Below are 457539 nucleotides of genomic sequence, written 5' to 3'. Positions count from 1 at the left end.
CGGCCTCTGCTGACTTCTCGCTCCGGCTTGCGCCGTCGCCCTTTCAGGCGCAAGGCGAGATCTCCCCAGGTAAGAACGCAATCCTTCCCCGCACAACCGCCGGATTTACGCAGCCTGATCCTTGACCACAAGAGCTTCGCGATCTTTTGCTCGCTCGCCCTGATCGGCTTCGCCTTATATCCGATTCTTGTCCATCGGCTCGCGGTTTCGATTCACGCTTCCTCCCCACACTCGGTCACCCTCGTGCAGTTGCGCTTCACTTCGTTCGCTGTGGTCAGCTCACGGCGGGACTTTCACCCACAAGATTGCGCCCATGCTGGGCGCACAAAAAAAGGGCGACCGAAGTCGCCCAAAATGCCTTGCGTGCTCATGTAACCCGGAAAGACTTAAGGTTTTTTACGCTTGTTCGCGTCTTTCCAGATAAAAAATCCAAACCCTACAAAAAACAGCACCATGAGGCTAACAGTCAGCACTCCGGCGAAAACCACATTATCGAAAAACATGACCGGCCTCCTGCACTTGCCCTGTTGCGATAGGGCTAAGTTAATGGAGAAGGCGCAGTGGGAAATTGACCAGGATCAATGTCGCCCACAACGGGGCGTAAAGAAGGGGAATAACTGACCTGCATCAATGGATGCAGGGCGTTTCAACGCTTTTTCGGCTTGTTCTTGGACTTTTTCTTGGGCTTGCCCAAGGGCATGGCTTGTTCAAAGGCTTGGCGCACTTCATTCAAGCGTTTGTCATTGAGGTCGTGCACGCGCTTGGCACGTTCGGCGTTCAGGTCGATCAGCTTGTCGTCATCACTCATGGCTTGGCTTACGTCGTGGCGGAAATGCCTCAATAATGCGGCCTGCCCCGCCCGACGGCAATTAAGCGGGCGACAAAATGCAGGCCATCGACCAAAATCGGCACTTTCTACCCTGCCCAGGAGGCGCATCCAGGTGGCCTTGCACAACGACCTTCCACCGCTGCTGGCCCTGCGCGCCTTCGAGGCCGTGGCGCGGCACTTGAGTTTTATCAAGGCGGCCAACGAGTTGTCGGTGACCCAAAGCGCGCTGAGCCACCAGGTACATAAGCTCGAACACCACCTGGGCAAACCGTTGTTTATCCGGCGCACTCGTGCGATTGACCTGACGTTGGCCGGGCAAGATTACTACGCGCAAATCCGCCCTGCCCTGGACGCCATCGCCGCTGCGACGCGCAACCAACGGGGTGCGCCCAGCGCCAGTGTGTTGCGTATCGGCTTGCTGGCATCCTTTGCCACGTTATGGCTGGCGCCGCGCCTGGCCGAGTTTCTACGGTGCTACCCGCATATCCAGGTGGAGTTGCTGCCCGCCATTCAACTGGCCAACGTCGCCACGGCCGAGGTTGACCTGGCCATCCGCTACGGCAAGGGCGACTGGCCCGAGGTGCGCGCCACACGCCTGATGGCCGAAACCCTGTCACCGGTATGCAGCCCTGGGTTCAAAGCCAGGCAGATCGCCAGTGGCGCGCTGTTGATGGCGACCTCCCACCGCCCTTTCGAGTGGACCGATTGGTCGGCCCATTACCAGGTCAACCTTGATCACCACCCCCGCGTGATGCTGCATGACTACAACATCGTGGTCGAAGCGACCGTGGCCGGCCAGGGGATCGCCATGGGCCGCCATCGCCTGATCGAACGCAGGCTCCAGGACGGCAGCCTGGTAGAGGCCTTTGACTGGCCGCCCTATCACAGCGATATCGGCTATTGGCTGATCGCACCTCAGCGCCCGCTCAGTGAGGCGGCTGAGTGCTTCAGCCAGTGGTTGAAGCAGGTGTGTGCCGACGCGTGAGGTTTTTCGATACGTCGGTTGAGATCTATCCGTTTGTCGCCCCTCGCCACCGCCAACATGCTGGAACCTTCTGACACCAGAGGATTTCACCATGACCGATTCCATCCGCCAGCGCGTACACGCCCTCGGCCTGACACTGCCCACGCCCAGCCAACCCGCTGCCAACTACGTCAATCATGTGATCAGCCAACACCAGCTGTTCATCTCGGGACAAATTCCCATGACCGATGGCAAACCTGCCTACCTTGGCCGGCTGGGCGATTTTCTCAGCGATGAAGATGGCGCCCAAGCGGCGGAATTGGCGGCGCTGGGCCTGCTGGGGCAATTGAGCGACGCGTTGGGCGATGACCTGTCGCGGGTGGTGCGCATCCTGCGCCTGGGCGTGTTCATTGCCAGCAGCGCCGACTTCCAGCGCCAAAGCCTGGTCGCCAATGGCGCTTCGAACCTGCTGGTCAATGCCCTCGGCGACAAGGGCCGGCACGTGCGCACCGCCGTAGGGGTCTGCAGTCTGCCGGCTGGTGTCGCCGTGGAAGTGGACGCCATTTTCGAGCTGCAGCCATGACCCCGCTGCAAGTCCAGCACTTGCGAGAAGCCACGCCCGGTTGCCAGTCCGGCATCGTGCACTTCAACCACGCCGGGGCATCCTTGCCCAGCCAGGCGACGCTCGACGCCATCATCGAACAGCTGCAACGCGAAGCCCGCGACGGCCCGATGGAGGCCGGAGAACAAGGTGACCTGTTAGTGGAAAAGGCCCGCCGCGCCGCCGGCAAACTGCTCAATGCGCCCGCCTCATCGATTGCCTTCGCCAGCAGTGGCTCGACGGCCTGGAGCATGGCCTTCCAGGCGCTGGGGCCATGGCAGCCGGGCGATCGTATTCTAGTGGGGCGCCACGAATGGGGCGGTAACCTGGCGAGCATGGAACTGGCCGTTCAAGCCGGGGCGCGGGTGGACGTCATCCCGTGTGATGCCAGCGGCGCGGCCTGCCCGGTGGCGTTGGAGGCGATGCTGGATGCCAAGGTGAAGCTGATCGACCTCACCTGGCTGCCGGCCAACGGTGGCTTGATCAACCCGGCCCAGGCCATCGGCGATGTGGCCAGGCGGCATACCATTCCCTACTTCATCGACGCGGGCCAAGCCGTCGGCCAGGTGCCGGTGGATGTGCAAGCGTTGCAGTGCGATGTGCTCAAGTCCGCCGGCCGCAAACACCTGCGCGGGCCTCGCGGTACCGCGCTGCTGTATATCAGGCCAGATTTTCTGCCACATCTGAACCCGGCCCAACGCGACGTGTTTTCAGCGCCCTGGACCGCCGAGGGCTTCGACCTGCGCAACGACGCCCGGCGCTTTGAAACCAGCGAAGTCTCTTTCGCCCTGCTGGCCGGCCTGGGCAATGCGTTGCACGAGATCAATCAACTGGGGATTGAGCAAGTATGGCAAAGGGTCTCGAAGACCAGCGCGCGAATCCGCGAAGCACTGCGTCAGATACCGGGAATTACCTTGCATGACTTAGGCAGAACGCATTCAGGCTTGATCGCGTTCAACCTGGCCGGCTGGGACAGCTTTGAACTCAAGCAACGCCTGGCCTGCAAGCGCATCAACATCGGCGCCAATGGCGTGGCCTACACCCCGCTGGATATGCAAGCACGTGGGTTGAACAGCATTGCGCGAATCTCCGTCAGCCCGCTCAACACCCATGACGAGATTGAGTTACTGGTGAAGGCGCTGCGCGAACTGAACGATTAAACCTCGATATCCACCCACAGGCCCTGGCGCGGCGCGTCTTCGATCAGCGGCGCCACGGGCACGGTGTTGTCAGCGTTGAGCAAGTCGCCGGGAATCGGCAAATGCTGCTCCGCGTCGTCGTCGGCTTCGCGCCGGCGTTTCTGCTGCTCCTGCTGGCGACGCTGCTCTTCGCGCAGCAGAAAGGTCGATTGCTCGGCATCGCCTTTTTTCAGGTCGATCGTGCTCTCGTTGGAGCCCGGTTGAACGGGCACCACCGGCGGAATATCCGGTTTCTGGCGTGCCGGGTCGAGTTGCGACGTGACCGGCACAACACTGACGGGCAGCATGGGTGGCAGCATGATAATTATTCTCCTGATCAACAGGCTGTCGGCGGGTGGCAGGGCGACTTGAGCACCCGCGTGCCAAGCTGTGACTCAGTCGACACTCTCAAGTGCCCGCCACCCGTCGATTCAATTTCCGCCTGCCCGTACAAACAGCGTAGTTTTTGTCAGAGTTCTTGGGCGCCGGGCCGTGTTCCGTTAACATAGTCGGCTTTTTCACGGCGGGAGTCAGGCAGCATGGCGCAGCAGTATCAACCGGGGCAACGCTGGATTAGTGACAGCGAAGCAGAGCTGGGGTTAGGCACCGTTCTGGCACAGGACGGCCGCTTGTTGACCGTGCTCTATCCGGCCACTGGCGACACTCGCCAGTATGCGCTACGGAATGCGCCCCTCACTCGCGTGAGGTTTTCGCCGGGTGACACCATCACCCATTTCGAAGGCTGGAAAATGACCGTACAGGAAGTCGACGACGTCGATGGCCTGCTGGTCTACCACGGCCTCAATGGGCAGAACGAGCAGGTCACCCTGCCAGAAACCCAACTGTCCAACTTCATCCAGTTCCGCCTGGCCAGTGATCGCCTGTTCGCCGGGCAGATCGACCCGCTGGCGTGGTTCTCGCTGCGCTACCACACCCTGGAACACACCAGCCGCCAGTTGCAGTCCTCGCTGTGGGGCCTGGGTGGCGTACGCGCCCAACCGATTGCCCACCAACTGCACATCGCCCGCGAAGTCGCTGACCGTATCGCGCCACGCGTGTTGCTGGCGGACGAAGTGGGGTTGGGCAAGACCATCGAAGCAGGCCTGGTGATCCATCGCCAACTGCTCTCGGGCCGTGCCAACCGCGTACTGATCCTGGTCCCGGAAAACCTGCAGCACCAATGGCTGGTGGAAATGCGCCGCCGCTTCAACCTGCAGGTTGCGCTGTTCGATGAAGAGCGCTTTATCGAAAGCGATGCCACCAACCCGTTCGAAGACACCCAGCTTGCACTCGTTGCGCTCGAATGGCTGGTGGACGACGAGAAGGCCCAGGACGCGCTGTTCGCCGCAGGCTGGGACTTGCTGGTAGTCGACGAAGCCCACCACCTGGTGTGGCACGAAGACAAGGCCAGCGCCGAATACTCGCTGGTCGAACAACTGGCCGAAGTGATTCCTGGCGTGCTGCTGCTGACCGCCACTCCAGAACAACTGGGCCAGGACAGCCATTTTGCGCGCCTGCGCCTGCTGGACCCGAACCGCTTCCACGATCTGCAAGCCTTCCGCGCCGAGAGTGAAAACTATCGCCCGGTGGCCGAAGCCGTGCAGGAGCTGCTGGACAAGGGCCGCCTGTCGCCGACCGCGCACAAGACCATTCAAGGCTTCCTCGGTGACGAAGGTGAAGCCCTGCTCACCGCCGTCAACGATGGCGACACCGAGGCCAGCGCACGCCTGGTGCGTGAACTGCTGGACCGCCACGGCACCGGCCGCGTGCTGTTTCGCAACACCCGTGCCGCGGTGCAAGGCTTCCCCGAGCGCAAGCTGCACGCCTACCCGCTACCGAACCCGGACGAATACCTCGAACTGCCCCTGGGCGAACACGCCGAGCTGTACCCGGAAGTCAGCTTCCAGGCGCAACCGGACATCGAGGAAGAGAACCGCTGGTGGCGTTTCGACCCTCGGGTCGAGTGGCTGATCGACCAGTTGAAAATGCTCAAGCGCACCAAGGTCCTGGTGATCTGCGCCCACGCCGAAACCGCCATGGACCTGGAAGACGCCCTGCGTGTGCGCTCCGGCATCCCGGCCACGGTGTTCCACGAAGGCATGAATATTCTGGAGCGTGACCGCGCCGCTGCCTATTTTGCCGATGAAGAGTTCGGTGCCCAGGTGCTGATCTGCTCGGAAATCGGCAGTGAAGGCCGCAACTTCCAGTTCTCCCATCACCTGGTGCTGTTCGACCTGCCGTCCCACCCCGACCTGCTGGAACAGCGTATCGGGCGCCTGGACCGGATCGGCCAGAAACACGTGATCGAACTGCACGTGCCGTACCTGGAAACCAGCCCGCAAGAGCGCCTGTTCCAGTGGTACCACGAGGCGCTCAATGCCTTCCTCAACACCTGCCCGACCGGCAACGCCTTGCAGCATCAGTTCGGCCCACGCCTGCTGCCCCTGCTGGAAGCAGCCGACGACGGCGAGTGGCAAGCCCTGATCGACGAAGCCCGTGCCGAGCGCGAGCGCCTGGAGCAGGAGTTGCACACCGGTCGCGACCGCTTGCTCGAACTCAATTCCGGCGGCGCCGGCGAAGGCGATGCACTGGTCGAGGACATCCTCGAACAAGACGACCAGTTCGCCCTGCCGATCTATATGGAAACCCTGTTCGACGCATTCGGCATCGATAGCGAAGACCATTCGGAAAACGCGCTGATCCTCAAGCCCAGCGAAAAAATGCTCGACGCCAGCTTCCCCCTGGGCGACGACGAGGGTGTAACCATCACCTACGACCGTAACCAGGCGCTGTCGCGCGAAGACATGCAGTTCATCACCTGGGAGCACCCGATGGTGCAAGGCGGCATGGACCTGGTGCTGTCCGGTTCCATGGGCAACACCGCCGTGGCACTGATCAAGAACAAGGCGCTCAAGCCAGGCACCGTATTGCTTGAACTGCTGTATGTCAGCGAAGTGGTCGCCCCGCGCTCCCTGCAACTGGGTCGCTACCTGCCACCGGCCGCCTTGCGCTGCCTGCTGGATGCCAACGGCAATGACCTGTCGGGCCGCGTGTCGTTCGTGACCTTGAATGACCAGCTGGAAAGCGTGCCACGGGCCAGCGCGAACAAATTCGTGCAGGCGCAGCGCGACCAACTCACACCGCGCATCAACGCCGGTGAAGAGAAGATCGCCCCGCGTCACGCCGAGCGTGTGGCCGAAGCCAAGCGTCGCCTGGCCGCGGATACCGACGAAGAGCTGGCACGCCTGACCGCGCTGCAAGCGGTCAACCCGACCGTACGTGACAGCGAGTTGGTCGCCTTGCGCAACCAGCGCGAGCAAGGCCTGGCCATGCTCGATAAAGCGGCACTGCGACTGGAAGCGATTCGGGTGTTGGTGGCGGGCTGATAATCCGCAGCCAATTAGGAGGCCCGATTAGTGCGGGCCTTTTTATTGGTCTTGAGGGCCTCATCGGGGCATAGGTATCTACACAACTTTGTAGGCTGTAGCAGCCGACGGTAACCACGATGCGAAGCGAGACGCTCTTGATCTTGATCTGCTTTTGATCTTAGGCGCCCCGTTAAACCACGCTGGCCGGAATTCGACAGGGATTTGGGGGGTAAACCGGCAGGGATGCCGGTTTAGCCGCCCCGCGCCATGGATGGCGCGTGGCGGCGACCCCCCAAATCACTGGCGGATTACGGGCACACCGAGCCTGGGCGAGGTGCCGAGTGGTGGGGCAAGAGCGTTTTGCTTACTTTGCCGCTTTTGCAAAGTGAGCCGCCGTCAGGGCGGAACCTTAAGTGGCCGTTACCGCAGGAATGGATATGTACACGGTCCGACTGTGTTGACTGTCAAGCCGTCTTCGCAGGCAAGCCAGCTCCCACAGTTGGATCGCGGTGCGTCAGTTAGATCAGCGTCGGCTGCCAGGCCGTCGCGGGAGCAAGCTCCCTCGCCACAGGTTTAGCGTCGTACCGAAGTTGTGTAGATACCTATGCTCATCGGGGGCAAGCCCCCTCCCACACTGACCGAGTAGAGTTCAAACAACTCGGTCAAAGGTGGGAGCTGGCTTGCCTGCGAAAGGGTCACCTCGGTCTCAAGCTGTAGCCGCAGCCGTCGGCACCTCAACCGCACTCAACCCTTCCTTCATCCGCTTGGCATCACGCACAAAACTGCGCGAGGCCTGGAACAGAAACAGCATGGTCAAGAACAACGCCACTGGAATCAGGTACATGGCGTCATGCAAGCCTACCGCTTTGTATGCCTCTGTCATCTGCTGCGCCCCAGCCGCATACATCGCCGAATGGGCAAAGTGATCGGACAACGCCCCGACCACCACTGGCCCCATGCCACCGCCGAGCAGATACAGCCCGGCAAAAAACAGCGCCATCGCCGTTGCGCGCAAGCGTGGTTCGACCACGTCCTGGATCGCGGTATACACGCAGGTATAGAAGTTGTAGGCAAACAACCAGCCCACACTGAACAGCGCGACAAACACCCCGATTTCGACACGCCCGGCATGCAATGCCCAGGCGGTGGTGACCGTGGAGATGATCAAGCTGAAGGCGGCGAACAACAGTCGGCCATTGGCGACCCGCTGATGAATCTTGTCGGCAATCCAGCCCCCCAGCGTCAAGCCCACCAAACCGGTCAGGCCGACGATGACACCCGTCGCGACGGCCGCGTCCTGCAACGGCATGAGGAAATAGCGCTGCAGCATCGGCACCAGGAACGAGTTGCACGCATAGGTGGCAAAGTTAAAGCACAACCCGGCCAGCACCAGCCACAGAAAGGTCGGCACAGCCAGCACGCGACGGATCGGGCGGTCGACGCGCTCTTGGGAGACTTGCACGGTTTCCGCCGCACCACGCTTGGGTTCTTTTATGTAGAACATAAACACCGCAAGGATCAGACCCGGCACCGCCGCAATAAAGAAGGGCGCGCGCCAGCTGTCGAACGCCTTGACCATCGCACCGATCGTAAAGAACGCCAGCAACAGGCCCAACGGCAGGCCAAGCATGAAAATCCCCATGGCTCGGGCACGGCGGTGGGCGGGAAAGAGGTCGCCAATCAGCGAATTGGCCGCGGGTGCATAGCTGGCTTCGCCGATGCCAATGCCCATGCGCACCAGCAGGAAGGTCCAGAAACTGCCGACCATGCCGTTGACCGCCGTCAGCCCACTCCAGGCGAACAGGCCCCAGCCCATCAACTTGCTGCGTGAACCGGTGTCGGCCAGGCGCCCGAGCGGCAGCCCGGCAATGGCGTAGACGATGGTAAAAGCGGTGCCGATGATACCGAGCTGGAAGTCGCTCAGGTGCCATTCCATGCGGATGGGCTCAATGATGATCGCGGGAATGGTGCGGTCAAAAAAGTTGAACAGGTTAGCGAGGAACAGCAGGAACAGAATGCGCCAGGCATTCGCCGCTTGGGTCGAGTTCTGCATGGGTCCGTCTCTTTTATTGTTATGAGAGCTGCGATGCCCGATGCATCCTGCTCAGGTCACTGCAACATAGTCAGGCTGGCAGTGATTGTCTGTAATGATTCGTAAAGCTGATAGGGCATGATTTCACCCAGGCAACAGCGGATTTTGCCCACGAAAATATAAGTGCGTGCCCCTCTTCCCAATGGCGATGGCACGGATAGAATGGCGAGCCTTTCGTAGCACCCTCCTCCTACTTTTCTTATTGATGACGCCCATGTCCGAAGCCAGTCCGTGTCTGAATTGCGGTGCCTGCTGTTCACACTTTCGCGTGTCTTTCTTCTGGGGTGAGTGCGCCTCGTCCGGGGGCACGGTGCCCGATGACCTGGTGGTGCAGATCAACCCCAGCCGCGTGGCGATGATCGGCACCGATCAGAAACCTGCACGGTGCTGCAGCCTTGAAGGTGAAGTCGGACAGGCCACCAGCTGCTCTATTTATGAGCAACGCTCCAGCGTATGCCGTGAGTTCGACTCGTCCTGGAGCCAGGGTGTGCAAAATGTCGATTGCGATGCCGCCCGTGCCGCATTCGGCCTGGCGCCGCTGGAAGCCCCACACTTCGAACTCGACCTGCCCATCAGCGCTTAGCACCAAACGCTATGGAAGGCATGTCAAAATAATTTGAGATCAAAACGCCATTACTCATGGCAAATCTTCGGAGACTTCTATACTCGATCCCATCGGTCATCGTCTCTGGCAGTGACATGGCTCTATGACGGGATACGCTATGGAATGGCTGGGGCAGCACTTTTTTACCGACCTTCCAGACAGTGGGCATTTATTACTCAATTGCAGTCATAACCCCTTTCTGGTGCTACTGGCATACCTGGTCGCCTGCGCGGCGGGCTTCGGTACGCTGGACATGGCCGAACGTGTGGGCCATGTCGAAGACCCCACCGCCCGCCGCCATTGGCGCTGGCTGGGCGCGGGTTGTCTGGCAGGCGGAATCTGGTCGACCCATTTCATCAGCATGCTGGCGTTCCAGGCCCCCATCGCCCTTCACTACGAATTGATCATGACGTTCGCCTCGCTGCTGATCGCCCTGATCGCCTCGCTGCTCGCCATGCAGACCCTCAGTCATACCCACCTGCGCTTTCATCAGTACCTGGTGGCTTCGGTGTGGATGGGACTGGGGATCGCGCTGATGCACTACGTGGGCATGTCGGCCATGCGCTCCCAGGCCCAGGTGTACTTCGAAACACGGCTGTTCCTGGCCTCGGTGGCGATTGCCATCGGCGCCAGCCTGGCGGCATTGTTGCTGTCCAGCTACCTGCGCAACGGAACCGGCATGTTTCACCAACTGCTCAAATACGCCGCCAGCCTGGTGCTGGGGGCCGGGATCCTGAGCATGCATTTCACCGGCATGGCGGCCATGCAAATGCTGGTGCCCGCTGGCGCGGATCTTTCATTGCCGGTGGATGGCAGTCCGATTCAACTGGGGTTGTCGGTGGCGGTAATTACCTTGCTGGTGATCGGCAGTAGTGTCAGCGCAGCCCTGGCAGATAAAAAGCTGCAACACAAAGAACGGGACCTGCGCCGGGTCAATGCGCTGCTCAGCGAACTCGATCAGGCCCGCGCTTCACTGCAACAAGTGGCCCACTTCGATGCGCTGACCAGCCTGCTCAACCGCCGTGGTTTCAATCAGATCTTCGCGGAAAAGGTTGCGGAAAAAACCCGAAGCCAAGGCATGCTGGCGGTCATCTTCCTCGACATTGATCACTTCAAGCGCATCAATGACAGCCTCGGCCACGATGCGGGCGACCAGTTGCTCACGGTGCTGGCCAGGCATATCAAGGGCTCGATACGCAGCCATGAAGATGTGGTGGCACGCTTTGGCGGCGATGAATTCTGCATCCTGATCACTATTCATCACCGCGACGAAGCTCGGCAGATGGCCCAGCGCATCATGCAGAAGATGAAAGAGCCCATCGAGCTGGCTGGCCGGCGCATGGTGATGACCACCAGCATCGGCATCAGCCTGTTTCCCGAGGACGGCCACACCTGCGAAGAGCTGCTGAAAACTGCCGACCTGGCGCTGTACCAATCCAAGGACGCCGGGCGCAACAGCTTGCACTTCTTCAGCTCCAACCTGAAAACACGCGCCTTCCTTGAGCTGCAACTGGAGGAAGAACTGCGCGCCGCCTTGCGTACGCGCAACCAGCTGGTGCTGTTTTATCAGCCGATCTTCGACATGAAGCTGGGCAAGGTCACGCGCCTTGAAGCCCTGGTGCGCTGGCAACACCCCCAACACGGGCTGCTGGCCCCGGACCGCTTTATCGGCATTGCCGAGAACAACGGGCTGATTGCCGAGCTGGACCACTGGGTATTGCGCCAGGCCTGTCACGACCTGAGCCTGTTGTCTGACCGGGGCTACACCGAGTTGATCATGGCGGTAAACTGCTCGGCGTTGAACCTGGCGCGTGACGAACTGGCCGATGAAATCGAAGACGCCCTGCGCTTCGCCGGCATAGGCACCAACCGACTTGAACTGGAAGTCACTGAAAATGCGCTGATGGGCAACATCAGCAGCACCCTGGCACTGTTGCGGCAAATTCGCGCCCTGGGTGTGTCACTGGCCATCGATGACTTCGGCACTGGCTATTCGTCGCTGGCTTATCTCAAGCGCTTGCCGCTCAACACCTTGAAGATCGACCGCTCGTTTATCCAGGACATTCCCAAATCCACCGCAGACAGTGAAATTGTCCAGGCGGTTATCGGCATGGCCCACACCCTGCACTTGCAGGTGGTCACCGAAGGCGTGGAAACCCAGGCACAGTTCGAGTTGCTGCTCAAGCATGGCTGTGACTACATCCAAGGCTACCTGCTCAGCCCGGCGGTGCCTTTCAATGACATCATCGGCGTGATGCAGGGGATTGCCATGCGCAATCCGCTATATCCGCTCAGCGTGGAGAACAACGACGCTCCACAGCCAAAAGACCCGACGCCAGGGCGTATCGGTCCGCCGTCTATTGTCAGGCCGATTCGCTGAGACCCAGGCACGGGGAGTGATGGTGTGATCGCGGCTTCTCTTCACACCGGGTCATACCTGGAAACAATTGCGCCACACATTCCTTCGGACCTCAACTGTTCCCGTGACGTTTACGTCACCCTCGGCTGTGACCTTTCTCTACGGCAAGGTGCCATCACGCGTTCAGCAGTTACTCGGCTACACACTTCAGCGCGTGAAAAATACGCACCTTTTTCGTGCGCGACATTCTTATGCCGCCCTTTCCTGGATCAGGATCCATGGCGAGACCACCACCGCCCATAAGCTTGGATCCCGTTCGACCAGGTCCAATGCCCGCGTCGCAGACACCTCGCCAAGGGCACCTGCAGCCAGCCAGGCGGCGACTTTGTCACGGTTGTCTTCGGCCATTCCTTCGGCGGCCTCGATCAAATCCAGGCCGGCATCGACCCACAATAGGGCACCCTTGGCAAAGAACGGTTCAAGCTCCTTCCAGGAAATTTCGGCGGTTTCACCGAGCAGCTTGGCATAGAGGGTGCTTGGTTCTTGCGTCATGGGAATTCACCTGAGTAAAAAATCGGCGCAATCATAGCCCCGTCGCTCAGGCAGAAAAACCCAGTAGCAAATGAAGTAGCGATTGAAACGGGCAGGAAAGCCAAGGAATGCCTTGAAAGCGGTTAGCAGCCCGGCGCAATTCTGTCTTTTTCTTTCACTTAAGCGACATACCCAGGTTTTGCCCCCAGCTGCCAGCTTTTCAAGCGATCAACCGGCGCTCTACACTGTACCGGTACAGTTGCCAGGGCAATGCCGGGGGGATATCCGCGATATCTGATCCGGTTCTGCAGCTCACAAGGCCGCTAGAACTATAAAAAATACAACAGTAAGAGTGGAGCACTATGAATAAGGCTACTAAGCAGATTTCCAAACTGTTTGCCGCTATGGTCCTGGCTGGGGTTGCCGGCCATTCGTTCGCAGCCGACACCATCAAGATCGGCATCGCCGGTCCCAAGACCGGTCCGGTGACGCAATACGGCGACATGCAATTCATGGGTGCCAAGCAAGCCATCAAAGACATCAACGCCAAGGGCGGCGTAGACGGCAAGATGCTTGAGGCCAAGGAATACGACGACGCTTGCGATCCAAAACAAGCCGTGGCCGTTGCCAACAAAGTGGTCAATGATGGCGTCAAGTTCGTCGTTGGCCACCTCTGCTCCAGCTCCACTCAGCCAGCATCGGATATCTATGAAGACGAAGGCGTCATCATGATCACCCCCGCTGCCACCAGCCCTGAAATCACTTCCCGTGGCTACAAGCTGATTTTCCGCACCATCGGCCTGGACAGCGCGCAAGGCCCAGCGGCCGGCAACTACATCGCCGACCACGTGAAGCCGAAAATCGTTGCCGTACTGCACGACAAGCAGCAATACGGTGAAGGTATCGCCAGCGCCGTGAAGAAGACCCTTGAAGAAAAAGGCACCAAGGTTGCCGTCTTCGAAGGCCTGAACGCCGGCGACAAAGACTTCTCCTCGATCATCCAGAAACTCAAGCAAGCCAACGTCGACTTCGTCTACTACGGCGGTTACCACCCTGAGCTGGGCCTGATCCTGCGCCAAGCCAAGGAAAAAGGCCTGAACGCCAAGTTCATGGGCCCAGAGGGCGTGGGTAACGACTCTATCTCGCAAATCGCCCAGGGCGCTTCCGAAGGCCTGCTGGTGACCCTGCCGAAGTCCTTCGACACCGACCCAGCCAACAAAGCCATCGTCGAAGAGTTCGCCAAGAACAAGCAGGACCCAACCGGTCCGTTCGTGTTCCCGGCCTACTCGGCGGTTGAAGTCATCGCCGGCGGTATCGCTGCTGCGAAGAGCGAAGACACCGCCAAAGTGGCCGAGGCCATCCATGCCGGTACCTTCAAGACCCCTACAGGCGACCTGAGCTTCGACGCCAAGGGCGACCTGAAGGACTTCAAGTTCGTGGTCTACGAATGGCACTTCGGTAAACCAAAAACCGAAGTTTCCCCTCAGTAAGCCAGGCGTTACTGGTCAACAAGCCCACTGTGCAAGCAGTGGGCTTTGTTTTACGAGGTTTATGGGCCATGTCACCCGCGATCCGGGCGCTGGCTCACCTGAAAATCTTAAAACCGTCACCAGCGGTTCGCTGGCAAACGCTTTGTGCAACCTGGTCACAGAACAGGGCACCGAGCCGGAAATGACTCCACCAGTGAAATGCGTATCGGGTTTTTAGGAGCGCTGTAATGCCTGAGATCTATCATTTTTTCCAACAGCTGGTTAATGGCCTGACCATTGGCAGCACCTATGCCTTGATAGCCATTGGCTACACAATGGTTTACGGCATCATTGGAATGATCAACTTCGCCCATGGCGAGGTGTACATGATTGGTTCCTACGTGGCCTTCATCGCCCTTGCCGGGCTGGCCATGATGGGGATCCACTCCCTGCCGCTATTGATGACCGCTGCGTTCCTGGCGTCGATCATCGTAACCAGTGCCTATGGCTACAGCATCGAGCGGGTTGCCTACCGTCCCCTGCGGGGCAGCAACCGTTTGATCCCGCTGATTTCTGCCATCGGCATGTCGATTTTCCTGCAGAACACCGTATTGCTGTCCCAGGACTCCAAGGACAAGTCCATTCCCAATCTGATTCCGGGGAGCATCTCCTTCGGCCCGGGTGGCGCACAAGAAGTGCTGATTTCGTACATGCAGATTCTGGTTTTCGTGGTCACCCTGGTGGCCATGCTGGGCCTGACGCTGTTCATCTCCCGCTCCCGTCTGGGGCGCGCCTGCCGGGCCTGCGCCGAAGACATCAAGATGGCCAACCTGCTGGGCATCAACACCAACAACATCATCGCCCTGACCTTCGTCATTGGTGCTGCGCTGGCGGCCGTGGCGGCCGTGTTGCTGAGCATGCAATACGGCGTGATCAACCCCAACGCCGGTTTCCTGGTGGGTCTCAAGGCCTTTACCGCAGCGGTATTGGGCGGCATCGGCAGTATCCCGGGCGCCATGCTCGGCGGGCTGGTGCTGGGGGTGGCCGAAGCCTTTGGCGCCGATATCTTCGGTGACCAGTACAAGGACGTCGTCGCGTTCGGCCTGTTGGTTCTGGTGTTGTTGTTCCGTCCGACCGGCATCCTGGGCCGTCCGGAGGTTGAGAAAGTATGAGCAGATATCTTAAATCGGCGTTTTTCAGCGCCTTGCTGGTATGGGCCGTGGCCTTTCCGGTACTCGGTCTCAAGCTGAGCATTGTCGGCATCAACCTGGAAGTGCATGGCACCGGGCCCGTCACCCTGACCGTCATCGCGCTGTGTTCGGTGCTGATGTTCCTGCGTGTACTGTTCACCCAGCAGGTCGGTGCCTTGTTCAAGGGTAACCGTGGCCCGTTGGTGTCGCCCAAGGTCAGCCAATTTCTGACCCTGCCGCGCACCCAGCGCTACATCATCATCGGGTTGATCATCGCGGCGCTGATCTGGCCGTTTTTCGGCTCGCGCGGCGCGGTCGACATTGCCACGCTGATCCTGATCTACGTGTTGCTGGGCCTGGGCCTGAACATCGTGGTGGGCCTGGCAGGCCTGCTCGACCTGGGTTATGTGGGCTTCTACGCCGTGGGTGCCTACACCTACGCGCTGCTCTCGCACTACCTGGGCTGGAGCTTCTGGATCTGCCTGCCGTTGGCGGGTATGGCGGCGGCCACGTTCGGCTTCCTGCTGGGCTTCCCGGTGCTGCGCCTGCGCGGTGACTACCTGGCCATCGTGACCCTGGGCTTCGGCGAAATCATTCGCCTGTTCCTGCGTAACCTCACCGATATCACCGGTGGCCCCAACGGTATCAGCAGCATTCCCAAGCCGACGTTCTTCGGGCTGTCGTTCGACCGCACCGCCGCCGAAGGCATGCAGACCTTCCACGAGTACTTCGGGATTGCCTACAACCCGGTGAGCAAAGTGGTGTTCCTTTACCTTGTGGCGCTGCTTTTGGCGTTGGCGGCACTGTTCGTGATCAACCGCCTGCTGCGCATGCCCATCGGCCGTGCGTGGGAAGCGCTGCGCGAAGATGAAATCGCCTGCCGTGCCCTGGGCCTGAACCCGACCATCATCAAGCTTTCCGCATTCACCCTGGGCGCTGCATTCGCCGGTTTTGCCGGCAGCTTCTTCGCCGCTCGCCAAGGCCTCGTGACACCGGAATCGTTCACCTTTATCGAGTCGGCGATCATTCTCGCCATCGTGGTACTGGGTGGCATGGGCTCGCAACTGGGCGTGATCCTGGCGGCCATCGTGATGATCCTGCTGCCGGAAATGATGCGTGAGTTCAGCGAATACCGCATGTTGATGTTCGGCGCCATGATGGTGCTGATGATGATCTGGCGCCCTCAAGGCCTGCTGCCCATGCAACGTCCACACATGGAGCTGCGCAAATGAGCCGCGAGATCCTGAAAGTCGAAAACCTGAGCATGCGCTTCGGCGGTTTGCTGGCGGTCAATGGCGTGGCCCTGACCGTCAAAGAGAAACAAGTGGTAGCGCTGATCGGCCCCAACGGCGCCGGCAAGACCACGGTGTTCAACTGCCTAACCGGTTTCTACAAGCCGAGCGGTGGCAGCATCCTGCTGGACGGCCAACCCATACAGGGCCTGGCCGGCCACGAAATCGCCCGCAAAGGCGTGGTGCGTACCTTCCAGAACGTGCGGTTGTTCAAGGACATGACGGCGGTCGAGAACCTGTTGATCGCCCAGCACCGTCACTTGAACACCAACTTCTTCGCCGGCCTGTTCAAGACCCCGGCGTTCCGCAAGAGCGAACGCGAGGCTATGGAATACGCGGCGTACTGGCTGGACAAGGTCAACCTGACCGAGTTCGCCAACCGCCCCGCCGGTACCCTCGCCTACGGCCAGCAACGTCGCCTGGAAATCGCCCGTTGCATGATGACCCGCCCGCGCATCCTTATGCTCGACGAACCTGCCGCGGGCCTGAACCCCAAGGAAACCGAAGACCTCAAGGCGCTGATCAGTGTGCTGCGTGAGGAAAACAACGCCACGGTTCTGTTGATCGAACACGACATGAAACTGGTCATGAGCATCTCCGACCATATCGTGGTGATCAACCAGGGCACGCCGCTGGCCAACGGGACGCCGGAGCAGATCCGCGACAATCCTGAAGTGATCAAAGCCTACTTGGGGGAAGCGTAAAATGCTGCAATTCGAAAACGTTTCCACTTTCTACGGCAAGATCCAGGCCCTGCACAGCGTCAATGTGGAAGTGCGCCAGGGTGAGATTGTCACCCTGATCGGCGCCAACGGTGCCGGCAAATCGACCTTGCTGATGACCTTGTGCGGTTCGCCGCAAGCCTACAGTGGCAGCATCCGCTACATGGGTGAAGAACTGGTGGGCAAGCACTCCGCCGAGATCATGCGCAAGAGCATTGCGGTGGTGCCGGAAGGCCGCCGGGTGTTTTCGCGCCTGACCGTGGAAGAGAACCTGGCCATGGGTGGGTTCTTTACCGACAAGGGCGATTACCAGGAGCAGATGGACAAGGTGCTGCACCTGTTCCCCCGCCTCAAGGAACGCTTCAGCCAGCGCGGCGGCACCATGTCCGGCGGCGAGCAGCAAATGCTCGCCATCGGCCGGGCGCTGATGAGCAAGCCCAAGCTGTTGTTGCTGGACGAGCCTTCCCTGGGCCTGGCACCGATCATCATCCAACAGATCTTCGACATCATCGAACAGCTGCGCAAGGACGGTGTGACGGTGTTTTTGGTGGAGCAGAACGCCAACCAGGCGCTGAAAATCGCTGACCGTGCCTATGTGCTGGAGAATGGCCGGGTGGTGATGCAGGGTACGGGTGAGCAATTGCTGACCGATCCGAAGGTGCGGGAGGCGTACCTCGGCGGCTAAGAAAGAGTGAGTTCAGAGTGGGAGCTGGCTTGTGTGGGAGCTGGCTTGCCTGCGATAGCATCACCCCGGTGTATCTGAAAAACCGAGGCGTTTGCATCGCGGGCAAGCCCGACTCCCACATTTGCTTTGTATAAGTCATTAAACAGGTGTTGTTTGCAGTTTTTTTCGATGGCTTTGTAACGAATTCCCTCCCCCTTTCTCTAGTGGTGCATGCAGGCAATCAAGCCTGCGCATTCAACCACTGCTGGAGACACACCATGACCACCAAACTGTCCGCTGCCACCCTCGTCCTGGCCCTTGGTTCTGCCCTGAGCCTGTCCGCCCTGACCACCACCGCCCACGCGGCCGACGACATGCAGAAATGCTTCGGCGTGGCTGAAGCCGGCAAGAATGACTGCGCCGCGGGCGCCGGTACTTCCTGCGCTGGCACCTCCAAGACCAAAGACCAGGCCAATGCCTGGAAGCTGGTCCCCGCCGGCACTTGCACCAAGACCCCAAGCACCACCTCGCCGACCGGTTTTGGCCAGGAAGCGGCCTTCACCGCCAAATCCTGAACCCCGCGCAGCCTGAGTACTGATGATGACGCTTACAGCCCAACACGCGGTCTCACCGGCTCAGGTGCCCGGCCTCCCCTATCGGGCCGGGCTGGGGCTCAAGACCGAGCACTTCACCGAGGTGCTCGAGACCCGCCCCGACATCGGTTTCTTCGAAGTACACGCCGAAAACTACATGGTGGCCGGCGGCCCGTTTCATCACTACCTGGGGTTGATTCGTGCGCAGTACCCCCTGTCACTGCACGGCGTCGGCCTGTCCATCGGCGGCGAAGCCCCCTTGGATCGCGAGCACCTGGCACGCTTGGCCACGCTGATCGAACGCTATCAACCCCAGTCTTTTTCCGAACACCTGGCCTGGTCCAGCCACGGCCCGGTGTTTCTCAACGACCTGCTGCCCCTGGCCTACGACGCCTGCACCCTGGAGCGGGTATGCGAACACGTGGATCAGGTACAGAGCGCACTCAAGCGACCGATGCTGCTGGAAAACCCCTCCACTTACCTGCAGTTCGAACGCTCTACCCTGGACGAAACCGACTTCATCAGCCAGATCGTCCGCCGTACCGGTTGCGGCCTGCTGCTCGACGTCAACAACGTCTACGTGTCCTGCATCAATCACCAGCGCGACCCGCTGGCCTACATCGATGCCCTGCCATTGCACGCAGTGGATGAGATTCATCTGGCCGGTTTTGCCGAAGACACCGACAGCCTGGGCGACCGCCTGCTGATCGATGATCACGGCGCGCCGATCGATAACGCCGTGTGGCAGCTGTACGCACAGGTGCTGACGCGGACCGGAGCGGTAGCGACGCTGATCGAGCGGGATAACCAGGTGCCCGCGTTCAGCGTGCTGCAAGCAGAGGCCCGGCAGGCCGAATGGTATTTGTCGCAGGTGGCCCGATGAGTATTCAGCAGACTTTTGCCGAGGCTTTACTGGCCCCGCAAGCAACCTGCCCCGAGGGCGTGTTCAGCAGCAACGGTGCTGAGCCGGCGAGCCGCTTTGCGGTGTATCGAAACAATGTCCATAGCGCTTTGATCAATGCTTTGGCAGCCGCCTACCCGGTGGCGCGGCAACTGGTCGGCGATGAGTTTTTCCGCGCCATGGCCGGTCTGTATGCCCAGGCCCACCCGCCCACCAGTCCCTTGATCAGTGAGTACGGCGGCACGTTCGCTGACTTTATCCAGGGTTTCGAACCAGCCTGGAGCGTGCCCTACCTGGCCGATGTCGCCCGGCTGGAACGCTTGAGGGTCCGCGCTTATCACGCGGCGGATTGCCAGGTTCTGGATCAGCACTGCGTACTTCGGCAACTGCAAGGTTGCGCGCAACTGGGGGAACTGCGTGTACGACTGCATCCGTCACTTGCCACGTTGGAATCTTCCTACGCGGTGGTATCGGTTTGGGCGGCGCACCAGGCCGACGGGGCCATCACCAGCTTGAACCCCTGGTATGCCCAAGGCGCGCTGGTCTTGCGCCAAGGGTTGGTGGTCAAGGTATTCGCCATCGACCGCGGGTCTGTGACTTTTATCAACCGACTCAACCAAGGCGCAGGGCTGGAAATGGCCATAGCTGATGCCCTGCAAGCCTCCGACGAATTCGATTTGCACCTATGTCTCACGCTGTTGATCAGCCACGACGCCATCACCCATTTGCATCTGCAACCAGAGGTATCGCCATGAACTTTCCCGCTCCCTGCCTGGTAAAACGAACCGTCGCACTGTTTGAAAAAATCCCCTACAGCCTGATCGCCTTTATGGCGCGCTTCTCCATTGCGGCGGTGTTCTGGAAGTCTGGCCAGACCAAGGTCGAAGGCTTTGCCATTGACCTGATCAGCGGCACCTTCCAATGGGGTGAACCCAAACTTGCCGCCTCGACCCTCTTTTTGTTTCGCAGCGAATACCAATTGCCTCTGCTGTCGCCAGAGGTGGCCGCGCACCTGGCAGCCTTTGCCGAGCACTTTTTCCCGGTATTGATTCTGCTGGGGTTCGCCACGCGCTTCTCGGCCCTGGCCTTGATCGGCATGACCTTGACCATCCAGCTGTTCGTCTACCCTGACGCCTACCCCACTCACGGCACCTGGCTTGCGCTGTTATTGTTGTTGCTTGCCAAAGGCCCGGGCTGCCTGTCCATCGACTACCTGATTGCCCGTCGTTATCGCTGAAGCCGATCCAGCGCTTCGCCGCTGCGCTTGAACCAGTCCACCAGGTAGTCGGCCAGCACCTGGGTACGCCGAGGCAAACCGCCCTGGTAGGGATGCACCAGGTACATCGGCATGCTGCGTGTCTGATAATCGCGCAGCAGCCAGCGCAATCGGCCGTCAGCCAGCTCCGTGGGTAGAACGTAGGACGGCAGGCGAGCAATACCGGCGCCGACCAACGCGGCTTTTTTCAACAGGTTGTAGTGGTTGGAGGCGAAGGTGCCGCTCACCTTTACCCGCAGCAATTCGTGTTGCTGGTGGTACAACCATTCCTCGCGGCCGCTGTAATGACTGTTGAGCAAACAGCTGTGCGCCGCCAGGTCTGCTGGGGTCTGCGGCTCGCCATGCTGTTCCAGATAAGCCGGGCTGGCGCAGGTCATCTCATGCCAGGCCAGCAAAGGTTTAGCCACCAAGCGTTCATGTTCGATGGCGCCCGAACGTACCCCCAAGTCAAAACCATCCCGTGCCAAGTCTCGGTAGCTGTTATTGAGCTCCAGCTCGATCTGCACCTGCGGGTATTGCTTGGAGAACTCCAGCAGCAAGCCATCGAAGAAGGTTTCACCCAACGACACTGGAACGGTCATACGCACAGGGCCAGCCAAATCATCTTTGAGCCGCGCCAATGCCTGCCGGGCGCGTTCCACCTGCACCACCAATGCTTGTGCCTGGGGCAGCAACGCCGCGCCGGCAGCAGTAAGGCTCAGCTTGCGCGTGGTGCGGTGCAGCAAAACCACGGCAAACTGCGCTTCCAACTGGCTGATGCGCTTGGACAACTGCCCTTTGCTGCAGCCCAATTGTGCGGCCGCCACGGTGAAACTGCCGGCTTCGATCAGCACGGCGAACGCCGCCAGGTCATCCATTTCGCTCATGAACTGTTTCCAGTTGAAAACCAAAAGTTGCCTATTAGCACGTTTATCCAGTTAAAAAGCCACATTAGACTGAACGCAAATCCCAACCCCTGTAGGAGCGAGCTTGCTCGCGAAGAACGTCAACGATCACGCGGTAAGCCTGACTACACGCCGGCGACCTTGAGTTTTTCGCGAGCAAGCTCGCTCCTGCAAGGAATCAGCCCCAGAGGAACAGCACGATGAAAATTCTATTGATCGGTGCCAGCGGCACCATCGGTTCAGCGGTCAAGGCGGAACTGGCCCAGCGCCACGAAGTGATCAGCATCGGCCGCACCAGCGGTGACTTCCAGGTGGATATCAGCGATAGCGCCTCGATCCGCACGCTGTTCGAACAGACCGGCAAGTTCGACGCCCTGATCTGCGCGGCAGGCAGCGTCAACTTCGTGCCCTTGGCAGACATGCACGACAGCGATTTCGAACTGGGCCTGCGTGACAAGCTGATGGGCCAGGTCAACCTGCTGTTGATCGGCCGTGAGTACGCCAACGATGGCGCTTCATTCACTTTCACCAGCGGCATCCTGAACCGTGATCCGATCCGCACCGGCGCTTCGGCGGCCTTGGTCAACGGTGCATTGGACGCCTTCGTCAAAGCGGCGGCCATTGAATTGCCACGCGGCCTGCGTATCAACTCGGTCAGCCCGACGGTGCTGCTGGAAGCCATGGGCAGCTATGCCCCTTATTTCCGTGGCTACAAACCTGCCCCCGCCGCCGATGTGGCGCTGGCTTACGCAAAAAGCGTCGAGGGCCTACAAACTGGTCAGACCTTTATCGTGGGGTGAGGGTGAGTGCTGTAAGAAACGCCTGAAGCTGGCAAGCGGGCTTGTGATGCACGGCCAGCCTGCGTAACGTGGCGGCACTTGCCTGGAGACCCGATAATGCGCGCCGCCCGTACCCTCGTTCTGTTTGCCTTGCTTCCTGTATTCGCCGCCTGCCAACTGTTCGAAAGCGAGCCGGCCAAGCCATCGACTGTCGGGCTGACCCGTATGCAGGGTGAGTTGACCGCGGTGGACGGCAAACTGCTGTTCCAGCCGTGCGGCGGCCAGCGTAGCTACGTGGTCAACGACACCGGCGGCACCAGCGTCCTGCAGGAAGCCGCCTCGCTGGCCGGTCAGCAGGGCAAGCTGTTTGCCGACCTGCGCGGCAAGTTTTCCGGGGTCGCCAGCGGCACCCAGGGTTCAGTGGACCTGCAACAGCTGTATCGCGTCGAACGCTCGACTTCAGCGTGCTCCGACCCGGACTTCAAGCGCATGATCCTGCGGGCCAACGGCCATAAACCCGCTTGGGCAATGAATGTCACGGCCAAGGGCATGGTGCTGGAACGCGAAGGCCATCCACCTTTGGCAGTGCCGTACGTCGAGGAACAACTGGGCGACGGCCGCTTCAACCTGATGACCGAAGCCAACAACCAGCACATCGAACTGTGGGTGGCGCCCCAGCGCTGCGTCGACAGTGTGAGCGGCAGCCTGCAACACATGAGCGCCGAGTTGCGCGTGAACGGCCAGGTGCAGCGTGGTTGCGCAGCATTCGGCGGCTCGCGGGACGACTGATTAGGCCCTGTGCTGTTTTAACCTGACGGAAACTTGCCATTGGGGCTTATAATCGCCGGTTTGCAAAACAGCCGGCCTCCTTGCCCGCCGCCTACCGGATCCTGTCATGTTACGAATCACCGAACTCAAGCTGCCCATCGACCATCCCGAAGAAGACCTGCGCACTGCCATCGTGCAGCGCCTGGGCATCGCCAGTGATGACCTGCTCGATTTCACCCTGTTCAAGCGCAGCTACGATGCGCGTAAAAAGACCTCCGAGCTGTGCTTCATCTACACCGTCGACCTGAACGTGAAGGGTGAAGCCGCCCTGTTGCTCAAGTTTGCCGACGACCGCAACGTCAACCCGGCACCGGATGTCAGCTACAAGGTGGTGGGCCAGGCGCCGGAAGGCCTGGCTGAGCGGCCAATCGTGGTGGGCTTCGGTCCCTGCGGGATTTTCGCCGGGCTGCTGCTGGCACAGATGGGCTTCAAGCCGATCATCCTCGAGCGCGGCAAGGAAGTGCGCCAACGCACCAAGGACACCTGGGGCCTGTGGCGCAAAAGCGTGCTCAACCCCGAGTCCAACGTGCAATTCGGTGAAGGCGGCGCAGGCACCTTCTCCGACGGCAAGCTGTACAGCCAGATCAAGGACCCGAAATTCCACGGTCGCAAAGTGTTGCACGAGTTCGTCAAGGCCGGCGCGCCGGAAGAAATTCTCTACGTCAGCAAGCCGCACATCGGCACCTTCCGCCTGACCGGCGTGGTGGAAAACATGCGCGAGCAGATCATCGCCCTGGGCGGTGAAGTGCGCTTCGAGCAGCGGGTCACCGACGTGTTGATCGAAGACGGCCAGTTGAACGGCGTGGTCATCGACGGCGGCGAGCAGATCCTCTCCAAGCACGTGATTCTTGCCCTGGGCCACAGCGCCCGTGACACCTTCCGCATGCTCCACGACCGTGGCGTGTACATGGAAGCCAAGCCGTTCTCGGTGGGTTTCCGTATCGAACACCCACAGTCGCTGATCGACGCCGCACGCCTGGGTAAATACGCCGGCCACCCGAAGCTGGGTGCTGCGGACTACAAGCTGGTGCACCACGCCAAGAACGGCCGTTCGGTCTACAGTTTCTGCATGTGCCCGGGCGGCACCGTCGTGGCTGCGACCTCGGAGCCCCATCGCGTCGTGACCAACGGCATGAGCCAATACTCGCGTAACGAGCGCAATGCCAACTCTGGCATCGTGGTAGGCATTACCCCCGAGGTGGATTACCCGGGTGGCCCGCTGGCCGGTATCGAGTTGCAGGAACGCCTGGAGTCCCACGCCTACATCCTCGGCGGCAGCAACTACGAGGCCCCCGCGCAACTGGTAGGTGACTTCATCGCCGGCAAACCCTCCACCGCGCTGGGCAGTGTGGAGCCGTCCTACAAACCCGGCGTGTCGTTGGGCGACCTGGCCCTGGCCCTGCCGGACTTCGCCATCGAAGCCATCCGCGAAGCCTTGCCGGCGTTCGAGAAGCAGATCAAAGGCTACTCGCTGCACGATGCGGTGCTGACCGGCATCGAGACCCGCACCTCGTCACCACTGCGCATTACCCGCAACGAGTCGATGCAGAGCCTGAACGTCAAAGGCTTGTTCCCGGCCGGAGAAGGCGCGGGGTACGCCGGTGGGATTCTGTCGGCGGGTGTCGATGGGATTCGGATCGCCGAAGCGTTGGCGCGGGATATGCTCGGCATCGAGGCCTAAAGCACGCTGAAGGCCAGCATAAATCCCGTGTGGGAGCTGGCTTGCCTGCGAAAGCGGTGGTGCAGTTAAAAATTCAGTGACTGACACTCCGCTTTCGCGGGCAAGCCCGCTCCCACAGGGGATCTGTGCCGGGCGTTGATCCTGTGGGCAATGCATGGCCAATGTGGGAGCTGGCTTGCCTGCGATAGCGGTGGTGCAGTTAAAAATTCAGTGACTGACACTCCGCTTTCGCGGGCAAGCCCGCTCCCACAGGGGATCTGTGCCGGGCGTTGATCCTGTGGGCAATACACGACCAGTGTGGGAGCTGGCTTGCCTGCGATAGCGGTGGTGCAGTTAAAAATTCAGTGACTGACACTCAGCTTTCGCGGGCAAGCCCGCTCCCACAGGGGATCTGTGCCGGGCGTTGATCCTGTGGGCAATACACGACCAGTGTGGGAGCTGGCTTGCCTGCGATAGCGGTGGTGCAGTTAAAAATTCAGTGACTGACACTCCGCTTTCGCGGGCAAGCCCGCTCCCACAGGGGATCTGTGCCGGGCGTTGATCCTGTGGGCAATACACGACCAGTGTGGGAGCTGGCTTGCCTGCGATAGCGGTGGTGCAGTTAAAAATTCAGTGACTGACACTCAGCTTTCGCGGGCAAGCCCGCTCCCACAGGGGATCTGTGCCGGGCGTTGATCCTGTGGGCAATACACGACCAGTGTGGGAGCTGGCTTGCCTGCGATAGCGGTGGTGCAGTTAAAAATTCAGTGACTGACACTCCGCTTTCGCGGGCAAGCCCGCACACAGTTGGATAGTGGCGTGTCAGATATTAGCGCGCAGGATGTTAGCGGGTAGCGCCTCACCGCGCTCGACACTCGCCGCAACCGCCGCGATCAACCCTTCCAGCTCATAGCCCTGCCCCGCCAGCCACGCTTGATCGTAATAGGTCGTGGCATAGCGCTCACCACCATCGCACAAGATCGCGACGATCGACCCCGACTCCCCCGCCGCTTTCATCTGTTGCGCCGCCATCAGCGCACCGATCAGGTTGGTCCCGCTGGAACCGCCAACCCGCCGCCCCAAACGTTCAGCCAGGTAATGCATGGCCGCCAGGGATAATGCATCCGGCACCTTGACCATGGCGTCAATCACCGCCGGCAGAAACGATGCTTCCACCCGTGGGCGACCAATCCCTTCAATCCGCGAGCCACAGTCCAGGCGCAGGCTGGCGTCACCACTCTGGTAGAAGTCGAAGAACACCGAGCGTTCGGCATCGGCACACAACACCCGCGTGCAATGCTGGCGATAACGCACATAACGGCCCAGGGTCGCGGTGGTGCCGCCGGTGCCAGGGCTGGAAATCAACCAACTCGGCTCCGGGTGCTGTTCAAAGCGCATCTGCTGGAAGATCGATTCGGCGATGTTGTTGTTCGCCCGCCAGTCGGTGGCACGTTCGGCGTAAGTGAACTGGTCCATGAAGTGACCACCGCTTTCCTGGGCCAGGCGTTCGGATTCGGCGTAGATCTGCGTCGGATCCTGGACCAGATGGCTCTTGCCACCATAGAAGGCAATCTGGGCGATCTTCTCTTGGGACGTGGTCGCGGGCATGACGGCAATGAACGGCAAGCCGAGCAAGCGCGCGAAGTAGGCTTCAGAGATCGCGGTGGAGCCGCTGGACGCTTCAATAACGGGGGCGCCCGGCTTGAGCCAGCCATTGCACAGCGCATACAGGAACAGCGAGCGCGCCAGCCGGTGTTTCAGGCTGCCGGTGGGGTGGCTGGACTCATCCTTGAAGTACAATTCGATGCCTGGCAAACCCGGTAATGGCAGCGGGATCAGGTGGGTATCGGCGCTCCGCTGGAAGTCCGCTTCAATGATACGAATGGCTTCGCGGGCCCAGGTACGGTGGTCGCTCATGGTGGTTTCTCTAAAGGTTCTCAGCGGTGATCTTAGGATGTTTCCCACGCTTCACACAGATACAGTGACGACGCAATTGGACACACAATTGCTAGTCTTTAACCCACCGATGTTCCGGCCAACCCCTTATAACAAATAAGAATATAACTTTTGTTTTAACAACTAACGGTACGGGTTAGGGTACCCACCTATTGAACCTGGATTGGAGAGCATCCCTTGCCTCTGCGTAGCACTTTTACCCGTTTCTTCCAGTTGGAAGCCGCCAGTGGTCTGTTGTTGATCGCCGCTGCCGCTTTGGCACTGATTATCAACAACTCACCGTTGTCGCACCTGTACAACGCCTTTCTCGACACGCCGGTGGTGGCTCAGGTTGGCGCGTTGAAAATCGCCAAGCCGGCGCTGCTTTGGATCAACGATGGCCTGATGGCCCTGTTTTTCCTACTGATCGGCCTGGAGGTCAAGCGTGAGCTTCTGGATGGCCACCTGTCCAAGCCTTCGCAAGTGGTGCTGCCTGGCGCAGCGGCCATCGGCGGCATGGTGGTGCCGGCGCTGATCTACTGGGCGCTTAACAAGGACAACCCGGCCGCCCTGGCCGGCTGGGCGATCCCCATGGCCACCGACATTGCCTTTGCGCTGGGCGTTCTGGCCCTGCTGGGCAAGCGCGTACCGGTGTCGCTGAAGCTGTTCCTGATGACCCTGGCGATCATTGATGACCTTGGCGCCATCATCGTCATTGCCTTGTTCTATTCCGCTGACTTGTCCACGGCATCCCTGGCGGGCGCGGGAGCCTGCTTGATTGCGCTGATTGCGATGAACCGCCTGGGCGTGATCAAACTGGGGCCGTATATGATCATCGGCCTGATCCTGTGGGTGTGCGTGCTCAAGAGCGGTGTGCATGCGACCTTGGCGGGTGTAACCCTGGCGTTCTGCATTCCACTGCGCACCAAGAATGCCGAAACCTCACCGCTGCTGAGCCTGGAACACGCCCTGCACCCCTGGGTGGCCTACGCCATCCTGCCGCTGTTCGCGTTCGCCAATGCCGGTGTGTCACTCACCGGTGTCAGCCTGGAGAGCTTCACCCACTCCGTGCCCATGGGCATCGCCGCGGGCCTGTTGATCGGCAAGACAGTCGGTGTGTTCGGCCTCACCTGGCTGGCGATCAAGACCGGCATCGCCTCACTGCCCAGCGGCGCCAATTGGGGCCAGGTACTGGGCGTGGCGATCCTGTGCGGGATCGGCTTCACCATGAGCCTGTTTGTCGGCTCCCTGGCGTTTGTGCCGGGCGCCAGTGAGTTTGCCGGTGAAGATCGCATGGGGATTCTGACCGGGTCGATCCTGGCGGCCTTCATCGGGTATGCGATGACGGCGATGGCAAGTCGCAAGAAAGCCGTCGGTGCATGATTGAAGTCAGTCAGTTGTAGGAGCGAGCTTGCTCGCTCCTACAAACAAAACCCCCAACCGGTCACCCGGTTGGGGGTTTTTCTTCGCCTGTAGCTCAAGGCTTAGCGAGTAACGCGGCTGGTACCGTCGACGGTCATGATGCGTACGCGGTCGCCAATGCGGAAGATTTCATTTTCCTGCACGGCTTGTACGTAGGCACGCATGCTGCCGTCGTCTTCGCGCACGGTGATTTCCACGCCCTGGGTACGGGTCAGGCCTTCTTCGGTGGCCGAGCCCAGCAGGCCGCCCGCAACTGCGCCGATCACAGCAGTCACGATGCTGCCACGGCCGCCACCGATGGCGCTGCCGCCAACGCCGCCGATGACTGCGCCCGCGGCGCCGCCGATTGGGGTCTTGGTCCCTTCGATTTTCACCGGACGCAGGGATTCGATGGTGCCCATGCGAACGGTCTGTACACGACGCGCCTCATCACGAGAGTACGAGTCGCCGGTCAGACTCGAGGCGCAGCCACCCAACAGCAACGACAGGGTGGTAAAGCAGGCAACTAGTAAAACGGACTTACGCATAGCATCAACTCCAAAGGACAGGTATTCATTAAACGCTGTGGCTTGGCGCGTGTCACGGCGCACCAGGCAGAAACTTGCTTTCATTCAGCCTGAGTACAGACTGCCAGCACCAGAGAACTCGACGAACGGTAACCAAGCCAGGGTACGGAACGATGCCATAACCGGCTCGATCAGTGTAGCCGCACAGCCGAAACCGTCCGAAGTCTCTTGAACAGAGACTTCGACGCAACGGTGTTGATTCAGGTGGGATGACGAAAGGTGACGCTCAGGGCGCCAGGCGCTCGCGGCACCATTGGCCGTCTTGCAGGCGGTAGTTGAGGCGATCATGCAGGCGGCTGGCGCGGCCTTGCCAGAACTCGATGCGCTCAGGCAGTAAACGGTACCCTCCCCAATGCTCGGGGCAATCGGGCTGGGTATCGCTGAAACGCTCTTCAGTGGCCTTGAGCAGCGCCTGCAGCTCTTGGCGATCACGAATGACTTTGCTCTGCGGAGAGGCCCAGGCACCCAGGCGACTGCCCAACGGGCGCACCTGATAATAAGCATCCGACTCTTCAGGCGTGACCTTGGCCACGCGCCCTTCAATGCGTACCTGGCGCTCCAGGGTGGGCCAGAAGAAGGTCATGGCCGCAAACGGCCGCGCCGCGAGTTGTTCACCCTTGGCGCTCTGATAGTTGGTGAAGAAGGTAAAGCCCTGTGCATCCAGGCCCTTGAGCAGCAGGATGCGGCAGTGCGGGCGGCCGTCCTGATCCACTGTCGCCAGCGTCATGGCATTGGCCTCCACTGGCGGCTGTTCGGTTTTCACCGCATCAGCAAACCATTGGTGGAACAACGCAAACGGCTCGTCCGGGGCCTGGGCCTCGCTCAAACCGTCCCGTGTGTAGTCACGGCGCATATCGGCCAGTGCCTGGGTCATGCGGCTTTATCCTTGTGGTTCAACAGCTCAATTCTTCGCCTGATCGTTCGAAGCGGGTGCCGCCTTGGCTTTTGCCGTGGCAGGTTTCTTCGCAGCCGGCTTGGCCGCAGCCTTTTTAGCCGCTGGCTTGGCCGCCGCTTTCTTGGCCGTGGCCTTTTTGGCAGGCGCTTTGGCCGCCGGTGCTGGCGCAGGCACATTCTGCACTGCGACCATTTCGGCTACGGGCGGGGTCTTGCCGGAGTTGTACTTGCTCAGCAGTGCCAACATCGTTGTACGCTGAGTGAACATGATTTCCATGCGACGGTTCAGCGCACGCCCCTGATTGCTGTCGTTGGCGGCACGCGGCATAAGGTCGCCCATGCCACGCAGCATCAAGCGATCCTGTTTCAGACCACTCAGGCTAAAAATCGAGGCAATGGACTGCGCGCGTTCCTTGCTCAACGCCTGGCTGGCGGGGGCGCTGCCCGTGGCATCAACGTGGCCCAGCACCAGTACGGCGGTCTTCGGGTCAGCTTCAACGGCCTTGGCCACCCGCGTGAACGGGCCCAGGGTCACCGGCAGCAACATGGCCGGACGCTTCGGGTTGTAGGAACCGTCTACCGGGGCAATCACCACCAGGGTGTTGTCACGGCGCTCCAGTTGCAGGTTGCTGTCCTTGATGGCCGCACGCAGGCGTGGTTCGTATTCGTCCAGCCAGGCTTGGGTGATCTTCGGGTCAGGCATTGGTACGTTGGTCACATCGACCTTGGCCAATGGCTTTGGCTTGCTTTCGAACGGCCACCACCAGCGCGGCTCGCTGTCGGTCTTGGCGACGACAGGTGCCGCGTCCGAGGCCGGGGTTGCCGCCTTGAGGTCGGCTTTCAGGTCAGCCTTGGCGTCGGCGGCTTTGTCTTCGGCACTCTTGGTGGAAAACGGCCACCAGCTGTAACCGGTGTCGGCTTTGGCAGCCGGGGCAGCGGCAGCAGCGGTGACAGGCTCAACAGGCTTGGCACCGGCGGCCGGCTTGGCGTCGGGCTTGGCATCCGGCTTGGCGTCGGTCAGGGCCACTGGATCCTTGGTCGCCGCTTTGTCAGATCCAAATGACCACCAATGCCCACCTTCGGCATCATTTTGTGGAGTTTGTGCACAACCCGTAATAGTGAGGCACAGCGCCAGTGCCAAAGACTTGTTCGATAACATGAGATATCCACAAAATGAGAAAAAACCAGAGGGTCGCAGGACCCGTTAAACAGACGCTAAAAGTACATTCAAGTTACAACATGTCGTTCAGCATCTTTTTTATACTTGCCTTTGTAACAAAAAACTGTGAAACAGCAAGGGGTTTATAGACAACCGGCCAATATTCCGACCAACTTCTGGGCCCGCGGGTCCATAAGTACGTAAGGCCCCAGGGTATTAGTCACAAAACCGAAGGCTACATCATGTTCAGGGTCGGCAAACCCGACTGAGCCCCCTGCCCCGGGATGCCCGAATGCACGTGGCCCGAGGCCGAACGTGGCATTGGGCAACTGCGGTTGATCCAACATGCAGCCCAGGCCGAAGCGGGTTTGGGTCAATAAGGTTTTATCCAGCCCGATACTGTGCTCGCGGGTCAATTGTTCGAGCATGTCGCTTTCCAGCAAACTACCGTCCAACAAACCACTATAAAACCCGGCCAGGCTGCGCGCATTACCGTGGCCATTCGCCGCAGGCTGCTGCATGCGTCGCCATTCGGGCTTATTAGTGCTGGTCAGAATAGACGGTGGATTGGCAAATGCACGGGTAGTCATCGCCGCCGGCTCGCGCATCATTACTTGAAGTAACCGTTGCGCGGCTTCATCCCCCATAGTGCCTTTGCTGCGCGCTATATGAGCGACGCGATAAAACTCTTCATCCGCCAGGCCTACATGGAAGTCCAGCCCCAATGGGCGTGCCACCCGCACCACGATCGACTCCCCCGGCCCGCGCCCGTCGGCGCGGCGCAACAGTTCGCCAACCAGCCAACCGTAGGTGATCGCCTCATAGCCGTGGCCCTGGCCCGGTGTCCACCACGGGGCCTCGGCCGCCAAGGTATCGACCATCAATTGCCAGTCGTACAACGCTTCGGTAGGCAGCATTTCGCGGATGGCGGGCAGCCCGGCCTGGTGGCAGAGCAACTGGCGCAGCGTGATCGCGTCCTTGCCAGCAGCGGCAAACTCCGGCCAGTACTCGGCCACCGGCGCATCAAGCTTGAGCTTGCCTTCGGCCACCAGTTGCAGGGCAGTCACTGCCGTAAAGGTCTTGGTGCAGGAGAACAGGTTGACGATGGTATCGCTGTGCCAGGCCTCGGCACCGTCCTTGTCGGCAGTACCGGCCCACAGGTCGACGACGGTTTGCCCGCCGATCTGGATGCACAGCCCGGCACCACGCTCCTGAGGATCATCGAACAGGGCGGCGAAGGCTTCGCGCACCGCTTCGAACTGCAGCTCGTAATGACCCTGAATCTGCACCTAAGTCCCCTCGGAAAACACCATGAAAAGTGGTCGCCATTCTTTCAGCCATTGTAGGTTTTGTGAACCCGTCAACGATGAATCAATGACCATTTCCAGCGTGTCCACCGGCATGCCCAGCCCCCTGCCCCGCGCCTTTGCCGTCGCGCCCCGGCTTGCCGGCTTCACTTTCACGCATCGCTTGGGTGGCCTTGGCTTTTTGCGCCTCACGGCCCAACTGGTCGAGCGCGGCCAGGTTGCTCTTGCGCACCGTCTCGACAAAGCCCTGGAAGGGTACATCGGTGATGCCGACCAGGCCGAAATGGCCGTTTTCACCATCCAGCAGACGCCCGGTTACCGGCTGGTCCAGGTATTGAAACCAATGCACCCCGACAATCGACGGCTCGGCCACCGCCTGCTTGAGGAAGGTGGAGTACGCCGCGCCGCGCTCTTCTTCGCGGGCCAGTTGCGTCACGCCGCCCCAGAACGGGCCGCGGTCGGCGGAGCCAAAGTTGAATTCGGTGATCAGTACCGGTTTGTCCAGCGCACGCAGCGCGGCGAAGTCATAACCGTCCTGGGGTTTCAGGGTGTACATGTTGAAGCTCAGCACGTCGCAATACTGCGCGCACGAAGCGACGGCCTCGGGCGTGCTCACCGCAAAACGGCCGCCCAGCAACAGCTGGTTGGGCGCGTGCCACTTCAGCGAGTCGGAAATGGTCTTGAAGTAAGCATCGGCGAAGGTCTTCTGGAAATATTTGAAGTCGGCTTCGATTTCCGGGTGTTCAGGGCTGGGCATCGGCGGCTCGAAGCCTGGGTCTTCCATCAGTTCCCAACCAGCCAGTTGAATACCCCAGGCTTTGGAAAGGCCCTCTTCATTGCGGTATTTATCGCGCAGTTGCTTGAGGAAGGCGCGCTTGGCCGGCACGTCGGTGGTCATGCGCAGGGTGCCGTACGCCAGGGCGTAGCGGGATTTTGCATCCTCGCCAGGACCGGCCCAGGCCAGTTCGTTGTCGGCAAAGAAACCGATCAGCCAAGGATCGTCACGGTGATCGCGTGCGGCAATAGCTACTGCGCGCTCGGTAGCCATGGCAAAGCGCGGGTCGAACGGATCGGGCATGCCGCCCCACCAGTCGGTGCCGGTGCTGATGCTGGCATAGTCACCGACAATCGACAGCGGCAAGGTGTACGGCACGCGGTCGGCAGTGGCCAGGTCCGGATCGCTCCAGTTGCCGACGGTGTTGAAGCCCCAGGCTTGCAGGCGATCGAGGGTATGGGTCACCCAGCGTGGCTGGTCCAACGCGTCACCGCCGTAAGTGCGCTGCAAGTTGGCCCCATAGAAATCGTACCAACGCCCGGAGCCAAAACCGCGGCCTTCGCCGGCGCCGTTGCCGGTGCGGCTGTCGTCGCTGCCGTAGTACTTGTCAAAGGGTTCGCCGGCCTTGGGCAGCGCCGCGAACATCCACTCGCGCCCCGCCACATAGGTCTGGCTGTTGTCCGGCGCCACGGTGTTCACCCCCAGCGAGTAGAACGGATGCCCCTGCGGCGTCACCAGGTACCAGCGGCCGTCGCGCTTCTGGGTGCGGAAAAAACCGCTGGCGTCGAAGGCCGGGCCCTTCTTCCAGCCACCGTATTGATCCAGGGAGGACTTGTCCCGCTCGGCCAGCCAGGTCTTGAGCTGCTGTTGTTCCTTGGCGGCCGATGCCTTGAGTTGCTCGTCGCTGCTGACCTTCTCCGGCCAGCGTGCGCGGTTGGATTGGCCATAGGCATCCACCAGTTCAGTGTAGGCAGCCTTCAATACCGGCTCGCTGTCCTGCACGCCAAAGCGCTCCAGCAGGATACTTTGAGCGGCATTGGGCTTGAGCATCGACAGGGTCACCGAGACGATCTGGCTGCGGTCGATTTCCCCGGCGCTGGCGGCCAGCAATACCCGTTGGCCATCCACAGTCATCGGCATCGGCGGGCCGGCCTTCATGCCCTGGCTCAGCGGTGAGTTGGCTTGCAGCGGGACGAGCAGCGTCTGGGCCGGGCCGGCAGGCAGGTCGATGCGGCTGACGAGCGTCTTGCCGTCGGCGCTCTGCACCTTGACGTAAAGGGTCAGCGCCCAGTTCATCGCGCTCTGGATACGCAGGCTCATGGCGCTCGATTGCGACCAGTCCCACGTCCCCGTCTGCGGGCTGAGCACCAGGCTCGGCTCGGCCGCTGGGTTGAAGGTGATGCGGCGCAGCACATCGCCTTCGGGCGTTTGTTCGGCATTGTATTGCGGCAGGCTGGCGTCCTGGGTCGCCACCTTGACCACATCGGCCGGCCGGACGAAGTTGAACAGCGTTTGTTGCCCCTCGGGCGCCGCCATCAACGGCGCAGCGAACAGCAGGGCAAAAAGAGCGGGCAGCGTGCGAATCATACGAACAAGGTTCTCCCAAACGGCCGGTGACTGGCCTGATGATAGTGATGAGATAGACCACAGAGTGGGCGAATCCGCCCACGGTGGCTTAAGAAATTTCGCGCCTGAACGGCGGCAATGCATTGAGGATCGCCTTGCCATAGCGCTGGGTAACCAGGCGACGGTCGAGCAAGGTGATGGTGCCGCGGTCTTCTTCGGTACGCAGCAGACGCCCGCAGGCCTGCACCAGCTTCAGTGAAGCATCCGGCACCGAGATTTCCATGAACGGGTTGCCGCCCCGGGCTTCGATCCATTCGGCCAGTGCGGCCTCGACCGGGTCATCCGGCACCGAGAACGGGATTTTGGCGATCACCACATGTTCGCAGTAGGCACCGGGCAAGTCCACGCCTTCGGCAAAGCTGGCCAGGCCGAACAACACGCTGGAATCCCCACCGTCGACCCGCGCCTTGTGCTTGTTCAGGGTTTCCTGCTTGGACAGGTTGCCCTGGATAAACACCTGCTTGCGCCAGTCGCGGTCGAGGCCGTCGAACACGTCCTGCATCTGTTTGCGCGACGAGAACAGCACCAGGGTGCCGCGGGAGCCTTCCACCAACGACGGCAGATCACGAATGATCGCCGCCGTGTGCGCTGCCGCATCCCGTGGGTCGGCCTTGAGGTCTGGCACCCGCAGCACGCCGGCGTCAGCGTGATGAAACGGGCTGGGCACCACGGCGGTGACGGCCTTTTTCGGCAGGCCGGCACGCATGCGGAAGCGGTCAAAGGTGCCCAGGGCCGTCAGCGTGGCCGAGGTTACCAGGCAGCCATAGGCGACGTTCCACAGGTTGCGGCGCAGCATTTCAGCGGCGAGGATCGGACTGGCGTTGACCTCGATATCGAACAGCGCACCGCTTTCCGACAACGTCAGCCAACGGGCCATGGGCGGGTTGTCTTCCGGGTCTTCGACGGTAAAGGCGGTCCACAGCTCCCAATTGCCTTGGGAACGAGACAGCAAACTGCCGAACAAGGGATACCACTCTTCGGCCTGGTTGCTGGCGATGCCGATATTGACCTCGCCATCCATGCCTTCCTTGAGCAAGTCCGTCAGGCGGGTGAACAGGTCGGTCAGGCGTGAAAAGCCTTTCTTCAGCTCGATGCCCATTTCGCGCATGTGCTCGGGAATCATCCCGCCGACAAAACGGTGGCGCGGGCGCTCTCGGCCCTCGACGTCTTCACCGGGCTTGAAGTCCGCAACCTGCTCGCAGGCGCTGAACATGAACTGCTGCTGGGTCTTGATCTCGCGCGCCAGCTCCGGCACTTGCTCGATCAACTTGCCCAGGTCGCCGGGCAACGGGTGCTGGGCGAGTAACTTGGTGAGGTTCTTGGCAGTGGTTTCCAGCCAGTCGGCCGTGGAGCGCAAGCGGGTGTAATGGGCGAAATGGCCAATGGCCTTGTCTGGCAGGTGGTGGCCTTCGTCGAACACATAGAGGGTGTCGCGTGGGTCGGGCAGTACCGCACCGCCACCCAGGGCCAGGTCAGCCAATACCATGTCGTGGTTGGTGACGATGACATCTACCTTGCCCATGCCTTCGCGCGCCTTGTAGAAGGCGCACTGGCCGAAGTTGGGGCAATGGCGGTTGGTGCATTGGCTGTGGTCGGTGGTCAGGCGCGCCCAGTCTGAATCTTCCAGGGCGGTGGGCCAACTGTCGCGGTCGCCGTCCCATTTGTTGCCGGCCAGCTTCTCAATCATGCTGGTAAACAGCTTCTGGCTGGCCTCATCCACCTCGATCTTGAAACCTTCTTCTTCGAACAAGGAGGCGGTGGCGGTTTGGGCGTGGCCTTCCTGCAGCAATACGTCGAGCTTGGACAGGCACATATAGCGGCCACGGCCCTTGGCCAGGGCGAAGGTAAAGCTCAAGCCGCTGTTGCGCATCAGGTCGGGCAAGTCTTTGTAGACAATCTGCTCTTGCAGCGCGACGGTAGCGGTGGCGATCACCAGGCGCTTGCCAGCAGCCTTGGCCGTGGGAATCGCGGCCAGGCTGTAGGCCACGGTCTTGCCGGTACCGGTACCGGCCTCGACGGCCACTACCGCAGGCTCACCCTCGCGGCGGCCTTCGTCGTCGGTGTCGATATCCCCGAGGACTTTTGCCACTTCGGCGATCATCAGGCGTTGGCCGTAGCGCGGTTTCAAGCTCTTGGCTTCGAGAAAACGCGAATAGGCGCCCTGGATCGTGGTTTTGAGTTCAGTGCTGATCATGGATAGTCGGGCGCAAAAAACGCTGGATAAATTTTCAGTGGTTCGGATCGGCCGCTATCATACCCCGCTAATTAATCCCGCGCAGAACGGAGTACCACAATGACCGCGTTTAGCCTCGCTTATACCCTGCATGTACTGGCCGCATTGATCTGGGTCGGCGGCATGTTTTTCGCCTGGATGATCCTGCGCCCCGCCGCCATGGCGGCGCTTGAGGGCCCTGCCCGGCTCAAGCTGTGGGCAAATGTGTTTCAACGTTTTTTTGTGTGGGTGTGGGTGGCGGTGGTGCTTTTACCGATCAGCGGCATCGGTTTGCTGCAACTGCGCTTCAGTGGTTTTGAGACCGCGCCGCGTTATGTGCAGGTGATGATGGGGCTGTATCTGGTGATGACGGCGTTGTTTATCCGAATCCAGGCCTTGAAGTTCCCGGAGCTGAAGGCAGCGGTGGCGGCTGAGGATTGGTCGGCGGGCGCGGCTGCGCTGGGACAGATTCGCAGGTTGGTGGGGATTAACTTGATCGTGGGGTTGGTGGTGGTGGCGGTGGCTTCGGCTCGGCCGATGTTCTGAGGCGAGTCTTACACCGCTATCGCGGGCAAGCCCGGCTCCCACACTGGAATGCATTCCAAATGTGGGAGCCGGGCTTGCCCGCGATAGCGTCAGGCCAGGCGACTCAGAGCCGCTGGATAGTCACAGACCCCGCAGGCCCAGCCGGCCCCGGTTGCCCCTCCAACCCTGGCCGGCCCTTTTCGCCGCCGTCCGCGCGGTACACCAGGCAGCCCTTGGACTGCCCGCCCTTGCCGGGTTTACCTGCAACACCCGCCAGGCCTCCAGCCCCGCCATCGACCCAGACCTTGATCTGTTCAGCCGGGAATTCCTGCGGCAACTCCAGGCGCACCTGCGCGCCCGCCGCCCCTGGCCGGCCATCGCCGCCGTTATCGCCATTAAAGCCGCGCCCGGCTGACCCCCAGGTGCAACCCGGGTCCACGCCGTTGGCACCGTCCAGGCCCGCATATCCTTGGGCTCCAGCGCCACCACGAGCATCCACCGACAGCGCTTCGGCAGTCAGCGAGTTAATGCGCAAGGTCAGATCACGCCCAGCCTTGGCGGGTTTTTCGTGGGTGCCGGGGGCGCCCCGTGAGGTGATCTGGCTACCGTGCTCCAACTGCGCCTCGCGTACCTGCATTTGCAAGGCGGTATTGCCAGGCACAATGGTGATACGTGCTTCGCGCCCCAAGTGCAGCTCATCTACCGTGACTTGGCTGATGGTGGCCGGAATCAGCAAGGTGCCGTAGTCCGCGACGTCCAGGCGCTCGAGCTGCAACACGCTGGTGCTGCTGGGCAAGCGCATCAACGAATTGGTTTCGACACTGACGCTCTGGGCCAGGGCAACGGGGCTGACCAACAGGGCCAACAGAAAAACCTTACGCATCATGGGGCTCCTGAGTGTTTTCAAATTTTTCTTTGAGCGCACAGTAACGACTTCTACCGGCGATTTGCCAGTGAAGGATCAAAAAACTTCAATTCCACCTCGGTGGGTATCGACCGCCGCGCTCTAGGCCCACGCGCCCAGCCGCGCTAGTCTCTACGGTCTTGATACGAGGATCTGCAATGACCGCTGGAATTTCTGCCCGTACACCCCAACAAGCCTTGGCGGCCCTGCTGGACCTTCACAGGCCAAAACGCCTGTTGTTAGTGGGCGCCAGCCAATTTCCGGCGCTGGATGCCTTCCGGGCTGCGCACGCGGATACCGAGGTGTTCTATGCCGCGCCAGGGCCGTTGCCGGAAGACCTCGCCGTGCAGCGCTTTGACCTCGCGCTGGTGGTCGACTGCCTGGAGCACCTGTCCAAACCCCAGGGCCTGACCCTGCTCGGAGGCATCCGTAACCTCAACGCCAGCCGCATTGCCGTGCTGGTCGACCTGGATGCCTGCGACTGGAAGGACACCGACTTTTTCTCCCTGGCCCTGCAAGCCGGCGAACGCTTCCAACGCGATGATCAGGTGCTGACGCTGTTTACCTATGATCTGCTTGACTATAAACAGGTGCCGGACTGGCTCAACGCCCGCTTCTGGGCCAACCCGGAAAACTTCGGAAAGTATTGGTGGTAACCCGATGAGTACATCCATTTGCCCGTGCGGCAGCGGCAATCTGCTGGATGCCTGCTGCGGCCATTATCACGCCGGCCACCCGGCCCCCTGCGCCAGCGCGTTGATGCGCTCGCGCTACAGCGCCTATGTGCTGGGCCTGGTCGATTACCTGGTCGCCACTACGCTGCCTGCGCAACAGGCCGGCCTGGACCGCGACGCCATTGCCGCCTGGAGTGCGCAGAGCACCTGGCTGGGCCTGGAGGTGGAAAGCTGCGAGGTATTCGGCGGCCAGCCTGAGCACGCCTTTGTCACCTTTACCGCGCGCTGGCACGACGCTGCCGGTGAACATAGTCACCGCGAGCAGTCTTCTTTCGTACAGAATGAAGGGCGCTGGTACTTCATCGACCCTACGGTAGAAGTGAAGGCCGGACGTAACGATGCCTGTTTGTGTGGCAGCGGGCAGAAATTCAAGAAGTGCTGTTCCAGCTACTTCTAATCACTCGACGGGGATAGCGCCATGCTTCGGATGTATAGCTTGATGCTGGCGTTGACCCTGGGCCTGACCGGCTGCGCGTCCTGGTTCGAAGACGACGCGCCGCCACCCCACGTTTCCCTGGTCAAGGTCGAAGTGGTACGGGCCAAGCTGCTGGAACAGAAATTCAAGCTGTACTTTCGCGTGGACAACCGTGACGACGCCGACCTGACCGTGCGCGGCCTGGTCTACAAGGTCAGCCTGGGCAACCTGGTGTTGACCGAAGGCGAGTCCAACGAGTGGCTGACCGTACCGCCACGCGGCCATAAATTCTTCAAGGTCTCGGTGCGCACCAACCTCTGGCCGCAGGTGCGCGAGGTGGTGCAGATGTTGAAAAATCCCGACGAGCCCGTGCCTTATCGCCTGGAAGGCGAACTGAAAACCGGATTATTCATCGGTAATGACGTGCAGGTGGCACACAATGGCGAGATAATCCCCGGCGATTTTATTCCGGAGCAACATCGATGACACAGCAACCCCATGTCCATGGTCCTGACTGCAACCACGATCATGATCATCATGATCACGACCACGGCCATGTCCACGGCCCGAACTGCGGCCACGCTCACCAGGAGCCGGTGCGCAATGCGTTGAAGGACGTAGGTCGCAACGATCCTTGCCCGTGCGGCAGCGAGAAAAAATTCAAGAAGTGCCACGGCGCTTAAGCTGTACTGAAGATCAAAATGCCGGCGGCCCCCCGCCCCAGCCTTGATCCAAGGTTGCAGGCGATCAAATGTGGGAGCGGGCTTGCTCGCGAATGCGTTACGTCAATTGATACAGACACTGACTGATACACTGCTTTCGCGAGCAAGCCCGCTCCCACACAGTTCTGCGCCTGACTCAAGTTCTAATGCTTAACCCAAAACTCCCGCTTGCGTCGTTTCGCCGCGCTCACTAACGTAGCGCCTTTACTGACGCTACCCCCCGCAGGAGCTTTGCCATGGCCTCGCCAGCCCTCTTACATTTTCTTCCCCGGTTCGGCGTTGCCGCGGCAGTGGTCAGTGCCTTGGGCCTGGCCGGTTGCCAGCTCCAGAACACCCAGGACACCCTGCCGCCCGTTGCCGGCGTGCAGCCAATCAAGGGCCTGGCACAGAATGTGTCGGTGCGCCGCAATGCCCAAGGCATGCCGCTGATCGAAAGCAACACCTTCCACGACGCTCTGTTCAGCCTCGGTTACGTGCACGCCAGCGACCGCATCACCCAGATGGTCACCCTGCGCCTGCTAGCCCAGGGCCGTCTGGCGGAAATGTCGGGGCCGCAAGTGCTGGACGTCGACCGTTTTATGCGGGCGGTCAACCTCAAGAAAAGCGCTGGCGAGTTGTACAACGCTTCATCGCCGCGCCTCAAACGCTTCTTTGAAGTGTATGCCCGAGGCGTCAACGCCTACCTGTTCCGTTATCGCGACAAGTTGCCGACGGACCTGACCCAGAGCGGCTACAAGCCCGAGTACTGGAAGCCGGAAGATTCGGCGCTGCTGTTCTGCCTGCTCAACTTCAGCCAGTCGAGCAATCTGCAGGAGGAGCTTTCGTCCCTGGTGCTGGCGCAAAAGGTCGGCGTCGACAAACTGGCCTGGCTCACCCCAAGCGCACCGGACGAACCCGTCCCGCTGGCCGAAGCCGACAAGCTCAAAGGCGTCAACGTGAACCAGATCACCGGCCTCGCCGGGCTGGAGACGGTGGGCCAGCAATTGCGCGGCCTTAATGCCCTGGGCGTCACCACCTCAAGCAACTGGGCCATTGGCCCGCAACGCAGCCGCAGCGGCAAAAGCCTGTTGGCCAATGATATCGCCGCGCAGCCACAAGCACCGTCGCCGTGGAACTACGTACAGATTCGTGCGCCCAAATACCAGGCCGTCGGTGCTTCGATTGCCGGCCTGCCGACCCTGCTGGCGGGTTTCAACGGCAAAGTGGCGTGGAGCATGAGCGCGGTCAAGGGCGACACCCAGGACCTGTTCCTGGAGAAGGTCAAGCGCCAGGGCAGTGCGCTGTACTACGAGAACAACGGCAAATGGCTGCCGGCCGGCGTGCGCAACGAAACCTTCTTCATCAAGGGCCAGCGCTCGATTCGCGAAGTGGTGTACGAAACCCGCCACGGCGCTCTGCTCAACAGCAGCCAGGCGCTCACCAGCGGTCTTGGCCTGGCCTTGCAAACCGCCGACTTCAAGGACGACAAGAGCCTGGATGCGTTCTTCGACCTGTCCCGTGCGCAAAACGCCGGCAAGGCCTCGGATGCTACCCGCGAGATTCGCGCCATCGCCCTGAACATGATCTTCGCCGACGCCAGCAACATCGGCTGGCAGGTCACCGGCCGTTTCCCCAACCGCCGCGAAGGCGAAGGCCTGTTGCCATCGCCGGGCTGGGACACGCGCTTTGACTGGGACGGCTACGCCGACGCGATGCTGCACCCGTACGACCAGGACCCGGCCCAAGGCTGGATCGGCACCGCCAACCAGCGTACCGCGCCGCGTGGCTACGGCATGCAACTGTCCAACGCCTGGGATGCACCGGAGCGCAGCGAGCGCCTGGCGCAACTGGCCAACGCCGGCAAGCATGACAGCCGCAGCCTGATCGCCATGCAATACGATCAGACCACCCTCTTCGCCGCCAAGCTCAAGAACATGTTCCAGGCTCCGGGCATGGCCCAGCCGCTCAAGCAGGCCATCGAGGCCCTGCCGACAGCGGAACGTGCCAAGGCCCGCGAAGCAATGGAGCGCCTGATGGCCTTCGATGGTCGGCTGGCAACCACCTCGGCTGACGCGGCAATCTACGAACTGTTCCTGCAGGAAAGCGCGCGGCAGATCTTCCTGGACAAACTTGGCCCGGAAAACAGCGCCAGTTGGAAAGCCTTCGTCAGCAACGCCAGCCTGTCCTACTCGGCCATCGCCGACCACCTGCTGGGCCGTGAGGACAGCCCATTCTGGGATGACACGCGTACACCGCAAAAAGAAGACAAACCCGCGATCCTGGCTCGCACCCTGGCCGCCGCCATCACTACTGGCGACAGCCAACTGGGCGCCGACCACAAGGCCTGGCAGTGGGGCAAGCTGCACAGCACCACCTGGAAAAATACCAGCGGCCAGGTCATCCGCGGTCCCTTTGCCAGCGGTGGCGACCACAATACCTTGAACCCGGCGCCGTATAGCTGGGGCCAGGATTTCAACGCGACCCAGGTGTCGGCGCTGCGCATGATCATCGACTTCGGCCAGGCGGAACCGATGATGGGCCAGGGCGGCATCGGCCAATCCGGCAACCCGGCCAGCCCGAACTATGCCAACGGCATCGACCCGTCGCTGAAAGCGCAGTACCTGAGCTTCCCGATGCAGCCGCAGAACTTTGAAAAGGTGTATGGCAAGACAAGGTTGACCCTGACGCCTGGTAAGTAACCGGGCTTCCCTGACGAAACTGGACAACGCTGTGGGAGCTGGCTTGCCTGCGATAGCAGCCGACGGTAACCACGATGCGAAGCGAGCCGCTCTTGATCTTGCTCTGCTTGTGATCTTGATCTGGCTTTTGATCTTAGGCGCCCCGTTAAACCACGCTGGCCGGAATTCGACAGGGATTTGGGGGGTAAACCGGCAGGGATGCCGGTTTACCCCCCAAATCCCTGGCGGATTACGGGCACACCGAGCCTAGGCGAGGTGCCGAGTGGTGGGGCAAGAGCGTTTTGCTTACTTTGCCGCTTTTGCAAAGTGAGCCGCCGTCAGGGCGGAACCCTAAGTGGCCGTTACCGCAGCAATGGATATGTACACAACCCAGCTGTGTTGACTGCCAGGCCGCCTTCGCGAGCAAGCCCGCTCCCACAGTTGGATCGCGGGGCATCAGGCCGACATCGAAGACAAGCCCACCTTTGCACTGCCCGCATTCAAATAGAACTTCTAGACCCAGCCCCGCCTCATAAGTAACAAGCCCACCGCCCCGGCAACCCCATGGACCTTGTCATCGCCCGCCCCGAAGGCCTCTACTGCCCTGCCGGTGATTTTTATATCGACCCCTGGCGCCCAGTGGAACGTGCGGTCATCACTCACGCCCACGGCGACCACGCCCGCACCGGCAATCAACACTACCTGGCCGCCGCCCCCGGCGAAGGTATCCTGCGCTGGCGCCTGGGCCAGGACATCAACCTGCAAACCCTGGCCTACGGTGAACGGTTGGTGCATCACGGCGTGACCTTGAGTTTCCATCCGGCCGGGCATGTACTGGGCTCGGCCCAGGTACGCCTGGAATACCAGGGCGAGGTCTGGGTGGCGTCCGGCGACTACAAGGTCGAACCCGATGGTACCTGCGCGCCCTTCGAACCGGTGCGTTGCCACACCTTTATCACCGAATCCACCTTCGGCCTGCCGATTTACCGCTGGCAGCCCCAGGCGCAGATTTTTGCCGGGATCAATGACTGGTGGCAGGCCAATATCGCCAGCGGCAAAGCCAGCGTGTTGTTCTGCTACTCCTTCGGCAAGGCCCAACGCATCCTCCATGGGCTGGACGCCAGCATCGGCCCGATCCTCAGCCACGGCGCGGTCGAACCGTTGAACCGGGTGTACCGCGAAGCGGGCATCTACATCCCCGAGACGCTGTATGCCGGCGACTTCAAAAAGACCGACCCACTGCTGCGCCAAGCCCTGATCATCGCCCCGCCCTCCGCTGGAGGCAGTACCTGGATGCGCCGCTTTGGCGACTACAGCGACGCCTTCGCCAGCGGCTGGATGCGCCTGCGCGGTACCAGACGGCGGCGCGGCGTGGACCGTGGCTTCGTGCTCTCGGACCACGCCGACTGGCCGGGCCTGTTATGGGCCATCGAACAAACCGGCGCGCAACGGGTGATGGTCACCCATGGTTCGGTGGGTGTGTTGGTACGCCACCTGCGGGAAAAGGGCTTGGATGCCCAAGGCTTCAGCACCGAATACGGCGATGACGAAGAAGAGGCCACGGCATGAAAGCCTTCGCTGAGCTGTACGCCAACCTCGACGCTACTACTTCCAGCAATGCCAAGCTCGCGGCCCTGCAAGCCTACTTCCTGCAGGCGCCGCCAGCAGATGCCGCTTGGGCCGTTTACTTTCTTAGCGGCGGGCGGCCACGACAGCTGGTGCCGACGCGACTGCTACGGGACATGGCCACCGAAGCGGCCGGTATCGAACCCTGGCTGTTCGAAGAGAGCTACCAGTCCGTGGGTGACCTGGCCGAGACCATCTCCCTGCTCCTGCCAGAATCCACCTACACCTCCGAAGACGGCCTGGCCGTGTGGCTGGAAGAAAAACTGCTGCCCCTGCGCGGTCTGCCACCCTTGGACCTGGCAGACCGGCTGCCGGCCCTGTGGGCACAACTGGACCAACCGAGCCTGATGGTGTGCATCAAGTTGATCACCGGCAGCTTTCGGGTGGGCGTCTCAAAACTGCTGGTGACCCGCGCCCTCGCTGCCATGGCCGACCTCGACAGCAAGCGCGTGGCGCAGCGGTTGGTGGGCTACACCGATTTGTCGAACCGTCCCACAGCCGAAGGCTATCTAAAGCTGATTGCCGCCGAATCCTCCGACGAACACGCGCAACGTGGCGGGCAACCCTATCCGTTTTTTCTGGCTCACGGGCTGGCGCAACCGGTGGAGCAATTCGACACGCTGCTCGGTTCACCCGCCGATTGGCAGGTGGAATGGAAGTTTGATGGCATCCGCGCACAACTGGTCAAGCGCGAGGGACGCCTGTGGGTCTGGTCTCGCGGTGAAGAGTTGCTGACTGAACGCTTCCCCGAACTCCATAGCCTGGTCGGTGGCCTGCCCGACGGTACGGTGATCGATGGCGAAATTGTGGTGTGGAAAGACTCGGTACAACCCTTCGCGTTGCTGCAACAGCGCATTGGCCGCAAGACCCTGAGTAAAAAAGTCCTTGAGGATGCGCCGGTGGCGGTGCTCGCCTACGACTTGCTGGAGTATCAGGGCGACGACTGGCGCAACCACATCCAGGCCGAACGTCGCACCCAATTGGAACAGGTCATCGCTGCGTGCAACCAACCGGTGTTATTGCCTTCGCCCTTGCTGGAAGGCAAGTCCTGGGCAGCCTTGGCCGAGCAGCGCGAAGCCTCTCGCAGCCTGGGCGTGGAAGGCATGATGCTCAAGGATCGCAACGGCCTCTACGGCGTGGGCCGCACCAAGGACATGGGCCTGTGGTGGAAATGGAAGGTCGACCCCTTCAGCGTCGACGCCGTGTTGATCTACGCCCAGCGCGGCCATGGCCGGCGCGCCAGCCTCTACAGCGACTACACCTTCGCGGTATGGGACGGCCCACCGGGAAGCGAGCGCACCCTGGTGCCGTTCGCCAAGGCATATTCCGGGCTGACCGACGAAGAAATGCGCAAGGTCGACGCCATTGTGCGCAAAACCACGCTGGAGAAGTTCGGCCCGGTCAGCAGCGTGACGCCGAGCATGGTGTTTGAGTTGGGTTTTGAAGGGATTGCCCTGTCCAAGCGGCACAAGAGCGGGATTGCGGTGCGGTTTCCGCGGATGCTGCGCTGGCGCCAGGACAAGGCGGTGGATGAAGCGGACAACCTGGCCACGCTACAAGACTTGCTGACTTGACATAGCTCCCACATGCCAGGTCTACCTTTGACCCGAAATAGTGCGCTCATTTGCTGACGCCCATTTTTGGGCGCCGCCTACACTTGGACCTGCCTTATCCCACCGTTTAAAAAGCCCATCCGGAACTATGGTGCAGAAATTGCTACTTGTGATGGGTCTGACACCGTTCAGTAACAGTCCTAATCGCGCCACAAGCGCTTATCTTGGTTTCCAGGGATTACATAATGAAAAAAGCATTGCTGACCCTTTCTGCACTGGCTCTGTGCATGGCTGCTGGTGTCGCTACAGCCAAGGAATACAAGGAATTGCGTTTTGGTGTCGACCCTTCCTACGCACCGTTCGAATCCAAGGCCGCCGACGGCAGCCTGGTGGGCTTCGATATCGACCTGGGCAATGCGATCTGCGCGGAGCTGAAGGTCAAGTGCAAGTGGGTCGAAAGTGACTTCGACGGCATGATCCCGGGCCTCAAAGCCAATAAATTCGATGGCGTGATCTCGTCGATGACCGTGACCCCCGTGCGCGAGAAGGCCATCGACTTCTCCTCCGAGCTGTTCTCGGGCCCGACTTCGCTGGTGTTCAAGAAAGGCGCCGGCTATTCGACGCCAGAATCCCTCAAGGGCAAATCGGTAGGTTACGAGCAAGGCACCATCCAGGAAGCCTACGCCAAGGCCGTACTGGATAAAGCCGGGGTGACCACCAAGGCTTACGCCAACCAGGACCAGGTGTACGCCGACCTGACCTCCGGGCGCCTCGACGCTTCCGTGCAGGACATGCTCCAAGCCGAACTGGGCTTTCTCAAGTCGCCAGCCGGTGCTGGCTATGAAGTGAGCGCCGCCATCGACGACCCGCTGCTGCCGTCGAAAACCGCCATCGGTATCAAAAAAGGTAACACTGAACTCAAGGCGCTTTTGGATAAAGGTATCAAAGCGTTACACGATGATGGCACCTACGCCACTATCCAGAAGAAACACTTTGGCGATCTGAACCTGTACAGCGGCAAGTAAAGCCTGGGGCGCCCTGCTTCAGGTGGGGCGCTTTTTTATCGCCATAGGTCCTGATTTATGTTCGAAGATCTGTTGCAAACCCTTGGGCTGAGCGCATTCAGCCTGAAGGGTTTCGGCCCGCTGTTGCTGCAAGGCACCTGGATGACCGTCAAGTTGTCGGTGCTGTCCCTGGCCGTCAGCGTATTGCTGGGCCTGCTCGGCGCCAGCGCCAAACTGTCCAGCCTGGCCATTGTGCGTATCCCCGCCCAGCTCTATACCACTCTGATTCGCGGTGTACCGGACCTGGTGCTGATGCTGTTGATTTTCTACAGCCTGCAAACCTGGCTCAGTGGCTTTACCGACTTTATGGAATGGGAATACATCGAGATCGACCCGTTCAGCGCCGGGGTGATCACCCTGGGCTTTATCTACGGTGCGTATTTCACCGAAACCTTTCGCGGTGCGATCCTCGCCGTGCCCCGCGGCCAACTCGAAGCCGCCACCGCTTACGGGCTCAAGCGCGGGCAGCGGTTTCGCTACGTGACCTTCCCGCAGATGATGCGTTTTGCGCTGCCGGGCATCGGCAATAACTGGATGGTGATGCTCAAGGCCACCGCACTGGTGTCGATCATCGGCCTCGCAGACTTGGTAAAAGCCGCCCAGGACGCTGGCAAGAGCACCTATCAACTGTTTTATTTCCTGGTGCTGGCGGCGCTGATCTACCTGTTGATCACCAGCGCCTCCAACTTTGTCTTGCGCCGACTTGAACGTCGCTACTCCGCAGGCGCCCGGGAGGCCGTGCGATGATTGAGCTATTGCAGGAATACTGGCGCCCTTTTCTGTACAGCGACGGCCAGCACATCACCGGCCTGGCCATGACCTTGTGGCTGCTCAGCGCCTCATTGGTCATCGGTTTTCTGGTGTCGATTCCACTGTCCATCGCCCGCGTTTCGCGCAAGCGCATGGTGCGTTGGCCCGTGCAGTTCTACACCTACCTGTTTCGTGGCACGCCGCTCTATATCCAATTGCTGATCTGCTACACCGGCATCTACAGCCTTGCCGCCGTACGAGCACAACCGGTGCTGGATGCGTTCTTTCGCGACGCGATGAACTGCACCCTGCTCGCCTTCGCCCTCAACACCTGCGCCTACACCACGGAAATTTTCGCCGGGGCAATCCGCAGCATGGCCCACGGCGAAGTCGAGGCGGCCAAGGCTTACGGCCTCAGCGGCTGGAAGCTGTACGCCTACGTGATCATGCCTTCTGCGTTGCGACGCTCGTTGCCCTACTACAGCAACGAAGTGATCCTGATGCTGCACTCGACCACCGTGGCCTTTACCGCGACGATCCCGGACATCCTCAAAGTGGCACGGGATGCCAACTCTGCCACCTTCATGACCTTCCAGTCATTTGGCATTGCCGCATTGATCTATCTGACGGTGACCTTTGCCCTGGTCGGCCTGTTTCGCCTGGCGGAACGTCGTTGGCTGGCCTTTCTCGGGCCTAGCCACTAAGGAGCTTGCATGCACCATCAGCTACATGACCTGATCGCACCGGTGCCCGGCACGGCGCGGCAGATCCACAGTTTTCACTTCGGCCCGCAGCAGCCCGAAGGCAAGGTGTACATCCAGTCCTCCCTGCACGCCGATGAATTGCCGGGCATGCTGGTGGCCTGGCATCTGAAGGCGCGCCTGGCAGAACTTGAAACGGCCGGGCGCTTGCGCAGCGAAATCGTGCTGGTGCCCGTCGCCAACCCGGTGGGCCTCGAACAGGTATTGATGGATATCCCCTTGGGCCGCTACGAACTGGAAAGCGGGCAGAACTTCAATCGCCTGTTTGTCGACCTCAGCGAAGACGTCGGCAACCAGGTCGAAGACCTGCTGGGCGATGATCCCCAGCGCAATGCCCAATTGATCCGCAGCGCACTGTCCCGCGCCCTGGCCGCGCACACCGCCCAGACCCAGTTGCACTCCCAACGCCTGGTTCTGCAACGCCTGGCCTGTGATGCCGACGTGGTGCTGGACCTGCATTGCGACTTCGAAGCCGTGGCGCACCTGTACACCACGCCCGAAGCCTGGCCACAGGTAGAACCGTTGGCGCGCTACCTGGGCTCGGAGGCCAACCTGTTGGCCACCGATTCCGGTGGGCAGTCTTTTGACGAGTGTTTCACCCTGGTGTGGTGGCAGTTGCAGCAACGCTTCGGCGAACGCTACCCGATCCCCATGGGCAGCTTGTCGGTGACCGTCGAGCTGCGTGGCCAGGGCGATGTCAACCACGGCCTCGCCGCGCTGGACTGCCAGGCCATCATTGATTATTTGATCCACTTCGGCGCCGTTCGCGGCGATGCAGCCCCCTTGCCTGCCCTGGCCTACCCGGCTACGCCGTTGGCGGCGGTGGAGCCAGTGACGACTACGGTGGGTGGCTTGCTCGTGTTCAGCGCCCTGCCGGGGGAATACCTGGAGGCGGGGCAATTGGTCGCTGAAATCATCGACCCCATTACCGACCGCGTGACGCCTGTGCACTGCCAGCACGCCGGGCTGCTTTACGCCCGTTCGCTACGCCGCATGGCCACGGCCGGCATGGTGATCTGCCATGTCGCCGGCACACAGGCCTACCGCAGCGGTTATCTACTTTCGCCTTGAGGATGCACGCCCCATGTACAAACTGACCGTTGAAGGCCTGCACAAAAGCTATGGCGACAATCAAGTGCTCAAAGGTGTGTCGCTCAAGGCCAAGACCGGTGATGTGATCAGCCTGATCGGCGCCAGTGGCTCAGGCAAGAGTACCTTCCTGCGCTGTATCAACTTTTTGGAAACCCCCAACGATGGCGCCATGACCCTGGACGGCCAGGCAATCCGCATGGTCAGCGACCGCCATGGCATGCGCGTGGCCGACGACGCCGAATTGCAACGCTTGCGCACACGGCTGGCGATGGTGTTCCAGCACTTCAACTTGTGGAGCCACATGAGCGTGCTGGAAAACATCACCATGGCCCCCCGCCGCGTGCTGGGTTGCAGCAAGAAGGACGCCGAAGACCGTGCGCGCCGCTACCTGGACAAAGTCGGGCTGCCGGCGCGCGTGGCTGATCAATACCCGGCGTTCCTCTCCGGCGGCCAGCAGCAGCGTGTCGCCATCGCCCGCGCCCTGGCCATGGAGCCGGAGGTGATGCTGTTCGATGAACCCACATCGGCCCTGGACCCGGAGCTGGTGGGCGAAGTACTGAAGGTGATCCAGGGCCTGGCCGAAGAAGGCCGCACCATGATCATGGTGACCCACGAGATGAGCTTTGCGCGTAAGGTTTCAAGCCAGGTGCTGTTCCTGCACCAGGGTCTGGTGGAGGAGCAGGGCTTACCGGAGGATGTGCTGGGCAATCCGAAAAGCGAACGCCTGCAACAGTTTCTGAGTGGCAACTTGAAGTAAACCTTTATGACGCCTGGAGGGTCTGTGCAATAGAGCCTTCAGAGCGTCAGTTGCCGAATGGCAAAAACCCACGACTTCGCCAAGCAATGGTTTGCCACCCAAGGCTGGAAGCCATTCGCCTTTCAGAAAGAGGTATGGGCCGCGGTCAAGGCCGGCCAATCAGGGTTACTGCATGCCAGCACCGGGGCGGGTAAAACCTATGCCCTGTGGTTTGCCGCCCTCAATCGTTTCGCCATTACCCGCCCGCCCGTCACAGGCAAACGCAAACCGCCTGCCGAGCCGCTGACCGTCCTGTGGATCACGCCGATGCGCGCCCTGGCCGCCGACTCCGCACGTGCCCTGCAAGCCCCGTTGGAGGCCCTTCAGATTCCCTGGAGTGTAGGTCTGCGCACCGGTGACACCAGCAGCAGTGAACGCGCACGCCAGACCCGTCGCCAACCCACCGCTCTGGTCACCACTCCGGAAAGCCTGACCCTGATGCTGGCCCGTGCCGACAGTGAAACCAGCCTGGCGTACCTGCGCATGGTCATCGTGGATGAATGGCACGAATTGATCGGCAACAAGCGCGGCGTGCAATTGCAACTGGCACTGGCACGCTTGCGGCGCTGGCATCCTGAGTTGATGGTGTGGGGTATTTCCGCGACGCTGGGTAATCAGGCCCACGCATTGGAGGTACTGGTCCCACATGGTGACGGCATCAATGTACAGGGGCAAACGGCCAAGGCACTGAAGGTCGACACCTTGCTGCCGCCCGTCACCGAGCGCTTTCCCTGGGCCGGGCATATCGGCTTGAAGATGTTGCCGCAAGTGGTCGCCGAGGTAGAGGCCAGCAGCAGTTGCCTGGTATTTACCAACACCCGCGCGCAATCCGAGATCTGGTACCAGGCGATTCTGGGCGCTCGTCCGGACTGGGCCGGCTTGATTGCCCTGCACCACGGTTCGTTATCGAGAGAGACCCGGGACTGGGTGGAGCGAGCGTTGAAAGATGGACAGCTCAAGGCAGTGGTGTGCACCTCCAGCCTGGACCTGGGCGTGGACTTCCTGCCGGTGGAACGGGTGCTGCAAATCGGCTCCGCCAAGGGTGTGGCGCGGCTGATGCAACGCGCCGGGCGTTCCGGCCACGCGCCAGGGCGGCCCTCACGGGTAACGCTGGTGCCAACCCACAGCCTGGAGCTGGTGGAAGCCGCAGCCGCCCAGGATGCGATCGCCCAACGGCGCATCGAAGCGCGGGAATCACCGCACAAACCGCTGGATGTGCTGGTACAACACCTGGTCAGCATGGCCTTGGGCGGCGGGTTTACTCCGGCGGCACTGTTGGACGAAGTGCGCGGCGCCTGGGCCTATCGCGACCTCAGCGAAGCGGATTGGGCCTGGGCCCTCGGATTTGTGCGCCATGGTGGCCTGTCACTCACCGCTTATCCGGATTACCGCCGGGTGGAGCCCGATGAGCACGGCATCTGGCGTGTTCCGGATGCCCGCCTGGCACGCCGCCATCGCATGAGCGTCGGCACCATCGTCAGTGACGCCAGTATCCAGCTCAAGTTCTGGAGCAAAGGCGGCGGCGGCAAGAACCTGGGCAGTGTCGAGGAAGGCTTTATTGCAAGGCTCAAGCCGGGGGATGGGTTTCTGTTCGCCGGGCGCTTGCTGGAACTGGTGCGTGTGGAAAACATGACCGCCTATGTGCGCCGCAGCAACGCGAAAAAAGCCGCCGTGCCACGCTGGAATGGCGGGCGCATGCCCCTTTCCAACGAACTGGCCCAGGCGGTGGTCGAGCGTTTTGATGCCGCCGCGCATGGGCACTTCGACGGCCCAGAGATGAAGGCGGTGCAACCGTTGCTGCACACCCAATTGCGCTGGTCCGGGCTGCCGACCCGCGAGCATTTGCTGGCTGAAACCCTGCGGTCGCGGGAGGGCTGGCACTTGTTTCTGTATCCGTTCGCTGGCCGCCAGGTACACCTGGGCTTGGCCAGTTTGCTGGCGTGGCGGGTTAGCCAGCAGCAGCCGCTGACCTTTTCGATTGCGGTGAATGATTATGGCCTGGAGCTGTTGAGCGCTACCGAGGTGCAGTGGCCCCAGTTGTTGAACACTAGGTTGCTGAGCCCCCAAGGCCTGCTGGCTGACGTGGTCGCCAGCCTCAATGCCGGCGAATTGGCCCTGCGCCGCTTTCGCGAGATTGCACGAATCGCAGGGCTAGTGTTTGCCGGGTATCCCGGCGCGCCGAAAAGCACGCGACAAGTGCAGGCTTCCAGCGGTTTGTTCTTTGAGGTGTTCAAGCAATATGACCCGCAAAATCTGCTGCTGGCCCAGGCTGGGGAGGAAGTGCTGCGGGACGAGCTGGATATTCGCCGGCTGGAACAGACGCTGAATCATCTGTCGACATTGAAGTTGGACCTGCACAGCATCCAGCGGCCCACGCCCCTGGCCTTTCCGCTGCTGGTAGAACGGATGCGCGAAAGCATGAGCTCGGAAAAACTCTCGGAGCGCATCGCGCGGATGGTCAAGGACCTGGAAAAAATCGCCGACAAAGGGCAAGGCTGATGCATTACCCACTGACGCTGGAAGATGAAGAGCTATGGCTATTGCCGCAGAAAGCTGTGTACTGGCCGGCGCGTAAATGCCTGCTGATCGCCGATGCGCATTTTGGCAAGGCGTCGGCCTATCGCAGCCTGGGGCAACCCGTGCCACAGGGCACGACTACGGCGAATCTGGAACGCCTGGATGATTTGATATCGGCCTTGCCCTGCGCGCAGTTGATCTTTCTCGGCGATTTCCTACACGGCCCTGGCTCACACGCCACAGGCACCCTGAACGCAGTCCGTGCCTGGCGTGAACGTAATAGCACGCTGGTCTTGACGTTGATTCGCGGCAATCACGACAAACGTGCCGGCGATCCACCGCTGGATTTGGGCATCGAAGTGGTCGCGGAGCCTGTGCTGATGGGCCCTTTCGCCTTGCAACATGAACCCGACGCTCATGCCAGCCATCATGTGCTGGCGGGGCATGTGCATCCGGTGTACCACCTGCGCGGCAAAGGGCGCCAGCGGCTACGCCTGCCGTGCTTCCAGATCGGCACTCAGGTTAGCCTGCTGCCGGCCTTCGGCGCGTTCACAGGGGGTTATGCCGTGGAGCAGGCGCAGGACCAGCGAATCTTTGTGATTGGCGATCACCAGGTCTGGCCGATTCAATGAATCGAAACAAGCCTGCTCAGGTATCAGGCAACAGGCGCGGGTGGCGGCTCGTCCGGTAAGGTCGGCTCACCCGGCTCGGTAGGCTGCGGGTAATCAGGTTCGGGTTGACCAGGGATGCCCCCCGCGTGCGCGGGGTTGGCCATCAAGGACCAGGCCAGAACACCAATCTGGTTGGGTTCAAGCCGGGCGAGTTCTGCGCTGATTCGCGGGTCGATCTTCATAAGGTACTCCTCAAGTATGGCCCGACGCGTTTCACACGCGCCGAAGCAGTACACCTAGATAGAGTCACTTTCTGCAGACAAATTCCCTTTACCCGTAGGCGCTTTCGATCAAGCGCGTGGGAGAGTGACGCCACGCTGGCCCTGATACTTGCCCGCGCGGTCTTTGTAGGACACTTCACAGGCCTCATCGGACTGCAGGAACAGCATCTGTGCCACGCCCTCGTTGGCGTAGATCTTTGCCGGCAAGGTGGTGGTATTGGAGAACTCTAGGGTCACATGGCCTTCCCACTCCGGCTCAAGCGGCGTGACGTTCACGATAATGCCGCAGCGGGCATAGGTGCTTTTACCCAGGCAAATGGTCAACACGTCACGAGGAATACGGAAGAATTCCACGGTGCGCGCCAGGGCGAAAGAGTTGGGCGGGATGATGCACACGTCGCTCTTGACGTCGACGAAGCTCTTTTCGTCGAAGTTTTTCGGATCGACGATCGCCGAATTGATGTTGGTGAACACCTTGAATTCATCGGCGCAACGCACGTCGTAGCCATAGCTGGAAACGCCGTACGAAATCACGCGCTCGTCGCCTTCGCCACGAATCTGGCGTTCGACGAACGGCTCGATCATGCCGTGTTCCTGCGCCATGCGGCGAATCCACTTGTCCGATTTGATGCTCATGGCGGTGTCCTGAATAGCGAGGCGAAAAAAATCTGTGGGCCATCTTACCGGGGCCGGCGTTGGGGTTCAAAGGCCGCACCGGTTTTCTTGATCAATGCACTGCCAGCTATAAGCCGCAGCCAGCGTGGCCGGGGCCCGGGTGCCCGGCGCCAATGACTGTAAATACCACCGCCAGTCACGAAATTAGAGAAACCTTCGGAAATACCATTGGCACGTTCCTGAAAAAGGGTTAAGGTGGCGCCACTGTGCTGCTTGTGTCACTGAGAATCTCTACACGATATGTTGAATTTCGATCCAACCATCTCCAAGAATTTTTCCTGCTCTTTGCACTCAGTCTCGGCCAGGGCTTTTCCTGAGTCGCAGTTAACTTTGTCCAAGGAGATACACCATGTCTAATCGCCAAACTGGTACCGTTAAGTGGTTCAACGATGAAAAAGGCTTCGGCTTCATCACTCCACAATCCGGTGACGACCTGTTCGTTCACTTCAAAGCTATCCAATCCGACGGCTTCAAAAGCCTGAAAGAAGGCCAACAGGTTTCTTTCATCGCTACCCGCGGTCAGAAAGGCATGCAAGCTGAAGAAGTTCAAGTTATCTAACTTGTACTGACTTAGTCGAAAAAACCCCGCCCTTAAAAGCGGGGTTTTTTTATGCCTGGATTTTGGTGCGCTACACCGATGTAATGACGGACAAAAATGTGGGAGCGCAGCTGTATGTGGGAGCTGGCTTGCCTGCGATGCTATCGACTCGGTGCACTAGCTATACCGAGTTGATGCTATCGCAGGCAAGCCAGCTCCCACAAAAGCCGGCTCCCACATTTTTGTCTTGTGTCGTTTATTGGAACAACGACTCACTCGACAAGCCATTCTTCTCCAGGATCTCGCGCAAGCGCTTGAGGCCCTCCACCTGGATCTGCCGCACCCGCTCACGGGTCAGGCCAATCTCCAGGCCTACATCCTCCAGGGTGCTGCTCTCATGGCCGCGCAGGCCGAAGCGGCGAATCACCACTTCACGCTGCTTGTCCGTGAGCTCTGACAGCCACTGGTCAATACTTTGGGAAAGATCATCGTCTTGCAGCAGCTCGCAAGGGTCTGTCGGACGATCATCGGTCAGGGTGTCTAGCAGGGTCTTATCCGAATCCGGCCCCAGCGAGACATCGACCGAAGAGACACGCTCGTTAAGGCCCAGCATGCGCTTGACCTCCCCTACCGGTTTTTCCAGGAGGTTGGCGATCTCTTCAGGCGAAGGTTCATGATCGAGTTTTTGCGTCAGCTCACGCGCCGCCCGCAGGTAGACGTTGAGCTCCTTGACCACATGGATCGGCAACCGGATCGTGCGGGTCTGATTCATGATCGCCCGTTCGATGGTCTGGCGAATCCACCAGGTGGCATAGGTGGAGAAACGGAAGCCCCGCTCAGGGTCGAACTTCTCCACAGCCCGGATCAAGCCCAGGTTGCCCTCCTCGATCAGGTCCAACAGGGAAAGCCCACGGTTGACGTAGCGTCGGGCGATCTTCACCACCAGGCGCAGGTTGCTTTCAATCATGCGCTTACGCCCAGCCGGATCGCCCTTCTGCGACAGACGCGCAAAATGGACTTCTTCTTCGGGGGTCAACAGAGGGGAAAAGCCGATTTCATTGAGGTACAGCTGGGTCGCATCGAGCGCCCGCGTGTAGTCAACGTACTTGTGCTGCTTCAACGCGGCAGCATTTTTGGATTTGGTGCGAACTGAAGGTGGTGATACCCCTTCATTATCTGACATCGTTTCCAAATCGATGCCGGTCTCCATAAGGAGAACCTCATCGTCGATGTCAAACTCCGGCACTTCTTTACTGAGAGCCATTGTTATAGTCCTTTGGTGAGTTCGACCTCAAGCTCAAGCGACGCCTCTATCCTTGGCAACGCTGGAGCCTGTTCCTTCTACGTGAGGGAACAGGCTGTGCAACACATCAACGACGGGGCAGGAATTGCAGCGGATCTACAGGCTTCCCTTGGCGGCGAATCTCAAAGTGCAGTTTCACCCGGTCTGTGCCCGTTGACCCCATTTCGGCAATCGTCTGTCCGACCTTGACCTGCTGCCCCTCCCGAACCAACAACCTGCGGTTATGACCGTAGGCACTGACGTAGGTATCGCTGTGTTTGATGATGACCAGCTCGCCGTAGCCCCGCAAACCACTCCCGGCGTACACCACTGTCCCATCAGACGCAGCTAAAACAGGCTGTCCCAAATCCCCGGCGATATCAATGCCTTTATTCAAACTACCGTTTGAAGAGAATTTTCCAATCAACACGCCGTTTGAAGGCCATCCCCATCCAGTCGGCGCAGGCCCGGCAGGTGGCAACGGCGCGGGTGCCGGCTTGCTCGCAACCGTAGGGGCGGCGCTGCCTGCAGGCCGGGTAATGATGGTGGTCTTGCTCGACGACGATGGCGAAGATCCCGACTTTGTCACAACTGCCGTAGGGGCAGAACCTGAGCGACCATCGAAACGAATGGTCTGACCGGGATGGATCGTATACGGCACAGGAATGTTGTTACGGGCGGCCAGCGCCTTGTAGTCCCAGCCATAACGGAAGGCAATCGAGAACAGTGTGTCGCCTTTGCGCACCACGTATTGGCCGGTGGTGACCGTAGGTCTCTGGGGGGTTGCGTTGGTACGGTCAACGACCCGCGCACCGCCGGATGGCGTGCTCGAGCAGGCTGCCAATAAGGAACTCAAGACAAGGCCAAGCACCAGTCGCTGAAAGCTTGTTTTACTCATTCGCTGCGCAGGACCTGTGAGACTCACCCGCCGCTCCCTTTGTGGTGGCTGAACGTTAACGCCTGTATCAGGCTTGAAATATGACGCAAGTATAACTGGGCATTGGCTTTTTACTGGCACCTGACTGAAAGGAAAAATTCATCATGTTTAATCGTGGCTGCCAGGCATGTTGATTCAATGGGCCCCGCCGTAAGACACATCCGCGCTTACAGAATTCACTGCCCGCGAATAAATGATCAGGCCAGCGGGCCGTTGAGCAAGGGTACGAACCGCACGGCACCGAGTACATGCCGGGAAAAACCTTCGTCCTCACGGATAATAAGCATCAACTGTTGCACTTCACCGGAGCCCACCGGGATGACCAGCCGCCCGCCAGGCGCCAATTGATCCAGCAAGGCTTGCGGCACATCGGTGGCCACTGCGGTGACGATGATACCGTTGTAGGGCGCCAGCGCCGGCCAGCCCTCCCAACCATCGCCCCAGCGGAATACCACGTTGCGCAGGTTCAGCTCCACCAGACGCTCTTTGGCCCGGTCCTGTAGCACCTTGATGCGTTCGACCGAAAACACCCGCTCTACCAGTTGCGACAGCACGGCCGTCTGGTAGCCGGAGCCGGTACCAATCTCCAGCACCTTGTCCAACGGCCCCGCCGCCAGCAATAGCTCGCTCATACGCGCAACCATATAGGGCTGAGAGATGGTCTGGTTGTGGCCGATGGGCAACGCTGTGTCTTCATAGGCGCGATGCGCCAGCGCCTCATCGACAAACAGGTGCCGCGGCGTGCGCCGGATCACTTCCAGCACCTGCGCGTTGGACAAGCCTTCTTCATACAGACGCTGGATCAACCGCTCCCGGGTGCGCTGGGAGGTCATCCCGATGCCACGGCGCAACAGATCGTCTTGTTCACGAGCCATCAACGCAGTCCCTCCAGCCAGCCATCAAGGCCACTGAAGGCATCACTGAAGGTGCGATCAAACAGCAGAGGAGTAACGGAGACATAGCCTTGCATCACCGCATGAAAGTCCGTGCCTTCGCCGCCATCTTCGGCGTCGCCGGCGGCGGCGATCCAATACCCTTCCTTGCCGCGAGGGTCGACCACCTTCAAGGGCGCCGCCGCACGGGCGCGATGGCCCAGGCGCGTGAGTTGGATACCGCGAATATGGTCGAGGGGCAAGTTGGGGATATTGACGTTGAGCACCGTACGCGGCGGCAGGTCCAGGGAAGCATGGGCCTCCACCAACTTGCGCGCGTAGTAGGCCGCCGTCGCCAGGTTATCCAGTTGCCGCGAAGCAAAGGAAAAGGCAAAGCCGGTGCGGCCCAGGAAGCGCCCTTCAAGGGCCGCCGCCACGGTGCCGGAATACAGCACGTCATCGCCCAGGTTGGCGCCCAGGTTGATCCCCGAGACCACCAGGTCCGGCTGGTGCTCCAGCAGACTGTTGATCGCCAGGTGCACGCAGTCGGTGGGGGTGCCGTTAACGCTGATAAAGCCATTGGCCAGGACCCGCGGATGCAGCGGACGGTCGAGCGTCAGCGAACTGCTGGCGCCGCTCTTGTCCTGGTCGGGGGCAACCACCACGCACTCGGCGTAATCCTGCAGCGCAGCATGAAGCGCGGCAAGACCGGGTGCGGTGGCACCGTCATCGTTTGATATCAGAATACGCATGGGCTGTCCGTCTGCCCCACCGGCACCAGATCAACAAGCTCGCGCACCAAGACAGTGGCGAAGCATCCGGCCGGCAGGACGAATTCCAATTGCAGAATGTCAGGCCCGGGATAATGCCACGTCAACCCGCCAATGGGCAGTCGCAGAATGCGACGTTCCTGGCTCATTCCCGCCTTCACCAACCAATCACGTAGGTCTGCTTCGCCAGCGGCGACAGATTGTTCCAGCTCGTACGTAAGACCTTTCGCCGGCGAGTCGCCTTCGCCCCACTGCGGGCCGGTGGGATGCAGGTCCAGGATCGCCAGGCGCGGGTCACTGCATTCAGCTTCCCCGGCCGGAAAAAAACTGCGACTGTCGGTAAACGCCAGCAGATCGCCAACTTGGGCACGCTGCCATGAACCGTCGGCGACGCGAGCCGCCAACACTTGGTTGAACAGGTAACTGCGAGCCGTGGACAGCAAGCGCGAGCGCACGTTGCGCTGCTCGGGCAGGGCCTTGCGGGCAGCCCACTCGCGAGCATCCACCACATTGCCGCCGTTGTGGCCAAACCGCTGGGTGCCGAAATAATTGGGGATGCCGTGCCGGGCAATCAACTGCAGACGTGCGTCGATGGCAGCGATGTCGCCGGCCAGTTGGGTCAGGCGCAAGGTGAAACCATTGGCCGAATGGGCCCCACGCTGCAACTTGCGCTTGTGACGGGCGGTTTTAAGGATCTTGAGGGTGTCGTTTTCCGCGCCGCTCATGTCCGGGTCGGCCTTGCCGGGCAATTGCACGCTGAACCACTGGCGGGTCAGGGCCTGACGATCCTTGAGCCCGGCATAGCTGACGGTGCGCAATGGCACCCCAGCAGCCTTGGCGATACGCCGTGCGGCTTCCTCAGTGTTCAAGCCGCGCTTTTCCACCCACAGCCACAGGTGCTCGCCATCGCCGGTCAGCGGGATGTCCAGCACCTCATCAACCTGGAAGTCTTCGGCCGTGGCCTTCAGTACCGCGCTGCCCAGGGCCTCGCCATAGGCCCGCGGGCCAAGCAGTTGCAGGTCGTTCATGCGCGCAGCAACAAGGCGACTGAGTGCACCGCAATGCCCTCTTCACGACCGGTAAACCCGAGCTTTTCGGTGGTGGTGGCTTTCACGTTGACTTGATCCAATTCAATTTGCAGGTCTTCGGCGATCGCTGTGCGCATCGCTTCAATATGGGGGGCCATTTTCGGCGCCTGGGCGACGATGGTGTTATCGACGTTGCCGACCTTCCAGCCCTTGGCATGGATCAGGCCGACCACATGGCGCAGCAACACACGGCTGTCCGCGCCCTTGAAGGTGGGATCGGTGTCCGGAAAATGCTTGCCGATATCGCCTAATGCAGCCGCGCCGAGCAAGGCATCGCTCAAGGCGTGCAGGACCACGTCGCCGTCGGAATGAGCCAGCAACCCATGGTGGTGTGCAATGCGCACGCCGCCTAGGGTGATGAAATCGCCTTCAGCGAAACGGTGCACATCGTAGCCGTGGCCAATACGCATAAAAAAACGCCCCGATTTAATTCAGGGCGTGATTCTACCTACTTTTGCCTCAGATTAACCGAGCAAAGCACGCCCATGATGGCGCAAATGGTCTTCGATGAAGCTGGCGATGAAAAAGTAGCTGTGGTCGTAGCCAGGCTGCAGGCGCAGTTCCAGCGGATGGTTGGCTGCCTTGGCCGCCTGCAGCAGGGCTTCGGGCTTTAGCTGAACGGCGAGAAAATCGTCGCGATCGCCCTGGTCCACCAACAGCGGCAGCTTTTCCGAGGCTTCGCTGATCAGCACGCAGGCATCCCATTCACGCCACTTAGAGCGCTCTTCACCCAAATAACGGGAAAAGGCTTTCTGACCCCATGGGCAGTCCATCGGGTTGTTGATCGGCGAAAACGCCGACACCGACAGGTAACGTCCTGGGTTGCGCAGCGCGCAGACCAGCGCACCGTGACCGCCCATGGAGTGGCCGCTGATGCCGCGTTTATCCGACGCAGGGAAATGCGCCTCCACCAGTGCCGGCAATTCGTGCACCACGTAGTCATGCATCCGATAGTGCTTGGCCCAGGGTTCCTGGGTGGCATTGAGGTAGAAACCGGCGCCGAGGCCAAAATCCCAGGCGTTGTCCGGATCATCCGGCACACCGGGGCCACGGGGGCTGGTGTCCGGCGCGACGATAATCAAGCCCAGTTCGGCGGCCATGCGCTGGGCGCCGGCTTTCTGCATGAAGTTCTCATCGGTGCAGGTCAGACCGGACAGCCAATACAGCACCGGTAATTTACCGCCCTGCTCTGCTTGCGGCGGCAGATAGACCGCGAAGGTCATGTCGCAACCGAGCACATCCGAATGATGCTTGTAGCGTTTATGCCAGCCGCCGAAGCTCTTCTGGCATGACAGGTTTTCCAGACTCATGGCCGACCTCAGAAGTGAATGACGGTACGAATGCTCTTGCCTTCATGCATCAGGTCAAACGCTTTGTTGATATCTTCCAGACCCATGGTGTGGGTGATGAAGGTATCCAGCGGGATTTCACCGGTCTGGGCCATTTCCACGTAGCTTGGCAATTCGGTACGACCGCGCACACCACCAAACGCCGACCCACGCCAGACGCGCCCGGTGACCAGTTGGAATGGGCGAGTGGCAATTTCCTGGCCAGCACCGGCCACACCGATGATCACCGATTCGCCCCAGCCTTTGTGGCAGCACTCAAGGGCCGCACGCATCAGTTGTACGTTGCCGATGCACTCGAAGGAAAAGTCCACGCCGCCGTCAGTCAGGTCGACAATCACGTCCTGGATCGGGCGGTCGTAGTCCTTCGGGTTGATGCAATCGGTAGCGCCCAGTTGCTTGGCGATTTCGAACTTGGCCGGGTTGATATCGATGGCGATGATACGCCCGGCCTTGGCTTTGACCGCACCGATAATCGCCGACAGGCCAATACCGCCCAGGCCGAAGACGGCCACGGTGTCGCCCGGCTTGACCTTGGCGGTGTTGATCACCGCACCGATGCCGGTGGTGACACCGCAACCGAGCAGGCAAACTTTTTCCAACGGCGCTTCTTTAGGAATCTTGGCCACAGAGATTTCCGGCAGCACGGTGTACTCGGAGAACGTCGAGGTGCCCATGTAGTGGAAGATCGGCTGGCCCTTGTAGGAGAAACGCGTGGTGCCATCCGGCATCAAGCCCTTGCCCTGCGTGGCGCGAATGGCCTGGCACAGGTTGGTCTTGCCACTCAGGCAGAACTTGCACTTGCCGCATTCCGGTGTGTACAGCGGGATCACGTGATCGCCCACAGCCACCGAAGTCACGCCCTCGCCAATGGCTTCCACCACTGCGCCGCCTTCATGGCCGAGGATCGACGGGAAGATGCCTTCCGGGTCGGCGCCCGACAAGGTGTAGGCGTCGGTGTGGCACACGCCGGACGCGACCACCCGCAGCAGCACCTCGCCAGCCTTGGGCATGGCGACATCCACTTCAACAATCTCAAGGGGCTTTTTGGCTTCGAAGGCTACGGCGGCACGGGACTTGATCATCCGGGTTTCTCCATCGGGTTAAAAACTGAGGCAGTGAGTGTAAAACATCGCCCATTGATGAATAATCCGAACCAAAGCAAAACATTATTGCCGTACAGGGACAATTAGCATGCTGGAGAACCGCTGGGAAGGCATTGACGAGTTTGTCGCGGTGGCCGAATGCAGCCAGTTCACGGCGGCGGCCGAACGGTTGGGGGTATCGTCCTCCCACGTCAGCCGGCAAGTGGCACGCCTGGAAGAACGCCTGCAAACCCGGCTGCTGTACCGCAGTACGCGCAAGGTGACCTTGACCGAAGCCGGCCAGACCTTCCTGCAGCACTGCCAGCGCCTGCAGGACGGTCGCGAGGAAGCGTTGCGGGCGGTGGGCGACCTGACCAGCGAACCCAAGGGCATGTTGCGCATGACCTGCGCCGTGGCCTATGGCGAACGTTTTATCGTGCCGCTGGTGACGCGGTTCATGGCGCACTATCCGCAACTGCGCGTGGACATCGAGTTGACCAACCGCTCGCTGGACCTGGTCCATGAAGGCCTCGACCTGGCCATCCGCCTGGGACGCCTGCAGGACTCGCGCATGGTCGCCAGCCGCCTGGCGCCTCGGCGCATGTACCTGTGCGCCTCCCCCTCCTACCTCGAACGGTACGGTCGGCCACACAGCTTGTCGGAGTTGAGCCGGCATAACTGCCTGATTGGCAGCTCGGATATCTGGCAAATGGCCCAGGATGGGCGGGAATTTTCCCAGCGTGTGCAAGGCAATTGGCGCTGCAACAGTGGGCAAGCGGTGCTGGATGCGGCGCTGCAAGGCATGGGCTTGTGCCAGTTGCCGGATTACTACGTGCTGGAGCATCTGCACAGCGGGGCGTTGGTGTCGCTGCTGCAGGCTCATCAACCGCCGAATACCGCCGTGTGGGCGCTGTATCCGCAGCAGCGGCATTTGTCGCCGAAGGTGAGGAAGCTGGTGGATTTCTTGAAGGTGGGGTTGGCGCAGAGGCCGGAGTACAAGCATTGAATTGAGGTGGTCTGCACCGGCCTCATCGCGGGCAAGCCCGGCTCCCACAGTTGGACGTGTTGTTTGATGTGGCAGCGATCAAATGTGGGAGCTGGCTTGCCTGCGATGAACATAGGTATCTACACAACTTCGGTACGACGCTAAACCTGTGGCGAGGGAGCTTGCTCCCGCGACGGCCTGGCAGCCGACGCTGATCTAACTGACGCACCGCGATCCAACTGTGGGAGCTGGCTTGCCTGCGAAGACGGCTTGACAGTCAACACAGTCGGACCGTGTACATATCCATTCCTGCGGTAACGGCCACTTAGGGTTCCGCCCTGACGGCGGCTCACTTTGCAAAAGCGGCAAAGTAAGCAAAACGCTCTTGCCCCACCACTCGGCACCTCGCTTAGGCTCGGTGTGCCCGTAATCCGCCAGTGATTTGGGGGGTCGCCGCCACGCGCCATCCATGGCGCGGGGCGGCTAAACCGGCATCCCTGCCGGTTTACCCCCCAAATCCCTGTCGAATTCCGGCCAGCGTGGTTTAACGGGGCGCCTAAGATCAAAAGCAGATCAAGATCAAGAGCGTCTCGCTTCGCATCGTGGTTACCGTCGGCTGCTACAGCCTACAAAGTTGTATAGATACCTATGCTGCGATGAAGCAGACCCGGTCTGACAGGTTACCGCCGGTTAACCCAGCGCAATTTCAACCACTCCAAGTCTTCCGGCCGAGTCACCTTGATATTGTCCGAACGGCCTTCGATCAGGCGCGGTGCCTGCCCGGACCATTCCATGGCCGACGCTTCATCGGTGATCACCGCATCGGCCACCAGGCTGTCGGCCAAGGCGCGGTGCAAGGCGCCCAGGCGGAACATCTGCGGCGTGTAAGCCTGCCAGATCAGGCGGCGATCAATGGTGTCCACCACACGGCCATGCTTGTCGACACGCTTGAGGGTGTCGCGTGCCGGTACCGCCAGCAGGCCGCCTACCGGATCGTCAGCCAGTTCCGCCAACAACTTGTCGAGGTCATCACGGCTCAGGTTAGGCCGCGCAGCGTCATGCACCAACACCCAGTCGTCATCACTTGCGCCCAGGGCGTTGAGTTGCAGCAGCGCATTGAGTACCGAGCCGGAACGTTCCGAGCCCCCGTCGGCACGCTGGATACGCGGGTCATTGGCGCATGCCAAGGTGGGCCAATAAGGATCGTCAATTGCAAGACTGACCACCAGGCCCTTGAGGCATGGATGGTCGAGAAAACAGCCGAGGCTGTGTTCGAGAATAGTGCGCCCGCCCAATTGCAGGTACTGCTTGGGACGGTCCGCAGCCATACGGGCACCGACGCCCGCGGCAGGAATCACGGCCCAGAAGGCCGGTAAATCGTGGCTCATTGGGCCAACTGGTAGAGGGTCTCGCCCTCCTTGACCATGCCCAACTCATGACGAGCCCGCTCTTCAACGGTCTCCGTGCCTTTTTTCAGCTCAAGCACTTCAGCGTAGAGGACACGGTTGCGCTCCAGCAGGCGTTCGTTTTCGGCACGCTGGTCGGCAATTTGCTGGGTCAACTCTTCCACCTGCGCAAAGCTGCCATTACCGACCCATAGGCGGTACTGCAGGCCAGCCAGCAACAAGAGCAAGACGAGGAACAACCAATTGGGACTGCGCATCGAAATCCGGGTATCCATTGAATAAAGACAGTCATGCAAACCTTTTGCAGCAACTGATAGCACAAAGCCTGGAAAACCCAGGCTTGCGCTTGTCAGTCAGCAGATTAGCGCCGAAATTCACATTTCCGTGAGATTTCCGACGCAATCCGCCGACTTTTTACCATTTACTGCTTAGCCGCGAAACTCGCCGCGACCGTTGTACTTGGCCTTACCTGCCAATTGCTCTTCGATGCGCAGCAATTGGTTGTACTTGGAGACGCGATCGGAACGGCACAGGGAACCGGTCTTGATCTGGCCCGCCGAAGTCCCCACGGCCAGGTCGGCAATGGTGGAATCTTCGGTTTCGCCGGAGCGATGGGAGATCACGGCGGTGTAGCCCGCGGCCTTGGCCATCTGGATGGCTTCCAGGGTTTCGGTCAGGGTGCCGATCTGGTTGAACTTGATCAGGATCGAGTTGGCGATCTTCTTGTCGATGCCTTCTTTCAGGATCTTGGTGTTGGTCACAAACAGGTCGTCGCCCACCAGCTGGATTTTTTCGCCGATCTTGTCGGTGAGGATTTTCCAGCCATCCCAGTCGGACTCGTCCAGGCCGTCTTCGATCGAGATGATCGGGTAGCGCTGGGTCAAGCCTTTGAGGTATTCAGCGAAGCCTTCGGAGTCGAACACCTGGCCTTCGCCGGACAGGTTGTACTTGCCGTCTTCATAGAATTCGCTGGCGGCGCAGTCCAGGGCCAGGGTCACGTCGGTGCCCAGCGTGTAGCCAGCGTTGGCCACAGCTTCGGAGATGACTTTCAGTGCATCTTCGTTGGAGGCCAGGTTCGGCGCGAAACCACCTTCGTCACCCACGGCAGTGCTCAAGCCACGAGCCTTCAGTACAGCCTTGAGGTGATGGAAAATCTCGGTGCCCATGCGCAGGCCTTCGGAGAAGGACTTGGCGCCCACTGGCTGCACCATGAATTCCTGGATGTCGACGTTGTTATCCGCGTGCTCGCCACCGTTGATGATGTTCATCATCGGCACCGGCATCGAGTAGACGCCCGGAGTGCCATTCAGGTTGGCAATGTGTGCGTACAACGGCAGGTCCTGGTCCTGGGCTGCTGCCTTGGCGGCGGCCAGGGATACCGCGAGGATGGCGTTGGCGCCGAGGCTGCCTTTGTTTTCAGTGCCGTCGAGCTTGATCATCGCGTGGTCCAGAGCTTTCTGGTCCAGCGGGTCCTTGCCCAGCAACAGGTCACGAATCGGACCGTTGATGTTGGCTACAGCCTTGAGTACACCCTTGCCCAGGTAACGGCTCTTGTCGCCATCACGCAGTTCCAGCGCTTCGCGCGAACCGGTGGAGGCACCGGACGGCGCGCAGGCGCTGCCGATGATGCCGTTATCGAGAAGCACGTCGGCTTCGACGGTGGGGTTGCCACGGGAGTCGAGAACTTCACGACCTTTGATGTCGACGATTTTTGCCATTGTTGTAAACACTCCAAAGTTGACGAAAACGACGCAGCTGAAGGAAATCTTTTGACCGACCGCAAGGGTGGAACAACGGGGCAGGCTTGCAGACGACAAGGCTCAGGCCCGGGGGCCTGAGCGTAAAGCGTGGGAAATTCTACCGGAGAAATACCAGTTACGCGGTCTCTACCGTCGGAAAACTCTTGACCAGCTCGTCCAACTGCTTGAGTTGGGCCAGGAATGGCTCCAGCTTGTCCAGGCGCAGGGCGCATGGGCCATCACATTTGGCGTTGTCCGGGTCCGGGTGAGCTTCAAGGAACAGGCCCGCCAGGGACTGGCTCATGCCCGCCTTGGCCAGATCCGCCACCTGGGCACGTCGCCCGCCAGCGGAGTCCGAGCGACCACCGGGCATTTGCAGCGCGTGGGTCACGTCGAAGAACACTGGGTATTCGAACTGTTTCATGATGCCGAAACCGAGCATGTCCACCACGAGGTTGTTATAGCCGAAGCTCGAACCCCGCTCGCAAAGGATCAACTGGTCGTTACCCGCTTCCACGCATTTGCTCAGGATGTGTTTCATCTCCTGAGGGGCGAGGAATTGGGCTTTCTTGATGTTGATCACCGCGCCGGTCTTGGCCATGGCGACCACGAGGTCGGTCTGGCGCGACAGGAAGGCCGGCAACTGGATGATGTCGCACACCTCGGCGACCACGGCAGCCTGCTCAGGCTCGTGGACGTCGGTGATGATCGGCACGCCGAAGGCTTGCTTGATGTCCTGGAAGATCCGCATGCCTTCTTCAAGGCCCGGGCCGCGATAGGAGGTCACGGACGAACGGTTGGCCTTGTCGAAGCTGGCCTTGAAGACGTAAGGAATACCCAGCTTCTGGGTGACCCGCACGTACTCTTCACACACCTGCATCGCCATGTCGCGGCTTTCCAGCACGTTCATGCCGCCGAACAGCACCATGGGCTTGTCGTTGGCAATCTCGATGTCGCCTACGCGAATGATCTTCTGGGCCATCAGGTTTACGCCTTCTTCTGATGTTGCGTCAGTGCTGCTTTGACGAAACCACTGAACAACGGGTGACCGTCACGCGGTGTCGAGGTGAACTCCGGGTGGAACTGGCAAGCCACGAACCATGGATGATCCGGTGCCTCGACCACTTCAACCAGCTTGCCATCACCGGAGCGGCCGGAGATTTTCAGGCCAGCTTCTTTGATCTGCGGCAGCAGGTTGTTGTTCACTTCGTAACGGTGGCGGTGACGCTCGACGATCACGTCCTTGCCGTAGCAGTCGTGTACCAGCGAGCCGGCTTCCAGCAGGCAATCCTGTGCACCCAGGCGCATGGTGCCGCCCAGGTCGGAAGTTTCGGTACGGGTTTCAACGGCGCCGGTGGCGTCTTCCCACTCGGTGATCAGGCCCACGACCGGATGGCCGCTGGTGTGATCGAACTCGGTGGAGTTGGCGTCTTTCCAGCCCAGCACGTTACGGGCGAACTCGATAACAGCCACTTGCATGCCCAGGCAGATACCCAGGTACGGCACCTTGTTTTCACGAGCGTACTGCACGGCAGTGATCTTGCCTTCCACGCCACGCAGGCCGAAACCGCCGGGAACGAGGATAGCGTCAACACCTTCGAGCAGCGCGGTGCCTTGGTTCTCGATGTCTTCGGAGTCGATGTAGCGCAGGTTGACCTTGGTACGGTTGCTGATACCGGCGTGGCTCATCGCTTCGATCAGCGACTTGTACGCGTCCAGCAGTTCCATGTACTTGCCGACCATGGCGATGGTGACTTCATGCTCAGGGTTGAGCTTGGCGTCGACAACCGCTTCCCACTCGGACAGGTCGGCGCCGCCGCACTGCAGGCCGAAACGCTCGACCACAAAATCATCCAGCCCCTGGGAATGCAGGATGCCCGGGATCTTGTAGATGGTGTCGGCGTCTTCCAGGGCAATCACCGCACGTTCTTCAACGTTGGTGAACTGCGCGATCTTGCGGCGCGAGGAAATGTCGATCGGGTGATCGGAGCGGCATACCAGCACATCCGGTTGCAGGCCGATGGAACGCAGTTCCTTGACCGAATGCTGGGTAGGCTTGGTTTTGGTTTCGCCGGCAGTGGCGATGTACGGCACCAGTGTCAGGTGCATCAGCATCGCGCGCTTGGCGCCGACTTCGAAACGCAACTGGCGGATGGCTTCGAGGAACGGTTGGGACTCGATGTCACCCACGGTGCCACCGATCTCGACCATCGCCACGTCGGCATCGCCTGCACCCTTGATGATGCGGCGCTTGATTTCGTCGGTGATGTGCGGGATCACCTGGATGGTTGCACCCAGGTAGTCACCACGGCGCTCTTTGCGCAGCACGTGCTCGTAGACACGGCCGGTGGTGAAGTTGTTGTTCTGGGTCATGGTCGTGCGGATGAACCGCTCGTAATGGCCCAGGTCCAGGTCGGTCTCGGCGCCGTCGTGGGTGACGAACACTTCACCGTGCTGGAACGGGCTCATGGTGCCCGGGTCAACGTTGATGTACGGGTCCAGCTTGAGCATGGTGACCTTAAGTCCCCGCGCCTCCAGGATGGCCGCCAATGAAGCGGAGGCAATGCCTTTCCCCAATGAAGAAACAACACCGCCCGTGACGAATATGTAGCGCGTCATGAAAAACCCTAGAAGTCTGCGTTAAAGCGGTCCGAGCCGCCGGGGAAAGCGAAGGAAGGCCGAAGCCCCCGATCACCTGCATTAATCACAGTGCACCTTTCAAAAAAACCGCCGCGTTGTGACAGACCAGCAATGAAGCACCGGTACGTTGATCGCTACACATTTTTTGGAATCGCCCAGCAAAGACTGCTTGGTAATCGGCAACGACTGCGATTCAGGCGAATCCACAGAAGTTGTATCAAGAAGGGAGCGTAGTCTACCGGAAAGGCGCTATCAGCTCAAACCTTGATCGCAGGTCTGTGGCAACCAATCCAATTGCACCTCACCCACCGACCTGGACCATGCCCCCGCAACGCTTGGCACAGCCAGCAATTGCTCGCCCCGATAAACCAGCGGCAATCTGCCACGGGCGAAGCCCGGCATGCCGCTTTCATTCAGCAGACGCTTGAGATCCCGCCGGCCTCGGCCTGCTACGTCGATGATTTCGCCACCCTGGCGATAACGCACCTCCAACGGGCCTTCGGGGGCCTTGCCGATAAACCTCAGTTGACCATTGCCCGTTAACTTTAGTGGATCTTGCGGATCGGGCCAGCTCACCGATGCGTCGGAAAACTCCGACCATGTTGAGGGCAACCACCAGATGCGTTCACCGCTACGCTGCATTTGGCCGTCGGCCAGGCGCCACAGAGGCTGAGCGTCGCTCTTGGCATCGCGCAGGGCATACCAACCGGCCCAGTGGTCGCTGTCGGGTAAACGGGTCAGTGGCGTGAGCCAATGCCGCAGGGCGTTACGCTGGCGGGCATCGGATAGCTCGCGCAATGGTTCAAGCGCCAGGGACGGCAGAGGCAACCAGGGGAACGCAGAAGGCTGATCGGCGCGCTGCAGGTCCATCATCGCCAATTCGTCGAGCAGCCCTTGAGCCTCAGCCATGTGTTCAGCCGTGCGAGCCAGGTGGGTGATCGCCTGGGGCCAGCGTTCCGTCAGCGTGGGAAGTACGCGGTGACGCAGGTAATTGCGGGAAAACCGTGGATCAACGTTGGAGGGGTCTTCGATCCACTGCAACTGATGCTGATGGGCATAGGCTTCCAGGTCGCTGCGGGAAAATGCCAGCAAGGGCCGCACCAAGTACCCCTGCGCCAAGGGGCGATGCTCAGGCATAGCCGCCAGCCCTCGTACACCGGCGCCACGCAGCAGGCGAAACAGCAGGGTTTCGGCTTGATCGTCGCGATGCTGGCCAGTGAAAAGCACCTCCCCCACCCCTAGGACCTGCATGAACGCTTGGTAGCGCGCCTCGCGGGCCGCACGTTCAAGGCTCGCACCCTGACTGACCTGCACGCGCATGACGCGCAAAGGTACGCCCAGGCTGTCGCAGACCGATTGGCAATGAGAGGGCCAAGCATCGGCAGCAGCTTGCAGGCCATGGTGGACATGGACGGCGCTGACAGGAGGCAGATTTTCGATTTTGGCCAATGAGGCCAGGAGGTGCAGCAGAACGGTGGAGTCGAGACCGCCGGAGAATGCGATATGCCAGGCCGGCGCGTTGCGCCAGTCGGCCAGGGTGTGCAGGAGTGTGGCCGGCAGGGTTGGTTTCATCACACGTCACCGCCGCAAAGCTTGAATACGTTCGTCAGCATACACAAAGCAAATGTGGGAGCCGGGCTTGCCTGCGATGCAGGCACCTCGGGGTATCAGTGATACCAAGGTGATGCTATCGCCGGCAAGCCAGCTCCCACACAAGCCGGCTCCCGCAATGGGTACAGCGTCGGCTTAGAGGCCGTAGCTCATCAGGCGCTCATAACGACGAGCCAGCAGCGCTTCGTTATCCAGCTTCTTGAGCATCGCCAGTTGCGACCCCAACTCGGCACGGATGGTCGCAGCGGCGGCAGCCGGGTCACGGTGAGCGCCGCCCAGTGGCTCGGCGATGACCTTGTCCACGATACCCAGGCCTTTGAGGCGATCGGCGGTAATGCCCATGGCTTCGGCAGCGTCCGGCGCCTTTTCGGCGGTTTTCCACAGGATCGAGGCACAACCTTCCGGCGAGATCACCGCGTAGGTCGAGTACTGCAACATGTTCAGTTGGTCGCAGACACCAATGGCCAGGGCACCGCCGGAACCACCTTCACCGATCACAGTGGCGATGATCGGGGTTTTCAGGCGCGCCATGACGCGCAGGTTCCAGGCAATCGCTTCGCTCTGGTTGCGCTCTTCGGCGTCGATACCCGGGTAGGCACCCGGCGTGTCGATGAAGGTCAGGATCGGCATCTTGAAGCGCTCGGCCATTTCCATCAGGCGGCACGCCTTGCGATAGCCTTCCGGGCGCGGCATACCGAAGTTGCGGCGTACTTTCTCGCGCACTTCACGGCCTTTCTGGTGACCGATCACCATCACCGGCTGGTCGTCCAGGCGAGCGATGCCGCCCACGATGGCTGCGTCGTCCGAGAAGTGACGGTCGCCGTGCAACTCGTCGAACTCGGTGAAGATGTGTTCGATGTAGTCCAGGGTGTAGGGACGGCGCGGGTGGCGAGCCAGGCGCGCGATCTGCCAGCTGGTCAGCTTGCCGAAGATGTCTTCGGTGAGCGTGCTGCTCTTGTCTTGCAGGCGAGCGATTTCATCACCGATGTTCAGCGAATTGTCATTGCCGACCAGGCGCAGCTCTTCGATCTTGGCTTGCAGGTCAGCGATCGGCTGTTCGAAATCAAGAAAATTCGGGTTCATAAGCGTCCGTCTTGGGTCGACGGCCAAGGGGTGCCTGGCCAGCCGGTTGTCTATTCGCGCCCTACCTTAAGGGAGAGGCGCGTTTAGGTCGAGATTAAATGTTTAGTCGAGATCAGATCTATCTGACCGTCAACGGTATTGGAGGAAGACGTTGTCTCGCCCGAACTGGTCACGCAAAGCTTGAATCAAGCCATCAGCGGGATCAATTCGCCACGTCTCACCAAACTGCAACATGGCCTTGGCATCGCTGCCGGTGTACTCCATGGTCACCGGGCATGCGCCACGATGGCGTTTTAGCAGGTCACCCAACCAGCGTAGCTGATCGCCCTTAAGCGCTTCGGTCTTGACCTTCAGGCGCAGGCTTTCGGCCAGGTTGGTGCGGGCGTCTTCCATGCTCATCACGCGCTTGATGCGCAGGCGCAGGCCACCGGAGAAGTCATCATTGCTGACCTCCCCTTCCACCACCACCATGGCGTCGGTCTGCAACAGCGACTGGGCGGAATGAAACGCGTCGGCAAACAATGACGCTTCGATGCGGCCCGAGCGGTCATCGAGGGTGATGAAGCCCATCTTGTCGCCCTTCTTATTTTTCATCACCCGCAGGGCGATGATCATACCGGCGACGGTCTGGGTATCCCGCGCCGGTTTGAGGTCGATGATGCGCTGGCGGGCAAAACGGCGGATTTCGCCTTCGTACTCGTCAATCGGGTGGCCGGTGAGGTACAGGCCCAAGGTGTCTTTTTCACCCTTGAGGCGTTCCTTCAGAGTCAGCTCCTTGGCCTTGCGGTGGTTGGCGTAGACATCCGCATCTTCTTCGACGAACAGCCCGCCAAACAGGTCGGCGTGGCCGCTGTCATGGGTACGGGCGGTCTGTTCGGCAGCCTTGATCGCCTCTTCCATGGCGGTCAGCAGCACCGCACGGTTGCGGTCGATATTGGCCTGGTAAGCCTTCGGCTCATCATGAAAATACGGGCCAAGACGGTCGAGTGCGCCGCTGCGGATCAGGCCATCGAGGGTACGCTTGTTGATGCGTTTGAGGTCAACGCGTGCGCAAAAGTCGAACAGGTCCTTGAACGGCCCGTCCTGACGCACTTCGGTAATGGCCTCGACCGGGCCTTCGCCCACGCCTTTGATCGCGCCGAGGCCATAGATGATGCGGCCTTCGTCGTTCACCGTGAACTTGAACTCCGAAGCGTTCACGTCCGGGGCGTCGAGGCGCAGCTTCATGGTGCGCACTTCCTCGATCAAGGTCACGACCTTGTCGGTGTTGTGCATATCCGCCGAGAGTACCGCCGCCATGAATGGTGCCGGGTAGTGGGCTTTCAGCCAGGCGGTCTGGTACGACACCAGGCCATAGGCGGCGGAGTGGGATTTGTTGAAGCCATAACCGGCGAACTTTTCTACCAGGTCGAAGATGTTACCGGCCAGGTCGGCATCGATGTTGTTGGTGGCGCAACCTTCAATGAAACCGCCGCGCTGCTTGGCCATTTCCTCGGGCTTTTTCTTACCCATGGCGCGACGCAGCATGTCCGCACCGCCGAGGGTGTAACCGGCCATCACTTGAGCGATCTGCATCACCTGTTCCTGGTACAGGATGATGCCGTAGGTCGGCGCCAGTACGGGCTTGAGGCCTTCATACTGATAGTCGGAATGCGGGTAAGCCAGCTCGGCGCGGCCGTGTTTACGGTTGATGAAGTCATCCACCATGCCCGATTGCAGCGGGCCCGGACGGAACAGGGCCACCAGTGCGATCAAGTCTTCCAGGCAGTCGGGCTTGAGCTTTTTGATCAGCTCCTTCATGCCCCGGGATTCAAGCTGGAACACTGCGGTGGTTTCGGCTTTTTGCAGCAGGCTGTACGTCGGCTTGTCGTCCAGCGGGATAAACGCGATATCCAGCGGTTCTTCGCCGACCTTGGCACGGTCGCGGTTGATGGTCTTGAGTGCCCAGTCGATGATCGTCAGAGTCCGCAGGCCGAGGAAGTCGAACTTCACCAGGCCGGCGGCCTCCACGTCGTCCTTGTCGAACTGGGTGACCAGGCCGTCGCCTTCTTCATCGCAATAGATCGGCGAAAAGTCGGTGAGCTTGGTCGGCGCAATAACCACACCACCGGCGTGTTTACCGACGTTACGCACCACGCCTTCGAGCTTGCGCGCCATGTCCCAGATTTCGGCGGCTTCTTCATCGACCTTGATGAAGTCGCGCAGGATTTCTTCCTGCTCGTAGGCTTTTTCCAGGGTCATGCCGACTTCGAACGGGATCATCTTCGACAGGCGGTCCGCCAAACCGTAGGACTTGCCCTGCACCCGCGCCACGTCGCGAATTACCGCTTTGGCGGCCATGGAACCGAAGGTGATGATCTGACTTACTGCGTTGCGGCCGTATTTCTCGGCCACGTATTCAATGACGCGGTCACGACCATCCATGCAGAAGTCGACGTCGAAGTCGGGCATGGATACCCGTTCCGGGTTCAGGAACCGTTCGAACAGCAGGTCATATTCCAGCGGGTCGAGGTCGGTAATCTTCTGTACGTAAGCCACCAGCGAGCCAGCACCTGACCCCCGGCCCGGACCTACCGGCACGCCGTTGTTTTTGGCCCACTGGATAAAGTCCATTACGATCAGGAAGTAACCGGGAAACCCCATCTGGATGATGATATCCAGCTCGAAATTCAACCGATCGACATACACCTGGCGCTTGGCTTCGTAGTCCTCGGTGGTGTCCTTGGGCAGCAGGACGCTGAGGCGTTCCTCCAGGCCATCGAACGACACTTTGCGAAAGTATTCGTCGATGGTCATGCCATCGGGAATCGGGAAGTTGGGCAAAAAGTGCTTGCCCAGCTTCACTTCAATATTGCAGCGCTTGGCGATCTCGACGGAGTTTTCCAGGGCCTCGGGCAAGTCGCTGAACAGCTCCGCCATTTCCTCGGCGCTTTTGAGGTACTGCTCTTCGCTGTAGTTCTTCGAGCGACGCGGGTCGTCCAGGGCCCGGCCTTCGCCGATGCACACGCGGGTCTCGTGGGCTTCGAAATCTTCTTTCTTGATAAAGCGCACATCATTGGTCGCCACCAGCGGCGCACCCAGCTTATCGGCCAGGGCTACGGCAGCGTGCAGATGCTCTTCATCGTTGGGGCGGTTGGTGCGCTGGACTTCCAGGTAGAACCGGCCTGGGAACACCTGCATCCACTCACGCGCCAGCACTTCGGCTTCCTGAGGGTTGCCGCCCAGCAGCGCGATACCGATTTCGCCCTCTTTGGCCGCCGAGAGCATGATCAGACCTTCGCTGGCTTCGGCCACCCACTCGCGCTCGATGATGATCGAGCCGTTGCGCTGACCATCGATAAAGCCACGGGAGATCAGTTCGGTGAGGTTGCGATAACCCACGCCGTTCATCGCCAGCAGGCTGATGCGGCTCAGGGGGTTATCCGGGTCTTTGTTGGACAGCCACAGATCGGCGCCGCAGATTGGCTTGATGCCGGCGCCCATGGCGTTCTTGTAGAACTTGACCAGGGAACACATGTTGTTCTGGTCGGTAACCGCAACCGCAGGCATGTTCATGCCCACCAGGGTTTTGACCAGCGGTTTGATCCGTACCAGGCCGTCGACCAGGGAGTACTCAGTGTGCAGGCGTAGATGAACGAATGAAGCCGGCATAGTGATCCTGTCTTGATACATGAAAACAACAAGGCCCGGATTGTACCGGGCCTGGGTAAAAACATCAGCCTTGCTGCTATACCTCGATCAGACTTTCACGGGCCTCATAAGCCTGGCGCACCGGGGCAAACGAGCGGCGATGGATCGGGGTGGGGCCGAGCCGAGCCAGGGCTTCCAGATGAACGGGCGTCGGGTAGCCTTTATGGCCACCAATGCCGTAACCGGGATAGATCAATTCGAACGCGGCCATTTCACGGTCGCGGCTGACCTTGGCCAGGATCGAGGCGGCGGCAATGGCGGGAACCTTGCTATCGCCCTTGACCACCGCTTCGGACGGCATTGTCAGTTTGGGGCAGCGGTTACCGTCGATCATCGCCATTTTCGGGGTGATGTGCAGCCCTTCCACAGCGCGCTGCATCGCCAGCATGGTGGCGTGCAGGATATTCAGCTCGTCGATTTCTTCGACTTCAGCCCGGGCGATATGCCAGCTCAAGGCTTTCTCACAGATCTCGTCATAGAGCTTTTCGCGACGGGCTTCGGTGAGCTTCTTCGAATCGTTGAGCCCCAGGATCGGGCGGTTCGGATCAAGGATCACCGCCGCCGTGACCACTGCGCCACACAGCGGGCCGCGCCCGACTTCGTCAACACCCGCCACCAGTTCGTGGGCTTGGGCGACGAGGCTGAAATCCAGGCCCATTTGCATGGTCATAAGGCGTCCTGTTTATGGCCGATCAAAGTCAACACGGCGTCGGCCGCCTGGTTCGAGGCATCACGGCGTAACGTGCGGTGAATATCGTCGAAACCACGGGTCTGCTCTTCGCCGCCGTCAATCAAGGGTAGTAGGGTTTGCGCAAGCGCTTCGGGCGTTGCATCGTCCTGCAACAACTCCGGCACCAGCAGGCGCTGGGCCAGCAGGTTGGGCAAGGAAATGTAAGGGCTCTTGACCATGCGCTTGAGGATCCAGAAGGTCAGTGGCGCCAGGCGATAGGCCACGACCATCGGCCGCTTGTACAGCAAGGCCTCAAGCGTGGCAGTACCCGAGGCGATCAACACCGCATCGCAGGCTGCCAGGGCCAGGTGGGACTGGCCATCGAGCAGCGTCAACGGCAGGTTGCGACCTTCCAGCAGGGTTTCGATCTGTGCACGACGTTGTGGACTGGCGCACGGCAGCACAAAGCGGATTCCCGGCTTTTGCGCCTGAAGACGTTCGGCAGCATCAAAAAACAACGCCCCCAAACGCCCCACCTCACCGCCACGACTGCCTGGCATCAACGCCACCAACGGGCCATCGGGCAAGCCCAGCTCGGCGCGCGCAGCCGCACGATCAGCCTGCAAGGGAATGGCGTCAGCCAGGGTGTGGCCGACAAACCGCACCGGCACGCCCTTCTCCTCGTAGAACCGGGCTTCGAATGGAAGCAAGGTCAACATCAGGTCGCAGCCTTCGCGGATTTTCAACACACGCTTCTGGCGCCACGCCCACACGGATGGGCTGACGTAGTGCACGGTCTTGATCCCGGCCTGGCGCAACTTGAGTTCGATATTGAGCGTGAAGTCCGGCGCATCGATGCCGATAAAGACGTCAGGTTTTTCTTCGATCAGCGTCTTGATCAGCAGCTTGCGGCGAGCCAGCAGCTCACGCAGGCGCCCCAAGACTTCCACCAGCCCCATGACCGACAGGCGCTCCATGGGGAAATAGGAGCTCAGGCCTTCGGCCTGCATCAACGGGCCGCCGACCCCGATAAATTCCACCGCCGGATGCTGGGCCTTGAGCGCGCGCATCAAGCCAGCACCCAGGATATCGCCGGAAGCTTCACCGGCCACGAGCGCAATACGCAGAGTGGCCATGATCAGCGGGTGATGCCGCGAGTCGAGGTCTGGATAGAATCACGGAATACCGCGACTTCCGGGAACTGCGTGGCAGGCTCGGCCAACTCGGCCAGGGCCTGCTCCACGGTCAACCCTTGGCGGTAAACCGTCTTGTAGGCACGGCGCAGGGCGTGGATGGCTTCTTCGCTGAAGCCACGACGACGCATGCCTTCAAAATTCATGCTGCGGGCTTCGGCAGGATTGCCGAACACCGTCACGAATGCCGGGACATCCTTGCCGATGGCGGTACCCATACCGGAAAAGCTGTGGGCGCCGATATGGCAGTATTGATGTACCAGGGTGAAGCCGGAAAGGATCGCCCAGTCATCAACGTGCACATGGCCTGCCAACGCAGTGTTGTTGACCAGGATGCAATGATTGCCGATAACGCTGTCATGGCCGATGTGCGCATAGGCCATGACCAGGTTGTGATCACCCAAGGTGGTTTCGGCGCGATCCTGCACGGTGCCACGGTGAATGGTGACGCCTTCACGGATAATATTGTGGTCACCGATTACCAGGCGTGTTTCTTCACCCTTGTACTTCATGTCCGGGGTGTCTTCGCCTACCGAGGAAAACTGGTAGATGCGATTGTGTTTGCCAATACGGGTCGGACCCTTGAGGATCACGTGCGGCCCGATGACAGTCCCCTCGCCGATTTCCACACCTGCGCCGACGATCGACCAAGGGCCGACCTCAACGTCGGCGGCCAGTACGGCCGACGGATCGATGATTGCGCGAGGGTCAATCAAACTCATAGTTTGCGTTCCGCACAGATGATCTCGGCAGAGCACACCGGCTTGCCATCTACCGAGGCCTGGCATTCGAACTTCCAGATCTGGCGTTTGCAACTGATGAACTTGGCTTCCAGGATCAACTGGTCACCCGGGGTGACCGGGTTGCGAAAACGCAGCTTGTCCGAACCCACGAAATAGTAAAGCGTGCCGTCAGCAGGCTTGAGGTCGAGCATTTTGAAACCAAGGATACCGGCAGCCTGGGCCATGGCTTCGATGATCAACACACCTGGCATGATTGGATGCGCAGGAAAGTGACCATTGAAGAATGGTTCGTTGATGCTGACATTCTTGTAGGCACGAATGCGCTTTTCCTCGACATTGAGGTCCACTACGCGGTCCACCAGCAGGAACGGGTAACGGTGAGGCAGGTATTCGCGAATCTCGTTGATGTCCATCATTTCGGGGGGAAGCCTGTAATAAAGATTGGGGGCGGGCGCACCAGGCGCACGCCCCGCTAGCAAATCAAGGAGGCCGTCTAGCGGCTGCGCACACTTGATATGGAAATGGTATCAGCCTTCTGATGAAGCATTACCGCCAGGGGTCACGTCCCCGACACGCTTTTCAAGCTGTTTGATACGTCGTGCCATGTCGTCGATCTTCCTCAAACGCGCGGCGCTCTTGCGCCATTCGGCCGCAGGTTGCATCGCGGTACCGGACGAGTAGGCCCCTGGCTCTGTGATCGAGTGGGTCACCATGGTCATGCCGGTGATGAAGACGTTGTCGCAAATATCGATATGCCCCACCAGCCCTACGCCACCGGCGAGCATGCAATGCTTGCCGATCTTGGTGCTGCCGGAGATGCCCACGCAGGCCGCCATGGCGGTGTGATCGCCAATCTGTACGTTGTGGGCGATCTGGATCTGGTTATCGAGCTTCACACCGTTACCGATCACGGTATCAGCCAGGGCCCCGCGATCCACGGCGGTGTTCACGCCAATCTCCACATCATCGCCGATCAATACGCCACCGACCTGGGCGATCTTGTGCCAGACACCTTTGGAGTTGGCAAAGCCAAAGCCTTCGCCGCCGATAACAGCACCGGACTGAATGACCACACGCCGACCAATACGCACATCGTGGTAGAGGGTCACGCGGGGAGCCAGCCAACCATCAGCACCAATTTCACAGCGTGCACCGATAAAGCAGTGGGCACCCACGGTGACACCAGCACCAATACGCGCCCCGCTTTCGATCACGGCGAATGCACCGATGCTGGCGGCAGGATCAACCTGGGCATCATCGGCGATCACGGCAGACGGGTGAATACCGCCGGCCGCCTTCGGCTTGGGATCGAACAGGTGCGACGCCTTGGCGTACGACAGGTACGGGTCGGCCACCACCAGCGCGTCCCCGGTAAACCCTTCGGCGTCGGCGGCCTTCAGCAACACGGCTGCGGCCTGGCAGTCGACCAGGTATTTACGGTATTGAGGATTTGCGAGGAAGCTCAACTGAGCTGGGCCAGCCTCCTGCAAGGTGGCTAGCCCAGTGATTTCTTTCTCCTTGGAGCCACGCAAGGTGGCCCCCAGGAACTCGGCCAACTCGCCGAGCTTGATAGTCGCAGTCATGGTTTACTTCAGCTGGTTCATGCGCTCGATCACCTGGCGGGTGATGTCGTATTGAGGCTTGACGTCGATCACGGCGCCACGCTCGAACACCAGGTCAAAGGCACCCTTCTTGATGACTTCTTCCACAGCGCTGTCCAATTTCGGCTTGAGCTGCTTGAGCATTTCGCGGTCGGCCACAGCCTTGGCTTCGTTCAGCTCCTTGGATTGGAACTGGTAGTCACGGGCCTTTTGCTTGAATTCAAGCTCCAGACGCTCGCGCTCGCCTTGCTGCATCTTGTCGCCACCGGCTACAAGGCGGTCCTGGATACCCTTGGCGCTGCTTTCCAGCGTCTTGAGCTTGGTCAGTTGCGGACCGAATTTCTTCTCGGCATCCACGGCGTATCGCTTGGCCGCATCGGACTCCAGCAGGGCCATCTGATAGTTCAGGACCGCGATTTTCATTTCGGCGAAGGCCGGGGTGGTGACCAGCACAGTGGCCAGCAAGACCAATTGAGTCAACTTACGCACGATGTACTCCTACAGAATCCGTTGTCGTTATCTTAGGTCAGACGCTTAGAACGTCTGGCCGAGGGAGAATTGGAAAATCTGGGTTTCAGCGTTATCCGGTTTCTTGATCGGCATGGCCAGAGCAAAGCTCAACGGGCCCAGCGCAGTCACCCAGGTCACACCCACGCCAACAGAGCTCGCCAGGTTGCTGAGGCTCACGTCGTTGCACTGAGTGTTGGACTTCACGCCACTTGGGTTGGTGATCTGATCGCACTTGGAGTCAAACACGTTACCCACGTCCCAGAAGACCGAAGTACGCAGGGAACGCTGATCTTTTACGAATGGCAGCGGGAACAGAATTTCGGCACCACCCTGGATCAGCACGTTACCACCGAAAGGAAGCGGGTCGTTGTCGGAGTCCACTTGCGTACCCTGGTTACCTGTAAAGGCCTGGCCACGGCTCGGCGTGCCACGCGGACCCAAGGTACTGTCCTTGAAGCCACGTACCGAGTTGAAACCACCTGCATAGTAGTTTTCATAGAACGGCAAGCCATTGGTCGAACCATAGCCGTCGCCATAGCCCAACTCTGTGTGCAGGCGCATGGTGTAGTTATCGCTCAACGGCTGGAACAACTGGCCGCGGTAGTCGAGCTTGAAGAACGACAGGTCGCTGCCCGGCGTGGTGACTTCCGCAGTCAGGCTCTGGGAGTGGCCACGGGTTGCCAGTACGCCTTTGTTCAGGGTCGACTCGGACCAGCCGGCAGACGCCTTGAAGTTCAGGAACTTGTCGCCTTCACGACGGGTGAAGTCGAAGATTTCGTCCACGGTGTACACACCGGTCTTGATCTCATCCTGCTGGGCGGTGAGGCCGAAGGTCAGGCGCGACGTTTCGCTGATCGGGTAACCCACGTTGACACCGGCACCCAGGCTGTCGATCGCATAGCTTGCAACGTCAACATCGAGGTCTTTGTAGTCGGTGGTGCGGTAGAAGGCGTTGTAGCCCAGGCTCACACCGTCTGCAGTCCAGTAGGGGTCGGTGTAGCCGAAGTTGTATCGGCTCTGGTATTCGCTGCGGGTCAGGCCGATGGACACACGGTTACCGGTACCCAGGAAGTTGTTCTGCGTGATGGAACCACCCAGGATCAAACCGGCGCTCTGAGCGAAACCGACGCTGGCGGTGATCGAACCCGAGGCTTGTTCTTCAACGGCGTAGTTCACGTCAACCTGGTCATCCACACCCGGTACGGCCGGGGTTTCGACGTTGACTTCCTTGAAGAAACCCAGGCGTTCAAGACGGGTCTTGGACTGGTCGATCAGGTAAGTCGAAGCCCAACCACCTTCCATCTGACGCATTTCACGACGCAGCACTTCGTCCGCAGACTTGGTGTTGCCACGGAAGTTGATACGATTGACGTAGGCACGCTTGCCCGGATCGACGACGAAGGTGATGTCCACGGTGTGGTCTTCATCATTCGGGGTCGGCACGCCGTTGACGTTGGCGAAGGTATAGCCTTCGTTACCCAGGCGGCGGGTGATCAGTTCGGAGGTGGTGGTCATCAGCTTGCGCGAGAACACCTGGTCCTTCTGCACGAGCAGCAGGGACTTGACCTGGTCTTCAGGCACTTTCAGGTCGCCGCTGAGCTTGACGTCACGAACCTTGTACTTCTCGCCTTCGTTGACGTTGACGGTGATATAGACGTGCTTCTTGTCCGGGGTGATGGACACCTGGGTCGAAGCGATGTCCATGTTGATGTAGCCACGGTCCAGGTAGTAGGAGCGCAGGCGTTCCAGGTCACCTGAGAGCTTTTCACGGGCGTACTTGTCATCGTTCTTGAAGAACGACAACCAGTTGGTGGTCTTGAGTTCGAACAGGTCGACCAGGTCTTCATCAGGGAACTTGGTGTTGCCCACGACGTTGATGTGCTGGATGGCGGCCACGGTACCTTCGTTGATGTTGACCTTCAGGCCTACACGGTTACGAGGCTGGGGGATCACTTCGGTTTCCACGGTCGCGGAGTAGCGGCCCTGGGCAACGTACTGGCGTTGCAGTTCGTTACGCACACCCTCAAGGGTCGCGCGCTGGAAGATCTCGCCCTCGGCCAGGCCCGATTGCTTAAGGCCCTTCATCAGGTCCTCAGTGGAGATGGCCTTGTTACCTTCGATCGCGATACTGGCGACGGAAGGTCGCTCGACGACCGTGATGACCAGGACGTTGCCTTCGCGACCCAGTTGGATATCTTGAAAGAACCCGGTTTTGAACAGCGCACGAGTGGATTCCACCAGGCGACGATCATCCGCCTGTTCCCCGACGTTCAACGGCAAGGCACCAAAGACGCTACCCGCGGAGACCCGCTGGAGGCCATTGACGCGAATATCGGAGATGGTGAAGGACTCGGCGTGAACTTCGGCGATCATCAATACGGTGAGAACCGCAGTTAGCAGCAGACGTTTCATGAAGTCCTTTCTTATTCCAACTGGCAATAAACAAACTGCCGCAAAATGCGGCAGATTCGCAATTCAGCGAAGCGTTACAGACGTCCCAGATCGTTGACCAGGGCTAACAACATCACCCCGACCACCAAACTGATACCAATCTGTATCCCCCAACCCTGCACCCGATCCGACAAGGGGCGACCACGCACCCACTCGACCAGATAAAACAGCAGATGCCCCCCATCCAATACTGGAATGGGCAGCAAATTCAGAACCCCAAGGCTAATACTCAGATAAGCCAGGAAATTCAGGAAATCCGCGACACCCGACTGGGCAGAAGCGCCCGCCACTTTAGCAATGGTTATCGGTCCACTCAAGTTTTTTACCGAGAGCTCACCGAACAACATTTTCTTGAGGGATTCGAGGGTCAGCACGCTCATGGTCCAGGTGCGTTTCGCGCCCTCTGCAATCGCTGCCAAAGGCCCGTAGCTGACCTCTCGCACCATCGATGGCGGCCATTCGACACCTTTGACCCCGGCCCCCAGGTACCCCCCGGCCGCCTTGGCTTCGCCTCGCACCGACAGGGTCACGGGGACGTCGATTTGAGCACCCTCGCGCTCAACTTTCAGCACAATTTTGGTATCAGGGCGCACACGCACCAGGTCGACCACCTGCTGCCAGTCACCCAGTGCCTGGCCATCAAGGGCCAACAGGCGATCACCGGTTTTCAGGCCAGCAGCCTGGGCCGGACCCTTTGGATCAAGCTCGGCCAGCACCGGCGGCAAGGCCGGACGCCAAGGGCGGATCCCCAGGGATTTGATTGGATCGGGCTCATCGGCGCCCTTGAGCCAATGGTCCAGCGCCAATGCCCGTGGGGTTTCGGCGCTGGAGTCCTGGTCACGCACTACCACATTGACGGTGCCGCTTTCACCCAGGCGACGCACCAACTGCAAATTGACCGCCCCCCACCCCGTGGTGGGTTCGCCATCAATGGATACAATTTCCTGCCCAGCCGTCAGGCCGGCCTTGGCTGCAATGCTGTCGGCTTCGACCGCACCAATGACCGGGCGCACCTGCTGGCTGCCCAGCATGGCCAAGACCCAGAAGAACACCATCGCCAACAGGAAGTTGGCAATCGGCCCCGCCGCAACAATCGCAATACGCTGACGAACGGTCTTGCGATTGAAGGATTGGTCCAGTTGGTCTGCAGGCACTTCGCCTTCGCGCTCATCGAGCATCTTGACGTAGCCGCCCAACGGGATAGCAGCAATGACAAACTCAGTGCCGCGGCGATCATGCCAGCGCAACAACGGCATGCCGAAACCGACGGAAAAGCGCAATACCTTGACGCCGCAACGACGCGCCACCCAGAAGTGGCCGAATTCGTGGAAGGTCACCAACACACCCAGAGCAACCAGGGTGCCGACAATCATGTAGAGCGCACTCATCTAATTTCTCCGCATTTCAATCCAATGCCTGAAGACTCAAACCTGCCCGCGGCCTAACCCGCATTGCGATCCAACCATTGCCCGGCCAGGGCTCGGGCCTTGGTGTCGGCCTCGAACACCGCCTCCAGGTCATTCACTGCCACTACCGGCTCAAGCGCCAGGACGTCCTCGATGATACTCGCGATCTGCGGAAAGCGGATGCGCCGCTCAAGAAACGCCGCCACGGCCACTTCGTTGGCCGCGTTAAGCATCGCCGGGGCACTGTTACCCGCCTCGGCCGCTTGCCGCGCCAGGCGCAAACAAGGGAAACGCTGCTCGTCCGGAGCTTCGAAGTCCAGGCGCGCGATTGCAAACAAGTCCAACGGTGCTACGCCGGAATCAATCCGCTCAGGCCACGCCAAGGCGTTGGCGATCGGTGTGCGCATGTCCGGGTTACCCAATTGCGCCAACACCGAACCATCCACGTAATCGACCAGGGAATGGATCACACTTTGTGGGTGAATGACCACCTCAACCTGGTCAGGCCGCGCATCGAACAGCCAGCATGCCTCGATCAACTCCAGGCCCTTGTTCATCATGCTCGCCGAATCCACGGAGATTTTGCGCCCCATGGACCAGTTCGGGTGGGCGCATGCCTGATCGGGAGACACATGGTCCAGCTCGACCGACGGAGTCTGGCGGAATGGCCCACCCGATGCCGTCAGCAGAATCCGGCGCACGCCGACCTGGCTCAAGCCGCGGGCAAAATCACCGGGCATGCACTGGAAGATGGCGTTGTGCTCGCTGTCCAGAGGCAGCAGCACCGCGCCGCTCTTACGCACCGCTTGCATAAAGAGTGCGCCGGACATGACCAAGGCTTCTTTGTTGGCCAGCAGGATTTTCTTGCCAGCATCGACTGCCGCCAAGGTCGGACGCAAACCTGCCGCACCGACAATCGCCGCCACTACGGTATCCACGTCCGCATCGGCCGAGACCTGGCACAACCCTGCCTCGCCAACCAATACCTGAGTGGCCAGCCCGGCAGCCCGCAGATCATCCTGCAGACTGCGAGCCGCAGCAGCTTCCGGCACCACGGCAAAGCGCGGCGAGTGACGCACGCACAAGACCAGCAACTCACGCAAACGCGTGAAGCCGGTCAGGGCGAAAACCTGATAGCGATCGGGGTGACGCGCAATGACATCAAGGGTACTGAGCCCGACCGAGCCGGTCGCGCCCAGCACCGTAACCTGCTGCAGGCGGCTCACGAAGCGATCATCCACAACAGCACGGCAAAAATAGGCAGCGCAGCGGTGAGGCTGTCGATACGGTCAAGCACACCGCCATGGCCTGGCAGCAGGTTACTGCTGTCCTTGATGCCCGCCTGACGTTTGAACATGCTCTCGGTAAGGTCGCCCACCACCGAGATGAAGACGACGATAGCCGTCCCCAGCAAGGCCAGGAGCACTTCCTTTACCGACCAGTCACGCACCACACCGACCACCAGGGTGATCAGCAGCGTCAAGGCCAGGCCGCCGTATACGCCTTCCCAGCTCTTGCCGGGGCTTACGGCCGGGGCCAGCTTGCGCTTGCCAAAGGTTCTACCCGAGAAGTAGGCACCAATGTCGGCGCCCCATACCAACACCATCACAGCCAGGATCAATTCGTTGCCCAGCGGGTAACGCTTGATCTCCACCAGCCCTTGCCAGGCCGGCAAGAGGATCGCCAGGCCAATCACCAGCTTGCAGGCCACGCTGGACCACTGGCTACTGGTGCGCGGATAGGTGAGCACCAGGAAAGTCGCCAACGCCCACCACAACACTGCAGCCCCCAGCACCCAGGGCGCGATGTCCGGCAGGATGTACATGAAGAACAACAACAGCGCGACCAAGGCGGCATAGGCCACACGCGGCAACTGGTTGACGAAGCCTGCCAGGCGCGCCCACTCCCACGCACCAAGGGTCACAACCAGGCCGATGAACAGCGCAAAGCCGGAACCGTCGAGCAGGAAAAAACCGCACAAGGCAATCGGCAGCAGGATCAGCGCCGTGATGATTCGTTGTTTAAGCATTTAAACCCGGGCTCCAGCTTCGATCTGCTCGCTCGTTTTACCGAAGCGACGCTGACGGGAAGCGAAATCAGCCAGTGCATTACGCATGGCATCGTGTTTGAAGTCCGGCCAGAACAGGTCGGAGAAGTACAGCTCGGTGTAGGCCAGCTGCCACAGCAGGAAATTGCTGATGCGATGCTCGCCACCGGTGCGAATGCACAAGTCCGGCAACGGCAGGTCGCCGGTCACCAGGCAGGTTTGCAACAGTTGGGGCGTGATGTCGTCCGGGCGCAGATGGCCGGCCTGCACTTCGCGGGCCAGCCGCTGCGCAGCCTGGGCAATATCCCACTGGCCACCGTAGTTGGCTGCGATCTGCAACACAAAACGGTTACTACCGGCAGTGATGGCCTCAGCTTCGCGCATGGCAGCTTGCAGCTCCGGATGGAACCGCGAGCGATCACCGATGATACGCAGACTGATGTTGTTGTCGTTGAGGCGCTTGGCCTCACGACGCAGAGCCTTGAAGAACAGGTCCATCAAGGCACTGACTTCATCGGCAGGTCGCTGCCAGTTCTCACTTGAGAACGCGAACAAGGTCAATACTTCGACCTTGGCCTCGGCGCACACCTCAATCACCGCCCTTACCGCGTCAACACCCGCTTTATGCCCGGCAACACCCGGCATAAAGCGTTTTTTCGCCCAGCGATTATTCCCATCCATGATGATCGCGACATGGCGCGGCACCACGGAGGGCACAGTCTGCTTGGTCTTTTCCATGAAGGCGTCCTGACCCCTTATACGGCCATCAGGTCCTTTTCTTTTTCTTCGGTCGCCTTGGTGATCTGGGCTTCGGCGTCCTTGGTCAGCTTGTCGATATCAGCGACGGCGCGGCGTTCTTCGTCTTCGCTGATTTCCTTGTCCTTGACCAGCTTCTTCAGGTCGCCCAGCGCATCGCGGCGGATGTTACGCACGGCAACGCGCGCATCCTCAGCAGCACTGCGCGCCTGCTTGGTGAAGCCCTTGCGGGTTTCTTCGGTCAGGGCTGGCATGGAGATCAGCAGCAACTCGCCCAGGTTGGTCGGGTTGAGGTTCAGGCCGGCACTCTGGATAGCCTTGTCGACGGCGGCGAGCATGTTGCGCTCGAAGGCAACAACTTGCAGGGTACGCGAATCCTTCACGGTCACGTTGGCCACACCGCTCAGCGGGGTGTCGGAACCGTAGTAAGGCACCATCACGCTGCCCAGGATGCTTGGGTGCGCCTTGCCAGTACGGATCTGGCCAAAGGCGTGGCTCAAGGATTCCAGGGATTTCTGCATACGCGCCTGGGCGTCTTTCTTGATTTCGTTGATCATTGTTGGCCTTCCTCGATCAGAGTCCCTTCTGCGCCGCCGTGTACGATATTCAGCAGGGCGCCGGGCTTGTTCATGTTAAATACGCGCAGCGGCATCTTGTGGTCGCGGCACAGGCAGATAGCGGTCAGGTCCATGACGCCCAGCTTGCGATCCAGTACTTCATCGTAGGTCAGATGATCGAACTTCTCGGCATGCGGGTCTTTGAATGGGTCTGCAGTGTATACGCCATCCACCTTGGTCGCCTTCAACACCACGTCGGCATCGATTTCGATAGCACGCAGGCATGCGGCCGAGTCGGTAGTGAAGAACGGGTTACCTGTGCCAGCAGCAAAGATCACCACTTCCTTGGAGTTCAGGTGGCGCATGGCTTTGCGGCGATCATAGTGATCGGTCACGCCAACCATGGAAATTGCCGACATCACGATGGCCGAGATGTTGGCGCGCTCCAGGGCGTCGCGCATGGCGAGGGCGTTCATCACAGTGGCCAGCATGCCCATGTGGTCGCCCGTAACCCGGTCCATACCGGCCGCACTCAGTGCCGCACCGCGGAACAGGTTGCCACCACCAATCACCAGGCCGACCTGCACGCCGATACCGACCAACTGGCCAACTTCCAGCGCCATGCGGTCAAGCACCTTGGGGTCGATCCCGAACTCTTCCGAGCCCATCAGGGCCTCGCCGCTGAGCTTGAGTAGAATGCGTTTATAGCGAGCCTGATAACCACTGCCCTGCTGAGCCATTGCGAATCTCTCCTGCGGCGTATTTTTTAAAAATTCTTGGCGAGCCGTTTACGGCTTGCGTTCACTCTAGCTGGACGCTGTCACAGCGCCATCGGAACACGGTTTTGTAAGCCAGTTCCGAGAGGAAACCAAATAAAATTGGCCTTCCCATTTGAAAAGAGGCTGCGCGCGTGAGCGGGCAGCCTCTTTCGGCGACAGGTTGGAACTGTCTTATTGCTTGGCGGCAGCCAGCTGGGCAGCAACTTCTTCAGCGAAGTTGTCGACCGGCTTCTCGATGCCTTCGCCTACTTTGAAGTAAGTGAAGGAAACGATTTCAGCACCGGCTTTCTTGGCCAGTTCGCCAACCTTGATTTCAGGGTTTTTGACGAACGCCTGCTCAACCAGGCTTGCTTCGGCCAGGAACTTGCTGATACGGCCTTTGACCATGTTCTCAACAATGTTTTCTGGCTTGCCTTTGATTTTTTCTTCGTTCAGCTGCAGGAACACAGCTTTTTCACGCTCGATCGCTTCGGCCGAAACTTCCGAAGGCAGCAGGAACTCAGGGTTGCTTGCAGCAACGTGCATCGCGATGTCTTTGGCCAGCTCAACGTCGCCGCCTTTCAGAACAACTGCAACACCGATTTTGTTGCCGTGCAGGTAGCCACCAACCACATCACCTTCAACGCGAACCAGGCGGCGGATGTTGACGTTTTCGCCAACCTTGCCGACCAGTACCAGGCGAGCTGCTTCTTGAGCTTCGATCAGAGGCTCAACAGTGGTCAGCTTGTCAGCGAAAGCTTTTTCGACGCTGGAAGCAACGAATGCCTTGAAGTCATCCTGCAGAGCCAGGAAGTCGGTCTGGGAGTTCACTTCCAGCAGAACGGCAGATTTGCCGTCTTCTTTCAGAGCGATAGCGCCTTCAGCAGCCACGTTGCCTGCTTTCTTGGCAGCCTTGATGGCGCCGGAAGCACGCATGTCATCAATGGCTTTTTCGATGTCGCCGCCGGCCTTGGTCAAGGCCTTTTTGCAATCCATCATGCCTTCGCCGGTACGCTCACGCAGTTCTTTAACCAACGCTGCAGTAATCTCTGCCATTTCAAAATCCTCTTGGATAGGTTTTCAACCATTCCACCCGATCAAACGGGCGATCAATTCTTCCCGAATCTCCGTTGTAGGCCGCTGCACGTTACAAATAATGTAGCTGCGCTGCCGACAAATGGTTTTCGAGGTGGCAAAAAGGGGGCCAAGCCCCCTTTTTGCTTACTGAGTCAACGCCAGGGCGTCAATTACTCAGCGGCAGCTACCGGAGCTTCTTCAACGAACTGCTCGGTACCACCAGCAACGTGGTTGCGACCACGGATTACAGCGTCAGCCATCGAACCCATGTACAGCTGGATAGCGCGGATTGCGTCATCGTTGCCTGGGATGATGTAGTCAACGCCTTCCGGACTGCTGTTGGTATCGACTACGCCGATAACCGGGATGCCCAGCTTGTTGGCTTCGGTGATCGCGATGCGCTCGTGATCAACGTCGATAACGAACAGTGCGTCAGGCAGACCGCCCATGTCCTTGATACCACCCAGGGAACGATCGAGCTTTTCCAGGTCACGGGAGCGCATCAGCGCTTCTTTCTTGGTCAGCTTGGCGAAAGTACCGTCTTCGGCTTGCACTTCAAGGTCACGCAGACGCTTGATGGAAGCACGGATGGTTTTGAAGTTGGTCAGCATGCCGCCCAACCAGCGGTGATCGACGTACGGCGAACCGCAACGTGCTGCTTCTTCAGCAACGATCTTGCCAGCGGAACGCTTGGTGCCGACGAACAGGATCTTGTTTTTGCCCTGGGCCAGACGCTCTACGAAAGTCAGCGCTTCGTTGAACATTGGCAGGGTTTTTTCAAGGTTGATAATGTGAATCTTGTTACGCGCGCCGAAAATGTACTTACCCATTTTCGGGTTCCAGTAACGGGTCTGGTGACCGAAGTGCACACCGGCCTTCAGCATATCGCGCATGTTGACTTGGGACATGATAGTTCCTTAATAAGTCGGGTTTGGCCTCCACGTATCCCAATGACCAACCAGCGGCATCAAGGCCTCCGGCACCCAGGTCATCGTGTCGACACGTGTGTGGATTTAAGCTTTGCGGGGTATCCCCGGAAAGCGGCGCATTTTATACCACAGCATCGGCAAAAACGAAACCCGCAATCACACTTGCCGGTCGTCGTCTTTGCGTAAGCCCTTGAATACAGCCAACATGCCTCTACCTCATAGAGAGAAGCGATCACCAGACGCGCATGATTTGCCAGCATCGTCTGTTAGAATCGCGTTTTTTGGGACTTGCGCGAATGCTGTACCCCTTTGTCGCGCTCCCCGTGAACCGTATTGATTTCAGCGCGTCGCGCTAGAGAGAGCCTGTATGACCGTTACCTTGAAAACCGCCGAAGACATCGCAGGCATGCGCGTTGCCGGCAAACTGGCTGCCGACGTGCTGGAAATGATCGCCGAACACGTCAAGCCCGGCGTCACCACCGAAGCGCTGGACCGCATTTGCCACGACTATATAGTCGACGTGCAAAAAGCCATCCCTGCCCCGCTGAATTACAAAGGCTTCCCCAAGTCGATCTGCACCTCGATCAACCACGTGGTCTGCCACGGCATTCCCGGTGACAAGCCACTGAAAGACGGTGACACCCTGAACATCGACGTCACGGTGATCAAGGATGGTTACCACGGCGACACCAGCCGCATGTTCCACGTCGGTAATGTGCCGGTGTGGGCCGAGCGTCTGTCCCAGGTCACCCAGGAATGCATGTACAAGGCCATCGAGATCGTCAAGCCCGGCTGCCGCCTGGGTGACATCGGTGAAGTGATCCAGAAGCACGCGGAAAAGAACGGCTTCTCGGTGGTGCGCGAGTTCTGCGGCCACGGTATCGGCAAGGTGTTCCACGAAGAGCCGCAGATTCTGCACTACGGCCGTGCAGGCACCGGTATGGAACTCAAGGCTGGCATGACCTTTACCATCGAACCGATGATCAACCAGGGCAAGGCCGACACCAAGGTGCTGGGCGACGGCTGGACCGCCATCACCAAGGACCGCAAGCTCTCGGCCCAGTGGGAGCACACCCTGCTGGTCACCGACACCGGCTACGAGATCTTCACCCTGCGCGCTGACGACACCATCCCACGCGTTTCTGCCTGAAGGTCGCCCAGGTTTTCCCGCAACGTGTTGTGACTGACTGATAGATAAAAAGGAAAGCCGAACGATGCCCCAGGTGGATCCCGAACTCTTCGACCGTGGCCAATTCCAGGCCGAGCTGGCACTGAAGGCAAGCCCCATCGCCGCCTTCAAGAAGGCCATCCGCCAAGCCCGCGAGGTGCTCGATGCGCGCTTTCGCAGCGGCCGGGATATTCGCCGCCTGATCGAAGACCGCGCCTGGTTCGTCGATAACATCCTGCAAAAGGCCTGGGAGCAGTTCAATTGGAGTTTCGACGCCGATATCGCCCTGGTGGCGGTCGGCGGCTACGGTCGCGGCGAACTGCACCCCTACTCCGACATCGACCTGCTGATCCTGCTGGACCAGGCCGATCACGAGATCTTTCGCGATTCCATCGAGCGCTTTCTGACGTTGCTGTGGGACATCGGCCTGGAAGTCGGCCAGAGCGTACGCTCGGTGGACGAATGCGCCGAAGAGGCCCGTGCCGACCTGACGGTGGTCACCAACCTGATGGAAAGCCGCACCATCTGCGGCCCCGAGCGCCTGCGCCAGCGCATGCTCGAAGTCACCAGCACCGCACACATGTGGCCAAGCAAAGACTTTTTCCTGGCCAAGCGCGCCGAGCAAAAAGCCCGGCACCACAAGTACAACGACACCGAATACAACCTGGAACCCAACGTCAAAGGCTCACCCGGTGGGCTGCGGGATATCCAGACAATCTTGTGGGTGGCGCGCCGTCAATACGGCACGCTTAACCTGCGTGCCCTGGCCGGCGAAGGCTTCCTGGTGGAGAGCGAAAACACTCTGCTGGCCTCGTCCCAGGAGTTCCTGTGGAAGGTGCGCTACGCCCTGCACATGCTGGCCGGTCGTTCCGAAGACCGCCTGCTCTTCGATCACCAGCGCTCTATCGCCACCTTGTTGGGCTTTGAAGGCGAAGATGCGAAGACCAGCATCGAAAGCTTCATGCAGCAGTACTACCGGGTGGTCATGAGCATTGCCCAGCTCAGCGACTTGATCATCCAGCACTTCGAAGAAGTGATCCTGGCTCCCGAAGACGAAGCGCCACCGCAGCCGATCAACGCGCGTTTCCAGCTGCACGATGGCTATATCGAAGCGCGCAACGACAACGTGTTCCGCCGCACGCCGTTTGCCATGCTGGAAATCTTTGTGTTGATGGCCCAGCAGCCGGAGATCAAAGGCGTGCGCGCCGATACCATCCGCTTGCTGCGGGAAAACCGTCACCTGATCGACGACGATTTTCGCAACGACATTCGCAATACCAGCCTGTTTATCGAACTGTTCAAGTGCCGCATCGGCATCCATCGCAACCTGCGGCGCATGAACCGCTACGGCATTCTGGGGCGCTACCTGCCGGAGTTCGGCTTTATCGTCGGGCAGATGCAGCACGACCTGTTCCATATCTATACCGTCGATGCCCACACCCTGAACCTGATCAAGCACCTGCGTAAGTTGCAGTACACCCAGGTATCAGAGAAATTCCCGCTGGCCAGTAAGCTGATGGCCAAGCTGCCCAAGCCCGAGCTGATTTACCTGGCCGGCTTGTACCACGACATCGGCAAAGGCCGGCATGGCGACCACTCGGAGATCGGCGCGGTGGATGCCGAAGCCTTCTGCCAGCGCCACCAGTTGCCGTTGTGGGACAGCCGCCTGATTGTCTGGCTGGTGCAGAACCACCTGGTGATGTCGACCACGGCCCAGCGCAAGGACTTGTCCGACCCGCAGGTGATTCACGACTTTGCCGGCATCGTCGGCGATGAGACCCGTCTCGACTACCTCTATGTGCTGACCGTCTCCGATATCAACGCCACTAACCCCACGCTGTGGAACTCCTGGCGCGCCAGCCTGTTGCGCCAGCTGTACACCGAGACCAAGCGCGCCCTGCGCCGTGGCCTGGAGAACCCGGTGGACCGCGAAGAGCAGATCCGCCGCACCCAAAGCGCAGCCCTGGATATCCTGGTGCGCGGCGGTAACGACCCGGACGACGTCGAGCAACTCTGGTCGCAACTGGGTGATGATTACTTCCTGCGCCACACCGCCGGCGACGTGGCCTGGCACAGTGACGCAATCCTGCAGCAACCCGCCGATGGCGGCCCGTTGGTCTTGATCAAGGAAACCACCCAGCGCGAATTCGAAGGCGGCACGCAGATCTTCATCTACGCGCCCGACCAGCACGACTTCTTCGCCGTGACCGTGGCGGCCATGGACCAGCTCAACCTGAACATCCATGACGCCCGGGTCATCACCTCCAGCAGCCAGTTCACTCTCGACACCTACATCGTGCTCGACGCCGACGGCGACTCGATTGGCGACAACCCGGCGCGCGTGAAAAAGATCCGCGAGGGCCTGACCGAAGCCCTGCGCAACCCCGACGACTACCCCACCATCATTCAGCGCCGGGTGCCGCGCCAGCTCAAGCATTTTGCCTTTGCGCCCCAGGTGACCATTTCCAACGACGCACAGCGCCCGGTAACGGTGCTGGAGCTCAGCGCACCGGATCGCCCAGGCCTGCTGGCGCGTATCGGCGGGATTTTCCTGGAGTTCGACCTGTCATTGCAAAATGCCAAGATTGCGACCCTGGGCGAGCGGGTGGAAGACGTGTTCTTTATCACCGATGCCGACAACCAGCCACTGTCCGACCCGGAGCTGTGCCTGCGTTTGCAGGCGGCAATCGTGGAGCAGTTGAGCGTGACCCAGGAACCCGGTGTCGAGCTGACCAGACTGACTATTTGAATTCTTAACTTTGTGAACACGAGTCATGTGGGAGCTGGCTTGCCTGCGATGCAGACACCTCGGCCCGTCCGATCGACCGCAGATCGCAGGCAAGCCAGCTCCCATAGGTCCGCGCTCACCGTGATAGAGGCTTATATGAACAACGCCCTTAACCAGTTGCAGCCCTACCCCTTCGAGAAGCTGCGCGCCCTGCTCGGCAGCGTGACGCCGAACCCGGACAAACGCCCGATCGCACTGTCCATCGGCGAGCCCAAGCACACGTCACCGGCCTTCGTTGCCGAGGCCTTGAGCAATAACCTCGATCAAATGGCGGTGTACCCCACCACATTGGGTATCCCGGCACTGCGTGAAGCCATCGGCGCCTGGTGCGAACGCCGCTTCAACGTGCCCAAGGGCTGGCTGGACCCAGCGCGCAACATCCTGCCGGTCAACGGTACGCGCGAGGCGCTGTTTGCCTTCACCCAGACCGTGGTCAACCGTGGCGACGATGCGCTGGTAGTGAGCCCCAACCCGTTCTACCAGATCTACGAAGGCGCCGCGTTCCTGGCCGGGGCCAAGCCGCATTACCTGCCGTGCCTGGATAGCAACGGCTTCAATCCAGACTTCGATGCTGTCTCTGCGGATATCTGGAAACGTTGCCAGATCCTGTTCCTGTGCTCCCCCGGTAACCCGACCGGTGCGCTGATTCCAGTCACCACGCTGAAAAAACTCATCGCCCTGGCCGATAAATACGATTTCGTCATCGCCGCCGACGAATGCTACAGCGAGCTGTACTTCGACGAGCAAACCCCACCCCCGGGACTGCTCAGCGCCTGCGTCGAACTGGGCCGTCAGGACTTCAAGCGTTGTGTGGTGTTCCACAGCCTATCCAAGCGCTCCAACCTGCCAGGCCTGCGTTCAGGCTTCGTGGCCGGCGACGCCGAGATCCTCAAGGCCTTTTTGCTGTACCGCACCTACCACGGCTGCGCGATGCCAGTGCAAACCCAGCTTGCAAGCATTGCGGCCTGGCAGGATGAAGCTCACGTACTGGTCAACCGTGACATGTATCGGGAGAAATTCGACGCCGTACTGGCCATTCTCAAGCCCGTGCTGGATGTACAAGCTCCAGACGGTGGCTTCTATCTGTGGCCGAATGTGAAGGGAGACGACGCCGCCTTCTGCCGCGACTTGTTCGTGGAGGAACATGTGACCGTTGTGCCGGGTTCGTATCTGTCGCGCGAAGTCGACGGCTTCAACCCTGGCGCCGGGCGCGTACGCCTGGCGCTGGTGGCGCCGTTGGCCGAGTGTGTGGAAGCGGCGCAGAGGATTCGGAACTTTATTCAGCGCAAGCGCTAACTAAGAGCCCACTTCTGCCGGGCAGGAGTGGGCATTATCGAGACAAACCTGAGGTTGTCGCTGTCTAAACTCGCCTCACTTATATTCAATTCCAATAATACTTTACGCAAAAAGTCATCACCCGCCTGATGATGACGAAACAAAGCTATATAACGTATTTTTTACCCTCCGCTTAGCCTCCACCTTCAATCACAGAACGACTCCCGGCGATTACCCCTCAGCATAATCCCGAATATTTCGCCGACGGCTAGCGGCATGGATGCCAGATCTCGCCGACAACAAACATGTTTACATCTGCCAGATCACATGAAGGAACCGCCCAGCCAAATTAACCACACACTATACGAATTAGTACCGCAATTACTGAATATTGATTCGACACCGTGATTATTCTGGAGCCAAACAAGATGTCCGTCATCAACAATAGCTACAGGCAGACGTATACGCATATAGAAAACCCGACGACCACCACAATCAATGAACAAACACAGGTGGAGTCCACGCCCCGTAGCAGGTCCAAGCGCGGCATAGGCGCAATTCACCGGAGATGGCCACAGAATTCAACCGTCACCATTGGCTTCATCGGAACTACCCCTGACCAAGAAGCTCTTGTAAAAAAAGGGTTCAGTGAATTCACCCCTTATATCAATCTCACATTCAAGTACGTCGCCGGTACCGACGCTAATATCCGAGTAGGCCATAACGATAGACCGGGGCTAAATGGTTACTCATATGTGGGAACAGACGCCCGAAAAGCGCCGACCGGCAAACCCACGCTTTTCATCGACTTCAATCGAAAGCCTGAAGAGATAGTCGCTACCACCATACACGAGGGCTTGCACGCCGTTGGTGTATTGCATGAGCATCAACATCCAGAGCGTACTATTGAGTTTGATAAAGCTGAGCTTCTGAAGCGTGCCGAGAAATTAGAAGATCCCGAGAAAACCTTAACAAACAACGCACTTGACACAATAAAGCCACAGAAAAACGGCCCTATCTTCACTGGGTACGACCAGAAATCGATGACGCACTACGCGTTTACGTCAAAAGAGTTAAAAGGAGCCCCTGAAATTAAAAAAAACACTAAGCTATCACTTGGCGATATAGAACTACTAAGCAAAAAAATGTACCCAATCCCCCCTCACCCTTCACGGGAAGACAGCATTAAACAGCTCAAAGCTACCGCCGTAGTACAAAAGCTATGGCCCGAGCATTCGAAAGTTACCGTATCTCTATACGGCATGGGTGACGAACAGAAAAAATTCGTGAAGCATAATATTGAAAAACTACAACCTCACGTTAATAATCACGTCGTATTCACCGACCAAAACGACGGCGATATTCGAATTTCGCTGAGCGCGGATGGGACCTCATGGTCCCAAATAGGCACAGATGCCAAAAGTACTGATACATCACAGCCCACGATGGGGATCCACTGGGACGCCAACAAAAAGAAAACTGCTCGCGCCGTCAAACATATGTTTGCTAAGGCCTTGGGCCTTACCGACATTACCCTTCCTAAAAAATCGGCCTAATGTTCCAACTTACTTATTTACACTGCGCCGCCATAATCTGCGGCAGGGACAGAAAACGGTATCAATGACTAGTGGGTTTGACCCAAATTCGCCTCACTCATATCCAACTCCGCCAACACTTCCCTCAACACGTCATCACCAATCTGGTGATGACGGCTCAAGCTGTACAACTCCAACCGCTGCGCCCGCAGGGCCTTGAGTCGCAACGTGCGCTCCAACTGGTCCATGTGCAGCGCCAACGCCTGGGCTTCGGCCGAATCATTAAACACATCCAACTGATGACGATACTCCGCCATCAGCCGCGCCTTGAGCTCGGTTGCCAGCGCAGCTTGAGCGGCATCCGGGGTTTCGGCTTCGGCGGGCTCTTGGGCCTCCAGCGCATGGATCGCCGCCACGGCGGTCTTCTTCCAAGCCTCGCGCACTTCGTTGTGGCGCTGTTCATCGGGGCCTTTTTCGACACCACGCAATAGTAACGGCAGCGCGATGCAGGCAGCGACCAGCGACAGCAGGATCACCCCGGCAGCGATAAAGATCAGCAGGTCACGCTCAGGGAAACCCTGGCCAGGCGCCAACAGCAAGGGCACCGACATGACGCCCGCCAGGGTCACCGCACCGCGTACACCGCCGACGGTCAACAACCAGCAGGAACGGGCCGTCGGCACCAGGGTCAGCGCGTTTTTGCCACGTAGCCTGCGCAGCAACCCCGACAGCCGCCAGATGCTTTGCACCCAGATAAAGCGCAATACCACCAGCACCAGGAAGATCGCCACCACATCCAGGCAGCGATACATCAAGGTGGGCCACAGCGTGGTTTCATGGCTGACCACGGCCTTGATGATGTCTGGCAGTTGCAGACCGAGCAGCAGGAAGATCAGGCCGTTAAAGGCAAACTCCAGCAACGACCACACGCTGCGGTTGAGCAGGCGCGTGCTGGTCTGGCGCGGCAGCAGGTCGAGCCAGCTTTGCATCATGCCCGCTGCCACCGCCGAGAGGATGCCGGACGCGCCCAGGCGTTCAGCCAGTACGTACGCAGCAAAGGGCAGCAACAACATGAACACCACATGGGTCGCCGGGTCGTCCCAACCGCGCGCGATCATCCAGGCGCGCAGGCGGCCGACCAGCCAGCTCAACGCCACGCCGATCGCCAGCCCGCCTACCGCCACCAACACAAACGTCAGGCTGGCATCCGCCAGGGAAAACACCCCGGTCAACGCCGCGGCCAGGGCGAACTTGAAAGTCACCAGGCCCGACGCGTCATTCATCAAGGCCTCCCCCTGGAGCATGTGCATCAGCGGCTTGGGCAAACGGTTCTGGGAAATGGCCGACACCGCCACGGCGTCCGTCGGCGAGAGCACCGCTGCCAGGGCAAAGGCCACCGGCAAGGGGATCGAGGGCAGCAACCAATGAATGAAGTAACCGGCGCCCACCACGGTGAACAGCACCAGCCCCACCGCCAATGTCAGGATCGGGCCACGCAGGCGCCACAACTCGCGCTTGGGCATGCGCCAACCATCGGAAAACAACAGTGGCGGCAGGAACAGAAACAGGAACAGCTCAGGGTCCAGCGCCACATGCAGCCCCAACGTGGGCCAGGCCAGCAAGGCGCCGGCGGCGATCTGCACCAGCGGTAACGGCAGTGGGATGATGCGCCCGACCAGGCGCGAAAAGCTGACCAGCATCAGCAGGATAAGAACGGTGTAGGCGGTTTGCATAACGCGGGTTTCCCGGACAATCGACTCGCAACGACACATCAGGCAACAACTGGCCGCTGAAGTGCCATATTACCCGGCTATGTTACCTGGCTATGTTACTGGCCTATGCTGCGCAATGCGCTTTTGCACAAAAGTCGCACGCTGTTGACGAGCGGCGCCGAAACCCGCTGGTCGTGGCATAATCGGCGATCTTTCATTTTCATACGTCCAAAGGGGGGCAATTCCTTGAGTGCTTCAAGCAAAACCTTGCACCTTTTCGGCATCAAAGCCTGCGACACCATGAAAAAGGCGCGCACCTGGCTCGATGAGCACGGGGTGAGCTATGAGTTCCATGACTACAAAACGGCCGGTATCGACCGCGAACACTTGACCCAATGGTGCAATGAGCACGGTTGGCAGGTGGTTTTGAACCGTGCGGGCACCACCTTTCGCAAACTCGAAGACGAACGCAAAGCCGATCTCGATCAGTCGAAAGCCATTGAATTGATGCTCGCACAACCCTCGATGATCAAGCGCCCGGTGCTCGATCTCGGTGACAGAACCCTGATTGGCTTCAAGCCAGATAGTTATTCGGCGGCCCTCAAGTAGGCCAGCCTTCCATTTTTGTAGAGGTAACAGCATGTCCAATTCCCTGTTCAGCCTGGGCTTCGGCGTCGGCACTCAGAACCGCCAAGGTGCTTGGCTGGAAGTGTTTTACGCACAACCCTTGCTCAACCCGTCGGCTGAAATCGTTGCCGCCATCGCACCGATCCTCGGTTACACCGAAGGCAACCAGGCGATCACCTTCACCGTGAGCCAGGCCCTGCAACTGGCCGACGCGCTCAAAGGCGTCGATGCTGCCCAGGCCGCCCTGCTCAGCCGTCTGGCTGAAAGCCACACGCCGCTGGTCGCGACCTTGCTGGCCGAAGACGCCGCACTGACCTCCACGCCTGAGGCCTACCTCAAGCTGCACCTGCTGTCCCATCGCCTGGTCAAGCCCCACGGCCTGAGCCTGGCCGGTGTGTTCCCGCAGTTGCCGAACGTGGCCTGGACCAGCCAGGGCGCCATCGACATCAATGAACTGGCCGAGCGCCAACTGGAAGCGCGCCTGCGTGGCGACCTGCTGGAAGTGTTCTCGGTGGACAAATTCCCGAAAATGACCGACTACGTCGTACCGGCTGGCGTGCGTATCGCTGACGCTGCACGTATCCGCCTGGGCGCGTACGTGGGCGAAGGCACCACCGTGATGCACGAAGGCTTCGTCAACTTCAACGCGGGCACCGAAGGCCCGGGCATGATCGAAGGCCGCGTATCGGCGGGCGTATTCGTCGGCAAGGGCTCCGACCTGGGCGGCGGTTGCTCCACCATGGGCACCCTGTCGGGCGGCGGCAATATCGTGATCAAGGTGGGCGAAGGCTGCCTGATCGGCGCCAACGCCGGTACCGGTATCCCATTGGGCGACCGCAACACCGTGGAGTCGGGCCTCTACATAACCGCCGGCACCAAGGTTGCCCTGCTGGACGAGCAGAACCAACTGGTCAAGGTGGTCAAGGCACGCGAGTTGGCTGGCCAGCCGGACCTGCTGTTCCGTCGTAACTCCGAGACCGGTGCCGTGGAGTGCAAAACCCACAAATCGGCCATCGAACTGAACGAAGCGCTGCACGCTCACAACTAAGCAGCCACTCGATGCCACTAGCGGGCCGCACCCTTGGGGGCGGCGCGCTTATACGAGTCTTGATCACCATGCTTGTGCCCTCCCCCTGGCGCGCCGACTTCCCGGCCATCGCCACCCTGCAACGGCAAGACCAGACCTATCTGGACAGCGCCGCCACCACGCAAAAACCCCAAGCCCTGCTGGATGCCATCAGTCATTACTACGCCAATGGCGCAGCGAATGTGCACCGTGCCCAGCATTTGCCCGGGGCCCATGCTACCCAGGCCTTTGAAGACAGCCGCAGCAAGGTCGCGCAGTGGTTGAACGCAGGTGACAGCGGGCAGGTTGTGTTTACCCACGGCGCAACGTCTGCGCTGAACTTCCTGGCCTATGGCCTGGAACACTTATTCAATGCGGGCGATGAGATTGCCATCAGCGCCCTGGAACACCACGCCAACCTGTTGCCCTGGCAGCAATTGGCCAAACGCCGCGCGCTCACGCTGGTGGTATTACCCCTGGACGATGAAGGCGTAATAGACCTGGACGCCGCAGCCCGCTTGATTGGCCCACGCACGCGCCTGCTGGCGGTGAGCCAGTTGTCCAACGTGCTCGGTGCCTGGCAGCCGCTGCAAGCCTTGCTAGCGCTGGCCCAGGCACATGGCGCCCTCACGGTGGTGGACGGCGCCCAAGGCATCGTCCATGGCCGTCACGACGTGCAGGCCCTGGGCTGCGATTTCTATGTGTTCTCCAGCCACAAACTCTACGGTCCGGACGGCGTCGGCGTACTGTATGGCCGTAATGAGGCCCTGCACCACCTGCGCCACTGGCAGTTCGGCGGCGAGATGGTGCAGCAGGCCGACTACCACAGCGCCAGCTTTCGCCCCGCGCCGCTGGGCTTTGAAGCCGGCACCCCGCCGATTGCCAGCGTGATCGGCCTGGGCGCGAGCCTGGATTACCTGAGCTCGCTGGATCCCTCCGCGGTGATCGCCCACGAAGCCGCCCTGCATGACTACCTGCTGCGTGGGCTTAAGGCACGTAATGGCGTGCGCGTGCTGGGATCGCCGCAGGTGGCGCTGGTGAGTTTTGTGGTGGAGGGCGTGCATAACGCCGACCTCGCCCACCTGCTGACCGAGCAAGGCATTGCTGTGCGTGCCGGTCATCACTGCGCGATGCCATTGTTGAAGGCAATGCATCTGTCAGGCGCAATCCGCGTTTCCCTGGCGCTCTACAACGATTCCGACGACCTGGAACGCTTTTTTGAAGCGCTGGACCAGGCGCTGGACATGCTGCGATGAGCTTGCCGCTGGAGGCACAAGCCGCGCTGGAAGCCTTCCAGGCCGTGGGCAGCTGGGAGCAGCGCGCACGGATGCTGATGCAATGGGGTGAACGCTTGCCCGCCCTGGCTGATGACGAAAAGGTCGACACTAACCTGGTGCAAGGTTGCGAAAGCCTGGTGTGGCTGGTGGGGCGCTTGCAGGACGGCCATTGGCAGTTTGCGGCGAGCAGCGAGGCACGGATGATTCGCGGGTTGGTGGCGTTGCTGCTGGCGCGGGTCAATGGGTTGTCGGCTGGTGAACTGCAAGCGGTCGACCTGCCTGACTGGTTCAATCGACTGGGCTTGTCGCGCCAGTTATCGCCGTCGCGCAGCAATGGCTTGAATGCCGTACTGCAACGCATGCGAGACCTGACGCGTACGCAGAAATAATGTGGGAGCTGGCTTGCCTGCGATAGCCATAGGTATCTACATAACTCTGTTAGCTCAACGGTAACCACGATGCGAAGCGAGCCGCTCTTGATCTTGATCTTGATCTGCTTTTGATCTTAGGCGCCCCGTTAAACCACGCTGGCCGGAATTCGACAGGGATTTGGGGGGTAAACCGGCAGGGATGCCGGTTTAGCCGCCCCGCGCCATGGATGGCGCGTGGCGGCGACCCCCCAAATCACTGGCGGATTACGGGCACACCGAGCCTAAGCGAGGTGCCGAGTGGTGGGGCAAGAGCGCTTTGCTTACTTTCGCGCTTTTCGAAAGTGAGCCGCCGTTGAACTGCCCCCCGAATGTTGGACACCTGACCCCCTCAGGAGGGTGTTCCATGACGAAATACAACCTAGCACTCAAGCAATCACTGATTGAAGAGTGTCTGTCTGCCAGTAGCGTTCATGAGGTGGCCCTCAAGCATGGCTTGAGTCCATCGCTGCTTCGTCGCTGGGTCAAGGGTTTTGAAAAGCACGGCGCCTCTGGCTTGATTGCCAAGTACAGCCATTACGATGCCCAGTTTAAATTGAAGGTTTTGCAGTGCATCAAACAAGACGGACTGTCGGACCAACAGGCCTGTATACGGTTTGATATCCGTGGTCCAAGTAGTATCAGACAGTGGCGAAAGTTGTACGATGAAGGCGGTGTAGAAGCACTACAACCGCATCGTCTTAAAGAGTCCAGCATGCCCCGCAAACCTTCCAGGCAACCCAAAGCAAGTCCTGCTCTTCCTGCGGACGCAGAACTGCCCCCTGCACAAATGCTCGCAGAACTGGCTTATCTGCGCGCGGAGAATGCCTATCTAAAAAAGCTCGATGCCTTAATCCAAGCGGATCCCCTTACTGCGCAGCCAAAAAAACGCAGGCCGTCCAAGGATTGAGGCATGAGCATCCACTTGCTCTGTTGCTACGTGCTGCGGCACTTGCACGCAGCACCTTCTATTACCAAAGTAAAACACTGCTAACCGACAAGCATGCCGGCCTTAAAGATCGCATCCGCAGCGTCTATCACGAGCATAAGGGGCGTTACGGCTACCGCCGCATCACCGCGACCCTTGGAAACAGTGGTGAGTTGATCAATCACAAAAAGGTGTATCGGCTGATGCAGATGATAGGCCTCAAGTCGCTGGTCAAAGTGAAGAAATATCGCTCTTACCGAGGTGCTGAAGGGCTTGTTGCGCCTGATCTACTAAAGCGCGAATTTAAGGCACAAGCCCCTAACCAGAAATGGGCAACCGACGTGACGGAGTTCAAGGTGAAGGGGCAAAAGCTGTTTCTCTCGCCTCTCATGGATTTGTACAACGGCGAGATCCTGGCTTACCAGATCAACCGACGTCCCGAATTCAAGATGGTTTCGACGATGCTGGAAAAAGCCTTCAGGCGACTGAATCAAGGTGACAGGCCGATACTGCACTCTGACCAGGGTTGGCAGTACAGGCAGCCTACCTACCGACACATGCTGGCCGAAAAGAGCATCGAGCAGAGCATGTCGCGCAAGGGTAATTGCTTGGACAATGCCGCCATGGAGAGCTTTTTCGGCACGCTCAAGAGCGAGTTTTTCTATCTGGAATCATTTGAGAGTGTGGAGCAACTGGCATCAGGCTTAGAGGATTACATCACCTACTACAACCAAGACCGCATAAGCCTCAGACTGAATGGCTTGAGTCCGGTACAGTTTCGGACCCAGGCACTAAATCAATAGCGTCTCCTGTCCAACTTTTGGGGGGCAGTTCACGTCAGGGCGGAACCCTAAGTGGCCGTTACCGCAGGAATGGATATGTACACGGTCCAACTGTGTTGACTGTCAGGCCGTCTTCGCAGGCAAGCCAGCTCCCACATTGGATCGCGGGGCATCAGTTATATCTGTGTCGGCTGCCAGGCCGTCACGGGAGCAAGCTCCCTCGCCACAGATTTAGCGTCGTGCCGAAGTTGTGTAGATACCTATGCTGCGATAGCGGCGAATCAGTCAGTATTTTCAGTGGCTGACACACCGCTATCGCAGGCAAGCCAGCTCCCACAATTTGGATCTATGTTCGACAATGAGATTTAGCTGGGTTTGATGCGCTCTGAAGGCCTGCGCACTCCCGCCACAATCTTGTCCACCGCCTTGGTCGCCGCCACCATACCGAACGTGGCCGTGACCATCATCACTGCGCCAAACCCTCCCGCGCAGTCCAGCTTCACGCCATCACCGACAAAACTCTTCTGCAAACAGATACTGCCATCGGGTTTGGGATAGCGCAGTTGTTCGGTGGAAAACACGCAGGGCACGCTGTAATGGCGGGTCACCGTGCGCGAGAAGCCATAATCGCGGCGCAAGGTAGAGCGTACTTTCGACGCCAGCGGATCATTGAAGGTGCGGTTCAGATCGCACACCTGGATCAGCGTGGGGTCAATCTGCCCGCCGGCACCGCCAGTGGTGATGATCTGGATCTTGCGGCGCTTGCACCAGGCAATCAGCGCCGCCTTGGCGTTGACCGCGTCGATGCAGTCGATCACGCAGTCGATAGTCGGGGTGATGTACTCGGCCATGGTGTCGCGGGTGACGAAGTCTGCCACCGCGTGCACGGTGCACTCAGGATTAATACCGCGCAAACGCTCGGCCATCACTTCGACCTTGGGCTTGCCCACGGTGCTGTCCAAGGCATGCAACTGGCGGTTGCTGTTGCTGACGCAGACATCGTCCAGGTCAAACAGCGAAATCTCGCCCACCCCGCAGCGGGCAATCGCTTCCGCCGCCCAGGAACCCACGCCGCCGACGCCGACAATCGCCACATGGGCCGCTTTCAAGCGCTCCAGGCCCTCAAGCCCGTACAAGCGGGCGACGCCTGCAAACCGCGGATCTTCTGTACTCATCATCATTACCCCAAAAACCGGCGCGCATTATAGGGCTACGGAGCGGCAAGTTTTAAGCTACAAGTTACAAGTGAAGAACTTAGATGGAGTTTCGCAGACTAACGTCCGGCTTTTCTCTGTCTGCTGTACGCTCAGGGAAGCGCCAGTGTAGGATGCGCGCCGTTCGGCGCAGGCCGACACCTCTTTCGTTCCGCACCCTTTGGAACCCGACATAACCATGGCATCGCGTAAATTTGGACTCAACCTGGTGGTGGTGCTGGCAATTGCCGCGCTGTTCACCGGTTTCTGGGCGCTGATCAACCGCCCGGTCACCGCTCCCAACTGGCCCGATCAGATCTCCGGTTTTTCCTACTCGCCGTTCCAGCAAGGCCAGTACCCGCAGAAAGGCCAGTACCCTACCGACGAACAGATGCGTCAGGACCTTGCGATCATGAGCAAGCTGACGGACAACATCCGTACCTACTCGGTGGACGGCCCCCTGGGGGATATACCCAAGCTGGCCGAAGAGTTTGGCCTGCGCGTGACCCTGGGGATCTGGATCAGCCCGGACCTTGAGCGTAACGAGCGGGAGATCCAGCGCGCTATCGAGATCGCCAACACCTCGCGCAGTGTCGTGCGCGTAGTGGTGGGCAACGAAGCGTTGTTCCGTGAAGAAATCACCCCCGAAGCCCTGATCGTGCTGCTCGACCGCGTGCGCGCCGCCGTGAAAGTCCCGGTGACCACCTCCGAGCAATGGCACATCTGGGAAAAGAACCCGCAACTGGCCAAGCACGTCGACCTGATCGCCGCGCACATCCTGCCGTTCTGGGAGTACATCCCGATGGACAAGGCCGGCCAGTACGTTCTCGACCGCGCCAAGGACCTGAAGAAAGCCTTCCCGAAAAAGCAGCTGCTGCTATCGGAAGTGGGCTGGCCGAGCAACGGCCGTATGCGCGGTGGCAATGAGACGTCGCCGGCCGACCAGGCGATTTACCTGCGTACGCTGGTCAACAAGCTCAACCGCCAGGGTTACAACTACTTTGTGATCGAGGCCTTCGACCAGCCGTGGAAGGTCAGCGACGAAGGTTCGGCGGGTGCGTATTGGGGTGTATTCAATGCCGCGCGCCAGCAGAAATTCAATTTTGACGGCCCGGTGGTGGCGATTCCGCAATGGCGGGTACTGGCCATCGGTTCGGTAGTGCTTGCGCTGCTGTCCCTGACCCTGTTGATGATCGACGGCTCAGCCCTGCGCCAGCGGGGCCGTACCTTCCTGACCTTCATTGCGTTCCTGTGCGGGTCGGTGCTGGTCTGGATCGGCTACGACTACAGCCAGCAATACAGCACCTGGTTCAGCGTGACGGTCGGTGTGTTGCTGGCACTCGGCGCCCTGGGCGTGTTCATTGTGTTGCTGACCGAAGCCCACGAACTGGCGGAAGCGGTGTGGACCCACAAGCGCCGGCGTGAATTCCTGCCCGTGGAAGGCGACTCGGACTACCGCCCTAAAGTATCGATCCACGTGCCGTGCTACAACGAGCCACCGGAAATGGTCAAGCAGACCCTCGATGCCCTGGCCGCCCTCGACTATCCGGACTACGAAGTCCTGATCATCGACAACAACACCAAGGACCCGGCGGTGTGGGAGCCGGTACGCGACTACTGCGAAACCCTCGGCCCGCGCTTCAAGTTCTTCCACGTCGCGCCCCTGGCCGGTTTCAAGGGCGGCGCGCTGAACTACCTGATCCCGCACACCGCCAAGGATGCCGAAGTGATCGCAGTGATCGACTCGGACTACTGCGTATCGCCGAACTGGCTCAAGCACATGGTGCCGCACTTCGCCGACCCGAAAATCGCCGTGGTGCAGTCGCCCCAGGATTACCGCGACCAGAACGAAAGCACCTTCAAGAAACTCTGCTACGCCGAATACAAGGGCTTCTTCCATATCGGCATGGTGACCCGTAACGACCGTGACGCGATCATCCAGCACGGCACCATGACCATGACCCGCCGCTCGGTGCTTGAAGAGCTGGGCTGGGCCGACTGGTGCATCTGTGAAGACGCCGAACTGGGCCTGCGCGTGTTCGAAAAAGGCCTGTCCGCGGCGTACTACCACGACAGCTACGGCAAGGGTTTGATGCCGGATACCTTTATCGACTTCAAGAAACAGCGTTTCCGCTGGGCCTATGGCGCGATCCAGATCATCAAGCGCCACACCGCCAGCCTGTTGCGCGGCAAGGACACCGAACTGACCCGCGGCCAACGCTACCACTTCCTTGCGGGCTGGTTGCCGTGGGTGGCCGATGGCATGAACATCTTCTTTACCGTCGGCGCCCTGTTGTGGTCTGCGGCGATGATCATCGTGCCGACTCGGGTCGACCCGCCATTGCTGATTTTCGCAATCCCGCCGTTGGCGTTGTTTGTGTTCAAGGTCGGCAAGATCATCTTCCTCTACCGTCGTGCGGTAGGTGTGAACTTGAAAGATGCGTTCTGTGCGGCGCTGGCCGGGTTGGCGCTGTCTCATACCATCGCCAAGGCGGTGTTGTACGGCTTCTTCACCAGCAGCATTCCGTTCTTTCGTACACCGAAAAATGCGGATAACCACGGCTTCTGGGTGGCAATTTCCGAAGCCCGCGAAGAAATGTTCATCATGCTGCTGCTGTGGGGCGCGGCGCTGGGGATCTACCTGGTGCAAGGCCTGCCGAGCAATGACATTCGCTTCTGGGTGGTGATGTTGCTGGTGCAGTCGCTGCCGTATGTGGCGGCGCTGATCATGGCGTTCCTGTCGTCGCTGCCCAAACCTTCGGCGGCGCCTGAGCCCGCGCCGGCGGCGTAAAAAGTCACGCGATGCACTAAACGGCGGCCCTTGGCCGCCGTTTTGCTATAAGATAACGGCCGTTTGTGAGACTTGGCCTGGCCCAATTCTATGTGGGAGCTGGCTTGCCTGCGATGCAGACGCCGCGGTCTGACAGGCACACCGCAGCGATGCTATCGCCGGCAAGCCAGCTCCCACATTGGAATTGCGTCGCTCCAGGCTCGGTATTTCCACATTCGTCCTGCGCCCACCACACGCTTTCCGGAGTTCCCCCATGACGGCCCATGCCGACCTTTCGCCGACCCTTCAACTGGCCATCGACCTGATCCGTCGCCCGTCGGTCACACCGATCGATGCCGATTGCCAGAAGCTGATGATGCAGCGCCTGGGCGACGCCGGTTTTGCGCTTGAACCGATGCGCATTGAAGACGTGGACAACTTCTGGGCCACCCACGGCAAGCACGAAGGCCCGGTGCTGTGTTTTGCCGGTCACACCGACGTGGTGCCGACCGGCCCGGTACAGGCCTGGCAGAACGACCCGTTCGACGCGTTGATCGATGACAACGGCATGCTCTGCGGCCGTGGGGCGGCGGACATGAAAGGCAGCCTGGCGGCGATGCTGGTGGCGGCGGAGCGTTTCGTCAGCGACTACCCGGATCACAAGGGTTCGGTCGCCTTCCTGATCACCAGCGACGAAGAAGGCCCGGCGCACCACGGCACCAAGGCCGTGATCGAACGCTTGGCCGCACGCAAGGAGCGCCTGGACTGGTGCATCGTCGGCGAACCGTCGAGCACCAGCCTGGTGGGCGACGTGGTCAAGAACGGCCGCCGTGGCTCCCTTGGTGCCACCTTGACCGTGCGCGGTGTACAGGGCCACGTGGCTTATCCGCACCTGGCGAAGAACCCGATCCACCTCGCAGCACCGGCGCTGGCCGAACTCGCCGCCGAACATTGGGATGACGGCAACGCGTTCTTCCCACCGACCAGCTTCCAGATTTCCAACCTCAACTCCGGTACCGGTGCCACCAACGTGATCCCAGGTGACCTGACGGCGGTGTTCAACTTCCGTTTTTCCACCGAGTCCACCGTCGAGGGCCTGCAACAACGCGTCGCGGCCATTCTCGACAAACATGGCCTGGACTGGCACGTGGAGTGGGCGCTGTCGGGCCTGCCGTTCCTCACCGAGCCAGGCGCTCTGCTGGATGCAGTGTCGGCCAGCATCCTGGCGATCACCGGGCGCGAGACCCAGGCGTCCACCAGTGGCGGTACTTCCGATGGGCGCTTCATTGCAACGTTGGGCACCCAGGTGGTCGAACTGGGCCCGGTGAACGCGACGATCCACCAGGTCAATGAACGCATCCTGGCCAGCGACCTCGACGTGCTGACCGAAATCTACTACCAGACCCTGATCAAGTTGCTCGCCTGATGCTTGCCTGCCCCATTTGCAGTGCACCGCTCAATACCGTGGACAATGGCGTGGCGTGCCCGGCCGGGCACCGCTTCGACCGCGCGCGCCAGGGTTATTTGAACCTGTTGCCGGTGCAGCACAAGAACAGCCGCGACCCAGGCGACAACCTGGCCATGGTCGAGGCGCGCCGCGACTTCCTCAACGCTGGCCACTATGCGCCAGTGGCCAAGCGCCTGGCCGAACTGGCCGCCGAGCGTGCACCGCAGCGCTGGGTGGATATTGGCTGTGGTGAGGGTTACTACACCTCACAAATCGCCCAGGCCCTGCCCGATGCCGATGGCTACGCGCTGGATATCTCCAAGGAGGCGGTCAAGCGCGCGTGCAAACGCAACCCGGCGCTGACCTGGTTGATCGCCAGCATGGCCCGCGTGCCATTGGCCGATGCCAGTTGCCAGTTCCTCGCCAGCGTGTTCAGCCCGTTGGACTGGCAAGAGGCCAAGCGCCTGCTCAGTCCCGGCGGCGGTTTGATGAAGGTCGGCCCCACCCGCGGCCATTTGATGGAACTACGCGAGCGTCTTTACGACGAGGTACGCGAGTACACCGACGACAAGCACCTGGCCCTGGTGCCGGACGGTATGAGCCTTGCTCACAGTGAAACCCTGGAATTCACCCTGAGCCTGGCCGAAGCCCAGGACCGCGCCAACCTGCTGGCGATGACGCCCCACGGCTGGCGGGCCAGTGCCGAGCGCCGCCACGAGGTGATCGAGGCGGCTGAGCCGCTGCAGGTCACGGTGTCGATGCGTTACGATTATTTCGTGCTTCAATGACTGACGTTCACCCATCCGCGAATGGATTTTCGAATCCCGCAACGAGGAACATCCATGCGCCAACCCGATATTGAGATTTACCTGAAGGACGCCGACGTCGATCACAAGGCCATCGCTGCCTGGCTGGGCGCCGCACTCGGCCCGTGTACCGACTGGGTCCAGAAAGGCCAGACCTACAAGTGCAAGGCCGGCAGCGTGCCGGTGACCTGGCTGCCCAAGGCGGTGGGCAAATGGAACAGCCTGTACCTGGAAAGCGACCAGACCCCATGGGACGACGACATCGCCTGCGCCCGCGCCGCGTTTGCCGCGCTGAACGTCGAAGTGCGTTGCGCACCGGGCACCTGGGTTGAGGAAGAAGGTGAGGAAAGTGCCGACACCTGGATTCGCATCAGCGAAGACGGTGAAGAGCAGATCACTTGGAAAACCGCCTGACAGCGGATTGCTAACCCAATCAATGTAGGAGCTGGCTTGCCTGCGATGCAGACACCTTGGTCTATCAGTCAGACCACAGTGATGCTATCGCAGGCAAGCCAGCTCCCACAGTTGAATGGGTTAGCAAAACAAAGTTGTTACAGGCCCACCACATCCTCCGCCTGCAAGCCCTTCTCGCCCGTTACCACGGCGTACTCCACCTGCTGGCCTTCGGCCAACGAACGGTGGCCTTCACCGCGAATGGCGCGGTAGTGCACAAACACATCCTTGCCATCCTCACGCTGGATAAAGCCGTAGCCCTTTGCATCGTTGAACCACTTCACATTCCCGGTTTCGCGCGTTGACATCTGTTCACTCCCACTGGTTTTTTATTGTTGAGTCGCTCGCATTGAACTGCCGAGTATAAGACAGGCTCAAAAACCATCAACTCAACTTTACATCGCTGCTTTTTTGCCGATTTTCGGCGAATACGGCACACTACCCGCCCGAGCGCCTGCTCGGTTTTTTCCACTTGAAGCAGCTCGCCTATGACCCGCTCCCCGTTCCGCCGTCTGGTGTTTGGCACCTTGCGCCGACTGTTGTACCTCTGGGTTCGCTCAGAGACGATCAACCAGTCGTCCCTAACCCTCAACCTGGACCGCAGCCGGCCGGTTTTCTACGTCCTGCAATCACCCTCCCTCACCGAGTTGGCGGTGGTCGATGCCGAGTGCACCAAGGCTGGCCTGCCACGTCCGGTGCTGCCGGTATCGGTGGGGCCGCTGATGGAGCCTGCGGCGTTCTTCTACCTCACGCCGGATCCGGATTGGCTCGGCCGCCAGGACAAGCGCGGTGCGCCGCCCACCCTGACGCGCCTGGTCAACACCCTCACCGAACACGCCGAAGAGAATGCACAAATCATTCCGGTCAGTGTGTTCTGGGGCCAATCCCCCGAAAGCGAGTCCAGCCCGTGGAAGCTGTTGTTCGCCGATAGCTGGGCGGTCACCGGGCGTCTACGCCGGTTGTTGAGCATCCTGATCCTGGGGCGCAAGACCCGCGTGCAATTCTCCGCGCCTATCAACCTGCGTGAATTGATCGAGCACAATAAAGGTCACGAACGCACCGTGCGCATGGCCCAGCGCATCCTGCGTGTGCACTTGCGTAACCTGAAGACGGCAGTGATCGGCCCCGACCTGTCCCACCGGCGTAATCTGGTCAAGGGCCTGGTCAATATGCTGCTGGTACGCCAAGCCATTGCGGATGAAGCCGAACGCGAAAAGATCGCCCCGGAAAAAGCCAAGGCCCTGGCCCTGCGCTATGGCAACGAGATTGCCTCGGATTACACCTACACCGCGATCCGCTTCCTGGAAGTGGTATTGAGCTGGTTCTGGAACAAGATCTACGACGGTATCAAGGTCAATAACATCGAGGGCGTGCAAAAGGTGGCCCAAGGCTACGAGGTGATCTACGTGCCTTGCCACCGCAGCCACATCGACTATCTGCTGCTGTCCTACCTGCTGTTCAAGAACGGCCTGACCCCGCCGCACATCGCCGCCGGCATCAACCTCAACATGCCGGTGATCGGCAGCCTGCTGCGCCGTGGCGGTGCGTTTTTCATGCGCCGCACCTTCAAGGGCAACCCTTTGTACACCTCGGTGTTCAACGAATACCTGCACACCCTGTTTACCAAGGGTTTCCCGGTGGAATACTTCGTCGAAGGCGGCCGCTCGCGCACCGGGCGCATGCTGCAACCGAAAACCGGCATGCTGGCGATCACCTTGCGCAGCTTCCTGCGTTCCTCGCGCATGCCCATCGTGTTCGTGCCGGTGTATATCGGCTATGAGCGCGTGCTCGAAGGCCGCACTTACCTGGGCGAGCTGCGTGGCGCGAGCAAGAAGAAAGAGTCGATCTTCGATATTTTCAAAGTGGTCGGCGCGCTCAAGCAGCGCTTCGGCCAAGTGGCGGTCAACTTCGGTGAGCCGATCAAGCTGGCGGAGTTCCTCGACGCCGAGCAACCGGACTGGCGCGCCCAGGAACTGGGGCCGAACTACAAACCGGCCTGGCTCAACGAAACCACCAATCGCCTCGGCGAACAGGTGGCGCGCCACTTGAACGAAGCCGCTGCGGTGAACCCGGTGAACCTGGTGGCGCTGGCCCTGCTGTCCACCACCCGCCTGGCCCTGGATGAACAGGCCATGGCCCGCCAGCTGGACCTGTACCTGGCGCTGTTGCGTCGTGTGCCCTACTCGCCCCATACCACTTTGCCGGAGGGCGATGGCCTGGCGCTGATCAAGCACGTCAAGGACATGAACCTGTTGTCCGAACAGAGCGACGCACTGGGCAAAATCGTTTATCTGGATGAGCAGAATGCCGTCCTGATGACCTACTACCGCAACAATGTGCTGCACATCTTCGCCCTGCCAGCGTTGCTGGCGAGCTTCTTCCAGAGCAGTTCGCGCATGACCCGCGAACAGATCCTGCGCTACACCCACGCGCTCTACCCGTACCTGCAATCGGAGCTGTTTATCCGTTGGTCGCTGGAGGATCTGGACAGCGTGGTCGACCAGTGGCTGGACGCGTTTGTCGAACAAGGCCTGCTGCGCTTCGAAAACGCCGTATACCTGCGCCCGGCGCCGAGTTCGCGGCACTTTGTGCTGCTGACGCTGCTGTCCAAGAGCATCGCCCAGACCCTGCAACGTTTCTACATGGCGATCTCGTTACTGCTCAACAGCGGCCAGAACAGCATCAGCGCCGAAGAACTGGAAGACCTGTGCACGATCATGGCCCAACGCCTGTCGATCCTGCACGGCCTCAACGCTCCGGAATTCTTCGACAAGAGTCTTTTCCGACATTTTATCCAGACGTTGCTGGAGCAAGATGTGCTGCGCCGCGATGAAGCCGGCAAGCTGGGCTATCACGACCTGCTGGGTGAACTGGCCGAAGGCGCGGCCAAACGTGTGTTGCCGGCGGATATTCGCCTGTCGATCCGCCAGGTCGCCTTGCACCGCGTGGACGGCGCAGCCGAGGCCGCGGCCGAACCAATTGCCGTCACACCTGAAGAAAACCGCTAGATTGAATGAGGCGCCGGGCGGATTCCGGCGCCGTTGAAAAGGAGCCGCACCATGAAAAAGATCATCCTCCTGGGCCTGACCGCCCTGCTCGGAGCTTGCCACTCAATGACCCCGACCCCGAAAGCCAGCCTCGACGGCGAAGTGTTCTACCTGCAACGCATCGCCTTGCCACCGGCCGCTACCTTGAGCGTCAGCCTGCAGGACGTGTCTCTGATGGACGCCCCGGCCGTGACCCTCGCCGAACAGAAAGGCCCGGTCAAAGGCCAGGTGCCGCTGCCGTTTCACCTGAGCTATGACCCGGCCCAGGTTAAACCAGGCCACACATACTCGGTCAGCGCTCGCATCGAGCTGGACGGCAAGCTACTGTTTATCACCACGGAGCGGCACACCGTGCAGCTCAACGGCCAGGACCCACAACCGCTGCGCCTGCGCGTGGATGCGGCTGCACACTGATCATTCCCACTTCATAAGGAAGCGCCCATGCTCCGCAAATCTCTTCGCCTCACCGCCCTGTGTGCTGGCTTGCTATTCGGCGCCAACGCCATGGCCCTGGATCTCGGCAGCCTGTCCCAGGGTGACGCCAGCGGCGGCCTCAAGGATGCCTTGACCCAAGGTGCACAGATTGCTGTGAAACAGCTCGGGACGCCCGGTGGTTTCAGCAACAACCCGGACGTGAAGATCGGCCTGCCGGGCAAACTCGGCAAAGTCGCCGACAAGTTGAAAATGTTCGGCATGGGTGACCAGGTCACGCAACTGGAAACCAGCATGAACAAGGCAGCGGAAACCGCCGTGACTCAGGCCCAGCCGATCCTGGTCAACGCTGTGAAGAACATGAGCGTGACCGACGCCAAGGGCATTCTCAGCGGTGGCCAGGACTCCGCCACCCAGTACCTGAACAAAAGCAGCCGTGAAGAGATTCGCGCCAAGTTCCTGCCTATCGTCAAGGCCGCCACCGACAAAGTCGGCGTGGCCCAGCAGTACAACACCCTGGCCGGCAAGGCCGCGGCCTTTGGCGCGGTGGACGCCAAGAGCGCCAACGTTGAGAACTACGTGACCGAGCAGGCCCTGGATGGTTTGTTCAAGATGATTGCGCAGCAGGAAGAAACGATTCGCAAGAATCCAGCGGCTGCGGCTACCGGCTTGGCCAAGAAGGTGTTTGGCGCGCTGTAAAACCTGCCGATCTGCCCTGCGCCCCCACAAGCGCCTCGTATTCTCGAGGCGTTTGCGCAAAAAAGAGCCTCAAAGTCAGTAATTTATGGCCGCCTTCATGACAATCGTCAGCTCAACGGTTTTTATGTAGCAACACTTCGCAGGGGGCTCGGGATTGCAATACTCAGCAGGGTTGGGTTTGCACTCCTCAGGAGGCTTGGGCTTGTAATACTCAGGGGGGTTGGTTTCGCAATCCTCAGGAGGCTTGGGTTTGCAATACTCAGGGGGCCTGGGTTTGCATTCCTCAGGAGGCTTGGGTCTGAAACTCTCAAGGGGCTTGGGTTTGCAATACCCAGGGCGCTTGGGCTTACAACGTTCAGGAGGGCTGGGTTTACACTTTTCAGGAGGTTTTGGCCTGCTGGGCGGACGCAGAAAAGCCTTCAAACTAGCTATACACATGGCGAACTCCTTAAATTCATTCCAATCACTACTGTTTCTGCCGACGAGCAAGAGCAGTAGGTACCTGCCAACCAGGTAACATTGAGTGGCAATCAATAAGGAAAGGTTCCTAGCCCCGTGTAGTGAGCTTCCTATCTCTCACATAGGAAAATTGCTCATTCTGCCGCATGCCAACGGTGACGGGGCGCGTACTCTCTACGCCCCGACAACCGAGATGACAGCCTGATTATCCAGCGTCCTTTTTGACGCGAAACCACGCGGCATAAAGCGCCGGGAGAAAGAGCAAGGTCAATGCCGTAGCCACGATCAACCCTCCCATGATCGCCACGGCCATCGGCCCGAAGAACACACTGCGCGACAGCGGAATCATCGCCAGCACCGCCGCCAGTGCCGTCAGAACAATCGGGCGAAAGCGTCGGACCGTAGCTTCGATAATCGCCTGCCAAGGTGCCAGGCCGGCCTTGATGTCTTGCTCGATCTGGTCCACCAAAATCACCGAGTTACGCATGATCATTCCCGACAGCGCGATGGTGCCAAGCATGGCGACGAAGCCGAAGGGTTGGTGGAATACCAGCAGGAACAGGGTCACGCCTATCAGCCCCAACGGTGCGGTGAGAAAGACCATCGCCGTGCGCGAAAAGCTGCGCAGTTGCAGCATCAGCAAGGTCAGCACCACCACGATAAACAGCGGCACGCCGGCCTTCACCGAGTTTTGCCCACGCGCTGAATCTTCAACCGTGCCGCCTACTTCCAGCAGGTAGCCATCCGGCAGTTCGGCACGTACATCGGCGAGCGTCGGCAAGATCTGCTGCACGAGGGTCGCCGGCTGTTCCTTGCCATAGATATCGGCCCGCACAGTCACCGTGGGCAAGCGGTTGCGATGCCAGATGATGCCCTCTTCGAAGCCATATTCGAGGGTAGCAATTTGCGACAGCGCCACGCTTTTACCATTGTCGGTGGGCACGGCAAGGCTCGGCAGGCGCGACAGTTCGCTACGCTCATGCACTGTGCCGCGCAAGAGGATCTCGATCAATTCGTTGTCCTCACGGTACTGGCTGACGCTGGAGCCGGTCAGGGAACTCTGCAGGAATTTCGCCAGGTTGGCAGTGCTCACACCGAGGGCGCGGGCACGGTCCTGGTCGATATTCAGGTAGACGATTTTGCTCGGTTCTTCCCAGTCCAAGTGCACATTGACCACATGGGTATTTTCGCGAACCTTGGCCGCCACTTTGCGCGCCAGCGCGCGCACCTCTTCGATGTGCTCGCCGGTCACGCGAAACTGCACCGGGTAACCTACGGGCGGGCCGTTCTCCAGCCGTGTGACACGCGAGCGCAGGTCGGGAAATTGCTCGTTGAGGGTTTCGATCAGCCAGGTGCGCAGGCTTTCTCGCTCCTCGATGGTGTTGGCCAGCACCACAAACTGGGCGAAGCTGGCAGCGGGCAATTGCTGGTCCAGTGGCAGGTAAAACCGCGGCGAACCGGTGCCCGCGTAGGCGACATAGTTGTTGATGCCGGCATGCTCCTTGAGCAACGCCTCCAGGCGTTTGACCTGTTCGGCGGTGTTGCTGAGCGAAGCGCCCTCGGCCAGTTTCAGGTCGACCATCAACTCCAGGCGACCGGAAGCCGGGAAGAACTGTTGCGGCACGAAGCGGAACAGTGCAACCGAGCCGATAAACAGCAGCAAGGTCAGCACGATCACGGTTTTACGCCGTTGCACGCACCACTCCACCAGACGTCTTACACGCTGATAGAAGGGTGTGCCGTAAGGGTCCGGGCCGTCGGTACCGTGTTTGGCGGCGTGAATCTTCGCCAGGTCGGGCAGGAGTTTTTCCCCCAGGTACGGCACAAACACCACGGCTGCCACCCAGGAGGCCAGCAGTGCGATGGTCACCACCTGGAAGATCGAGCGGGTGTATTCCCCGGTGCTCGATTGCGCGGTGGCAATTGGCAAGAAGCCCGCCGCCGTGATCAGGGTGCCGGTGAGCATAGGGAACGCGGTACTGGTCCAGGCGAAACTCGCAGCCTTGAGCCGGTCGTAGCCCTGCTCCATTTTGATCGCCATCATTTCCACGGCGATGATCGCGTCATCTACCAACAAGCCCAGGGCCAGGACCAAGGCGCCAAGGGAAATCTTGTGCAGGCCGATGCCCAGGTAATACATGCTGGCAAAGGTCATCGCCAGTACCAGCGGAATCGTCAGGGCAACGACCATGCCGGTGCGCACACCGAGGGAGAAAAAGCTCACCAGCAAAACAATCGCCAACGCTTCAGCCAGTACCTGGACAAACTCGCCGACGCTGGTCTTTACCGCTGCTGGTTGGTCCGACACTTTGCGCAGCTCCATCCCTGCCGGAAGGTTCTTTTGCAGGCGTGCGAATTGCACTTCAAGGGCCTTGCCCAATACGAGGATGTCGCCACCGTCGCGCATGGCCACGGCCAGGCCGATGGCATCTGCGCCCATGTAGCGCATGCGCGGTGCCGGTGGGTCGTTGAAACCTCGATGGATGTCAGCCACGTCACCGATGCGGAAAGTGCGATCCCCCACGCGTATCGGAAAGTTGCGGATCTCTTCCACCGTCTTGAAGTTGCCAGAAACGCGCAATTGCACGCGCTCGGTAGGGGTTTCAAAGAAGCCGGCGGTGGACACCGCATTTTGTTCCTGCAACGCCTGCTGTACCGCAGCCAAAGGCAAGCCGAGGGTAGCGAGCTTGAGGTTGGACAGCTCGATCCAGATCTTCTCGTCCTGTAAGCCGAGCAACTCGACCTTGCCCACATCCGGGACACGTTGCAGCTGGATCTGGATGCGATCGGCGTAGTCCTTGAGCACGGCGTAGTCGAATCCGTCGCCGGTCAGGGCGTAGATATTGCCGAACGTGGTGCCGAACTCATCGTTGAAAAACGGCCCCTGGATATCCGGCGGCAAGGTGTGGCGGATGTCGCTGATTTTCTTGCGCACCTGATACCACAGCTCGGGAATCTGCGCCGAACGCATCGAATCACGGGCAATAAAGGTGACCTGGGATTCACCTGGGCGGGAGAACGACACGATGCGTTCGTACTCACCGGTCTCCATGAGTTTTTTCTCGATTCGCTCGGTGACCTGGCGCGATACCTCCTGGGCCGTGGCCCCGGGCCAGTTGGTCTTGATCACCATGGCCTTGAAGGTAAAGGGCGGGTCTTCGCTTTGCCCCAGCTTGGTGTAGGACAAGGTGCCAACCACGGCCAGCAGGATCATCAGGAACAGTACGATCTGGCGATTACGCAACGCCCATTCGGAAAGATTGAAACCCATGGGGACTACTCCTTGGCCGCCAGATTAACCACACGGTTGGAGCGATCCACCGGGCGCACTGACTGGCCCTCATGGAGTACATGCACGCCTGCGGCAACCACCCAATCGGTGGCGGCCAACCCTTCCAGTATCGGTACGGTGTTTTCGCCAAAGGCACCAATGCGCACGGGAGTGCGTTCAAGGGTGTTGTCCGGTTGTACGCGCCAGACGTAGGACGCGCCGTTTTCGGCACTCAGGGCAGACAAGGGTACCGACAGCGCAATGACACCGTCGGCCTGGATGAAAACCCGCGCACTTTGGCCCAGTTCGGCGGGCACTTTGCCGCCGGTGAAGGCCACACGCGCGGCGAAAGTGCGGGATTTGGGATCGGCCGCGGGAGACAGCTCACGAATGCGCCCGGCAAAACGTTGCTCTGGCTGGCTCCATAACTCCACCGACACTGGCTGGCCGACCTTGAAGCGGCCAAAGCCCTGTTCAGGCAGGCTGATCGACACTTCACGCTCGCCATCGGTGGCCAGGGTGAACACGGTCTGGCCAGCGGAAACCACTTGCCCCACTTCGACGGCACGCTTGGCGACCACACCGTCCTGAGGCGCACGCAGCACGGCGTAGCCGGCCTGGTTGCTCGACACATCGAACTCGGCCTTGATCTGCTTGAGGCGTGCTTCACCGGCTCGGTAGAGGTTTTCGGAATTGTCGTACTGCGACCGACTGACCATCTGCCGGTCCATCAAGGTCTTGTAGCGATCTCGTTCCGCACGCACCAGGCTGAGATTGGCCTCTGCAGCGGCTACTTGAGCGCGGGTCGCTTCCAGTTGCAGGCGCACGTCCTGGGGGTCGAGTTCGGCCAGCGGCTGGTTGGCCTTGACCCGCTCGCCCTCCTCCACCAGGCGCTTGCTGACTTTACCGCCGATGCGAAAGGCCAGGTCCGGCTCATAACGGGCACGCACCTCACCGGGGTAGCTGTCCATAGCCTGTGCCGAAGGCTGCGGTTGCACCACCATGGCCGGACGTACGGTGGTCTGGGCCGCTTCTTCATGGCCGCACGCGGCCAACAGGAAGACCAGGCTGACAGGCAAAGCAAGGGGCAGGAAAGCGCTGCGCATGCTGAAGGACCTTTCGCAAATAGAGCTTGGAATAATTATACTGGCCGGTATGTTATTAATACCAAACTCACCAGTCCAGTATTAAAGGTGAAAATGTCCGACAATCCTCTGAACACCGCAAGCCCCGGGCGTCCCAAGGACATGGCAAAACGCCAGGCAATCCTCGAATCGGCGAAATCGCTGTTTCTGGACAAGGGTTATGCGAACACCAGCATGGACGCCGTTGCCCTGGCGGCCGGCGTATCGAAGCTCACGGTTTACAGCCACTTCACCGACAAGGAGACGCTGTTCACCGCTGCGGTGGTGGCCAAATGTGAAGAGCAGTTGCCGGTGATGTACTTCGAGCTTCCCGAAGGCATGCCCGTCGAGACGGTGTTGCTCAACATCGCACGCGGCTTTCATCGGCTGATCAACAGCGAGGAGTCGGTAAACCTGCATCGCCTGATGATGACCACCGGCAATCAGGACGTGAAACTCTCCCAGATCTTCTTCAACGCCGGCCCCATGCGCATGCTGCAAGGCATGGAGCGCCTGCTCGGCAAGATTCACCAGGGCGGAGCCCTGAGCATCGACACACCGTTCAAAGCCGCGGAACACTTCTTTTGCTTGCTCAAGGGCACGGCGAACTTCCGCTTGTTGTATGGCTGCGGCGGACAATTGAGCGCGCAAGAGGCCGAAGAGCATGTGCAGGACGTGGTGAAGTTGTTTATGCGGGCCTATCGCAGCACGGGGCTCGACAGCACTGCATAGGCGGTAGCAACCGACGGTAACCACGATGCGAAGCGAGTCGCTCTTGATCTGCTCTTGATCTGCTTTTGATCTGCTTTTGATTTTGATCTTAAGCGCCCCGTCAAACCACGCTGGCCGGAATTCGACAGGGATTTGGGGGGTAAACCGGCAGGGATGCCGGTTTAGCCGCCCCGCGCCATGGATGGCGCGTGGCGGCGGCCCCCCAAATCACTGGCGGATTACGGGCACACCGAGCCTAAGCGAGGTGCCGAGTGGTGGGGCAAGAGCGTTTTGCTTACTTTGGCCTGGGCCGGCATCCCGGCTTTTGCAAAGTGAGCCGCCGTCAGGGCGGAACCCTAAGTGTAGCGGCTCGCGTTTGAAAACACGCGGGCTCGCATTCAGCGGCATTTCTGGCTCACATTAACTGCAACCAGCCAAAGGCTCCGGCTCACATTAATTGCAAATGGGCTTGCATTCGACGCCGTAGACTCGCGTTCCATTGTGACGGGCTCACATTATCTGCAAATGACCGGCAGTGGTTGCGGTCACAGAGGTGTGCTCCCCCCACCGTCAAGCTCAGAGCCGTATCGTAAGGAATAGTGACCACTACCGTTTGTCGGTCGCGATATGCATAAGTGCATTTTTTGTTGCCTCTCTATACTGGATACCCATACAGTATTAATGCGATATGGTGAAAAGTGGAGAAGGCGGGGATTCTCGTTCGTTGAGCTTCTCAAAAACTGACAACCCAAGAGGCGAAGCCGTTCATCAGAGAGTAGTAAGGCAACGAGAGAACCATCCGTCCATCCTACTGAGATGTACAAAGCTCTTATGCTGTACCTAGCGAAAAGGAGAATTCACTATGGCTAATGGCGATACGATTCATCTGCCAGAAATTGAAATCAATGCTATTAATAAATATGAACCTCAGACATTCGGAGGGGGTGGTGGTGACAGTGATTTTTCACATAGTCACACCGGACAGCTCATTAACGTTGCAACGCGTACTTATGTGCTTAACACATACCCTCCCATCATTTCCCAGAATGTTAAGGACCAGGAGGCAAGCTTTGCAGCGAATCTTCAGTCGATGCCTGAATCTATTGCACAAAGCATTACTGCAATAGAACAAAATGAAGGCAGTCCCGCGAGCGAAGTCGAGAAAATCGAACAGCATATTCGTTCGGTAGATACGCTAATTGCTCAAAAAGCACAGGCTGCTGCTGCTCAAAAAGTGATTGCTGACAAGTACTACTATGGAGACTTCTTTTATTATCCGACGATGCAGTTTATTAAAGATGCAATCAGCGGAAGCAAGACAAATTACCCTCCGGATAAAAATTATAAAGAATGGTACGCCTCACTTGAGGCTTCGTATGCTGCAAAATATAGCAACCGCGAGATCGACTATTTGAATGCCCTGAAGCAGAACCTTCAGGCACAGGCTAATCAAGCACGTGCAGACGCCGAGGCTAAACGTATTGCCGATGAGGCGGCAGCTGCGGAAGCCGCAAGGGTTGCAGATGAGGCTGAAGCCAAACGCGTGGCTGATGAGGCAGCCGCTGCTGAAGCGGCGCGAGTAGCGGCAGAGGCAGAAGCTAAGCGTATCGCTGATGAGGCCGCTGCAGCAGAAGCTGCCAGGTTAGCCGCCGAAGCTGAAGCCAAGCGCATTGCTGATGAAGCGGCCGCTGCAGAGGCAGCAAGAATTGCTGCTGAAGCTGCAGCACTTAAAGCCGCTAATACGTATAGGCTGCCCGCTGACGGTGCGAGTCAGTTAAGTACTGCGGCTGGCTCTATCGCCATTACTGCCGGTTCAGGTCTTACGCTGGATGCGGCTATTCAGGCTGCAAAGGTAGCCTTAGGCACTGTTGTAAGTGCTGCCACGGCAGTGGGCATTGGCGCGCTGGTCTATTCACCATCACTGGGTAATGGTGAGCTACCTTCGACCATGCTTAACACGCCGGCCAAGGATTTAGCGCCTAATCTTCCCGAAAATCTTGCCGAGATCGCCGCGGCGGGAGGAACTGTGGATGTGCCCTACCGAATTTATGGCGATCAGTCCAAATACTCGGTAGTGGCCACCCAGCCCACTGGAGGGTTAGCACCTACCGTCCCGGTAAGAGCGCTAGTGCTTGATCCTGTGGCCAATGCCTATACGTTCACTACAACTGACTCACCACCGATCACCCTGACGTTCCCAATCGCAGTACCAGGTAATAGCTCGACGGCGACGCCTGCGCAGCCTGTCGAAACCCCGGCGTATACCGGGATTACACTGACACCGATTGAGGTCAAAGCTGAGCCGTTTCCGGTAGTCGGCCAGTTGGAGATTCGGGACGCTATTTACGTTTACCCCGCAGATTCGGGTTTACCGCCGATTTATGCGGTATTTAGTAGTCCGTACGAAGGGGCTACCACCAAAGGTGAGCACAGCGGTCGGATGTACAATCCTGATAAGGCGGGCGGCCCCATTCAGAGTCTAGACTGGACAACCGCAGCGGTGACTCAGGAAGGTATTGACCTCGTTAAGCTGCATACGAGCAGATTCGACCCATCAGACGCAAATGTTGTGATGATTGACCGTCTGGAAAAAATCCTAACTGGCGAATTGGCCATTACCGATGTCGATAAGCGATTTTACACCCATGAGATTCGTGAGCTAGAGCGGTATAGGGCTCTAGGTATAGCGGATGGAGTGAAACCGAACGACGATGGCGCCACTTGGAATAATACTCATGCCGCGACTTTAGAGGATTTCAAGCTTAAAGATGCTGACGAATTACTCTATACGCCAGAAGCTATAGTCGCAGAAAACAAACAAATATACGGAGAATAACATGAGCAACATCAATGATATTGTAAACTCTGAATCCCCAAGAGATGTCGTTCTTTTTATAGTAAGAAATAAGTCAATTTCATATCCGATGCTGGATCGACTATATAACAGGAATGGCTGGGTAAATATTGGTAATAATCTTGAGCTATTAAAGCTTGTTCATAACATGAGACTGGAAGGGCTGATTGATAATTCTGATGGGGGAATTAAAAAAGGTCCTAATTGGAAAGAGCCAGCCTTTATGGCTGAGAATAAGTATACGCTTGAGTGATATGTAGGTCTGCAAAAGAAAGCCCAGCTCAAGCTGGGCTTTCTTTGTAAGCGTACGGGCAAACCGTCTTGCACGACTAAGCCGGACGCCACCTATGCGGCAGCAACTCTGCAATCTCACTTGCCCGCTGCGTAGGCAGGCGCGTCAGCACATCCTTCAGGTAGGCATAGGGATCGTGCCCATTGTTCCGGGCCGACTGAATCAAACTCATGATCGCAGCGGCGCGTTTGCCGCTGCGTAGCGACCCAGCAAAGAGCCAGTTCTTGCGCCCCAGCGCCCAAGGCCGTATCTGGTTCTCACACCAATTATTATCAATAGGCACGGCCCCGTCATCGAGGTAGCGCGACAGCGCCGTCCAGCGTTTCAAGCTGTAATCCAAGGCTTTGCCAATGGCCGAACCGTTATGCACGATGTCGCGCTGGGCAACCATCCAGGCATGCAACGCATCCATCACGGGTACCGCCTTTTCCTGCCGTATTCGGCGGCGTATGTCCGGTTCTAGATCCTCGATTTCCCCCTCGATCTCGTACAGCGCCTGCATGTAACGCAAGGCTTGCTCAGCCAGCGCGCTCTTGTGAGTCGCATGCAGTTCGAAGAACTTGCGCCGGGCATGAGCCATGCAGCCGATTTCAGTCACGCCGAGTTCGAAGCTGGCCTTGTAATCGCCGAAATCATCGCAGACCAGCTTGCCCTTCCAGTCTTGTAGGAAGTTACGCGCATGCTCGCCGGCCCGGCTGAGGCTGAAGTCGTAAACTACAGCCGAGGTTTCGCAAAACGGGCTGGTCCTTCGGTGGTTGCGTCAGGAAGGTGTGTTGGCCGGACGGATACGCTTCGCCGACGTGCCGCACTGGTGAAGATGCGTGTTGCTCTGAACCAGAGCTGGGCAGGTGAGCCGTTGCTCAAAGCCTCGTCCAAGAGCATTTCAGCTTGTCTTGATAGACATGAAGCGCTCATTGAAAAACGGATATTAGCTGCTGTCACTGAAGCGGGTGTCTTGCATCAAGTCAGGCGCTGCCAAGCCGTAGAGGGCATTGGTTTTCTTACGGCAGTTGCCCTGACTATGGCCTTTCAACGAGGAGAGTTTGAAAGTGCTGACGCTTACATTGCTTTTCTGGGAATGGACTTGAGGGTGTCCGACTCAGGGCAAATGAACGGACGTCGTTCGTTAAGCAAGAAAGGAGACTCAGAGATCCGCAGGTTGCTGCATAACGCGGCGTCAGCCGGTATTAGGTCAGAAGCCTGGAAGCCTTTATACGAGGGCTATCTGGCCAGGGGCCTGAAAACAACTCAAGCCCTGGTCATCATCGCCCGCAAGTTAGCGCGTATCGCCTTTTCGCTCATGAAAAACCAGAGCGAGTACCAATCAAAAGCGGGTTTGGGGGCTTCCCCCCAACCATAGAATCTCCCACATCTGGATTGCGGCGCACCTGGGAGATAAGTGCTGCTGTTTGCAGCTTACGGCTTGAGCGCTTTCTTGGGATAAATGTCGTAGCGGCTGGACTTGCCATCCAGCGCATGGCTTGGCTTCGGCCCCTCAATACAGGGTGCCTTGCGCGGCCGCTTGACCACCACCCGATGGCTGGCCAAAGCCAGAGCGGCCGCAAGCAACGCCGGTGCATCCGGGTCATCGCCCACCAACGGCCGGAACAGGCGCATTTCCTTCTTCACCAGGGCAGTTTTCTCACGGTGCGGAAACATTGGGTCCAGGTAGATCACCTGAGGCGGCTCGCCCTGCCAATTGAGCATCACGTCGATGGAGTTGCCCTTGAGCAGCTTCATGCGCGCCACAATCGGCGCCACGTCAAAATCTTCGGCAGCGCGTGCCAGGCCATCTTCGAGCAAGGCGCCGATCAACGGCTGGCGCTCGATCAGGCTCATCTCACACCCGAGGCTGGCCAGCACGAACGCGTCCTTGCCCAAGCCAGCCGTGGCGTCCAGCACTCGCGGGCGCACGCCCTGGGCGATGCCCACCGCCTTGGCGATCATCTGCCCGCTGCCACCACCATACAATCGCCGATGCGCCGCGCCGCCTTCGACAAAGTCGACCCGCACCGGCCCTGGCGCATCAGGCCCAAGCTGTTGCAACTGCAAGCCGTGCTCCCCCACTTGCAGGGAAAAATCCGCATCGGCCACCTGCAGAGGCAACCCCAGCAGCGAAGCCCACTGTTCAGCGCGGGCCTGGAAGCTGTCAGCCAAGACTTGGACCTGGATGCGGCTGGCCGCTGGTTGTTCGTTCATCAATCGCCACGCTCAAAAATATTAAGGATCGGCAAACAACGGCCGATAAAAATCACAGTCAGGTATTTTGCCAGAGCTGAGCGTCGACCGAGAAAAATGTCAGACATTCTTCCCCTTTCCATCGGTGTACTGCCGACCCACAACCATTACGGCCTGCGCAATACCCAAGCGCTGGCCGGGGTGAGTCATGTGTGGCAGGACTTCTTCGCCCGCGCGTTGGCCGAGCAGCTCGGTGAAACGCCGGACGCGCTCGCCGCCAAGGCGCCCGCCCCGGCAGACCCGGCAGTTGAACCCCGCGAAGGCGCCGACCTGCTGGCGCAGATCCTCACCCAGCGTGAGTGCGATGTGAAAGACACCGAGATCGTGCCGCCTGCGCCGCTCTTCCTGCCGATTGCCGAGTTCGAAACCGAGCTGCTGCCACCGGCCGCGACGCCGTTCCCGGAAGAAGAAGTCATCGCCCAGCAACGCCAACAAGCGTTTGAGAGCGAGTGGGTGCGCCCCATCGTGCTGAACGCCGGCCAACCGCTACCCGGGCCAGGCCCCGCGCCACAACCACGCCCACTGCACCTGCCGATTGCCGAATTCGAGCTGGACCTGCTGCCACCGGCCGCCACGCCGTACCCTGAAGAAGAACTGCTGGCGCAGCAAAAGGCCCTGGATTTCGATTACTACTGGGCACGCCCGCTGGTGACCCACAACCTGCGCCTGGCCGCCTGAACCCTAGCGACACACCCACCAACGCCCCATGTCCAGATGGAAATGGTTGCGATGAGCCGCGTTGTAGTCCGGGCTCAACACCACGTTGAAATCATCACAGGCGCCATCGCGTACCAAACGCAGGAAACGCGCACTGTCGCCCTGCCCCGGCCAATCCCTGAGCACGCTGATGCTGCGCCCATCCGCCAGGCGAAAACCGGCGATATCCAGGGCATTGGCCGAGGCGTGCTGGCTGAGCCTCCCGTCGGCGCGATTGTAGATATTACGGCAGGCAAAACTGCCCAAATGCTCGACGCGGCTCACCGCTTGGCCAAACACGGCCTGGGCCGCCGGTTGCAGGCTATGGCGCTCGAACAAGGCGAACGCCACCGCCAGCGGGCAACTGGCGAGAAAGCTGCTGCTCAAGGCCACGTCAGCGCCCTGCACACGCAGAATATTGCGCAAGGGGCACGCCGTATCAGTCGGTGTATCGGCCTGGCGGCTCACGCGAAGACCAGAAGTGTTCAACACCTGGTCACACAGCGCCGGATCGTCCTGCAAACGACTGAGCTTGTAGCGCGTCAACAGGTTGGGGCTGGCCCGCACATCCAAGGGCGCCCACGGGTTCCACGCGGCCGGCATCGGCACCCAACCCCGCCAGACAGCCACCGCAACTGCGCCCACCAGCACCAGCAACACACTCAATGTCTTGACCACACCCACGGCTCAACCCTCAAAGTAGCCCGAGCTGCTCCGCCACGGGTTCTCGATGCAAGGCAGGCAGCGGCGGTAGCCCTGGCAGGCGCACCATCAGCTTGGCGTGGAAGCGCAGCGCCAGTTGTGCCGCGAGACGATTGTCCGACGTGTGCAGGAACATATAGGGCGTGCGGCCCTCTTCGATCCAACTGGCGATCTTTTCCACCCATGGAATCAGGAACGGGTCATTGGCCTCAAGGTCCGGATGCCCGATGAAGCGCACCTGGGGAAACTGCGTCAGGGCCGCTGGGCGCGGTGGCACCCGGGGCTTTTTGGACTGGGCATGCAGCACCGCTTCCGAGGTAGAGGTACAACTGAACAGGGCACGTGGATCGAGGCAGATGCGCTCGACACCGCGATCGCGCAACAGGCGGTTGAGCATGCGCTCAGCATCACCTTTGGCGAAGAACTGTTCATGACGCACCTCCACGGCCAGCGGCCGATCAATGCCATCGAGAAAACCAGCCAGCTCCGCCAGGCGTGGCGGCGTAAAGCTCTTCGAGAGCTGCAGCCACAGCGGTGAAACGCGCTCACCCAAAGGGCTCATCAAGCCGACAAAACTTTCTGCCGCCGGCAACTGTTCACGCAAATCGCCAGCATGGCTGATATCGCCGGGGAATTTGGCGGTGAAGCGAAAATCATCAGGCATGATTTCGGCCCAGCGCTGTACGGTAGCGGCCGAGGGGCGAGCATAGAAAGTAGTGTTGCCTTCAACGGCGTTGAAGACCTGGGAATAGAGCCCGAGGTAATCGCTGGAACGTGCCTCAGCGGGATACAGGTACTCGCGCCAGGCGTTTTCACTCCAGGACGGGCAGCCGATGTAATAAGGCAAACGCATCAGATATGGATATCGAGACCCAGCACTTCCATATCCCATTCGACAAAGCCGGCGGTGGTCAGGTAGCTGGCCAAGGCGGTGGCAACGCTTTTGCTCATGGAACGGGGAAAGACCATGTCTTGCTGACGGGCAGGAACGCCGCTGATGCGTGCGCTCGAGGCGCCTTGAGCTTTGGAAGGCGTATCGGTGTGTACTTCGATGAAGTCCGGTGAATCCTCGACGGACTCGTCTACCGTCACGCTCGCCTTGCGCGGCTTACGCTTGAGGGGGTACGACTGTGAGGAAAAACCGTCTATACGCATACATGCAGACTCGGTATCAATGATGGCAATTTAGCGGCACTTTCCATGGCGCGCAAATGCTCTGGTGATAACTAGAACACATAATTTGTAAAAGGTTTAAAAACCCAGGCAAATTCTGACGATTGGCGAAATTTGCCGCGTAACACCCACATTTTTGGCGTCAAATAATCCCGCGTTCGGCCTTGGTCTGCGCGACTTTATCGCGCAGGTACACCGGTGCTGCCTGGTCCGCCGCAATCGCCTCGCCGCGCTCGAATGCGAAACGTGCCAACGCCAGCAGGTCTTCGGCGTGTGGCAACATCGCCGCGTCCTGCTCGGCACACGTCACCTTGATGCGTTCGCCATAACCCCAACCCGTGCCGGCACCGAACCAATCGCCGCTGGCGTCAGCGGGCAACTGCGCCGCTTCGGGGGCCAGCACCGCTTCCGCACTGACCAGGCGCATTTCGCCTGCGGTCTCACGGTAGCAACCCCAGTAAACTTCATCCATGCGCGCATCAATTGCCGCTGCCACTTGCGACGCCCCGTGCTCACGCAACGCGCGCTGGGCCAGTACCGCCAGGTTGGACACCGGCAGCACCGGGCGCTCCAGCGCAAAGGCCAGGCCCTGCACCACGCCAATGGCAATGCGCACGCCAGTGAATGCACCTGGGCCACGGCCAAACGCGATGGCATCCACGGCAGCCAGGGTGGTACCAGCGTCTTCAAGCAATTGCTTGATCATCGGCAACAATTTCTGCGCGTGCAGGCGCGGGATCACCTCGTAGTGGCTCGTGACCTTGCCATCGTGCAGCAAGGCAACGGAGCAAGCTTCAGTCGCGGTGTCCAGGGCCAGCAGGGTGCTCATCGGTGTGGGTGTCCAAGTCGGAAAAAAGTGCGCCAGTATAAACAACAACGACCCGCAAGCGGGCCGTTGTCTGTGCCGCCGATCAACGGATCAGCTCAGTGCTTGCAGCACCTTGGCGGTGATGGCCTCTACCGAGCCCACACCAGGAATGTGGCTGTATTTCGGCTTGCCCTGGGCTGCGGACAGCTTCTGGTAGAAGTCCACCAGGGGCTTGGTCTGGGAATGGTAGACCGACAGACGATGACGCACGGTTTCTTCGGTGTCGTCTTTACGCTGCACCAGGTCTTCGCCGGTGACATCGTCCTTGCCTTCCACTTTCGGCGGGTTGTAGACGATGTGGTACACGCGGCCAGAGCCTTCGTGAACACGACGGCCAGCGATACGCTGGACGATCTCTTCGTCTTCAACCGCGATTTCGACCACGGCGTCCAACTCCACGCCCGCCTTCACCAAGGCTTCAGCCTGGGGAATGGTGCGTGGGAAGCCGTCGAACAGGAAACCGTTCTTGCAGTCTTCCTGGCTGATGCGTTCCTTGACCAGGTTGATGATCAGGTCATCGGAGACCAGGCCGCCGCTGTCCATCACGCTCTTGGCGATCAGGCCCAGTTCGGTGCCAGCCTTGACGGCCGCACGCAGCATGTCGCCGGTGGAGATTTGTGGAATGCCGAATTTTTCAGTGATGAACTTTGCCTGAGTACCTTTACCGGCCCCGGGAGCTCCCAGCAGAATGACGCGCATCGATGTGCTCCTCAATTTTTTATAGAGATGACGCTCGGATTCGCCGCGTGGGGCCAATCTCGTAAAAATGTGGTTCTAGGCCGATCAAACGGCCAAAGGCTGATCAAGATACACAGCGGGCCCTCACCATACAAGCCGCCAAAAGTAGGAGAAACCCGCGCCTCACCTGCGTCAGCGCCAGGGTGTGCCTGAGCGCAACCCACCCCCTCAAACGACGACCGCCCGTTTCCGGGCGGTCGTCGCGGTTTATCCGCAAGCCATTGAGTACACGCAAAAAACCTCAGCCGGTGTTGCGCAAACCGGCCGCGATACCGGCCACGGACACCAGCAGCGCCTGTTCCAGAGGGCTGTCTTGGGCAGCCTCCTGCTGACGGGAACGTGCCAGCAACTCGGCCTGCAACAGGTGCAAGGGGTCGAGGTAGGTGTTGCGCAGGCGGATGAACTCCAGGGTGTCGGGGCTATGGGCCAGCAGCTGCGACTGGCCGGTCAGGCCAAGCACCACGTCACACGCCTGCGACAATAGGTCGCGTAAGTGCGCACCCAATGCCAGCAGGTCCGGCTGCACCAGGCGCTCATCATAAAGACGGGCGATATCGGCATCAGCCTTGGCCAGGACCATTTCCAGCATGTCGATGCGCGTGCGAAAGAACGGCCACTGCTCGCGCATCTGCCCCAGCAATTGACCTTCACCGCGCTCCAGCGCCTTGCTCAGTGCCGCTTCCCAGCCGAGCCAGGCGGGCAGCATCAGGCGCGTCTGGGTCCAGCCAAAGATCCATGGGATGGCGCGCAAGCTCTCAATCCCGCCCGCACGACGCTTGGCCGGGCGACTGCCCAGAGGCAAACGGCCCAATTCCTGCTCCGGCGTGGACTGGCGGAAGTACTCGACGAACTGCGGATTTTCGCGCACGACGGCCCGGTAAGCACTGACACCGTCTGCCGCCAGTTCGTCCATCAGATGACGCCAGGCAGGCTCGGGAGGCGGCGGCGGCAACAGGGTCGCTTCCAGTACCGCGGCCAGGTAGAGATTGAGGTTCTGCTCAGCGATATCCGGCAGGCCGAATTTGAAGCGAATCATCTCTCCCTGCTCAGTGGTGCGGAACCGCCCCGCTACCGAGCCCGGTGGCTGCGACAGGATGGCAGCGTGCGCCGGGCCACCGCCACGGCCAACGGTGCCGCCGCGACCGTGGAACAACAACAGCTCCACCTGTTGCTCGCGGCAGATATCCACCAGGCGCTCCTGGGCGCGGTACTGTGCCCAGGCGGCGGCCGTGGTGCCGGCGTCCTTGGCCGAGTCCGAGTAGCCAATCATCACTTCCTGCGGGCCCTGCAAGCGCGCGCGGTAACCCGGCAGTTGCAACAGGCGCTCCATCACCGGCCCGGCGTTGTCCAGGTCGGCCAGGGTCTCGAACAATGGCACTACGCGCATTGGCCGCTGTACGCCGGATTCCTTCAACAGCAGTTGCACCGCCAGCACATCCGACGCGGCGCCGGCCATGGAGATGACATACGAACCTAATGATGCGGCTGGTGCGGCGGCGATTTCCTTGCAGGTATTGAGCACCTCGGCAGTGTCCGCCGAGGGTCTGAAGTAACCCGGCAGCAAGGGCCGCCGATTGGTCAGTTCCTGGGTGAGGAAACTGATACGCGCATCCTCATCCCAGTCTTCATAACGCCCCAGACCCAGGTAATCGGTGATTTCGGTCATGGCCGCCGAGTGACGGCTGGAGTCCTGGCGCACATCCAGGCGCACCAGGAACAGGCCGAACGTCACGGCACGGCGCAGGCAGTCGAGCAGCGGGCCATCGGCGATCACGCCCATGCCGCATTCGTGCAGGGACTGGTAGCACAGTTGTAGCGGGTCCAGCAGGTCGCGGTTGTTCTGCAACACCTCGGCCGGCGCCGGGGTGGTGCTGGTCAACGAGGTGTGGGCCCACTGGCGCGTGGCGCGCAGGCGTTCACGCAGTTGCTTGAGCAAGGCACGATAAGGTTCGACGCTGTCGCCTACTTTGGCTTGCAACGCCGGGCTGGCCTGTTGCATCGACAGCTCTGAGGCCAGTTGATCAATGTCACGCAGGTACAAATCCGCCGCCATCCAACGCGCCAGCAACAGCACTTCGCGGGTGACCGGCGCGGTGACGTTCGGGTTGCCGTCACGGTCGCCGCCCATCCACGAAGCAAAGCGAATCGGCGCAGCCTCCAAGGGCAGGCGCAGGCCGGTAGCGGCGTGCAGGGCCTGGTCGGCCTTGCGCAGGTAATTGGGGATGGCGTGCCACAGCGAATGCTCGATCACCGCAAAGCCCCATTTGGCTTCGTCCACCGGGGTGGGCCGCACTCGACGGATTTCTTCGGTGTGCCAGGCTTCGGCGATCAAGCGTTGCAAGCGCTCGCGAATCTGCTCGCGCTCGGCGGTGGTGAGGTCGCGGTGATCCTGCAAGGCCAGTTGCGCAGCAATGGCATCGTACTTCTGGATCAGCGTGCGGCGGGCCACTTCGGTGGGGTGGGCGGTGAGCACCAGCTCGATGTCCAGCCGCGCCAACTGCCGGGCCAGGGATTCATTGCTGTGACCTTCGCTTTGCAGACGGGCCAGCAACTCCGGCAAAACCCGGGATTCGAACGGCGCGGGTTGCGATTCATCGCGCCGATGAATCAATTGATATTGTTCGGCAATGTTGGCCAGGTTGAGGAACTGGTTGAAGGCTCGGGCCACCGGCAGCAGTTCGTCCTCCTGCAGCTGATTGAGGCTGGCGCTCAACTCATCGCCAGCGGCTTTCTCTGAAACGGCTCCGCGACGGTCGGCCTTGGCGCCTTTGCGGATCTGCTCGATCTTTTCGAGGAAAGCCTCGCCGTACTGCTCTCGAATGGTGTTGCCCAACAGCTCACCCAGCAGGTGAACATCCTCACGCAAGCGTGCATCGATATCACTCATCAGCCAATCTCCAGCCAGAAATCCGGGACGCGCAGGTGCTTCAGAGTGCCGCCGACGTCGGTTTCTGACAAGGCCGAACGCAAACGACTTTAAACCTTGGCGCTTGCAGCTAGTCTCAACGGTGAGTCGCCGCGTCATCCACGCAGGCGGCTGGTCACTCATCACCGCCTGCCATCGCAGGCTTTATTGAGGTAGCCATGAAAATTCGAGAACTGGCCCAGCATTGGGAAGAAACCGCCAAGGGTCGTTTGACCAAGACTGAGTACGCCATTCATCTGGATGTAGAAGCCGCTGCACGGCTGGCGGCCATTGCCGAGATGTACCCCAAGCGCCACGTCGAAGAACTGCTCGGCGAGTTGATCGGTGCCGCCCTTGAAGAGCTGGAAGCCAGCTTTCCCTACATCCAGGGCCAGCAGGTAATTGCCACCGACGAAGAGGGTGACCCGCTGTATGAAGACGTCGGCCCCACGCCACGCTTTCTTACTTTATCCCGTCGCCACTTACATGATTTGTCGGCCGGCACTGACGAACAAAAACACTGATAAACATTTATTGACGTCAATTAAACCCACATATTCCGGGCCTTTTACAGGTCCGGAGGTACCGCTGCGCACCGCGAAAGTTCCATTTTTCAAACACTGACCAATCAGTCAGATATTTTTTTAGGCAAATCGCCATATCCGCTGAACTTTTGAAAAAAGCCTCCGGTCACAGCCAGTAGCCATCACTTGTGGAACGATCGTTTGAACGGACGCCATGTGCTTTACCGACGGGCCCGAAATCGATACGCCCCGATGGATTTTGATGTTTTTCAGGAGTTATCCAATGGAGTTGAAGACGATGAACACCAGCACTGCCAAATCCTCGTTTAACCACCTGCGCGGGCTCAAATTGGCCGCGCTGGCAATCGGCACCAGCTTCGTTCTGGCTGGCTGCGCCGGCAACCCTCCAACCGAGCAGTACGCCGTAACCCAATCGGCCGTCAACAGCGCAGTCAGCGCCGGCGGTACCGAGTATGCGGCGGTGGAAATGAAGTCGGCCCAGGACAAGCTCAAAGAAGCTGAGATTGCCATGCACGACAAGAACTACGACAAGGCTCGCCAATTGGCTGAACAAGCCGAGTGGGATGCCCGCGTCGCTGAGCGTAAGGCCCAGGCTGCCAAGGCTCAACAGGCTGTGAAGGATTCCCAGAAGGCTGTTGAAGAACTGCGTAAGGAAGGCATGCGCCCAGCTGCAATCATGCAGAAGTAAGCCGCAGCCCCTTGACTGCATCGCACCTGATATCGAATTGAAAGGACGACACGACTATGCGTAAACAATTGATGATCCCTGCCCTGCTGGCGATGAGCGTTGCCTTGGCGGCCTGCTCCACCCCGCCGAACGCGAACCTGGAAAATGCGCGGACCAATTTCTCGTCCCTGCAAACCAACCCGCAAGCCACCAAGCTGGCGGCGCTGGAAACCAAAGACGCCAGCGAATGGCTGGACAAGGCTGACAAGGCCTACCGCGACAAGGAAGACGAGAAGAAAGTCGACCAGTTGGCCTACCTGACCAACCAGCGCGTTGAAGTGGCCAAGGACACCATCGTCCTGCGCGAATCCGAAGCCAAGCTGAAAAACGCTGGTGACGAACGTGCCCGCGCCCTGCTGGACGCTCGTGACGCACAAATCAAGCAACTGCAAAACAGCTTGAACGCCAAACAAACCGATCGCGGCACCCTGGTGACTTTCGGTGACGTACTGTTCGCCACCAACAAGTCCGATCTGAAATCCAGCGGCCTGGTGAACATCACCAAGCTGGCTCAGTTCCTGCGCGATAACCCAGACCGTAAAGTGATCGTCGAAGGCTACACCGACAGCACCGGTTCCGACTCGTACAACCAGAGCCTGTCTGAGCGTCGTGCCGCTTCTGTTCAGCGTGCACTGGCTCAACAAGGCGTGGATATCTCGCGTATCGTGACCCAGGGTTATGGCAAGGAATACCCGGTTGCCGATAACGGCAGCGTCTCCGGCCGCGCCATGAACCGTCGCGTGGAAGTGACCATTTCCAACGACAACCAGCCGGTCAAGCCACGGTCTTCCGTTGCTAACTGATTGATGCTGGATAAAAAACCCACCTTACGGTGGGTTTTTTTTGGGTTCGTCGAACCCGACTGGACGATGTGTATCTTCGAGCGGCATTTCTATCTTCGCGCTCGATAGCTTGTCCATCAGTTGGCTAAGCTCATGCGTCTGGGCAACTTTGCGTTCCAGTTCTTCATGCCCTCTCGCCATGTTCAACATATTGCGTATCGCAGCAATAGTAATCGCCACTGTCTCGGCCCCAATCTTTATGAGTCATGACGCTTTTGTGGCTTCTGACGCAAGACGGTTCCCGTTATTCATGTTACTGCTGGAAATCAATGGAAATCTTTGCGCTACCTTCGCCACCAGGCTTGCTGCCTTCGCCATCAGCGCCTTTACCCTCTTGGCCTTCCATAGCTTTAAGCTTTTCCTCGAGTTCTTTCAGCAGTTTTTTAAGGTCATCCACAGCGCCTCCCGAACCGCCACCGCCCTCTGAACCACCGGCACCTTGAGATTGCATCTGACCTATTTGCTTCTTCAGATCCTCAATCTCTTTCTTGAGGCTGCCCACGTCACCGGATTGTTGACCTGCATCTTGAGCGCCAAAACCACCTTGGGAAGGACCAACTCCACTTATAGACATATGTGACTCCAAATCAAGTTAAAGAGTTAACCGAATCAGCGTTGCTGCTCGGTCCCAAATCAGTGGCAACTCACTCAAAATGGTTCCAGCTTTCCCCACACTGCCTGTCCTACTGTTCCAGTTTCGGCGTTTCTTGACCTATACAACGCACGGCCTGCTTCTTGTTGTTCACCAGCACGCCGCTCAAGCCTTTCTGCTCGGTATCAAACATCACCAACACGCCGTCAACACACTGCGCCACTTGCGCGGCCGGGGTCAGGGACACTTTGTAATCTTCGCCCGGTATGGTCTTGAGCATGGTGAAATCGCTGAGCAGCAACGCATCTTCCGGCTTGGCGAAGTGCAGGTAGCCGTAGTACCACAGGCAGCCAACGGTGCCGATGATGGTACCGATGCCGGTGAGGATCAGCGGGATCATGTTGCGTTCTTCGCTCATTGCGGGCTCTCTGATGAGTCAACTTTAGGAATAGGGTAATTCGGAATTTCCCCCAGGCGGCGCAAGCCGTTGAAGTGCTGAGGGTCGTCCAGATAACGCAGCATGACGGTCTGCCAGGTTTTGTCGGCAAAGGTCTGCACATGGCCGCCACGGGTCAGTTGCAACACCCTGGGCGGTGGCGCCGCTTGATACAGGCGGATGCCATTGGCCACAGGCACAATCGGGTCATCCAGGCTGTGGAACAGCAGCTTGGGCACGCCGGTCAACCGGGGCATGGCATTGATCGCACTGTCGGCGTCGGGCACCAGCCACGACAGCGGCACCTGCAACGGCCAGGTTAACCAGGAAGTGCTCAGGGCGAATTGTCCTACGTCACGATAACTGGCTGGCACGCCGTCCAGTACCAAGGCTTTTAGTTGGGCTTGACGCTCCGGGTGGGCTGCCAGGTAATGCACCGCCAGTGCACCGCCCAGGCTTTGGCCGAGAATAACCAGCGGTTGACCCTGGGTTTCAGGCGCCTTGTCGATCCAGCCGAATGCGGCGTCGATATCCTGGTAGATCGCCGGCAACGACGGCTTGCCTTCCGACAGCCCATAGCCGCGATAGTCCAGCAACAGCACTTGATAACCCTGCTCCGGCAACCACCAACTGCCCCCCAGGTGCCAGGCGAGGTTGCCGCCGTTGCCGTGCAAATGCAGGACTGTGCCCTTGAGCGGGACACCGGGTTTGGCCGGCAGCCACCAGGCATGCAATTTCACGCCATCTGCGGTGGTGAGCGTGACGTCGCGGTATTGCAGGTGGGCTTTTTCCGGGGTGAAGGGTAGGCCGGGCTCGGGGTAGAACAGCAAGGAGCTGCAGCCGTTCAATGTGAGTAGCAGGCATAAAATGCCGAGGATTCTCATCCGTTGAAACCTCGCGAAAGTTCTGAAGACCAGTAAAGATCAAATGTGGGAGCTGGCTTGCCTGCGATAGCGGTCTATCAGTGACTGAGTGCTGGCTGACCCAGCGCTATCGCAGGCAAGCCAGCTCCCACATTTTTTGATTCGGTTTCGTCAGTTACAGGATATTGGAGTAATCCGCTTCAATCCGGTCCAGGCTCAAGTGGTTGAGGAAGTTGGAGAAGCACATCCAGGCCGCCAGTGCGTTCATGTCACGGAACTGCTCCGGCAGGTACTTGGGCGGCACCACCAGGCCTTCGTCGACCAATTGGCGCAGGGTACGCATGTCTTCAAGGGTGGTCTTGCCGCAGAACAGCAGCGGCACCTGTTCCAGCTTGCCTTTGCGCACGGCGAGCTGAATATAGTTGTAGACCATGATAAAGCCCTTGAGGTAGGACAAATCCTTGGTAAATGGCAGGCCGGTGGGCACCGAACCACGGAATACCCGGCTAGCATTCCCATAGCTTTCGGCCATTTCAAAGCCTTGCTCGCGGAAGAACTCGAACACCTGCAGGAAGTCGGCACCCTCCTCCACCATATGGATGGCGCGGGTCCGGTTGGTGAGCTTGCGCAGGCGGCTGGGGTAGGAGGCAAACGTGATGATTTCCATCAGGATCGCCAGGCCTTCCTGGGTGACCGTGGACGACGGCGGGCCCTTGGACAGAAACGTGCAGATCGGCTGGTTCTGGCCGTTGAGGGTGGTGCCCACATGCACCAGCCCTTCATGCACTTCGAGGGCGCGGACGTCGCGGTCGTTAAACATCGCATCGGCGCGGATCTTGATGTAGTCAGCGCCCGCCGCTGCGTCGGCGACAATGCCATCGGACTCGAATACGCGGATGGTCTCCTCCGCTTCGCCAAACACTTTGTTCAGGCGGGTTTGCAGCAGGCTGACCGCATCTTTGGCGGTGAGGGTCTTGGCTTCGTCCTTGAGGTCACCCCTACCGTCGATGTTGTTGAGGTAGTCGGAGAGCATCAGGCCAAGGTCGGCCAGGGTCGGGTCGCCGGCGTGGAACGCATCGGAGGCGGCGCCGTACAGCTCTTGGGAAATCAGACCGAAGTCCTCGGTGCCGCGCGCTTCAAGCATGCGCACCACCATGCGGTATTCGCGGCACATGCGCCGCATGATCTGCCCCACCGGGCTGAATTGTCCAAGGCGACGGGTGATGTCGCGCTCGATGTTCTGAAACTCCAGCTTCACCGCACTGGAATCGAACGACAGCGGCCGGTTCAGGTAGTAATCACGGTCTACGGCAGGCATCGCCTTGCCCTTGGCCTTGAGAAATCCCTGACGAATGTTCTCGTCCCATTTCACCGCATCAAGGACGCGGATCGGTGTTTGCGCCAGCACAATGCGATCGGACAAGGTGCGTATCGTCTGCTGGTAATCGTCCACCCGGTGCTTCCTCTTTAAACGTTATTGGCCCACGCGCAGTTAGCGCACGGCTTCACATCTGAGCAGCAGGCCCATCAGAGGTAGGAGCTGGCTTGCCTGCCCCCACCCAAAGCAGACTGCGCACAGGGCTAGGCCGAGGCCAATACCAGGTGCATGTGACGCTTGAGGATTTCAAGCATCTCGTCACCCGTCAAAGGCTCTGCGCCGCCCAACAGGCCCTGATATTCCATCCGACTGATGATAGCCGTCAACACCTTGGCATCCTGCTGCGGCTCACGGGAACCCAATACCTGGAAAAACTGCCCGGTGCCCTGCAACAGGATCTGTTGGTGGGAGCGTACCAGTTCGGCCAGGCGCGGGTTGAGCAGGGCTTCCTGGCGAAAAGCCTGCTCGGCCATCAGGTATTCGCGGCGGTTGGTCAGCTGGCGCAGCACATAGTCGGCGGTCAGGCGGGCGATATCATCGGCCAGTTGCGAGCGCGACTGCGGGCTGCCGTCACCATAGGCGACCATCTCGCGCAACAGGCCTTCGTTGCGCACCCACAGCTTGCCCATGAAAGCGGCGCTGCGCTCCACGTATTGGGCGAAGGTGTCGGTGAGCAGGTCGTCGATGTCTTTGAAGTAATAGGTGGTGGCCGACAGCGGGACCCCCGCCTCTGCCGCCACTGCCCGATGACGTACGGCCCGCACGCCATCGCGCACGACGATACGCATGGCCGCATCGAGAATGTCTTGCCGGCGCTGCTCGCTGCCCCGCCGACTGGCCTTGCGGCCCTGGTACTGAACGCTTTCAGCCACGGCAGCAGCAATGCCGGCGGCACCTTCTTTAGCCATTATGCGGTTCACCACACTTCTTCCTTTAGAGGTGACGCGGAGCGTCACAGAGTGCACTCCCACGCGGAGCGTGGGAACGATCACTGACGAGCACCACTTGAACAGGCCACATAAAAAAGCCGCCTTATAAAAGGCGGCTTCGGATTTCGCTACGGTTACGCTTGTGGCCGCATGTGCGGGAACAGGATCACGTCGCGGATCGACGGCGAGTTGGTCAACAACATCACCAAACGGTCAATGCCGATACCTTCACCGGCAGTCGGCGGCATGCCGTACTCCAGGGCCCGAACGAAGTCGGCATCGTAGTGCATGGCTTCGTCGTCACCGGCGTCCTTGTCGGCCACCTGGGCCATGAAGCGCTCGGCCTGGTCTTCCGCGTCGTTAAGCTCGGAATAGGCGTTGGCGATTTCGCGGCCACCGATGAACAGCTCGAAACGGTCGGTGACGTTCGGGTTGTCGTCGTTGCGACGGGCCAGCGGCGACACTTCGAACGGGTATTGGGTAATGAAGTGCGGCTGTTCCAGCTTGTGCTCCACCAGTTCTTCGAAAATCATCACCTGCAGCTTGCCCAGGCCTTCGAAGCCCAGCACCTTGGCGCCGGCTTTCTTGGCAATGGCACGGGCCTTGTCGATGTCGTTGAGGTCGTCAGCGGTCAGCTCGGGGTTGTACTTGAGGATCGAGTCGAACACCGACAGGCGCACGAATGGCTCGCCAAAGTGGAACACCTTGTCGCCGTACGGCACGTCTGTGCTGCCCAGCACCAGCTGTGCCAGCTCGCGGAACAGCTCTTCGGTCAGGTCCATGTTGTCTTCGTAGTCGGCATAGGCCTGGTAGAACTCCAACATGGTGAATTCAGGGTTGTGACGGGTCGAGACGCCTTCGTTACGGAAGTTGCGGTTGATCTCGAACACCTTTTCAAAGCCGCCCACGACCAAGCGCTTGAGGTACAGCTCCGGCGCGATACGCAGGAACATTTCCATGTCCAGCGCGTTGTGGTGGGTCTCGAACGGCTTGGCTGCGGCACCACCCGGGATGGTCTGCAGCATCGGGGTTTCCACTTCCAGGAAGTCACGCTGCATCAGGAAGCTGCGGATGTGGGCAATGACTTGCGAGCGTACGCGGAAGGTCTGGCGCACGTCTTCGTTGACGATCAGGTCAACGTAGCGCTGGCGATAGCGCTGTTCGGTGTCGGTCAGGCCGTGGTGCTTGTCTGGCAGCGGGCGCAGGGACTTGGTCAGCAGGCGTACATTGGTCATCTCGACGTACAGGTCGCCCTTGCCGGAACGGGCCAGGGTGCCTTCGGCGGCGATGATGTCGCCCATGTCCCAGGTTTTCACCGAGGCCAGGGTTTCTTCGGACAGGGTCTTGCGGTTGACGTAGACCTGGATGCGACCGGTCATGTCCTGGATCACCATGAACGAGCCACGGTTGAGCATGATGCGACCTGCCACCTTGACCGGGATCGCAGCCTCTGCCAGTTCTTCCTTGGTCTTGTCCGCGTATTGCTTCTGCAAGGCATCGCAGTAGTTGTCGCGACGGAAGTCGTTGGGGAAGGCGTTACCCTTGGCGCGCTCGGCAGCAAGCTTTTCCTTGCGCAGGGCGATCAGGGAGTTTTCTTCCTGTTGCAGGGCTTGCGGGTCGAGTTGTTGGTCGCTCATGTCTTTAAATATTCCATCAGGTTCGTTGCCCCCAGCCTTCGGCGGGGGATCGCGGGCAAGCCCGCTCCCACAGAGGGTATTAGAGGCCGGATTTCAGGCTGGCTTCCAGGTATTCGTCGATATCGCCGTCGAGTACCTTGTCGCAGTCGCTGCGTTCGATGTTAGTGCGCAGATCCTTGATCCGCGAGGCATCGAGCACGTACGAACGGATCTGGTGGCCCCAGCCGATATCCGACTTGGTGTCTTCCAGCGCCTGGGAAGCGGCGTTGCGCTTCTGCATTTCCTGCTCGTACAACTTGGCCCGCAGCATTTTCATGGCGGTGTCCTTGTTGGCGTGCTGGGAACGTTCGTTCTGGCAGCTGACCACGGTGTTGGTCGGTACGTGGGTGATACGTACGGCCGAGTCAGTGGTGTTTACGTGCTGACCACCGGCGCCGGAGGAACGGTAGGTGTCGATCCGCAGGTCGGCCGGGTTGATCTCGATTTCCACTTTGTCGTCGATCTCTGGCGAGACGAACACCGCAGAGAATGAGGTGTGGCGACGGTTGCCGGAGTCGAACGGGCTCTTGCGCACCAGGCGGTGCACGCCGATCTCGGTGCGCAGCCAGCCAAAGGCGTATTCGCCCTTGATGTGTACGGTCGCACCCTTGATACCGGCCACTTCACCGGCGGACAGTTCCATGATGGTCGCGTCGAAACCGCGCTTGTCGGCCCAGCGCAGGTACATGCGCAGCAGGATGTTGGCCCAGTCCTGGGCTTCGGTGCCACCGGAACCGGCCTGGATATCCAGGTAGGCGTTGTTCGGGTCCATTTCGTGGCTGAACATGCGGCGGAATTCAAGCTTGGCGAGGTTTTCCTCGAGACGGGCCAGCTCGGCGACAACATCGCCCACTGCGCCTTCGTCGTTTTCTTCGACGGCCATGTCCAGCAGGTCGCGGCAATCACCCAGGCCGGTGTTCAGTTCGTCGAGGGTATCGACAATCTGTGCCAGCGCAGCGCGCTCGCGCCCCAGTTCCTGGGCGTATTCAGGTTTGTTCCAGACACTCGGATCTTCAAGCTCGCGATTGACCTCGGTCAGACGCTCATGCTTTTGATCGTAGTCAAAGATACCCCCGAATAGTTTCGGAGCGCTCGGACAGGTCCTTGATGGTGTTAAGGATCGGGTTGATTTCCATGGCGGGCAGCACTCGTTGGCGAACTTTTGAAAGCCGGCGAGTATAACGGCAAACGGCTGGAAACGGCAGCCCGCTTGGTCGATTCTGCCAAGACAGCGCTTGCCTCTCGTCACGCTTGCTTCGGTGACGGATACGCGACCATCAGAGCATTTCCTATAGATTGACGATGCCGCGCGTTAGAAAACCCGACCTACTACTCGCTAAAACCAGACCGTTCATCTGTTTATACAAATAATTTGAAAATCCAAATCAGAGCCTGCCTAAAAGACCACAAACCAACCCACTCCAATAAAAACAACCAATTAGGTTTCTAGCCAAATCATCCCAAGACTCAAGTGATAAACATACAAGAATATAAATACATCAGTTTCAGAACCGTCTTACAGAGTCTCCTACGCGCATAAAATCAAATCAAAACGCCATCAGTTTTTTCTTTCTTCCCTCTCAAATAAGTTTGATAAAAGCGCCTGAGTTTTTTTCTTCAGGACGCACAAACTCTAACGATCACTCTCATAAAAATGGAGAGGCCCTATGGCACAACAAGGGTGGCAGCCAGGACAACCTTTAGAACTCAAGCCGACGATAATTACCGCAGGGAGACGAAACACTTATTGGGGTGGTGAAGGCGGAGGCTACGTAGGAAGTGGAGATGGCTGGGGCCTTCAAGAAGGGCCACGTCGGGGTGAAGGAGACCGTAGCCGCTTCAAGCAGTTTGACTTCCCTAGCACCACCGCCGATTTCATTGGAGAGCAAAAGTACAATCAATCCTTGATTGACGCGGAGTACAGCGCACGGTTCGCAACCCTCACTACTGACACTGAACGCGAACTCGCAGAGAAACAGCAAGCCGCGAAAGCTTCACAGGCACTCACAGAGACAGCCTCAGCCATTCTCGATCAAAAAATTGCATTTGAAATCATCGACGCGAAAAAATCCAAATACGCCAGCACTGCGCCACTCATCTATGGGCTCTATGATCAAAGCCCTTTTTACCTGATGGAAAACTTAACTTATACAAAGCTACGTGAAACACTTGCCTCTTCTGACCCGATAAACAATCTGGGCGATACCTACACACTTTACGACAACGTCTGGAGGGCCGCACAAGAACTCAAGGCTCTCTCGCTCTCCATAGACATTCTGACTAAAAAACTTTCAGGGTTGGCAAAGGCCCGGCAAACGCTGGAGGCCAATTTAGCCGAACATGATCCTGGCTGGGCAAATTTACACAATGAGTATCTGAAGGCCATTGCAGATGAGTTGGAAATTCAGGTGTGGTTGCTGCCGGAATACCTGCAGGTGGAACTCGCCTCTCTTGCCGGTTCGGTCGTTGGATTGACACCCGACCAGACGCTCATGCGTTACAAAAACACGCTGGGCAAAATGATCGAAAAAACGATGGCTGCGATCAAACCTATTGACCCACCGTTAGCCATAAACCGTAACGGGTTAATGATTTACTATCCCGCAGCCAACCCACAGGTTACACCGCCACTGAGCAAACCCGAGCTTGAGGGACTCAAACAGCTTATTCATCTGCAGCAGAACACCGCGCTTGGGGTGAGATGGCTCAGCCACCATGATTTTGTGCTGAAGTCAGAGTCCGCGCGGTTTCTTGCCAACGCCTCCAATGCAATCAGCGACCTCGCGGAACGTGCGCAGCAGATAGCAACGGCCCAGGCGCGTATTGAAGCGGTACGAGTAGCCAATACCTATCGACTGTCGGGCACTGCTGCTGCGACTCAAGCGATAGTCATGACCTCAGTCGGGACTATCGCTACAGCAGAAGGGATTACCATCACGCTGCAAGCTGCCATTCGGTCAGCAGTGGCCGCATTGACGGAGTTGGTCGCAAGCACGGCAGGCGGCTTACTTGTCGGTGTTTCAGCTCTGGTCTATTCACCCAAGCTTGCAAACGGAGAACTGGCGGAGCGTTACGCACTCGGTACCCCGGTTTCAACGTTTTTGCCAGACGTCAACGAGTCAACGCTCACCACCGCACTCAATGGCACAATCGACCTGCCAGTGCGAATGAGTTCAAAGACGGCGGAGGATGGACGCTCCGAAGTGTTTGTGGTCATTGCCGACGGTACAAGCGTGCCTTCCAAGGTCAAGGTGGTTGCCGCGACCTACGATCCAGCGCGGAAGGTGTACACCGTCACGACAAGTGACGTCCCACCCAGGACGTTGGTCTGGACACCTATCGTTGCCCCCGGGGATAGCTCAACAACTCTGCCCGTTGACCAGCCTGAACCGCCTGTTTACGTTGGAGCTACGGTGACGCCGGTTGCTGGCAGAGTTGATTCGTTTCCAGGAGTCCGTGAGTCACGTTTTGATGACTTTATAACCGTATTCCCTATAGATTCCGGGTTGCCTCCTATCTATGTGATGTTCAGGGATAGGCGGGAGGATCCGGGAGTTGCTACCGGGATGGGCCAACCTGTGTTTGGCAACTGGCTTGGAGCAGCGACCACAGACGACGGCGCCCCCATTCCATCGCAAATCGCTGATCAGTTGAGAGGCCAGCAGTTTAAAAATTTCAAGGCATTTCGTGAGGCTTTCTGGAAAGCAGTGTCTACAGATTCAGAGTTGGCTCAGCATTTTGCACCTAGTGAGTTAGCCACCATGAAAAATGGACGTTCGCCGATTGTTAAAAAAAGTGAAGCAGTGGGTAAACGGATACGGTTTGAGCTTCATCATAAAAAATATGTGTCTACTGACGGTGAAGTATACGGCATCGACAATATCGTGATTCTAACGCCAAAAAAGCATATCGACATTCACAGAGGTTCCTAAAAATGGGCACATTAATGAGCGAGATGACGGAGCGTGAGTTTTTAAACTTGGTTGTAAAAATCTATAACGACGACTACGCCACAGAAAAAGAGCACACCGATGCAATTTTAAAATTTGAAGCGTTAACGGAACACCCTTCTGGTTCAGATCTAATATTTTATCCGGAGCCTGAAAAAGATGGACCTGAATTTGTAGTAAAAGAAGTTAAAGATTGGCGCGCTGCTAATGGTAAGCCCGGATTTAAAGCAGAATAATATTCTTCTACAAATTTCTGCCATCGACTCGACATCGATGGCAGTTTTTTAATCCAACGGCAGTTCAAGGAACACGCACATCCAATGTGAGAAAGCCCCCTCTACCCCATGTGGACTTGCTGCGATCTCAGATTACTCGATACCCACCAGATTGCGCCCATTATGCTTGGCGGTATACAGGCCCTTGTCCGCCTCCATGATCAAGTGCCAGCAGTCCGTACCCTGAACCGGCGTCAACGTCGACAGCCCAATACTGATGGTCAGGCTGGCATCTTCAGCCGGGGCGATGTTCCAAAACTTCACAAGCGTATTCACGGCAAAGGCAATTAAGATGAAAACCTCAATTTCCGAGTACACAGAAAGCGAATTTTTAAACTTTGTAATTTCTCTTTGTGACGCGAGTGCTCGCTCTGAGGAAGAAGATGACGAAATGCTATTAGCATTCAAGCGACTTACGGAGCATCCTGACGGGTCAGACCTCGTCTATTATCCAAGAAAGGGTAGAGAAGACAGTCCAGAAGGCATTGTAAAAGAGGTCAAAGAGTGGCGCGCGAATAATGGCAAGCCTGGATTCAGAATAGAATAACGCCGCCCTATCACCTGCCATCGTTTCCACAACGATGGCAGACTTCTTAGCTCAAAAACTTTCATATGTAATCATATTCGGATGAGTACGAAACTCAGGAGTGCAAGGGGGAAGTCCCCCTCGCACATTGGAATTGGCCTCTAATTACTCGATACCAACCTGATTACGCCCATTGTTCTTGGCCGTGTACAACCCCTTGTCCGCCGCCATGATCAACTGCCGACAGTCCGTACCCTGGACCGGCGTCAACGTCGACAGCCCGATACTGATGGTCAGGCTGGCACCTTCAGCCGGGGCGATGTGCGGGATTTTCAACGCGGCCACGGCCATGCGCAGTTTTTCGGCTACCAGGCGTGCGCCGCCCGGCGAGGTGTTGGGCAGGACCAGTGCGAACTCTTCGCCACCGTAGCGCGCCGGCAAGTCCGAAGGGCGGCTGCTGGCATCGCGAATGGTGGCGGCGACTTTGCGCAAGGCTTCGTCGCCCTCGACATGGCCGAAGCTGTCGTTGTAGGTCTTGAAGAAGTCCACATCGATCATCAGCAACGAGAGTTGGGTCTGGTCGCGCATGGCGCGGCGCCATTCCAGTTCCAGGTATTCGTCGAAGTGGCGGCGGTTGGACAGCCCGGTCAGGCCATCGGAGTTCATCAGGCGCTGCAGCACCAGGTTGGTGTCCAGCAACTGTTGCTGGCTGACGCGCAACGCACGGTAGGCCGCGTCGCGCTGTAACAGGGTCATGTAGGAGCGGGAGTGATAGCGGATGCGCGCCACCAGTTCGATGTTGTCCGGCAGCTTGACCAGGTAATCATTGGCCCCAGCCGCGAAGGCCGCGCTTTTGATCAGTGGGTCCTCTTTGGTGGACAGCACGATGATCGGGATATTCGCGGTGGCCGGGTGATTGCGGTACTCGCGCACCAGGGTCAGGCCGTCCAGACCGGGCATCACCAGGTCTTGCAGGATCACCGTGGGCTTGATGCGGATCGCCTGGGCAATCGCCTGATGCGGGTCGGCGCAAAAGTGGAAGTCGATGTTCTCTTCATGGGCCAGGCCACGCCGCACGGCTTCACCGATCATGGCCTGGTCGTCGACCAGCAGCACCATGGCGGCGTTTTCGTCGGTCTTGAAGTCGTCGAGCTGTAAATCATTCATGTGCAATCACCTGAATTACTACCTGCAAGCCAGCACGGCGGGAGATTTTTGTTCATTTTGCAAAGACCTCCAGCAATCGGGGCGCAATTCTATCCAGTGGGCGAATTTCAACAGCAGCATCAATCGCCGCCGCCGCTTTGGGCATGCCATACACCGCCGAGCTCTGTTGGTCCTGGGCGATGGTCAAATATCCTTGTTCACGCATCAGCTTGAGGCCCTGGGCGCCGTCGCGCCCCATGCCGGTGAGCAAGACGCCAACGGCGTCACCGTTCCAGTAGCTGGCGACGCTTTCGAAAAACACGTCGATGGAGGGCCGGTAAATCTCGTTCACCGGCTCTGCGGTATAGGTTAGCGTGCCATTTTTCAACAAGCGAATATGGTGGTTGGTTCCGGCCAGCAATACCACGCCGGGTTGAGGCGGCTCGCCCTCACAGGCCAGGCGCACCGGCAGGCCGGAAGCGCTGCTCAGCCACTCGGCCATGCCGGCGGCGAAGACCTGGTCCACATGCTGTACCAGCACGATGGCGGCGGGAAAATCCCGGGGCAAACCCTTGAGCAGAACTTCCAGTGCCGCCGGCCCACCAGCCGAAGAACCAATGGCCACCAGCCGTTGACGCTTGCCGGTGACCCGCTGCGGCGGGGTTTCGGCACGCACCCGCGTGCCGCGCTGGCCGATCAGCCAACCAATATTGAGGATCTTGCGCAGCAGGGGCGCCGCCGCATCCTTGGGATTGCCAACGCCCAGTGCCGGGGTGTCCACCACATCCAGGGCGCCGTGGCCCATGGCTTCGAATACGCGGCTGACGTTGGCCTGGCGGTCGACAGTGACGATCACAATCGGGCAAGGCGTGTCGGCCATTATCTGCCGGGTAGCCTCCACGCCGTCCATCACCGGCATGATCAGGTCCATCAGGATCAGGTCCGGGGTCAGCTCGGCGCAACGCTGTACCGCTTCCAGGCCATTGCTGGCCACCCATACCACCTCGTGGGCGGGCTCGTAACTCAGGGCGCGGCGCAAGGCCTCCACCGCCAGGGGCATGTCATTGACGATCGCAATCCTCATGCCCGGGCGCCTCCAATCAGTTCAACCACGGCGTCGAGCAAGGCGTCGTCATGGAAACTGGCTTTGGCTAGATAATAGTCGGCCCCGGCGTCGAGGCCACGGCGGCGGTCTTCTTCACGATCCTTGTAGGAAACCACCATCACCGGCAACGATTGCAGGCGACTGTCACGGCGCAAAAGTGTGACCAATTCAATACCGTCCATGCGAGGCATATCAATATCCGTGATAAGCAGGTCGAAGTCCTCGGAGCGCAATGCGTTCCAGCCATCCATGCCATCGACCGCAACAGCGACTTCATAACCACGATTGAGTAATAATTTGCGTTGCAGCTCGCGCACAGTCAGTGAGTCGTCCACCACCAGCACACGCTTGCGCGGCGCTTCGGTGGCCTGCTGGCTACGCCGGGCAATGCGCTCCAGGCGACCGGTGTTGAGCAATTTATCCACCGAACGCAGCATGTCTTCGACATCGACGATCAACACCACCGAGCCGTCATCGAGCAAGGCCCCGGCAGAAATGTCCTGGACTTTGCCCAGGCGATCATCCAGCGGCAACACCACCAGGGTGCGCTCGCCGATAAAGCGCTCCACGGCAATCCCGTACACGGCATCGCGTTCGCGGATCACCACCACCTTCAAGGTATCTGACGGGGACTGCCCCGGCGGGCGTTGCAGCAACTGGCTGGCGGCAACCAGGCCGACGTGCCGGCCCTCATGCCAGAAGTGCTGGCGGCCTTCCAACTGCACGATGTCGTCGGGCGCCAGGTCGCACATGCGTTCGATATGCGCCAGGGGAAAGGCATAGGCTTCTTCGCCGACTTCCACCACCAGGCTGCGCACCACCGACAGGGTCAACGGCACCTCAAGATGGAAGCGACTGCCCTGCCCCGCCGTCTGCTCCAGCACCACCGCGCCGCGCAGCTGACGAACCATATGTTGCACCGCGTCCAGGCCGACCCCGCGCCCGGACACTTCGGTGACTTTGTCGCGCAGGCTGAACCCTGGCAAGAAGAGGAACGTGAGCAGTTCTTCTTCACTCAGACGCAGGGCCGTTTCAACCGGCGACAGATGGCGGTCGACGATGGTGCCGCGCAGGCGCTCGAGGTCGACACCGTTGCCGTCATCGCTCAATTCCAGCACCAACAACCCGGCCTGATGGGACGCACGCAGGCGAATCAAGCCTTCCGCCGGCTTGCCCGCCAGCACGCGTTGCTCAGGGGTTTCGATGCCGTGATCGACCGCATTGCGCAATAAATGGGTGAGCGGCGCTTCGAGTTTTTCCAGCACGTCCCGGTCGACCTGGGTCTTTTCGCCCTCAATCTCCAGGCGCACTTGCTTGCCCAGGCTGCGACCTAAGTCACGCACCATGCGCACCTGCCCGGCCAGCACATCGGCAAACGGCCGCATGCGGCAGGCCAATGCGGTGTCGTAGAGCACCTGGGCGCGCTGGCCGGCCTGCCAGCCGAACTCATCCAGCTCGGCGTTTTTTTCCGCCAGCAGGGCCTGGGCTTCACTCAGCAGGCGACGGGTATCGGCCAGGGCCTCCTGGGCTTCCAGGTTCAGATCCAGCGACTTGAGCTGGCCGTCCAGGGCATCCAGCGCACGCAAGCTGTTACTTTGAATGCGCTTGAGGCGTTGCAGGCTGGCCAGGTACGGCTTGAGCCGCTGGGTTTCCACCAGGGATTTGCTGGACAAGTCCAACAGACTGTTCAAGCGCTCAGCCGTCACCCGCAGCACACGCTCGCCGCCTTCGGTCATGCGCTTGTTCTGGCGCGGCGCTTCACTGCCGAGCGGTGGCGCAGGCTCCAGCTCGGGCTCCAGCAGCAGCGCGTCAACCCGCGGCGCGGGGATGGGCTCGGGTTTTGGCACGGGCGTCGCAATCGGCTGCGAGGGATCGAGCAAGCCCTCCATCAGCGCTACGTACGCCTCGATATCCGACGGCCCCACGTCATTGCCTGGGGTGGCGATACGCATCAGCAGATCAGTACCTTGCAGCAACGCGTCGATATGTTCAGGTTGCAGGTACAGGCGGCCTTCCTGGGCGCTGACCAGGCAATCTTCCATGACGTGGGCCACGCTGACGCCGGCATCCACCCCAACAATCCGCGCCGCGCCTTTAAGTGAATGCGCGGCGCGCATGCAGGCTTCGAGCTGGTCGGCCTGGGTCGGGTTGCGTTCCAGCGCCAGCAGGCCCGCGCTCAACACCTGGGTCTGCGCATCAGCCTCCAGGCTGAACAGTTCCAACAGCGAGGCATCGCGCATCTGGTCGGGGGTCATGCGAGGCTCCGGGTCACGGCGGACAACAATTGCGCTTCGTCCAGCCAACGCAGGCTGCGGCCTTTCCACTGCAACACGCCTTGGGTGTAGCGTGCGCTGGCCTGGGTGCCGGACACCGATGCGGCCTTCAAGGTACGCTCATCGATGGCGTGGATGCCGTCTACTTCATCTACCGGCACCACGACCGGGCCGTCCTGGGCAGCGATGATCAGCATGCGCGGCATGATCCGCCCGCCGCTGGCGCCGGCACTGGTGCTGTCCAGGCCCAGCAGTTCCACCAGTGACAGGCACGCCACCAGCGCCCCGCGTACGTTGGCCACGCCAAGCAGCGCTCGGGAACGCTGGTGCGGCAGCGAGTGGATCGGCTGCAACGGCGCCACTTCCACCAGGCAACGGGTGGCGATACCGAGCCATTCTTCGCCGAGGCGGAACATCAACAGCGAACGGGTGACCACCTCGTTATCCGCTTCGGCAGTTGCCTGCGCATGATGGTCGTCCTGTTGCAGTGCGTAGCGGTCGAGCAGGCGTGTGGCGGCGGCGGAATACACCGAGCAATTGCGGCAGTGAATGTGCTCGGCCAACAACGGGCAGGACTTGTCGCCATGAATACCGATGCGGTTCCAACAGTCGTCAATGGCTTGGGTATCGGTCAGCGTCAGGTCCAGGCCTGCGGTGTCGAGCGCGTCAGGGCTACTCATCGTTTGGACTCACTGTCAGCTCGCTCGCTACGGGCGGCGCGTGCCTGAAGACGACGCGCGCCGGCACTGTCACCCTGGGACTCGAGCAACGCGGCCAGGTGCATCAGGGCCTGGGGATGCTGCGGTTCCAGATACAGGGCTTTTCGGTAATACCCCTGTGCCTCCAGGGCACTGCCAGCCACATCGCTGAGCAGCCCCAACCAGTAAAACACCTGGGCGGCCGGCGGGTGACTGCTCAAATACCGTTCGCAGGCCGCTCGGGCCTCGGCACTTTTGCCCTCGTTGGCCAGGGTTGCGATCTGGCTGAGCAAATCCCCGGCATCGGTAGTCACCACTTTGACCGGTGGCACGTTGGGGCTGACCGTACTGAACGGCCGCGGCTTGAGCGGTATCGGCGCCGCCCTGCGCTGCGGTAGCGGCGCGGGCGTCGGTTTGACCACAGGTGCAACCGGCGGGGCCGGTTCTACATGCCGACTGAAGGCAAAGGACTGCGGCACACCGATGGAGCGCATGCCGTGACGCCCCAGCAGGCTGCCCTCGGCCGGGCCGATAAACAGCACACCGTCTACGTGAGTCAACGCCTTGAGTACATCAAAGACTTGTTTCTGGGTCGGCTGGTCGAAGTAGATCAGCAAGTTGCGGCAGAACACAAAATCGTAGGTTGGCTCATTCGCCAGCAGTGCCGGGTCCAGCAAGTTGCCGACTTGCAGGCGCACTTGTTCGCGCACCCGGTCGGCGATGCGGTAATTACCTGCGTCTTCAGTGAAATGGCGGTCACGAAACTCAAGGTCGGCGCCGCGAAACGAGTTCTTGCCGTACACGCCCCGCCGCGCGCGCTCCACCGACAGCGGGCTGACATCCATGCCCTGCACTTTGAACTGGTGGGGCGCCAGCCCCGCATCGAGCAAGGCCATGGCAATCGAATAGGGTTCTTCGCCCGTCGAACACGGCAGGCTGAGAATACGCAGGGCGCGCAGCTGATTGATCTCGGCCAGGCGCACCTGAGCCAGGCGGGCCAGGGTTGCAAAGGATTCGGGATAGCGGAAAAACCAGGTCTCGGGGACGATCACCGCTTCGATCAGCGCCTGCTGCTCGTCATGGGAGGTTTGCAGGTGTTGCCAGTAAGCCTCCGCCGAAAGCGACTGGGACGACTGGCAGCGCTGGCGCACCGCGCGTTCGATAATCGCCTCGCCCACCGAAGCGACGTCCAGGCCGATGCGTTCTTTCAAAAACGCGAAAAACCGCGGGTCATTGCTCATAGGCTCAACTCGGCGGAAAACAGCAAGGCGCGCACTGGCGCGGTCAACAGATCCGCAACGCCAATCCACTGCATCAAGCCCTGGGCATCTTCACGCACCGGCCCCAGGTACGGCGCCTGCCGGTTGTCCAGGCCATAGGGCTGGAACTCGGCGGGGTCACAACGCAGGGTGTCGGTGGCCTGTTCCAGGATCAGCCCCAGCCAACGCGCCTCACTCCAGGGCTGCGGCTGGTAATTGACCAGCACCAGGCGCGTGCTGGTACGCGCCTGAGCCGAAGTGCCGAACGTCAGGGCGCTCAAGTCGATGACCGGCACCAGCACCCCACGATGGGCGAAGATACCCGCCACCCATAAGGGCGCTTGGGCGATAGGTTTGAGCGCCAGGCGCGGCAACACCTCGGCCACTTCCGTAGCCTTGAGGGCAAAGCGTTCGTTGCCGATGCGAAACACCAGGAACAACGCCTTTTTCGCTGCCGGGACGGCACCGCGTTTAGCCGCGAGCTCGCTCATCAGACTTTGAAACGCGAGACGCCGCTGCGCAGACCGACCGCAACCTGGCTCAGTTCATCAATGGCGAAGCTGGCCTGGCGCAGGGATTCGACGGTCTGGCTGCTGGCATCGCCCAATTGCACCAGCGCGTGGTTGATCTGCTCGGCACCGGTGGCCTGGGCCTGCATGCCTTCGTTGACCATCAACACCCGCGGCGCCAGGGCCTGTACCTGATGGATGATCTGCGACAGTTGCTCGCCCACTTGCTGCACCTCAGACATGCCGCGGCGCACCTCCTCGGAGAATTTGTCCATGCCCATCACCCCTGCCGACACCGCCGACTGGATCTCACGCACCATCTGCTCAATGTCGTAGGTCGCCACAGCGGTCTGGTCGGCCAGGCGGCGCACTTCGGTGGCAACCACGGCAAAGCCGCGCCCGTACTCACCGGCTTTCTCAGCCTCGATCGCAGCATTGAGGGACAACAGGTTGGTCTGGTCGGCCACCTTGACGATGGTGACTACCACCTGGTTGATGTTGCCAGCCTTCTCATTGAGGATCGCCAGCTTGGCGTTGACCAGGTCGGCAGCGCCCATCACCGAGTGCATGGTTTCTTCCATGCGGGCCAGACCTTGCTGGCCGGAACCGGCAGCCACCGAGGCCTGGTCGGCGGCGGTGGAGACTTCGGTCATGGTGCGGACCAAGTCCTTGGACGTGGCGGCAATTTCGCGGGAAGTGGCGCCGATTTCGGTGGTCGTGGCCGCCGTCTCGGTAGCGGTCGCTTGTTGCTGCTTGGAGGTCGCGGCAATTTCGGTGACCGAGGTAGTGACCTGTACCGATGAACGCTGCGCCTGGGACACCAGGGCAGTCAGCTCGGTCATCATGTCGTTGAAGCCGGTTTCAACCGCGTTGAATTCGTCCTTGCGCTCCAGATTCAGGCGCTTGCTCAGGTCGCCGGTGCGCATGACTTCGAGGATTTGAACGATGCGCTGCATCGGCGCCATGATCGCGCGCATCAGCAACAAGCCACACAGCGCGGCGGCGAGAATCGCCAGCAACAGCGAGACGCCCATGCTGATCTTCGCGGCCGCTACCGCATCATCAATGGCCGCAGTGGCATTGTCGGCGACCTGTTTATTCTCGTTGATAATTTCATTGAGTTTCATGCGGCCTGCTGTCCAGGCGGGGGTCAGTTGCTCGTTGAACAACCTCAGCGCTTCGGCCGCGTTATTGCTCTGATGGGCTGCCAGGACTTGGGCGAGAATCTGATTGTAGTTCTGGTGCAGTTTTTCGAAGGCATCGTACTGGGTACGATCCTGGGTGATATTGATCGTCCCCGCGTAGCTGGCCATGTGTTGCTCAAGCCGAACCTCAAAAGACTTGTAGTCCTGCTTATCCTCTTCGGAAATGCCCTGGTTCTCGTGGATCCCCACCAACTCCTGGGTTTGCAGGTAGCTGTCGACCCAGGCGCTGCGAATCATCGAGCTGAAAAACACCCCGGGCACCGCATCGTCCCGCACTGAGTTTTCGCTGATTTCGATTTTCAGCAGGCGCGAATACGAGACCACGACCATCAGCAGCATGATCGCGATAATTACCGCAAAGCTCGCCAAAATCCTTTGGCGCAGGGTCCAATTCTTCACAGTAATTCCTCGCAGGGCCATTCAAATGGAGGGGAGTATAGCTGAGCGGCTGCGTGCTTTTATCAAGGCTTTTGATGTGCAGTGCACAGAATGCAAAAGTGGGACCAGGCTTGCTCGCGAATGCGGTGAGTCAGCCAGAAAGAGTGTGACTGGTCTACCGCATTCGCGAGCAAGCCCGCTCCCACATTTTTGATGAACGTGTGGCCTTGTTTATGAGTTAAGCCGTACTTGCTTTTCCAGCTCAAGCTTTAAACCGGGCTCAAGTTTCAGTTGGCGGGCCAGTTCGTCCAGATAGGCTTTTTCCATGAAGTTTTCTTCGTCCACCAGCATCACGCTGGCGATGTACATTTCGGCGGCCATTTCCGGGGTGCTGGCGGCGCGGGCAACGTCGGTGGGGTCCAGGGGCTTGTTGAGTTCGGCGTGCAGCCAGTGTTGCAGCTCCTGGTCGTTGTCCAGCTTGGTAAATTCGCCTTCGATCAAGGCACGCTCGCGCTCATCCACATGCCCATCAGCCTTGGCCGCGGCCACCAGTGCCTTGAGAATGCCCTGGCTGTGTTGCTCCACTTGGTCAGCCGGCAGGCGGTCGATGGTTTGCGGCTCGCCATGGGGCGCGCTGGCCTGCTGGGCTTGCCAGTTGCCGTAAGCCTTGTAGGCAATCACACCCAGTGCGGCCAGGCCGCCGTAGGTGAGCGCCTTGCCACCGAATTTGCGGGCTTTCTTATTGCCCAGCAGCAAGCCCATGGCCCCCGCCGCCAGGGCGCCGCCGCCGGCACCGCCGAGCATGCTGCCGAGCCCGCCACCGCTGAGCAAGCCGCCGAGAGCGCCCTTGTCATTGGATTTGCGTTGGCCGCCGGCCTTGTTTTGCAACATGTCCTGGCCAGACTTGAGCAACTGATCGAGCAATCCACGGGTATTCATTCGTAGCCTCCAGACACTTGGGTTCGTAGGACCAATAGGCCTCCAGCGTAAAACTAAGTGCCAAAAAGCCGCGATCTAGAGTGCTTCCAGATGTAACGTTCTCCTGCGATGCAGGAAATGTCTTGTTGCACATGCAACGCCATCATCCCGCCATCAATCAATTTGCCTTGTTCATCGAACCGCTTAAGCTATCCGGCGTCTGTTTATTGTCCGTTGCGTTTGGCCGAAGGCATGTCCGAACCGTTATTTCTGATCCGCTACGTGCCAGGAAAGGCGCGGGATTTGCTCACGACAGGTTGTCTCTATGCACCGCAGGAATTTGCTCAAAGCATCCATGGCCATTGCGGCTTACACCGGTTTGTCGGCCAGTGGCCTGCTGGCCGCGCAGGCCTGGGCCGGGAATCGGGCTGCCGATGGCAAGGCCGTGGCGTTCGATTTCGAATCGCTCAAGGCCCAGGCCAAGCAATTGGCCACCCGTGGCTACCAGGACACTAAGCAGGTGCTGCCGCCGACCCTGGCCACCATGACCCCGCAGAATTTCAACGCCATCGGCTATGACCGTAACCATTCGCTGTGGAAGGAGTTGAACGGCCAACTGGACGTGCAGTTCTTCCACGTCGGCATGGGCTTCAAGACGCCGGTGCGCATGCACAGCGTCGACCCAAAGACCCGTGAAGCCCGCGAAGTGCATTTTCGCCCTTCACTGTTCAACTATGAAAAAACCACGGTGGACACCCAGCAACTGACCGGGGACCTGGGTTTCTCCGGCTTCAAGCTGTTCAAGGCGCCGGAGTTGGACCGCCATGACGTGCTGTCGTTTCTCGGCGCCAGCTACTTCCGTGCGGTGGATTCCACCGGCCAATACGGCCTCTCGGCGCGTGGCCTGGCGATTGATACCTACGCGAAAAAACGTGAGGAATTCCCCGATTTCACGCAATTCTGGTTCGAAACCCCGGACAAGAACGCCACGCGCTTTGTGGTCTACGCCCTGCTCGACTCGCCAAGCGCCACCGGCGCCTACCGCTTCGATATCGACTGCCAGGCCAACCAAGTGGTGATGGCGATCGACGCGCACATCAACGCGCGCACCGCCATCGAACAACTGGGCATCGCGCCCATGACCAGTATGTTCAGCTGTGGCACCCATGAGCGCCGCATGTGCGACACCATCCACCCGCAAATCCACGACTCGGACCGCCTGGCCATGTGGCGCGGCAACGGCGAGTGGATCTGCCGGCCCCTGAACAACCCGGCCAAGCTGCAATTCAACGCGTTCGCCGACACCAACCCCAAAGGCTTCGGCCTGGTGCAGACCGACCATGAGTTCGCCAGCTACCAGGACACCGTCGACTGGTACAGCAAACGCCCAAGCCTGTGGGTTGAACCGACCACGGCCTGGGGCGAAGGCTCCATCGACTTGCTGGAAATCCCCACCACTGGCGAAACCCTGGACAATATCGTGGCCTTCTGGACCCCGAAAAAGCCCGTGGCCGCGGGTGATTCGCTCAACTACGGCTACAAGCTGTATTGGAGCGCACTGCCGCCGGTGAGCACGCCGCTGGCACAGGTGGACGCGACCCGTTCGGGCATGGGCGGCTTTACCGAAGGCTGGGCACCCGGCGAGCATTATCCGAAGGTATGGGCGCGGCGTTTCGCCGTAGACTTCAAGGGCGGCGGCCTGGATCGCCTGCCAGCGGGCACCGGCATCGAGCCGGTGGTGACTTGTTCCCATGGTGAGTTGAAGGATTTCAGCGTGCTGGTGCTGGATAACATCAAGGGCTATCGCATCCTGTTCGACTGGTACCCCACCAGCGACAGCGTGGAACCCGTCGAATTGCGCCTGTTTATACGAACTCAGGACCGCACCCTGAGTGAAACCTGGCTTTATCAGTACTTCCCGCCTGCGCCAGAGCAACGCAAGTACACCTGATGCCACACTGCGCGATCATTCCCACGCAATAACGTAGGAATGATCGGACTGGGCTCAGAACCGCGACACGCTTTTCATCGCGCCAATCAAATATCGCATCGCCACCTGATCGCTCTCGGTCAGTGCCCGGTATTGCACCAGCAACTCCATCTCATCCGAACTCAATCTTCGACCCCGCAAGGACATCCGGCGGCTCAGAAAAGACGCCACCGCACCCGCTACGCCATAGGATTTGGCCATGGACCACTACTCCTGCTATCAGTCAAATACTCCTGGTGCCCATTTCCAAACTCCCCGAAGTACAACGCTTTCGTGGACAGACAGCCTGCCTCCCTGGGCTAGGAACCAAGCTCACCCTAAGCTTAGAAACTATCTCGTCACACGTGGGATTTTTTTAGAGTATTCACTTAAAAAAATAGCTTCGGTAATAAAAACCTACAGCCATTACTCACGAAGTGGTCGATACAAGTGGATGTCTAAAGGTTCTTGCGCATACAGCTCAGCACGGGGTTGCAGCAACAGACGACACCCATGACGCAGATAAAAGTCCACGGTATTACGCGACTCTGTGGCCGAGATATACAGCGCTTGGGCCCCCACTTGCCGGCCGTGCTCGCAAGCCAGCGCCAACAACCGCCCGCCCAGGCCCGAACCACGGGCGCTATGGCTGACATGCAGGAATTTCAACTGCCGCATCAGCAGGCCCTGGTGATGGAAGGGCCGATTGTCCACTACCACTGCGGCAACGAGCACCTGGCCGTCGAATACGCCCCACAACCACCCGCCGCGCTGGAGGCAGGCACGCAGCGCCACGGCATCCTGTTCAGCCTCGCCTTCGGGCCAGCCGTGCATGTCATGGTGCGTGGCATACAACACCAGTTCGCCGCATTCCATGCGGTAGCACGCCTGGATCAGCTCCGTGCGATCGATGGTTGCCAGCAAAGAAATATCGTCTTCGGTTAACGCGCGTTCCACCAGCATAGGGGTCTCCTGCTTCACAACCGCCAAGGATCAGCCTTCCTTTAAACACGAGCAAGAAAAAACCCACCGTGTCAGGGTGGGTCCGGTAGGGCCGTGTACAGGGTCAATCCCGCAGATCCGACTCATGGATCGGCTGGTCCCGATGGGTTGCCCGCTGGTACTGCGCCGGCCAGATGGCTTTGCGTCCGCCCAAATCATCGTCGGCATGCAACGGCCAGTACGGGTCGCGCAGCAGTTCACGGGCCAGAAAAATAATGTCAGCCTGGCAGGTACGCAGGATGTGCTCGGCCTGGGCCGGTTCGGTAATCATGCCGACCGTGCCGGTGGCGATGCCCGATTCCTTGCGCACGCGCTCGGCGAAGCGCGTCTGGTAGCCGGGGCCGGTGGGAATCTCGGCATTGGCGGCGGTACCACCGGACGACACGTCGATCAGATCCACCCCGAGGTCTTTCAGGCGGCGCGCCAATTCCACGGTCTCATCCGGGTTCCAGCCGTCTTCCACCCAGTCGGTGGCCGACACGCGTACAAACAGCGGCAACTCCTCAGGCCACACGGCGCGCACGGCCTTGGTGACTTCCAGCACCAGGCGAATGCGGTTTTCGAAGGAGCCGCCGTAGTGGTCCTGACGCTGGTTGCTGATCGGCGAGAGAAACTGGTGCAGCAGGTACCCGTGGGCGGCGTGGATTTCCACCACTTCAAAGCCTGCGGTCAAGGCGCGCCTGGCGGCGGCGACAAAGTCGGCGATTACTTGCTGGATCTGTGCTTCGTCCAGTGGCTTGGGCTGGGTGTGATTGGGGTCGAAGGCAATCGGCGAGGGCCCCACAGGCACCCAGCCGCCCTCCTCCGGCTTGACGCTGCCATGTTTGCCGATCCATGGCCGGTGGGTGCTGGCCTTACGCCCGGCGTGGGCCAATTGAATACCCGCCACCGCGCCCTGGGCCGCGATAAAACGGGTGATGCGCCGCAATGGTTCGATCTGGGTGTCATTCCACAGGCCCAGGTCCTGGGCGGTGATACGGCCATCGGCGGTCACCGCCGTGGCCTCGGTAAAAATCAGCCCGGCGCCACCCACGGCCCGGCTGCCGAGGTGCACCAGGTGCCAGTCATTGGCCAGGCCATCGTCGCTGGAGTATTGGCACATGGGTGAAACCGCTATGCGGTTGAGCAGGGTCAATTGGCGCAGGGTATAAGGTTCGAGCAGCTGACTCATGGCGCACCTCTTCTGGGTTCTGTGGGCACTGTTCAACAGTGCATAGAGCCTAGTCGACAACCATCGTTTGCACAGGGTTCAGAAAGGAAAGCGGGAGCCGATTGCCGGCTCCCGGTAGGCAGCGCCTTACATCTCGACCTGGGTGCCCAGCTCGATCACACGGTTGACCGGCAGTTTGAAGAACCGCAGGTTGCCGTTGGCGTTTTTCAACATGAAGGCAAACAACACTTCACGCCAACGGGCCATGCCTTTGATACGCGAGGCAATCACCGTTTCACGGCTGAGGAAGTAGGTGGTGCGCATCGGGCTGAAGTCCAGGTCATCCAGATGGCACAGTTTCAGCGCTTCAGGCACGTCCGGTTCATCGGTGAACCCGAAGTGCAGGATCACCCGGAAGAAGCCTTCGCCATAGGCATCCACCTCGAAGCGTCGCGCCGCAGGCACCCGTGGAATGTCTTCGTAGACCACGGTCAACAGCACCACCTGCTCATGCAGCACCTGGTTATGCAGCAGGTTGTGCAACAGCGCATGGGGCACGGCGTCGGGCCGAGCGGTGAGAAACACCGCCGTGCCCTGAACGCGATGGGGCGGCTGTACACGGATACTGCTGATAAAGATCGGCAACGGCAGGCCACCCTCGTCGAGACGGCCGACCAGCAATTGCTTGCCACGCTTCCAGGTGGTCATCAGCACGAATAGCACGATCCCGGCCAGTACCGGGAAGGCGCCGCCCTGGAGGATCTTCGGCGCGTTGGCGGCGAAGAACAGGCCATCCACCAACAGGCAGCAGAGCAACAGCGGCACGGCCAGCACCGGTGGCCACTTCCACAGCAGCAGCATCACCGCCGATACCAGGATGGTGGTCATCAGCATGGTGCCGGTCACCGCTACACCGTAGGCCGAGGCCAGAGCGCCGGAAGATTCGAAACCCAGCACCAGCAGGATCACGCCGACCATCAACGACCAGTTCACTGCACCGATGTAGATCTGGCCCTGTTCGGCACTGGAGGTGTGCTGGATATGCATGCGCGGGATGTAACCCAGCTGGATCGCCTGGCGGGTCAACGAGAACGCGCCGGAAATCACCGCCTGGGAAGCAATCACCGTGGCCATGGTGGACAAGCCCACCAACGGGACCAGTGCCCAGCTCGGCGCCAGCAGGTAGAACGGGTTGCGCGCCGCCTCCGGATCGCCCAGCAGCATCGCGCCCTGGCCAAAATAGTTCAGCACCAGCGCCGGCAGCACCAGCAGGAACCAGGCGCGGGCGATGGGTTTGCGGCCAAAGTGGCCCATGTCGGCGTACAACGCTTCAGCGCCGGTCAATGCCAGCACCACCGCGCCGAGGATCGCCACGCCAATACCGGGGTGAACCATGAAGAAGCGCACACCCCATGCCGGGTTCAGCGCATTGAGCACTTCGGGTTGCTGCAGGATGCCGTACACCCCCAGGCCGCCCAATACCAGGAACCAGGTAACCATCACCGGGCCAAACAGCTTGCCGATGCGGTCGGTGCCGTGTTTCTGGATCAGGAACAGCGCCACCAGCACCACCAGGGCAATGGGCACTACCCATTTTTCCAGGCCGTCGAACGCCAGTTCCAAGCCTTCGATGGCCGACAACACCGAAATCGCCGGGGTGATCATGCTGTCGCCGTAGAACAACGCCGCGCCACACAGGCCACACACCACCAGGAAACTGCGCAATTTCGTGTGCTTCCCGGCCGCTCGCCGGGCCAACGCGGTGAGGGCCATGATGCCGCCCTCGCCCTGGTTGTCGGCACGCAGCACGAATAATACGTACTTGATCGACACCACCCAGATCAGCGACCAGAAGATCAGCGCCAGGATCCCCAGGACGCCGTCATGGTTGACCTGCACCCCATAACCGCCGTTGAACACCTCTTTAAGGGTGTAGAGCGGGCTGGTCCCGATATCGCCATAAACCACCCCGACCGCCGCTACCAGCATGCCAATCGGCTTGGCTTTTGAATGCTCGGCACCTGCTGCCTGACTACTTGCCTGACCCATCAACCACTCCTGCCCTTTGACCTGAGGTCTTTTATAAACAGCGCTTCTAAGCTGACCCTAGCATGCGCTGTTTTACTTCTCGTAACAGACGTTTTATTGACCCAAGGGCTTTACCCGTGCGCAACGGCGCGAAGCATAGCGCAGCACTCGTCGCATTTCCCCGTTCAAGTGAATCGGGCGTCGTTTTAGGCAATCAGTCATAGAGGCTACAGCGGCACTTTGGGGCCTTTTTGCCTGCATTGATCACATTTACGGCCAACCGTATATTCCTGACCCGGCTCAGTCTTGCTGCCAGGGTGGTGTGAACAGGAGCGCCATGGCCGGATTACCTGATCAGTCAATCGTGCATTCGCATGGCGCGCAGTCGATATAAAAACTCAATTATCGGACTGTCTCTTTTAAGGTACATTCCTCATGTACGAAGTGAAACACGTACTGTCAATCAACGGTGTGGATATCTACCAGGCTTGGCTGGATACAGTGCGGGACACGCGTTCGAAAGCAAGAATCACCACCAGAGTGGATCGGGCGTCCCTTGGTCACTTTGGCGTTACCGAGCCAGTGGGTGATGGGGTCTTTGAGATGAAGCTCGACTTCGGCCCAGGGTTTCGCGTGTATTACGCAGTCTAGGATCGAAAATCATTTTCCTATTGGGCGGTGGTTCGAAGGCCAGACAGCAGAACGATATCGATCAGGCCAAGGCTCTCTGGAAATCTTACAAGGTGCAGCAAAAATGACCATTCGTACCCGCCCGCACGAAGATAGCGTTCTGGAAATGCTTCGCAACGACGAAGCATTCGCCCTCGAATATTTATCTGTCGCGCTTGAGGAAATAGATGAAGCCGGTGGCGAGGACGCTTTCCTTGTCGCTATCCGTCGAGTGGCGGAAGCTCGTGGTGGGATGCTCAGCTTGTCGCAGAACACAGGACTCAATCGAGCAAACCTCTACAGGTCCATCGGCGTCGGCGGTGATCCTAAGCTCTCCACTTTGCTTAAAGTCCTCAAGGCGTTAGGTGTGGGCATGTCTAAAGTGGTATCGCACCGAACAGAACAAGACGTCCAGGCTTAAGCGCGCCAGTGGCTATGGGATTACCCGGCGCAGCACTCGTCGTATTTCCCTGCATAAAGCTGGTCAAGTGCGCTGCCCGCCGATAGAATTGCGCACTTTTTGATCAGAGGCGCACCAAGCGCCCATCCGTTGCCTTGTCGTGCACGACCGGCAGCGTCATTCAATACCGAGGTTAGACATGTCCACCACCATCGCAAAAGCCAACCCCAAGGTTGGCTTTGTTTCCCTGGGTTGCCCGAAGGCGCTTGTCGACTCCGAGCGCATCCTCACGCAATTGCGTATGGAAGGCTACGACGTCGTGTCCACTTACCAGGACGCCGATGTGGTGGTGGTCAATACCTGTGGCTTCATCGACTCGGCCAAGGCCGAATCCCTGGAAGTGATCGGCGAAGCCATCAAGGAAAACGGCAAGGTCATCGTGACCGGCTGCATGGGGGTGGAAGAAGGCAATATCCGCAACGTGCACCCAAGTGTGCTGGCGGTGACCGGCCCGCAGCAGTACGAGCAAGTGGTCAACGCTGTGCACGAGGTGGTGCCGCCACGCCAGGATCACAACCCGCTGATCGACCTGGTGCCGCCTCAAGGCATCAAGCTGACCCCACGCCACTACGCGTATCTGAAGATTTCCGAAGGCTGCAACCACAGCTGCAGCTTCTGCATCATCCCGTCGATGCGCGGCAAACTGGTAAGCCGCCCGGTGGGTGATGTGCTCGACGAGGCCCAGCGCCTGGTCAAGTCTGGCGTCAAGGAGCTGCTGGTGATCTCCCAGGACACCAGCGCCTACGGCGTCGATGTGAAATACCGCACCGGTTTCTGGAACGGCGCGCCGGTGAAAACCCGCATGACCGAGCTGTGCGAAGCCCTCAGCAGCCTGGGCGTGTGGGTGCGCCTGCACTATGTTTACCCTTACCCGCACGTGGACGAGTTGATCCCGTTGATGGCCGCCGGCAAGATCCTGCCGTACCTGGACATCCCGTTCCAGCACGCCAGCCCGAAAGTGCTCAAGGCGATGAAACGCCCGGCGTTCGAAGACAAGACCCTGGCACGCATCAAGAACTGGCGCGAGATCTGCCCGGAGCTGATCATCCGCTCCACCTTCATCGTCGGTTTCCCCGGCGAGACCGAGGAAGACTTCCAGTACCTGTTGGACTGGCTGACCGAAGCGCAGCTAGACCGCGTCGGTTGCTTCCAGTACTCGCCGGTGGAAGGTGCACCGGCCAACCTGCTGGACTTGGCCGTGGTACCGGACGACGTCAAGCAAGACCGTTGGGAGCGCTTCATGGCGCACCAGCAGGCCATCAGCTCGGCACGCCTGCAACTGCGCATCGGCAAGGAAATCGAAGTGCTGATCGATGAAGTCGACGAGCAAGGCGCGGTGGGTCGTTGCTTCTTCGACGCACCTGAAATTGACGGTAACGTGTTTATCGACGATGCCAGCGGCCTGAAGCCGGGTGACAAAGTGTGGTGCACCGTGACCGACGCCGACGAGTACGACTTGTGGGCTGAAAAGCGCGACTGATCGCACGGTGATAAAAAAGCCTCGCCTCTGAGAAGATGCGGGGCTTTTTTAGGTCTATCGTATTGTCCATCAACCCCGAATACAGCAAGGGACAGCGGGTATGCGTCAGCATTCGGTGATTCACACACCTAAAACCAGCGACTACACGCGCCTGGTGCAGATCTGGGAGGACTCGGTACGCGCCACCCACGACTTCCTCCCGAACAGCTATATCGACATGTTGAAAAACCTGGTGCTGAGCCGCTACCTCGATGCAGTCATGCTGATCTGCACCAAGGACTCATGCCAACGCATCACCGGGTTCGCCGGAGTGTCGGCGGGCAAGGTGGAAATGCTGTTTATCGACCCGCACCACCGTGGCCAGGGACTGGGCCGGCAATTGCTGGGTTACGCGATCGAACACATGAATGCCGATGAACTGGACGTCAACGAACAGAACCCCCAGGCTCTGGGTTTTTACCTCAAGCAAGGCTTTGAGGTAATCGGGCGCACAGAACATGATGGGCTTGGACAGCCTTATCCGTTGTTGCACCTGCGTCTGCGCCAGCAGCAACAGGCCCGTAATGCCTGAACTGTGGGAGCTGGCTTGCCTGCGAAGGCGTCGGGTCAGTCTACCCATCCCGGTGCTGGTATACCGCCATCGCAGGCAAGCCAGCTCCCACATTTGACCCGTGTTGTGTCAGTTAAGTAATTGTTATGGCCCATGTGCTGAAATGGGGCCGGGATTAACCGGCGCCAGGCAGGTACAATAGTGGCCCCCTTTTGTTACGGCCCCTGTCATGACTGACCCCATACGCCTCTCCAAACGCCTTATCGAACTGGTCGGTTGCTCCCGTCGGGAGGCTGAGCTGTTTATCGAAGGCGGCTGGGTCTCGGTGGACGGCGAAGTGATCGACGAGCCGCAGTTCAAGGTCACTGACGAGAAAGTCGAGCTGGACCCGGAAGCTAAAGCCACGGCGCCAGAGCCGGTGACTATCCTGCTGCACGCCCCCGCAGGCGTGGATGCTGAAACCGCCATGGCCTCGATCAGCGCCGAAACCCTTTCTGAAGAGCACCGCTTCGGCAAGCGTCCGCTCAAGGGGCACTTTCTGCGCCTGAGCGCCAGCGCCGACCTGCAAGCCAAGGCCAGTGGCCTGCTGGTGTTCACCCAGGACTGGAAGATTCTGCGCAAGTTGACCGCCGATGCCGCCAAGATCGAGCAGGAATACGTGGTGGAAGTCGAAGGCGACATGGTTGCCCACGGCCTTAACCGCCTGAACCACGGCCTGACCTACAAAGGCAAAGAGCTGCCTGCCGTCAAAGCCAGCTGGCAGAGCGAGAACCGCCTGCGCTTTGCGATGAAGAACCCGCAACCCGGCGTGATCGCGCTGTTCTGCGAAGCCGTTGGCCTGAAAGTCATCGCCATCCGCCGCATCCGCATCGGCGGCGTGTCCATTGGCAAGGTGCCAGTGGGCCAATGGCGTTACCTGTCCGGCAAAGAAAAGTTTTAAGCCGTTCCCTTTTCCCGACACCGCCTGATTCCGGCGGTGTCATCAGTTGAATACCAGGATTGCCCACCATGATTCACAACGACGTACTGCGCAGCGTGCGCTACATGCTCGACATCAGCGACAACAAGATGGTCGAGATCATCAAGCTCGGCGGCATGGACGTGACCAAGGAAGACCTGCTGACCTACCTCAAGAAAGATGAGGAAGAAGGCTTTGTGTTCTGCCCGGATGAAGTCATGGCCCACTTTCTCGATGGTCTGGTGATCTTCAAGCGCGGCAAGGACGAGAGCCGCCCGCCGCAACCGATCGAAACCCCGGTGACCAACAACATCATTCTGAAAAAGCTGCGCGTGGCCTTCGAACTGAAGGAAGACGACATGCATGCAATCCTCAAGGCGGCGGAGTTCCCGGTGTCCAAGCCAGAGCTGAGCGCGCTGTTTCGCAAGTTTGGTCATACCAACTACCGCACCTGTGGCGATCAGTTGCTGCGTAACTTCCTCAAGGGCCTGACCTTGCGGGTCCGTGCCTAAGCCATGAGTTACCAGGTCTCGCCCGTCGGCTTCGTACGCTCCTGTTTCAAGGAGAAGTTCGCCATCCCGCGCCAACCGCAACTGGCACCGGCTGCCCGTGGCGTGCTGGAGCTGGTGGCGCCGTTCGACCAGGGTGAGGCGGTGCAGGGGCTGGAGCAGGTCAGCCATGTGTGGCTGCTGTTTCTGTTTCATCAGGCCCTGGAAGACAAGCCACGCCTGAAAGTGCGCCCGCCACGCCTGGGCGGCAATACGTCCATGGGCGTGTTTGCCACCCGCGCAACCCATCGCCCCAATGGCATTGGCCAGTCGGTGGTGAAGCTGGACAAGGTGGAACCGGGGCGCCTGTGGATTTCCGGCATAGATTTGCTCGATGGCACGCCGGTGTTGGATATCAAGCCGTATGTGCCGTATGCCGATATCGTGGATGCGGCCACCAACGACATCGCCAGCGATGCGCCCGCGCTGATAGGCGTGCAATGGCTCAAGGCTGCCCTGCAACAGGCGCAAGGCCATGCACAGCGCCTTGGTGAACCGTTGGTGGAACTGATTGAACAGTGTCTGGCACAGGACCCGCGGCCGGCGTATCAGGTTCCGACGTCGGAACGCGAATACGGTGTGCGGTTCTGGGATGTGGATGTGCGCTGGCACTACCCGGAGCCGGGGATGATTTGTGTGCTGGAAGTGGTTTCGGCTAACTAAATAGGGCGAAAACCAAACGTGGGAGCTGGCTTGCCTGCGATAGCATCACTTCGGTTCAACTGAACCACTGAGGTGTCTGCATCGCAGGCAAGCCAGCGCCCACATTTTTTGGATCGCTGGTGTTACTGACTCTGTATTACTTCTCGACGAACGCACGCTCGATCAGGTAGTCACCCGGCTCACGCATCCGTGGCGAAACCTTGAGGCCAAAGCTGTTCAACACTTCGCTGGTCTCGTCCAACATGCTTGGGCTGCCGCACAGCATGGCACGGTCGTCCTCGGGATTGATCGGCGGCAGGCCGATGTCGCTGAACAGCTTGCCGCTGCGCATCAGGTCGGTCAGGCGACCCTCGTTTTCGAACGGCTCGCGGGTCACGGTCGGGTAGTAGATCAACTTGTCACGCAGGGCCTCGCCGAAGAACTCGTTCTGCGGCAGGTGCTCGGTGATGAATTCGCGGTAGGCAACTTCGTTGACGTAACGCACGCCGTGGCACAGGATCACTTTTTCGAAACGCTCATAGGTCTCCGGGTCCTGGATCACGCTCATGAATGGGGCGAGGCCAGTACCGGTGCTGAGCAGATACAGATGCTTGCCCGGCTTCAAATCGTCAAGCACCAGGGTACCTGTCGGTTTTTTGCTGATGATGATCTCATCGCCTTCCTTCAGATGCTGCAACTGGGAAGTCAGCGGACCATCGGGCACCTTGATGCTGAAAAACTCCAGATGCTCTTCCCAGTTCGGGCTGGCAATGGAGTAAGCGCGCATGAGCGGGCGGCCGTTGGGTTGTTGCAGGCCGATCATCACGAACTGACCGTTCTCGAAGCGCAGGCCCGGATCGCGGGTGCACTTGAAGCTGAACAGAGTGTCGTTCCAGTGATGAACACTGAGGACACGCTCGTGGTTCATGTTGCTCATGTACGGGGGACTCCTGGAAATGGGTCTGCGCCAAAGGTATGGATGCGCAATTGCACAGCATTCTAATGGCGGCGACAATATCTGTTAACTGGATTATTAAGATAAGGGTTATCGGTTATATCGATATGCGATTTACTCTCCGTCAACTGCAAGTTTTCGTCGCCGTCGCCCAGCAGGAAAGCGTCTCGCGCGCTGCTGGCCTTCTGGCCTTATCTCAATCCGCCGCCAGCACCTCGATTACCGAGCTGGAGCGTCAATCCAGCTGCCAATTATTCGACCGCGCCGGCAAACGCCTGAGCCTCAACGCCCTCGGTCACCAGCTATTACCCCAGGCCGTGGCATTGCTGGACCAGGCCAAGGAGATCGAAGACCTGCTCAACGGCAAGTCCGGCTTCGGTTCCCTGGCGGTCGGCGCCACGCTGACCATCGGCAATTACCTGGCGACGCTACTGATTGGCAGCTTTATGCAGCAACACCCCGAGAGCCAGGTAAAGCTGCACGTGCAGAACACTGCCCATATCGTGCATCAGGTTGCCCACTACGAAATTGATCTGGGTCTAATCGAAGGCGACTGCAGCCACCCGGATATCGAGGTGCAGACGTGGGTAGAAGATGAGCTGGTGGTGTTCTGTGCGCCCCAGCATCATTTGGCCAAGCGTGGCGTGGCCACCATGGACGAGTTGACCCACGAAGCGTGGATCCTGCGAGAACAAGGCTCGGGCACGCGCCTGACCTTTGACCAGGCTATGCGTCATCACCGTAGCGCACTGAATATCCGCCTGGAGCTGGAACACACCGAGGCAATCAAGCGAGCTGTGGAGTCAGGCTTGGGGATTGGCTGCATTTCGCGGCTGGCGCTGCGCGATGCCTTCCGCCGTGGCAGCCTGGTGCCGGTAGAAACCCCGGACCTGGATCTGGCCCGGCAGTTCTACTTCATCTGGCACAAGCAGAAGTACCAGACCTCGGCGATGCGCGAGTTTCTCGAACTGTGCCGCGCCTTCACCGCTGGGGTGCAGCGCAGCGACGAGATCGTGCTGCCGAGTATCGCTTGATCGTCAGATCAGGATCACGGCCCATACCAGGGTGATCATGGTCAGTGCCACAAATTGCGCGGCGCTGCCCATGTCCTTGGCGTTTTTCGACAGCGGGTGGCGGTCCAGGGAAATACGGTCAATGGCCGCTTCTACCGCGGAGTTGAGCAATTCGACGATCAGCGCCAACAGGCACACTGCAATCAGCAGCGCCCGTTCAACCCGACTGACCTGCAGGAAAAAGCTCAAGGGGATCAGGATGACGTTCAGCAACACCAACTGGCGGAATGCCGCCTCGCCAGTGAAAGCCGCACGCAGGCCATCCAGGGAATAGCCCCCTGCGTTGAAAATACGTTTGATACCGGTTTGACCCTTGAAAGGCGACATAGATGTAGGCAACTGAACCAAAGAAGTGGGGAAGCTAGATCACGCAAAGTCAAAAAAGCGTGAAGTGGCTGTAACTTAATGTTGCGAGATAGACTCAAGTTGCTGCAAAAGCAACGCCGCCTGAGTGCGCGTACGCACGCCCAACTTACGGAAAATCGCCGTAACGTGGGCCTTGATGGTCGCTTCCGACACACTCAATTCGTAGGCAATCTGCTTGTTCAACAAACCTTCGCAAACCATGGTCAACACCCGGAACTGCTGGGGCGTCAAGCTGGCCAGGCCATCGCGGGCGGCCTTGGCTTCATCGGACACATTGATTTCTTCAAACGCCTGGGGTGGCCAGGACACATCGCCGTCCAACACCGTGCGCACGGCTTTCTGGATATCTTCCATCGCGCTGGACTTGGGAATGAAACCGCTGGCGCCAAACTCCTTGGAGCGCACCACCACGTCGGCTTCTTCCTGGGCCGACACCATCACCACGGGGATCTGCGGGTATTGGCCACGCAGCAGCACCAGCCCGGAAAAACCGTAGGCGCCCGGCATGTTCAGGTCGAGCAACACCAGGTCCCAGTCGGATTTTTCAGTCAGGCGGGCTTCCAGTTCGGCAATGCTGGCTACTTCGACCAAACGTACATCGGGGCCAAGGCCCAGGGTTACGGCCTGATGCAGTGCGCTGCGAAACAGCGGGTGGTCATCGGCAATCAGGATTTCGTATGTGGCCATTGGTTAAATGATCCTGTTTTTTATGGGAGCCCTGATGGGTTCAGGGTTCACCAATACACGAGGCGACGGCCAGGCAGCGATCGCCACAGGGCCCGCTCAACGTCAAAAACACATGAAACGACGTCGATAATTCACGGTTGCGCCCAATCGGCGCACAGCATGCCCAGCGTAGCCTGGAGGGTCAAGCACTACGCCCGTGGGGATTTTAGCGGGTTGCGGGCTTACAGTGCCATCATGCAAACGTCGTCTGGTTATCCCGCCGGGATGTAGGGTGCAAGGCGCGTATGCACGGTGTCTGCCGCATCCAGTGGCAGTTGGAACTTGGCAGCCAGGTAATGGGTGCTGAATACATCGAGGTAGGCATCCAGCACTTCGCTGGCGACCAGGTCATCGGCCAGTTCCAGGCATAGCGCTGCCACCTCGGCCGTGCAGAAATGGTCATCGCGCTTGGAGCGCCGTAGCTTGTAACGCGACAACTGCTCGGGCGCCAGGCTCAGCACCGGCAAATGTTCCAGATAGGGACTTTTGCGAAACATCTTGCGCGCTTCGCTCCAGGTGCCGTCCAGCAGGATGAACAGTGGGCGCTTGCCCTCCTCCACGCGCACTTCACTGACCACCCGTTGCGGCGCCACGAATTCACCGGGAAATACGATGTAGGGTTGCCACTGCGGGTCGGCCAGCAACCTGAGCAACTCGGGGTCGACTTCGGTACGCGACCAGGCGAATGCGGTGGTGTCATGTATGACATCGGCGATCAGCCAGCCCGTGTTACTGGGCTTCATCGGTTCAACGTCATGCATCAATAGGCACATGACGGACTTGGCTTCTACCTGAGGCCGCCAGGCACACAGGCAGTACTCAGGAATGACCCGACAGCCGGGACAGCGCTCAGCACGGGAACCCCGATTGAGAAACGGCCTGACGGCACGCGCCAGACGCTGGGTACGCAAACGGGAGACGGCGTGACTCATCGGGCACGCGGCGAAGAAAAGGAAATCGACACGGAACAAACTCGTGAAAAACAGAAGTCCCGCAGTTTACCAGCGATACGCCTGGCTGTAGTGGCAAGGGCTCACCTATAATTGCGCGCCACTGAACGCACAGCCCAGTGGCTGGTCTATGCACCAGTAACCGAATCAGGAGAGTTTCATGCTGCGTTCCATGCTGCGCCTTGTTGCCCCATCCGTCGCCCTTGCGCTGGTCTTGCCTATGGGCGCCCACGCGGCCTCGCTGCTGGAGGCTCAAATGAACAAGAAGCTGCAAAGCGTCGCGGCCGAAAGCAACAAGGACCTGCCCCGGGAAATCGATGAAAAAACCCTGGAAGTCGCCTACACCGTTGAAGGCATGCAACTGATCGATCACCTCAGCGTGCTGCCTGACCGTGCCGAACAGATGCGCGCCAACCCCAAGGCTGTGTATTTCCAGCTGGGCCGCAGTGTGTGCACCAACCCGGGCTACCGCGAGCTGATGGCCAAGGGCGCAGTGATGCGCTACGAAATTACCGAGAACAAGACCAATCGCCCGGTGGCTTCCGTCAAGTTCGCAGAGGCCGATTGCCCGGCTCCGGCGAAAAAGAAAAAGTAACCTCTGCTGGACCCTCCCGCGCTGCTTCCCAGCGGCGCGCACGCTTCCTCTGCGTTTGCCACCAACGTCTAAACTGCGTAATGAACCCCCAATAAGCGGTTGCCAGCCAAGGGTTTTTCGGCCCATGATCAGTTCATCCCAGATGCCCGCCCACCCCAGTTTTTAATGCTGTTCTGTCATATTTTCAGGACAAAAAAGGCCTGCCCTCCTGCGGCATGCCGCGACACAAGCAGTGTCGTGGCCCAGGCGACGTTCTCGTCGACTACCCAGGCCCTGTAAAGAAGGAGAAATTGAATGCCTTATGAATCGAATGATTTGCTGCTTCGTCATTTTGAAGAAAACGGGACCGACCTCACTCAGCAGGTCGACGCACAAATTCAGTTGATCGCCCCCAACAGCCCGAATATCCCTCTTTATCGAGACATGATCCTCACCGTCCTGCGCATGGCCCAGGACGACCGTGATCGCTGGAACGCCAAGATCACCCTGCGTGCCATCCGTGAACTGGACCATGCCTTTCGGGTGCTCGAACAATTCAAGGGCCGGCGCAAAGTCACGGTATTCGGGTCGGCGCGTACGCCATTGGAAAGCCCGCTGTATGCGCTGGCCCGAGAGGTGGGTGCCGCGTTGGCACGTTCCGACCTGATGGTCATCACCGGTGGCGGTGGCGGCATCATGGCCGCAGCCCACGAAGGCGCGGGCCTGGAGCACAGCCTGGGGTTCAATATCACCCTCCCCTTTGAACAGCATGCCAACCCAACCATTGATGGCACCGACAACCTGCTGTCATTCCACTTCTTCTTTACCCGTAAGCTGTTCTTCGTCAAAGAAGCCGACGCGCTGGTGTTGTGCCCTGGCGGCTTCGGTACCCTCGACGAGGCATTGGAAGTGCTGACCCTGATCCAGACCGGCAAGAGCCCGCTGGTGCCGGTAGTGCTACTGGATGCGCCGGGCGGTGGATTCTGGCAAGGCGCCCTGGATTTCATCCGCAGCCAGCTGGAAGCCAATCGCTACATCCTGCCCACCGACCTCAAACTGGTCCGCCTGGTCTACAGCGCCGAAGAGGCGGTGGACGAAATCAACCAGTTCTACGCCAACTTCCACTCCACCCGTTGGCTTAAGCGTGAGTTTGTGGTGCGCATGAATCATCCCCTGAGTGACCGCGCCCTGGCCCATATGCAGCAAGCGTTTGCCAGCCTGCGGCTCAGTGGCGAGTTCCAGCAACTCGCCTATACGGGCGAAGACCATGACGAACCGAGGTTCAGCCATTTGACGCGTTTGGTGTTCAATTTCAACGGTCGCGATCAGGGGCGCTTGCGGGAGTTGGTGGATTACATCAACCTGCCGGAGAACTGGGCACAGGCCCAGGGCAAGGCACAGCAACGGATGACACCAGAAACAGCGTGATTTTTTGCAGGCAAAAAAAAAGGCCCACTATTTTCATAGTGGGCCTTTTGTTTTTTGCTCAGTCGTCCATATCCCGACCGCTCAATAAGCGGCTGATCATGTCCATCGAAAACCCGCGATAACTCAAGAAGCGACCTTGCTTCGCACGCTCTTTGGCATCAATAGGAAGATGCCCAGCAAACTTGCGACGCCAGGTTTCCTCCAACTGCGACTGCCAACTGATACCGCACTCACGTAGCGCAAGGTCAATATCGGCACGTTGCAGTCCACGCTGGCTCAACTCTTCGCGAATCCGCGCAGGTCCATAACCGGAGCGTGCGCGGTAAGACACAAAGCTTTCGAGGTAACGGGCTTCCGACAACAGCCCTTCTTCCGTCAACCGGTCGAGGGCTGTTTCGATCATCTCAGGCTCTGCGCCGCGCTGACGCAACTTACGTGTCAGCTCGACTCGACCATGCTCGCGGCGAGCGAGCAGGTCCATCGCAGTGCGCCGAACGGCGACGAGTGTATCCAGTACAACAGTCATCGCTTGCTTCAGACGTCAGTATCGGCTTCTTCCATTTCATCTACCGGCTCGCGGTTGGCAGCCGCCTTCACGTCCGGCGCTGCGGTCAGCAGCTTATCGCGGATCTGCTTCTCAAGCGTGGCAGCGATATCCGGGTTATCCGCCAGGAACTTGGCCGAGTTGGCCTTGCCCTGACCGATCTTGCTGCCGTTGTAGGCATACCAGGCACCGGACTTCTCGACGAAACCGTGCAGTACGCCCAGGTCGATCATCTCGCCGTTCAGGTAGATACCCTTACCGTAGAGAATCTGGAACTCAGCCTGACGGAATGGCGGGGCAACTTTGTTCTTCACGACCTTGACGCGGGTTTCGCTACCGACAACCTCGTCACCTTCCTTCACCGCGCCAGTACGGCGGATATCCAGACGGACCGAAGCGTAGAACTTCAGCGCGTTACCACCGGTGGTGGTTTCCGGGCTGCCGAACATCACGCCGATCTTCATACGGATCTGGTTGATGAAGATCACCAGGCAGTTGGCGTTCTTGATGTTACCGGTAATTTTACGCAGCGCCTGGGACATCAGGCGGGCTTGCAGGCCCACGTGCATGTCGCCCATTTCGCCTTCGATTTCAGCCTTGGGCACCAGGGCTGCCACGGAGTCGACCACGATCACGTCGATGGCGTTGGAGCGCACCAACATGTCGGTGATTTCCAGGGCTTGCTCGCCGGTGTCCGGCTGGGAAACCAGCAGGTCATCAACGTTGACGCCCAGCTTGCCGGCGTATTCAGGATCCAGGGCGTGCTCGGCGTCGACGAACGCACAGGTGGCGCCCATTTTCTGCGCCTGAGCAATCACCGACAGGGTCAGGGTGGTTTTACCGGAAGATTCAGGACCGTAGATTTCAACGATACGGCCTTTTGGCAGGCCGCCAATGCCGAGCGCGATGTCCAGACCCAGAGAGCCAGTGGAAATAGCCGGGATCGCCTGACGGTCGTGATCGCCCATACGCATTACGGCACCCTTGCCGAATTGACGTTCGATCTGACCCAGGGCCGCAGCCAAGGCTTTCTTCTTGTTGTCGTCCATTAAAGTCCTCACGTAATCAATAAGGCCTGACGGCCAACACCTGTATAAGTAGACAGTATTGTTCCACAAAGATCGGTGATCGCCTACCCCTGATTGTCTATTTCTGCTGCAGCTCGTCGCAACAAGCCCTCCAGCGCGGCTTTTACCGTTTGTCGGCGGACCTCGTCGCGGTTACCGGTGAAGTGCGCAAGCTCAGCCGTCACCTCTTCGCCCACGGCAAAAGCCAGCCAAACGGTGCCCACCGGCTTGTCCGGCGAACCGCCATCGGGGCCGGCAACACCGCTGACCGCCACGGCAAACCGCGCCAGGCTTTTTTCCTGCGCGCCGCGGGCCATCGCCTCCACCACTTCCTGGCTGACGGCCCCGACTTTGGCGAACAGTTTTTCCGGTACATTCAACTGCCGGGTCTTCTGTCGGTTGGAATAAGTGACATAGCCCGCCTCGAACCAGGCCGAACTGCCCGGGATCCGCGTGATGGCTTCGGCGATGCCGCCGCCGGTACAGGACTCGGCAGTCGTGACGTGGGCACTGAGCACCTGCAAACGGCGACCCAGTTCGGCAGCCAGTTGAGTGATTTCCTTCACGGTCGTCTCCAGGAATGGGCGGGGGTTTGCCTACCCTACAGGAGCCCATCGACCATGCAAGGTACAGAGTGCATCAAGACGCTAATGCGCGACGGCCTGCACGTAGGCCTGGCAAGCACGCAAGGCGATCAGGGCGTTATCGCCGTCGTCGGTGATGCGAATAATTCGCTGAGCATGCGCCGGGTCAAGTCGGGCTCGCGAGGTTGCATGAACCACGCCGCCGGGGCTGGGGGCGGCAGGCACTGTGCAGCCAGTGGTGACGGTGGCGAGAAGGACTGACAGCCGCACATCAGCAGTGGCCAGGCGATCGCGCAGAGCCGCTTGATTACGCAGGGCATCGTTCAATTCCTGAATGTGTTGGTGATCGCTAGTAGAGAGTTGCTGTTCAAGGGCCAGGCGTTTGGCCTGTTCAGCCTGTTGTTGCTGAAGAATTGCCTGGCTTTGTTGGCTGAGCGCCTGTGTATGTCGGACCGATTGCAGCTCTAGCTGCGCCCCGTATCGCCACGCCTGCACCTGCCAAACAAGCGCCATGAGCAGGCACACACCGACCAAGCGAAACGCACCTAGGAAACGCATAGCACCGCCTTCGCTCGCACCCACAACCGCAAACGATCGTCCAGACCGTTGAGCCCACCATTGATACGGCGAGTGATGGTGGTGAACTGGTCTTCGTCGGCGAGCTCATTGAGGCCGTTGCTTTGCCAGAACCAGGCGGCAGATTCGCAGGCCCACTGTGGCTGCTCCAGCAATTTTGGTTGTCGCAGCAGACGATCGTCACCAAACAGAGCTTGGCTGCACGCCATGTAATTACGGCGCCCGGTGATCTGGATCAGCCCCCTGCCCCGATACATTTGCCCATCACCGTCCGCCTCAGGGGTGTTGCCCAGCCGCGCGGCCAAGCTGCCGGTGTCGTACTTGCTCAGGTATTGATCGCTACCCAATTCGCGCACGTACTGTAACTGGGCAGACTCGTGACCGATTTGGGCGAGGAAGGCGGCGACGCGACGGGCCGTATTGATCTGATGCCCCGCAAAGGCCGCATTTAGAAAGGTTAAAAAAATGCCCGCGCGAAGGCGGGCTCCAGGCATTACACCCAGAAGCTGAGCATGTGTGATTACCATGGGTTTTACTCTAAGGAAGGATCTACACCGATAAACCGCTGGCCTGGACCGTACTCCGATAGCCACCTTTTCGCTCGCCCCTGGATTTCACCGTTTTAATCGACCAGCGCCCTTGCATGAACCCCGGCCACGACTCATCCAGCAGCAACAGGCCTTCAGCAGCCAACGAAGGATTACCCGGGCAGACCACATCGATCTGCAACCCTTCGCGCCCCACCCGCCGCATCTCTCCCTGCGCCGCCGAGCGTGCTTCGTCCTCGCTCTGGTATCGCTGTGTCACCACTTTGAAGGGTGCGATGCCCACCTTGACGACACGCTGTTTTCCGGCTGCCGCGTCCCACCATGACGTTTGCGCGCCGTTGTATTTGGCACGGCTGGTTTCGGTGAAACTGGCGCTAATGAACGCGCGGTCACCTGGACGATTGTCATGGGTAATCGACAACCGTACATCCGGCAATGTCTTGCCCGACAGCGTCTTGATCTGGCCTTTGCGCCCCAGTACATACAGCTCATCGACAGGCTTGGCCACCGCATCGAAGCGCTTGGCCAGGCGCGTCAGAAAAGCCATGTCGCTTTCATTGGTCTGATCGATGTGCGCGATCGGCTCACCGTCGAGTTCAGGCGCCACACGCGGTGAAAAACCGTATCGGGTGGTCAGTTGGCGAAACAGCGCACCCAGGGTTATCGGCCCATGGCTGGCGGTGCGGCGCTGTTTGAATTCGTGCTCGTCGAACGGTGCCGCCGTGGCCACCAGCATCAGTCGCAATGGGAACATCGACGGCGTGCGCTGGGTGATCTTGAACACGCCCTTATCCACCAGGCCCGATTCCAGATAGCCAATACGCAGGCCAATTTTGCCGCCCAGATCGGGCAGCCCTTCAAGCCCCTCGATATCGAGGGTCAACTTCAGTTGATCAGATACAAACCCCGCTGCGTCGGTATGCTCCCACTCCAAGAGCCTCTCGTTGAATAACGCGGCATTGGCTCCGTATAGCTCCACTACAGGTGTAAATCCGAGTGCCATGATCGCTCCTTAATCCCAGGCGGAAACCGGCCGGCTCGCAACCGGTTGCGCGTCCAATTCGGGCACCAGTACGCTGACGCCCGCCGGCAGTACCGCGCCCTGTTCGGCCAACTCCGGGTTCAAGCGCCACAACGCTTCTTCTGCGGCGTCGTCACTGCGCCCCAGTTCGCGGTAGAGCAACAGGTTCACCGAGTCGCCGGCAATGCTTCGAACCCTACGCATTGACGAACTCCTCCAGTAACAACGTCCAATTGATCACCATGGCCGTCCCGTCGTCGATCACGCTGGCTTGTTTTTCACTGATCGACTGGATGGTCCATAGCCCCCAGTTACGCCCTAAGCCATCCACCAAAGGCAACGGCGCCCGCAGGGCCTGCAGGGTGCGCAACTCATCCAGGCGCGCCATGCCATTGGCACGCGCAGCCTTGCCGCCCAATGCCAGCGTTTCGAGCCCCTGGCCGACCTGGCTGGATTTAGGTTTGCCGGCAATGATGTCGAGACTGACCCAGCCCCCGCTGCTACCACGATCAAGCGTGTCGTAGGCGAACCCACGGGACAGCCCGAAAATAAAAGTACCCAAGACCATCTGTTGTCGCATCACACAGCTCCATCGGTGAGTGCTGCGCCGCGTCGCGTCGCCAGCAGGTTGTCCATCGACAGCGGGGTAAATTGCGCTTCGATCTGTTGCACCACGAGCGCCGCCAGTTGTTGATGGCTGGCTTGCTCAGGCGCGGTGATGGTGATTTGCGGGGCGAAGTTGATTTGGCGGTTGTCGGCTTGAGGGGCGTTGAGGTTTTTGCTGACCTCCGTGGGGGATGGCAGGCGATCGCCCGTCCCCATCACTTTTTCAGCCAGCCACGCACCGACGTCACTGCCCACGAAAGTGCCCACGGCACCACCGACTACCTTACCGATTGCGCCCCCGGCGACGCCGCCCATCACACCGCCCAACACTGTGCCGGCACCCGGAACGACCGAACCGATAACAGCTCCCGCCAGCGTGCCGACCGCTCGGCCTATCGCCATCCCGGCCACATCACCGACGACACCGCCGGCAACACCGCCGCCGATAGAGCCCACGCTAGTGCCAACCGCTTGCCCCAGGTTTCCGGTGATCGCGCCTTGCGTCATCTCGACACCGGCCTGGGCCACTACCAAACCCAGGGGGGCACCTTTGGCAAGCTTGCTCACCTTCGCCGCTTTGCCAGAGATGCCAGGGCCGGAAGAAGACGGGCGATTACCGTTGTGCCCGTCATTACTCGGGGCTTTGCGCTGGCTGTCCGGCGGGGTGGTTTTATTCCCGGCTGCCGGCCCCTCTCCGAGCACTTTCCCTGCGACCTTTTCGTAAATCTTGTCCTTCACGGCACCGAAAACACCGGAAACCACCGGGATCAGCACCGCCCCCGCCAGGGTGACGGCAGCGGCAGCCTTGGGCAGGCCCTCCGCGAGCCAAGCCACGCCACTGACCAGGCCGTTCATTGCGGTCAGCGAGGCATCCACAACGGGGGCCAGCGCTGTATCAGAGGCGGTGCTCAAGCGTGTGGTACTGGCCTCGTAGGCTTGCCGACGTGCGTAAGTAGAGTCCGCACGAACCGCGGCCGAACGCAGCACCGAACCTTGGTCGCCCAGCGTCGAAGTGGCGTAGGTGGATTTTTCTGCGACCAGCGAAAAGGCCTGTTTCACGCTGTCGATCACCGGTACCAGGCTCAGAATCGTCTGGTTGCCGTCGAACAACTGCGTCGCCAGCACCGCCTGCCTTTCAGCGGGTTGCGACTTGAGCGCCTCCAGCACCGTAAGCACGGCCTGTGGGGCGTCCTGTTTCATGCCCGCCGCGAGTACTTTTGGATCAAGCTTGAGCTCTGCCCAGGCACTGCGTTGCCCTGCAGAGGCGTTGTCGCCTTTAGCCAGGACGGCGCTGATTTTTTCCAGCCCGGCACCAGCAACAGCCTTGCTGCTACCTGCGCTCAACAACGCCGCCGAAAGCGCTGCAGCCTGTTCGGGACTCATGCCCGCAGCCTTCGCGGCAGCGCCCTGAAGTTGCACAACAGCGCCGATATCCGCCGATTCGGCCTTGAGCGATACCTGGGTGCCCAGCACGTTTGTTGCGTCGGCAAGGTCCAAGGCTTGTGCGCGATCAAGGTGCATTGACTCGCGCCAGCCGCCCATGATTTCGCCGGCATTTTTGACGTCGATCTTGAACGCCGTCGCCATGATCGCAGTGTCGCGAGCGAACTGCTGCAGGTCTGCCCGGCGCCCAACGGGGTCGATATTGCCCGAAGCGTCCTTACGATCACTGCCGATACCGGAACGGGCGGCGGCATACTCGACCTTCGCGAGGTCGACGGCACTGGCACCACTGGCAGCCACCACCGGCTCGGACGCCATGGCAAGGTTGGCTTCACGCAATGCCTTGCGCTCATGCCGGGCAAACATCAACAGTTGATCAATATCGGTCATCGCGGCGTCCAGCGCCTGCGAGGGTGTGCGCTTGTCTGTAGCCGCGACGGTCTTCGTACCCTCTGCGTTCCCGGCAGTTTGAGCTTGCCGGGCGTCCATCACCTTGAGCAACGAGACGTTGAACAGCTCCAGCGTATCGACCAACCGTACCTGCCCGTCCGCCAGATGCTTGATCTGCAAGCTGGCATCGGCCAATGCCAGGGCCAAACTCGCCGCACTCCCCGGGGCCACCTCAAGCGGGCTCGGCAGCGCTTGGGTGATAGGTTTGAGACTGGCCTGCATTCCTGTCATCTGAAGTGCGCCCTGAGTCATCACGCCGTCCTTGGCAATGGCTGACCCTGCTCCATGATTACTATCTGCCATTGCGCTCTACTCCTGTTTGACGCCAAGACGACTGATCGCAATGTCGTAGCGGCGCAATGCTTTGCCGGCTTCCCAGTCGAGGATTTCCGCTTCGTTTACCGAGTAAACCAGCGGCACTACATCGAGGATCACTTCGATGTCGCGCTCCGAAAGAAGGCCGCCGGTTTGTTTAAAAAATCGTCGACGCGCTCCTGCAGCTCGGTCCAGTCGGGCACGGTCAGGCCGGCAAGATCAGGAATCATCAGGCCGGTGCAATGGGCGGTGATGAACTCGGCACGCTCTTTGTTAGTGGCGAGTTTTTTCATCACCTTGGTAGCGCGCAGGGCGGGCATTTCCAGGGGCAGTTCGGTCAGGGTTCGGCCAGCGGCTTCCAGGGGTAATAGCAGGTGGACAGGCTGGTCGTGGGTCGTCACGTCCTGTTCTTTCAAGAAGAACGAGGCCGGGCGCGTCGACATTTCGTGTACGTACTGCGCAATGCTTACGTAGTCCGGGCGCTTGAGTTGGTCGAGCTCTTTTTCCGACAGGCCGGTGGCGAGTTTCGCCAGTTCGAAGAACTGGTCGTCCTCGTCATCACCGGCCCGGGCCAGCGCGTCTTTTTGCGCGGCGTAGAACAACGGTTTGAGTTGAACCTGCTCGATCATTGCACCCGTGTCGGCGGTGATCGGGGACAGCAGGATGTGCAACGGTGGCATCCAGGCCATGGGGAATTCCTTGTTGAGCGGTGTTGAAAAGTGCGAAAAATCTAAACCTGAGCATGGCCCCTGTGGGAGCTGGCTTGCCTGCGATGGCATCCACTCGATACACCAGGGATACCGAGTCGCCTGCATCGCAGGCAAGCCAGCTCCCACCTTGACCGTGCTCGCTTCAGATTGCGCCGGCCCTTAAGGCATCAGCACCGCGCGGCGGGCATCGCCAAGAATGTCGACGCCGTTGAGCACGAACTTCTGGGTGCGCACATCGATGTCGATCACCGAAATGCCATTTTCCAGACGGTTGTAGGTACGGCAGGACAGTTCCAGCGTGGTGGTGGCCTTGTCGCCCATTTTCAGCTTCGCCTCCTCCAGGGATTTGAGCTTGCCGCCCACGGTGTGGTAGGTGAAGTAGGTCTTGCCGTCCTGGTCTTGGCCGGCTTCACGCACGTTCAGCAAGATGTCGTCGCCCGTGCGCACGCCCAGGGCCAACATGATTTGCGGGCCGGCACCTTGCAGCACCAGCTTGGCATTGAGCACCTTGCCGCTCTTGGCCATTTCCTCGGCAATAAAGCGCCCGCCGGACATGGGTTCCATGTCGAACTCGATCTTCGGCGGGGTGAACTCTTCCACGGTTGCGGACAACGGCAGGCCTTGAAGGGTGGCCGCAATGGCCTGTCTGACTCGGTTGGTAAACATTAGAGAACGTCCTCCAGGAACTGCTCGATGATTTCATCGCGGGCGTTGAGTTGATAAACCATGTGTTCGTTCGGCGCGTAGCGGCCGTAGTCGATGACGATGAACCAGGTGCCGTTCTTGTACTTCTCGACGCTGTTCAGTTCCGGGTGCAGGTACACGCTGCCGCCGGGGATGGTTTCGTCGGCCACCAGGGTTTGCAGCCAGTCGTTGATGCGCTTGACCTCCTGGTCCATGAAGGACTTGGTGAGGTTCTTGGCCATGGCTTTCTGGCCGGCCTTGACCAGCTTGCGGCTGATGGCATCTTCCAGGCCGACGTAGCTGATGAACTTACCGGTGATGGAGCGGTTGCCCAGCAGCGAGAAGCCGCCGAGGATGGTGCGAGCGTAGTAGCTCACGCCGTAGCGGTTGAGCAGGTCGCCTTCGGTGGAGGTGTCGAGGATGTTGTACTCGACCACGCGGGAAACGTCCTCGGCGAAGGTCACCTGGTTACCTGGGCTTTCCCACTGCTTGACCTTGGCCAATGCGGCGATGGCCAGCGAGGATGGCGACAGGAACACGTTCTTCTTCGCGGCCTTGGAGTACACCGAGGGCATGTTGTGCACCAGCAGGCAACGGTCGAAGCCCAGGTCGGCCCCGCCCAGTTCGCCGCTGTAGGTCACTTGGTCGGCAACGGAAGCGTCCTTGCCATCCAGCACCACACGGGCCTTGATGCGCTTGCCGAAGGAGGCGAACTCACCAGCCACTGCCTTGGTGCCGGTAAAGCCTGGAGCGCCGATGATGGTCAGGTCTTCAGGCACGCTGCTCAGGGCCGCCAGGCCCAGCTTGCGACCGGTGACCGGGTCGTTGCCGCCGATCACATTGTTGATCGTATCGGCCGGGGTGGCGCCCTCTTCGACGATGACCACATAGACTGGCACCTTCACCACTTTGAGGATCTGGTACACCGCCTGGAACAAGGTTCCCGACTCAGTGCCGGTAGGGTCCAGCAACGCCTGAGTGGTAAAGCTGTTGATGCGAAACGGCGCGTTTTTCGGGATCGACGCATGGGCATTCGGCGCAGTGCCGACCAGGCCAATGACGTTATCGCCAAGGCCACCCATGGCCTCGGGGGATTCAGTGGCATTTACAGTGATGCCGTTGTGCTCGAAGTTCAGGACTTCTGCCATGGTTATTCAGCCTTCTTGGGGGTGGAGTTGAGGACGCTGGTCAGTTCCAGGCGGCCAGCGGTGCGCAGGGCGGATGCTTCGACGTCGAGCAGTTCCAACTCCTCGCCGGCGGTGGACCAATGGCCGTTGCCGGTGGGGAATGGGATGAGGACGGTGTAGGTTTGGCGGGTGGGCATGGGTGGAAATCTCCGGGTGGGAAATGTAAAAGCCCCTGCGGGGAGCGGCTTTGGGGAGGCGAAAAAAAACCGCTTTCGCGGTGGGTTATTTCAGGAAATCAGGCAACTCTGGCCATTCGACTTTGTAGGGATCGCCCGAGTCTTGTGGGACGTCGCGTACTGCCTGTCGATAAAGCGCAAGCTCACTACGTTGCAGGTCAGTCAGTGAGCTGTCTAAGGACTGCATTGCCTCTGTGGAAGCCAATAGCTGTTGACGACGAGTGCGTATAGAGGCCCATTCGGCAAGAGCAATAGACTCGGGGTTAGGTTTATACTCAAATTCCGACTTAACTAGTTCATTCACTTAAAATTCCACCTTATCAGTAAGCGATAGCTTCGAACTAATGGTCCCAACGGCAAACAAACCGCCGATACCGACTTGCATAGTATCAATACGGATGGTAGTCACATAAATACTTGGAAATTTCAGACGCATAATCACATTACCACTCGCGTCCGTGTAAATTCCCGGAGACATATTTCCGAATACAGACTTGTTCAATACAGCGCGCTGAGGTGAGTAGCAATAACCCACAATTGTCTCGTCCACGATGCTTGCACTTCCGTAGCTATAACCACGAATATTAAACCAGAACATCTGAGTATGAGTATTGATATTAACCGGCAACTTAAAGTGCATGTACACGTCAGCCGACGTGCCTAGATCAATGATGGGGAAACCACCTGACGCCCCGGTATTCTGAGGACCACCAGTACCCCATACGCCGCCTTGGAAGACGTTTAGCTGAACGGAACCTGCGGCCCCGACCAGCCCAACCATATCTTTTTTGCTGCGAAAATCATCAAACTCCGCCCGTGCAACGTCCATACGGTCGTCTATCTGAGAAATCTTACCGTTAACCGCAGTTGTCAGATTATCTGCGGCAGTGACCAAGTCACCAATTTTCTGCTCAATTCCCATAATCAACCTCTGAATTAAATACTAAGGAACAACGCAAAGCAGTCCCAACTAAACTTTTCGCTCCAGCTCCACCACCCGAAACAGCATACCTAAATGCCGCCCCATATTATTCACATTAGCAGCAGCAACAGCCGCCAACTCTTCTGTAAACAACAAATTAAGGTTGTGCTCCCCCACCACAATCATCACGCTATCCGCCGGCAACGGCGAAACATCCAGCGTGAACTTCTGCAACACCCGCGCCGCCGCCGCTTTATACGTCAGCAACGTCCCCGCCACGGAATACACCGCCAGCAAGGTGCCGCTGGCGAGGTAAAAACCGAACTCGCCAATCTCATACTCACCGTCGCCATCGAACAGCGCGGCCATCCTGAGTTGGCGCTCGCCCAGGTCTTCGTAATCGACGATGGCCACCCGTTGGCGCTCGTCACGCAAGGCCACTTCCGTGCCGTCGGGGTTGTAGCGGCCGGTGCCGGCGCCGATGTGGGTGATTTCGCCTTTGAGGCCCTGGTTCTTTGCCTGCAGCACTTCATCCAAACCTTTGGAGGTGAAGCGCACCAGGCGCGTGATTTCATCTGTCATGGCTGCGCCCTGAGGTCGTAATCGTTAATGGTGTAGTGCTGGGCAACCCCGGCACTGTTTAGCCGGGCAACCAGCGCCAAGTCCGGCAACGCGCCGTTCAGGTAGAACTCGCCGTCGCTTAAAGGCGCGTCGAGCACTTGCGTGAGCGCGAGCTGGCCTTCGGTTTCATGCACGATGGTGATCGTCGCCTGATCGCGTTCACTTTTCGCTGCGTTGATACGCCGGATCAGCCGGTTGTGATCGCCGCTGGACCAACTGCGCCCGATGATCGCCTGCACGTCGAAGGTGTAAGGCACGCCCAGCGGACGTTGCTGGTACCAGGCGCTGATATTGGGCGTGAAGCCCAATGACTCCACCGCATGACTCAGCGCCTTGGGTGTGCCGGCCTGGCGCTGGATCTGCCAGGACAAGGCCACGGTCAGGCGTTTTTCCGCCTCGCTGGCCTCGGCATCCCACTCGCTGACGCCACGGTCTGCGGCCAGGTAAGGCAGGAATTCGCTGGGGGTGTGCAGCGGGTTCATCAGTGCCGGAAACGGCGGGGTGACGCGCTCAAGCAATGTGCCGAAGCCCAGGTCCAACGCCTTTTCCAGCGGTGAGCTGTTGGCGGGCAGCAAACTCGCTTTGGGTTCACTCATAGCGTGCGCACCTCCACCTCGACGCCCGTGCAATGCGGGGCCTGGAACGCGGTGCTGACAATCGGCGCCAGCGGTTCGAGGATGTGCAGTTGCGCAGCGCCGGCGCTGTGGATGGCGTAGTCGATCCAGCTGGGGTCCACCCGCCCTTCCAGGCGGTGGCAGGACTCTGCGTAATCTTGCAGCAGTTTCTGCGCAGCCACTTGGGTCAGGCCCGAGTCCGGGCCGGCGTTGATCTTGGCCACCACGCGAATTTTGTAGGGCTGAATCTGTGCGCCCTGGACGCTGACAAGATCGGTTTCGGGCCGTACATCCGGCCGTGCGAAATGTCGACGTACACCGTCAAGCAAGTCGGCAGATGGCGTGCCGTCACCCTCCCTGGAAAGCACGGTGACCATGACTTCCCCCGGTGCGGTGCGTCGAGCATTGCCGTCCTTGATCTGGGCCGCATAGCCGTCCGGGTCGAAGGTGTAGGTGACCGTCACGACACCCGGCGTCGCGCTCTGTACTTTCACCGCCGGGCGCTCGCCGAGGGTGAACACTTCGCGGCGATACTGCATGCGTGATCCCGCTGCCGGCGCGTGGGGGGCCAAGTAGTAACGCAGGCGAGCGTCGTCGTCGCTTTCCAGGGTTGGCGGCACCGGCGGGAACGCGGCCGGGTCGCCAGGGTCGAGCATTTGGCGTTCCAAGCCCATATCGGCCAGGCGTGCATCCAGGTTACTGCCGGTTGCCCACCACGCCAGCATCTGCTTGATGCGGGCGTTGTATTTGCGTTCGTGGGTTTGCAGACGCACGCAAAAAGCCTCCAGGGCCAGGGTCAGCAGTTCGCTCTCGTTATCGAGGCTGACCTGGAGTTTGGCTGCGCTTTGCGGCGCGCGGGTGGCGACATAGTCGATGACAAACGCTTTGAATTCGGCCAGCAACGGTTCGAACTCATCCACCTTAATGATGGCCGGTTCCGCCAGTTGGTTCTGGCCGGGGATCAACATGCTCATGTCACGACCTCGAAGGATTGTTGGCGGTTTTTCCAGGTGCCGGCAAACCGAAGCAGCAGGCCGGCGCCCTGGCGGGTAGCGACGATGACCTGAGGGTCAAAGTCGCCAATGCCGTTATGGATGTTGTAGAACGCTTGGGCGGCGTGGCTTTGGGCGAGGATCAGCAAGTCGTCGCCCAGGTTCTGGCCGAGTAACTGCGGGATCAGCGAGCCGTACAGCGGGCGTTTTTGACGAGTGCCCACAGGCGTGGTCAGCGCCCGGGTGGCGCGCTGCACAAATTGCAGCCAGTCATCGACGGCTGCCCCGGTGCTCCTATCGATTCCGATCATGGGATGTCCTTATCGGGGGCTGATGACGCGTCCTTGATGGTCCACCACCGGGCCGCTGAAGTGCGTGCCGCCGGCATCCAGCAACAGGCTGGTACCGCCGATTTGCAGGGTGATGCCCTGGGCGTTGAGGGTCAGGCTGGCGGCGCCGACTTTGACGTCAACTTGTTCGCGGGAACCGCTGAAGGTGGTCGGGCCATTGGCCCAGCTGAAGGTGTGGCTGGCGTCGTCGTAGTCGCTTTGGGTGCCGTCTTGATGGCGGCGCCGGGTCAACGTCGCAACGCTGGAGACTGGCGGAAAACGATCACTGTTGAGGCCAAACAAAGCCACGGATTGCACACCGCCTTCTCCCCCGCCGTAGTTGAGCAGCAGGCATTGTTCACCCACCGTGGGGATACGGGTTTCAGTTTGGGCCCCGGCACTGGGGTTGAAAAAACGGATCGCCGGGGTGAGCAAGTCACCGTGGCTGACCTTGCAGGTGTTGCTGGCCGCGTCGACCTGCTGGCAAATGCCGATCCGACAAAAGCTCTCGGCGCGGCGGTAGAGGTCTTCGAGCTGGGACTCCATCTCGGCCAGGCGTTCGACGATCGGTCCCAATTGCATGCGTAACAGCGCGTCGAACATAAGCTACTCCGCCAGTGGTTTGTATTGGGCCGGGTCGTCGATGTTGGAGACGTCCCAGGTGCAGGCAAACAGCGGCTGGCCTGGAGGATCTTCAAGTAACGACGGCCCTAGATAGAGGGTCTGAGTGAAGGAAACCGTCCAAGTGTCGTAGTCCGCATCAAGGGTGCTACGCACAGCCGGAGCGGCGACGATATTGGCGGGCAAATCGCATTGTGTCGTGGGCAGGTTCCAACGGTTATCCAACACCAGGTCCATGAGTTGGCTGGCCAGGTCACAGGCATCGAACGCCAATGCGCCGGGAGCGACCATGGCCCTGAGTGAAATGCTCAGCACGTGGGCCTTGCGCCCTTCGCGAGAGCGAATACCCGGGCCGTTGCCTTCGACCGTGACCTGCACACCGGTTTTTTCGGCGTCGCCCTGGAAGTCCTGATGACTGCCGACCTTGAGGTCCGGGAAGGCTGCATGCAGCGCAGCGGCCACGGCCTGAGGCAGTTGGGATGGCTTTTCGATAAGCGTCATTTTAAGTAGCGTCCTTGCAACAATTACTGCGGGTCCTGGCGGGAGCCTTGGTTGATCCCGATGCGCTTGGCCGCCCACCGCTCATAAAGGCCGATAGCCACGTCGGCACCGGCCATGGCGGTCAGGCAACCAATGGCGCCGGCGGTCCAGATCGACATCCCCGCTGCGTAGCACAGCATCAGGGCCGAAACCCCGCACACCATGCACGCCCCGGAACGCAGGGCCAGGCGACGGATCAACGACCAACCGCGGGCGCCCTCCTTGTCGGCCCGCCACATCTCGCCGGATACGCCGCCGATCACTGCCAGTACGATGACCAGCCAGATAGGCATTTCCGCTAACGCTTGCTGTTCATTTGTCATGTCACGCCTCCTGGCTGAGCAATTAATAATCCATATTTCATTTACAGATGCTTCGATAGGTGGGCATTCCAAAAAGCCCGGTTGCCCGGGCTTTTCAGTAATGCTGTCCTCGGACTTTCGGCGCTACTGGCGCGGTACGGTCCTTTCCTCAATGTTTTTTCCGACCACGATCCCTGTCTGCCGGATAACTGCTTCTGGTGCTTTACGCTGCACACCCGGGTCAGTTGCCAACCCTCTGAACCGTTAAGGCCGGTTCATCGCTGCCTGTTTTTTGAAGCGTTAAAACTAAAGAGCGTCGGCATCCTTGCCGGTGTTGCCTGGCATCCCTGCCATCGCTTCGATGGCGTCCTTGCCGATGTTGCGTGCCTTCCTTGTCTTCCTTGGCAGCATCCTTGCCGCCTCCACCAGGCCTTGTTGGCTGGCTTGAGGTGAAGAATATGCATGTATGCATATACAGTCAATGCACAAATGCATTTATTTTTACTGCGGAAATGCACGTGTGCATTAGAAGCCTTGCGGGCTTGGGGTTTGGCGGTTTTCTGCAAGCGAAAAAAAACCCGCTCATGGGCGGGTTTCTTCTTACGCGTGGAGGTTAGCGGGCGTACATGCCCCACCAGAAAACATGACCGAGGATGCTGATCTGCTCATCCTGGATATCTTGGAAGCTGTAGTCCTCATCGGGGTGTTCATCACGGTTGAAGCTGCGCAGGCGAATCCCGGAAGGCAGGCGGTAGAGCTGTTTAACCCGCAACTGGCCGTTGTGATTGATTGCATACAGGTCGCCATCGACGATGTCGCCGATGCCGCTCTTGCCAGCATTCACACCGACCGTGGCGCCGTCGCGCAATACCGGCAACATACTGTTGCCGCGCACCGTCACGCACTTGGCCTGGTCGAACTGCACACCGTTATGCCGCAGGCTGCGCTTGCCGAACCGCAGGCTGGCCTTCTCGCTTTCCTCGATGACGAATCTTCCTGATCCAGCAGCCAATTCAACCTCGCGCAGAAAGGGGATCGACACCTCGTCGTCATTAACGGGGGTGTCGTCGTCCCACAGGCTTATGTCCTTGAGTTCCGAATGCATCGGGTCGCGCCCGTCATCGCGCAAAACGCCCACTGCTGCGCGCCCGCGCAGGTAATCAGTACTCACGCGGAAATACTCGGCGATACGGGAGATGTGTTTATCCGACGGATCAACGATCTTGCCGCTGAGGATCCGGGACAATGTGGATTGAGGCACGCCAGTGCGCCGGTGAAGCTCCGTGGGGGAGATCCGGTCGCGATCCAGCAGTTCTCTTAAGACAATAGAAACGTTGCGTTTTTGCATAACGCGGATAGTGACGGGAGTTTTTGGGGTTGGCAAATGCTAATTTGCATATCTATACATAAAATGGATGTATTAAGTGAAGTTTTGGCCAGTAACGGGGCTGTAATCGCGTGATAATTTCTACCCCCTACGGATTGACCCCGATGAGCTTCGCAACGTGTTTGCCGCTTATCAGGGACGACGTTCACGTGGATTTGCCCATCAAGCATATCGACAACTCTGGACGGCAGGTGTCGACAAGATTGACTACCATATTCCCGAGCAGCATGCACCGGCCGATCTAGCGGTTAAGCTCGGGCCGCCATCAGGAGCGCGTTGATAATATCGATCAAGCTGGGCTTGTCCAAAGGCGCAAAAAGCTCCTTTGCCGACTTCATCCGTGACGCAAAATCTGATCAGAAAAAGCGCGTCTACAGTGAGGTTCTGACTGAAGCGACCAAGCAGCAGAATCTCGTGATCATGAAGGCAGAAGCGAAAAGAGCTTGATTGCACCACCTTTCGAAGTCAGGCCCTGTGCCGGGCTTTTTATTGGGTCAATTTGCATTTTACCTAGCCGTTTGCAACCTGCGAACGCGCCACTTCGCGTGTTAACCTTGCCGCCATCGCAAAAAATGCTGGGCCAAGCGCCCCCTTTGCCCCATCACTTTCAACAGTTTAGACAGAATTCTCCTGAGATTATCGGTCGCATCCTGATCGGCTGGTCAATTTTACGAACTGCTTAGCCAGATTGCTGTCTGATTTTATGAATGGTCTCAACAGAGCATTTAGATACAGAAATTTCGGTCGATACACACTGTGTGAATAGTAACCAAATGACGAACGGGCTTTCCGATAGTTATTTTTCATTGACTTCATGCGTTGACATATGAAGAATCGCCATCCACTTTAAGTGGACCGTAAATTACGTTTTACGGAGCATGAAGACCATTTCTGGACCAGTTATGGCATTCCCCGGCACCGCCGGGACGAGGAGAAAACCGTGGGACACGCACTGAAAAAAACCGACCGCATCTACATCCCTCAGCGCGACAAATCGCGCGTGGCGGAACCACGTTCGGCTGAAGGCGTATACCAGGCTCAAATCGAAAAAGCCTTCTGCACAGCTTTCCAGCGTTATGAAAAGGCGTTTGAGGCTCTGGCAAAGGTCTAATTTGTGTCGACAATGGATACGTCTGCGCTAAGCGAGCATCTGGAGGGAATTCGCTATCTCACTCCAGGTGCTCTTATATGGATCAACAAACGCCTAATTTTAGCGCAAACCCCAACCGAACCGTTGGGTGTCCTCAGCGAAGAGCTGCTCCACTCCTCCCAGGCAAGACCTGCGACTCATAGGTACTACACGCAGACAAACGACATGTTCTGTCTTGCCGCGGTTCTTATGGAAAGCCTCATCAAAAACCACTGCTTTGCAAACGCCAATAAGCGAACTGCGGCGGCTGCTGGGTATATTTTTCTCCTGCTGAATGGTTACGAGCTGACCGCGCCCAGCGACGAATTCGTCGACATTATGGTTGGTGTTGCAACTCACGAGTACAGCGCTGAAGATCTTGAAAACTGGCTCGCTCATTGGTCACGTGATTTTGATGCTGCCGACCTTGATGGCCCGAATGAATACATGGAAATGTTTGGGCATTTGATAGTCAAATCAGCCTGCTAACCCCCCAATCCCTACGGCGTCCTGCCGGCCTGCTCGACAAGCCTCATGCCTATAAGCCATTCCTGAACCTGCCAAGTGCACGCGGCGCTGATCACCATCGCCAGCAAAGTGTGACCAGGATTGTACGGGCGTCATCACGGCACATCCTTGAAGAAGACATGGTGACCGAGGCGCAGCGTTTGCTTTGCCTTCGACGCCCAGGCCGGGGCCTTCGGCATCGTGGTCGCGTAGTAGTGCGTAGCGCCGCCGGTAGGATCCGGCACCGCACCCGACATCATCTGGTCAGCCGCGCACTGGACCTAGGCGAACTGCGCGGCCGGGATCTGCTTGGCACCGCTCAGGTACGCGTAGTTCGGGTCGTTCTGGTTCCAGCAGTTGAACTGCAACGGCTTCAGGCACACGCCAGCATATCCCTCCCTCACCAAGATACGGCCTGGCCGTCGAACACACGCTTGCGAATGGTCGAGGCCAAGGCAATCTGGTCTTCAAAGCCATCGCCGTACAACGTGCGCGCCAGGATGTCCCGGTCTTTCCCGGTTGCGTTCACGTTATCAGGTGCCCTGATACTCTTGGAAAAAAGCGGACGTAGAAAAAAGCGGACGCATTTATTTCCAGGACACAACTTTCCCAGTTGCACCCTCCCTATCACCACGCTACCCTTCCATTCGTCGCTGCCAATTCAGCGACCGGGCCTGATAACCCGTCAAGATGCAGGCGCAACAAGCGCCACCAAACCCGATTTGCAGGCGTTTTTTTTCGCCCCTCATTTCGTGCAATGGCGGCTGTGCGTGGGAGACCTTCGGGTCTGCCGGGTTCCTGTATCTCCGGTTTATCAGCCTGCGCACAGCTGCCACCCCATTCGCCTGATAACGAACGTGGTAGCTCTCACTTGATATGGGAGTTTTACCGATGACCGCTACAAATCCGCCTGCGTTAACCACCCTCGGCGTCACCCCCTTCTCCTTTCACTCCGACCAACCTCTATTCCGCGTCAACAGCGGTGTTTCCCTGCAAGAAGCCTTGCACCACGCCTCCGATCTTCTCCATGTCGCCAAACTGCTCGCAGAAGATGCGGCGATGACCAAGGAGACGGACCGTTATGCCTGGGCGTCGCATTACTTGCAGGAGATGGTCAAGGCGGTAGTTGATGATGTGGTGAAGGTGTTGGATTCGCCCGGCAACATTCAGTAAGTAGCTCGGAAGAGGGGCGCGGCGCATTTGAATAAATGCGCCTCCTCTTTTTGTGTTTTTACCTGGCCGAGAACCGACAGAACAACACGGGCGCCCTGTCCGCGTTACTCCGTACTGCGAATGGGAGCGACATACTAGAAACGAACAGTCTCTGCTGCGCAGCAGCAGGTATCATTACTCCTCCAAGCGCCACTGCCGAGGCAGTTATACCCCAAGAAAAGCAGCGCTCAATGATGTAACGCGAGCCGCCAGAAACGCCCGCTCGCGCATCCTGCCGAAGAAGGTAAAAAGGCTCTCGCCCTAACCATTAATTTAGCCAAGAAGCCCATGTTTCTCACAGAAGTCCTCCAGGTATCCATGGACGACGCTGAGGACGTGAGCAACAGGCAACGTATCCACGCCATTGGAAATCATCACTACTGCAGCCGGAGAGTTCAACGCGTCCCCAGCTCGCGCAATCCCTGCCCTTGCCGGAAAAGAAGTAAACCAAACGGAGGCAGGCTTGACCGCGTCATCGGTATGACGATCTGGGGCGTAATGTTTGAAGGAGTTCGCGATCTCACGACATACCGTGAGGTTTGGACAAGCATCTCTCAGATTCAACTGGAAGTTTGTCTTGGTAGGTTCCCCTACCTTCTGACCTTTTCCCCAAATCGCACGCTGGGACTCATTTCCGCTGTGCCAGATCCATTCACAAATGTGGAACGCCGTGAGGGCGCCGTTGATTGCAAAATAACTCGACGTGGAAAGGCTATCCACCGCATTGGAGATGTAACTGCGCTGCAGCTGACTTATCTCCCAGTCGAGCTTTAACAACATGTCGTTGATACTTTTCACTTGAAACGTGTGCACCGATCAGCCCCCTTTTTCCTTGTTTTAAGCGTTGCGCCTCTGCTCACCGACGTGGGATTGGCCTTGATCAATACCCACCGTCAGTTCACTCAATGTCGCACGACAGCAGATTGTGGATTGGAAAAATATGAGTTTTGCAAGCTGGGTAATGATCAACCGCGCCTCAGAACTCAACGGCTACAGCGAAGACGCTATCCGCCACAAAGTAAAAAACGGCACCTGGGCCCAAGGCCGCATCTGGCGTAGGACACCAGACGGCCGCATAGCAATCAACATGACGGAGTATGACAAGTGGCCGAGCTGGCAAAGCACAAGGGGATTGAGATACACGGCGGCAATTTGCGCGTCGTGTTCATGTGGCGGCGTATACGCTGCCGCGAATCCCTCGGCCTTCCGATCACCAAAGCCAACATCAAACACGCCGCCCTCTTAAGGGCGGCAATACTTCATGAGATCAAAACCGGTCACTTTGAGTATGGCCGGCACTTTCCTAACTCAAAGCACGCGACCAATTACAGCAGTGCCAAGGACGAAAGGCTTGGGGCATTGCTGGAGCGGTACAAGCCGTTGAAGGCTGTCGACATCACGCCGATGACCGAGGAGAAGTACGGCTATGCCTTGGACATCTGCACTGCCTTGGTTGGAATTGATCGTTTCGCCGGAGTTTTGTTGCCCGAAGACATTCAGTTGCTGAGGACGTTGCTGATTGCAGATCGAGCGCCGTCGACCGTCAATCATTACCTGGCAACGTTCGCCGGTTTCCTGGGCTGGTGCGAGACCAATGGATACTGCCGCAAGGGATTATCAGAAGCGTGCAATCGGTTCGCAATGCAAGACCAAGAGCCGGATCCGCTTACTCGTGATGAGTTTCAGTTGCTGGTCGATAAGGGATGCCTTCACCCTCAGGACTCTGCTGCGATTACGTTGGCCGTGTATACCGGGCTTCGACCAGGTGAGCTATGCGCGCTGGCAGTTGAAGACATCGACTTGGACGCAGAGCAGATCAACATCACCCGTGCCATAACCGCCAACGGGACGTTCAAGGTCCCTAAGACAGGGAAGCCGCGCTCAGTGCTTTTAATGCCCCCTGCAGTCGAAGCCTGCCGGGTTCTAATATCACTGGTTAAAGGTCACCCCAAGAGGGCTATTGAAATTTTCCAAAACAGGCACGAAAGCCGGAAGGATAACGTCACACCACTGCTCTCTCCGGCAACCCAGGCACGCAAGAAAATAATCAACTTCTGGTATGTCCCCACCGCTTGGAACACAAAATGGGCAGCTATCCAGAAACGCTCGGGTATCCGTACGCGCAGGCCATATCAAACCCGACACACTTACGCCTGCTGGTGCCTGACCGCTCGTGGAAACCTTGCGTTCATTGCAAAACAGATGGGCCACAAAGACTTCTCAATGCTGGTAGAAGTCTATGCCAAGTGGATGGACGACGAGTCACCGGCAGAACTTAACAACATCTGGCAAAATATAAAGTCTCGACATAACAGTTGAAAAAACACTCAGGGTGAGATCATCGCCCTGCACTGCTAAATCAATGAGTCATTCAGCATCTGAGATATTTTTCGGGAACAATAGCGCTGCTTCATACGCAAGGTTTTCCGCCTGGAATTTAAATTCGCCAAATGCCCCTTCTGTACTTCTACCACGGCAGGAGATGAAACCACCTCCGCCTCCGCCACCTTCTCCCGGACATTCAAGATCATCGAATCAAGCTGTTGAATCGTGACTTCAATAGATTCTTCTATACGCTGATAATATTTAATATCATAGCGCCGCGTCGATGGGAGTTCGATATCGCCATTCTCAGTGATATCACCCAACAATGATGTTTCTTGCGCAGCCTCCCTTGCAGCAAGCTCCCCTTCGTTTACGAAAGCATCTCGAACTTCATCTACAGCCGCGGGCGATGTATTTTGATGGCGATAGTCATTAGCAAATTTAAGAAAACTGTGAGTCGAGTAAATATAAAAATCCTTACCCGTAACCAATGAAAACTCTTCCATCAACTCAGGCAAAGGCCCAATAGTCTTACCACCACAGACTGACCACCAGTCCTCTTTTCTCTCCCCCGTTACCAAAATAACAGATGAGGATGCGTCCTTAGCTTTATCCAAGACTTGCTTCCAGAAAATCAAATCACCATAACGTTTATTGATCTCTCTTAATAGCTGGGAACCTTTGTGCTTATCTCGATCCTCAAATCCAGGAGGTATTTTTTGCGAGTACCTCACCTCACCTTCTATCGCCAGTGCAGCCAACTCAGAAGCTGTGTATGGGGGACCAACCTTACCGTCGAGCAATTCAGAAAGTCGACGTTTGACATCATCATCAGTAATCCTACCAACATGTAGATCACGACGAACTCGCAAATCAGCGAGCACAAGCTCCGTCGACTGACAAAAACTCTCATAAATTTCTTTCGAAACAAATGGCGCTCGATTTGGAATATCTATTTCAGACTTCAAGTCTTCAAGCTTCGATATAGCAGAGTCATACAACTTAGATTGATCATGAACAATTTTTGCACGATTATCCAAGTATTCAAACATAACCTGATACGGAATCCAAAGACTATCCTCTAAAGACTCAATCACTCTATAAAGGGCATCTCTTGTTTCATCCGAATACTTATACAACCCTGTTAAAACATTCGTATCAAAAACAAAAATACATTCAGACCATAGCTTTGTGATTTTTTCTGGTTCATTTGCAAAATGGTTTGGAAACAACGTCTTCATGAATTGCTCCATCAATTACATCGGAATGCCTAGCGAGCGTGCCACGTAAGAATTCGCCCATCCTAGCCTATGGCCGGGCTAAACAGAAAACCACTGGCCATGTTACCCTCAACCTACAAATTTGCTCAGCAACCAATGCGAGCTTGAGCGCCTTGCAAAAGCCCCATTTTTGCCCCAGCCATTTTACAGATAGCACCTAACCAACTGATGAATAAAGCAATTTCAGATCTGTCCTCCCACACCCCGATGATGCAGCAGTATGGGCTGGAGATGGTCTAAGGCCACGTATCACGCGGGTTTCAGTGGATGGGCGTCTAAAACTCAACTTTCATTTAGCGCCCTTTACACCCAATGAATGCGTGCTAGGTTGAGGTAGTTTTAGACAGGCCGAACGACTATGAATGACACTCATAAACTTGCGCAGATGAACCTCCCAACGCCGATTCAGAGCCGGGCGGCGTCCCACCTCGAACGTATCGCCAGGGCGGCTGACAATCCGTCTCGTATGCTGGCGGGAGAGCGTGCTGCCGGATTCGTTGAAGGGCTTGAAGCAGCACGCGCTTTGACGCCGGCCACGATAGAGGCATTATTCCTCATTTTCGACGATGCAACAGAATCAAATCCTGCGCGGTGAGTTTTGCCTCCCGCCCGGGTTTACCAGTTCATGATTGCCAATTCGCCAGTCACAGCGGCCGGCCCCTTCCTGGGGTTGGCAGTGCTGTAGCGAATGTCCATCGCCTCCAGACGGAACCCTTCAAACACCCGTCGGATGTCTGGATGATCGTTGATGCTGACCATCACCTTGCCTTGGCAAGTCCGCATGAAGTCGGCCATTCGCTCGTATTCGTCGAAGCCGAACTCAGCGCCGTAACCTGCCGTCTTCCAGTAGGGCGGGTCCATGTAGTGGAAGGTGTGGGGCCGGTCGTATTTCTCGGCGCACTTCAACCATGGCAGATTCTCGACATAGGTGCCGGAAAGGCGCTGCCAGGCTTGCGATAGGTTTTCCTCGATCCGCAGCAAGTTGATAGGCCGGCCTGTGGTTGCGGTGCCGAATGTCTGCCCTGTGGCTTTGGCGCCGAAGGCGTGATGCTGGAGATAGAAGAACCGTGCGGCTCTCTGAATATCTGTCAGCGTCTCTGGGGCCGTCATCTTTTGCCATTCAAATATCTGCCGGGAGCTGAGCGCCCACTTGAACTGGCGCACGAACTCCTCGAGGTGGTGCTGGACGACACGATAGAGGTTCACCAAGTCCCCATTGAGGTCATTCAAAACCTCGACCTTTGCGGGCTCCTCTCGCTTGAAGTACAGAGCCGCGCCGCCGGCGAACACTTCGACATAGCACTCATGATCAGGAAACAGCGCCAGCAGACGCTTAGAAAGACGGCGTTTGCCGCCCATCCATGGGACGATTGGGTTTGTCATTTTTGCAATCCTTTGCAAAGTAGGTTTTAGGTCATGCTAATTTTTTTTGTCGCAGATGTAGATCGGGCGTCATCACGGCACATCCTTGAAGAAGACATGGTGACCAAGGCGCAGCGTCTGCTTGGCCTTCTCCGCCCAGGCCGGGGCCTTGGGCATAGTGGTTGCGTAGTAGTGCGTGGCGCCACCCGTTGGATCTGACACTGCACCCGACATCACCTGGTCAGCTGCACGCTGCGCCTGGGCGAACTGGGCGGCCGGGATCTGCTTTGCGCCGCTCAGGTAGGCGTAGTTCGGGTCGTTCTGGTTCCAGCAACTGAACTGCCAGGGCTTCAGACACACACCGGCGTAACCTTCTCCCCACCATGATTTGGCTTTGCCGTCGAACACACGGTTGCGGATGGTCCAGGCCACGGCGATCTGGCCGTCCAAACCCTCACCGCGGGCTTCGCCGTACAACGTTCGCGCCAAAATATCGCGGTCTCTTTCGGTCGCGTTCATTAGATATGGCTCCAGGATTTTCGATTGACGATTTTTGAAATGGTTTGGAAGGCGACCCCGAACTCACGGCCGATGGCGGTCAAGCTTGCTCCCGCAGTCCGGCGCGCCCTGATCTCAAGCACTAAGTCGTCGTTAAGTTTTGCGCCGCCATTCTTTGCGCCCACTGGGACCGTGCCGTGACCGATCTTGTCGCTCTCGTTTTCGGCGTGAGTCTTCCAGCATAAGTTCGTGTAGTGAGTGTTTGCGGGATCTCCATCGCAGTGCGCCACCTCGCTTCTACCAATCGAGGGCGACTCTAGAAACGCCATAGCTACCAGCCGGTGAGCCTCGAAGTGCGCGTGCTTGCCATTGATCGTGAGCTTGAACCTGGGGTATCCAGCGTGATGCCAGCAGAACGATAGGATCTTGCCCGGAAAGGTGCGCCGGCCTGGTGTGCGCCGACGCACATGGCCGTATTCGCTCACCTCGTAATCGCCAGATGCGTGACAGAGGCGCCACTCAATGGCGTCGAGGCTGACCCCGACGGGTACAGGAATCTCCCTCATCGCCCACCCCACAGCGTGCGTGCCAGGATGTCCCGGTCTTTTTCAGTAGTGGTCATACTTTTCTCCAGGCAATAAAAAACCCGCTCATGGCGGGTGGCGGTGTTCAGGTGGCGTCAGACGTCCAAGTCTTCAGCGCTCACTGGCAGAGGGAAGCGCGCCTTGATAGCTGCCACTGACGCAAGCCATGCGGTGTAGTCGGGCTCACGTCCATGGCTTAAGGCGTCATAGTCGGCCTCCAGCCGCAAAGGGTCGGACTCGGACAGATAAGCTGCACGGCGAGACGCCAGGGCGATACCCATCAACGCCTTGTCCTTCTCAACCTCCAGTTGAGCTGATGTTTTCATCTTGCTGAAGTCGATATTCATTTGGGGAGGCTCACATTGCCGTCGGGTGGATTGACGATATCGGAAGGAAAATTCGCCGAATCAGTCGCGTCTGCACCGCACGGCAACAGTAGCGTGATGATCAGATCGCCATTCAAGCGCGTGATCTCTCCCAGCAAAAAGCCGCAGTCAACAGCAGACGACGGCAGCGCCGCACCTTCCGGCAGCTCGCGGAAGTCGAAGCTCTCACCGTTAATCGTCAGAACATCGCCTCGCTTACTGACAACCAGCTCATCGTCTCGACGCTGAGGAATCAATTTGATAATCATCAGAACCACCTGCCTTGCGCTGTCATGACGAATTCCGCCGTAATGGATCTTGAGGTCAGTGACATGAACAGCCCCTGATAGGTAGTTGCGGTAACTGCGTTCGGCTGGGAAGCCACGGTCATTGCGCGGGCGTTGATCGTGAACTCAGGCGCCGAGATGAAAGCAACAGGGAAACCGAATACGGGCGTTGCCCCAATAAAGAAGCCGTCTTGAGCAAAAGTCAGTGCCTGGGTGAAGGTAAGCGTTGCGCGACAGATCATCGTGCCGTCAGCAAACTTGGTGTAACTGCCGGACGCATTGGAGCCACGCTCTATCACAGCGCCTGTAGGCACGCCTCCCGTCTGCGATACCGTACCTACTATGGCAGCAACCGACGCAGATCCCAGGCCGAGACCATTCCTTGCTGCGGCCTGAGTTATGCCTCCAGTGCCGCCCTTAGTCACCGGAACAACGTTTTCAGTTGATACATCCCCCAGGCCGGCGAGAGTTGCCCCCCACTGCAGAACCATTTCATTCACGGCATCAGCCAGTGCTTTGGGATAACCGTTCACTGGAACGATGCCGTACGCCGCGTCTGCCGAAGTGGCGCCACGGTACGCCGGCGAAATCGATACGGAAGTATCGCTGGAAGGGTTAATCACTTGATAGATGCCGTTATCCGGCCCGACGAACATGTCGCCAGATCGACAGTTAGAAAATTTTGTACCCACGCCAGCCACAACCGCATTCCCATTGGTGACGGTGACGGTTCCTTCTGAAAACCAAGAAGCCATAGTTACACTCCAGACGTAAAACCCGATTAAGGATGCAGATATATTTATGAGCCATTTAGGCTCGCCATCGACACAGGCCCACTCATTTAATTCATGGGCTTCGCAAATAACAGCGAAAAGAAGAAACTGCTACCATTGAAATCGCCTATATTCTGAAGCCCAATTGAAACGCTATTACTTTCACGATTCCACCCACAACTCAACCATGAGTAGCTATCCCTTGCGGGCATATCCATCGCAATATTATTTATCAGTATATAACTACCATCGCTAATCGGAGCCGTGGATGTCCAAGTGAAAAACCACCTACCTGGAGATGTATTTACTGCCCCCTGAAAACTCCATTGTGTAATCACAGACGTAAACTGTGCGCATGGAGCGCCGTTATCAAATAACAGCTTTGAATTTGAATCCCACAACCTCAGCCCGTAACTTTCTACGGGCTTGGCCTCGTATGCGGCTAGGAAGTATGTCCCCGAAACATTTCCAGGCCATTCATTTCTCCAGCCGGTCCAGTTGCCGGGAGCCCCCAATAACTGAACCCCCTGAAAAGATGCAGTGGAGTCTGGCCTTGCAAAAACCAAAGGAGGCTCTTGGGAAGTAATCGGAGTTGGAAATACGGCACCTATAGGATCATACCTAGCGGAAAACAGTATAACCAACCTAGAATATTCAGAGTCTAAGACAACAACGCCTGAATTATTTTTAAACATTAATCCATATGACATTATCTGTACCTAAATACTAAAAGTCTTTGCGTTGAAAACCCCTTCTTACCTTCAGGCATGTTTCTATTTGCAAACCACACAGTAACTCCGCCATTCATTACCTGCACGTCAAACTGTGAATTCCTAGGATCTTGAGAAAATCTCCACGGCTCGTTTGGAAGGCATACCCCTACATGAGTCGCAATAGCAACTTCGGGTATAGGGATATATATATTTCTCGCAACGGAACCAACAGACGATGTTACCAACGCCGAATAGACAACCCTTACAGTGAATGAATTCTCATCTAGCTGTAGGTTGCCAGTAGCGCCCCAAATCCTCATTCCAAAATTCATTAGGAAAGTCTCCCCGCCATAAGCCTGAGAACCTCATTCAAGTCGAACACTGCAAGACCATCGTTGTTAAGAACGGAAGAGCCGCCCGCGCCAGGACTGCGAACGGTGAACGTACCTGCCGGGATGTTGATTTCGAGAAGCGGCCGGCCTTTGGAGTCGACAGTAGGTGAGCGCAGCACCATGCCCAGTATGATTTCCTGAACAAACGCCTTGCTTATGATCGCCGTGTTGAAAACCGCTTGACCGTTCTCGATGACAAACATTGGAACAACCTTGCCGTCGATCTCGTTCACCACGGCCATCCGCTGGGCCATGATTAGGAACTCTGACTGCTCACCATTGGACCCGAACGCAAAGCCCGTGGTGACCTTGCGGCCGTCCACGATTGTCTGGGCCTTTAAGGTGACTTGTGCGGACACCTTGCCGTCGAGGTTCACCACTGTTTCGTTCACCTGCTGAACCGAGGCATTGGTTTGGCCGATGCTCGACTGCAACGTCTCAGTGGTTTTCGCCTGCGCCTCGAATGCCGTCGCTGTCACCCTCTTCTCTTGGCTGAAGCTCGCCGTGCTTTCCCATGCCTTGATCGCTCCAGCCAGGTCACCTGAGCCGTCGTCACCACGAACAGAAGCCCGAAGCGCCTCATTGCTCGATGCCTGAGACGTGATCTTTCCATCCAAGTTGGTGACCTTGGTATCCAGGCTGGTGATCGCCTGAGCATTGCCGATCGCCTTTTGCTCAACAGCAGACAGATCGCTCTTGAGCTGGGTGATCTGCGCTGCGGACGTTTCGCGGTTGGTGGCAACCACCTGCTCCAGAACAGTCAGCGACGACTTGTTGTCGCCTACCTGTGCGCCCAGGGTGAGCAGTTGCTGGGCCATCGCATAATTGTCGCTTGCTCGCGTTTTGCGCTCGACGGCGAGATCTGCTGTTGATGTCCATCCCTTGATTGCGTCGGCCAGATCGCCGGCGCCGTCATCACCACGAGCAGCAGACCGCAACGCCTCAACTGAGGTGGCGGTGGCCAACACCTTTCCGTCGATTTCCTCGATCTTGGTTTCGATGATCTGGACCTGGGATACCAGTGCATCAGTCGTTTCAAGAATGGTGCCGATGTCGATCCAATACGTGACGTCGGGAGGCGTTGCGCCCACAGGCACAGGGCCTTTCGCTTGGTAGAGTCGCTGATCAAGCCGCACGATGTCGCCCTTCAGATAGGGCTTTGCCGGGTCGTAAGCGAGGGCATCGCTTACCTGCTTGATCAGATCCTCCAGTTCCTGCTTGGCTTCCTCGAGGCGCTCATTTACTGAGCCAGGGCCGTCGCCAGTGATGAGCTCTATCTCTTCGCGCAGGCTCTGGTACAGGGCGCCCTTGCCGATCTTCTCGGCGTAGTACGCCTCATAGTCGCTCTGCTTCGTGCTTGCCTGGCCATTGACTGCACCAGGTACAGGCCAGAACGGGCCGACGTTGCCGGTCCGGTCAACCAGGCGCGCCCAGAAGAACAGATTCGCCCCCGCCAACAGGCTGTGCATTTCGTGCGAGGCCTGCGGGTAGCTGAAGTCGCTCAGCCTGACTGCCGTCGTCAAGTCGGGCGACTCGCTGTACCAGAGTTCCGTCCGTTGGGTGTCCTCCGCACCTGGTGGGAATCCCCACTGGATGCCGATGCCATAAATCAGGCTGGTGGTGGTCAGGAACGACACCGCAGGCGGTAGGCCAGTCTTGCCGGTCAGTACCACCTCAGTGCTGGTGCCCCAGATAGAGGCCACGTCCATGGCGTTGACCGAACTGACACGCGCAACGTAGCGGCCGCTGTAAATGCCCTCAACGTCCGCGCCGAGATTCCCAGTGCGCGGCAAGCGGATCCAGTTACCGCTGTCCTTGCGCCACTCCACGTTGTACGCAATAGCCCCCGGCACCGAATCCCACGTAATACGCATACTGGTGACAGCAATGCCCTGCGACACGACGCTGCGCGCCTCGATGCCGATGTTCTCCGGCGGAGACATTACCCCGGGCGGGATGATGCTCGTTGGCTGCGGGTCAATCCGTGCACCCGTGTCGATCGCCTGGTACTTCAGGGGTTCATGTTGAGTGGCAGCTATTTTGAACTGGTGGAGTCCTTGCGGTTCGATGGTCTGCACACGAAAGCGCATCACGGCCAGGTCAGCGCTCTCCACGGACCAACTGCATTCAGCCTCTGGGAGCTCCGAATAGTCGGCCATGACGGTGACCAAGCGGCCAGAGACGGACTTCACGATGCGCCCTTCGGTCTTGCCGCTGGGTAGGTTGAGGATTAGCCGATCCTCTTCGTGCACCTCGGCATCGATATCGAGCGTGATCACACGTCTGGTCGCGGCGCTGATACGCCCACCATTTGCGAGCCCCGAGAACAACTCATCAGCCACGCAGATAATCTGGCCAGGCTCGACGTTGCGGCCCTCCATGCCGGTGGTGAAGCTTACCGACCACTCCTCATACTGCTCAGACTTGAGCGCCCAGATACCGTGGCGGATTGCTTCTCCCTCCACGGTACAGCCGAAACGCGAGATATCCAGCATCCGGTGCCCGAGCTCACCAATCAACTCTTCGTTGGTAACGGGGGCCGGCTGCGTCTTGAACTCGTTTTCAGGATTGTCCCAGGCAACCTTCGCCCGTGTATGGCGATCAGGGAGCGCTGCGGAGACGTACTCAAATTCACCGATGATGTTCGAGCGGGTGAAGACGTAGCCGTCCTCGTTGCCTGGAATATCCGCCACCATGGTGACCTGGGAACCGTTCCAGCAACTGCTCCCACGGAACACACTGGCCAGGTCCGAAAGGAGTGCGTAGCCCTCAACCGAATCCTGAATGTAAACGTTGGTGGTCATACGCGGCTGCATGCCGCCCTTCCCGTCTGGAACCATCACATCGCAATAGCGGCCGATCTCGTACAGCGTCCAATGGTCCACCATGTCGGCGGTGATGCGACGGCCCAGGCCGTAGCGACGATGCAACAACAGGTCGCGCCATACCCAGACAGGATTGTTGGTGTAGGCAAGCTTAAAAGTGCCGTTCCAGTCACCTGTATAGGTTCGAGTCTCCGGGTTGTAGTTGGTCGGCACCTGCACAATGCGGCCGCGCATCAGGAAGCTGGCCTTCGGCGTGTCCTGGAACTGCTTCGCATCGAACTGCAGCCCGCCCAGCGCCAGGTTCGGATAGCGCAGCTTCTTGTCGATTACCTCCGTCAGCCCCTTGATACGCATCAGATCTGCAAAGTTGGAGTCGTTGCGGTTAGGAGTGAGCCGACGCACGCGCACCAATGCACTGGTAAAGCCTTCAGGTAGATCGATTCGATGGGTGCGCTCGTATTCAGTTGTCCCTTTGTCGTCCAGGGTCGCCGACAAGACCGTTTGATAGCTTCCACCATCTACAGAGAGATCAATGGCGTAGTCGATGCGGTAGCCGATCTGATCGCCATTCGTCTTGACCTGCCAAATTTGCGGCCAGGACAACCGGATGCGCACAGCCGACAACTGCTGATCAGTGATCGCGCGCGTCCAGGCGTTATCCGACTTCAACTCAACCGGCAGCCCCTGGGACGCCTCGTTCTCAATGGCCGGAAAGCCTGGGATGTGTTCTTGGTCCACAGTGCCCGGGCGGAAATCCCAAACGGTACCGGGAAAGTTCTCGCTACCGTCAGGCGAGACCAGCGGCGTGCCGTTGAGTTTTACCGACCGTCTATCATCGACCAGGCCAACAATTGGCCCCTCACTCAAGGCATAGAGCAGTTTCACGGTCGCGACAGAAAGCGCGGTGTCGGGTGCTTTATAGGGCGTGTATGGCTTCTGCTCGCCGCCCTTGGCGCCCAAAACGCGGGCAGCAGTAGGCCGGCGCCGATGCTTTGCAGCAGGCGCTGTTGCGATTTTGGACATGGGTTTTCCTTACTGCTGATCTTCCGAAAAGACGCCAGCCGAGATGAGAGCGCCGCCGATATCGCGTTCGCCATACAGAAGTGGTTTGCAGCGGCCCTGGGCCGTGGTGGTGACCGCGCCGCCGAACGCATAGGAAGGCCTGTTGCCGTCGCCCTCCTTGTCCAGCACGCCAACCGGTGACGGAGACATGCTCATGGCGATGCCGCCGATCATCAGGCCAGCACCAGCCGCCACCAGGTAGTATTGCTGGGTGATCGCGCCAATCACCACCAGGGCAAGACCGGCAATCGTGGCGAACAGACCGCCTCCCTTGCTGCCGATCACAATTGGCGCGATGCGGATCGGCTCAACGGTGTCCTGGCGCATCTCAATCTCGGTATCGCTCAGGTTCCTCTTCCCGCGGAACACTGCGTAGGTCAGGCCGCGCTCTTCCGAAAAGCGCAAGAAGCGTCTGAAGCCGGGGATCTTCACGCACAACGCGTGAATTGCCTCAGCGCATGACGTCACGGCCAGGTGGTGAACGCGACCGAACCGGGCGCCAAGCACGCCATAAAGCATCACCAGCACCACCAAGGGCTGCGGGTTAACCGTTGTTTTCATTGCCATCAGTCAACCTCCTGCATGCGTTGGTGCCGAAGAATCAGCACGGTGTAATCGGCCCACATGCCGCCGTAAACGTCGCGGGTGGATTTCTTGTTGTAGCGGTGATGAAGGAAGGTGCCTGGGGCCGGGTGTAGTTCCGGGGAGCTGGTCAGCAAACCGTCACCCAGATAGATTCCTGCGTGGTTCGGTGCAGCGGCGTTGATCTGCATGACGATCATGTCGCCCTTGCGCGGCATCGAAACCGGATAGAAACCGGCCTCCTCGTAGTACTTCTCGTAGAGGCTCTCACCATCGTTCCACCAGCCGTCCCGGCGTGGATAGTTCGGTAATTCAATCCCATGCTCGCGCTCGTAGTAATCGCGGCACAGGGCATAGCAGTCCAGCAGACCATGGCCGAACTCGCGGCCAACCAGCGGGGCCTGGTAACCATCAGGCTTGAACTCGAAGTACTCGCCAGACGGCCAGCTCACAATCCCCCAGGGTTTTTCGTGCAATTCGCAGCTGACGCGATCGGTCATGCTCGGCATGGGCGGAACGTCGGGATGAGAGTGAATGATCATCGTCACCTCGCCACGGTCCTCCGCGTCACACTTATCCTCCGGGTTGATGATGAAGTGCTCGCTCGGTGTCTTGGCATCATTACGGCATGGAACGTACTTCAGCCGCCCGCCCTCACGGATCACCACGCCACAGCTTTCCTTCGGAAACTCCGCCTCAGCGTGCGCCTGGATTTGTTTCAGCATCACTTTGTTCATGGTTTGCTTATCCGATGAGCGCGGCGCCTGGTGCGCCACCGAACGACAAGGGGTTGCCCTTGCCAAAACGTAACTCGCAATCACTCGGCCGGCCGCCGCATCGATCCAGCGCCGGGTCGTCCACCGGGTTGCCGTCGAGGTCGAACATCCTGATGCCGGTATAGTTGCAGTCGGGGCCGCGGTACTCACCCCACAGGCACCACTCGCACCGGTTCATGATGAGCCCGCCAGGCAGGCGCTGGCCTTTAACGGCCGTAGGCGGCGCCAGCGAGAACACTACCTCCTCACGCAACAAGCTGGTGACCTGGTTGATATAGGAGATGTCGAGCCTCTCCATGGTGCTGGCCGTAGGGTTGCCCTCTGGGAAATTCGCAGGGTCTAGGTATTTGACGTAGGTTTGCCGAACCGTCAGCTTGATCCCGCTCATCCCCTGGAAGCGCCGGCATAGCGCTGTAATCGTTCCGTCAATATTGCTGATCTTGAGCATGGGCGTGGAGTTGTTGCCCTCAACGCTGCGCCCAAAGCCGCCCGTTTCGTAAGGCCTGGGCAGGTATGTCTCACCCTTCCAGATGATCGGCGTGGACTGCTGGTGGGCGTGGTACCGCAAGATGCCCATTCCGCGCGCTTCACCGTCCAGCTCGATCAACTGGATAATCGCGCCAGGCTCTAGCTTCTGGTCGTCCAACGTGATCATGGATTGAATACCTGCTGGAAGGTGGTGCTCAGGGTGTACTTCTTGTTGCCGTGGGTTTGCAGCTGCCAGCCTCCCGTGGTGATGAACGCGCCCTGAACTTCAAGCGGCGGGGTCCACAGAAAGTGATTTGCCCCCTTGTGCCGCTTGAAGAACTCCCGGATCGGCTTTATGTAAGCCTCCCCGCCCGTGAAGGAAACGGTGTACGCGCCAGCGACATTGTTTATTCCGACCGATAATCGCTGGCTGTAGCCGTTGCCGAACTTCGACTCAAGCACGTCAGGCTGGTCGTCACCGGAAGAGCCAACCCGGGGCGACCAGTTGAATACCTCTGCCATCAGCTGTTTCTCCGATTGTTTGGATCAAGCAGGCCGTTCTGGCCTTTCTCCTGCTGAATCACCTGCCGGGCGATCTTTGGCATTTCGGAACGAGCGGTGGCCAGCAGCGCCATGCCCATTTGCTCGTAGCCTTCCGGAGCGTTGACCGCCCCGCCCGAGCCGTCGCCATTGATGTGCAAGTGGATCTCCGGTGCCGCTCCTGAGCCGGTGGCTGCTGCGACAGATGGAGCGGTGAAGGCCGGCGAGATGCCCGGGCTTCCGACAAATCCGCCGGTTGCGTAGCCCGGCTTACCGCTACGGTTCAGGCCGATGAGGTAATCCTTCATCCCAGGCTGATCGACCACTTCCTTGCGGATGACGACCTCGCCGCCGTGAACCACACCCTTCGGCTCAAACTTGCCCCCGAGGCCGGTATAGCCACCCTCAGAGAAGCCGGCCAGCGCCATGCCGGCGACCATGCCGGCATTGGCATAGCCCGCAGCAAGCAGCGCCGCGCCCACCGGGATACCGCCCAGGATGGTCAGTTCCGCCGGTGCCTTCGCTGCAGCTATCTGGGCGTTCATGATGATTGACGCCACCGCGAACGCTTTTTGCGCTACAAACAATGCCTTGTACGCGCCGGACTGCTCGCCAGCGATCTTGCCAACCATATCGGCGGCCTGACCTGACAACTCGCTGAAGGTGCCGATCACGGCAACTTTATAAGCGCCCTGAATGTCAGAAAGCCTCGCCTGGTTCGTCTGGTTGATCTCGACGACCCGGTCCAGGTACTGCTGCTCGGCGGCGAGCTTCTGCTCATTGGTGCTTTGCTGGTCGGCCAGGATCTGATCGCGCAGATCCGCCTGCATGGACAGCTGCTTGTCGTGCCACTTTTTCAGGGCTGCTTCAGCCTCGGCGATCTTTACCAGCTCACCGGAGGGTCCACCTACCGAGGAGTCGATGCCGCCGAACTCCGGCGCCTCGGTAACCGTGGCTTTCGAGATGGCATCAGCGCCAGCGCGATAGTCGTCCGACGATAGCTTGCCGGCACGGTTGGCCGTTTCAAGCACCTGCATCCGCTCTTTCGTCGTTGCGAGCAGGGCTTGCTCTTTGGTTTGAAGGCTAGACATCAGGCCGTCATAGGCCTTTCTGGCATTTAGCGCATCAAGCTCAATCGCCTTGCCCTGAAGCATGACCTTGTTTTTCTCCGACAGCTTCGACAGCTCGCCCGTGGAGAGCTCGTAGCGGAGACGCCCTATCTCGGTTGTCTCACCGTAAAGCGCGACCTGCTGGGTAAGGTTGTCCAGGGTTTGCTTGTATGCATTGTTGAGCTGCTCAGCTTGCCGCTGGATATCCTCCGAGGCTTTCTTGGCTTTTTGTTGGGCCTCCTCAGAAGCCTTGGCCGCCGTTTCAGAACCCTTGATCGCGCCGGCTAGGATGCGCCAGCCCTCGGCAGTACCGGGGTCAACGCCCTCCCGTTCAATCCTCCGGTTCACCTCGCCAACCAGGTCGCCCCCATCCCTGACGGAGTTCAAGCGCTCAACGAGGGTTTTCGTGTAGGTGTTCCAGCCCTCAATAGTCTTCTTGTCGGGTCCCGCAATCTTTTTCAGCCCGGCGCCAGCCTGGCCGGCAGCGGTAGCCACATCGTTCAGGCGGGCGGTGAGCATATTGGCGACGTCGCCGTAATCGCCAGAGGCTTTGATCGCTTCGCCGTATGCGGACGCAGAAGCATTAATAGCCTTGGTCATCTCCTCGTTTGGGCCGATTGCCGCGACCAACTGCTGGCTAGCCGAGTCGATATCCAGGCCGCCGGCAATGCGGCGATTGAAGTCCGTCACCGCCCTGTCGCGCTGGAATGGGTTGGCCGAATAGGTATCGCCCCACTTGTCATTGCCTTGGGCAGCGGCGCGGATCTCGCGCAGTGCTTTCTGCGCCGCCACTTGGGCGTCGGCTTGCTGCTGAATCACTCCGCCAAGCTTGTACCGGGCCTGCTCTTTGCCCAGCGCAGCAAACTCCTTGCGCAACTCCTCTACAGGCCGCTTAAGATCGACGGTAGCCTGGCGAGCTTTATCGCTGTTATCACTGAACAGAAGGTAGCTGGCAGCCACGGCACCGACGGTCAGTGCAAGTCCGGCAGGCCCACCCATAACGCCAAGAAGAGCCGCCCCAGCACGCCCAGCCAGCGATGTCGCTGCTGATTGTGCGGACTGAGCTGCAGTTTGGGCAGCGGCGGCCTGCGCATCTGCAAGCCTGGCGATCCGCAAGCGGCTGAGAGCGGCTGCATGCCCATCAGTAAACCTTGTCGCAGCAACCTGCGCATTTGCAGCCACCGTCTCGGCTGCTGCCCGTCTTACAGCCATATTGGCAGCGTCAAGCTGAGCCCTAGAGCGCCCTATTTCAGCTGAGTTTGCTTCCCGAATAGCAGTAACCTGGGCCCACAGACTCTTGATCAAATCCCCCGCTTTCAGGCTGCCATACGCAGCGCCAACAGTAAGCGCCGACGCCGCAAGTACATCCATGTTTTCGGCAACAAAGGTAACGGCACGGGCAAGAATTTTGGTACTGCCCGTCGCGCCGTCCATCCCGCCCACCCAAGCCTGGAATGAGTTGCTGACGGTTGTAGTTGCTCGACTAACCGAGCCAGGTAAATCCTTGAACTCCCCCTGAAGGGTACCAAGCTGGCTAATCAGCGCCGGCACCACTTTGTCAATGGTAAGTAGGCCTTGGTCTGCCATTGCCTTGAGGTCTTTACGGGCAACGCCCATGCCGGTAGCAAGCGCCCGGATTACGCGATCACCGTTTTCATTAACTGAGTTGAACTCCTCGCCGCGCAATACACCCTGACCCAAAGCTTGGGAGAACTGCGTGATAACAGAGGAGGCTTCTGCTGCACCAGCGCCGGAAAGCTGAAGCCCAAGGGCCAACGCTTCGGTGACACCCAAAGCCTCGCTCGATGAGTAGCCAAACTCGCGCATCGATACGGACGAACGACTGAATAGACCTGCGTTGTCGGCAAAAGCAGTACCGGTGCGCTGACTGATCTCAAATAGCGCCTTTTGGCTTACAGAAAAATCCTCAGTGCTCGTAGAGGCTTGCTTCAGTCGAGCATTTACCTGATTCCAGCTGTCAGCCTGGTGAATGACATTCCCCACAGCAAGAGCGCCGGCCATGGCCTTTGCGTAGCCTCCCACTGAGGATGTAAGCGCCTGCATCGCAGAGCCCTGGGCTCGAACGGCTGCCTCCTGGGATCTCCACGAACTAGTCGCATCACGGTTTCCAGAAGTGATGGTTCGCAGATAGCTCTGCCCCATGCGGCCAGCCCTTGCCATCTCACGCTGATATGCGCTCGTTTCGGCTGAGACGCTGACGATCAGGGAGCGAAGGGTTTGCCCTGCCATGCTTTTCTCCAGACATAAAAAAACCCGCCTTGGCGGGTTATTTGGTTCTCTCACTACTGAGAATTTCAGAATTCTGATCGATGTAGAAACGCCATCGATTGAGGCAGTCGGCAAAAACAACTATTTTATTAGGCGGGCTACTCATCTGCTCAGAGAGCCCCACGTATTCAACTTTGTCGCATTTCATTTGCTTTGCTGACTTTAGGAGCGCTGCTCGCTCAGCGACTTTTATTCGCTCAACACCATCATCGCCCCACTGCTGATAAGTCTTCGGATAATGCTCTTTGGAGTAAACCGAAAGAGCGGACTCATCGATCACAACCTCTGAATCCGGCCTTTCCGAATTTCCACAGCCTGCGATAACAACAGCAACTAAAACCGCGCATCTCCTCATGACTATCTTCCTTGCAAAAGAGAGAATCTAGCATGAGGATAGGGCCCGGGCGGCGGTTGACCTTCGTCACTCGGATGACTTGACCATCAAGAACGCCTTGAATAGCTGTTCTCCCTCCTCGGCTTCCGCCACCTCATCAACAACCGCAGCCGCCTCATCCTTCCACTTTGGCATCAGGTCCACAGCCGAAACTTTCGCGCCCTGGGCCTGAAACACCGAAGCAGCAATGATCGAGGCCTGAATGTCACCCCGGGTGTCGCTCAGTGGAGATTCTTGGTTGTAGGCCATCCAAAGGAACAGTTCCTCCGCGCTCATCCGTGAACGCAGGTCCTGGAGTGTCATGCCAAGCCGGAGGGCAAGAGTCAGCATAAATGCCAACTCCGGCTCCTCCGTCAGTCGTTTCCCGCAGCATCCACCGGATCTTGCGCGCCAGCGCCGGCCGCTACACCACTCAGCTCGAAAACCTTGCCGACGAGCCGGTCATGCACTGGGCTGAAGGCGTCAGCTACGGAAGGCACGTCCTCGTCCTGGAACACTCGAGCATTGTTCTCATCGAGCAACGCCCGCACCAGGACGAATGCATAGAGCGGCGAGGAATGAATCTCCACCCGCGGCTCAAGCGGCGCCTCATCGACACCCTCATTTGATGGAGACTGAGCCGGAAGCCCAGCATCCTGACGGGCTTCAGCAACCGCCAAAGCAGCGCGGCGGCGATACTCAACCCAGTCGCCAGCGCTCAACGCCCTGACCACCACCTGGGCGCCCTCCCACTCGTCGATGGTGAGGCGCTCATGCTTGAAGTTGCGCATCGGGTCCAGTGCCATGGAGCGCAGATCCGCCACGGCGCCGATCTTCGTGCGCGCCATTATGGAGTCACCGGAGGCAGGTCGAAGGATACGGCGCCAGTGATACGCACGTTGAACGTGCCGTTGACGGTGCCGTTTGGCGCGGCGTCCCAGGTGAACTGGGTCACCAGACCGAGGAAACTCGAAGACGAGCCGTCCTTGAACAGCGACTTGAAGGCGCGCGGCTCACCATCATCACGAGCAGTACGCAGTACGGTCTGGGCTTCGTCGTCGGCCTTCCAGTTGCCGGACATGCTGAAGGTGCCGTTGTCGGCCAGGCCTACGGTGAACTCTTTTGCCTCACTGGCGAGCACCGTTACTTCGATTTCATCCGACTGTCCACCCTGGAACTGCGGCTGTTTGATCGTTACTGACAGATCGGCCCATTCAATACCGACCGCCTTGGGGTCGAGTGTGGTGGCTTTGGAAACGCTGAGAGCCGTGCCCTGCGTCTTGACGAACTTCGCTTTCGTTGGAGTTTGAACGGCCATGTGGCCTCCTATGGTTGCAGGGTGTATTCCCAGCTCACGCTGAAAAGTTTGGTGTCGTTCTCGAACACATCCGCCAGGCGGTCTGCGCTGCCGGTGGTGAAGTCAGCGTCATCCGTGGTCATCGCGGCAAAGGCCAGGCCAGCAAGCGTGAGCGCCTCGAGGAAGCTCTCCCCCCATGCGTCGAGCTGTATAGCGAGGTCGCTGGAGCCATCCCAGCCGGCGAGTGTGAAACCGGTGGTGGTGCCTACCGTTTGAATCACCAGGCGTGGCTGGGCGGCGTCCACCGGCGCAACGCCGAAGTACACTCGCCCGTCGACCAGAGGCGAAAGCCTGTCGATGAGGGATTTCTCAATCATTGGGGGTTACCGGGTGATGGCGTTGTCGATGCCTTCGGCCAGCTTGTCGGCAACGGCCTTTTCGATCTGAGGCAGGCTGCCGTCCCAAGATGGTCGAATAAATGGATGGGCCTGCATCTTCGATGTGCCCAGCTCCAGGAACTTCCAGTAGAACGGTGATTCGTAATCCGTTTTCGAGGTGCGCCCTTTTTTGCCGGGACGCTTGAGCGCCTTGGATTGTTTGCCAGTTGGATTTTTTACGCGAATACCGGCAGTAGCGCCGCCAGGCGTGTCAGCCTGTTTCACGCTTACCGCAATAATGTTCTTCTTCAGTTTGCCCGTGCGAACCGGTGCCGTGCTCCGGGCCTTGTCCCTGGCCACCCTGGCACCAGCCATAACTGCATCCCTGGCGATCTTGTTACCCACCGACTTGGCGAGGCGCTCGAAATCGGCCTGCAGCTCACCAAGCCCCAGAACTGTCAGCGATCCGTTGCTCATTTTGGCTTCACCGTTTTGCACATGAGTTTCAGCATGTCGCGCTGGTTGGTGGCCAGCGGCGCGATGATTTCGTAAGTGGTGCCGTCGTGCACCAGGTGCTGGCCCGCCAACACGTCCTTGCGGTAGCGGATGTTGATCTCAGCATTCACCGTGACCTGCATCTGTGACGCGGCCTCGTACATGCGTCCGGAGGGAATGTTGATCTCCGCCCAGAGCTTGCCCAGGTCGCCCCAGACCTTCGAGGGTTGGCCGAGGGCATCCTTGCCTTCGATGTAGCCGCGACGCATGCAGCGGTGACGCAGATCTCCAGCCCTCATCTAAACCCCCAGGCTGACGCGATAAGGCATCAACAGCGATTGCGAGCCAGATGGGAGCTCGGTTACGGAGATGCCGGTGACAGCATCCTCCCTGGAGTTGTAAAGCTTTCCGGCGATCAACAAGCAGGCTGCCCGAATGGATGGATTGACCAGAATCGGATCGGCGCCGGCGTCTCCGGCCAGAACGCCAGAAGCAAGAGCTTCGGCGTCAGCATAGAAGCGACGGTTCAAGAACTGCGAGGCGCTGTCCTCCGCAGCCTCCAGCACTAGCACCACGTACTCCTGATCCTCGCTTTCAGCCCTCAAGTGCTGCATGGCCTGCTCAATAGGGATGACTGACATCTCACCCCTCCTTCTTTATGCGGCGCTTCTGTTCCGACTTGTCGTCTTCCTCGGCAGGCACGGCGATTTGTCGAGTGATCAGCTCGCGACCATGCTGCTCTTCGGTCTCGAACGTCTCACCATCAAGAATCACCCCGCCATCCTTATAAAACGGTCGTAGTGCTTTTAATTTCATGCTCAAGCTCCTGACACCTGGCCGGCAATGACGGCCAGGTGCTCGCCAGATTAAGGCGCTGGGACGGTGAAGGTGCCGAAGATGAACGCTTCAGGGCGCTTGACGGCCAGCGCCAGACGCTCCTCGCAACGGATCGAGATCATGTTCTTCTCGAAGTCGTCGGCGTTTTCGGTCGAGACCACCACGTTGGCATCCTCACGGTCGAAGATCTGGGCTCCAGTCTGGAACGCACCGGTCAGGAACTTGCCCAAGAACGCTGGCACCTCGGTTGCAACGACCGGCAGGCCCCAGAGGGTAGGACCGGCCAAGCTAAGCGGGTTGCCGATGATGTAGCGGCCCAAGGTGTCCTTGGTCAGCTCAATCTTGGCCCAGTCGGTGTAGTGCAGGACGTGACCACTCGCTGGCAGGCGTGCAAGTTGAGCCTGCAACATGGCCAGGCGCAGCTCGTCGATCTGGGTCATCGCTTCCGGAGCGAATGCGCCAACATAAGCGGAGGCTTGCGGAACGATGCCGTGCAAATGCACGCCAGTGCCATCACCGAACAGAATTTCAGCTTCTTCGACATACTTCAGGCCGTAACGCATCTCGGCGTCTACGGTCGACTGAAGTTGCGCGAAGTCATCCAGGATCTGCTTTGACGCCTTGAACATATGCGCAAGGGTAGTAACCGGTGTGATCTTGGTGCCGAACTGGATATCGCTGTACGGTTTCTGAGTGCCTTCTGCGACCACTTTGGCGGCGTTGGTGAAGCCGGTTTGCTGCACCCAGAAGATTGCCGGTGAGGTGGTACGACCCGGGGCAATCAAATCACGGATGAACAGCCGCTGCTTTGGCATCACGTCGATACCTGGCAGGCGTTGAGGCTCCACAACGCCAGGGGCAACACCGCCGCTCAACAGTGCAGCATTGACTGGAACGCTGATACGGCGATTGCCTTGCACGCTCTTAGCGAACTCGGCGAGCGCTTCACTTTTGATAACCACGCCGCCCACGGTATCGCGGTGCTGTGCGGCGGCTTGAGTTGGGATGCGAGCAAACTCTTGCTCAAGTTCACCGAGTTGAGCCTTCAGTTGCTTTTCAGCATCGGTCAGCGTGTTGAACTTCAGCGCCATCTCGTCGACGGCGGCCTTAGTTTCGGCGGACAGTGTGCCGGCCTTCTTGGCCTCCGCCAATGCGGACTCGGCTTGAGCGCTGAACGCGCTGGAAGCCTGCTTCAACTCTGCGCTGAATTTATTCAGCAGATCTTGCGAATCAGACATTGTATTTCTCCTGGATTTTCTTGCTGGCTGCCGAAAGCTCTGCGAAGAAGCTGTTTATCTCGGCGATGGGTTCGGCCAAATTGGCCAGGTTGTCGGCAGCGTCTTGCGTACCGTGCCCAGTAGCGCAAGGCGTACCGGACTTGATTTCTTGAATGAGGGAGCGGCGCTCGGCACGCGTCATGCCTTGCTTGGCCAGGATCAGATCGAGCTTGCGAGCGGCAATTAAACCGGCCTGGGCCTTGGTTCCCTCCTTGACCGAATCGGAATCAAGGAGCGCGTCGGCAAAACCCTGCTCTACCGCCGCAGATCCGCCGATCCAGCTTTCAGCATCCATCAGCTTTTGCATGGCCTTAAGCTCGCCGCCGGTGCGGGCGGCGTAGATATCAGCCATGGCAGCATCGAACGGCTCCATCATGTCGGCCACTTCGCGGAATTGGTGGCGGTTACCTGCCGCGATGGTCCAGCCGTTGTGGATCATCAAGAAGCCCGACCGGGCGACCTTGATCTCATCACCGGCCATGGCGATGATCGAAGCGGCAGACGCCGCCAGACCTAAGACCTTGACTGTTACGTGACCGTCGTACTCGCGCAGGATGTTGTAGATCGCCAGGCCTTCGAACATATCGCCGCCCGGGGAGTTGATATTGACGGTGACATCAGCACCGCCCATGCCTCGCAGTGCTGCCGAGATGCGTTTGGCTGTCACGCCCTCGCCGGACCATGGATCAAAGCCAATTGGGTCGAGAACGGAGATCGTGTTCTTGTCGTCAGTTGCGGCAGCCTGAAGGCCTTGGTTCCAGTTCTCCATGGCCTTTGGCATCAGATCAAACGAAACGCCCGCGCAGGGGCGACCCGCCGGCGCTGCCGGAAGGCTTCGAATTGTCATAGGGTTACTCCATGATCAAGCGGCCAGAAGCCGTGGTAGCGATATCAGTGCATGAGCCATCATTGGCCCATCAGGGTTCCCCGTATCCAGCGCCTTGGTGGCCAGCTCAAAGGCCTCCTTAATTGCGTCCTTGTCGCCGCTCTGATTGGCGGCGGTGATACGCAACATGAAGGCTGTGGCCGCCGCTGACATACCGGCAGACTGTTTGCCGAGTTGATCAAGCGGCACGAGCGCAGACTGGACTGTGAACGTATCGCCACCAGGAATCGGAGCCATGTTTTCCAGGCGCCGCACTTCGTTGCGGCACATCCAGCCGTTTTGCAGGGCTGTGTTGTACCAGGCGCCGCGACCGGCGCTGTCAGCGCGCAGCAGGCCTTCTACCGCGAACTCAGCGAAGAATTCGTCAGCATCCGCCTCTCCAATCAAGCAGCGCGTGATTTCCTGCTCGATGTTCACCAAAAGAGGGCGGAGGCTGTTAGTCAGAAAATGTAAGTTTTGAGCCTCTACAGAGCTGGCCCAGCTGGACTGCTTGTCCATGTGCCCAACCATAAACGGAGGAACCCGGAACCAGCGGCACATTTCCTCAATGCTGAAAGAACGCGACTCCAGCATCTGCGAGGCTTCGGGGTTCATCGTGATCCCCTGGTACTTCAGCCCGGCCTCGGCCACCATGATCTTGCCGGCGTTCTTGGAGCCCATGAACGAACCAAGACTGCTGCGCAACTGCTCGCGCTGTGCCGGGGTTAGCGTCTTGTCGCTGGAGAGAATCCCGGAGGCCTGCATGCCCTGGGCAAAGACCTTTGCGGCCGCCTCTTCTACTGCCATGGCTGATCCGAAGATCTCCTTGCCAGTCGTCACGGGCAACATCCCGCACACGCCATCCAGGCCAAAGCCGCGGATGTGCATCAAGGTTTTTTCGGGGATGTCACGCTCGACACCGTTCTCAGTGTAGGTGTACTTGAGCCGACCATTTTCCTGCCGCTTGACCCGCATGCACTGCGGCAGAAGCGGCACCAACGCGATGATCCGGCCCGCCAACATCTTCTTCTCGACGAAAGCGTTGCCTCGAAGGCAGATGCTGGCCACCACCAGCAGCATGAAGCGCTGAGGGGTCATTTCCGAGTTCGGAACCCGGCACAGCAGCCGATACAGCGGATGGTCAGTCGCAGGAGCCCTTGAGCCATCCGGCAGGCGCCGGTACAGCTTCAACGGCAAAGTCGATACCGACTCCGAAAGCAAGCGGACGCAGGCCCATACCGTAGACAGCTGCATAGCTTTATCAACAGATACGTGCTGCCCGCTGACCGAACTACCGAACCACTCCTGCCAGAACGAGCCATCCTTTAAGCCGATGGGCACACCAAGCCAATTTTGAAGAGTGGCTTTGATTCGCCCGGGTTTCTTTTCGCGCGCCATCAAAGCCCCACCATAATTGGATTGTCGAAAAAGCCCTGTAGATCGCCGCAACCCACCGGGTTCAGCGCTATGAGCGTGGTTGCGTCGAACGTGGCCATCAGCGGGTCAATCTTCGCCGAGCCGCTCACCTGCTTATTGATTGCGATCGCGTTACCCACCGCGACCGTCCTGGCGTTACCTACGCACCAGGCCATCAGACGTGTGCCACCGTGAATGAACTCACCGCCGGCCACTTTACGCTCTGTAGTCTTGATGGCACCGTTGAGCCGCCAGCCCTGGGAGATCGAAACGATCTGCTCCATGGTGATGCCGCGCTCTTCAGTGGTCAGTTCGTCAATGATGTCGCCGATGCCAGCTGAGTCGACACCAATTGCCTGCTTGTCCGGCAAGAGGCCTGCGTCACGAACCTCGCAGATGATATCTGCCACCTGCAGCACGTCATCACCAGGCCGGTCAACAATCGTCAGATCGCCATCGGCCTCGAAGCCAAGCAGGTTTGAAACGATGTCCTTGCGGCGGTCCAGCGCGATCTTGTGGGCCCAGGCGTGCGACCAGTGCAGCCAGCGCCGTGTTTCGCGCTCGCGACCAATCAGACTGAGCCCCAACAGGTCATCCAGCCCGCCACCATCGATACCCACTACAATCACTTCGGATCGCCGCAACAGTTCATCAAAGGTCAGCGAATTGTCGCCAGCGGCCTCCCAGTGATCAGCGCCAGCCCAGCGATCAGAACGAAGGTCCATCCCGATCTCGACGTTAAGGTGCTTTGCGAGAAAACCGCGAATGGCGCCCTCACCTTCCGCCTGGGCCTCTTGGTACTTCTGCTCAATCACCTGCTGGTCGACGGACAGCCCCCAGTTGGGATTGGTGACATGCGCGTTTGCCAGATCCCGGTGCTCGCCCTGCTTGATCATTTCTTGCGGGAACTCGTAGATCACGGGAAGGAAACGGCGATCCTCAATTTTCCCGTCACGGACGTTCCTGGCGTAGTCAAGTTTTGCCTTGAACACTCCAGCAGGCGGCTCATCGGATTGGGTGGTGCAATAGAACACGAAGCCTTCAGGCCGAGAAGCCAGTCCGCCGGTCGCCTCTACGAGCATCTTGGCTGACTTGGCCTGCTTGCCAAACTCCCAAAGCTCGTCGATGAACACACCAGTAGCTTTTTTGCCGGTGACTGTCGCGGAGTCGGCAGCGACTACTTTCAAGTTTGCCTTGTTCAGGTGGTCAGTAATGATCCGGTTGTATTCCTGCACATGGAATCTGGCCTTGAGGTCATCGTCGGCATCAATCATGTCCCTGATCGGCTTGAAGGCGTTGTCGGCAGCTTCCTTCGTGGGCGCCAGAATCAGGAACTCTCCTGATGGTCGAGTGTTCAAGATCAGCGCGGTTAACATGATCCCGGCGGCGATCGTACTTTTTCCGTTCTTCTTGCTCACCATCAGGAAATAATTGGTGATCAGCCGACGGCCGGCCTCTGCGTCATACGCGCCGAATAGCGCGGCCACGAGGTCTAGAACCCACGCCCGACAGGTATCAGCCATCAACGGGCTGCCGTCAGCATCAACCATCCGGAGATTGCCGAACACGTCCAGCGCATCCTCGGCCTGATCGGGAAAGATTGGCGCAAGCGGGACCAGCGACTGACCCTGCACAATACGGTCTTCCCACTCAGGGCAGGCAGTGGTCCATGTTTTCATTTAACGGCCTTTAAGTGACGTTCGCGCAGACCAAACCTGCTGTTCGCTCCAACTTTTGCGGCATCTTCGAGCTTTTGTTCCTTCTTCCCCATACCCGACTTCTTGCCGTGGAAATACGGGAGTGCCGACTGAGCAGCGTTGCGCCGGTCGAAGATTTTCGCGTTGGGCTCATTCATGAGAGCCAGCAGCCATACAAGAGGATCATCCGTGTTTGGCAGATCAGCCAGGCCCTCTTCGTCGCCCTCGACCTGTTGGCCACCGGGCTCAGATACAGCAGGCGAGCCTTTAACATTCTGAGAGGCCTTTAACTTCTCCAGAGCGGCAACAACATCAGGGTCTTTTGCTAGCCTCGATCCAGCAGCCGAAGCGCTGGCGGCCGCGTATCCAGCGGCCTCAGCCGCTTCGCGATTCGAGGCACCTGAAGCCTTGGATTCGACAAAACGGCGTTTTTTGTCTGTTAACGCCATTAACAAAAACCTTTAAAAAGGGGAAAAAAATCGCGCGTGAGAGGGGGAGTGGTCTAGAGTCGAAAAGCTCCGAACTCTGAAGGCACCCCTCCCACTTGCTACACGTCACTGGCGTGCTTCATAGGCAGCGGCCAACGGAAGGCATCTCCAGGCCTTCCCGCTGACGAGTTGAGGGATGTACTCGCGACACACCCCAAACTCGCGGGCGAGGTCCGCGCTTTGCTCACCAGCCCCATGCCTGCGCCTGATCTCAAGAACTTGCAGGTCGGTCAGCTTTCTGCGCCTTGATCGCATGCCAGGTCCGAGCGTGCCGTGCCTTATCGCATCAGCTGTGTTCTCGAGCCTCGTCCCCCATGCAAGGTTGCTGGGACGGTTATCCAGTGAGTCACCATTCAGATGCCGGGCTTCATGCGCAGCAGATGGTGGTAGCCCGCCATAGGCCTTGAGTATCAGTCGGTGGACCTCGAAGCGGTGACGCTGCCTCTTTCCCCCGACCTTGACGCTCAACGTCACGGCCTTGTAACCGTCACGCACCCTGGACTTGATCAGCCTGCCTTGCCCCGACCTTGCGGACACAACTTCCCCGTCCTCGTTGGCGAAGTAGCCATCAAGGTCCGGTATCGGTTGCATTGTCTTTCCTGAGTTAGAAGCCCTGGGCTTCCTCTTTCTGTTTGGTCGAGCTGTGGCAGTGGGCACATAGCGAAACCCACTGGCTCCGATCCCAGAAGATCGTCATGTCGCCGCGATGAGGAGTGCTATGGTCGACCACCGTCGCAGCCGTTACCCGCCCTTCACTCTCGCAATACGCACAGAGGGGATTAAGATCGAGGTGATTGAGTCTGGCTTTCTGCCACTTGTATCCGTAGCCACGCTGGGCTGATGTTTCTTTGCCGGTTCGCCAACTGTCCGGGTTTACCGTGGACATCTGGCGAACCCCTACAGGTGTGAGCCTGGACTTGAGGCTGGGTATCTTGGCCATCAGGTCACCTTGCTCCCATCGATGTACGTCATCGGCATGGCGTCGGGGTCTTGATCACCCTGCTCATCGGCCAGCACTTCGATCATCAGAATCTGCTGGCTCGCTATCTGTTCGAGCAGGGAGGTCTGCTTCTTCTGCTCGGTCAGCAACTCGACCAGTAAGCAGCTCACTTGCTCGCTCATATGCCAGCCTCTTCATCTTGTTGACCCATTCCCGCCGAGCGGCGCATCCATTGCAAGCCATCAGTTGACCGCCTCTACCGTGACCTGTCCTCTCAAGCGCCTGGTGTACACCTCATTACGCCCAGGCTTTTTGACTCTCGCTGGCTGTGGCATGTAAACCGCGATGCCTTGGACTGTGTCGCACCAGACAACCCGCTCAATCTCGTTCCCGTTCACGTAGACGCGGCGCTTGCCACGTCCATCGTTGTAGTGGTGGAAGCTGTCTGTCCGTACCATCACCAACCTCCTGCCCTGTTGGCGCGCCACGATTTGGCGCATTCGAAAACGTGGCGCGGGTTACTTGCTCTGGCTGCGGACGATCTGGGCGTCCACCTGGTCAGCGCAGGTATCCAGCAACTTGATGGCCTTGTCCTTCAGCTCCCATACATCGCCGTTGAAGCGAAGGTCGGCTTCGTCCTGGTCCACCCGTTCACAGGGGATCAGTTCGGGCGCTTCAATTCTTACGGCCTGGGTCTTTGTCACCACCGCCGGCTTTGCCGCGCAGGCCGTCAGGAAGAGGCTGAGCAGCCCAGTCACGAACAGGCTTGCTGTTGCGCTTGAGTTCTTCAAAGTCTTTCCTCGCCTTCTCGGCTTTCTTCTCGCTGGCCCTGATGCGATTTTTCAAGTCTTTCAGGTAGTCTGTATTGCGCTTGGCCTCGGCCCGCAGCGTTGTGATGGTGTCCTGGCTTTCGGTGTTGGCCTTGATGGCGTCCACCTTCGCCTGGGTCTCAACGAGCTTTTCGTTTCGCAGATCCTCGACACGCATCTGCTGGATGCCAACGAGCAACAGACCAACCAAGGCGACGATGATTGCCACTGCTATCGCCTTCATGCCGAGTCCGCCTTTCTGCCAAGGAATCTGATGATCAGGTCACGGATAGCTGTCACACCAATGAAGCCGATGGCGCCGCCGGCGGCGACTGACAAGCTCGGCGGCCATTCCATCCACTCGATGATGCTGCTGGCTGACAGGCTCAAGGCACCACACAGCAGCGCCTCGAACAAGGTGCGCCAGTAGTTCGGCTCTTTGGCGTCATACAGCACGCGCAACAGCGTGATCGTGAAGGCCATAATTGCGCCCTGCCACAGTGGGTTCGAGAGGACCAGCCACACCTGGGCCCAGAAGTCGGGGTTTTTCTCAGGCATCAGGTTCATCTCGGTATCCTCCCGGTTAGGGAGTTAAGGAATGGATTAGCGGGTCGCTGGATTCAGTGCAGCAACCAGCAGCGCTTTACCTTTCAACAGCTCGACATGAGCGAGACTGGCCAGCTTGGTATCAACGGAGGAGTGGCCGGCGAGCATCTTGTCCAGCAGCTCCATCGTGCTCCCAAGGCTATGCACCACGTTCAACACAGACTGCTCATACTCGGCGCGGGCCTTCGCGACAGCCTGGCTTACCTCGTCAATGGGTAGTCCGACACCGGCAGGATGGGCTCGCTTTGACAGGAAAGAGCCATCGGTATACATGACGCCATACACAACCCCATCAGCATGGTAGGCGTCGGGCAAACGGCCAAAGCCCATCATCGAGAACTGCTCGCGCTGATTGGTGTTGAGCAGGTCGCTGGTAATGTAGAGGAATCCCGAGGGATCACTGTTCGAGAGACGCTTCAATGCCGTGGCAAGCATGGCGAGGTCGCCACCCACTACTGCATCGATGACAGCCTGCTTGTCGCGTTTCGCTTGATCGGTCATTACTGTGCTCCAGATACGAAAAAGGCCCGCCGATATGGCGAGCCTCGAAATAGGTGCAGGTGGCTGGTGCAACTCTCCAGCTCTGGCGGGGCAGATCGCCGGGTCACGTACCCTGCCCTCTCATCGCGTAGCCGCCCATTGTCCGCACGGGATTAGACGACGCCTCTACCGACTTAGCCCAGCTGCCTGGGCGATAACCTGCATAACGTGCGTGTCTTCCCACGCTGCCCGCTTGAGCCAGCCCCAATAGCACACAGGTTTGGGCTGCTCATGCTGCCGGTGTTCTTTCGTAACGCGTGACGACCGGCGATACCGCGTCCAGGCCCTGCCCGAAGGCCCACCCTGGCTATGGCTCACGCAACAAATTTCGGGCATAAAAAAACCCGACGCAATGGCCGGGTTTTCTTTGTCTGGTTGTCATCCTGTGATGCACCAAACCGCAGGTTCGAAATCTACGCGGTCACTCGGTCACTGTCAAGCCACCTCTCGGAACAACAAACCACGATCTTCGAGCAGAGCCTCAACCGCGAAGTGTGCGGCAGCAACCTGATCATCCAGCCAAGCCTTCGTGGTGGCACGCCAGCGGCGCAAGGTTCTCTCAGGCGTGCCATCAGCATCCCAGCTATGCAGAACGTAGAATGAAGATGGCAGCCCGTTGCGGCGCTCCGGGATCATCCAAGCCATGACGCACTTGGTCTTGAACAGCTGATGAGCAGGGCTGACAACCCGAGGCGTGAGGTATGCGGCGGCGACCCTCACCTCGTCCTGGTTGATCGAGTACTTACCCACCAGCGCCTGCCACTGGATTTCCGGCAGGGTCCGTTTGATTGTCGATCGGGTCATTGAGTCTTGAGTCAGCCGCTCCTCTGGTGAAAGATCATCGCTTAACCCACCTCCGAGCAACTCATCGTCGAATGTCGCCTTGTACTTGCGCTGCCACGACGCCTTCTTGGTGCCGTCGTGGATCTCGATAGACATCACGCGGCTGATGCAATGCGCTGCATCTCGATACACGCTCATCAGGCAGCCCTCCGAATTCGGCGTGGCGGTGGGTTGTCATCCAGGCCAAGGATGTTGCGCAACAACTTGTCCGCTGACTTGCTCTTGGCGTTGCCCTCGGACACCCAGCGCTTGCAGTAATCACCAAACTCGATGTTGACCCTGGTGGCGTGCCAACTGGCGACCATATCCAGAAGGCAAGCCAACGCAGCAGCACCTCCAACCTTCTCCTGGGCCAGGCCATCCCCGGCAATCTTCAAGAATTTGCGTTCATGTTCCAGCAGGCTCTTGCGCGGCAATGCCGCCGTTACGTTACTCATTTGCGGCACTCCCGAGGCTTTTACAAACCTCCACAATCACAATTTGTGGATGCAGGGCGCAGGCCCCGCAATCCGTGGCTTGTAGCGGAAAACGTGAATATTGGAATCTAACGCCTGTCTGCTCGGCATCAGCACGAGGGGCGATCCTGTCTAACGATCTTGAGGTCGTCATAGGCTCGCACTCCGCACCTGCAGATATTCGTTTGGCCTCATGTCGCTGCGAGCCTGGGCCGATATGGCGTGACGCCAGGCTCGATACGCTTCCTCAGGCGAATCGCCAACCCCTGCCCACGGGTGCTCCTTGGCAAAGCACCAGAAGGTGCCGTGGCGACCGGTGATCCTTGCTTTCGGCAGGCGCCCAGTGAACCCGACCTTTCGGTGCCCAAGCCAATCGGCCACAGCCGGCCAGATGATTGCCTGCTCGGGCTTCGTGAAATCCGTCTTTCCGTTATTCGGATGAACCTCGGCCAAGCCATAGCCTTCATTGCCCACCCACAGCCTGAACCCGCTGGGGATGTGGATCAGGTCGAACCCCTTGCGCTCCCAACCCCAGTCTTCGGGGAAATCCCTGATTGACGCAGCGATTCGCTCGGCTTCGGGGTACTTTGGCTCTGCAGGTGACGGGACAACGACGGCACCCTCCGGGATGATCCAGACCTGGCCCGTCTTCATCGAAGCATTCAGCGCACTCAAGCATTCGCCGGGTACGAATTGTTCGTTTCGCCGGCCTAACAGGCGATCCAGCAGCCTAAAACTTCTCATTGCTCTTCCTCCCCTTGTACTGGCTGGCGAAGGGGCGGCTGATCTCCACCTCTTCCTGGGTGGGCTCACGGCCCGCAAAGTTGACGAACCGCCCGAACTGGCCTTGACGCTGTACCAGACATGAGCCGGCTTCGGCTTGCCTCCCCTTATCCAGAATCAACTCGGTCACGCCCTGCTGGCCCATCTCGGAATCCCGGTCGTAATGCACCAGGATCACCGCGTCCGCGTCTTGCTCAATCTGGCCGCTTTCCTTAAGGTCGCTGGCCTGCGGTTTCTTGCCTGGCCGATTGGCCGGGCCTCGATTGAGTTGCGCCAGCACCAAGATCGGAATCGCCAGTTCACGGCTTAGGTTCATGATGGCAATCGACACCTTGGCTACTGCGTCGGCACGGTTCTGCGACTTGACGTCAGTCCCGACAATCTGCACGTAGTCGATCATCAGGATGTCGAGCCCAACCTCGCGCTGGAGCTTCAACGCCTCGGCGCGGATGGCCGGCATCGTCAGGCCTGGAGTGTCGAGCAGGTAGAGCTCTGCCTCCTTGATCTTCCCGGCGGCGACACCGATCCGGTTCCACTCCTCTTGCTCCAGGCACTTGACCTCATCCATCCGACGCAGGTCTACGCCGCCCAGGCTCGCAATGGTCCTCAGTGTCAGTTGTTCGCCAGGCATCTCAAGACTTACCACCAGTCCTACGCCGCGCCCGCGAGTAGCAACGTGATTCATGATCTGCAGCCCCAGCATTGTCTTGCCGCTGCCCGGTCGACCTCCAATCACCACCATCGACTTCTGGCGAAGGAAGCCAATCAGCTTGTCGAGATCGGCCAGGCCAGTGGATAGTTTTGGGGGCGCCTTATCGTTGAGCACGTCATCCATGTGATCCAGAACCATCGGTAAAACATCGCTCATCCGCTTGTAACCTGATTTGCCAGATGCCTTCAGGTCACGCAGGTCGGCCAGCGCCAGATCACACTGATCAAGGATTTCATCTGCTGGCAGATCGTCATAAACGCCGCTGTCAACGATTCGCCCAAGGTCGCGAAACTGACGCACCAGCGCCCACTTCCTAACCTGCTGGGCATAGCTCTTCCAATTAGCCGCCGATGGGACGCCTCGGCATAGGTCGATGGTGTATTGCAGAGTAGATGTCCCGCTGGGCAGATAGCGCTGAATCGAGCCCAGCGTCACCGCATCAACGGGCATACGCTGCGCATGACAGTCGCAAATCACATCGAACAGCGCAGCGTTGTCCTGGTGCCAGAAGTCGCCAGACTTCATCTGCGAGATGATCTCGTCCAGCATTCCGGCGCTTTCGTTGAGCGAGGCGATCATGATCGCGCCCAGCACGCCCTGCTCGGCCTCGAGACGGTAATACTTGTCCTCGTGGTTCATTTACGCCCCCGCGCCGATTCCCAGGTGAAACCGACCAGCAACGCTTTGTTCTCGCGCAAACGGTCAAGGGCACGCTCACCGATGTATTGGCCCAGGCCTTGGGCGTTGAGGTTGGACACCACAACTGTCGGGCGAACCAGGTTGTACCGGCGATCCAGCACCTCATGCAGAACCGACAGCTCGTAGTGAGTGCCGGCCTGGGCGCCAATCTCGTCGATCACCAACAAGTCGAAACTCGCCAACTCATTGATCACATCGCCCTCGGTGTAGCCGGCGGTGCGATCCATCGAGCGCTTGAACACGCGGATGATCTCGGCGGCGGTGGTGATCACTGCCACGGCCCGGTGCTGACGAATCACGTGCTGGACGATGCCGCTGGCCAGGTGCGTCTTGCCGTTACCGACGTTCCCGCACAGCAGAAGGTTGCGCCCCGCCTGGAAGTGTTCGCCGAAGTTGTCGGCATAGCCCTGGCACGTTTCTAGCGCCAGAGTCATAGCTGGTGTCGCGGCGCGGTAGGTCGCGAGAGTGCTATCGGCAAACCGCGGCGTGATGCCGGAGCCTACAAGCGCGCTGTTGACGCTTTCGGCTTGCAGGTTGGCCAGCGCCTGCGAATGTTCGTCGCTTCCCCGTGACGCTACGCGCAGGCCATGGAACTGGCATTGTTTGCATGGTCGGACAGCCATAGAGCCGTCGAACTGCTCAACCTCGGAGCGATCAACCGCGCCGTGGACCGGGCACTCGCCGGCGAAGGTGCGCTGCTCAGGCTGGCGGCGGAAATTAGAACGCTGGGCCATCTTCGCCTCCTTGGTACATATCCGGGGTGTGGGTGGGCAGGTTGTTGAAAGCGTTCGCCTTTGCAGCCGACGCCGGTACCAGTTCATCAGTCCAGCGCTCCCCGTTCAGCCAAGTAGACGCCATCGGCACGTATTGCCCGTCGTCCTTGGACCAGTCGCGGGAAAGGCGGTGACTCCCCAGGGCGGTCAGCAGGGTCAGTCGTAGCTCGATAGATGGCTTCAGCTTCTCCCATGCCTTGCGAGCGTCCTTCTTCGACTTCTTGTTGGGGTACAGCTTCCAGAACATCTCGAAGGATTCAGCCAATTCCGCTTCCGTTGTGCACATAGGTTTTTCAGTGCTTACTTGTTTTTTCAGTCCTTGCTTACCTTCAATACTTACTAGTGTCGGATTTGCCGGATACGGTTGAGCCGTATCCGGTGAAGCCGGAAGCGGTGAAGCCGGAAGCGGTGACTCCGAGACGAGATAATTGATTTCACCCAGCACGCCAGACTCAGAACGATCCTGGCGGCGTTGGACGTAACCGGCGCTGATCAGCTCCTGCAGCAGTCCGTAAACACCATCACGGCCGGTGGGTTTCCCTGAGGTAGCTGTTTCGCCGCGCAGGTGGGCAACGGAGATTTCCCAGTGATCTGGCTTACCCAGCAGGAACACCAGTACTCCGCGAGCCGCCCAGCTAAGCCGGCGGTCCTCGCTGATCGACTTGTTGAGCAGGTAGAAATTTCCCTCGGGCCGAGGGGCGCGAATGATGCTCATACGTTTAACTCCCGGCATACGCGGGCGATGAAGTCGCGATAAGACTCAGCCATGACGAACCCCTGGTTTTCCAGAGCTTCGCGATAGGCCTTTGCCGAGCCGTACAGCACCCAGCGTTCGCGCTCGGGCAGATCCTTGAAGTGGGCGTAGGTTGGCCAGGGCCCGACGATTACCGGCGTTGTGCGGGCGTCCTGGGGGTGGACGTGAGAGTTGATAGTGGTCATTGCAGCGTCTCCCCAGCCTTGCGACCCAGGCTTGAGCCCATGGCCTCCACAGAGCCACCAGATAGGCGCAACACCAACAGGCGCAGTGCGGTGGTGGAATCTATGGAAAAAGTGCGAGCCTCGTCGAGCGATAGCCCGGTCGGAGAATGATCGTTGAGTAGTCGCCGGACACGATCGCTGTAGTTGAAGGCAGAACAAGCCAGCGCTTGATTGGTTAGCCCGTCGAACGCTTCGTCCGGCAGGCACTCTGCCGGATACACAAGAACGGGGATTTTGTTTTCGGGGCGCGGCTCTCCCGCCAGCAGGTGACGGCCCATTGCCTCGAAGTGATCCTTGGCAACTTGCGCGGCGTCGTGCCCGGTGCGCCGCCGGAATAGGACCTTAAGCGCATAGTAGGCCCGGTAGAGGTCAATGTGGGTGTCATCGCCATCTTCAATGGAATACTCAGGCTCGGCGATCACGTCCAGCACGTCCTTCACTACTTCGAAGCACTTCAACAGCAGTGCGGCGTCGTTGTTTTTTTCATACAGGTTCTCGTCGATGCATTCCATGGGCAGCACCTGCGGAGGAATATCCAATACTTTGCTCATGACTGGGCCTTCTGGACCAGGCGGAACCGGCCCTCAAAATATGGGTGAGTCGCCTGAGTAGCGGTGACCATCGTGGATTCGGAAACAAAGCGGTGGAAGGCAGCCGTAACGTGGTGCTTCGACCAAACGAGATACTGCGAACCTAGCGCTTCTTCGTGGCCGTTGCGGACCATGCCGGCAGGGTTAGGCTGACTTGGCCAGACCCTCAGTACGTAGTCGACTACAGCACCCGAAAGCCCGTGGCGCTTGAGCATTGTTTCCTTCACGCGAGTGAGCGACTGACAGTTCTGCGGGCAGTGATCCCACACAACTGTCTGGCTCAGATCCTCGACCCTGCGTTCGATCCGCTCCAGCGCCACCTGCTGCTCCCGCTGCTGGCGCTCAACGGCCACCAGGTGATTCGCATTGGCGGCAGTGATCTCGGCTTGGGTCATCGGGCGCGCGGCTTGCTCTTCCAGATCGTGAAGCCGGCGAATCACTTTGTGGCGAAGCGGGATGCTGTATCCGGTAATCAGCGTTTCGGTCAGCTCACGGTTTAGGTGGAAATTTTCGGTGTACCCCCGCGCATCCTTGTCTTCGCGGACATGATCCAAAACTGGATCATCTTTCAGGGCCTCCAGCATTGCCCGAATGTCACGGATAACGTGCGCGTGAAGCTTTCCGGTCAACTCCGCGATTTCCGAGCTGGTCATGGTGACGGTATCGCCGCCTTGGAATTTGGCGATGGTCATTCATCACCCCCACTTTCCCGCGCCACGTTTTCGGATTGCGAGTTTTGTGGCGCGGATTCGCCGAGAACCCGGAACTCGTCGATAGCGCTATAAACTCCGCCGAATCCGGTGTCGTTGAAGTATTTCGCCACCTGGAACAAGTCACCAATCCCTTTCCCGCCGTCGTGAAGGTGATCCAGGTGCATGGCCTTGATAAGTGCGTGCTGCCACTCGAGCACATCCTTGGCCGCACAAAGCTGAAACTCCGCTTCTTGCGAAGCCTCTTGCATGGTTGGTAGTGGTCCGTTCATTTGGCGGCTCCCTGGTGAGGGATGTTTTGCAGCTTGTAAGCCGCCGCCGCGCCGGCCTCGGCCATTGTCATCGACAAATAAGCTAACGAATTGATCGGCCAGCCGGCACTCATGGCGAGTTCATCAGAGAGTTCGCCGTGATTTGCTGCATGCGCGATGAGCTCACCGATAGCGGCAACTCCGCTCAGTGTGCTGATCTGGAATTCGTCGTTGGTGTTCTCTACGCACTGCAGCTGTTCGACCTGGGCAGGCGTGAGCTTTGCCCCCTTCGCGAAGGGGGATGGAAACTCGCGCTCAACGTTGACCAGCAGCTGGTTCCACATTGGAGGCTTCATTGTGCGTCCTCCGCTTCGTATGCTGCCTTGAGCCCGCGCTCAGCTGAGCGGGTGAGCGCGGATACAACATCACCAATGAAGCCCAGGGTGCGAACCTCAGACAGGTACGCGATCTCGCCATCGTTGATTGCGTAGGCCAAACGACTGCACAACTGGCTGATACCGTCCGACAGATCGGATGCGACTGATAGCGCTTCGATCAAGTTCGCGTCCGCATTGATGTTGAAAAGCTCGGTGTATTCCATCCCGAAAGAGCAGGGCTTGAGCTTTGGGAGTTGCGCCTTTGATGGCGTAGTGGTAATTTCTGGGCGTGACATATCGTTCTCCTGAACGAAGAAGTACCGAATCACTCGCTGCGAACGAGTGGTTTAAGAGGCCCGCCTGCGAAGCGGGCTTTTTGTTGCCTGCGATTTAGCCAGACAGCAAAAATGCTGATCCACAGGCCTTCACGCGGAGGCCTGCGAATTGAGTGTGAGGAAGGTATCTACGAGACCTGGGTCCCAGCGTACGGAACGCCCGAACCTCAGCGGTTCAGGGAAGCCAGGAGTCTTCGACCAGCGCCACCAAGTGGTGCGGCTGACTTGATACTTGGCGCAAAGCTGGGCAGCAGTAGCCCGAGCGCCATTAATAGGAAGGTTAGGTCCATCGGTGTTGCTGTCGGCAATTTGAGCCATGGTCGATCTCTCCAATAATTGGAAAAACCGAGGAGATCGTTCTGTAACCGCGCCAGAGCCTGCGAATAGATCGAAAGCTGGCATGTCATCGGAAATGACACTACTGCATGTGCACACAGTGTTGCGCAATACGCAGTACGGTAATACAGTCCGTAGGTGTACGAAATAGGCACATGTGCCTATCCGGACACTAAGAAGCCGTCTCAAACGCTTCTCCCCTCGGGGTTGTGTACTGACCTAGCTGGTATACAGAAGACGTTGGTAGCGTCTTTCCCGAATAGGCCCCGGCGTTGGTAGCGTCCGGGGCTTTTCTTTGTCTGCAATTCCGTCAGGTCTGGTCGCATAGTAACGGCACGTTTCATAACGCCGCAAGGCGTGCGAAAAGCACTCTTTTCCCCTGTTTATGTCTCTTTATGTGCCTTTTTGTCCCTTTACGTATCCTCTCGTACCCTGACGCCCCCAAAACTTTGCGACTTTAGTGATACCGCCCGTCGGATTATTCGCATTCAACCGAAAATCGAGGCATTTCAGCTTCTGCCGATATTCATAGAGTTTGTTCATTGCCTGGCCTGCTGGGTACTGGATGCGCATACAGAGCCATCAGGCCCACGTGCGTGGATCGGGAATTCAGTGGAAGATTCACCTACCTTGTGGCGAGCTTCGACCTGAGCAATAAGCTCGCAGAGCGAAGAGGCTTTGATCGCGCCACCGGTTACGATCTCGGCAAGCATTGCCTTTTCGGGGCTAACCTTTTGCGACCCGGACAGCCAATAAGAAACCGTTGCTTGAGACACGCCGAGGGCATCCCCGGTCTTCGACTGGCTACCGAAATGATTTATTAGCTCGCTGATTTTTTGAGCCATGAGGCCGGCCTCTGATAAGTCTTTTTATAGACTGCACAGAAGCAGACTTCTTTGCAACCCCATAAGTATCTTTATAGGATCAGAGGATGAATCTATCCGACCGAATCAAACTTGCCCGGAAGAAAGCAGGACTTACCCAGTCTCAGCTTGCCGAATCCGTTGGTATCGCGCAGACAGCCATCAGCCAACTCGAATCTGGGAAGACGCTGCGATCTTCCTATCTGGTTCAGATTGCCAGGGCATGTGGCGTGAACAGCACATGGCTAGCATCCGGGGAAGGCGAAATGCTTTCACCAGAAGATGTTGCGACCTACTTCAGTAGTGAGCTTGAAGAGATCCTCCGCGGCGAACACGAGGATGACGCAGCGCTCAACTCCGCATTGCGAGACAGGATTGAAGAGCTCAGGAGTGCGAGCCGGTACGCACCTTCCAACTCTCTTCTGACGGAGGAAATACCCTATCTGATTGAGCTGGACGACCCTCGCGACCCATCGAAGACGGTCGTCGAGATTAGCGTAAAGGTTCATCTCGACCTCAACACCGAAATACTTTCGAAACAAGGAGTGCTACCCGAACACGTTGTGGCGGCAGCGATCTCTGGTAACTCAATGACCCCAGTTCTACAGGACGGCGGCACCGTTGTTGCTCACTTGCGCGAGACTCAAGTCGTTGACGGTCGCATGTACGTGATAGACCACGGAGGACAGATCAGGGTAAAGGCGCTCTACCGACTGCCAGGCGGCGGCGTCCGCATGAAAAGCTACAATACCTATGAGCATCCCGATGAGACGTATTCGGTGCGCGAGATGGAAGACGCCAACATCCGCATCATGGGTCGCGTCTTCTGGGGCGCATCATTTTACTAGCTCAACCACAAACTCCCGAAAAACCCGGACCACCGGGTTTTTTTTCGCGTACCGGTTAGGAAAAATCAGCGACCTGGTAAAAATAATAAAAATACTGCTTGATCACTTCTATAAATCTGCTTATATTTTTGTCCATCAGCAACGAATGTGACGGATGAAAGACATGAGCACGGTTATCAATTTCGGCAAGCTCCAAGGCACCACCGGCGTACTTGCTGAACAAGAGCTGCGTGCCGCCCTTGCTGTCTGCGCTGGCTTGGCCAACAAGGAAATCGCTCGTGTCGTTGGCTGCGCTCCCGGCACCGTCAAAAAATCTATTGAGCGTGTTTTCCACAAGCTCGGCATCACTAGTCGTTCGGCAATCCCGACAGAACTGTTCTGTCGTGGCATCGCGCGCCATCTGGTAGTGCTGATATGCGCAATCCTCACCGGTCATGCTGCCATCAGTGACGACCAGATGCTCCGGGTTCGCCGTGGTGATGGTGAGCGTCGGGTCGAGCTTCGCATGACGGCGCGGCGGGTTGAGGGTTACGCGATCGCATAAGCAGCGGCGAGCGCCTTTGCGAGGGCGCTGTCCGGTGCAGAAGCATCATGTGGCATGGCAGGCCGAGGCACGGTTAGGTGAGGCTCGCTTTGGCATGGCAAGGGCTGTTTACAGCGGTCTGCCCCTTCAAGGAGGGGGCTTTCCGGTGGCGATAGTCACGACGCGGTTCGGTATGGCAGTGCAAGGTCGGGCATGGTCCGGCTAGGCATGGTGGGGCAGGGGCTGATTCAGCGTTCAGCCACTTTTCTCGAGGTGGTTGAGCGGTGCGGAAGCATCGATTGGCGTGGCCGGCCCTGGTGGGGCGAGGCAGGGTGAGCCATGGCGAGGTAGGGGCGGTAATCCGCACGGCGTCATCAGCGTTTCTGGTGACAACTTGAAAGCAACTTCCATCGAGGCTGCTTTCAAGTTGAAAACGCAAAGCAACGTGCATCGCATCGGGCGAACAGGCACACGCAGCGAAACTAAGAGGCATCACCATGCAGACTTTGAAAGTTAAGATCATCGGCACCCGTCCGCTTCTGGTTCACGCTGACGTCTTCGCCGACCCGCTGAACAAGTTGACCAAGGCTCATAAAGTATTGACTTCGAAACGTAAAAAGTCCGACGAAGATCATGAGCTTATTGCGCGTAGCGAGTGGCGTGGTGGTCTTTACTTTGCCGATGATATCGGTCCCTTCCTACCTGGTATCAACATCGAGTCTTCACTGGTCGCAGGCGGCAAACTTTCGAAAATGGGCACTCAACTAAAGCGCTCGGTTGAAATCATGGATTCCCGCTGCCCAATTATCTACACAGGCCCGCGCACAGTTGAGGGCCTTTGGGATCAAGCGTTCTACGATGCGCGCTCAGTTAAAGTTGGAACTGCCCGCATCACGCGATATCGCCCACTGTTTCGCGAGTGGTCGACCATCTGCGAGATCGCCTATGACCAAGAGTCGATCGACCGCGCCCAGGTGTTGAAGTGCCTGGAAGACGCCGGGCAATACTGCGGCGTCGGCGACTACCGCCCGAAGTTCGGCCGCTTCACTGTCGAGGTGTTGTGATGAGCATCGTTCCTTTGAAGCCGAACACCTGGAGCCTTGATAAGGCGCTGGAGCTGTTCTTCGCCGACAAGTTCACCGACGGCCAGCTGATAAGCCACGCCTGGCTTGAATGGGCGCTCAACTTACCGAAGCCAAAGACTGCGCAGGAAATGGTTAATTGCCAGTTCGTGATTCTGGATCGTGTCGAACAGTTCAAAGAAGCTCTGCTGACCAAGCATCAAATTTATATTGTCTCTGTCCGGGGCCAGGGCTATCGGATTGTACCGCCATCTGATCAAGCTTTTATCGCCGTTGATAATGCTATGCGTGGCGTGCGGCGCGAGTTCAACAAGTGCCAAGAGGTAATGAAGAACACTCGCTTCGCCGAACTTGATACTGATCAGGCAAAGCGACACACGGACGCACAAGTAAAAGTCTCGGCACTTACCGGGATGGTTGGAAAAGCCAAGCGGGATGTTTTCGGTCTATTCAAGGCATAACTTCCGAGAAGTAACACATCAACGTTTATTGATAGCCAAGTTAATCGGCACGCTCTCGGCTTGCCAGGAGAAAGTGAAATGAAGCTGTTCAAGTTCTTGCTGTCGTTCGTGCTCTACCTGTTCGCAACGCTGATTTGGTTCTCCGAGGCCGTGCCGGTGATTTTCGATAACCCCAGCGACTTCGAGCTGATCGGCGGCGTGTTCGGCATCTGCGTCTGGATGATCGTCACCGCCTCTCTCGTGATTTACGTAATTCAAACCCCGCGCAAAAGCGCACCCACTGAAAGGAAGTAATCATGCTCGGTAAATTGTTCGGCAAGAAATCTGGTCAAGCCCGCGCTGCGGTATCCAAGCTGGCCAACCGTGACCTGATGGAGGCCGTGGTCTACGGCTCCATTTACGTCGCTGCGGCTGATGGGGAGCTGGAGGAAAGCGAGCTCTCCAAGATCGAGACCATCCTCAGCAACAACCCGGCCCTTCAAGGGTTCGGCGCGGAACTCTCGAACACCATCGACCGCGCCAAGACCGACTTCAAGTCTGGCGCCCGCATCCTTCGCCAGAACGCGGAGAAAGAGCTGGGTGACCTGGCGCACTCGCCGGCCGAGGCGCTGACGGTTCTCAACGTGATGCTGACGGTGGCCGAGGCTGACGGTGAGATCGAACCCCAGGAAATGACCGCCCTGGAGCGTAGCGCCAAGCTGCTGGGCCTCAACCTGAAAGACCACCTGTAACCATGCTGGCCAGGTTCGGCACCCGGGCACGTTCGCTGGCGGCCTACGGGCTCGCCGGTAGCGTTGTCTTCGTCGACTCGGCCAGTCGCATCCTCTCAATGGTGGGCGACCTGGTCCTGGTTGTCCTGCTGTTGGTGGTGCTGATGGCTGGTAAGTCAAAGCCCATTTGATCGGTCCACAGTGCCGATGGAGCATATTTGCGCCATCGGCCGGGAGAACACCATGAATTCACCGAATTACGATTCCCGCACCGCCGACAAGTTTGTGGTGCGCCTGCCCGACGGCCTGCGCGCCGATATTGAAGCTGCAGCGAATACCGGCGACCGAAGCATGAACAGTGTTTTCATCCAGGCCGTGCGCCAGTACCTGGATGGGCAGAACCGCCAGCAGATCCTGCTCGACGCGCTGGCCAACACCGTCACCACTCCCATGTCAGTCAACACGATGCACATTGACGATCGCGTGAGGATGGCCGCTGATGCGCGGCGCTACGTATGGCTTCGCGATACGGCATACAACACCCCGCGCCAGGATCTGGTGCCTCGCGATAACCAAGGAACCATGCTGGTCGGTGCCGAGCTCGACGCTGATATTGAGCGGGCTATGACAGAATACCCAGGCTGGGCGGAGGTTGAGCAATGAAGCGCCGCCAGATATCCCCCTCTGCCCTCCCCGCGATCGGCCAGCCCTTCGCGGGCGGCTTCTACGCCGGCCGGATCTACTTCGATGGCGCCGAGTTCGCACTCATCGACGCCGGCCGCGAGTTCGAAACCACCGCTCACTGGTGGGATCAGGAGGGCCCCAAGCCTCGAATCCGTGGCACCCAAAGCCGTTACGACGGCATGGCCAACACCAAGGCCATGGCCGAAGAAGGCAGTGCTATCGCCCACAAGGTGCTGGGGATGAACGTGCGCGGCTCCTGGGGCTGGCACATTCCATCTATCGAGGAGCTGAACTTATTGCGCTCCAACCTGCTCCAGCTTGAGGACTGGGGACGCGATAGCTTGGGGCCGATAAAAGACGCGCCGAATGCATTCGCGTGCACCCATACCTACTGGTCCAGTACACAGAAGGAAGGGTCGGCCACGGCCTGGTGCATGCACATGCTTCCGTGGAGCTATCCGGACAGCAACTGGGTTAGCCAATGCAAGGGCATCCGCCCGGTGAAGGTGCTGCAGATCAAGGCCGACGCCTTTGTGCACGACCCGGCGAGTGATGCGCGGGCCATCGAGAAGATCGCCGCCCAGGTCGACCTGCAAGGCTTGACCGCCAGCCCGGCGGTGGCCGAGGTCCTAGGCCAGTTCATCAACGAGGACACCGGGCGATTCTACGGGCGCACGGATGACTTGCTCGCGCAACTGGCGATGATCGCCGGGGAGGCTCGACCATGAAAATCGTCATCACCACGATCCTGCTGCTTATCGCTGGCCAGGCCTCGGCCGATGAGCAACTGATCGACGTTCAGCACGACAGCGTCCGTGGCGTCACCTGCTGGATATTGAATAACACCGGGATCAGTTGCCTGCCGGACAGTTCGCTCCTACAGGTGCCCGCCAGCACATCCACCGACGAAACTCAGGCGGCACGGGCCTCTCTGGCGAATACCGTGGGTAAAAAAGGGCAATTGACCGCCACCCCGCCCCCACAGGAAAAGGGGCTCCAGCTATGAGTCGCCTAAACGGAACAAAGGGCCGGCGCCTGATCGAACTGTTCAACGCCCTGCAGCGCAGGGAAACCACCTTCGGCCAGATTTACGCAATGTCGGCTTCTTGCGGTATCGACGCACGCCGGGTGCTGGCTGACCATTTTCAGCGGGGCGCAAGCAATGAGTGAAGATATGACCAGGGCAGTCATAGCAATGCCCTTTGAATTGGCAATGGGCAGCGAGATATCCCGCCGACAGTTCTACGCCAGAGCCCAGACTCTACTCGCTGATCTCGACGAAGCGCGAAATGGCATGAAGCATTCGTTTGCGATCCGCCTGAAGAAGCGAATCGAAAAACTCGAAACCGAGCGCGATCAGCTCAAAGCGTTCGCCGTCGAGATGATCAACGCCAGCTTTGAGGGCGGCGGCTTTGAGGGCGGCGATATACAAGACATCGCGGTGAAGCACGGCATTCTGCGGATCGAGCAGCGCGAGGACGAGTGTGGCGAGGCCTGCGCCTGCCGTGATTACGGATTCCCTGCTGAGTGCTATCGCAAGACTCCGATCCTTGGCGGGACTGATGAGGTAGCGACACCAACCACGGAAAACGAAAACGTGTCGCGACACGACAGGGGGTAGGTATGTTTCTGACAGCAGAGGAAGTTGCCGACCTGACCGGCTATAAGAAGCCAGGGGCGCAGATAAAGTGGCTGACCGCGGAACGCTACGGGTTCGCGGTAGGTGGTGATGGGCACCCGAAGGTGCTGCGCCAGGTTGTCATCGGGCGGCTGGGTGGTATTCAATCAAGGAAGGGGCCGGAGCTTCGGCTGAGTTGAGGTGAAGATCGATGCGTCCGCGCAAGAAGGACCGGCACCTGCCGGCGTGCATGTACCAGAAGCACGGAGCTTACTACCTGGTCCGCAAGGGCAAGTGGAAGCGCCTGGGCACTGACTTTCAGGCATCGCTGGCGGAATACGCGAATCTCCTGGACAAGGGCAGCCAGGGTGGAATGCCAAAGCTGATCGACGATGCGCTCGAACAAATGCGCACCAGGACAAAGCCGCCCCTTAAGCCGAACACCCTCAAGCAGTATGAAGCGGCATGCGAACGGCTGAAGGAAAACTTCGCCGACTTCGAGCCCCGCGAGGTACTTCAGCGGCACGTCGTCGCGCTCAAGCTTCATATGGCGGACACGCCGAATATGTCGAACCGGGTTATTTCGGTACTGCGCGCGGTCTTCGCCTACGCCCTGGAACAGCAGATCGTCGACTCGAACCCCTGCATAGGCGTGCGACGCCACTTGGAGCACAAGCGCGACCGCTACATCACCCACAGTGAATTCCAAGCGATCTGCGCCAACTCCAGTGACAACATGCGCGTCATTTACGAGATGTGCTATCTGACCGGCCAACGCATCGGCGACGTCCTGGCCATCCGCTTGGCCGATATCAGCGCGGCGGGAATCGCCTTTAAGCAGGAGAAGACGAACGCCAGACTGTTGGTGCAGATGACGCCCGACCTGGAAGAGCTGATAGCGCAGGTCAAGGCCCTGCCCCGGAAGATCCGTGGGCTCACCCTATTCTGCTCCCCGCGCGGAGGGAAGCCGGTGCACTACAGCTCGGTGAAGGACGCCTTCGCCATCAGTTGCAAGAAGGCCGGCGTCGAGGATGCGAGCCTCCACGACCTGCGTGCCAAGTCGCTTTCCGATACCGACGACCAGGGCAACGACGCTCAGAAACTGGGCGGTCACACGGACGCAAAGATGACGCAGAGATATCTGCGCCTGCGTAAAATCAACGTTGGACTGCCACCCAGAATGCCGCAAAAGGCTGATTTAAAAGCATAAAAAAAGCCGCATCTCTGCGGCTTTTTTGGGCTGAGCGAAAGCTTATCCAGCTTTCAACACATTCAGTTGACGCTCGGTAGCACGCTGCAGCACAACTGCATACACACGCTTCTTCTTGTCAGTCGATGCGCTACGGAAAAACTCAGAAAACGGAGTCGAACGAGCGGCTTGTACTTTTTTCATAACATTGCCCCAGCCTTGAGGTGCTTTAGTAGGCCCTGACGGTCGTAACCGACGTGCAGGTCGCCATGGATTGAGTCTATGTCTTCCTCAGTGATCTGCAAGGAAGCATCAGTGTTTTTTATGAGCAGATTCACCTGCAAACGGTTGCGATATTTGACCTTTAAGGCGTTCACAACATCTTTTGCGGTAAAAAACTGCTCAACAAAAACTTCTGGAGGGACTCTACGCCCCTCCTTGCGCTCTCTAGCCTGTACAAACCTCCAGGCCAATTCAGGCTTTTGGTAGACAAACATGATGACGCATTTACGGTCTTTCTTAAGGGAGCGAGCTATGTTCAGATCAGCCTTATCGAAATTGCACAACGTGCTATCCAAAACGAAAGACTGACTCTGTTCTAACGCCATGTCATGAATCTTGTCAACAAGAATTGACGCAGCCCGCTGAAACATCCATGAATTCGTACCCACATAGCCTTCGAAATGATGACGTAGATCATCTGGATCGATGCGCATGGTGCGGAATCCAGAGTTGTCATCGATTTCGCTGATCAGCTCACTGGCCGCTTCGGTTTTGCCGGCGCCTGCGCATCCTGACATAAAGACTGAAACCGGTGAGCGATCAGGGAGATAGATAGCTGGGTTGGTAAACTCCCGGGCAATACGCTTCTTGTTTGCCTTAGCGAAAAGTAGCGCAGCTTCCATCTGCAAGTCTTCAAGATGACTCATGTCCGTATGACGCTCACTTTTCGGGTGCGAGATTCTATACCCTGCAATCGGAAAATCATACCCCACGTGTCGGATTTCACCCGCAGGGCGTCCCTGCGCATGGTGCTAAATCCCTGTAGTATTAGACAGATGTTAATCGTCAAATAGACAGGCAGAGCTGAAACCCCCGTATGACCGACCTCTCCAGCCACACCCCGATGATGCAGCAGTACTGGCGCCTGAAAAACCAGCACCCTGATCAGTTGATGTTCTATCGCATGGGCGACTTCTACGAGATCTTCTACGAAGACGCGAAGAAGGCCGCCAAGCTGCTGGACATCACCCTGACCGCTCGTGGGCAGTCGGCGGGGCAGTCGATTCCGATGTGTGGGATTCCTTATCACTCGTTGGAAGGCTACTTGGTCAAGCTGGTCAAGCTGGGCGAATCGGTGGTGATCTGTGAGCAGATCGGTGACCCGGCCACCAGCAAAGGGCCGGTGGAACGCCAGGTGGTGCGCATCATCACCCCAGGCACGGTGAGTGATGAGGCGTTGCTGGATGAGCGTCGCGACAACCTGATCGCTGCGGTGTTGGGCGATGAGCGTTTGTTCGGCCTGTCGGTGCTGGATATCACCAGCGGCAACTTCAGCGTGCTGGAGATCAAGGGTTGGGAAAACCTGCTGGCGGAGCTGGAGCGTATCAATCCGGTGGAGTTGTTGATCCCGGATGATTGGCCCAAGGACTTGCCCGCCGAGAAGCGTCGGGGAACCAAACGTCGTGCACCGTGGGATTTTGAACGTGATTCGGCACTGAAAAGTCTGTGCCAGCAGTTCTCGGTGCAGGACCTTAAAGGCTTTGGTTGCGAAACCCTGACCCTGGCTATCGGCGCTGCCGGCTGCCTGCTCAGCTACGCCAAGGAAACCCAGCGTACCGCCCTGCCGCACTTGCGCAGCCTGCGCCATGAGCGTCTGGACGATACCGTGGTGCTTGATGGCGCCAGCCGTCGCAACCTGGAACTGGACACCAACCTGGCCGGTGGCCGCGATAACACCCTGCAATCGGTGGTAGACCGTTGCCAGACCGCCATGGGCAGCCGTTTGCTGACCCGTTGGTTGAACCGTCCGCTGCGGGATTTGACGGTGCTGCAAGCGCGCCAGTCTTCCATTACCTGCCTGCTGGACGGCTATCGCTTTGAAAAACTGCAGCCGCAACTGAAAGAGATTGGCGATATCGAGCGCATCCTGGCGCGGATCGGCCTGCGCAATGCGCGGCCCCGTGACTTGGCTCGCCTGCGCGATGCCTTGAGCGCCCTGCCGCAGTTGCAAGTGGCGATGACCGAACTGGACACGCCGCACCTGCAACAGCTGGCCGTGACGGCCGGTACTTATCCAGACCTCGCGGCGTTGCTGGAAAAGGCCATTATCGACAACCCGCCGGCGATCATTCGTGACGGCGGCGTGTTGAAAACCGGCTACGACAGCGAGTTGGATGAGCTGCAATCCCTGAGCGAAAACGCCGGGCAGTTCCTGATCGACCTGGAAGCCCGCGAAAAAGCCCGTACGGGCCTGGCTAACCTGAAGGTCGGCTATAACCGCGTGCATGGTTACTTTATCGAGTTGCCGAGTAAGCAGGCGGAGTCTGCGCCTATCGACTATCAACGTCGCCAGACCCTCAAAGGCGCCGAGCGTTTTATCACCCCAGAGCTCAAAGAGTTCGAAGACAAGGCGCTGTCGGCCAAAAGCCGCGCCCTGGCGCGGGAAAAGATGCTCTACGAAGCCTTGCTCGAGGACTTGATCAGCCGCCTGGCGCCGTTGCAAGACACCGCCGCCGCCCTGGCGGAGCTGGATGTGTTGAGCAACCTCGCCGAACGTGCGCTGAACCTGGACCTCAATTGCCCACGGTTTGTCAGCGAACCGTGCATGCGTATCGTGCAAGGTCGTCACCCGGTGGTAGAGCAGGTGCTGACTACGCCGTTCGTCGCCAATGACCTGTCGCTGGACGACGATACCCGCATGCTGGTGATCACCGGTCCGAACATGGGTGGTAAATCCACCTACATGCGCCAGACCGCGTTGATCGTACTGTTGGCGCATATCGGCAGCTTCGTCCCAGCAGCCAGTTGCGAACTGTCCCTGGTGGACCGCATTTTCACGCGGATCGGCTCCAGCGATGACCTGGCCGGTGGCCGTTCGACCTTTATGGTGGAAATGAGCGAAACCGCCAACATTCTGCACAACGCCACCGAACGCAGCCTGGTGCTGATGGACGAGGTGGGCCGCGGCACCAGCACGTTCGACGGCCTGTCCCTGGCCTGGGCGGCAGCTGAACGTTTGGCGCATTTGCGTGCGTACACGCTGTTCGCCACGCACTACTTCGAGCTGACGGTGTTGCCGGAAAGCGAGCCGCTGGTGGCCAACGTGCATCTCAATGCCACCGAGCACAACGAGCGCATCGTGTTCCTGCACCATGTGCTGCCAGGGCCGGCGAGCCAGAGCTACGGCCTGGCCGTGGCGCAGTTGGCCGGTGTGCCGAGCGAGGTGATTACTCGCGCCCGTGAACACCTCAGCCGCCTGGAAACCACGGCCCTGCCCCATGAAACGGTGGTCGCCAGCCCGGCCAAAGCCAGCAAGAAACCCGCCGCGCCGCACCAGAGCGATATGTTCGCCAGCCTGCCCCATCCAGTGCTGGATGAGTTGGCAAAGCTTGATCTGGATGACTTGACGCCGCGTAAAGCGCTCGAAATGTTATATGCACTGAAGACTCGGATATAACGCAGACGCTTGCAAGCTGATAGAATCTCGCGCGGTTTGGGATGCTGCGGGCTTTTAGCCTGGTCCGCAGACTATCGCTCTCAAACCTCGCGAACCCCACCACAAGGGGTTTCGCTGCCGCCGCCTGAGGAGAAAATTAGAAATGACCTTCGTCGTCACCGACAACTGCATCAAGTGCAAGTACACCGACTGCGTAGAAGTCTGTCCGGTGGACTGCTTCTACGAAGGCCCGAATTTCCTGGTTATCCACCCGGATGAGTGCATCGACTGCGCTTTGTGTGAACCAGAATGCCCGGCCGTCGCGATTTTCTCCGAGGACGAAGTGCCTGCGGGCATGGAGCAATTCATTCAGTTGAACGTCGAGTTGGCAGACATCTGGCCAAACATCACTGAGCGCAAAGATCCGATGCCGGACGCCGCCGAATGGGATGGCAAGCCCAACAAGATTGAGCAACTAGAGCGCTAAAGCGCCGCTGCCCAACAAAAAAAGGCCCTTGAGGGCCTTTTTTGCGTTCGGGGCTGCGTTCACTTTTCTACAGGCAAAAAAAGGGGCGGTATGACCCGCCCACATTTTTTCCCTAGTCCCTGTATTCCTTTTCATCATCCTGATGAATCGCATCCTGCGACGTTCCTTCAAACCATCGTTCCTTGATGGCTGTGCCAATCCGTGGACACAGGGCTGATGTTAGAGCGTTCCAAGGGAAGTTCAACGCGATCCCCACGGCGGGCTGACAAACTTTGCCGCTCGCCAGCATGAAAATAATCGTTATTTTTCAAAAAGATAGATAATAGCTTCGTCGATTCAAGACGTACGCAACCGCTAAAAAAACCAAACACTTACGAAAAAGTAAGCGAATGCTTACACGTGCATTGCGCAAAGTAGCAACAAGTCCTTTTGGCGCCCCACCTGTAGGAGCGAGCTCGCTCGCGAAAAACCTGAGAGCACCACGGATCGTCAGACTTTTCGCGTAACCGTTAAAGCCTAATCAATCGTCGCTCACGGTAATGGTCGGCATTGCCGGCGCCGTCGCTTCCTGCAAAACAATCCGCGCACCGACGTGACGGGCCAATTCCTGATAGATCATCGCGATCTGCCCATCGGCCTCTGCCGCGACGGTAGGTTTGCCACCATCGGCCTGCTCGCGAATCTCCATCGCCAATGGCAGCGATGCCAGCAGTTCAACGCCATACTGAGTAGCCAGCTTCTCTCCCCCACCTTCACCGAACAAATGCTCGGCATGCCCGCAGTTGGAACAGATGTGCACCGCCATGTTTTCCACAACGCCCAGCACCGGGATGTTGACCTTGCGGAACATCTCCACACCTTTCCTGGCATCGAGCAGCGCCAGGTCCTGAGGCGTGGTGACAATCACTGCACCGGCCACCGGCACTTTCTGCGCCAGGGTCAGTTGAATGTCGCCGGTGCCTGGCGGCATGTCGATCACCAGGTAGTCGAGGTCGCCCCAAGCCGTTTGTGTGACCAGTTGCAGCAACGCACCGGAGACCATCGGCCCGCGCCAGACCATCGGGGTGTTGTCGTCGGTGAGAAACGCCATGGACATCACTTCCACACCCAGCGACTCGATCGGTACAAACCATTTCTGATCCTTGACCTTCGGCCGTGTGCCTTCGGCGATGCCGAACATCACGCCCTGGCTCGGCCCATAGATGTCGGCATCCAGAATGCCCACGCGCGCGCCTTCCCGTGCCAGGGCCAAGGCCAGGTTGGCCGCGGTGGTGGATTTACCCACGCCGCCCTTGCCGGACGCCACCGCCACCACGTTCTTGACGTTGGTCAGGCCAGGGATCTGCGCCTGGGCCTTGTGCGGTGCGATCACGCATTGAATGTCGACCTTGGCCGAACCCACGCCGTCCAGGCCCTCGATGGCCATTTGCAACATCTGCGCCCAACCGCTTTTGAACAAACCCGCGGCATAACCCAGCTGCAACTGCACCGACACCTGGTCGCCCTGGACCTCGATGGCACGCACACAGCCGGCACTGACCGGGTCCTGGTTCAAATAAGGGTCGGTGTACTGGCGAAGAACGGCTTCCACCGCTGCGCGATTGACGGCGCTCATGGGCTACTCCCGAAAAAAAGACTGACTGAAACAGGCGGCTATCCTAACCGTTCCAGCCGCCGAACGGCATGCTTTCGAAGGTACGGAAGATTCTGAAACAGCGTCACGGGGTGAAATAAATTTCCCGGCGCTTTATAGTGGCCGACCTCCGTTTCATCAAGTAGCCGAGCCCCATGTCCGAGCCACGCAAGATCCTCGTCACCAGCGCCCTGCCCTATGCCAATGGTTCGATCCATCTTGGCCATATGCTTGAGTACATCCAGACCGATATGTGGGTGCGCTTCCAGAAGCATCGCGGCAATCAATGCATTTATGTCTGCGCGGACGACGCCCACGGTTCGGCCATCATGTTGCGCGCCGAAAAGGAAGGCATCACCCCGGAACAGCTGATCGCCAATGTGCAGGCTGAACACAGCGCCGACTTTGCCGAGTTCCTGGTGGACTTCGACAATTTTCACTCGACCCACTCCGACGAAAACCGCGAGCTGTCGAGCCAGATCTACCTGCGGTTGAAGGAAGCCGGGCACATCGACCAACGTTCGGTGACCCAGTATTTCGACCCGGAAAAGAAAATGTTCCTGGCCGACCGTTTCATCAAGGGCACCTGCCCGAAATGCGGCACCGAAGACCAGTACGGCGACAACTGCGAAAAATGCGGCGCGACCTACGCACCGACCGACTTGAAGGATCCCAAGTCAGCGATCTCCGGCGCCACTCCGGTGCTCAAGGACTCGCAGCACTTCTTCTTCAAGCTCCCGGATTTCCAGCAAATGCTGCAAACCTGGACGCGCAGCGGCACCTTGCAGGACGCCGTGGCCAACAAACTCTCCGAATGGCTCGACAGTGGCCTGCAGCAGTGGGACATCTCCCGCGACGCGCCGTACTTCGGCTTCGAGATTCCGGGCGAGCCGGGCAAGTATTTCTATGTATGGCTGGACGCGCCGATCGGCTACATGGCCAGCTTCAAGAACCTGTGCGACCGCACCCCGGAGTTGGACTTCGACGCGTTCTGGGGCAAGGACTCCACCGCCGAGCTGTACCACTTCATCGGCAAGGACATCGTCAACTTCCACGCGCTGTTCTGGCCAGCGATGCTTGAAGGCTCGGGCTACCGCAAGCCGACCGGTATTGCCGTGCACGGCTACCTGACGGTCAACGGCCAGAAAATGTCCAAGTCCCGTGGCACCTTTATCAAGGCGCGCACCTACCTGGACCACCTGTCGCCGGAATACCTGCGCTATTACTACGCGTCCAAGCTGGGCCGTGGCGTCGACGACCTGGACCTGAACCTGGAAGACTTCGTACAGAAGGTCAACTCGGACCTGGTGGGTAAAGTCGTCAACATCGCTAGCCGTTGCGCCGGGTTTATCCACAAGGGCAACGCCGGTGTACTGGTCGCCGAGAACGCCGCACCGGAACTGACCGACGCCTTCCTGGCCGCCGCGCCAAGCATCGCCGACGCTTATGAAGCCCGCGACTTTGCCCGCGCCATGCGCGAGATCATGGGCCTGGCCGACCGCGCCAACGCGTGGATCGCCGACAAGGCGCCGTGGTCACTGAACAAGCAGGAAGGCAAGGAAGCTGAAGTCCAGGCGATCTGCGCCACCGGGGTCAACCTGTTCCGCCAGTTGGTGATCTTCCTCAAGCCGGTGCTGCCACTGCTGGCCGCCGATGCCGAGGCGTTCCTCAACGTGGCGCCGTTGAGCTGGAACGATCACACCACCTTGCTCGGCAATCATCAATTGAACGCGTTCAAGCCCTTGATGACCCGAATTGACCCGGTGAAAGTCCAGGCCATGACCGACGCTTCGAAAGAAGACCTGGTGGCCAGCCAGACCGATACCGGCCAATCCGCGCCGGCGGGCAATGGCGAACTGGCCAAGGACCCGATTTCCCCGGAAATCGATTTCGACGCCTTTGCCGCCGTAGACCTGCGTGTGGCGCTGATCATCAAGGCCGAAGCCGTCGAAGGTGCCGACAAGCTGCTGCGCCTGACGCTGGATATCGGTGACGAACAGCGCAACGTATTCTCCGGCATCAAGAGCGCTTACCCGGACCCGTCCAAGCTCGATGGCCGCCTGACCATGATGATCGCCAACCTCAAGCCACGGAAAATGAAGTTCGGCATTTCCGAAGGCATGGTGATGGCGGCGGGCCCTGGCGGCGAAGAAATCTACCTGCTGAGCCCGGACAGCGGTGCCAAGCCGGGTCAACGCATCAAGTAACCTCTGCAAAATGCCCCGCTGTTGCTAACGGCGGGGCTTCTCAGCTTGCCCTCCTCCCTGGGCCGGGGTCAACGCTATGATCACAGCATGAACCTCATTCAACGTATCGACGCGCTGCTGCCGCAGACTCAATGCGGCAAGTGCGGGCACCCGGGTTGCAAGCCTTACGCAGAAGGTATCGCTAAAGGCGAAGCCATCAACAAGTGCCCGCCCGGTGGGCAGGAAACCATTGAGGGGCTCGCGCAACTGCTGCGCCTGCCGGTACTGGAGCTGGACACCAGTCGTGGAGATGCGCCTGCGCAAGTCGCCTATATCCGCGAAGCCGAATGCATCGGTTGTACCAAATGCATCCAGGCCTGCCCGGTGGACGCCATTGTGGGTGCCGCCAAGTTGATGCACACCGTGATTGTCGACGAGTGCACCGGTTGCGACCTGTGTGTTGCGCCCTGCCCTGTCGACTGTATCGAGATGCGCCCGCTTGCTGACGTTCTGCCTATCGTCGGTGACTTGGCCAGCAACGATGATGAACGGCGTGCGCGCGACCTCAAACGCAACCGGGCACGGCGACGCTTCGAACAACGTAACGCCCGTCTGCAACGTGAAGAAGCTTGCATGCTCGCCGAACGCCTGGCACGAGCCAAGCGCGCAGCGCCGATGGAGGTGGCACCGGTCGATAATACTCAGGCCGCTCAGGACGCTGCGATCAAGCAGGCCAAAAGCAGCGTCGCCATGAGTCGCGCTCAGTTGCACAAATCCTTGAAAGCGTTTGGGCATCCGCCGACCTTTGAGCAACAGTCGCAATTGATTATGCTGCAGCGACAGTTCGAGGCATCCGAGCAGGCGCTTACCGCACTAGAGACCAACAGCTCACCGCAGCCACCACAGACGGCCACTAAAAGCGCCGAGTTCAAGCGCGCAAAAATCCAGCTGGCCATGCGCCGTGCAGCGTTGAAAAAGGCTCAGGATCACCATGCTGACGAGCATCAATTGGCAGCCTTGAAAGCCGCATTGAGTGATGCCGAGCAAACGCTACAAGATGCCGAGGCCAACGGCTAACCCACTGCGCTGTGTATTGCTAACATTACGCCGACCGCCTGCAAGGAAACGTCTGTCCCTATGAATGCCGCAAAACGCCTGGAAATCTTCCGCAGGTTTCACGAAGACAATCCGGAACCGAAAACCGAACTGGCCTACTCCTCACCGTTCGAATTACTGATTGCGGTGATCCTTTCGGCTCAATCCACGGACGTTGGCGTTAACAAGGCCACGGCGAAGTTGTACCCCGTGGCCAATACACCCGCCGCGATTTACGCCCTGGGTGTGGAAGGCCTGTCCGAATACATCAAGACCATCGGCCTGTATAACAGCAAAGCCAAGAATGTGATCGAAACGTGCCGCCTGCTGCTGGAGCTGCATGGGGGTGAGGTGCCACAAACCCGCGAAGCCCTCGAAGCCTTGCCTGGCGTGGGCCGCAAAACGGCTAACGTGGTACTCAATACGGCGTTTCGGCAGTTGACCATGGCGGTGGACACGCACATTTTCCGCGTCAGCAACCGAACCGGCATTGCGCGGGGCAAAAATGTGGTTGAGGTGGAAAAGCAATTGATGAAGTTCGTGCCCAAGCCCTATCTGCTCGACTCCCACCATTGGCTGATCCTGCACGGACGCTACGTTTGCCAGGCCCGCAAGCCGCGCTGCGGCAGCTGCCGTATCGAAGACTTGTGCGAATACAAGGACAAGACCTCCGACGATTGAGCGATCATTGGTTTTTGTGATCAGGCGATTGAAAAAATCTTTTTTACCCGTTCGCGGATTATCGCTATAAGGAGCCCCAACGGCAGTCTTAGCCTGGAGTTGACCTTATGAGCGCTGGCAACGAACAACTGGAAGTGGAAGACGACCTCGTTGAGTCGGATGACGATGTGGTAGAGGCACCTGTAGCAGAGGTGGCCAAGACCAATTTAAGCAAACGCCGCACTATCGACAATCTTCTGGAAGAGCGACGCTTGCAAAAACAGCTGGCCGATTACGACTTCGATCTCTGATCAAGCCGTTGACGGCCGGAAGCCTCCCTGACGGAGGCTTTTTTCTGCCGGTTACACGGGTATTCAAGGGGTGCAATATCCTCCTAGACCAAGCCGTTGCGTTGGGCCAGTTCGATCAGGTCCACGAGGGACCTGGCATTGAGCTTGAGCAGCAAGCGCGTCTTGTAGGTACTGACGGTTTTGTTGCTGAGGAACATGCCATCGGCAATTTCCTTGTTGGTTTTGCCACGGGCCAGTTGCTGCAGCACCATCATCTCCCGCCCCGATAAGCGTTCGACCATGTCGGCTTCACTGGCATTGCCCATGGTTGACCGTACTGAGTTGAGCGCCTGGTTCGGGAAATAGCTATAGCCGGAAAGCACCGCCTTGATGGCACTGAGCAACTCTGTCAGATCCTGCTGCTTGCACACATAGCCGGCGGCACCTGCCTGCATGCAGCGCATGGAAAAATGGCCGGGCGCCTGGGACGTCAGCACCAGCACCTTGAACGAGACGGCTTGCTTGGTCGAAGCCAGCCGACAAATAACTTCCAGGCCGTCGAGCTTGGGGATTCCGATATCCAGTATCACAATATCCGGCATATGTTCCCGTGCAAGTTGCAACGCATCGACACCGTTATCAGTCTCGGCAACGACCTCATAACCATGACGCTCCATTAGCATGCGCACAGCAAGACGAATGACGGGATGATCATCCACGATCAGCACTTTATTCATGAGAAAGTCCAATTTCGCTGTTCGAATTATTTAGAGCAAACACAATAGCCTAGTCGATTACTAGTTGGCATAGCATTCCCCCCCGAGCAAGAGCAGGCAGAGACCCAACCCACAAGAAGATAGGAATTAGCCTACAAAAATTCGCCAACTTAGATGCATAGAGCTTTATGGTTGCTTTCAGACCTTTCTCGACGCGTACATATTTTGAGTGAAAGATCATGACCATCAGCCCGTAAAAGTAAACGTGCCGCACAAGTCTTTCAGGAAATACCCCTTGTTTGTCGCAATGACGCCAGCAAACCGCCCCGAAAAAACTATCCGCATTAGTTCCATTTAACATATTTCGACACTTCCATAATTCCTACAGAAAATTCAACAACTCACATATCCATTGCAGCTACATGAGTGAATTTTCTGTCAGACATAGTTCCTCCTCAGATGTAAAAAATCATTCAACCTTAAAAATATAAAGATAAACTGGATAATAATTGCGCAAGTTACGGAAAAATCCTTAAACACACGCTAAACGCTAATAAACAGCGCCGCATCTAAAATCCAGGCAAAAAAAGGCCCCTTGCAAAAGGGGCCTTTTTTCACGACAGACGCACGGTTCAGAACAACGAGCGGCCCTTGTTGGCAGCAATGCGCATGCGCAGCGCGTTCAACTTGATGAAGCCTGCCGCGTCCGCCTGATTGTAGGCGCCGCCGTCTTCTTCGAAGGTGGCGATGTTGGAGTCGAACAGCGACTCATCGGACTTGCGGCCGGTGACGATCACGTTGCCCTTGTACAGCTTCAGGCGCACGACGCCGTTCACGTGGGCCTGGGAAGCGTCGATCATCTGTTGCAGCATCAGACGCTCAGGGCTCCACCAGTAACCGGTGTAGATCAGGCTGGCATACTTGGGCATCAGCTCGTCTTTAAGGTGGGCGACTTCACGGTCCAGGGTGATGGACTCGATGGCGCGGTGGGCACGCAGCATGATGGTGCCGCCCGGGGTTTCGTAGCAACCGCGAGACTTCATGCCCACATAACGGTTCTCGACGATGTCGAGACGGCCGATACCATGCTGACCGCCGATGCGGTTCAGGGTCGCCAGTACGGTGGCCGGGGTCATTTCAACGCCGTCCAGCGCAACGATGTCGCCGTTGCGGTAAGTCAGTTCCAGGTACTGCGCCTTGTCTGGAGCGTTCTCCGGGGAGACCGTCCATTTCCACATATCTTCTTCGTGCTCGGTCCAGGTGTCTTCCAGCACGCCGCCTTCATAGGAAATGTGCAGCAGGTTGGCGTCCATCGAGTACGGCGACTTCTTCTTGCCATGGCGCTCGATCGGAATAGCGTGCTTTTCAGCGTAATCCATCAGCTTTTCACGGGACAGCAGGTCCCATTCACGCCACGGCGCAATGACTTTAACGCCTGGCTTGAGTGCGTAGGCACCCAGTTCGAAACGTACCTGGTCGTTGCCCTTGCCGGTGGCGCCGTGAGAAATGGCGTCGGCGCCCGTTTCATTGGCGATCTCGATCAGGCGCTTGGCGATCAGCGGACGTGCGATGGAGGTACCCAGCAGGTACTCACCTTCGTAGACAGTGTTGGCGCGAAACATCGGGAAAACGAAATCGCGGACGAACTCTTCGCGCAGGTCGTCAATGTAGATCTCTTTCACGCCCATGGCTTGCGCCTTGGCACGTGCAGGTTCGACCTCTTCACCCTGACCCAGGTCAGCGGTGAAGGTCACCACTTCACAGTTATAAGTATCCTGCAGCCACTTGAGGATCACCGAAGTGTCCAGGCCGCCGGAATACGCGAGAACGACCTTGTTTACGTCGGCCATGCCATCACTCCACGGGGTTGTACGGAAAGGCGACGATTCTACCGATCAAAACCGTGAAATTACAGGGGCGCGACAGCAAATGAAGATAAAGCGACAGATTATGTCGAGTGGGCGACCGATGGTCGCCTCTTATGAGGTAGCCGCCGGGTTGCTCGGCGCAGTGGCCTGAGGCGCCGGTTTCTCTGGGGTAGCCACCCGCTCAAGCTGAATATTTACACGGCGGTTACGCGCACGGTTGGCGGCATTAGTGTTGGGCGCCAAGGGGTAGCTTTCGCCATGGAAGCGCATCGTGATTTGCGATTCCTGGATGCCGTTGGCCTTGAAGTAGTCCATCACCGCCAGGGCGCGGCGCCGTGAGACGTCACGGTTGGTCAGGCGATTGCCACTGTTGTCGGAATGGCCGTTCAACTCGACATGATTGACCGTGGGATCGGCTTTCATGAATGCCAGGATCACCGACAACTTCTTCTTGGCCGCCGCGTCCAGCTCAATACCACCACCGGGGAAGCCCACTTCAGTCTGTTTGACCTGGTCGTAATTCATGGGCAGCAGCTTGGTGGTGCACACCTGATAATCGTTGTACGCCTTGTTGAACTTCACAGGCAGCAGGCGAATTTCCGAGTAGCCGCCTTGACGCCCGTAATGCCGCACGGTCGGGCTGCGCCCTTCAAGCAAACCCGTGAACAGGCGGCCGGCCTGGGCCTGGGAGCTATTGAACAGGACGTCGCCGCTGCCGACACGCACGGCCCCAAGGTTGATATCACCTCGGCCCGGCTGCCACGGCGCGGCCGCGGCCAATAAGGTTGCCGAGCCGGCGCCAAGGGTGCCGCCATAGGTTTTCAGACGAAACGTTGCCTGCTCGCCGGCCCGGCGCACGAACTCACCGGAACCGAAATCGGTGATCGGCTGGGTCAGGCGGCACTCGAACTGATCGCCCTCTACCTTCCACTCAATATTCTCCAGACGTGTCTGGAACGTGAGGGCCGCCGCAGGCAGGCTGGCGAACACACTGAGCAGGGCTAGATAATACTGGCGCACGGGAGGCTCCACTGGTTTCTACAACACTTCAAAGCGTCATACATCGTTAAGGCATACCCGGAGATATCGGTAGCATCCGGCAAAACTTGATAGCGAGTGCCTGCAAGAGTCTTTTCCGGTAGCATTCCCACCAGATTGACCCGCCTGGAATCCCCAATGTCCGACCGCCTGACCCTGCTGCGTCCCGACGACTGGCATATTCATCTTCGCGATGGTGCTGCGTTACCCCAAACCGTGGCCGATGTGGCCCGCACGTTTGGCCGTGCCATCATCATGCCTAACCTGGTACCTCCGGTGCGCAATGCCGCAGAAGCCGACGCCTATCGCCAGCGCATCCTCGCTGCACGACCGGCCGGCAGCCGCTTCGAACCGTTGATGGTGCTCTACCTGACCGACCGCACCCAGCCTGAAGAAATCCGTGAAGCCAAGGCCAGCGGTTATGTGCACGCCGCCAAGCTGTACCCGGCAGGTGCGACCACCAACTCCGATTCCGGTGTAACCAGTATCGACAAGATCCTGCCGGCGATCGAAGCCATGGCGGAGGTCGGCATGCCATTGCTGATCCACGGGGAAGTCACCCGTGGCGACGTGGATGTGTTCGATCGCGAAAAAATCTTCATCGATGAACACATGCGTCGTGTGGTCGAGTTGTTCCCTACGCTCAAAGTGGTGTTTGAACACATCACCACCGCCGATGCGGTGCAGTTCGTCAGCGAAGCGTCGGCCAACGTTGGCGCGACCATCACCGCTCATCACCTGCTCTACAACCGCAACCACATGCTGGTGGGCGGGATTCGGCCGCATTTCTATTGCCTGCCTATCCTCAAGCGCAATACCCACCAGGTGGCACTGCTGGATGCCGCCACCAGCGGCAGCCCGAAGTTCTTCCTCGGCACCGACTCTGCGCCACACGCCCAGCACGCCAAGGAAGCCGCATGCGGCTGCGCCGGCTGCTACACCGCGTTTGCCGCCATCGAGTTGTACGCCGAAGCGTTCGAACAGCGTAACGCGCTGGACAAACTCGAAGGTTTCGCCAGCCTCAACGGCCCGCGTTTCTACGGCCTGCCGGCGAATACCGACCGCATTACCCTGGTCCGTGAAGACTGGACCGCCCCTGCCAGCCTGCCGTTTGGCGAGCTGACCGTTATCCCGCTGCGCGCCGGTGAAACACTGCGCTGGCGCCTGCTGGAGGAAAGCAAGTGAGTGAAGACCATTACGACGACGAACAAGAGCACGGCGGTGGCGGCTCGCGCCATCCGATGGCCGAGCGTTTTCGCGGTTATCTGCCGGTTGTCATCGACGTAGAAACCGGTGGTTTCAACTGCGCCACCGACGCCTTGCTGGAAATCGCCGCAACCACCATCGGCATGGACGAACAGGGCTTTGTGTACCCGGAACACACTCATTTCTTCCGCGTCGAGCCGTTTGAAGGCGCCAATATCGAAGCCGCTGCCCTGGAATTCACCGGGATCAAGCTCGACCACCCGCTGCGCATGGCGGTAAGTGAAGAAGCGGCGCTGACCGATATCTTCCGTGGCGTGCGCAAGGCGTTGAAGGCCAATGGCTGCAAACGTGCGATTCTGGTCGGCCACAACAGCAGTTTCGACCTGGGCTTCCTGAACGCCGCCGTGGCGCGGCTGGACATGAAGCGCAACCCGTTTCATCCGTTCTCCAGTTTCGACACCGCAACGCTTGCCGGCCTGGCCTACGGTCAGACCGTTCTGGCCAAAGCCTGCCAGGCGGCCGGTATCGACTTTGACGGGCGTGAAGCCCACTCGGCCCGCTACGACACCGAGAAGACCGCCGAGCTGTTCTGCGGCATCGTCAATCGGTGGAAACAGATGGGCGGCTGGGAAGACTTCAACGACTGAAGGCAAATCCCGCGGATAAAAAAACCGGCCTTTTCAGGCCGGTTTTTTTTGTACCGTGACGTTGGCTTACAGCTTGCCAGCGTTCTCGGTCAGGTAAGCCGCAACGCCTTCTGGCGAAGCGTTCATGCCTTTGTCGCCTTTTTTCCAGTTGGCAGGGCAGACTTCGCCGTGCTCTTCGTGGAATTGCAGCGCGTCGACCAGGCGGATCAGCTCTTCCATGTTACGGCCCAGCGGCAGGTCGTTGATGATCTGCGAGCGCACAACGCCCTTGTCGTCGATCAGGAACGCGCCACGGAACGCAACGCCGCCTTCGGACTCAACGTCGTAAGCCTTGGCGATCTCGTGCTTCATGTCGGCAGCCATGGTGTATTTGACTTTGCCGATGCCGCCGTCGTTGATGGCGGTGTTGCGCCAGGCGTTGTGGGTGAAATGGGAGTCGATGGAAACCGCGACCACTTCAACATTGCGCGCTTTGAAATCGTCCATGCGGTGGTCCAGGGCGATCAGCTCCGAAGGGCAGACGAAGGTGAAGTCCAGCGGGTAGAAGAACACCAGGCCGTATTTGCCTTTGATGGCTTCAGACAGCTTGAAGCTGTCTACGATTTCGCCATTGCCGAGGACGGCTGGTACGTCGAAATCCGGGGCTTGTTTACCGACGAGTACGCTCATTGGATATCTCCTGATATAGGGGTGACGATTGAAGTAAAAGGACCGGTCGAGTCTGCCTGTGGAAACAGACAGAAATATGACGCAATCACGCTTCGTGAAGACCGACCATCATACACCGAAAAAACCGTTCGTCAGCGCACGGGCAATTCCCCCCGGATTGCTGCTGAAACTATTTTGACAATCATTCTCGTTAACATTAAGATCCATCGCACTTAAGCCATAAACCCGCGACGGTTCTCACTTATGTATGTCTGCCTCTGCACTGGCGTCACCGACGGACAAATCCGCGAAGCAATCTATGAAGGTTGCTGCAGCTACAAAGAAGTGCGTGAAACCACCGGCGTTGCCAGCCAGTGCGGCAAATGTGCTTGCCTGGCCAAGCAAGTGGTACGGGAAACCCTGACGCAGCTGCAAACAGCCCAGGCCGCACTCCCCTACTCGACAGAATTTACACACGCCTGATAGGCATGTTTTAAAGAGCCGGACCTTGTGTCCGGTTTTTTTATGCCTGTAATTCAATTAGTTAGCGCCAAGACGCGGAACACAAACATTCTTATTCCGATTAATTTTCATTTATTATTCAATAACTTAGGTTTGACACTAGGATTTTCACCGCTCAGACTCCGCCCTATACACAGCTATTACAGGGCAGGACCCCAGTCATGAAAGGCGACATCTCAGTCATCCAGCAACTCAACAAAATCCTTGCCAATGAACTGGTCGCGATCAATCAGTACTTCCTGCATGCGCGCATGTACGATGACTGGGGCCTGGAAAAGCTCGGCAAGCGTGAATACAAAGAATCGATCAAGGCCATGAAGGACGCCGACGCGCTGATCAAGCGCATCCTGTTCCTGGAAGGCCTGCCGAACGTGCAGGACCTGGGCAAGCTGAACATCGGCGAGCACACCCAGGAAATGATCAGCAGCGACCTGGGCTTTGAGCGCAAGAGCCACAGCGACCTGAAGGCTGGTATCGCTCACTGCGAAACCAAGGGCGATTTCGGCAGCCGTGAACTGTTGGAAGATATCCTGGAAGATCAGGAAGAGCATATCGACTGGCTTGAAACCCAGTTGGGCCTGATCGACAAGGTCAGCCTGGAGAATTACCTGCAATCGCAGATGGGTGAATAATCCGTAGCGTTCAGGCACAAAAAAGCCCCGCTCTCACCAGAGAAGCGGGGCTTTTTATTGCTCGCCAATTAGGCGTCAGTCTTGACTGCTGCTTTTTGCGCTGCGTCTTTGATCAGCGCTTGCAGCGAGCCATCAGCTGCCATTTCAGTGATGATGTCGCTACCGCCAACCAGCTCACCGGCTACCCACAACTGCGGGAAAGTCGGCCAGTTGGCGTACTTTGGCAGGTTGGCGCGGATTTCAGGGTTTTGCAGGATATCCACGTAAGCGAACTTCTCGCCACATGCCATCACAGCCTGGGACGCTTTTGCGGAGAAACCGCACTGAGGCGCGTTAGGTGCGCCCTTCATGTAAAGCAGAATGGTGTTGTTGGCAATCTGCTCTTTGATCGTTTCGATGATATCCATGGAACACCTCTGCAGGAACTTTGCGACTCACGGGTCGGCACGGTGGCGCATTGTAACGCAAAAATCCAGCAGGATGCTCAGGCCGCCGCCACCTTCACCGGTACGCCGTTGAGCGCCGCATTACCCGACAACTCGTCCAATTGCCGCTCGTCGGTCAAGTCATTGGCACTCGCCCCCGGCTGGCTGCTCGCGATGCTCATCTGCACGCCCGGACGACCGTGGCCCCAGCCGTGAGGCAGGCTGACCACACCCGGCATCATGTCCGTGCTGGCCGCTACTTCCACCTCGACCATACCGATACGCGAACTCACCCGCACCCGCTGGCCATCGCTCAACTGACGGCTAGCCAGATCATCGGGGTGCATCAGTAGTTGATGGCGTGGCTTACCCTTCACCAGCCGGTGATAGTTATGCATCCAGGAATTATTGCTGCGCACATGCCGCCTGCCAATCAATAGCAGTTCGTCGGCCACCGGCACCGGCTGCGCGGCGAAACGCGCCAGGTCGGCCAGGATCACGGCCGGTGCCGCTTGCACCTTGCCATCCGCGGTTTTCAAACGTGCCGCGAGGTTGGGCTTGAGCGGCCCCAGGTCGACGCCATGGGGATGATCCGCCAACATCGCCACCGACAGTTTATGACTGGATGCGTCACCATAGGCACCCGCACGCAGCCCGAAGTCGATCATCTGTGCCGGTGGCAGGGTGGGCTTGAGCACCGCGCCAGTGTGCGCCGCAAACGCCTTGGCCAAGCCGACAAAGATCTCCCAGTCATGCAATGCACCCTCGGGCTTGGGCAGGATGGCGCGATTGAAGCGTGTGACATTGCGTACCGCGAACAGATTGAAGGTGGTGTCGTAGTGATCGTTTTCCAGCGCCGAGGTGGAGGGCAAGATCAGGTCGGCATAACGCGTGGTCTCGTTGATATACAGGTCGATGCTGACCATGAACTCCAGCCCGTCCAGGGCTTGTTCCAATTGGCGGCCGTTAGGCGTGGACAGTACCGGGTTGCCGGCCACCGTCACCAGGGCGCGGATCTGCCCTTCACCCTCGGTAAGCATTTCTTCGGCCAGGGCTGACACCGGCAGTTCTCCGCCGTACTCCGGTCGCCCGGACACGCGGCTCTGCCAGCGGTTGAAATGGCCGCCGCTGGTGGAGGCCACCAGGTCCACCGCGGGGCTGGTGCAGAGCGCGCCGCCGACGCGGTCCAGGTTGCCGGTCACCAGGTTGATCAGTTGCACCAGCCAATGGCACAGCGTGCCAAACGCTTGGGTCGAGACCCCCATGCGGCCATAACAAACGGCCTTGTCAGCGCCGGCGAAGTCCCTGGCCAACTGGCGAATCTGCTCGGCAGGCACCGCACACTGGCGGCTCATGGCCTCGGCATCGAAGCCGGTAATCGCCTTGCGTACATCATCCAGGCCTTGCACCGGCAAATGGCTGTCGCGTGTCAGCCCTTCGGAGAACAAAGTGTTGAGCACCCCAAACAACAATGCCGCATCGCCGCCGGGGCGCACGAACACGTGCTGGTCGGCGATGGCTGCCGTCTCGCTGCGCCGAGGGTCGACCACCACCACTTTTCCGCCCCGCGCCTGGATGGCCTTGAGGCGTTTCTCCACATCGGGCACGGTCATGATGCTGCCATTGGAAGCTAGCGGGTTGCCGCCGAGGATCAACATGAAGTCGGTCTGGTCGATATCGGGTATGGGCAACAACAGGCCGTGGCCGTACATCAGGTGACTGGTGAGGTGATGAGGCAGTTGGTCTACCGAGGTCGCGGAAAAACGATTGCGCGTCTTCAACAGCCCTAGAAAGTAGTTGCTGTGGGTCATCAACCCATAGTTATGCACGCTTGGGTTGCCCTGATACACCGCCACCGCGTTCTGCCCATGCCGCGCCTGGATACCCGCAAGCCGCTCGGCCACCAGGGCAAAGGCTTCATCCCAGGCAATCGGCTGCCATTCGCTGCCCACCCGCCGCATGGGTTGGTGCAGGCGGTCTGGGTCATTCTGGATGTCCTGCAGGGCCACCGCCTTGGGGCAGATGTGGCCGCGACTGAAACTGTCCAGAGGGTCGCCCTTGATCGAGGTGATCGCCAGGCTACCGTCTTCGGCTTGGGTGGTTTCCAGGGTGAGGCCGCAGATGGCTTCGCACAGGTGGCAGGCACGGTGGTGGAGAGTCTTGGTCATGGCCAGTCTCTTTTATAGGGGCTTTGACTCAACTATGGGCCGCGACCACTTGGCGCGCCAGCAACCTTCGCGTTGTGAATCGACGGGCATAGGCCAGGGCATGGCTAAACATGAGCAAATGTTTCAGAAACCTTGTCAGCAGGCGCTGAAACCGACGCGACCTGGCCCAAGCCCGCCCCCGCGCATTGCAAAAGGCCTGGACGCCAGTGTACAAATGGCTCGCTGCTGTCAGGAAATCGTCTTCAAACGCGCGCCAGCGCCCTGCTTGAACACCCCTAAAGCCGTAGCCCTATTGGTAAAACGCGACATTTAATGTCAATATCGCGTCCTCCCCTATTTCGTCGCCCCGTGCGGCTTTCGCCGCAGGTCTCGCCCGTTGTCGCAATAAACAAGGCTTTGAGTATCTGCGGTCTGTTGCAAAAGGTAGTTAATGATGAGCGCAAGGCACTTTCTCTCCCTGATGGATTGCACGCCCGAAGAGCTGGTCAGCGTGATCCGTCGAGGCATTGAGCTTAAAGACCTGCGTAACCGCGGTGTACTGTTTGAGCCGTTGAAAAACCGGGTACTCGGGATGATTTTCGAAAAGTCCTCGACCCGCACACGCCTGTCGTTCGAAGCCGGCATGATCCAGCTGGGTGGCCAGGCCATCTTCCTGTCACCGCGCGACACCCAATTGGGCCGTGGTGAGCCGATCAGCGATTGCGCCATCGTGATGTCGCGCATGCTCGATGCCGTGATGATCCGTACCTTCGCCCACAGCACCTTGACCGAATTTGCCGCCAACTCCCGTGTGCCCGTGATCAACGGCCTGTCCGATGACCTGCACCCCTGCCAGTTGCTGGCCGACATGCAAACCTTCCTCGAACACCGTGGCTCGATCCAAGGCAAGACCGTGGCCTGGATCGGCGATGGCAACAACATGTGCAACAGCTATATAGAAGCGGCGATCCAGTTCGACTTCCACCTGCGCATCGCCTGCCCTGAAGGCTACGAGCCCAGCGCCGAGTTCATGGCCAAGGCCGATGGCCGTGTGCAACTGCTGCGCGATCCGAAAGACGCAGTGGTCGGCGCGCACCTGGTCAGCACAGACGTCTGGACCTCCATGGGCCAGGAAGACGAAACCGCCAAGCGCCTGGCCCAGTTCGCGCCGTTCCAGGTGACCCGTGCGTTGCTCGACCTGGCCGCGCCAGACGTGCTGTTCATGCACTGCCTGCCCGCCCACCGGGGCGAAGAAATCAGCCAGGACCTGCTCGACGATTCGCGCTCAGTCGCGTGGGATCAGGCCGAGAACCGCCTGCATGCGCAAAAAGCCTTGCTCGAATTCCTCGTACCACCGTCGTACCACCACGCATGAGCCAGTCATTACTGCTGAACCTGCGCAATCTGGCATGCGGCTATCAAGACCAGCGCGTCGTGCAGAACCTCAACCTGCACCTCAACGCCGGCGATATCGGTTGCTTGCTCGGCTCTTCAGGGTGTGGCAAGACCACTACCCTGCGCGCGATTGCTGGCTTTGAGCCGGTGCATGAAGGCGAAATCAGCCTGGCGGGCGAAGTCATCTCCCGTGCCGGTTTCACCCTCGCCCCGGAAAAACGTCGTATCGGCATGGTGTTCCAGGACTACGCGTTGTTCCCGCACCTGAGCGTGGCTGACAACATCGCCTTTGGCATTCGCAAGCACCCGCAAAAAGAGCGCGTAGTTGCCGAGTTGCTGGAACTGGTCAACTTGAAGAACCTGGGCAAGCGCTTCCCCCATGAGCTTTCCGGTGGTCAGCAACAACGCGTCGCTCTCGCCCGGGCCCTGGCGCCGGAGCCGCAACTGCTGTTGCTGGATGAACCCTTTTCCAACCTCGATGGCGAACTGCGCCGCAAGCTCAGCCATGAAGTGCGCGATATCCTCAAGGCTCGCGGCACCAGCGCGATCCTGGTAACCCATGATCAGGAAGAGGCCTTCGCGGTCAGCGACCATGTCGGCGTGTTCAAGGAGGGTCGTCTTGAGCAATGGGACACGCCCTACAACCTCTATCACGAACCGCAGACGCCTTACGTTGCCAGTTTCATCGGCCAGGGGTATTTCATCCGTGGTCGGCTGAACTCGCCCGAATCGGTCAGCACTGAACTGGGCGACCTGCGCGGCAACCGCGCCTACACCTTGCCGACCGGCGCTGCGGTGGACGTGCTGCTGCGCCCGGACGATATCGTGTATGCGCCGGACAGCGCGTTGAAAGCCCGGATCGTCGGCAAGACCTTCCTCGGCGCCTCAACGCTGTACCGGTTACAGTTGCCGACCGGCGCTCAGTTGGAGTCGATTTTCCCCAGCCATGCCGATCACCAAGTGGGCGCAGAGGTGGGGATTCGTGTGGCGGCTGAGCATTTGGTGGTGTTCCAGGCATCCGGCAGCACAGCGGCGCAGATTCCTGCTGTTGAGTCAGGCGTGCGCCGCCACAGCGTCGCTCACTGATAAAACCGGGTCGGAATGTAGGACCTGGCTTGCCTGCGATGCAGACAACTCGGGTTATCTGTTACACCGCGTTGATGCTATCGCAGGCAAGCCAGCTCCCACATTTGATCCTCATAGACTTCAAAGAATAATTATCAGGCCCGCCCGATCGGTGCGAATTTGGCCTGGGTGTGTTCAGCCAACACCGCTGCTGGCAATTCGACTTCCAATCCTCTTCTGCCCGCGCTGACAAAAATCGTTGCAAAGGGTTGCGCCGTTTCATCGATAAACGTTCGCAGCCGCTTCTTCTGACCCAGCGGGCTGATGCCGCCCAACAGATAACCGGTGGAACGCTGCGCCGCTGCCGGGTCAGCCATTTCGACTTTCTTCACACCCGCAGCGTGAGCCAGGGCTTTCAAGTCCAGACTTCCGACGACCGGCACCACGGCCACCAACAATTCGCCCTTCTCGCTACTCGCCAAGAGCGTCTTGAACACCTGCGCCGGGTCGAGGCCCAATTTCTCCGCAGCTTCCAGGCCATATGACGCCGCCTTGGGGTCATGTTCATAACTGTGAATGCGATGTTCGGCGCGAACTTTTTTCAACAAATCCAGTGCGGGCGTCATGGCGTCTCCGGCAGGGAAAACAGGTGCCCAATTCTAGGCCAAGCGCCGGCAAAACGCTCTAGTTCAAGCGCTGCTGGCTCACAGCTCCGGGATACACGGCGTGATCATTCATCAGACCAATAGTTCGAAAGTGACCAATGGTTCACTTTCGACCTTTGACAGCGGTCATTCTTGTCTATATTTTTTCGTTTCCGAATACTGTAGGAATAGTCCATCAGTGCTCCAGCAGTAAGCCGCGGCTAAGGATGGGGATCCTCGTCACGGTGAAAATCGCGCAACCGCCCGTTGAGGCAGTGCGCAAGACAAGAACAACAATTGAGGTTTTCCATGACAACTGCTCTTCAACAGCCTTCACTTTCGAGCCAATGCATGGCCGAATTCCTGGGCACCGCGCTGCTGATCTTCTTCGGTACAGGATGCGTCGCCGCGCTCAAGGTCGCGGGTGCGAGCTTTGGCTTGTGGGAAATCAGTATCATCTGGGGGGTCGGCGTGAGCATGGCGATCTACCTGAGTGCCGGTATTTCCGGGGCTCACCTCAACCCGGCGGTCAGTATCGCCCTGTGCATCTTTGCCGATTTTGAAAAGCGCAAACTGCCCTTCTATATTCTTGCCCAGGTCGCCGGCGCCTTTTGCTCCGCCGCCCTGGTGTACACGCTCTACAGCAATCTGTTTTTCGATTACGAACAAACCCACCACATGGTCCGCGGCTCACAAGCCAGCCTGGAATTGGCGTCGGTGTTCTCCACCTATCCCCATGCGCTGCTGAGCACGGCCCAGGCATTCCTGGTGGAGATGGTCATCACCGCCATCCTGATGGGCGTGATCATGGCTCTGACCGATGATAACAACGGCCTGCCACGTGGCCCCCTGGCCCCCCTGCTGATCGGTTTGCTGATCGCCGTAATCGGCAGCGCCATGGGCCCGTTGACTGGCTTTGCGATGAACCCGGCACGGGATTTCGGTCCCAAGCTGATGACCTTTTTCGCCGGTTGGGGTGAAATGGCCTTTACTGGCGGTCGCGATATTCCTTATTTCCTGGTGCCGATTTTCGCTCCGATTGTCGGCGCATGCCTGGGCGCTGCGGCCTATCGCGGGCTGATTGCTCGCCACCTGCCGAGCGCCGCACCGGCTATCGCTGAAGAAACACCTGACACGGCTGTCAACGGCAAGACTCGTATTTCCTGAAAGCGCCAGCCTGGCCCCCTGCCCTTCGCGGCCCAGGCTGATTTCTGACTTCCTTATTTCGTCCAAGGCAATTGACATGACCGACCTTCAGAATAAGAACTACATCATTGCCCTTGATCAGGGCACCACCAGTTCCCGGGCGATCATCTTCGATCGTGACGCCAACGTGGTGTGTACCGCCCAGCGTGAATTCGTCCAGCACTACCCGCAGGCTGGCTGGGTTGAACATGACCCGATGGAAATCTTCGCCACCCAGAGCGCGGTGATGGTCGAAGCGCTGGCGCAGGCCGGCCTGCACCATGACCAGGTGGCCGCCATCGGTATCACCAACCAGCGTGAAACCACGGTGGTCTGGGACAAGATCACCGGCCGCCCGATCTATAACGCTATTGTCTGGCAGTGCCGCCGCAGTACCGAGATCTGCCAGCAGCTCAAGCGCGACGGCCATGAGCAATACATCAGCGACACCACGGGCCTTGTGACCGACCCGTACTTCTCCGGCACCAAGCTCAAGTGGATCCTCGACAACGTCGAAGGCAGTCGCGAACGTGCGCGCAATGGCGAACTGCTGTTCGGCACCGTCGACAGCTGGCTGATCTGGAAATTTACCGGCGGCAAGACCCACGTCACCGACTACACCAATGCTTCGCGCACCATGCTCTTCAACATCCACACCCTGGAGTGGGATGCGAAGATGCTGGAGATTCTCGACATTCCGCGGGAAATGCTCCCTGAAGTGAAGTCGTCGTCGGAAATCTATGGCCGTACCAAGAGCGGCATTGCTATCGGCGGCATTGCCGGTGACCAGCAAGCGGCCCTGTTTGGCCAGATGTGCGTGGAAGCGGGCCAGGCCAAGAACACCTACGGCACCGGCTGCTTCCTGCTGATGAACACCGGCGACAAGGCGGTGAAATCCAAGCACGGCATGCTCACCACCATCGCCTGCGGCCCACGCGGCGAGGTGGCCTATGCCCTGGAAGGCGCGGTCTTCAACGGTGGCTCCACCGTGCAATGGCTGCGTGACGAGCTGAAGATCATCAACGATGCCCACGACACCGAATACTTTGCCGGCAAGGTCAAGGACAGCAACGGCGTGTACCTGGTACCCGCCTTCACCGGCCTCGGCGCGCCCTACTGGGACCCGTATGCCCGTGGCGCACTGTTCGGCCTGACCCGTGGCGTACGCGTAGACCACATTATTCGTGCAGCCCTGGAATCGATTGCCTACCAGACCCGCGACGTCCTCGACGCCATGCAACAGGACTCGGGCGAACGCCTCAAGGCCCTGCGCGTGGACGGCGGCGCGGTTGCCAATAACTTCCTGATGCAATTCCAGGCCGACATCCTCGGCACCCAGGTAGAACGCCCGCAAATGCGCGAGACCACCGCCCTCGGCGCGGCCTACCTGGCGGGCCTGGCGTGTGGCTTCTGGGGCAGCCTGGACGAGTTGCGCGGCAAGGCGGTAATCGAGCGCGAGTTCGAGCCACAGCTGGATGAGGCGGCCAAAGAAAAACTCTACGCCGGCTGGCAAAAAGCTGTGAGCCGCACCCGTGACTGGGAGCCGCACGAAGGCGCCGAATAAGCCAAGCGCTGGCTTACGGTAGGTTGTAACTGGCAGGGAGCGGATTCCTGCGTCATCATGGGCCACTTTTGTATGGCAGCCCAAAGGACGCCCCATGAATCTGCCTCCCCGCCAACAACAAATCCTCGAACTGGTCCGCGAACGCGGGTACGTCAGTATCGAGGAAATGGCGCAGCTATTCGTTGTCACCCCGCAAACCATCCGCCGCGATATCAACCAGCTGGCGGACGCCAACCTGTTGCGCCGCTACCACGGCGGCGCAGCCTATGACTCCAGTGTCGAGAACACCGCGTACGCCATGCGTGCCGACCAGATGCGCGACGAGAAGCAACGCATCGGTGAAGCCATCGCCGCGCAGATTCCCGATCACGCCTCGCTGTTCATCAACATCGGCACCACCACCGAATCCATCGCCCGTGCGCTGCTCAATCACAACCACCTGAAAATCATCACCAACAACCTCAACGTTGCCACCATGCTCAGTGCCAAGGACGACTTCGATGTGTTGCTCACCGGCGGCAATGTGCGCCGTGACGGTGGTGTGGTGGGCCAGGCCAGTGTCGACTTCATCAACCAGTTCAAGGTCGACTTTGCCCTGGTGGGCATCAGCGGGATCGACGAGGACGGCAGCCTGCTGGACTTCGATTACCAGGAAGTGCGGGTTTCCCAGGCAATCATCGCCAATGCGCGGCAGGTGATCCTGGCGGCGGACTCCAGCAAATTCGGGCGCAATGCCATGATTCGCCTGGGGCCGATCAGCCTGGTGGACTGCCTGGTGACTGACCAGCAGCCGGTGCCGGCGTTGGTACAAGTGCTGAATGAGCACAAGGTGCGGCTGGAAGTCGTTTAGCGCCTGTTCAGGCGTCATCGCGGGCAAGCCCGACTCCCACAGTTTGAAATGCGATCAAATGTGGGAGCCGGGCTTGCCCGCGATGACGGCCTCACTAACACCCATACATTCACCTTTGTTCATAATTCTTCCTTTTTCCACCCTTCGATGAGTTTTTTCAATCGAAGTCGGGTGGCTGTGCCCGCAATTATCAGCTACCATTTTCGCAAATGAACATTCATGTTCGAATTCCAAGACGAAAAGATCGCGAGGCCAGCCGATGAACCCTTCCACCTTGCCTGCTCCACCGCTTGCCGAAGTCTATGACGTTGCCGTAATTGGTGGCGGGATCAATGGCGTCGGGATTGCAGCAGACGCAGCCGGTCGCGGTTTGTCGGTATTCCTTTGCGAAAAGGATGACTTGGCCAGCCACACCTCATCGGCCAGCAGCAAGCTGATCCACGGTGGACTGCGTTACCTGGAGCATTACGAATTCCGTCTGGTGCGTGAAGCATTGGCCGAACGCGAAGTACTGCTGGCCAAGGCACCGCACATCGTCAAGCAAATGCGCTTCGTACTGCCGCACCGCCCGCACCTGCGCCCGGCCTGGATGATTCGGGCTGGTCTGTTCCTTTATGACCACTTGGGCAAGCGCGAAAAGCTCGCGGGTTCCAAAAGCCTCAAGTTCGGTGCCGACAGCCCGCTGAAAAGCGAAATCACCAAAGGCTTTGAATACTCCGACTGCTGGGTCGACGACGCCCGCCTGGTGGTACTCAACGCCATGGCTGCCCGCGAGAAAGGCGCGCACATCCACACCCAGACCCGTTGCGTCAGCGCCAAGCGCAGCAACGGCATGTGGGAAATGAACATGGAACGTGCCGACGGCAGCCTGTTCTCGATCCGCGCCCGCGCCCTGGTGAATGCCGCCGGCCCATGGGTGGCCAAATTCATCCGGGACGACCTGAAGCTGGATTCACCGTACGGCATTCGTCTGATCCAGGGCAGCCACCTGATCGTGCCGAGACTGTACGAGGGTGCTCACGCGCATATTCTGCAAAACGAAGACCAACGCATCGTCTTCACCATTCCGTACCTGAACCACCTGACCATCATCGGCACCACCGACCGCGAATACACCGGCGATCCGGCAAAAGTCGCGATTACCGAAGGTGAAACCGACTACATGCTCAAGGTGGTCAACGCGCACTTCAAGAAACAGCTGAGCCGCGACGATATTGTCCACACCTACTCCGGCGTGCGCCCACTGTGCAATGACGAGTCGGACAACCCGTCGGCCATTACGCGTGACTACACCCTGTCGCTGTCCGGCGGCACCGGCGAAGCGCCGATCCTGTCGGTGTTCGGTGGCAAGCTGACCACCTATCGCAAACTGGCAGAGTCGGCCATGGCCCAACTGGCGCCGTACTTCACCCAGATGCGCCCAAGCTGGACTGCCACAGCCAGCCTGCCCGGTGGCGAGCACATGACTACCCCAGAAGCCCTGGCCGATGCCATCCGCGCCAAGTTCGACTGGGTACCGAGCGAGATCGCCCGTCGCTGGTCCACCACCTACGGCAGCCGCACCTGGCGCCTGCTGGAGGGCGTGCAATCGCTCGCCGATCTGGGTGACCACTTGGGTGGCGGCCTCTATACCCGCGAAGTCGACTACCTGTGCGCCGAAGAGTGGGTGACACAACCACAGGACGTGCTGTGGCGCCGTACCAAGCTTGGCCTGTTCACCACGCCGCAAGAGCAGGAAAACCTGCAACGCTACTTGTCCAAGGTCGAGCAGAACCGCAGCAAGATCGAAGCCGCCTGACCGCCCCAAAATGTAGGAGCGAGCTTGCTCGCGAAAAACCCGAGAGCGCCGCGTTTATTCAGCATAAACGCGGCGTTTTGCGTTTTTCGCGAGCAAGCTCGCCCCTACGAACTATTCGGTTTTCCGAACACGCCCCTCTGCCCTATTCGGTTTGCCGGACTACCGACCGAAAATACTGCCGACACAAAAAGTTAATTTTCATATAAATCATGAAGTTATCCTTTTATTTTCGGTATGGCACGACTCATGCTCTACACTCTTCAACGATTGCCTGAGGCGCCTTAGGAGCCGTCACGGGCAGTCGCTGTACAAGAGAGCCGTTCAGCTGGCTTCATAAAAAAAACAAATGTCGAGGAAGTATTGATGCGCATCGTTCCCCATATCCTGGGCGCAGCTATCGCTGCTGCTCTGATCAGCACTCCAGTTTTTGCCGCCGAACTCACCGGCACACTGAAGAAAATCAACGACTCCGGCACCATCACTCTCGCTCACCGCGACAGCTCCATTCCGTTTTCCTACATCGCGGATGGCTCGGGCAAACCCGTGGGCTACTCCCACGACATCCAGTTGGCCGTTGTCGAGCAACTGAAAAAAGACCTGAACAAACCCGACCTCAAAGCCAAGTACAACCTGGTGACCTCGCAAACCCGTATCCCGTTGATCCAGAACGGCACCGCGGATCTGGAGTGCGGCTCCACCACCAACAACACCGAACGCGCCCAGCAAGTTGATTTCACCGTCAACATCTTCGAAATCGGCACCCGCCTGCTGGTCAAGAAAGACAAGGAAGGCAAGCCGTCCTACGCTGACTTTGCCGACCTGAAAGGCAAAAACGTCGTGACCACCGCCGGTACCACGTCCGAGCGCATCATCAAGGCGATGAACGCCGACAAGCAGATGGGCATGAACGTTATCTCCGCCAAAGACCACGGCGAATCCTTCCAGATGCTCGAAAGCGGCCGCGCCGTTGCATTCATGATGGACGACGCCCTGCTGGCCGGTGAAGAAGCCAAGGCCAAGAAGCCGGACGACTGGGTCATTACCGGTACTCCGCAGTCCTTTGAAGCCTACGCTTGCATGGTTCGCAAAGGCGACCCGGACTTCAAGAAAGCCGTGGATGACGCCATTGTCGCCCTGTACAAGTCCGGCGAGATCAACAAGATCTACGCCAAATGGTTCGAAAGCCCGATCCCACCGAAAGGCCTGAACCTTAACTTCCCGATGAGCGACAAGGTCAAGGAGCTGATCGCTAACCCTAGCGACAAACCAGCGCCAGAAGTAAAAATCTGATACCTGACTAAGCTTATGTCCTGAGGGAGCCAACCCTCCCTCAGGCGTCTGTAATTACCTGCTGGTTTTAACTTGGAACACTCGACCTGGCGGTTTTCGAGCCGATCGTGTGTGCCTGGCGTTCAACGTCAGGCGGGAACGGATCTTCCCCAAGCGGGTGCTTGTACATCGATCGATCTCGAGGGGAGACCCTAATGAATTACAACTGGGACTGGGGCGTGTTCTTCAAGTCCACCGGCGTGGGCAGCGAGACTTATCTCGACTGGTACCTCTCCGGGCTGGGCTGGACCATCGCCATCGCTATCGTGGCATGGATTATCGCCTTGCTGCTGGGCTCCATTCTGGGGGTCATGCGCACTGTGCCAAACCGCCTCGTATCGGGCATCGCGACCTGCTACGTGGAACTGTTTCGTAACGTGCCGCTGCTGGTTCAGCTGTTCATCTGGTACTTCCTGGTACCGGACATGCTGCCGCAGAACCTGCAGGACTGGTACAAACAAGACCTGAACCCGACCACTTCGGCCTACCTGAGCGTCGTGGTGTGCCTGGGCCTGTTCACCGCCGCCCGTGTGTGCGAGCAAGTGCGTACCGGTATCCAGGCGCTGCCACGCGGCCAGGAATCCGCGGCGCGCGCCATGGGCTTCAAGCTGCCGCAGATCTACTGGAACGTGCTACTGCCCCAGGCTTACCGCATCATCATTCCGCCGCTTACCTCGGAATTCCTCAACGTGTTCAAGAACTCCTCCGTGGCGTCCTTGATCGGCTTGATGGAACTGCTGGCGCAAACCAAACAGACCGCCGAGTTCTCGGCCAACCTGTTTGAAGCCTTCACCCTGGCCACGCTGATCTACTTCACCCTGAACATGAGCCTGATGCTGCTGATGCGCGTGGTCGAGAAGAAAGTCGCGGTGCCCGGCCTGATCTCCGTGGGGGGCAAATAATGGACTTCGATTTCAGCGGCATCATCCCCGCCATTCCAGGCCTGTGGAACGGCATGGTCATGACCTTGAAGCTGATGGTCATGGGTGTGGTCGGCGGCATCATCATCGGGACCATTCTGGCCCTGATGCGCTTGTCGTCCAACAAACTGCTGTCCCGCGTGGCCGGCGCCTATGTGAACTACTTCCGCTCGATCCCCTTGCTGCTGGTGATCACCTGGTTCTACCTGGCGGTGCCGTTCGTACTGCGCTGGATCACCGGCGAAGACACGCCGATCGGTGCGTTCACCTCCTGCGTCGTGGCATTCATGATGTTCGAGGCCGCGTACTTCTGCGAAATCGTACGAGCCGGCGTGCAGTCGATTCCCAAGGGCCAGATGGCGGCAGCACAAGCCATGGGCATGACCTACGGCCAGACCATGCGCCTGATCATCCTGCCCCAGGCGTTCCGCAAGATGACGCCGTTGCTGCTGCAACAGTCGATCATCCTGTTCCAGGACACCTCCCTGGTCTACACCGTGGGCCTGGTGGACTTCCTCAACTCCGCCCGCTCCAACGGCGACATCATCGGTCGCTCCAATGAGTTCCTGATCTTCGCCGGTGTCGTCTACTTCATCATCAGCTTTTCCGCCTCGCTGCTGGTCAAGCGTCTGCAAAAAAGGTTTGCCGTATGATCTCTATCAAGAACATCAACAAGTGGTATGGCGACTTCCAGGTGCTGACCGATTGCAGCACCGAGGTTAAAAAAGGCGAAGTGATCGTGGTGTGCGGGCCATCCGGCTCGGGCAAGTCCACCCTGATCAAGTGCGTCAACGCACTGGAACCGTTCCAGAAGGGCGACATCGTGGTCGACGGCACCTCCATCGCCGACCCGAAGACCAACCTGCCAAAACTGCGCTCGCGCGTAGGCATGGTGTTCCAGCACTTCGAGCTGTTTCCGCACCTGACCATCACCGAAAACCTGACCATCGCGCAGATCAAGGTACTGGGCCGCAGCAAGGAAGAAGCCACCAAGAAGGGCCTGCAACTGCTCGACCGCGTGGGCTTGTCGGCACACGCCCACAAGCACCCTGGCCAGCTCTCCGGCGGCCAGCAACAACGTGTGGCGATTGCCCGCGCCCTGGCCATGGACCCGATCGTCATGCTGTTCGACGAACCGACCTCGGCGCTGGACCCGGAAATGGTCAACGAAGTGCTCGACGTGATGGTGCAACTGGCCCACGAAGGCATGACCATGATGTGCGTGACCCACGAAATGGGCTTTGCGCGCAAAGTGGCCGACCGCGTTATCTTCATGGACGCCGGCAAGATCATCGAAGATTGCCCTAAAGAAGAGTTCTTCGGCGACATCAGCGCACGCTCCGAACGCGCGCAGCACTTCCTCGAGAAAATCCTGCAGCACTAAAAGCAACACCGTTCGTCCTGTAGGAGCCGGGCTTGTGTGGGAGCTGGCTTGCCTGCGATGGCATCGCCTCGGTGCAACTGTTACACCGAGGCGCCTGCATCGCGGGCAAGCCCGGCTCCCACACAAGCCCGCTCTTATACTGGCAAGCGGTAGCTGACCCAAGGCATCTGTGATGAAATGCGACCCCAATCAATATCGCGCCGCGCCGCCATCACTTGCAGTGAAGCCTCGTCTGATACGCCAACTGTTCCTGCCGCCGTTGATCATCGCCCTGATGGTCGGCCTGGGTTATATCGGCTTCTGGGTCAGTGACTACTACGGCATCCGCACCCTCAGCGACAATGGCGAACGCCAGTTGGAGCTGCACGCCCGCACCGTCGAAAGCGAACTGAGCAAGTACACCTACCTGCCCAGCCTGCTGGAACTGGAGTCCAGTGTTTCCCAACTGCTCGCCGACCCGAACCAGGAAACCCGCAAGACGGTCAACGACTACCTCGAAGGCCTGAACCGCCGCAGTCGCAGCCGCGCCATCTATGTGATGGACACTACCGGCCGCGTGCTGGCCACCAGTAACTGGCGCGATGCCGACAGTTACCAAGGTGAGGACCTGTCCTTTCGCGCCTATTTCCAGAACGCCGTACGCGGCCAGCCCGGTCGTTTCTACGGCATCGGCAGCACCAACGGCGAACCCGGCTATTACCTGGCCCATGGCCTGGAAGAGCACGGCAAGATCATCGGCGTCGCCGTGGTCAAGGTGCGCCTCGAAGCCCTTGAAGAGCGCTGGCAACGTGCGCGCCTCGAAGCTTTCGTGAGCGATGAGAACGGCATCATTATTCTTTCCAGCGACCCGGCGCGTCGCCTCAAGGCTGTACGCCCGCTGAGCGATGACACCAAGGACCGCCTGGCCCACAGCCTGCAATATTACTGGGCGACGCTCAATGAACTGCAACCCCTGGCCCGTGAGCGCCTGAACGAAGGCACCGAGAAACTGACCTTCCCGGCCAACACCGAAGTGGTCAACGACCAGCACGCCGTCAGCTACCTGGCGCAGACCCGCCCGCTGAACGACACACCGTGGAATTTCACCCTGCTCACCCCGCTCAACGACCTGCGCCGCGCTGCGATCAACCAGGGCATCCTGGTGGCCGTCGCCTTTGGCCTGGTCGCCTTCCTGCTGATCGCCTGGAACGAACGGCGCAAGGTCATCGCCACCCGCCTCGCCGCACGGGAAGCCTTGCAGGAAGCCAACAGCCAGCTTGAGCGTCGGATTGCCGAACGCACCGCCGACCTGCGCGCCAGCAACGAACGGCTCAAGGGCCAGATTCGCGAACGACGCCAGGCCGAAGAAACCCTGCGCCGCGCCCAGGACGAACTGGTGCAGGCTGGAAAACTTGCGGCCATTGGCCAGATGTCCACCAGCATCGCCCACGAACTGAACCAGCCGCTGGCAGCGCTGCGCACGCTGTCGGGCAACACCGTACGCTTCCTTGAGCGCGGCGCCCTGGACACTGCCAGCACCAACCTCAAGACCATCAACGAACTGATCGACCGTATGGGCCGCATCACCGCCAGCCTGCGTTCCTTTGCCCGGCGCGGTGACGACCAGGGCGAAGCCAGCCTCGGCAAGGCCGTGGACGCCGCGTTCCAGGTGCTCGGCGCGCGCCTGGACAGCTTGCCGTTGACCGTGCACCGTGACTTTGCCAACGCCCAATTGCAGATCGACCAGACCCGCCTGGAGCAGATCCTGGTCAACCTGATCGGTAACGCGCTCGATGCGATGCAAGCCCAAGCGGTGCCACAACTATGGCTGGAAGGCCAGAGCGGCGATGGCAAATACCGCCTGTTGGTGCGTGATAATGGCCACGGCATCGACCCCGAGGCGCGCAAGCATTTGTTCGAACCCTTTTTTACCACCAAGCCCGGCGAACAAGGCCTGGGCCTGGGCCTGACCCTTTCCGCAAGCCTCGCGGCCGCCACCGGCGGCAGCCTTGCCGTGGAACATCCGGCCAATGGTGGTACCGCCTTTGTCCTGAACCTGCCATTGGTGGGCGCTCAACGAGCTGAGTCGACATGAATACACAAGCCCAAGACCTTACCGTCCTGATCGTCGAAGACGACCCCCATGTACTGCTCGGTTGCCAGCAAGCACTGGCGCTCGAAGACATCACCAGCGTCGGCGTGGGCAGCGCCGAAGAAGCGCTCAAGCGCATCGGCGAAAACTTTGCCGGCATCGTCATCAGCGATATTCGCCTGCCGGGCATCGATGGCCTGGAACTGCTGACCCGCCTCAAGGCCCTGGATAAAAGCCTGCCGGTGGTGTTGATCACCGGGCATGGCGATATCTCCATGGCGGTGGGCGCCATGCGTAACGGCGCCTACGACTTCATGGAGAAACCCTTCTCGCCCGAACGCCTGGTGGACGTGGCACGCCGCGCCCTGGAACAACGCGGGCTGGCGCGGGAAGTCTGGTCGCTACGCCGGCAACTGGCCGAACGCGACTCGCTGGAAGGCCGCATCATCGGCCGCTCGCCGGCCATGCAAAACCTGCGCGAACTGATTGCCAATGTCGCCGATACCTCGGCCAACGTGCTGATCGAAGGCGAGACCGGCACTGGCAAGGAACTGGTCGCGCGCTGCCTGCATGATTTCAGCCGACGCCATACCCACCAGTTCGTCGCGCTCAACTGCGGTGGCCTGCCGGAGAACCTGTTCGAAAGCGAGATTTTCGGCCACGAGGCCAACGCCTTCACCGGCGCCGGCAAACGTCGCATCGGCAAGATCGAGCATGCCCATCAAGGCACGCTGTTCCTCGATGAAGTAGAGAGCATGCCGATCAACCTGCAGATCAAATTGCTGCGGGTGCTGCAAGAACGTACGTTGGAACGCCTGGGTTCGAACCAGAGCGTGGCAGTGGATTGCCGGGTAATCGCTGCCACCAAGTCCGACCTCGACGAGTTGAGCCGCGCCAGCCAGTTCCGCAGCGACCTGTACTACCGCCTCAACGTCGTCACCCTTGAACTGCCGCCCCTGCGCGAGCGGCGCGAAGACATCCTGCAACTGTTCGAACACTTCCTGCAGCAATCGTCGCTACGCTTCGACAGGGCGGTGCCGGAGCTGGACAACCAGACCCTGTCCAACCTGATGAGCCACGACTGGCCAGGCAATGTGCGTGAGCTGCGCAACGTCGCCGAACGTTTCGCCCTCGGCCTGCCCGCCTTCAAGAAAAGCGGCGCCGGCAGCGGCAACCAAGGGGTTGCCTTTACCGAGGCGGTGGAAGCCTTTGAACGCAACCTGCTCAACGATGCCCTGCAGCGCAGCGGCGGGAACCTGACCCAGGCCAGCCAGGAACTGGGGATGGCCAAGACCACGCTGTTCGACAAGGTCAAGAAATACGGATTGAGTCACTGATGGATCTGTTCCTGAAGGCTGCACTTGGCGCCGCAGTGGTGCTGATCCTGGCGGCGCTGGCCAAGACCAGAAACTATTACATCGCAGGCTTGGTGCCGCTGTTTCCCACTTTTGCGCTGATCGCCCATTACATCGTTGGCAAAGGCCGAACGGTTGCGGACTTGAAGACCACGATCCTGTTCGGGATGTGGTCGATCATTCCGTACTTTGTGTATTTGGCGACGCTGTATGTGATGGTCGATCGGCTGCGGTTGGAGGCATCGCTGGCAGTCGCCGCCGTGGCCTGGTTGATGGCCGCGACCGTGTTGGTCAGCGTGTGGGTACGCCTGCACACCTGACACAACACGGTTAAACCGGTGGGAGCTGGCTTGCCTGCGATAGCGGTGTGTCAGGTAAACATCCGGCGCAGACAGACCGCAATCGCAGGCAAGCCAGCTCCCACACTCAGATCAGCGCACGATCTTGTCGACCTGAATCCCCAGCTTCTTCAGGCGATACCAGAAGCTCCTCTCGGAAATCCCGATCCGCTGCGCCGCCGCGGCCTGCACCCCATTGCTCTCCTGCAGCGCCGCAAGAATATAGGCTTTCTCCACTTCGGCCAGCGCCGCATCCAGATCCCGCGGCACGCCTGGGCCGTCGCTGAGGATCGCGGTCACATCACCCTCGCTCGGTGTGGAAGCAAACAGATACCCCGGCAAATCAATATCCTCGATCACCGATGAAGCCGCCACGATGGTTGCGCGCTCCACGCAGTTTTGCAGCTCGCGGATATTGCCCGGCCAGTGATACGCCGCCATGGCCTGCAACGCCTCGGGGCTGAAACCGGTGATACGTTTGCCAGTGGTGGCGCTCAAAGTGTGGGCGAAGTGGCGCGCCAGGGGCGCGATGTCTTCCACGCGTTCGCGCAACGACGGCAACGGAATCGGAAAGACATTGAGGCGGTAATACAGGTCTTCGCGAAACTCCTTGGCCGCCACCGCATCCAGCAGGTTCTTGTTGGTGGCGGCAATTACTCGTACATCCACCTTGCGTTCGCGGGGGTCGCCTACCGGCTCGATAACCCGCTCCTGCAATGCGCGCAGAATCTTGGCCTGCAACGCCAAGGGCATATCACCGACTTCATCCAGAAACAGCGTGCCCTTGTCGGCCTGCATGAAACGCCCTACCCGGTCAGCCACGGCGCCGGTGAACGCGCCTTTGCGATGGCCAAACATCTCGCTTTCCAGCAAGCCTTCAGGGATGGCCGCGCAATTGACCGCCACGAAGGGTTGGTCGGCACGGCTGCCATGCTTGTGGATGGCGCGGGCGACCATTTCCTTGCCAGTGCCGCTTTCGCCGGTCAGCAGGATGGTGGCGTTGCTGTCACGCACCGAATCCACCGCCTGGAGCACCTGGCGAAACGCCGGGCTGTCGCCCACCAGGCTGTCGAACTGCGCATGCTCGTCCAGCTCGGCGCGCATGCGCGCGTTGTCGCGCATGATGTCGCGAAATTGCAGGGCCTTGGCCACGGTGATGTCCAGCTCGTCGATGTCGAACGGCTTGGCAATATAGTCATAGGCACCGTTACGCATCGACTGCACGGCGTTTTTCACCGTGCTGTAGGCCGTCATCACGATTACCGGCAAGGTCGGATAACGCACCTTGATTTCGGCCAGCAACGCCGGCCCGTCCATGCCCGGCATGCGCCAGTCGCTGATGACCAGGTCGATGTCCTCCTCCCCCAGCACCTTGAGCGCATGCAGGCCATTGCCCGCGCTGAACACCTGGATGCCGTTCTGGCTCAAGGCCTGGGTCAGCAGATCACAGAGCTTGGGCTCATCGTCGACCACCAATACGTTATGCGTCATGCCCGTCCTCATCTTCACCGTCGTCTTCACCGTCAGCAGGAATGTACAGGCTGATGGTCGCGCCGGCATCTTTCTCACTGGCGCATTCGATGCTGCCGTCGTGACTTTCCATGATCGAATAGACTTTGGCCAGGCCCAGCCCTGTGCCCGAGGCCTTGGTGGTGACGAATGGCGTGAAGATGCGTTCCACCATGTCCGCAGGGATGCCCTCGCCGGTATCGGCGATGCTGATCACGGTGTTGTCGCCCACGCTGCGAATGCCCAGGGTCAGGCGCCCGCCGTCGGGCATCGCGTCGATGGCGTTGAGGATCAGGTTGAGACAGGCCTGTTTGAGCTGCTTGGCATCGGCGTAGATCGTCGCGCCAGGCGCCTGGTCGTCGATCTGCGCGTCAATGCGATGGCTACTCAGCTCCGGGCCGCAGAAACCGAGAATTTCCTCTACCAGGGCGCGTGCCGGTTGTTGCACGCGTATCGGCGGGTTGGGCTTGGCGAAATCGAGGAATTCGGTAATCAGCTCGTTGATGCGGCTGACTTCGCTGATGACATATTCCAGGTGACGCTTGTCGGTTTCCGCCAGGTCAGCGCGCCGATGCAACAGTTGGGTGGCGGTCTTGATGATGCCCAGTGGGTTGCGAATTTCGTGAGCCAGGCCCATGGCGACTTCACCCAGGGCATGCAAGCGGTCACGCCGACGCAGTTGGGCTTCCAGATGATGCAACTCGCCCAGGCGTTCGGTCATGTGGTTGAAGGTGCTGCTCAATTGCGCAAGTTCGTCACCGCCACTGACCACCACACGGTGCGCATAACTGCCCGAGATCACCGCATCCACGCCTTGGGACAAATCGCGCAGGGGCTTGGTCAGGCGCCGCGACACCAGCAACCCGGCCGCCAGCGACAGCGCCGAGCTGACCAGGAAGATCAGCACGAACAGGTTGCTCTGGTTCACCAGCCCCACCAGGCTGGTATGGCGTAGCAGGCCGCTGAAGATCACGCCTTGCAACTCGCCGGCATCATTGAAAATCGGCCAATACAAACCGCTGTACTGGTTAGTGAACTGCTCGCTGGGCTGCTTGGTACTGCGCAGGTAGGTCTCGACATTCTTGGGGATGCGCGAGGGGTGATTGGCGAAGCGCTGGGTGGAAAATATTTCGGAAAAACCGGCAGGGTTGGCCAGGTACAAACGCAGGTCGAGGGAATGCACGTCGGCCACGCTGGTGAGGAAACTGCTGTCCAGGTAAGTGGCGACCAGCAACAGGTAATCAACGCCGTCACGGCTGGTTTCGAAGGTGGACACCACCAGGCCCGTGCTCACGCCGGCGACTTGCACGGTTTGCAGCACCGCGTTGCTGGTGAGGTTGATCTGCCTGACGATGTCATCGGCGGCCGTGCTGAACATCACTTTACGGTCGCTGGTGCGGATCAGCGCGACCACGTCGATATCGGTGGCATCGGCGATGTCGGCAGTGAGCCGGTCGTGCTTCTCGGCATTTTTGGACGACGGCGGGCTGGTATAGCGCAGGAACAGCTTGGCCATGCGCGCGTTGTCGTGAAGGATGTCGCCGATTTCGTCCTTGACGATCTTGGTCGACTCTTGCAGCCAGATACGCACGTTGCTGTCGAAAATCTGCGACAGCGTGGTGGCAGCCAGCTCAGCCGCGATCATGGTGGGAATCACGCTGACCAGCCAGAACGCCAGCACCAGCTTGCGCTGGACGCTCCAACGCGAGATGGCAAAGGGGCGGGCTTTCTGGCGGGTCTTGGTAATCATCAGGTTTCGCTTATCGCAGCAGCCATGGCAGGGTCGGAACGATCCGGTCGAATAAACAGTTTTACAAGCGTGAGCAGGCCGTTGACCAGCCGGTTGCGGTGGCGGAAGAACAGGCTGTTGCCCTCGAACTCGCAACCCAGGCGCAGTTTACTGGCATACCCGGCCTGGCCGCACTCGTACAGCGGAATATGGTGTTCAATACAATAGTCGACATTGGTCAACCAGCTGCGGAAGTACAGGTTGTACTCGCGGCTGAACGCAAGGTCATGGCCAAAGAACTTGTCCACCAGCCGATGCTCATCCAACAGGATAAGGTTGAACGCCACCAGGCGCTCGTCCACCCAGTACAGAACACAGACCGCCCGCTCGTGCAGGTGTTCGAGCACGCCCGTGAAGTAACCGGCGGGCAGGCGTTCGAACTGCAAGTCTGCGCGCGCGAGCGTGGCTTCATACAAGCGCATGACCTCAGGCAGCACGTCATCGATATTACGCCGCCACTCGACCCTCGGCCCTGGTGCGCGCAGTTTGCGGCGCAGGTCCTTGCGCGTGGATTTGCCCAGCGAACCCAGGTAGGCATCCACCGAGCCATAAGGCAGCGGCAACACCCCCGTGGGCAAGCTGGGCATGCTTTGAAAACCTGCGGCAAGGCAGCTCTGGGCCCAATGCGGGTCGTTGGTGGGCGCATCCTTGACCGCCAGCAAGCCGATACCGAGCGCGTCGGCATCACACCGCGCAGCCGCCAGTAACTGCTGCAACAGCAACGGGCGCCGAGATTCGGGCACATGGCTGGCGACACCGGCATCACAGCGTTCAGCCACCGGCGAACCGATGGCGTACAACGCCAGTTGCAAAACGCCAGGCCACAGCTGCTCCAGGCGCTCGGTCAAGCGCTTGCCGGCCCCCGACACCGTGGTGTCGAGGCGATAATGGGTGACGAACGCGGCAGCCACGGCCACCAGCGTTTGATCCTCGAAGACCGCGAGGTAACGCCACTGAAAGTCATCGATCGCGGCGTTTTCCACGGCCAGGTAATAGTCCCAATCCTCCAGGGCACCGGGAAAACAGTCGTTCCAGGCATCGCGCTGGATAGCCCGGATGGTCGGGAAGGCTTGGGTGGTTATCACAGATTGCCCTTATTTCTATGGCGAACGCCGGTCAAATGTGGGAGCTGGCTTGTCGGATCGCCGCACCGCTGCGATGCAGGCGCCTCGGTATGTCAGGCAGACCGCAGTGATGCCATCGCGGGCAAGCCCGCTCCCACATTGACCTGCGTTGAATTGAGAACTGTGTGCTGCTCGACAAACCTGGCACTCAACTCGATCACCCGCCGGTACTGCAAATCGACCGTGATCATGTGGTAGCAGTTGTCCAACAGGATCTTGGTCACCGGCCCGCCGAGGTGGCGCTCCACGTAATCGGCGTTCCAGCGGCTGGTGATGTCGTCCTCGATGGAGTGCAGCACCAGCGCCGGCACCTTGATCTGGGGCATGCGCTTCTTGACCACGGCGTTCATGCGGTGCAGCTCGCGCACGGTGATGCCTTCCATGGTCAGCAACCCCGCCTCGCTGCTCTCGCCTTCCTTCATCTGCCGCTCGACGATGGACCGCAGGCGCTCGTTCTTGATGCCGTAGGGCGGCTTTTCTTCGAAGCTGCAAATGTGTACGCCGAATGGAATCTTCATCAGCAACGGCGTGAGGAACGCCAGCTTGTTGATGCTCCAGCCGTCGTACTTCAAGGTGGTGGAATACATCAGCAACCCTGCGACCTGGCCCGGGTGTTCGGACGCCACATACATCGACATCACCGCGCCCATGGACAAGCCGCCGACAAACACCTGCCCGTGGCGTTGCTTGACCTGCACGAAGGTCTTGCGCACGCCTTCGTACCAGTCCCGCCAGCCGGTGGCCTGCAGGTCGCTGTTGTCGCCGCAGTGCCCCGCCAGCGTGGGCACATACACCGTGCAGTTACCCACCTTGGCCAGGCCCTTCGCGACCTGGCGCAACTCGGTCGGCGTGCCGGTCAGGCCGTGGATCAACAGGATCCCGACCGGACCATCACCGAGAACGAAACCGGCAGTGCCTTCACCGAGGTCGATCCCTTGAGCATTCACCGCTTGGTCGCTCGAACCAGCAGTTGCTCGAGCAACTTGAGGCCCAGGTCGATTTCCGGGTAGCTGATTTCCAGAGACGGCGCCAGGGTGATCACGTTCTTGTAATAACCGCCTACGTCGAGGATCAGCCCGAGTTTCTGGCCGTCTACCAGCATGTCGCCTTTCATGCCTTCTTCGACCATGTAGTCCAGGGTCGCCTTGTCCGGGGTGAAGCCATCCGGGCCGCAGATTTCGCAACGCAGCGCCAGGCCCAGGCCGTCCACATCGCCGATGATCGGGAAGCGTTTTTGCAAGTCTTGCAGGCCTTCCAGGAAGTATTTGCCCTTGGCCATGACCATGGCGCCGTAGTCGACTTCGCTGGTCATCTTGAACATTTCCAGGCCGACGGCGGTGCCCAGCGGGTTGGAGGCGAAGGTGGAGTGAGTCGAACCTGGCGGAAACACCGTCGGGTTGATCAACTCTTCACGGGCCCAGATGCCGCCCAGTGGGTTGAGGCCGTTGGTCAGGGCCTTGCCGAACACGATCACGTCCGGCTGCACATCGAAGTGCTCGATCGACCAGAGTTTGCCGGTGCGGTAGAAGCCCATCTGGATTTCGTCGGACACCATCAAGATGCCGTGCTGGTCCAGGACGTGCTTGAGCTCGCGATAGAAATTCATTGGCGGGATCACGTAGCCGCCAGTGCCCTGGATCGGCTCGACGTAGAAGGCTGCGTATTCGCACTGGTTGGTCTTAGGGTCCCAGACGCCGTTGTATTCGGTCTCGAACAGGCGGGCGAACTGCTGCACGCAATGGCTGCCGTACTCTTCCTTGGTCATGCCCTTCGGGCCACGGAAGTGGTACGGGAAGGGAATGAAGTTGGCGCGTTCGCCAAAGTGGCCGTAGCGACGACGATAGCGGAAGCTGGAGGTGATCGACGAGGCGCCGAGGGTGCGGCCGTGGTAGCCGCCTTCGAAGGCGAACATCAGGCTTTTGCCGTTGCTGGCGTTGCGCACCACTTTCAGGGAGTCTTCGATCGACTGCGAACCGCCGACGTTGAAGTGCACACGGCCGTCGAGGCCGAACTTGTTCTTGGCATCGACCGCGATCATTTCCGACAGCTCGATCTTGCCTTTGTGCAGGTACTGGCTGGCGATTTGCGGCAGCGTGTCGATCTGCTTTTTCAGCGCGTTGTTCAGGCGCGGGTTGGCATAGCCGAAGTTGACGGCCGAGTACCACATTTGCAGGTCGAGGTAGGCCTGGTCTTCGGTGTCCCACACATAAGAGCCTTCGCAGCGGCTGAAAATACGCGGCGGCTCGATGTAGTGAACGGTGTCGCCATAGGAGCAGTACTTGGCTTCTTTATCCAGGAGAACCTGGTCTTCGGCGGTAGCGATACGGATATCAGACATGATGGAAGAGTTCCTGATTGTCAGAAGAGGTGTTGAAGGTGGTGGCGTTGGCGGCGATGCCTTGAGGCAGCTTGGCCAGCAACGCCGGCACTTGCGCAAAGGTGTCGAAGCGCGCATGAGGAATCTGGTGGGCGACGCAGTAGTCGGCGAGGCTGCCCTTGGCGAACACGAAGTCGGCGGTGGAGGCCACGCACATGTCGGACTTGCCGTCGCCGATCACCAGCACGCGCTTGTTGCGCGGCGTGGATTTGCACTTGCAGTTGCCGGCAGCGGCGCGACAGGCATCGCTGGCATACGGGAAGTCGATGCGCCAGCTGTCCTGGTCAACCTGGCGCAGGCGGTTGGCGAGGATCGGCAACAGGGTCACGTAGTTGCGCGAGAGGATGCGGGCAATGCCCTGCTCGATGCCGTCGCTGACCACTTCGATGGAGGCACCCAGGCCCATGACGTGATCGACGAAATCCGGGAAGTCCGGGTCGATCTCGACGCTGTCGAAGTACGCCAGCAGTTCAGCCGGGGAGGCCTTGATCAGCGCCAGTTGGCGGCTCAGGCATTCGCGTGAACCGATATGCCCATCCAGCCATTCCTGCTCAATGGTTTCCCACTCGGGGCCGGCGAAGCGTTGGAGGACGTTGTCGATGACATCGGTGGGCGTAATGGTCCCGTCGAAGTCACACACGATATGCCAGTTGATCATCTGCCTTTCCTTTAGGTAAAGGGCCTTGGAGGAGCGCGCTGTATGCGCTTGCCAAGGGATAGAGCAGGGACTGTGCCAACTGGCGAAAACCCCGCAGGGCTGGGGGTTAGGGCGAAATGCGCGGTGGTAGGTGTCGCTGGAGCTACAATTTTTGTAGCTTGCTACAAACAACATGAGTGCTTGCGCAGGCGCGTCGGTTTGCGCGTTCATGCGCGCCTGCCCACCTTCAGGAAACGTCCCCATGTCCAAGCTCGCTGCTGCTGTATTCACCGGTTTACTTGGAGGGTGGGGCCTTTGCAGTGCCGCGTGGGCAGAAGGCATCACGGGCGACGTGGGCGCGGGCCTCAGCTATCAGCCCCACGACCCCAGCGCCAGCCGCTACGAAACCCGGCCTGTGCCTTATCTGGACCTGGATTGGGGCGACGTCAGCCTGAGCACCGATGACGGCCTCACCTGGAGCGCCCTGGATACCCACGGCCTTACCGCTGGCCCCTATATCAACTACCTGCCGGGGCGTACTTCCAACGGCGAATTGCAGGGCCTGCGCAACGTGTCGGACATGGCCGAGGTGGGCGGTTTCGTCCAATATGCCCCGGCCAATTTCTGGCGGGTCTACGCGCAATTGGGCCAGGCCGTGGGCGGCGGGCATTCCCAGAGCGGCGCCCTGGGTAAAATCGGCGGCGAACTGGGTTACCCCGTGGGTGGCGGGATTATCGGCAGCAATAGCCTGGTTGCGCATTTTGCCGATGCGCGCCAGACCAACACCTTCTTCGGCGTGGACAACAACGAAGCTGTCGCCTCGGGCTTGCGGCCCTATAACGCGAGCGGGGGCTTCCAGAACGTGACGCTGAGCCAAAGCTTCGCCTTTCCCCTTGCGCCCCATTGGTCGCTACTGACCAGCGCCAGCTGGGTACACCTGGTGGGGTCGGCGGCCAAGAGCAGCATCGTCAAGGAGGCTGGCCATGTGAATCAGGGCCAGGTGCAGACGGCGATCAGCTACACCTTCGACTGAATTACACGGGAGCAAAATTGTGGGAGCGGGCTTGCTCGCGAAAGCAGTGTGTCAGTCACCCGATACTTCACTGATCCACCGCATTCGCGAGCAAGCCCGCTCCCACAATGGGCCTGTGTTTCATAGCTCTATCTTCAGTGTTCTTCGCCCTCAGCCAACAGCGCGATACCACCGATAATTACCACCACGCCCACCCAATGCAACACGCTGATGTGCTCCCCCAACCCCAGCCAAGAGCCCAGCAGCACCGCCACGAACACCAGCGAACTCAGCGGAAACGCCAGGGACAAACTGCTACGCCGCAGGATCAGCATCCACACAAAAAACGCACCCAGATAGCTGGCAATCGCCGCCAGAATCCCCGGGTTGCGCGCCACGTCCGCCAGCCATTGCCAACTGAAGTCCATCGGCCCCAATTGATCGCCGGCTACCTTGGTGAACAACTGCCCGGCGCTTTCGGTGGCGATCAGCAATGCCCATAGCACCAGGGTGCCAACACGCCCATGCAGCCAGCCGGTATTGATTGTTTGCGTTGTCATGCCTGATTCCCCGCGATCGCTACCAACATCACACCTAAAGTAATCACCAGCGTGCCCAGCCAACGACGCCGACTGACGGTTTCCTTGAGCACCACCCTGCCTGCCAGTACCACCAAGCAATAGGCCAACGCCGCCAGCGGAAACAGCAGACTCAAGGGCGCACGGGACAGCGCTTCGAGCCACACAAAAAACTCAATCACGTAGGCGCCGACGCCGGCCCACAACAGCGGCGCATTGAACACCTGGCCCCAGAACGCACGCAGGCGAAAACCGCCATCGAGTTGCGGCAAACGGTCCACGCCCAATTTGAAACACAGCTGGCCAATCACATCGAGGACGATGGAAAACGCCAGTAACAGCACCACGGTCAGGGTCACGGGAACAGCTCCTCAAACAGGTCGATCAAGGCTTCATTGGTTGCCGCATTACGCTGCAAGTCTTGCGGGCTCCAGCGCTCCGGTGGCGGCTGGTCGGACTTGGCTTCCCAGCGCTTGAACGCGTTGCTGAATGCCGGCGTGGCGAACTCACCGCAGACGTCAATGCCAATGATGCGTTTACCCGCCGCCAACGCCCGCAGGGCCTGGAGCAAATGGGTCAGGCGCATGCCGCCCTGGTCCCAGTTGGTGGCGGCGTCTTCACTGGCGAGCACATCTTTGTCGATGGTGATCCAGATCGCCTCGGTGGGCAGGCTGGCAATCATCTGGTCGAGGAAGGCGCCCCAATCCAGGTCCGCCAGGTTGCGCCAGTGCAGGTGGTTTTCCTGTTGCTGGTGGCCGGCGCCGTCCCCCACCCGGCCCCAGACCTTGGACGGCGGATGCTGCCAGGGAAACAGCTGCAAACGCCCGCGCTTGAGGGCGCCAAGGTTGCCGCCGCGCAGTTGCGGGTTATGCAGGTCATCGCTGCACGGGCCGAGGGTGACGATGCGTTGGATCGCTGGCATCTTCAGCGCCCGGTTGACCCACGAACCACAGTGCCGCTTGGGCGCAAAGCGCACCCAGTCTGGGTGGTTGTCAAAGTGAATCAGGCTGACGGGCTCTTTGAGGTCGGCCAAAAACGCCGGCGTAAGGTGGTGATAATCGCCGGAGCCGACAAACAGGATTTCCGGGCGCGCGTCACGGGGCCGTGGCCGTTGGGCCAGGCGCTCGACGAAACGTTTCCAGGTTTTTTCGGTGGACCACAAACGCAATTTCGGGCCCAGGTCCAGTAGGTCCAGGCGCGTGGCCCGACCGCTGGCCAACCGCTGGGCAATCGGTGCCTGGCCGGTGAGGCTGTGGTCAAGGTCAAGAATATTCAAGGTAAGTTTCACCCCTAATGGCAGTGCCCAACCGCAGGCCGGTTGGGCTTTAGGGGGGTAATGCAAGGGATGGGCCAGCGCTTGGATGAGCGCCACTTTTGCAAACAATGAGTATCAAGTGTGGGAGCTGGCTTGCCTGCGATAACGGTGTGTCAGCCAGCCCATTTGCAACTGACAGTCTGCTATCGCAGGCAAGCCAGCTCCCACATTTTGCTGCATGCTCGGCCTCAGGATTTCGATTCGTTGATGATCTGGCGAATCGCGCCGACGAAGGCTTCCGCCGGTTGCCCACCGCTCACCGCATATTGGTCATTGAAGACAATGGTCGGCACCGAACTCACCCCACGAGAAACCCACAGCTGTTCCTGCTCGCGGACTTCGGCGGCGTATTCATCGCTGGCAAGAATCTCGGCGGCGCGCGCAATGTCCAGCCCTACGCTCTCGGCGATGATCGCCAGGGTCGCGTGGTCGGAAGGGTCCTGGCCATCGCTGAAATACGCCTTGAACAGCGCTTCCTTGAGGTTGTATTGCAAACCTTCCAACCCGGCCCAATGCAACAGGCGGTGCGCGTCGAAAGTGTTGTAGATACGGCTCTGGCCGTCGGTGCGGAACGCAAAGCCCAATGCGGCGCCCATGTCGCGGATACGCGCACGATTAGCCTGGGACTCTTCAGCCGTGGAGCCGTATTTTTCAGTGATGTGCTCGACGATGTTCTGACCGATGGCGGGCATGTTCGGGTTCAGTTCGAACGGCTGGAAATGAATCTCGGCCTGCACTTCGCTGCCGAGTTGGTCGAGGGCTTCGGTCAGGCCACGCAGGCCGATGATGCACCAGGGGCAGGATACGTCGCTGACGAAATCGATTTTCAGGGGAGTACTCATGGTGGGCAACCTCGCGTGCAGTCATGCGTATACATAAAGGTTGCACGATACACCACCTTCACAGCACCTTCGAAGGCTCGCTCAAATCGATCTGCGCCCAGTGCGCGGCATCCTGGCGATGGGCTTGCAGGTAGGGCAACACCGCCGCCAGCAAGGGCGCCTTGAACGCTTCCTGAAAACGGTGGGCCAGGCCGGGAATCAATTTCAACTGGCTGCCCTGGATATGCGCGGCCAGGTGCACGCCGTGCATCACCGGCAGCAAGGGGTCGGCGGTGCCGTGGACGACCAACGCCGGCACGCGCAGTTGGTTGAGCAAGGGCACACGGCTTGGCTCGGCCAGGATCGCCATGATCTGGCGCTTCACGCCTTCGGGGTTGAAGGCGCGGTCATAGGACAGCGCCGCCTGGTGCAGCAACGCCTGGCGATCGTCCTTGATATCCGGGCTGCCCAACGCCGCGAGCAAGTCTGCCTGTTGCTCCAGCGCCACCTCACGGTTGGGCGCGCTGCGCCGCGAGAGCAATTGCACCAGCGCCGCGTTCGGCGCGGGCAAGCCCTCGGCGCCGGAGCTGGTCATGATCAGGGTCAGGCTTTCCACGCGCTGTGGCGCCATGGCCGCCAGGTGTTGAGCGATCATGCCGCCCATGCTCGCGCCGAGTACGTGAAATTGCTGCACCTGCAGCGCGTCCATCAAACCCAGAGCGTCATCGGCCATATCGGTCAAGGTGTAGGGCGCGGCCACCGGCAGGCCGAGCTTGTAGCGCAGCACTTCGAAGGTCAGGTTGGCGCTCGCCGGCGCCTGCCGCCAGGTGGACAGGCCGACGTCGCGGTTGTCGTAGCGAATCACCCGAAAGCCATGTTCGCACAGGGCCACCACCACTTCGTCCGGCCAGTGAATCAACTGCCCGCCCAGGCCCATCACCAGCAGCAACGCAGGGTCGGACGCACGGCCGATACTTTGATAGGCGATGCTCACCTGAGCCAGGTCGACCGTTTGGGTCGGGACATTGACATCACATCGAGACGCCGCAAAAGACGGCAGGCCGAACAGTAGAGCGGCCACTAAAAACAACGCACGCATGAAAAACACCAAAACGCAGAACCCCAGTAGAGCGCGAGTCTGATGAAGTTTGTTCAAGCGCGCTGCCACAGTTCGATGACAGTTTGATGAAGAGCGCCCAGTGGTCATGGTCGACACGCCCCACAACATGAGACAAAATCAAGCATTCCGTTTTCGTCGCAAATTTTCTTCATGGAGCGCCTGTGCTCGAAATCCGTCACTTGAAAACCCTGCACGCCTTGCGCGAGGCCGACAGCCTGGTGGAAGCCGCCGAACGCCTGCACTTGACCCAGTCCGCCCTCTCCCATCAGTTCAAAGAACTGGAAGAGCGCCTGGGCATGCCACTGTTCGTGCGCAAGACCAAACCGGTGCGCTTCACCAGCGCCGGCCTGCGCCTGCTGCAATTGGCCGACGCCACCCTGCCGTTGTTGCGCGGTGCCGAGCGCGATATTGCGCGGCTGGCCGGGGGTACCGCTGGGCGCTTGCACATGGCGATCGAATGCCACAGTTGTTTCCAGTGGCTGATGCCGACCATCGACCAGTTCCGCGATGCCTGGCCGGAAGTCGAGCTGGACCTGGCCTCGGGCTTTGCCTTCGCGCCGCTGCCGGCCCTGGCCCGTGGCGACCTGGACCTGGTGGTGACCTCCGACCCGCTGGAACTGCCGGGTATCACCTACGTACCGCTGTTCACCTACGAAGCCATGCTGGCGGTGGCCAACCAGCACGCGCTGGCGAACAAGTCCTACATCGTGCCGGAAGACCTGCTGACAGAAACCCTGATCACCTACCCGGTGGAACGTGACCGCCTGGACATCTTCACCCGCTTCCTGGAACCGGCTGACGTGGAACCGGCCCAGGTGCGGACTTCGGAGCTGACCGTGATGATGATGCAACTGGTGGCCAGCGGCCGTGGGGTGTGCGGTATGCCCCACTGGGCGCTGCATGAATACAGCTCACGCGGGTATGTGAAAGCCAAGCGGTTGGGCGAGAAAGGTTTATTTGCCACGCTGTATGCCGGAATTCGCGCAGACATGCTGGATGCGCCGTATATGCGCGACTTTTTGCTGACAGCCAAGGACACATCGTTTTCGACCTTGGATGGAGTTAGCGCGGTTCGCTGAGCTGGAGAGAACCTCATCGAGCCAGCAGATCGGGCTTGTGTGGGAGTCGGGCTTGCCCGCGATGCAGGCAACTCGGATCGCTTGTCACACCACGTAGATGCTGTCGCGGGCAAGCCAGCTCACCTTGGGCTTCATTCAACCCGGATTTCGCGCCACATGTGGATCTTGTCGAAGTAATCGACACCTACCCGCACCGCCAATGGCTCGAGACCGTACTGGATGAAGCCGCAGCGTTGGTAAAGTGCCAACGCCGCCTCATTTCCAGCGGTAACGGTCAGCTGGATCAGTTTCAGGCGCGGATGCCGGCGAGCCTCCTCAAGCGCTGCTTGCACCAGTTGCCGCCCCATTCCCTTCTGCTGATAAGCCTCGGTCACGTACATGCCGAACAAGGTCACCTTGTGCCGCGCCTTTTCGCGAGGCTCGTAGGCCAGGCCGACGATGCCGGCCAGTCGCTCCCCATCAAAGCCGCCCAACAGGCAATCCAGCGGGCTGTCGAGACGCTTTTCCCACCAGCTCAATGGCATCGAGGCGCGCTCCGCGACACTGGACGTGAACGCTTGCGGATACGCGCCATAGGCCTCGAGCATCAATGCCCGATAGGCTTGCGCATCGTCGGCGTCCAGCGGGCGAATCATCATGCGGTAGCCAGCGAATCACGATAGAACGGCAGGATCAAATCGCGCGTCAATGGCGCCAGATGCAAGTCACCTTCGCCCATGGGATCGATCCAGCACACCTCTTCAATCTCTGCTGCAGGGGTGACGGCGACGTCGACCTGCACCTTGAACAACTCAGCCTCTACGGTAAAACCCGGTTCGTTGGCCGCGGGTGCCGAGAACAGGCCAAGATAGACGGCTTGGCTCGGATCAACGCGCAGGTTCAGCTCCTCGTGCAACTCACGGACGAGCGCCTCGGCAGGTTGCTCGCCGGCGTCGATTTTGCCGCCCGGTTGCATGAAAGCCAGGGTATCGCGCTTGCGCACAAGCAGGGTTTGACCGTCGCCACGGACCAACAGCGCGGCTGCAATGCGGATAGTCTTGGACATGGAAAGCCCTCTCTCGGATTGAAAAGCGGCCAAGGATCCCACGCGCATTCTGCGCACGCAACTCGCGCGTGCAGGGCGATTTTTTCCGACATACATACACCGCAGGGTCCAGTTTCGGCCACCCTAAACTCGCAAACTCATATTCAGCAGGGCTCGCTGCACCTCGGTGCGCCGCGCTCTTTTATAAGAGTTTACTCATGCACAATTCATTGCCTACCCTCAAAGAATCATCCACTGACGAACCGCAACCGCTGCCGGCCGACAGCACGTCAACCCCTACCGTGCAACCGATGACGCTTGCGGTCGTGCCGCCGGCTTCACTTTCTGCCGAAGAACAACTGGCTTACCTCACCCGTGAACTCGACAAACTCAATGCACAGACCTCTGAGCTGGTAAGGCGACAGCCGAGTGTCGGCCGCGTGTACCAGCAGCAATTGGCCGAGATGTTTCCCGATGCACATCTGCCCATCAATCCCAACCAGATTTTTTATAGCCGCTATCGCGAAGACCAGGAAGGCCAAAAGCACCTGCTGTCCTGCGAACCACTGGGCTCGCTGCTGGCCACCTTACGCGCGCCTGGCGCAGAGTCTTATCTGACCCAGGAGAGCGGCGCCTTCTACCGCGAATGCAACACCCTGGACACCGATAAATTCCTCTCTGCCAATGCCTCGACGACAACCCTGGCCGCCAGGCTGGAAATAGCCATCACGTTGAGCCTGAATACATTCTGGGGGGCTGGCGAGCCCTCCCAACCCAATACGGAGGAGCAATTGGTTGCACTGCGACGACAAGTGCTGGCCCATCAACTGGCATTGCGCTCGGTGGACGGCACGTTGTCGGCGCATGCAAGGACGCTGGCGCAGAATGTGCTCAAGTACCCAAGTGCTGCGGCACGTGAACAGGTGTTTACCGTCGACAACAGGCCCACGGTTTACCGACTGGCCCTGGAGAATGGCAGTGAATTCGCCGGCGCATTCATTCTGACCCCCACGGGCACGACGCCTCTGACGGGCAAAGTGATGCTCTATAGCCCAAGCGAGGAATTTGAGGAGTTTGAAAACCTGGCGCGTTTGAATGACGCCGTCGCAGCCCGCATACAAGACGGCGCAGCGCCAGGCAAGCTGTTGATCGCAAGCCTGCCGACAGCCGCTCGTGCCGCGCTGAGCGGCTTGCCCGTACTGACGACGGCCCCGTCCCAGATAGACGCTGACGTGATTGCTGACAGTGTCCGCGCATTGCGAATCAGGCAACATTTCTCCGTTCGCGAAGCCTTGCGCAGGGAGACGTTGCCCTCCACAGGCGAGCTCGACCTGGCCGCAGACCTGACGCCACAGTGGGATGTCGCTAATGCTTTTATGGTGCGCAACCTACGCCTGTTGACGGCCGAACCCGCATGGTTGAAAACCGCCGACGAGCAAGACCAGGCTCGGTACAGGCAACTGGAGCAAGAACTGATCGACAGCAATGAGGAACTCGCACCTCATCTTGAGAGAATCTTGACACTGGAAGCGTTCTCCCAACAGGAGACCGACAAGGTGCTGAAAAAACAGAAACCTGTGTATGCCAACGTTGATATTGACCCTTATAGAAGCCTGGTTCACCTGCGCGTCACAACGTCCTCCCGGTCGGCCGAAATGACGGGGTACCGTAACGAGGAAGCCACCATTGTCTACATCAGCGAAGACCGCAAGATCAATATCCCGCAGTGCCTGCCAGGCAAAAAACTGACGTGGGGCACCTGGCGTACCCAAACCGTGGTGGATCTGCGCACACTGGGAAGTTATACCCAACGTAATGTCGACCCATGGTCGGTGCATGGCATACATAGAACAATCAGTGCCACCGCCAACATTATTGACACAGCCGGCAACCCTCACGGAAAACTTGGCAACGATGATTTGCGCGCACTCGCGACAGAAGCTGACATTGGCCAAAAATACGATACGTATCTGCGGTCAACCTTCTCGCAGAGCAGCGGGACAAGCAGCTTCGCTACAGTCTGGCAGCGCGCCAACGCGGCAAAAATGAATAAGGACGCGCTTGAGAACCGTCTCAACCCTGACGCAGCCAAACTGTTTACATTCCAGACGCCAGGCAGTGGGTTTGACTGGATAAAAGCCGTCACTGAACACCCTGATTCAACCACCCGCCCCCGAGTCAGCGAATTCGAGATAGAGGTCAACCTGCTGGTATTGGGCGCCGCGCAAGAGAGGGGCCAAGGCGGGCAGGTCATGCATCGTGTCCTGGTCATTCATCGAAAAGGCACCAAGCCTGACGGGGTCAGTGTGCTGTATACCCCGGATGCACCAGATGGCGTTGCCTTCCGGGAGCTGACCAAGGGGCTGGTGGAGCTGGACACGCTGAAAGCAAAACCGGAATGGCAGGCCTATTTCACTTCCCAGATGGCCACTAAGGATACGAAAGAGATCACACGGATCTTCAACGATACGCGCAGTGTGTACCGCTATACCTTGACGCCGATAACCGGCAATTTCCACGCGTACCTGTATTCGGCGCAACTGGGTTTTCAACTCGCGCACGCCGACTACCGTTCACGGAGCAATGCGCAAATTTTCCGCGAATCGGCGGTAAACGCCTTTATGTTCGGGGTGGAAACCGCCGATTTTCTGCTCGGGTTGATACCCGGCAAAACCGCCCTGTCGTTTTTGCGCCGAGCTATCAACCGCGGATTAGGCGTGGCCAAGCAGCTGGGGCGGCGCATTCCGGGGCTGGCCAGTAAAGTCGGTACGGACAGGAGCACCGCCATTGTACTGACGGGTGCCTCCCTCCGCCCGTTGGAACCCGCCTGGGTCAATGTGATGCCGTATCGGTTGCCTGAGCAAATAGAGCCGTTCTTTGACGTAGTGGAGTTTGCCGACACCCACCGATACAGACTGTCGCGCCAGTCGGGCCGCGCACCGTGTTTTTTTGATAAACACAATAACCAGTTCATCGCGATGCGCGACCCAACAGGCCGCTATCACCTGTATCAGTCCTATATAGAAGACGGCGCACGCTATGTAAAAGACCCGGCAGGTCACCACGTGGACTTTATGGTCGTACCGGGAGACGCAAAAAGCTGGAAGCCCCGTTTCGAACGAGACGCTGTGGGCGGAGGTTCCGTTCTGGGTGCCCTGCGTCCTCTCACCCCTGAACAGCAAGTGGATGCGGACCTGATCGCGGCGATGCGGCTTTTTGCAACAGAAGGGGAAATGCGGGATTTCGTGCGCGTCATAGAACAAACCGACGCTTCCCTGAAGCTCGATTTGATCACTCGCGCCCGACAACAGCTTGGCACCCTGGATGAAGCTGAATTTCGCCGCTGGATGTCGAACTCGAAAAGCTTGAGCCGAGCCAATCAAGAGAGATTACGTAGTTCCCTGTTAAACCTGCGGCTCGAACTGGCCACGGTTGAACATATACACCTGTCGACACAACATTTTGCGCAACCCCTGTCTGCGCGGGACAAGGAAGAACTGTTTAAAAAAGTCAAAAGGCTCATTGGCAAAAACGAGAACCTCGACAAACAAATCAGAACATCGATTGCCGTTGCCGACCCCGATACTGGCGCACAATTTGTCGGGTACGCCATCACCCACAAACACCAGCATGCGATGGATAAATTCGCAGCAAAATATGAACTTTATACTTGGCGGGATGCTGCACTGAAAGTGTTTGCATACAAGCCCGAACACCTCGTACGTATTAATCAACTCGCCTCAGATCTGGGAATTACACGCCAGGAGGCGATACGTCGATTCTTACTGCTGCCTGAGACAAAAAGCACCCTGGATGCCTTCATGAAGGAGACCTTCAAGGCCAAGCTCGCCAAGCTTCAAGTCACCTCCTTTTCAGAGGATTTCAAAAAATCCGGTATTCCCTATATCGCCCTATCCCGAGGCCAGCATGGGGCAGATACTGGCGTAGCCATGGTAGACAGTAGAGACGTCACCGCATTCGAAAAAGCCCTGCCCAAGTTTGCAACGCCTCTGGAGTTCGAAGTCCCCCGCGTTCAAACCCATAGAGTTGAAAGGCCAGGGCCGGCGCTGCCTGTCGGGCCGGAAGTCGTGCCCACTCGCGATCCGCACATCAACATCGTGAAGCTGGATGAACTGGCGCAAACCCAGAAAAAACTCCTGCCCGCCCCTGCCACCGCCAAACTTGGGGAAATCACCCAGGATATCCAAGCCGGTCGCCTCAGCCGCAAGCGAATAGGCAACTTCACCTATGTCGATCTCCCCCAGGTGCAGCCCGGCACAGGCCGTGGTCTTTGGCGCGTGGCAATTGAACAAAATGGCAAAGAAGGTGGCAAAGATGTCTACATCATCAGGGGTATCTTTGATTACCACGCCAGCAAGCACGTAGCCTGGGGCGTATAACTACAGGAGGGGCGGCACCTCGTCCGGCGCCCTGATAAACACACTGTACTTGGCGCCCTCCATCGCCTCGAACGCGATCAGCTTGTCCACCAGTGGCAGGTTCAGCACCTTGCCGGCATTGAGCAATAACATGCCGTTGTCGGCATTGAGGTTGCGCGCCAGCACCATGCCGGCTTCCAGCTCACGGGTGGAGAGGACTTTTACCGTCGGATCACCCAGGGTCACATCGCTGAGGAAGGTCGCGCAGGCTTGCACGAAATCTTCCACCAACGCAGGGTCATACAGGCGCCCGGCGTACTTGCGGATATACAACAGCGCCTCGTCGCTGTTGAGGTGCCGCTCCAGGATCAGGCCTTTCTGCAATTCGATAAAGTCCACCGCCAGCTTCAGCAGCCGTGAACCGGGCGGGATGGTATCGCCCTTGAGGTGGTCGGGAAACCCCGTGCCGTCCCAACGTTCCTGGTGATGACGAATGATCCGCGCCGCGTCCTTCATCGGCTCAAGGGTCATCAGCAGCGACTCGCTCTGCCCCGGATACTCACGGTACAAGCCGCGGTCGGTGCTGTGCAGCTTGTCCGACGGTGCAACCATCATGCTGTCGGTCCAGCTCAACTTGCCGATGTTGTACAACGCGGCGGCCATGGTCAGGTCACGGGTGCTGGATTCGTCCATGGACTGGGCGGCGCAATACACCCGGATCAACTCGATCAACGCGCGGTTGGTCTGTTTGTCCTTGGGCAAGCGCAGGTTGGCCAGCAGCGAAAACACTTCCGTGCCGGTCACATAGCTGCGCTTGAGCTCGTCGTAGGCCAGGTCGAGCATGTCGGCGGTTTGTTGCAACTCGGCGGTACGCGCCGCCACACGTTTTTCCAGGGTGGCGTTGAGTAGCTTTAGCTGTTCGGTCTGGTCTCGGGCCAGGCGTTCAAGGCGTTGGTGCTCGAGGGTTTGCTGCAACACCAGTTGCAACTCTTCGTCGTTCCAGGGTTTGCTGATGTAGCGGTGGATCTGCCCGTCGTTGATCGCCTTGATGATGGTGGTGAGGTCGGCGTAGCCGGTGAGCAGGATGCGGCTGGTGGCGGGATACAGGCGGTGGACCTCGGCCAGCAGCGTGGCGCCGTCCATGCCGGGCATGCGCGCATCGCTCATCGCCAGATCGATAGGCCGGGTCGCCATGATCTCCAGTGCCTGGGCGCCGCTGGTGGCCAATACCACCTCATAGGGCTGGCCGCGCAACAGGCGGCGCAGGCTATTAAGGATCGACTCTTCATCGTCGACCAGCAAAACAGCGGACTTCGTAGCGAGTTGTTCATCCATGGCGACTCTGCCTTCAAATTAAACGAAGTTAGGCTAAATTGAATCCGCGCAATACAAAGCGCGATTGATTTGACGCCAACTGGCCGTCGATATCAAGGGAACTCAACTATGCTGCACTGCATGCTCGCGCCCCGTTCAGTTGTAGAACCAGGGAAGGAATTGTCATGCCATCAAGCCTTTTGCACGTGCCGAGTGCGCCATGAGGACGGAATCGGGCCGGGCCAACCGGCGCATCCTGATCGTGGATGACACGGCTTCGATCCACCAGGATTTTCGCAAGATCCTCTGTGCCGACGAGCATGGCGAGCTCTCCCTCGACACTTTGGAGTCCACCCTCTTCGGCACCACCGCGCCGGCGCGCCAGGCGTTTGACCTGGATTCGGCCTATCAGGGCCAGGAAGCCTTGGCGCTGGTCAAGAAAGCCCTGGACGCCCACTCGCCCTACGCCATGGTGTTTATCGACATGCGCATGCCCCCTGGCTGGGACGGCCTGCACACCATCGAACAGTTGTGGGAGGCGGACCCCAACCTGCAAATCGCGCTCTGCACGGCCTATTCCGACTACTCCTTCGAGGCAATCGAAGCGCGCCTGAAATACAACGACCAACTGCTGATCCTGAAAAAGCCCTTCGACCACCTGGAAATCCGCCAGATGGCCAGCGCCCTGACCTGGAAATGGCAACTGGCCCAGGACGCGGCCCTCAAGGTGATCAGCCTGGAGCGCACCATCGAGGAACGCGTGCAGGAGCTGCTCAAGGTCTCGCATTTATTGCAATACGACGCCCTGACGGAGTTGCCCAACAGCACGTTGCTGGGCGACCGCCTGACCCAGGCGATCGCCTTGGCCCGCAGGCACGACACGCAACTGGCGGTGATGTTTCTGGGGCTCGACCGCTTCAAGCGCATCAACAACGCCCTGGGCTATCCGGCCGGCGACGAGGTGCTTGCGCAGCTCAGCCTGAGCCTGGTGGCGGTGGTGCGGGCGTCGGATTCGGTGTTTCGTTATGGCTCTGACGAGTTCGTGGTGCTGCTTAACGATATCCAGCATCCCCAGCAAACCCAGCACATTGCGCAAAAGGTACTCAATGCCGTCAGCGCGACTCGCCATGTTGCGGGGCATGACCTGAGTGTGAGCGCCAGCCTGGGCATCAGCATTTATCCCGATGACAGCGACAATGCCGTGGGCTTGCTCAAGCACGCTGAAACCGCGATGCGTACCAGCAAAGAACGCGGCCCGGGGGATTTCAGCTTTTACACCGAAGACATGAACCTGCGCGCCCAGCATCAGCAAAACCTGGAAAGCGCGATCCGCCAGGCGCTGGACCGCGATGAATTTGTGCTGCATTACCAACCCAAGCTGGCGCTGGAGTCCGGGCGCATCGTCGGTGCGGAAGCGCTGACCCGCTGGTTTCGACCGCAGTCGGGTTGGGTCAGCCCGGCGGAGTTCATTCCGATCGCCGAAGACAGCGGCCTGATCGTGCGCCTGACTCAGTGGGTACTGCGCCAAGCCTGCGCACAAGCCCAAGCCTGGCGTGAGATGGGCCTGGCGCCCCTGCGCATGTCGGTGAACATCTCGGCGATCGACTTTCGCCAACGGGACTTCGTCGACAACCTGGCCGCCATCCTGAAAGAAACAGGCCTGCCGCCCACCCAACTGGAACTGGAAATCACCGAAAGCGTGCTGATGCAGAACGTCGACGAAACCGTGGAGACCCTGCAAAAGATCAAGGCCATGGGCATCCGCCTGGCCCTGGACGATTTCGGCACCGGCTACTCCAGCCTCAGCTACCTGCGGCGCTTTCCCATCGACGTGCTGAAGATCGATCAATCCTTCGTGCGCGGCCTGCGCATCAATAGCCAGGACGAACAATTGATCAGCGCTATCATCGGCATGGGCAAGAGCCTGGAACTGAACATCATTGCCGAAGGTGTGGAAACCGTCGACCAATTGAACTTCCTCAAAGCCCAGCGGTGTGAGGAGGGCCAGGGCTTTCTGTTCAGCAAGGCGCTGCCTTCGAAAGATTTTGTGCAGCTGCTGCAAACGGATAGCGCGACACTGATGCCGGATCAATAAAATAAATAGCCCTGGGCCTGCAAGGAGTGCTCGCTTGAGCAATGTCGTAAACCACCGTTCCGGCCTGATGTTCGCGTTATGCCTGGGCACTGCATCGCTGTCAGCCGCGCCGCTGGACGAAGCGCTCAAGCCCTTGCCGGCGGTTCCAGTACTGGAGCCGGCCAAGGTTGAGTTGGGTCGCCAGTTGTTCAATGAGCCGCGCTTGTCGGTCAACAACACCTTGTCCTGCGCAAGCTGTCACCAACTCACCAGCGGCGGCGCCGACAACAAGCCATTCTCCATTGGCTTTGACGGCAAACCGGTGCAGATCAATACCCCTTCCGTATTCAATGCCAGCCTGAACTTCAAACAGTTCTGGAACGGTCGGGTGGACACGCTGCAGGCCCAGGTCGAGCAGGTGGTGATCAGCCCGGTGGAAATGGGCAGCGACTGGAATACCGTTGTGCGCAACCTGTCCGCCCTGCCCGCCTACCAGAACGCGTTCAAACAGGCCTATCCCGATGGCGTCACCGCTTCCAATGTGCAAAACGCCCTGGCCACCTACGAGCGTACGCTGCTGACACCCAATTCGCGGTTTGACCAATACTTGCTGGGCAACACCGATATCCTGACCCGCCAGGAAAAATACGGCTACCAACGCTTCAAGGATTACGGCTGCATCGCCTGTCACCAGGGCGTGAACATTGGCGGCAATATGTTCCAGAAGTTCGGCGTGATGGGCGACTACTTCAAGGCCCGCGGCAACCCGCTGGAATCGGACCTGGGGCGCTACCTGCTGACCCAGGATGAAGAAGACCGCCACGTGTTCAAGGTGCCCAGCCTGCGCAATGTGGCCGTCACGGCGCCGTACTTCCACGACGCCTCGGCCAAGACCCTTGAAGAGGCGGTTGACGTGATGTTCAAGTACCAGTTGGGGCGCAACCCGTCCCAGGAAGACAAGGACCTGATTATCCAGTTTCTCAAGACCCTGACCGGTGAATGGGCGGGCAAGCCGTTATGAGACCCTTGTCACGCCGACGCACCAGCCAAATCCTGCTAGGCCTCATCACCCTGTTCCTGGCCTCCACCCTGGTGTTTTTGTACCTCAAGTCTTCACGCGACCAGACAGCCACTTATACCCAGTCGCGCGACTTGATCCGCCAACTCCAGCAGCTCAATGCTCAGTGGGACAGCGAAGTGCTCAAGGCCCGCATCGCGATCACCCACAACTATGACCCACTGGTGACACCGCTGACCGAGATGACCCGCATCGGGGCTGAGCTGGAAAGCCGCGACACCTACCACAGCGCTGTCGACCTGCCCGGTTGGCAAGCCAGCCATGCGGCGTATCTGACGGCCATCGAGGAAAAAGCCCGGCTCGTCGACCAGTTCAAATCCCACAACGCAGTGCTGCGTAACTCATTGGCTTTTTTGCCGACGGCCGAAGACGACATCCAGGCCCAATTCAACAGCATGACCGACGAAGGCCGGCTGCAACTGCAAAGCGTGGCCACTGACACTTACGACCTGCTGCTCAGCAGCCTGGAGTTCGCCCAGGTCACCAGCGACGAACGTGCCGCCGACATCCTGGTGGGCCTGGGCAAACTGGCAGTCAACCAACAAAGCCTGCCCAATGAATTCCAGGTACCAGTGGAGATTCTCAGCAATCATATTTCGCTGATCCTGCGCGAACAGCCACTGGTCAACAGCCTGCTCGAGCGGATTGCCGCCGTGCCGGTGGCCGAACACCTCGATGACCTGACCACTCACCTCAATCAGGACCAGCAGGCTACGGACCTCATCGATCATCAGTACCATCGCTACCTGCTGATCTTCTCGACCTTGCTGGTGGTGCTGCTGCTTTATCTGGCTGTGCGCCTGTTGCGCAGTTTCGCCGAGATCAACCGCGTCAACCGAGCGTTGCAGGCCGCCAACGAAACCCTGGAACAACGAGTGGAACGGCGCACGCAACAGCTCAAGGATGCCCAGAGCGAGCTGATGAACAGCGCCCGCCAGGCCGGCATGGCGGAGATCGCCACCAACGTACTGCACAACGTCGGTAACGTGCTCAACAGTGTGAACATCTCTGCCGACCTGGTCAGCCGCAAGCTGCGCAGCAGCAAGGCGCTCGGCCTGGGCAAGGCCATGCAACTGATCAACTCTCACCAAGGCGACCTGGGCACCTTCCTTACCGAGGATGAAAAGGGCAAGTTGCTGCCGGGCTATCTGAACCAGTTGGTCGAAGCGATTGCCCTCGAACAGCAAGGCATGAGCGATGAGCTGGTGCAGTTGAGCAAAAGCGTGGACCACATCAAGGACATCGTCTCGACCCAGCAATCCTATGCGGGTGCGTCTACCTTGCTGGAGCCGGTCAATATCAGCGCCTTGATGGACGACGCCCTGCGCATGAACGCCGGCGCGCTGAGCCGTCACCATGTCACTGTTGTGAAGGCGTACGCCCCGGTGCCGGAGATTTTGGCGGACAAGCACCGGTTATTGCTGATCATGGTCAACCTGATCAGCAATGCCAAATACGCCATGGACAAACTGTCTGAGCGCCCACGGCAAATCACCCTGGCGGTGGAATCGGTAGGCGACGAGACCCTGAAGATCAGTGTGAAGGACGATGGCGAAGGCATACCACCCGAGAACATGGCACGTATCTTCACCCACGGTTTTACCACCCGCAAGGAAGGCCACGGCTTCGGCCTGCACAGCTGCGCCCTGGCCGCCGTGGAAATGAACGGCCAGCTCAGCGCCCACAGCGACGGGCCGGGCCTTGGCGCCGTCTTCACCTTGACCATCCCCCTGCCCCTTGCCGGAAGCAGCTCATGAACCAACCTCCCAACCGGCGCATCCTGCTGATCGATGACACACCGTCCATTCATGAGGATTTTCGCAAGATCCTGATGCCCGACGAAGCCTCAACCGAAGCGCTGGATGAAATGGAGTCGGCGTTGTTCGGCGACACCGCCAAACCTCAAGCCCAGGCATTCGAACTGCACGGCGCGTATGGCGGCGAGGAAGGCCTGGGCTTGCTGACCAGCGCCATGGCGCAACAGCGCCCCTATGCCTTGGCCTTCGTTGACATGCGCATGCCCCAGGGCTGGGACGGCGCCAAGACCATTGAAGAACTGTGGAAAGTCGCCCCCGACTTGCAAGTGGTGGTGTGCAGCGCCTACTCGGACTATTCCTGGGATGACCTGTTGTTTCGCCTGCACGCCCACGACCGCCTGCTGATCCTGAAAAAGCCGTTCGACAACATTGAAGTCCAGCAAATGGCCAACACCCTGGCCAACAAGTGGCACATGGCCCGCCGCGCCTCCTTGCAAACCTCGCAGTTGGAGCGGTTGGTGGAAGAACGCACCCAAGCGCTGCAACTGGAAATTGAAGAGCGCAAGCACTTGGAAAGCCAATTGGTGCAGTCGGAAAAACTCGCCTCGCTGGGGCAACTCGCGGCCGGCGTCGCCCATGAGATCAACAACCCCGTGGGCTTTATTTCCTCCAACCTCAGCACCCTCGACAGTTACTTCAAGCAGCTGCAACAGATGCTCGATGCCTACCAGCGCAGCGAAGCGCACATCGGGGCGCCAGAACATCGCGACCTACTTGCGGCATTGCGCAGCGAGCTGGACCTGGACTTTCTCAAGGACGACATTCCGATCCTGATCCGCGAGTCCAAGGACGGCATCGGCCGTGTGGTGCAGATCGTCAAGGACCTGAAGAACTTCTCACGGGTGGATAACGACCAGACCTGGCAATTCGCCAACCTGCAGCAAGGCATCGATTCGACGCTGAACATCGTCGCCAGCGAACTCAAGTACAAGGCCGATGTGGTCAAGCACTACACGCCGCTGCCAGAAATCGAGTGCCTGGCCTCGCAACTCAACCAGGTGGTGATGAACCTGGTGATCAACGCCGCACAAGCCATGGGCCCTGAGCGCGGCACCATTACCATCAGCAACGGGGTGGACGGCGAGAACGTGTGGCTGGAAGTCGCAGACAACGGCTGTGGGATTGCCCCCGACACCGTGCAGAAGATTTTCGACCCGTTCTTCACCACCAAGCCTGTGGGCGAAGGTACCGGGCTGGGTTTGTCGTTGTCCTACGGGATCGTCAAGAAACACCGTGGCGATATCAGCGTCAGCAGTGAGGTGGGCAAGGGTACGAAGTTTCGGGTAGTACTGCCGATTCGGCAGACGGCGGCGTAGGGCACGCCGCCGAATCATGCTCATGCGTCAGCTTTTTTCGGGCTCGACCCAAACGATGCAAAACGCTTGTTGAACCCGGCAATCCGGCCTTCGGCCTGGGTCTTGCGCTGCTGGCCGGTGTAGACCGGGTGCGAGGCGCTGGAGACGTCCAGGGGGATGTAGGGATAGGTGTTGCCGTCGCTGTGTTTCTGGGTGCGATCACTGTCGGCGGTGGAACCGATGAGGAAGAACACGTCGGCGGCAGTGTCGTGGAACAGCACGGTGCGGTAGTCGGGGTGGATACCAGCTTTCATGAGGCCTCCGGGGCGTCTGGGCGCGGTTGATTTGTTATACAGTAACATAATATCGCACAGACAAACGAGAACCTATTGCAATAAAGGTATAACACGAGGGGCCTTGGGCCTTCTGGAAATCCATTTCCTGTGGCGTCCAACCATTAAACCAAACTGGCTTAACTGCTGATCTTATCCAGTGTTGACTGGGCCTCATTCGGCTTGGCTTCGTTGTTCTTCACGGCATTGATATACCCTTTAACGACGCCCACAAGATTTCCTCTCGTAGCGCTGGCGAGCGCTTCATCGAAACCATCAGCCCGAGTTTTGTCAAAACCCGCCTTGGCCCCTTTGATAGCTCCGATCACTCCCGGTTCCGAATCGCCAATACCTAGAAGAATGTTGCTGAGCCCAGGGATAAACCGGGTTCTCTTTCCAGCCTCGCCGGCAGCCCACTGCACGTTATCTTTGTTGGTGCCGTCCTTCCTGACATGGGTGTCGCTGGTACTATCCAGACGGTGATGCTCACGCAAGGCTAAATAACCCTGTTCCGTAAAGTCTTTCCACATGCCTGCAGGTGTACCGTGCCGAGCGTCGCCGCTACGGGTAATGCCTTCAAGGTCGCCATTTCCGTGGGCCTTGCCTCGGTGTTCGCCGTCAGCCGATAACGACGAATCAATATAGTTGAGCACCCGCGCAGCGTTGAAGGCTGCATCAGCCCGTGCGTCCGGGTCTTTGTTGTTACTCGTCCAATCCCCCAGAAGTTTGTAAGCCAATGAGCGATTGATATCTTTTTGATGACCCAGGTTTTTGAGGATCGGATTATCGTTGATGATTTGTTCGGCGGTGCGGTTATCACCCGGTGGGCGGCCTGTGGCGATCTCCGGCTTTCGGCTCACATCCTGCTCGGGTTTTTCGATACCTTCCATGCGTTTGTGTTCTTGGGCAATTTGCTCCCGTAGCGGGCCGGTTAACTGGCTTTTATTCCAATCGTGGCTGGAGGGGGCAGAATTCCAGACATTGGAAAAAGCATTCCCTACCGCTATCGATGTCGTCATAGGTAAGTCACTCGTTTTGGTCGTTATAAATTCCTTCTTGATAAAGTGTCCTTACTTCACAGCGCCCGGTCACAACCAGACACTCAATGAATGGTGACGGGGCAGCAATACGTTCCTGATCAAGCTGATAGTTTTTTGTCGGTACAAATACGCAGAGGCTCAAATAGCTGACTGGACGATCAATCCTTGTCCGTGCTTTGTCGACAGGTGCAGAATGGTTAATCGACCTGAAGAGTCCGAACCCAAGGAAACCGTATGAGCCTGTCCTTGTTAAGCCGCTACGCCTTCTTTGCTGTGTGCGTCATTTTCACCCTCGCCAGCCTCCCCTTTATCGAACACGAATGGCTGTGGCCGATCACGCTGGTCACCGGTGTACTCAGCCTGATCGGCATTGTCGACCTGCTGCAAAGCCCCCATGCGGTGCGCCGCAACTATCCGATCCTGGGCAATATCCGTTACCTGGTAGAAACCATCCGCCCGGAAATCCGCCAGTACCTGCTGGAGTCTGACAGCGACGCCCTGCCCTTCTCCCGCGCCCAGCGCTCGCTGGTGTATTCGCGCGCCAAGAACGAAACGGCAGACAAACCCTTCGGCACCCTGATTGACGTGTACCAGTCAGGCTTCGAATTTATCGGCCACTCCATGCGCCCTGCGCCACTGAGCGACCCCAGCAGTTTTCGCGTGATGGTCGGCGGCCCGCAGTGCACACAGCCGTACTCGGCGTCGGTGTTCAATATCTCGGCGATGAGTTTCGGCTCATTGAGCGCCAACGCGATCCGGGCACTCAACCACGGCGCCAAGCTCGGCAACTTTGCCCACGACACCGGCGAAGGCAGCATCAGCCCCTACCATCGCGAAAACGGCGGCGACCTCACTTGGGAACTGGGCAGCGGCTACTTTGGCTGCCGCACCAGCGACGGCCGTTTCGACCCCGAACGCTTCGCCGTGCAGGCTCAGAACCCCCAAGTGCGCATGATCGAAATCAAGATGAGCCAAGGGGCCAAGCCCGGCCATGGCGGGATTTTGCCCAAGCACAAGGTCACCCAGGAAATCGCCGACACCCGTGGCATCATGATGGGTGAAGACTGCATCTCGCCGTCGCGTCACAGCGCGTTTTCCACGCCGATCGAGCTGATGCAGTTCATCGCTCAGTTGCGCGAACTGTCCGGCGGCAAACCCGTGGGCTTCAAGTTCTGCCTGGGCCATCCGTGGGAATTCATGGGCATCGCCAAGGCCATGCTCGAAACCGGCATCCTTCCGGACTTTATCGTGGTGGACGGCAAGGAAGGCGGTACCGGTGCCGCGCCGGTGGAATTCACCGACCATATCGGCGTGCCGCTGCGCGAAGGCCTGCTGTTCGTACACAACACCCTGGTGGGCCTGAACCTGCGCGACAAGATCAAGCTCGGCGCCAGCGGCAAGATCGTCAGCGCCTTCGACATCGCCAGCGTCCTGGCCATCGGCGCCGACTGGGCCAACTCGGCACGCGGCTTCATGTTCGCCATCGGCTGCATTCAGTCTCAGTCATGCCACACCAACAAATGCCCGACTGGCGTCGCCACCCAAGACCCGCTGCGCCAACGCGCGCTGGTGGTGCCGGACAAGGCCCAGCGCGTGTTCAACTTCCACCGCAACACGCTGCATGCCCTGGCAGAAATGCTCGCCGCCGCCGGGCTGGAGCATCCGTCGCAGTTGTCGGCCAAGCATTTGGTACGTCGGATGTCGGCGACGGAGATCAAGCTGTTTTCGCAGTTGCATGTGTTCCTAAAGCCCGGCGAGTTGCTCACCGGGGAAGTGAACGGCGAGTTTTATTCGCGGATGTGGCAGATGGCGCGGGCGGACAGTTTTGAGCCGCATGAAATCGCTGCTGCCTGACGGAGGCCTGCCATGTTGAAAGTCATCGCTGAAGACTTTATCAAGCCCGAACATTTGGAAACCGTGCGGCCCTGGTACGCTGAACTGGTGGAAAAAACCCGCCAGGAACCGCTGTGCATCGCCTACGATCTGTTTGTCGATCAAAAAGACCCCGGGCACTTCGTCTTTATCGAACAGTGGCCTGATCAGGCAGCGCTGGATGCGCATTGCCAGACCGAGCACTTCACCCGATTGGTACCCCAGATCAATGCGTATCAGGCCAAACCGTGCAGGGTCTTGCTGATGGACGCTTTCTGAGCATACCCACTGCTCGCTGAACCGGCCCACCGACGGCATCGTTGAAACAAGGAAGTTCACGTGCCGTTATTGAAATTTGTCGCCATTGTGCGCCGCGTTAACTCTTTCGGAGAAATCACCTCCCAACGCGACAGAAAAAACCGCATGCGCAGATGGGCCCTAACCATCCCCAGGGTTAGGCCACCCATGCAGGTCATGAGCAGCAACTAGCGGCCCAAGGAAACCGGCATACCAAGCGTAAAGAGGTGGCAGGCAGCCCACACACAACTGAGACATTCAGTAATACCCAGCCTTTGCAATTGCTTACAAATTCCGCCAACCTCCGCCCGCCCGACGTGCGGCGACGCCCGCGCTCACCTATCGTCATTCAACAACTTGTTCAAGAGCCCGCTGCCATGCTGAACGGACGCGACCCGCGCATCGACTTTTTTCGGGGCCTGGCGTTGATCTTCATTTTCTGGGATCACGTGCCCCACAACCCTCTCGCCAACATCACCGTGCAGAACTTCGGGTTCAGTGACGCCGCGGAAATCTTCGTGTTCCTGGCCGGCTACGCAGCCGTGCTGGCCTACGGCAAGATTCTGCAGCGCGAGGGCTATCTCTTCGCCTGCCTGAAAATCCTGCGTCGGGTGTGGACGCTCTACGTGGCGCATATTTTCCTGTTGGCGCTGTTGATGGGCATCGTGGTTTTCGCCAACAGCCATATCGAGACCCGCGACCTGGTGCAGGAGATGGGCCTGGGGCATTTTCTCGGCAATACCCAGCAGGCCTTGATGGATGAATTGCTGCTGCGCTTCAAGCCCTACCTCACCGACCCGTTGCCGTTGTACATCGTGCTGATTCTGAGCCTGCCGCTCACCCTGCCACTGCTGGTGTATGTGCCCAACGTGATGGTGGCGATCTCGGTGGCGGTGTACCTGCTGGCGCCCTGGCAGGGCTGGAATTTGCCCGCGAGCAACGGCGGAGTGTGGTACTTCAACCCCATCACCTGGCAATGCTTGTTCATCCTCGGCGGCGCAGCCGCGTTGCGCTCACCCAGCCGCGCCGAAGCGCGGCCGTTGCTGCGCCAACCCTTGTTCGTGGCCGCTGCGCTCTACGTGTTGGTGACCTGTGTGATCACCTTGTCTTGGCGCTGGCCCGAGGTGCATGACGCCTGGATGCCACGCGTGATTGGCGAATGGCTGTACCCCATCAGCAAGACCGACCTGTCCCCGGTGCGCCTGCTGCACTTCCTGGCATTGGCCTACGTCACCGCCAAATTGCTCCCCGACGTCGGCTGGACGCAGCAGTGGCTGGCCCTGCAATTGGCGAGGATGGGGCGTTACTCCCTGGAAGTGTTTTGCCTGGGCGTGGTGCTGGCGCCACTGGCCGACATGCTCAATGCCATGGCCGGCGACAGCCTGGCGATCAAGTTATCCACGGCCTTGGCGGGCGCTGTGTTGATGGGCTTATTGGCGGCATGGCTGGACCTGAACAAGCGCCTGGACCAACGCTACGCCAGCCGCGCCGTCGTCACGACTACATAGTTAGCGACGCCGCCGGACACCGGGATGGCAACTGAACCACCGCTATCGCAGCATAGGTATCTACACAACTTCGGCACGACGCTAAATCTGTGGCGAGGGAGCTTGCTCCCGTGACGGCCTGGCAGCCGACACAGATATAACTGATGCCCCGCGATCCAATGTGGGAGCTGGCTTGCCTGCGAAGACGGCCTGACAGTCAACACAGTTGGACCGTGTACATATCCATTGCTGCGGTAACGGCCACTTAGGGTTCCGCCCTGACGGCGGCTCACTTTGCAAAAGCGGCAAAGTAAGCAAAACGCTCTTGCCCCACCACTCGGCACCTCGCTTAGGCTCGGTGTGCCCGTAATCCGCCAGTGATTTGGGGGGCCGCCGCCACGCGCCATCCATGGCGCGGGGCGGCTAAACCGGCATCCCTGCCGGTTTACCCCCCAAATCCCTGTCGAATTCCGGCCAGCGTGGTTTAACGGGGCGCCTAAGATCAAAAGCAGATCAAGAGCGGCTCGCTTCGCATCGTGGTTACCGTTGAGCTAACAGAGTTATGTAGATACCTATGGCTATCGCAGGCAAGCCCGCACATTTAAACGGAGCGGGTCGCGCCGCTATTGGCGACGGCGGGCTGCAACTTGAATACGTAGTACAACACGGTCAACAGCACCAGGAACGCAGGCCCGACATACAGCGCCACACGGGTCTCCGGGAAGTACGCCATCAGGCCCACCACCAGCACCAGGAACGCCAGAGCCAGGTAGGAGCTGACCGGGTACAGCCACATGCGGTACTTGAGGGCCGCCTGCTCCGCCGGGCTCAAGCCTTTGCGGAATTTGAGCTGGGCCAGCAGGATCATCAGCCAGGTCCAGATCGCGCCGAAGGTGGCGATGGAGGTCACCCATACGAACACCTGGTCCGGCACCAGGTAGTTGAGCAACACGCCCAGCAGTAAGGCAAAGATCGACAGCAGCAGCGCTTTACGCGGCACGCCATTGCTCGATGTCGTGCCGAACGTCGCCGGCGCCTGGCCGTTCTGCGCCAGGCTGTAGAGCATACGCCCGGTGCTGAAGATGCCGCCGTTGCAGGACGACAGCGCGGCGGTGATCACCACGAAGTTGATGATGCCCGCGGCGGTCTTGATGCCCAGACGTTCGAAGGTCATCACGAACGGGCTGCCCTGGGTGCCGATTTCATTCCACGGGTAGATCGACAGGATCACGAACAGCGCGCCCACGTAGAACAGCAGGATGCGCCAGAACACCGAGCCGATGGCGCTGGGAATGGTCTTCTGCGGGTTACGCGCTTCACCGGCAGTAAGGCCGATCATCTCGACGCCCAGGTAGGCGAACATCACCATTTGCAGGGACATCAACACGCCCTGCACACCATTGGGCATGAAGCCGCCATGGGTCCACAGGTTGGAAATGCCCAACGCCACGCCGTCATTGCCGAAACCGAAGGCGATGATACCGACGCCGCCGATCACCATGGCAATGATGGTGACGATCTTGATCAGCGCGAACCAGAACTCGAACTCACCGAACGCCTTGACCGCGATCAGGTTGATGGTGCCCATGCTGATCAGCGCCGCCAGTGCCCAGATCCAGCGTGGCGTGTCGGGGAACCAGACCCCCATGTACACCGCTACCGCGGTAATTTCTGCGACGCAGGTCACCAGCCACAGGAACCAGTAGTTCCAACCGGTGAGAAAGCCTGCCAATGGACCGAGGTAATCCTGCGCATAGCGGCTGAACGAACCGGCCACCGGGTTGTGCACGGCCATCTCTCCGAGGGCGCGCATGATCACCAGGATCGCCAGACCGCCAATGATGTAGGAGAGCATGATCGCCGGGCCGGCCATTTCGATGGCCTTGGCCGACCCCAGGAACAGCCCCACACCGATACACGCGCCGAGCGCCATCAGGCGGATATGCCGTTCGCCGAGTTCGCGTTTGAGCGGGCCGCCTTGAGCGGTCTCGCCAGGGGGCAGTGGTTTGCCGACAGGCATAGGAATACAACCTCATTTTGTTATTGGATTTAGCCACCGAGCCTGGGCGTATCCGCGGATGGGCTGATACACCGGCTGGACCGGACTCGCCTCATGGGCAAATCCGCCTGGTGCGACTCACGCGCACAGGTCAGCGGGCGTGCAGTATAAAAAGCTAACGTCAGGTCTTTTCACTCAATAAACAGGGAAATTTGGCGATAAGCCCCGAGAAAAACCGCTTGGGCGGTGCAAGCACCAAGCGTCTAGATCGGCCTTCCCGGCGCAAAACGGCGCAGAGTATTGCATAACCGGTCAGGATCGGGACACCTGGGGGCAAGCACATGAAGGCGCGGTTCTGCACCCCGAGGCCGTTCAAATGTGGGAACCGGCGTGCCGTTCAGTCCACACTGAAAAACAAACGTCTGGCCAGCAGCCGGGAAATGCTCGCACGGTCGATGTCCAGGGTTTGCTGCACGCGCCCGGTCTGGCCGCTGCGCATTCGGGCGAACGCCTGGGCTTCAGCTTCGGCCTGGGCCTGGCGCCCCAGGCGCTGCTGCTCGGGGCTTTTGATGTGGGCGGCGGTGTAGTGATCGTCCGGGCCCAGGCGGGTTCCATAGTGAAAGTGCGCGTAACACAGCGGCTGCGCCGTTTGCGCATCCTGCACAACATAGACTTGCAGAAAATCCACGGTTTTGCCCTTGAGGCGTACGCGGGCACCTTGTCGCTGGATGCGCACCTCATTGAGCGCGTGCAGGAAATCGACATCTTCGGCCCGCGTCAGCTTGAGTTTGCTGGCCCGGACGCGGGCCTCGACACCCGCCGCCTCCAGGCGCGTCGCCGCGGCCCGCAAGTCGCTGGCCCGCACCCTGGCGTTGGCCTGCTGGGTGGCGGCCAGCCGTGAAACGTCCAGGCTGCGTAATTTTCTGTCGATATCCGCCGCCACCATGCGCCGACTGTTGGCTTGCGCCGCCAACAGGGCTTGCAGGGATTCGGGCTCACACCTGTCAGACATGCCTTGCACCTTCGCAATCGCGTTGTCGACGCCTGCCAACAGCCGCAGGCCCTTGTTCACCAGCGCTCCCAGTTGCGGGTTGGCCGTACGGGGTTTGGCCGGCGGTTCTACCGCTTCCCATACGCCGTCGTCGGCCTCGGTGAAGGTGGCGATCACACTGCCCTTGTCGTCCACCAACTCTGCGGTGCCGGTCGGGCCTTTGACCCGGGCCACATACACATCGCGGTTGCGCGTGCGGATGACCTTTTTTTGCCGCGAGCCTGCCGCGTCTGCCTTGACCGACACCACGCCGGGGGCGGTGTCCAGCAGGTCAGCCAGTTGCTCCTCAACCTGACGGTGCAGGCCAGACAGCAACGTCTGGAGTTTTTGCAGATTGGCCAAGTCAAAGGTGTCCGGCGCCATGGCGCGCCAGAACTGAATGTGGTCGTCGGTGAGCGCATAGATGCGCCCCAGGCTTTTGAGCACTTCTACACGTTCTTCCCGCGCGATGGAAAGATGCTCCAGGTCCGCCAGGGAGCGGCTGGCCCAGCGGGCACGATTGATCACCTGGTTCAAGCTGTCAAAAAACTCCCCCTCCAGCGGTGGGCCTTCGATATCAATGGTGATGCCCCACAGTGTGGTCACTTGCAACGCTTGCAAATCCAGGACCGAAGGCCGTGCAGCCAAGTCATTTTGCAGCTCGCGGGCCTTGTTGCGCCCAAAGCGCGGCACCGCCTTGAGTTGGTCAATATAGGTTTTTTCCAGCGTGCGCCAGCGAATCGCCGCCTCCTCGGCTGCCACTTGCTCACGCATGTTGCGGTCCAGGTCAGCATGGGCCTGGCGATTAAGATCGGAGCCGGCTTCGTCCTCACTCTCATCTTGCAGGACATCGAGCAGAGGGCGGATGCGCGCATTGATCTGAAGCATCTGCTCACGCGTGTCGGCATCCAGTAATTGCAGGCCCAGAATCAGCGATTCCAGCACTTCACAAAGCTCTTCTTCATACCGAGGCCGTGGCTTGATCGCACGCAAACGCATCAGCAATTGCAGCTCTTGTTGCGAGGAGGTCACCTTATTCTGCATTTCCTTGCGGTAGCGTTCCTCAAGTTGCGCCAACTGTGCCTCGGTAACCTTGCCCTTTGATTCGCGCGCCAGCTTACGCGCCACGATCATGGCTGCACCGGCCCTGTCACGTGCGCGCCCAGCATCGCGATATTGCTGTTCAAGGCTCGGCTCGGACACTTCAAGTGCCTGCAGCTCGGCTTCGAGCGCGGAATCTGCATTGCCCCCTGGCAAGTGCAATCGCGCATCAAAATCCCAATACCCGTCACCCAAGGATTTCAACCAGGGACCTTTCTCGCGGCCATCGGCGCTGACGACCCGCACCGCATTGGCCTCGTCCACCACCCGGTACACGTGCCCGCGTACCAAGGCATGCCATTGCGGTGGTGAAAAGGAAGTGTCATAGACCAAACCCTGGCGCGGGCCGCTTTGCTCGGCCTTGCTCCATTCTCCGGAGAAAACCCTGAGGCTCAGGCGGCGTGCCCGAGCATTCTGCGCGGTGGTCAGGTCTTTACGCGCATTACTCCAACGGATCGGGGTGTGGAACATTGCAGGCACGGGGACACGAACGGGCACCGACGCGGCGGGCTCGGCGTGTGCCAACGGCGCAAAGACGGGGTGCTCCAGTTGCAGCGCCTGATGGGGGGCGTGGGGCGTGGCCTGGTGCGCAAGAATTGCCATCAGGTTGCTCAGTACATCCGTAACGGCTTTGTTCCTGGCCTGTTCATCGTCGCTGGCCAGGTCCTGAATATCCTGCTGCAGGCTGTCGACCAATTGCACCAGCCATCCGCCCAATTGCAACGGCCCGCTGGTCAACGGCAGGACACTGGCAAACAACAGCCAACCTACCTCTTTCATATGGGCCCAGCGTTGTTCGGCGTTCGATACCGATTGCCGGTCAGCCAGGGCAACCAGAGCCTTTGCCGTGCCGTTGAACACCAGGGTGCAGGGGCCTTGCGTGCCCAACTGTTTGTGCAGTTGCGCCGCCGGCGGTTTGTCATACACGCCGAACTCATCGCCAGGCAAAAAGCGACGGATATGCGGTTCATTGAAACCGCCGTTGGCGTAGACCGCCTGGCGTGCCGGAGCGATCCAGGTCAACACGCTGTCCTGTAATGGGCCTGGCGCCTTGATGGCCTCGAACAACGCTTGGATCGACGCGTACTCCTGCAACATCGGTTCGAGCAATGGCCGGTACAGCAGGTGCGCGCCCTCCTGCCCTGCAATTGGGCCAATGATGAAGTGCGCGGTCACCTCATCGGCGTCAGCAGCCGCCGAAGCCTTGAACGCCAGCGGCCACAGCGCCATTGCCTGGCCCTGTACCGTACGATCGGCCAGACGCGATTGCAACGCAGCCTGCACGCGCCTGAAGCCATCCAGCGTCAGGCCGTGCTCGTCCTTGATCTTCAGTTCCAACGCCAGCATCGGCAACTGCACGCGTAATTGGCGCTTGAACAACTGCAAGCGCCGAGCGTTTTCGGTTGGATCATCCAACAGCTTTCTTTTCAACAAAGCCGGATAAGCCTGGCCGACGTCAGCCGTTTGCACACACCCGCTCAGCAGGTCGTAAGTCAACCAACCGGGCGCCGGGGCGTCGTTCAACGTGATGCTGGTGACGGTGTGCGGGAACCCGGCCAGGTTTTCCAGCGCCAGTTCGGTCAGGCTTACGGTGATCAGCTCGACCTCACCCGCTATGAAACCTCCCGGCACCGGCACTGCGGCGGCAATCACGCGTTTAAAGGTCAGCTGGACATCGGCAGGCAGCACTTTGCGCGCCGCGGGTTGCGCGTGCAGGCAAGTTTTGAGCGCGTCATCGGCAAACTGACGGATCGAGTCGATACCGTCGAGATACTGTTTTCCGCCATTTTGCTCGCGGGCCAGCACCAGGGCCTGGAGCAGGCGCGCATAGGCGATGCTGTCTTGCTCGTCGGCGTGGGCCAGCCACAGCGGCATGGCGCTGCGCAGCGCTTGCTGACGTGCGCCCAGGCTGGCGACGAACCAGCGTCGCGGATCGGTGATGTAGTCGAGCAACGCCTGATGCTGCCCCGGTGCAAGTGCCAGGCTGCGGTCAATCCGGTCGATATCGCGCAGTTGACGTGCCAGGTAGCTCGCGGCCAGGGCGTCGAACGGATCGCTGTCAACGTCCTTGGCAAACCATTGCTCTACGCGCGCGCCCTCAGCAAAAGCCGGCAACCACGCAGCGATTTCGTCCTCGTCGCGCAGCGGGTGCAGGCCACTGGCCGGACTGAACAGCAAACGCTGTTGCCCGTGAATAAGGACCAGCACCGGCAGCATCTCGACGGGCGGCCCCGCCAGGTAAACCGCCTGCACGCGCAATGCATCGCCGTGGGCGCTCCACTCGTTATCCGGGCGAATCGGATGCAGCAGGGTTTTGGGGAACAGTGTGGCGAATTGCTCCTCGCTGTATCCCGGCGGCTTGGGTGAGTCATATAGCAGTGTCAGCAGGTCATCCGACAGGTAGCCCCAGCGCGTCATGTTCACCGGCAACTCTTCAGACCACCAGGCTTGCAGGCGTTGCACATAGGTCCTCCACAGCAGCGCGCCGCAACGGTTGATCAGCCGTTCCAGTTCAACCAGGCTCGGGCCACCTTCCACAAACACCTCGCGCACCCGTTGGGCGACCACGTGATAGTCCGCCACCAACAACACCGGGCCGGCGAGGGCCAGGCGTTGCAGCAGCCACTCGGACAAGGCCTGGTAAACGAGGCTACCGTCAGTGTCGGCGGGCGCAGCGATATAAATCAGACCGGCCTGCCATCTGTGTTCAGCAAAATGCTGGTCAAGGTAGGCCTGGGCGCTTTCTTGCGCTACCGCCAGCAATGACGGCGGTTCGCGAAACAACGTTTCGATTTGCTCGCTCGTGATGAGGCGCTGTGAGTCGGCTGGAGGGGTGGAAGCGGTCATGTTGATACTCTGAGGGCAGTTAAAATCAAACGCTAACCGCCGCCGCGCGACCCGCTGACCTAGACAATTAACGCCTGCCATGACGCGCTGTGTGCTGCCCCGTCGACAAACTTCGTAGGCAAGGCAATTCGCGTCTACGCTTCAGACAAGTCCGATCAATCTGTATGAATGGATCAATCGACTATGGGCGCACTGTGGCAAACCGACTCGCACCAGGCTGAAGCCGACAGCCCGTCACCCGCCCCATTGCCGAAAAAATTCAGAACGCCTCGGCCATGGCGCCGGCTGTTCTGGCTGATCCTGCTGCTGGTGCTGCTCGCCCTGGGTTTTGCCGTGTTGCGCGAGATGCACAGCGCTCGCTGGCAAGCTCGCACCCTCAGCCAATGGGCCGCGCAGTTGACCTACCGCGTCGAACCCGGAGCCAGCGATGCGATCCTGTACCCCGGCGCAGGGCCCTTCGATCAGCGCCTGGGCTACAGCGCCCTGGGCGACTTCCTGACGCGCCTTCTCAAGCGTAATTACGTGATCGAGTCCCAGGCACGCTTCTCCGCGGCGCTGATGAACTACAGCCGCCACGGCCTTTTTATCCCCTACGCAGAAAAAATCCAGGCCGGGCTGAGCATCACCGATTGCCGCGCCGCGCCGTTGTATCAGTTCAACTACCCGACACAGTTGTATGCGCAGTTCAGCGACGTGCCAGCGTTGATGGTGCATAGCCTGCTGTTTATCGAAAACCGTGAGCTGCTCGACCCGCAGCCGGCCCAGGCCAACCCGGCGGTAGACTGGCCGCGATTTGCCAAGGCCGCCTGGTCGCAGGTGGCGCGCCAGTTGCACCTGCCAGGGCAAACGGCGGGCGGCAGCACCCTGGCCACGCAGTTGGAAAAGTACCGTCACTCGCCGGACGGCCTCACTTTGTCGGGTAGCGAAAAACTGCGCCAGATGCTCTCGGCCAGCGTGCGCGCCTATCAGCACGGCCCCGACACCCTCGTCGCGCGGCAGAACGTAGTGCGCGACTACCTCAACAGTGTGCCCCTGTCAGCAGTGCCCGGCCACGGTGAGGTGCATGGCATGGCCGAGGGGTTGCGGGTTTGGTACGGCGCCGACTTCAACCAGGTCAACCGCGCCCTGGCCGACACCACGAACACCGCGCCCAGCCTGGCGGCCCGTGGCCTGGCGTTGCGCCAAGTGTTGTCGCTGATGATCGCCCAGCGCCGCCCGTCCCACTACCTGACCAAGGGCCGCGATGAGCTGGCGCAGTTGACCGACAGTCACCTGCGACTGCTGGCGCAACAGGGCGTGATCTCGCCCGGATTATTGAAGGCAGCGCTGGCCAGCCAGGTCACCTACCGCGACTGGCAGCAACAACCGACCACCCAGAAGATCGAGGCCAACAAAGGCATCAGCGTGGCCCGCAGCCGCCTGGCCGCGCTGCTCGATCGCCCGCTGTACGACCTCGACCGCCTGGACCTGTCCGCCACCAGCACCTTGCAAGGCCAACTGCAGGAGCAGATTACCGCCTACCTCAAGCAACTGGCCGACCCGGCCTATGCCAAAGAGATCGGGCTGCTGGGCGAGCGCTTGCTCACCCCCGCCAGCACGCCGCAGGTGCGCTACAGCTTTACCTTGTTCGAGCGCACCGCCGACAGCGCGCGCGTGCGGGTGCAGACCGACAACACCGACCAGCCGTTCGACATCAACGAGGGCAGCAAGCTTGAATTGGGTTCTACCGCCAAGTTGCGCGTGCTGACCACCTACCTGCAAATCATCGCCGAGCTACATGAGCGCTACGGCGCATTGGCGCCAGCAGCGTTGAAAAAAGTCGAGGTCGCCGAGCAGGACCGCCTCAGCCGTTGGGCCGTGGACTACCTGCTGCAAAATCCCGGCAAATCCCTGGCAGACATGCTCGAAGCGGCCTTGGACCGCACCTATTCGGCCAGCCCCGGCGAGCGCTTTTTCACCGGTGGCGGCCTGCACCGCTTCCATAACTTTCGTAACCAGGACAACGGTCGCAACCCGAGCCTGCGCGATGCCCTGCGCGAGTCGATCAACCTGCCGTTCATCCGCCTGATGCGCGACCTGGTGCGCTACGTCACCTACACCAGCGCCAACAACAGCGCGCAGTTGCTCAAGGACGACAGCGAGCCACGCCGCCAGGAATACCTGGCGCAATTCGCCGACCGCGAAGGCACCGCCTTCTTGCTAAAGTTCTGGAAGAAGTACCAGAAAAAAGACACCCAGGCGCGCCTGGAAACCTTCCTCGACAGTCTGCACCCCACACCGATCCGCCTGGCGGCCGTGCACCGATACCTGCTGCCCGACGCCAGCCGCGAGAGTTTCAACAGCTTCCTGCGTGCGCGCCTGGCGGGAACCAAAGGCCAGCAGACACTCACCGACAAACGCCTCGACACGCTGTACGACAGCTACGGCCCAGGCGCCTATGACTTGCCTGACCAGGGCTATATCGCCAAGGTGCACCCGCTGGACCTGTGGCTGATGGGCTACCTGCTCAACCATCCGGACGCGACGTTCAGCGAGATCGTCAAAGCCAGTCAGTTCGAACGCCAGGAGGTTTACAGCTGGTTATTCAAAAGCCGCCATCAGAGCGCCCGCGACGGGCGTATCCGCACCATGCTGGAGATCGAAGCGTTTCTGGAGATTCATCAGCGCTGGAAGGCGGTGGGCTATCCGTTTGATCATCTGGTGCCATCGTTGGCGACCGCCATCGGCAGCTCCGGCGACCGCCCGGCAGCGCTGGCCGAGTTGATGGGCATCATCCTCAATGACGGCGTACGCATTCCGGTGCTGCGCATCGACAGCCTGCACTTTGCCGCCGGTACGCCCTATGACACCCGCCTGATCAACGCCCCCGACCGCGCCCGCCGAGTAATGCCTTCCGAGGTGGCGACGGCCCTGCGCGGCGCGCTCTCCCAGGTGGTCGATGCCGGCACCGCCAAACGCGTCGCCGGCAGTTTCAAACACGCCGACGGCACACCGTTGGCCATGGGCGGCAAGACCGGCACTGGCGATAACCGTATCCAAGCCATCGGTGCCGGCGGGCGCATTCTCAGCTCCAAAGCGATCAACCGCACCGCCACCTTTGTGTTTTATATCGGCGAGCGCCACTTCGGCACGCTCACCGCCTTCGTGCCCGGCAGTTCAGCGCAGGGTTTCACCTTCACCTCGGCGCTGCCGGTGCAGGTGCTCAAAGGCATGGCGCCCCTGTTGATGCCATACCTGCAAGGCAACGAGCAGAACGCCTGCGTGAGCAGCACCGGTAAATAAGCGTGCAACGCAAAGTGCGATGTAGTGGTTATGTATGCCTGGCCTTTCATGGGCGTGATTAGGGTAGGTCAGGTCATCTGACTTACAGGCAACCCAACCATGTTATTCGAGCCCCCCTACCCGCACGCTGCCAGCCACGCAGAAAAGGGTATGCATTTTGATTTGATCCAGCGTTCAGTTCCCGAATGGCTCAGCACCAGCACACTCACCCGCGTACGCGCATTGCAGGCCGCCAGCCCTTTCGTCTATACCCGGCTCAAGTCGACCGTTCCTCTTGCAGACACGGTGTCCAAGGACGCCCTGGCCAAGCAATGGACCGCCAGGAATGATCTGGATGACCATTTCAAATACCTGAAGGACGTGTACGCATTCGCCGAGCCCCTGCTAAAAAATGCCCTGCGTGAATACGGCAACATTGATGTAAAAAATACGTTTATCCGGCTTTATGCGCCCGCCAAAAACAGCTGGTGGGTCATCGAGGCAAACAAAGGCGTGACCAGCCGCACCGTGTCGTTACTGGATGCCGCACTGCATAACTTTAGCGCCAACGAGCAGTTCGCCGACTATGCATTCCTGGCCAAAGCCGACGCCCTCGGGCAGCAGAACATCCTGACGTTCACCTCCAGCAGCAGTGGCCAGCCCCTGACCGCGCAAGGTTTCAAAAGCCTGTGTCGCACCCTCGATATCGGCCGGCAGTATCAGACGCGCTTATTGAAAATCCTGGGTTTCGACAATCAGGTACAGGCCGATAAGTTACGGCTCAAGGTTATTGCCTGCGACAAGGCTTCACTGAAGAACGCCGCCTGCATCGCCTGGTCGCAACAGCACCTCCAAGCGGATGCCCGACGCCTGATTCTGGATATCGTTGAGGGCAAGCCCAAGCCGACGCTGGATGGCATCGCGGTGGCGTATTACAACCTGAGCCTGCTCAATGCCCGCCTCAGCGGTATTGTGCTGATTGCCGCGCCACAAGGCCACGACAAGCACATCGAACGCCTGATCGCCTACGTGCCCGAAGACCCCGAGCACCCGTTGAAGGAGTACGCTTCGCCGATCGAACTCATGAACGAACTGACACGCCAGCTGCGCGACAGCACCTCAACCGGCGAGGCAACCGCTCAACCCTCTTACCGGCAGTTTTTCAGTCAATTCATCGACCATAAACAACGTGGGCATTTTTTTGCCGAGCTGCAAAATCGTCTGTTCAAGGTGCAATGGCATCAAAAGAATCGCACCGACAGCGGACCCACTTGGCGAACCATCGCGGTCGACACGCCGCAGTTACACTTCAGCGTGCAAAACATCTTCGACGACCATCACAACCGCCCGCCCACCGGCCATTCCGAACCCGATACGCTGTGGCATTACCTGTACCGGGTCAAAGTCAATAAAGTCGTCAACGACAGCCGTGAGCTGGCCATCAGCACCGCCTACGCCGACCTGATGGCACGCTGGGCCTGGTGGGACAACCTGGGCAAGATCCTTTCGGATATCTTCAATGCCGCGTTGCTGGTGGTCACCCCGTTCGTGCCGTTCCTGGGAGAGTTGATGCTCGCCTACACCGCCTACCAGGTGGCCAGCGATGTCTTCGAAGGGATCGTTGACTGGGCGCAAGGCCAAGGGCTGGAGGCCATCGGGCATGCCATGGATGTGGTGGAGGCGCTAGTGCAAGCAGGCATTTGGGCGGGGGCCGGCAACATCGGCCAGGCCATCACCCTCAAGCTGTCGCCCTTCGTCGAGGGCCTGCACCCGGTGACACTGGCGGGCGGTGAACATCGCTTGTGGAACCCCGACCTTTCGCCCTATCAGCAGAACATCAGCCTGCCCCAAGACATCACCGCCGACGCACAGGGCTTGTATCAGCACTCACAGAAACACTGGCTGGCCCATGGGGGCGAACACCTGCATGTCAAACCTGACCCCCATCTGCCCCTCCATCGCATCGTGCACCCCAGCCGGCCAGATGCTTATCAACCCAAAGTGCACGTCAACGGCACCGGTGCCTGGGTGCATGAAGGTGAACAACCGCGCAGTTGGAATGATCACACGCTGATGCGCCGCATCAGCCCCGCGGCCCGTTCGCTCACTGCCGAGCAGCTCGAACAGGTCCGTGTCACCAGTGGCAGCGAGCCCGATCATCTACGCCACATGTACGTGCGCAACCAACCGACCCCGCCACTGCTGGCCGACAGCCTCGAACGCTTTCGCGCCGGACGGTTTGCCGAAGAATCGGCCGACAAGATACGCACAGGCCAGACACTCGAACCCTATTCCTACTGGTTCGAACAGGCCGTCACCGACCTGCCCGGCTGGCCGTCAAGCAAAGCGCTGGAGGTGTTTTACAACAGCGACCTGAGCGGCGAGTCGCGTAAATACGGCGATGGCGCCGCAGCACCCGCCGACACCCTGCGTATCAGCCTGGCCGACGTAATGGCTGCCAAACTGCCGGAGCGCGTGCTGGGTTTTCTCGACGAGCAGCAGGTCAATACGCTGCTGGGCGAAACCCTGCCGCAGGCCGAACAGGCCCAGGCGTTGCGCAATAAACTCGCGGACTACGTCGACGGCTTTGGTGGGCACCTGGCCAAAAGTTACTACCAGCTAGGCCAAGTCAGCAGCGACCCGCATGTAGCCCTGTTACGCCAGAGCTTTCCCGAGCTGGCGCTGAGCAATGCCAACGCGTTGCTCAAGCAGGCCTGGCCTGAAGAAACCAGGGTGATGACAGAGGAACAGCGCCTGCCCCTGCGCCTCAGAAGTCTGGCTCGGGAGTTTGACTTCGACAGCCAGGCCTGCCGTGCCGTCGAAGGGCTTTACCCGCCCCGGCAACCCTCGGCGCAAAGCGAGCGGTTGGTGCTGAACACCTTACGTCTACACAGCGACGTCTTCAGCGGGCTGAAAATCGACATACGGGACAACAGCCCCACCGGTCCTTTGCGCTGCAGTGTGGGCGAAGCCGACGCGCTCCAGACCCACACCCTGGTGCGCAACGCAGACGGAAACTATGCAGTGTTCGACGCCGATGCCAAGCCGTTGAACCCTGCCACCACGCTGTACGAGTGCCTGCTCGGGACCCTGACGCAAGACCCGCAACGCACGCCGCCCTACGCGGTTGGCGAAGGTGAGCAACTGCGCCAATGGGTAATCGAACACAATCAGGCACCGGCCGAGCGACGCCTGGCCTTGGCCGAATCGCCGGTGCGGATGCGGCCTGACCCTGAGACCGAAGTACTCCTGGGCGGCGGCGCATCCTGCAAGATGTCTCACACGGACAGCTACGATATGCAGCCCAAAACCATTGAAGAGCGCATCAAGCAGTTGCTGCCCGCCATGAGCAGCGAAGCCGTTCGACGCTTATCGATCACGCTGGGTACAGCCGAAGGCGAGCAGACACTGGCGCAGATGGAGTCGCAAAAGCAGCAACTGTTCCAACAGCTCGATGCCTACATCAAAGGCCCGACACGCTGGGAAACCACCCTGCTGGAACCGGAAGTACGCAAACGCCGTGGGATAGTCGCCAGCCGCCTCTACGACGGCTGGAGCAATGGCCTGACGGTTCACTTGGACGAAAGCTTCGAACATCGGGGTGGTATCGCTCTCGATTTGTTCAACACCGCCATGCCCGACGAACTGCCCACCCTTAATGTGCCCCTTAACCACATCAGTGACCTGGACTTGCGCGGTTGCGAATTTTTGGATCGCCACGCCGCCTTTCTCGACAACTTCCCGCATCTGCGCGACCTGGACTTGAGTCATAACCAGCTCACCCAGTTGCCGGCGAACCTCGGCAAGCTCAAACGCTTGCGACGCTTGCATCTGGAAGGCAATGCCCTGGTACTGGACGATGCGGCCATAGCAACACTTGGACGGCTCAAGCGCCTCAAACAGCTTGAAATGGCCGGTAACCCGCTGGGGCGCGCGCCGGATATCAGCCAAATGCCGGCCTTGACCTGGCTGAACCTGCGCAATACACAAATCAAGGAGTGGCCTGCCGGGCTGGTGGGCCAGTCCCGTGCGCGCGGATTCCAGCTGGACGTGAGCGAGAATGCGATCACCCAGTTGCCCCACGTCACTCCTGGCTCGGATGACGCCGACATCATCGCCCGCACGCGGCTGGACCAGCACCGGCTCACATCGGATTTTCAGGACCTGCTCGCCGAATATCGCGAATCGGTGGGGTTGGACCCGCTACGCGCCTATGCCCCTAAAGGCGAGAGCGAACCCTGGCTGACCTACCTCAAGCCAGAAAAGCGCGAGCGCTATCGACAACTGTGGGATGAAGTTGAAAAGGAACCCGGCTCCCAGGGCCTGTTTGAAGTGATCAAATCCCTGGAGGAGCCGGATGAGTTTCAAGCTGACGAAGATCGCCTGGCCTACCAGAGCAATCACCCTGAGCTGAGCCGGCGGGTATGGCGCCTGCTGCGGGCGGTCGAAGCCGACAGCGACCTGCGCGAACGCGTATTCAAGGACACCCGCTACCCCGGATTATGCCCCGACGCCGGCGCGCTTATTTTTCAGAAACTGGGCGTCGAAGTGCTCGCCAGCGAAGCCCATAGGACCAGCACATCACCCGAGGAACTTGAGGCCCGCCTGGCGGTGCTGGCCCGTGGCGCCGCGCGCGATGCTTACATGGGCAAAGCCATTGGCGAAGACATCGCCCACCGCCTCAAACCCAAGGATCAGGGCGGGCTGGGACAACGGTTATGGTCGCAGGTCATCGACGGCGAGCATGGGGAAGTCGACGAGGCCGGTATTCATCTGGCCTATCGCAGTACGCTGGCAGACCGGCTGGATCTACCGTGGCTGTCCACCCATATGACTTACCGCACACTCGCAGATGTAACCCCGGCGCAGATCGAAAAGGTGGCCGCCGCGGTAGCCCGGTTGGAAGAAGGTGATGGGCTGGTGAATCAGATGCTTTTGGACAAAGGTTGGGAACGTTACCTTGAGCAGCAGAACCCCACCGCCAAATGGAACAATGACAACACCTTCGACCTGAAGTACCAGCAGCTCGATGAATTACAGGCGCTGCAAGCGCAATACGCTCAGGCGCAGGACCTGCCGCAAACCGATCGGCAAGCGCTGCGACTAAAACTGCGCGACCTTGCGCGGGCCCTGGAGTTGGACGAAGCCAGCGTGTTGTCCGGCAACCCCATGAGTGCCGCCCAGTACGATGCCACACTGAACGAGCTGGGGTACCGTCACAACCAGTGGCTGCGAGACCTGACTCATGCGGCGCTGAACCGGGCCGGGACACGCAAGAACCGAGGGTAATGGGCCCGAGCGGTCAAGGCGCCAGAAAATCAAACATCAGGTGCACCGTGCCGTAGTAGGACCCGCCCTGGTATCCACCCTGCGGCTCGATCGGAGTAATCTCCAGCTCGACGCGCCGGCCCATGCCCGCCTCGTCAGCGCTGAGTATCTGGGTCGAGTCCAGGGTCAAGGGCACCCGGTTGAACAGAACGTGCAAATCAATACGGTCGCGGCCGCTCAACAGATAGGGCACGTCCCCCAGCCGCGCGGCTACGCCGCCATTGAGGTTTTTCACGTCGAAGTTCTTGCGCAGGCGCCCGAGCCTGGAGGTCGCCAGGTCCCATGCCAGTAGTTGGTCCTGCGCCATCCAGTCGGGTTCGGAGGGCAGCACATAGGCTTCGTGGATCGGAATGGTGACCGACACATCAAAACTCTGGCGTTCCTGAAGCGCCTGTACCGGCGCGCCGATGAATAACGTTGCGACCAGCCCCGCCCATACCGTCAGTTGCTTGAACATTGTCATCACCCGTTGCTGTTGACCGTCATCGGTGTTTTGTCGCGGCCTTCGATCATCTGGAAGCGGTATTCACGTCCGGGCTTCTTCTCAAGCTGCCATTGGCGCCCCGGCAAAATGTGGTGCTTGGTGGTGGCTTCGCAGTCGGTTTTTTTCGCCGCTGAGCAGTCCCGGAACTCATCGAGCACCACCACGCTGTTGCCGGCGTTGCGCAGGGTGTACTGGTCGGCGGTCTCGACGACCTTCGTATCGAAGCGGGTGTCCTTGGGCCGCACGAAAAACACCGTGCCGTAACCGGCCATGACGTTGACGCCGGCGGCGAGATCTTTTTTGTACTCGTCGCGCTCGGCGTCGGTCACCGCGAAGTCGTCTTCCTTCTCCGGCACCACCGGGATGAAACGCACCCGGAAGTAACGCTCCTTGTCGCGCTCGCCCATGTACAGCAAGCGAGTGCCCTGGCGCCCGCCTGCCGGAACAATCAACCGCGCCGGGCTGGCCATCAGGCCGTCGCGGCTGGTGGCGGCACCCTTGTCATCCGTCAGGGAGGCCACCGGAATTTCCCTGGACGTGCCGTCGGCGTTATAGACAATTTCCAGCACATTGACCTTGATAAAGGCGGTGCTGGTGCCGCCGTTGAACACCCGCTTGAGGTAAGAACTGCGGTCGCCCTCCAGGTAGTCATACACCACGCCGACATTGATCGCCGGCCCGGCCTGCGCCGCCAATGACATCAGCAACAGCCCAGCCCCTAACACTGCATGTTTCATGTTTGATTACGCCTTATTGATTGAACGCGGCCCACCACAGGGAGCCGATATGCGAGCCGGGCTCGCCTAGACTTCCGAATCCCAGATCACCGTGGCCACGCCGGAATAGGTGCTGCCGGGTTTCTTGAGCATGTCGGCGACGTCATCCTTGCCCACCTCGAAATGCAACTTGCCCTCGCGGTTGTTCACGTACTGCAACGGCTGGAACAGTTCGGTGCCGACGCCGTCGAGGCGCAGGGGCAGTTTGTTCACGCCCTGGTCGTGCTGATCACGCAAGCCATAGGGCAGGCTCACGGCGACTTGAAGCGGCACTTCGTCACCGTCGTTGTTGCGCAGGCCGCAGGTGTTGCCGATCACCAGCCCGCATTCAAGGGTCATCTTGAAACGTGAGCTGGCGGAGATTGCGAAGGTCTGGTCACGCCATAGCCGCGACGGGCGCCGCCCCTGGTTGAGCCAGGCTTGCCAGCCGCCTTCGGGTAACAGCTCGATGCGATTGCCGCCCGCCGGCAGGTCAATCTTGAGCACGTGCTCCACCGACAAGATGAAGTTGAAGGTCAGGGTGTTTTCGTCGGGGATCATGGTGGTGCCGAAATCCATATCGCCGCCCGGGCCCATGGTGTAAGTGATGGAACCCTCATAAGTACCAGCGTCCATACCCAGAGGGTTTGGTGTCTTGAGTTCGTAGCCGTACTCAAGCGTGCTGTAGCTCATCCGCCCGATTTCCATACCATTTGTAACGCTGCAGGCTCCGGCGTTCTCTGGAACGATCCAGAAAAAAAGCGCATACGCTTGTCCCGCCGCCATGTAATTGATCGGCAAGCACGGTGCCGGCGCCCCTCGCCAATAAGTGTTCCAGCCCACACCTGGCGTGGCCCAGCCGGACACACCCGGTGGATAAGAGACATTCCACCGTCCCCCAATACCTGCAATGCGCATCTGTACCGTCTCCGCACGACCGGTGACGGTATGAGTCACTTGCAGATCGCGAAATGCCGAGGGCACCTTGAAATAGGCGCTCTGGCGCGGATCCTCCGGAAACGCCGGTATCGGCCCATTGGAATAGGCCCGGAACGAACTGTTACGGATACTGAAGGTATTGACCGCCTCGCACCTGGCTGGAACGTGCCAGGGACACAAGCCACTTTGCGGCGTGGTGTTGACGAATTTATTGCTCGTTGGGTTGGCCGGATCGGGGCGAAACACCGCCGTGATCTGCTCGACGATAGCCAGGGCCGGCAAGCTGTAGGTAGCGCCCAAAACCAGCGCGAATGCACAGAGCCCCAAGCGTTTTTTCATTGCGGTAATCAAGGTCATGAACTCCCGTTTCAACCGCCGTCAACCGGCGGTTTCGCCCTTGTGGTTAGCTTCGGCCAGCGTGTCCGGTGTGCAGCGCAGATCACCGATCATCAACACGTCGTTTTCATCCGGCGCAGTGCTCGGGTCCAGGCGGAACTGGCAGAGCAACTGGTTCTGGTAGCGCACCTGCAGGGTCGGCGCGCTGGCGCTCATCTCCATGGAGAAGAACCCGTCCACTTCGCTGACCCCACGGCTGGCGTGATTGATTACGTGATGGCCTTTAAGCGGCGCGCCGCGTTCATCCAGCAGGCGGCCGAGTACGGTGACGGTTTTCATCACGGTGATCTTGCGGTAGTCCACGCCGCCCTTGTTCAGGTGGTAACTGGAGCGTGCGGGCTGGATGTTCGCCGCCGGCGGGTGGTTGCCTTCGAAGTCGAAGCTCACGCTGCTGCTCTTGTAGGCCGAGACCGGCACGTAGTTGCGCCCCGGACGCAGTACCGCGCTGCCGCCGCCCAGGTCGTCGGCGCGCAGGGCGATCTCGTCGAGGTCGGTTTCCACATCGATGATCATCCCCGCGCCGTTGCCCTGGTACTGGCTGCTGAGCAGCATTTTCCCGGCGCCCGCGACGAAGGTGCTGTTGAGGTTCAAGCCACCACTGAAATCGCCATTGAAGGAGCTGCGCTGCACAAAGCCGTCGCCGCTGACCACGTCGGTACTGAAGTTGGCCATGCCTGACAGGCCGACGCCGTAGGTATCAGTGATCGCCGTGGCCGAGACACTTTGCAGCACATGGTCGGTGAGGTTCTGGCGATACGTGATCGACGCATTGTTATCGCGGCCGCCATCACGGGCGGTGCGGGTGCCGATGCTGCCGGAAATCTGCCGGCCTTCGCTGCCCAGGTTCACGCTCAGGCTCACATCCACGCCACGGTTGCGCTGGTCATTGGTGCCGGCGCTGCCGGGGCGGTCGAACACCGAGAAACGCCAGTTGGCATCACTGCCGAAAAAGCTGTCGTGACGGCTCCAGCCCAGGTCCAGCCCCGCACCTTCTACGTTGCCTTGGCTGTGGGACACCCGCATGTTCAAGGTGTTTTTCGCATCAAGGCGATGGTTGACCGACAACGCCGAATTGCTGGCCTGGCCGACAAAGGTGTTACGCCGCAGGCGCGTGCCGTCGGGCAGGGTTTCGTAGGTGTCGCGGGTGTCGAGCCAGCTGCGGCTGTGACTGAACACCAGGTTGGTCGCGCCGAAGCTGTAGAGCCCTTGCAGGTCAAGGCCGGTGCCATGTTCACGGGTTTGATAAACATTGGCATAGAGGCTGGTGTTGTCGGCAACGGTCCAGTCCACCGAGCTGCCATATTGCAGTTGCTCGCGCACCTGGCGGGCCGACAGGCCAAGAATCACCCGTGGGTGCAGCAGGTAATTGAGCGACGCGCCGGCCGTCACCGCACCTGAGGCTTGCTCGTCCCAGTTGCTGAACAGCTTGGTTTCGCGCCCGGCGAACAGGTTGTAGCGCCAGCGGTCTTCGGCGTTGCGCCAGTTACCGGGCTTGTACACCAGCTCCTGGGTAGTGCTGGTGGTGAGGCCGTCTTCCACCAGGCGTACTTCCACTTCATAGATACCGCCGGGCAGTGGCCGGGTGTCCAGCGTTTGCAGGCCGGCGGCCACGGCCTGGGTGTTGATCAGCAAGCCGTTGCGATAGATCTCTACCGCTGCCTGACGGTTGGCGGTGACGTAGATCGGGTACACGCTGGGCTTGGGGTTGTTGATCGCCAGGCTGTCGGAACTGCCGTACATGATGCCCAAGGCGGTGTCAGGGCTGGCGCCGAAGCTGCGCAGTTGACGGGTCAGGCCATCGGAATTGGGGGTGAAGTGGCCAAGGCGAAAAAACTGCCCCTCCAGTTCACGCTGGGTGTACAGCTCATGAATCGCGTGGCGCATGGGTTGGTCATTACCACTCTGGCGCGCCAGTTGCAGGTTGAACACCTGGCTCCAGTTGCCCACGCTGGAACTGGCTTGCAAACCATAACGGCCGCCGAGGCTGTCTTGCTGACCGCCATTGAGGTTGAGCTGGTTGTTGATGATCAACCCCAGGCTGCCGCCGTCGGGCTGGTCGTAAAAGCGCGGGGCTTCGCTGCTCAGTTCAACGTCCTGCGTGAGGATCGATAACTGGGAGCTTTCCAGATTGTAGTAAGCAGAGATCATCTTTTGCGGGCAAGACTGGGTACAGGCGCCCAACGCCACGCCTTTTTCCAGCAGGCCTTGCCAGGTGTCGCGGGTGGCAGCCGGCACCTTGCTATCGCCGGTGTCGGTGAATTCGAGCAGGGTGACGCGGTCGTCCCGGGACAGCACGATCAGCGCTTCGCCAAGCAGTTGGTGGTCCAGGTCTACGCGCACCGCCAGGGGTACATCGAAAAAGTGATCGGCAAAGCCTGCGGGCAAGCCTTGGGCCTGAGTGATCAGGCTGCCGGGCGTGGCTGCACCGGAAGCAGCAGGTGCCGCCAGCGCACTCGTACATATCAGCAGCGCAAGCGCAGCCGCGATAGGCGTCATCGGGAACATGAACGGATACTCTGAATGCCAGGAGACCAGAATCGAAAACCAGGCCGGCGAACGGAGGAGGAATTCGCCGACCTGAAAAGTCATGCCCGCGCCAAGCGGGCATTGATTGGCATCAAGGCCCTACTGGCAGTACCGCGTCGAAGACCACTGGCATCACGGAGGTGTACGAACCGCGCTGCGTCGCCGAAGGCTTGGCTGCGACGATGCGCATCTCCGCACCTACGCCTGGGGTGGAGTCGGCTTCGTTGACCACTTCCTGTGGGGTGCCGGTCAGGGTCACGCCATTGAGGGTGGTGGTGAGCGGGATGTTCTGGCTTGGGTCACCGTTGAACAGCACGGCCGGGCCGCCTTCGATGTAGGCGTGAACCGAACCATTGGTGTTCTTGATGTCGTAGATGGCGCTCAACGGCGCCAGCTCACCGCTGACCAGGTTGTAGGTCATGGTTTCATCGCGACCCCAGTTCGGGTCACGCGGCTGGGCGTGGAACACGGTAGTCGGGATGGTGGCCTTCATGTTGACGGTGTGGCTGGCTTCACCGGCAGCAAAAGCTGTTACCGAGGAGGACAGCGCCATAACAGCCAGGGGAACAGCAATCGCGAACTTCTTGAACATGGTCAATACCTGTAGTTATCAACATTGAGTGATTCGTCGCCAAGTAACCGCCTTAACAACGAACGCGCTGCCGTTAGTTGCAACGCCAAACAATGATCAACTCAAAATAACAGTAGGTATGCAGGCAACCTCTCACACCTGCGTAGCCCTATTAATCAGGGCTTGAGAGAAAAACATGGCACTTTGCCAAAACTTTCAAAGTAGCTGTAAGAACAAGACTACAACACAAAAAACAGGGCCAACCAAAAGAACTTTCGCTCAGAAAAATACCACAAACAAGCTGCCGGACCTAAACTTAACTGAGTTTAAACTCTAATTAAAGTTATGACTCTAAAATTAATCGTATTCTACGTATTCCAAGGTCCTCTGCCGGAAAAGGCGCCGACGACCGTTGGTCGCCAAGCCCTATCGTCACATTAAGATATATCTTAAGTTATATCTAAACCTGTCTGGAGAGCCTGCATGAGAAACGAACCTCGCGGTGAATTCGAAAAACGTGGTGGTCGCGGTCCTCGCGTCTTCGCACCGGGTGATCTGAAATTACTGCTGCTGGCGCTGATCGCCGAACAGCCATGCCACGGCTACGACCTGATCCGCCGCATCGAAAGCCTGTTCGACGGCGCCTACAGCCCCAGCCCCGGCGTGATCTACCCGACCCTGACCTTCCTCGAAGAGAGCGAGCTGATCAGCGGCACTGCCGAAGGCGGGAAAAAACACTACACAATCACCGACGCCGGTCGTCTCTTCTTAAGCGAGCAAGCGGTTGCTCTGGACGGCGTGCGCATGCGCATCGATGTGAGCAAACGCTCGCTGCGCGGCCACGATCGCCCACCCGAGATTCATGAGGCGGTGCACAACCTGCGCCATGCCTTGCATTCGCACAACGGGCACTGGAGCCCGCAGGAAATCGTTCGTGTTGCGGCGCTGCTCAATCGCACCGCCCAAGCCATTGCCGACGGGACAGACCAATGAACACACAAGCCATTCATCGCGTGACTCACGAAATCAAACGCCGCCGCCTGGAAGTGCTGCGGGTGGTGGACATCACCCCGCGCATGCGCCGCATCACACTGGGCGGGCCTGAGCTGGCGGGCTTTATCAGCCTGGGCAGCGACGATCACATCAAGCTGCTGTTCCCGCAGAACGCCGCCGAGCAAGCGGCGCTGGAAAGCCCGACGTTCGCCATCAAGGGCGACGGCCCGCAACCGGCCATGCGCGACTACACGCCACGACGCTACGACCTGAAAATCGGCGAGCTGGATATCGACTTCGTGCTGCATGGCGATGGCCCTGCGTCTACCTGGGCCGAGCAGGCGCAGGTCGGTCAGCACCTGTATATCGGTGGGCCACGAGGCTCGATGATCGTGCCGGACATTTTCGACAGCTACCTGCTGATCGGCGACGAAACCGCCTTGCCCGCCATCGGTCGACGCCTGGAAGAACTGCCGGCCGGGCGCAAGGTGCTGGCGGTGATTGAAATCGCCGATGCGGCGGAACAACAGGTGCTCGGCAGCGCAGCCGAAGTCGAGGTGATCTGGGTTCTGCGCGGCCAGGATGACCTGCTCGATGTGGTGCGCAACCTGACGCTGCCCAGCGGCACGCTGTACAGCTTTGTCGCCACCGAAACCAAGTTGTCACGCCAGGTACGGCGGGTGCTGCTGGATACGCACAAGGTCAATGAGGAATACCTCAAGGCCGTGGGTTACTGGCGTGCTGAGGGCAGCGAAGAAGAATGAATAAGGTGGGAGCTGGCTTGCCTGCTCCCACCTTAATGGCGCTCACTTTAAATCGAGGGTGATTTGAGGCGCTTGTCCAGGCCAACGATCACCAGCCCAATGACGATAAACCCTGCCAAAATCCCTCCGGCATTCACAAACACTTGTGGATAACCGAGGCTGTCCACATCCATGAACGGGTACTGATACTGCCCGAGCATATGCCCCCGCAGCAGCACATAACCGAAGTACACCAATGGGTAGATCACCCAGCCGGCAATGTGTTTGAGCCGCAACGTACCCTTGGGCACACACCGCCACCAATACACCACAAACAACAACGGCATGACGTCGTGCAGCAATTCATCGGCGATAAATTGAAAGCCTTGCGGGCTCCACAGATGCCGCAGCAGCAGGTTGTAGGCCAGGCTCACCACCACGATGCTCGCGGCGATCGCGCTACTGATGCGAGGCGCGAGGAAAAACCGCTTGGCGGCTGAGTCGCGCTTGACCAGTGAGTAGCTGAGCACCACGACCACCAGGGTATTGGTCAGAACGGTGAAGAAGCTGAAGAAACTGATCAAGCCGCCCAGCAAGCTCGCGCCACTGGCCCAGCGCGAATACAGAATCAGATATTGCTGGATCGCCAACCCCACCCAACCGGCGAGTGCAGCCGTTGCGACAAAACGCTTCATGGGCTCAGTCCAGCGGGCGTTTGGTGCGCATCAGCTTGACGTACAACCCCTCGACTTTTTCCCGCGCCCAGGGCGTCTTGCGCAGGAAGGTCAGGCTCGACTTGATACTCGGGTCACTCTTGAAGCAGCGGACATCAATGCGCTCGGCCAAGCCGCTCCACTCGTAATGTTCCACCAGGGTGGTGAGCACGTGCTGCAGGGTCACACCGTGGAGCGGGTCGTTGCTTGTCGCGGTCATGCCGGGCCTTTTGCAAAAAGAGGAAACACAGCCGCGCACCTTAGCCGACGGGGCGTGCAGGTGGAAGCATGGCATTGAATATAGCCCGTCAGGAAAAGTTCCCCTCCCTAACAAAAAAGAGATGTTATATTGTAACTTAAGTTATCAGTCATTTTGCCCAGGAATATCCGATGTCGCTGCCTTCTCTCTGGCGCTTGTCGCCCCTCGCCGCCGCCCTGTTGATTGGCTCCCAGGCCCATGCCCTGGAACTGCCACCCCAAGTGGTCACTGGCAACCCGCTGGGCAGCACACAACTCGCCTCGCCCACCACCGTGCTGGAAGGCGATGACCTGACCCTGCAACAAAAAGGCAGCCTCGGTGAAACCCTGAACAAGCAGCCGGGCGTGTCGTCTTCGTACTTTGGCCCGGGGGCCAGCCGCCCGATCATTCGCGGCCAGGATGGCGACCGCATTCGCATCCTGCGCAACGGCGTGGGGGCGCTGGATGCCTCGTCGCTGTCCTACGACCACGCGGTGCCCCTGGACCCGATCAACGTTGACCGCATCGAAATCGTAAGGGGCCCGGCCGCCCTGCTGTACGGCGGCAGCGCCATCGGTGGGGTGGTCAACACCTTCGACAATCGCATCCCCACCGAGGCCATTGAAGGCATCCATGGCGCCGGCGAGTTGCGCTACGGCGGTGCCGACACCACCCGCAGCAGCGCGGGCAAGCTGGAAGCCGGCAACGGCAGCTTCGCCTTGCACCTGGATGCCAATGGCCGCGAGTTCAACGACCTGAAAATTCCAGGCTATGCCCGCAGCCGGCATGCACCGGAGAGCGAGAACGGCCCCGGCAAAAATGGGCGCCTGGGTAACAGCAATGGGCGTCAGGACGGCGGTGCAGTAGGCGGTTCCTACACCTGGGACGATGGTTATGCCGGGCTGTCCTACAGCAACTACGACAGTAACTACGGCTCACCTGCCGAGCAGGATGTGCGCATCCGCATGAAACAGGACCACTACGCCTTTGCGTCCGAGATCCGCAACCTGCAAGGGCCGTTTACTTCGGTGAAACTCGACGCCGGTTACACCGACTACGAACACCGCGAAATCGAAGGCGGCGAAACCGGCACCACCTTCAAGAACAAAGGCTATGAAGCCCGCGTCGAAGCCCGCCACCAGCCGATTGGTCCGTTCGATGGGGTGGTCGGCGCCCAAGTGACGCGCAACGAGTTCTCGGCCCTGGGCGAAGAAGCCTTCGTGCCGCAGACCGACACCAACGCCGGCGCGCTGTTTATCCTCGAAGAAATGCAAGCCACCGAGCGCCTCAAACTCAGCCTCGGCGCACGCCTGGAACACACCAGCGTCGACCCGAACGCCAAGGGCAACGAGCGTTTTGCCAATGCCGACAAAAGCAATAACTTCACCGCAGGCAGCCTGTCGTCTGGCGCGGTCTACACCCTTACCCCGGTCTGGTCCCTGGCCGCCACCCTCGGCTACACCGAACGCGCGCCGACCTTTTACGAGCTGTACGCCAACGGCGCCCACGTTGCCACCGGTACCTACGAGTTGGGCGATGCCAACCTGAAGAAAGAAAAGGCCGTGTCCAGCGACCTGGCCCTGCGCTTTGACAACGGCACCCACAAGGGCAGCTTCGGCGTGTTCTATAGCCACTTCTCCAATTACATCGGCTTGTTGGGCACGGGTCGTACCCTGAACGATGAAGGCGAAGAGGACGCGAGTGGTATTCCCGAGTACGAATATTCTGGCGTGCGCGCACGTTTCGCCGGCTTCGAAGCCCAGGATCACTGGAAGCTCGGCGAAGGCGCCTACGGTAAGTTTGCGCTGGAACTGTCGGGCGACTACACCCGCGCCACCAACCTGGACACCGGCGAAGCCTTGCCGCGCATTGCGCCATTGCGTTTGAACAGCGGCTTGCTGTGGGAACTGGATCGCTGGCAGGCGCGTATCGATGTGGAACATGCCGCAGGCCAAGGGCGTGTGCCGGACAACGAAAGCGGCACCGATGGCTACACCACCCTCGGTGCCAGCGCGGGGTATCGCTTCAATGTGGGCGGCAGCCAGTGGCTGGCGTTCGTCAATGGCGAGAACCTGACCAACCAGACCGTGCGCTATGCCAGCTCGATCCTGCGCGACATCGCGCCGGCGCCAGGTAGAAGCGTTCAGTTCGGCGTTCGCACTACGTTCTAATCATCACCGCAAATCCTTTGTGGGAGCGGGCTTGCCCGCGAAAGCGCTGGGTCAGTCAACATCACTGTTTGCTGGACCGACGTCTTCGCAGGCAAGCCAGCTCCCACATTTGATCGTCGTCGCGTTGAGCATAGCGTTCGCGTGACTGATCGGTATTGCAGCGACTATCTGTCACTGTTACCAAAACTGAAATGATGCATCTTGCGATTCACCCTTTCTCAAAACGCCCCGCCGCATTATCCTTCGCAACAATCTGAAACGCTTCACCTCCCGGTCGACTCCCTTTGCCGAATCTCTTCCTGCACAAAGACAGCGCTGTCTTGAATCGACCTGCGCCAGGGGATTGATTGCCCGCCTGTGGATAACCAGGTTATCCACAGAAAAAACCAAAAATAACGATGAACCAAGCCCGAGCCGAATCGTCATCTACAGTGAGTGAAGCACGGGGTTACATAATTCCAACGTAACGGAGAAACACACTATGAGCACTGATGGTGCCTCAAGCCCAAGCCGCCTGTTGCCCAGGCTGCTAGGCGTCTTGCTGCTGATCATGGGGCTGGCCTTGCTGGCTGGCGGTGTCAAGCTGAGCATGCTCGGCGGGTCGCTGTACTACCTGCTGGCCGGTATCGGCATCACCCTGACCGGCGTGCTGCTGCTGGCCACCCAACGCGCCGCGCTGGGCTTGTACGCACTGGTGTTGTTCGCCAGCACCGTGTGGGCCCTGTGGGAAGTCGGCCTGGACTGGTGGCAGTTGGTACCGCGCCTGGCCCTGCTGTTCGCCTTGGGCATCGTCATGCTGTTGCCGTGGTTTCGTCGTCCGTTGCTGCGTGGCCAAGCCGCACCGCTGGGCACTGGCGCGCTGAGCGTTGCCGTGGTGCTGGCGGGCGCTACTGCCCTGGCCAGCCAATTCACCAACCCAGGTGAAATGGTCAAGACCGGCCAACTGGACCGCGACGCGGTGCCGGGCATGGCCAGTGCTGCGCCAACCCAGGCCGATGGCGACTGGAACTCCTATGGCCGCTCGGCCTTTGGTGATCGTTACTCGCCACTGGCACAGATCACCCCGGAGAACGCCCATAAGCTGGTGCCGGCGTGGACTTATCGCACGGGCGACATCCCTGGCCCAGGCGATCCCGGTGAAACCACCGCGGAAAATACCCCGCTGAAAGTCAATGGCATGCTCTACGTGTGCACACCGCACAGCCAAGTGATTGCCCTGGACCCGGATACCGGCAAGGAAATCTGGCGTTTCGACCCGAAGATCACCACCCAGGGTGCTGAGAGCTTCAAAGGTTGGGCGCACATGACTTGCCGTGGCGTGTCGTACCACGATGACGCTGCCTACGCTTCCGAGCAGAGCCCGACTGGCACTGCCAGCCCGGCCGCCGCACCGAATGCCTGCCCGAAACGCATCTTCGTGCCGACTGCCGACACCCGTCTGATCGCCCTGAACGCCGACACCGGCAAGATGTGCGAAGACTTCGGTGACAAAGGCCAGGTCGACCTGCGCGCCAACATTGGCAGCTTCGCCCCAGGCGGTTACTACTCCACGTCGCCACCGGCCGTGACCAAGAACCTGGTCGTGATCGGCGGTCACGTGACCGACAACGTTTCCATCGACGAGCCAAGCGGCGTGATCCGCGCGTTCGACGTGCACACCGGCAAGCTGGTGTGGAACTGGGACAGCGGCAACCCGGACGACACCACCCCGTTGGCCGAGGGCAAGACCTACACCCGCAACTCGCCGAACATGTGGTCCATGTTCGCCGTGGATGAAAAACTCGGCATGCTCTACCTGCCGATGGGCAACCAGATGCCCGACCAGTACGGCGGCGACCGTACCGATGAGTCCGAGAAATACGCCGCGGGCCTGACCGCCCTGGACATCGACACCGGCCACGTGAAGTGGACCTTCCAGTTCACCCACCACGACCTGTGGGACATGGACGTGGGCGGCCAGCCTTCGCTGATCGACATCAAGACCGCTGCGGGCGTGAAGCAGGCAGTGATGGCGTCGACCAAGCAAGGCAGCATCTACGTGCTGGACCGCGCCACTGGCCAGCCAGTGGTGCCGGTCAATGAAATCCCGGTGCCACAGGGCGCAGTGGCGGGCGACCGCACCTCCCCGACCCAACCCAAGTCCGACCTGAACTTCATGCCGCCGCCGTTGAAAGAGCGCGACATGTGGGGCGTGACACCGTTCGACCAGATGCTGTGCCGGATCGACTTCAAATCCATGCGCTACGACGGCCCGTTCACCCCGCCGTCCCTGCAAGGTTCGATCGTGTACCCAGGCAACTTCGGCGTGTTCGACTGGGGCGGTATCTCGGTTGACCCGGTACGCCAGATCGCCTTCGTGAACCCAAGCTACATGGCGTTCAAATCGAAGCTGATCCCGGCTGCCGACATTGCCAAGCAAGGCCCACGCGTCAGCGAAACCGAAGGCGTGCAGCCGAACAAAGGCGCCCCGTATGGTGTGATCCTTGAAGCACTGCTGTCGCCGATGGGCCTGCCGTGCCAGGCACCGGCCTGGGGCTACGTGGCGGCGGTCGACCTGACCACCCACCAGACCATCTGGATGCACAAGAACGGCACCGTGCGCGACAGCTCGCCGGTTCCAATCCCACTGACCATGGGCGTGCCTAGCCTGGGTGGTACGTTCACCACCGCCGGTGGCGTCGCGTTCCTCAGCGGCACCCTGGACCAGTACCTGCGTGCCTATGACGTGAAAAACGGCAAGCAACTGTGGGAAGGCCGCCTGCCTGCAGGCGCGCAAACCACCCCGATGACCTACACCGGCAAGGACGGCAAGCAATACGTGCTGGTCATGGCGGGCGGTCACGGCTCCCTGGGGACCAAGCAGGGTGATTATGTAATGGCGTTCAAACTGCCGGATTAAGTAGCGCTGGCGGTACAAAAAAGCGGCGGCCCGGATGGGCAGCCGCTTTTTTTTGCCTGCTGAAAATACCCCCGTGGTTTCTCCTCAACCCTTTAAAACTAATTTAGTGCACACGCCCTGCGTAATACAAAGCGTACGGATAAAACTTTAAAGGGAGCTTCACTGCATGACGGACCATGTCGCTACAAAACCGATTCTTTCCACCCCCACAAAAATCCTGGAGCTTGAACACCTCAATACTGCCAGTTTGAAAAAACTCATCAGTGGCCAAGTGCTTGCCATTCGGGTACCTGAATTTGCCAACGCAACCACCAGCGCACGGTTGATTCAGGCCATCGACGATACCGCCACGCTGGAACACTACGGCCATGAAACCTACGAAGCGGGCCGCGTCGTTCAGCACTTCTATGGCGTGCATCGCTGGGGCACCCCGTTCAATTCCACGTACGGTAAGGCCGCCGGCGGTGATGCCCAAGAAAAATATTATGCAGACGCGGCCCGTATGCGCGGCCTTATCGACAGCCTCTGTGCGCCGCAAAAACCGCCCATTCAACAGCTGATGGAACAGTTCCAGGCGCTCTGGCCGCAAGGTGCAACAGCCGCTTCGTTCCAGGGCCGACCGATGTTTTGCGGGATCATCCGCGTCATGTTCCCGGAGACGGCGCACCTCTCGGAAACGGTGCCCCATGTGGATTGCCTGCCCCGCACAATCGCTGAACTGCAGCATCAATTCAGCGCCAATATCTACCTGCAAACACCGCCTTCGGGGGGCGAGTTGATCATCTGGGATACCCAAGCCTTTAGCTATGATGAGGTCAAGCGCTTCGAAGGTGCCCAACTGCCCGAAGAGTGTTTACAAAAACCGCTGCGCATCCGCCCACGCAAGAACGAACTGGTGCTCATCAATACCCGCCGCCCCCACGCCATCTGCGGGTTCGATTCGGGAAAACGCGTCAGCATGCAGTCGTTTATCGGCTATACCCCCGGTGAACCGTTTTACTTCTGGTGCTAATACTTTTATTGCTCGTGCACATGGACGTTTACCTATGACCCCCGAAGAATTCCGCCAACATGGCTATGCCATGATCGACCTGATTGCAGACTACCGACAGAACATCGAACAACGCGGCGTGCAGCCCACCACCCAACCTGGCGAGATCAAAGCCGCCCTGCCGGTCAGCCCGCCTGAAACCGCCGAACCGTTCGAACAGATCATGGGCGACGTCGAAAAACTGATCATGCCCGGCTTGCTGCATTGGCAGCATCCCAGTTTCTTCGGGTTCTTCCCTTCCAATGTGGAACTGTCCTCAGTGCTGGGCGATTGCCTGAGCACCGGCCTGGGTGTGATTGGGTTGTCCTGGCAATCCAGCCCGGCCCTCACCGAAATAGAGGAAGTCACTACTGACTGGCTGCGCGACATGCTCGGCCTGGGCAACACGTGGAGCGGTGTGATCCAGGACTCTGCGTCCACCTCCACGCTGGTGGCGCTTATCAGCGCCCGGGAACGCAGCTCCGATTACGCGCTGATGCACAACGGCCTGCAAAACAGTGGCGCGCCCCTGATCGTCTACACCTCAGCCCATGCCCACAGCTCGGTCAACAAAGCGGCGATCCTGGCCGGGTTCGGCCAGAACCATATCCGCACCATCGCCACCGACGCACACAATGCGATGTCGCCCCAGGCACTGGCGCACGCCATCGAACAGGACCTGGCCGCCGGTAACACGCCCTGCGTGGTGATTGCCACCACCGGCACCACGGCCGCCATGGCGATCGACCCCCTGGATGCAATTGGCGAACTGACCCAACGCTACGGCCTGTGGCTGCATGTGGACTCGGCCATGGCCGGCGCCGCAATGATCCTGCCGGAATGCAGGGCCTTGTGGGATGGCATCGAAAAGGCTGACTCGCTAGTGCTCAACCCGCACAAATGGCTGGGCGCGGCCTTCGATTGCTCGGTGTACTTCGTGCGCGACCCCGAGCATTTGATTCGCATCATGACCACCAACCCGAGTTACCTGCAGTCCAGCGCAGACGGCCAAGTCAGAAACTACCGTGACTGGCGGATCTCCCTGGGCAGCCGTTTCCGCGCCTTGAAGTTGTGGTTCCTGATACGCGAGCAAGGCGTCAGCGGCCTGCAAGCACGGTTGCGTCGAGACCTGGCCAATGCGCGCTGGCTGGCAGAGCAGATCGAAGCCAGCGAACACTGGACGCTGGTGGCCACGCCCGCCTTGCAAACCCTGTGCATTCGCCATGAGCCGCCGGGTTTGGAAGGCCAGGCACTGGATCATCACACGCGAGCCTGGGCAGAAAAACTCAACCAGTCAGGCGATGCCTACGTCACACCCGCCATCCTCGATGAGCGCTGGATGGTGCGGGTGTCCATCGGCGCGCTGGGCACCGAGCGTCAGCATGTCCAAAGGTTGTGGGTGCGATTGCAAGCCCTGGTCGCTTGAACGCTGCCAAAGTAGCCCCCCTGTGGCGAGGGAGCTTGCTCCCGCTGGGCTGCGCAGCGGCCCCAAAATCCTGGGAGCGCTTCGCACTCCAGCGGGAGCAAGCTCCCTCGCCACAGTTAAACTGTCTAGGTTGGCACCCGCTCACGCCGCATCCACCGCTCGAACGCCGTGGCATTGAGCGGCCGGCTGATCAGGTAGCCCTGGGCCGTGTCGCAGCTCCAGCGTTTGAGCAAGGTGAGGCTGTGTTCGAACTCCACGCCCTCGGCCACCACCTTGAGCCCCAGGCTATGGCTCATCTCGATGGTGGAGCGCACGATCACCCCGTCGCCGCTGGTGCTGTCGAGGTTGCGCACAAAGGACTGGTCGATCTTCAGCTCTTGTACCGGCAGGCGCTGCAACTGTGCGAGGGAGGAGTAACCGGTGCCGAAATCATCCACCGACAGGCTGATCCCGCAATTGCGCAGCTGCTCCAGCACGCTGAGGGCCTGCTGCGGGTTGTGCATGATGGCGCTCTCGGTGATTTCAAAAATCAAATGCTCGGCGCCCACATGGTATTGAGCCAATAGCGCAGTGACGCGAATCGCCAAGTCATCATCCGCCAAGTCGTTCACGGAGATGTTCACCGACAGCTGGATAACCAGCCCACGCTGTGCCCATTCGGCAATCTGGCGGATGGCTTCCTCGATCACCCACAGGGTCAGGGCACCCATGCTGCCAGTGCGTTCGGCCAAAGGAATGAACTCCCCGGGAGACACTTGCCCCAGCGTCGGGTGTTGCCAGCGCAGCAAGGCTTCGGCCTGGCTCACGTGCCCGTGCCGCAGGTCGAGCTTGGGCTGGTAGCACAGGAACAACTCGCCTTCGATCACGGCGCGGCGCAAGTCGCGAATCAGGGTGATCTGGCGTTGGTGAGCGAGGTCGCGGTCCGGTTGGTAGATCTGCAAATGCCCCGGCAGGTTGGCCGCGTCGTGCCGGGCGATGGCCGCGCGGTTGATCAACTCTTCCACCTGCTGCCCATCGGCAGGGTACGCGGCGATGCCGATGCTCACCTCATGGCGCACTTCGTCATTGCCGATGCGCAGGGGTTCGGTCAACGCCCCATGCAACTGGTCGGCGCGGGCCACGGCGCAGTCGATCTCGGTGTTTTCCAGCAACAACAGAAACTCACTGCCGGCAATGCGCGCCGCGGTGTCGCTGGCCAACAGGCTACTGGACAAGCAGCGGCTGGCCTCGCACAACATGTGCTCGACACCTTCGGGGCCAAACCCTTCGCTGATGATCCGGTAGTTTTCGATCCCCACGTACAGCAACACCACCGACCGCCGTGCGCTGATCGCACTGCCCAGGCGCTCCATGGCCAGGGCACGGTTGGGCAATCCGGTGAGCGGGTCATGCAAGGCATTGTGGGCCAGTTGCCGTTCGCGCAGGGCGATGCCGCTTTGCATGGCATTGAACGCACGCGCCAGCAGGCCGAACTCGTCGTGGCTGCGCACCCGCACCGGGGTGCGGTAGTCACCGGCCCCGATCCGTTCAGCGGCTTGCACCAGCGCATTGAGCGGGCGTGACACGCGCCGCGCCAGGAATAGCGCTACCGCCAGCGAGACCAGCAGCACCGCCAAGGCAATCCCCATGAACTGCCGGTCCAGCGGCGCGAAGGATTCCAGCGCATGGTCCAGCGGGCTTTGCAGCAACACGCGCACTTCATCGCCTTCGCCGCTGTTGGCCAGGGGCAACACCTGGCTGAGCACACGCTGGCCATGGAACAGCTGGATCTTCGCCTCAGGATCGACCTGCGTGCCATGCAAGAGGCTGATAATGCTTGGGCGCCAATTGCCAGGGTGGGTGGTGAACAGCTGACCGAGATGGCCGTCTTGCACACTGAGGAACGACACCTCCAGGTTGCTCATGGAGCGCAGTTCATGGGCGAATTGCGTGTCCATGGGAAAGCCCATGACCACGCGTGCGATCGGCACAGGCCCGAGCACATCTTTTTGCACCAGCAAATAGGGGCGCCCGGCCATGGCGACGATCAACATTTGCTGGCCGCTGCGCCGCGCCTTGCGCAAGGCATCGGCATACGGGAACAACTGGCCCCGCGTCTGCACCAGCAGGGTACTGACCATGACCCTGTCATCCAGGCCCAGCACCACCACTTCGCTGGAACTGACCCCGGTGCCATGGGTGCCCAGGGCTTCCAGGATCGGCACCGTCCGGCCGCCGGCCACCGCCTGCTTGAACGGCCCATCGGCGGTGAGCCAGTCCAACCCGTACTGCAAGCGCCGCCCGCGCAGGTCCAGCAGGCGCTCGAACACCTGCCGCCCGGTGTTCAACTGTACGTCGGCCTGGTTCTCCACCGCACGGGTGGTGGCAGCGTGCACGGCAAAATAGGTGGCGGCCACGACCACCAGCAACAACAGCGCCAGCACCCCGGCTATGCGGGTCTGAAACGTGTGGCGCCAGTGCATGGCCGCGCCCTCGGGCCGCGCTCGTCGCTCTTGGCCGTGCTTTCCTTGTGTCATACGCGTCCCTGCCGACTGCTAACCGGCGTCAAAAAAACATCCTTTTTTATGGGGAATTTTATTAAAGCAGGTTAGCTGGGACTGGGGATAAGTAAACCCAATAAAAGCTGGGTCTAGACGTCATATTATTGACGATCAGTTCGAAAAGCGCAGGGGTAAAGTACGTTGACCGCAACTCTCCCGTTATTTCATGCAAATTGTTGCTAACGACGCCCCCCCATTGAAACCACCGCAACCCCGCCCCATCTAACCTGCATACTTACTGATGCAGGTGCCCCATGAGCGACCAGCAAGAATTTCCAGATTACGACCTCAACGATTACGCCGACCCCGAAAACGCTGAAGCCCCCTCGTCCAATACTGGCCTGGCCCTGCCTGGGCAAAACCTGCCGGACAAGGTCTACATCATCCCGATCCACAACCGGCCGTTTTTCCCGGCACAAGTGTTGCCGGTGATCGTCAATGAAGAACCCTGGGCCGAAACCCTGGAGCTGGTGAGCAAATCCGACCACCATTCCCTTGCGCTGTTTTTCATGGACACGCCGCCCGAAGACCCACGGCACTTCGACACCTCCGCCCTGCCGCTGTACGGCACCCTGGTGAAGGTGCACCACGCCAGCCGCGAGAACGGCAAGCTGCAGTTCGTCGCCCAGGGCCTGACCCGCGTGCGCATCAAGACCTGGCTCAAGCACCACCGCCCACCTTACCTGGTGGAAGTCGAATACCCGCACCAGCCCAGCGAGCCGACCGATGAGGTCAAGGCCTACGGCATGGCGCTGATCAATGCGATCAAGGAACTGCTGCCCCTCAACCCGCTGTACAGCGAAGAGTTGAAGAACTATCTCAACCGCTTCAGCCCCAACGACCCGTCGCCGCTCACCGACTTTGCCGCCGCCCTCACCTCGGCGACAGGTAATGAGCTGCAGGAAGTGCTGGACTGCGTGCCCATGCTCAAGCGCATGGAAAAAGTGCTGCCGATGCTGCGCAAAGAGGTAGAAGTCGCGCGTCTGCAAAAAGAACTCTCCGCCGAAGTGAACCGCAAGATCGGCGAGCACCAGCGGGAGTTCTTCCTCAAGGAACAACTCAAGGTCATCCAGCAGGAGCTGGGTCTGACCAAAGACGATCGCAGCGCCGACGTCGAACAGTTCGAACAGCGCCTGCAAGGCAAGGTGTTGCCGGCGCAAGCGAAAAAACGCATTGATGAAGAACTGAACAAACTGTCGATCCTGGAAACCGGTTCGCCGGAATACGCCGTCACGCGCAACTACCTGGACTGGGCCACTTCCGTGCCGTGGGGCGTGTACGGGGAAGACAAACTCGACCTCAAGCACGCGCGCAAAGTGCTCGACAAGCACCATGCGGGCCTGGATGACATCAAGAGCCGCATCCTCGAATTCCTCGCCGTGGGCGCCTACAAAGGCGAAGTCGCCGGTTCCATCGTGTTGCTGGTGGGCCCGCCCGGCGTGGGCAAGACGAGTGTGGGCAAGTCCATCGCCGAATCCCTGGGGCGGCCGTTCTATCGCTTCAGTGTTGGCGGCATGCGCGACGAGGCCGAGATCAAGGGCCACCGGCGCACCTACATCGGCGCCCTGCCTGGCAAGCTGGTGCAGGCGTTGAAAGACGTGGAAGTGATGAACCCGGTGATCATGCTCGACGAGATCGACAAGATGGGCCAGAGCTTCCAGGGCGACCCGGCGTCGGCGCTGCTCGAAACCCTGGACCCGGAGCAGAACGTCGAATTCCTCGACCATTACCTGGACCTGCGCCTGGACCTGTCCAAAGTGCTGTTCGTGTGCACCGCCAACACCCTGGACTCAATCCCCGGTCCGTTGCTGGACCGCATGGAAGTGATTCGCCTGTCGGGCTATATCACCGAAGAAAAAGTCGCCATCGCCAAGCGCCACTTGTGGCCCAAGCAGTTGGAAAAAGCCGGCGTGGCCAAAAACAGCCTGACCATCACCGACGGTGCCTTGCGCGCCTTGATCGACGGTTATGCGCGAGAGGCCGGCGTGCGTCAGTTGGAGAAACAGCTGGGCAAGCTGGTGCGCAAGGCGGTGGTAAAACTGCTGGATGAGCCGGACTCGGTGATCAAGATCGGCAACAAGGACCTGGAAAGCTCCCTGGGCATGCCGGTATTCCGTAATGAGCAAGTGCTGTCCGGCACCGGCGTGATTACCGGCCTGGCGTGGACCAGCATGGGCGGCGCCACCTTGCCGATCGAAGCAACGCGCATCCACACGCTCAACCGCGGCTTCAAGCTCACCGGGCAGTTGGGTGAAGTGATGAAAGAGTCCGCCGAAATCGCCTACAGCTACATCAGTTCCAACCTGAAGTCGTTTGGCGGCGATGCGAAGTTCTTCGACGAAGCCTTCGTGCACTTGCACGTTCCAGAAGGCGCCACCCCCAAAGACGGCCCGAGTGCCGGCGTGACCATGGCCAGTGCGTTGCTGTCCCTGGCCCGCAACCAACCGCCGAAAAAAGGCGTGGCGATGACCGGCGAACTGACCTTGACCGGGCATGTACTGCCGATTGGCGGGGTGCGCGAGAAGGTGATTGCGGCGCGGCGCCAGAAGATTCACGAGTTGATTTTGCCGGAGCCCAACCGTGGCAGCTTTGAAGAGTTGCCGGACTATTTGAAGGAAGGGATGACGGTGCACTTTGCCAAGCGGTTTGCGGATGTGGCGAAGGTGCTCTTCTGATAGATCTCCAGCGCCTGGACTGGCCCTATCGCGGCATAGGTATCTACATAACTCTGTTAGCTCAACGGTAACCACGATGCGACGCGAGCCGCTCTTGTTCTTGATCTGCTTTTGATCTTGATCTCAGGCGCCCCGTTAAACCACGCTGGCCGGAATTCGACAGGGATTTGGGGGGTAAACCGGCAGGGATGCCGGTTTAGCCGCCCCGCGCCATGGATGGCGCGGGGCGGCGGCCCCCAAAATCACTGGCGGATTACGGGCACACCGAGCCTAAGCGAGGTGCCGAGTGGTGGGGCAAGAGCGCTTTGCTTACTTTCGCGCTTTTCGAAAGTGAGCCGCCGTCAGGGCGGAACCCTAAGTGGCCGTTACCGCAGGAATGGATATGTACACGGTCCAACTGTGTTGACTGTCAGGCCGTCTTCGCAGGCAAGCCAGCTCCCACATTGGATCGCAGGGCATCAGTTATATCTGTGTCGGCTGCCAGGCCGTCACGGGAGCAAGCTCCCTCGCCACAGATTTAGCGTCGTGCCGAAGTTGTGTAGATACCTATGCCTATCGCGGGCAAGCCCGGCTCCCACAGGGATCAGTGTTGTTAATGACAACGCGGTCAAGTGTGGGAGCGGGCTTGCCCGCGATGGCGCCAGCCGCCATACCGCCCGCCTCTTGTCACACCTTGTCTCATCTTCGGTTATGCTCCCCCTTCGTCGTGTATTAACGGAGCCTTCATGACCGCTGCCCGCCTGCTTCTTCCCTTGAGCCTTGTCTTGCTGGCCGCATGCGCCAGTGCCCCCAAGCAAAACGTCAGCGTGGACAACCAGAGCGCCTGCCCGCTCCAGCTTAAAAACGGGCAAAACCTGATCCTCACCCTGCCCAGCAACCCCACCACCGGTTACCGCTGGGCCATCCAGGACTCCGCGGGCGGCGTGTTGCGCGCCTTGAGCCCCGAGGTCTACAGCAGCACCGAGTCCGGCGTGATCGGCGGTGGCGGCCAGTCCACCTGGCGCTTCCAGGCGTTTGCCGCAGGGCAAGGGCGTTTGCGCCTGACATCCCAGCAACCTTGGGAGCCGGAGGCCGAACCTGCCGAAACCTTTGACTGCGCCATTACGGTGAACTGATATGCCATGGCTGATCCTTGCCTTGATGGGCGCCGGCACCTTTGTCTATGGCCTGGCGACCCATGCGACGCTGCTGTGCCTGCTGGTCAAGCCACTGCCGGTGCTGGCACTGCTGGGTTGGCTGCATGACGCGCCGCCCACCGAGTATCGACGCTGGATCAGCCTGGGGTTGATTTTTTCCTTGGTGGGCGACGTGTTGCTCGCCTGGCCAGGCGACTTGTTTATCTTTGGCCTGGGCGCGTTTCTGTTCGCGCACCTGGCCTATCTCAAAGCTTATTTCAGTGACTGTCGGCGCTTGGCGCTGCTGCCGCTGGTGCTGGCCCTCGGCGTAGGCGCAATCTTGCTGAGCATCCTGATCTCCCACGGCCTCGGTGAATTGCTGATACCGGTGGTGGTTTACGCACTGGTGATCAGTGCCATGCTCTGGCGCGCGCTGGCGCGACTGGGCAGCGAGGGGCCCAAGCGTTCAGCGTGGCTGGCGGCGGCGGGTGCGGTGTCGTTTGTGGTTTCCGACGCACTGATCGGCATCAACCGGTTTGTGCTGGCGTTCGAGGCAGCGCCGTATTTGCTGATCGCCACCTACTGGCTCGGGCAGTGGGGCATCACCGCCTCGGCTTTCCATCAGACAACCCGCGCATCCGAGGGCCAACTTGGCTAAAATGCCGGCCTTTCCCCCACCGTCGCCGGAACAGCCGTGAGCAAAGAACCCGATCGCCTATTCGCCCAGCCCCTGCCCCAGGTGCCGGACTTCGCCTTTAACGAGGATGTGGTGCGGGTGTTCCCGGACATGATCAAGCGCTCGGTGCCGGGTTACCCCACCATCGTCGAGAACCTCGGCGTGCTGGCCGCGCAATTTGCCCAACCGGGTAGCGTGCTGTATGACCTGGGCTCTTCCCTGGGTGCCGTGACCCAAGCCCTGCGCCGCCATGTACGCACCGAGGGTTGCCGGGTGATCGCCGTGGATAACTCCGCCGCGATGGTCGAGCGCTGTCGCGAATACCTCAATGGCCAGGACTCGATGTTCCAGGAGTTGCTGCCCGTGGAGGTGATCGAGGGCGATATTCTCGCCCTGCAATTCAAACCCGCCTCGGTGGTGGCCCTGAACTTCACCCTGCAATTTATCGCCCCCCAGGAGCGCCTGGCGTTGCTTGGCCGCATTCGCCAGGCGCTGCTGCCGGGCGGGGCATTGATCCTCTCGGAAAAGCTGCGCTTCAACGATGTTGAAGAACACGCGCTGCTGACCGACCTGCATATCGCCTTCAAGCGCGCCAACGGCTACAGCGAGCTGGAAATCGCCCAGAAGCGCAGCGCCATCGAAAACGTCATGAAGCCCGACAGCCTCGAAGAACACCGCGAACGCCTGCTGGCGGCCGGGTTCTCGAAAGTCGTGCCGTGGTTCCAGTGTCTTAACTTTGCCTCGTTGATTGCCTTGCCATGATAGATTTGTCCCCCCTCGCCCGCCACCTGGTCGGCACTCCTTTGGCCGTGTGGGCCCAGGGCCTGCAAGCGCAACTCGATAGCAAGATGGAAAAAGGCCATGGCGACCTGGAGCGCTGGCAGAGCGCCTTGGATGCACTGCCGAAGATCCAGCCCAACAGCGTAGATTTGCTCAACGGCCTGGCGCTGGACACCGATTGCGACGACGCCACACGCGCACAGATGCACACGGCGCTGATGGGGCTAAGCCCCTGGCGCAAAGGCCCGTTCCACCTGTTCGGTGTGCATGTGGACACCGAGTGGCGTTCGGACTGGAAGTGGTCGCGGGTCGCGCCGCACCTGGACCTCAAAGGCAAGCGCATCCTCGATGTGGGCTGCGGCAACGGCTACTACATGTGGCGCATGCTCGGCGCCGGGGCCGACAGCGTGATTGGCGTGGACCCCAACTGGCTGTTCTTCTGCCAGTTCCAGGCGGTGCAGCGCTACTTGTCCGAGCCCAAGGCCTGGCACCTGCCGTTCCCGTTCGAAGACTTGCCGGCGAACCTGGAAGGCTTTGACACGGTATTTTCCATGGGCGTGTTCTACCACCGCCGCTCGCCCATCGAGCATTTGCTGGCGTTGAAGGACACCCTGGTCAAGGGCGGCGAGTTGGTGTTGGAAACATTGGTGGTGGAAGGCGACCAACAACAAGTGCTGGTGCCAGAAGACCGTTACGCCCAGATGCGCAACGTGTGGTTCCTGCCTTCGGTACCGGCGTTGATGCTGTGGCTGCGCCGGGCCGGGTTCAGTGATGTGCGGTGCGTGGATGTGAGCGTGACCACGGTTGAAGAGCAGCGTGGGACGCAGTGGATGAAGTATCAGTCGCTGAGTGATTTCCTGGACCCTGAGGATCACAGCAAGACCATTGAAGGGCTGCCGGCGCCGATGCGGGCGGTGATCATCGCTCGTAAATGACACCACGCTCGTCCTGAAAAATGGAGATCAAAGGTGGGAGCTGGCTTGCCTGCGATAGCGGTGGGTCAGTCAATATTGGGCTGACTGACAGATTGCTATCGCAGGCAAGCCAGCTCCCACATTGATATTTCAGTGTTCTTTAGAGTGGTGGCTTGGCTCGTCGGGCTTTGAAGAACTCGCTCAGGACAGCCCCACACTCCTCGGCCAATACCCCGCCTTCAAACAACACCCGATGGTTAAGAAAACCCTGGGTAAAAAACTGCCCCTGGCTTTGCACGATGCCCGCCTTCGGCTCCAACGCGCCATACACCACCCGCGCAACCCGCGAATGCACGATCAAACCCGCGCACATGCTGCAGGGTTCCAGCGTCACATACAGCGTGCTGCCCACCAGCCGATAGTTGCTGATCGCTTGTGCAGCGGCGCGGATCGCGACCATTTCGGCATGGGCGCTGGGGTCGTTGCCACTGATGGGGCAGTTGAAGCCGCGGCCGATGATTTCACCGTCCTGCACCAGCACCGCACCCACCGGCACTTCGCCCAATGCAGCGCCTTGGGCGGCGAGCGCCAGGGCTTCGCGCATAAAGTCCTGGTCGCGGCTGCGGTCGATAATCGCGGCGGGGCGAATCTGGCGCATCACGCCACCTCGATGGCGGCCATCAGGCCGGTTTCCATGTGGTCGATCACATGGCAATGGAACATCCACACCCCTGGGTTATCCGCCACCAAGGCCACGCGGGCGCGTTCGTTCTTGCCCAGCAGGTAGGTGTCGGTGAAATACGGGATCACCTTGTGGCGGTTGGACGCAAGCACCTTGAAGCTCATGCCGTGCAGATGGATCGGGTGCTGGTACTGGGTCATGTTCTTCAATTCGAAAATGTAGCTCTTGCCCTTCTCCAGCTTGGCAATCGGGCGGTCGGCGCAGGTCTTGTCGGTGATATCCCAGGCCTGGCCGTTGATCTGCCACAGGCTGGGCGGCTTGCCGTTTTCGACATTGACCGACACCGAGCCGACCCATTCGAAATTGAAGTTGAGTTTCTCGGCATTGGCCAGGTCTGGCTCGGCAACCGGGTTGGCCGGCAGTGCCGGTGGCCATGCGGTAGGCGCGTCAGTATTGGCGACAGAGCGGAAGGTGCCAAGGCGCACCGGGCCGTTGCGCAGCGACAGTTCTTCGCCCGCCGGTGGCGCCTTGATCGCCAGGCAAATGCGCATGCCCGGGCCCAGCCAATATTCCTTGCCCAACGGGCGCGGCTCGATGGGGTTACCGTCCAGGGCATAGATCTGCGCTTCGACGCCAGGAATATTGAGGCGATAAGTCAGGGTGTTGTCGAGGTTGAGCAGGCGCACGCGAGTGATTTGCCCGGCAGGTAGCTCGATGACTGGCTGGGGCACGCCATTGATAGTCGAGAGCCGCCCGGCCGTGCCGCCACGCGCCGCTTCACGGGGGATACTGAACTCGACAAATGCGCCCTCTTCGTCGATGTGCCAGTTCTTCAGGCTCAAGGTGCGTTCGTACTGGAAACCGGTGGGTTCGCGCTCTTCCACGATCAACGGGCCGACGAGGCCACGGCCGAGTTCTTCGCTGCTGCTCACGTGAGGGTGATACCAGTAGCTGCCAGCATCGGGCACGCGGAATTTGTAGTCGAAGTATTCGCCAGGCAGCACCGGCAATTGCGAGACGTAGGGCACGCCGTCCATCTCCAGCGGCAGGCGGATGCCGTGCCAGTGGATGGTAGTGGCGACTGGCAGATGGTTGATAAAGCGCACCCTCAGCCATTCGCCTTGGCGCACCCGCAACTCGGTGCCCGGCGCCGATGGGCCGAACGCCCAGGCCTGGGTCTTGTGCCCTGGCACCAACTCTACGTCCAGGGGCGCGGCGATCAGCTCGTAATCGTGCCCCGCCTCGGACTCAGCGACTTTCCCCAGCCAGTAGCGGTAGCCACCGCCGGCACCGACGCCTACTACGGCCAGGCCAGCAAGACCACCCAGGATTTGTCGACGGGAAAAGGATCGGGACACAACAACCTCGCGTATCTGCCGCAGGCCAAGGGCCCGCAAAGGGCTGATACGATACACCTGCGTCGGCTAAACAGTAAGGCTTCGCATTGCCGCACATTGAAAACACCGAAGACTCATCGTGTGGGAGCTGGCTTGCCTGCGATTGCAGTGGGCCAGCTACGAATACGTAAACTGACGCTCCGCTATCGCAGGCAAGCCAGCTCCCACATTGATCTTCATTGTTTATCAGTGCTTGGCAGCGGCCAGAATCAGGGCTTTCATCTCGGCCACTGCGCCTTTGAAACCGACGAACAACGCGTGCGCCACCAGGGCGTGGCCGATATTCAGTTCGTTGATGCCCTTGATCGCAGCCACGGCTTCGACGTTGTGGTAATGCAAGCCATGGCCGGCATTGACGATCAAGCCTTCGTTGAGCCCGCAGTTCACGCCGTCGATGATGCGTTGCAGCTCGTCGGCCACTTCGGTCGGCGTGGTGGCATCGGCATAACGACCAGTGTGCAACTCGATCGCCGGGGCGCCGACACGGCGTGAGGCTTCGATCTGGCGTTCGTCGGCATCGATAAACAGCGAGACTTCGCTGCCGATCCGCGACAGGCGCTCCACCGCGGCCTTGATCCGCGCTTCCTGGCCGGCGACGTCGAGACCGCCTTCGGTGGTCAACTCCTGGCGGGTTTCCGGTACCAGGCAGATATGCGCCGGGCGGATGCGCTCGGCGAACGTCATCATTTCTTCGGTCACGCCCATTTCGAAGTTCATGCGGGTTTGCAGCACGTCCTTGAGCAGCAGTACATCGCGCTCCTGGATGTGGCGGCGGTCTTCGCGCAGGTGCACGGTGATGCCGTCGGCGCCCGCTTCTTCGGCGTCCAGCGCGGCCTTGACCGGGTCAGGGTAACGGGTGCCCCGGGCCTGGCGCAGGGTGGCGACGTGGTCGATGTTGACGCCAAGAAGAATGCGATTGCTGGTGGTCACGGAAGCGCTCCTGAAAAGGGAAAGAATCGGTGCACAGCATACACGGGGATGTCAGGGCTTTCGAAACAACTCGCGACTGACCAGCGGCCGCCCGCCCAGGTGCACGGCCAGGGCCTGGCGCATCAGGCGCTTGGCGGCGGACAGCGCACCGGGAGCGTGCCAGTCGGCTTCGCTCATGGCCAGCAGTTCGGTGCCCTGAAACAGGCCGGGCTGCAGCAGGTACACGCGCTCAAGCCCCGCGTCGACTTGCAGGCGATACATGCCATCGGCGGCGATGGGCTCGCCGTGCAAGTCGTTGGCCAGTTCGAAGCCGTAGCCAAGGTCGTCGAGCAAACGCCATTCGAAAGCGCGCAGCAGCGGTTCCAGCGGACGGCCTTCAGCGAGGGCCAGCAAGGTGGCAGCGTAGTGATCGAAGACCGCCGGGTGCGGGTCTTCGGCGGGCAACAGGCGAATCAGCAGTTCGTTGAGGTAAAGGCCGCTGAACAGCGCATCGCCATTCAGCCAGGCCGAGGTGCCAACGCTTTCCAGGCGGCCGACGTTTTTCAGCTCGCCCTTGCCGCGAAACTCCACGTCCAGCGCCACGAACGGCCGCGCCAAGGTGCCCGCCTTGCCCCGTGCGCTGCGCAAGACTGCACGCAGTCGGCCTTGGGGCGTGAGGAAGTCCACCAACGCACTGGTTTCGCGGTAGGCGCGGCTGTGCAGGACGTAGGCGGGTTGGCTGGGGGGTGGGGATTGCGACATGAGACGGGGAATCTCTAAAGAAGGAGAGCGCTTGTGTGGCGAGGGAGCTTGCTCCCGCTGGGCTGCGAAGCAGCCCCTCTAGCAGCCACCGAGTTATACCTGAAAAACCTCGTCGACCTTGTTGGGGCCGCTCCGCGGCCCAGCGGGAGCAAGCTCCCTCGCCACAGCAAGCCCGCCAGTCACTGTGCAACCCGTTACAGGTCGCCATAGCCCAGAGAGCGCAACGCACGCTCATCATCGGACCAGCCACCCTTAACCTTCACCCACAGGTTGAGCATGATCTTGGAGTCGAACAGCAGCTCCATGTCCTTGCGCGCTTCGGTGCCGATGCGCTTGATACGCTCGCCCTTGTCGCCAATGATGATTTTCTTCTGGCCGTCGCGTTCGACGAGGATCAGCGCATGAATGTGCAAGGTCTTGCCCTGCTGCTTGAACTCTTCGATTTCGACGGTGATCTGGTACGGCAGCTCGGCGCCCATCTGGCGCATGATTTTCTCGCGGACCAGTTCGGCGGCAAGGAAGCGGCTGCTGCGGTCGGTGATCTGGTCTTCCGGGAAGAAGTGCTCGTTTTCCGGCAGATAACCGGCGATCACGCGCTCCAGGGCTTCGAGGTTGTGGCCGTGCTGGGCCGAGATCGGCATGATCTGGGCGTTCGGCAGTTGTTCCTGCAACCAGGTCAGGTGCGGCATCAGCTCGGCTTTGTCTTCGATACGGTCGGTCTTGTTCAGCGCGACGATCAACGGGCCGGTCACGTATTGCACACGCTCTAGCACCATCTGGTCTTCGTCGGTCCACTTGGTGCGGTCGACCACGAAGATCACCACGTCGACGTCTTTCAACGCGGCCGAGGCGGTCTTGTTCATGTAGCGGTTCAGGGCTTTCTCGCCACCTTTGTGCATGCCAGGGGTATCGACATACACCGCTTGCACGTTGCCTTCGGTCTTGATGCCCAGCATGTTGTGGCGGGTGGTCTGGGGCTTGCGCGAGGTGATCGCGAGCTTCTGGCCGAGGATGTGGTTGAGCAACGTGGACTTGCCCACGTTCGGGCGGCCGACGATGGCAACATAGCCACAGCGTGTTGCGGTTGAATCAGTCATGGCCATTCTCCACGCCCAGGGCAATCAGTGCTGCAGCGGCCGCTACCTGTTCGGCAATACGACGGCTCACACCCTGACCTCGGCTTTTTTCGTTCAATAAGGTGATTTCACATTCCACGAAGAACACCCGGCAATGGGGTTCGCCCTGGATATCCACCACTTCGTAGCGTGGCAGTTCGCAACCGCGGGACTGCAGGTACTCTTGCAGGCGAGTCTTGGGATCCTTGTTGGTATCTACCAGCGTCAGGCTTTCGATTTCCGAGGCCAGCCAGGCGACAACGCGCTCCTTGGCCGTCTCCATGCCTGCATCGAGGTAGATCGCACCGATCAAGGCTTCCAGCGCATCAGCCAGGATTGACTCGCGACGGAAACCGCCGCTTTTCAACTCACCGGAACCCAGCCGCAGGTACTCGCCCAGGCCAAAGCCTCGGGCCAGCACGGCCAGGGTCTCGCCTTTCACAAGGCGTGCGCGCAGGCGCGACAGCTGGCCTTCTCGCGCTTGGGGGAAGCGCTCGAACAGCGCCTCGCCGGCGGCGAAATTGAGGATAGCGTCACCGAGGAATTCCAGGCGCTCGTTATTGCGCCCTGCAAAGCTGCGGTGTGTGAGGGCAAGGACCATCAATTCCTGGTCCTTGAAGGTGTAGCCGAGCTGACGCTCGAGACGACTTAGAGAAACGGTCACGGTTTATCCATATCTAGTTGATGGCACCGGCGGCCATCGACGATTGACGCAGTGTTCAAATTCAAATCCTGATGGGTACCGGGCATCGGAAAATGTCCAAGCCCCAGAAAAGCATTCGGCGCTGTGTTCACAGCGCCGCTTGTATTACTTGATCAGCCCGACCCGCGAGAAGTTCGGCAGGTGGCTGAGCTTGGGTTCCGGCCAACTCATCCAGACCGCGAAGGCTTTGCCGACAATGTTCTCGTCGGGCACCATGCCCAGCAGGTCCTTGGGAATGTTGGGGTCATCCCAGTAGCGGCTGTCGTTGGAGTTGTCCCGGTTGTCGCCCATCATGAAGTAGTGCCCGGCAGGCACTTTCCACTGGCCATCCGGCATCGCACGGTAGCGGCTCATTTCCTTGCGGATTTGGTGCTCCACCGCACCGAGTTTTTCCTGGTACAGCTCGGCGCTGCCCAAGGTATTCGGCTCGGCGCCCAACAGCTTCTCGGCCACCGACTCACCATTGATGAACAGGCGCTTGTCGCTGGTGTAGCGCACCACGTCGCCCGGCAGGCCGACGACTCGCTTGATGTAGTTGACGTTCGGGTCGCTTGGGTAGCGGAACACCATCACATCGCCGCGCTGCGGGTCACCCACCGGGATGACTTTCTTGTCGATCACCGGCAGGCGAATGCCGTAGGAAAACTTGTTCACCAGGATGAAGTCGCCCACGTCCAGGGTGGGTTTCATCGACCCCGAAGGGATCTGGAACGGCTCTACCAAAAACGAGCGCAACACCAGCACGATGAACAACACCGGGAAGAACGACTTGCCGTACTCAACCAGCAAGGGCTCTTTGTTCAGCTTCTCGACCACCACCGCATCGGGCTGGCTGACGCTGCCCTGATAGGAAGCGATGGCCGCCCGACGACGCGGGGCGAAGAACACCAGATCGAGCAACGCCAGGAGACCACAGACGGCAACGGCAATGACCAGCAACAGCGGGAAATTTAGTGACATAGGACCTAACTATCCAACCTGAGCACCGCAAGGAAGGCTTCTTGTGGAACTTCCACGTTGCCTACTTGCTTCATGCGTTTTTTACCAGCCTTTTGCTTCTCAAGCAGCTTGCGCTTACGGCTTACGTCACCGCCGTAGCATTTGGCCAGTACGTTCTTTCTGAGAGCCTTGACGGAAGTCCGTGCAATGATCTGCCCGCCGATGGCGGCCTGGATCGCGACGTCGAACATCTGGCGCGGAATCAGTTCTTTCATCTTCTCGGTCAGTTGGCGACCTTTGTAGTGCGCGTTGTCCTTGTGCACGATCAGTGCCAAGGCATCTACCTTGTCGCCGTTGATCAGCACATCCAGTTTCACCAGATTAGCCGATTGGTAACGATCGAAATGGTAGTCCAGCGAAGCATAGCCGCGACTGGTGGACTTGAGACGGTCGAAGAAGTCCAGGACCACTTCGTTCATCGGCATATCGTAGGTCACTTGTACCTGGGTACCGAGGAACAGCATGTCGCGCTGCACGCCACGTTTTTCGATGCACAGGGTAATGACGTTGCCCAAGTGTTCCTGCGGTACCAGGATATTGGCCCGCACGATCGGCTCGCGCATGTCTTCGATGGCCGACAGGTCCGGAAGCTTGGAGGGGTTGTCGACGTAAATCGTTTCACCAGTTTTGAGCAGCAACTCGAAAATAACGGTTGGCGCGGTGGTGATCAGGTCCAGGTCGTATTCGCGCTCGAGGCGCTCCTGGATGATCTCCATGTGCAGCATGCCCAGGAACCCGCAACGGAAGCCGAAGCCCAGGGCGTCGGAGCTTTCCGGGGTGTACTGCAACGACGAGTCGTTGAGGGTCAGTTTTTGCAGGGCTTCGCGGAAATCTTCGAAGTCATCGGAGCTGACCGGGAACAGGCCGGCGTAGACCTGTGGCTGGATGCGCTTGAAGCCGGGCAGCACGTCGACGTCTGGCGTGGAGCTCAGGGTCAGGGTGTCACCCACTGGTGCACCGTGAATATCCTTGATGCCAGCGATGATGAAGCCTACTTCACCGGCTTTCAGATCAGTGGTCGCGGTGTGTTTCGGGTTGAATACACCGACGCTGTCCACCAGGTGGATCTTGCCGGTGGACTTGACCAGGATCTTGTCGCCCTTCTTCACACGGCCATGGCGCACGCGTACCAGGGAAACAACGCCCAGGTAGTTGTCGAACCAGGAGTCGATGATCAACGCTTGCAGCGGATCTTCGTAGTTGCCGGTCGGCGCGGGAATGGTGTGCACCAGGCGTTCGAGCACTTCGTCGACACCCAGGCCGGTCTTGGCGCTGCAGGTGACGGCGTCGGTGGCGTCGATGCCGATGATCTTCTCGATCTCTTCCTTGACGCGCTCAGGCTCGGCCTGGGGCAGGTCGATCTTGTTGAGCACGGGCATGACTTCCAGGCCCTGCTCGATCGCGGTGTAGCAGTTGGCAACCGACTGCGCCTCGACGCCCTGGCCGGCATCGACCACCAGCAACGCACCTTCACAGGCCGCCAGCGAACGGCTGACTTCGTAGGTGAAGTCAACGTGGCCTGGGGTGTCAATGAAGTTCAGTTGGTAAGTAATGCCGTCTTTGGCCTTGTAGTACAGCGTGACGCTGTGGGCCTTGATGGTGATCCCGCGCTCGCGTTCGAGGTCCATGGAATCCAGTACCTGGGCTTCCATTTCACGCTCGGCAAGGCCGCCGCACATCTGGATAAATCGATCGGCCAGCGTCGACTTGCCATGGTCAATGTGGGCGATGATGGAGAAATTGCGGATATGACTCAAATCACTCACGGATCAACACTCAAAAAGGCTGCAGGCAGATTGCCCGCTGAAAAATAGCCGGGAATTGTACCTGATGCTCAGGCCAGACGTCATCTTTGCTGACCAGAACAAAAATGCCCCACTCACGGGAGCGGGGCATTTTTTGTGCATAAGCGCGGCTTCAACCCGCCCGGCGCAGCAGCCAGAACCCGGCCACGGCGCAGATGGCCGTCGGCACCAGTACTGCAAACAGCGGCGAGAAACCGAATACCAGGCTTGATGGCCCGAGCAAATCCTGGGCGATGCGGAAGGTGAAGCCCACCAGCACACCGGTGAATACCCGCTGGCCCAGGGTCACGGAGCGCAACGGCCCGAAAATGAAGGAGATCGCCATCAACACCAAGGCCGCGGTAACCACCGGTTGCAAGACTTTCACCCAGAACGCCAGCCAGTAGCGGCCATTGTTCAAACCCTGCTCCTTGAGGTAGTGGATATAGCTCCACAAACCGGAGATCGGCAGGGCTTCCGGCACCATGACCACGGTGTTGAGCAATTCCGGCTTGAGGGCGATATCCCACTGCTCGGTCGGCACATTGACCACTTCGGTGCTGGACTGGGTGCCCTGGCCCACGTTACGGAAGTGCGTGGTGGTGACGTCGCTCAGTTGCCATTGCTCGCCACTGTACTGCGCGCGCTTGGCGAAGCTGGACGACAACATGTGCCGTTCTTTGTCGAAGGTGTAGCGGGTCACCCCGATCAACAGGCCACCCGGCTGCACGGCGTTGATGTGGATGAACTCGTCACCCTGGCGGTGCCACAGGCCGTGCTTGGCGCTTTGCGCATCGCCCGAACCCTGGGCCAGGGCGCGATTGGCCTGGGCGGTAGCTTCGGACGGTGGCGCAACGTATTCACCGATCAGCACGCTGCAGGCCATCAGCAGCAGCATCGGCTTCATCACCGCCCAGACGATACGGCCGATGGAAACCCCGGCGGCGCGCATGATGGTCAGCTCGCTGTTGCTGGCCAGGGTACCCAGGCCGATCAGACAGCCAATCAGCGCGGCCATTGGCATCATGTCGTAGAGGCGGCGCGGCGCGGTCAGTGCGACGTAGCTCAGCACGTCCGTGACTGTGTAAGTGTCAGTAACATTGCCCACTTCATCAATGAAGGCGAACAGCAAGGCCAGGCCGAGAATGATGCCCAGTACCGCCAGGATGGCGATCAGTACGCTAATGCCGATGTAGCGATCAAGCTTAGCCACGGGCCAACTCCTTCAGGCCACGACGGCTCTTCATTTTCAAACGGATAGGTTCCCAGTAGAGCAGCCCCAGGCCGATCATCAGGAAAACCCCGTGCACCCACCACAGGCCCAAGGCCGGTGGCAACTTGCCCTTCTCCAGGGAACCACGGGCAGAAATCAGGATGGTCAGGTAGGCCATGTACAGCAGGATCGCTGGCAGCAACTTGAGGAAACGCCCTTGGCGCGGGTTGACGCGCGACAGCGGCACCGCCATCAGGGTCACGATAAACACCAGCAGCGGCAGGGACAGGCGCCATTGCAACTCGGCGATGGAGCGCAACTCCGGGCTGCCGAACAGCGATGAGGTGGGCAGTGCGTCGCGGTCGGTGACCTCGTCACTGATCTCGGCCTTGGGCAGCATGACGCCATAGGTGTCGTACTTGATCGCCCGATAATCCGCCAGGCCAGGGCTGCCGTCGTAGCGGTAGCCGTTTTCCAGGATCAGGTAGCGATTGCCATCGGGGCGGATTTCCTGGCGACCGCTGTCGGCCACCAGGATCGAAATACCCCGATCCTTCTGGTTCTGACCGAGGTTCTTCTGGGAGATGAACACGCCGCCAAGGTTGGAGCGGTCGTCGGTCATGGTTTCGGTGTAGGTCACCCGCGAACCGTCGCTGAGCGACTGGAAGCGACCGGGCTCGAGGGTGTCGAACTCAGTCATCGCATCCTGCTTGTTCAGCAGCAGCTGGAACTGCATGGCCCCCTGGGGCGCCAGGCTCATGCTCAACCAGGCCACCACCAGGGCAACACCGGCGGCAGGCACCATGGTCATGGCCAGCAGGCGCTGCTGGCTCATGCCGGTGGCCGACAGCACGGTCATCTCGCTTTCCAGGTACAGCCGGCCATAGGCCAGCAATATGCCGAGAAACAGGCCAAGCGGCAGGATCAACTGGAGCATGCCGGGCATCCGGTAGCCCATGATCAGGAACAGTGAACCCGGGTCCAGAGCGCCAGCGGCGGCTTGGGCCAGGAACTTGACGAAACGACCACTCATGATGATGACCAGCAACACCGCACTCACGGCACTCAGGGTCAACAGGACTTCGCGGGACAGATAACGGAAGACAATCAAACCAGACACTCCAGGGTTGTCAGGCTAAGGCGGCCAAACAAGCAAGCATACCGAGTCGACCCGTTTACCACGGGCCGGCTAAAAAGATGGCGCATTATCCTGTGATTGACCGCGCCTGTCACGGAGCTTACTCATGCGCACGCACAAAGCGTGCGCCAAGGGTTGTCAGGCTCCGCTGGCGAGGTTCAAACTGCGGCCTTTGTCGCTGGCGGTTTACAACGCTGCCGAGCTTTAAAGCCGGAGTACAAGCTCCCGGCTCACAGACCTTGATAAGGGACCCGAAAATGGAATTGGTTGTAAAAAGCGTTAGCCCCGAAACGTTGAAAACCGCCACCCTCGTGGTCGCTGTCGGCGAAGGCCGCACACTCGGCGTCGCCGCCAAGCAACTGGACGAACTGAGCGGCGGCGCTATCAGCGCAGTGCTCAAGCGCGGCGACCTGGCCGGCAAGGTCGGTCAGAGCCTGTTGCTGCAGAGCCTGCCCAACCTTAAAGCCGAGCGCGTTTTGCTGGTGGGCGTGGGCAAGGATGCCGAACTGGGCGACCGTCCGTTTCGCAAGATCGTCAGCGGTATCCTCACCACCCTCAAGGGCCTGGGCGGCAGCGATGCGGTGCTGGCACTCGATGAAATCGTGGTCAAGGGCCGCGACAGCTACGGCAAGACCCGACTGCTGGCCGAGTCGCTGGTGGACGGCGGCTATATTTTCGACCAGTTCAAGAGCCAGAAAGCCGAACCCCGCGCCCTGAAGAAAATCACCCTGCTGACCATCAAGGCTGCCCAGGCTGAAGTCCAGCGCGCCGTCACCCACGCCCAGGCCATCGCCAACGGTATGTCGTTTACTCGCGACCTGGGCAACCTGCCGCCGAACATCTGCCACCCGACATTCCTGGGCGAACAGGCCAAGGCATTGGGCAAAGAGTTCAAGGGCCTGAAGGTTGAAGTGCTGGACGAGAAGAAGATCAAGGACCTGGGCATGGGCTCGTTCTATGCCGTGGGCCAGGGCAGCGACCAGCCGCCACGCCTGATCGTGATGCAATACAACGGCGGCAAGAAGTCCGAGAAGCCTTACGCCCTGGTAGGTAAGGGCATCACCTTCGATACCGGCGGCATCAGCCTCAAGCCCGGTGCGGGCATGGACGAGATGAAGTACGACATGGGCGGCGCCGCCAGCGTGTTCGGCACCCTGCGTGCCGTGCTGGAACTCAAGCTGCCGATCAACCTGGTGTGTATTTTGGCCTGTGCCGAGAACATGCCGAGCGGCGGCGCGGCTCGCCCAGGCGATATCGTCACCACCATGAGCGGCCAGACTGTGGAGATCCTCAACACCGACGCCGAAGGTCGCCTGGTGCTGTGCGACGCGCTGACCTACGCCGAGCGCTTCAAGCCGCAGGCGGTGATCGACATCGCTACCCTGACCGGCGCGTGCATCGTTGCCCTGGGCTCCCACACCTCGGGCCTGCTGGGCAATAACGACGAACTGATCGAGCAACTGCTCAGCGCCGGCAAGGCCGCCGACGACCGCGCCTGGCAACTGCCGCTGTTCGATGAATACCAGGAACAACTGGACAGCCCGTTCGCCGACATCGCCAACATTGGCGGCCCGAAAGCCGGCACCATCACAGCGGCCTGCTTCCTGTCGCGCTTTGCCAAGAACTTCAACTGGGCCCACCTGGACATCGCCGGCACGGCCTGGACCAGCGGCGGCAAGGACAAGGGCGCCACTGGCCGTCCGGTCCCCCTGCTGACCCAATACCTGCTGGATCGCGCCAAGGCCTGAAACTGAAGATGCCGGGGCGGCCATCCCGCCGCCCCGGTCTCAGGAACCGCAATGACCCAAGTCGACTTCTATATATTGCCCAGCGCCGATCCTCTCGCGCGCCTGGACTTTGCCTGCAAACTCACCGAAAAAGCCTGGCGCATGGGCCATCGCATCTACCTGCATTGCAGCGATGCCGCCCAACGCGATGAGCTGGATGCACGCCTGTGGCGCTTCAAGGGTGAAAGTTTCGTGCCCCACGGCCCCGCCGAATCCGAACCCGACAGCCTGGTAGTCCTGGGTTTGGGGGAAAGTTGCGGCGATCACCATGACTTGCTGGTCAACCTTGACCTGAAAGTACCGGCCTTTGCCAAGGCATTCGCCCGTGTGGCGGAAGTGGTGGTGGAAGACCCGGCTATTCGTCAGGCCGCGCGGGAGAGTTTCCGTTTCTACCGTGAACAGGGCTATCCTCTGCAAGATCACCGGCTACAACGACTTTGAGCACATGATGGACACTCCCAACCCGCTGAAAAAAGACGACCACCTGCTGGATGACCTGGAGTCGATCCGTCAGTTGCTGGGTGATGACAACCTGCAACCGCCGCTGCTGACCGAGACGGTCGAGGGTGAGGTTCAGATTCCGCTGTTGTTCGACATGGTCGGCGGCGAGCCTGCCGCGCCAGCACCTGCGATTGCAGAACCCGCTCCAGCCGCCGAAAAAGCCCCCGACGCCCTGCTGCTGCACCTGGACAACGAACTGCGCGCCGCTGCGCAATTGATCATGCAGGATGTGATCGATGACTTTGCGCCGCATATCGAGGCCGAGATCAAGCGTCGGATGGATGCGCGGATGGAGCGGTTGCTCAGCCAATACCAGAACTGAAAGTGCCCCCCATCCTTGTGGGAGCTGGCTTGCCTGCGATGGCAGCGCATCAGTCGCCGAAGATGCTGACTGAGACACCGCCATCGCAGGCAAGCCAGCTCCCACATTAATTCTGCATCGGTCTTAACCGTCTTCGCCTCGCCCTGGCCCCTATCCCCCGTTATACTTGCCGGCTTTCCTGAATAAATGCCAACTAGGGTCCCGCCGCGCATGGATAAGACCTACCAGCCCCACGCTATCGAAACTTCCTGGTACAACACCTGGGAGTCCGAGAACTATTTCGCCCCACAAGGTGCGGGCGACTCGTACACCATCATGATTCCGCCACCGAACGTCACTGGCAGCCTGCACATGGGCCATGGCTTCAACAATGCGATCATGGATGCGTTGATCCGCTTCCGCCGCATGCAGGGTCGCGACACCCTGTGGCAACCGGGCACCGACCACGCCGGTATCGCCACCCAGATGCTGGTGGAACGCCAACTGGAAGCCACCGGCCAGAACCGTCACGACCTGGGTCGCGAGAAATTCCTGGAGAAAGTCTGGGAATGGAAAGACCAGTCCGGCGGCAATATCAGCCGTCAGATCCGTCGCCTGGGTTCATCCGTAGACTGGAGCCGCGAGCGCTTCACCATGGACGACGGCCTGTCCGAAGCCGTAAAGGAAGCCTTCGTGCGCCTGCATGAAGACGGCCTGATCTACCGCGGCAAGCGCCTGGTCAACTGGGACACCAAGTTGCACACGGCCATTTCCGACCTTGAAGTGGAAAACCACGACGAAAAAGGCTTCCTGTGGAACCTCAAGTACCCGCTGGCCGACGGCGCCAAGACCGCTGAAGGCAATGATTACCTGATCGTCGCCACCACGCGTCCGGAAACCATGCTCGGCGATGCCGCCGTCGCCGTTAACCCGAACGACGAGCGCTACCAGGCGCTGATCGGCAAATTCGTCGAACTTCCACTGGTTGGCCGCCGTATCCCGATCATCGCGGATGACTACTGCGACCCTGAGTTCGGCACCGGCTGCGTGAAAATCACCCCGGCCCACGATTTCAACGACTACGAAGTCGGCAAGCGCCATAACCTGCCGCTGCTGAACATCTTCGACAAAAATGCCGCCGTATTGCCAGCCTGCCAGGTGTTCAACCTGGACGGCACGCTCAACGACAGCATCGACGGCAAGATCCCGGCCGAATACGCAGGCCTCGACCGTTTTGAAGCGCGCAAGCAGATCGTAGCTGCCTTCGACGCTGCCGGTTTGCTGGTCAGCGTTGACGACCACGGCCTGAAAGTGCCGAAGGGCGACCGCTCCGGCACCGTGATCGAGCCGTGGCTGACCGACCAGTGGTACGTGTCCACCAAGCCGCTGGCAGAACCTGCGATTGCCGCCGTGGAAGATGGCCGTATCCAGTTCGTGCCTAAACAGTACGAAAACATGTACTTCTCGTGGATGCGTGATATCCAGGACTGGTGCATCAGCCGTCAACTGTGGTGGGGCCACCGTATTCCGGCGTGGTACGACGAATCGGGCAAGGTCTATGTAGGCCGCGACGAAGCCGAAGTGCGTGCCAAGCACAACCTCGGCGCGGACATCGCGCTGCAACAGGACAACGACGTACTGGACACCTGGTTCAGTTCGGGCCTGTGGACCTTCTCGACCCTGGGCTGGCCGCAGCAGACCGAGTTCCTGAAGAAATTCCACTCCACCGACGTGCTGGTCACCGGCTTCGACATCATTTTCTTCTGGGTTGCCCGGATGATCATGCTCACCATGCACCTGGTGAAGAACGAAGACGGCACCCCGCAGGTACCGTTCAAGACCGTGTACGTACACGGCCTGGTACGCGACGGCCAGGGCCAGAAGATGTCCAAGTCCAAGGGCAACGTCCTGGACCCGCTGGACATCATCGACGGCATCGACCTGGAAACCCTGGTGCAGAAACGCACCTCGGGCCTGATGCAGCCGAAACTGGCGAAAAAGATCGAGAAGCAGACCCGCGACGAATTCGCCGACGGCATCGCCAGCTACGGCACCGACGCCCTGCGCTTCACCTTCTGCTCGCTGGCCTCCACCGGTCGCGACATCAAGTTCGACATGGGCCGCGTCGAAGGCTATCGCAACTTCTGCAACAAGATCTGGAACGCGGCGCGCTACGTGCTGGACAAAGGCGAAGACTGCGGCCAGAACGGCGAAGCCTATGAGCTGAGCCTGGCGGATCGCTGGATCATCTCGCAGTTGCAGCGCACCGAAGCCGAAGTGACCCGCCAGCTCGACCAGTTCCGTTTCGACCTGGCCGCACAGGCCCTGTACGAGTTCATCTGGAACCAGTATTGCGACTGGTACCTGGAACTGTCCAAGCCGGTACTGTGGGACGAAAACGCGCCGGTCGAACGCCAGCGCGGCACCCGTCGCACCCTGGTGCGCGTGCTGGAAGTGGCGTTGCGCCTGGCGCACCCGTTCATGCCGTTCATCACCGAAGAAATCTGGCAGCGCCTGGCGCCGCTGGCCGGTATCGAAGGCAAGACCATCATGCTGCAACCTTGGCCGGTGGCCAACGAAGCGCGCATCGATGAGGCCGCCGAAAGCGATATCGAATGGCTCAAGACCCTGATGCTCGGCACACGTAACATCCGCGCCGAGATGAACATCGGTCCGGGCAAGCCGCTGGCCGTGTTCGTCAAGAACGCCAGTGCCGAAGACCAGCGTCGCCTCAGCGAGAACGATGCGCTGCTCAAGAAACTGGCCAAGCTGGAGTCGATCACCGTATTGGCTGCCGATGCCGAAGCACCGTTGTCTGCCACCGCGTTGGTGGGCGATATGGAAGTGCTGGTGCCGATGGCCGGCCTGATCGACAAGGGCGCGGAACTGGCCCGCCTCGACAAGGAAATTGCGCGCCTGCAAGGCGAAGTGCAGCGAGTGGGCGGCAAGCTGTCCAACGCGGCGTTCGTTGACAAGGCGCCAGCTGAAGTGATCGAGAAAGAACGCGCCAAGTTGGCCGAGGCTGAACAGGCCTTGGGCAAGCTGGCGGAGCAACATGCGCGAATTTCCAGCCTGTAAGGGGAAACCGTGTAGAGAAAGAGGCCTTCGGGCCTCTTTTTTTTGTCCAGGAAAACCACACCATTTCCCAATTAAAACCCTATCCCTGTAGGAGCTGGCTTGCCTGCGAGACTGACGACTCGGTGTATCAGGCAGACCGAGGTGATGCTATCGCAGGCAAGCCAGCTCCCACATTTGACCGAGTTGTGTTCAGGAATGTGTGACAATGCCCACCACATTGAGCCAACACCAGAATCATCATGACCGCCCCCACTACGCCCAAACCACCGCGCAAGAAGCCTAAAACCGCCGCCACGGCCAAACCCGTCGCGCCGCGCAAAGAGGCCACACTGCACCCGCGCAACCGCCACACGGGCCGTTACGACTTCCCGGCGCTGATCAAGACCACGCCGGAACTGGCGCAGTTCGTGATCATCAACCCCTACGGCAAAGAGAGCATCGACTTCGCCAGCCCGGATGCGGTGCGGGTGTTCAACCGGGCACTGTTGAAGTCTTTCTACGGCATCCAGCATTGGGACATCCCTGCCGACTACCTGTGCCCACCGGTGCCGGGGCGTGCCGACTACGTGCACTTCCTCGCCGACCTGCTGGCCAGCGTCAACGACGGCAAGATCCCGCGGGGCTCGATCGTCAAGGTGCTGGACATCGGTATGGGCGCCAACTGCGTGTACCCGCTGATTGGCTATATGGAGTATCGCTGGAACTTCCTGGGCTCGGAGGTCGACCCGATCGCCGTGTCCGCCGCCAAGGCCATCGTGCAGTCCAACGACCTGAGCAAGGTCATCCAGCTGCGCCAGCAACCCAACCCCAAGCAGATCCTGTTGGGCCTGCTGGAGCCGGGTGAGCGCTTTGACCTTACGATGTGCAACCCGCCGTTCCATGCATCCATGGACGAAGCCACCAAAGGCAGCGAGCGTAAATGGCGCGCCTTGGGCAAGGCCGACCCGAAACGCAAGTTGCCGGTGCTTAACTTCGGTGGTCAATCGGCCGAACTGTGGTGTGAAGGTGGCGAAGCGCGATTTGTGACGCAACTGATCGCCGAGAGCGCGCATTTTGCCCATAAAGTGCTGTGGTTCAGCACCCTGGTGTCCAAAGCGTCCAACCTGCCGGCGATCGAAACCGCGCTGAAAAAAGCCGGCGTGCTGGAAAGCCAGGTGGTGGAGATGTCCCAGGGGCAGAAGCAGAGCCGCTTTGTGGCCTGGACATTCCAGACCAAGAACGAGCAGCAGATCTGGCGCCAGCGCTGGGTTCGATAAGAATCATTGTGGCGAGGGAGCTTGCTCCCGCTGCGCACTCCAGCGGGAGCAAGCTCCCTCGCCACAATAACCGCGCTCTACAATAAAATCGCAGGCAATAAAAAACCGTGCCCGGATCACTCCGAAGCACGGTTTTTTTGCTGCGTCTTACTTGTTAACAGCGTCGGTCAGGCCTTTAGCCACAACCAGCTTGATAACTTTCTTGGCAGCGATTTCGATGGCAGCGCCAGTCGAAGGGTTACGGCCAGTACGGGCAGGACGCTCGGTCACTTTCAGTTTGCCAACGCCTGGCAGAGTGATTTCGCCGCCATTTTCCAGCTGATCAGCAACAACTTGGCTCAGTTGGTCCAGCAGAGCACGCACGGTAGTTTTCGGTGCGTCTACTGCTTCAGCCAGGTCAGCGATCAGTTGGTCTTTAGTAATAGCCATTGTGGTGTTCCTTCCCTATCAAATTCATATGGATTGCAGAGTGCAGTGTCAGCCGTCGAGCCCGACCGTCATGGCCTGGCATCCCCGGCCATAACCACGGAGATCGGGGTTATAGATGCTTGAAACGGGGATTGGTTCGACCTGACAAATGCTGAATGCACGCTTAACGCCGAGACTTGGCGTAAGACGGGGCAAAACTAGCACAGAGACGGGGAAATATCCGCCTCAACATACCCATTTGGTCAGCTTTATCGCTCTAAACCGTGAAAAAAAGGCATATGGCCAGTGGGAGGGCGTGCAAAATGCCGTTCGGGGCACGTCTTGACCAATGGGTGCGGTACACTGGGCGACTTTTCGGGGAGGCCGACCGCTCCCCTTCAACCAGCCGAGAAGCCTATGCCGATCCGTCATTGCATCGTCCACCTGATCGACAAAAAACCCGACGGCACACCCGCAGTTCTTCACGCCCGCGACTCGGAGCTGTCCGAGTCCGCCGCCATCGAGAACATGCTTGCCGACCTCAACGAGAGCTACAACGCCAAACAAGGCAAGGCCTGGGGCTTCTTCCATGCCGAGTCCGGCGCGCACCCGTTCAGCGGTTGGTTGAAGGAATACTTTGACGGTGGCCAGGACTTCACCACCTTCAGCCGCACGGCGGTAGAGCACCTGCAAAAGCTGATGGAGGAATCCAACCTCTCCACCGGCGGCCATGTGCTGTTTGCCCATTACCAGCAAGGCATGACCGACTACCTGGCTATCGCCCTGCTGCACCACAGCGAAGGCGTGGCGGTGACCGACGAGCTGGACGTGACGCCCTCGCGCCACCTGGACCTGGGCCAGTTGCACCTGGCGGCGCGTATCAACGTCTCCGAGTGGCAGAACAACAAGCAGTCCAAGCAGTACATCTCCTTCATCAAAGGCAAGAACGGCAAGAAGGTCTCGGAGTACTTCCGCGACTTTATCGGCTGCCAGGAAGGTGTGGATGGCCCGGGCGAAACCCGCACCCTGCTCAAGGCGTTCAGCGATTTCGTTGAAAGCGAAGACCTGCCCGACGAGTCCGCCCGCGAAAAAACCAAGACCCTGGTGGACTACGCCAGCAGCCAGGCCAAGCTCGGCGAACCCATGGGCCTGGAAGAGCTCTCCGGGCTGATCGATGAAGATCGGCCAAAAGCCTTCTACGACCATATCCGCAACAAGGATTACGGCCTGTCGCCGGAGATTCCGGCCGACAAACGCACCCTCAACCAGTTCCGGCGTTTCACCGGGCGCGCCGAGGGCCTGTCCATCAGCTTTGAAGCGCACCTGCTGGGCGACAAGATCGAGTACGACGAAGCCGCCGGCACCTTGATCATCAAGGGCCTGCCGACCCAACTGACCGACCAGCTCAAGCGCCGTAACTGATGCTGGGCGGGGTGCTCAAGAAAGTCCTGCTGGTGTTGCTGGTGGTGGTTGCGATCCAGAACTGGGGCAAGGTGGAGCGGCTGTTCAACCCGTCCCAGGTGGCGCCCGAGCACGTACGTGCCTCTGCGCGGGTGGTGCTCTATGCCACCGAGTGGTGTGGGTACTGCAAGCAGATCCGGCGTTTTCTGGACCAGAAGGGTATCCCGTACCAAGCCGTCGATATCGAGAAGGATGCCCAGGCGCGCAAGGCGTATGAGGCACTGGGCGGTGGCGGGATTCCGTTTGTGGATGTAAACGGCACCTTGATTCGCGACTACGACCCCGAAGCAATCATGGCCGCATTGAAGTAACAGGCAATCAAATGTGGGAGCTGGCTTGCCTGCGATGGCGGTGTAACAGGTTCAATACCGGTGACTGACACACCGCTATCGCAGGCAAGCCAGCTCCCACACACGTCAGCTCTGCACATTGGGTTGTGTGGTGGCCTTAGAAGTTGGCTTCCAGAGACACCATCGCGGTGCGCTCTTCGCCGACGTTGTAATACGCCGTGCCCGCCCCCAGCCCGTTGACCGGCGCCGAGTTAAACGCCACGGTACGCGCCGAGCTCAAGTACTCCTTGTCGAACACGTTGAGCATCGAAAACCGCAGTGCCGCCGACTTGATGACCTTCTTATCCACCGGCAAATAAATACCCGCATTCAGGTCAAACACGGTACGGCCTTCGATCTTCTCCTTGTTGGTCAAATCGCCATAGAAGCTGCCGACATATTTGCCTGCAATGTTGCCGTAGAACCGCGAATCGTCATACCCGAACACCAGGTTGAACATGTTTTCCGGCACGTTGGCCAATTGCTTGCCCGAGGTTGGTAGCAGCACGTTCTTGCTGAGCAGGTCGTCCTTCTGCTCAGACTGGGTGTACGTATAGGACGCGTAGTAATTGAAGTTGTGCGGCAACAGGCCGCTCCATTCCAGCTCCAGGCCTTTGTTATCGACAGTGCCGACGTTGAGCACCATGTAGTCACCGCTGGCGTCGGTGGTAGAGACCTGGCGATCCTTGAAGCTGATGTAGAACAGGGTCGCACTCAAGGCCATATCGTCTTCGGTGTAGCGCCAGCCCAGTTCCTGGTTCCAGCTCAACTCGGACTTGAGGCTGACGGAGTCGCCCTTGTTGTACAGCACGTAGTTGGGCGGCGTGCGCATATTGCGGGTGACGTTGTAGAACGCCTGGTTGCTTTCATCGACCTGGTACTTGGCGCTGAAGTTGGGCAGGAACTGGTGGTAGCGGGTGTTACGCTTTTCCGGCGTGTCGTACAGGCTGCCGAGGTTGTTGCCGTCACGCTCGACATATTGGTAGGCCACGCCGCCAACAAAACTAAGGTCCGGTGTGGCTTGCCAGTTGTCCTGTACCCAGAGCTTCTGCGCGGGAGTGACGGTGTAGTAGTGGCGGCCCTGGACCGTAGCGCCGTTTTTGTCGACCACCTGGCCGCCGCTGCTGTAATCGCCCCACACATCGTCGGGGGCACCTTCGTTGTTAATGCCGATAAAGGGCTGGGTCTGGCGCTGGCGTGCGCGTTCGTACCAGTAGCCATAGTCCAGGCTGTGTTCTTCGTTGATGTCCCACTTCATTTTCGCCGTGAAGCCAGGGCGCCAGGTCTCGGTCCACGAAGGGCGGTAATAGTTGGCCGATTGCAGGTTACTCAGGTCGTAGTTGCCGGCCTTGTCGGACCTGGGCCCCAGGTTGGAAGCCGTCTGGCCGCTGAAGCTGCCACCGTTGGCCCAGTAGTAATACGGCGTGAGCGTCAGCGACAAATTGTCCTGCAGTTGCCAGCGCTGGGTCAGCGTGGCGTTGACGCTTTCGAATGGGTTGCGGTTGAGCTTGTAGGACGCCGACAGCAAACCAGCCTTGTACACCGGGCTTTGCGCGTAATCCTTACGCCGTCCTTCGGTGTCGAACTGCGCCTTGCTAAGGCTGTTGTAGTTGTAGTTTTCCTGCTTGTTGTACTTGATCGTGGCCAATGTGGAGTTGCCGTTATCCCCTTCGAACAGGCTGCTCCACTCGATTTTGTCGCTGCGCAGAGTGCCCTTGCCGCGCCATTTGTCACCTTCCAGGTGGGATGCCGACACCCAGGTTTTCAGGCCCCCCAAGTCACCGGTGTTCGCTCGCACGAAGGTCTTGCGCAGGGCGTTGGCACCGACGATCTGTTTGGCGAAAACTCCGGCGTCCTTGCTCGGCCGGATGGTGATCATGCCAATGTTGCCGCCGCTGGAGCCGATGTGCGGGCCGTCGGCCTCGGAGGAACCTTGGGTGGCGAACACTTCGGCCAGGTTTTCCGGGTCGCCTAACTGATTGGAGTACACACTGTAGTTGCCAGAATCGTTGATCGGCACGCCGTCCACCGAGACGCCGACCTGGTCGGAACTCATGCCCCGCATGGTAAAACTGGTGCCACTGGTGCCGCTGGCGTCATCGCTGGAAACATTGATGCCCGGCGTGTACTTGAGCTTGTCGATGGCGTTGGCGGTGGCCGACATTTCGTCCATGGCTTGCTTGGTCACCGTCGAGCGTGCCTTGGCACTTTCTTCGAGAATCATGTGGCCGCTGCCAAGGGTTTGCTTGCCGGCGATGTTCACCGAGCCTACATCCTGGGCATCATCGGCCAAAACCAGCGGCGCAAAGCCGCCCAGGCCCGATGCGAGGAGCAGGGCATAAAGAGTGTTGTGGTTCACGTGTAGATCCCTTACTGACATTGTTGTGTTGTATGGGGCAGATGCGAGCTTCCTGACCACTTGTTCAGGAACCCAGGGATGATCCATGGCACGTGTAACCGTTTGGTGACAGGTTTTGGCGATTGCGATGAAGGTTCGATGAAGGCGCTGCAGGCCTAGCGCAGCACAATCATGCGGCCCAACAGGCTGTGCTGTTCAAAACCCAGCACCGCTTGCAAGGCGTTCAAGACCGCTACAGGGTCCTGGCTCGGAAAGCTGCCGCTGACGCGTTTGGCGGCCATGTCCTCGTTAAGCAGAAGAATTCGACCGGGGTAATAACGCCTCAGATCCTCGACCACATCGGCCAGGGGGGCCTTGTAGTAGTTGAGCCAACCCTCGCGCCAGGCCAGGCGTGAGGCGCTGTCGACCCCATGCAAAGGGTCGGCAATACCATCGGCGTAGGCCACTTGCTGGCCTGCTGTCAGCACCTGTTGCTGGCCCTGTTTGGAGGGCGTCACGCCCACACGGCCGGACAGCACGGTGACCTCGGCGCCGTCAGGTTGCAGGCGCACTTCAAACTGCGTGCCCAGTACTCGCGTTTCACCGCCGCTCGCCTCCACCACGAAGGGTTGGCCGGTGTGGGTCACACTGAAAAAACCTGCACCACGGCGCAATTGGATGTGCCGTTCGCCCTGGCTGAAATCCACGGCGATCGCACTGTCGGCGTCGAGGGTGACCTTGGATTGATCGGCCAGGGTGAAGGTCTTCACCTCCCCCGGCGCCGTCACATAATCGGCGCCCCACTCATCGACCCAGCGTGACGGCTGCCAACCGGCGCCCATCGACACCATCAGCAGCAGGCAGGCAGCGACGGCCAAGGCACCAGACCAACGCGCTACCCGGGGGCGTTTGGAGGCGTTGATCGTGTTGAGGTAGCCCTGCAAGGCGAGCGCGTCCTCATCGGCCAGTTGCCGCGCCGGTACTTCGCTTAATTCCCAGAGCACCTGGGCTTGGGAGTATGCCTCGACGTGTGCGGGATCTGCGCGTAACCAGCGGCTGAACGTGGCCTGGTCGCCGCTGCTGGGCTGGTCATGCAGCAGACACAACCAATCGAGCGCGGCCTGTTCCTGGGCGGGCGTGGGCGTGACGTTCACGGGGCGTTCCCTGGCGTGCGTGGAGGCGATGGTTCGCGAAGGCTGGCCTTGCAGGCTTCGAGGGCGCGCATCATATGTTTTTCCACGGCGCTTTGGGACAGGCCCATGGCCTTGGCAATTTCGGCGTACTTGCGGCCGTGGATGCGGTTAAGCAGAAAAATCTGGCGAGTGCGTTCGGGCAAGCTGCGCAAGGCGGCTTCCACATGACGCAGATCATTGCCCGCCTCCAGCGCCGCCTGGGGTTCGCAGCCTTGGTGGTCGGATTGTTCCGGTAGCCAGCCTTCGCTGCTGCGCGCCCGTGCGCTTTCGCTGCGCAGGTGGTCGATGGCGATGTTGCCGGCGCAGCGCAGCAGGTAGGTGCTCAGCTCTTCGACCTGCACCAGCGGGCGACGCCAGAAGCGCAGGAACAGATCCTGCACCAGGTCGGCTGCCGTGGCGCGGCAACCCACACGGCGGCTGACCAACGCCTCCATTTGCGAGCGCTGGGACAAAAACACCTGCAGGAAATGCGCGCGTCCACCCGCTGCATCCGGGTGCGGAGTGTTCTGAGGAGATTGCGGTGGTTGGGTCCTCATGGCCGGCTCAAGAGAGGGCGAACGCCGCAACAGGGCTGGCCAAAAGAGCGAGCCCCGCGAGGCTCAAGGCCAGCCTCGGCCGATACGGCAACAGCAACACCAGTAGCAAGGCGCTGAGCATCAACACCGCGCACCACTCCACCAGGCCCTGACTCCAACCGGCGCCCAGCACCGACGGCCAGATCGACACGCCCAGCAGCAACCAACCGCCCACCCGCAACCCCAAGCGCCGAATGGGCGTGGGTTTGCTGTGCAGCAGTTCGCCGTGGTGACGGTCGGTGGACAAGCACAGTGCCATGAACCCGGCGTAGCACATCAATAGCGCCAGAAGCATCAGTTGGCCTGCTGCTTGAGTGTTAACCCGCGGGCACGCTCAGCCTTGGGTAGCGGCGCGCTGCGGTGGTGCATCTTCCAGGCTGCCCAGGCGAGGAACACGCCACTCGCCAGGCAGGTGAGGTCGAAGCCGGCCATGGCCCAGTCGCCACTTGGCACGGATACGCCCAAGTGGTGCGAGGTGGTGATGGCGTTAAGCAATGGAATGGCGGCAAACAATAGCGCACCGAGCCTCAGTTGCTCGACCCAGCCCTGGCGACCGCTCCGCAGCAAGGCGTGCAACAGGCTCAGGCCCCAGGCGATAAAGAACGCCTGCACTTCCCAGTCCGAACGCTCGGTGAAGCTCACCGGCAACAGGCGGTTGGCCCAGAAAAACGCTGCAATGGCGATCATCAATCCGGACATGCTGGCGATATTCAGCACCTCCACCAAACGCAGTTCAAAGGGCATCACCGAGGCCTTGGCGTGTTTGAGCTGGCGTTTACCCAGCCAGATCACCAAGCCTGTGCCGATCATCGCCGTGCCCGCCAGGCCGCAGATAAAGTACAGCCAGCGCAGCGCCGGACCGGCGAAATGGCCCATGTGCAAACCGTAGAAACTGCCACCAACGACCGCTGGCAACGATGGCTCGGCACTGGCCCGCAACAGCTCGCCAGTGGTGCCGCTAAACGACAACGTACTGCCCGACGCATGCACTACGCTGTCGGAGCCGGCGCGGAACACATTGACCGAGGCGTTGACATCGCCGGGGTTGTTGACCGCCACACGGCCCACATGCCCGCCGGCCCACTGTTCCCGCGCCTGCTGGTACATCGGCATCAACGGCAGCAGTTTGCCCGGCTGGCCGAGGGCCGGCGCATTGTCAGTAGCGGGGAACAGCTCACTGAAAAACGCCCGGCTGTCTTCACCGTAGGACGCCACGATGGGCGCAGGCATGACCATGCTCATGAAAATCACCAGGCTGCTGTAGGTGATCATCAGGTGAAATGGCAGCACCAGCACACCCACCGCGTTATGCCCGTCCAGCCAGGAGCGCTGGCCTTTGCGCGGTCGGAAGGTGAAGAAGTCCTTGAAGATTTTCTTGTGGGTGATGATGCCCGTGATCAGCGCGACGAACATCACCATGGCAGCGATGGTCGACAGCCAGCGGCCCCACGGGTAAGGCATTTGCAGTTGGAAGTGGAAGCGATAGAAGAACTCGCCGCCCTTGCTTTCCCGGGCCTGCACCGGCTGGCCGGTGACGGGGTCGAGGACTTTCTGGATGAAAGTACCGCGCTTGCCGGGCTCGACCTTGTCTTGCCACATCACCGACAAGCCGGGGTCGCGGCGGTTCGGCAAGGTAATGAACCAGCGTGCGGCGGTAGGCGCCTGCTGTTGCAGATAGTTTTGCGCGACGGCGAGACTGCGCCCATCGTCCAGGGGATGGGCCTGCACTTCGGGCTGCATCCAGTGGGTTATTTCATCTTTGAAATAGGCCAGGGTGCCGGTCAGGAAAATCGCGAACAGCAGCCAGCCGAAGATCAAGCCTGCCCAGGTGTGCAGCCAGGCCATGGCCTGGCGAAAGCCCTCTTTCATGTGCGAGCCATCCAAAAACCGATGCCGGCCAGGGTGGCCAAGAGTGCGCTCGGCACCATCACCCCTGCCCAGGCGCGCCACGCCGTGCGGCAGGCAAAACACCAGAGCACCGCCAGCAGGTAGAACACAAAGGAACTCATCATGCCGGTGACCACCGCATCGGCACGGGAGGTGGGCAGCCAGAGCGCCAGGCAAATGGCGGCCAGGGAAGCCATCAGGTAACCGCCAATCACCGCCGCCAGCACGCGCGAGGTGACGGCGAGGCGGTAGGACACGGGCGATGAGGTTTTGCTTTTCATGCGGCAGGCGCCTGGTTCATCAGCGCGCAATATTAATGATAAATATTCTCATAAGCAAAAGAGAACGGATGAATCACCTGCCTTGGCCGATTGCCGAACCTTGTCATGCGCCCTACAATGCGAACAATTCTTGTTCTCTAAAGCATGTCGAATGCTTGTGGAGTGATCGCGTTGCAGCCGTCCAACCCCGTCGAAGTGTTGTACAACGACCATCACCACTGGCTCACCGGCTGGTTGCGACGCAAGCTCGGCTGCCCGGAAAACGCCGCCGACCTGGTTCAGGACACCTTTATCCGCGTGCTCAGTGCCCGGGAAGCGCCAACGCTGATCGAGCCGCGCGCCTTCCTCACCACCGTGGCCAAGCGTGTGCTGTTCAACTTCTACCGCCGCCAGGACCTGGAGCGCGCCTACCTCGAGGCCTTGGCGCAGATGCCCGAACACGTGGCGCCGTCGGAAGAAGACCGCGCAATCATCCTGCAGACCCTGCTGGAACTGGACCAACTGCTCGACGGCTTGCCCAAGCAGGTCAAACGCGCCTTCCTGCTGGCCCAACTCGACGGCCTGACCTACGCGCAAATCGGCGCGCAACTGGGCATCTCCATCGCCACGGTCAAACGCCATCTGACCAAAGCGGCCATGCGCTGCTACTTCGCCCTATGAACGTCTCCAGCCAAGTCGCCGAACAAGCCGTGCACTGGTTGCTGGAAATGCAGCAAGGCGCGCTCAACCCACGGCAGCAGGCGGCCTGGCAGCAATGGTTGAATGCCCACAGCGAACACCAACGCGCGTGGGAGCAGATCCAGCGCGTCAACCAACGCCTGCGCGGCGTGCCCTCGCCCCTGGCCCACGCGGCGTTGAACGCGCCCACCTCCAGCAGCCGGCGTCAGGCGCTTAAATTGCTGTTGATTCTGGGTGCCGGTTCGGCCGCCGCCTGGAGCCTGCGCCAGCAACATATTCTGCCGCCGCTGACGGCTGACTATCGCAGCCCGGTGGGCCAGCGCCGCACAGTACAGCTGGCCGACGGCAGCCAGTTGCAGCTCAACACCGGCAGCGCGGTGGATGTGCATTTCGACGGCCAACAGCGCCTGGTGCGCCTGCTTGAAGGTGAAATCCTGCTCACCGCCCGGGCAGGCCAGACGCCGTTGCACGTGCTGACCGGCCAGGGCCTGCTCAGCAGCCAGGCAGCGCGCTTGACTGTGCGCCAGTTCAACGACCACACCCAACTGGCGGTACTGGCCGGCCAGGTCGAGGTGATGCCCAACCGCTACAACGGCCTGCCGCTGAGCGTCGACGCCGCGCACCAGGTCAATTTCACCCGCAAAGGCTGGGACACCCCGCGCCCTACCGACGCCAACAGCGGCGCCTGGGCCGACGGCATGCTGGTGGCCGCACACATGCGCCTGGAAGACTTCCTCAATGAATTGGGACGCTACCGTCGCGGCCAGCTCCATTGCGATCCACAAGTCGCCAACCTGCTGCTGTCCGGCAGTTACCCACTGGATGACAGCGAACGCATCCTCGACCTGCTGGAGATCAGCCTGCCGGTGAAAGTGCGGCGCTTTACCCGTTATTGGGTGACCGTGCAGGCACGGGTCTGAATTTATTTTACTTTTGTGTGAGCCGTTTTCCGCACCTGGCGTGACAGAGAAGGAAAGCCACCTTGATCCTTCCTTCTCAGGACCGCCCTTCATGCCCCAGCACCCGACGCTTCTCGCCCGTACACTGCGCCAACTCCTGCTCGGCGCCAGCCTCAGCCTGACCGCACTGCCGGCGGTGATGGCAGCCGACGCCAAGGCGTACCACATTGCACCGACCACCCTGGAAGCGGCTCTGAATCAATTCGGTCGTGAAGCCGGCGTACTGGTGTCCTTCGGCTCCGCAGTGACAGTCGGTATGCAAAGCCCGGGGCTGTCGGGCAATTACAGCGCTGCCGAGGGCTTGCAAAAACTGCTGGAAGGCACCGGCCTGCAAGCCCGCGCCGAGGGTGATAACGCCTACAGCCTGCAACCGGCCGGCGCCCCCGCCACCCTGGAGTTGCAGACATCCAACGTGGTCGGCGACTGGCTCGGTGACGCGGCGCAAACCAATGTGTTCGAGCACCCCGGCGCCCGTGATGTGATCCGCCGCGAAGAATTCGAACGCCAGGGCGCCACCCAGGCCCGCGATGTGCTCAACCGCATCCCTGGCGTCAACGCCCCGGACAACAACGGCACCGGTAGCCACGACATGGCGCTGAACTTCGGCATTCGCGGGCTCAACCCGCGCCTGGCGTCGCGCTCTACGGTGCTGATGGATGGCATCCCGGTGCCCTTCGCGCCTTACGGCCAGCCGCAACTCTCCTTCGCGCCGATCAGCATGGGCAATATGGACGCGGTGGATGTAGTACGTGGCGGCGGTGCGGTGCGCTATGGCCCGCAAAACGTGGGCGGCATTGTCAACTTCGTCACCCGTGCCATCCCGGATGCGCCGACGGTCAAGGGTGGCTTGCAGACCGAGACCAGCCCCTCCTCCAGCCACGACGGCTTCAAGACCACCGGCAACCTGCTGGCCGGCGGCACCGCCGACAATGGCTTGGGCGGCGCGCTGCTGTACTCCGGCACCCGCGGCGGTGACTGGCGCGAAAACAGCAACACGCGCATCGACGACCTGATCCTCAAGGGCAAATACCAGTTGGACGACGCCAACAGCTTCAACGCCATGGCGCAGTACTACGAAGGCCAGGCCGACATGCCGGGCGGTTTGAACGTCAAGGACTACAAGGCTGATCCGTACCAGTCCACCCGCCCCTACGACAAGTTCTGGGGCCGACGCACGATGTTCAACGTCGGCTATCGCTACGAGCAGGACCGCCGCGAATTCACGGTCAACAGTTTCTTCACCAAGACCCTGCGCAGCGGCTACCTGGACCAAGGCAGCTTCCTGTCGCTGTCCCCACGGGAATATTGGGTACGTGGCCTGGAAACGCGCTTCGCCCAGGGCTTCGACCTCGGCCCCACCAGCCATGAAGTGGGTGTGGGCTACCGCTACATCAATGAAGCCGGCCACGAGCTGCGCTACCGCACGCCGATTGCCGCCAACCAGCAAATCCCCACCACCAACAGCCGCAACGACCGCGACACGCGCGGCGGCACCGAAGCCAATGCGTTCTTCATCGACGACCGCATCGACATCGGCAAGTGGACCATCACCCCAGGCATTCGCTACGAGATGATCGAGTCCCAGCAGACCAACAACCTGAGCAACGTCAAATACAAGGGCGACTACAACACCGCACTGCCAGCGTTGAACGTGCTCTACCACCTCACCGACGACTGGAACCTTTATGCCAACACCGAAGGCTCGTTCGGCAGCGTGCAGTACAGCCAGATGCCCAACCGTGTGAACAGTGGCGAAGTGAAACCGGAAAAAGCCCGCACCTGGGAACTCGGCACGCGTTATGACAACGGCAACCTGCGCGCGGAAATCGGTGCGTTCCTGATCAATTTCGACAACCAGTACGACAGCAACCAGACCAACGACACCGTGATCGCACGCGGTGAAACGCGTCACCAGGGCATCGAGTCGAGCATCAACTACGCCCTCGACGGCCTGAGCCCGGCGCTGGCGGGGTTTGATGTCTACGCCACCTACGCCTATGTAGACGCGACCATCCGCGAAGACGGCCCCAACAAAGGCAACCGCGTGCCCTTCTCCTCCAAGCACAAAGGCACCCTCGGCGTGGGTTACACCGAAGGCCCTTGGAAGCTGAATGTGGACAGCAGCTACCAGAGTAGCCAGTTCGCCGACAACGCCAACACCCAGGCCGAAAGCGCCGATGGTGCCAATGGACGCATCCCCGGCTACATGCTGTTCAGCAGCCGCGCAGCCTATGACTTCGGCCCGCAGTTGTCGGATTTGAATGTGGCGGTGGGGGTGAAGAACATCTTCAACAAGCAGTACTACACCCGCTCGTTCGACGACAACAACAAGGGCAAGTATGTGGGTGAGCCGCGTACGGTGTATGTGCAGACTTCTATCGCGTTCTGACTGCAATCTGCAGACTGCAACACATCCCACTGTGGGAGGGGGCTTGCCCCCTCCCACAGTTGATTCTCGGTGTGTTTAGGATTGAATGGGGCTAACTACCCGCCAGGCAACTGGGGGTGGCCGCCACTAACGCGTCAATGGCACACCGCGTCTTGGCCGGCATATGCGCCGCCGTCGGCCAGATCACATGGATCGGCGCAGGTTGCTCACGGTAGCTGGGCAGCACGGCCTGCAACTGACCGCGCAGCGCATAGTGGGCAATCAACCAACTCGGCAACCAGGCCAGGCCTACGCCCGCGATGGCGGCATCGGCTACCGCCTGGAGGTCGTCCACGATCAACGGCGAAGCCAAGCGCGAGCGCTGCGCGGTGTTGCTGCGGTAGGCAATGCCACGATGAGCGGCCAGGTCTTCGATACTGCCAATAGCACCCTTGCGCTGCAAATACGCAGGCGACGCTGCCAGCCCCATGACCTGCTGACCCAGGCGCCGTGCACTCAGGCGGTCGGTGTCGGGCAACGGGCCGATGCGCACGGCCATATCGAAGCCCTCCTGCACCAAGTCGATCATGCGGTCGGAAAAACAAAGGTCGATTTCCAGTTCCGGATAACGATCCAGCAAGGCCCACAACGCTGGCGCGGCATAGTGATGCCCAAACGCCAGGGGCACGCTCACTCTCAAACGCCCACGAGGTTGCTGGCGGCCGCTTTCCAGCACGGACTCGGCGGCCTCCAGCTCTGCCAATGCGCGCAGGCAATGCTCGTAGTACGCCTGCCCGTCCTCGGTCAACCGCTGGCGCCGGGTGGAACGCTGTAACAGGCAAGTACCCAGGCGTGCCTCCAGGCGCGCCAGGCCCTTGCCTACCGCAGAACGCGTGAGGTTCAGGCGTTCGGCGGCTTCGGTGAGGTTGCCGCTTTCAACAATCTGCAGAAAGAGTTCGACACCATCAAAACGTGGGGTAGCCATGTTTAATTGTCGCCCTGTATTCCCTTATTCACGGAAAAATTATCTCCAATAAAGAACCTGATTCCCGAGAGAATAACCCCTCCCGCTTTCGAAAGGAATCTCGTATGCCCCGCGCCGCCGCACTCTCGGCCCTCACTCCCCCGCGCACCGCCAGGAACGGCCTGGCCCTCACCGCCGTCTGCCTGGTGGCCCTGATGTTCGGCCTGGAAATCTCCAGCGTGCCGGTCATCCTGCCGACGCTGGAACAGGAACTGGGCACGGGTTTTCAAGACGCCCAATGGATCATGAATGCCTACACCCTGGCCTGCACCAGCGTGCTGATGGCGGCGGGGACCTTGGCGGATCGCTTCGGTCGTCGGCGTGTGCTGGTGGTGTGTCTGTGGCTGTTCGCCCTGGCCTCGCTGGCCTGTGGCTTGGCCAACGATGCGCCGACACTGATCGCGGCGCGTTTCGTCCAGGGCATTGGCGCCGGGGCCATGATGATTTGCCAATTTGCGATCTTGTCCCATCAGTTCCGCGAACCGGCGGCGCGTGCGCGGGCCTTTGCGATATGGGGCGTGATCGCTGGCGTGGGCCTGGGTTTCGGACCGATGGTGGGAGCCATGATCCTGGCCGTGGCGGACTGGCGCTGGGTGTTCCTGGTGCATGTACCGCTGACCCTGTTCACCTTGGCGTTGTTGCACATCAGCGTGCAGGAATCCCGCGACCCGGCCAACCATCGCCTCGACATCGCCGGCATGCTGACCATGACACTCACGGTGTTCGCGCTGGTTTATTTCATCACCCAGGGCAGCGAAATCGGCTTTGGCGCCCCGGCGATGCTCGGCTGGGCTGGCCTGTCGGTCTTCGGGCTGCTGCTGTTTATCTTGATTGAGCGGCGCAGCGCCCATCCGATGTTCGACTTCTCGGTGTTCCGCATCCAACGTTTCAATGGCGCGTTGATGGGCTCAATCGGCATGAACTTCAGCTTCTGGCCGTTCATGATTTACCTGCCGTTGTACTTCCAGGCGGGCCTGGGTTACGACACGCTGACCACGGGCGCCGCCTTGCTCGCCTACACCTTGCCGACTTTGCTGGTACCGCCGCTGGCCGAACGCCTGGCCCTGCGCTTTGGCGCCGAACGCATCATTCCCCTGGGCCTGGGGGTAATGGGCGCAGGGTTCATGGGAATGGCCGCCGTTAATTACGCCGAACAACCCAGCACGGCGCTGGTGCTGTTCAGTTGCGTGATCGCCGGTATCGGACTGGCGTTGACCAATTCGCCGACCACCAACACCACCACCGGCGCCGTCTCGAATGACCGTGCAGGCATGGCCTCGGGCATTGACTTCAGCGCACGGCTGATCACCCTGGCGCTCAATATCGCGCTGATGGGCCTTGTGTTGTTGTTGGGGATCAGCCACAACCTGGCCCATGTGCTGCCTGACAGCACGGCACTAGAGTGGGCAAACCTCAGCCAGCATATTGCCGCCGGCAAGCTGGATGCGCCGGGGCTGACCGTTCAAGATGCGCAAACAGCACTGCGCAGCGGCGCCGGCTGGGCCATGCTGTTTGCGGGGTTGGGCGCCTGCGGGCTGGCGCTGCTGAGCCGGCATTTCTTCCGGCGCGAGCGCTGAACGAAAAACGGGCCTGCATATGCAGGCCCGTTTTCATTGGGGGAATGGAAAAAATCAGCCGTTAATGGCAGCGTTTTCGTTTTCCAGGAATTCCTCTTCCAAAGCGTCTTCGTTCACTTTGTTGATTGGCTGGTTTTTACCGGCAGCGCGCGGCTTGCCTTGCAGTTTGCCAAACAGATGTTCCAGTGCGTGGTCGAGCTTGACTGCGGCGCCATCGATCGCTTGCTCCAGCGTATCGGCTTTATGGCACACGGAAACTGGTTGATGGCCCTTTGGCCGTGCTTCCAGGCGGCAACTCAAATCGTGAGGGCCGGGCTTGTCGCCGTTCTCGTCTCGCAGGTAGACCTCTACACGGGTCAGGTCCTCTTCGTAGCGTTCGAGCGTGCTCTCAATGGTAGTACGTACCCACTCCTCCAGTCGGATGCTGCTTTCAATATGGTTATCGCTATTGACTTGGATTTGCATAGTTCTTCCCTTATTTCAGCTAGCTCGCCAGAGGTCACAAACTGCAACACCGGGGTGGTGAAACCATGACCTCTTGATTACACAATTGAGCACCTGCTGAAACATTTCAACCCCTTTGAAAAGATAAATCCCACATTACAAATTAACCCTGACGACGAGCAAAAACGCTGGTAGGGTGGGGAGTTAGTTACAACTTCTTACGTTCTGTTTTCCTCACAATTGCCCCTCTCCCAACGGGTGCAAGCTGCGAAAAATCCCCGCTTCCTCCACCAGCCAGTCATGCACCGCACGCACGCCCGGATGGTTCAACGCGCCCGGCGCATACAGCAGCACGTAGCGTTTATGGTTGGGCACGGCCAGGCCGAACGGCACGATCAAGGTGCCGCGCTCCAGCTCATCGTTCAGCAAGGTGCGCCGCGCAATCGCCACGCCCATGCCGGCGATGGCGGCTTCGATGGTCAGGTGATTGCGGTTGAAGGTGTGCCCGCGCCGTACGTCGGCACCGTGGTAGCCGATGGCATTGAGGTAAAACTCCCATTCGGCATATTCATAACTCCCACGCCAGGCCGTGATGTCGTGCAGCAGCGGGAAATGGGCCAGGTCCGCCGGGCCATGCAAGGGTGGGCGGCCACGCAACAGGCTGGGGGCGCACACCGGGAATATCTGTTCATCCAACAGGGCTGTGGATAACAAGCCAGGGTAGCTGCCGTCGTTCAGGTCGATGGCCAGGTCAAAGTCGCCTTCATGCAGGGCAATGCTGCTGTCTTCGGCGACCATGCGCAGTTGAATGTCCGGAAAACGCTGCTGAAAACGTGGCAGACGCGGGGTCAGCCACTTGCCCAGAAACGAGGGGATCGAACGCAGGCGCAAGGTGCCGCTGATCATCCCGGCGTCCAGGCGCTGCAGTTCGGCATCAATGCTGCCATAAGCCTCCCCCACCACGGCCGCCAGGCGCTGCCCCTCGGCGCTGAGTTCAACGCCTCGCGCACGCCGATGAAACAGTCGAAAGCCCAGGCGCTCTTCTAGCTGGCGAATTTGTTGGCTCACCGCTCCCGGCGTGATGTGCAGTTCCTCGGCGCAGCGGGTGAACGATAGATGCCGCGCAGCGCAGGAAAACACATGCAGCCAGACATAGGTCTGGCCATGGAGGGGGCGAGTCATAGCGTTTAGTCCTGCTAAAGGGTGTCTTAGGATAATTCGTTGGTCAGTACCGATCCAGAGGCTCAGTATCGCGCCAATTCCGCCTGCTCTACAAAACATGGCAGCGATTTCTACTCCATTGCTTGTAAGGCTTTAGCATGGCTATCAGTGTTTTCGATCTATTCAAGGTGGGCATCGGCCCTTCCAGTTCCCACACCGTCGGCCCGATGCGCGCTGCCGCGACATTCGCCCAAGCCCTGACCGACCTGCATTTGCTCAGCCAAACCCGTCGCGTCGAAGTGCGCCTGTATGGCTCGCTGTCCGCCACCGGTGTCGGCCATGCCACCGACCGCGCCTGTGTCATGGGCTTGATGGGTGAATGGCCAGATCGCGTCGACCCCACCTCGATCAATGCGCGTATCCAGCAACTGCGCGAGTCCGGCCAATTGCTGCTGGCGGGCTCTCAGGCAATTGCTTTCAACTGGCACACCGACTTGCTGCTGTTGGACGAAAGCCTGCCGTACCACCCCAACGCCATGTCCTTGCACGCCTATGGCGACAGCGGCCTGCTGAGCGAACAAACCTATTACTCGGTGGGCGGTGGTTTCATCATCGAAGCCGCCGAAGCTGCATCAGGCATTGCGCCGACCAGCGACGTGCAATTGCCCTACGACTTTTCCAGTGCCGTAGAACTGCTGGCCTTGTGCAACAAGCACGGCCTGCGGGTATCCGAACTGATGATGGCCAACGAACGGGCGTGGCGCAGCGATGAAGAGATCCGCAGCGGCCTGCTGCATATCTGGTCGGTGATGCGCGAGTGCGTGGAACAGGGCCTGCGCGATGAAGGCATCCTGCCCGGTGGCCTGGATGTGCCCCGTCGCGCCGCGAAGTTGCATCGCAACCTGTTGGAAATCGGTAAGCCCAACGTGATCACCTCGACCTTGTCGGCGATGGAATGGGTCAACCTGTTCGCCCTCGCCGTCAACGAAGAAAACGCCGCTGGCGGGCGCATGGTCACCGCCCCGACCAATGGCGCGGCCGGAATTATCCCAGCAGTGCTGCATTACTACATGAAATTCAACGCCGACGCGTCTGACGACGACGTAGTCAATTTCTTCCTGGCCGCCGCCGCCGTCGGCATCCTTTGCAAGAAAAACGCCTCCATCTCCGGCGCCGAAGTCGGCTGCCAGGGCGAAGTGGGCTCGGCCTGTGCCATGGCCGCCGCAGGCCTGGCCGATATCCTCGGTGCCACCCCGGAGCAACTGGAAAACGCCGCCGAAATTGGCCTGGAACACAACCTCGGCCTGACCTGCGACCCGGTCGGTGGCCTGGTGCAGGTGCCGTGCATCGAGCGCAATGCCATTGCGGCGGTCAAGGCGATCAACGCCACGCAGATGGCCCTGCGCGGTGACGGCAAGCACTTCATTTCCCTCGACCGGGTGATCCGCACCATGCGCGATACCGGCGCCGATATGCATGACAAATACAAAGAAACTTCACGGGGCGGCCTGGCGGTCAGCTGGGTGGAGTGCTGATCGGAGCACTGCTACCCGCCCCAACGTGAGCCCGCGCAAAAATAATAACGAGGCAATACCGATGACTGATGTACGTACACCTGCTGCCGAAAATCCCGATGTCAGAGAAAACACAGTAACCACCGGCTGGACCAAACACGACACCACCTGGATGCTCGGCCTCTATGGCACCGCCATCGGCGCAGGCACCCTGTTCCTGCCGATCAATGCCGGCGTCGGCGGTTTCTGGCCGCTGATCGTGCTGGCACTGCTGGCCTTTCCGATGACCTTCTTCGCCCATCGTGGGCTGACGCGCTTTGTGCTGTCGGGCAAATCCGGCGACATCACCGAAGTGGTCGAGGAACACTTTGGTGTCGGCGCGGGCAAGTTGATCACCCTGCTGTACTTCTTTGCGATTTTCCCGATCCTGCTGGTGTACAGCGTCGCACTGACCAACACTCTGGGCAGTTTCATGGAGCACCAATTGCACATGGCGCCGCCGCCACGGGCGATTCTGTCGCTGGTGCTGATCCTCGGCCTGATGGCCATCGTGCGGTGTGGCCAGGGCGTGATCGTCAAGGCCATGAGCGTGCTGGTGTACCCCTTCGTTGCCGCCTTGCTGCTGCTGGCATTCAGCCTGATTCCCAACTGGAACGGCGCGTTCTTCGCCTCGGCCAGCGAAGGCATGCCGCTGCCGCTGTTCTTCAAAACGCTGTGGCTGGCGATCCCGGTGATGGTGTTCTCGTTCAACCATTCGCCGATCATCTCCGCCTTTGCCGTAGACCAGAAGCGCGTCTACGGCGCCCAGGCCGAGCGCAAAAGCAGCGGCATCCTGGCCACCGCCCACGCCATGATGGTGCTGACCGTGATGTTCTTCTGCTTTAGCTGCGTGCTGGCGCTGTCACCGGCTGACCTGGCCGCTGCCAAGGCGCAGAACATCTCGATCCTGTCGTACCTGGCCAACCACTTCCAGACGCCGGTGATTGCCTACGCCGCACCGTTGATCGCGCTGGTGGCGATTACCAAGTCCTTCCTGGGTCACTACATTGGTGCCAGCGAAGGCTTCCAGGGGCTGATCGTCAAATCCCTGCGTGGGCGCAACCGTTCGATGTCGTCCAAATGGCTGGAACGCTGCACCGCGTTGTTCATGGTGCTGACCTGCTGGGCCGTGGCCACCTTCAACCCGAGCATCCTGGGCATGATCGAAACCATGGGCGGGCCGATCATCGCGTGCCTGCTGTTCCTGATGCCGATGTACGCCATCCGCCGAGTGCCATCTTTGCGCCAGTATTCAGGCCAGGCATCGAATGTATTTGTGGTGGTGATCGGGCTGATTGCGCTGTCTGCGATCGTTTTTTCCGTAATGCCCTGAATTAGCTCACGACATACATCCAATGTGGGAGCGGGCTTGCCCGCGATAGCGATCATTCAGCCAACTATTGATTGGCTGATACACCGCAATCGCGGGCAAGCCCGCTCCCACATTTGGATTTCTGTGCCGGGTAAATCGCTGTACGGCACGGCCCTTGCTGTAGAACTTTTGAGGAAAACGGAATTTGGTCAGTGGTCAGGCAATGCGAACTAATCCCGACACCGGCCGTCAATGACTGCATGTTCTTATCAGGCGGTAACGCACCATGGACAATCCTTTTCAGATCATCACCGACACGTTCAGCCCCCAATACCGCGTCAACCTGAGCATCCAACGGCTGGACGGCAGCATCATGCTCACCCTCTCTGACGAGACCGGCGTGGTGGCCAAGCGCATGATCAGCGCCGAACAGCGCAACGACCCGCAGCGCCTCAGGCGCCTGGTGCAAAGCATCCAGTTCGGCATCGCCATCGAGCAGGGCCATAGCGCCGTGGAAATTCTGGAACTGATGACGGACGGCGACAGCCACAAACTCCTGCAGCGACCGCCCACCCGTACCCTACCCTTCAGCGTCGGGCTTTAAAGCTCGCCCTTCTCGGTCTCCAGGCTCGCCTCGCCCTTGCGACGCGGGCTTTCGACCTTCACCGAAGGGAAGGCCGACGACGCGTAGCGCACCACCAGGATCGCAAACGCCAACAGCAAAATACCGCCGCACAGGTAGATGATGCCCAGGTCCGGCGGGTTGTGTGGTGCGACACGTTGGAGATCAGCAAACGCGTGAGCGCGGTGATTGCCACGTAGATCAGGAAGCGCACCGGCATGTGGTTGGTCTTGACGGTCAATCCCTACAGCCTGATATTTGTAACTCAGCAGTGGCTTAGAGCCATCCTTTCCGAGAGAATCCTCAGTGTCAAGTTCTAGCGGGTCTGCCGCTTTGGGCTTGTCACCTATGGCAAAAGTGGCGTCAAACGCCACGCTACTCTCTGCCACCAGTCAAACCACAAGGACGATTTTATGCTGCCGAAGTTGTATTTGCCGAATCCAGATGGCTCGGGCAATAAGGTTGAAGTTGAACACAATGGCACCGTAGTGATGGTTGGAGCCAATGGAGCAGGTAAAAGCCGGCTAGGTGCTTGGATCGAGAGAAATACAGGAGCAGAAACTATAGTCCATCGAGTATCTGCTCAAAGGGCATTAGAAATACCAGACTTCGCGACAGTAAAAACATCGCAACAATCTCTGAACGAGCTCATATGGGGGCACGAAAACTCCGAGTACGCTAATCTTAACTACAAACTGCACCACAGATGGAGGAATAGCTTCGAAACCTCAAGCCAAGATGACTACGGAAAAGTTTTATCCACTCTCTTTGCTAAAAGTTCAGATAGAGACAGACTGCACACTGAGGAGACTAAAAAACTTCAGGAATACATTCCGGTACCTGATGCTCCAATAGAAATACTGACGAAGCTCTGGAACGAAATTCTTCCTCACCGGCGAATATCCTTAATAGATGGCACCGTGAAAGTCGGCAATAACAAAGATGACACTACCTATCTCGGCAAGGAAATGAGCGACGGAGAAAAAGTAGCTCTTTATTTAATGGGACAGTGTTTAGTTGCTCCTGCACAGTCTATTTTCATAGTTGACGAACCAGAAATACACCTCCACACATCTATTATGCAGTCACTGTGGAACAAACTGGAAGAAGCAAAACCAGACTGCCTTTTTATCTACATTACCCATGACCTAAATTTCGCTTCTACCAGAGTCAGCGCCACAAATATCTGGATCAAAGAATATGACGGCAAGTCCGTTTGGAATTGGCAATTAGCGCCGGACAACCAAGAACTTCCTGAAAGCCTAATATTAGAACTAATCGGCTCTAGAAAAACGATAATTTTTGTAGAAGGGGAAAAGGGAGGCAAGGACCATGCAATCTATCAGTCAATTTTCAAGACGTATAATATTGTACCTAGAAACGGCTGCCAGAAAGTCATTGATTCGGTTAAGTCAATGAGAAACAACTCCGCCTTCCATCACCTGACTGTATACGGGATCATCGACCGGGACTATAGAACCGATCAGGAAATACAAGGCTTAAAAACGCTGGGCGTGCATACCATCGACGTTGCAGAAATTGAGAATATACTTCTGAATGAAGCTACATTAAAAATGGTCGCAGCTAATCAGCACTTAGACCCGGCCGACACGATTAAAAAGGCGTTAACAATAGCAAAAGATCTTTTGTCCCGAGATATTGAGCATCAGATATCGTTGCGAACTTGCCGCGCGCTTGAAAACTCTCTAAGCCGCATAGATAACAAAACGATTGGGTTAAGCAATATACAGAGTATGGCAGCCAAAATGCTTGAACCCAGCGAAATTGAGAAGCTATATACCCAAAATCACGATTTATACACAGAATTATTAACCTCTGATAATCTTGACGAAATCCTGAAGCACTTCAATCACAAAGGCTTGCTACCAAATATATGCGCAGCATTTGAGTTAGGAAAAAACGGCTATGAAAAACTAGTTTTACGCATGCTTAACTCAGATCAAAGAGAGGAAATAATTCAAGGCTTCACGAAATACGTGCCAAGCCTCTAGTTAACTTGGCAGATTAAAATCTATAATCTGCCAATCATCATCTCGACTTAGATCACATACAACAACAAAACTCTTAAGACCTAATTAAGAGCTAGCCCTGTGATATTTTTACTAACCTCTCAAAACTCTTACCGTCATTTTTAATAAGCTTATTCTGTCCTTTCTTTGACTGACGGGTATTTTGAAGACGAATACCTAACCACCAAAATCGAAATCGCTAGCAATAATACACCACCACACACGTAAAGAATCCCGGTATCCGGCGCATTGTGATGAGAAACATCACTTATCAACAATCGAATCAATGCGGTTACGCCGATGTACAACAAAAATCTCAGAGGCATGTGATTAGTTTTAAAATAAATACCCGCCATGGCTAACAATTCTAGATAGATAAAAAGCAACAAAATATCATCAACCGATATTTTAGGCTGTTGAAGCATACCTATAAATGTAGAGACTCCAGCCCAAACGGTGATTAATCCAATTGCGAAAAGGGCGAGGTAATGAAACGTTTCTACAAATAAATTGCCAATCGAATCAGCACCACCATGTAGCTTTTTGCGCAGGCTTTCAGCCCATTTCACTTCTTGCGTCATCGTACCCACCACTGTTTAGAAATTGAGCGAATCAAGCCAATCACACGGCGTATCAGAAGCGGGTTATGCACGCCATGCCCCTGCATTATCAGGAATTGCAAGCATCTGGTAGTCACCACGAAGAATGTTAGTAACGTATACCTTCGTCTTGAAGTAAATCCCGACCATGGCGCCCAATTCCAGGTAGATGAACAACAGCAAGATGTCATCGATCTTGATGTGCCCGTTCTCCAGCATCCCCAGGAATTCCATCACCGCCGCCCAGGCGGTCACCGCACCAATGGCGAACAGCGCCAGGTAATGGAACGACTCGACAAACAGATTACCCAGCGACTCGGCCAGCCCGTGTACTTGCTGACGCAGCCTTTCGGCCCAATTGATTTTCACGATGATGCTTCCTTAGGTCGGATCGACCGGATAATGCGGGGTGGACGTGACGGTTGTTCTGCATGCAGAAAAAAGGCCAGCACTGCCATGAGATGATGGCTCGGTGGCATGAGGCACAGAAATCCGAGCCCTTACCAGAGTGAGCGTTTGCGCTGTAGCAAACCCCCATTTCCCAACTACATTAAAAACCTACTATCCAAACCCCGACGTTTGGCTTATCCTTTTCGCTGTATATAAATACAGTAGTCGCAAAAGACAACTATCGTGAAGGCATGTGAGGTGGTGAATGGCCGTCGAAGTGGTATACCGCAGCAGCCGAGATCTGGAGCGTTTGTTCATGGATAAAGCCGAAGCTGACCGTCATGACAAGATGCTTGAACTCGCTGAGTTGCTGGCAGAGGTGTTGCAAAAAGCCGTGCCGTCGTTGAGCGAGCAGCAGGTGGAGGAGGCCGGGATCTACATGGCGAAGAACCGCGATGTATTTGCCAAGGCGTTCAAGAGCCAACCGGACGCGCTGTCCGAGTTGTTGAACCCGACGGCGGAGTAAAGCCCGAATTGAATAGGCCCTGAATCATGGATTCAGGGCCTTTTTAATGCCTGGCCTATTTGTACAGCAGGCGTTCGGCCAGCTCATCGGCCACCCGTGCGGGGGAGCGTTTTTCGGCTTGGGCGTGGGCGAAGATTTCGGTCAGGCGGCTGCCGATGTTCGACAGATGCGCGGTGATGCCTGGCAGGTCGGTGCCGGCGTGTTTGAGGGCGACGTAGATCAGCCCGCCAGAGTTGATCACATAGTCCGGTGCGTAGAGGATGCCGCGGCCTTCCAATTGGTCGGCGATGTCCAGGTTGGTCAGTTGTGCGCTGGCCGAACCCGCCACGGCGGCGCAACGCAACTGGCCGACGCTGTTACGGTTGAATACGGCGCCGACGCCGCACGGTGCGAGGATGTCGCAGGGCGTGCTGAGCAAGGCGTCGTTGGCAATCGGGTGGGCACCCAGTTGCTCCATGGCCAGTTGCACCTTGCCGTGGTCGATGTCGCTGACCAGCAGCTCAGCACCGGCGGCGTGTAGTTGTTCGGCCAGGGCATAACCGACGTTGCCAAGGCCCTGCACCGCCACGCGCAGGCCTTCGAGGTTGTCGCTGCCCAGGCGCGCCATGGCGGTGGTGCGGATACCGGCGAACACCCCCATGGCGGCATGGGGCGCAGGGTCGCCGGCGGCGGTGGTGCTGGTGACAAAGCGGGTGTTCTGGGCGATGCAGTCCATGTCGGCGACCGAGGTACCGCTGTCGATCGAGGTGATGAAGCGGCCGTCGAGTTTTTCCACACAACGGCCAAACGCCTCGAACAGCGCCGCACGGCTTTCCACGTGCACGGGGCGGATGATCACCGCCGTGCCGCCGCCCACCGACAGCCCGGCCAGCGCGGCTTTGTAGCTCATGCCTTGCGCCAGGCGCGCGGCATCGGCCACGGCGGTTTCGTCGTTAGGGTAAGCCAGGTAACGACAGCCACCCAACGCTGGGCCCAGGCGACTGTTGTGGATGGCGATGATCGCCTTCAAGCCGGTCACCGGATCAACGCTCAGGTGCAGCGATTCAAGGCGGGTGCTGTGCATGAGCGCAAACATCAATGGGCTCCCGAATCACTTCTGGTAGTGGGCCAAGTATAGGCTTGCGGCAGAAAACTGTTGGATTGCGCGGGAATAAGCCGCGCGTTTTCGTGGGATCTACGACATAAGCGCGTGGGATTATCTCTCAAGATGCTGGACGAAAATTCGTAGCAAGGCTAAAACGGAGGCATACGCCGGAGAACTCGATGAATCCCCGCACCGCCTTTTTCGCCTGCCTGGACCGTTCACCCCCCGCGCTGTTTGAGGCCGCGCTGTGGATTGCTGCCGAGCATGACGCCAGCCTGCAGCCGGCGTTGATCCTGCACGACCTTGGCGCGCTACAACAACAGGTCAGCCTGGGCATGCCCCTGCTACCGGCGGATGAACTCGGCCAGCCGCTGCTGCGGCGCATGAATGACCTGGGGTTTGCCCAGGATGACCACACGCCGTTGCGCCCCGCCGCCGCGCTGCTGGACAAAGTGCTGCAACGCAAACGCGGGCAACCCTTGGCCATGGGCCTGATCGCACTGGAGATGGCACGGCGCCTGGATATCCCCCTGGTCGGCGTGAACTTCCCCGGGCATTTCCTGCTGCGGGTACCGGGAGCCGATCACCTGTTGGACCCTTGCGGCGGCCGGCGCCTGTACCCCAACGACTGTCGCGAGTTGCTGGCGCGCCAGTACGGGGCGAAGCTGAAATTGCAGGCCGATCACCTGCTGACCGCCGAGCCACGGGCCATCCTGCAACGGCTGTCGCGCAACCTGCGCCAACTCTACCTTGCCAACGACGAGCCACTGGCCGCCCTGGTGGACGCCGAGCGCGTACTGGAACTGGGCAACGCCAGCGCCTCCGACTACCTGGCGCGGGCCAGCCTGTATCAACGCCTGGACTGCCCCAGCGCCGAACGCTTCGACCTGGAACACGCCCTGCTGCTCAGCGACGACCCGATCCAGCGCCTGCGCCTGACCGAGCGGCTAGGGCACCTGCCGCCCAACTCAGTGATGCACTGAGCCCCCTGTAGGCGCCCGCACTTGAATAATCAGCAGCGCCGCAATCACCGCCGGAATCGCGCAAAAGAAGAAAATCTGCTCGACCGGTATATGCATCGCCAACAACAGGCTGCCAAACAGCGGCCCCAGAATTGACCCGAACCGCCCCACACCCAACGCCCACCCCGTGCCGGTGGCGCGCACCTGCGCCGGGTAAAAGTTACTCGCGAAGGCATTGAGGGTCAGTTGCCCGCCGATGATGCAGAACCCTGCTGCAAACACGCAAGCCACCAGGTAGCGTGGGTTGTCGTGGTTCAAGCCCAGCAGGATGGTGCACAGCGCTGCCGCCGCCAGCACGCCGGACAGTAACCGCACTTTGCTTTTCAGACGGTCGGCAAACCAGGCCATGAGGATGGCGCCCAAGGTGCCGGCGAACAGGAACATGGAGGTGACCAGGTTGGCTTCGTTCAACGCCAGGCCGCTTTCGAGCAATAGCGACGGCAACCAACTGATCATGAAATACAGCAGGATCAGGCTGACAAAGAAAGTCGCCCAGATCAGCAGCGTCGGGCGCGCATAGCCGTTGCGAAACAGCTCCACCACCGTCAGTTTGCTGCCTTGCTCCTGCAAGTTTTCAGCTTCGGTCGCCGGTGGCGGTTGCCAATCGGGCAGCATCCGCACCGTGACTTTGCGCAAACGCAGATACGGCGGCGCATCGCGCAACAGGCGTGGCAAGGATTCGGGCAACAGCCACACCAGGAACGGGAACAGCAGCAGCGGCGTCACACCACCCGCCAGGAACACCGCCTGCCAACCAAAACCATCGATAAACCCGGCCGCCACAAAGCCGCCTGCCGCGCCGCCGAACGAGAAGCCGCAGGCCGCCAGGGTCACCATCAAGGTGCGCATCCGCGGCGGCGAATATTCAGACATCAATGCCATGGCACTGGGCATCGCGCCGCCCATGCCAATGCCGCAGATAAACCGCGCCGCCATCAACGTGGTCAGAGAATTGGCGAACACCATCAGTACCGTGAGGCTGGCGTAGATCAGCACGCACGCCAACAGAATACGTCGCACGCCAAACCGATCCGCCAGCGGTGTCACCAGCAGCGAGCCCAGGGTGAGGCCCAGCAGGTTGGCGCTGAACACGGGGCCGAACGCGGCTTTTTCCAGGCCCCAATCCTGGGCCAGTGCCGGCACTACATAGCCCAGCACCTGGGCGTCATAGCCATCGGTGACCAGTAGCAGTGCCAGCAGCAGGAGAATCAACCATTGGTAGCGCGACACCGGACGGGCGTCGAGTGCCGCACGAAAGCTGGCAATCTGATTGTGCATCGCAAGGTACCTTTATTTTTTATTAGGTTGGCGCGATCAAATGTGGCAGGGGTTTACCCCAATGCCAGTCCGTTAAGCGCGAATCTCCTGTGGGAGCGGGCTTGCCCGCGAAGGCGGTGTGTCAGTCACCGCATCTGCCACTGCACTAACGCTTTCGCAGGCAAGCCGGCTCCCACATTTGATCTTCATGGCTGTGAGCATTGCGCTCGCTTAACTGAACGGCATTGGGGCTTCCCCCCTCCCACAGGGGTCCTAGGGGGTGTCAGGTTGATTGGCGGGGTGGGCCTGCACGAAGGCTGGATGTTGGGCCGCCAATGCCGCCACCCGCCCAATGCGTGGGTATGCCGCCAAGGGCACCTTGAAGCGCTCGGCCGCATACAACTGCGGGATCAGAAACGCATCGGCCAAGCCCGGCTGCTCACCAAAGCAAAACCCTGTGTCGCCAATCAACTGCTCCACAGCGCCCAGGCCCTGGCTGATCCAGTGTCCGATCCACTCCAGCAATTGCGCCTCATCGTGCCCCCACTTGCGCAGCAAGTTCTGGGTGCTGGAGTTATGCAACGGGTGGATATCACAGGCGATGATCGACGCCACCGCCCGCTCATGAGCGCGGGCTACCAGGTCTTTGGAGAGCAACGGCACCTGGGGATAACGCTCCTCCAGGTACTCAATGATCGCCTGTGACTGGATCAGCAACGCCCCTTCATCAGTACGCAGTGCCGGCACCCGCCCTTGGGGGTTGATCGCCAGGTATTCAGGCTGGCGGTTGGCGCCGCCTGCCGGCACCAGCAGGTTGACCGGCAGCGCGGTGAAATCCAGGCCTTTGAGGGCCAGGGCAATACGTACTCGATACGACGCGGTAGAACGGTAGTAAGTATAGAGTTCCATGGCCCTGCCCTCTCAGCGCGCCGCGACCACGGTACCGCGGCATTCGCCGAAGCCGATGGAGGCAAAGCCCTCGCGGCTGCAACGGGCACGCAGAATGATTTCGTCGCCGTCTTCAAGGAACTTACGTACCTCGCCGGAGGCCAATTCAATCGGCTTCTTGCCGCCTTCGGTAATTTCCAACAGGCTGCCGAACTGCCCCGGCTGCGGGCCAGACAACGTGCCCGAACCAAACAGGTCACCCGCCTGCAACTGGCAGCCATTGACGCTGTGGTGCGCCACCATTTGCGCCACGGTCCAGTACATATGCTCGGTGTTGCTCAGGGTCAGGCGATGGGCGGGCAGGTTTTGCTCACGCATCGAGGCCGTGGTGAGCAGCACTTGCAGTTCGATATCAAAGGCGCCCGCGTTCTGATCACGCTTATCCAACAGGTAAGGCAGCGGTTGCGGATCACCTTCAGGGCGCGGCGGCTGGGCTTTGCGGAAAGGCTCCAAGGCTTCGGCAGTCACCACCCACGGCGAGATGCTGGTGATAAAGCTTTTCGACAAGAACGGCCCCAGCGGCTGGTACTCCCAGGCTTGGATATCCCGCGCCGACCAGTCGTTGAGCAGGCAGAAACCGGCGATATGCTCGGCGGCATCACCAATGGCAATCGCATCGCCCATGGCATTGCCCTGGCCGATCCAGATGCCCAGCTCCAACTCATAGTCCAGGCGCGCGCATGGGCCAAAGGTCGGCTCGGACTGCCCGGCTGGCAAGGTCTGGCCCTTAGGGCGTCGCACCTCTGTACCCGAGGGACGAATGGTCGAGGCGCGGCCGTGGTAACCAATCGGCACGTACTTGTAGTTGGGCAACAGTGGGTTATCGGGGCGGAACAATTTGCCGACGTTCTGCGCGTGCTCGATGCCGACATAGAAGTCGGTGTAGTCATTGATTTTGGCCGGCAGGTGCATCTGGCAATCGGCGGCACGGTGCAGCACTTGCGCCTCGCGGGTTTGCAGCTTGCTGCCTTCGGCCAGCAGTTCCAGCAGGCGCTGGCGCAGGGCAACGCGAGGCCCACGGCCCAGTTCGAAAAACGCGTTCAACTGCCCGCCCGCAGTGGCTTCGACGGCGCGCCGGGCGTCACCGTCAAACTCATCCAGCGCGGCGTGCAGGTCGAGGATCATGTCGCCAATCGCCACGCCACTGCGCGGGGCCGAGCCGTTGATACTGAACACGCCCAGAGGCAGGTTTTGCAGGGGGAAATCCGCGTGACCGTTGGCCGAGGCCACCCAGCTGCGGGTCTGCGTTGGTTGAGTCATGGGTTATCTCCGGTTCGGGCTGAAGGTGGCGGGCAGCGCGGCCCAGCACGCGTCGTAAGCAGGTTGCAGTTGGGGGCACTCCAGGGCGAACTGGGTCGGACGCAGCACTTGGCTGGTCTCGAACATGAAGGCCATGGTGTTATCGATCTTGTGCGGCGCCAGGTCCGCATTGATGGCCTTGGTGCAAGTTTCGCCATCCGGGCCGTGGGCGCTCATACAACTGTGCAGCGAGGCGCCGCCCGGCAGGAAGCCTTCGGCCTTGGCATCGTAGGCGCCCTGGATCAGGCCCATGTATTCGTTCATGAGGTTGCGATGGAACCACGGCGGCCGGAAGGTGTTCTCGGCCACCATCCAGCGCGGCGGGAAGATCACGAAGTCGAGGTTGGCCAGGCCGTGCACGCTGGTGGGCGAGGTCAGCACGGTGAAGATCGACGGGTCGGGATGATCGAAACTCACCGTGCCAATGGTGTTGAAGCGACGCAGGTCGTATTTGTACGGCACATTGTTGCCGTGCCAGGCGACCACGTTGAGCGGTGAGTGATCCAGCTCGCAGGCCCATAGTTCGCCGAGGAATTTCTGTACCAGCGTGGTCGGTTGCTTGAGGTCTTCGTAACGGGCGACCGGCGTGAGGAAATCGCGCGGGTTAGCCAGGCCGTTGCTGCCAATCGGCCCCAGGTCAGGCAGGCGCAGCGGGGCGCCATGGTTTTCAGCGACGTAGCCGCGGGCTTGCGCGTCCAGCAGTTCGACACGGAACTTGAGGCCACGGGGCAGCACGACGATTTCCAGCGGCTCGACATCCAGCACGCCCAGTTCGGTGGCGATGCGCAAGCGCCCCTGCTCCGGCACGATCAGCAACTCGCCGTCGGCGTTGAAGAACACGCGCTCCATGGAACGATTGGCGCGGTAGTTATAAATGCTGATGCCCGAAGGTTTTTCCGACCCCGAGTTGGCAACCATGCCGACCAGTCCATCGATAAAGTCCGTGGGTTCACTCGGAATATCCAGCGGGTTCCAGCGCAGGCGGTTGGGCGTCACCGCCCCCAGCGGGCCACCGGCCAATTGCCGCGCAAGTTTGACGAACGCCGGGTGATTGGCGGACGGCTGGATGCGGTACAGCCAGGTGCGCCGGGCTTCGCTACGCGCCATGGTGAAGGCGGTGCCGGAAAACAGTTCGGTGTAGAGCCCGTAGGGGGCTTTTTGCGGCGAGTTCTGGCCGACCGGCAGCGCGCCAGGCAAGGCTTCGCTGGCGAATTCGTTGCCGAAACCCGACAGGTATTCGAGGTCCATGGATCTTCCTCTGTACAGAATTTGTTTTTATCGTAATCCAGTTACGCATAACGTAATTTGATCACTGTCGACCGTCAAGCTATAAAGACGCCCATTCATCTCTCGGATTCTCGCCCTTCCATGGAAAAGCCTCGCGACACCGGTAAACAGAAAGTCCGCTCGGCGGAAGTCGGCACCGATATTCTCAAGGCCCTGGCCGAACTGTCCCCGGCCACCTCGCTGTCACGCCTGGCCGAGCATGTGCAGATGCCGGCGAGCAAGGTCCACCGCTATTTGCAGGCGCTGATCGCCTCGGGTTTTGCCGAACAGAACAGCGCCACCAACCATTACGGCCTGGGCCGCGAAGCGTTGCGCGTAGGGCTGGCGGCGCTGGGCAGCATGGATGTGTTGAAAGTCGGCGCCATGCCCCTGGCCGAACTGCGCGATGAGTTGAATGAAACCTGCTTTCTGGCGGTGTGGGGCAACCAGGGCGCGACCGTGGTGCAGATTGAGCCGGCAGTGCGCGCCGTCACCGTGGTGACGCAGTTGGGCTCGGTGTTGCCGCTGCTCAGTTCGTCCACCGGGCTGGTGTTCAGCGCCTACTTGCCGTCGCGGGAAACCGTGGAGCTGCGCGAACGCGAGGTTCAAGCCGGCACCGCTCACACCTTGGCGGACGATCAGGCCTATGCCAGCGTGTGCGAGCAAATCCGCAGCCGCGGCCTGCACTTTGTACATGGCCTGCTGATGCCCGGCGTGGATGCGTTGTCGGCGCCGGTGTTCAATGCGGTCGGTCAAGTCGCGGCGGTGATGACCGTGGTCGGCCCAACCTCGCTGTTCCATGCCGATGAAGATGGCCCGGCGGCGCAGCACTTGCTGGCGGCGACCCGGGCCGTGAGTTGGCGGATGGGCTATCAGCCCTGAATCACTCGTCGCTGCGCGCCAGCGCCACGGCCACGCGATCCTCCAACGCCTTGACCTGCGAGCCGGCCACCACGTAGTTGTTGGTCAGCATCGAGAACACCAGCTTGCGCCCGCCGGCATCGGTGATGTACCCACTCAATGACGACACGCCGCCCATGGAGCCGGTCTTGGCGTGCAGGTTGTTTTGCGCCTGCGTGTCGCGCAAGCGATAGCGCAGGCTGCCGCCGGTCATGCGGTCGGTGTTGCCGGCAATCGGCAGCGCGTTGTACCAGGCGTCGAACCACGGCTGTTTGCTGGCGGCCAGCAGCAGGTCGGTGAGGGTTTGCGACGACACCAGGTTGCGCCGTGACAGGCCTGAGCCGTCAACCTGACTGAATGTGGCGGTTTCCAGCCCCTGGCGCTTGAGGAACCCGGCCACCGCCACAGCGCCCGCTGCTGCCGTGCCGCTATTGGCCGTCTTGCGCCCCATGGCCTTGAGCAAGGCTTCAGACATATTGTTGTTCGAAAGCTTGAGCAGCGGTGTGATCAACGCCTGTAACGGCGCCGATTGGTGCTCGGCCAGCACCGTTACCGCCGCCGGGCTTGCCCCGCCCATCACCCGACGCCCCAGTACGGTAATGCCCTGCTGCGCCAGGGCTTGTTCAAACAGATTCGCGACCAGTTGCGTTGGCTCCCAGACGCTGACCAATTGCTGGCTCTGCTTTCCCGGCGCTACTGCGCCGCTGAGTTGCAACAGGTTGGTGCCGTGACGGCGATTGATTCCATAGCTGTTGCCCGGTCCGCTCATGGCACGGTTGCTCAGTTGCAGGTAATCAGTAGGCGGGAAAATATCGACACTCACCGGCGAGCCGGCCAGCAATGGCGCCTTGGCCGTAACCAGCACGCTGCCCGCATCAAAATCCGCATTGGGCGCCACGGTCAGCGCCGAAATCTGCGCGCCGTAGTAGGTGGTTTCGTCATCGTGGGACCAGTCGACACCTAGCCGCTCGGCATCAAACCAGGTGTCATCGAACACCAGATCACCCTGCACCTGGCGCACGCCCTGGCTGGCCAATTGCGCGGCCAGCGCCTGGTAGTCGGCAAACTGAATGCTCGGGTCGCCCAGGCCACGCAGGTACAGGTTGCCGGTCAGGCGGTCGCCCTGGCGTATGCCGTTGCTCAGCAGTTGGGTGGCGAAGCGATATTGCGGCCCCAGCACATCCATGGCCGCCGCCGTGGTCAACAGCTTGAGGTTGGACGCGGGCACCAACCGGGTGCGTGGGTTGTGCTGATACAGCGTGGAGCCCGTGCGGGCGTCACGTACCATCAGCGAGACCGTAGCACCTTGCAGCGCCGGATCGCTCAGCAGTTTATCCAGGGTTGCCGGAGTGGAAGTTTGGGAGACGCTGGCGCAGCCGCCCAGTAAAAAACTCAAACCGACCAGCAGGGTGCCGGTGCGTAGCCATTTTCCAAAGTACATCAGTAGCGTTTTCCATAAGCATGCAATGGCGGCAACGCTAACAGCTCGCTATCAATGTGGCGACCGCTTTCCTGTAGGAGCTGGCTTGCCTGCTATGCAGACAACTCGGTGTATCAGGCAAACCCAGTCGATGCCATCGCAGGCAAGCCAGCTCCCACAGATAAATGAATCAGAAGGTAAGCGTGCTGGACACCGACACCTGCCGCGCATCGCCCATGGACACAAACTGCGTATTCACCGAGGACGTGTAGTAGGTACGGTCGAACAGGTTTTTCACGTTGAGCTGGAACTTGACCTTTTGCCCCTCAAGCTTGGTGTCGTAGCTGGCGAACACATCAGCCACGGTGTAGCTGGGCAGCTCGAAACTGTTGGCCGCGTCCCCTGCCCGCTCGCCGACATAACGCGCCCCGGCGCCGACGCGCAGTTGATCACCGCCCAGGATGCTGCCGAAGTCATACACCGCTGACAGCGAGCCGGTGCTTTTTGCCACGTTCTGCAGGCGGTTGCCTTTGAGCTTGGGGTCTTCGGTGACCTCGGCATCGGTGTAGGCATAGCTGCCGATCAGGCTCCACTTATCCGTCAGCTGGCCGCTGGCATCCAGCTCCAGACCACGGGAGCGCACTTTGCCGGCCACGCTGTACTCCGAGGTCAGGCCCTCGCCTACCTGCACCAACACGTTGCGTTTATCGATCGTGAACAGTGCTGCGCTGGCGGTGATACGCCCCGGCAGGTCGAACTTGGTACCCAGCTCCCAGGCTTTGGATTCCTCCGGCTGCAAACTGCCATTCAACACGGTTTTATTGGCCAGTGGCGCGATGGTGGAGTTGGGTTTGAACGACTCGGTGTAGCTGCCGTAGAACGACAATTCGTCACTGTAGCGATACACCAACCCGGCCCGAGGCACCCACTTCTGGCCATTGCCGTCGGTGTTGGCGGTGAACGGCACGCCTTTGCCGGCGTATTGGTCGTACATCTGGTAGCGCGCACCGCCGACCAGAATCCATTGATCGTTGAGGTGGATGGCATCCTGGAAGAACAGCGAATCGCTGCGCAGCAGGTCGGTCTGGTTGCTGTCCGGCGCGCTGACTTTGGAGCCGGCGACTTCGTTGCCGTACACCGGGTTGTTGTAATCGAAGCTGCCTCGCGGTGCCTGGCGGATCAGGTCGGCACGGTAGATCTTGCGGTACTCATCGTCCAGGCCGAACACCAGATCGTGCTGCATACCTGCAACATCGACCTTGCCTTCGAGGCTGGCGGTGGCAAAGCGGTCGGTGGTCAACGCGCCCTGGGTACCGTCCATGCTGCGGGTCAGGGTGCCATTGGTGTTGACCTTGACCACGCGCACCTGGCTGGCGTCGTAGGTTTCGCGGTTCCAGCTGTAGCCGAAGTGGGCTTTCCAGTCGTCGTTCAGATCATGATCGACAGTCAGGCGGTACAGATCGGAGCGGCCTTCCATGTTGTTGAACGGCTCATCCAGACGGCGGGTGGCGGGGATGTTCAACGGGTGGTTGGTCTTGGGATCGATGGCGGTGCCACGGTCGAACGGGGCGAGAAATTCGCGGTGCTCATAGGCCAGCAGCACTTGGGTGGTGTCGCCATACCAGGCCAGGGACGGCGCCACCAGGGTTTCGCGGTGGATGCCGTAGTTGCGCCAGTAGTCTTCGTCTTCATGGTCGACGATCAGGCGATAAGCCAGGCCGCTGTCACCCAGGGGCCCGGTGGTGTCGAGGTTGCCGCCGCTGCCGTTCTTGCCGCTGCCGAAGGTCGAACCGCGTGCGGTCAGGGAGGTGGACTGCACCAGCTCAGGCTTTTTGCTGACGATATTGACTACACCGCCTGGGTCCTGGATGCCATACAACAGCGACGACGGGCCCTTGAGCACTTCGACGCGCTCGGCTGTCGCGTTCAAGGCACGGCCCTGCACCATCGGCATACCGTCCTTCATGATCGAGCCGTTACGGTTGTCGCCAAAGCCGCGCAACATCACCGCATCCTGGGTGCTGCCAAGGGTGTTTGTCTGGGTGATACCGCTGATATTGCCCAGCGCGTCATCCAGGTTTCGCGGTTGCTGGTCGCGCAGCACTTGAGCAGGCACTACGTTGACGGTTTGTGGGGTTTCCAACAGCAACCCATGGGAGCGCATTACCGAGCTGGTCGGCGGCGGTTGGTAGCTGGTGCTGTCCTGGGTGAAGCTGGCGCCGCTGATGGTGGTAGGGCCGAGGTTGACCGCGCCGTCGGTTGGCACCGGCTCCAGCGCCAGGGTGCGGGCGTCGATCTGGCGGAACGTGAAGCCGGATTGGCTCAGCAGGCGTTGCAGCGCCTGGCTCGCCGTCATCGGCCCGCTGACTGCCGGGGCATTGAGGCCGTAGGGCGCTTCATCGGTATAGATCACGCTGATGCCGGTGACCCGGCTGAATTCGCTCAGGGCCTGGGGCAGTGGTTTGGCTGCCAGGGCAAAATTGAACTGGTCGCTGTGCTGCTCCTGCGCACGCGCAACGCTCAAGGGCAGCAACGCCAGCCCCGACACCGCCAAGACCGAAGCTCCCAGCCACTGTTTTACCCAACCGCCCGCCGTCGACTTCATGCTCTGAGAACCCGTGTTGAAAACGCTGTTAATGCGAATAGATCGCAGTTTCAAGCACTACACGGATGGGGCGCAGGTTTACCTCACATGGGTTCGCAACTATTTTTGTTTATGCCGCCCTCAAGGCCACTCGCGGCCAGGCACTCCTTGGCACTCTTCTTCAATTTCTTGATCAAGCGCTCTTGACGCAGCGCCTCGCCCTTGCTCGCACATTGTTCGGTGTACACCAAGGCCACGGCGGGGCTGGACAGAAAGAACCGTGCGCCCTTGCCGCTTTGGTGCGAGGCAAACCGGCGCACCGGGTCATTGCTGATGCCGCAGTACAGCGAGCCGTTGGCGGCACGCACCAGGTAGACGAACCAGGGTTTGGGTTCAGAGGGATCAGTCACAAGTCGGAGTCGGCAAACCAGAAGAGCGCCAATCTTATCAACGCCCGGCCTGAAATGCCTTCAAGCCTTTGAGCGCCTGGGCACGTACCGCGTTTTTCAACGCGGGCGACCAGCCCAGCAACAGGCCCTTGAGGCCCAACGCCTGGCGCGACCAACGCCACAGGTCGAAGTGGTCGTGGTGTTCACAGATCTTGCCGTCACGGAACACGAACCGCGCACCGATATCGTTGACCACGGTATTGCCGGTGGCGCTGAACAAATACGTCGCCACCCAATGGGCACTGCCGGTGCTGTCATCGCTGCGCACATGGTCGAACGTCAGGGAAAAATCCTTGGCCCGCGTGGTAAGCATGCGCCACATATCACCGGCATCCCGCCCGCGCAGTTCGCCGAACGCCGGGTCGCTGAAGACCACATCGTCGGTGTAGCAAGCGGCCATGGCCTCGGCGTCAAGGCGCTGAAAGGCCTCATAGAAGCGATGGATCAGAGCATCGTGGGCAGCACTCATGGGCAGGTTCCGCAGCAATTATTGTCAGGCCTGCACGATAATCCGCACAGGCCGCGAAGACCATGGGCATTCATGACAAAAATAGCGCTGCCGTCGATCTGGATCTTTTCAGCGGTCGGCAGTGCGGACTTGGACACTAGCCGCGCGGCCTTGACGGCTATCAATGCAGGCGCGTTGCAACTGACCTCCGTCAGGGTCGCATCACTTACGGTCGATTAACCAGCGGTTAAGCGGGCACAAGCAAGTACACCGCCCAATGGGTATTTCGTCTCAACTAATTTGACCGGGAATTTAAACAACCCTCAACTAATGCCAGCAGGCGTGAACAACAAGTTAGAGCACTTAGCGCACCAGCCCCATACAACCAATACGAATCCTGCGCTTGGCCTTTAGTTAAACCACTGTCATAAAACTGCAACTTTCTAAGGCACCATTCCCGATGTTCGCGCATAGGCGAACAGTTCAACGTCGGTAGAGATACTCAGCCGCTGCATCGCTGTACTTTTCTGTTTGCTGATAGTGGAAATACTCCGGTGGACCTTGGCCGCGATCTGGCTGACCGTCATGCCGCTGGCCAACATACGCACCACCTCGCTCTCCTTGCCGGACAACTGCGGCTCATGGGACTGATTGCCTGTCCCCGCCTCCACCAGTTGCACCCGCAGGCATTCACTGGCGAAGGTCTGGCCCGCGCACACGGCTTTGATCGCCAGGGGCAACTCCTTGGCAGAGGCACTTTTGGCGACCACTGCCCTGGCACCATGGGCGAAGGCGGCACGCAAGGTAGCAACGTTGGCGAACATCGTCACCAGGATCACCGGTACGTTCGGGTACTGACGATGCAGCAGGCTCAACAGGCTGTAGCCATCGGCTTGCTGACCGCCCGGCATTGCAAAATCGGTGACCAGCACGTCACATGCCGTAGTACTCAACACCCCGAGCAATTGATCGGGGCCGTCGGCTTCGCCGACCACCTTGCACTTGCCATTCGCCTCAATCACGACTCTCTGCCCGACTCGGACAATAGGGTGATCGTCAGCAATAATTACTCGAAGCATAGATACCTACGAATGGTGGCAACTTGAATCCGCGCAAAATACCTCTGCCAGCGATTATCAACAACTGCTAACAAAGACCCGCTTGCAGCCGAAGCCAATGTTTAGTAGTGGCTATTTTTTGGACTACAACACAATAGGAAACCACCTACAGCAAAAACTAGACTTCCAAATAACTTAAACCCTCTGTAAACACCTTTCATAGTGTGGACAGATAATCGAGATAGGCGCGCAAGCGTGCCTGGAACAGTGTCAGTTCCGCCAGGTGTGCAGACACGCCATCGCGCTGAACCTGCTCGATCAACCTCACGGCACAGGACTCAAGCCCCGTCCCTCCTATAAACACCAGGCTTCCCGTCAATCGATGCAGGCGTTCGGCGGTCAATGATGCGTCCAATGCGGCACAGGCACGACCTAACAGGTCGTGATCTTGCCAAGCCTCGACCAGCAGATTTTCCAACAGTTGATTGACCACCTGTTCACTGCCAAACGTCGCGACCAGGCTCGCGCGGGCGGGCCACCCCGAAACCCGCGCAACAGGCTCCTCACCGATGGGCACGTGATCGGCATCCGGGAGCCATCGCGCCAGTACGGCACGTAATTGTTCCAGGGTCAGAGGCTTGAGTAGCCACGCATCGATGCCCGCGTCGCGGCAGCGCTGGGGGCTGTCGTTTTGCAGGTCGGCGGTCAACGCGATGATCGGCACTCGCCTCAACCCGAAGTGGTGCTCATATTGGCGAATGGCGCGGGCCATGCTGTAACCGTCCATGACGGGCATCTGGCAATCAGTGATCACCAGGTCAAAGGGCCGACGAGCATAAGCCACTCGCCCGAGATACCCGTCGGCGACCAGCTCATGGTCCAACCCGAGCTTTTGCAGCAAGCAACCCAGCAATAGACGGTGGGCTGAATGATCCTCCGCCACCAGGACATGCAACTGCCGCCAGTGAGGCGGGGGAGTAAAAGGCGATCTCGATTTGCGGCTCGCGCCTGCGGTTGAACCTGACAGCGAACCCATCAGTACCTCTTCGTAGCTATTGATACGGCAGCAACCTTCGGCACTGACGCAATAGCCATAGAGGCCTACTCAGGCAGCAACGATCGCCACATTCCTTTGAATGCTATCGACACAAAACCAATAACCTTTTGAATTGCTTAAAGCCGATACAACAACTACGAAAAAACGCGAACTCGCCCTATTCGATCCCCCCTGCCAATGTCGTATTAGTTGTATTTCCCCCGCGCACGCCCCTCGCTAAATTGTGCCCCACCCCAAAAGAGGGACGGCTTGCCACTCCCCGGCAGCCGCAAAAAATATCGAGACCGTCGCACCGACAACCACCCGCCGACACCGAAGCGGGCGTTGCGTTGCACGCACCTCTATCTGCCAGCCTGCAATGGAAAAAACAGAAAAATGAAGAGCCCTGTATCCCTATTGAGCAGTGCCCTGCTGCTCGCCATGAGTTCATCGGTATTCGCAGCCAGCAGCGTGGACCTGGCCGTCAAAGGGCTGATCACACCCAGCGCCTGTGCGCCCAGCCTTTCAAGCGGCGGGATTGTCGACCACGGAAAAATTTCGGCAAAGGATTTGAAGCTGGAGGGGTGGACCGTGCTTAAAAATCACAACCTGCAACTAGGGATCACGTGCGATGCGCCAACCCTGCTAGCCCTGAAGGGCATTGATAACGTTGGTGACGCCCACGATCCGAGGAACAGCTATGGCCTGGGCTTGGTCAGCGGAAAAAAATTAGGCAGTTTCTCCCTGACCTTAAGCAATCCGATCGCCGATGGCGCAGCGATCTCCATGATTGAGTCCTCGGATAACGGCCTCACCTGGCGGGAAAGTTTCCCGAGTGACATCTGGCCAGCCTCCTACCTCGCTTCGTTTGGCGACAGCATCACCGGCAGGTGGGCTCCCACCCCGGTCCAGCAGGTGGTGGCAGACCTCATGGTGGAAACCATCATCGCGCCGACAGCAGGAATGGATCTGACCACAGAGGTTCCTATCAACGGGTCCGCCACGCTTGAAGTCAAATACCTATAACGCCTCTGCCCCCATGCCCAAGGAGATTCACTGACATGAAGGTTTTTGCATCCAGCCTGCTAGGTGCCTTGCTGCTCTGCCCGACCGCATTCGCCGCCAGCAACACAGACTTGCTCGTGCGCGGCAGCATCACCCCCAGCGCTTGCTCACCGGCCATCTCCGGCGGCGGGACTGTGGACTTCGGCAAGGTGTCGGTCAAGGACCTCAACACCGATACCTACACCGATCTGCCCAGGGAAACCATGCTGTTGAGTGTGCGCTGCGACGGGCCGACGTACTTCACCCTCAACACCATCGACAACCGTTCAGGCACCTCCGCCAGCCACTTCAGCTGGCATGGGCTGGGCACCACACCCAGCGATGAAAAAGTCGGCGATGCCGGGCTGGGTCTCTATATGCCCGTGGCCGACGGGGTCTCCGTGCGCACCATCACTTCAAGGGATGGCGGCGTGACCTGGATGCCTTCGGTGATGCTCAGCCATACCTTGCTGACGGCGATCGCCCACAGCGACGACGTGATACCGATTGCCATTAAGGAACTGGACGCCGAGATCCGCCTGATCACCCACATCGCACCTGCCAACAACCTGACGTTGACCGACGAAGTCCCTATCGACGGTCACGCCACCGTACAAGTCAATTACCTTTAAGGAGTCCCTACGATGAAAACCCGATTGACCACCCTGGCCGCCGGCGTATTGCTGCTCGGCTCGGCCACCACCTTCGCTGCCTCCAGCGTGGACCTGGCCGTCAAAGGCCTGATCGTGCCCAGCGCTTGCACACCCAGCTTGTCCGGTGGTGGCGTGGTCGACCATGGCAAGATTTCCGCCAAGGACTTGAATACAGACAGGGAGACATTTCTCGATAAACAGACCCTGGCAATGACAGTCAATTGTGACGCCCCGATTCAGTTTGCCCTGCACTCGGTGGATAACCGTGCAACTTCAAGCCCGTCAGGCTCAGGCTATTATGGGCTGGGCTTTATCAACGAGACCCAGCAACTGGGTTATTACTACATCCGCATGAGCAACCCGGTCGCCGATGAAGGCGTGGTAGTGCAGACGATTTCCTCCAATGACCTTCAGAATTGGATGAGATGGCCAGAGTGGGACGTAGGCCTGTACATGTCGGTGGCCTCGATGGATGACCACACCCAGCCCCTGGCAGTTAAGGATTTGACCGTCGACCTGAACGTGCAGACCGTTATCAACCGCGCCGATGGCCTGGACCTGAGCAACGAAGTAACCATCGACGGCTCCGCCACCCTTGAAGTGAAGTACCTCTGACCCATGGCGCCCCATGCCCTCATCCTTGATGGGCATGGGCTTCGCCGTGGGCTGTGTTCACCCGTGCCAGTGATGAATCGATGACTATGTTCACCCGTTTCTTTACCGTGCTGTTGTTATCCCTGTGCGCTGCGGCCAAGGCCAGTGCGGGCACCGCTGCCGAGCTTACGGTAACCGGTCGTGTGACACCGGATGCCTGCTATATCGAGCTGTCGGATGAAGGTTTTGTCGACCACGGAAAGATCCCCGCACACACCCTCCTTGTCGACGAATTCACCGTGCTGCCCAGCCGACAACTCGAACTGCAGGTGCAATGCGCCAGGCCCATGTTGTTTGCGCTGGTGGGTATCGACAATCGTGCGGAGTCTTCCCTGGCACCGGATTACTTCTATGGGCTGGGCAGGAACATCCATGTACCGGACGAACGCCTCGGCTCCGTGGCGTTGTCGTACCGCAACCCGGTGGGGGACTCACAGGCCATGCAAGTCCTGGCCTCCACCAACAGCGGCGAAAGCTGGACGCAAGAGCCCAATGGCTACCCGCGATCCTATATGGCCTTTGCCCCGACGGGCGACCGTCAACCCGACTTCATCAGCCAGTTGAGGGTCCAGCTTCAAGTGGACACCGCCATCAACTTTTCGCAGTACCTGACCCTGAATCAGGAAGTGCCCCTCGACGGCTCCATCGTTCTGGATTTGCGTTACCTCTGACCCACTCATTTCGCCTAATGGAAAACCCATCATGACGATGACATGCTCAAACACCGCGTTCGGCCTTATTGCCCTGCTGCTGATATTCGGCAATCAAGCAAAGGCTGACGGCATGGTCCCGGACACATCCGTGGTGATCGTCCACGAGGCCGATGGTGAAGCTTCCGTCTCGGTGACCAATTCCGACGGCCAGCTTTCGCTGTTGCATGTGACCTTGCAGGATATTCCGGAAGACACCGAACCCCTGCTGGTGGTGACGCCGCCGCTGTCCCGAGTCGAAGCGTCCAAATCCCAGTTGGTGCGCTTTATTCTGCAAAACCAAAAACCGTTGCTCACCCAGCGGCTCAAACGCGCCGTGTTCGAAGGCATGCCCCAGGGCCGCGCAGCCACTGCCGCCGGTCATGCCCGCGTGGGCGTGACCGTGCGCCAGAACCTGCCGGTGATTGTGCATCCCAAGGGCCTGGCACCCAATCGCAGCCCCTGGACCGGCCTGACATGGACCCTGCGCGACGGCCAATTGCAGGTGCGTAATGACACGCCCTATGTGGTGCGCCTGGCACAGGAGCTGCAGTTGTTGCCCGGCGACGGCAAGGCGATGCTGCCGCGCACCTACGTGCTGCCAGGTGAAGCCTTGAGCGTGCCGGCCAGCGGTGGCCAAGCCAAGACGGTGAGGCTGCAACCGGCCACTGTGTACGGGTTTGCGGTCAAGGCCTACGACGCCCCCATCACCCTCTGACAGAAAACCACAGGCGTCGCCAAGACCGCCGCCTGGATAACGAAGTGACGGCTTATCGACCGTCACCAGAACGCCCAAAGCCCCGAACCAAATGAGGGCTGTGCGTTCACTAAGCGAGTACCTTGCGTGAAAACAGTATTGAGTTACCGTGACGGCGAAGCCGTGCCCATTCGCCCAGCCTTGCCGCTGGTGTTGCTGCTGTATGCGCTTATGCCGGACAAGGCGTGGGCCGACGACACCAGCCCCGCAGGCTTCGACGCCCAGACCTTGCATCAGCGCGGCATCGATCCACAGTTGGCCAGCCTGCTGCTGGCAACCCCGCGCTTTGCCGCCGGGCGTCATAGCGTCAACCTGCGGGTCAATGGCCTGCGCCGGGGACGCCTGGAGGTCAGTTTCGATCAACAGGGCACCCCCTGCCTGGACCGTGCGTTGCTGGACGCCGCCAACCTGGTGATACCCGCTGACCCCGTAGGTTGTCAGGATTTTCTCGTGCGGTATCCGCAAAGCCTGGTGGAACCGGACCCGTCGACACTGACGTTGGCACTGGTCGTGCCCACCGAAGCACTGCGCCCCGTGCAACAGGACATCTCGGGCTACCAGACCGGCGGGTTTGCCGGAATGCTCAACTACGACCTGAGCGGGTTCTACAACCGCTTCGGCGAAGACGCCAGCCGGTTTGGTTCAGCCAATACCGAAGTCGGCTTCAACGCCGGCGACTGGATCGTGCGCAGCCGCCAGGTACAGACCTGGCAGGATGGCTTATCGCGCAGCACCCACTTGGAGGCCTATGCGCAACGGACCTTCGCCAGCCATCAGGCAGTGCTGCAGGCCGGGCAGATCAACCTCTATAACCCGGTGTTGTCTGGCGCACAAATCACCGGCGTCCAGGTGCTGACCGAGCAGGCCCTTCAGGAGCAAGGCCAGGGCGCGCAAATCCAGGGGATCGCCAACAGCCCGGCACAGGTAGAAGTGCGCCAGAACGGCGCGCTGATTCACTCCACCGTGGTGCCTGCCGGGCCGTTTGTGCTGAACGATGTACGCCGTTTGAATACACGTTCGGACGTCGAAGTTACGGTCAAGGAAAGTGTCGGCGGGGAACGACGTTTCACCGTACCCGCCGCCATGCTCGGTCTCGGCCTGCCTGCACCCGGCTATTCGGTCGCAGCGGGGCGCGTACGTAACGTCGGCGGGGCCGAGGCAGAGGCGCCGTGGGTGGTCAGCGCCGGTTGGACCGGGAACTTGCATCCGCAACTGACCCTGGGCACTGGCGTGCTGGCGACCGGCGAGTATCGCTCGGCGGGCGCCAGCCTGGGCTGGCTGCCGTGGCTGGACAGTCAGATCCAAGTGTCTACCCAATTGTCCAACACCCAGTCGTGGGAAAAAGTCTCGGGCGTGCAGACTGATCTTTCCTGGTCACAGCGCCTGAGCGAGCGCTGGTCGTTCAGCGCCGCCAACTCCTGGCGCAGCAGCGGCTACCGCGAACTGGAGGAAAGCACCTACGAGCGCGACGACAGTCAGCGCAACTCACGCTATCGCGATCAACAAAGTATCAACCTGGGGTGGTCACATCCGCAGTTGGGCGCATTCAGCGCCGGCGTTTCACGTTCGAGTACCTTCGAGGGCAACAGCAGCAGCCGCGCGCTCGCAGCGTGGGGCACGAGCATTGGCGCAGTCTCGTTATCGGCCAGCGCCGAGTGGCAGATGGGCGGACGCCAGCAACAGGACAACGCGGTCTACCTCACTGTCAGCGTGCCGTTGGGCGAAAGCCGCCGGCTGCGCAGTTGGGTGCGCAACTCCGGCGGCCAAAACCGTACCGGCCTGGGCCTGACCGAACAGATCGACGACCAACTGAGCTACCGCGTCAGCGCCGAACACGACAGCAGTGACCATCAGGTGGAAACCAGCGTGGGCGTTTCGGCATTGCCGCGCTATACCCAACTCGACTTGAGCTACAGCCGCTCCGATGCCGAGCGTTCGAGCTACCAGGGCGGCGCCCGCGGCGGTGTAGTCGTGCATGGCGACGGCATGACATTTACCCCCTACCCGGTGCGCGACACCTTCGCTCTGGTATCCGTCGGCGACATGAGCGGCATCAAGCTCAGCACCCCCAGTGGCCCGGTCTGGACCGACTGGCAAGGCCAGGCCGTGGTGCCGCAGGTGGCCGCCTACGGGCGCAGCCCAGTGGAAGTGCAGACCCGCTCGCTACCGCGCAACGCCGATATCAACAATGGCCTGGCCGTGATCTCGGCCGGGCGTGGCGCTGTCGATCGGGTCGAGTTCGGCGTGGGCCTGACCCGCCGCATGCTGCTCACCGTCAGCGACGATAAGGGAAACCCCATGCCGGTGGGAGCCTCCGTTACGACGAACACAGGTGAGTTCATCACCTTGGTGCAGGACGCCAGCCAGGTGTTCCTGCCCAATGTGCTGGACCAAGGAGCGCTGTGGATCACCACCTCCCAAGGCAAACGCTGTGAATTGCGCTACCAACTGCCGGCAAAAGCCGACCCCACGGTGTATTTCGAAACCGCACCTGCTCGTTGCCACACACCATGAGGACTACTGCCATGCACCCTGCAACCTGTTTGCGCTACGTGAGCCTGGGGTTATTGCTCGCGTTTGCCGGCACTGCTCAAGCCTTTGAGGAATGCCAATTCAACCTCAGCGAACCGCTGGTGGATTTGGGCTTGATGAGTCGCCTGGCGCAAAGCGACAGCGCGCCGCAACGCCTGCTCGGCGAGCGCCGTTTGAGCCTGACGTTCACCTGCCCCCAGGCCCAGGACCTGAGCCTGTTTTATCGCGGTACCGCCGCCTCCGCGCAACGCCTGCAATTCACTCCCAACGGCAGCTACGCCATCGAAGTCGGCAACGCCGTACTCGACGGCCGGGCGGTGGAACTGGGCTTGTTGCCCGGCGCAGGCCAGGCGCCGGTGAGCAGCGCCAGCGTGCTGGAATGGCGGCCCGACCATGGCATCGTGCCGCTGCACCAAGGCACGGTATTGCAGGGGAAAACCCTGGCGTTGCAGTTGACTCTGCGCGCCTGGGCCGACCCGGCCGCCACCCAGGTACGCGACGCCACCACCTGGGAAGTCAGCGGGATGATGTACCACAGCGCAAGCGGGCGTTACCGCGACCTCACGTTGCGCGCCCACTTCGCGCCGACCGCCTGCCAACCGACACTGTCGGACCAGGGCGTCGTGGACTACGGCACGCTGTACGCCAAGGATCTGAGTGCCACCCACGAAACACCGCTACCGACGCGCACCGTACGCCTGAGCGTGACCTGCGATGCTCCGGCCCGCTTCGGCCTGCGCATGAAAGACAATCGCGATGGCTCGGCTACCGGCGGCACCGATGAAACGGCCTATGGCCTGGACCTGGACGCCAGCAACAACAAAATCGGACGTTTCTACCTGACGGTCGACCCAGCGGAATTCAGCGCCGACAGTGTGTCCACGCTGTACCGCACCGACTCCACCAGCAATGGCGCAGCCTGGAGCAGTTCGACTGCGCGGCAGATCCCCATGGCTGCCAACAGCCTCATGGGCTTTACCGACAAGACCGGCGTGACTACGGGCCCGCTCGCCATACAGGTCCTGACCGGCACGATGCGCATCAAGACGTACCTGGCCCCCATCCAATCGCTGGATCTGCGCGATGTCGTGCGTATCAATGGGTCCGGCACCCTCGAAATCATTTACTTGTAGGAGTGCGTACCATGAAAATTCCTGCCCTTTGCAGCCTTCTATTATTGACCAGCACCCAGGCGGCGCTGGCGGCCTCGACGGTGGACCTCAGCGTCCAGGGGCTGGTCACGCCCGCCGCGTGCCTGCCGCAACTGTCAAACGGCGGCCTGATTGACTACGGCAAAATATCTCAACAAGACTTGAACCTGGAAACCCGCACCCGTCTTCCCGCCAAGACTCTGTTCTTCGGCATGGCGTGTACCGGCCCGGTACGTTATGCCCTGCGCATGCAAGACAACCGCAGCGACTCGACCCTGGTCGAAAGCGAGATTTACTACGGGCTGGGTTTCGACAGCAACGGCACGCCCCTGGGCGTCTACTCCATGACCTTCGATCCTCGGCAAACCCAGGCCAGCAACAACGGGCAACTCTACGGCACCGAATCCACCACCGGGGGTCTGGCATGGCGCACGTCCAACCTCAACCCCATCGACATCGGTTCCCGCAGCTACCTGGGCTTTACGTCGAGCGAGGGCAGCGTCAGCGGCCCCACCGCCATTGGCATAATAGGCAGCCACGTCACGGTGCAGACCGTGATCAATGCTCGCAAGCATCTGGACTTGAGCACGCAAACCCCGATTGACGGCTCGGCCACGCTGGAAGTGGTTTATCTCTAGACCTTCTCACAGGTGACGTGCACGTAGCGCGCACGTCCGGCGCCCAGGCCCGCCACGATGGCGCCGAGGCCGACCACTGCGAAGATCCAGCCGATGGCCGTCCAGCCGCCGGTCCAGTCATGCACCACGCCCACAGCGAAAGGGCCAAGGGACGCCAGGGTATAACCGATCCCCTGGGCCATGCTCGACAGGTTGGCGGCTACGTGAGCGTCACGCGAGCGCAGCACAATCAAGGTCAGCGCCAGGCTGAAGGTACCGCCCTGCCCCAGACCGAGCAGAATCGCCCAACCCCACAAACCGTCCAGCGGCGCATACAGGCAGCCGAACAGGCCGCCGAGGGTCAGCAGCATCACCACCACGATCGCCAGGCGCTGGTCCTTGCCACGGGTAGCCAGCCATGGCGCGGCCAGGGAACTGAACAACTGCACAATGATCGAGCCGGACAACGCCAATCCCGCCTCTGTGGCACTCAGGCCACGGCCGATCAGGATCGACGGCAACCAGCCGAACACGATGTAGGCCAGGGACGATTGCAGGCCCATGTACAAGGTCACTTGCCAGGCCAACGGGTCACGTAGTAGCCCCTTCACACGGTAAGCGACGCGATGGGCGCCGTGCTTCTGCCCCACTTGCGGCAACCAGAACAACGCCGCCAACAGCGCTGGCAGAATCCAGAACCCCAGACCAAGGGGCCAACTGTCGCCGAAGTAATGACTCAAGGGTACCGTGGCCCCTGCCGCCAATGCGGCGCCCAGGCACAGGGCCATGGTGTAGACGCCGGTCATGGCGCCCGCACGTGCGGCGAAGTCGCGCTTGACGATACCCGGCAGCAATACGCCGATGATGCCAATGCTGGCGCCGACGATCAGGCTGCCGGCAAACAGGCCCACTTCCCCGAATGAACTGCGCAGGATGATCCCGCCAGCCAGGGTCAGCAAGATGCCGAACACCACCCGCTCAGCCCCAAAGCGTCGGGCCAGGATCGGCGCCATGGGCGCGAACAGGCCCAGGCACAACACCGGCAGGGTGGTCAGTAAACCGGCTTGGGCGGCCGACAGGCCCAGGCTGCTGGAGACGTCGGCCAACAGCGGCGACAGGCTCGACAAGGCCGGGCGCAAGTTGAGCGCGACCAGGATCAGGCCCAGCAACAGCAACCAGGGCCGGCTCACCCGCGGGTGGCTGTGCTGCACCTCGTCGTCATCGGCCTCGGCGTCAATCAACAACTCTTCAAGTTCGGGCGTGCGTTGGGTTTCAGGGTTCATTGATCAACTGCCGGCAGAGGGATTTGGCACGTTCGGGGTCTTGCTGCTCCACGGCGTCAAGCAGGGCAACGTGCAAGTCGAACACGGCCTGGCGACGCGGTGAAAGGTTCAGGGTCTGGCGCAACTGCGCGCCGACGATAGCGGAGAAATACTGATACAGCTCGCTCAACGCCGGATTGTGTGCGGCGTCCACCAAGCGTTGGTGAAACGCCAGGTCGGCGCTGATATAGGCCTCGAGGTCGCCCTGATACAGCGCGGCGCTGGCATCCAGCGCTGTGCGCAATGCTCGCAGGTCACTTGCAGTACGGCGTTGCGCAGCAAGGCCGATGGCTTCCACTTCCAGAATCTGCCGCGTCTCCTGCGCCTGCCCCAGGGTGCAATGAGACAACGCACGCATCGTGCCCAACGGGTCGGTCATCGAGCGCAGATAACTGCCGTCGCCCTGGCGGATTTCGATCAACCCGGAGAATGCCAACACGCGCATGGCTTCACGCACTGTGTTACGGCTGATCCCCAGTTCGGCGCACAGTTCGGGCTCGGTGGGCAGGCGTTCGCCAACGGCCCACACACCCTGGGCAATGCGCAGACGTAGTTGTTCCAGCGTCTGGTCAACCAGGGAGCGTTTGATCAGCGGGGCAATGTCTGTCATGGGCTTTACGCTTTCGTCCAATCATAGGATGAATTTTCCTACAGCCTATTGGGAGTCGCCTACAAAGGCAACGCACTAGGGTTTTTAGGCAGGGAAAGGAGCAGTATTTTCGATTGGTAAAATTACCCTCAGAGGGTAATTATTGGACTCAGGTGTCTTATGGAAAAGTACACACCTCATTACGATCTGGCCTTGATCAAGGCGCAAGTCATCCGGCTGGGCCACAGAGCCTTTACGGCAACTGCGCGGGAGAGCGCTCGTCAACTTGAATTGAGCATCGGCCAGATGCGGTTGGCGGTCTGCGCCCTTGAAACGCGAATGTTGTACAAATCGATGACAACCTATGCAGACCACCGGATATGGCAGGACGTCTATCTGATCAAGATGTACGGTACGGAGATTTACATCAAGGTGACTCACCGCCCAGGCGGCGAAGCTCCCGTAATCTCCTTCAAGGAGAAAACCTTATGAAAACCCAACAATGCGTGAATTGCGGAACCCATGATGGAATGCAGTATTTCGCAGGTCGCACCTTCACCATCAACACACGCGGCATGATGCGCGACATTCCAAACATCGCGGGCTGGGAATGCCAGGTTTGTAAGGAAATCGAATTCGATCATGACGATGACAGCGCAGAGCGTTATTCCGATGCCAGTGACCAATTATTGATTGATGGCAGAAAAGTCATCGCGGCTGAAATGAAGCGAATCCGTCGCAAACTGCACCTCACTCAGAAGGAGGCAGTGAAGCTGTTGACTGTGCGCGGGCAAAACTCATTTTCTCGCTACGAAAGGGCTGAGGTTTTCCCTCCTGAACCATTGTTTACACTCATGCGCCTACTGGATAAGCATCCGCATCTGCTGGCCGAGATCGAGGCGCTCAATGTCGGAGAAGACCTCAATCGCCTACTCATTGCAAAAGATCAGCAACAACGTGCGGCCCAAGCATCCTGATGCAGATCAACAGGCAAAAAACAAACCCGGCTCCAGGCCGGGTTTGTTTTTTAACCTTCCATCAATGCAGTATCTGGCTCAAGAACAACTTGGTCCGCTCATTCTGCGGGTTATCAAAGAAGTCATTCGGCGCCGCCTGCTCGACGATCTCGCCCTTGTCCATGAAGATCACGCGATTGGCCACTGTGCGGGCAAAGCCCATTTCGTGGGTCACGCACAACATGGTCATGCCGTCTTCGGCCAGGCCGATCATGGTGTCCAGTACCTCTTTGACCATCTCCGGGTCCAGCGCAGACGTCGGCTCGTCGAACAGCATGATTTTGGGTTTCATACACAGCGCGCGGGCAATCGCCACACGCTGTTGCTGGCCACCTGAAAGCTGCCCGGGAAACTTGTGGGCCTGCTCCGGAATGCGCACACGCTCCAGGTAGTGCATGGCGATTTCCTCGGCCTTGCGCTTGGGCATCTTGCGCACCCACATCGGCGCCAGCGTGCAGTTTTGCAGGATGGTCAAATGCGGGAACAGATTGAAGTGCTGGAACACCATACCGACTTCGCGGCGGATCGCTTCGATCTGCTTGAGGTCATTGGTCAGCTCCACGCCATCGACCACGATGCGGCCTTGCTGGTGCTCTTCCAGGCGGTTGAGGCAGCGGATGGTGGTGGACTTGCCCGAGCCCGACGGGCCGCACAGCACGATACGCTCGCCCTGCTTGACGTTGAGGTTGATGTCTTTCAACACGTGGAACTGGCCGTACCACTTGTTGACGCCCTGCATCTGGATAATGCCTTCAGGGCTCACAGGCTGTTTGATTGCTTCGCTCATCAAAAAACTCCTAACGCTTGTGGCCAGTGTCGAGCTTGCGTTCCAGATGCATGGAATAGCGCGACATACCAAAACAGAAAATCCAGAACACCAGGGCGGCGAACACATAGCCTTCGGTGGCCATGCCCAGCCATTTGGGGTCGGCGGCGGCTTGCTTGACGCTGTTGAGCAGGTCGAACAGGCCGATGATGATCACAAGGCTGGTGTCCTTGAACAGGGCAATGAAGGTGTTGACGATCCCAGGGATCACCATCTTCAAGGCTTGCGGCAAGATCACCAGGCCCATGCTGCGCCAGTAGCCCAGACCCATCGCCGCAGCGGCTTCATATTGGCCCTTGGGAATCGCCTGCAAACCACCGCGCACCACTTCGGCCACATAGGCCGACTGGAACAGGATCACACCGATCAGCGCCCGCAGCAGCTTGTCGAAGTTCATGCCTTCGGGCAGGAACAGCGGCAGCATCACCGAAGACATGAACAGCACGGTGATCAACGGCACGCCGCGCCAGAACTCGATGAAGGTCACGCAGACCACCCGAATGGCCGGCATGTTCGAACGCCGTCCCAGCGCCAGCACAATGCCCAGCGGCAAGGCGCCGGCGATGCCCACGGTGGCGATCACCAGGGTCAGCATCAGGCCGCCCCACTGGCTGGTCGCCACGTTGCTCAGCCCGAACACGCCGCCATGCAGCAAGCAGTAGGCAATGATCGGGTACAGCACCAAAAAGCCCAGGCCATAGATCGCCTTGCGTGGGAAACGCGAGATGAACAACGGCGCCACGCCCACGATGGCCAGCCACACCGTCATGTCCACGCGCCAGCGCAGGTCGACGGGGTAATAGCCATACATGAACTGCCCGAAGCGCTGTTGGATAAACACCCAACAGGCGCCCTCCTTGGTGCAGTCGGCGCGGGTGGTGCCCACCCAGTTGGCATCGAGGATGGCCCAGTGCAGGATCGGTGGCACCACCAGGTACACCAGGTAGATCGCCAGCAAGGTCAGCAGTGTATTGAGCCAGCTCGAGAACAAGTTGGCGCGCATCCAGGCCACCGGCCCGAAGACTTTGCTCGGCGGTGGCATGTCAGGTTTGAACGTATGCGTAGTCATGGGTGTGTCCTCACCGCTCGATCAGCGCAATGCGCTTGTTGTACCAGTTCATCAGCAGGGAAATGCTGATGCTGATCGCCAGGTACACGCTCATGGTGATGGCAATGACTTCAATGGCCTGGCCGGTCTGGTTGAGTACCGTGCCGGCAAACAGCGAAACCATTTCCGGATAACCGATACCGGCGGCCAACGACGAGTTTTTCGCCAGGTTCAGGTATTGGCTGGTCAGCGGCGGAATGATCACGCGCAACGCTTGCGGAATGATGACCTTGCGCAGCGTCGGCCCCGGGCGCAGGCCCAGTGAACGTGCCGCTTCGGTCTGGCCATGGCTGACGGACTTGATGCCCGAGCGCACGATCTCGGCAATAAATGCCGCCGTGTACACCGTCAGCGCCAAGGTCAACGCCAGCAGTTCCGGGATCAGCACCCAGCCACCGACAAAGTTGAAGCCCGCAAGCTTGGGCATTTCCCAATGCAATGGCGTACCGAAGATCAACACGCACAACGCCGGAATCACCACCAGCAGCGCCAGGCCCGCCCAGAATTTATGGAAAGGAACCCCCGTCGCTTCAAAGCGTTTGTTGGCCCAGCGAGTCATCAGCACGATGGCAACGATGGCGACCGCCAGGCTGGCGACAAACGGCCAGAACCCATCGGACGCCAGCGCTGCCGGCATGTTCAAGCCACGGCTGCTGACAAAGAAGGTGTCACCGAAGTTATGGCTGTTGCGCGGCCCTGGCATGGTCAGGAACACCGCGAAGTACCAGAACAGGATTTGCAGCAGCGGCGGAATGTTGCGGAATACCTCCACGTACACCGTCGCCAGCTTGTTGATCATCCAGTTGGGCGACAAGCGTGCCACGCCGATGATGAAGCCGAGCAGGGTTGCCAGCACCACACCGATGACGGTCACCAGCAAAGTGTTGAGCAGGCCGATGACAAACACCCGGGCATAGCTGTCCGATTCGGTGTAATCGATCAAGTGCTGCGCGATGCCGAAACCGGCACTGCGCTCAAGAAAGTCGAAACCCGAGGTGATGCCCCGGTGTTGCAGGTTGGTCTGGGTGTTATGGAACAGGTACCAGCCCAGCGAGACCACCGCCACGATCGTGATGATCTGGAACAGCCACGCACGCACTTTGGGGTCGCTGAAGCTGAGCTTCTGCTTGGGTGCGCCGATTTGATTTTGCATGAAGTGCCCCGAAAATAATGGAACAGAACATCACCCGGCAGTTGGCCTACCGGGTGACAGAACCATCAGCGATCAGCGCACAGGGGGTGCGTATTGAATGCCGCCGTTGTTCCACAGGGCGTTCAGGCCACGGTCGATTTCCAGCGGCGTGCTCTTGCCCAGGTTGCGCTCGAACATCTCGCCGTAGTTACCCACTTGCTTGACGATCTGTACCACCCAGTCCTTCTTCACTTTCAGGTCTTTACCGTATTCGCCGTCGGCACCGAGCAGACGCGCAACGTCCGGGTTCTTGGTGGCCTTGGCTTCAGCTTCGACGTTCTTGGAGGTCACACCGGCCTCTTCAGCGTTGAGCATGGCGTAGCCCACCCAGCGCACGATGGCCAGCCACTCGTCATCACCGTTACGCACGACCGGGCCCAGGGGCTCCTTGGAAATGGTTTCCGGTAGCACCACGTAGTCTTTCGGCGAAGCCAGCTTGCTGCGCTGGGCGAACAGCTGGGATTTGTCGGACGTCAGCACGTCGCAACGCCCGGACTCCAGCGACTTGGCGCTTTCATCGGAGGTGTCGAAGGTGATCGGGGTGTATTTGAGGTTGTTAGCGCGGAAATAGTCGGAAACGTTCAGCTCGGTGGTGGTACCGGCCTGGATGCAGATGGTTGCACCGTCCAGTTCCTTGGCGCTCTTGACGCCCAGCTTGTTGTTCACCAGAAAGCCGATGCCGTCGTAGTAGGTAATGAAGCCCGGGAATTTCAGGCCCATGCCCGCATCGCGAGAGCTGGTCATGGTGGTGTTGCGCGACAGGATGTCGACTTCGCCTGACTGAAGCGCGGTGAAACGCTCCTTGGCGTTCAACTGGCTGAACTTGACCTTGGTGGCATCGCCAAATACGGCAGCCGCCACAGCGCGGCAATAGTCAGCGTCGATCCCGAGGATCTTGCCGCTGGCATCCGGCACCGAGAAACCCGGCAGGCCGTCACTCACACCGCACTGCACAAAGCCTTTCTTCTGCACGGCGTCCAGGGTGGCGCCCGCCTGGGCAAAACCACTGACACCCAGTACAGCCGCCGCAGAGACGATGGCCAGGGTGGATTTCAATACCTTCATTACAAACCTCCAATTGCTCTTGTTGTGTCGGAGCTCCAACCTCAGCGCACCCTTATGAGGTGATATCGACCCGTGTTGGTTTTTTTTGGGGCCAAGCAGCATGAGGTTTTTGCGGTAATTCCAGTTGCTTTCCCACGAGCGGCAGTCACTGATAGTGTTACCGCCCTGGGAGAGTTCTGACATCGAGCTACACATAGCAAGGCGCGTACCAGAGTCTTGGCCGAGTGGCTGTAACTGCGCTTCGATGGCAAAAGATTCAACCTTGCGACATTCTCTTAACAGATCAACCTGTCGCGCACCGTTCCGACGCACCTCATCGGAGCGCCCGCACATCTATGGAGCAGACATGACTGAACCCTTGATTCTTCAGCCCGCCAAGCCCGCAGACGCCTGCGTTATCTGGCTGCATGGCCTGGGCGCCGATCGCTACGACTTCCTGCCGGTGGCCGAAGCCCTGCAGGAAACCCTGCTGACCACCCGCTTCGTTTTGCCCCAGGCGCCCACGCGTCCGGTGACGATTAACGGCGGCTACGAGATGCCGAGCTGGTACGACATCAAGGCCATGAGCCCGGCCCGTTCGATCAGCCTGGAAGAACTGGAAGCGTCGGCAAAAATGGTCACAGACCTGATCGAGGCGCAACAGAGAACCGGAATAGACACCTCGCGAATTTTCCTCGCCGGTTTTTCTCAAGGTGGCGCGGTGGTTTTCCATACCGCGTTCAAGAAATGGGAGGGACCCTTGGGCGGTGTGATCGCCCTCTCCACCTATGCGCCCACCTTCGATAATGACCTGCAATTATCCGCCAGCCAGCAACGCATCCCCACGCTCTGCCTGCATGGCCAGTACGACGAAGTGGTGCAGAACGCCATGGGCCGCAGCGCCTACGAGCATTTGAAGAGCCGTGGTGTCACCGTGGCATGGCAGGAATACCCAATGGGCCACGAAGTGTTACCCCAAGAGATACACGATATAGGCACTTGGCTGACTGAACGCCTGCGCTGAATCCCGTGTTTATGTAGCCGTATGACAGACGCACTACGCCGCGCCCGATTCTTGCATTACACTGGCCGGCGTACATTCCTTAATCAATTAATGAGATGACCGTGCTCAAAGCACTCAAGAAGATGTTCGGCAAAAGCGAGGCTGAGCCGCTCGCGCCTGTTCCCAGTGCTCCTGCCCCCAAGCCTGGCAACCGCAATGACGGTCAACAGCCCGGCCGGAACGCGCCCGCCGCCTCACCGAACAAAACCACGGTGACGCCGCCTGAACAGGTAAAGCCTGCCGCACCCACCCCAGCGCCTGTGGCCAAGCCCCGTCGCGAACGTGCGCCCAAACCGCCCGTGACCCCCTGGAAACTCGAAGACTTCGTCGTCGAACCCCAGGAAGGCAAGACCCGCTTCCACGATTTCAAACTGGCCCCGGAACTGATGCACGCCATCCAGGACCTGGGTTTCCCGTACTGCACGCCCATCCAGGCACAAGTGCTGGGCTTCACCCTGGCGGGCAAAGACGCCATCGGTCGTGCCCAGACCGGCACCGGCAAGACCGCCGCGTTCCTGATCTCGATCATTACCCAACTGCTGCAAACGCCGCCGCCCAAAGAGCGCTACATGGGTGAACCGCGTGCGCTGATCATCGCCCCGACCCGTGAGCTGGTGGTGCAGATCGCCAAGGACGCCGCCGACCTGACCAAGTACACCGGCCTCAACGTCATGACGTTTGTGGGCGGCATGGACTTCGACAAGCAGCTCAAGCACCTTGAAGCCCGTCACTGCGACATCCTCGTCGCCACACCGGGCCGCCTGCTCGACTTCAACCAGCGTGGCGACGTGCATCTGGACATGGTCGAAGTGATGGTGCTGGACGAAGCCGACCGCATGCTCGACATGGGCTTTATCCCGCAAGTACGCCAGATCATTCGTCAGACGCCGCCGAAAACCGAGCGCCAGACCCTGCTGTTCTCCGCGACTTTCACCGAAGACGTGATGAACCTCGCCAAGCAGTGGACCACCGACCCATCCATCGTCGAGATCGAAGCACTCAACGTTGCCAGCGAAAACGTCGAGCAGCATATCTACGCCGTCGCCGGTGCCGACAAGTACAAGCTGCTCTACAACCTGGTCAACGACAACGGTTGGGAGCGCGTGATGGTATTCGCCAACCGCAAGGACGAAGTGCGCCGCATCGAAGAACGCCTGGTGCGCGACGGCGTCAACGCTGCGCAACTGTCGGGTGATGTGCCGCAGCACAAACGCATCAAGACCCTGGAAGGCTTCCGTGAAGGCAAGATCCGCGTGCTGGTGGCTACCGATGTAGCCGGTCGCGGTATTCACATCGACGGCATCAGCCACGTGATCAACTTCACCCTGCCGGAAGTACCGGACGACTACGTGCACCGCATCGGCCGTACCGGGCGTGCTGGGGCTGCGGGTGTGTCGATCAGCTTTGCGGGCGAGGATGACTCGTACCAGTTGCCGTCCATCGAGGCATTGCTGGGGCGCAAGATCAGCTGTGAAACGCCGCCGACGCATTTGTTGCGCGCAGTAGAGCGCAAACGCCCTTGAGCTGAAATGCGGTAAAAAATGTGGGAGCGGGCTTGTGTGGGAGCTGGCTTGCCTGCGATGCAGACACCTCGGTTTTTCAGTCACGCCGAGGTGATGCTATCGCAGGCAAGCCAGCTCCCACATTGGTTTCTGCGTCTGGCTGGCTACTTCCAGCGATCCGCTGCGGCGTGGTCACTGCTGCGTCCTTCTACCCAACGCGGCCCCTCACTGGTGTTTTCCTTCTTCCAGAACGGCGCCCGCGTCTTCAAGTAATCCATCACAAACGCACAGGCATCAAACGCTGCCTGCCGATGCGCACTGGCGGCGCCGACAAACACAATCGGCTCGCCCGGTTCCAGCGCGCCGATACGGTGCAGCACCTCCAGCTTGAGTAACGGCCAGCGCTGTTCGGCTTCCACGGCGATCTTGGCCAGGGCCTTTTCGGTCATGCCGGGGTAGTGTTCCAGGAACATCCCCGCCACCTCGCGCCCGTCATTGAAGTCGCGTACATAGCCGACAAAGCTCACCACCGCGCCCACGCCCACGTTGGCCGCGTGCATGGCGTTGACTTCGGCACCGGGATCAAAGGCTTCGACCTGCACACGAATGGCCATGGTCAGCCTCCGGTCACGGGTGGGAAGAAAGCGACTTCATCGCCGGCTTGCACCGGCTCGTCCAGGCTGCACAACTCCTCGTTGCGCGCACACATCAGGCTCGCTTCGTTGAGCACGGCGAATTCCGGGTCAGAAGCCAGCGCGAGGCGCACGGCATCAACGCTGGCAAACTCACCTTCCATCTCCAGCGAGTCGAAACCCACCGCTTCGGCGTAGCGCGCAAAAAACAGTACGTTGATACTCATTGCTCATCCGCCTTGAAATGCCCGCTCTTACCGCCCAGCTTTTCCAGCAGGCGAATACTCTCAATGGTCATGCCGCGGTCCACCGCCTTGCACATGTCGTAGATCGTCAGTGCCGCGACGCTGGCGGCGGTCAGGGCTTCCATCTCAACGCCGGTCTGGCCGGAGAGTTTGCAGCGCGCCACGATACGAACCGCGTCTGCACCGTCGGCACTCAGCTCCACCTTGACGCCGGTGAGCATCAACGGGTGGCAAAGGGGAATCAAGTCACTGGTTTTTTTCGCTGCCTGGATCCCGGCAATGCGGGCCACGGCAAACACGTCGCCTTTGGGATGGGCGCCGTCGACAATCATTGTCAGCGTTTCGGGCAACATGCGCACCCGCGCTTCGGCCACCGCCTCACGGAACGTCACGGCTTTGTCAGTGACGTCGACCATGTGGGCGCGACCTTGGGAATCGAGATGAGTCAGCACAGGGATACTCCTGATCAGGAGCAACGATTGTAAACCTGTAGGTCAAATTTGCGCAGGGCTGTTTATTCCATAGATGACTGTGGCGCGGGAGCAAGCTCCCTCGCCACAGGGCACCAGTGCAGGGTTAGAAACGGAAGGTAAACCCGGCGTTGATCCCGTTGTTGTTACCGCGGTTGGACAGCAAGCCGCTGTAGTTCAGCGACACCAGGGTGTCTTTGGTCAAGGCCATTTCCGCACTGGCCTTGATCACCGCGCCATCCCGGGCGACGGGCACGCTATTAACGGCAAAAGCAGTGTCGCTGCCGGCAAACTTCAGCGAGGCTTCGCGATCGGTATCACCGAACTGATGCTCCCAACCCAGCTCACCGCGCAACGTCACTGCCAAGGTGGAGCTGACTGGCAACTGCGTATGCGCACGCAGGCCCACCGTAGATAGCGTCGCGTCCTGGCTTTGTTTGCTGGCGTGCAAGGCAGCGGCGCCGCCTTTTTCCTTGAACGAGTCGCTCTGGTAGTTCAGGTACGTGAGGTTGGCGAAGGGTTCGAATTGGTTCCATTGGGTGTAGCCGATCTCGGCAAACACTTGGTCGGTGCGCGCATTGTAATCGGCCTTGGCATAGTCCGACTGGTTGGCGTAAGCAACCCGCCGCGAAGTATCCAGACGGTGCCAGGTGGTAGCGCCGCCCAGGCGTAAGGCAATCGCCTCGAAGCGTTTACCGCCATACACCGACAGGTGATAGTTGTCGCTGTCCGCCGAAGCCGACTGGCCATTCAGGTGGCTCTGGGTATAACCGGTCGCCGCCCCCACGCGCCAGCCGTCGCTGACCTCGGTATCCAGCCCCAGCAACACCCCACTGGTGGACGAGGAATAGCCACTGGCGTTGTTGTCACCGCTGACGTTATTGCGCCCACCGAGCAGCTGCACCCAGCCGCCGTTGTCATGGCTATCGATCTGCGCGCTGGAATCCAGTGCCTGGGCCTGTTGCAAACGAGCATTGACCGCTTCGCGAAGGTATCGACTGTCGGCCATTTGCGCCGCTGCAACATCAGAATGCAGCTGCCCCGACAATCGCTTGAATGCATCCCGAGCCTGGGCAGCGGAATCGGAAGCCAACAGGCTTTCGTAAACCGGACTGCCGGCGCCCAGCTTCTCGGCCGCCGTCGCCACAGCCCGTTCGTTGCGGGTTTGCGCGACGCTGGCGAAGGTGGTCTGGTTGCGTGCTATCGCAAGGGTCAGTTGGTTCGGTTGGTAAGCGAGTTGCGTGCCGATGAACAGGTAGTTGGGCGCGAACGCCGCAAACTGGCCATTGATACCCTGGCTGGCGCTGAGGATGGTGAACTGCTGGCCCAGCAAGCTGCGCGCCTCGGTGGCGGTCAACAGGTTTGGGCTGTTCTCCAGGGACACGCTCACCACACCGCCATTGAGGATCGCCACCCCGCTGCTCTGCAACTTGTCGCTGCGGCCATTGGCACCGACCTCGACGGCATACACCGAGCCCGGGTTGAATGTGACGTCGCCGGTGCGCAGTGTGCCAATCGAATGCCCCGGGGCCACTCGCCCACCGTTGTTGACGGTCAAGGCGCCCACCGTGCCGTTGCCGGCCAGGGTGCCGCCCAGTGTGGTCATCACGCCGTTATCGGCATTACGCGTACCCACGGCACTGCCATCCACCGTCATGGCCGAGGTCAACGCACCGTCCACCGACAATTTGCCACCGCGCACCCAGGTACTGCCTGAATAGGTGTTCTGGCCTTCCAATACCAGCTCGCCGTCTCCGGACTTGACCAGGCTACCGACGTAGGGGGTGCCGGTGAGCAGGTCCTGGCCACGGGTGAGCATCGCCTGCTCCCTGGCATGACCGATCTCGTATTCGAACTGATCATCGGCCGAGGCATTGGCGGGCAGGCCATTGAGCCAGCCTTTTTGCTGTTTGGTGGCAGCCCAGGTCGCCTGTTCGGCAGCGCCTTCTACGCGGCGGGCGCGAATGGCTTCATCGGAAATCGGGTTGGCCCAGATATCGCGGGTACCGCTGGGCAACGCCACTGCCACAGCCCCGAGGAACTGCCCCGGCCCTTGCATGGCTTTTTGCAGGTTGGGCAAGCCCCAGCCACTGACCACACCTGGTACTTGTGGGACACCCGGCGCGGCATCGTGCACCGGTTGCAGGTTGTCGTAGGTGCGGCCTCCAGTCAGTTCGCCAACCGGCGTGTCCGGGCCATCCGGCGCTTGCAGGCTGGAGGTGGTCAGCAACACGTCCCGCGCCTGGCTGGGCGTCATATAGGGGAAGCGTTGCATCACTAGCGCCAAGGCCCCGGAGACGCTCGGCGCGGCGGCCGAGGTGCCGTTTGCATTCGGGATGAGTTCGCCCTCGGGGCCGGCAGACGGAATGCCCGACACGCCCATCACGCACCACCACTTGGACGTACCGCAGCGGTTATAGACCTGGGCGCTGGTCTCGTCATAGCCCGTGATCGAAAGGAACTTGCCTTCGATATCCGGTTTGAAAAACGGCAGGTTCGCGTTGGTGTACGGGTTGGCTCCGTGGCTGTCGTTGCCCGCCGAGATGATCTGGATAAAGGTGTTCTGACGGGCCGCGTCGGCCAAGGCGTCCATCCAGGTTTTGTGCCCTGCATGAGCCTTGTCCCAGAACGGGCGATAGGCGGCGGTCATGTCACGCAGGTTTTGCGCGGCGCTGTCGCCGACGTTACCGAAGTGGTTCTCCACATCATCGCGCGAGCTCTGCCCCCAGCTCTGATTGACAATCGCCACGTTCTTCGCCGCCAGGGCGTTGTAGCTGGCCATGAACGCGTTGTAGTCGAGGTCGTTGGAGCCTAGGTAGCGGTCGTTGTCGCTGCCGCCGGTGTTGGCGACAAACAGATTGGCGTCGAAGGCAATGCCGTGCATACCGGTGCCGTTGCGGCTGGCGGCCAGCACCCCGGACATTTCCGTGCCATGCCCGTCGTTGAACGCCGGGTCGTATTCCCCTGGAATACTGAAAGGCTCACCCTGCTTGAACTCGCCGCTGGGCACTTCAAGGCGGTAGCGCGGATGGGTGGCGTAGTACTCGCCCGTGGAGGTCACCGCCTGCACCCGGTCCTGGCCCTGGGCATTCTTGCCCTGGAACTCGGAGTGTTCGGTGAGGATGCCTGAGTCCAGCACGCCAACATTGACCCCCTTGCCGGTGATGCCCAAGGCATAGGCGTAATACGCGTTGGTGCGGTCCAGGCCGGAGTTGACCTGGGCCTCCGGCGTCTTCCAGGTTTGCGCGTTGGCACTCCAGTCACGGGTTACGCCCGCCCAGGAAAGACCAGCGTTCAATTGCCCGCTCAGGTTGCTGCTCACGCCCGGCTCTACGTAGGTGTAAGGCTTGGCGGCCGGCAAGTTGGCGATAATGGCCTTGGAGAAGTCGAGGATATTGGTGGTGTAACGGCCGCTGTTGTTGAACAGCTGGCTGCGGTAGTAATCCAGGCGCGAAGCGTAGTCCAGTGGCCGTCGGGTGTCGCCGAGCATGGCGCCGATGGTCAGGTTTTCGGGTTGCAGCTCGTAGTTTTGCTTGAGGGCCGAATCGAACTTGCCGGACTGGGCAGCGAAATCCTTGGCCGCGAGATCGACGATATCCGCGTAGGCAAACCTGAGGTTTTTGTACACGGCGGTATCAGGGCCGAATAAGGCGACGGCTTTCCTGAACGCCGATTCCAATACCTGCGAGGTGTAAGGATTGTCGTCTGCATTGGCCATGGAGCCGTGGCCCAGCCATAAGGCCAGGCCGAGTGCTATGGATGTAAGGGGTATGGTCTTGAAACGAGGGGTGCGATTGCGTTGTGCCACAGTGAAGCGATTACCTGCTACGTCCATTTTCCTTTCCCTTTGTATATGTGCGTCATCAATGAGCGGTGTTTCGGGCTTTGTAATAGGCAGGGTCACGGTGAAAACCCTGGACAGGTTTTCTAAACGTTCGTCGATTCAAGGAGGTGGTATTCCGACGGGGTCAAGCAGTGTTCTTATTGTATTTACCGCAGAAAAAATGTAACAAAATGATTACAGAGATCACAAGCACCCAGGATGCGTTAACGCAGGCAAATCTCGCACAGAACAAAAACCCCGGATTTCGTGAAAAATCCGGGGTTTTTCGCAGCGGTTTCAGCGTAGTTACAGGTGGGACTCGGCGTATTCAGCCAGGATCGAACGTGGTACCCCTTGCAGCGCAATGTGCACGCCGTTCGGGAAGTCCTTGAAGCGTTCCGTCAGGTAAGTCAGCCCGGAGCTGGTCGCGGACAGGTAAGGGGTGTCGATCTGCGCCAGGTTGCCCAGGCACACCACTTTGGAACCGGCGCCGGCACGGGTGATGATGGTTTTCATCTGGTGCGGCGTAAGGTTCTGGCATTCATCAATCAGAATCAGGCTTTGCTGGAAGCTGCGACCTCTGATGTAGTTGAGGGATTTGAACTGCAACGGCACTTTGCTGAGGATGTAGTCGACGCTGCCATGGGTGTTTTCGTCATCCATGTGCAAGGCTTCGAGGTTGTCGGTAATCGCCCCCAGCCACGGCTCCATTTTTTCCGCCTCGGTACCGGGCAGGAAACCGATTTCCTGGTCCAGGCCCTGCACGCTGCGGGTGGCGATGATGCGGCGATAGCGTTTGGTCACCATGGTCTGCTCGATGGCGGCGGCCAGGGCCAGGATGGTTTTGCCCGAACCTGCGGCGCCGGTCAGGTTGACCAAGTGGATGTCTGGGTCAAGCAGCGCGTAGAGCGCCAGGCTCTGGTAGATATCACGCGGTTTCAGGCCCCAGGCTTCCTGGTGCAACAGGGGTTCCTGATGCAGGTCGAGGATCAGCAACTTGTCGACCTGGATCTCTTTGATCCAGCCCACGAAGCCCTGTTCATCGACAATGAACTCATTGATATGCACGGCCGGCAGGTTGTCGATCAACTGTACCTGATGCCAGGTGCGGCCGTGGTCCTGACGGGTCTCGACCTTGCTGACACGGTCCCAGAACGAACCGGTCATCATGTGATACCCCCGCGACAGCATCGACACGTCGTCGACCAACTGGTCGGTACTGTAGTCCTCGGCAGCGATCCCACATGCTCGTGCCTTGAGGCGCATATTGATGTCTTTGGTCACCAGCACCACGCGCAGGTCCTTGTCGCGGGCGTGCAGGTCGATCAATTGGTTGATGATTTTGTTGTCGTTCAGGTTTTCCGGCAGCAGGCTGTTGGGCTCGCTGCGCTTGCTCATCAGGATCGACAGCAAGCCCTTGGGCCCGCTTTTGCCACGCTGGATCGGCACACCGACCTCAACATCCTCGGGCGAGGCTTCGCCCAATGTCTTGTCGATCAGGCGGATGGCCTGGCGGCATTCGGCGGCAACGCTGTGGTGGCCGCTTTTGAGTTTGTCGAGCTCCTCAAGCACGATCATCGGGATGGCGACGTGGTGTTCTTCGAAGTTCAGCAGTGCGTTTGGATCGTGGATCAATACGTTGGTATCAAGCACATAAAGGATTGGCTGGTCGGAAGAAGGGTTACGTCCATGATCATCCATACTCGGTCACCTTTGTGGGAGCCATTCGACGCAATACCTGGGCGGTGCTGCGCCTCGATTCGACCACCGACCACACCTGAGTGACGTCAAGTGCAGTGCCCACATTAGGAGTCTTGGAAGACGCCACCTGTGCTGCAGGTTTCGGCGGTCTGACTTCGTAATACCGCAAAACCCATGACAGGAAAAAGCACTTTGACGCTTTTTTGAAGTTTATTTTTCAGGATGACGAATAGCACTAGCCGAGTGCCATGTACCCCGTTAAAGTCGGAAGTCCGCCTGCATCGAAATGTCGCAGCAAATCGCCCCGAAAACACCCCATCCCCAGCAAAGCCGGGCACTTCATCGAAATGCCTCGCGACACTCCTGCCAACCCAAGCCACTCTGCGCCGTAGCCTGCAACACCATCGGCAATGCCACCCGCGCCTTGTCCTGGGTGTCGTGAAACACGATCACGCCTTTGCGCCACAGCAGCATCAACGTCAGCACCCGTTGCGCCGACTCATCAGCCTTGAGCTTGCCCGGCTCGTCCTGGGAATCAATGTCCCATAACGCCACCTGCAAACCCTGTTGCTGGAAGAATCCCTGGCTGTCCGCACGGCGCTGCCCATACGGTGGGCGGAACAAGGGCACATAGTTTTCCGGCATCAGGTTCTGTACCAGCCCGGCACTGCGGGTGATGGAGCTTTGCCAGTCGACCCAATGGCTGTGGGAGCGGTACTGCCAGCCCTGAAGCCCCACGCACTGCCCTTGGTACAGCGCCTGCACATCGGCGGCGGAACTGCGCTCCACGCGTGTTTGCAAGCTGCTGCCAAGGACAAAGAACGTCGCGTTCATCTTTTGCTTGCGCAGGTAATCGGTGAGCCAGTCGGTATTGCCGCTGACAGGTGCAGGGCCACCGTCGAAGGTCAGTAAAAACATCCGGTCATTGAGTTCATCACCGTTGCGCTCATGATCGCCAAAGCGCGCCACTTCACTGCTGATCTGCGGAAACAGCGCGGCCTTGCGCAGCAGCTCGTCCAGATAGCGTTCGTGAAAGTGCCGACTGGGCGCGGCCCAGCCTATATAGAAAGAATTGTCACTGACTTCGAACTTGCCGGCCTGCTCGCGAAGGTCGTCCATGTTTTCCACCAGGTAGCAGAACGAGGCGTCTTCTTCGCAGCTCTGCTGGGCGAATGTGTAGTTCTCCAACAGCCGTTGCCAGAGCTGGCGACGCAGGTCATCGATGGCGGCCAGGTTGATGATCTTCAGCCCCAGGCGTTGCTTGAGCGCCGCGTCGTCCAGGGCTTCGCTGGCGAGCAGGCCGTGGGCGAACATCAGGATCTCCGCACGCGAAGCCACATCGAACAGCGCCGGGCTGGCGAGTTTTTCCGGCCAGGTACCACGGTCCAGGCTCGCGACATCCACCGGCGCGGCCTGGGCATTCAGGCACAGCAGGCAAGCCGACAATAAAAGCGCTAATCGCACACGGGGTATTCCTTTCCAGAGTTACCGCCCATCATAGCGGATCGCATCTATCGCCATCATAGGTGGAGTCAAAACGCCCCAACCCCTAGAATCGCGCCCACGCTACACGCCACGATTCCAGGAGCCAACTTCATGCTGATGGTGATTTCCCCCGCCAAAACCCTCGACTTCGAGTCCAAGCCGGTCACTGCGCGCTTCACCCAGCCGCAGTACCTGGACCACTCCCAGGAACTGATCGAGCAACTGCGCGAACTGAGCCCGGCGCAAATCAGTGAGCTGATGCACGTCTCCGACAAGATCGGTGGCCTCAACGCCGCGCGTTTCGGCAGCTGGACACCGGCCTTCACTCCGGCCAACGCCAAGCAGGCGCTGCTGGCGTTCAAGGGCGATGTGTATACCGGCCTGAATGCCGAAACCTTCAGCGAGGCCGATTTCAGCTATGCCCAGGACCATCTGCGTATGCTCTCGGGCCTGTACGGCCTGCTGCGTCCGCTGGACCTGATGATGCCGTATCGCCTGGAGATGGGCACCAAGCTGGCCAACGCCCGCGGCAAGGACCTCTATGCCTTCTGGGGCACGCGCATCAGCGAGTGGTTGAATGAAGCACTGGCCGAGCAAGGCGACGATGTGCTGCTCAACCTGGCGTCCAATGAGTATTTTTCGGCGGTCAAGCGCACGGCCTTGAAGGCACGGATCATCAACACCGAGTTCAAGGACCTGAAGAACGGCCAATACAAGATCATCAGCTTCTACGCGAAAAAAGCTCGGGGCATGATGAGCCGGTTTGTGATTGAAGAACGCATCAACGATCCGGCCAAGCTCAAGCAGTTCGATGTACAGGGCTATCGCTTCAATGCGGAGCAGTCCAAGCCAGATAACCTGGTGTTTTTGCGCGATCACGCACCGGAATAAGGCCTGTACAGCCACCAACATCAACTGTGGGAGCTGGCTTGCCTGCGATAGCGGAGGGTCAGCCGACTCACATGTCGCTGATACACCGCTATCGCAGGCAAGCCAGCTCCCACATTTTTTGCCTGCATTTCACCCCACCAATCGTCATTTATTTGACGTCAAAAAATATCAAGACACATCTCTAACAATTTCTTCACTCGACACTCGTCGGTTTTTTTCGTAGTGGCACCACTTTTTTTTAACGGTAGTGGCACAAAACTACCCTCTCGCACCAACTCCCCATAACTACTGGCCTAAATAGCAAGTGCTATCAATATAGTACTAGTGCCATCTTTTCTAATATTTCAAAAAATTACCAGAAAGGGGATGAGCGGCCCGGAACTTCATCCGGAAGCACCGCTCATACCACCGGTAACGAAATTCTCTGTTTACGTAAGAGATGACTTACATACCGACCAACGGAAGTAGCCAAGTTGTCATAAAGCACTTTGGCTCGAGGGTCATATCATCAACTGATTGAGTTGAGGGCGGCGATAAGGACTCATTGCCAACCCCCTAAAGGCCAAGGCAGCGCTGACCTAAATGAGCCAGTGTTAACACCCAAGGCATTGATATTAAAAGGCTTATTTCCTGTATCAAAGCCCTGCGGCACTGGCGCCGGACCCTTCCGCCATGGAAAACCGGCTGCATTTCAGGGCAAGCCCCAATAATAAGGCCACGTTGCGCACAACTTGAGTGCAATAGTTAGTCACTCGTTATTCAACATGCCTGCACGCGGTAAGTCAGCGTCTATTCGCCCAACTTTCGCGGCATCAGTGACGCTTGCAAACATGAACTCCGGCCATCTAATGGCATGATTTAAACATAGAGGTAATTGCGATGCGCATCAGCATATTTGGTTTGGGTTACGTTGGCGCCGTGTGTGCCGGTTGCCTGTCTGCCCGTGGCCATGAAGTGGTCGGCGTAGACATCTCCAAGGACAAGATTGACCTGATCAATGCGGGTAAATCCCCCATCGTTGAACCGGGTCTGGGCGAACTGTTGAGCCAAGGCATCGCAACCGGTCGACTGCGCGGTACCACCAACTTCGCCGAAGCCATCCGCGACACCGACCTGTCGATGATCTGCGTCGGTACGCCGAGCAAGAAGAACGGCGACCTGGAACTGAACTACATCGAGTCGGTATGCCGCGAGATCGGTTTTGTACTGCGTGACAAGACCACCCGCCACACCATCGTGGTGCGCAGCACCGTACTGCCGGGCACCGTCGCCAACGTGGTAATCCCGATCCTCGAAGACTGCTCCGGCAAGAAAGCCGGCGTTGATTTCGGCGTCGCGGTCAACCCGGAATTCCTGCGTGAATCCACCGCCATCGCCGACTACGACCTGCCACCGATGACCGTTATCGGCGAGTTCGATAAAGCCTCCGGCGACGTCCTGCAGTCGCTGTACGAAGAGCTCGACGCGCCGATCATCCGCAAGGACATCGCCGTTGCCGAGATGATCAAGTACACCTGCAACGTATGGCACGCCACCAAAGTCACCTTCGCCAACGAGATCGGCAACATCGCCAAGGCCGTCGGCGTTGACGGTCGTGAAGTGATGGAAGTGGTCTGCCAGGACAAGACCCTCAACCTGTCCCAGTACTACATGCGCCCAGGCTTCGCTTTCGGCGGTTCGTGCCTGCCAAAAGACGTGCGCGCCCTGACCTACCGCGCCGGCTCCCTGGACGTGGAAGCACCGTTGCTCAACTCGCTGATGCGCAGCAACGAATCCCAGGTGCAGAACGCCTTCGACATCGTCTCCAGCCACGACAAGCGCAAAGTCGCCCTGCTGGGCCTGAGCTTCAAGGCCGGTACCGATGACCTGCGTGAAAGCCCATTGGTAGAACTGGCGGAAATGCTGATCGGCAAGGGCTACGACCTGAGCATCTACGACAGCAACGTCGAGTACGCCCGTATGCACGGCGCGAACAAGGACTACATCGAAGGCAAGATCCCGCACGTGTCGTCCCTGCTCAACTCGGATTTCGATGATGTGATCAACAACTCCGACGTGATCATCCTCGGTAACCGTGACGAGAAGTTCCGCGCCCTTGCGCACGAAGCCCCGCACGGCAAGCAAGTGGTCGACCTGGTGGGCTTCATGTCCAAGGCCACCAGCGTGAGCGGCCGTACCGAAGGTATTTGCTGGTAACAGCAACGGCAAGTTTCAGGCTGCCAGTGGCTTACCCCAGCGCTTGCAGCCTGAAGCCTCCTCACCTTGCGGATGACGCTTATGTCCAAGTTAAAACATGTATTTCTGCAATCGGCCGGCTGGCTGTTCTTTCTCAGCCTGCTGATGGGTCTCGCCCTGCTGTTGCCGGCGAGCACCTTCGATTCGCAATCGAAGAATTTTATTTTCCTGATTGGTGCCGTGGGTATCTGGCGCTACTCGATGGGCGCGACGCATTTCTTTCGCGGCATGCTGTTCCTGTACGTGGTGTACCCGCACCTGCGCCGCAAAGTGCGCAAGCTCGGCAAGGCCGCCGACCCGTCCCATGTGTTCCTGATGGTCACCAGTTTTCGTATCGATGCGCTGACCACCGCACAGGTGTACAGCTCGGTGATTCGCGAAGCCATCGACTGCGGCTTCCCTACCACCGTGGTGTGCTCGCTGGTGGAAATGTCCGATGAGCTGCTGGTGAAAAGCCTCTGGGAAAAGATGAACCCGCCGGCTCACGTCAAGCTCGACTTCGTGCGCATCGCTGGTACCGGCAAGCGTGACGGCCTGGCCTTCGGTTTTCGCGCCATCTCGCGCCACCTGCCGGACGACCGCGCCGTGGTCGCCGTGATCGATGGCGACACCGTGCTGGCCGAAGGCGTGGTGCGCAAGACCGTGCCGTGGTTCCAGCTGTTCGGCAATGTCGGTGGTTTGACCACCAACGAATTCTGCGAAGTGCGCGGCGGCTACATCATGAGCGAATGGCACAAACTGCGCTTCGCCCAACGCCACATCAACATGTGCTCCATGGCCCTGTCCAAGCGCGTGTTGACCATGACCGGGCGCATGTCGGTATTCCGCGCCAGCGTAGTGACTGACCCGGGCTTTATCGCCGACGTGGAAAGCGACTCGCTGCAACACTGGCGCCTGGGCCGCTTCAAGTTCCTCACCGGGGATGACAAGTCCAGCTGGTTCAGCCTGATGCGCCTGGGCTACGACACCTTCTATGTGCCGGATGCCGCGATCAACACCGTGGAACACCCGCCGGAAAAGAGCTTTATCAAGGCCAGCCGCAAGCTGATGTTCCGCTGGTACGGCAACAACCTGCGCCAGAACTCCCGTGCACTGGGACTGGGCGTGCGTCGCCTCGGCCTGTTCACCAGCGTGGTGCTGTTCGACCAGCGCGTATCGATGTGGACCTCCCTGCTCGGCCTGACCGTGGCCATGATCGCCACCTTCAAGTACGGCGGCGCGTTCATCCTCGCCTACCTGCTGTGGATCGGTATCACCCGCCTGATCCTCACCCTGCTGTTGTCGTGCTCCGGCCACAAGATCGGCCCGGCCTACCCGCTGATTCTCTATTACAACCAGATCATGGGCGCGTTGGTGAAGATCTACGTGTTCTTCCGCCTTGATCAACAGTCCTGGACCCGCCAGGACACCAAACTGACCCGCGATTTGGCCAGCTTTCAACGTTGGTTCAACACCTGGTCGTCTCGGACCATGACCTTCTCCGCCGGCAGCATCTTCGTTGCCGTGTTGCTGATGATGGTCTGACCCTGCCAAGCCTGAATTAACCTAGGAATTACACCCGATGAATAGCCAAGTAAACGCCAACGTTGTCCACGAATCCGAAGCCCAGCGCCAACACGCTCGGGTGAAAATCCCGGCCAAGCTGCGCTTCTTCAACAGCGACCGCACGCCGACCGAAGCAAAGGTTATCGACCTGTCCGCCGGCGGCCTGGCTTTCACCGCCACCCAGCCGCTCACCATCGGCCAAGTGCACAAGGGCCGCCTGCAGTTCGTGATCGATAACCTCGGCCTGGCCATGGACGTGGAGCTGCAGATTCGCTCCTACGACCGCCAGACCGGCCGCACCGGTTGCCAGTTCCAGAACCTCGATGCCCAGGATATTTCTACCCTGCGCCACCTGATCACCTCGCACCTGTCCGGTGACATCGTGACCATGGGCGACGTACTCGCGACCCTGCAACGCGATAACTTCACCAAGGCACGCAAGGTCAAGGACGGCGGCAGCGGCATGACCGCGTTCGGTCGCCTGCGCGCCGTGACCTTCAGCCTGGCGATCTTCCTGGTGGGCCTGGCGGCCTTCGGTTTCGTGGTCAAGTCGCTCTACGGCATGTACTTCGTCAGCCACGCCCAGGCAGGCCTTGTGAGCGTACCGGGCATGAACGTGACCATGCCCCGTGACGGCACCGTGCAAAGCCTGCTCAAGGGTGATTCGGTAGCAGCCAAGGGCGCGCCGCTGGCGACCTTCAGCACCAGCATGCTCGATGTGCTCAAGGGCCACCTGGACGAAGACCAGTTGCAACCGGCCAAGGTCGAAGAACTGTTCGGCAAGCAAATGACCGGCACCCTGACTTCGCCGTGCGATTGCGTGGTGGCCCAGCAATTGGTCGCCGACGGCCAGTACGCCAGCAAGGGCGATGTGATCTTCCAACTGGTGCCGCGTGGCAGCCAGGCTAATGTGGAAGCGCGCTTCAGCTATCGCCAGTTCGGTGATGTGCGCCCAGGTACCCCGGTGAGCTTCCAGGTCGCCGACGAAGAACAAGTGCGCACCGGCACCATCGTTAGCAGCACCAGCCTGAACAGCGCCGACTTGTCTTCTGACATCCGTGTGCAGATCAAGCCTGACGCACCGCTGGATAGCACCTACGCCGGCCGCCCGGTGGAAGTCACCAGTGACCGCGGCCCATCGCTGAACTGGCTGATCGACAAAGCCATGGCTCACGGTCTGTAAGCGAGGACATGCCTGTGAACTCTATTCCAACAACACCGCTGACCTCTGTGGGAGCCGGGCTTGCCCGCGATGCAGGCGACTCGGTGCATCAGTTGCACCGCAGCGATGCCATCGCAGGCAAGCCAGCTCCCACACAGAGCAAATTTCACTTGGCCTCTGCGTACTGCGCGCTGGCACTGGCCGTGAGCCTGGCCGGTTGCGCCGGCCTGCCCGACCAGCGCCTGGCCAACGAAGCCCTCAAGCGCGGCGACACCGTCACCGCCCAGCAGAATTACCAGCAACTGGCAGACCTGGGCTACAGCGAGGCCCAGGTGGGCCTGGCCGATATCCAGGTCGGCACCCGCGACCCCGCGCAAATCAAGCAGGCCGAAGCCACCTACCGTGCGGCGGCAGACACCTCGCCCCGCGCCCAGGCACGCCTGGGTCGCCTGTTGGCGGCCAAGCCCGGCGCCACTGAGGCCGAACACCATGAAGCCGAAAGCCTGCTGAAAAAAGCCTTTGCCAATGGTGAAGGCAATACCTTGATCCCGCTGGCAATGCTGTACCTGCAATACCCCCACAGCTTTCCCAACGTGAATGCCCAACAGCAGATCAGCCAATGGCAGGCGGCGGGTTACCCGGAGGCCGGCCTGGCCCAGGTGCTGCTGTATCGCACCCAGGGTACCTACGACCAGCATCTGGATGATGTGGAGCGCATCTGCAAAGCCGCGCTGAACACCACCGATATCTGCTACGTCGAACTGGCAACGGTCTATCAGAAAAAACAGCAGCCGGAACAACAGGCCGAACTGCTCAAGCAGATGGAAGCCGGCTACAGCCGTGGCACCGTGACTGCGCAGCGCGTCGACAGCGTGGCCCGCGTACTCGGCGATGCCACCCTCGGCACCCCGGACGAAAAAACTGCCCAGGCGTTGCTGGAAAAAATCGCCCCTGGCTACCCGGCGTCCTGGGTCAGCCTGGCGCAACTGCTCTACGACTTCCCCGAACTGGGCGACGTCGACCAGATGATGAAGTACCTCGACAACGGCCGTGCCGCCGACCAGCCACGCGCCGAATTGCTGCTGGGCAAGCTCTACTACGAAGGCAAGTGGGTGCCCGCCGATGCCAAGGCCGCCGAGGCGCATTTCGAGAAAGCCGTGGGCCGTGAAGTGGCCGCCGATTACTACCTCGGCCAGATCTACCGCCGTGGCTACCTGGGCAAGGTCTACCCGCAAAAAGCCCTCGACCACCTGCTGACCGCAGCGCGCAACGGCCAGAACAGCGCCGACTTCGCCATCGCCCAACTGTTTTCCCAAGGCAAGGGCACCAAGCCCGACCCATTGAACGCCTATGTCTTCAGCCAACTGGCCAAGGCCCAGGACACGCCAGAGGCCAATGACCTGGCTACCCAGCTCGAAGCGCCGCTGACGCCTGCGCAACGCGCCGAAGGCCAACGCCTGGTGCAACAGGAACTGGCCGCCCGCGGCACCCTGGCCCAAAGCACGCTGCAACTGCACGCCCTGCAAGAAGAAGACGGCGAGGAATCCCTATGAAGCTCAACCCATTCGTCAAGGCCGGTATCGGCCTGACCTTCGCCCTGCTGTGGTCGTGCCCGACCCTGGCCGCGCTCACCGAAGCCAAGAACTTCGGCCTGGAAGTCAAAGCCACCGCGCAGTCCGAAGACGACCGCGACCTCGGCACCCAGAAAGGCGGCGACGTCAACGGCATCGGCCTCGACCTGCGCCCCTGGATCTACGGCGAAAGCGGCGCATGGAGCGCCTACGCCATGGGCCAGGCAGTGGTTTCCAGCGACATCATCGAGACCGACACCCTGCAACAGTCGGCCGATGACACCACCGAGCAGCAGTCGAGCAACGACGACCGCAAGGCCAAGAAAAACTACCTGGCCCTGCGTGAGTTCTGGGTCGGCTACAGCGGCTTCACGCCCTACCCCGGCGAGATCCTCAAGTTCGGCCGCCAGCGCCTGCGCAATGACGACGGCCAGTGGCGCGACACCAACATCGAAGCGCTGAATTGGACCTTCGACACCACCTTGCTCAAGGCCAATGTCGGCGCTGCCGAACGTTTCAGCGAATACCGCACCGACCTCAAGGAACTGTCGCCGGTCGACAAAGACCGCCAGCACTTCTACGCCGACGCCGCCTACCAGTGGACGCCGGGCCAGTGGATCGGCGTGCGCGGCCACCACACCCATGACGACGGCAAGCTCGACTACGCCGAACCGGGTGTCGCCAGCGACCCGCTGGACAAGCGCGAAAACGGCGACCTGACCTGGCTGGGCATCGAAGCCAACAGCGACGCCTACAACTGGCGCAACACCAACACCGTCAACTACTGGGCAAGCATCACCGGCATGCGCGGCGACCGCGACAAGGTCAACGCCTTGAACGCCGACGGCACACGCCCCACCAGCGCCAAGCGCAGCGATGACCTGAGCGGCTGGGCCACCGATATCGGCGTGCGCCTGCGCCTGGATCCGCAGTGGCAAGTGGGTGCGGCCTATTCCCGTGCCAGCGCCGAATACGAGCAGAACGGCCTGCAAAGCAACCGTTCGAACTGGACCGGCACCCAGTCCCGCGTGCATCGCTTCGGTGAAGCGTTTCGCGGCGAGATGAACAACATGCAGTCCATGAGCCTGTTCGGTTCCTGGCAGCTGCGCGAGGACTATGACGCCAGCCTGGTGTACCACAAGTTCTGGCGCGTGGACGGCAACAAGCCGGTGGGCAGCAACGGTATCGACGCGGTGCAGAACAACACCGACGACGTCACCGGCGCGATCCTCTCCAGCACCTCCCTGCCCCTTGAAGACGGCAAGAAAGACCTCGGCCAAGAGATGGACCTGGTGGTCACCAAGTACTTCAAGAAAGGCTTGCTGCCTGCGGCGCTGAGCCAGTCGATCGACGAGCCTTCAGCCCTGGTGCGTTTGCGTGCCGGCGTGTTCAAGCCCGGCGATGCCTATGGCAGCCAGGTCGACTCCTACATGCACCGCGCGTTTGTCGACGTGGTCTGGAAATTCTGATGGGAGCCTGCGCCATGAATGCTCAAAGCCTACTCGTCGCGGCAATGCTGATGGCCAGCGCCACAGCGTTCGCCGATACGGCGGCCAAGGCGCCGATCATCGCCAAGGAACTGCAACAGGCCAAGAACTACACCATCTCCAGCCCGCCCACCGCGCCGCTGGAAATGGCCAAGCCGGCGCTACCCGACCTGTCGGGCTACACCGCGCAGGCGATGGAAAAGAAAATCGTCAAGACCAAGGCGGGCAAAATCAGCATCCGCCGCATGATGCAGGAAGACGCGCTCAAGGACTTTATCGGCGGTGACAACAAGATGGCCGAATGGGTAGTGCGCCAGCATGGCATTCCCCAGGCGATCTTCGTCGATGACGGCTACATGAACCTCAAGGACCTGCTGGGCAAGGTGCCCAAGCAGTACTTCAGCGAAACGTCGCCGGGCGTGTTCCTGGCCAAGTTGCCGATCGTGGTGGGCCGTAAAGGCATCCTCGATATCGACAAAAACACCCAGGAACTGCGCCTGTCCCAGCAAGCCGGCTCGTTTTTGATCAACGACGGCCAGCTGTTCGTGCGTGACACCAAAGTCACCGGCTGGGATGAAAAAACCAACGGCCCCGCGCTGTTCAAGTCGGCCAAGGAATTCCGGCCGTTCCTGCTGGCCTGGGGCGGCACCGAGACCTATATCTCCAAGACCAAGATGGCCAGCTTCGGCTACGCCAACAGTAAGTCGTACGGGGTGAGTATTTCCCAGTACACGCCGAACATGGCCAAGGTGCTCAAGCGCCCCGAGCCGACCGGTTGGATCATCGACTCCGAGTTCTCGGACATGTGGTACGGCTTCTACTGCTACGAGACCACGGGCTTTGTGATCAAGGGCAATACCTACAAAGACAACATCGTCTACGGCATTGACCCCCATGACCGTTCCCACGGCCTGATCATCGCGGACAACACCGTGTACGGCACCAAGAAGAAGCACGGCATCATCATTTCCCGGGAAGTGAACGACAGCTTCATCTTCAACAACCGCAGCTACGACAACAAGCTCTCGGGCCTGGTGATCGACCGTAACAGCGTAAACAACCTGATCGCCGACAACGAGATCTACCGCAACCACACCGACGGCATCACCCTCTATGAGAGCGGCGACAACCTGCTGTGGGGCAACAAGGTGATCAGCAACCGTCGCCACGGGATCCGCGTGCGTAACAGCGTGAACATCAAGCTTTACGAAAACACCTCGATGGCCAACGGCCTGACCGGCGTGTACGGCCACATCAAGGACTTGACCGACACCGACCGCGACATCGCCCTCGACCCGTTCGATGCCAAGGTGTCGCTGATCGTGGTTGGCGGTGAACTGGCGGGTAACGGCAGCGGGCCGCTGTCCATCGACTCGCCGTTGAGTATCGAGCTGTATCGCGTGTCGATGCTGGCGCCGACCAAATCCAGCGGCATCAGCTTCTCCGGCATCCTGGGCGACCGCCAGGAAGAAATTCTCGACCTGCTGGTGCGCCAGCAGAAAGCCGTGCTGATCGACCCCGTCGAACGCCAGACCGAATTGCAGGACTGAGGATGACCCTTATGCACCCACACATGATCAAACTGCTGAGCCTCTCGGGTCTGACCCTCGGCCTGCTGGCGGCCAGCCAGGGCGTACGCGCCGATGAAGTGCAAGCTCCTACCTTCACCGCCGAACCGTGCTGCAGCCTGTGCCCGGCCGCCCATGACGCGAAGAACTACACCACGCGCTACCAACAGAACTTCACCACCTTGGTGCAAGCCCAGGGCGACTGGCTGTTCCGTACCCAGGAAGACCTGCGCACCGAGTTCGACACCACCCCGGCCGGCTACAAGCGCATGCAGCAGTTGCACGATGCGTTCAAGAGCAAGGGCGTGGAACTGGTGGTGGTCTACCAGCCAACCCGTGGCCTGGTGAACCGCAACAAGCTCAACCCCGAGGAAAAGGCCAAGTACGATTTCGACAAGGCCCTGACCAACTACAAAACCATGCTCGGCCGCTTCGCCAAGATGGGCTACGTGGTGCCAGACTTGTCGCCGCTGACCAACGAGCAACTGCCGGATGAGTTGCCGGCCCACGATTTCTACTTCCGTGGCGACCAGCACTGGACCCCATACGGCGCCCAGCGCACCGCGAAAATCGTCGCGGCCAAGGTCAAGCAGATGCCGGAATATGCCGAGATTCCCAAGCGTGAATTCGAGACCAAGCGCTCGGGCCGCATGGGCAAGACCGGTACCCTGCACAACATGGCCGGGCAACTGTGCGGCACCAGCTATGCGATCCAGTACATGGACCAGTTCACCACCGAGCCCAAGGGCGAAGCCGGTGACGGCGACCTGTTCGGCGATTCGGGCAACCCGCAGATCACCCTGGTGGGCACCAGCCACAGCGGCAAGAACTACAACTTCGCCGGCTTCCTGGAAGAAGAAATCGGCGCTGACATCCTCAACGTCGCCTTCCCCGGCGGTGGCCTGGAAGGCTCGATGCTGCAGTACCTGGGCAGCGATGAATTCCAGAAGAGCCCACCGAAGATACTGATCTGGGAATTCTCGCCGCTGTACCGCCTCGACCAGGAAACCATCTACCGCCAGATGATGGCGCTGCTGGACAACGGTTGCGAAGGCAAGACCGCGCAGATGTCGGCCAGCACCACGCTCAAACCGGGCAAAAACGAACTGATGGTCAACAGCGCCAACAAAGACCTGCGCAACGCCAACCATCAGGTCGATATCCGCTTCGCCGATCCGTCGGTGAAAACCTTGCAAGCCACCCTCTGGTACATGAACGGGCGCCACGAGGACATCAAGATCGAGAAACCCGAAACATCCGATACAGACGGGCGTTTCGCCTTTGAACTGCGCACCGATGAAGACTGGGCCTCGCAGAACTTGCTGGCCGTGGAAGTGCAGGGCCCCGAAGCGGGCGCTGCGGCGCAGAAGGTTGAAGCGAAAATTTGCACACGCAACGTATTCCCAAGCGGTGGTCAGCAAACCGCCCAACTCGGGAAGTGAGGTTACTTATGCAAAAGTTATTGCTCCCTACCCTGCTGGGCCTGGCCGTGTTTGCCGGCTCCGTGAATGCGGCCGCGCCGTTGCGCCCGCCCCAGGGCTATTTCGCCCCGATCGAAGCGTTCAAGACCGGCGACTTCAAGAATGATTGCGACAGCATGCCAACGCCCTACACCGGGCCATTGCAGTTTCGCAGCAAGTACGAAGGCTCCGACAAGGCCCGTTCGACCCTGAATGTGCAGTCGGAAAAAGCCTTTCGCGACAGCACCGCCGACATCACCAAGCTGGAAAAAGACACCAGCAAGCGCGTGATGCAGTTCATGCGTGACGGTCGCCCGCAGCAGCTCGAATGCACGCTCAACTGGCTGGTGTCATGGGCCAAGGCGGATGCGTTGATGTCCAAGGACTTCAACCACACCGGCAAGTCCATGCGCAAATGGGCATTGGGCAGCATGGCCTCGGCCTATGTGCGCTTGAAGTTCTCCGAGTCGCAGCCGCTGGCCCAGCACCCGCAGGAAGCCCAGCAAATCGAAGCCTGGTTCAACAAGCTGGCCGACCAGGTGGTGAGCGACTGGGACAACCTGCCCCTGGAAAAAACCAACAACCACTCCTACTGGGCCGCCTGGTCGGTGATGGCAACGTCCATCGCTACCAACCGCCGCGACCTGTTTGATTGGGCGGTGAAGGAATACAAGGTCGGCGTGAACCAGGTCGATGACCAGGGTTTCTTGCCGAACGAATTGAAGCGCCAGCAACGCGCCCTGTCGTACCACAACTACGCCCTGCCGCCGCTGTCGATGATCGCCAGCTTTGCCCTGGTCAACGGCGTGGACCTGCGCCAGGAAAACAACAGCGCGCTCAAGCGCCTGGGCGACAAGGTGCTGGCGGGGGTGAAAGACCCGGACATCTTCGAGCAGAAGAACGGCAAAGAGCAGGATATGAAGGACCTCAAGGAAGACATGAAATTTGCCTGGCTTGAGCCCTTCTGCACCCTCTACACCTGCGCCCCGGAAGTGATCGAGCGCAAGCATGGCATGCAACCGTTCAAGACCTTCCGCCTGGGCGGAGACCTGACCAAGGTCTACGACCCGGCGCATGAAAAAGGCAACAAAGGCAGCTGATACATAGCTCCCGGTTGGACTCGGTCCAACTGTGGGAGCTGGCTTGCCTGCGATAGGGGCCTGACATTCAACATTGATGTCGACTGAAACACCGCCATCGCAGGCAAGCCAGCTCCCACCGTTAACCCGGTTCCTTCAGTGAAATTGCAATACAGCCTCCCCCGAAATCGTGGGGGGGTTAGGGGGGGCTCTGGCCCTTGACTGTTGGTTAAACATGGAGAGATCGGGATGGTTTTCTCGTCCAATGTGTTCCTGTTTCTGTTCTTGCCGATCTTCCTCGGCTTGTACTATTTGAGCGGGCAACGCTATCGCAATCTGCTGCTGCTGATTGCCAGCTACGTGTTCTACGCCTGGTGGCGAGTGGACTTCCTGGCGCTGTTCGCGGCCGTCACGCTGTGGAACTACTGGATCGGCCTCAAGGTCGGTGCCGCCGGTGTGCGCACCAAGCCGGCGCAGCGCTGGCTGTTGCTCGGGGTGGCGGTCGACCTGTGCATCCTCGGCTATTTCAAGTACGCCAACTTCGGCGTCGACAGCATCAATGTGATGATGAAGTCCGCGGGCCTGGAGCCGTTCATCCTCACCCACGTGCTGTTGCCGATCGGAATCTCGTTCTACATCTTCGAGTCCATCAGCTACATCATCGACGTGTACCGTGGCGACACTCCGGCGACTCGCAACCTCATCGACTTTGCGGCGTTCGTGGCGATCTTCCCGCATCTGATCGCCGGTCCCGTGCTGCGCTTTCGCGACCTGGCCGACCAGTTCAACAACCGCACCCACACCCTGGATAAATTCTCCGAGGGCTGCACGCGGTTCATGCAGGGTTTCATCAAGAAGGTCTTTATTGCCGACACCCTGGCGGTGGTGGCCGACCATTGCTTCGCCCTGCAAAACCCCACCACAGGCGATGCCTGGCTCGGCGCGCTGGCCTACACCGCGCAGCTGTACTTCGACTTCTCCGGCTACAGCGACATGGCCATTGGCTTGGGCTTGATGATGGGTTTCCGCTTCATGGAAAACTTCAAGCAGCCCTACATCAGTCAGTCGATCACCGAGTTCTGGCGGCGCTGGCACATCAGCCTGTCCACCTGGCTGCGTGACTACCTGTACATCACCCTGGGCGGCAACCGCAAAGGCACCCTGACGACTTACCGCAACCTGTTCCTGACCATGCTGCTCGGTGGCCTGTGGCACGGCGCCAACATCACCTACATCGTGTGGGGCGCCTGGCACGGCATGTGGCTGGCGATTGAAAAAGCCATCGGCCTGAACACCGCGCCGCGCAGTTTCAATGTGCTGCGCTGGGCCTTTACCTTCCTGCTGGTGGTAATGGGCTGGGTGATTTTCCGCGCCGAAAACCTGCACGTTGCCGGGCGTATGTACGGTGCGATGTTCAGCTTCAGCGAGTGGTCACTGTCGGAACTCAACCGCGCCAACCTTACCGGCCTGCAAGTGGCAACCCTGGTCGTGGCCTACGCAACGCTGGCGTTTTTCGGTCTGCGCGACTTCTACACCAACCGCCCTGCCGACAAGTCCAAGCCAGCCGACCCGAGCCTGATCAAGGCCGTACCCGGCGATAACCCTGGCAGCATCCACGAGCCCGGTTTCAGCGTAGGCCGTGACGCTGCCGTGCAACCGGCCTACTGGACCGCTGACTGGCCACGCTACGCCATGCGCGCTGCGGTGCTACTGCTGTTCGTGGCGTCGATCCTGAAACTGTCGGCGCAGAGTTTCTCGCCGTTCCTTTACTTCCAATTCTGAGGGAGCCGACCATGACCCGTTCATTACGCGTCCTCTACATAAGCCTGTTCCTGGTGCTGTTGCTGGCACTGGGCGCCTGGTCGCTGCGCAGTTTCTTCGGCTTCAGCACCAACGCGGATGCCACCGTGCTCAACGGTCGCTGGACCAAAGCCGTCGAGACTCACTACGACGACGAGTTCCCGATCAAGCGCCTGGGCACCAACCTGTGGGCAGCGCTGGACTACAAGCTGTTCAATGAAGGCCGCCCTGGCGTGGTGCTGGGCCGTGATCACTGGTTGTACAGCGACGAGGAATTCAACCCCGCCGTCAACGAAGACCAGAACCTGCAAGGCAACTACGCGCTGGTCGAAGGCGTACGCCAGAAGCTCAAGGCCCAGGGCATCCAACTGGTGATGGCGATCGTGCCGGCCAAGGTGCGCCTGTATCCGGAACACCTGGGTGAAGTGCAACCGGCGAGCATCCACGCCAACCTGTACCAGGACTTCCACGCCCGCGTGGCGGCAGACAACATCCCGGCGCCAGACCTGCTCGGCCCGCTGCAACAGGCCAAGCTCGCCGGCAAGCAGGTGTTCCTGCGTACCGATACCCACTGGACGCCGGACGGTGCAGAAATTGCTGCCAAGCAATTGGCCAAGGCGATTGCCGACAAGACCCCACTCAGTGGCGAGCCGCAGCGCTTTGTCACCGAGGCCGAGAAAACCGAGCCGCATAAAGGCGACCTGCGTTTGTTCCTGCCCCTGGACCCGCTGTTCGAAAACCTGATGCCACCTAAAGAGCCGCTGGAAAAGCGTGTCACCCACCTGGCCGAAGAGAAAGGTGATGACGCGCTGTTCAGCGACAGCGAAACCCCGGTGGCACTGGTCGGCACCAGCTACAGCGCCAACCCCAACTGGAACTTCGTCGGTGCGCTCAAGCAAGCCTTGCACAGCGACGTGGTCAGCTACGCCGAAGACGGCCATGGCCCGATCCTGCCGATGCTCAGCTACCTCAAAAGTGATGACTTCAAGAACAGCCCGCCCCAGGTGCTGATCTGGGAATTCCCCGAACGCTATCTGCCCGTCAACAACGAAATCGGTGATGCCGACCCAGCCTGGGTTGCGCAGCTTAAACAAGCCGGCTCGCGCCAACAGAACCTGGCAATCAATACATCTAAATCCGAGACGCCCGACCGGGCGCAAAACTGAAAGAGAGGTAACTCACAATGACTTTCACTACTACTCCTCGTCGTCTCGCTAAAACCCTGGCTATCGCAGCGGGCTTGAGCTTCGTATCCCTGTCGGCCTTCGCTGCCGGTGACGCCGCCCTGTATGGCCCGACGGCACCAAAAGGCTCCAGCTTTGTGCGTATCTACAACGCCAGCAACCAGGAAGTCAGCGCCACCGTCGGCAGCACCAACCTCAGCGACGTTGCGCCACTGGCCAGCAGCGACTTCAGCTTCATGCCGGGCGGTGACTACAGCGCCAAGGTCGGCAGCCAGACCCTGCCGGTCAAGCTGGCTGCCGACCACTACTACACCCTGGTCAACAGTGGCAGCGGCCAGCCGCAGTTGATTGAAGAACCCCCGTTCAAGAACAAGCAGAAATCCCTGGTGCGCGTGCAGAACCTCAGCGACAAGGCTCTGACCCTGAAAACCGCCGATGGCAAGACCGATGTAGTCAAGTCGGTGGCTGCCAAGGGCCGTGGCGAACGTGAGATCAACCCGGTGAAAGTGAGCCTGGCGTTGTATGACGGTGACAAGAAAGTCGGCGATGTGAAGCCGGTTGCGTTGGAACGCGGTGAAGCGGCGGTGCTGTATGTCACCGGTTCGGGCTCGAGCCTGTCGCCAGTGTGGGTGAAACGCCCAGTGTCGACCCGCTGATTATTTCCCTGAGTTGACACGCCCCCTTGTGGGAGCTGGCTTGCCTGCGATGGCGGTCTTGTAGGCGCCATCGCAGGCAAGCCAGCTCCCACACTGACCGGGGTTCAACTCAGGACCGAGACAAAAACAAGAGTGAAACGACAAACCTTCGTAGCTCTGACCCAAACTGATTCAAGGAGAAACACCCATGATCCCAGTAATCCTTTCCGGTGGTAGCGGCTCACGTCTTTGGCCGCTTTCCCGTAAACAGTTCCCCAAGCAGTTCCTGGCCCTGACTGGCGAGCACACCTTGTTCCAGCAAACCCTGGAGCGCCTGGTGTTCGAAGGTATGGACGCCCCCATCGTGGTCTGCAACAAGGACCACCGTTTCATCGTCAACGAGCAACTGAGCGCGCGCAAGCTCGAATGCCAGCGCATCCTGATGGAACCCTTTGGCCGCAACACCGCGCCAGCCGTGGCCCTGACCGCGATGATGCTGGTCAACGAAGGCCGTGACGAGCTGATGCTGGTACTGCCCGCCGACCACGTGATCGACGACCAGAAAGCCCTGCAACGCGCACTGGCCCTGGCCACCGTGGCCGCCGAGCGTGGCGAGATGGTGCTGTTCGGCGTGCCGGCCACCCGCCCGGAAACCGGCTACGGCTACATCAAGTCCACCAACGACTCGCTGCTGCCTGAAGGCGTGAGCCGCGTGCAGCAGTTCGTGGAGAAACCCGATGAAAAACGTGCAATCGAGTTCGTCAAAAGCGGTGGCTACTTCTGGAACAGCGGCATGTTCCTGTTCCGCGCCAGCCGCTTCCTCGAAGAGCTGAAAAAGCACGACCCGGATATCTATGACACCTGCGTGCTGACCCTGGAACGCAGCGAGCAGACCGCCGACACCGTGACCTTTGACGACTCCACGTTCGCGTGCTGCCCGGACAACTCCATCGACTACGCCGTGATGGAAAAAACCCAGCGCGCCTGCGTAGTCCCGCTGGCAGCCGGTTGGAGCGACGTGGGCTGCTGGGCTTCGCTGTGGGCGGTCAACGATAAAGACGCCAACGGTAACGTGAGCAAAGGCGATGTAGTGATCCAGGACAGCCGCAACTGCATGGTGCATGGCAACGGCAAACTGGTGTCGGTGATCGGCCTGGACAACATCGTGGTGGTGGAAACCAAGGACGCGATGATGATTGCCCACAAGGACAAGGTCCAGGGCGTCAAGCAGATGGTCAACACCCTCAACGAACAAGGCCGCAGCGAAACCCAGAACCACTGCGAAGTCTACCGTCCTTGGGGCTCTTATGACTCGGTGGACATGGGCGGACGCTTCCAGGTCAAGCACATCTCGGTCAAGCCGGGCGCGTGCCTGTCGCTGCAGATGCACCACCACCGCGCCGAACACTGGATCGTGGTCAGCGGCACCGCCGAAGTCACCTGTGACGACAACGTGTTCCTGCTCTGCGAAAACCAGTCCACCTACATCCCGATCGCCTCGGTGCACCGCCTGCGCAACCCGGGCAAGATCCCGTTGGAGATCATCGAAGTGCAATCGGGCAGTTACCTGGGCGAGGACGACATCGAACGCTTCGAAGATATCTACGGCCGCTCGACGCCGATTGAGCGTGGCGTATCGGTGAAAACTATCGCGCAGTAAAACAGTCGTACAAGAAGCCCTCGCCCAGCCCATTGCGTCCCCTATCCGCAGTGGGTTGGGTGGGGGCTTTTCGGTTCAATGACCATCAAAACAGACAGACAGCCCCTCGCAGGGTGTCAGGCCTGTTTTTAACGAACCCAGTTACGCGGTGCAAACGCGTTGTAATTGCCGTCCTCCTTGGGTTCAGCATTTTTATACGTGTTCTTGCCGATTTTCTCCGCCGCTTTACCCCCCCACATCAGCGCCGAACCTGCGACTTTCGAGGAAAGGCCACCTGAGCTTGCCATCTTCTTGCCGGCCACCTTCGCCATCCCGCCAACGAACGTCAACGCGGCCCCATAGGCTTTGTCTTTCGAACTGTCGGTGCTATGAAGTACTGAGGATGGCAAAACATGCGAACGAATTGTATCGCCGAGGCCTTGCAGCACAGTTTGCCGCAAGCTCGTAAGCCCCATACTTTGCATACGCGGCCCCGAGCGCGATTCGAGGGGGGCGGCACTCGCTTGCACGTGTCCTGCCTGGCTGGAGGCCTCCGCTGGTGCGGACACGCTGAGAGGGGTGGACAGGCTTACAGCGGCGTCTGAAATATTCATAAAAAACTCACATTGTATAAGTGCAACGTTGGGTTCCGTCGTTGATCAACCAAGCCTCCTTGCGCAAACTGTGTGGCAAGTTATTCAAACCGGTTCCCACATCGTCGGGTGCAATGACCTACGTTGACCCTTGCCCTCATCTTGCCGATCCTTGCGCCTACCATGACGCATTCGTGATGAGGTTTGACGGCCTCAGAGATTCATAGGATCCCTTCTTTTTCAGAAGATCCATGTCAGCTATGAGTGGGTTGGGTGGGGGCTTTTTATTTGGGCTTTGCGGTGCCTGTTCAGTCTTCTTCGGGAGCCCTTTTCACAGCTTGACGGCCCCCATAGATTACGGAAAAACTTTGTGGGCTCATGATGTCGGCAGACAGCACACCACTGATCCATCGCTAGTGGCGGGACCGCTTTTACTGAGTGTAAACACCCATTACTGATTAAAAATTATTGCTCTGCTTTAACTACTATAGGGTTGTTGGATCGATTAAAAAAGATTCGTTGTTGAAAGCCATGAGTCTCTCTTATTTCGTTCAATATCTGCTGAACCGGATTGTAGCGAACATCCAGATGGGCAAACCCTACTGAAACCATAAATGTACGGTCATTATTTGCACTCGCCTCAACCCCGACTTTTTCCGCCAGATACGGGTTAATGAATTCATCCCTCCAAACCGACGAGGTGATAGTTCTTAATCGCTCAACGGTACTCTCGGGATAACCTTCCGGCTTTGTAAAGTCTGAAATAACCAATGAAAACTCCTTGGCTAACTCTTCAGCCTGCATAAATAACTGGCTGGTAACTTTCGCTCCAAGCATCTCGACATCATCCAAAACCGCGCCCGACGAGATTACACTCGACTCAGAATGATCCATCGCGATGATAAAGAGCTCTAGCATCGAAGTCGAGAGTTCTTCTGGTTCCCACCCAATCACCGCGCTTTTATTTTTGTCGATAAATTCAGGAATGAATTTTTCAACCTTAATGGCTGCGTCAGTTGGAGTGGCTTCCACATACAAACTTAGCGCACCGTTTCTGTTTGCAGCCATTACATCAGGTATATCCGAGGCGTAAGCAAATGAGGGACTGGCGTGGCCATCCCCCGAGAATATGATCTTAGGTGTCCCATCGCTAAACGCAGCTCTCAGTTCATTATCACTTAACGCCCGCTCTTGACCATCAACATAGGTAAACCACACGGTGGGTGAAAGCCCAAGGATATCTGTGAACGTCACTGGGTTATTGCGCACCATCTCATAGCGATTAAGCCCATCCACTTCACCTGCAGGGTCGGGATTACTCCATCGCTGTAACCACGGCACGTAGTACCTGAACCCATAGTAGTAGAGCCCCGTCGCATCCCGCTCCTTGCCCGAATAACGCAACGTGCGATAACTCTCTTCGCTCGAATCACCCTTCTGCGTGAAGGCCGTCGTACCAAACGGATGATACGTCTCGCGACTGATGATCCGCGCTTCACTGTCCAGTTCCAGCGAACAAGAGCCCAGATGATCGCTAAGGGTGTAACGGTATTGATCATTCGCCAGTTGCTGCGGCGCCGCGCCTTCCCAATGCAACACCTGCACCGTGGTGCGGCCGGCCTGGACGGTGACGACGTGCAGTTTCTCGCCATCCCCATCGCGCGTTTCCAGCCCTGGTAGATATCGGGTCTCACTGACCAAGGTGCGGGCGTTGGTTTGCGTCGTGCGCACCTTGCGCTGGCGCATGCCGTCGGCACCGTAGACATAGCGCTCGGTGTCATCCAGGCACAACGTTCGCTCTACGGTATGCACGTGGCTCAGTTGATTACGTACATCCCAATTGAGTGTGCGGCCCCGATCCAACACCAACAGGTTGCCGTTGGCATCGAAGCCTTCGGAGATCTCCGCTTCGGTCGGTGGTCTCCCCTCCACCTCAGGCAGGCAGCGATTACTGTGCTTGGCCGCCGTCAACACACGCCCATGTTGCTGTGGGCCGTGGTGGATCAGCTCGAGCAAATTGCCGCCAGCGTCGTAGCGATAGGTTTGACGATAGTTAGCCACGGCAGCCGGATCCTCGAGATGAGCAGGCCCGCGATTAGCGCTGCCGGCCTCCCAGCCGGTGGCTTCGATCAACTGGTAAAGACTGTCGTAGGTATAGCGGTTGATCGGCTCGATGCGTTGGTTGGCAAAGAAGCGCACCGGCAGTGCCTTGTCTTCAAGGCTAAGGATATTGCCCACCGGGTCATAGACGTAGTGCAAATCCTGTAGCGGTTCGTCGCTAGGCCCGGCAGCGCTCAGACGGTTCAATCGCCCGTCTTTCGGGCAGTAATCAAACCGACTGGTGACCTGGTTGCCTGCCGTTTGCTGTTCTATCTGTCCTTGAGCGTTGTAGTGAATGTCATGTACCAGCCGCTGCGCGGCGGTCGCGTTTTTCAGCTGCAGCCAGGCCTCGCGCAATCGGCCGTCGATGGTGTGAGTGAAACGCTGCCGATTGCCCCGCGCATCGGTTTGCTCCAGCACATCGCCCAACGGGTTGAGCAGCAAAGCGCTGCGAGCACCGGCTGCTTGTTCAAGCAAATCATCTCTCTCATCAAGGGGCAGTGGCCAATCAGGCATATCCAGGCTTTGCAGATAACGCTGGGTTTGCGCTATCGGCTCGCCAGCTACCCCGTAGTAGTCGAAATGACGAGTACCGGCCGGGTCATCTTGGCGCACCACCCGCCCACATTGATTACGTTCAGCCGCAGTCGGCTCAGCCATCCCGTATGCAAAGCGCTCGGTGCAGGCTGAATTTTCAATAATCGCCACAGGTCGCAGTAGCGCATCGAATACTACGCGGCGTTGACTACCGCGCCCATTCCAGAACTGCACACCCTGCCCAGCCTCACCGAACAGTTGAACATCCCAACCCGCATCGACGCTTTGAATCAACAATACTTGGCCGCCAAGCGAGTGAAGGATATTCAGGTTGGCAGGCACCTGCGGGTCGTCTTTTTGCACCGACTGCAGACGCGGGTCCCAGCGCGCTGTCGCTCTGCCTACCGCGTCATGCGCAGTGCGGTCGATGTGTGCCTGTGCCGCTTGGCCGGCAGTCGATCGTAAATACTTCACCGAGCGAACGGGTAGACTTCTCGGATCGGTAACAGTCAATGTGGGGGTATGGCTATTCAAGCTGAGCATGGCTGAGTCTCTCTACTTGAGGATTGCCGACATAAAATTCATTTCACACCGGCCATCTCCGTTCGAAGTTCGTGGTTAATAGCGCTCATGGGGATTTTATTTCCAAGAGTTTGCACTACCTACCTTAATGAAGCGTCTAAGCGGCATCTTTTCATTTCTACGATCATTAAAGCCCTGAACGTCGCCTCCCGACTCGACCAATATAGCCTGACGAACGATATCATTGGCCTCACTATCATATTCTCTTATGATCGAGCTAAACACCTTTGGACCCACCATCGAACTCATCAACTTTATTCGCTCAGGTGTTTCCAACTCGAGTATCCCGGCTCCGATGCGACCGTGACTATCCGTATACTCTTCAGACTTAACAACTTCTTTATAACGCACGACCATTTCTTTCTCGATATGCTTCAGTGTTTTGTTTCCAGCATGCGCGGCAAACGAGCTATTGTTTATCAGCACCGCATTTCTGGAGCCCCTATTTTCCCAAGGCACCCAAACAGGTGAGTTTGTGATTATTTCGTCGGGTCTTGCATAAAGCGTCGTATCGCCCAGGCGCTTGTGCCCTTCACTCTCAGCACCGAGATACTGGTCATCGACATCGGAGTAGAGCCCTCCTTTCTTGCGAACCAAATAGGGCCGTAGCGTATCCACCGCAAACGCAAAGTTTTTTGGATCTCCCGACCTGAAGTCTTTATAAATAGCCCCCACTGGACTTTTTTTGAATTTCCTGAAGAGTTTCTCCTCTCTCAAATAGACAACATTATGAACTTTAAGATCCTGTAGGACATTCGCAAATGCATCCTCGTTACCTGACTCAAGATAAAGATGAACTTTATACCCGCTCGCCTGCTCGACAGTATTATTAATATTGCTGACATGCGCCGCCAACGCTTCCGCTGACTCGCCCACCCATATCAAGTGGATATCTTTATTCACCGGCTCGCGCTTCTCACCCACAGCGTCTCGATAACCAATGGGATTACCGCCTAGAAAGGCGAATACATTTAAACCATCACTGACACCCACGGGGTCCGGGTTAATCCAGCGCTGAAACCTGGGCATGTAATAGCGCAGACCGTAATAATAAAGGCCGGTCGCATCCCGCTCCTTACCCGAATAACGCAACGTGCGATAACTCTGCTCGCTCGAGTCTCCCCTCTCAGTGAACGCCGTACTGCCAAACGGATGATAAGTCTCGCGGCTGATGATCCGCGCTTCACTGTCCAGCTCCAGCGAGCAGGACCCCAAATGATCGTTCAGGTTGTAGCGGTATTGATCATTGGCCAGTTGACGCGGCACCGCGCCCTCCCAGTGCAACACCTGCACCGTGGTGCGGCCGGCCTGAACAGTGACGACATACAGTTTTTCGTCATCAATCGTGCGGGTTTCCAGACCGGGTAAATAGCACGTCTCGCTGATCACCGTGCGGGCGTTGGTTTGCGTCGTGCGCACCTTGCGCTGACGCATGCCGTCGGCACCGTAGACGTAGCGCTCGGTGTCATCCAGGCACAACGTTCGCTCTACGGTATGCACGTGGCTCAGTTGATTACGTACATCCCAACTCAGTTTTCGGCCCCGGTCCAACATCAACAGGTTGCCGCTGGCATCGAAGCCTTCGGAGATCTCCGCTTCGGTCGGTGGCCTCCCGCCCACCTCGGGCAGGCAGCGATTACTGTGCTTGGCCGCCGTCAACACACGCCCATGTTGCTGTGGGCCGTGGTGGATCAGCTCGAGCAAATTGCCGCCAGCGTCGTAGCGATAGGTTTGACGATAGTTAGCCACGGCAGCCGGATCCTCGAGATGAGCAGGCCCGCGATTAGCGCTGCCGGCCTCCCAGCCGGTGGCTTCGATCAACTGGTAAAGACTGTCGTAGGTATAGCGGTTGATCGGCTCGATGCGTTGGTTGGCAAAGAAGCGCACCGGCAGGGCCTTGTCTTCAAGGCTAAGGATATTGCCCACCGGGTCATAGACGTAGTGCAAATCCTGTAGCGGTTCGTCGCTAGGCCCGGCAGCGCTCAGACGGTTCAATCGCCCGTCTTTCGGGCAGTAATCAAACCGACTGGTGACCTGGTTGCCTGCCGTTTGCTGTTCTATCTGTCCTTGAGCGTTGTAGTGAATGTCATGTACCAGCCGCTGCGCGGCGGTCGCGTTTTTCAGCTGCAGCCAGGCCTCGCGCAATCGGCCGTCGATGGTGTGAGTGAAACGCTGCCGATTGCCCCGCGCATCGGTTTGCTCCAGCACATCGCCCAACGGGTTGAGCAGCAAAGCGCTGCGAGCACCGGCTGCTTGTTCAAGCAAATCATCTCTCTCATCAAGGGGCAGTGGCCAATCGGGCATATCCAGGCTTTGCAGAAAGTGTTGATGCTGTTCCAGCACCGCGCCGGTCAAGCCGAACTCATTGAAATGCTGCGTTCCAGCCGGGGTGTCGTGGCGGATCAACTGGCCGCATTGGTTGTGCGCGGCATAGTGCGGCGACGCATCGGCGTAGTGATGACGTTCGACGCACGCAGCTTGCTCGAACACCGCCACAGGCCTTAGCAAACTATCGTATTCAACCTGTCGCTCATTACCGCGAGCGTCCCACGCTTGCACCTGTTCAGCCGCCTGCGTGAACAGGCTGACACGCCATCCTGCATCAACGCTGTGGGAGCCCAGTACCTTGCTGCCGAGCGAGTAAACCTGCGTCAGGTTGGCCCGCTCCACCAAACGCGGGTCCCACTCGGCCACGACTCGGCCCGCACCGTCGAAGCCACTACGACTGCTCCTTGCCTGCGCCTGCTCCCGCCCACTCTCACGCCAATAGCGCACCGTGCGCACCGTCAGCCCGCGAGGGTCGCTCACACTCAGGCCTGGGGTCTGCCGGTGCAGCGCAAGGGCGGTCATTGCAATGTCTTCCCCCGGGCCTCTTTCATCGCCATCACCTCTTCATAGGTGTCGTTTTCATCCTCGTAAATGCTGTACCAAGGCCAGTAGGTATGACGCCGCAGGTAGTCCTCCTTGGCGAGGACGGTACGAGTAGGACGGCCCAACGGGTCATAGAATTGTCGGTCGCTGTAACCGTGTTGCCTGAAGCTGACATCGTTGATGTAGCGATGATGATCGGCAAAATAGGGCCTGTAGATGCGCACAATCAGCCCCTTGTTGTTGTACTCGACCCGCTCGCTGACCCGCCAGCGCTCAACATCCTGTACCGTCACCGGCCGACAATTGCCGTCAAGCGCCAACGAGCCATCTTCCTGTACATGGTAGGCATAACCTCGCTCGACCTTTTGCTTGCTCTGCAAGGCGCGACCGAAACCGTCCCAACAGCTCAAGGCGACGCGGATTTGTTTTTCCGGATCAAGCGGGTAGCGATCAGCCTGCAAGGTAACGGCGTGAACAGGCTCGCGGCGCACCTGAGGGATCAAGCTCAACAGGCGTTGTCGCGCGGGCGTCAATGCATCGGATGGCGAGAGCAAACGGGCCGACACACGAATATGCCCGCTGGGTAGCAGGTCGCCCTGCGCTACGCATTCGTCCAGCCATTGGCGATCCTGCAGGTCGGCGTCAGGCACTCGGCCCATCCAACTGAACGGGTCGGCAAAGTGCGCAGTGGCGGCATCCTGCAACGCCGCGGCCGGTGCATCAATGATTTGGCCAGGTGTGCCGCCGAGTGGAGGACGGTAGTCATCGAGCGACGCAAAGCCCACGGGTTGACCACGTTCGGTGCCGAAAAAACTGGTGGCGATCACCTGGCCGAATGCCCCGTAAAGCACCTCCTGAGTGTTTTGATTGGGGTCGATAATGCGCGCCGGTTGCAGCAAGCGATAGTCAATCGAATCCACACGCGTCTCACAGCCGTCAGGTAGGCGTACCCGAGTATTCAGGCAGCCATAGGGGTCGTAACTCAGATGGGTCACACCATGACTGCGGGTTTGCTGCACGGTGATGACGTTATAGAAACCCGCGAGGCCGGCGTAGGTATTGAAACCGCGCTTGACCGACCACAATGGCGCTTGCGCCCCGTCGATAGACGGCAGAACCAGGCGCATTTTGTGGTACCCGACCTCCAGGAGTTTTTGCTCCAGGTCAAACGGCATTTCACCCTCGTCATTGCGCAGCAAGTCGTACGCCTTGAGCGCGGCCTCATCCAGCTCGGCAATTTCCAGCTCATCGGCCAAGGCCAGGAACATGGCCTCTCCATCCGGTAAGGGGTGAACCCCGGACAAGTCCCGGTAGCGCTGCACCGACTGCCCCACCAGTGTTCGCTGAGCTTGGGGATTCAAGGGGTTTGCGGCGGTTTGCGCGATAAAGGCTTCATAGCTGATCGCGTCGGGTTGCAAGCCGTTGGGACCAGAGCCCTTACCCAGCACCAGCGCGTTGTCACGTTGCTGAAAAGGCAGGGCCAGGCGCCAGCCCTGTGGGTGTGTCAGGTGAATAAACCGCGCCAGGCTTTCACTCAGGTAGTAAACCTGCTGCGCCGAATCATGGGCATCACACCACCAGCGTTTCTGCGGTGTGATTTCATTCGGGTCCATCTGGCAGGCCGGATCATCCTGGGCCGTCAGGCGCCGGGCATAACTGACCCTGACGCCATGGGTCAGGCTGCCAAAGGCATCCCAGCGCAGGTTGATCCCGTGCTGGCACTGCGGGTCATCGACCTGTTGCTCGTACTGGTAGGCGATCGACTCCAACGATAACGCCAGCATCACCTTGTAAGGTGCGAATTGACCGCCTACTGGCCGATCCAGCACGCGTACCAGGTAGCGGTTTTGCTCGACGCTATAGGGGACGTCACCTGCGTTGCGCCCTCCATAGGTTTCCACACGCAATACCTGGCCTGCCAGTGCTTGGAGCATGCCAGGCAACTCATCGGCCTGGGGTACGACAAGTTCATCGACACCGTCGGCTTCGTGATAATGGCTAAGCAAGGTTGCTCCCAAGGGGTGAGCAGCCCGATCACCGTTGAAATACTCATCGCACGCTGGGTCGATCACCTGTCCGACATGAAACCAGGTCTTGCGCAATACCGGCTCACTGAAACCCGACTCCGGTGATGCCTCGGCAGCAGCGTCGGTATCAGTCGCCAGGAGCAGGGCAAAACCTCGGAACGTTCGTACCTGTCCGTCGTAAAAGCCTTTTCGATATTCGAACCGTTGCGTCAGCCGATTACCCGTGATTTCGTCACATTGAACCTGCTCACTCACCACCGGCACGGGGAAAGGTAAACGACACACGGCCGGTTGATTGCTCGCGAGCAATTGCTGCTTTTCATCCAGCCACTCCTGGGCCGAACTGCGATATTTCACGCTCGCGGCGGCGCCCTGGTTGTTATGGGTTGCACATAACAAATAGGGTTTGGCTGCGACAAAGTCATACCGCCAATGCATGGGCGACATATGCGGCACCGTCAACACCAGACTGGAGCAGCCCAGCCCTTGCAGGTCAGCGGTACTCACCTGGCAAAATCTGTCATAGCGAACGTCTTTGGGCCAAGGAAGCTCGACGGCGTCGTCAAAGCCGTTGCCACAACGGTTCATGAACACCAGCGCGCACTCGGCTTTCAAGTAGATCAGGTCTGCGGCACCGGAGCCGTCCAGATCCGCGAGCAAGACCCGCGATGCATCGAACTCGTCATAAGCAAAACCCAGCGTGCTGAACCTGAACCCTTTACCAAAGCGGCCTCGCCCCAGGTTGGGCCAGCATTCAAGCCGGTCGTGGCGGATGCGGATCAGATGCTGCTGGCCGCTGCCGAGCACGTCACTGAAGGCGACCAACTCGGTGGCGGCGTTACTGATCAACGGCAGATCATCCTCGCCTTCCTTGCGCTTAACCTGGGTGGCGGGGGCAAACCCCGCTTGCCGCTGGTTGGCATACAAACGTACGCTGCGCGGGCCGATCATCGCCAAGTCAGACAAGCCGCCCCCCATCAGATTGGCCAATTGCCCCTGAGGATGGAAAAACTCGTGAGGGAAGGCATCCGCGGTCGCGAAGCTCGACCAACTGCGGTCCGGGTTGCAGGTAAAAAAACCACACAGCCCAGGCTGGGCTACGACCCATTCAAGGCAGCCATCACCAGTGAGGTCGCTTAAAAACTGTCGGGGTGCCTGCAGGCGGTCGGCTATCGGAATCTCTGGCAACTCATGCCAATCGTCATAGGCCACTTCGTCGGGGTGGCTCGCCGCCTCGGCCCGCATAGGTGCGCGGTAGTAACAGGCTTTATCGTCAGAATACAAAATGCCCGGAAAACCTTCGCCGTACAGGTCGACAAATTTATAACGCTGACCGTCGTCAAGACCCGGCATTGTTTCAAATGGCTGATAGCGCCGTGGATCCGGTGCGAGCTCGAACGCGTTATAGATGAACTCCAACGGTGGCCGACTCTGTACCTTCCCCGCCCGGTCAATGGCTTGTTCATGGGCAGCATGCAGCAGGCTATAACCCAGTGGCGATGGCCGATATTCAAGCAGTAGTCGGCGCACCAGCACGGGCGCCGGCCCCATGTCTGGCTCATCGGGAAAGTAGTGGAACATCAGCACCTGCCGACACAGTTGCCGCGTCCTGAGCTCAAAACCATAGGCATAGCTGGAGAACGGATCGCTGCGTCCAGGCCATGCCTGGGTGGCCTCATAAGGGGGAGCGGTCATGAGGGCAATAGGACGTTCACCATGGTCGAACACCAGATGAAAATGCCATAGCACACCTTGCCCAGCCTCAACGCGCCACGCATACAGCTGGTCATCGGCGAGCGCATTGCCGTAAAGCACCTTGCTCAAGTAACGCTGGGCACCTGCGTGATCGTCGGCCTGATAATGGTAGACAATGTGCTCGCCACGCGGGTTGAGGCTTTCTTCGAGCAGCCACTCCCCCACACGCGCATCGACATCCGGGTCGGCACGTCGTGAAGCAGCGGTTTTGCCGTACAGGTGCAGATTGCCGTCCGCGCTGTGAATCAGCCAGAACCCCCCCGGGTCGTCGGTATCGGACCAATGCTCGATCAGTGCAAATGCGCCTTCGGTGCGAGGCCAGTAGCGTACAACGGTGTAAGGCCCCACCGGCAAGCCGTTATAGGCCGTCTCGACCCTTGAAACCTCTGTACCCGTCCTCGGGTTGCGCTCCGGCATCCAGGGTTCCCCATCCGGCCCCAGGATCACGTCTTCATCGGTATACGCCGGCACCCCTGTGGACGTTCGTCGAGTGATCGCATTGGGCGTCTTGCCCCAGCCTATTCCGAACGAGCTGTTGCCGTTGGTGCTGCTGTAAGCCAGCGTCAGGTCCGGGGCAAAACCCCGCCCGGGGGAGATTGGCAAGGGCAACTCGAACGATGCACTACCGCTGATACCGACCGGTCCCAGGCCATTGCCGATACTCTGGATGGCGCCACCGCCCTTGGGCAGGGACGGCGCGGCGATTTGCAGCGACTCGTCATGGTTCACCATGCTTGCTCCTAGCCAGCCTTGGCCGTGTAATGCAGCTTCAGGATGATGTCGGTCAGCGATTCGAACAGACGGTTTCGCGCCGCAACGTCAGTAGAGGTGAATTCCAACGCCCAGCCTGAAATAGCGCCCGTACCCTCAAAGGGCAAATAACGCTCATCATCGAAACTGAAAGTGAACAGCCCATCGTCATCCACCCCGCCAGACAAAACGATTTGCTGGCTGGCCCGCAGGTTTTCCTTGAGGGTGTCGCCTATCTGCACGGCACTGTAGGTTTGGGTCAAGGTGGCGTGAATGTCTTCGTAGGGCCCCAGGACCACAGGCAACGACACGCTGATACGTTTGATCCGGCGCACGCTATGCCCAGGGTAATTGCTGTCGAACATGGGCTGCGTCAGCTGGAAATCGACGCGGCAGTTGTCTATCAGGCCAAGCTTGATGGTGTCCCAGTCCTGATTGATGGCGGAGGTCGGATCCTTGTCCTTGAGTTGGCGCAGGGACACCGTCTTGGTGATCTCCAACCGTCGTTCATTGCGACTCAGGTACGCCGAGTCCATTTTCAATAAGGACAACTTCAACGCCTCGCCGGCGCTCAAGCCCCGGTAGCTGTCCTTCCAGACGCCCGCCTGGATAAAGCGCGTGCTGAAGTCGGCGAGTTCAAATTGCCAACAGGCTTCAGCGGCCAGGCACAGCGCCAAGGTGGCATCGTAGGCCTGGTAATAGAAGGTCGCGAACTGGCCGTTGAGCCATTGATAGAGTTGCGCATTGCTGAAACGGGTACGCAGAAAATCATAGCTGGCCAACGCCTGATCCTGGGCGGCGCGGGCCTGATTCAATTGCAGAGTGGTGGCGCGGGCCTGAGCTTCAAGCACCTGCATTTGTGCCTCGATCTGGGCAATTTCCAGCGTGGCTTGGTCACCGGCTTGCATCCATTCCTGGTGGCGACGGCGGAAGTTTTCAGCGCGGTCCGTCGCCTCCGCAATGGTATGGAGCATCGCGGCCCTGGCTGAAGAATAGGCACTGACCATTTCGGCGACGCCCTCCAGGCGCCATCCCCCGGAGGACGCTACGGCAACGGCACCATTAGTCAAACCCGCGT

General features: G+C 59.5%; 420 protein-coding genes and 7 pseudogenes (1 of these 427 only partly in view). 182 read left to right on the top strand and 245 right to left on the bottom strand.

The window, feature by feature from the left end:
* Positions 1-386: 386 nt before the first annotated feature.
* Positions 387-503 (bottom strand): cytochrome c oxidase subunit CcoM, encoded by a 117-nt coding sequence (gene ccoM / locus CLM72_RS29440; protein WP_019817835.1) that lies wholly within the window; start codon positions 501-503, stop codon positions 387-389.
* Between the two features lie 143 nt (positions 504-646).
* A complete protein-coding gene (locus tag CLM72_RS28910) occupies positions 647-808 on the bottom strand; it encodes a hypothetical protein (RefSeq protein WP_005785860.1) in 162 nt (53 codons plus the stop codon).
* 133 nt (positions 809-941) lie between these two features.
* Here CLM72_RS28910 and CLM72_RS07495 point away from each other — a divergent pair, with 133 nt between their 5' ends.
* From CLM72_RS07495 to CLM72_RS07485, 3 genes are all read left to right on the top strand, one after another.
* On the top strand, positions 942-1814 hold the full coding sequence (locus CLM72_RS07495; protein ID WP_105226060.1) for a LysR substrate-binding domain-containing protein: 873 nt from the start codon (positions 942-944) through the stop codon (positions 1812-1814).
* A gap of 91 nt (positions 1815-1905) precedes the next feature.
* The gene (locus CLM72_RS07490; RefSeq protein WP_105226059.1) at positions 1906-2376 is read left to right on the top strand and encodes a RidA family protein; all 471 of its coding nucleotides are present in this window, start codon (positions 1906-1908) and stop codon (positions 2374-2376) included.
* Positions 2373-3554, top strand: a complete 1182-nt coding sequence (locus CLM72_RS07485) for an aminotransferase class V-fold PLP-dependent enzyme (RefSeq protein WP_105226058.1) — start codon at positions 2373-2375, stop codon at positions 3552-3554. The genes CLM72_RS07490 and CLM72_RS07485 overlap by 4 nt, the downstream gene beginning before the upstream one ends.
* On the opposite strand, the gene CLM72_RS07480 is transcribed toward CLM72_RS07485, so the two are convergent.
* Positions 3551-3892 (bottom strand): hypothetical protein, encoded by a 342-nt coding sequence (locus tag CLM72_RS07480; RefSeq protein ID WP_014717286.1) that lies wholly within the window; start codon positions 3890-3892, stop codon positions 3551-3553. The genes CLM72_RS07485 and CLM72_RS07480 overlap by 4 nt on opposite strands.
* 219 nt (positions 3893-4111) lie before the next feature.
* Between CLM72_RS07480 and rapA the strand changes: the two genes are divergently transcribed.
* Positions 4112-6958 (top strand): RNA polymerase-associated protein RapA, encoded by a 2847-nt coding sequence (gene rapA / locus CLM72_RS07475; protein ID WP_034125960.1) that lies wholly within the window; start codon positions 4112-4114, stop codon positions 6956-6958.
* Between the two features lie 688 nt (positions 6959-7646).
* On the opposite strand, the gene CLM72_RS07465 is transcribed toward rapA, so the two are convergent.
* Positions 7647-8993, bottom strand: coding sequence for an MFS transporter (locus tag CLM72_RS07465; RefSeq protein WP_105226057.1), 1347 nt, complete (start codon positions 8991-8993; stop codon positions 7647-7649).
* Positions 8994-9246: 253 nt separating this feature from the next.
* Here CLM72_RS07465 and CLM72_RS07455 point away from each other — a divergent pair, with 253 nt between their 5' ends.
* Positions 9247-9615 carry a YkgJ family cysteine cluster protein gene (locus tag CLM72_RS07455; RefSeq protein WP_057975629.1) on the top strand — a complete coding sequence of 123 codons (369 nt, stop codon included), beginning with the start codon at positions 9247-9249 and terminating at the stop codon, positions 9613-9615.
* A gap of 139 nt (positions 9616-9754) precedes the next feature.
* Positions 9755-12016 carry a bifunctional diguanylate cyclase/phosphodiesterase gene (locus tag CLM72_RS07450; protein ID WP_105226056.1) on the top strand — a complete coding sequence of 754 codons (2262 nt, stop codon included), beginning with the start codon at positions 9755-9757 and terminating at the stop codon, positions 12014-12016.
* A gap of 228 nt (positions 12017-12244) precedes the next feature.
* On the opposite strand, the gene CLM72_RS07445 is transcribed toward CLM72_RS07450, so the two are convergent.
* Positions 12245-12547: a DUF2288 domain-containing protein gene (locus CLM72_RS07445; protein WP_105226055.1), complete on the bottom strand. Its 303-nt coding sequence runs from the start codon at positions 12545-12547 to the stop codon at positions 12245-12247.
* A 341-nt stretch (positions 12548-12888) separates the two neighbouring features.
* On the opposite strand from CLM72_RS07445, the gene CLM72_RS07440 reads away from it, so the two are divergent.
* The 9 genes from CLM72_RS07440 to CLM72_RS07400 all read left to right on the top strand — a co-directional run bounded on the left by CLM72_RS07440 (position 12889) and on the right by CLM72_RS07400 (position 20594).
* Positions 12889-14016: a branched-chain amino acid ABC transporter substrate-binding protein gene (locus tag CLM72_RS07440; RefSeq protein ID WP_003193533.1), complete on the top strand. Its 1128-nt coding sequence runs from the start codon at positions 12889-12891 to the stop codon at positions 14014-14016.
* Between the two features lie 227 nt (positions 14017-14243).
* Positions 14244-15167, top strand: coding sequence for a high-affinity branched-chain amino acid ABC transporter permease LivH (gene livH / locus CLM72_RS07435; protein WP_003193535.1), 924 nt, complete (start codon positions 14244-14246; stop codon positions 15165-15167).
* The gene (locus tag CLM72_RS07430) at positions 15164-16417 is read left to right on the top strand and encodes a high-affinity branched-chain amino acid ABC transporter permease LivM (protein ID WP_034125955.1); all 1254 of its coding nucleotides are present in this window, start codon (positions 15164-15166) and stop codon (positions 16415-16417) included. Before livH ends, CLM72_RS07430 begins: the two co-directional genes overlap by 4 nt.
* Positions 16414-17181: a high-affinity branched-chain amino acid ABC transporter ATP-binding protein LivG gene (gene livG / locus CLM72_RS07425; protein ID WP_003193538.1), complete on the top strand. Its 768-nt coding sequence runs from the start codon at positions 16414-16416 to the stop codon at positions 17179-17181. The genes CLM72_RS07430 and livG overlap by 4 nt, the downstream gene beginning before the upstream one ends.
* A 1-nt stretch (position 17182) precedes the next feature.
* Entirely contained in the window at positions 17183-17884 is a 702-nt protein-coding gene (locus CLM72_RS07420) for an ABC transporter ATP-binding protein (RefSeq protein WP_003193540.1), read from the top strand.
* Positions 17885-18141: 257 nt separating this feature from the next.
* Positions 18142-18438 (top strand): DUF2282 domain-containing protein, encoded by a 297-nt coding sequence (locus CLM72_RS07415; RefSeq protein WP_034125953.1) that lies wholly within the window; start codon positions 18142-18144, stop codon positions 18436-18438.
* Positions 18439-18460: 22 nt separating this feature from the next.
* Positions 18461-19339 carry a DUF692 domain-containing protein gene (locus tag CLM72_RS07410; protein WP_105226054.1) on the top strand — a complete coding sequence of 293 codons (879 nt, stop codon included), beginning with the start codon at positions 18461-18463 and terminating at the stop codon, positions 19337-19339.
* On the top strand, positions 19336-20112 hold the full coding sequence (locus tag CLM72_RS07405) for a DUF2063 domain-containing protein (RefSeq protein WP_105226053.1): 777 nt from the start codon (positions 19336-19338) through the stop codon (positions 20110-20112). The genes CLM72_RS07410 and CLM72_RS07405 overlap by 4 nt, the downstream gene beginning before the upstream one ends.
* On the top strand, positions 20109-20594 hold the full coding sequence (locus tag CLM72_RS07400) for a DoxX family protein (RefSeq protein WP_105226052.1): 486 nt from the start codon (positions 20109-20111) through the stop codon (positions 20592-20594). The genes CLM72_RS07405 and CLM72_RS07400 overlap by 4 nt, the downstream gene beginning before the upstream one ends.
* Here CLM72_RS07400 and CLM72_RS07395 read toward each other — a convergent pair.
* Positions 20585-21499, bottom strand: a complete 915-nt coding sequence (locus tag CLM72_RS07395; RefSeq protein WP_073522612.1) for a LysR family transcriptional regulator — start codon at positions 21497-21499, stop codon at positions 20585-20587. The genes CLM72_RS07400 and CLM72_RS07395 overlap by 10 nt on opposite strands.
* 218 nt (positions 21500-21717) lie before the next feature.
* Here CLM72_RS07395 and CLM72_RS07390 point away from each other — a divergent pair, with 218 nt between their 5' ends.
* The 3 genes from CLM72_RS07390 to CLM72_RS07380 all read left to right on the top strand — a co-directional run bounded on the left by CLM72_RS07390 (position 21718) and on the right by CLM72_RS07380 (position 24805).
* On the top strand, positions 21718-22317 hold the full coding sequence (locus CLM72_RS07390; RefSeq protein ID WP_105226051.1) for a short chain dehydrogenase: 600 nt from the start codon (positions 21718-21720) through the stop codon (positions 22315-22317).
* A gap of 96 nt (positions 22318-22413) precedes the next feature.
* On the top strand, positions 22414-23085 hold the full coding sequence (locus tag CLM72_RS07385; protein ID WP_105226050.1) for a COG3650 family protein: 672 nt from the start codon (positions 22414-22416) through the stop codon (positions 23083-23085).
* A 106-nt stretch (positions 23086-23191) separates the two neighbouring features.
* Positions 23192-24805, top strand: a complete 1614-nt coding sequence (locus tag CLM72_RS07380) for an NAD(P)/FAD-dependent oxidoreductase (RefSeq protein WP_019817841.1) — start codon at positions 23192-23194, stop codon at positions 24803-24805.
* A gap of 801 nt (positions 24806-25606) precedes the next feature.
* Here the strand turns inward: CLM72_RS07380 and CLM72_RS07375 are convergent.
* Entirely contained in the window at positions 25607-26701 is a 1095-nt protein-coding gene (locus CLM72_RS07375) for a PLP-dependent cysteine synthase family protein (protein WP_054897976.1), read from the bottom strand.
* Positions 26702-26917: 216 nt separating this feature from the next.
* Between CLM72_RS07375 and nhaA the strand changes: the two genes are divergently transcribed.
* Positions 26918-28102 (top strand): Na+/H+ antiporter NhaA, encoded by a 1185-nt coding sequence (gene nhaA / locus CLM72_RS07370; RefSeq protein WP_105226049.1) that lies wholly within the window; start codon positions 26918-26920, stop codon positions 28100-28102.
* A gap of 101 nt (positions 28103-28203) precedes the next feature.
* Here the strand turns inward: nhaA and CLM72_RS07365 are convergent, their stop codons facing one another.
* The 6 genes from CLM72_RS07365 to dinG all read right to left on the bottom strand — a co-directional run bounded on the left by CLM72_RS07365 (position 28204) and on the right by dinG (position 36662).
* Positions 28204-28668 carry a glycine zipper 2TM domain-containing protein gene (locus CLM72_RS07365; RefSeq protein ID WP_003189251.1) on the bottom strand — a complete coding sequence of 155 codons (465 nt, stop codon included), beginning with the start codon at positions 28666-28668 and terminating at the stop codon, positions 28204-28206.
* Positions 28669-28933: 265 nt separating this feature from the next.
* A complete protein-coding gene (pdxH, locus tag CLM72_RS07360) occupies positions 28934-29581 on the bottom strand; it encodes a pyridoxamine 5'-phosphate oxidase (RefSeq protein ID WP_105226048.1) in 648 nt (215 codons plus the stop codon).
* 27 nt (positions 29582-29608) lie between these two features.
* Positions 29609-30760 (bottom strand): OmpA family protein, encoded by a 1152-nt coding sequence (locus CLM72_RS07355; protein WP_105226047.1) that lies wholly within the window; start codon positions 30758-30760, stop codon positions 29609-29611.
* A 143-nt stretch (positions 30761-30903) separates the two neighbouring features.
* Complete coding sequence (locus CLM72_RS07350; RefSeq protein WP_105226046.1) at positions 30904-32049, bottom strand: serine hydrolase domain-containing protein; 1146 nt, start codon at positions 32047-32049, stop codon at positions 30904-30906.
* 82 nt (positions 32050-32131) lie between these two features.
* Positions 32132-34429 carry a beta-galactosidase gene (locus tag CLM72_RS07345; RefSeq protein ID WP_105226045.1) on the bottom strand — a complete coding sequence of 766 codons (2298 nt, stop codon included), beginning with the start codon at positions 34427-34429 and terminating at the stop codon, positions 32132-32134.
* An 88-nt stretch (positions 34430-34517) separates the two neighbouring features.
* Positions 34518-36662, bottom strand: coding sequence for an ATP-dependent DNA helicase DinG (gene dinG, locus CLM72_RS07340; RefSeq protein WP_014717263.1), 2145 nt, complete (start codon positions 36660-36662; stop codon positions 34518-34520).
* A gap of 99 nt (positions 36663-36761) precedes the next feature.
* On the opposite strand from dinG, the gene CLM72_RS07335 reads away from it, so the two are divergent.
* The gene (locus tag CLM72_RS07335) at positions 36762-37226 is read left to right on the top strand and encodes a CopD family protein (protein WP_105226044.1); all 465 of its coding nucleotides are present in this window, start codon (positions 36762-36764) and stop codon (positions 37224-37226) included.
* A gap of 103 nt (positions 37227-37329) precedes the next feature.
* Here CLM72_RS07335 and CLM72_RS07330 read toward each other — a convergent pair whose 3' ends face one another.
* Positions 37330-38088, bottom strand: a complete 759-nt coding sequence (locus CLM72_RS07330; RefSeq protein WP_105226043.1) for a hypothetical protein — start codon at positions 38086-38088, stop codon at positions 37330-37332.
* Between the two features lie 179 nt (positions 38089-38267).
* Between CLM72_RS07330 and CLM72_RS07325 the strand changes: the two genes are divergently transcribed.
* The 14 genes from CLM72_RS07325 to pdeM all read left to right on the top strand — a co-directional run bounded on the left by CLM72_RS07325 (position 38268) and on the right by pdeM (position 53428).
* Complete coding sequence (locus CLM72_RS07325; RefSeq protein WP_105226042.1) at positions 38268-38765, top strand: DUF6231 family protein; 498 nt, start codon at positions 38268-38270, stop codon at positions 38763-38765.
* A 4-nt stretch (positions 38766-38769) separates the two neighbouring features.
* Entirely contained in the window at positions 38770-39240 is a 471-nt protein-coding gene (locus CLM72_RS07320) for a YchJ family protein (protein WP_105226041.1), read from the top strand.
* A gap of 21 nt (positions 39241-39261) precedes the next feature.
* Complete coding sequence (locus tag CLM72_RS07315) at positions 39262-39744, top strand: LEA type 2 family protein (protein WP_105226040.1); 483 nt, start codon at positions 39262-39264, stop codon at positions 39742-39744.
* A complete protein-coding gene (locus CLM72_RS07310; protein ID WP_003189235.1) occupies positions 39741-39941 on the top strand; it encodes an SEC-C metal-binding domain-containing protein in 201 nt (66 codons plus the stop codon). Before CLM72_RS07315 ends, CLM72_RS07310 begins: the two co-directional genes overlap by 4 nt.
* A gap of 275 nt (positions 39942-40216) precedes the next feature.
* On the top strand, positions 40217-42658 hold the full coding sequence (locus CLM72_RS07305) for a penicillin acylase family protein (protein WP_105226039.1): 2442 nt from the start codon (positions 40217-40219) through the stop codon (positions 42656-42658).
* 543 nt (positions 42659-43201) lie between these two features.
* Positions 43202-44206, top strand: a complete 1005-nt coding sequence (locus CLM72_RS07290) for a ligase-associated DNA damage response exonuclease (RefSeq protein ID WP_054897985.1) — start codon at positions 43202-43204, stop codon at positions 44204-44206.
* On the top strand, positions 44203-45837 hold the full coding sequence (locus tag CLM72_RS07285) for an ATP-dependent DNA ligase (RefSeq protein WP_105226036.1): 1635 nt from the start codon (positions 44203-44205) through the stop codon (positions 45835-45837). The genes CLM72_RS07290 and CLM72_RS07285 overlap by 4 nt, the downstream gene beginning before the upstream one ends.
* Positions 45838-46061: 224 nt before the next feature.
* Positions 46062-46841 (top strand): transporter substrate-binding domain-containing protein, encoded by a 780-nt coding sequence (locus CLM72_RS07280; RefSeq protein WP_014717255.1) that lies wholly within the window; start codon positions 46062-46064, stop codon positions 46839-46841.
* Between the two features lie 57 nt (positions 46842-46898).
* On the top strand, positions 46899-47627 hold the full coding sequence (locus CLM72_RS07275) for an ABC transporter permease (protein WP_105226035.1): 729 nt from the start codon (positions 46899-46901) through the stop codon (positions 47625-47627).
* Positions 47624-48334, top strand: a complete 711-nt coding sequence (locus tag CLM72_RS07270; RefSeq protein WP_054917884.1) for an ABC transporter permease — start codon at positions 47624-47626, stop codon at positions 48332-48334. The genes CLM72_RS07275 and CLM72_RS07270 overlap by 4 nt, the downstream gene beginning before the upstream one ends.
* A 9-nt stretch (positions 48335-48343) precedes the next feature.
* Complete coding sequence (locus CLM72_RS07265) at positions 48344-49462, top strand: succinylglutamate desuccinylase/aspartoacylase family protein (protein ID WP_105226034.1); 1119 nt, start codon at positions 48344-48346, stop codon at positions 49460-49462.
* Between the two features lie 13 nt (positions 49463-49475).
* On the top strand, positions 49476-50240 hold the full coding sequence (locus CLM72_RS07260; protein WP_034126849.1) for an ABC transporter ATP-binding protein: 765 nt from the start codon (positions 49476-49478) through the stop codon (positions 50238-50240).
* Positions 50241-50297: 57 nt separating this feature from the next.
* Entirely contained in the window at positions 50298-52778 is a 2481-nt protein-coding gene (locus tag CLM72_RS07255; protein WP_105226033.1) for a ligase-associated DNA damage response DEXH box helicase, read from the top strand.
* Positions 52778-53428 carry a ligase-associated DNA damage response endonuclease PdeM gene (gene pdeM / locus CLM72_RS07250; protein ID WP_105226032.1) on the top strand — a complete coding sequence of 217 codons (651 nt, stop codon included), beginning with the start codon at positions 52778-52780 and terminating at the stop codon, positions 53426-53428. Before CLM72_RS07255 ends, pdeM begins: the two co-directional genes overlap by 1 nt.
* A gap of 23 nt (positions 53429-53451) precedes the next feature.
* Here pdeM and CLM72_RS07245 read toward each other — a convergent pair whose 3' ends face one another.
* On the bottom strand, positions 53452-53649 hold the full coding sequence (locus tag CLM72_RS07245; protein ID WP_005785769.1) for a hypothetical protein: 198 nt from the start codon (positions 53647-53649) through the stop codon (positions 53452-53454).
* A 108-nt stretch (positions 53650-53757) separates the two neighbouring features.
* Positions 53758-54324, bottom strand: a complete 567-nt coding sequence (dcd, locus tag CLM72_RS07240; protein WP_003189215.1) for a dCTP deaminase — start codon at positions 54322-54324, stop codon at positions 53758-53760.
* Between the two features lie 388 nt (positions 54325-54712).
* Between dcd and CLM72_RS07235 the strand changes: the two genes are divergently transcribed.
* Complete coding sequence (locus CLM72_RS07235; RefSeq protein WP_002554837.1) at positions 54713-54922, top strand: cold-shock protein; 210 nt, start codon at positions 54713-54715, stop codon at positions 54920-54922.
* 235 nt (positions 54923-55157) lie between these two features.
* Here the strand turns inward: CLM72_RS07235 and rpoS are convergent, their stop codons facing one another.
* The 8 genes from rpoS to CLM72_RS07195 form a co-directional block, all read right to left on the bottom strand.
* The gene (gene rpoS, locus CLM72_RS07230; RefSeq protein WP_034126846.1) at positions 55158-56165 is read right to left on the bottom strand and encodes an RNA polymerase sigma factor RpoS; all 1008 of its coding nucleotides are present in this window, start codon (positions 56163-56165) and stop codon (positions 55158-55160) included.
* A 106-nt stretch (positions 56166-56271) separates the two neighbouring features.
* Positions 56272-57108, bottom strand: a complete 837-nt coding sequence (locus CLM72_RS07225) for a peptidoglycan DD-metalloendopeptidase family protein (RefSeq protein WP_032893170.1) — start codon at positions 57106-57108, stop codon at positions 56272-56274.
* A gap of 209 nt (positions 57109-57317) precedes the next feature.
* Entirely contained in the window at positions 57318-57953 is a 636-nt protein-coding gene (locus CLM72_RS07220; protein ID WP_169850588.1) for a protein-L-isoaspartate(D-aspartate) O-methyltransferase, read from the bottom strand.
* 41 nt (positions 57954-57994) lie between these two features.
* The gene (gene surE / locus CLM72_RS07215) at positions 57995-58744 is read right to left on the bottom strand and encodes a 5'/3'-nucleotidase SurE (RefSeq protein WP_003189210.1); all 750 of its coding nucleotides are present in this window, start codon (positions 58742-58744) and stop codon (positions 57995-57997) included.
* On the bottom strand, positions 58732-59790 hold the full coding sequence (truD, locus tag CLM72_RS07210; RefSeq protein WP_105226031.1) for a tRNA pseudouridine(13) synthase TruD: 1059 nt from the start codon (positions 59788-59790) through the stop codon (positions 58732-58734). The genes surE and truD overlap by 13 nt, the downstream gene beginning before the upstream one ends.
* Positions 59787-60260 (bottom strand): 2-C-methyl-D-erythritol 2,4-cyclodiphosphate synthase, encoded by a 474-nt coding sequence (gene ispF, locus CLM72_RS07205; RefSeq protein WP_105226030.1) that lies wholly within the window; start codon positions 60258-60260, stop codon positions 59787-59789. Before ispF ends, truD begins: the two co-directional genes overlap by 4 nt.
* Positions 60261-60314: 54 nt before the next feature.
* Positions 60315-61160 carry an S-formylglutathione hydrolase gene (fghA, locus tag CLM72_RS07200; RefSeq protein WP_105226029.1) on the bottom strand — a complete coding sequence of 282 codons (846 nt, stop codon included), beginning with the start codon at positions 61158-61160 and terminating at the stop codon, positions 60315-60317.
* Between the two features lie 8 nt (positions 61161-61168).
* A complete protein-coding gene (locus CLM72_RS07195; protein WP_003189203.1) occupies positions 61169-62281 on the bottom strand; it encodes an S-(hydroxymethyl)glutathione dehydrogenase/class III alcohol dehydrogenase in 1113 nt (370 codons plus the stop codon).
* A gap of 109 nt (positions 62282-62390) precedes the next feature.
* On the opposite strand from CLM72_RS07195, the gene CLM72_RS07190 reads away from it, so the two are divergent.
* Entirely contained in the window at positions 62391-63287 is an 897-nt protein-coding gene (locus tag CLM72_RS07190) for a LysR substrate-binding domain-containing protein (RefSeq protein WP_034126841.1), read from the top strand.
* Between the two features lie 659 nt (positions 63288-63946).
* Here the strand turns inward: CLM72_RS07190 and ispD are convergent.
* The 23 genes from ispD to rpsB all read right to left on the bottom strand — a co-directional run bounded on the left by ispD (position 63947) and on the right by rpsB (position 90112).
* A complete protein-coding gene (gene ispD / locus CLM72_RS07180; RefSeq protein ID WP_105226027.1) occupies positions 63947-64654 on the bottom strand; it encodes a 2-C-methyl-D-erythritol 4-phosphate cytidylyltransferase in 708 nt (235 codons plus the stop codon).
* Positions 64651-64929 (bottom strand): cell division protein FtsB, encoded by a 279-nt coding sequence (ftsB, locus tag CLM72_RS07175; protein WP_105226026.1) that lies wholly within the window; start codon positions 64927-64929, stop codon positions 64651-64653. The genes ispD and ftsB overlap by 4 nt, the downstream gene beginning before the upstream one ends.
* A gap of 171 nt (positions 64930-65100) precedes the next feature.
* A complete protein-coding gene (eno, locus tag CLM72_RS07170) occupies positions 65101-66390 on the bottom strand; it encodes a phosphopyruvate hydratase (RefSeq protein WP_054897992.1) in 1290 nt (429 codons plus the stop codon).
* Positions 66391-66547: 157 nt separating this feature from the next.
* On the bottom strand, positions 66548-67393 hold the full coding sequence (gene kdsA, locus CLM72_RS07165) for a 3-deoxy-8-phosphooctulonate synthase (protein WP_105226025.1): 846 nt from the start codon (positions 67391-67393) through the stop codon (positions 66548-66550).
* A 5-nt stretch (positions 67394-67398) separates the two neighbouring features.
* A complete protein-coding gene (locus tag CLM72_RS07160; protein ID WP_034126838.1) occupies positions 67399-69030 on the bottom strand; it encodes a CTP synthase in 1632 nt (543 codons plus the stop codon).
* Between the two features lie 273 nt (positions 69031-69303).
* Positions 69304-70623: a tRNA lysidine(34) synthetase TilS gene (tilS, locus tag CLM72_RS07155; RefSeq protein ID WP_105226024.1), complete on the bottom strand. Its 1320-nt coding sequence runs from the start codon at positions 70621-70623 to the stop codon at positions 69304-69306.
* Positions 70624-70797: 174 nt separating this feature from the next.
* Positions 70798-71745, bottom strand: coding sequence for an acetyl-CoA carboxylase carboxyltransferase subunit alpha (locus CLM72_RS07150; RefSeq protein ID WP_003189182.1), 948 nt, complete (start codon positions 71743-71745; stop codon positions 70798-70800).
* A gap of 129 nt (positions 71746-71874) precedes the next feature.
* Positions 71875-75396, bottom strand: a complete 3522-nt coding sequence (gene dnaE / locus CLM72_RS07145) for a DNA polymerase III subunit alpha (RefSeq protein ID WP_105226023.1) — start codon at positions 75394-75396, stop codon at positions 71875-71877.
* A gap of 76 nt (positions 75397-75472) precedes the next feature.
* Positions 75473-76099 (bottom strand): ribonuclease HII, encoded by a 627-nt coding sequence (gene rnhB, locus CLM72_RS07140; protein ID WP_161793220.1) that lies wholly within the window; start codon positions 76097-76099, stop codon positions 75473-75475.
* Positions 76100-76101: 2 nt separating this feature from the next.
* Positions 76102-77241, bottom strand: coding sequence for a lipid-A-disaccharide synthase (gene lpxB / locus CLM72_RS07135; RefSeq protein ID WP_105226022.1), 1140 nt, complete (start codon positions 77239-77241; stop codon positions 76102-76104).
* 2 nt (positions 77242-77243) lie between these two features.
* On the bottom strand, positions 77244-78020 hold the full coding sequence (gene lpxA, locus CLM72_RS07130) for an acyl-ACP--UDP-N-acetylglucosamine O-acyltransferase (protein ID WP_032893181.1): 777 nt from the start codon (positions 78018-78020) through the stop codon (positions 77244-77246).
* Positions 78017-78457, bottom strand: coding sequence for a 3-hydroxyacyl-ACP dehydratase FabZ (gene fabZ / locus CLM72_RS07125; RefSeq protein ID WP_003172281.1), 441 nt, complete (start codon positions 78455-78457; stop codon positions 78017-78019). Before fabZ ends, lpxA begins: the two co-directional genes overlap by 4 nt.
* Before the next feature lie 111 nt (positions 78458-78568).
* Complete coding sequence (gene lpxD, locus CLM72_RS07120) at positions 78569-79624, bottom strand: UDP-3-O-(3-hydroxymyristoyl)glucosamine N-acyltransferase (protein ID WP_105226021.1); 1056 nt, start codon at positions 79622-79624, stop codon at positions 78569-78571.
* A gap of 3 nt (positions 79625-79627) precedes the next feature.
* Positions 79628-80131, bottom strand: a complete 504-nt coding sequence (locus CLM72_RS07115) for an OmpH family outer membrane protein (protein ID WP_003189173.1) — start codon at positions 80129-80131, stop codon at positions 79628-79630.
* Positions 80132-80176: 45 nt separating this feature from the next.
* Entirely contained in the window at positions 80177-82564 is a 2388-nt protein-coding gene (gene bamA / locus CLM72_RS07110) for an outer membrane protein assembly factor BamA (protein ID WP_020300966.1), read from the bottom strand.
* Positions 82565-82638: 74 nt separating this feature from the next.
* Positions 82639-83991 (bottom strand): sigma E protease regulator RseP, encoded by a 1353-nt coding sequence (gene rseP / locus CLM72_RS07105; protein ID WP_105226020.1) that lies wholly within the window; start codon positions 83989-83991, stop codon positions 82639-82641.
* Positions 83992-84044: 53 nt separating this feature from the next.
* Positions 84045-85235: a 1-deoxy-D-xylulose-5-phosphate reductoisomerase gene (ispC, locus tag CLM72_RS07100; RefSeq protein WP_105226019.1), complete on the bottom strand. Its 1191-nt coding sequence runs from the start codon at positions 85233-85235 to the stop codon at positions 84045-84047.
* Entirely contained in the window at positions 85232-86038 is an 807-nt protein-coding gene (locus CLM72_RS07095) for a phosphatidate cytidylyltransferase (protein WP_105226018.1), read from the bottom strand. The genes ispC and CLM72_RS07095 overlap by 4 nt, the downstream gene beginning before the upstream one ends.
* Positions 86039-86794 (bottom strand): polyprenyl diphosphate synthase, encoded by a 756-nt coding sequence (uppS, locus tag CLM72_RS07090; protein WP_105226017.1) that lies wholly within the window; start codon positions 86792-86794, stop codon positions 86039-86041.
* 17 nt (positions 86795-86811) lie between these two features.
* A complete protein-coding gene (gene frr, locus CLM72_RS07085) occupies positions 86812-87369 on the bottom strand; it encodes a ribosome recycling factor (RefSeq protein ID WP_003189163.1) in 558 nt (185 codons plus the stop codon).
* Positions 87366-88109, bottom strand: coding sequence for a UMP kinase (gene pyrH, locus CLM72_RS07080; RefSeq protein ID WP_003189161.1), 744 nt, complete (start codon positions 88107-88109; stop codon positions 87366-87368). Before pyrH ends, frr begins: the two co-directional genes overlap by 4 nt.
* 210 nt (positions 88110-88319) lie before the next feature.
* Positions 88320-89183 carry a translation elongation factor Ts gene (tsf, locus tag CLM72_RS07075; RefSeq protein ID WP_054899096.1) on the bottom strand — a complete coding sequence of 288 codons (864 nt, stop codon included), beginning with the start codon at positions 89181-89183 and terminating at the stop codon, positions 88320-88322.
* Between the two features lie 191 nt (positions 89184-89374).
* The gene (gene rpsB / locus CLM72_RS07070) at positions 89375-90112 is read right to left on the bottom strand and encodes a 30S ribosomal protein S2 (protein ID WP_003189158.1); all 738 of its coding nucleotides are present in this window, start codon (positions 90110-90112) and stop codon (positions 89375-89377) included.
* Positions 90113-90500: 388 nt separating this feature from the next.
* Between rpsB and map the strand changes: the two genes are divergently transcribed.
* From map to CLM72_RS07050, 4 genes are all read left to right on the top strand, one after another.
* Complete coding sequence (gene map, locus CLM72_RS07065; protein WP_003189156.1) at positions 90501-91283, top strand: type I methionyl aminopeptidase; 783 nt, start codon at positions 90501-90503, stop codon at positions 91281-91283.
* Between the two features lie 64 nt (positions 91284-91347).
* Positions 91348-94050: a [protein-PII] uridylyltransferase gene (locus CLM72_RS07060; RefSeq protein ID WP_105226016.1), complete on the top strand. Its 2703-nt coding sequence runs from the start codon at positions 91348-91350 to the stop codon at positions 94048-94050.
* 135 nt (positions 94051-94185) lie between these two features.
* Positions 94186-95385 carry a succinyldiaminopimelate transaminase gene (dapC, locus tag CLM72_RS07055; protein ID WP_105226015.1) on the top strand — a complete coding sequence of 400 codons (1200 nt, stop codon included), beginning with the start codon at positions 94186-94188 and terminating at the stop codon, positions 95383-95385.
* Positions 95386-95792: 407 nt separating this feature from the next.
* The gene (locus CLM72_RS07050) at positions 95793-96920 is read left to right on the top strand and encodes a M12 family metallopeptidase (RefSeq protein WP_105226014.1); all 1128 of its coding nucleotides are present in this window, start codon (positions 95793-95795) and stop codon (positions 96918-96920) included.
* 68 nt (positions 96921-96988) lie between these two features.
* On the opposite strand, the gene CLM72_RS07045 is transcribed toward CLM72_RS07050, so the two are convergent.
* On the bottom strand, positions 96989-98632 hold the full coding sequence (locus CLM72_RS07045; protein ID WP_105226013.1) for a Na+/H+ antiporter: 1644 nt from the start codon (positions 98630-98632) through the stop codon (positions 96989-96991).
* Between the two features lie 279 nt (positions 98633-98911).
* On the opposite strand from CLM72_RS07045, the gene CLM72_RS07040 reads away from it, so the two are divergent.
* From CLM72_RS07040 to CLM72_RS07015, 5 genes are all read left to right on the top strand, one after another.
* Complete coding sequence (locus tag CLM72_RS07040; protein WP_229999207.1) at positions 98912-99220, top strand: arsenate reductase; 309 nt, start codon at positions 98912-98914, stop codon at positions 99218-99220.
* Positions 99221-99251: 31 nt separating this feature from the next.
* Complete coding sequence (gene dapD, locus CLM72_RS07035) at positions 99252-100286, top strand: 2,3,4,5-tetrahydropyridine-2,6-dicarboxylate N-succinyltransferase (RefSeq protein WP_034126827.1); 1035 nt, start codon at positions 99252-99254, stop codon at positions 100284-100286.
* Positions 100287-100354: 68 nt separating this feature from the next.
* The gene (locus CLM72_RS07030) at positions 100355-101560 is read left to right on the top strand and encodes an aminotransferase class V-fold PLP-dependent enzyme (RefSeq protein ID WP_105226012.1); all 1206 of its coding nucleotides are present in this window, start codon (positions 100355-100357) and stop codon (positions 101558-101560) included.
* Positions 101557-101970 (top strand): SufE family protein, encoded by a 414-nt coding sequence (locus CLM72_RS07025; protein ID WP_105226011.1) that lies wholly within the window; start codon positions 101557-101559, stop codon positions 101968-101970. Before CLM72_RS07030 ends, CLM72_RS07025 begins: the two co-directional genes overlap by 4 nt.
* Before the next feature lie 385 nt (positions 101971-102355).
* Positions 102356-103719 (top strand): IS3 family transposase gene (locus CLM72_RS07015; RefSeq protein ID WP_105226009.1). Its coding sequence is split into 2 segments (ribosomal slippage): positions 102356-102821 and positions 102821-103719, totalling 1365 coding nucleotides; the frame shifts between segments, so codons are not numbered across the junction.
* A gap of 344 nt (positions 103720-104063) precedes the next feature.
* Here CLM72_RS07015 and tcdA read toward each other — a convergent pair.
* Positions 104064-104873, bottom strand: coding sequence for a tRNA cyclic N6-threonylcarbamoyladenosine(37) synthase TcdA (tcdA, locus tag CLM72_RS07010; RefSeq protein ID WP_371262607.1), 810 nt, complete (start codon positions 104871-104873; stop codon positions 104064-104066).
* Between the two features lie 217 nt (positions 104874-105090).
* Between tcdA and CLM72_RS07005 the strand changes: the two genes are divergently transcribed.
* From CLM72_RS07005 to CLM72_RS06985, 4 genes are all read left to right on the top strand, one after another.
* Positions 105091-107682, top strand: coding sequence for a glycosyltransferase (locus CLM72_RS07005; protein WP_105226008.1), 2592 nt, complete (start codon positions 105091-105093; stop codon positions 107680-107682).
* A 253-nt stretch (positions 107683-107935) separates the two neighbouring features.
* Entirely contained in the window at positions 107936-109087 is a 1152-nt protein-coding gene (gene dapE / locus CLM72_RS06995) for a succinyl-diaminopimelate desuccinylase (protein WP_054897128.1), read from the top strand.
* Positions 109087-109896, top strand: a complete 810-nt coding sequence (locus CLM72_RS06990; protein ID WP_105226006.1) for a putative RNA methyltransferase — start codon at positions 109087-109089, stop codon at positions 109894-109896. The genes dapE and CLM72_RS06990 overlap by 1 nt, the downstream gene beginning before the upstream one ends.
* A gap of 54 nt (positions 109897-109950) precedes the next feature.
* The gene (locus CLM72_RS06985; RefSeq protein ID WP_034126820.1) at positions 109951-110328 is read left to right on the top strand and encodes a hypothetical protein; all 378 of its coding nucleotides are present in this window, start codon (positions 109951-109953) and stop codon (positions 110326-110328) included.
* 137 nt (positions 110329-110465) lie between these two features.
* On the opposite strand, the gene CLM72_RS06980 is transcribed toward CLM72_RS06985, so the two are convergent.
* A complete protein-coding gene (locus tag CLM72_RS06980; protein ID WP_034126819.1) occupies positions 110466-110675 on the bottom strand; it encodes a cold-shock protein in 210 nt (69 codons plus the stop codon).
* Between the two features lie 180 nt (positions 110676-110855).
* Here CLM72_RS06980 and plsB point away from each other — a divergent pair, with 180 nt between their 5' ends.
* Genes plsB through CLM72_RS06965 form a run of 3 tightly spaced genes read left to right on the top strand, consistent with a single transcriptional unit; the run spans position 110856 to position 114545 of the window.
* Positions 110856-113375, top strand: a complete 2520-nt coding sequence (plsB, locus tag CLM72_RS06975) for a glycerol-3-phosphate 1-O-acyltransferase PlsB (RefSeq protein ID WP_105226005.1) — start codon at positions 110856-110858, stop codon at positions 113373-113375.
* Positions 113376-113426: 51 nt separating this feature from the next.
* Complete coding sequence (locus CLM72_RS06970; protein ID WP_057701325.1) at positions 113427-113828, top strand: YbaY family lipoprotein; 402 nt, start codon at positions 113427-113429, stop codon at positions 113826-113828.
* Positions 113829-113855: 27 nt separating this feature from the next.
* The gene (locus CLM72_RS06965; RefSeq protein ID WP_105226004.1) at positions 113856-114545 is read left to right on the top strand and encodes a DUF4197 domain-containing protein; all 690 of its coding nucleotides are present in this window, start codon (positions 113856-113858) and stop codon (positions 114543-114545) included.
* 664 nt (positions 114546-115209) lie between these two features.
* Here CLM72_RS06965 and CLM72_RS06960 read toward each other — a convergent pair.
* Together CLM72_RS06960 and CLM72_RS06955 are read right to left on the bottom strand one after the other, a co-directional pair.
* Positions 115210-118275, bottom strand: coding sequence for an efflux RND transporter permease subunit (locus CLM72_RS06960; protein WP_105226003.1), 3066 nt, complete (start codon positions 118273-118275; stop codon positions 115210-115212).
* 5 nt (positions 118276-118280) lie between these two features.
* The gene (locus tag CLM72_RS06955; protein ID WP_105226002.1) at positions 118281-119381 is read right to left on the bottom strand and encodes an efflux RND transporter periplasmic adaptor subunit; all 1101 of its coding nucleotides are present in this window, start codon (positions 119379-119381) and stop codon (positions 118281-118283) included.
* Between the two features lie 93 nt (positions 119382-119474).
* On the opposite strand from CLM72_RS06955, the gene CLM72_RS06950 reads away from it, so the two are divergent.
* From CLM72_RS06950 to CLM72_RS06940, 3 genes are all read left to right on the top strand, one after another.
* Positions 119475-120131, top strand: coding sequence for a TetR/AcrR family transcriptional regulator (locus tag CLM72_RS06950; protein WP_034126815.1), 657 nt, complete (start codon positions 119475-119477; stop codon positions 120129-120131).
* Between the two features lie 1069 nt (positions 120132-121200).
* Positions 121201-122946, top strand: coding sequence for an S-type pyocin domain-containing protein (locus CLM72_RS06945; RefSeq protein WP_080757707.1), 1746 nt, complete (start codon positions 121201-121203; stop codon positions 122944-122946).
* A gap of 1 nt (position 122947) precedes the next feature.
* Complete coding sequence (locus CLM72_RS06940; protein WP_034126525.1) at positions 122948-123217, top strand: hypothetical protein; 270 nt, start codon at positions 122948-122950, stop codon at positions 123215-123217.
* 76 nt (positions 123218-123293) lie between these two features.
* Here the strand turns inward: CLM72_RS06940 and CLM72_RS06935 are convergent.
* A pseudogene (locus tag CLM72_RS06935) lies at positions 123294-124001 on the bottom strand (IS66 family transposase); the annotation flags it as partial.
* Between the two features lie 45 nt (positions 124002-124046).
* On the opposite strand from CLM72_RS06935, the pseudogene CLM72_RS06930 reads away from it, so the two are divergent.
* Positions 124047-124616 (top strand): annotated as a pseudogene (locus tag CLM72_RS06930) (transposase); the annotation flags it as partial.
* Between the two features lie 56 nt (positions 124617-124672).
* On the opposite strand, the gene CLM72_RS06925 reads toward CLM72_RS06930, so the two are convergent.
* Positions 124673-125455: a class I SAM-dependent methyltransferase gene (locus tag CLM72_RS06925; protein WP_105226001.1), complete on the bottom strand. Its 783-nt coding sequence runs from the start codon at positions 125453-125455 to the stop codon at positions 124673-124675.
* A gap of 96 nt (positions 125456-125551) precedes the next feature.
* Here CLM72_RS06925 and CLM72_RS06920 point away from each other — a divergent pair, with 96 nt between their 5' ends.
* Positions 125552-126172, top strand: a complete 621-nt coding sequence (locus CLM72_RS06920; protein ID WP_105226000.1) for an energy transducer TonB — start codon at positions 125552-125554, stop codon at positions 126170-126172.
* Positions 126173-126175: 3 nt separating this feature from the next.
* Here the strand turns inward: CLM72_RS06920 and CLM72_RS06915 are convergent, their stop codons facing one another.
* From CLM72_RS06915 to ppc, 6 genes are all read right to left on the bottom strand, one after another.
* Positions 126176-126874 (bottom strand): extensin family protein, encoded by a 699-nt coding sequence (locus CLM72_RS06915; protein WP_105225999.1) that lies wholly within the window; start codon positions 126872-126874, stop codon positions 126176-126178.
* Positions 126875-126884: 10 nt separating this feature from the next.
* Positions 126885-127745 carry a DUF72 domain-containing protein gene (locus CLM72_RS06910; protein ID WP_105225998.1) on the bottom strand — a complete coding sequence of 287 codons (861 nt, stop codon included), beginning with the start codon at positions 127743-127745 and terminating at the stop codon, positions 126885-126887.
* The gene (locus CLM72_RS06905) at positions 127745-128047 is read right to left on the bottom strand and encodes a hypothetical protein (protein WP_034126521.1); all 303 of its coding nucleotides are present in this window, start codon (positions 128045-128047) and stop codon (positions 127745-127747) included. The genes CLM72_RS06910 and CLM72_RS06905 overlap by 1 nt, the downstream gene beginning before the upstream one ends.
* 160 nt (positions 128048-128207) lie before the next feature.
* On the bottom strand, positions 128208-128894 hold the full coding sequence (gene tsaB, locus CLM72_RS06900) for a tRNA (adenosine(37)-N6)-threonylcarbamoyltransferase complex dimerization subunit type 1 TsaB (RefSeq protein ID WP_105225997.1): 687 nt from the start codon (positions 128892-128894) through the stop codon (positions 128208-128210).
* 90 nt (positions 128895-128984) lie between these two features.
* Positions 128985-129632, bottom strand: coding sequence for an adenylate kinase (gene adk, locus CLM72_RS06895; protein ID WP_003189104.1), 648 nt, complete (start codon positions 129630-129632; stop codon positions 128985-128987).
* 280 nt (positions 129633-129912) lie between these two features.
* Positions 129913-132558 carry a phosphoenolpyruvate carboxylase gene (gene ppc, locus CLM72_RS06890; RefSeq protein WP_105225996.1) on the bottom strand — a complete coding sequence of 882 codons (2646 nt, stop codon included), beginning with the start codon at positions 132556-132558 and terminating at the stop codon, positions 129913-129915.
* Between the two features lie 197 nt (positions 132559-132755).
* Between ppc and CLM72_RS06885 the strand changes: the two genes are divergently transcribed.
* The 3 genes from CLM72_RS06885 (at position 132756) to CLM72_RS06875 (ending at position 134651) form a co-directional block, all read left to right on the top strand.
* Positions 132756-133100 (top strand): pilin assembly protein, encoded by a 345-nt coding sequence (locus tag CLM72_RS06885; protein ID WP_073522699.1) that lies wholly within the window; start codon positions 132756-132758, stop codon positions 133098-133100.
* A 283-nt stretch (positions 133101-133383) separates the two neighbouring features.
* Positions 133384-133809, top strand: coding sequence for a DUF4398 domain-containing protein (locus CLM72_RS06880; RefSeq protein ID WP_034126517.1), 426 nt, complete (start codon positions 133384-133386; stop codon positions 133807-133809).
* A 56-nt stretch (positions 133810-133865) separates the two neighbouring features.
* On the top strand, positions 133866-134651 hold the full coding sequence (locus CLM72_RS06875; protein ID WP_034126516.1) for an OmpA family protein: 786 nt from the start codon (positions 133866-133868) through the stop codon (positions 134649-134651).
* Between the two features lie 292 nt (positions 134652-134943).
* Here the strand turns inward: CLM72_RS06875 and CLM72_RS06865 are convergent, their stop codons facing one another.
* From CLM72_RS06865 to prfB, 7 genes are all read right to left on the bottom strand, one after another.
* A complete protein-coding gene (locus CLM72_RS06865; RefSeq protein ID WP_054897116.1) occupies positions 134944-135264 on the bottom strand; it encodes a hypothetical protein in 321 nt (106 codons plus the stop codon).
* 109 nt (positions 135265-135373) lie between these two features.
* Positions 135374-135700 (bottom strand): hypothetical protein, encoded by a 327-nt coding sequence (locus CLM72_RS06860; RefSeq protein ID WP_054917825.1) that lies wholly within the window; start codon positions 135698-135700, stop codon positions 135374-135376.
* A complete protein-coding gene (locus CLM72_RS06855) occupies positions 135697-136602 on the bottom strand; it encodes an alpha/beta hydrolase (protein ID WP_060764535.1) in 906 nt (301 codons plus the stop codon). The genes CLM72_RS06860 and CLM72_RS06855 overlap by 4 nt, the downstream gene beginning before the upstream one ends.
* Positions 136603-136756: 154 nt before the next feature.
* The gene (locus tag CLM72_RS06850; protein WP_014717201.1) at positions 136757-138034 is read right to left on the bottom strand and encodes a flavohemoglobin expression-modulating QEGLA motif protein; all 1278 of its coding nucleotides are present in this window, start codon (positions 138032-138034) and stop codon (positions 136757-136759) included.
* Positions 138035-138162: 128 nt separating this feature from the next.
* Positions 138163-138879, bottom strand: coding sequence for a TetR/AcrR family transcriptional regulator (locus tag CLM72_RS06845; RefSeq protein WP_105225995.1), 717 nt, complete (start codon positions 138877-138879; stop codon positions 138163-138165).
* Between the two features lie 143 nt (positions 138880-139022).
* Complete coding sequence (gene lysS, locus CLM72_RS06840) at positions 139023-140525, bottom strand: lysine--tRNA ligase (RefSeq protein ID WP_003189082.1); 1503 nt, start codon at positions 140523-140525, stop codon at positions 139023-139025.
* 79 nt (positions 140526-140604) lie between these two features.
* A protein-coding gene (prfB, locus tag CLM72_RS06835) for a peptide chain release factor 2 (protein WP_096001736.1) occupies positions 140605-141700 on the bottom strand; the annotation gives its coding sequence in 2 pieces (ribosomal slippage) (positions 140605-141627 and positions 141629-141700; 1095 coding nt in all).
* Between the two features lie 531 nt (positions 141701-142231).
* Between prfB and CLM72_RS06830 the strand changes: the two genes are divergently transcribed.
* Together CLM72_RS06830 and CLM72_RS06825 are read left to right on the top strand one after the other, a co-directional pair.
* Entirely contained in the window at positions 142232-144496 is a 2265-nt protein-coding gene (locus CLM72_RS06830) for an S-type pyocin domain-containing protein (RefSeq protein ID WP_105225994.1), read from the top strand.
* A gap of 2 nt (positions 144497-144498) precedes the next feature.
* Positions 144499-144750 carry a bacteriocin immunity protein gene (locus CLM72_RS06825; RefSeq protein ID WP_105225993.1) on the top strand — a complete coding sequence of 84 codons (252 nt, stop codon included), beginning with the start codon at positions 144499-144501 and terminating at the stop codon, positions 144748-144750.
* Between the two features lie 132 nt (positions 144751-144882).
* Here CLM72_RS06825 and CLM72_RS29185 read toward each other — a convergent pair.
* Positions 144883-145041 (bottom strand): annotated as a pseudogene (locus CLM72_RS29185) (diguanylate cyclase domain-containing protein); the annotation flags it as partial.
* Positions 145042-145081: 40 nt separating this feature from the next.
* On the opposite strand from CLM72_RS29185, the gene CLM72_RS06815 reads away from it, so the two are divergent.
* Positions 145082-145336 carry a bacteriocin immunity protein gene (locus CLM72_RS06815; RefSeq protein WP_105225992.1) on the top strand — a complete coding sequence of 85 codons (255 nt, stop codon included), beginning with the start codon at positions 145082-145084 and terminating at the stop codon, positions 145334-145336.
* Between the two features lie 144 nt (positions 145337-145480).
* On the opposite strand, the gene CLM72_RS06810 is transcribed toward CLM72_RS06815, so the two are convergent.
* From CLM72_RS06810 to CLM72_RS06775, 8 genes are all read right to left on the bottom strand, one after another.
* The gene (locus CLM72_RS06810) at positions 145481-146482 is read right to left on the bottom strand and encodes a PleD family two-component system response regulator (protein ID WP_034126509.1); all 1002 of its coding nucleotides are present in this window, start codon (positions 146480-146482) and stop codon (positions 145481-145483) included.
* 52 nt (positions 146483-146534) lie between these two features.
* Positions 146535-147545 (bottom strand): chemotaxis response regulator protein-glutamate methylesterase, encoded by a 1011-nt coding sequence (locus CLM72_RS06805; protein ID WP_105225991.1) that lies wholly within the window; start codon positions 147543-147545, stop codon positions 146535-146537.
* The gene (locus tag CLM72_RS06800) at positions 147542-149821 is read right to left on the bottom strand and encodes a hybrid sensor histidine kinase/response regulator (protein WP_105225990.1); all 2280 of its coding nucleotides are present in this window, start codon (positions 149819-149821) and stop codon (positions 147542-147544) included. Before CLM72_RS06800 ends, CLM72_RS06805 begins: the two co-directional genes overlap by 4 nt.
* A complete protein-coding gene (locus tag CLM72_RS06795; RefSeq protein ID WP_034126506.1) occupies positions 149818-150519 on the bottom strand; it encodes a chemotaxis protein CheW in 702 nt (233 codons plus the stop codon). Before CLM72_RS06795 ends, CLM72_RS06800 begins: the two co-directional genes overlap by 4 nt.
* Complete coding sequence (locus CLM72_RS06790; protein WP_105225989.1) at positions 150516-151778, bottom strand: protein-glutamate O-methyltransferase CheR; 1263 nt, start codon at positions 151776-151778, stop codon at positions 150516-150518. Before CLM72_RS06790 ends, CLM72_RS06795 begins: the two co-directional genes overlap by 4 nt.
* Complete coding sequence (locus CLM72_RS06785) at positions 151775-152287, bottom strand: chemotaxis protein CheW (protein ID WP_034126504.1); 513 nt, start codon at positions 152285-152287, stop codon at positions 151775-151777. Before CLM72_RS06785 ends, CLM72_RS06790 begins: the two co-directional genes overlap by 4 nt.
* Positions 152287-153909, bottom strand: coding sequence for a methyl-accepting chemotaxis protein (locus CLM72_RS06780; RefSeq protein ID WP_105225988.1), 1623 nt, complete (start codon positions 153907-153909; stop codon positions 152287-152289). The genes CLM72_RS06785 and CLM72_RS06780 overlap by 1 nt, the downstream gene beginning before the upstream one ends.
* Before the next feature lie 210 nt (positions 153910-154119).
* Positions 154120-154827, bottom strand: a complete 708-nt coding sequence (locus CLM72_RS06775) for a tellurite resistance TerB family protein (RefSeq protein ID WP_105225987.1) — start codon at positions 154825-154827, stop codon at positions 154120-154122.
* A 304-nt stretch (positions 154828-155131) separates the two neighbouring features.
* Between CLM72_RS06775 and CLM72_RS06770 the strand changes: the two genes are divergently transcribed.
* A complete protein-coding gene (locus tag CLM72_RS06770) occupies positions 155132-156757 on the top strand; it encodes a glucan biosynthesis protein D (RefSeq protein ID WP_105225986.1) in 1626 nt (541 codons plus the stop codon).
* Between the two features lie 54 nt (positions 156758-156811).
* On the opposite strand, the gene CLM72_RS06765 is transcribed toward CLM72_RS06770, so the two are convergent.
* From CLM72_RS06765 to CLM72_RS06750, 4 genes are all read right to left on the bottom strand, one after another.
* Positions 156812-156997: a hypothetical protein gene (locus tag CLM72_RS06765; RefSeq protein WP_014717190.1), complete on the bottom strand. Its 186-nt coding sequence runs from the start codon at positions 156995-156997 to the stop codon at positions 156812-156814.
* Between the two features lie 204 nt (positions 156998-157201).
* Positions 157202-157738, bottom strand: coding sequence for a GNAT family N-acetyltransferase (locus CLM72_RS06760; protein WP_105225985.1), 537 nt, complete (start codon positions 157736-157738; stop codon positions 157202-157204).
* A gap of 103 nt (positions 157739-157841) precedes the next feature.
* Positions 157842-158948, bottom strand: a complete 1107-nt coding sequence (locus CLM72_RS06755) for an NADH:flavin oxidoreductase/NADH oxidase (protein WP_034126499.1) — start codon at positions 158946-158948, stop codon at positions 157842-157844.
* A gap of 126 nt (positions 158949-159074) precedes the next feature.
* Positions 159075-160976 carry a potassium transporter Kup gene (locus CLM72_RS06750; RefSeq protein WP_014717187.1) on the bottom strand — a complete coding sequence of 634 codons (1902 nt, stop codon included), beginning with the start codon at positions 160974-160976 and terminating at the stop codon, positions 159075-159077.
* Between the two features lie 414 nt (positions 160977-161390).
* On the opposite strand from CLM72_RS06750, the pseudogene CLM72_RS06745 reads away from it, so the two are divergent.
* From CLM72_RS06745 to tsaA, 7 genes and pseudogenes are all read left to right on the top strand, one after another.
* Positions 161391-161713: pseudogene (locus CLM72_RS06745) on the top strand (type II toxin-antitoxin system RelE/ParE family toxin).
* Positions 161710-162045, top strand: a complete 336-nt coding sequence (locus tag CLM72_RS06740; RefSeq protein WP_105225983.1) for an addiction module antidote protein — start codon at positions 161710-161712, stop codon at positions 162043-162045. Before CLM72_RS06745 ends, CLM72_RS06740 begins: the two are co-directional and overlap by 4 nt.
* A 178-nt stretch (positions 162046-162223) precedes the next feature.
* Entirely contained in the window at positions 162224-163564 is a 1341-nt protein-coding gene (rimO, locus tag CLM72_RS06735; RefSeq protein WP_003231334.1) for a 30S ribosomal protein S12 methylthiotransferase RimO, read from the top strand.
* Between the two features lie 100 nt (positions 163565-163664).
* On the top strand, positions 163665-164135 hold the full coding sequence (locus CLM72_RS06730) for a GNAT family N-acetyltransferase (RefSeq protein ID WP_105225982.1): 471 nt from the start codon (positions 163665-163667) through the stop codon (positions 164133-164135).
* A gap of 208 nt (positions 164136-164343) precedes the next feature.
* Entirely contained in the window at positions 164344-165054 is a 711-nt protein-coding gene (locus CLM72_RS06725; protein WP_105225981.1) for an rRNA pseudouridine synthase, read from the top strand.
* 68 nt (positions 165055-165122) lie between these two features.
* Positions 165123-165584 (top strand): DUF1456 family protein, encoded by a 462-nt coding sequence (locus CLM72_RS06720; RefSeq protein ID WP_005785469.1) that lies wholly within the window; start codon positions 165123-165125, stop codon positions 165582-165584.
* A 3-nt stretch (positions 165585-165587) separates the two neighbouring features.
* On the top strand, positions 165588-166283 hold the full coding sequence (tsaA, locus tag CLM72_RS06715; protein ID WP_105225980.1) for a tRNA (N6-threonylcarbamoyladenosine(37)-N6)-methyltransferase TrmO: 696 nt from the start codon (positions 165588-165590) through the stop codon (positions 166281-166283).
* Positions 166284-166419: 136 nt separating this feature from the next.
* Here the strand turns inward: tsaA and fpr are convergent, their stop codons facing one another.
* Entirely contained in the window at positions 166420-167199 is a 780-nt protein-coding gene (fpr, locus tag CLM72_RS06710) for a ferredoxin-NADP reductase (RefSeq protein ID WP_003189055.1), read from the bottom strand.
* A gap of 125 nt (positions 167200-167324) precedes the next feature.
* Between fpr and CLM72_RS06705 the strand changes: the two genes are divergently transcribed.
* On the top strand, positions 167325-168251 hold the full coding sequence (locus CLM72_RS06705; protein ID WP_003189054.1) for a LysR family transcriptional regulator: 927 nt from the start codon (positions 167325-167327) through the stop codon (positions 168249-168251).
* Between the two features lie 3 nt (positions 168252-168254).
* Here the strand turns inward: CLM72_RS06705 and CLM72_RS06700 are convergent, their stop codons facing one another.
* The 3 genes from CLM72_RS06700 to CLM72_RS06690 all read right to left on the bottom strand — a co-directional run bounded on the left by CLM72_RS06700 (position 168255) and on the right by CLM72_RS06690 (position 170314).
* Positions 168255-168617: a diacylglycerol kinase gene (locus CLM72_RS06700; protein WP_003189051.1), complete on the bottom strand. Its 363-nt coding sequence runs from the start codon at positions 168615-168617 to the stop codon at positions 168255-168257.
* A gap of 75 nt (positions 168618-168692) precedes the next feature.
* Entirely contained in the window at positions 168693-169343 is a 651-nt protein-coding gene (gene erdR / locus CLM72_RS06695; RefSeq protein WP_003189050.1) for a response regulator transcription factor ErdR, read from the bottom strand.
* Positions 169344-169594: 251 nt separating this feature from the next.
* Complete coding sequence (locus CLM72_RS06690) at positions 169595-170314, bottom strand: tRNA-uridine aminocarboxypropyltransferase (protein ID WP_105225979.1); 720 nt, start codon at positions 170312-170314, stop codon at positions 169595-169597.
* 178 nt (positions 170315-170492) lie between these two features.
* On the opposite strand from CLM72_RS06690, the gene CLM72_RS06685 reads away from it, so the two are divergent.
* Together CLM72_RS06685 and CLM72_RS06680 are read left to right on the top strand one after the other, a co-directional pair.
* Entirely contained in the window at positions 170493-170927 is a 435-nt protein-coding gene (locus tag CLM72_RS06685) for a PA3611 family quorum-sensing-regulated virulence factor (protein ID WP_034126491.1), read from the top strand.
* 294 nt (positions 170928-171221) lie between these two features.
* The gene (locus CLM72_RS06680) at positions 171222-172334 is read left to right on the top strand and encodes a TIGR00730 family Rossman fold protein (RefSeq protein ID WP_105225978.1); all 1113 of its coding nucleotides are present in this window, start codon (positions 171222-171224) and stop codon (positions 172332-172334) included.
* A gap of 58 nt (positions 172335-172392) precedes the next feature.
* Here the strand turns inward: CLM72_RS06680 and recX are convergent, their stop codons facing one another.
* The 24 genes from recX to CLM72_RS06565 form a co-directional block, all read right to left on the bottom strand.
* Positions 172393-172860 (bottom strand): recombination regulator RecX, encoded by a 468-nt coding sequence (recX, locus tag CLM72_RS06675; RefSeq protein ID WP_034126489.1) that lies wholly within the window; start codon positions 172858-172860, stop codon positions 172393-172395.
* A gap of 8 nt (positions 172861-172868) precedes the next feature.
* Entirely contained in the window at positions 172869-173927 is a 1059-nt protein-coding gene (recA, locus tag CLM72_RS06670) for a recombinase RecA (protein WP_014717176.1), read from the bottom strand.
* An 83-nt stretch (positions 173928-174010) separates the two neighbouring features.
* Entirely contained in the window at positions 174011-174511 is a 501-nt protein-coding gene (locus CLM72_RS06665; RefSeq protein ID WP_054897099.1) for a CinA family protein, read from the bottom strand.
* An 81-nt stretch (positions 174512-174592) separates the two neighbouring features.
* Complete coding sequence (locus CLM72_RS06660; protein ID WP_105225977.1) at positions 174593-175087, bottom strand: lysis system i-spanin subunit Rz; 495 nt, start codon at positions 175085-175087, stop codon at positions 174593-174595.
* A complete protein-coding gene (locus CLM72_RS06655; RefSeq protein WP_105225976.1) occupies positions 175075-175632 on the bottom strand; it encodes a glycoside hydrolase family 19 protein in 558 nt (185 codons plus the stop codon). Before CLM72_RS06655 ends, CLM72_RS06660 begins: the two co-directional genes overlap by 13 nt.
* 22 nt (positions 175633-175654) lie before the next feature.
* A complete protein-coding gene (locus CLM72_RS06650; protein WP_105225975.1) occupies positions 175655-176656 on the bottom strand; it encodes a contractile injection system protein, VgrG/Pvc8 family in 1002 nt (333 codons plus the stop codon).
* A 9-nt stretch (positions 176657-176665) separates the two neighbouring features.
* Entirely contained in the window at positions 176666-176878 is a 213-nt protein-coding gene (locus tag CLM72_RS06645) for a tail protein X (RefSeq protein WP_014717172.1), read from the bottom strand.
* A complete protein-coding gene (locus tag CLM72_RS06640) occupies positions 176871-177254 on the bottom strand; it encodes a phage tail protein (RefSeq protein ID WP_014717171.1) in 384 nt (127 codons plus the stop codon). The genes CLM72_RS06645 and CLM72_RS06640 overlap by 8 nt, the downstream gene beginning before the upstream one ends.
* On the bottom strand, positions 177254-179476 hold the full coding sequence (locus tag CLM72_RS06635) for a phage tail tape measure protein (RefSeq protein WP_168220167.1): 2223 nt from the start codon (positions 179474-179476) through the stop codon (positions 177254-177256). Before CLM72_RS06635 ends, CLM72_RS06640 begins: the two co-directional genes overlap by 1 nt.
* Before the next feature lie 6 nt (positions 179477-179482).
* On the bottom strand, positions 179483-179608 hold the full coding sequence (locus CLM72_RS29180) for a hypothetical protein (protein ID WP_014717169.1): 126 nt from the start codon (positions 179606-179608) through the stop codon (positions 179483-179485).
* Positions 179605-180177: a phage tail assembly protein gene (locus CLM72_RS06630; protein ID WP_105229096.1), complete on the bottom strand. Its 573-nt coding sequence runs from the start codon at positions 180175-180177 to the stop codon at positions 179605-179607. Before CLM72_RS06630 ends, CLM72_RS29180 begins: the two co-directional genes overlap by 4 nt.
* A gap of 180 nt (positions 180178-180357) precedes the next feature.
* Positions 180358-180864 (bottom strand): phage major tail tube protein, encoded by a 507-nt coding sequence (locus CLM72_RS06620; RefSeq protein WP_105225973.1) that lies wholly within the window; start codon positions 180862-180864, stop codon positions 180358-180360.
* Positions 180864-182030 (bottom strand): tail protein, encoded by a 1167-nt coding sequence (locus CLM72_RS06615; RefSeq protein WP_032877508.1) that lies wholly within the window; start codon positions 182028-182030, stop codon positions 180864-180866. Before CLM72_RS06615 ends, CLM72_RS06620 begins: the two co-directional genes overlap by 1 nt.
* A gap of 2 nt (positions 182031-182032) precedes the next feature.
* Positions 182033-182206 (bottom strand): hypothetical protein, encoded by a 174-nt coding sequence (locus CLM72_RS28905; protein WP_168220166.1) that lies wholly within the window; start codon positions 182204-182206, stop codon positions 182033-182035.
* Between the two features lie 85 nt (positions 182207-182291).
* Positions 182292-182549: a phage tail assembly chaperone gene (locus CLM72_RS06610; protein WP_256595303.1), complete on the bottom strand. Its 258-nt coding sequence runs from the start codon at positions 182547-182549 to the stop codon at positions 182292-182294.
* Entirely contained in the window at positions 182550-183167 is a 618-nt protein-coding gene (locus CLM72_RS06605; protein WP_105225972.1) for a hypothetical protein, read from the bottom strand. It lies immediately after the preceding gene.
* Positions 183168-183215: 48 nt separating this feature from the next.
* Complete coding sequence (locus CLM72_RS06600; RefSeq protein ID WP_105225971.1) at positions 183216-183749, bottom strand: hypothetical protein; 534 nt, start codon at positions 183747-183749, stop codon at positions 183216-183218.
* On the bottom strand, positions 183746-184384 hold the full coding sequence (locus CLM72_RS06595; RefSeq protein WP_057976043.1) for a phage tail protein I: 639 nt from the start codon (positions 184382-184384) through the stop codon (positions 183746-183748). The genes CLM72_RS06600 and CLM72_RS06595 overlap by 4 nt, the downstream gene beginning before the upstream one ends.
* Positions 184381-185376 (bottom strand): baseplate J/gp47 family protein, encoded by a 996-nt coding sequence (locus CLM72_RS06590; RefSeq protein ID WP_105225970.1) that lies wholly within the window; start codon positions 185374-185376, stop codon positions 184381-184383. Before CLM72_RS06590 ends, CLM72_RS06595 begins: the two co-directional genes overlap by 4 nt.
* On the bottom strand, positions 185373-185705 hold the full coding sequence (locus tag CLM72_RS06585) for a phage baseplate protein (RefSeq protein WP_105225969.1): 333 nt from the start codon (positions 185703-185705) through the stop codon (positions 185373-185375). Before CLM72_RS06585 ends, CLM72_RS06590 begins: the two co-directional genes overlap by 4 nt.
* A 9-nt stretch (positions 185706-185714) precedes the next feature.
* Positions 185715-186326: a phage baseplate assembly protein V gene (locus CLM72_RS06580; protein WP_105225968.1), complete on the bottom strand. Its 612-nt coding sequence runs from the start codon at positions 186324-186326 to the stop codon at positions 185715-185717.
* A 3-nt stretch (positions 186327-186329) separates the two neighbouring features.
* Positions 186330-186845 carry a hypothetical protein gene (locus tag CLM72_RS06575; RefSeq protein WP_105225967.1) on the bottom strand — a complete coding sequence of 172 codons (516 nt, stop codon included), beginning with the start codon at positions 186843-186845 and terminating at the stop codon, positions 186330-186332.
* 23 nt (positions 186846-186868) lie between these two features.
* Positions 186869-187207: a phage holin family protein gene (locus tag CLM72_RS06570; RefSeq protein ID WP_005785384.1), complete on the bottom strand. Its 339-nt coding sequence runs from the start codon at positions 187205-187207 to the stop codon at positions 186869-186871.
* Between the two features lie 592 nt (positions 187208-187799).
* Entirely contained in the window at positions 187800-188534 is a 735-nt protein-coding gene (locus CLM72_RS06565) for an XRE family transcriptional regulator (protein WP_105225966.1), read from the bottom strand.
* 889 nt (positions 188535-189423) lie between these two features.
* On the opposite strand from CLM72_RS06565, the gene CLM72_RS28695 reads away from it, so the two are divergent.
* Entirely contained in the window at positions 189424-189684 is a 261-nt protein-coding gene (locus CLM72_RS28695) for a hypothetical protein (RefSeq protein ID WP_146120462.1), read from the top strand.
* Between the two features lie 12 nt (positions 189685-189696).
* Positions 189697-190191 carry a type II toxin-antitoxin system death-on-curing family toxin gene (locus CLM72_RS06555; RefSeq protein ID WP_105225965.1) on the top strand — a complete coding sequence of 165 codons (495 nt, stop codon included), beginning with the start codon at positions 189697-189699 and terminating at the stop codon, positions 190189-190191.
* Positions 190192-190325: 134 nt separating this feature from the next.
* On the opposite strand, the pseudogene CLM72_RS06545 reads toward CLM72_RS06555, so the two are convergent.
* Positions 190326-190738, bottom strand: a pseudogene (locus tag CLM72_RS06545) (cell wall hydrolase).
* Between the two features lie 362 nt (positions 190739-191100).
* Between CLM72_RS06545 and CLM72_RS06540 the strand changes: the two are divergent.
* Complete coding sequence (locus CLM72_RS06540; RefSeq protein WP_032893303.1) at positions 191101-191382, top strand: DUF3077 domain-containing protein; 282 nt, start codon at positions 191101-191103, stop codon at positions 191380-191382.
* Between the two features lie 312 nt (positions 191383-191694).
* Here the strand turns inward: CLM72_RS06540 and CLM72_RS06530 are convergent, their stop codons facing one another.
* A complete protein-coding gene (locus CLM72_RS06530; protein ID WP_146120461.1) occupies positions 191695-192234 on the bottom strand; it encodes a hypothetical protein in 540 nt (179 codons plus the stop codon).
* A 291-nt stretch (positions 192235-192525) separates the two neighbouring features.
* Here CLM72_RS06530 and CLM72_RS06520 point away from each other — a divergent pair, with 291 nt between their 5' ends.
* The gene (locus CLM72_RS06520; RefSeq protein ID WP_105225963.1) at positions 192526-193740 is read left to right on the top strand and encodes a site-specific integrase; all 1215 of its coding nucleotides are present in this window, start codon (positions 192526-192528) and stop codon (positions 193738-193740) included.
* A gap of 35 nt (positions 193741-193775) precedes the next feature.
* Here the strand turns inward: CLM72_RS06520 and CLM72_RS06515 are convergent, their stop codons facing one another.
* A complete protein-coding gene (locus CLM72_RS06515) occupies positions 193776-194987 on the bottom strand; it encodes a PIN-like domain-containing protein (RefSeq protein ID WP_105225962.1) in 1212 nt (403 codons plus the stop codon).
* A 397-nt stretch (positions 194988-195384) separates the two neighbouring features.
* On the opposite strand from CLM72_RS06515, the gene CLM72_RS06510 reads away from it, so the two are divergent.
* Complete coding sequence (locus CLM72_RS06510) at positions 195385-195621, top strand: hypothetical protein (RefSeq protein WP_105225961.1); 237 nt, start codon at positions 195385-195387, stop codon at positions 195619-195621.
* Between the two features lie 20 nt (positions 195622-195641).
* Here the strand turns inward: CLM72_RS06510 and CLM72_RS06505 are convergent, their stop codons facing one another.
* From CLM72_RS06505 to CLM72_RS29515, 47 genes are all read right to left on the bottom strand, one after another.
* Positions 195642-196409 carry a DNA adenine methylase gene (locus CLM72_RS06505; RefSeq protein WP_105225960.1) on the bottom strand — a complete coding sequence of 256 codons (768 nt, stop codon included), beginning with the start codon at positions 196407-196409 and terminating at the stop codon, positions 195642-195644.
* A gap of 72 nt (positions 196410-196481) precedes the next feature.
* Entirely contained in the window at positions 196482-196907 is a 426-nt protein-coding gene (locus CLM72_RS06500) for a cell wall hydrolase (RefSeq protein WP_105225959.1), read from the bottom strand.
* Entirely contained in the window at positions 196907-197452 is a 546-nt protein-coding gene (locus CLM72_RS06495) for an NUMOD4 domain-containing protein (protein WP_105225958.1), read from the bottom strand. Before CLM72_RS06495 ends, CLM72_RS06500 begins: the two co-directional genes overlap by 1 nt.
* Positions 197453-197565: 113 nt before the next feature.
* Positions 197566-197817 carry a hypothetical protein gene (locus tag CLM72_RS06490; RefSeq protein ID WP_105225957.1) on the bottom strand — a complete coding sequence of 84 codons (252 nt, stop codon included), beginning with the start codon at positions 197815-197817 and terminating at the stop codon, positions 197566-197568.
* The gene (locus CLM72_RS06485; RefSeq protein WP_105225956.1) at positions 197814-198104 is read right to left on the bottom strand and encodes a hypothetical protein; all 291 of its coding nucleotides are present in this window, start codon (positions 198102-198104) and stop codon (positions 197814-197816) included. The genes CLM72_RS06490 and CLM72_RS06485 overlap by 4 nt, the downstream gene beginning before the upstream one ends.
* Positions 198104-198877 (bottom strand): phage tail protein, encoded by a 774-nt coding sequence (locus CLM72_RS06480; RefSeq protein ID WP_105225955.1) that lies wholly within the window; start codon positions 198875-198877, stop codon positions 198104-198106. The genes CLM72_RS06485 and CLM72_RS06480 overlap by 1 nt, the downstream gene beginning before the upstream one ends.
* Positions 198878-198963: 86 nt before the next feature.
* Positions 198964-199605: a hypothetical protein gene (locus CLM72_RS28690; protein WP_146120453.1), complete on the bottom strand. Its 642-nt coding sequence runs from the start codon at positions 199603-199605 to the stop codon at positions 198964-198966.
* 334 nt (positions 199606-199939) lie between these two features.
* Positions 199940-203848: a phage tail protein gene (locus tag CLM72_RS06470; protein WP_105225953.1), complete on the bottom strand. Its 3909-nt coding sequence runs from the start codon at positions 203846-203848 to the stop codon at positions 199940-199942.
* A 9-nt stretch (positions 203849-203857) separates the two neighbouring features.
* Positions 203858-204454 (bottom strand): tail assembly protein, encoded by a 597-nt coding sequence (locus CLM72_RS06465; RefSeq protein WP_256595301.1) that lies wholly within the window; start codon positions 204452-204454, stop codon positions 203858-203860.
* Positions 204454-205206 (bottom strand): C40 family peptidase, encoded by a 753-nt coding sequence (locus CLM72_RS06460; RefSeq protein WP_105225952.1) that lies wholly within the window; start codon positions 205204-205206, stop codon positions 204454-204456. Before CLM72_RS06460 ends, CLM72_RS06465 begins: the two co-directional genes overlap by 1 nt.
* A gap of 7 nt (positions 205207-205213) precedes the next feature.
* Positions 205214-205900: a phage minor tail protein L gene (locus tag CLM72_RS06455; RefSeq protein ID WP_105225951.1), complete on the bottom strand. Its 687-nt coding sequence runs from the start codon at positions 205898-205900 to the stop codon at positions 205214-205216.
* Positions 205897-206235 (bottom strand): phage tail protein, encoded by a 339-nt coding sequence (locus CLM72_RS06450; protein WP_005785361.1) that lies wholly within the window; start codon positions 206233-206235, stop codon positions 205897-205899. Before CLM72_RS06450 ends, CLM72_RS06455 begins: the two co-directional genes overlap by 4 nt.
* Positions 206235-209612, bottom strand: coding sequence for a tape measure protein (locus CLM72_RS06445; protein WP_105225950.1), 3378 nt, complete (start codon positions 209610-209612; stop codon positions 206235-206237). Before CLM72_RS06445 ends, CLM72_RS06450 begins: the two co-directional genes overlap by 1 nt.
* Before the next feature lie 37 nt (positions 209613-209649).
* A complete protein-coding gene (locus CLM72_RS06440) occupies positions 209650-210006 on the bottom strand; it encodes a hypothetical protein (RefSeq protein WP_105225949.1) in 357 nt (118 codons plus the stop codon).
* A gap of 66 nt (positions 210007-210072) precedes the next feature.
* Positions 210073-210375 carry a DUF4035 domain-containing protein gene (locus CLM72_RS06435; RefSeq protein ID WP_105225948.1) on the bottom strand — a complete coding sequence of 101 codons (303 nt, stop codon included), beginning with the start codon at positions 210373-210375 and terminating at the stop codon, positions 210073-210075.
* Between the two features lie 23 nt (positions 210376-210398).
* Positions 210399-210872 (bottom strand): phage tail assembly chaperone, encoded by a 474-nt coding sequence (locus tag CLM72_RS06430; RefSeq protein ID WP_105225947.1) that lies wholly within the window; start codon positions 210870-210872, stop codon positions 210399-210401.
* Positions 210872-211342 carry a phage tail tube protein gene (locus CLM72_RS06425; RefSeq protein WP_105225946.1) on the bottom strand — a complete coding sequence of 157 codons (471 nt, stop codon included), beginning with the start codon at positions 211340-211342 and terminating at the stop codon, positions 210872-210874. The genes CLM72_RS06430 and CLM72_RS06425 overlap by 1 nt, the downstream gene beginning before the upstream one ends.
* An 8-nt stretch (positions 211343-211350) precedes the next feature.
* The gene (locus CLM72_RS06420; RefSeq protein ID WP_105225945.1) at positions 211351-211698 is read right to left on the bottom strand and encodes a DUF3168 domain-containing protein; all 348 of its coding nucleotides are present in this window, start codon (positions 211696-211698) and stop codon (positions 211351-211353) included.
* A gap of 6 nt (positions 211699-211704) precedes the next feature.
* On the bottom strand, positions 211705-212175 hold the full coding sequence (locus CLM72_RS06415; RefSeq protein ID WP_068966478.1) for an HK97-gp10 family putative phage morphogenesis protein: 471 nt from the start codon (positions 212173-212175) through the stop codon (positions 211705-211707).
* Positions 212172-212492 carry a phage head closure protein gene (locus tag CLM72_RS06410; RefSeq protein ID WP_256595298.1) on the bottom strand — a complete coding sequence of 107 codons (321 nt, stop codon included), beginning with the start codon at positions 212490-212492 and terminating at the stop codon, positions 212172-212174. Before CLM72_RS06410 ends, CLM72_RS06415 begins: the two co-directional genes overlap by 4 nt.
* Complete coding sequence (locus CLM72_RS06405; RefSeq protein ID WP_105225943.1) at positions 212493-212834, bottom strand: head-tail connector protein; 342 nt, start codon at positions 212832-212834, stop codon at positions 212493-212495. It lies immediately after the preceding gene.
* Between the two features lies 1 nt (position 212835).
* Positions 212836-213009, bottom strand: coding sequence for a hypothetical protein (locus CLM72_RS28685; RefSeq protein WP_158688679.1), 174 nt, complete (start codon positions 213007-213009; stop codon positions 212836-212838).
* A gap of 50 nt (positions 213010-213059) precedes the next feature.
* The gene (locus CLM72_RS06400) at positions 213060-214268 is read right to left on the bottom strand and encodes a phage major capsid protein (protein ID WP_105225942.1); all 1209 of its coding nucleotides are present in this window, start codon (positions 214266-214268) and stop codon (positions 213060-213062) included.
* The gene (locus CLM72_RS06395) at positions 214261-215154 is read right to left on the bottom strand and encodes a head maturation protease, ClpP-related (RefSeq protein WP_105225941.1); all 894 of its coding nucleotides are present in this window, start codon (positions 215152-215154) and stop codon (positions 214261-214263) included. The genes CLM72_RS06400 and CLM72_RS06395 overlap by 8 nt, the downstream gene beginning before the upstream one ends.
* A gap of 15 nt (positions 215155-215169) precedes the next feature.
* A complete protein-coding gene (locus CLM72_RS06390; protein WP_105225940.1) occupies positions 215170-216570 on the bottom strand; it encodes a phage portal protein in 1401 nt (466 codons plus the stop codon).
* Positions 216570-218267, bottom strand: coding sequence for a terminase large subunit (locus CLM72_RS06385; protein WP_105225939.1), 1698 nt, complete (start codon positions 218265-218267; stop codon positions 216570-216572). The genes CLM72_RS06390 and CLM72_RS06385 overlap by 1 nt, the downstream gene beginning before the upstream one ends.
* On the bottom strand, positions 218264-218734 hold the full coding sequence (locus tag CLM72_RS06380; RefSeq protein WP_105225938.1) for a terminase small subunit: 471 nt from the start codon (positions 218732-218734) through the stop codon (positions 218264-218266). The genes CLM72_RS06385 and CLM72_RS06380 overlap by 4 nt, the downstream gene beginning before the upstream one ends.
* A gap of 105 nt (positions 218735-218839) precedes the next feature.
* Positions 218840-219364 (bottom strand): HNH endonuclease, encoded by a 525-nt coding sequence (locus CLM72_RS29520; RefSeq protein ID WP_105225937.1) that lies wholly within the window; start codon positions 219362-219364, stop codon positions 218840-218842.
* 13 nt (positions 219365-219377) lie between these two features.
* Positions 219378-219713: an HNH endonuclease gene (locus CLM72_RS06370; RefSeq protein ID WP_105225936.1), complete on the bottom strand. Its 336-nt coding sequence runs from the start codon at positions 219711-219713 to the stop codon at positions 219378-219380.
* Positions 219713-219895, bottom strand: coding sequence for a hypothetical protein (locus CLM72_RS06365; protein WP_105225935.1), 183 nt, complete (start codon positions 219893-219895; stop codon positions 219713-219715). Before CLM72_RS06365 ends, CLM72_RS06370 begins: the two co-directional genes overlap by 1 nt.
* Before the next feature lie 336 nt (positions 219896-220231).
* Positions 220232-220417, bottom strand: coding sequence for a hypothetical protein (locus CLM72_RS06355; RefSeq protein WP_060772822.1), 186 nt, complete (start codon positions 220415-220417; stop codon positions 220232-220234).
* Positions 220389-220766 carry a hypothetical protein gene (locus CLM72_RS06350; RefSeq protein ID WP_105225933.1) on the bottom strand — a complete coding sequence of 126 codons (378 nt, stop codon included), beginning with the start codon at positions 220764-220766 and terminating at the stop codon, positions 220389-220391. Before CLM72_RS06350 ends, CLM72_RS06355 begins: the two co-directional genes overlap by 29 nt.
* Positions 220763-221089 carry a phage holin, lambda family gene (locus CLM72_RS06345; protein ID WP_168220165.1) on the bottom strand — a complete coding sequence of 109 codons (327 nt, stop codon included), beginning with the start codon at positions 221087-221089 and terminating at the stop codon, positions 220763-220765. Before CLM72_RS06345 ends, CLM72_RS06350 begins: the two co-directional genes overlap by 4 nt.
* A 36-nt stretch (positions 221090-221125) precedes the next feature.
* On the bottom strand, positions 221126-221629 hold the full coding sequence (locus CLM72_RS06340; RefSeq protein WP_105225932.1) for a hypothetical protein: 504 nt from the start codon (positions 221627-221629) through the stop codon (positions 221126-221128).
* Between the two features lie 474 nt (positions 221630-222103).
* A complete protein-coding gene (locus tag CLM72_RS06335) occupies positions 222104-222649 on the bottom strand; it encodes a hypothetical protein (RefSeq protein ID WP_054898066.1) in 546 nt (181 codons plus the stop codon).
* The gene (locus CLM72_RS06330) at positions 222649-222948 is read right to left on the bottom strand and encodes a hypothetical protein (RefSeq protein WP_054898065.1); all 300 of its coding nucleotides are present in this window, start codon (positions 222946-222948) and stop codon (positions 222649-222651) included. The genes CLM72_RS06335 and CLM72_RS06330 overlap by 1 nt, the downstream gene beginning before the upstream one ends.
* A 168-nt stretch (positions 222949-223116) precedes the next feature.
* A complete protein-coding gene (locus CLM72_RS06325; protein ID WP_256595295.1) occupies positions 223117-223641 on the bottom strand; it encodes a hypothetical protein in 525 nt (174 codons plus the stop codon).
* A 55-nt stretch (positions 223642-223696) separates the two neighbouring features.
* Positions 223697-225100, bottom strand: coding sequence for a DnaB-like helicase C-terminal domain-containing protein (locus CLM72_RS06320; protein ID WP_105225930.1), 1404 nt, complete (start codon positions 225098-225100; stop codon positions 223697-223699).
* A complete protein-coding gene (locus CLM72_RS06315) occupies positions 225097-225894 on the bottom strand; it encodes an ATP-binding protein (RefSeq protein WP_105225929.1) in 798 nt (265 codons plus the stop codon). The genes CLM72_RS06320 and CLM72_RS06315 overlap by 4 nt, the downstream gene beginning before the upstream one ends.
* Positions 225878-226648: a hypothetical protein gene (locus CLM72_RS29035; protein ID WP_256595294.1), complete on the bottom strand. Its 771-nt coding sequence runs from the start codon at positions 226646-226648 to the stop codon at positions 225878-225880. Before CLM72_RS29035 ends, CLM72_RS06315 begins: the two co-directional genes overlap by 17 nt.
* Complete coding sequence (locus CLM72_RS06305) at positions 226645-226872, bottom strand: hypothetical protein (protein ID WP_105225928.1); 228 nt, start codon at positions 226870-226872, stop codon at positions 226645-226647. Before CLM72_RS06305 ends, CLM72_RS29035 begins: the two co-directional genes overlap by 4 nt.
* A complete protein-coding gene (locus CLM72_RS06300; RefSeq protein WP_105225927.1) occupies positions 226869-227462 on the bottom strand; it encodes a hypothetical protein in 594 nt (197 codons plus the stop codon). Before CLM72_RS06300 ends, CLM72_RS06305 begins: the two co-directional genes overlap by 4 nt.
* Positions 227459-228193: a Rha family transcriptional regulator gene (locus tag CLM72_RS29175; RefSeq protein ID WP_105225926.1), complete on the bottom strand. Its 735-nt coding sequence runs from the start codon at positions 228191-228193 to the stop codon at positions 227459-227461. Before CLM72_RS29175 ends, CLM72_RS06300 begins: the two co-directional genes overlap by 4 nt.
* Positions 228190-228483 carry a hypothetical protein gene (locus tag CLM72_RS06290; RefSeq protein WP_105225925.1) on the bottom strand — a complete coding sequence of 98 codons (294 nt, stop codon included), beginning with the start codon at positions 228481-228483 and terminating at the stop codon, positions 228190-228192. Before CLM72_RS06290 ends, CLM72_RS29175 begins: the two co-directional genes overlap by 4 nt.
* Positions 228480-228818 (bottom strand): hypothetical protein, encoded by a 339-nt coding sequence (locus CLM72_RS06285; protein WP_146120454.1) that lies wholly within the window; start codon positions 228816-228818, stop codon positions 228480-228482. Before CLM72_RS06285 ends, CLM72_RS06290 begins: the two co-directional genes overlap by 4 nt.
* Positions 228815-229135, bottom strand: coding sequence for a hypothetical protein (locus tag CLM72_RS06280; protein WP_146120455.1), 321 nt, complete (start codon positions 229133-229135; stop codon positions 228815-228817). The genes CLM72_RS06285 and CLM72_RS06280 overlap by 4 nt, the downstream gene beginning before the upstream one ends.
* A 914-nt stretch (positions 229136-230049) precedes the next feature.
* On the bottom strand, positions 230050-230355 hold the full coding sequence (locus CLM72_RS29515) for a Cro/CI family transcriptional regulator (protein ID WP_105225921.1): 306 nt from the start codon (positions 230353-230355) through the stop codon (positions 230050-230052).
* An 86-nt stretch (positions 230356-230441) separates the two neighbouring features.
* On the opposite strand from CLM72_RS29515, the gene CLM72_RS06265 reads away from it, so the two are divergent.
* From CLM72_RS06265 to CLM72_RS06210, 14 genes are all read left to right on the top strand, one after another.
* A complete protein-coding gene (locus tag CLM72_RS06265; protein WP_105225920.1) occupies positions 230442-231221 on the top strand; it encodes a helix-turn-helix transcriptional regulator in 780 nt (259 codons plus the stop codon).
* A gap of 163 nt (positions 231222-231384) precedes the next feature.
* The gene (locus CLM72_RS06260; protein WP_105229091.1) at positions 231385-231765 is read left to right on the top strand and encodes a LuxR C-terminal-related transcriptional regulator; all 381 of its coding nucleotides are present in this window, start codon (positions 231385-231387) and stop codon (positions 231763-231765) included.
* Positions 231766-232241: 476 nt separating this feature from the next.
* Positions 232242-232808 (top strand): hypothetical protein, encoded by a 567-nt coding sequence (locus CLM72_RS06255; protein WP_054898052.1) that lies wholly within the window; start codon positions 232242-232244, stop codon positions 232806-232808.
* Positions 232808-233287 carry a hypothetical protein gene (locus tag CLM72_RS06250; protein WP_105225919.1) on the top strand — a complete coding sequence of 160 codons (480 nt, stop codon included), beginning with the start codon at positions 232808-232810 and terminating at the stop codon, positions 233285-233287. Before CLM72_RS06255 ends, CLM72_RS06250 begins: the two co-directional genes overlap by 1 nt.
* Before the next feature lie 78 nt (positions 233288-233365).
* Complete coding sequence (locus CLM72_RS06245; protein ID WP_105225918.1) at positions 233366-233581, top strand: hypothetical protein; 216 nt, start codon at positions 233366-233368, stop codon at positions 233579-233581.
* Positions 233582-233583: 2 nt separating this feature from the next.
* Positions 233584-234018 carry a tellurite resistance TerB family protein gene (locus CLM72_RS06240; RefSeq protein WP_105225917.1) on the top strand — a complete coding sequence of 145 codons (435 nt, stop codon included), beginning with the start codon at positions 233584-233586 and terminating at the stop codon, positions 234016-234018.
* Between the two features lie 2 nt (positions 234019-234020).
* Positions 234021-234188: a hypothetical protein gene (locus CLM72_RS28895; RefSeq protein ID WP_168220164.1), complete on the top strand. Its 168-nt coding sequence runs from the start codon at positions 234021-234023 to the stop codon at positions 234186-234188.
* A 52-nt stretch (positions 234189-234240) separates the two neighbouring features.
* On the top strand, positions 234241-234660 hold the full coding sequence (locus CLM72_RS29165) for an Arc family DNA-binding protein (RefSeq protein WP_256595292.1): 420 nt from the start codon (positions 234241-234243) through the stop codon (positions 234658-234660).
* Positions 234657-235409, top strand: a complete 753-nt coding sequence (locus CLM72_RS06230) for a hypothetical protein (protein WP_105225916.1) — start codon at positions 234657-234659, stop codon at positions 235407-235409. Before CLM72_RS29165 ends, CLM72_RS06230 begins: the two co-directional genes overlap by 4 nt.
* On the top strand, positions 235406-235687 hold the full coding sequence (locus CLM72_RS06225) for a hypothetical protein (RefSeq protein WP_105225915.1): 282 nt from the start codon (positions 235406-235408) through the stop codon (positions 235685-235687). The genes CLM72_RS06230 and CLM72_RS06225 overlap by 4 nt, the downstream gene beginning before the upstream one ends.
* Positions 235684-235851 carry a hypothetical protein gene (locus CLM72_RS28890; RefSeq protein WP_168220163.1) on the top strand — a complete coding sequence of 56 codons (168 nt, stop codon included), beginning with the start codon at positions 235684-235686 and terminating at the stop codon, positions 235849-235851. The genes CLM72_RS06225 and CLM72_RS28890 overlap by 4 nt, the downstream gene beginning before the upstream one ends.
* The gene (locus CLM72_RS06220) at positions 235844-236302 is read left to right on the top strand and encodes a hypothetical protein (RefSeq protein WP_146120456.1); all 459 of its coding nucleotides are present in this window, start codon (positions 235844-235846) and stop codon (positions 236300-236302) included. The genes CLM72_RS28890 and CLM72_RS06220 overlap by 8 nt, the downstream gene beginning before the upstream one ends.
* 2 nt (positions 236303-236304) lie before the next feature.
* Positions 236305-236499, top strand: a complete 195-nt coding sequence (locus CLM72_RS06215) for a DUF4224 domain-containing protein (protein ID WP_105225913.1) — start codon at positions 236305-236307, stop codon at positions 236497-236499.
* Between the two features lie 11 nt (positions 236500-236510).
* Positions 236511-237509, top strand: coding sequence for a tyrosine-type recombinase/integrase (locus CLM72_RS06210; protein ID WP_105225912.1), 999 nt, complete (start codon positions 236511-236513; stop codon positions 237507-237509).
* A 42-nt stretch (positions 237510-237551) separates the two neighbouring features.
* Here CLM72_RS06210 and CLM72_RS28885 read toward each other — a convergent pair whose 3' ends face one another.
* Positions 237552-237692: a hypothetical protein gene (locus CLM72_RS28885; protein ID WP_167348439.1), complete on the bottom strand. Its 141-nt coding sequence runs from the start codon at positions 237690-237692 to the stop codon at positions 237552-237554.
* Positions 237689-238417, bottom strand: coding sequence for a zeta toxin family protein (locus CLM72_RS06205; protein ID WP_057712003.1), 729 nt, complete (start codon positions 238415-238417; stop codon positions 237689-237691). The genes CLM72_RS28885 and CLM72_RS06205 overlap by 4 nt, the downstream gene beginning before the upstream one ends.
* A 170-nt stretch (positions 238418-238587) precedes the next feature.
* Here CLM72_RS06205 and mutS point away from each other — a divergent pair, with 170 nt between their 5' ends.
* Both mutS and fdxA read left to right on the top strand, forming a co-directional pair.
* The gene (mutS, locus tag CLM72_RS06200) at positions 238588-241167 is read left to right on the top strand and encodes a DNA mismatch repair protein MutS (protein ID WP_105225911.1); all 2580 of its coding nucleotides are present in this window, start codon (positions 238588-238590) and stop codon (positions 241165-241167) included.
* 142 nt (positions 241168-241309) lie between these two features.
* A complete protein-coding gene (gene fdxA / locus CLM72_RS06195; RefSeq protein ID WP_014717148.1) occupies positions 241310-241633 on the top strand; it encodes a ferredoxin FdxA in 324 nt (107 codons plus the stop codon).
* Positions 241634-242153: 520 nt separating this feature from the next.
* On the opposite strand, the gene apbC is transcribed toward fdxA, so the two are convergent.
* A complete protein-coding gene (gene apbC / locus CLM72_RS06190; RefSeq protein WP_105225910.1) occupies positions 242154-243248 on the bottom strand; it encodes an iron-sulfur cluster carrier protein ApbC in 1095 nt (364 codons plus the stop codon).
* A gap of 173 nt (positions 243249-243421) precedes the next feature.
* On the opposite strand from apbC, the gene metG reads away from it, so the two are divergent.
* The 4 genes from metG to CLM72_RS06170 all read left to right on the top strand — a co-directional run bounded on the left by metG (position 243422) and on the right by CLM72_RS06170 (position 247518).
* Positions 243422-245473, top strand: a complete 2052-nt coding sequence (gene metG / locus CLM72_RS06185) for a methionine--tRNA ligase (RefSeq protein WP_032893312.1) — start codon at positions 243422-243424, stop codon at positions 245471-245473.
* 87 nt (positions 245474-245560) lie between these two features.
* Positions 245561-246529, top strand: a complete 969-nt coding sequence (gene rsxB, locus CLM72_RS06180; protein WP_105225909.1) for an electron transport complex subunit RsxB — start codon at positions 245561-245563, stop codon at positions 246527-246529.
* A 60-nt stretch (positions 246530-246589) separates the two neighbouring features.
* The gene (nth, locus tag CLM72_RS06175) at positions 246590-247228 is read left to right on the top strand and encodes an endonuclease III (RefSeq protein WP_003188989.1); all 639 of its coding nucleotides are present in this window, start codon (positions 246590-246592) and stop codon (positions 247226-247228) included.
* A 107-nt stretch (positions 247229-247335) separates the two neighbouring features.
* The gene (locus CLM72_RS06170) at positions 247336-247518 is read left to right on the top strand and encodes a PA3496 family putative envelope integrity protein (RefSeq protein ID WP_014717144.1); all 183 of its coding nucleotides are present in this window, start codon (positions 247336-247338) and stop codon (positions 247516-247518) included.
* Between the two features lie 83 nt (positions 247519-247601).
* Here CLM72_RS06170 and CLM72_RS06165 read toward each other — a convergent pair whose 3' ends face one another.
* The 3 genes from CLM72_RS06165 to CLM72_RS06155 all read right to left on the bottom strand — a co-directional run bounded on the left by CLM72_RS06165 (position 247602) and on the right by CLM72_RS06155 (position 251101).
* A complete protein-coding gene (locus CLM72_RS06165; protein WP_003188986.1) occupies positions 247602-248234 on the bottom strand; it encodes a response regulator transcription factor in 633 nt (210 codons plus the stop codon).
* A gap of 611 nt (positions 248235-248845) precedes the next feature.
* Positions 248846-250063, bottom strand: coding sequence for an argininosuccinate synthase (locus CLM72_RS06160; RefSeq protein ID WP_003188984.1), 1218 nt, complete (start codon positions 250061-250063; stop codon positions 248846-248848).
* 129 nt (positions 250064-250192) lie between these two features.
* On the bottom strand, positions 250193-251101 hold the full coding sequence (locus CLM72_RS06155; RefSeq protein ID WP_105225908.1) for an OmpA family protein: 909 nt from the start codon (positions 251099-251101) through the stop codon (positions 250193-250195).
* A 156-nt stretch (positions 251102-251257) separates the two neighbouring features.
* On the opposite strand from CLM72_RS06155, the gene pyrC reads away from it, so the two are divergent.
* Both pyrC and rnt read left to right on the top strand, forming a co-directional pair.
* On the top strand, positions 251258-252304 hold the full coding sequence (gene pyrC / locus CLM72_RS06150; RefSeq protein WP_032893318.1) for a dihydroorotase: 1047 nt from the start codon (positions 251258-251260) through the stop codon (positions 252302-252304).
* Entirely contained in the window at positions 252301-252972 is a 672-nt protein-coding gene (gene rnt / locus CLM72_RS06145; protein WP_003188980.1) for a ribonuclease T, read from the top strand. The genes pyrC and rnt overlap by 4 nt, the downstream gene beginning before the upstream one ends.
* A gap of 66 nt (positions 252973-253038) precedes the next feature.
* On the opposite strand, the gene CLM72_RS06140 is transcribed toward rnt, so the two are convergent.
* Positions 253039-253641, bottom strand: a complete 603-nt coding sequence (locus CLM72_RS06140) for a peroxiredoxin (protein WP_034096135.1) — start codon at positions 253639-253641, stop codon at positions 253039-253041.
* 243 nt (positions 253642-253884) lie between these two features.
* On the opposite strand from CLM72_RS06140, the gene CLM72_RS06135 reads away from it, so the two are divergent.
* Together CLM72_RS06135 and bfr are read left to right on the top strand one after the other, a co-directional pair.
* Positions 253885-254103, top strand: coding sequence for a bacterioferritin-associated ferredoxin (locus CLM72_RS06135; protein ID WP_017526354.1), 219 nt, complete (start codon positions 253885-253887; stop codon positions 254101-254103).
* A gap of 200 nt (positions 254104-254303) precedes the next feature.
* Positions 254304-254774, top strand: coding sequence for a bacterioferritin (gene bfr, locus CLM72_RS06130; protein ID WP_054898039.1), 471 nt, complete (start codon positions 254304-254306; stop codon positions 254772-254774).
* 68 nt (positions 254775-254842) lie between these two features.
* On the opposite strand, the gene grxD is transcribed toward bfr, so the two are convergent.
* Positions 254843-255181, bottom strand: coding sequence for a Grx4 family monothiol glutaredoxin (gene grxD, locus CLM72_RS06125; protein WP_054898038.1), 339 nt, complete (start codon positions 255179-255181; stop codon positions 254843-254845).
* A gap of 77 nt (positions 255182-255258) precedes the next feature.
* Positions 255259-257367, bottom strand: coding sequence for a molybdopterin oxidoreductase family protein (locus CLM72_RS06120; protein ID WP_105225907.1), 2109 nt, complete (start codon positions 257365-257367; stop codon positions 255259-255261).
* A gap of 433 nt (positions 257368-257800) precedes the next feature.
* Here CLM72_RS06120 and argF point away from each other — a divergent pair, with 433 nt between their 5' ends.
* Both argF and CLM72_RS06105 read left to right on the top strand, forming a co-directional pair.
* Entirely contained in the window at positions 257801-258721 is a 921-nt protein-coding gene (gene argF / locus CLM72_RS06110) for an ornithine carbamoyltransferase (protein WP_034126463.1), read from the top strand.
* The gene (locus tag CLM72_RS06105; RefSeq protein WP_034126462.1) at positions 258718-259827 is read left to right on the top strand and encodes an ABC transporter ATP-binding protein; all 1110 of its coding nucleotides are present in this window, start codon (positions 258718-258720) and stop codon (positions 259825-259827) included. The genes argF and CLM72_RS06105 overlap by 4 nt, the downstream gene beginning before the upstream one ends.
* 134 nt (positions 259828-259961) lie before the next feature.
* Here CLM72_RS06105 and ybaK read toward each other — a convergent pair whose 3' ends face one another.
* On the bottom strand, positions 259962-260432 hold the full coding sequence (ybaK, locus tag CLM72_RS06100; RefSeq protein ID WP_057021816.1) for a Cys-tRNA(Pro) deacylase: 471 nt from the start codon (positions 260430-260432) through the stop codon (positions 259962-259964).
* Positions 260433-260759: 327 nt separating this feature from the next.
* Here ybaK and CLM72_RS06095 point away from each other — a divergent pair, with 327 nt between their 5' ends.
* From CLM72_RS06095 to CLM72_RS06040, 11 genes are all read left to right on the top strand, one after another.
* Positions 260760-261617: an MIP/aquaporin family protein gene (locus tag CLM72_RS06095; protein WP_014717136.1), complete on the top strand. Its 858-nt coding sequence runs from the start codon at positions 260760-260762 to the stop codon at positions 261615-261617.
* 76 nt (positions 261618-261693) lie between these two features.
* The gene (glpK, locus tag CLM72_RS06090) at positions 261694-263199 is read left to right on the top strand and encodes a glycerol kinase GlpK (RefSeq protein WP_032893327.1); all 1506 of its coding nucleotides are present in this window, start codon (positions 261694-261696) and stop codon (positions 263197-263199) included.
* Between the two features lie 94 nt (positions 263200-263293).
* On the top strand, positions 263294-264049 hold the full coding sequence (locus tag CLM72_RS06085; RefSeq protein ID WP_014717134.1) for a DeoR/GlpR family transcriptional regulator: 756 nt from the start codon (positions 263294-263296) through the stop codon (positions 264047-264049).
* Between the two features lie 259 nt (positions 264050-264308).
* Positions 264309-265847, top strand: coding sequence for a glycerol-3-phosphate dehydrogenase (glpD, locus tag CLM72_RS06080; RefSeq protein ID WP_105225905.1), 1539 nt, complete (start codon positions 264309-264311; stop codon positions 265845-265847).
* Positions 265848-266210: 363 nt separating this feature from the next.
* Complete coding sequence (locus CLM72_RS06075; RefSeq protein ID WP_003188957.1) at positions 266211-267137, top strand: glutamate/aspartate ABC transporter substrate-binding protein; 927 nt, start codon at positions 266211-266213, stop codon at positions 267135-267137.
* A gap of 194 nt (positions 267138-267331) precedes the next feature.
* Positions 267332-268078 carry an amino acid ABC transporter permease gene (locus CLM72_RS06070; protein WP_003188956.1) on the top strand — a complete coding sequence of 249 codons (747 nt, stop codon included), beginning with the start codon at positions 267332-267334 and terminating at the stop codon, positions 268076-268078.
* Complete coding sequence (locus CLM72_RS06065) at positions 268078-268749, top strand: amino acid ABC transporter permease (RefSeq protein WP_003188954.1); 672 nt, start codon at positions 268078-268080, stop codon at positions 268747-268749. The genes CLM72_RS06070 and CLM72_RS06065 overlap by 1 nt, the downstream gene beginning before the upstream one ends.
* Entirely contained in the window at positions 268746-269480 is a 735-nt protein-coding gene (locus CLM72_RS06060; protein ID WP_003188952.1) for an amino acid ABC transporter ATP-binding protein, read from the top strand. Before CLM72_RS06065 ends, CLM72_RS06060 begins: the two co-directional genes overlap by 4 nt.
* A 172-nt stretch (positions 269481-269652) precedes the next feature.
* Entirely contained in the window at positions 269653-271554 is a 1902-nt protein-coding gene (locus CLM72_RS06050) for a sensor histidine kinase (protein WP_014717131.1), read from the top strand.
* Positions 271551-272888, top strand: coding sequence for a sigma-54 dependent transcriptional regulator (locus CLM72_RS06045; protein ID WP_105225903.1), 1338 nt, complete (start codon positions 271551-271553; stop codon positions 272886-272888). Before CLM72_RS06050 ends, CLM72_RS06045 begins: the two co-directional genes overlap by 4 nt.
* The gene (locus tag CLM72_RS06040) at positions 272888-273226 is read left to right on the top strand and encodes a GlpM family protein (RefSeq protein WP_014717129.1); all 339 of its coding nucleotides are present in this window, start codon (positions 272888-272890) and stop codon (positions 273224-273226) included. The genes CLM72_RS06045 and CLM72_RS06040 overlap by 1 nt, the downstream gene beginning before the upstream one ends.
* A 111-nt stretch (positions 273227-273337) precedes the next feature.
* Here the strand turns inward: CLM72_RS06040 and CLM72_RS06035 are convergent, their stop codons facing one another.
* The 6 genes from CLM72_RS06035 to CLM72_RS06010 form a co-directional block, all read right to left on the bottom strand.
* Positions 273338-274735 (bottom strand): sigma-54 dependent transcriptional regulator, encoded by a 1398-nt coding sequence (locus CLM72_RS06035; protein ID WP_034126458.1) that lies wholly within the window; start codon positions 274733-274735, stop codon positions 273338-273340.
* The gene (locus tag CLM72_RS06030) at positions 274725-276503 is read right to left on the bottom strand and encodes a HAMP domain-containing sensor histidine kinase (RefSeq protein ID WP_105225902.1); all 1779 of its coding nucleotides are present in this window, start codon (positions 276501-276503) and stop codon (positions 274725-274727) included. Before CLM72_RS06030 ends, CLM72_RS06035 begins: the two co-directional genes overlap by 11 nt.
* Entirely contained in the window at positions 276503-277627 is a 1125-nt protein-coding gene (locus CLM72_RS06025) for a GNAT family N-acetyltransferase (protein ID WP_105225901.1), read from the bottom strand. The genes CLM72_RS06030 and CLM72_RS06025 overlap by 1 nt, the downstream gene beginning before the upstream one ends.
* Before the next feature lie 92 nt (positions 277628-277719).
* On the bottom strand, positions 277720-278613 hold the full coding sequence (locus tag CLM72_RS06020) for a carboxylesterase (protein WP_105225900.1): 894 nt from the start codon (positions 278611-278613) through the stop codon (positions 277720-277722).
* A complete protein-coding gene (locus CLM72_RS06015; RefSeq protein WP_105225899.1) occupies positions 278610-280004 on the bottom strand; it encodes an aspartate aminotransferase family protein in 1395 nt (464 codons plus the stop codon). Before CLM72_RS06015 ends, CLM72_RS06020 begins: the two co-directional genes overlap by 4 nt.
* On the bottom strand, positions 279997-280701 hold the full coding sequence (locus CLM72_RS06010) for an MtnX-like HAD-IB family phosphatase (RefSeq protein WP_105225898.1): 705 nt from the start codon (positions 280699-280701) through the stop codon (positions 279997-279999). The genes CLM72_RS06015 and CLM72_RS06010 overlap by 8 nt, the downstream gene beginning before the upstream one ends.
* 241 nt (positions 280702-280942) lie before the next feature.
* On the opposite strand from CLM72_RS06010, the gene CLM72_RS06005 reads away from it, so the two are divergent.
* A complete protein-coding gene (locus CLM72_RS06005) occupies positions 280943-281713 on the top strand; it encodes a MipA/OmpV family protein (protein ID WP_020301179.1) in 771 nt (256 codons plus the stop codon).
* A 134-nt stretch (positions 281714-281847) separates the two neighbouring features.
* On the opposite strand, the gene CLM72_RS06000 is transcribed toward CLM72_RS06005, so the two are convergent.
* From CLM72_RS06000 to CLM72_RS05980, 5 genes are all read right to left on the bottom strand, one after another.
* The gene (locus CLM72_RS06000; RefSeq protein ID WP_034126452.1) at positions 281848-282252 is read right to left on the bottom strand and encodes an EamA family transporter; all 405 of its coding nucleotides are present in this window, start codon (positions 282250-282252) and stop codon (positions 281848-281850) included.
* Positions 282249-282629 carry an EamA family transporter gene (locus CLM72_RS05995; RefSeq protein ID WP_003188930.1) on the bottom strand — a complete coding sequence of 127 codons (381 nt, stop codon included), beginning with the start codon at positions 282627-282629 and terminating at the stop codon, positions 282249-282251. The genes CLM72_RS06000 and CLM72_RS05995 overlap by 4 nt, the downstream gene beginning before the upstream one ends.
* A complete protein-coding gene (locus tag CLM72_RS05990; RefSeq protein WP_105229090.1) occupies positions 282626-283546 on the bottom strand; it encodes an arginase in 921 nt (306 codons plus the stop codon). Before CLM72_RS05990 ends, CLM72_RS05995 begins: the two co-directional genes overlap by 4 nt.
* Positions 283547-283773: 227 nt before the next feature.
* Complete coding sequence (locus CLM72_RS05985) at positions 283774-284427, bottom strand: DsbA family oxidoreductase (RefSeq protein WP_034126450.1); 654 nt, start codon at positions 284425-284427, stop codon at positions 283774-283776.
* Between the two features lie 58 nt (positions 284428-284485).
* Positions 284486-285505 (bottom strand): alpha/beta fold hydrolase, encoded by a 1020-nt coding sequence (locus tag CLM72_RS05980; protein WP_105225897.1) that lies wholly within the window; start codon positions 285503-285505, stop codon positions 284486-284488.
* 182 nt (positions 285506-285687) lie between these two features.
* On the opposite strand from CLM72_RS05980, the gene metR reads away from it, so the two are divergent.
* Positions 285688-286605: a transcriptional regulator MetR gene (gene metR, locus CLM72_RS05975; protein WP_003188924.1), complete on the top strand. Its 918-nt coding sequence runs from the start codon at positions 285688-285690 to the stop codon at positions 286603-286605.
* 131 nt (positions 286606-286736) lie between these two features.
* On the opposite strand, the gene CLM72_RS05970 is transcribed toward metR, so the two are convergent.
* The gene (locus CLM72_RS05970; RefSeq protein ID WP_105225896.1) at positions 286737-287243 is read right to left on the bottom strand and encodes a GNAT family N-acetyltransferase; all 507 of its coding nucleotides are present in this window, start codon (positions 287241-287243) and stop codon (positions 286737-286739) included.
* Positions 287240-287650: an NUDIX domain-containing protein gene (locus CLM72_RS05965; protein WP_105225895.1), complete on the bottom strand. Its 411-nt coding sequence runs from the start codon at positions 287648-287650 to the stop codon at positions 287240-287242. Before CLM72_RS05965 ends, CLM72_RS05970 begins: the two co-directional genes overlap by 4 nt.
* 197 nt (positions 287651-287847) lie before the next feature.
* Between CLM72_RS05965 and CLM72_RS05960 the strand changes: the two genes are divergently transcribed.
* Complete coding sequence (locus tag CLM72_RS05960; protein ID WP_105225894.1) at positions 287848-292029, top strand: hypothetical protein; 4182 nt, start codon at positions 287848-287850, stop codon at positions 292027-292029.
* Here CLM72_RS05960 and CLM72_RS05955 read toward each other — a convergent pair whose 3' ends face one another.
* The gene (locus tag CLM72_RS05955) at positions 292030-293343 is read right to left on the bottom strand and encodes an HD domain-containing phosphohydrolase (protein ID WP_105225893.1); all 1314 of its coding nucleotides are present in this window, start codon (positions 293341-293343) and stop codon (positions 292030-292032) included.
* Positions 293344-293542: 199 nt separating this feature from the next.
* Between CLM72_RS05955 and CLM72_RS05950 the strand changes: the two genes are divergently transcribed.
* The 4 genes from CLM72_RS05950 to CLM72_RS05935 are packed head-to-tail and all read left to right on the top strand — an operon-like array spanning position 293543 to position 299607.
* The gene (locus CLM72_RS05950) at positions 293543-295417 is read left to right on the top strand and encodes a bifunctional diguanylate cyclase/phosphodiesterase (protein ID WP_105225892.1); all 1875 of its coding nucleotides are present in this window, start codon (positions 293543-293545) and stop codon (positions 295415-295417) included.
* A gap of 34 nt (positions 295418-295451) precedes the next feature.
* On the top strand, positions 295452-296417 hold the full coding sequence (locus CLM72_RS05945; RefSeq protein ID WP_105225891.1) for a cytochrome-c peroxidase: 966 nt from the start codon (positions 295452-295454) through the stop codon (positions 296415-296417).
* A complete protein-coding gene (locus CLM72_RS05940; RefSeq protein ID WP_105229089.1) occupies positions 296414-298231 on the top strand; it encodes a DAHL domain-containing protein in 1818 nt (605 codons plus the stop codon). Before CLM72_RS05945 ends, CLM72_RS05940 begins: the two co-directional genes overlap by 4 nt.
* A complete protein-coding gene (locus tag CLM72_RS05935; RefSeq protein ID WP_105225890.1) occupies positions 298228-299607 on the top strand; it encodes an ATP-binding protein in 1380 nt (459 codons plus the stop codon). The genes CLM72_RS05940 and CLM72_RS05935 overlap by 4 nt, the downstream gene beginning before the upstream one ends.
* A 20-nt stretch (positions 299608-299627) precedes the next feature.
* Here the strand turns inward: CLM72_RS05935 and CLM72_RS05930 are convergent, their stop codons facing one another.
* Together CLM72_RS05930 and CLM72_RS05925 are read right to left on the bottom strand one after the other, a co-directional pair.
* Positions 299628-299900 carry a type B 50S ribosomal protein L31 gene (locus CLM72_RS05930; protein ID WP_034126440.1) on the bottom strand — a complete coding sequence of 91 codons (273 nt, stop codon included), beginning with the start codon at positions 299898-299900 and terminating at the stop codon, positions 299628-299630.
* Positions 299901-300058: 158 nt separating this feature from the next.
* Positions 300059-300937 (bottom strand): hypothetical protein, encoded by an 879-nt coding sequence (locus CLM72_RS05925; protein WP_105225889.1) that lies wholly within the window; start codon positions 300935-300937, stop codon positions 300059-300061.
* 255 nt (positions 300938-301192) lie between these two features.
* Between CLM72_RS05925 and CLM72_RS05920 the strand changes: the two genes are divergently transcribed.
* The 3 genes from CLM72_RS05920 to CLM72_RS05910 all read left to right on the top strand — a co-directional run bounded on the left by CLM72_RS05920 (position 301193) and on the right by CLM72_RS05910 (position 304635).
* Entirely contained in the window at positions 301193-302812 is a 1620-nt protein-coding gene (locus CLM72_RS05920; RefSeq protein ID WP_105225888.1) for an FMN-binding glutamate synthase family protein, read from the top strand.
* A gap of 12 nt (positions 302813-302824) precedes the next feature.
* Positions 302825-303109, top strand: coding sequence for a putative quinol monooxygenase (locus tag CLM72_RS05915; protein WP_105225887.1), 285 nt, complete (start codon positions 302825-302827; stop codon positions 303107-303109).
* Between the two features lie 395 nt (positions 303110-303504).
* A complete protein-coding gene (locus tag CLM72_RS05910) occupies positions 303505-304635 on the top strand; it encodes an OpgC family protein (protein ID WP_105225886.1) in 1131 nt (376 codons plus the stop codon).
* A 580-nt stretch (positions 304636-305215) separates the two neighbouring features.
* On the opposite strand, the gene CLM72_RS05900 is transcribed toward CLM72_RS05910, so the two are convergent.
* Both CLM72_RS05900 and CLM72_RS05895 read right to left on the bottom strand, forming a co-directional pair.
* Positions 305216-306634, bottom strand: coding sequence for an amino acid permease (locus CLM72_RS05900; RefSeq protein WP_105225885.1), 1419 nt, complete (start codon positions 306632-306634; stop codon positions 305216-305218).
* 376 nt (positions 306635-307010) lie between these two features.
* Entirely contained in the window at positions 307011-311591 is a 4581-nt protein-coding gene (locus CLM72_RS05895; protein ID WP_105225884.1) for a hypothetical protein, read from the bottom strand.
* A 183-nt stretch (positions 311592-311774) separates the two neighbouring features.
* Here CLM72_RS05895 and CLM72_RS05890 point away from each other — a divergent pair, with 183 nt between their 5' ends.
* Together CLM72_RS05890 and CLM72_RS05885 are read left to right on the top strand one after the other, a co-directional pair.
* Positions 311775-314873: a transglycosylase domain-containing protein gene (locus tag CLM72_RS05890; protein ID WP_105225883.1), complete on the top strand. Its 3099-nt coding sequence runs from the start codon at positions 311775-311777 to the stop codon at positions 314871-314873.
* Between the two features lie 150 nt (positions 314874-315023).
* Positions 315024-320141: a dermonecrotic toxin domain-containing protein gene (locus CLM72_RS05885; RefSeq protein ID WP_256595289.1), complete on the top strand. Its 5118-nt coding sequence runs from the start codon at positions 315024-315026 to the stop codon at positions 320139-320141.
* Between the two features lie 13 nt (positions 320142-320154).
* Here the strand turns inward: CLM72_RS05885 and CLM72_RS05880 are convergent, their stop codons facing one another.
* The 5 genes from CLM72_RS05880 to CLM72_RS05860 all read right to left on the bottom strand — a co-directional run bounded on the left by CLM72_RS05880 (position 320155) and on the right by CLM72_RS05860 (position 325872).
* The gene (locus tag CLM72_RS05880) at positions 320155-320637 is read right to left on the bottom strand and encodes a CS1 type fimbrial major subunit (protein WP_105229088.1); all 483 of its coding nucleotides are present in this window, start codon (positions 320635-320637) and stop codon (positions 320155-320157) included.
* Between the two features lie 5 nt (positions 320638-320642).
* A complete protein-coding gene (locus CLM72_RS05875; protein WP_054922506.1) occupies positions 320643-321401 on the bottom strand; it encodes a hypothetical protein in 759 nt (252 codons plus the stop codon).
* A gap of 66 nt (positions 321402-321467) precedes the next feature.
* Entirely contained in the window at positions 321468-322715 is a 1248-nt protein-coding gene (locus CLM72_RS05870) for a hypothetical protein (RefSeq protein WP_105225881.1), read from the bottom strand.
* Positions 322716-322736: 21 nt separating this feature from the next.
* Positions 322737-325259, bottom strand: a complete 2523-nt coding sequence (locus CLM72_RS05865) for a CS1-pili formation C-terminal domain-containing protein (RefSeq protein ID WP_105229087.1) — start codon at positions 325257-325259, stop codon at positions 322737-322739.
* Positions 325260-325371: 112 nt separating this feature from the next.
* Positions 325372-325872, bottom strand: coding sequence for a CS1 type fimbrial major subunit (locus tag CLM72_RS05860; RefSeq protein ID WP_057701438.1), 501 nt, complete (start codon positions 325870-325872; stop codon positions 325372-325374).
* A 462-nt stretch (positions 325873-326334) separates the two neighbouring features.
* Between CLM72_RS05860 and CLM72_RS05855 the strand changes: the two genes are divergently transcribed.
* Complete coding sequence (locus CLM72_RS05855) at positions 326335-326844, top strand: PadR family transcriptional regulator (protein WP_057701439.1); 510 nt, start codon at positions 326335-326337, stop codon at positions 326842-326844.
* Entirely contained in the window at positions 326841-327608 is a 768-nt protein-coding gene (locus CLM72_RS05850; protein ID WP_105225880.1) for a siderophore-interacting protein, read from the top strand. Before CLM72_RS05855 ends, CLM72_RS05850 begins: the two co-directional genes overlap by 4 nt.
* A 47-nt stretch (positions 327609-327655) precedes the next feature.
* Here the strand turns inward: CLM72_RS05850 and CLM72_RS05845 are convergent, their stop codons facing one another.
* Both CLM72_RS05845 and CLM72_RS05840 read right to left on the bottom strand, forming a co-directional pair.
* Positions 327656-328282: a Pr6Pr family membrane protein gene (locus tag CLM72_RS05845; protein WP_054897682.1), complete on the bottom strand. Its 627-nt coding sequence runs from the start codon at positions 328280-328282 to the stop codon at positions 327656-327658.
* Between the two features lie 4 nt (positions 328283-328286).
* Complete coding sequence (locus tag CLM72_RS05840; RefSeq protein ID WP_010212838.1) at positions 328287-328520, bottom strand: VF530 family DNA-binding protein; 234 nt, start codon at positions 328518-328520, stop codon at positions 328287-328289.
* A gap of 170 nt (positions 328521-328690) precedes the next feature.
* On the opposite strand from CLM72_RS05840, the gene CLM72_RS05835 reads away from it, so the two are divergent.
* The 4 genes from CLM72_RS05835 to CLM72_RS05820 all read left to right on the top strand — a co-directional run bounded on the left by CLM72_RS05835 (position 328691) and on the right by CLM72_RS05820 (position 336064).
* Entirely contained in the window at positions 328691-330709 is a 2019-nt protein-coding gene (locus CLM72_RS05835) for a TonB-dependent receptor (protein ID WP_105225879.1), read from the top strand.
* Positions 330710-331190: 481 nt separating this feature from the next.
* Positions 331191-333608 carry a glucose/quinate/shikimate family membrane-bound PQQ-dependent dehydrogenase gene (locus CLM72_RS05830; RefSeq protein WP_105225878.1) on the top strand — a complete coding sequence of 806 codons (2418 nt, stop codon included), beginning with the start codon at positions 331191-331193 and terminating at the stop codon, positions 333606-333608.
* A gap of 166 nt (positions 333609-333774) precedes the next feature.
* Complete coding sequence (locus CLM72_RS05825) at positions 333775-334620, top strand: 2OG-Fe(II) oxygenase (RefSeq protein ID WP_105225877.1); 846 nt, start codon at positions 333775-333777, stop codon at positions 334618-334620.
* Positions 334621-334654: 34 nt separating this feature from the next.
* Complete coding sequence (locus CLM72_RS05820; RefSeq protein WP_105225876.1) at positions 334655-336064, top strand: pyridoxal-dependent decarboxylase; 1410 nt, start codon at positions 334655-334657, stop codon at positions 336062-336064.
* Between the two features lie 125 nt (positions 336065-336189).
* On the opposite strand, the gene CLM72_RS05815 is transcribed toward CLM72_RS05820, so the two are convergent.
* Positions 336190-338526, bottom strand: a complete 2337-nt coding sequence (locus CLM72_RS05815) for a bifunctional diguanylate cyclase/phosphodiesterase (RefSeq protein ID WP_105225875.1) — start codon at positions 338524-338526, stop codon at positions 336190-336192.
* A gap of 332 nt (positions 338527-338858) precedes the next feature.
* On the opposite strand from CLM72_RS05815, the gene lon reads away from it, so the two are divergent.
* The 5 genes from lon to cmoB all read left to right on the top strand — a co-directional run bounded on the left by lon (position 338859) and on the right by cmoB (position 344785).
* The gene (gene lon, locus CLM72_RS05810; protein ID WP_105225874.1) at positions 338859-341279 is read left to right on the top strand and encodes an endopeptidase La; all 2421 of its coding nucleotides are present in this window, start codon (positions 338859-338861) and stop codon (positions 341277-341279) included.
* A gap of 725 nt (positions 341280-342004) precedes the next feature.
* Complete coding sequence (locus CLM72_RS05800; RefSeq protein WP_057976107.1) at positions 342005-342394, top strand: protease inhibitor I42 family protein; 390 nt, start codon at positions 342005-342007, stop codon at positions 342392-342394.
* Between the two features lies 1 nt (position 342395).
* Positions 342396-343052 (top strand): lysoplasmalogenase, encoded by a 657-nt coding sequence (locus tag CLM72_RS05795; RefSeq protein WP_105225872.1) that lies wholly within the window; start codon positions 342396-342398, stop codon positions 343050-343052.
* Positions 343053-343088: 36 nt separating this feature from the next.
* The gene (gene cmoA / locus CLM72_RS05790) at positions 343089-343832 is read left to right on the top strand and encodes a carboxy-S-adenosyl-L-methionine synthase CmoA (protein WP_014717080.1); all 744 of its coding nucleotides are present in this window, start codon (positions 343089-343091) and stop codon (positions 343830-343832) included.
* Entirely contained in the window at positions 343829-344785 is a 957-nt protein-coding gene (gene cmoB, locus CLM72_RS05785; protein WP_060763775.1) for a tRNA 5-methoxyuridine(34)/uridine 5-oxyacetic acid(34) synthase CmoB, read from the top strand. Before cmoA ends, cmoB begins: the two co-directional genes overlap by 4 nt.
* 139 nt (positions 344786-344924) lie before the next feature.
* Here cmoB and tadA read toward each other — a convergent pair whose 3' ends face one another.
* The 10 genes from tadA to lptF all read right to left on the bottom strand — a co-directional run bounded on the left by tadA (position 344925) and on the right by lptF (position 355439).
* Positions 344925-345422, bottom strand: a complete 498-nt coding sequence (gene tadA / locus CLM72_RS05780) for a tRNA adenosine(34) deaminase TadA (protein ID WP_069558076.1) — start codon at positions 345420-345422, stop codon at positions 344925-344927.
* Entirely contained in the window at positions 345422-346804 is a 1383-nt protein-coding gene (locus tag CLM72_RS05775; protein WP_105229086.1) for a multicopper oxidase family protein, read from the bottom strand. The genes tadA and CLM72_RS05775 overlap by 1 nt, the downstream gene beginning before the upstream one ends.
* A 225-nt stretch (positions 346805-347029) precedes the next feature.
* Positions 347030-347773 (bottom strand): pyridoxine 5'-phosphate synthase, encoded by a 744-nt coding sequence (pdxJ, locus tag CLM72_RS05770; RefSeq protein ID WP_054921124.1) that lies wholly within the window; start codon positions 347771-347773, stop codon positions 347030-347032.
* A 51-nt stretch (positions 347774-347824) separates the two neighbouring features.
* Positions 347825-348514: a DNA repair protein RecO gene (recO, locus tag CLM72_RS05765; protein WP_034128656.1), complete on the bottom strand. Its 690-nt coding sequence runs from the start codon at positions 348512-348514 to the stop codon at positions 347825-347827.
* Positions 348515-348708: 194 nt separating this feature from the next.
* Entirely contained in the window at positions 348709-349611 is a 903-nt protein-coding gene (era, locus tag CLM72_RS05760) for a GTPase Era (RefSeq protein WP_005785147.1), read from the bottom strand.
* Complete coding sequence (rnc, locus tag CLM72_RS05755) at positions 349604-350293, bottom strand: ribonuclease III (protein ID WP_003188856.1); 690 nt, start codon at positions 350291-350293, stop codon at positions 349604-349606. Before rnc ends, era begins: the two co-directional genes overlap by 8 nt.
* A 144-nt stretch (positions 350294-350437) precedes the next feature.
* On the bottom strand, positions 350438-351292 hold the full coding sequence (gene lepB, locus CLM72_RS05750; RefSeq protein WP_003188855.1) for a signal peptidase I: 855 nt from the start codon (positions 351290-351292) through the stop codon (positions 350438-350440).
* A gap of 5 nt (positions 351293-351297) precedes the next feature.
* The gene (lepA, locus tag CLM72_RS05745; RefSeq protein ID WP_032877619.1) at positions 351298-353097 is read right to left on the bottom strand and encodes a translation elongation factor 4; all 1800 of its coding nucleotides are present in this window, start codon (positions 353095-353097) and stop codon (positions 351298-351300) included.
* Between the two features lie 151 nt (positions 353098-353248).
* A complete protein-coding gene (gene lptG / locus CLM72_RS05740) occupies positions 353249-354328 on the bottom strand; it encodes an LPS export ABC transporter permease LptG (RefSeq protein WP_105225871.1) in 1080 nt (359 codons plus the stop codon).
* Positions 354321-355439: an LPS export ABC transporter permease LptF gene (gene lptF, locus CLM72_RS05735; protein WP_034128657.1), complete on the bottom strand. Its 1119-nt coding sequence runs from the start codon at positions 355437-355439 to the stop codon at positions 354321-354323. The genes lptG and lptF overlap by 8 nt, the downstream gene beginning before the upstream one ends.
* 284 nt (positions 355440-355723) lie before the next feature.
* Between lptF and CLM72_RS05730 the strand changes: the two genes are divergently transcribed.
* From CLM72_RS05730 to rlmF, 5 genes are all read left to right on the top strand, one after another.
* The gene (locus CLM72_RS05730) at positions 355724-357214 is read left to right on the top strand and encodes a leucyl aminopeptidase (protein WP_034128658.1); all 1491 of its coding nucleotides are present in this window, start codon (positions 355724-355726) and stop codon (positions 357212-357214) included.
* 51 nt (positions 357215-357265) lie between these two features.
* On the top strand, positions 357266-357694 hold the full coding sequence (locus tag CLM72_RS05725; protein WP_105225870.1) for a DNA polymerase III subunit chi: 429 nt from the start codon (positions 357266-357268) through the stop codon (positions 357692-357694).
* Between the two features lie 7 nt (positions 357695-357701).
* Positions 357702-358076 (top strand): DNA polymerase III subunit chi, encoded by a 375-nt coding sequence (locus tag CLM72_RS05720; RefSeq protein WP_105225869.1) that lies wholly within the window; start codon positions 357702-357704, stop codon positions 358074-358076.
* A gap of 210 nt (positions 358077-358286) precedes the next feature.
* Positions 358287-361133, top strand: a complete 2847-nt coding sequence (locus CLM72_RS05715; protein ID WP_054897749.1) for a valine--tRNA ligase — start codon at positions 358287-358289, stop codon at positions 361131-361133.
* 239 nt (positions 361134-361372) lie between these two features.
* The gene (rlmF, locus tag CLM72_RS05710) at positions 361373-362389 is read left to right on the top strand and encodes a 23S rRNA (adenine(1618)-N(6))-methyltransferase RlmF (protein WP_034128662.1); all 1017 of its coding nucleotides are present in this window, start codon (positions 361373-361375) and stop codon (positions 362387-362389) included.
* A 147-nt stretch (positions 362390-362536) separates the two neighbouring features.
* Here rlmF and CLM72_RS05705 read toward each other — a convergent pair whose 3' ends face one another.
* Entirely contained in the window at positions 362537-362818 is a 282-nt protein-coding gene (locus CLM72_RS05705) for an HU family DNA-binding protein (RefSeq protein ID WP_003188840.1), read from the bottom strand.
* Positions 362819-363214: 396 nt separating this feature from the next.
* Here CLM72_RS05705 and yejK point away from each other — a divergent pair, with 396 nt between their 5' ends.
* Together yejK and CLM72_RS05695 are read left to right on the top strand one after the other, a co-directional pair.
* Positions 363215-364219, top strand: a complete 1005-nt coding sequence (gene yejK, locus CLM72_RS05700) for a nucleoid-associated protein YejK (protein ID WP_003171997.1) — start codon at positions 363215-363217, stop codon at positions 364217-364219.
* Positions 364219-364569, top strand: coding sequence for a glutaredoxin family protein (locus tag CLM72_RS05695; RefSeq protein ID WP_105225868.1), 351 nt, complete (start codon positions 364219-364221; stop codon positions 364567-364569). The genes yejK and CLM72_RS05695 overlap by 1 nt, the downstream gene beginning before the upstream one ends.
* A gap of 136 nt (positions 364570-364705) precedes the next feature.
* On the opposite strand, the gene CLM72_RS05690 is transcribed toward CLM72_RS05695, so the two are convergent.
* The 6 genes from CLM72_RS05690 to CLM72_RS05665 form a co-directional block, all read right to left on the bottom strand.
* Complete coding sequence (locus CLM72_RS05690; protein WP_105225867.1) at positions 364706-366946, bottom strand: TonB-dependent receptor; 2241 nt, start codon at positions 366944-366946, stop codon at positions 364706-364708.
* Between the two features lie 155 nt (positions 366947-367101).
* A complete protein-coding gene (locus tag CLM72_RS05685; RefSeq protein ID WP_105225866.1) occupies positions 367102-368079 on the bottom strand; it encodes a FecR family protein in 978 nt (325 codons plus the stop codon).
* A complete protein-coding gene (locus CLM72_RS05680; protein ID WP_105225865.1) occupies positions 368076-368654 on the bottom strand; it encodes an RNA polymerase sigma factor in 579 nt (192 codons plus the stop codon). The genes CLM72_RS05685 and CLM72_RS05680 overlap by 4 nt, the downstream gene beginning before the upstream one ends.
* 7 nt (positions 368655-368661) lie before the next feature.
* Positions 368662-368988 (bottom strand): DUF3325 domain-containing protein, encoded by a 327-nt coding sequence (locus CLM72_RS05675; protein WP_105225864.1) that lies wholly within the window; start codon positions 368986-368988, stop codon positions 368662-368664.
* Positions 368988-370562 carry a PepSY domain-containing protein gene (locus CLM72_RS05670; protein WP_105225863.1) on the bottom strand — a complete coding sequence of 525 codons (1575 nt, stop codon included), beginning with the start codon at positions 370560-370562 and terminating at the stop codon, positions 368988-368990. Before CLM72_RS05670 ends, CLM72_RS05675 begins: the two co-directional genes overlap by 1 nt.
* Positions 370559-370861, bottom strand: a complete 303-nt coding sequence (locus tag CLM72_RS05665) for a DUF3649 domain-containing protein (protein WP_105225862.1) — start codon at positions 370859-370861, stop codon at positions 370559-370561. The genes CLM72_RS05670 and CLM72_RS05665 overlap by 4 nt, the downstream gene beginning before the upstream one ends.
* A 171-nt stretch (positions 370862-371032) precedes the next feature.
* Here CLM72_RS05665 and CLM72_RS05660 point away from each other — a divergent pair, with 171 nt between their 5' ends.
* The 3 genes from CLM72_RS05660 (at position 371033) to fecA (ending at position 374887) form a co-directional block, all read left to right on the top strand.
* Positions 371033-371521: a sigma-70 family RNA polymerase sigma factor gene (locus CLM72_RS05660; RefSeq protein WP_105229085.1), complete on the top strand. Its 489-nt coding sequence runs from the start codon at positions 371033-371035 to the stop codon at positions 371519-371521.
* On the top strand, positions 371518-372459 hold the full coding sequence (locus tag CLM72_RS05655) for a FecR domain-containing protein (RefSeq protein WP_105225861.1): 942 nt from the start codon (positions 371518-371520) through the stop codon (positions 372457-372459). Before CLM72_RS05660 ends, CLM72_RS05655 begins: the two co-directional genes overlap by 4 nt.
* A gap of 91 nt (positions 372460-372550) precedes the next feature.
* Positions 372551-374887, top strand: a complete 2337-nt coding sequence (gene fecA, locus CLM72_RS05650; protein ID WP_105225860.1) for a TonB-dependent Fe(3+) dicitrate receptor FecA — start codon at positions 372551-372553, stop codon at positions 374885-374887.
* Between the two features lie 91 nt (positions 374888-374978).
* Here the strand turns inward: fecA and CLM72_RS05645 are convergent, their stop codons facing one another.
* Positions 374979-375851 (bottom strand): LysR family transcriptional regulator, encoded by an 873-nt coding sequence (locus tag CLM72_RS05645; protein ID WP_054897742.1) that lies wholly within the window; start codon positions 375849-375851, stop codon positions 374979-374981.
* Positions 375852-375955: 104 nt separating this feature from the next.
* Here CLM72_RS05645 and CLM72_RS05640 point away from each other — a divergent pair, with 104 nt between their 5' ends.
* A complete protein-coding gene (locus CLM72_RS05640; protein ID WP_105225859.1) occupies positions 375956-377467 on the top strand; it encodes an MFS transporter in 1512 nt (503 codons plus the stop codon).
* 54 nt (positions 377468-377521) lie between these two features.
* On the opposite strand, the gene CLM72_RS05635 is transcribed toward CLM72_RS05640, so the two are convergent.
* The gene (locus CLM72_RS05635; RefSeq protein WP_003188815.1) at positions 377522-377932 is read right to left on the bottom strand and encodes an HPF/RaiA family ribosome-associated protein; all 411 of its coding nucleotides are present in this window, start codon (positions 377930-377932) and stop codon (positions 377522-377524) included.
* Between the two features lie 213 nt (positions 377933-378145).
* Positions 378146-379093 carry a LysR substrate-binding domain-containing protein gene (locus CLM72_RS05630; RefSeq protein ID WP_054897740.1) on the bottom strand — a complete coding sequence of 316 codons (948 nt, stop codon included), beginning with the start codon at positions 379091-379093 and terminating at the stop codon, positions 378146-378148.
* Positions 379094-379230: 137 nt separating this feature from the next.
* Here CLM72_RS05630 and CLM72_RS05625 point away from each other — a divergent pair, with 137 nt between their 5' ends.
* The 3 genes from CLM72_RS05625 (at position 379231) to CLM72_RS05615 (ending at position 382541) form a co-directional block, all read left to right on the top strand.
* Positions 379231-380607, top strand: coding sequence for an L-serine ammonia-lyase (locus tag CLM72_RS05625; RefSeq protein ID WP_034128672.1), 1377 nt, complete (start codon positions 379231-379233; stop codon positions 380605-380607).
* Between the two features lie 61 nt (positions 380608-380668).
* On the top strand, positions 380669-381958 hold the full coding sequence (locus CLM72_RS05620) for a serine/threonine transporter (protein WP_105225858.1): 1290 nt from the start codon (positions 380669-380671) through the stop codon (positions 381956-381958).
* Positions 381959-382223: 265 nt separating this feature from the next.
* A complete protein-coding gene (locus CLM72_RS05615; RefSeq protein WP_105225857.1) occupies positions 382224-382541 on the top strand; it encodes a DUF3509 domain-containing protein in 318 nt (105 codons plus the stop codon).
* Here CLM72_RS05615 and CLM72_RS05610 read toward each other — a convergent pair.
* Positions 382538-382803: pseudogene (locus CLM72_RS05610) on the bottom strand (phosphate-starvation-inducible PsiE family protein); the annotation flags it as partial. The gene CLM72_RS05615 and the pseudogene CLM72_RS05610 overlap by 4 nt on opposite strands.
* A gap of 169 nt (positions 382804-382972) precedes the next feature.
* On the opposite strand from CLM72_RS05610, the gene CLM72_RS05605 reads away from it, so the two are divergent.
* Positions 382973-384571 carry a DUF4435 domain-containing protein gene (locus CLM72_RS05605; protein ID WP_105225856.1) on the top strand — a complete coding sequence of 533 codons (1599 nt, stop codon included), beginning with the start codon at positions 382973-382975 and terminating at the stop codon, positions 384569-384571.
* A gap of 149 nt (positions 384572-384720) precedes the next feature.
* On the opposite strand, the gene CLM72_RS05600 is transcribed toward CLM72_RS05605, so the two are convergent.
* Positions 384721-385170, bottom strand: coding sequence for a phosphate-starvation-inducible protein PsiE (locus tag CLM72_RS05600; RefSeq protein WP_105225855.1), 450 nt, complete (start codon positions 385168-385170; stop codon positions 384721-384723).
* A gap of 144 nt (positions 385171-385314) precedes the next feature.
* Positions 385315-385557 (bottom strand): annotated as a pseudogene (locus tag CLM72_RS05595) (phosphate-starvation-inducible PsiE family protein); the annotation flags it as partial.
* 286 nt (positions 385558-385843) lie between these two features.
* On the opposite strand from CLM72_RS05595, the gene CLM72_RS05590 reads away from it, so the two are divergent.
* Positions 385844-386104 carry a YebG family protein gene (locus CLM72_RS05590; protein ID WP_016974596.1) on the top strand — a complete coding sequence of 87 codons (261 nt, stop codon included), beginning with the start codon at positions 385844-385846 and terminating at the stop codon, positions 386102-386104.
* Between the two features lie 55 nt (positions 386105-386159).
* Here CLM72_RS05590 and CLM72_RS05585 read toward each other — a convergent pair whose 3' ends face one another.
* A complete protein-coding gene (locus CLM72_RS05585; RefSeq protein WP_054897738.1) occupies positions 386160-387179 on the bottom strand; it encodes a Glu/Leu/Phe/Val dehydrogenase dimerization domain-containing protein in 1020 nt (339 codons plus the stop codon).
* A gap of 188 nt (positions 387180-387367) precedes the next feature.
* Here CLM72_RS05585 and CLM72_RS05580 point away from each other — a divergent pair, with 188 nt between their 5' ends.
* Entirely contained in the window at positions 387368-388171 is an 804-nt protein-coding gene (locus tag CLM72_RS05580) for a SirB1 family protein (RefSeq protein WP_105225853.1), read from the top strand.
* Here the strand turns inward: CLM72_RS05580 and CLM72_RS05575 are convergent.
* The 4 genes from CLM72_RS05575 to hmgA all read right to left on the bottom strand — a co-directional run bounded on the left by CLM72_RS05575 (position 388157) and on the right by hmgA (position 392962).
* Positions 388157-389488, bottom strand: coding sequence for an aromatic acid/H+ symport family MFS transporter (locus tag CLM72_RS05575; RefSeq protein WP_105225852.1), 1332 nt, complete (start codon positions 389486-389488; stop codon positions 388157-388159). The genes CLM72_RS05580 and CLM72_RS05575 overlap by 15 nt on opposite strands.
* A 252-nt stretch (positions 389489-389740) precedes the next feature.
* Entirely contained in the window at positions 389741-390376 is a 636-nt protein-coding gene (gene maiA / locus CLM72_RS05570) for a maleylacetoacetate isomerase (RefSeq protein WP_019817646.1), read from the bottom strand.
* A 12-nt stretch (positions 390377-390388) separates the two neighbouring features.
* Positions 390389-391675: a fumarylacetoacetase gene (fahA, locus tag CLM72_RS05565; RefSeq protein WP_054921080.1), complete on the bottom strand. Its 1287-nt coding sequence runs from the start codon at positions 391673-391675 to the stop codon at positions 390389-390391.
* A 3-nt stretch (positions 391676-391678) separates the two neighbouring features.
* Positions 391679-392962, bottom strand: coding sequence for a homogentisate 1,2-dioxygenase (gene hmgA, locus CLM72_RS05560; RefSeq protein ID WP_105225851.1), 1284 nt, complete (start codon positions 392960-392962; stop codon positions 391679-391681).
* 120 nt (positions 392963-393082) lie between these two features.
* Between hmgA and CLM72_RS05555 the strand changes: the two genes are divergently transcribed.
* Positions 393083-393862: an IclR family transcriptional regulator gene (locus tag CLM72_RS05555; RefSeq protein WP_054897733.1), complete on the top strand. Its 780-nt coding sequence runs from the start codon at positions 393083-393085 to the stop codon at positions 393860-393862.
* A 1-nt stretch (position 393863) separates the two neighbouring features.
* Here CLM72_RS05555 and dacB read toward each other — a convergent pair whose 3' ends face one another.
* The 6 genes from dacB to CLM72_RS05525 form a co-directional block, all read right to left on the bottom strand.
* On the bottom strand, positions 393864-395321 hold the full coding sequence (gene dacB, locus CLM72_RS05550; protein WP_105225850.1) for a D-alanyl-D-alanine carboxypeptidase/D-alanyl-D-alanine-endopeptidase: 1458 nt from the start codon (positions 395319-395321) through the stop codon (positions 393864-393866).
* A gap of 169 nt (positions 395322-395490) precedes the next feature.
* Positions 395491-397905, bottom strand: a complete 2415-nt coding sequence (locus tag CLM72_RS05545; protein WP_105225849.1) for a TonB-dependent receptor — start codon at positions 397903-397905, stop codon at positions 395491-395493.
* An 83-nt stretch (positions 397906-397988) separates the two neighbouring features.
* Complete coding sequence (locus CLM72_RS05540) at positions 397989-398294, bottom strand: GIY-YIG nuclease family protein (RefSeq protein ID WP_105225848.1); 306 nt, start codon at positions 398292-398294, stop codon at positions 397989-397991.
* A 37-nt stretch (positions 398295-398331) separates the two neighbouring features.
* Complete coding sequence (locus tag CLM72_RS05535; RefSeq protein ID WP_054897730.1) at positions 398332-398802, bottom strand: nuclear transport factor 2 family protein; 471 nt, start codon at positions 398800-398802, stop codon at positions 398332-398334.
* Between the two features lie 422 nt (positions 398803-399224).
* Positions 399225-399860, bottom strand: coding sequence for a response regulator transcription factor (locus CLM72_RS05530; protein WP_105225847.1), 636 nt, complete (start codon positions 399858-399860; stop codon positions 399225-399227).
* A gap of 196 nt (positions 399861-400056) precedes the next feature.
* Positions 400057-400875: a response regulator gene (locus CLM72_RS05525; RefSeq protein ID WP_105225846.1), complete on the bottom strand. Its 819-nt coding sequence runs from the start codon at positions 400873-400875 to the stop codon at positions 400057-400059.
* A gap of 270 nt (positions 400876-401145) precedes the next feature.
* Between CLM72_RS05525 and CLM72_RS05520 the strand changes: the two genes are divergently transcribed.
* The 8 genes from CLM72_RS05520 (at position 401146) to CLM72_RS05485 (ending at position 408993) form a co-directional block, all read left to right on the top strand.
* Positions 401146-401901 (top strand): DUF1120 domain-containing protein, encoded by a 756-nt coding sequence (locus CLM72_RS05520; RefSeq protein ID WP_308706293.1) that lies wholly within the window; start codon positions 401146-401148, stop codon positions 401899-401901.
* 35 nt (positions 401902-401936) lie between these two features.
* Positions 401937-402551 carry a DUF1120 domain-containing protein gene (locus CLM72_RS05515; protein ID WP_105225844.1) on the top strand — a complete coding sequence of 205 codons (615 nt, stop codon included), beginning with the start codon at positions 401937-401939 and terminating at the stop codon, positions 402549-402551.
* A gap of 12 nt (positions 402552-402563) precedes the next feature.
* Positions 402564-403187, top strand: coding sequence for a DUF1120 domain-containing protein (locus tag CLM72_RS05510; RefSeq protein WP_105225843.1), 624 nt, complete (start codon positions 402564-402566; stop codon positions 403185-403187).
* An 80-nt stretch (positions 403188-403267) separates the two neighbouring features.
* Positions 403268-403897, top strand: coding sequence for a DUF1120 domain-containing protein (locus CLM72_RS05505; protein ID WP_105229084.1), 630 nt, complete (start codon positions 403268-403270; stop codon positions 403895-403897).
* A gap of 31 nt (positions 403898-403928) precedes the next feature.
* Positions 403929-404633 (top strand): fimbria/pilus chaperone family protein, encoded by a 705-nt coding sequence (locus tag CLM72_RS05500; RefSeq protein ID WP_105225842.1) that lies wholly within the window; start codon positions 403929-403931, stop codon positions 404631-404633.
* A 138-nt stretch (positions 404634-404771) separates the two neighbouring features.
* The gene (locus CLM72_RS05495; RefSeq protein ID WP_105229083.1) at positions 404772-407186 is read left to right on the top strand and encodes a fimbria/pilus outer membrane usher protein; all 2415 of its coding nucleotides are present in this window, start codon (positions 404772-404774) and stop codon (positions 407184-407186) included.
* An 11-nt stretch (positions 407187-407197) separates the two neighbouring features.
* Complete coding sequence (locus CLM72_RS05490; protein ID WP_177430927.1) at positions 407198-408337, top strand: DUF1120 domain-containing protein; 1140 nt, start codon at positions 407198-407200, stop codon at positions 408335-408337.
* An 11-nt stretch (positions 408338-408348) separates the two neighbouring features.
* Entirely contained in the window at positions 408349-408993 is a 645-nt protein-coding gene (locus CLM72_RS05485; RefSeq protein ID WP_105225841.1) for a DUF1120 domain-containing protein, read from the top strand.
* Here CLM72_RS05485 and CLM72_RS05480 read toward each other — a convergent pair.
* The gene (locus CLM72_RS05480; RefSeq protein WP_105225840.1) at positions 408990-410255 is read right to left on the bottom strand and encodes a CynX/NimT family MFS transporter; all 1266 of its coding nucleotides are present in this window, start codon (positions 410253-410255) and stop codon (positions 408990-408992) included. The two genes, CLM72_RS05485 and CLM72_RS05480, sit on opposite strands and share 4 nt — an antisense overlap.
* Positions 410245-410904, bottom strand: a complete 660-nt coding sequence (locus CLM72_RS05475) for a FadR/GntR family transcriptional regulator (RefSeq protein WP_105225839.1) — start codon at positions 410902-410904, stop codon at positions 410245-410247. Before CLM72_RS05475 ends, CLM72_RS05480 begins: the two co-directional genes overlap by 11 nt.
* Before the next feature lie 159 nt (positions 410905-411063).
* On the opposite strand from CLM72_RS05475, the gene CLM72_RS05470 reads away from it, so the two are divergent.
* Both CLM72_RS05470 and CLM72_RS05465 read left to right on the top strand, forming a co-directional pair.
* Positions 411064-411375: a type II toxin-antitoxin system MqsR family toxin gene (locus tag CLM72_RS05470; protein ID WP_054897719.1), complete on the top strand. Its 312-nt coding sequence runs from the start codon at positions 411064-411066 to the stop codon at positions 411373-411375.
* The gene (locus tag CLM72_RS05465; RefSeq protein WP_105225838.1) at positions 411372-411860 is read left to right on the top strand and encodes a type II toxin-antitoxin system MqsA family antitoxin; all 489 of its coding nucleotides are present in this window, start codon (positions 411372-411374) and stop codon (positions 411858-411860) included. The genes CLM72_RS05470 and CLM72_RS05465 overlap by 4 nt, the downstream gene beginning before the upstream one ends.
* A gap of 61 nt (positions 411861-411921) precedes the next feature.
* Here the strand turns inward: CLM72_RS05465 and CLM72_RS05460 are convergent, their stop codons facing one another.
* The 4 genes from CLM72_RS05460 to CLM72_RS05445 form a co-directional block, all read right to left on the bottom strand.
* The gene (locus CLM72_RS05460; RefSeq protein WP_010444394.1) at positions 411922-412686 is read right to left on the bottom strand and encodes an amino acid ABC transporter ATP-binding protein; all 765 of its coding nucleotides are present in this window, start codon (positions 412684-412686) and stop codon (positions 411922-411924) included.
* Between the two features lie 10 nt (positions 412687-412696).
* The gene (locus CLM72_RS05455; protein WP_014717022.1) at positions 412697-413794 is read right to left on the bottom strand and encodes an amino acid ABC transporter permease; all 1098 of its coding nucleotides are present in this window, start codon (positions 413792-413794) and stop codon (positions 412697-412699) included.
* A gap of 10 nt (positions 413795-413804) precedes the next feature.
* On the bottom strand, positions 413805-414986 hold the full coding sequence (locus CLM72_RS05450) for an amino acid ABC transporter permease (RefSeq protein WP_105225837.1): 1182 nt from the start codon (positions 414984-414986) through the stop codon (positions 413805-413807).
* A gap of 72 nt (positions 414987-415058) precedes the next feature.
* Positions 415059-416090 carry an amino acid ABC transporter substrate-binding protein gene (locus CLM72_RS05445; RefSeq protein ID WP_034128697.1) on the bottom strand — a complete coding sequence of 344 codons (1032 nt, stop codon included), beginning with the start codon at positions 416088-416090 and terminating at the stop codon, positions 415059-415061.
* 346 nt (positions 416091-416436) lie between these two features.
* Here CLM72_RS05445 and CLM72_RS05440 point away from each other — a divergent pair, with 346 nt between their 5' ends.
* On the top strand, positions 416437-417093 hold the full coding sequence (locus CLM72_RS05440) for an alpha/beta hydrolase (protein WP_105225836.1): 657 nt from the start codon (positions 416437-416439) through the stop codon (positions 417091-417093).
* A gap of 95 nt (positions 417094-417188) precedes the next feature.
* Positions 417189-418655, top strand: coding sequence for an ATP-dependent RNA helicase RhlB (gene rhlB / locus CLM72_RS05435; protein ID WP_105225835.1), 1467 nt, complete (start codon positions 417189-417191; stop codon positions 418653-418655).
* Positions 418656-418798: 143 nt separating this feature from the next.
* On the opposite strand, the gene moaE is transcribed toward rhlB, so the two are convergent.
* From moaE to CLM72_RS05405, 6 genes are all read right to left on the bottom strand, one after another.
* Positions 418799-419248, bottom strand: a complete 450-nt coding sequence (gene moaE / locus CLM72_RS05430; protein ID WP_105225834.1) for a molybdopterin synthase catalytic subunit MoaE — start codon at positions 419246-419248, stop codon at positions 418799-418801.
* 2 nt (positions 419249-419250) lie between these two features.
* Positions 419251-419493, bottom strand: a complete 243-nt coding sequence (gene moaD, locus CLM72_RS05425; RefSeq protein ID WP_073524183.1) for a molybdopterin converting factor subunit 1 — start codon at positions 419491-419493, stop codon at positions 419251-419253.
* A complete protein-coding gene (moaC, locus tag CLM72_RS05420) occupies positions 419490-419963 on the bottom strand; it encodes a cyclic pyranopterin monophosphate synthase MoaC (protein ID WP_105225833.1) in 474 nt (157 codons plus the stop codon). The genes moaD and moaC overlap by 4 nt, the downstream gene beginning before the upstream one ends.
* 124 nt (positions 419964-420087) lie before the next feature.
* Positions 420088-423816 carry an autotransporter domain-containing protein gene (locus CLM72_RS05415; protein ID WP_105225832.1) on the bottom strand — a complete coding sequence of 1243 codons (3729 nt, stop codon included), beginning with the start codon at positions 423814-423816 and terminating at the stop codon, positions 420088-420090.
* 294 nt (positions 423817-424110) lie between these two features.
* A complete protein-coding gene (locus CLM72_RS05410; RefSeq protein WP_005785025.1) occupies positions 424111-425505 on the bottom strand; it encodes a PhoH family protein in 1395 nt (464 codons plus the stop codon).
* A 339-nt stretch (positions 425506-425844) separates the two neighbouring features.
* Positions 425845-426969, bottom strand: a complete 1125-nt coding sequence (locus CLM72_RS05405) for a polysaccharide deacetylase family protein (protein WP_105225831.1) — start codon at positions 426967-426969, stop codon at positions 425845-425847.
* Between the two features lie 132 nt (positions 426970-427101).
* On the opposite strand from CLM72_RS05405, the gene yaaA reads away from it, so the two are divergent.
* The 13 genes from yaaA to CLM72_RS05335 all read left to right on the top strand — a co-directional run bounded on the left by yaaA (position 427102) and on the right by CLM72_RS05335 (position 445267).
* On the top strand, positions 427102-427881 hold the full coding sequence (gene yaaA, locus CLM72_RS05400; protein WP_105225830.1) for a peroxide stress protein YaaA: 780 nt from the start codon (positions 427102-427104) through the stop codon (positions 427879-427881).
* Between the two features lie 879 nt (positions 427882-428760).
* Positions 428761-430077: a nucleotide sugar dehydrogenase gene (locus tag CLM72_RS05395; protein WP_105225829.1), complete on the top strand. Its 1317-nt coding sequence runs from the start codon at positions 428761-428763 to the stop codon at positions 430075-430077.
* 81 nt (positions 430078-430158) lie between these two features.
* A complete protein-coding gene (gene alg8, locus CLM72_RS05390; RefSeq protein WP_161794312.1) occupies positions 430159-431640 on the top strand; it encodes a mannuronan synthase in 1482 nt (493 codons plus the stop codon).
* Positions 431641-431677: 37 nt separating this feature from the next.
* Positions 431678-432844 (top strand): alginate biosynthesis protein Alg44, encoded by a 1167-nt coding sequence (locus CLM72_RS05380; protein WP_014717008.1) that lies wholly within the window; start codon positions 431678-431680, stop codon positions 432842-432844.
* 110 nt (positions 432845-432954) lie between these two features.
* Complete coding sequence (gene algK / locus CLM72_RS05375; protein ID WP_105229081.1) at positions 432955-434376, top strand: alginate biosynthesis TPR repeat lipoprotein AlgK; 1422 nt, start codon at positions 432955-432957, stop codon at positions 434374-434376.
* Positions 434373-435863: an alginate export family protein gene (locus CLM72_RS05370; RefSeq protein ID WP_054921029.1), complete on the top strand. Its 1491-nt coding sequence runs from the start codon at positions 434373-434375 to the stop codon at positions 435861-435863. Before algK ends, CLM72_RS05370 begins: the two co-directional genes overlap by 4 nt.
* A complete protein-coding gene (algG, locus tag CLM72_RS05365; RefSeq protein WP_105225828.1) occupies positions 435863-437431 on the top strand; it encodes a mannuronan 5-epimerase AlgG in 1569 nt (522 codons plus the stop codon). Before CLM72_RS05370 ends, algG begins: the two co-directional genes overlap by 1 nt.
* A gap of 11 nt (positions 437432-437442) precedes the next feature.
* Positions 437443-438891 carry an alginate O-acetyltransferase gene (locus tag CLM72_RS05360; RefSeq protein WP_054921032.1) on the top strand — a complete coding sequence of 483 codons (1449 nt, stop codon included), beginning with the start codon at positions 437443-437445 and terminating at the stop codon, positions 438889-438891.
* Between the two features lie 8 nt (positions 438892-438899).
* Positions 438900-440009, top strand: a complete 1110-nt coding sequence (locus CLM72_RS05355) for a mannuronate-specific alginate lyase (RefSeq protein ID WP_105225827.1) — start codon at positions 438900-438902, stop codon at positions 440007-440009.
* Between the two features lie 228 nt (positions 440010-440237).
* The gene (locus CLM72_RS05350; RefSeq protein WP_105225826.1) at positions 440238-441770 is read left to right on the top strand and encodes an MBOAT family protein; all 1533 of its coding nucleotides are present in this window, start codon (positions 440238-440240) and stop codon (positions 441768-441770) included.
* An 11-nt stretch (positions 441771-441781) separates the two neighbouring features.
* Positions 441782-442954 carry an alginate O-acetyltransferase gene (locus CLM72_RS05345; protein WP_105225825.1) on the top strand — a complete coding sequence of 391 codons (1173 nt, stop codon included), beginning with the start codon at positions 441782-441784 and terminating at the stop codon, positions 442952-442954.
* 17 nt (positions 442955-442971) lie between these two features.
* Positions 442972-443628 carry an alginate O-acetyltransferase AlgF gene (locus tag CLM72_RS05340; protein ID WP_032893493.1) on the top strand — a complete coding sequence of 219 codons (657 nt, stop codon included), beginning with the start codon at positions 442972-442974 and terminating at the stop codon, positions 443626-443628.
* Positions 443629-443815: 187 nt separating this feature from the next.
* Complete coding sequence (locus CLM72_RS05335) at positions 443816-445267, top strand: mannose-1-phosphate guanylyltransferase/mannose-6-phosphate isomerase (protein ID WP_105225824.1); 1452 nt, start codon at positions 443816-443818, stop codon at positions 445265-445267.
* Positions 445268-445395: 128 nt separating this feature from the next.
* Here the strand turns inward: CLM72_RS05335 and CLM72_RS05330 are convergent, their stop codons facing one another.
* The 5 genes from CLM72_RS05330 to CLM72_RS05310 form a co-directional block, all read right to left on the bottom strand.
* Positions 445396-445860: a hypothetical protein gene (locus tag CLM72_RS05330; RefSeq protein ID WP_105225823.1), complete on the bottom strand. Its 465-nt coding sequence runs from the start codon at positions 445858-445860 to the stop codon at positions 445396-445398.
* A gap of 444 nt (positions 445861-446304) precedes the next feature.
* Positions 446305-448839: an RHS repeat domain-containing protein gene (locus CLM72_RS05325; protein WP_181155734.1), complete on the bottom strand. Its 2535-nt coding sequence runs from the start codon at positions 448837-448839 to the stop codon at positions 446305-446307.
* A gap of 276 nt (positions 448840-449115) precedes the next feature.
* Positions 449116-451908, bottom strand: coding sequence for an RHS repeat-associated core domain-containing protein (locus CLM72_RS05320; RefSeq protein WP_105225821.1), 2793 nt, complete (start codon positions 451906-451908; stop codon positions 449116-449118).
* Positions 451905-456443 carry a SpvB/TcaC N-terminal domain-containing protein gene (locus tag CLM72_RS05315; protein WP_256595284.1) on the bottom strand — a complete coding sequence of 1513 codons (4539 nt, stop codon included), beginning with the start codon at positions 456441-456443 and terminating at the stop codon, positions 451905-451907. The genes CLM72_RS05320 and CLM72_RS05315 overlap by 4 nt, the downstream gene beginning before the upstream one ends.
* A gap of 8 nt (positions 456444-456451) precedes the next feature.
* Positions 456452-457539 carry the 3' portion of a neuraminidase-like domain-containing protein gene (locus CLM72_RS05310; RefSeq protein ID WP_105225820.1) on the bottom strand. 3724 nt of this gene lie beyond the right edge of the window, so 1088 of the gene's 4812 nt are visible here — the last part of the coding sequence; its start codon lies beyond the right edge, outside the window; it ends in the stop codon at positions 456452-456454.

The organism is Pseudomonas sp. MYb193 (assembly GCF_002966775.1).
In the GTDB taxonomy this organism is placed as follows: Bacteria; Pseudomonadota; Gammaproteobacteria; order Pseudomonadales; family Pseudomonadaceae; genus Aquipseudomonas; species Aquipseudomonas paracarnis.
The sequence above is the reverse complement of the archived record's forward strand: the minus strand, read 5'-3'. Positions and strand labels throughout refer to the sequence as shown.

What these genes read in the sequence shown, in the direction of transcription:
- CLM72_RS07385 (WP_105226050.1), top strand. Translation starts at nt 22,414, where the DNA reads ATGCGCGCCGCCCGTACCCTCGTTCTGTTTGCCTTGCTTCCTGTATTC.
- CLM72_RS05605 (WP_105225856.1), top strand. Translation starts at nt 382,973, where the DNA reads ATGCTGCCGAAGTTGTATTTGCCGAATCCAGATGGCTCGGGCAATAAG.
- CLM72_RS06605 (WP_105225972.1), bottom strand. Translation starts at nt 183,167, where the DNA reads ATGGGAATTGAGCAGAAAATTGGTGACTTGGTCACTGCCGCAGATAAT.
- CLM72_RS05890 (WP_105225883.1), top strand. Translation starts at nt 311,775, where the DNA reads ATGGGCGCACTGTGGCAAACCGACTCGCACCAGGCTGAAGCCGACAGC.
- CLM72_RS05965 (WP_105225895.1), bottom strand. Translation starts at nt 287,650, where the DNA reads ATGTCCAAGACTATCCGCATTGCAGCCGCGCTGTTGGTCCGTGGCGAC.
- dinG (WP_014717263.1), bottom strand. Translation starts at nt 36,662, where the DNA reads ATGATCAGCACTGAACTCAAAACCACGATCCAGGGCGCCTATTCGCGT.
- ispF (WP_105226030.1), bottom strand. Translation starts at nt 60,260, where the DNA reads ATGCGTATTGGCCACGGCTACGATGTGCACCGTTTCGCTGAAGGCGAT.
- CLM72_RS07290 (WP_054897985.1), top strand. Translation starts at nt 43,202, where the DNA reads ATGGACCTTGTCATCGCCCGCCCCGAAGGCCTCTACTGCCCTGCCGGT.
- CLM72_RS06005 (WP_020301179.1), top strand. Translation starts at nt 280,943, where the DNA reads ATGTCCAAGCTCGCTGCTGCTGTATTCACCGGTTTACTTGGAGGGTGG.
- CLM72_RS05360 (WP_054921032.1), top strand. Translation starts at nt 437,443, where the DNA reads ATGCACCCACACATGATCAAACTGCTGAGCCTCTCGGGTCTGACCCTC.
- CLM72_RS06690 (WP_105225979.1), bottom strand. Translation starts at nt 170,314, where the DNA reads ATGAGTCACGCCGTCTCCCGTTTGCGTACCCAGCGTCTGGCGCGTGCC.
- CLM72_RS05370 (WP_054921029.1), top strand. Translation starts at nt 434,373, where the DNA reads ATGAAGCTCAACCCATTCGTCAAGGCCGGTATCGGCCTGACCTTCGCC.
- CLM72_RS06440 (WP_105225949.1), bottom strand. Translation starts at nt 210,006, where the DNA reads ATGAGGAGATGCGCGGTTTTAGTTGCTGTTGTTATCGCAGGCTGTGGA.
- kdsA (WP_105226025.1), bottom strand. Translation starts at nt 67,393, where the DNA reads ATGGCCCAGAAGATCATTCGCGTAGGCGACATCGAGATTGCCAACGAC.
- CLM72_RS05940 (WP_105229089.1), top strand. Translation starts at nt 296,414, where the DNA reads ATGAGACCCTTGTCACGCCGACGCACCAGCCAAATCCTGCTAGGCCTC.
- map (WP_003189156.1), top strand. Translation starts at nt 90,501, where the DNA reads ATGACCGTTACCTTGAAAACCGCCGAAGACATCGCAGGCATGCGCGTT.
- CLM72_RS06910 (WP_105225998.1), bottom strand. Translation starts at nt 127,745, where the DNA reads ATGCGTTTGCCTTATTACATCGGCTGCCCGTCCTGGAGTGAAAACGCC.
- CLM72_RS05545 (WP_105225849.1), bottom strand. Translation starts at nt 397,905, where the DNA reads ATGAAGTCGACGGCGGGCGGTTGGGTAAAACAGTGGCTGGGAGCTTCG.
- CLM72_RS06990 (WP_105226006.1), top strand. Translation starts at nt 109,087, where the DNA reads ATGCTTGCCTGCCCCATTTGCAGTGCACCGCTCAATACCGTGGACAAT.
- CLM72_RS05900 (WP_105225885.1), bottom strand. Translation starts at nt 306,634, where the DNA reads ATGCCTGTCGGCAAACCACTGCCCCCTGGCGAGACCGCTCAAGGCGGC.
- glpK (WP_032893327.1), top strand. Translation starts at nt 261,694, where the DNA reads ATGACCGACCTTCAGAATAAGAACTACATCATTGCCCTTGATCAGGGC.
- CLM72_RS06460 (WP_105225952.1), bottom strand. Translation starts at nt 205,206, where the DNA reads ATGAACAAAGTGATGCTGAAACAAATCCAGGCGCACGCTGAGGCGGAG.
- CLM72_RS05440 (WP_105225836.1), top strand. Translation starts at nt 416,437, where the DNA reads ATGACTGAACCCTTGATTCTTCAGCCCGCCAAGCCCGCAGACGCCTGC.
- CLM72_RS06320 (WP_105225930.1), bottom strand. Translation starts at nt 225,100, where the DNA reads ATGAACCACGAGGACAAGTATTACCGTCTCGAGGCCGAGCAGGGCGTG.
- CLM72_RS07400 (WP_105226052.1), top strand. Translation starts at nt 20,109, where the DNA reads ATGAACTTTCCCGCTCCCTGCCTGGTAAAACGAACCGTCGCACTGTTT.
- CLM72_RS06230 (WP_105225916.1), top strand. Translation starts at nt 234,657, where the DNA reads ATGAAGCGCCGCCAGATATCCCCCTCTGCCCTCCCCGCGATCGGCCAG.
- CLM72_RS06620 (WP_105225973.1), bottom strand. Translation starts at nt 180,864, where the DNA reads ATGTTTACCAACCGAGTCAGACAGGCCATTGCGGCCACCCTTCAAGGC.
- CLM72_RS07220 (WP_169850588.1), bottom strand. Translation starts at nt 57,953, where the DNA reads ATGACCTCCCAGCGCACCCGGGAGCGGTTGATCCAGCGTCTGTATGAA.
- CLM72_RS06555 (WP_105225965.1), top strand. Translation starts at nt 189,697, where the DNA reads ATGGATACGTCTGCGCTAAGCGAGCATCTGGAGGGAATTCGCTATCTC.
- CLM72_RS05860 (WP_057701438.1), bottom strand. Translation starts at nt 325,872, where the DNA reads ATGTTCAAGAAGTTCGCGATTGCTGTTCCCCTGGCTGTTATGGCGCTG.
- CLM72_RS05870 (WP_105225881.1), bottom strand. Translation starts at nt 322,715, where the DNA reads ATGACCTTGATTACCGCAATGAAAAAACGCTTGGGGCTCTGTGCATTC.
- CLM72_RS06760 (WP_105225985.1), bottom strand. Translation starts at nt 157,738, where the DNA reads ATGCTGGTGGAACGCGCGTTAACCGAAGACGATATTTCTTTGCTGGCA.
- CLM72_RS05670 (WP_105225863.1), bottom strand. Translation starts at nt 370,562, where the DNA reads ATGAAAGAGGGCTTTCGCCAGGCCATGGCCTGGCTGCACACCTGGGCA.
- CLM72_RS05500 (WP_105225842.1), top strand. Translation starts at nt 403,929, where the DNA reads ATGACGATGACATGCTCAAACACCGCGTTCGGCCTTATTGCCCTGCTG.
- CLM72_RS05600 (WP_105225855.1), bottom strand. Translation starts at nt 385,170, where the DNA reads ATGACGCAAGAAGTGAAATGGGCTGAAAGCCTGCGCAAAAAGCTACAT.
- CLM72_RS07355 (WP_105226047.1), bottom strand. Translation starts at nt 30,760, where the DNA reads ATGTTATCGAACAAGTCTTTGGCACTGGCGCTGTGCCTCACTATTACG.
- dacB (WP_105225850.1), bottom strand. Translation starts at nt 395,321, where the DNA reads ATGTACTTTGGAAAATGGCTACGCACCGGCACCCTGCTGGTCGGTTTG.
- CLM72_RS06800 (WP_105225990.1), bottom strand. Translation starts at nt 149,821, where the DNA reads ATGACCCCCGACCAGATGCGCGATGCCTCGCTGTTGGAACTGTTCAGC.
- CLM72_RS07280 (WP_014717255.1), top strand. Translation starts at nt 46,062, where the DNA reads ATGAAAAAAGCATTGCTGACCCTTTCTGCACTGGCTCTGTGCATGGCT.
- CLM72_RS06330 (WP_054898065.1), bottom strand. Translation starts at nt 222,948, where the DNA reads ATGAGTAACGTAACGGCGGCATTGCCGCGCAAGAGCCTGCTGGAACAT.
- CLM72_RS06470 (WP_105225953.1), bottom strand. Translation starts at nt 203,848, where the DNA reads ATGTCCAAAATCGCAACAGCGCCTGCTGCAAAGCATCGGCGCCGGCCT.
- CLM72_RS07430 (WP_034125955.1), top strand. Translation starts at nt 15,164, where the DNA reads ATGAGCAGATATCTTAAATCGGCGTTTTTCAGCGCCTTGCTGGTATGG.
- CLM72_RS05835 (WP_105225879.1), top strand. Translation starts at nt 328,691, where the DNA reads ATGTCGCTGCCTTCTCTCTGGCGCTTGTCGCCCCTCGCCGCCGCCCTG.
- CLM72_RS06385 (WP_105225939.1), bottom strand. Translation starts at nt 218,267, where the DNA reads ATGAAAACATGGACCACTGCCTGCCCTGAGTGGGAAGACCGTATTGTG.
- CLM72_RS05730 (WP_034128658.1), top strand. Translation starts at nt 355,724, where the DNA reads ATGGAATTGGTTGTAAAAAGCGTTAGCCCCGAAACGTTGAAAACCGCC.
- CLM72_RS06950 (WP_034126815.1), top strand. Translation starts at nt 119,475, where the DNA reads ATGTCCGACAATCCTCTGAACACCGCAAGCCCCGGGCGTCCCAAGGAC.
- CLM72_RS06280 (WP_146120455.1), bottom strand. Translation starts at nt 229,135, where the DNA reads ATGTCACGCCCAGAAATTACCACTACGCCATCAAAGGCGCAACTCCCA.
- rpoS (WP_034126846.1), bottom strand. Translation starts at nt 56,165, where the DNA reads ATGGCTCTCAGTAAAGAAGTGCCGGAGTTTGACATCGACGATGAGGTT.
- CLM72_RS07335 (WP_105226044.1), top strand. Translation starts at nt 36,762, where the DNA reads ATGACCGCGTTTAGCCTCGCTTATACCCTGCATGTACTGGCCGCATTG.
- CLM72_RS05335 (WP_105225824.1), top strand. Translation starts at nt 443,816, where the DNA reads ATGATCCCAGTAATCCTTTCCGGTGGTAGCGGCTCACGTCTTTGGCCG.
- CLM72_RS07045 (WP_105226013.1), bottom strand. Translation starts at nt 98,632, where the DNA reads ATGCAAACCGCCTACACCGTTCTTATCCTGCTGATGCTGGTCAGCTTT.
- ybaK (WP_057021816.1), bottom strand. Translation starts at nt 260,432, where the DNA reads ATGACGCCCGCACTGGATTTGTTGAAAAAAGTTCGCGCCGAACATCGC.
- CLM72_RS06305 (WP_105225928.1), bottom strand. Translation starts at nt 226,872, where the DNA reads ATGACCACTATCAACTCTCACGTCCACCCCCAGGACGCCCGCACAACG.
- CLM72_RS07480 (WP_014717286.1), bottom strand. Translation starts at nt 3,892, where the DNA reads ATGCTGCCACCCATGCTGCCCGTCAGTGTTGTGCCGGTCACGTCGCAA.
- CLM72_RS05850 (WP_105225880.1), top strand. Translation starts at nt 326,841, where the DNA reads ATGAACACACAAGCCATTCATCGCGTGACTCACGAAATCAAACGCCGC.
- CLM72_RS06285 (WP_146120454.1), bottom strand. Translation starts at nt 228,818, where the DNA reads ATGAAGCCTCCAATGTGGAACCAGCTGCTGGTCAACGTTGAGCGCGAG.
- CLM72_RS06335 (WP_054898066.1), bottom strand. Translation starts at nt 222,649, where the DNA reads ATGAGCGTGTATCGAGATGCAGCGCATTGCATCAGCCGCGTGATGTCT.
- CLM72_RS07275 (WP_105226035.1), top strand. Translation starts at nt 46,899, where the DNA reads ATGTTCGAAGATCTGTTGCAAACCCTTGGGCTGAGCGCATTCAGCCTG.
- CLM72_RS06450 (WP_005785361.1), bottom strand. Translation starts at nt 206,235, where the DNA reads ATGGCAGAGGTATTCAACTGGTCGCCCCGGGTTGGCTCTTCCGGTGAC.
- CLM72_RS06955 (WP_105226002.1), bottom strand. Translation starts at nt 119,381, where the DNA reads ATGCGCAGCGCTTTCCTGCCCCTTGCTTTGCCTGTCAGCCTGGTCTTC.
- CLM72_RS05355 (WP_105225827.1), top strand. Translation starts at nt 438,900, where the DNA reads ATGCAAAAGTTATTGCTCCCTACCCTGCTGGGCCTGGCCGTGTTTGCC.
- CLM72_RS06750 (WP_014717187.1), bottom strand. Translation starts at nt 160,976, where the DNA reads ATGGGTCAGGCAAGTAGTCAGGCAGCAGGTGCCGAGCATTCAAAAGCC.
- CLM72_RS06785 (WP_034126504.1), bottom strand. Translation starts at nt 152,287, where the DNA reads ATGAGCGAGCTCGCGGCTAAACGCGGTGCCGTCCCGGCAGCGAAAAAG.
- CLM72_RS06500 (WP_105225959.1), bottom strand. Translation starts at nt 196,907, where the DNA reads ATGAACGCGACCGAAAGAGACCGCGATATTTTGGCGCGAACGTTGTAC.
- erdR (WP_003189050.1), bottom strand. Translation starts at nt 169,343, where the DNA reads ATGGCCACATACGAAATCCTGATTGCCGATGACCACCCGCTGTTTCGC.
- CLM72_RS05635 (WP_003188815.1), bottom strand. Translation starts at nt 377,932, where the DNA reads ATGCAAATCCAAGTCAATAGCGATAACCATATTGAAAGCAGCATCCGA.
- ppc (WP_105225996.1), bottom strand. Translation starts at nt 132,558, where the DNA reads ATGAGTGATATCGATGCACGCTTGCGTGAGGATGTTCACCTGCTGGGT.
- CLM72_RS07030 (WP_105226012.1), top strand. Translation starts at nt 100,355, where the DNA reads ATGCTTGTGCCCTCCCCCTGGCGCGCCGACTTCCCGGCCATCGCCACC.
- CLM72_RS05515 (WP_105225844.1), top strand. Translation starts at nt 401,937, where the DNA reads ATGAAGGTTTTTGCATCCAGCCTGCTAGGTGCCTTGCTGCTCTGCCCG.
- metG (WP_032893312.1), top strand. Translation starts at nt 243,422, where the DNA reads ATGTCCGAGCCACGCAAGATCCTCGTCACCAGCGCCCTGCCCTATGCC.
- CLM72_RS06825 (WP_105225993.1), top strand. Translation starts at nt 144,499, where the DNA reads ATGGGCACATTAATGAGCGAGATGACGGAGCGTGAGTTTTTAAACTTG.
- CLM72_RS07445 (WP_105226055.1), bottom strand. Translation starts at nt 12,547, where the DNA reads ATGACGCAAGAACCAAGCACCCTCTATGCCAAGCTGCTCGGTGAAACC.
- CLM72_RS06940 (WP_034126525.1), top strand. Translation starts at nt 122,948, where the DNA reads ATGAGCAACATCAATGATATTGTAAACTCTGAATCCCCAAGAGATGTC.
- CLM72_RS06035 (WP_034126458.1), bottom strand. Translation starts at nt 274,735, where the DNA reads ATGACGCATAACGTATTGGTGGTCGACGATGAGCCCAAGCTCTGTGAT.
- moaE (WP_105225834.1), bottom strand. Translation starts at nt 419,248, where the DNA reads ATGGCCATTCGTGTGCAGGTCGAAGCCTTTGATCCCGGTGCCGAAGTC.
- CLM72_RS06650 (WP_105225975.1), bottom strand. Translation starts at nt 176,656, where the DNA reads ATGGCACTCGGATTTACACCTGTAGTGGAGCTATACGGAGCCAATGCC.
- CLM72_RS06015 (WP_105225899.1), bottom strand. Translation starts at nt 280,004, where the DNA reads ATGTCTGATATCCGTATCGCTACCGCCGAAGACCAGGTTCTCCTGGAT.
- CLM72_RS06260 (WP_105229091.1), top strand. Translation starts at nt 231,385, where the DNA reads ATGAGCACGGTTATCAATTTCGGCAAGCTCCAAGGCACCACCGGCGTA.
- CLM72_RS06030 (WP_105225902.1), bottom strand. Translation starts at nt 276,503, where the DNA reads ATGATTACCAAGACCCGCCAGAAAGCCCGCCCCTTTGCCATCTCGCGT.
- CLM72_RS07420 (WP_003193540.1), top strand. Translation starts at nt 17,183, where the DNA reads ATGCTGCAATTCGAAAACGTTTCCACTTTCTACGGCAAGATCCAGGCC.
- frr (WP_003189163.1), bottom strand. Translation starts at nt 87,369, where the DNA reads ATGATCAACGAAATCAAGAAAGACGCCCAGGCGCGTATGCAGAAATCC.
- CLM72_RS06340 (WP_105225932.1), bottom strand. Translation starts at nt 221,629, where the DNA reads ATGACCGATCAAGCGAAACGCGACAAGCAGGCTGTCATCGATGCAGTA.
- CLM72_RS07440 (WP_003193533.1), top strand. Translation starts at nt 12,889, where the DNA reads ATGAATAAGGCTACTAAGCAGATTTCCAAACTGTTTGCCGCTATGGTC.
- CLM72_RS07375 (WP_054897976.1), bottom strand. Translation starts at nt 26,701, where the DNA reads ATGAGCGACCACCGTACCTGGGCCCGCGAAGCCATTCGTATCATTGAA.
- lepB (WP_003188855.1), bottom strand. Translation starts at nt 351,292, where the DNA reads ATGTCACTAAATTTCCCGCTGTTGCTGGTCATTGCCGTTGCCGTCTGT.
- rsxB (WP_105225909.1), top strand. Translation starts at nt 245,561, where the DNA reads ATGAACCTCATTCAACGTATCGACGCGCTGCTGCCGCAGACTCAATGC.
- CLM72_RS06635 (WP_168220167.1), bottom strand. Translation starts at nt 179,476, where the DNA reads ATGGCAGATAGTAATCATGGAGCAGGGTCAGCCATTGCCAAGGACGGC.
- CLM72_RS06060 (WP_003188952.1), top strand. Translation starts at nt 268,746, where the DNA reads ATGATCTCTATCAAGAACATCAACAAGTGGTATGGCGACTTCCAGGTG.
- CLM72_RS06095 (WP_014717136.1), top strand. Translation starts at nt 260,760, where the DNA reads ATGACAACTGCTCTTCAACAGCCTTCACTTTCGAGCCAATGCATGGCC.
- CLM72_RS06390 (WP_105225940.1), bottom strand. Translation starts at nt 216,570, where the DNA reads ATGGCGCGCGAAAAGAAACCCGGGCGAATCAAAGCCACTCTTCAAAAT.
- CLM72_RS05460 (WP_010444394.1), bottom strand. Translation starts at nt 412,686, where the DNA reads ATGAGCGAAGCAATCAAACAGCCTGTGAGCCCTGAAGGCATTATCCAG.
- CLM72_RS05350 (WP_105225826.1), top strand. Translation starts at nt 440,238, where the DNA reads ATGGTTTTCTCGTCCAATGTGTTCCTGTTTCTGTTCTTGCCGATCTTC.
- CLM72_RS06795 (WP_034126506.1), bottom strand. Translation starts at nt 150,519, where the DNA reads ATGAGTAGCCCTGACGCGCTCGACACCGCAGGCCTGGACCTGACGCTG.
- CLM72_RS05665 (WP_105225862.1), bottom strand. Translation starts at nt 370,861, where the DNA reads ATGAAAAGCAAAACCTCATCGCCCGTGTCCTACCGCCTCGCCGTCACC.
- adk (WP_003189104.1), bottom strand. Translation starts at nt 129,632, where the DNA reads ATGCGCGTCATTCTGCTGGGAGCTCCCGGGGCCGGTAAAGGTACTCAG.
- CLM72_RS07395 (WP_073522612.1), bottom strand. Translation starts at nt 21,499, where the DNA reads ATGAGCGAAATGGATGACCTGGCGGCGTTCGCCGTGCTGATCGAAGCC.
- rnhB (WP_161793220.1), bottom strand. Translation starts at nt 76,099, where the DNA reads ATGCAAATGGGCCTGGATTTCAGCCTCGTCGCCCAAGCCCACGAACTG.
- ispD (WP_105226027.1), bottom strand. Translation starts at nt 64,654, where the DNA reads ATGAGCCACGATTTACCGGCCTTCTGGGCCGTGATTCCTGCCGCGGGC.
- CLM72_RS06770 (WP_105225986.1), top strand. Translation starts at nt 155,132, where the DNA reads ATGCACCGCAGGAATTTGCTCAAAGCATCCATGGCCATTGCGGCTTAC.
- CLM72_RS28905 (WP_168220166.1), bottom strand. Translation starts at nt 182,206, where the DNA reads ATGCCCACCCGCCAAACCTACACCGTCCTCATCCCATTCCCCACCGGC.
- CLM72_RS07245 (WP_005785769.1), bottom strand. Translation starts at nt 53,649, where the DNA reads ATGAAGATCGACCCGCGAATCAGCGCAGAACTCGCCCGGCTTGAACCC.
- CLM72_RS06725 (WP_105225981.1), top strand. Translation starts at nt 164,344, where the DNA reads ATGACTGACCCCATACGCCTCTCCAAACGCCTTATCGAACTGGTCGGT.
- CLM72_RS05415 (WP_105225832.1), bottom strand. Translation starts at nt 423,816, where the DNA reads ATGGACGTAGCAGGTAATCGCTTCACTGTGGCACAACGCAATCGCACC.
- dcd (WP_003189215.1), bottom strand. Translation starts at nt 54,324, where the DNA reads ATGAGCATCAAATCGGACAAGTGGATTCGCCGCATGGCGCAGGAACAC.
- CLM72_RS07390 (WP_105226051.1), top strand. Translation starts at nt 21,718, where the DNA reads ATGAAAATTCTATTGATCGGTGCCAGCGGCACCATCGGTTCAGCGGTC.
- CLM72_RS06085 (WP_014717134.1), top strand. Translation starts at nt 263,294, where the DNA reads ATGAATCTGCCTCCCCGCCAACAACAAATCCTCGAACTGGTCCGCGAA.
- CLM72_RS05345 (WP_105225825.1), top strand. Translation starts at nt 441,782, where the DNA reads ATGACCCGTTCATTACGCGTCCTCTACATAAGCCTGTTCCTGGTGCTG.
- CLM72_RS06105 (WP_034126462.1), top strand. Translation starts at nt 258,718, where the DNA reads ATGAGCCAGTCATTACTGCTGAACCTGCGCAATCTGGCATGCGGCTAT.
- CLM72_RS05705 (WP_003188840.1), bottom strand. Translation starts at nt 362,818, where the DNA reads ATGGCTATTACTAAAGACCAACTGATCGCTGACCTGGCTGAAGCAGTA.
- ftsB (WP_105226026.1), bottom strand. Translation starts at nt 64,929, where the DNA reads ATGCGCAGTCCCAATTGGTTGTTCCTCGTCTTGCTCTTGTTGCTGGCT.
- eno (WP_054897992.1), bottom strand. Translation starts at nt 66,390, where the DNA reads ATGGCAAAAATCGTCGACATCAAAGGTCGTGAAGTTCTCGACTCCCGT.
- CLM72_RS06860 (WP_054917825.1), bottom strand. Translation starts at nt 135,700, where the DNA reads ATGAGCGAAGAACGCAACATGATCCCGCTGATCCTCACCGGCATCGGT.
- CLM72_RS05795 (WP_105225872.1), top strand. Translation starts at nt 342,396, where the DNA reads ATGCCATGGCTGATCCTTGCCTTGATGGGCGCCGGCACCTTTGTCTAT.
- CLM72_RS06365 (WP_105225935.1), bottom strand. Translation starts at nt 219,895, where the DNA reads ATGAGCGAGCAAGTGAGCTGCTTACTGGTCGAGTTGCTGACCGAGCAG.
- CLM72_RS06510 (WP_105225961.1), top strand. Translation starts at nt 195,385, where the DNA reads ATGAATGACACTCATAAACTTGCGCAGATGAACCTCCCAACGCCGATT.
- CLM72_RS06660 (WP_105225977.1), bottom strand. Translation starts at nt 175,087, where the DNA reads ATGCGTTTCCTAGGTGCGTTTCGCTTGGTCGGTGTGTGCCTGCTCATG.
- argF (WP_034126463.1), top strand. Translation starts at nt 257,801, where the DNA reads ATGAGCGCAAGGCACTTTCTCTCCCTGATGGATTGCACGCCCGAAGAG.
- CLM72_RS06120 (WP_105225907.1), bottom strand. Translation starts at nt 257,367, where the DNA reads ATGACCAAGACTCTCCACCACCGTGCCTGCCACCTGTGCGAAGCCATC.
- CLM72_RS06160 (WP_003188984.1), bottom strand. Translation starts at nt 250,063, where the DNA reads ATGGCCGACGTAAACAAGGTCGTTCTCGCGTATTCCGGCGGCCTGGAC.
- CLM72_RS05845 (WP_054897682.1), bottom strand. Translation starts at nt 328,282, where the DNA reads ATGAAGCGTTTTGTCGCAACGGCTGCACTCGCCGGTTGGGTGGGGTTG.
- CLM72_RS06815 (WP_105225992.1), top strand. Translation starts at nt 145,082, where the DNA reads ATGAAAACCTCAATTTCCGAGTACACAGAAAGCGAATTTTTAAACTTT.
- CLM72_RS07305 (WP_105226039.1), top strand. Translation starts at nt 40,217, where the DNA reads ATGGCCTCGCCAGCCCTCTTACATTTTCTTCCCCGGTTCGGCGTTGCC.
- CLM72_RS05930 (WP_034126440.1), bottom strand. Translation starts at nt 299,900, where the DNA reads ATGAAAGCTGGTATCCACCCCGACTACCGCACCGTGCTGTTCCACGAC.
- CLM72_RS05920 (WP_105225888.1), top strand. Translation starts at nt 301,193, where the DNA reads ATGAGCCTGTCCTTGTTAAGCCGCTACGCCTTCTTTGCTGTGTGCGTC.
- CLM72_RS06885 (WP_073522699.1), top strand. Translation starts at nt 132,756, where the DNA reads ATGAAAATTCGAGAACTGGCCCAGCATTGGGAAGAAACCGCCAAGGGT.
- CLM72_RS05655 (WP_105225861.1), top strand. Translation starts at nt 371,518, where the DNA reads ATGAACGTCTCCAGCCAAGTCGCCGAACAAGCCGTGCACTGGTTGCTG.
- CLM72_RS06595 (WP_057976043.1), bottom strand. Translation starts at nt 184,384, where the DNA reads ATGAGTGAACCCAAAGCGAGTTTGCTGCCCGCCAACAGCTCACCGCTG.
- CLM72_RS06640 (WP_014717171.1), bottom strand. Translation starts at nt 177,254, where the DNA reads ATGCGACAACAGATGGTCTTGGGTACTTTTATTTTCGGGCTGTCCCGT.
- CLM72_RS06300 (WP_105225927.1), bottom strand. Translation starts at nt 227,462, where the DNA reads ATGAGCAAAGTATTGGATATTCCTCCGCAGGTGCTGCCCATGGAATGC.
- CLM72_RS06765 (WP_014717190.1), bottom strand. Translation starts at nt 156,997, where the DNA reads ATGGCCAAATCCTATGGCGTAGCGGGTGCGGTGGCGTCTTTTCTGAGC.
- CLM72_RS07365 (WP_003189251.1), bottom strand. Translation starts at nt 28,668, where the DNA reads ATGCGTAAGTCCGTTTTACTAGTTGCCTGCTTTACCACCCTGTCGTTG.
- fghA (WP_105226029.1), bottom strand. Translation starts at nt 61,160, where the DNA reads ATGAGTCTGGAAAACCTGTCATGCCAGAAGAGCTTCGGCGGCTGGCAT.
- CLM72_RS06505 (WP_105225960.1), bottom strand. Translation starts at nt 196,409, where the DNA reads ATGACAAACCCAATCGTCCCATGGATGGGCGGCAAACGCCGTCTTTCT.
- CLM72_RS07060 (WP_105226016.1), top strand. Translation starts at nt 91,348, where the DNA reads ATGCCCCAGGTGGATCCCGAACTCTTCGACCGTGGCCAATTCCAGGCC.
- CLM72_RS05915 (WP_105225887.1), top strand. Translation starts at nt 302,825, where the DNA reads ATGTTGAAAGTCATCGCTGAAGACTTTATCAAGCCCGAACATTTGGAA.
- recO (WP_034128656.1), bottom strand. Translation starts at nt 348,514, where the DNA reads ATGTCGCAATCCCCACCCCCCAGCCAACCCGCCTACGTCCTGCACAGC.
- CLM72_RS05410 (WP_005785025.1), bottom strand. Translation starts at nt 425,505, where the DNA reads ATGGATGATCATGGACGTAACCCTTCTTCCGACCAGCCAATCCTTTAT.
- CLM72_RS06920 (WP_105226000.1), top strand. Translation starts at nt 125,552, where the DNA reads ATGTCAGACATTCTTCCCCTTTCCATCGGTGTACTGCCGACCCACAAC.
- CLM72_RS05840 (WP_010212838.1), bottom strand. Translation starts at nt 328,520, where the DNA reads ATGACCGCGACAAGCAACGACCCGCTCCACGGTGTGACCCTGCAGCAC.
- CLM72_RS06445 (WP_105225950.1), bottom strand. Translation starts at nt 209,612, where the DNA reads ATGGCAGGGCAAACCCTTCGCTCCCTGATCGTCAGCGTCTCAGCCGAA.
- CLM72_RS05715 (WP_054897749.1), top strand. Translation starts at nt 358,287, where the DNA reads ATGGATAAGACCTACCAGCCCCACGCTATCGAAACTTCCTGGTACAAC.
- CLM72_RS06485 (WP_105225956.1), bottom strand. Translation starts at nt 198,104, where the DNA reads ATGATTATCAAATTGATTCCTCAGCGTCGAGACGATGAGCTGGTTGTC.
- CLM72_RS05450 (WP_105225837.1), bottom strand. Translation starts at nt 414,986, where the DNA reads ATGCAAAATCAAATCGGCGCACCCAAGCAGAAGCTCAGCTTCAGCGAC.
- CLM72_RS06250 (WP_105225919.1), top strand. Translation starts at nt 232,808, where the DNA reads ATGAGCATCGTTCCTTTGAAGCCGAACACCTGGAGCCTTGATAAGGCG.
- CLM72_RS06630 (WP_105229096.1), bottom strand. Translation starts at nt 180,177, where the DNA reads ATGGCCTGGATGCCACCGTTGCACATCCTGCTGTCCCCGATCACCGCC.
- CLM72_RS05855 (WP_057701439.1), top strand. Translation starts at nt 326,335, where the DNA reads ATGAGAAACGAACCTCGCGGTGAATTCGAAAAACGTGGTGGTCGCGGT.
- CLM72_RS06040 (WP_014717129.1), top strand. Translation starts at nt 272,888, where the DNA reads ATGGATCTGTTCCTGAAGGCTGCACTTGGCGCCGCAGTGGTGCTGATC.
- CLM72_RS05885 (WP_256595289.1), top strand. Translation starts at nt 315,024, where the DNA reads ATGCATTTTGATTTGATCCAGCGTTCAGTTCCCGAATGGCTCAGCACC.
- tadA (WP_069558076.1), bottom strand. Translation starts at nt 345,422, where the DNA reads ATGCGCCAGATTCGCCCCGCCGCGATTATCGACCGCAGCCGCGACCAG.
- CLM72_RS06225 (WP_105225915.1), top strand. Translation starts at nt 235,406, where the DNA reads ATGAAAATCGTCATCACCACGATCCTGCTGCTTATCGCTGGCCAGGCC.
- fabZ (WP_003172281.1), bottom strand. Translation starts at nt 78,457, where the DNA reads ATGATGGACATCAACGAGATTCGCGAATACCTGCCTCACCGTTACCCG.
- CLM72_RS06755 (WP_034126499.1), bottom strand. Translation starts at nt 158,948, where the DNA reads ATGAGTCAGCTGCTCGAACCTTATACCCTGCGCCAATTGACCCTGCTC.
- CLM72_RS05630 (WP_054897740.1), bottom strand. Translation starts at nt 379,093, where the DNA reads ATGACTCGCCCCCTCCATGGCCAGACCTATGTCTGGCTGCATGTGTTT.
- CLM72_RS06830 (WP_105225994.1), top strand. Translation starts at nt 142,232, where the DNA reads ATGGCACAACAAGGGTGGCAGCCAGGACAACCTTTAGAACTCAAGCCG.
- lysS (WP_003189082.1), bottom strand. Translation starts at nt 140,525, where the DNA reads ATGAGCGACCAACAACTCGACCCGCAAGCCCTGCAACAGGAAGAAAAC.
- CLM72_RS06925 (WP_105226001.1), bottom strand. Translation starts at nt 125,455, where the DNA reads ATGAACGAACAACCAGCGGCCAGCCGCATCCAGGTCCAAGTCTTGGCT.
- CLM72_RS06370 (WP_105225936.1), bottom strand. Translation starts at nt 219,713, where the DNA reads ATGGCCAAGATACCCAGCCTCAAGTCCAGGCTCACACCTGTAGGGGTT.
- CLM72_RS07150 (WP_003189182.1), bottom strand. Translation starts at nt 71,745, where the DNA reads ATGAACCCGAATTTTCTTGATTTCGAACAGCCGATCGCTGACCTGCAA.
- CLM72_RS07310 (WP_003189235.1), top strand. Translation starts at nt 39,741, where the DNA reads ATGACACAGCAACCCCATGTCCATGGTCCTGACTGCAACCACGATCAT.
- CLM72_RS07095 (WP_105226018.1), bottom strand. Translation starts at nt 86,038, where the DNA reads ATGCTTAAACAACGAATCATCACGGCGCTGATCCTGCTGCCGATTGCC.
- rhlB (WP_105225835.1), top strand. Translation starts at nt 417,189, where the DNA reads ATGACCGTGCTCAAAGCACTCAAGAAGATGTTCGGCAAAAGCGAGGCT.
- CLM72_RS06980 (WP_034126819.1), bottom strand. Translation starts at nt 110,675, where the DNA reads ATGTCAACGCGCGAAACCGGGAATGTGAAGTGGTTCAACGATGCAAAG.
- CLM72_RS06775 (WP_105225987.1), bottom strand. Translation starts at nt 154,827, where the DNA reads ATGAATACCCGTGGATTGCTCGATCAGTTGCTCAAGTCTGGCCAGGAC.
- CLM72_RS07160 (WP_034126838.1), bottom strand. Translation starts at nt 69,030, where the DNA reads ATGACGCGCTACATATTCGTCACGGGCGGTGTTGTTTCTTCATTGGGG.
- CLM72_RS06070 (WP_003188956.1), top strand. Translation starts at nt 267,332, where the DNA reads ATGAATTACAACTGGGACTGGGGCGTGTTCTTCAAGTCCACCGGCGTG.
- CLM72_RS07025 (WP_105226011.1), top strand. Translation starts at nt 101,557, where the DNA reads ATGAGCTTGCCGCTGGAGGCACAAGCCGCGCTGGAAGCCTTCCAGGCC.
- CLM72_RS06655 (WP_105225976.1), bottom strand. Translation starts at nt 175,632, where the DNA reads ATGGTAATCACACATGCTCAGCTTCTGGGTGTAATGCCTGGAGCCCGC.
- CLM72_RS05555 (WP_054897733.1), top strand. Translation starts at nt 393,083, where the DNA reads ATGGAAAAGCCTCGCGACACCGGTAAACAGAAAGTCCGCTCGGCGGAA.
- CLM72_RS06065 (WP_003188954.1), top strand. Translation starts at nt 268,078, where the DNA reads ATGGACTTCGATTTCAGCGGCATCATCCCCGCCATTCCAGGCCTGTGG.
- CLM72_RS05340 (WP_032893493.1), top strand. Translation starts at nt 442,972, where the DNA reads ATGACTTTCACTACTACTCCTCGTCGTCTCGCTAAAACCCTGGCTATC.
- CLM72_RS06880 (WP_034126517.1), top strand. Translation starts at nt 133,384, where the DNA reads ATGGAGTTGAAGACGATGAACACCAGCACTGCCAAATCCTCGTTTAAC.
- CLM72_RS05820 (WP_105225876.1), top strand. Translation starts at nt 334,655, where the DNA reads ATGACCCCCGAAGAATTCCGCCAACATGGCTATGCCATGATCGACCTG.
- fpr (WP_003189055.1), bottom strand. Translation starts at nt 167,199, where the DNA reads ATGAGCAACATGAACCACGAGCGTGTCCTCAGTGTTCATCACTGGAAC.
- CLM72_RS07235 (WP_002554837.1), top strand. Translation starts at nt 54,713, where the DNA reads ATGTCTAATCGCCAAACTGGTACCGTTAAGTGGTTCAACGATGAAAAA.
- truD (WP_105226031.1), bottom strand. Translation starts at nt 59,790, where the DNA reads ATGAACGACCTGCAACTGCTTGGCCCGCGGGCCTATGGCGAGGCCCTG.
- CLM72_RS05575 (WP_105225852.1), bottom strand. Translation starts at nt 389,488, where the DNA reads ATGCACAATCAGATTGCCAGCTTTCGTGCGGCACTCGACGCCCGTCCG.
- CLM72_RS07190 (WP_034126841.1), top strand. Translation starts at nt 62,391, where the DNA reads ATGCTGGAGAACCGCTGGGAAGGCATTGACGAGTTTGTCGCGGTGGCC.
- CLM72_RS05830 (WP_105225878.1), top strand. Translation starts at nt 331,191, where the DNA reads ATGAGCACTGATGGTGCCTCAAGCCCAAGCCGCCTGTTGCCCAGGCTG.
- tsaB (WP_105225997.1), bottom strand. Translation starts at nt 128,894, where the DNA reads ATGAGCACCCTGCTGGCCCTGGACACCGCGACTGAAGCTTGCTCCGTT.
- CLM72_RS06985 (WP_034126820.1), top strand. Translation starts at nt 109,951, where the DNA reads ATGCGCCAACCCGATATTGAGATTTACCTGAAGGACGCCGACGTCGAT.
- CLM72_RS06480 (WP_105225955.1), bottom strand. Translation starts at nt 198,877, where the DNA reads ATGGCTTCTTGGTTTTCAGAAGGAACCGTCACCGTCACCAATGGGAAT.
- CLM72_RS29520 (WP_105225937.1), bottom strand. Translation starts at nt 219,364, where the DNA reads ATGCAACCGATACCGGACCTTGATGGCTACTTCGCCAACGAGGACGGG.
- CLM72_RS07040 (WP_229999207.1), top strand. Translation starts at nt 98,912, where the DNA reads ATGAAAAAGGCGCGCACCTGGCTCGATGAGCACGGGGTGAGCTATGAG.
- CLM72_RS06805 (WP_105225991.1), bottom strand. Translation starts at nt 147,545, where the DNA reads ATGAGGATTGCGATCGTCAATGACATGCCCCTGGCGGTGGAGGCCTTG.
- CLM72_RS06970 (WP_057701325.1), top strand. Translation starts at nt 113,427, where the DNA reads ATGAAAAAGATCATCCTCCTGGGCCTGACCGCCCTGCTCGGAGCTTGC.
- plsB (WP_105226005.1), top strand. Translation starts at nt 110,856, where the DNA reads ATGACCCGCTCCCCGTTCCGCCGTCTGGTGTTTGGCACCTTGCGCCGA.
- CLM72_RS06515 (WP_105225962.1), bottom strand. Translation starts at nt 194,987, where the DNA reads ATGAAGACGTTGTTTCCAAACCATTTTGCAAATGAACCAGAAAAAATC.
- CLM72_RS06350 (WP_105225933.1), bottom strand. Translation starts at nt 220,766, where the DNA reads ATGAAGGCGATAGCAGTGGCAATCATCGTCGCCTTGGTTGGTCTGTTG.
- CLM72_RS05585 (WP_054897738.1), bottom strand. Translation starts at nt 387,179, where the DNA reads ATGTTTGCGCTCATGCACAGCACCCGCCTTGAATCGCTGCACCTGAGC.
- CLM72_RS06540 (WP_032893303.1), top strand. Translation starts at nt 191,101, where the DNA reads ATGACCGCTACAAATCCGCCTGCGTTAACCACCCTCGGCGTCACCCCC.
- CLM72_RS06720 (WP_005785469.1), top strand. Translation starts at nt 165,123, where the DNA reads ATGATTCACAACGACGTACTGCGCAGCGTGCGCTACATGCTCGACATC.
- era (WP_005785147.1), bottom strand. Translation starts at nt 349,611, where the DNA reads ATGACTGATTCAACCGCAACACGCTGTGGCTATGTTGCCATCGTCGGC.
- tsaA (WP_105225980.1), top strand. Translation starts at nt 165,588, where the DNA reads ATGAGTTACCAGGTCTCGCCCGTCGGCTTCGTACGCTCCTGTTTCAAG.
- lpxA (WP_032893181.1), bottom strand. Translation starts at nt 78,020, where the DNA reads ATGAGTTTGATTGACCCTCGCGCAATCATCGATCCGTCGGCCGTACTG.
- CLM72_RS07380 (WP_019817841.1), top strand. Translation starts at nt 23,192, where the DNA reads ATGTTACGAATCACCGAACTCAAGCTGCCCATCGACCATCCCGAAGAA.
- CLM72_RS06400 (WP_105225942.1), bottom strand. Translation starts at nt 214,268, where the DNA reads ATGTCTGATTCGCAAGATCTGCTGAATAAATTCAGCGCAGAGTTGAAG.
- dapC (WP_105226015.1), top strand. Translation starts at nt 94,186, where the DNA reads ATGAACAACGCCCTTAACCAGTTGCAGCCCTACCCCTTCGAGAAGCTG.
- CLM72_RS05985 (WP_034126450.1), bottom strand. Translation starts at nt 284,427, where the DNA reads ATGAGTACTCCCCTGAAAATCGATTTCGTCAGCGACGTATCCTGCCCC.
- bamA (WP_020300966.1), bottom strand. Translation starts at nt 82,564, where the DNA reads ATGAAACGTCTGCTGCTAACTGCGGTTCTCACCGTATTGATGATCGCC.
- rlmF (WP_034128662.1), top strand. Translation starts at nt 361,373, where the DNA reads ATGACCGCCCCCACTACGCCCAAACCACCGCGCAAGAAGCCTAAAACC.
- CLM72_RS07005 (WP_105226008.1), top strand. Translation starts at nt 105,091, where the DNA reads ATGGCATCGCGTAAATTTGGACTCAACCTGGTGGTGGTGCTGGCAATT.
- CLM72_RS06420 (WP_105225945.1), bottom strand. Translation starts at nt 211,698, where the DNA reads ATGATTGAGAAATCCCTCATCGACAGGCTTTCGCCTCTGGTCGACGGG.
- CLM72_RS06645 (WP_014717172.1), bottom strand. Translation starts at nt 176,878, where the DNA reads ATGCGTAGGGTTCGAAGCATTGCCGGCGACTCGGTGAACCTGTTGCTC.
- CLM72_RS06575 (WP_105225967.1), bottom strand. Translation starts at nt 186,845, where the DNA reads ATGACGCTTATCGAAAAGCCATCCCAACTGCCTCAGGCCGTGGCCGCT.
- CLM72_RS28890 (WP_168220163.1), top strand. Translation starts at nt 235,684, where the DNA reads ATGAGTCGCCTAAACGGAACAAAGGGCCGGCGCCTGATCGAACTGTTC.
- CLM72_RS06855 (WP_060764535.1), bottom strand. Translation starts at nt 136,602, where the DNA reads ATGAGAATCCTCGGCATTTTATGCCTGCTACTCACATTGAACGGCTGC.
- CLM72_RS07195 (WP_003189203.1), bottom strand. Translation starts at nt 62,281, where the DNA reads ATGATCAAGTCCCGTGCCGCCGTAGCCTTCGAAGCCAAAAAGCCCCTT.
- CLM72_RS07260 (WP_034126849.1), top strand. Translation starts at nt 49,476, where the DNA reads ATGTACAAACTGACCGTTGAAGGCCTGCACAAAAGCTATGGCGACAAT.
- fecA (WP_105225860.1), top strand. Translation starts at nt 372,551, where the DNA reads ATGCCCCAGCACCCGACGCTTCTCGCCCGTACACTGCGCCAACTCCTG.
- CLM72_RS28885 (WP_167348439.1), bottom strand. Translation starts at nt 237,692, where the DNA reads ATGAAAAAAGTACAAGCCGCTCGTTCGACTCCGTTTTCTGAGTTTTTC.
- CLM72_RS06010 (WP_105225898.1), bottom strand. Translation starts at nt 280,701, where the DNA reads ATGATCAACTGGCATATCGTGTGTGACTTCGACGGGACCATTACGCCC.
- CLM72_RS07410 (WP_105226054.1), top strand. Translation starts at nt 18,461, where the DNA reads ATGATGACGCTTACAGCCCAACACGCGGTCTCACCGGCTCAGGTGCCC.
- CLM72_RS06495 (WP_105225958.1), bottom strand. Translation starts at nt 197,452, where the DNA reads ATGAGGGAGATTCCTGTACCCGTCGGGGTCAGCCTCGACGCCATTGAG.
- fahA (WP_054921080.1), bottom strand. Translation starts at nt 391,675, where the DNA reads ATGACTCAACCAACGCAGACCCGCAGCTGGGTGGCCTCGGCCAACGGT.
- CLM72_RS05470 (WP_054897719.1), top strand. Translation starts at nt 411,064, where the DNA reads ATGGAAAAGTACACACCTCATTACGATCTGGCCTTGATCAAGGCGCAA.
- apbC (WP_105225910.1), bottom strand. Translation starts at nt 243,248, where the DNA reads ATGAGCGCCGTCAATCGCGCAGCGGTGGAAGCCGTTCTTCGCCAGTAC.
- dnaE (WP_105226023.1), bottom strand. Translation starts at nt 75,396, where the DNA reads ATGCCGGCTTCATTCGTTCATCTACGCCTGCACACTGAGTACTCCCTG.
- pdeM (WP_105226032.1), top strand. Translation starts at nt 52,778, where the DNA reads ATGCATTACCCACTGACGCTGGAAGATGAAGAGCTATGGCTATTGCCG.
- pyrH (WP_003189161.1), bottom strand. Translation starts at nt 88,109, where the DNA reads ATGGCTCAGCAGGGCAGTGGTTATCAGGCTCGCTATAAACGCATTCTA.
- CLM72_RS06220 (WP_146120456.1), top strand. Translation starts at nt 235,844, where the DNA reads ATGAGTGAAGATATGACCAGGGCAGTCATAGCAATGCCCTTTGAATTG.
- CLM72_RS07315 (WP_105226040.1), top strand. Translation starts at nt 39,262, where the DNA reads ATGCTTCGGATGTATAGCTTGATGCTGGCGTTGACCCTGGGCCTGACC.
- CLM72_RS07265 (WP_105226034.1), top strand. Translation starts at nt 48,344, where the DNA reads ATGCACCATCAGCTACATGACCTGATCGCACCGGTGCCCGGCACGGCG.
- CLM72_RS29515 (WP_105225921.1), bottom strand. Translation starts at nt 230,355, where the DNA reads ATGGCTCAAAAAATCAGCGAGCTAATAAATCATTTCGGTAGCCAGTCG.
- pyrC (WP_032893318.1), top strand. Translation starts at nt 251,258, where the DNA reads ATGTCCGACCGCCTGACCCTGCTGCGTCCCGACGACTGGCATATTCAT.
- lpxB (WP_105226022.1), bottom strand. Translation starts at nt 77,241, where the DNA reads ATGGCCACTCTGCGTATTGCGCTCGTGGCCGGTGAAGCTTCCGGCGAT.
- CLM72_RS05825 (WP_105225877.1), top strand. Translation starts at nt 333,775, where the DNA reads ATGACGGACCATGTCGCTACAAAACCGATTCTTTCCACCCCCACAAAA.
- CLM72_RS07320 (WP_105226041.1), top strand. Translation starts at nt 38,770, where the DNA reads ATGAGTACATCCATTTGCCCGTGCGGCAGCGGCAATCTGCTGGATGCC.
- CLM72_RS06245 (WP_105225918.1), top strand. Translation starts at nt 233,366, where the DNA reads ATGAAGCTGTTCAAGTTCTTGCTGTCGTTCGTGCTCTACCTGTTCGCA.
- CLM72_RS06210 (WP_105225912.1), top strand. Translation starts at nt 236,511, where the DNA reads ATGCGTCCGCGCAAGAAGGACCGGCACCTGCCGGCGTGCATGTACCAG.
- CLM72_RS07285 (WP_105226036.1), top strand. Translation starts at nt 44,203, where the DNA reads ATGAAAGCCTTCGCTGAGCTGTACGCCAACCTCGACGCTACTACTTCC.
- CLM72_RS05620 (WP_105225858.1), top strand. Translation starts at nt 380,669, where the DNA reads ATGACTGATGTACGTACACCTGCTGCCGAAAATCCCGATGTCAGAGAA.
- CLM72_RS05615 (WP_105225857.1), top strand. Translation starts at nt 382,224, where the DNA reads ATGGACAATCCTTTTCAGATCATCACCGACACGTTCAGCCCCCAATAC.
- alg8 (WP_161794312.1), top strand. Translation starts at nt 430,159, where the DNA reads ATGTCCAAGTTAAAACATGTATTTCTGCAATCGGCCGGCTGGCTGTTC.
- CLM72_RS06680 (WP_105225978.1), top strand. Translation starts at nt 171,222, where the DNA reads ATGCCTTATGAATCGAATGATTTGCTGCTTCGTCATTTTGAAGAAAAC.
- ccoM (WP_019817835.1), bottom strand. Translation starts at nt 503, where the DNA reads ATGTTTTTCGATAATGTGGTTTTCGCCGGAGTGCTGACTGTTAGCCTC.
- CLM72_RS05485 (WP_105225841.1), top strand. Translation starts at nt 408,349, where the DNA reads ATGAAAATTCCTGCCCTTTGCAGCCTTCTATTATTGACCAGCACCCAG.
- CLM72_RS06905 (WP_034126521.1), bottom strand. Translation starts at nt 128,047, where the DNA reads ATGCGTATAGACGGTTTTTCCTCACAGTCGTACCCCCTCAAGCGTAAG.
- CLM72_RS05960 (WP_105225894.1), top strand. Translation starts at nt 287,848, where the DNA reads ATGCACAATTCATTGCCTACCCTCAAAGAATCATCCACTGACGAACCG.
- CLM72_RS05315 (WP_256595284.1), bottom strand. Translation starts at nt 456,443, where the DNA reads ATGGTGAACCATGACGAGTCGCTGCAAATCGCCGCGCCGTCCCTGCCC.
- CLM72_RS06590 (WP_105225970.1), bottom strand. Translation starts at nt 185,376, where the DNA reads ATGAGCATGTTGATCCCCGGCCAGAACCAACTGGCGGAACCGGCCATC.
- CLM72_RS06425 (WP_105225946.1), bottom strand. Translation starts at nt 211,342, where the DNA reads ATGGCCGTTCAAACTCCAACGAAAGCGAAGTTCGTCAAGACGCAGGGC.
- rapA (WP_034125960.1), top strand. Translation starts at nt 4,112, where the DNA reads ATGGCGCAGCAGTATCAACCGGGGCAACGCTGGATTAGTGACAGCGAA.
- maiA (WP_019817646.1), bottom strand. Translation starts at nt 390,376, where the DNA reads ATGGAACTCTATACTTACTACCGTTCTACCGCGTCGTATCGAGTACGT.
- CLM72_RS06000 (WP_034126452.1), bottom strand. Translation starts at nt 282,252, where the DNA reads ATGACAACGCAAACAATCAATACCGGCTGGCTGCATGGGCGTGTTGGC.
- CLM72_RS07415 (WP_034125953.1), top strand. Translation starts at nt 18,142, where the DNA reads ATGACCACCAAACTGTCCGCTGCCACCCTCGTCCTGGCCCTTGGTTCT.
- CLM72_RS06740 (WP_105225983.1), top strand. Translation starts at nt 161,710, where the DNA reads ATGACCATTCGTACCCGCCCGCACGAAGATAGCGTTCTGGAAATGCTT.
- CLM72_RS07405 (WP_105226053.1), top strand. Translation starts at nt 19,336, where the DNA reads ATGAGTATTCAGCAGACTTTTGCCGAGGCTTTACTGGCCCCGCAAGCA.
- CLM72_RS06315 (WP_105225929.1), bottom strand. Translation starts at nt 225,894, where the DNA reads ATGGCCCAGCGTTCTAATTTCCGCCGCCAGCCTGAGCAGCGCACCTTC.
- CLM72_RS06960 (WP_105226003.1), bottom strand. Translation starts at nt 118,275, where the DNA reads ATGGGTTTCAATCTTTCCGAATGGGCGTTGCGTAATCGCCAGATCGTA.
- yaaA (WP_105225830.1), top strand. Translation starts at nt 427,102, where the DNA reads ATGCTGATGGTGATTTCCCCCGCCAAAACCCTCGACTTCGAGTCCAAG.
- CLM72_RS05510 (WP_105225843.1), top strand. Translation starts at nt 402,564, where the DNA reads ATGAAAACCCGATTGACCACCCTGGCCGCCGGCGTATTGCTGCTCGGC.
- CLM72_RS06205 (WP_057712003.1), bottom strand. Translation starts at nt 238,417, where the DNA reads ATGAGTCATCTTGAAGACTTGCAGATGGAAGCTGCGCTACTTTTCGCT.
- CLM72_RS05395 (WP_105225829.1), top strand. Translation starts at nt 428,761, where the DNA reads ATGCGCATCAGCATATTTGGTTTGGGTTACGTTGGCGCCGTGTGTGCC.
- CLM72_RS06345 (WP_168220165.1), bottom strand. Translation starts at nt 221,089, where the DNA reads ATGAACCTGATGCCTGAGAAAAACCCCGACTTCTGGGCCCAGGTGTGG.
- CLM72_RS07490 (WP_105226059.1), top strand. Translation starts at nt 1,906, where the DNA reads ATGACCGATTCCATCCGCCAGCGCGTACACGCCCTCGGCCTGACACTG.
- CLM72_RS07255 (WP_105226033.1), top strand. Translation starts at nt 50,298, where the DNA reads ATGGCAAAAACCCACGACTTCGCCAAGCAATGGTTTGCCACCCAAGGC.
- recA (WP_014717176.1), bottom strand. Translation starts at nt 173,927, where the DNA reads ATGGACGACAACAAGAAGAAAGCCTTGGCTGCGGCCCTGGGTCAGATC.
- CLM72_RS05675 (WP_105225864.1), bottom strand. Translation starts at nt 368,988, where the DNA reads ATGCTTCTGGCGCTATTGATGTGCTACGCCGGGTTCATGGCACTGTGC.
- CLM72_RS07455 (WP_057975629.1), top strand. Translation starts at nt 9,247, where the DNA reads ATGTCCGAAGCCAGTCCGTGTCTGAATTGCGGTGCCTGCTGTTCACAC.
- CLM72_RS06045 (WP_105225903.1), top strand. Translation starts at nt 271,551, where the DNA reads ATGAATACACAAGCCCAAGACCTTACCGTCCTGATCGTCGAAGACGAC.
- CLM72_RS06265 (WP_105225920.1), top strand. Translation starts at nt 230,442, where the DNA reads ATGAATCTATCCGACCGAATCAAACTTGCCCGGAAGAAAGCAGGACTT.
- CLM72_RS06565 (WP_105225966.1), bottom strand. Translation starts at nt 188,534, where the DNA reads ATGCAAAAACGCAACGTTTCTATTGTCTTAAGAGAACTGCTGGATCGC.
- CLM72_RS05465 (WP_105225838.1), top strand. Translation starts at nt 411,372, where the DNA reads ATGAAAACCCAACAATGCGTGAATTGCGGAACCCATGATGGAATGCAG.
- CLM72_RS05505 (WP_105229084.1), top strand. Translation starts at nt 403,268, where the DNA reads ATGACTATGTTCACCCGTTTCTTTACCGTGCTGTTGTTATCCCTGTGC.
- CLM72_RS29175 (WP_105225926.1), bottom strand. Translation starts at nt 228,193, where the DNA reads ATGACCATCGCCAAATTCCAAGGCGGCGATACCGTCACCATGACCAGC.
- CLM72_RS05580 (WP_105225853.1), top strand. Translation starts at nt 387,368, where the DNA reads ATGAATCCCCGCACCGCCTTTTTCGCCTGCCTGGACCGTTCACCCCCC.
- CLM72_RS07485 (WP_105226058.1), top strand. Translation starts at nt 2,373, where the DNA reads ATGACCCCGCTGCAAGTCCAGCACTTGCGAGAAGCCACGCCCGGTTGC.
- CLM72_RS06865 (WP_054897116.1), bottom strand. Translation starts at nt 135,264, where the DNA reads ATGTCTATAAGTGGAGTTGGTCCTTCCCAAGGTGGTTTTGGCGCTCAA.
- CLM72_RS05980 (WP_105225897.1), bottom strand. Translation starts at nt 285,505, where the DNA reads ATGCGTGCGTTGTTTTTAGTGGCCGCTCTACTGTTCGGCCTGCCGTCT.
- CLM72_RS06050 (WP_014717131.1), top strand. Translation starts at nt 269,653, where the DNA reads ATGAAATGCGACCCCAATCAATATCGCGCCGCGCCGCCATCACTTGCA.
- CLM72_RS05910 (WP_105225886.1), top strand. Translation starts at nt 303,505, where the DNA reads ATGCTGAACGGACGCGACCCGCGCATCGACTTTTTTCGGGGCCTGGCG.
- nth (WP_003188989.1), top strand. Translation starts at nt 246,590, where the DNA reads ATGAATGCCGCAAAACGCCTGGAAATCTTCCGCAGGTTTCACGAAGAC.
- CLM72_RS05970 (WP_105225896.1), bottom strand. Translation starts at nt 287,243, where the DNA reads ATGATGATTCGCCCGCTGGACGCCGACGATGCGCAAGCCTATCGGGCA.
- livG (WP_003193538.1), top strand. Translation starts at nt 16,414, where the DNA reads ATGAGCCGCGAGATCCTGAAAGTCGAAAACCTGAGCATGCGCTTCGGC.
- CLM72_RS06490 (WP_105225957.1), bottom strand. Translation starts at nt 197,817, where the DNA reads ATGAATATCGACTTCAGCAAGATGAAAACATCAGCTCAACTGGAGGTT.
- CLM72_RS05525 (WP_105225846.1), bottom strand. Translation starts at nt 400,875, where the DNA reads ATGGGTTCGCTGTCAGGTTCAACCGCAGGCGCGAGCCGCAAATCGAGA.
- CLM72_RS05880 (WP_105229088.1), bottom strand. Translation starts at nt 320,637, where the DNA reads ATGTTCAAGCAACTGACGGTATGGGCGGGGCTGGTCGCAACGTTATTC.
- CLM72_RS28690 (WP_146120453.1), bottom strand. Translation starts at nt 199,605, where the DNA reads ATGTCATATGGATTAATGTTTAAAAATAATTCAGGCGTTGTTGTCTTA.
- livH (WP_003193535.1), top strand. Translation starts at nt 14,244, where the DNA reads ATGCCTGAGATCTATCATTTTTTCCAACAGCTGGTTAATGGCCTGACC.
- CLM72_RS05645 (WP_054897742.1), bottom strand. Translation starts at nt 375,851, where the DNA reads ATGGCTACCCCACGTTTTGATGGTGTCGAACTCTTTCTGCAGATTGTT.
- CLM72_RS06585 (WP_105225969.1), bottom strand. Translation starts at nt 185,705, where the DNA reads ATGATCGGAATCGATAGGAGCACCGGGGCAGCCGTCGATGACTGGCTG.
- surE (WP_003189210.1), bottom strand. Translation starts at nt 58,744, where the DNA reads ATGCGTATTCTGATATCAAACGATGACGGTGCCACCGCACCCGGTCTT.
- CLM72_RS05320 (WP_105225821.1), bottom strand. Translation starts at nt 451,908, where the DNA reads ATGACCGCCCTTGCGCTGCACCGGCAGACCCCAGGCCTGAGTGTGAGC.
- dapD (WP_034126827.1), top strand. Translation starts at nt 99,252, where the DNA reads ATGTCCAATTCCCTGTTCAGCCTGGGCTTCGGCGTCGGCACTCAGAAC.
- CLM72_RS05875 (WP_054922506.1), bottom strand. Translation starts at nt 321,401, where the DNA reads ATGAAACATGCAGTGTTAGGGGCTGGGCTGTTGCTGATGTCATTGGCG.
- CLM72_RS28895 (WP_168220164.1), top strand. Translation starts at nt 234,021, where the DNA reads ATGCTGGCCAGGTTCGGCACCCGGGCACGTTCGCTGGCGGCCTACGGG.
- moaD (WP_073524183.1), bottom strand. Translation starts at nt 419,493, where the DNA reads ATGAGTATCAACGTACTGTTTTTTGCGCGCTACGCCGAAGCGGTGGGT.
- grxD (WP_054898038.1), bottom strand. Translation starts at nt 255,181, where the DNA reads ATGGATATCATCGAAACGATCAAAGAGCAGATTGCCAACAACACCATT.
- CLM72_RS06570 (WP_005785384.1), bottom strand. Translation starts at nt 187,207, where the DNA reads ATGACAAATGAACAGCAAGCGTTAGCGGAAATGCCTATCTGGCTGGTC.
- CLM72_RS05950 (WP_105225892.1), top strand. Translation starts at nt 293,543, where the DNA reads ATGAGGACGGAATCGGGCCGGGCCAACCGGCGCATCCTGATCGTGGAT.
- CLM72_RS06790 (WP_105225989.1), bottom strand. Translation starts at nt 151,778, where the DNA reads ATGAGCAATGACCCGCGGTTTTTCGCGTTTTTGAAAGAACGCATCGGC.
- CLM72_RS07465 (WP_105226057.1), bottom strand. Translation starts at nt 8,993, where the DNA reads ATGCAGAACTCGACCCAAGCGGCGAATGCCTGGCGCATTCTGTTCCTG.
- CLM72_RS06615 (WP_032877508.1), bottom strand. Translation starts at nt 182,030, where the DNA reads ATGGCAGAAGTCCTGAACTTCGAGCACAACGGCATCACTGTAAATGCC.
- CLM72_RS06430 (WP_105225947.1), bottom strand. Translation starts at nt 210,872, where the DNA reads ATGGCGCGCACGAAGATCGGCGCCGTGGCGGATCTGCGCTCCATGGCA.
- CLM72_RS05955 (WP_105225893.1), bottom strand. Translation starts at nt 293,343, where the DNA reads ATGGATGAACAACTCGCTACGAAGTCCGCTGTTTTGCTGGTCGACGAT.
- mutS (WP_105225911.1), top strand. Translation starts at nt 238,588, where the DNA reads ATGACCGACCTCTCCAGCCACACCCCGATGATGCAGCAGTACTGGCGC.
- hmgA (WP_105225851.1), bottom strand. Translation starts at nt 392,962, where the DNA reads ATGGACCTCGAATACCTGTCGGGTTTCGGCAACGAATTCGCCAGCGAA.
- CLM72_RS06380 (WP_105225938.1), bottom strand. Translation starts at nt 218,734, where the DNA reads ATGGCGTTAACAGACAAAAAACGCCGTTTTGTCGAATCCAAGGCTTCA.
- CLM72_RS05865 (WP_105229087.1), bottom strand. Translation starts at nt 325,259, where the DNA reads ATGTTCCCGATGACGCCTATCGCGGCTGCGCTTGCGCTGCTGATATGT.
- rimO (WP_003231334.1), top strand. Translation starts at nt 162,224, where the DNA reads ATGTCCACCACCATCGCAAAAGCCAACCCCAAGGTTGGCTTTGTTTCC.
- CLM72_RS05695 (WP_105225868.1), top strand. Translation starts at nt 364,219, where the DNA reads ATGCTGGGCGGGGTGCTCAAGAAAGTCCTGCTGGTGTTGCTGGTGGTG.
- CLM72_RS05380 (WP_014717008.1), top strand. Translation starts at nt 431,678, where the DNA reads ATGAATAGCCAAGTAAACGCCAACGTTGTCCACGAATCCGAAGCCCAG.
- CLM72_RS06705 (WP_003189054.1), top strand. Translation starts at nt 167,325, where the DNA reads ATGCGATTTACTCTCCGTCAACTGCAAGTTTTCGTCGCCGTCGCCCAG.
- CLM72_RS05895 (WP_105225884.1), bottom strand. Translation starts at nt 311,591, where the DNA reads ATGACCGCTTCCACCCCTCCAGCCGACTCACAGCGCCTCATCACGAGC.
- CLM72_RS06140 (WP_034096135.1), bottom strand. Translation starts at nt 253,641, where the DNA reads ATGAGCGTACTCGTCGGTAAACAAGCCCCGGATTTCGACGTACCAGCC.
- CLM72_RS05535 (WP_054897730.1), bottom strand. Translation starts at nt 398,802, where the DNA reads ATGAGTGCTGCCCACGATGCTCTGATCCATCGCTTCTATGAGGCCTTT.
- lon (WP_105225874.1), top strand. Translation starts at nt 338,859, where the DNA reads ATGAGCGACCAGCAAGAATTTCCAGATTACGACCTCAACGATTACGCC.
- CLM72_RS05590 (WP_016974596.1), top strand. Translation starts at nt 385,844, where the DNA reads ATGGCCGTCGAAGTGGTATACCGCAGCAGCCGAGATCTGGAGCGTTTG.
- uppS (WP_105226017.1), bottom strand. Translation starts at nt 86,794, where the DNA reads ATGGAAAAGACCAAGCAGACTGTGCCCTCCGTGGTGCCGCGCCATGTC.
- CLM72_RS05330 (WP_105225823.1), bottom strand. Translation starts at nt 445,860, where the DNA reads ATGAATATTTCAGACGCCGCTGTAAGCCTGTCCACCCCTCTCAGCGTG.
- CLM72_RS28685 (WP_158688679.1), bottom strand. Translation starts at nt 213,009, where the DNA reads ATGAAATTAAAAGCACTACGACCGTTTTATAAGGATGGCGGGGTGATT.
- recX (WP_034126489.1), bottom strand. Translation starts at nt 172,860, where the DNA reads ATGACTGTTGTACTGGATACACTCGTCGCCGTTCGGCGCACTGCGATG.
- rpsB (WP_003189158.1), bottom strand. Translation starts at nt 90,112, where the DNA reads ATGTCCCAAGTCAACATGCGCGATATGCTGAAGGCCGGTGTGCACTTC.
- CLM72_RS07325 (WP_105226042.1), top strand. Translation starts at nt 38,268, where the DNA reads ATGACCGCTGGAATTTCTGCCCGTACACCCCAACAAGCCTTGGCGGCC.
- lpxD (WP_105226021.1), bottom strand. Translation starts at nt 79,624, where the DNA reads ATGACTGCGACTATCAAGCTCGGCGAGTTGGCCGAGTTCCTGGGGGCC.
- glpD (WP_105225905.1), top strand. Translation starts at nt 264,309, where the DNA reads ATGAACCCTTCCACCTTGCCTGCTCCACCGCTTGCCGAAGTCTATGAC.
- CLM72_RS06410 (WP_256595298.1), bottom strand. Translation starts at nt 212,492, where the DNA reads ATGAGGGCTGGAGATCTGCGTCACCGCTGCATGCGTCGCGGCTACATC.
- CLM72_RS06395 (WP_105225941.1), bottom strand. Translation starts at nt 215,154, where the DNA reads ATGACAATTCGAAGCCTTCCGGCAGCGCCGGCGGGTCGCCCCTGCGCG.
- fdxA (WP_014717148.1), top strand. Translation starts at nt 241,310, where the DNA reads ATGACCTTCGTCGTCACCGACAACTGCATCAAGTGCAAGTACACCGAC.
- CLM72_RS06965 (WP_105226004.1), top strand. Translation starts at nt 113,856, where the DNA reads ATGCTCCGCAAATCTCTTCGCCTCACCGCCCTGTGTGCTGGCTTGCTA.
- CLM72_RS05445 (WP_034128697.1), bottom strand. Translation starts at nt 416,090, where the DNA reads ATGAAGGTATTGAAATCCACCCTGGCCATCGTCTCTGCGGCGGCTGTA.
- CLM72_RS05455 (WP_014717022.1), bottom strand. Translation starts at nt 413,794, where the DNA reads ATGACTACGCATACGTTCAAACCTGACATGCCACCGCCGAGCAAAGTC.
- CLM72_RS07345 (WP_105226045.1), bottom strand. Translation starts at nt 34,429, where the DNA reads ATGATTCGCACGCTGCCCGCTCTTTTTGCCCTGCTGTTCGCTGCGCCG.
- CLM72_RS05480 (WP_105225840.1), bottom strand. Translation starts at nt 410,255, where the DNA reads ATGAACCCTGAAACCCAACGCACGCCCGAACTTGAAGAGTTGTTGATT.
- CLM72_RS06215 (WP_105225913.1), top strand. Translation starts at nt 236,305, where the DNA reads ATGTTTCTGACAGCAGAGGAAGTTGCCGACCTGACCGGCTATAAGAAG.
- CLM72_RS05815 (WP_105225875.1), bottom strand. Translation starts at nt 338,526, where the DNA reads ATGCACTGGCGCCACACGTTTCAGACCCGCATAGCCGGGGTGCTGGCG.
- CLM72_RS06580 (WP_105225968.1), bottom strand. Translation starts at nt 186,326, where the DNA reads ATGTTCGACGCGCTGTTACGCATGCAATTGGGACCGATCGTCGAACGC.
- CLM72_RS06415 (WP_068966478.1), bottom strand. Translation starts at nt 212,175, where the DNA reads ATGAGCAACGGATCGCTGACAGTTCTGGGGCTTGGTGAGCTGCAGGCC.
- bfr (WP_054898039.1), top strand. Translation starts at nt 254,304, where the DNA reads ATGAAAGGCGACATCTCAGTCATCCAGCAACTCAACAAAATCCTTGCC.
- CLM72_RS29165 (WP_256595292.1), top strand. Translation starts at nt 234,241, where the DNA reads ATGAATTCACCGAATTACGATTCCCGCACCGCCGACAAGTTTGTGGTG.
- CLM72_RS06290 (WP_105225925.1), bottom strand. Translation starts at nt 228,483, where the DNA reads ATGAACGGACCACTACCAACCATGCAAGAGGCTTCGCAAGAAGCGGAG.
- CLM72_RS06455 (WP_105225951.1), bottom strand. Translation starts at nt 205,900, where the DNA reads ATGATCACGTTGGACGACCAGAAGCTAGAGCCTGGCGCGATTATCCAG.
- CLM72_RS06240 (WP_105225917.1), top strand. Translation starts at nt 233,584, where the DNA reads ATGCTCGGTAAATTGTTCGGCAAGAAATCTGGTCAAGCCCGCGCTGCG.
- rseP (WP_105226020.1), bottom strand. Translation starts at nt 83,991, where the DNA reads ATGAGTGCGCTCTACATGATTGTCGGCACCCTGGTTGCTCTGGGTGTG.
- CLM72_RS06170 (WP_014717144.1), top strand. Translation starts at nt 247,336, where the DNA reads ATGAGCGCTGGCAACGAACAACTGGAAGTGGAAGACGACCTCGTTGAG.
- CLM72_RS05725 (WP_105225870.1), top strand. Translation starts at nt 357,266, where the DNA reads ATGACCCAAGTCGACTTCTATATATTGCCCAGCGCCGATCCTCTCGCG.
- CLM72_RS06135 (WP_017526354.1), top strand. Translation starts at nt 253,885, where the DNA reads ATGTATGTCTGCCTCTGCACTGGCGTCACCGACGGACAAATCCGCGAA.
- CLM72_RS06075 (WP_003188957.1), top strand. Translation starts at nt 266,211, where the DNA reads ATGCGCATCGTTCCCCATATCCTGGGCGCAGCTATCGCTGCTGCTCTG.
- CLM72_RS05800 (WP_057976107.1), top strand. Translation starts at nt 342,005, where the DNA reads ATGACCGCTGCCCGCCTGCTTCTTCCCTTGAGCCTTGTCTTGCTGGCC.
- CLM72_RS06255 (WP_054898052.1), top strand. Translation starts at nt 232,242, where the DNA reads ATGCAGACTTTGAAAGTTAAGATCATCGGCACCCGTCCGCTTCTGGTT.
- dapE (WP_054897128.1), top strand. Translation starts at nt 107,936, where the DNA reads ATGACGGCCCATGCCGACCTTTCGCCGACCCTTCAACTGGCCATCGAC.
- tsf (WP_054899096.1), bottom strand. Translation starts at nt 89,183, where the DNA reads ATGGCAGAGATTACTGCAGCGTTGGTTAAAGAACTGCGTGAGCGTACC.
- CLM72_RS05680 (WP_105225865.1), bottom strand. Translation starts at nt 368,654, where the DNA reads ATGAGGACCCAACCACCGCAATCTCCTCAGAACACTCCGCACCCGGAT.
- CLM72_RS05640 (WP_105225859.1), top strand. Translation starts at nt 375,956, where the DNA reads ATGCCCCGCGCCGCCGCACTCTCGGCCCTCACTCCCCCGCGCACCGCC.
- CLM72_RS06405 (WP_105225943.1), bottom strand. Translation starts at nt 212,834, where the DNA reads ATGTCAGTCATCCCTATTGAGCAGGCCATGCAGCACTTGAGGGCTGAA.
- cmoB (WP_060763775.1), top strand. Translation starts at nt 343,829, where the DNA reads ATGATAGATTTGTCCCCCCTCGCCCGCCACCTGGTCGGCACTCCTTTG.
- algG (WP_105225828.1), top strand. Translation starts at nt 435,863, where the DNA reads ATGGGAGCCTGCGCCATGAATGCTCAAAGCCTACTCGTCGCGGCAATG.
- CLM72_RS06465 (WP_256595301.1), bottom strand. Translation starts at nt 204,454, where the DNA reads ATGGCAATGAAAACAACGGTTAACCCGCAGCCCTTGGTGGTGCTGGTG.
- CLM72_RS29035 (WP_256595294.1), bottom strand. Translation starts at nt 226,648, where the DNA reads ATGAGCATCATTCGCGCCCCTCGGCCCGAGGGAAATTTCTACCTGCTC.
- tilS (WP_105226024.1), bottom strand. Translation starts at nt 70,623, where the DNA reads ATGAAACCAACCCTGCCGGCCACACTCCTGCACACCCTGGCCGACTGG.
- pdxH (WP_105226048.1), bottom strand. Translation starts at nt 29,581, where the DNA reads ATGACCCAGGCACTGGCCGATATGCGCCGTGACTACACACGGGACGGT.
- CLM72_RS05935 (WP_105225890.1), top strand. Translation starts at nt 298,228, where the DNA reads ATGAACCAACCTCCCAACCGGCGCATCCTGCTGATCGATGACACACCG.
- CLM72_RS05490 (WP_177430927.1), top strand. Translation starts at nt 407,198, where the DNA reads ATGCACCCTGCAACCTGTTTGCGCTACGTGAGCCTGGGGTTATTGCTC.
- CLM72_RS07050 (WP_105226014.1), top strand. Translation starts at nt 95,793, where the DNA reads ATGTCCGTCATCAACAATAGCTACAGGCAGACGTATACGCATATAGAA.
- CLM72_RS05720 (WP_105225869.1), top strand. Translation starts at nt 357,702, where the DNA reads ATGGACACTCCCAACCCGCTGAAAAAAGACGACCACCTGCTGGATGAC.
- CLM72_RS05530 (WP_105225847.1), bottom strand. Translation starts at nt 399,860, where the DNA reads ATGCTTCGAGTAATTATTGCTGACGATCACCCTATTGTCCGAGTCGGG.
- CLM72_RS06685 (WP_034126491.1), top strand. Translation starts at nt 170,493, where the DNA reads ATGCTGCGTTCCATGCTGCGCCTTGTTGCCCCATCCGTCGCCCTTGCG.
- CLM72_RS28910 (WP_005785860.1), bottom strand. Translation starts at nt 808, where the DNA reads ATGAGTGATGACGACAAGCTGATCGACCTGAACGCCGAACGTGCCAAG.
- yejK (WP_003171997.1), top strand. Translation starts at nt 363,215, where the DNA reads ATGCCGATCCGTCATTGCATCGTCCACCTGATCGACAAAAAACCCGAC.
- CLM72_RS06165 (WP_003188986.1), bottom strand. Translation starts at nt 248,234, where the DNA reads ATGAATAAAGTGCTGATCGTGGATGATCATCCCGTCATTCGTCTTGCT.
- CLM72_RS05625 (WP_034128672.1), top strand. Translation starts at nt 379,231, where the DNA reads ATGGCTATCAGTGTTTTCGATCTATTCAAGGTGGGCATCGGCCCTTCC.
- CLM72_RS06435 (WP_105225948.1), bottom strand. Translation starts at nt 210,375, where the DNA reads ATGCTGACTCTTGCCCTCCGGCTTGGCATGACACTCCAGGACCTGCGT.
- CLM72_RS06600 (WP_105225971.1), bottom strand. Translation starts at nt 183,749, where the DNA reads ATGACAGATGAAATCACGCGCCTGGTGCGCTTCACCTCCAAAGGTTTG.
- CLM72_RS07330 (WP_105226043.1), bottom strand. Translation starts at nt 38,088, where the DNA reads ATGCGTAAGGTTTTTCTGTTGGCCCTGTTGGTCAGCCCCGTTGCCCTG.
- CLM72_RS05475 (WP_105225839.1), bottom strand. Translation starts at nt 410,904, where the DNA reads ATGACAGACATTGCCCCGCTGATCAAACGCTCCCTGGTTGACCAGACG.
- CLM72_RS06810 (WP_034126509.1), bottom strand. Translation starts at nt 146,482, where the DNA reads ATGAATGATTTACAGCTCGACGACTTCAAGACCGACGAAAACGCCGCC.
- CLM72_RS06875 (WP_034126516.1), top strand. Translation starts at nt 133,866, where the DNA reads ATGCGTAAACAATTGATGATCCCTGCCCTGCTGGCGATGAGCGTTGCC.
- tcdA (WP_371262607.1), bottom strand. Translation starts at nt 104,873, where the DNA reads ATGAGTACAGAAGATCCGCGGTTTGCAGGCGTCGCCCGCTTGTACGGG.
- CLM72_RS06730 (WP_105225982.1), top strand. Translation starts at nt 163,665, where the DNA reads ATGCGTCAGCATTCGGTGATTCACACACCTAAAACCAGCGACTACACG.
- CLM72_RS05925 (WP_105225889.1), bottom strand. Translation starts at nt 300,937, where the DNA reads ATGACGACATCGATAGCGGTAGGGAATGCTTTTTCCAATGTCTGGAAT.
- CLM72_RS06945 (WP_080757707.1), top strand. Translation starts at nt 121,201, where the DNA reads ATGCCTGAATCTATTGCACAAAGCATTACTGCAATAGAACAAAATGAA.
- CLM72_RS06700 (WP_003189051.1), bottom strand. Translation starts at nt 168,617, where the DNA reads ATGTCGCCTTTCAAGGGTCAAACCGGTATCAAACGTATTTTCAACGCA.
- CLM72_RS07270 (WP_054917884.1), top strand. Translation starts at nt 47,624, where the DNA reads ATGATTGAGCTATTGCAGGAATACTGGCGCCCTTTTCTGTACAGCGAC.
- CLM72_RS07450 (WP_105226056.1), top strand. Translation starts at nt 9,755, where the DNA reads ATGGAATGGCTGGGGCAGCACTTTTTTACCGACCTTCCAGACAGTGGG.